Below are 461373 nucleotides of genomic sequence, written 5' to 3'. Positions count from 1 at the left end.
TTTAACACTCCTTTTTCAATTGATTTTCTTCTGGCTTGGTAACAAATATGGAAATAGTCACTTACCTTTTGATGGTTCTCTAATTGTCTACATTTTGTGGCAAATAATTCAGCGTATTCGACAACATATTCCCATAATTCTTCTTCCTCAAAGTATAAGATTCCTTCTTGGATGATTTTTTCTAATTCTTCCAATGGTATATTTTCGTTTAATCTTTTTAAAATAGAGAAGTGGTGTGTGTATTCTTCGTTATGAATTCCTCTGCAAATCTGTAATCCCTTATCAATGAGCTTGCTAGCTGCTGATTGTTCTCCTAATTTATAATGCTCCTTAGCTTGTAGGAAGATAGCCTTGAAGTGTGTAGGGATTTTCTCTATTACTTCTGAAAGGTGACGAATAGCTAACGTAGACATACTTTGATTAGAATACAGCCACCCCATAGTACTTTTTACGTATAACAAGGAATCTTCTTCCTTATTCTTCTGTAGTAATTCAATCGCACAATGCAGATATTCTTCAGCTTGTTCGTACTGCTTTAAATAGATACAGCAACCACCTAGCAAACTATTGCAAAAGGCTGTTTTTACTTCATAACCCTCGTACTTCCTAAAGATTGCTCTCGATTTATTTGCGTACTCAATAGAAGCGAGCATGTTATAGGTATGGTGATAAAAAGTAGCAATTCTATAGTAGAATTCAGCGTGTTCGATTTCATCTGGAATGTCTACTAATATCTTTTCTGCCAGTTTATAATGTTCCTCTGCCTCAGTAAAACTTGATATAAAAGTGGAATGAATGGATTTAAAAAAGTGATAATAGAAGCGTAGAAAATGGTCTGTAGGCATATCATAATCACTAATAGCATCAAAACTATTTTGTTGAATACCGAGACTATCTGTTAAGACTGTGTAACGAAATTCAAGTAATGAGTAATATAGTAACAAATTTTGATCCTGACGTTCTTGATTTGACTCAATGCTTAACTTATTAATTTTTTCATCAATTTTCTTTTTTAGATTAGTAGCTTTTACAACCTGTTGAGATAGCATAGATCGATACCAGTCGTTCAATAGAGAGGTTAATTGCTCATTGCCCTTTACTGAAACACTCACTATATATTCCCCCATCCTATAGAATTATCATAGTCCTATTAAATTGTAACTATCATAGCAAAATAGAAGGAAAAATGGAGGTATTTTACAATGTTTTTCAATAAAATTCATAAAAAAATAATCAATTTGTGTCGAATATACATAGTATTTAATACCTAAAACTTATTAAAAAGATGATTCTAAAAGCTATTTTTGCGTAGAATCATCAGTTGATGAATTTATCACCATTGGAGAAAGTAAACCAGGGGCTCAATATATAAGCAAGATCTTTAGTGGAGTAGCTACAAGAAGGGGATAGTTATAAAATTGTTAAAGCACAGTATAATTATTAAAATTTTCACCTTGTTTCCTTTTCAGATAGGATAAGTAGAAGAAGATAGGAAGTTTTTCTTTGAACTAAGCTTTTTAACAGGAAAAGATATTTTAATTAAAACAAAGCATTGTTCTTTTAGAACAAAGGAATCACTAGAACAATATGTGATTCCTTTGAGAAATGCTAGTCTAATTTCTAATGGTCCCAGTATCTTTTATTTTGACGTGTGTCTTTACATTTATTTTAGCCTCTGCTAACGCTTGCAACCAATCTCCTTTTACTTTTTTCCATTCTTTGTATTGAAAAGCTCTAGCATATAGGGATAATCCAATTGGATCAATTTTCTTCTGCTGTATTTCATTTAATATATTTTGTAAATTATCATTAATTTCTTTTTGAATAGCACTTTTTAAATTATTTATATTTTTTTTATTATCATAGTGCCCCTTAATTAAATTCGCATTGGTTTTTTCTATTAAAGCTACATTAGCATATATATTGAAATTAAATACAAATTTTCCGTTTTGAAAATTAACATCTACCTTTCTTTTCGCGTTCTGTATGAAGATAGAAGTGTTTGTTTTTTTGTTAAATTTTTTAGGGGGAAGCGAAAGGTGTAGTATCATTCGGCCGTTACTTTTTGGCTTATTTATAAGATTGAAAAATTTAACATCTTTTTTAGGGATATGAGTTAAATATTTCCCTCGGCGATTTAAAAATGCAATTCCTACTGTGTCGATTTCATTATTTGTTTTTTTGATAATTGGAACAGTTTGCGTCATGCCTTCTTCATTTTGTTCTCTCATTAATTGTTGAATTGTAGAAGAGACGGATTGGTTATTTTGAATTGAGGATTCGATTACACCATTTATATAAGATGAAAGTGATGGTTTATTAGGCTTATGAATTTTAAAAATTTCTTCTGCAGGTCCATCTACAAGTACTACTTTAGCATTAATGGTAGCGTAAGGATCACGATAAGAGGAATCAAGCTCCTGTAACCAATTTGCTTCTTGCGCTAATTTTTTCCCAATTAAAATGATTTCAGCTTTGGAAGCTGTCATAAAGCCAGTTAACTTCGTATCTATTTTACTGAATCCAGTATATACAGTAGATGCTTGTGTCCAATGTTCTATAGTGCTTTTTGGCTGTTTATGATGAAAGAGTGGTATGCTTGTTCCAACTTTTATGTCTCCATTAGGGGTTCTATCCAAGCCAATTAACAGGATTAATGAAACCTTCTCAAGAGGAATTCTCTGACTACAACCAATTAAATATACACAACAAATTACAATCCATATCCATTTTCGAATCAAAGTTGTTTCCTCCTAGTAATCCAAGTAAAAAGAATACTGTAAGCGAAAAATAATATTGGTAATAGAATAAAGAAAACGACATTTAAGAAATCCATAAGAGAATATATAAACAAATATTGATCCACATCGGGATTTAGGAAAATAAATAGGCCAACTATAAATAACATAAAAGCAAGCAGCGCCCAATTGCGGGCGTTTTTTTGAAGTGAAATGGTCACAGATTTAAAACTGAAAAATAAATATGGATATATTGTAGTGGAAAATACAATTAAATAGTAAGCGATATATATAATTTCTAATCGTTCCATGAAAGAAAAACGAACCCCTTTTAACAGATGAAATACTGGCCAGATTACGTCTTTTATCCCCTCCGGACTAAAGTATATATAAGAAAGAATAGTCACATATAGATAGAAAAACATGGTTCCAGTATTCGCAATTAGTAGTCCTTTTATGGCTTTTTGTTTTTTTTGTAAGAACGGGTATATATAATATGTAAGTTCTAAGCCAGCATAAGGAGTAATGGTTTCTTTTGTTGCCTTTAGAATAGGGTATAATCCATCTTTAAAAATAGGTAATAGGTGTAAAGGGTTGTAGTTAGTCTGTAGTGAAAAAAGAAGAAATAGTGGCATCCAAGTAGTGAAGAAGAAAACAAGCATAGAATAACTAGTAAGAGCCCTTAACCCACTTAGGGCCAAAATAATAAATGGTAATAGTAATAATATGGTGATTTGATAAGCAGGAGTGGAAGGGAATATCCACACTTTTACAATATCAGTTGCCTTTAATAAAGTATTAAAGCCAGCAAAAAATAGATAAAAGGCATATAAAAGAAAAAGAATAGTCCCTATCCATTTACCAAAGTACGTTTTTAGGATTTGTGAGAAATTTTTGTTGGGATTTTTTTGTAACATTAATACAATAAATACGCCGATTATAGAAGTAGTTATCCAACCAAGAATGATAGAAATCCAGCCATCTGTGCCAGCCGTAGTAGCAAGTGGGCTTGGCATGATTAACATACCTGATGCAAGTTGCAGTGAATGAATGAAAATAATAAATTCGAATAAAGTTATGTTTTGGAATTTAAGATTCCCCATGCGAACCACCTTCTTTTTTCTTTTTTTGTTTCGGCTGTCCTGTACTTGAGCGGGTGGTGATCATAGAAATAGGAAATCTTACAAAAGAATCTTTTAATTCTTGAAGCCGAAACGGCGCGATTGGCAATCCGTATGGTGAACCATAGGAGGTAAGTGAAACAAAATGAGCGAATAAGAGCATTAATCCACTAACGATACCTACAATCCCATAAAAGTATGCCAATAACATCATTGGGAAACGAATAAGGCGTATAGAACTTGATAAATCATAATTAGAAACAATAAATGATGCAATGGCTGTAATAGATACGATAATAACCATAACGTTACTCACAAGACCTGCTTGAACAGCCGCCTGTCCAATTACAATCCCTCCAACAATTCCTATGGTTTGTCCAATGGGTTGCGGTAAGCGAATACCAGCTTCACGTAGCATTTCTAGTGTGATTTCCATTATAAAAGCTTCTAATAAGGGAGAGAAAGGGACTTTGACTCTAGACGTTGCAATAGAAGTGTATAAATCTATAGGAATGATTTCAAAATGAAAAGAAACTATAGCAATATAAAATGCCGGTAAAAAAATAGCTATAATAAATCCTGCAAATCGTAATAAGCGAAAAAATGAAGCAATGAGCCAATGAATATTATAATCATCTGGAGTTTGAAAGAATCCAATTAAATTCATTGGAACAATCATTGCACCAGGGGATCTATCCATTAACACTGCTACTTTTCCATCGAGTATATGATTTGAAATGGCATCTGGGCGTTCGCTTAAATAAGCTTGTGGGAAAGGAGTCCAATTTTGATCTTTTGTATAATTAGATAGTTCTCCAATACTCAATACCGCATCCGTTTTAATTCTACAGATTCTAGTTTCTATTTCTTGGACTACATCTGCGGTTGCTACATCACCTAAGTAAATTAAATAAACTACTGAAGTGGCTCGTTCTCCAATCGTCAGCTTTTTGATCTTTAACTCTGTTGAAGGAAGATATCGACGAATTAAGCCTATATTTTTTGTGGCATTCTCAATAAATCCATCATGTGAGCCTTTAATAGTAACTTCTGAAATGGGTTCTTGAATTGCTCTTTCTGCCCAGCCTTTTGTATTTATTAGAAGTGACCGCTTTTCTCCTTCCATAAATAGAACACATTGACCCTCAAGTAATCCTTCTTTAATTTCATTCCATGTAAATACTATTTTGGTATGAGTTGCAATAATATTAGAATTAAATATTTGACTGTCTTCATTTACTTCTTGTAGTAATGGTGTAACAACATTGCTTTTTAAAGCGACACCATCTGTAAGGCCTTCAAAATAATATAGTAAAATATTCGTGGTTGTTTTTAATTGCAAAGGATGTTCGATTAAATCTGCACTAATATCAAAGATATTATTTAATGTATTTTTAAGTTCTTTTAAGTTACTTGTTTGGATGTTTTTAATGTTTTTATCTGTTTTAGTTTCTAAGGTCTCTTCATTTAAGGACAAAATTGACACCTCTTTAATATATAACGATTAGTTGTATTTATTATTTTTAGTTGAGGGAATTTTATTCACAAATTTAAACAAATTGGGAACGGAAATTAATAATTGAGAACAAAAAAGTAGAGGTGATTAGTGGGGAAATCTAGGTATCAAGATAGAATTGAAATTTGAATGATTAAAATAAAAAAGAACCCTTGATAGGCTCTTTTTCATAGTTGGTAAATATGTTGTCAACAACAGAGGATAATTAAGGTAGTAATTTAGATGTCTTTAAGTTAATCAGCTAAATTTTGTAGGAAGAATGGTTTTTCATACCTTAATGCTCGATTAAAAAGGACATTACATTTATTTGGGTGTTCTAGTGTATTTGAACTTTGCATGCTAACAAATTTTGTTTAGGGACAAAAATGATTTTTCTGAATTAACAGAAAAAATGCGCAAAATTCCTATTGGTTATTTTGGTAGGTATCAAATATTTCTTTGGCCTTATTTTCTTGATGTTACCGTACATTTATATGTTTCTATGGGAAAGAATTACTTTTATTTTTATTACCCTCTATTGTTTGATTAAGATGGTAACATGAAATTAAAACGTTTACAACCAGAAAATAAAGAAAAAATCTTAAAATACGACTTTTTTCGACAATTTTTCTACGTTAATATCTAATATTTTTATAGGAAAAGGTGGAGGAAAACGTACCCTTTTCCTATAAGATGTTTTGTAGGAATTAGATATAACTAAAGTAATAATAGCCTAAAATTAAAATGAAATTCCATGAATTTGAGCCCAAAGTTATGAAAACCATTGATAACGTTATAATTGAATTTTTAAACCGTAAGAGTTTTAAAAGAAAGGTCAAACTTTAGTCCACTTTGCGTTTCTTCCTTTTGTAACTAGCTTAATATGGCCAAATAATTGCAAGGAATTTAAAGCCTTACTAATTGTACTCTCTGCAATGTCTGGATATCTGTTACGAATACTTTCCTTAGTAAAGGGTTGTTTTTGTTTAAGTATAAAATCCTGAATTCTCTCAACTTTAGTATGTTTACATATAGAATCTAGAACGGTGTTATGCAGATCTTTGTAAGCCTCTAATATAATAGTTAAAAACGTTTTTAACCAAAAGCTACTATTGTGTTCCTCGCAGTACCAATTTACCGAAGATTTATAAATCGAATTGTAATATTCAGATTCATTTTTCTTAATATACTTATCCAAACATACATATTTTACAAATGTATGTCCACTCTTAATTAGCAGCAACTGCATTAACATAAATGCTAGCCTGCCATTACCTTGATTGAAAGGGACTATGCAATAAAAATTTAATATAAAACGAGCTATTAATAAAAGCGAATGTAGCCCCTTACTAGTATTTAATGAGTTGTATTGATCACATAATTGCTCCATAAACTGTGGAATGAGTTCATGTGGAAGAATGCGGTAACTATTCAAGTGCATTCCATGTTCAGGAATACCTGGAATAATAAAAGATTTTTCACGCCATTTGGCACTGTCAGAGGTAATGTAATGAATTAGTTGAAAATGTAATTCCTGTATAGTTGCTGGATTAATTGATAAAGTACAGGAGTTTTTATGTACAAAAGAAAGTGTTTGATAATAACAAAAAATAGCATCTTCCGAAATATTTTGAGGTACTATATCATCTAAAATAAGTTCTTTTAATCTTTTATTAGGAACTTTTATATCCTCATAAATAGTAGTGAAATTTTTTATGTAATGTAGTGGTATAGTTTTTTCTAAACTATTAAATATGTCAGGGTTTTGTTCCTGATAAGCAGCTAATTTTCCTTTGAATTCGCTAATTTCACTTATTAAATTGATTAACCTCCTTTTTAATTCAATATTTTTATACTTATCATCAAAAAAATCTCTCATTTTTGTTCCTCCTGTAACCCCTTAACACGTTGTTGCATATATCATTCCATTCTAAAGGTGTTTCAAGACATCATTATCAAATAACGACATTTTTGTTCTGATTTTGATCTTGTTTTAGAATCTATATTTTTATTTGATAATAAAAATATAAAAGGTATAAAAAAGAATCGTTAGGATTCAATTTTAATAGGCATAATCCTAACATCAAATGTACAAATGTACAATAAAAAAATAAAAAATATAAAACTATCGACTCTTTTAAAAGATTATTAAGTAGTTGTGGCTATAGATATGTTTTAGTTTTAGAGTAAATATTAAAGTGGTAATAAATTTTTCATGGTTGAAAAAATAGATAAACTATTAATTTGTGAAAGTTATGTGCCTAATCTCTTCATTTGCTATTATGAGAATTCTAAAATTAAATCTAAACGAGCTTAATTTTCTATATTTAGCATAAAGATTAGGGGAGTAAGTTGAAGAAATGTATCATTAAATATAGAAATATGTAACGTTTCATACTTGTATTGTAAAATATTTTGACATAAGTTAATTTAAATACTAGGTACAGGAACATTTAATAAAAATTTAGTAATGTACCCTTTAAACGTTTCACCCTAAAAACGTTAGTATTTATTAATAAACCTCAAGCATACTGAAGTTTTTCCTTTGTTTCTGTACCTTATTAGGTAAAAATAATACAATAAATTGGTAGAATGTTATAGGGGGAAATTGGATTTTTAATTCTCTTTTTCTTATCTTACATAATCAATCTCTTGATGAGTTGTTTAAAATAAGGATTAACAGGGTAGGAGATGACTATTAAAAAGGACTATAAAGTTAAGTTGGATAAACGATCAGGGAAACGAAAGGTTACTTTCGTCGTGTAACTGAGAAGCTCCCACTTTATGTTTTGCTAAGTGATGGGTAGTTCATTCTGCCTGGTAATTTTAATATATGAGTTTGAACATCCTGAAGGTAATCAATATATAAATTACATTAGTTATGTGGTTATAGGAGTAAATGTCTAAGATTAAAGGGTTTGTGTGCATTCACCATGTGAATATAAGTAGATTATTTATTGTGTTTTTTAAGGTTTAGAAAATATGTGTGAATTTAGCTTTAGAAATGACTTATTTGCAAGTTATATAATAGAAATGTAAAGTCTGAAAGAAACTGATATTATCAGTTTCTTCCAGACTTTTTTACTTTAAAAGTAAATTTTTTCTACATAAGGTTAAATATATAATTCTTTAAATTAATATTTGAATTTTTTGTGAAATTAATTGAGGTTTTTATCCCTCTATTAATACATAATGTTACAAAATAGACTTATTGTATTTATTTTATTTTTATATGAGATTAAAAATAATAATAAACGTACCAATGTATGAGAGATATTAGTATATTTAATAGCAATTTGTTCGTTTATCTCTATATTGCTATTATATTAGCGATAACAATAATATATTGGGGGGACAAGAATGAATTTAAAATTAACATCTAAATTTGAAGGATTAAGAAAAAGTAAAAAAGGAATTGGTGCCTGTATTTTAGCTGCAGGAGTGACGGCTATTACAATGATACCTCAAAGTGCGTATGCACATGGATTTGTTGAAAAGCCAAGCAGTCGTGCTGCCTTATGTAGTCAGAATTATGGAGCATTGAATTTAAATTGTGGAAATATAATGTACGAACCTCAAAGCCTAGAAGCACCTAAAGGATTCCCAGATGGTGGACCGATTGATGGAAAAATCGCTTCGGCAGGAGGACTGTTTGGAGGGATTCTTGACCAACAAACATCAAATCGCTGGTTCAAAAATACGATTAAGGGTGGAGCAAATACATTTACATGGAAATATACAGCTGCACATCTTACAAGTAAATGGCATTACTACATTACAAAAAAGGGATGGGATCCTAATAAACCATTAACACGTGCTGAATTAGAACCAATTGGAACAGTGAAACATGATGGTTCTGCCGCATCAAATAATTTAACACATACAATTAATGTACCAACTGATCGAAATGGTTATCATGTTATTTTAGCTGTATGGGATGTAGCAGATACATCGAATGCGTTTTATAATGTAATTGATGTAAATCTAGTAAATAATGAAACTCCCGATACAGTAGCTCCAAGTCAACCAACTGGATTAAATGCGTCTAAAGTTACTGCAAATAGTGTTGCACTAACATGGAAGGCTTCTACGGATAATATAGGTGTAAAGGAATATCAAGTGTTACGCAATGGGGAAGTAATTGATACGGTACCAGGTACAACATTTATTGATAAAAAACTAAAAGCAAACACGGAATATACCTATACAATAAAGGCGTTAGACTCTGCTGGAAACATATCAAAAGAAAGTGAAGAACTAAAGGTTAAGACAACAAGTGAAATCCCAGATATAGAAGCTCCGACTCAACCGAAAGGCTTACATAGTATGAGTACAACAGCAACAACTGTTGACTTGATGTGGAGTCCGTCTGAAGATAATGTAGGCGTAGACCATTATATTGTATATAGAGAAAGCGCTGGAGTTATGAATAAAATTGGGACAACGGATAACACATCCTTTATGGATAAAGAATTGAAGGCTAATACATCGTATAAATATGTAGTGACGGCGGTTGATTTAGCTGGAAATGAATCTAGTAGAAGTGATATTTTGAATGTAACAACAAAGTCAGAGGATTCCACATATGAAAAATGGGATGCAAGAAAAGCATATATAAAAGGTGATAGAGTGGTACATGAGGGAAAAGTGTATGAAGCAGTTCAAGATTATCAAGGCAATGGTGACACAAATTGGATTTTTGCCCTATCGCTTTGGAAGCCAGTTTTGAATAAATGATAAGTGGAAAATGTAGTTAACATTTTTGGGTTTTTCTTTGAAAGTAAAGGGGCGTTCCAAATATAAATTCCTGAATGGTTTAAATAATATGTTAATAAATTTAATCACCATCCTAATGTTTACAAAATGAAATCAGAAAAGAATCCCAATGGTATTCCATCAAAAAGGAACTCTAATGGGATTCTTTTATTTTCTAATTTGTAATAGCGTATATTTTCAAAGTGAATTTGCTAGTGGCACCAATTGGACTTGCGATATAATATTTAGTATTTGAGTAAGCCTCAGTCCTAGATTCATGTGAAATATTTTTCCAACGAATAGAATCGGTACCTAAGGAAACATCAATCATTACATGGAAAGAGATAGTAGAAGGATGATCTTTCTCTGAAGGCTCAATAACCCATTTTAATTCTTTAGTTCCTACAGGTAAATTATCAATTTTAAAGTTTTGACTAGAACGATTTTGTTGTCCAGATAAAGGACTAGATTCGGATGGGATTTGCGAAATTAATATCTCTTTTTCATTCGAATGTACACCATTTAATTTAATGATACTATCAATTAAACCTGGCCCAGGAAAATCAGCTGCGATAATACCAGAATGTCTAACTCTACCTTGTTGTAAGAGTTCGGTCCCAAGTGTATTCATCCCACCATAATATACTTGCCCATTTCTATCGCGGGGGAAATCACTCCACGCATTAGTGTAATTCGTTTGAATCAACTTAGGGCTACTATCAGTATTTCTATTCTCTTTTCCGCTTGCAACAAACCAAGGATATACATTATTTAAAAATGCGGCTGCGCCACCCGTACCACTAAAATGGTTAAGATTTATTTTTCCATTATTAAAGTTAGTATTTGCACTTTGTAGATGAGTTTTTATCGCATTCCATTTTTTATATATTTCGTCTGGTCCGCTTCCAATTTCAAATTTATCTTGTATATTCAAACTATCGTAATCAATACCGTATAATTGAGAGGATGCAAAGTTTTGTAAGACTACAATTTTACCTCGGATATCTCCTAAAGTAGGGTTGTTTCTGTCTATAGCTGGTACGGAATTAGGATCCCAAAAATATGAAGCATTAACGTTTTTATATTTTAAAAATATTTCCTCAAATGATGGAGATCCACTTTCAGGTGTAGTTTCTTCTTTTAAGCGCATTAAAATTGTTTCAGTCGGATAATCTTTTAAAAATTGAATTGCATCTTTTAATACATCTTCAAACACTGCTTTTTGATTTACAATGCCATGGTACATTGCAAAAGAATCTTTTACACGTTTAACGCGCATATCTACATATCGAATTCCAGAATTTAATTGTTGGGGTAAACTCATAGTTTGATTTCTTGTCAAATTTTCATCAAGAAAACTTGCACCATGTAAAGCCATTGTGCCATGAGTTCCCGGAATAGATATTTCACTTAATTTTGTTGAATCTGCTACTTCTGACATCCACGATGGGTTTTGATAACCTAGATTGGGTTCATAGGAATAACCTGGATGACTATCAGCTAAAATAGTTGATGGTGTACCTAAACTTGCTAGTGTAAAACAAGTGAGAATGCTAATTTTAAAGGAATTTTTTATTTTGTTCATTTTATCTCTCCTGACCTTTACATAATAGCTATAATAAGATGGTTTTTGACTATATTTATTGTTTTCTATTCCTAATGTAATGAATTTTTGTAATTGAAAAAGGGGTAATGAGCTAACTTGAGATATTATAAATTTACTGTAATGAATTGTATCTAATAGCCAAAACGATTCTTAAAGAATAGTAGCATAAAAAGGTGAAAAATAAGCTTTTTGCTGTATTGTATACAAACAAAACAGAAGCCTTAAAAAGACTTCTATTTTGTGACATATTATGAATGATAAGGTGTTTAACAAATTAAGATAATGTGAGTGAGCGGTAAAAATCTATTTATAGCTGTTTCAGGCATTTCTTATAACAAGGCTATTCAGGAAAAGTGGTCCCTACAATGCTAATAAAAATTAAAACATACTATTCATTAAAACTTAGACTAACTACAGTTGCAATAGATTGGGCTGCATGTTCCCAGCTTCCATCTATAACTTTACCAATCTGCTGCCCAAGTGTATTTAAATCATTTGGATTAACTGGAATTCCATTATACGCAGCAAGAATTGATAAAAGTGGAGCAGCAAATGGTGTCCAACCACCTCTATCAATATTAAATACAGGCTTATCTACTACTTTTCCATCTTGCACAGTAAACTCATAATAAAATTGATCATCTGGACGGAAACTTAAATGATGAGAAATTTGTCCCTTAACATATTTTTTTCCTCCACCTAGATTTACTACTTCTATTTCTTTTACATTAAATTCATGCTCAAATACTTTTATTTTTTTGACTTCCGGACCATTTAAGGCAGCATTAACAGCTGTTTCTAAATTATTTTGTGCTAATGGTTGAATAGTCATTTGTGCCTCTTTTTGTTGGATAGGAGCCTCTTTTTCTGCAGCAAACACTGATGTAGTAGGTAGTGCGCCTGTAGCTAATGTAGCTGCAAGTGCTGTTGTCATCATGATTTTTCTTTTCATCTTCATAGTTTTTCTCCCTCTCTTAAAGTTTTGATATATAATCTTTTAAAGACTGACATTGTGCAATATTTTATTTCATAATGCACAAAAAATGGTTTAAGAATTATGTCAGAGAATTAAAATTAATTATATATGTATTTAAGATGATATCTATCTACACATATTTTTTCAATTTTTAGACAAATTTTATAGTAATGACTTCTTAAGGGTCAATTTTGTACCTTGTTTTATCTATAGAAATCTTATAAATAAACTAATTTTATAGTGAATGTAATATATTTGATATCAAATGTCTTACATAATGCTATAAAATTTCACAATTTTTTATTTTAAAGAATGGAGCAATAGGGATTCTCATTGCAAGGGATACGGGAATAGCTTAATCAATTAGAGTTTGAAAGAATTCTTTTCTTAGGATTCCCTCACCTCTAAATGAAGTGAAAGAGGGGGTAGTTCAAAATAATGAGAAAGAATCAAAGTTATGATGTATTGAAAGAAAAGAGAAAAGAGAAAAGAGAAAAGAGAAAGGAGCGTAATAATTTTCCGAACCGGGGTTAAATGTCAAAGGTTCGAAATAATCTTCTAAACTTTGAAATAACAGGTGAAAATAATAAGCACTCACGTAGAAGTGCTTATTCAAATTCGATTTCTGTTTTACCATCTGATGTGAAGTATCTTATGGTTGTTTTGTCGGATTCTTGCAAGCCACTCTGTGCAACGGCGTCTTTTAACTTTGTTCTCGTTCTGTAGCCGAAATTTTTCCGTAAGCCTTCGTCAGCATTTGACAATGCTGTTTTGTCAACGAAAACATATAAGACATACAAGTTATTTTCTTTATTTAATTCAACCGCTGTTACAGTACCACCGAAATATTCTATAATCTCCTTAGTTCTACGTTCAATACTTTTCGTCATTCGTGTCTGCTCATCTTTTGGTTGTTCTGTTTTCACCATCTAAATACTATTAATTTTAATATATAAATATTAGCATAAAATGAAATTTGTTGCTGAATATGGAGTGATATGTAATGCTCGCCGTGGGTATAAATTATGTGGCGTCACCTATTGTAACAGTTAAAATGTTAGTACTTATCTTTCTTAATAACATTATATATTTGACTGCGTGAAAAGCATTTTAATGGATTGTTTTAGCTTAATATAAAAAGAGGACGCATTATTATTTACGTCCTCTTTTTATATATTAGATAAATTACAGCAGAAACTTTTGTTTTAATTATGTTGATTCACGAATAATTAAGTTTGTAGGATATTCAATAATTTTACGTTTAATAGATTCATCTGTATTTATATATAGTAGTATCTCGTTAACAGTACGTTTACTCAGTTCAACAATTGGAATATCAATAGTACTAATTGTTGGGGTTGTAACTGTACAAATTAATTGATTATCATAACCACAAACAGCTAAGTCAGTTGGAATAGAATACCCTTTAATAGTAGCTCCTTTAATGACTCCAGCAGCAACTTGATCATTTCCAGTAAATAATGCAGTAGGTTTATCTTTTAATTTATCTAGCTTCTCAAAAATTTTAAATCCATCATTAATAGTAATTGCATCTCCAAATAGCCAATTTTTATTGAATGGTAATTGTTTTTCTTTTAAGGCATGCAGATAACCTTGTTGGCGTTTTAATTGTGCTTGACTATTAAGAGAGTCAAAACAAAAGCCAATTTTTTTATGACCTTTGCTTATTAAATGTTTAACAGCTTTGTATCCAGCTTCAAATTCATCGTAACAAATTATCGGAATAGGTGCATTTTCCTCATACTCATTACAAAGTATTATGGGCCCATATGCTAAATAATGTTCTATATTTTCCCAACTATTTTCTAGGGATGCGAGAATTACACCATCTACAGCTTTATTCTTTAGTAATGAAAGTAATTCAAGCTCTATTTTTTTCTCATAAAAAGTCTGATAAATTAGCAATTTGTAATTGTGTTTTAATAATTCTTTAGAAATTTCTCTAGCTAATTTTCCGAAAAAGGGATGATCTATATTTGGAATTGATAGAGCAATGGTTTGTGTCTTATTTATCCTAAGATTCCTAGCAATAGCACTAGGAGTATAGTTGAATTCTTGCATTACTTTTATTATTTTCTCACGTTTTTCTGAATTTACATAAGGATGATTATTTAGAACTCTTGAAACCGTAGCATTTGATACATTACATAATTTAGCTATTTCATTAATTGTTACCATAGAGAAACCCTCCGTAAAAAATATGTTGACATGTAATCGATAACATAAAATATAGTCTACTCATGATTTTCAAAATAATTTCTTAGAGGTGATTTAACGTGAAAACTCTTACTACAATTTCTGGACATAGTAAAGACAATTTAGCTTTATTAAAGTGCCTACAGGGGGAAACAAAAGAAAAAGAATTTGAAATTAGTAATATATTACCGAATCACAAGATGAAAGAGAAATTATTTCGGGAAAACAAATTGAAAATAGATATTGATATAGAAAAAGATATTTTCAATTATAGCAGAAAAAATATACAGAAAATAGAATTTATGCCAGTTAATCGGTTGATTTCTCAAGATGAGGTTGAAAAAATTATTGGAGTTTTAAAAGATGTTTTACCAACAGGTCAATTTACAAGTGGACCATTTTCAAAAAAGCTAGAAGAAGTAATCGGAAGTTATTTAAATAAAAAGTTTGTAATTGCAACAAGCAGTGGTACAGATGCCCTTATGGTGTCATTGTTATCTATTGGTATTCAGCCGGGAGATGAAGTAATTATGCCAGCTAATAGTTTTGCTGCTACTGAAAATGCTGTGTTAGCGGTCGGAGCAAAACCGATATTTGTAGATATCGATCAGAAGAGTTATTGTATTGATCCATCTAAAATCGAAGAAGCTATCACCAAAAAAACTAAATGCATTTTACCTGTACATTTGTATGGTAAGCAGTGTGAAATGAAAAAAATTCGTGAAATCGCGGATATATATCAATTAAGAGTTATTGAAGATGCATGTCAAGCTATTGGTTCTTCAAATCTTGGAGAATATGGAGATATTATTGTCCTTAGTTTTAATCCATATAAGAATTTTGGTGTATGTGGTAAGGCTGGGGCAATAGTTACTAATAATGAAACTCTTGCAATACGTTGCAATCAATATAGTTATCATGGATTTGAAATTGATACAAAAAATAAAAAAGTATTAGACTTTGGATTCAATTCTAAAATTGATAATTTGCAAGCAGCTATTGGTTTGGAAAGAATTAAGTATTTATCATACAACAATTTAAAAAGAGCGTATTTAGCTCAACGATATATTCGTGAGTTAAAGGATTTAGAGGATAGAGAATTAATAAAGCTACCTATTATGACAGAAGATAATGTCTGGCACCTTTTCCCGATTAGAGTTGAAAATGGAAGAAGAGACGAGTTGAAAAATAAATTGTACCAATTGTATAACATTGAAACAGATATTTATTATCCGGTATTATCTCATAAACAAAATACTAACTGGATAAAGGAAAATTATCTGCAAAAAAATATGTTTAATACAGAGCAAGTTCATAAAGAAATATTACATCTACCTTTACATCCAAATATGATGTTAGAAGAGCAAAATTTCGTTCTGGAGGGATTATTCAATGTCAATAAGTAATGAAGTTTTACAGTCTTTAAATTTCAAAAGATTACCACAAGTTAAAAAGCCTAAGTATGTAGTGTTCTGTGATTTTGATGAAACTTATTATCCTCATAACATGGATGATTCTAAAAGAAGCAATATGAAATTGTTAGAAAAGTATTTGTATGAACAAGGAAGTAAAGGGGATTTAGTAATTGGTTGGGTAACGGGAAGTAGTTTAGAATCAATTGTTGAAAAAATGAAAAAGGGTGGTATACAGTATTTTCCTCATTTTGTGGCGAGTGGATTAGGTACAGAAATAACGTACTTTGATAGTAATGGGACTACTATAGATGATCAAATTTGGGAAGAGAGAATTATAGAGGGTGGTTTTGATTCTTTGAAGATTGAAAGAATTATTAAATTGCTAGAAATGAAATATGAAATTTTTTTAAGACCTCAGACACAATTAGGAAGTTCTAAGTACAAATTTAATTTTTATTATGAAGAGCAAAATGAATTTATTGATACAAAGAATTTAGAAAAGATAGAAGAAATCGGAGAGATATTCCAAGTTGGAGTTAATATTAACAAATGTAACCCATTAGCTGGTGACCCAGAAAATTGCTATGATGTAGATTTTATTCCACTTGGAACAGGTAAAGATGAGATAGTGAAGTTTATTTTAGACAAGTACGAACTAGATAAAATAAATGCCATTGCTTTTGGAGATAGTGGGAATGATTTAAGGATGCTACAAGCTGTAAGGCATGGCTATTTAGTAGAAAATGCAACAGAAGAGGCTAAAAAAATACACTCAATGTTAGCTCAAGGTGAATACTCGATTGGAATTTTAAATACTCTAAAGCACATTATTAATTAAAAGGAGATGTTCATTTAATGAATATTGGGATTATTGGTGCAGGAAGTATTGCAAGAGCTCATTCTAGAGCATTATCAACTGTTGATAGTTGTAAATTAGTTGGAGTGTATGATGTTAATAATGATAATGCCCAAAAGTTGGTAGGGGATTTTGGCGGGAAGGTTTTTAATAGCTATGAAGAGTTACTTGAAGTAGTTGATGGGGTAATAATATCTTCCCCGAATTTTTGTCATAGATCTCAAGCAGTTCAAGCGTTATTAAAAAACAAACATGTGTTATGTGAAAAGCCTATGGCAATTTCTTGTGAAGAGGCAAAATACATGATGACAATAGCAAAAAATACTAATTTAGTCGCTTCAATGGGGTTTAACTATCGCTACCTATCTTACGTTAAGGCTTTGAAACAACTCATTCAAAATGAAGAATTAGGGGAAATAGTAGTGGTAAGGTTGCATTTTAAAAAAAATAGCGCTTTTAGGAGAACTTCCTTTACTTGGCGAGATGATTCTCAAAGTAATAGAACTAGTGGGGCCTTGGGAGATTTAGGAATTCATCTAATAGATTTATTATGGTTTTTATTTGAGAGTGATTTTAGAGAGGATACTGTTCGAACTAAAATTAAAACAAATGTTAAGGAAAAAGAAAGTAAACCAGTTTTTGTTGATGACTATGCTGAGGTTTATGGCCAATTGAATAATAAGGTTTTTGTTAATATTACAACATCTAAAAGTTCATTTCTTGACGATTGTGGTTTTAGTATAGAGGTAATAGGAACGAAGAAAGAATATAAGTACTCTTCTAAAGAGCCAAATAAATATATACTCTTTGACGGATTGGAAAAACATGAAATCCCTTTACCGTTACCTTTACTAGTCGATCCAGAAAATGAGATTTTTGAATGGTCTGATTCTTTTAGGAGTGAAATTATAGAATGGGCTAAGGCTGCGGAAGGTGGGCCGAATATGTCTGTAGCAACATTTGAAGATGGATTTCGTTCACAAGTTATATTGGATATGTTTTTTGATAAAAGCAGTAGTAATAAAGAACGATCTGTAGCAACTATTTAGTTTTATGGTAAAAACAGGGGTTTAGAACTTTTACTTAAATCCCTGTTTTTATTTTGGATTGGAGTTGAGAAAAGATGCGGTTAATATTTTATTATGGTTGCTTGTTTTATTTTATTGTAGGGATCATACATGTTTGTATCGGTAGTTTAATTCCTTCATTAATACAATATTACGGAAGAACTCCTGATCAATTAGGTGTTTTAATATTTTTTCAATTTACGGGTTTTTTATTTGGTGTTCTAAGTTCACCTATACTAGTAAGAAAGTATCATTATTTTAAAACAATAACATTAGGTGTTTTAGTAATGTCCATCGTTCTAGGAGGTTTTATATATATAAAAGAATGGGCATATTTAGCTGTTATTTGTTTTGTATTAGGCTATGGAGCAGGTTTGTTAGAAACTACGGTGGGTTCCTTTATTATTTCAGTAGAAAGGAATAGTGCTGCTAAATTTAGCATTCTCGAAGTATGGTTTGGGGTTGGGGCGCTAGGGTTTCCGTTACTAGTTAATTATATTATAAAATTTTATGAATGGTATTTTATTCTTTATGGGATATTACTATTCTTTATTTTTACACTATTTGTTTGGTACATGTTTGGACGTACAAAATTTCTAAATTTTTCTCCTCAAAATAATGAAAAGGGAGGAGCATCCCTTTCCTCATTCACTCTGAAATTTAAAAGTGAAAAGATTACAGTTATATTATTTATTTCACTTTTTGCATTCTTATACGCAGGCATAGAAACTAATCTTGCAAATTTTTTATCTACAATCATGATTCTTACCAATAATGAATTAATCAGTTCAGTAAGTATATCTTGTTTTTGGCTAGCAATAGTTATAGGAAGAATACTTGTAGGTAAGCTAGCCCATAAATTTAATTATTGGAAATACATTACATCTAGTTGCTTTACATTAGTGATTCTTTTATCTCTATTTCCCTTTGTTCGAGGTACAGGTATGTATTTGTTTATCATCTTCATTATTGGTTTAGTCATAGCGGGTGTTTTTCCAATAACATTAATCTTAGCTTCCCGTATTATGGAAAATAATATCGATCAAGTGACTAGTCTATTTATCGCATCGGCCAGTTTAGGGGGGGCACTAGTATCTTTCTTAATTAGCTGGAGTCTATCATTAAATACTATAACTGTTACTTTTGGGATATTTTCACTTTTTGCATTGAGTCTAGGCTGTATTATTTTAAAAATGAGGAAAATTGCAACTTACGGTAACGAAAGTGCCAAAAAGGTAGAAAGTATGAAAAATTTATAGAAAAAATTTTTATAATATGAAAAAGTTAATTTTATTGGGAATACCTAAAAAAGTTGATAAAGTTAAAAATTCTGTATTTGGGCTTTGTTTTATATATTGTGCTGTGTAATATATAAAACAGAGATACTTCAAAAATAAAAATGATATGCAACAGTGACCAGTTCTCAGGTAATAAAAAGTTATTTTAATTAGCTTTTCAGATTAATCTAAGAGGGGTTTGTTATCGAATGGAGATAAAGATTAGTAAAAAGGATAAGATTGATATCTCTAAAAAATTAAAGTCTTTTTTGGCTGAACAATATTCACTGGAATTGGGTGAATACATAAGCTATGAGTTACTTGAATTCATAATAAAGGAATTAAATCCACATTTTAATCAAGTTACTAGGGATAGGTTGGAAACGTTGTTAAAGAATATAGAGAAAGATATATACAGTCAATAGACTTTAAATGGAAATTGAAAAACTAAGGTATCATTTTAGATAGCTTAATACCTAGTAAGAATAGAATAATTAAAGCGTCACAAGACACCCATCCAATTTTATTAATGATAAAGGATGGGTGTTTTCATTATATAGGATATTAGGGAAGACCTGTCGATGAAAGTCTATACTAAAGACTGTCTTGCATTTTTGTATGCTAAATCATTTTGTATAACTAAGAACTAATTATATATAGACTAATTCCTCAGACGAACAGTTAAAAAGACGGAATAGAAGAAAAATTAGAAAAAATAACTACATAATGGTAGAATATGGTTGATTAACAGGTAGCTGATTAATCAATAAATCTAGTATTAAAGGGGGAATTAATTTGGGGAATAGGAACAAAAGAATGAAAAATTATTTTCAAAGGTTAATAGCTGTAAGTGTTTGTTTTTTGTTATTTTTTCTGGGGAGCAATTATTCAAAAGCCGAAACTGTTGCACCTATAACATTAAATCCTAAAGAGGTAGAAGCATTCACCAATAAAGTAATTCCAGAGAAAATGAAAAAAGAAAATGCAGCTGGTGTAGCTCTTGTCGTTGTAAAGGATAATCAAATTCTATTTCAAAAGGGATTCGGATTTTCCGATAAAGAAAAGAATACTCCCATCGATCCTAAAAAAACAGTTTTTCGATTAGCATCAATATCAAAAGTTTTTACTGCTAGTGCTGTCATGCAGTTAGTTGAACAAGGAAAAATTGATTTAAATAAAGATATAGTAAATTATATGGGGGGATTAAAATACCAAAATAACATGAGTGAAGCAGTTACAATGGAGCATTTACTTACCCATACAACAGGGTTTGATTACGTAGATCCTAGACCCGAGGACATCCATTATCAAGATAATGATTATACAATGCTTAAAGATTATGTAGAAGATAATATGCCCACAGTAGTGAGAAAGCCAGGAGATACATATACATATGATAATTTTGCTTCTATGCTTCAAGGGTATATTGTTCAAAATCTGACAAACACACCTTTTTACAAATATATGGCCAAAAATGTTTTTTACCCTTTAGAAATGCATAATAGTAGTTTTGTTATGACAAATTTTATTAAAGAAAAGTTAGCAACAGGATATGATGCTAAAGGCAATGCCATCCCATTTTATCAGACAAGGCCAACAGACATGCCACAAGGCAGTATGTTTTCTACAGGAAGTGATGTAGCCAATTTTATGATTGCTCAATTGAATGATGGTAAATTTAAAAATAACCAAATACTACAAAAAGAAACTGTAGAAGATATGCAAAAAACAAAATTTGCGTTACATCCCAAATACCCTAATATGACATATGGGTTTGAATTCTTTTCACCGCAAAGTCATAACGGGCAATATGTGTTTGGGAAAGGTGGAAATATACCAGGTTTTTCATCTTTAATGTGGTTAATTCCAGAGCATAAAATTGGAGTTTTTGTTGTTACAAATAAAGATAGTTCAGCACTTCCTGTTGAAGTGTTTGATGATTTTATGAATCATTATTTCCCAGATAAAACAAAGCCTGAATATTTAAACCCTAATGAAGAAGAATTAAAGAAATTTGAAGGGGTTTACCGTGATTTGAGATTAAAAAACCTAATGTCACATGTAAACATAAGTGAAGGAAAATTATATGTAAGTGATAAAGCATATGGTAAACAGGAGCTAAAACAAATAGACCCTTTACTATTTGAGGACGAAAAAGGGAATTATATGGCGTTTAAACTTCACAAAGATGGTACCGTGAAAGAAATGATACATTGGAACTCTGGTAGTTCAGCGGTGAAGCTAAGTGAGCCTGAGAGATTTAAAGACGTAGATGAAAATCATCCATATGCTAAGTTTATAAATCCTTTACATCAATACGAGGTATTACAAGCAAATAAGGAGGGGAATTTCACTCCAGAATCTTCTCTTACACGAGCAGAATTTGCATATTGGTTATCTCAAATTGCTTACTTTACGCCACCTTCAAAAAAAGAACCAGTGTTTTCTGATGTGAAAAATCATCCATATGCACCACATATTCAAAAGTTATATGAAATTGGTATTTTATATGAAAAAGAAGGGAAACAATTCCATCCAGACCGTGCAATTACTAGACAAGAAGCAGCATGGGTTACCTGGCAGTATTTAAAAATGTTAGGAGCGCCATCTGCAGATGCAACATTAAAGGGAGAAACTGATGATTGGGCAATAGAGTCCGTAAAAAACATTGTAGGTCATCGTTTAGTAGGGCCTGAGGTTATATATAATGAAGATGGATCAGCAGATTATCTATCGAAACAAAGTATGAAACGACAAGAGGCAGCTGCATTGTTATTTTACGTTTTGTTATCTAGTTAATTTGTTTTGAGGTAAATTTCACAAAAAGAAAAAATCTAAAGAGATTGAAATAATACACAGAAAAAGAATAGTCTTCGACCAATGATTTATCGTAACAAACAGGGGTGGATGAGTTATAACCATACTCCAAATCTTAAGTAGAGCTGTTATTAGAAGAGTGTCTTAAGTGTTTTGTCATGTAAGGAGCTCCTTTCAGGGGAGCTTTTTTATTTTATTATTAATAATTTCATGTACCGTAATTATTAATAATAAAATAAAAATCTACAACAAGGAGATTCAATTCAAGTTAGATAAAACTAGGTCACAGTAATACATTGGTTACCAACAAATAGGATGCATAAAAAATTGTGATTATCTTTTTTATCATTTTAGCCAAGAAGACTCCTTCCTCAAGGAACGCGAAGTGAGTAGGTGGGAGATGAATTGGCTTCGAACAAGGGATGGCAGGAAGCCATCCTAATTGTTCGACATACATAAAGTGTTACTTCACTATCTATCGAATGTATGTTTGGTGTATAATGGTCATATACCGAAATGGAGGTGAATCAAATGATAATTAATAAATCCTTTAGGTTTCGTATCTATCCAAATCAAGCACAAACAATTCTAATTAATAAAACAATAGGTTGTTCTCGCTTTGTATTCAATCATTTCCTATCCCTATGGGATCACGCATATAAAGAAACTGGAAAAGGTTTAACATATGGTACATGCTCTGCCAAACTTCCTGCCATGAAGAAAGAGTTTGTTTGGCTCAAAGAAGTGGATAGTATTGCTATACAGTCGTCTGTTCGCAACCTTGCGGATGCGTATACACGCTTTTTCAAAAAACAAAATAGCGCTCCGCGCTTTAAATCTAAGAAAAATAACGTACAATCTTATACCACAAAACAAACAAATGAAAACATTGCCGTTGTAGGAAACAGGGTAAAGTTGCCGAAACTAGGTCTTGTTCGATTTGCCAAAAGTCGTGAAATAACGGGACGTATTGTAAATGCGACTGTTAGACGAAACCCTTCTGGCAGATATTTTGTGTCACTATTAGTTGAAACAGAAGTACAAGAATTTCCGAAAACACATTCTTACATTGGAATAGATGTAGGACTAAAAGATTTCGCTATTTTATCAGATGGAACACTCTATAAAAATCCGAAGTTTTTCCGATTATTAGAAGATAAGTTGGCGAAAGCACAGCGTGTTCTTTCTAGAAGAATGAAAGGATCTTCTCGCTGGAATAAACAGCGAGTAAAGGTAGCTAGAATTCATGAATACATATCAAATGCTAGAAAAGATTACTTAGACAAAATCTCAACCGAAATCATCAAAAGCCACGATGTTATCGGTATAGAGGATTTGCAAGTATCGAATATGTTAAAGAATCATAAATTAGCAAAAGCAATTAGTGAGGTATCCTGGTCACAGTTTCGAACCATGTTGGAATATAAAGCAAAATGGTATGGCAAACAAGTCATTGTTTTATCGAAAACATTTGCTTCCAGCCAATTATGTTCTTGTTGTGGATATCAAAACAAAGATGTTAAAAATCTAAACCTACGTAAATGGGACTGTCCTTCTTGTCGTACACACCATGATAGGGATATTAACGCAAGTATCAATATAAAGAATGAAGCAATAAGACTTCTAACCGCAGGGACTGCGGGGTTAGCCTAATCAATTAGAGTTCGATAGAACTCTTTACTTAGGAATCCCTCACTTCTAAACGAAGTGAAAGTGGGGGTAGTTCAATTAGACGGCCTCTAATCCTTCAATAAGGTGATTAGGATACTGTCAGATAATATACATATAGCAATGATTCTTAAATAATAGGATATTACATATACCCACTTATATTAAATTCTCATAGAAATTTTTCAAAACTATTCTTACTGAAAGTTGAGTGGTTATTGAATTGATTTCTATTGCTCCCGTTTTATATCAAAGTACTAGCCTTTAATTAACAATTATATCCATTGTAAAAAAATAAGATAGGATTTAATATTTACCAGTATTTAAATGCCGAAAATTATTTAAGGCATTTCAACCAAAATTTAAGAGGAGCATACAATGAACAAACTAAAAAGGATATTGAAACGTAAAACGACTTGGATAATTCTTATCCTATTCGTATTTGTTTATGTAAATAACAGTTCTTTTTTTGCTAAGAGGGACGATGGAACTCCTCTTCTTCTTGCTCACCGAGGACTTTCGCAAACATTTAGCATGGAAGAGATTGAGAGTGATACATGTACAGCAGAACGTATAAATAAACCTGAACATTCTTATTTAGAAAATACAATTCCGTCTATGGAAGCGGCATTTAAAGCTGGAGCTGATTTAGTAGAGTTTGATGTTCAACCAACTAAAGATAATAATTTTGTTATTTTTCATGATTGGACGCTTGATTGCCGTACTAATGGTAAAGGTGTTACAAGAGATTTTACAACAAAAGAATTACAAGCACTTGATATTGGTTACGGTTATACAGCTGATGGGGGTAAAACATTCCCATTTCGTGGCAAAGGGATTAATCTTATGCCAACACTTGATGAAGTACTTACCCATTTTCCAGATCGTTCTTTTCTTATTCATATTAAAAGCAATGATGAAAATGAAGGAATCCAATTGGCTACTCACCTTAAGAAATTACCAGCGAAACGCCTTGATCAACTAACTGTATATGGTGGCGATAAACCAATTGCTGTGATAAAAGAGCGCATCCCTAGTTTAAGAACAATGTCAAAAGCGACCATGAAAAAAGATCTTATTACTTATATGGCATTAGGATGGACTGGCTACATACCTTCAAGCCTGAAGCATGGAGAATTACATATACCAGACAAAGTAGCTCCTTGGCTTTGGGGATGGCCAAATCGTTTTCTTAATCGAATGGATAAAGCAGATACTCGAGTTATCATTGTAGGAGGAAATGGGTTTGGGTTTTCAAGTGGATTTGACTCATCTGAAGATATAAAACGCCTTCCTGAAGATTATACAGGTGGAATTTGGACAAATCGCATTGATAAAATAGCACCTGTATTTAAGAAATAAGGGATAATATAACAGTCGAAGTTTTTCATCTGTTTAACCATTTATATTTTAATAGAAGACTTATTAATAATTTTAAAGGTTTATATACCGATAAACACCCCTGATTTCCTATGAATAATGGAAATCAGGGGGTGTTTTTTGGATGAATGGAACTTATTTTATTAGCTGACATTACGGCAAAGCTTTCTGTTAATTCTGGAACGATTAGAATTTGGAAAATAAGCTATGAAGTGAATGGTGTAGACGCCCTAGAAGAAGCACTTTCTTGGAAAAAGGAGATAAAGATAGCTTTGAGAGTAGAGAGAAACTGGCATAAAAGTAAGGTTGGATAAAGAATAGTATTGAAAAATATAAAAGATGGAAGTAGCATAGGGGATTTACGCATAAAGTAAAATTGATGGTGAAATTAACAAAAAATTCATTTAAGTCAGATAAAATGATGGTATTTTTAACTTATAATAATGTTACTACAATGAAAATAAGGTTATGAATTAGTTATTTTAAAAATCAAATTTAGATGGGAAGAGGATAATGAAGACCAGAGATAGTTATAAAATTATTGTAATTGGTGCTGGGACTGCAGGAATATCTTCTACTGCACATTTGTTACGAAATATACCCTTATTGAAAGAAAATATAGCAATTATTGATCCATCAAAAAAACATTATTTTCAGCCACTATGGAGTTTAGTGGGGGGAGGAATTGTTTCAAAGGAAAGTACGATGCGTGATCAAGAAGTGCTTATTCCAAAAGGGGCAACTTGGATTCCTAAAAGGGTTGTTAAGTTGTTTCCGGAAGAAAATAAGCTACTTTTAGATGATGGACTGCTGCTTGAGTATGAAATTCTTATTGTAGCAGCCGGTATACAAATAAATTGGGATGGTATTAAAGGCTTGAAGGAGTCTATTGGAACTAATGGGGTTTGTAGCAATTACTCTTATAAATATGTTGATTCTACTTGGAGAGAAATTGAAAAATTTAAAGGAGGAAATGCGGTGTTTACCCACCCCAATACTCCTATTAAATGCGGTGGTGCTCCCCAAAAGATTATGTATTTAGCAGAAGAGTATTTTTCTAATAGCGGTGTAAGAAACAAAAGTGAAGTAATGTTTTATACCGCGAACGCTAACATATTTCAGGTTCCACGATATGCTAATACATTAGAACAAGTACTAGAAAGAAAGCAAATAATAACAAATTATAATAAAAACTTAGTAGAAATTATTGCTGAGAAGAAAGAGGCAATTTTTGAAGATACGCAAACACTGAAAAGAGAGACCGTACCGTATAGTATGATCCATGTTGTTCCACCTATGGGGCCACCTAATTTTATTAAAGAGAGTGAAATAAGTGATTCTCAGGGCTGGGTAGATATAAACCCTTATACTTTGCAACATGTACAGTATAAGAATATTTTCGGACTTGGAGATTGTACCAATTTACCAACCTCTAAAACTGGAGCGGCAATTCGAAAACAAATACCTGTCTTAAAACAAAATATTATGGACGTACTTAACAGAAGAGACTTGCATGCTAAATATGATGGATATACATCGTGCCCCATTGTTACAGGTTATAAAAGTCTTATACTCGCTGAATTTAACTATGAACATGAGCCTCAAGAAACGTTTCCGTTTAATCAAGCGAAAGAACGATATAGTATGTTTTTACTTAAAAGATATATGTTGCCCTATATGTATTGGAACTTTATGTTGAAAGGGATCCTATAAAGGAAGAGAGAAAGCAGCTAGAAAAATGGAAAAGCATTTTAAATTAACTATTTGGAGGGAATAGCTATGCTTTTAAAATATTTTTATGATGAAAAATTAGCTCATGCTTCTTATTTAGTTGGTTGTCAGAAGGAGGGCGTGGCAATTGTAATTGATCCAGGTCGTTATATAGAACAATATACAGACTTTGCTAAGAAAGAGGGGATGGAAGTAATTGCTGCGGCTGAGACTCACATTCATGCAGATTTTCTTTCTGGGTCTAGAGAACTTTCTACTCTTTATCATGCCAATTTATATGTATCTGATGAAGGTGATTGTGATTGGAAATATCAATATCTTAACGAAGGGCGATACAAATTGGTTAGAGAGGGAACAGAGTTTAAAATAGGTCATATAAAATTTAATGTAATTCACACCCCAGGGCATACGCCTGAAAGTATTTCTTTTTTAGTAACTGATACAAGTCAAAATAACTATACGAATGATAATCCAATAGGAATATTCACAGGTGATTTTATATTTGTAGGAGATATAGGAAGACCGGATTTATTAGAAACTGCTGTAGGTATGAAAGATACTGCAAAAATAGGAGCGAAACAATTATTTGATTCTATACAAAAAATAAAGATACTTCCTGATTATTTGCAAATATGGCCATCACATGGTGCAGGAAGTGCATGTGGAAAAGCATTAGGAGCAATTCCAACTTCTACTTTAGGTTATGAAAAGATGTTCAATTGGGCATTTCAGTGTAATGAAGAAAGTGATTTTGTATCGACTTTATTGACGGGGCAGCCAGAGCCTCCAAGGTATTTTTCTTTAATGAAGAATTTAAATAAGTATGGTCCTCCAATTCGTAAGAAAAGAGAAGTTACTACTATTAATACAGTAGAAAAACTTCAAGAAGCTATGAGAAACGTTCAGCAAATAGTTGATATAAGGGATGTAGAGAGTTTTGCTTCTGGTCACATCGAGAAATCAATTAACATACCGTATAACAATTCCTTCACAACCTGGTGTGGATGGTTACTAGATTATAAAACAGAAACTTTAATCATTCTAGATGAGGAAAAGGTTAGAGTGGAGGAGGTTATTAGAGACTTTGAATCTATTGGGTTAGATAATAGTATTGCTTTTGCACCCTTACAAGTTATACAAAGACTTGATAGATTTGAAAGTTATAAAGAAAAAACATCAATTGAATTATATCCGCATATAAAAGATGGAAGTGTTAAGGTAATCGACGTGCGTAGTAAAAAAGAGTGGGAGGAAGGACATCTTTATGATGCAATACATATCCCTTTAGGAAATCTATTTAAGCAGCTAGATTGTATACCAAAAGATTACCCAATCATTTTACAATGTCGAACCGGATTGCGCTCTGCTATAGCAGCTAGTATTTTACAAAGAGCTGGTATAAAGGAAGTGGTGAATCTAAAGGGAGGATTTCTTGCATGGAAAAAAGAAGAGCTTCCTTATACAACTTGTAGTCTCAATGTGTAGGGAAATGATCCTTACTAATTTAAAATGGATCATGATACATTTTACAATCAAGGAGAAGAAATAGAAGTGAAATGAAATTCAAGCCACATTTTACAGTTGAAATAGAAGAATTTTAAAGAGCTGAAATATAAAAAACACCTTATAGCTATAAGGTGTTTTTTATACCTCTTAAAATAATTTAAGATATGTTTACTTGTGTTCATTAGGTAGTTAGAGTTAGAGGTTAATAGACTATCTTTAACGAAAAATGTTGAGTAGTCCCCTTTTATTGTAAATTAATATATATAAATAAAAAATTTATTCTTGCATCTGCAATCCTTTTCTTATTTAATACAACCTTGAATTTTATTTTTTCTCTCGTTGCTTTCTTTTCTTCATCTTGTAGTATGCCCCTAGTGATGATATTCATACTAAGGCATGGACAGATGAATCAAAATAAAAATCATATAGATTCATAGGTTAGAAGCGTATAGGAACAAACAATATGATCTGTTCCTATTTTTTATTAATAAATAATGGGATGTCATATAACTGCAGAAACATAAGATAGAATATTCTCATTAATATTTCTGCAGTTTTAAACTATATACATATAAAGGTAGTAGGATTATATTGGCAATGAAAGAGAAAATAATAGATAGATGGAAGGGGATGTTATTATGTTTAAAAAAGCAGCACTTGGTATTTCATTGTTAGCAATAACTGCTTTTGTCGGATTAGGAATGGCAACAGAAGCTTCTGCTGGACCTGCAGCACCACTTACTTCACTAAATGTCGTACAAGTAGAATCTGAGCAGGGCGGAGTAGAAACTATTAATCCAAACAGTTTTAGCACAACACGTGACCATGGGGGAAAATACTTATATATTACTACGAAGGAAATGGGATATGGTCAAAATCCATTTGCGAAAATGAATGGTTTTAATGTGAAAAGTATTGGATCCACTATAATTGGCGGAAAACCAATTGTTGGTTGGTATTTTAAGTGGGATGCTTCTGGGCATCAGCAAGGAACATTTGAATACCAAAAAACATCTATTAACGCTCCATTTAATACAATGCGAACTTCAATCTATATCAAATAAATATTGTGCACAGCTATAGGGTTATGACACGCAGCATGAAATTTATAAAATTGAATTCATTATAATAAAGTAAGAGTCTTCCTTAATGGAAAGACTCTTACTTTATTATAATGATTATGTGAAGGGGTGAAGACAGAAATTCTAAAGCGATATTTAACATAAAAAAATAAACTGAATTTCCTTGAATACCTATGAAAAGAATAAATTTTCGTTCTGGGAGAACTTCAAAATGTTAGCTTGATAGCGATGTGAATGGAACCCTCACTGATTAAAGTTTCACTTTATTCCACGCCACTTTCCAAAATAGAGAAAGATCCATTTTCACAATTAATTTCTGCCATCGCACCGTATGGTAAAATAAACTTCGGTTCAGTATGGCCAAAATTTAAATTATAAAGAATCGGCAAATCTTCTAAATTATGTTCCTTCATTACTTGCAGTATTTCGTGTTTATATTCTTCATAGTATTGTTCATCTTTCGGTTTACCGAAGATGACACCTTTTGCCTTTTGCAGAATGCCTTGCGCTGCATAATTTCGTAACCAATACTTTATATAACTTGGTTCTGGATGATCTTCAGAAGTTTCAAAGAAGAGAATACTATCCTCCCAATGTTTTTTCTCAGGCCAAAGCTCCGTTCCTTTTGTAAATTCCAGTACTTCTATACACCCACCAATTAAACGCCCTTGTACAGTAGTAGAGCCTTGAAGTACCTCATATCCATTGTTTTGCTGCATCGTACGTCTTGTATCTTTATTTGCCTCTATCCATTCTAAACGCTCACTCGTCCATTCATGAGCTGGTTGAATTTCGCCAATCATTTCATTGGAAAAGAGAGTTCGCTTTACCATTTCAATTGTATATGAATCCATCTCTACATTTTCGGCAAAATCAGTTAAAATGGCTGGACCGTAAAAAGAGGAGATTCCTGCTTTATGACAAAACAAGTGTGAAACGGTAACGTCAGAGTATCCCATAAAAATTTTCGGATTTTCACGTATTACATTAAAATCTATATAAGGAAGTAAGCGGATGCTATCTTCACCGCCAATATTCGCAATAATTGCTTTCACGCGCGTATCTTGAAATGCAGTCATTAAATCTTCCGCACGAGCCTGTGGATTGTTATAAATGAATTCGCTACCTTTTAAACTATTCGGCATGGGAACAACCGTAAGACCGAAAACTTCTTCTAATCTCTTTACTCCTTGTTCATATCGCCATCTTATTTCAGGATCACCTGCGCCTCCCCACGAAGGACTTACTGTTGCCACGATATCACCTGGCTGTAATCTCTTTGGGTTTTTTAACATGTTAACTCCACTCCTACATAATGTAATGGACTACGACTGTACAAACTGTAGCTTTGAAAAAATATGATGCATCACATTATTTTCTTCATCATCAATCTGTTTACCTGCTGGTATTCAAGAATTTAGTCTTAGTGTTGAATTAATTGCATTTGAAAATTACAGTATGCAACATTGTGTGAGAAAGAGGGTTGCTATTTTCTGCAATCTGTAACTGTAATGATTATAAGTTGGTCGTATTCAATCCAAAAAATAAAATCATCATGAATGGAAAGGGTACAGTTTTTCCTGAACAAGAAAGCTATCGCCTTTAGGCACTTGGGATGAAAGTGAGATTGGATACAGAGCGTCACTAAAAATCGCAACGTTCGTGGTACTTTAAGTGTATGAAGTATAGGGAGTTTCTTCGGTTTTTTTGTTGGGATTTTTAGGGGAGTATTCTTTAATTATTAGATAGCGAGGTAAAATAAAAAATACACCTAATTACTAGGTGTATTTTTTAGACTTGAAAACCATATAACATCGAATGGTTTCCTTGTAAATATATGAAAATGGTAAACTAAATAGATTTCAATTTGGGTAACTTAAATACCTGTACCATGTTCAGAATTAGCAGGAGCACCGCCAGTATTGCCATAGGCTTCAACTTTTGGAGCAGGGAAATGTGTATGCCCTTCTTGTTTAGGAGCCCCACCAGTGTCACCGATGTTTAATGCAGGAGCCCAAGTATCTGTATGTGAATCTATTTTTGAGCTTAAATCAGCATGTGTCTCTTGTTTAGGAGCAGGGAAATGTTCGTGCCCTTCAAGTTTCGGAGTCGGCGTATCACCAACATTTAAAGCAGGAGCGCCAGTATTACCATGCGCTTCTAACGTAGGAGCAAAGAAGTCAGCGTGACTCTCTTGTTTAGGAGCCATTCCTTCTCCATGAGTATTTGTATAAGAAGGAGCCCAAGTATCCCCTATATTGTATGATGAAATAGGAGGTCTGCCATGATCATAAGCAGGAGCGCCACCGTCGCCTTTATTATAAGAAGGAGCCCAAATGTCGCCATGTGAATCTAATTTCGAGCTTAAATCAGCATGTGTCTCTAGTTTCGGAGCAGCGAAATCAGCATGGCTTTCTAATTTCGGAGAAAAAGTTTCACCGTGCTCAGCTTTTACAACGCCGCCATCCCCAATATTTACACCAAAAAGACCAAAGCTAAACACTGATAACCCTACAACAGCTGTACTAATTTTTCTTTTCAATCTATCTCTCTCCTTTTATTGTTTTATTTCATTTTGTCTAAACGTGGTAGATAAAATGAAACGAATCGTAAAAAAATTCCAAATATATTGCGATATACGAATAATTCTGTGTAATATTTTGTAAAACCTCCTTGAAATTTGAATTTTACGAAAATAAAATTCGACACGGTTCATTTTTCAACTAGTTGAATAAATTTTGATTGAGTTTTTATAAAGCTATTCGTTAACCTTAGGACCGAAAGTAGTTCTTAATTTCTTTATACCGTGGTCATAAGGTTATTTTAGCTTTGAATTAAATTAAAGCCCTCTTGCTGTATATTTAAAAAGTTACAGTATGCAACATTGCATAAGAAAGATGGTTGCTATTTTGTTCGACCTGTAACTATAATGATTACAGGTTGGTCGTATCCAATCAAAAAAATAAAATCATCATGAATGGAGATGTTTCATAATGGGTATGAAAAAATTAATTTTAGCAGGTGCTTTAGGAATCGCAGCATTATCAGGAACGAATTTACCAGGATTAGAAGTAACAAAAGCGAGTGCAGCTTCTATTGAATCGAATTTCTCGACGTTAGAAGGACGAGTAGTAGAAGTAGATAATGGTGTAATTGTTGTGAAATCTAAGCAATACGAAGAACCTGTTAGTGTATACATGGATACTTTCTCAAATGTGAAAGTAGGAGATGAGGTTAAAGCTACTGGATCTATGATGCGTAATTTTACAGAATATATGGTTGCAACTGCAATTGAAAATACAACAAACAAGTTAGGTATGCACATGAAAGAAGATGGCTCACCTGATTATGTAATTGGGGAAGTAGCAAAAGTAGGAACGATGGAAGATGCGGAAGACGGTGCTACTAAATATGTCGTAGTGGAGTATCCATCACTAAACAGTAAGAAAGTCATTATTGATGTTTTCTTAACGAAGGGACAAGTATTTAATGCGGGTGAGAAAGTAAAAATTGATATGAAGTATGTAGGGTGGGGCGGAAGTTCTATTAACTGGAACACAACGGACAATATTGAAAAGGTTTATGAGGTAAAGAGCAACGTTGAAAATAATGATGATGTTTGGATTTGGTCTTAATTAGAATTCTGTAATTAACAAATGTATCCCTTAGTACCCAGCAAATGATCATGTGTATGACAATTTGCTGGGTACTTTTTGTTTGTTTTTACATCATTGTATCTATAATAATTTTTAAAATGCGGGTATACAGTTGAATCGAATAAACCCATATAGACAAGTGTTTTATCCTATTGCTTATGCATTGATTTTATTCAAAATTGAGACCCTATTGGTCGTAAATAATAGATAATTTTGTTTTACTGTTCTGATTAAAATCCGGTCTGTTGTAGCGTATGCTGTTCCAATTCGGATTACGTTTTCTTCTTCTACACCAGCATAGGTTTCATCTTCTGTAACTTCAATAATTTCACTTAATGGAATTTGAATCTTAGCTAGTTGCCATGAAATAATTAATTCTCCATCTGTTTTTTTGATATCGATACCTAGCATGTTACCAAAACCTTTCTGTATTAAAATATCGCTATTAATTTTATTATACAGATTTAAAGGTTTTATTTCTATTGTGAAATTTGATTTTTCAATTTTTTCACAAGGTATCGTACTACGAACAAAAAAAGGGTATCCACTAGCCACTTGCAATCTTGCTGAAATGAAGACGATCTTTTTTATTTTGTGAATTTTTGAGAATAAGAGATTTTTGATTAGAATATGATGTTTAAATCGGAGCGAATTTAAAAAATACAATAATGAAAGAGGTGTTTATAAATGGAGCAAGATGAGGTTTATTTACGAGCTAAAAAAAGGGTGGAGAATTTAAAAGCATTTTATATTCATTTAACGGTTTATATACTAGTGAACTTAATGCTTTTTATTATAAATATAAGCTCTGATTCCAGTAAATTATGGTTTTTATATCCACTTGCAGGTTGGGGAATCGGTATCGTTATACATGGTTTGACAACTTTTCCAGTTGGGATATTCGGAAAAGAGTGGGAAGAACGAAAAATTAAAGAATATATGGAGAAAGATAAGTAAATTTGTTTCTGGAAATTATGAATATAAAATCTCATATGAATCTCCATGATCACACGCTTGATGCGAAGTCTATTTTATAGCTTCGCCTATTTGCTTTGTATTCGAAGTTAGTGCGAGTGAGTATTCATATTCATTTTAAGCATCAACTGCATGTGAAATCAAAACTTTACTTGTAGTACATAATAAATACAGTTGTTTTACTTTTTTAATTACATGTGGATATAGGATAAAGTTGATTTATTACCCTATATTAAAATAAAAATAAACCACTGTTCGATTTGAATATTCCACGATATAATGGTGAGAGTTTATGACAGAATAAATATTTACATAAGAAGTGAGGTACTGTATGAAAAAAAGAACGACAGACATTATTTTTATTATTATCGGTGCATTTCTTTTTGCGTTAGGTGTTAATTTGTTTGTTATCCCGAACGAGTTTGGTGAGGGCGGGGTAACAGGTATCACGATTATTACGTACTATTTATTTGAATGGTCACCGGGCTTAGTTAACTTAATTTTAAATGCGATTTTGTTAATAGCCGGTTATAAGTTTTTAAATAAGATTACAACAATTTATACGATTATCGCTGTAGTTACGAACTCGCTATTCCTTCATTTGACAGAAGGTTGGACGATTGCTTCGGATGAAATGCTCGTAAATGCCATTTTCGGTGGAATATTTATTGGGTGCGGGATTGGTCTTATTATTCGCGTTGGCGGAACAACAGCAGGTACTACCATCTTAGCAAGGATGACGCATAAATATTTAGGATGGAGCATTAGCTATGGTTTACTGTTCTTCGATTTAATTGTTGCGTTTTCATCTTATTTCATCATTGGTGCAGAAAAACTGATGATAACAATTATTATGCTATATGTAGCAACGAAAGTGATGGAATTTGTAATTGAAGGTTTAAATCCGAAGAAGGCTATTACGATTATTTCTGATAACCCAAATGAAATCGCCGGTAAGGTGACTACCTTAATGGGCAGAGGGGTTACGGTGTATTCAGGTCATGGCTATTACACGAAAACGCCGAAGGAAATTCTTTATGTTGTTATTAATAAGCAAGAAGTAGTGAAGCTAAAGAGGATTGTTCAAACTACGGACCCAGCTGCGTTCATCGCTATACACGATGTCCGTGACGTATTTGGAGAAGGATTCGTTGATATTTCTAAAGCTTAGAACTTATTTTTCATTAAAATAATCTTAATACTAAAACGTAAGAATCTATTTTGAATAATCTTTTTTCAAAATAGATTCTTTTTATTTATCTTAAAATGTGGGTTTGTTTTTCTTTTTCTTGCAAAAAATCCAATTGTTTCTTAAGGTAAGGATGTAGAAGGATGAACAAGAGAGGGTTTAATGAAGATGATACATATTTTATTAGCTGATGATGATAAGCATATTAGAGAGTTGTTACATTACCATTTACAAAAAGAGGGGTTCAAAGTTTTTGAAGCAGAAGATGGAAAAGTAGCGCAAGGCGTTTTAGAAAAAGAAAATATTCATCTTGCGATAGTAGACATTATGATGCCGTTTGTTGACGGCTATACGTTATGTGAAGAAATCCGGAAGTATCATGATATACCGGTTATTTTATTAACTGCGAAAGATCAGTTAGTTGATAAAGAAAAAGGATTCATTTCTGGTACGGACGATTATATTGTAAAACCATTTGAGCCAGCTGAAGTTATTTTCCGTATGAAAGCATTATTACGTCGTTATCAAATGCTGAGTGCTGATATTATTACGTTGCACGGTACAACAATTGACCGAAAAGGCTTTGAAGTGAAGTGTAACGGACAAACGATTTTGCTGCCACTGAAGGAATTTGAATTGTTATCGCAACTGGCTAGTTATCCTGGAAGAACATTTTCAAGAGAAGAATTAATTGAATTAGTATGGGGAATGGATTTTGAAGGAGATGAACGAACGGTTGATGTTCATGTGAAGAGGCTACGAGATCGTTTCTCAAAACGAACGGCTGATTTTCAAATTACGACAGTACGCGGACTTGGTTATAAGTTGGAGTTGAAATAAAATGAAATCATTATACTCTAGATTTGTTTTTATGACGGTTGGAATCATGCTACTTAGCAGTATTATCGGTTTTTTATTAACAAATGTGTACTATCAAGTGAAGTTAAAACCGTACAATAGTGAAAAGATTTTAATGTATGCTGAAGAAGTAAAATCGTTATATGAAAAGCAAAGTGAAGAAAATCAAGAGGCATACTTACAGTCTATTGCGAAGCTAGGATATGAAATTTATATTGTCGATGATCAAAAGAACGGAAAGCGTATCGGTAATGCGTTTCGTAAGACGACAATAAGTGATGATACCGTTCATAAAGTATTGCAAGGAGAGACGTTTAATGGTGTTTCTACGTATCCAACCCGTCTCTTTATTACAGGTTTTTTCGATAATGAATTAATTAATAGTGTCGGTGTTCCGGTACAACACGGTGATAAACAGTACGCTTTATTCATTCGCCCTGACATTCAGCAACAATTCGGCGAGATGAGAATTTTCTTAGCGGTATTACTTGGGTTTATCGTACTATTAAGCATTATCTTTATCGCAATCGCAGCAGGTTATATCGTTCGTCCTATTCGTAAATTTACGAGGGCTACGCAAAAAATTGCGAGTGGTGAATATGAAATTGAATTAGACGTAAAGCGAAAAGATGAAATAGGGACGTTATCTACAAGCTTCCAAAAGATGACGAAAAGTATAAAAGAACTAGATGAAATGAGACAAGAATTCGTTTCGAATGTTTCACATGAATTTCAATCGCCACTTTCTTCTATACAAGGTTTTTCGAAAACATTGCAAACAGAAAAGATGAGCGTGGAAGAAAGAAACCATTACTTACAAATTATTGAGGGTGAAAGTAAGCGAATGTCTAGTTTATGTAAACAGTTACTTACGCTAGCGTCATTAGATAAAGAAGAGAAAGTGTTGCAAATAAAAGAATTCAATTTGCAGAAGCAAATTAAAGACGTCATTTTTATGCTTGAATGGAAATGGCGTGAAAAAGATATCGCAGTTGAATTTGATGTGCCGGACATTACAATACAAGGGGATGAAAACTTACTTCATCAAGTATGGAGTAATATCTTTACGAATAGCATTAAGTTTTCAAGCGACGGCGGGACCATTGAGTTTTTTGTCGAAGAGTTAGAGTCTAGTATCATGATTTCTATATTAGACAACGGAATCGGTATGGATAAAGAAGAAATGGACCGTATATTTGATCGTTTTTATAAAGTGGATACTGCAAGAGCGAGAAACGTAGAAGGTAGTGGCTTAGGATTATCAATCGTGCAGAAAATTGTTGAACTACATAACGGAAATGTTTCAGTGTATAGTACGAAAGGGGAAGGGACTACTGTTCAAGTGGAGCTTCCGAAATAGATGGAAGAGGCTGTTTGGAAACAGCCTCTTCTTTTTGTTGTTTTTTGTCGATAAGTCGATATAATCGAAAAATCGCTGATATAATTTGAGTTGCGCCGATATATTAGGAAAATCGCCGATATAATCCGAGTTGCGCTGATATATTTGAAAAATCGCTGATATAAATTTCACGTATCCACCACTTCACCTATAAAGCTGTACCTTTCCCGCGCTCTACTTTAAACTGTACCCCAAAAGTATCCGCTGTAATTTCATCAGCTTTTGGCAATGCTCGTAATTTCGGATGAAACAGCCATACGAGAGAAATAAATAAAATCCCGATGCTAGCGAGCGCGAAAATAAGTTGGCTACTAAACACATTTGCGGCGTATCCACCAATTAAAGAGCCGAACGGCATAGCAATTGTGCCCATACTTCGCATGACTGAATTGATGCGTCCGATATATTGATTTGGAACTACAAATTGACTAATTGTCGCAAATAATATGTTCGTGGCACCAATTGGAATCCAAGCTAGGCCGAATAAGAAAATAGAGAGCCATTGAAACGGTACAATTGTAGAGAGAAACCAAAAGATAGCGCCAGTCGCAAAGCCAATAATAGAAACACGGCCAACATTACGTTTGCCAACCCATGAACTGAATAATGCACCGATGAGACTACCTGCTGATATAGCAGCTAGAAAGAAGCCATATGATTTTACGCCTCCTAAAGAATCCGAGAAAGAAGGGAGTATCGCCATCGTCATACCGATTGAAAAATTAGCGACTACTGAACCGATTAAGAATACGCCCATTAATGAACGAAAGACGATTGAAAAACCTTCTTTTAAATCAGAGAAATATTGTTTAGTTGAAAGTGATGTATTTGTTTCTGCTTGCTTTGGCATTTTTAGTGAAAAGAACAAAAGGGCAGTAATCGCGAATGTAAAAGAGTCGATTACGTATAAAGTGATTGCGCCAAGTAGTGCTACTAATATGCCAGAAAGAGTCGTGCAAATTAAATCAATGCCTTGATACGCAAATGAAAAGAGTGAATTTCCTTTTAATAATTGTGTTTTATTCAGTAGAAGTGGTAAAGCTTTTGATTGTGCGGGATAGGTGAATTGTTCGATAAAGGATACGATGGGCATGATGATGAGTAGTAGTTGAACTGTTAATAAATCGAAGTAGTGTGTAATAGGAATGATTAATATAAGAATGCATTGCAAAACTTGTGTGATGACGAGGGTGTTTTTTATTGGCCATCTATCGACGAATGGACCGGTAAGAAATTGTAATGCAGAAGGTAATAATGTAAGAAAACCAGCCAATCCAGAATAAAAAGGATTACCACTCAGCTTATATACGAGCCACATCGCTGCTACATAATACAAACTATCTCCTATGTTTGTAAAAATTCTCCCTAAAAACAATAAGAGGAAATTCCGGTTTTTTAATACGTCCATTTAATCTACTCCTTTATAAAAAAATTATTCGGTAAAATAAATTTGACCGTTAGTGTAAAAAAAATCGTATTACGATTTTTCTTCTTTTTTCACAAAGCGCTGCATTGCTCGTTCGTCGATTTGTAGGGCAGTAGTAGAAATGTAATAAGATTTACTATTTGGATCTTTATCCGCATCTTTTGCGATATCATTTAATTCACTCATCAATTCATGAAACTTTTTCACCCACACTTGAAATTGTTCTGGCGTGGCATCAAACTCCCAACAAGATGAAACGTAATTCCACTCAGCTGGGTCTTCACTTACTTTTCGTAATGTAAAAGCTTCTTCTGGTGCAGCGAGAATATGGCTTTTCGTTCTTTCCGTCATTTGTAAAAAGATTTGGCGACCTGATTCGCTTAATATTTCTAAATGAGGTAATAGTTCTGCAGCAGGGGTGAAGCCTCTCGCAACAGATTGATAAAACTTTTGAATGATGCCATTCTTTTCTTCTGTATAAACAATCTCTATAAAACCATTCTTTTCTAATTCTTTTAAATGATAATGAATTTTCGCCCTTGGAATGCCGAATTTCTCAGATAGTAATTGCCCTGTATAAGGACGTTCGCATAGACGCATCATCATTTCGACACGTAGTGGATCGCTTATTGCTTTTAGTTGGCTATAAGTAGTGAGGGTTAACATGGGCTTCAACATGATCAACTCCTTAAATGAAATTACTCGGTCAAGATTATTTGACTGAATTGTATCAAGGATATTAATTATTTTCAATACTTTCTGAAAATTAAAACTTACTCTCTGTAATCTTCTGTTCATATTCCGTTCATATTTCTTTTTTATGATAAGTGCATAGAAAGAAAGAGGAAGGAGCGAGCGAAATGTTTTTAGCTCTGCGTGAATTAAAACAATCAAAATTAAGATACGGATTAATCGGACTGATTATGGTGTTATTATCATTTTTAGTTCTTGTTATTTCAGGATTAGCAAATGGACTATCCTATGATAATGCTTCATCGATTCAAAATATGGAGGCAAATAAGTTCGTTTTAGCAGATGATGCGGAAAATAAATTACTTCGTTCACAAATTAAGAAAGACGATGTAGATAACGTAGTAAATCAAGTAGGTGAGAAAGAGGCAGTTCCGTTTCGTGTGAAAGTTTCAACATACGAAAAGAAAGATAGTTCGAAAAAAGTGGATATAGCTATTTTCTCAAGTGAACGTGATTCATTTTTAGAGCCAAACATTGTAAAAGGTGAGAAATTAGGTACAGCAAATAATGAAATGGTTGCTGATGAATCAATTAAAGAAAAAGGAATTGATATTGGAGATACAATTATTGATCCTGTTTCAAAGAAAGAATTTAAAATTGTTGGATTTACGAAAGATCAAATGTTTAGCCATACACCAGTCGTTTATGTAAATGAAGACGTATGGGGATCTATTTCACAACCAAACCAAAAAGATTATAGTGCAATTGCACTTAACACAGATAAAGAGATTAAAAGTGCACACGTAATTGACAAAAAAGAAGTACTGCAAAGTATTCCAGGATTTAAAGAAGAGCAAGGGACATTAACGATGATCATTGCATTCTTACTAGTTATCGCTGCGTTACTAATCGGCGTATTCTTCTACGTCATTACATTGCAAAAAACACAGCAATTAGGCGTATTAAAAGCAATTGGTACGAAGAACTCTTATTTAGCAAATAGCTTAGTCGTACAGGCGTTATTCTTATCAGTCGTTGCGATGGTAATCAGTATTGTTTTTGTACAAGGATTAGAACAAATTTTACCAGCAGGTATGCCATTCTTATTAACAACACCGATGATTGCACAATATGCAGCAATCTTTATCGTCATTAGTATTTTAGGAACACTTATTTCGTTATACCAAGTATTAAAAGTTGATGCATTAGAAGCAATTGGAGGCGGGATGTAATGACTTCATTATTAAAATTAGACAAAGTAAGTAAAGTGTACGGAGAAGGGAATACAGAAGTAACAGCCCTTCATCCGATGTCGCTTGATGTGAAAGCTGGAGAGTTTATCGGAATTGTCGGTCCTTCTGGATCAGGGAAAAGTACGTTATTATCAATCGCGGGTGCTTTATTATCACCGTCAAAAGGGGATATTTACATTCGTGAGCAAAATATTACGAAGCTATCAGAAAAAGAAATGACAGACATTCGTTTGAAAAAAATCGGCTTCATTTTCCAGTTCGCAAATCTTGTTCCATATTTAAATGTAAAAGAACAATTGCTTTACATTGCTAAGTTAAAAAAAGAAAACAAGAAAGAATCAGAAAAGCGTGCGGATCATTTATTAGCAGCATTTGGATTAGGGGAAAGAAAAAATCATTATCCAAATCAACTATCTGGTGGAGAAAAACAAAGGGTAGCAATTGCTCGTGCGTTTATGAACAACCCGGATTTAATATTAGCGGATGAACCAACTGCAAGCTTAGACTCAAAACGCGCACGTGAAGTTGTTGAAATGATGAAACGTGAAGTGAAAGAAAGTCAAAAAGCAGCAATTATGATTACACATGATGAAAGAATGCTTGATGTATGTGATCGTATATTGACGCTTCGAGATGGAAAGTTAATATAAAGAAAAAAGACAATCGCACAAGCATGCGGTTGTCTTTTGTATAAGTGCTTTATTTTGAGAATAATGTTTTAATTTTATTACGCGCCAGTAATAGAACGCCACCTAATACAGATAACATACCTAAAGCCATATTGTTTGATTGCTCACTACCAGCGTTAGGAAGTTCTTTAGCATTGTTATTTATGTTTGTAGTACCAGTCTTTGTTTCTGTTTGTTTTGATTGAGATACTTCATTAATTTTGTTATCTACATTTTGCTTCGTAGTATGTACCTCAGCTAATTTGTCTTCAATTTTTTTCTCAGTATGTTTAAAGTCGTTAATTTTAATATCTAAGTCTTGTTTTTTCTTTGTTAAATCCTCTGAAACAGTTTGTTTCGATTGTTTTATCTCGTTAATTTTATTTAGTAATTCTTCTCTAGCTTTTTGTAATTCAGCAAGTTTGTTTTTTACATCTTGTTTAGCTAGTTCTAAGTTAGCGGAAAGACTATCTAAATTGCCTTTAATTTTCTTAAGTTCCTCTAACGTGTTACCAGTATTCGGCTTATTTTCTTTTAGTTCAGCAAGTTTGTCTTCAGCAGTTTGTTTCGCTTTCTTTAACTCAGCTAATTTTTCATCTACTTGTTTTTTAACTTCCTTAAGTTCAGTAACCTTTTGATCGATGTTTTCTTTATGTTGCTTCATTTCATTCACTTTTTCATCGACAGTTTGTTTATGTTCTTTAATCTCATTCACTTTGTTATCGATATTTTGCTTATGTTCTTTCACTTCAGCAACTTTATCTTCTACTTGCTTTTTATGCTCTTTAATTTCAGCGATTTTATCTTCGGCGATTTGTTTGTCTTGCTGAAGTTTTGCATCTAACTCTTCTTTACGCTGTTTTATTTCGTTAATTTTTTCATCAGCAACTTGTTTACGCTCGTGTAGTTCATTCACCTTCGTATCAACATTTTCCTTAACTTTGTTAAGTTCATTTAATGTTTGATCCACGTTTTCTTTGTGCTGCTGTAATTTCGCATCTAACTCTTGTTTGTGTTGCTTAATTTCAGCTAATCGATCTCCCGCACTTTGCTGAGGAGTAGCATCAGTTACTTCCGCATGAGCAGAATTTGCGCCAGCAATCATTGCTAAAGCTAGTGTAGACGCAGCGATTGTTTGTTTTGTTTTCATATTTTTGTACCTCTTTTCTTTCATATGCATGAGCTGTCTTGTGTAAAAATGAGCATATAGAAGTAGATTATTTTATCATTATATACCATGTAGGATGTTTAGAGGAAGTATTTACATAATAATCTATGATTATGTAATTATAAAATTCTCTTATTTTGGAGTAGGGGACAAAACTTTAGTTAGATGAACAATTTCTTTTATAGTAGATTTTACATCTTTACTATTACGAATAACAAACAAATAATCTGCCTCATTTTCTATAGGATCTACCACATCTTCGTGAATTGATTCAGACTGTTGTCGATCGAGTACTTCTTTGAAATTAGAATAATCACCTCTAAAAATATTCGTACTTCGCGTGCTTCGAGCAACTCTTTCGTAAAGTACATCATCTGGAATGTCAAAATGAACGAGTATGCGTACATATTCATTTTTTGGAAATAATCCGTTTAGTAAATATAATCTTCCGTTTTTACTGCGATTGGAGTTACTAATAATAAAGTTTAAACTCGTATATTCTTTCGCATAATCAACAATGAATTTCGAAAGACCGTGCTTAAATATATTGGTGCCTTCGACCGGCTGTAATTTTTCATAATGCTTGTTAATAAATTCAGCTTGGTTATCTTGATCTATAACGAAAGAGTGGGGTAACTTATTTTCTAGTTCTTTAGCGAATGTAGTTTTTCCGCTGTGTGTTTTTCCTACAGTAATGATCACTAATCGTTTCATATTGGCCTCCATATGTATTGTTATAATTTGGGTATTCGGTGTGAATCGACAATTTTCCTGCTGGAGAATATGCAAAGTGGATGAGTAGCAATAGGCTGAAAGTTTTACAAAAAAATATTCTGTTTAGAAAGGAGGCAGTAATGCTATCGTTACTGAAATATATTATGAAAACGTTCTTGATGAAAAGGAGATTTAATAATAAAAAGGTAAAAACATATATCTTTTATTTTTAAATATAGTCTTTCATAATCAATGTTGAACCAATTGGAAAATTCATGTGAAAGTGTTATGGTTTACTTGGGAGATCTACATAATTTATGTTCAGTACAAAAGGGGGAGTAAAGTGGGAGCTAAAATTTTTAACGGCAGGCATATAGCTAATAGTAAGGATCAAGAATTTGTTGTTTTTATTATTGGTATGCGTATTAATAACCTATTGAAATTTTGGAAGTGGATACCAGTTTTTAATGCTATGGGACCGATGATTAAAGAATTGTATCAAAATCCACAATGGGGTTTCTTACATACAGAATTCTTCTTTAGTTGGAGAAAGGTGGTCTTAATTCAATACTGGAAGGGATTCGATGAATTAGTAAACTATGCTCACGGAAAAAATCATTCAAATGCTTGGAAATCATACAATAATAAGATTAAAGATAATGGGAGTGTCGGTGTTTTTCACGAAACGTATCAAATCGGAAAAGGTGCTTCTGAAGCAATCTATGTTAATATGCCAAAAACAGGTTTATCTAGAGCAACCGAACATATAGCAGTATCTCAAGATACTAATACTGCTCAACAAAGAATGGATAAATGATTCGGAAAATTGTGTGTATAACACCGATTTTCCTGCTAGAGAATATACAAATTGTCGGAGAGTTAGCAGGCTGAAAACTTGACAAAAAAACTTATTTATGCTATAATTTACCAATGTAAAAATAAAGTGTATAATAGGGTTCTCCTGGCCAGGGGAACCCTATTTTTGTTGTGAAAATGAAGGAGTGTATGTGCGTGAAAAAAGGTGAAGCAAGTGTAACATCGCTAGTATCAGCTTTCGGAAGAGCATATCATAGTGAATTTGATAGTCCTAAAATTTTTGATGATTATGTAGCTAAAGATTTCATTTCAAAAAAAGAACGTAATGAAATTGAAATGAACATGGTTCAAGGAATACATTTTTTCAATACAGACATTGCACAGCAGTTTCAAGATAATCCACAAGAAATATTAAAATGGATTACACAAGTTCAATTAGCACCAACACCTTTGGCACGCGCGGCATATTGTGAAAGAATATTACTACATGAAATTACATTAGGCGTAAAACAATACGTTATACTCGGTGCAGGTTTAGACACATTTAGTTTTAGACACCGTGAGTTAGAAAATAAAATAGAAATATTTGAAGTGGATCATCCTTCTACGCAAAGGTTTAAGAAGGAGAGAATAAAAGAAGCAGAACTTGAAATTCCAAACAACCTTCATTTTGTTTCGATGGATTTTACGAAAGGATTTTCCTATGAACAGTTACGGAATGAAGGGTTTGAAAATAAAAAGACTTTCTTTAGCCTATTAGGTGTTACGTACTATTTAACGAAAGAGGAGCTTTCTAGTTTAATAGTACGTTTATTTGCGATGGTTCCAGAGGGAAGTTCTATCATTTTCGATTATCCGGATGAAAACTTATTTACCGAAAAAGGACTGTCCAATCGAGTTGAAAATATGGTGAAAATGGCTACAGTAGGCGGAGAACCGATGAAATCGTGTTTTTCGTATATCGAAATGGAAGCACTGTTAGAGAAGGCGGGCTTACTCATTTATGAGCACTTAACACCAGAGGATATTCATACATTATATTTTGAAGGACGAAACGATTATTTAAAAGCTTTCGAGACGGTGCATTACGTGCATGCGGTGAAGAAGTAGAGGATTAGTAGGCATGGAGAGAAATCTCTGTGTCTTTTTTTGTGGGAGAACAAGGGGGAAATATTAACTAGGAAGGGAAATTCGATAATGTAAAGAATATGAAGTATGAATGTAATAAATTAAGTAGCAATGATAAAGGAGAGCGTAATGTACACAATTGGACAAGTTGCTAAATTTTTAGATGTATCTAGAGATACTTTAAAGTTTTATGAGGAAAAAGATTTGGTCAAGCCGAAGCAAAATATTGAGAATGGGTATAGAAAATATAATCATTTTGATATATATGATATAACAACGGTCAATTTCTATAGGGAAATGGATATCGAAATAAAAAAAATTCAGGAATTAAGAAAAGGTAAGAGTATAGAGGAAATAAAATCACTGTTGGAAGAGAAAGAACAAGAAGTTTTAGAGGAGATAGAATATAAAAATCTTCTTTTAAAAAAGGTTCAAATTGTAAAAGAAGATTGTGAAAAAATAAAGCAATTCTTAGGGAAATACGTAGTAAAAGAAATGAAGCCTTTAGAAGTAAACGGAGAAATAGAGCATTTTACTGCATATGATGAATATGAATCTTTGAAAAAGAACACGGATAGCTTAAAAAAGGCAGTTACTTTAAATTCTTTACAAAGAGTTATACATTTCAATGAAGAAGGTATTATAGAAGAAAAATTTATTATTGTAAGAAAAGTAGAGGGCTCTGATAAAAGAGTGGAAGGAAAAATTCTATCGCATCCAAAATGTATTTATACAGTTATTGAAGATGGAAGGTGGGCAACTGGAGGGGAAAGTATTGATCATAATGTGGAATCCAGTTTAAGAAAAGCGGCGATAGAACAAGGATATGAGCTTTTGGGGCTAGTGTATATAAATATATTACTTACCACGTATGAAGATGAACTTGAGCGTATATTTTTAGAAGTTTATGCACCTGTAAAATAATGCAAACATGTATTGACCTGTGAGTAACCCCCAGGTTTAAGCTGAAAGTATTTGTAAATATAAATACTATTATGTTTACGAAATACTTAGTTTGAAATGGGGATTGTGCATGAATAGAGAAAAGAAACTAACAAAACCAGTAGTGAGTTTTATCGTACTAACCAATATCATTTTTCTGCCACTTTTTTTGCTTGTAGGAGCTATAAGTATGCTAGGATTCCCAGCATGGGTTTTTGATGTAATGTTTTGTATTGAATTCAGTGTTCTCGAATAAAGAACAGTCCACCCTAAATATGTAGATATTTGATTTTTATTACAAATTTGTAAGGTTAAGTAATGAAAATCGATAGAACTAGATATGTGAATAGGATACTCTGATTGTCAGATAGAATATTCTGAAAAAGAGGTAGAGCAAATGAAGAATAGACAAAAAGCATCGATAATATGCAAAAGTATTTTATGTTTCATCATTTGTATATTTATTACGAATGAAGCATGGTTTACAAATGTGGTGAGGGCAGAATCCGGCACGCTGACTGATAGGAGTATAGAGGATTTCAAAAAAAATTTGGATGAACAGGTACCAAAATGGCAGGAGAATTATGAGGTACCAGGGGTTGCAATAGGGATTGTACATGAGGGGCGTATTGCTTATACACTTAACTACGGTTATGTAGACAAAAAGACAAAAAAAGCGGTGAGTGATGATACTTTATTTCAAGCTGGTTCTATATCTAAAAGCCTTACAGCGTGGGGAATCTTGCATCTTGTAGATGAAGGACGTTTATCACTAGATGATCCCGTTGAAAAATATCTGACCAAATGGAAATTATCTAATTCAGAGTTTCATAATAATGAAGTCACAATAAGAAGATTGTTAAGCCATACAGCAGGGCTGTCTGCACATAAAGGATACCTCGGGGTTGCACCAGGGAAACATCTTGACTCTATTGAGGAATCTCTGTCTGGAAAAGGATGGATTAATGAACCAGTGGAGGTGACCAATAAACCAGGTTCAGAAACAATTTACTCTGGTGGCGGATATACAATTTTACAACTTGTAATGGAAGAGGTTACCGGAATACCGTTTGATCGTTATATGGAAGAACAAATTATGAAACCTTTAGGAATGAAATCTAGTTCATTCTTACAACGTCCTGAAAACTATAACCTTTCGAAAGCTTATGGATATTTTGGAGAGGAGCTCCCTAGTTACCAATTTACCGAACAGGCTGCTGCAGGTCTTAAGACAAATGTTACGGATATGATGACATTGATACTTGCAAGCATGGATGCAAATATTAAAGGGAATGGTGTCATCAAAAGTGAACGTGTTACGGAAATGCAAAAGTCAGTATTAGGGGAGAATGGTTTAGGTATATTTGAAAAAAAACTATCTAATCAATGGAAATTACTTTATCATTCTGGTGACAATCGAGGCTGGCATTCTTTTTACGGTTTCATTCCTAATACAAAGGATGGATTGGTAATCCTTACAAATGGTGAAGGCGGTATAGACTTACGACAGGATATTTACCACGCATGGATTGAATATGAAACGGGAAAATTACCTGAAAGTTACTTCTCTCTATCTGAGCAGAGAAAAAGTAATTTCATTACATCAATTGTTATTGGAGCCATACTCAGTGTATATTTGCTGCTATTTGCAATTAGATTGTACAAAGGTAGAAGAACCCTCATTTTTAAGCAAGAGAAGAGATCCTACATCGGATTAGTAGTTAGGACATTTTTACTTATTAGTACCGCTATCCTCGTTTTTTGTGCTGCCTATTTGTGGAGAGTTTTCAGCTTGAATTCCGGTAATACAATAAATTTTATTTTAATAATGGTATGGATTATAACGTTACTAATTAGTGGATTTTTCCCGAAAATTAGAAGTAATAAAAAACAACGTATGAAACGAAAAGGTTTAACATCAAAATTTACATGTATGTAATGTTAAAGGCTAGAAAGCTAGATTGGCGTGAATCGCTAATTGTGGTTTGCAAAAAACGACAAAATCTCTTAAAAAACAATTAACTTTTAACGTCATCTATCTTTACAATCCCTCCCTATAATGTGAAGTGGACAAGCACCTAAGAGAAAGCAGAACATGTCAGTTTGTACAATTATTTATTAGGGGGAGAATTTGTATGAAAAAGACAGTTGCTTCGTTAGCAGTTATGACAGCATTATTGCCGACGTTTTCAGCACATGCGGAAGGGAAAGAGCAAGTTCGAAAATCAGCTACAACTTTTAATGTTATTAGTGACATTCAAGGGGATTTAGGGGATTTTGATCACGTATTAAAAGATATGAACAAAGTGACACCACTTTCTAGAGCACTTATTATGAATGGGGATATAACGCCAACGGGACAGCAGTCACAATATGATGATGTAAAGCGTGTGCTAAACAAAAATAAGCATCCAGAGAATGTATGGTCAACTGTTGGGAATCATGAGTTTTATGCTGGTAAATGGACAGCTGATGGGAAGCTATCTCAAAGTACATGGCCAAATGGTGTAACGGAAGAGACGCTATTTGGTCGCTACTTACAATTTAGCGGGCAAGAAAAGGTATATCATAAAAAAGAATTAGACGGTTATCCGCTTTTATTTTTAGGAACTGAAAAATATATGAAATACCACGATTCAAAAATGTGGGATGAAGTATTTATGAGTGATGAGCAACTAGGTTGGTTAAAACAAAATTTAGAAGAATATAGTCAAAAAGATAAAAATAAGCCAATCTTCATTTTCTCTCATCACGTTTTACCTGATACAGTATCTGGATCGAGACAATCACCGTACTTACAAGATTATTTAAACGTCGATAAGTTGTACGATATATTAAAAGACTATCCGCAAGTTGTTTTCTTCACGAGTCACACGCATTGGGATTTAAACTTACCAGACTGGGCTGGTAAAAAGAAAATTGCAGGCGGAGATAAAAAAGGATTTACTGTTGTAAATACGGGTGGGATTGAAACGGGCTGGATGTCGGCTGGACCAAATGGCGGAGAGAAGACTGCTCCTGATGGTTATTCATTTAAACAAGGGCTACAAGTGAAAGCATACGGTAGCGATGTAATGGTGACAGCTTATGATTACAAGCGTGATAAGGAAATCAAAAAATTATTAATTAGTGATTCGAAAGTCGCACAAATGGCACCAAATGTAACGGCAGATGATAGTAAAAATGTAATCGTCGGTGCAACGGAGTATATGGAGTACTCTGTAGAAGGAACGAGTGAGTGGAATACGTATAATCCAGGAAATCCTCCAAAATTTGATGGAAACAAAATTGTATACGTACGCCATAAAGGCGAAATGAATTTAGAACCAGGATTAACACAGCTTCTTCGATTTTCGGAAAATAAGTGATTGGAGAGGACCCACTTTTTAATGAGTGGGTCTTTTTATGATGTCGTTTTTGGTCGGTAAGTCGATATATTGAAAAAATCGTTGATATATTTCAAGTTATGAACGATATATTTGAAAAATCGTCGATATAAATTTCATGTACCGTATTGAAGCTAAAATCTTTAATACAATTCCATTCACCAAAACCGAATTCTAATATATTTTTCCACCAGAAAGATGACTTCATCATTTTTACATGTAATAATAGTATCGTTACATACATTGTGAAAGAAGTACAAAAGGAGCGTTATTCATGAATTTAGCTAAATTCCCGAGAAAAAAATATACAGAGTCATATACACCAATTGAAAAATTAAACAATTTTTCTGAGGCACTTGGTGGGCCGACTATTTATTTTAAACGAGATGATTTACTTGGTTTAACAGCTGGTGGTAATAAGACGAGAAAGTTAGAGTTTCTAGTTGCGGATGCACAGGCAAAAGGTGCGGATACGTTAATTACAGCTGGTGGCATTCAGTCCAATCATTGCCGCCTAACACTTGCAGCTGCGGTAAAAGAAAAAATGAAGTGTATTCTTGTATTAGAAGAAGGACTTGAGCCAGAAGAGAAGCGAGACTTTAACGGAAATTATTTCTTATACCATTTACTAGGTGCTGAAAATGTAATTGTTGTACCAAACGAAGCAGATCTTATGGAAGAGATGCATAAAGTCGCGAATGAAGTTAGTGAAAAAGGTAATACACCATATGTAATACCAGTTGGTGGATCAAATCCTACTGGTGCAATGGGATACGTTGCTTGTGCGCAAGAAATTATGGCACAATCATTCGATCAAGGAATTGATTTCAGTTCAGTTGTTTGCGTAAGTGGCAGCGCTGGTATGCACGCTGGTTTAATTACTGGTTTTGCAGGAACACAAAGTAACATTCCTGTAATCGGAATCAACGTAAGTAGAGGAAAAGCAGAACAAGAAGAGAAAGTAGCAAAACTTGTAGAGGAAACGTCAGCTCACGTTGGTATTCCGAACTTTATCCCGCGTGAAGCTGTTACATGCTTTGATGAATATGTAGGACCAGGTTACGCGTTACCAACGCCGGAAATGGTGGAAGCAGTTCAATTACTCGCGAAAACAGAAGGTATTTTACTGGATCCAGTGTATACAGGTAAAGCGGTAGCGGGACTAATCGACTTAATTAAAAAAGGTACATTTAATAAAGAAGACAACATTTTATTCGTACATTCAGGTGGTTCACCAGCTTTATATGCGAATACATCTTTATTTGCGTAAGTGTGAAAAAGCATTGGGTATCCAATGCTTTTTTGTTATATAATGGAATTATTAGAAGGTGAGAGGAGAGCGTATATGAGTTCAAACTTACAATGGATTATATACACGGTACTCGGCATTTCTATTGTACTCATTTCATTTGTGGCTTATGGGATTTATTTATATTTTACTTAAGTGAAATGGTAACCAAACCAAAGGAAAAATAAAATGACCGCTGTGTTAAATAGAGTAAAGCATAAACCGATAATGGCTAACATTTTTTTCTCAGATTGGCTACAAAAAGAGATGACTGCTAATATGATTGCTATAACAGCGGAAGTTAATATGAAGTAGGCGAAAGGCACAACATATTCTACTCCAGCCCGGTCTAAAATAGGTGTGAAGAGAAAGAGATTCATAGTAACGAATATACTTACAATGAGAAACGTATAACTTTTCCAAGTGTATGTTTTTATTTGCATGGAACGAGACACTCCTTTCTCTTTATTATTTATATTTTTAAGTTTAAATTAATTACCTTTATTTTACAATTTTAATTATTTTGTATTGAAAAGAGGGTATTAATATGAAATTTAGAAATTTGTCTCTAGTTATTATTAGCATCTGTATACTCATAATAATCGGTTGTTCAAATAAACTAGGAAATGAAGATCAAACAATCAAAGTGCAAAAACATACGGATGATAAATATGAAGATTTGAAGGTAGTTACAGATAATAAGCAAGTTCAGCAAGTAAAGAAAATATTAAAGGATACTACTTTTGAAAATAAAAAAGTGGAAATGCCTCGTCCACCGGATTATCAATTTGTTTTTCAATTTAAAAATCCGAAAATAGAGGCGAAAGCAGTGTTGTATCAAATTTGGGTAAGCCCTAATAAGGATAAAGTGGAAATCATCTCAGGAGATAATCGGTACGCTCAATTAGAAGAAAAAAATGCAGCCACTTTGTTTCGGATTGTTACAGGGGAGAAGTTAACTGAATAAACATATATGGTTATAGGAATTCAGTTCGTATTTTTCATTTTGAGAGATAATTAGTTTTCAACAATAATAGCTATATATTTATATTGGAATAAATATTGAGAATCGGATAAAATGGAAATTGACTTGATGGGCATGAAGTTTTACGTTTATATGCGGATTAATGTGTCCATTAATCCGCCAATGAATAATAAACCGAGGAAATATATTGTTTTTAGAAAGATTCGATGTTATGTTTAATTTTCTTAATATAATATTTCGTTTATATAGGAGTGGCTATTTGAAAAAATTAATATTATTGGTTGTATTGACTACATGCTGTCTTACTATTGCAGGATGTTCTAATAATAGGATTACACCAAAGAAAGAGTCTAAAAGTTCAACACCAGTAAAGATTAAGCGTATCAATAAAGCGTGGTATAAACATATATGAAAGTTTTTAAGAACTTTGAAATTGTTGATGATAAAAGTCATAAGGTGAATTTAATTAGGCCAATAGTAGAGTTTGTGAAACTTGGTGAAAAGCGGGAAGCATAGTTCGCATTTAATTAATAAAATATGCGGCATTAAAATATTCACAAAAAAGAGTCTACATGTAGGCCATTTTTTGTGGATATTTTTCATAAATAAGAGATATTCTATGTTGACTGACTCTAACTTGGACCTTCTAAAAATTACTTTACTAGGTTAAAATGTTTATAGCGTTTCATCCTTCAAGATGTGAGGGTCCTCATAATAACTCGATTGATGAGGTCCTTTTTCACGTTATCTACCATCTTTATATATCTTTCTATTAAAAAATCTAACTTTAATAGATTAAATGAGATGAAATCTGGAAAAAACAATGAAATTTCAGGGAAAATAAGGTACACTATTCAATGGTTTTGGTTTAAAATCAATTGACGTTTATGTATACGGGGGAAAGATTGATGAATAACAATATAGTAAATGAATCTGTTGAAGAAGTTGAGAAAAAACGGGTAAGAACAAAAAAACGTTTTACAAATTGGAAGCTAATCGCAGCGGGTGGCGGTGTAATTGCACTTCTTATTGGGGGAATGAGTTATTATCAGGCAACTCATTTTAATTCAAACGTTACGATTAACGATACAAAAGTCGGTGGTTTGAGCGCTGATCAGGCAATACAGAAATTAAAAACATCTGGACTAGCAAACAAAGTCTATATTGATCAACAACAAATTTTAGATGAACAAGATACAAAAACGGAACTGACGGAAAAAGATATCCCACAAGTTAAGAAATTATTAAAAAGCCAGTGGACATTTTTCCCTTCCGCAAAGGAAAAAGATTATTCATTGTTACCGAAAGGGGTAGATCAGTATCGTAGTGAAACGATGAAAAAACTTGTAGAAGAAAAGCTCGTTTCTATGAATGAAAAATTAAAAGCGCCTCAAGATGCTATGGCGAAGCTCGAACAAGGAAAAGTTGTTATTTCGAAGAGCGTTGATGGGAAACAATATGACGTTACGAATCTACTAAAAGATTACGACAAGCAGAAGCATAAAAGTGAAATTCATCTGAAGTCTGCATACATACAGCCTATTAAAGAAGACGATCCAATTATTAAAAAAGAAGAGAAAGCATTACAAAATCTTCTTACGCAGTCTGTTGATTATAAAGTACAAGGTGAAGTGTATTCATTAAAAGCAAAAGATTTAATTCAAAATGCGTCTATGTCAAAGGATATGAAAGTGACAATCGATGCGAGCGATATTCAGAAGAAGGTTGCTGAAATTAATAAGGCTAAATCTACATTACATAAAGACTTCGCTTTTAAAACACATTCTGGTTCAGTTATATCAGTAAAAGGACAAGGATACGGTTGGTCACTAGATGTGGAAAAAGAAACAAAACAAGTGCAACAAGCTTTTGAGCAAGGTGAAAAATCGCTTTCTGCTTCTAATATTCACGGGAATGGTTGGAAGAAGGAAGGGATTGGCTATGAAACAACAGCAAATAATGGCATCGGGGACACGTATGCCGAAGTTTCCATTGCGGATCAACAAATTTGGATTTATAAAGATGGAAAATTAGTTGTCACAACAAATGTAGTAACGGGTAAACATAGCACGGGTGAAGATACATCTCCAGGTGTGTGGTACGTTCTATATAAACGAACACCATACACGCTTAGAGGAAGTGCAGTAGGGAAAGCTGATTATGCAGTAAAAGTAGATTACTGGGTTCCATTCACAAATAGCGGCCAAGGATTCCATGATGCTGGCTGGCGAAAAGACTGGGGAAATAATGCATACTTAACAGGAGGATCAGGCGGGTGTGTAAACCTTCTGCCTAACGTTGCAAAAACTGTATATGATAGTTTGAACACGTATGATCCAGTTATTGTGTACTAGAAAATAGCTGCAGTATTAAGAAAAAACACCTCTTGAATTCACATACGAAGTATGTAAATTCAATGGAGGTGTTTTTTAGTTTGACAACAAAAGTTCATTGCTTATAAGAAACAGATATTCAAATAGTCAATAAAATTGACATTGAATATCATTTTCATTTATTATGGAAACGTCGCATTTAATTTAGACATGACTTTTTTATTCATATAATAGATTGCTAATAAGTGTCCCATTTAAGAATTAAAACGTAGGAAAGGGAATATAAAAATGAACTGGAAAAAAGGCGGATTATGGATTATTATTTTTTTCATTGTAAAAGGTACGATTTCTACACTTTTACTTGTCACAGGTGCTAAGTATTTTAATTTATCATACATGCAACTTTTCGCACTAGTACTGATCTTATTACTGATTTCTCTCATCAGCCGAAAATTACTGCATAGACATAAACAAAATAAAAAGCAAAAAGAGCTAAATATATAATACAGCCCCAGAGACCTTTGGATTTCTGGGGCTGTATTTCGATATTTTTCCATATGAATATGAACTTAACAGAACAAAATGCAACGGTTACTTTTATATAAAGATGGAAGAATCTTTACTTTGGAGCTACAAACATTCATACATTATGCTCGTTTTTCAATTGGTAGTTTAAAAGTAAATGTACTGCCTTCTCCTAATTTGCTTTCAACCGTAATTTCTCCTCCGTGTAGTTCTACAATCCATTTTACCATCGACAATCCTAAACCTGTGTTTCCAGTGCTTGAAGATGTTCGTGCTGTGTCAACTCGATAGAAGCGGTCCCATATTTTCGTAATATGTTGCTCGCTGATGCCTATGCCATTATCGGAGACTTTACCTATTATGTTGGTTTCATCACGGAACAGTTGCATATGCACAGTGCCGTTCGCTTTGCTATAAGCAATCGCATTCGTTAGTAAATTCATTAATAAACGCATCATCAATGTTTGATCTGCTTTTATAAACAGGTTTTCCTCTATATGAGTTGTTATATTAATCGATGTTTCTTGATCCATTAATGAAAGCTCTTCTACAACGATTTCCGTTAATTCACTCATATTGATGCATTCAAATTGAAAAGTATTATGGTTTCCTTGATCAGCTCTTGCTAACAATAAGAGTTGGGATAATAGCGCGGACATTTTACGTGATTGCTTTAAAATAACTTCTAACGACTCTTCCATTTCTTTCGGATTATTCCTCTGCGATAAAGCGTATTCGCATTGTGAAATAATAACAGATGTTGGTGTTCTTAATTCATGAGAAGCGTCAGATGTAAATTGTTTCTCACTTTCGAACGATGTCTCTAATCGCTCAAACATTTTGTCAAAGGTTTGTGCTAAATGATACATTTCGTCTTTCGGTGAACCTTGTAAATGAATTCTCTTCGAAAGATCTTTACCATCGCTAATTTTACTGGCTGAATCACTCATTTGTTGCACAGGTCGAAACGCTCTTTGTGTAATAAAATATCCTCCCACTGCCGCAATGAGAATAAGTAATGGGAAAGAGATGAGTGTTATGACAATAAGCGTATTCATCGTTGATGATAATTGGTTCATAGTCATTATTCCACGAATCCAGACTTGCTCATCGCCACCTGTATTATGGAGAAAATCATATACAATCCATTCTTTATTACCGTCTTTAATGGTTTGTATTTCATCGGATTTAAGCGAGATTTTTTTATTAAAGCTTGTTGGACTATTTCCTGCCAGCAGTTCACCTTGTTTATTATAAATGATGATATTTACTCCATCTTCTAAGGGTTCAAAATCATCGTCCATCTTTAATTGTCCATGCTTATATTCAATATCTTCCATGCTTTCTTTTACTGTGCTCTTCAATTGATCTTTCATATTAAAAAGCAAAACTTTATCTGAAGAAGTTAAAATAAAAGCTAACACGAGTGCCATAATAATTACAATTAGCCCTGTATACCACAGGGTTACTCTCATTTTGATTGATAGTCTTTTCATGATTCTACTCGCAATACGTAACCAGTTCCTCGTACTGTATGAATTAACTTCGTTTCAAACTGGCTATCAATTTTTTTACGAAGATAGCGGACGTAAACATCAATAATATTCGAGCCACCTTCATAGTCGTAATTCCACACATGTTGCTCTATTTTATCTCGTGTCAGCACAACTTCTTTATTACGAATCATATATTCTAAAATCGCAAATTCTTTACTGGAAAGAGTAATAACCTGGTCTCCTCTAGTTACTTTATGCATATTGCAATCTACCACTAGGTCAGCTATTTCGAACACATTAGATGTGTTTCCTGTATTTCTTCGCATTAAAACTCGAATTCTTGCTAACAGTTCGTCAAAAGCAAATGGTTTTACTAAATAATCGTCCGCACCTAAGTCGAGTCCTGTTACGCGATCGTCAATTGTATCTTTAGCTGTGAGAAGCAAGACAGGAGTTGTATTATTGTCCGCGCGTAATCTTTGTAATACTTGTAAACCATCTATTCCGGGAATCATTATGTCAAGCACAATCAAATCGTAGGTAGCCATGTTTATATAATCCAAGGCATCTTCTCCATTTCCACATGCGTCGACACTATAATGTTCTGCATTCAATCGTTTTACCAATATATTTTTTAGGTCTTGTTCATCTTCGACAATAAGAACTCGCATTAACATTCTCCTTTTTTCCTTATTTATCCCGCTTTAATGGGCAGTAAGACCCCCACCTCAAAATGCAGTGAAAGCAAAGAAGTTAGGAGGGGGGTCGGGCTGCCCATAAAAGTCCGATTGGTGAGGGCTGATTAAAGTTTCACTTTATATGTATCACTATAATTCCAAAACATTAAAGAAAGATTAGAAACGATTTAATTATATCATTTTATCCAGCATTAACGGGCAGTAAGACTCCTCCTTCAAAATTCGGCGAATGCGAGGGAGTTAGGGGAAGTCGGGCTACCCGTAAAAGTCTTCATTTTATTTTTTGTACATTAATCTTCCTTTAATGTTTGTTGAGTAATATAAAGGCAAGGATAAGGTGCACATGTAAAGGGAGGAAAAACAGAATGAAAAAGTGGATGTTGATTGGAGCAATGTCTTGTGTATTCTTAACAGCTTGTTCTACTCAAGCTGATAAGAATACGGAAGTACAACAACTGAAGGTGGAGAATGATACATTGCAAAAAGAAAGTTCTCAACTACAACAAGAACCAATCAAAACACAAGCTGCTGCGAATGATAGGAAGCAAATACAAGATTTCAAAAACGAAGTCACATCTATCGTTGAAAAGGCAAATAACACGAAACCAGTTGGATCAAAAGAAGAAAACTTAAATACGTACTTAGCAGCAAAAAAAGAAATTGATCAATTAGATGACAAGATAGATCTGTCTGATAATCAGCTAGAAGCAGATTATCACGCTGGAACGATAACGATTGAACAATATAAAGCGCAAGAAAAAGAATACGATATACTGGAAGATCAATTAGAGCAAGCAGAAAATGGACTCGAAGCAAGATTTGGAATAGATGATTAATCATGAAGGAGTGGATGAAAATGTTAAAACATAAAAAGAAAATAATAATAAGTGTAATTGCTATTTTAATAAGTGGTATTGCGATTGTTGGTGGATATTATGGTATGGGTTACAATTATGCTAAAAAGAATGAAAACTACACAGAGAAACAAGTTCGTGAAATTTCTTTAGCGCATACAAATGGAGAAATTATGAATGTGAAAAAAGAATTCGAATTAGAAGATGACAACTTAACACAATCTACATTTGAATATGAAGTGGAAATTAAGACACCTGATAATCTGTTAAATAGTTTAAAAGTTAGTGCTAGAACAGGTACAATAGAAATCGATAAAGAAGATTAAAAAATATCGACAAATAAAATATTACGTATTTGATTTTTGTTATCGATAGCGAAGAAAAAGACGGTTCCCTAATTTTACAAGGGAATCGTTTTTTTTTGGTTCTATGGATCTATGCATTTTTTATACTTTTCTATCCTCTTGTCAGTTATTGGATTAACCGAAAAACTGTTTAAAATCTATACCCTTAGTGTGATTTTTTCGAAATACTGGCGGCATCCCATCCCATCAAGCTAATATTTTCATATCCCCTAAATTAAAATTTTCTTTCTCTACAGATAGCTATTTTGAGAAGCCGCTCATTTTTTCGTTTTGGGGCATTTCTTTTTCTTAAGTTGATGGGGATGTATGGTGACCCCTATGAGACGATAGTGAATTAACAATTTCGGGGTTCAGTTTAACTGTATTCAAAATAAGATTTTTTTACAGTAAAATCAATGTTAGTGGAACTTTTTTTAATCAAACTTTTTTCAAAATTAACATAAATACTTGCAATATTCTAATTAGTACTATATAGTTCTAGTTATGACAAAGGTAAAATTAATGAATCAAAAACGTGTGATTGAAGTAGCTGCAACATTATTTTTAGAAAAAGGGTTTGCTTATACAAGTATGGATGAATTAGTACGTGTAAGCAAAGTTTCAAAGTCTAATGTGTATTATCACTTTTCTAATAAGGAAGTATTATTAGAAGGGGTCGTTGATTATTGGATTGAAATGTATCAATCTGCAATTGATGACGTGCTTTCTCAGAACCAATTTTTAGTTGAAGATCGTATCCAACTGTTTTTAAAGCAATTATCACAAGGAGTTCAGTCGAGAGAGTATAAGGGGGGCTGTCCATTTATTACTCTTTATATTCAAAGTCCTACACAGGCCACGCAAATAAAAGAAAAAATAGGTCTTTTTTTTACAGGATTACAAGAGAAAGTTTCTCTATTACTTAAACAAGGGGTAGAGAATGGAGAATTCAGAAATACGATTAATATTGATGAGGTTGCATCACTTTTTATTACAAATCTTGAAGGAGCGTTATTTATTTCAGAAACATTGAAAGATGCAACTGTAATCACGAAAACAGCAGATCATTTTTTAAAATTGCTTCGATAAAAGAAGCATTTTTTTTACATCAAATTAGTACTGTATAGTACTAAAAAGGAGATCTTATATGAGAACAGTATTTTTAACTGGTGGAACAGGCTTTATTGGAAAGCAATTAGTGAAACAATTAGCCAAAGAGGATGTTAAAATTCTTCTTTTAGTGAGGTCGAAAAGTAAAGCAATACGCCTTTTTCAAGAAAGAGGCATCTTAAAAAAGTCAGTTATGCACTTTATTGAAGGTGATTTGACGAAAATAGATTTAGGTCTAAGTGCTGAAGATAAGGAGAGAGTATTGAAAACGGATGTGATTATTCACGCAGGAGGTCCCATGGATATTCAAGCGACAAGTAAAGAGGCATCTTCCGTATTTGTAAATGGCGCAAAACATATTAGTGAATTAGCTAAAAGTATTCATCAATTGAAGGGCTTGCAACAATTTATTCATGTTGTAGGTTATATGAGTCCCTTTGATGATAAAAATAGTAAGATTGCAATTGATGTGTTTCAAGAAGGAAACAATTATTTGAAAATAAAAAATCCATATGAGAGAACAAAATTTTTAGCAGATCTTTATATCCGTCAGCAGGCATCAGCAGTAGGTTATCCGCTTTCTGTAATTAATCCGCCAACTGTAGTCGGTAGTAGTAAAACAGGGAGTACAGAGCAGATAGCAGGATTAGGTTTGCTTGTGATGAGTATGCGAAGAGGGCTCATGCCAGTGATTCCTGGAGGTAAGGGATATAGGTTACCACTTATTTCAAACGATGAGCTTGCGAAGTTTATTGTGCAGGTTTTCAGATTGGAGCAACCGACTATTCAAACATATACACTTGTTGAAGACAAACAGCACGATCAGAACATTGCTGAATTATTAAGTGTTATGTCGGAAAGTATGAATATGAGGGCACCAAAAATCTCTGTTCCAATGCCATTTATGAAAGCAATTATGAATAGTGGAGGAAGTAAAATAACAAAAATCCCTACTGATGGACTGAATTTTATTACAAAACAAAAATTTTCAAATGTTTCAGCGGAAAAAATTATGGGAGGAGATTGGTTTAAAAAGACGAGTGTAATGAAATTTTTCCCTGCCGTAGTAGCTGATCTGGATTATCGAATGATGTATCAAAATGGCCGGCATAATCATGTATTTAAACGAACATTATGCGATAACACTACCCTTTACCAATTACAAGGAAAGGGTAAACCGTTTATTTTATTACATGGTTTATTGAGTGATGGAGAGGATTTATTTCCTTTAGCACAAGAGCTTCATGAAAAAACTGGTCAACCTGTATGGATTTTGGATCTTCCAGGTTTGGGACGTTCTCCTTTTAAACGAGAGAAAAATCTTCTAGATATCTATTTGAATGTAGTGAAAAAGTTATTGGAGAAAGCTACGAATGGTGCACATCTAATTGGCCATTCATTCGGTGCGTTTATTCTTCTAGAAGCATTGGTACAAGAGTACATAGATAAGAAGTATGCAATCACTTTACTTCAGCCACCTGTTGCTAAAAAAAATGTTAAATCGCTAAATGTTCCTCAATTTATGAACAAATGGGCATTAAAATTGGCAACTACTAATTTGATAGAGCGTTATTTATTAAGTAATGGTTTGTTTGAAAGTACGGAGAGCATTCCTGAACATTATATTGAAAAAATAAGAAACAGTTTTACTTCTCCTAGAATATTAAATACTACGGTTCAGCTTAACAGTTTACTACTGAAAAACGATCAAGGTGATTTCAATGAAGTAACAAAGTATAATCTTCACATTATTTGGGGGGAGTATGACAGAGGCTATTCTGCTCCATCGCATCTTGGTAAGGTTGATTTTGTTCCATATGGCCATCATTTTCCTCTTAGCCATCCGAGTGAAACGGCAACATTAGTAATAAAAAATAGTAATACTAGCAGATGAGAGTGTGGGATAAATAAAAAGTGTGTAGCAAGATTGTTGTGTCTTTGAAATAAAATTGTACTGTATGGGGTCCCGCCCTATGCCCATAAAGTTAAAAGCTCATACCACCCCCAGAACGTTTTGTATAGCACCGAGGTTCATCCTGTTTTACCGATTCAGATGAAAAGCTAAGCTATACTTATGCGATGAACAAACATATATGTAGCATGGCTAATAAACGAAGAGAACTTGCACTAATAAAAGCTCTTATACGGTTGTCTCTGAAAAAATGAAAATACGTAAATGGTGGGGGGAATTGTTTTTTATAAGGTTTTTAGTAATGAATAGTGAAATAAATAGTAAGTATTCAACAGTTAAAATAAAACAAGTCATCTTTTCATTTTAAGAAAAAAGATGTCTCGTTTTATGATAAAATTCACTTAGTGTATATTTTCGTTAAAATGTGGGTGGGACCCCTTTTAGCAAAACCGGAGTGGAAATGATGAGTATAAACAGTTTTGTGGGATTGATAAAGGACGAATTATTAAAAGAGGTAAACATTAGAAGTGAGGATGAATTCGAGCCTGTAGTAGTTAAAGATATTCCTAGACTTTGGAAGTGTCTAGGGATAGGTAATTATGCTGCAGTATTTATGCACAAAGAGTACAAAGATTGGGTAGTGAAAGTTTACGCACGAGAAGGAGAAGGAATTGAAAAAGAGTCGGAAGTATACCGAAGAATTGGAGACCATCCTTCTTATTCGAAGCTTATATATAAAGGAGAAAATTTCATAGTATTGAAACGTTTAAAAGAAATTACTTTATACGATGCTATTCATAAGGGGATAAAAATTCCTAAGCAGGTAATCTTTGATATCAATGAAGCATTAGAGTATGCAAGGGAACGAGGGTTAACTCCTTGTGACGTTCACGGGAAAAATGTGATGATGGAAAACGGAAGAGGATATGTAGTCGATGTATCTGATTTCTTAAAAACAAAAGAAGATAGTAAGTGGAGAGACCTAGAAAAGGCATATTTTATATTTTATTTGCCTTTCATTTATAAATTTCCATTCCCTATTAAAATACCGTATTTTATGTTAAACATTGTTAGACATTCGTATAGAAAATATAAGAAGTTTAAAAAGAAATTCAAATTGTAAAAGGACCACATACTTATTTTTAGGTGATATAAGTGAACGACTAGTAAACGAAAGGACCGTACATATTAGATATGTCTAATATGTACGGTCCTATTTTTATGAATGCATGAAGTAATCAGTAAGCTGTACCTTTCCTTTTTCACGCAATTACTTATTTTTTTCTTGAAGCCCTTTATTCTTTTTTCTCTATCTTTTCAGTTCTTCTTTTAAGAGAAGTAATGATGGCGTTTTGATTGTTCTCGTTTTGTTTAAACCTAGAATCCGCAAATACTTTTTCTTGTTGATTTTGCAAGAATTGATGCGTTCTTTGAGCTCTGTATGGTTATACAGTGGGTTTTACTCACTCAGGTTTCCTTCTGTCACACTCTTGAAGTTAATTATATTTTTCTACGTACGAAATAAAAAGATAAGGACCCCATAATAACAGGTGCAACGAAATCAAAGAAATGGGATAAATTAAAGGGAAAAAGAAAAAGAAATGGTATAAGTGTATAGATAACTGCTTGTCCTATAAATACAGGAATCCCAAATTGAAATTCTCTACATCGTTTGATTTTCCTGTATAACACTTCCCCAATTAGACAAGCTACAAGAGCCGGTATACTACCATAAGTGACGATCGTTTTAATGAATCCTAATACAACGTTCGGGTGAATAAAGCTAGGATGAGAAATATATGAAATCATGAACCATCCAAAAATAAAAGCAAACAGACTTGCAGCATAACTAATTCCAAATTTTATCAACGTAATCATCCTCACAGTTTTCTAATAGTAAATCCATTGTATGACATAACGCATCATTAACAGTAGTTAATGATACATATAATTTTCGTTTTTGTGGAATTTGCTTTTTCTTAACATGATAACGAGGGGGGAGCCATAAATTGTGGGAAATCTCCATACTTCTATTAATTCGTTAGTTGAAGAAGAATTTGTTCCACAACTCTTAAGGTATTATAATATGAAAAAATTAAATTCACATTCTGCAATTCATTCAAATTGGCCAATCATCGCATCTTTTGAATGCCCTTAAAGTGCTAAACTTAAGCAAAATAATTAACCATCCTATGCAAGAAAGTTTAGATAACTATAAGCATATGTTTTATTGAAGGGATGTGATTGACTATGGAACGTCCGAATTGGGGAATTGGAGGATTAGTATTCGTTGGCTGCATGTTTCTTGGCGGAGGAGTGGGATCTATATTAGGTGATACCCATGCTGGATGGCTAGTAGGAATGGGCGCTGGATTTATTGGGATGGCTTTAACGAGACTGATCAGAAAGTAATATAACAGGATTCTGCTCCCAGTAAATAAGGAAATATGTATGTAATTCATGGCATAATTGTTTTATAAATTATAGTTAGAACCTTCTCTTTTCTAAATTTATCCATACATAGATATGATTCTCAAGTCGGAAGATGGCACCTTAGGGTGTTTTTTTATGCTCTCTGAAAATGCCTTACCATATAATAGACTTCGTTAGATTCCGATAATCTTTTTGTAATAGAATGGATTCATTACCGTTTCAGACCTAAATATTCATTCATAACCTAATAGAAAAAAGGGGGGATGATTCAAGGTATGGCGTGTAATGATGAATTAATTTGTCAACAGTTTGCAAAGATTATCGGTGGCCAAGAAGGATTCGCCGGTGGAAAATGCGTGGCAACAATAAATCGGGATGAAATACAAGCAACTATTTTAGGAAAACGTTTTAGAGTAACAAGTTCCTTCTCATTCGAATCACGAGATAATAAAACTGGACGAGCATTATGTCTAGGCCGGATAGCGCTATTGCAAAAAGAAGTCAACGGATTTGTTGCTACAATTATTAAACAAGGAATAATCGTTTCGTCTATACACAATGAGTGGTTATGTGATGATCCAAATTTAATTTACGTTAATATCGAAGACGTTGATGATCCGCTAAATTTCGCAAGGAAAGTTAGAAGAGCGTTATGCAATTAACCAATTTATTTAGTTAAATGAGTATGTTGGTTAGAATATTTCAGATTGTTGAATGGTTTTATAAAGTGAAAGAAGACGTTCCATATTTGGAATGTCTTTTCTTGATGTTTTTATAATTTGAAAAACGAGGAAACGAACTTGAAGGGAGTATGTTTGAGAAGATTAAAAGGAAATGGTTTTTAATTCTTGGCTATGGATCTATCCTCCCGTTCTAATTAACTAAAAGAAGAACTTTCCCATACCCATTAGACTACTAAGCATTCCGATTCCATTCATGGTGCCTTTTCCTAATGTAAGTAAGTTTCCAAACATTCCCGGCTGAACGTTATTCCCCCATCCCATAGGACTTACCTGTCCTCCCCATCCTGGAGGGTTTCCAAAAATACCCCAGTTATTATTGGTATTAAAATTAAAAGCTTTGGCTGGTGGCGATAGTAAAGCGGCAAGATGACCTTGTGCGAACATGCCTGTATGATTGAATGGTTGAGCCCAGGGGAAGTGAGGTTTTTGAAAGTTAAAACCCGTATGGCCTTGTAATGGAGCCCAATTAGCGGGAGGTCCTTGGGGCATCAACCCTGCATAATGGATTGGCTGACCTAGAGAGAAGGGAGGGGGCTGGGGATTGAAACCCGTATAATTAGCTGGTGAATCCCAACCAAATGGATAAACTCGATAACTCCAATTCTCAGGAACCTTCAAATCATTCATTCCCTCAGCTTTAGCTATTTGGGGCTGTAAATATAATGATGACATTGCAATTTGGTTATTATATTGCTCACCGTTGCCCTCTGAATTCAAATACCAACATTGGTGCATAAGCTTATTCCCCTCACTTTAAAAATGTAATGTTAGACTTAGCCTATGTAATATTTCTTTTTATGAATGGTTACATAACTAGATTTACAAGCCTGTATTTAAAAGGTGTATGGACTTGTTGATTTATCTTACTATTTGTGGGCAATAAGACAACTCCACCTCAACATTCAACCTAATTTAATTTCTGTTAACAAACGTGTTTATAGAGGGTTAATCAATAAAAAAGATTGTAACATGTTATGTTGAGCAAATAGAATTGCTAAAAAGAGAATATCCATCCGAAGAGTTTGGCAAAATACTGCAAGGGCAATGTATTCTTGTGCAGATATGCAAACGGCTTAAACGAATTAATGGAATATATAATGAAGGGGTAAATGAATATATGAGTGAAACATTACATAAAAGAAAGCCACCATATTTAATGCTTGTAATCCTTTTTATTGGGGCATTTGTTTCATTTCTAAATAACTCGCTTTTAAATGTGGCTTTGCCATCCATAATGAAGGATTTAGACATTAGTGATTATTCAACGATCCAGTGGCTTTCTACAGGGTATATGCTTGTAAGTGGTATATTAATTCCAGCCTCAGCATTTTTAATAACCCGCTTCTCCAATAGGAGCTTATTTATTACATCTATGTTGATTTTTATTCTTGGTACAGGCTTAGCGGCTTTAGCACCTAACTTTAGTTTATTATTGACTGGCCGAATGGTTCAAGCAGCAGGTTCTTCAGTCATGGGGCCTTTGTTAATGAATATTATGCTAGTAAGCTTTCCGAGGGAAAAAAGGGGAACAGCAATGGGGATTTTTGGGTTAGTTATGATTACAGCCCCAGCAATTGGACCGACACTATCGGGTTATATTGTAGAGTATTATGACTGGCGTTTGCTTTTTGAAATGATATTACCATTAGCAATCATTAGCTTACTGTTAGGGATTTGGAAATCGGAAAATGTCATGAAGCAAAATAAAAATGCAAAACTTGATTATCTCTCATTATTATTATCTTCTGTCGGTTTTGGCGGTCTGTTGTATGGATTCAGTTCTGCAAGTTCCGATGGTTGGACGAATAAAGTTGTTTTAACAACCTTAATCATAGGCGCTATTGCTCTAATTGCTTTCATTATCCGTCAATTAAAAATGAATGAACCGTTATTGGATTTACGTGTTTACAAGTACCCAATGTTTGCACTTGCGTCTGTAATTGCAATTGTCAACGCAGTGGCTATGTTTTCGGGTATGATTTTAACCCCAGCTTATGTACAAAACGTCCGCGGTATTTCGCCGCTGAGCTCTGGGCTGATGATGCTTCCAGGTGCGGTAATAATGGGGATTATGTCACCAATTACAGGTAAACTATTTGATAAATATGGCCCTCGTATTCTTGGTATAGTAGGACTTTCCATTACAGCCGTTTCAACTTATATGCTGGCAAACCTGCAACTCGACTCTAGTCACACGCATATTATTCTTATTTACACACTGCGGATGTTTGGGATGGCGATGGTGATGATGCCGCTTATGACAAATGGCCTTAATCAATTGCCAACGCGCTTAAATCCGCATGGTACAGCTGTTAATAATACAGCTCAACAAGTATCTGGGTCAATTGGTACTGCTATTCTTGTTACGATCATGAATTCTGTAACAAAAACAAAAGCTGAAAGTCTAATGGCTGATGTAGATCCAACAACCTTCACAGAAGCTACGAAGGCAATGTTAACTCAGAAGGCTTTATTATCCGGAATTCAATATTCGTTCTATGTAGCGCTTGGCATGAATGTTGTTGCACTACTATTGGTTTTTTTCGTTAAACGTGTAGATACAAGTGCGGAAGCTGTCGAGAGGTTAAATCGGTAGAGAAAAATAAAACTTTAGATCATGATTCTTATAAGTTTTTACTGTTTAGTTAGACTATGAAGAAATGCGAATTTCTGCTGCTAAGGCGCTGGTCTTTAAAGCTGGAAAAGAACCACTGAAATAATTATATATAGTAAAAAGGATCTGATATTCATATCAGATCCTTTTTCATTAGCAACACAGTATACTTATTTATCGTATTTGTTTGAATTGATATGAGAAGCTACTGGTTTTCCAAATACTACAATCTTTAGCTCTCAATTTCTGATAAACATTATCATAATACACTTCATTTTCATTTAGTATTTTTTCTGCAAGTTATAAATGTAATAGCAACAAACAACTTAGATTATGAACCTTATAAGCAATATCATAATCGTGAATAGTTAGGGAAAAGATAAAATAAGGTAATCAATTACATAGCTTTATCCCAGGCGATTCATTGCTATCTTCTTTTTATTGAATGGAATATTTTATTTTATATTTTTTTGAAAGGGTGTTTTTAATGGATAAAAAAGTATCTGCCATTCCTCAACCGAAAACATATGGATTGCTGGGGAATCTTCCATTAATCGATAAAGATAAACCGACCCTATCCTTTATCAAGATAGCGGAAGAGTATGGTCCCATTTTTCAAATTCAAACTTTAAGTGATACCATCATTGTCGTTTCTGGACATGAACTGGTAGCAGAAGTCTGTGACGAAACACGATTTGATAAAAGTATAGAGGGTGCTTTAGCGAAAGTTCGTGCCTTTGCTGGAGACGGATTATTTACAAGTGAGACTCATGAGCCTAACTGGAAAAAAGCTCATAATATTTTGATGCCTACATTCAGCCAACGGGCAATGAAAGATTATCATGCTATGATGGTCGATCTTGCCGTACAACTCGTTCAAAAATGGGCACGGCTTAATCCGAATGAAAGCGTAGATGTACCGGAGGATATGACTCGCCTTACATTGGATACAATTGGTCTATGTGGTTTTAATTATCGATTTAATAGCTTTTATCGTGAGACCCCTCATCCTTTTATTACTAGCATGAGCCGTGCTCTAGATGAGGCGATGCACCAATTACAGCGGCTGGATATAGAAGACAAACTCATGTGGAGAACGAAACGTCAATTTCAGCATGATATTCAATCTATGTTTTCTTTAGTAGATAATATTATTGCCGAACGTAAAAGTAGTGGAAATCAGGAAGAAAATGATTTACTTTCCCGTATGTTAAATGTGCAGGATCCGGAAACTGGTGAAAAATTAGATGATGAAAATATTCGTTTCCAAATTATCACTTTTTTAATAGCTGGGCATGAAACAACAAGTGGATTATTATCTTTTGCAATTTATTTTTTATTAAAGAATCCATTTAAATTGAAAAAAGCCTATGAAGAAGTAGATCGGGTTTTAACAGATCCCACTCCAACATACCAACAAGTTATGAAACTAAAGTATATCCGGATGATTTTAAATGAATCGCTACGTCTATGGCCTACTGCTCCAGCATTCAGTCTCTATGCAAAAGAAGATACAGTGATTGGTGGGAAATATCCGATTAAGAAAGGAGAAGATCGTATTTCTGTTCTTATTCCACAGCTACATAGGGATAAAGACGCGTGGGGAGACAATGTGGAAGAATTCCAACCTGAACGATTTGAAGAGCTGGATAAGGTTCCTCATCATGCTTATAAGCCATTTGGAAATGGTCAACGAGCATGTATCGGTATGCAGTTTGCACTTCATGAAGCTACACTCGTAATGGGAATGCTTCTTCAACATTTTGAATTCATTGATTATCAAGACTATCAGCTGGACGTAAAACAAACATTAACGCTAAAGCCTGGTGATTTTAAAATTAGGATTCTACCCCGAAATCAAACTATTAGCCATACTACTGTTCTTGCGCCTAAAGAGGAGAAACTGAAAAACCATGAAATTAAGCAGCAAGTTCAGAAGACCCCTTCTATTATTGGGGCCGATAATCTTTCACTTCTTGTTCTGTATGGATCGGATACAGGGGTAGCAGAAGGTATTGCAAGAGAACTAGCAGATACAGCTAGTTTAGAAGGTGTTCAAACGGAAGTGGTAGCTCTTAACGATCGAATTGGAAGTCTGCCAAAAGAAGGAGCGATTCTTATTGTAACTTCTTCTTATAATGGAAAGCCGCCAAGTAATGCAGGGCAGTTTGTGCAATGGTTGGAGGAATTAAAACCGGATGAGCTAAAAGGTGTTCAATACGCAGTGTTTGGTTGTGGAGATCACAATTGGGCTAGTACTTATCAGAGAATTCCAAGATACATTGATGAGCAAATGGCTCAAAAAGGAGCAACAAGATTTTCTAAACGCGGGGAAGCGGATGCAAGTGGTGATTTCGAGGAACAGCTCGAGCAATGGAAACAAAGTATGTGGTCTGATGCGATGAAGGCATTTGGATTGGAACTTAACAAAAACATGGAGAAAGAACGCAGTACATTAAGTTTACAATTTGTTAGTCGTCTTGGAGGATCTCCTCTTGCCCGAACATATGAAGCAGTTTATGCATCTATACTAGAAAATCGTGAACTTCAATCATCTAGCAGTGAAAGAAGCACGCGACATATTGAGATATCTTTGCCAGAAGGCGCTACGTATAAAGAAGGTGACCACCTTGGGGTGCTGCCAATTAATAGTGAGAAAAATGTCAACCGAATTTTAAAACGCTTTGGATTAAACGGGAAGGATCAAGTCATATTGAGCGCAAGTGGGCGTAGTGTAAATCACATACCTTTAGACAGTCCTGTTAGTTTATTTGACCTTCTTAGTTATAGTGTAGAAGTGCAAGAAGCAGCCACTCGAGCACAAATACGAGAAATGGTGACATTCACAGCATGCCCTCCTCATAAAAAGGAATTGGAATCATTATTGGAAGAAGGAGTTTATCATGAGCAAATATTAAAGAAACGTATATCAATGTTGGATCTTCTTGAAAAGTATGAGGCTTGTGAAATTCGATTTGAACGCTTTTTAGAACTTCTTCCTGCGCTCAAACCGCGTTACTATTCTATTTCAAGCTATCCACTCGTTGCACAGGATCGTCTGAGCATTACGGTTGGTGTTGTTAATGCACCTGCATGGAGTGGGGTAGGGACATATGAAGGAGTCGCTTCTAATTATTTAGCTCAGCGACAGAATAAAGATGAGATTATTTGTTTCATTCGAACGCCACAATCAAACTTTCAATTACCTGCAAATCCAGAAACACCAATTATCATGGTTGGACCAGGTACTGGAATTGCACCATTCCGTGGATTCTTGCAAGCGCGTCGTGTTCAAAAGCAAAAAGGTATGAATTTAGGACAAGCACATCTATATTTTGGTTGTCGTCATCCTGAAAAAGATTATCTCTATCGTACAGAACTAGAAAATGATGAAAGAGATGGATTAATCTCTTTACACACAGCTTTTTCTCGCTTAGAAGGACATCCTAAAACATATGTACAGCATTTAATAAAAGAAGATAGAATCAATTTAATTTCGTTATTAGATAATGGAGCACATCTTTATATATGTGGTGATGGAAGTAAAATGGCTCCTGATGTAGAAGATACCCTTTGTCAAGCATATCAAGAAATTCATGAAGTCAGTGAACAAGAAGCAAGGGATTGGTTGGAACGTGTGCAAGATGAAGGACGATATGGAAAAGATGTTTGGGCTGGAATCTAAATTCTTCTTAATTAGATAAGTAATATTTCATTCACGAACTTCTTTCGACTAAGTATAATTGTAAACAAAATAAACTGCCTTATAAAAACCCTGTATTTTTTATTGAATATGGGGTTTTCTTATTTTTAAATAAAAGGGGCGTATATGTTGATTCAAAATCCAATAATCTTTATGCATTATATACACAACATGTTAGATTTGAAATACTTAATAAAAAGGGGAAACATCAGGGAGAAGTAGACTTTAATTTAAACTCAACAAAATGCGTAATTGTTGTTACTCATTCACAAGAAGTTGCAAAAAAATCAGATCCAGCATTTTATTTAAGTAAAATGAAGTTAGTAGTAAACGAAATTAAGAATAGTTAAGAAAAAGCTATTTTTGTCCTTAATTAACATAATTTTCGAAATGTATGAATGCTAATATTTGTTATATGATATATTTATCAAATTATTATTCATGTAGTTTCTATGATGAATCTGTAAGATAGTTTAAGGGTTGAATGTGGATTTGAAATAAAGAAACGATTTTTTGAGAGGAGAAAAGTAAATGTTTATAAGAACAGAAAGATTATTAATACGAAATTTTGAGTTCAAAGATTGGCAAGATGTCCATGAGTATACATCAGATAGCAATGTTATGAAATACATACCTGAAGGGGTTTTTACTGAAGAAGATACAAGAAACTTTGTAAATAGAAATATGGGTGAAAATGCAGAGAACTTTCCTGTGATACTGGTAGATGAAAATATTCTGATTGGTCATATTGTTTTTCATAAATATTTTGGTGACCATACTTATGAGATTGGGTGGGTATTCAATCCTAAATATTTCAATAAAGGATATGCTTCTGAAGCAGCACAAGCTACATTAAAATATGGGTTTAAGGAAATGAAATTACATAGAATTATAGCTACATGTCAGCCCCAAAATACCCCGTCATATCGATTGATGGAGAAAATTGGAATGAGAAGAGAAGGATATTTCAGGAAGTGTATACCCCGTGGAAATGAATGGTGGGATGAATATTATTACGCTATTTTAGAAGGAGAGTAGTGTCTCAGAACGCATTGTTTAAATCAAAATCATAATTAAAATCATGCTATCCTTTTTTGAGAATTGCTTGGCCCATAAAATAATTAAAATGTGGGCGGTGCTCTATGCCCATCAAGCTAACATTATATAAGTTTAATTTCATGTGAGATTTTTGAAAATTAAAATAAAGGTTAATTTTCTTAATACAGTATAGTATCTCCAGCAGTTTATTCAGCAAACGGGCAGGATTGTGAAAGTATTGAGTTCGGGATATCTTCCTAAAAAACATTACTATAATAAAAGGATGACAAAATTTTTATGGTTAGTATGATAATTTGGAAACAGAAGTCAGCTTAATCTATGAAAAACTTATCAGAGGAGTGATGTAAGTGAAACAAAATGTTTACGATAATCCGAATTTCTTCAAAAACTACACAGCGTTGCGTGAAAGTGGAATAAACGCTAATGACTTCATAGAACAGCCAGCAATCAAATCATTAATTCTGTGTTTGAAAGGAAAATCGGTATTAGACTTGGGTTGCGGTGATGGTCATTTTTCAAAGTATTGTATAGAAAATGGTGCAAAAAACGTAGTAGGTGTAGACATATCCAAAAATATGATTGAACGTGCTAAAAAGTTAAATCAGGATGATAACATAGAATTTATGTGTCTTCCTATGGAGGATATGGGACTAACCAATCAAAAGTTTGATCTGATTATAAGTTCCCTCTCTATACATTACATTGAAGATTACTCGGCAATGATTCAAAAGATTAATGAACTATTAAAAAGCAGTGGTGAATTTATCTTTTCAACCGAACACCCAATAGCAACAGCTCGCAAAGGGAGCAACCATTGGATAAAAACTGAGGATGGTAATAAATCACACTGGGCATTAGATAATTATCAAGAAGAAGGAATCAGAGTACACAACTGGTTTGTTGACGATAGTGTGGTTATCTACCATAGAACAGTTGCCACATTAATAAATACTTTAATTGAACACGGGTTTTCGCTGGATAAAATAATCGAACCACAATCAACTTTGGCAGGGATAGAGAAAATGCCAGATTTAATAAACGAATCGCGAAGTCCATCTTTTATTATAATCAAGTCAAAAAAACAAAATAATATTTAAAAATATCTACCGCAATCTGGGAGCTTTTATTGAATTATGAAAACAGCCGTTAAACTGTATGCATTCGAATTGAAAATATTGAACATAGGAGTGAGTGAAAATGGCATATGTATTACAAGTTGATTTTCCGTTTGAAGGTCCTTTTGGTGAAGAAATGGAAAAAGCATTTTGGGATTTAGCAAAAAGTATTAATGAAGAAGAAGGATTCCATTGGAAAATATGGACGGAGAATGCAGAAACGAAAGAAGCTGGAGGCATCTATGTATTTGAAGAAAAACAAGATGCTGAAAAATACGCGGAAATGCACAAAAATAGACTTCAAACATTTGGTGTTAAAGATATTAGAGTAAGAATTTTTGCCATCAATGAAAAGTTAACGAAACTGAATCGTGGTTATAGTAAATAATGAGGGACTCAGAATTCAAAAAAGAAGGGGATAATCCCTTCTTTTTTGAATTGATGCTACAGAAAGAATAGCGTTTTTTTATTGTAGGGGCATCTCTTTTTGATAGTTTGATAGCAATGTAATAATACCCCGTTATTATTTTTCAGACTTTCCTTGTTCTAGAATGTATGCTTCTTCTTGTTCCGGTGTCGCTAATTCGTATGCTTGACCAGTGCCGTTATTGTCCAATTTCCATAATAAATTATGCTCCTCAACGGATTGAGAGAAATCACCTTCATACCAACGAACCAAAATCTTGAGGTACTGTTCTTTATGTTGTAAGGTTCCACTATTACTTTCATCAATTACTCGACGTACTGTTTCGATGTTTTCTGCATTCTTAAGAATGTCATTGAAGTGTACGAATAGATGTTAGTGCGGCAAAATAAATTGTGTTATGATATGAGGAAATATAAAGCTATGTAACGGAGGGAATAACATGCCGCATGTTGTGTTTCGTGGAATTACTACTGAACAATTAAAGAGCATAAGCAAGCCATTAGTAGAAGAGCTCGCAGAAATCTGTGAGTGTGGTACGGATAATTTCACCTTGGAATTACCAAGTTCTACGTTTGTATTCAATGGAGAAGAAATAGAAGCGTTTCCTCTTATTGAAGTGAAATGGTTCGAGCGTGGACAGGAAATTCGTGATCGATTTGCCAAGGCCATTACTACATATGTAATGGATTTTGGACTTCCAGAAGTAGAGGTTGTATTTACGGTTTTCACAGAATCAGCGTATTATATTAACGGAAAGCATTGTGCAAGTTAGAGCTATTGGAAAGATTTTTATAACATTAAGAAAAGAAATAGGAGAGAATATCCTATTTCTTTTTATTTCTATAAAAAAATATAATTGCTAAATCTAAAGTAATGATAATAATTAGAAGAAATACTTCTATAAGTGCATCAGTTTTCCCATGTTGCAAAGACTTTATAAAGAAATCCCATTCTGTTTCATAGGGAGGCTCTGCTCAATTTCGTTGCATTCCTAGCACGATTCCATTTATGAAAAAGATAATACTTAATAGAATTTTTCCAACAAATACGGCAACTACTTTTAAATTCCAGTGTCTTATCTTAATTACATACAGGATTGAAAAGAGTATAAGGATCCAAAAAATAATAATATAGATTGTATTGTTCATTCTTTACTCCTCATAAAATACTTGTTTTAAACCCGCAAAATAAAGGTTTATTTCTCCGTCTCAAAAAACTCAATCCACTCTCCATCAGGACCAGCGAAGAATATGTAACGTGTTCCATCTGGTAATGTTTCAATTTCTTCTCCTAGTAAAAAGGTTACTTTATGTTTCTTTAGTCTTTTAATTTCATCTTCTAATGAATCCACTTTAAAGCAAATGTGATGTACTTTTCCTTCTGCCGGAAGAGAAGAGTTGTAGCCTTCAATGAGTTCGAGTATCGTTTCCTTCGATTCTTCCACACCTAAAAAAGCGAGTTTTAAGTTTGGATTCGGGTGCCCCATCCGTTTAATGAGCTGTAATCCAACTACTTCTTCATAAAATGAGATAGATGCTTCTAAGTTTGCGACCATAAGTCCGATGTGTTCAATTCTTCTAATTGGCATAAAGATCCCTTCTTTCTGAAAATTATATACAATATGTTATTGAAAATTAAGAAAATAAGCAAGATAAAAACCTTACAAATTTTAGCTTGTTATATGGTATAGTGAGAAAGTATGTTTGGGGAGAAGGAAGGAGATTATACGATGAATACACCTACTCAAACTCCTTCATTATCGGAAACGATGAAAGAGTGGCATTATGCATTAGCGTATGAAATTAAACATTGGAAAACGATAGGTGGTAGTAAAATTTCTATCATGAACGGTCGTTTTTTATATACAGATTATGAAAGTACAGTATATGTATTTCAGCTTATTTCAGAAGTAAGCTTACCGGAAGGTTCACCAATTCGAATTGAGTTTGATGGTGAGGAAGCGACAGGGGAAGTATTATCTGTACATGGATTAGAAATAGAACTGAAATTAAATGATTATATACAAGGTGAAATACGAGAAGCTGTTTTATATAGTGAACCGTGGCAATTGTTAGAGCAACTGCAAGAGCGATTGAAAGAAGCACGTAAAGATAAGTTAAAACGTAATCGTATAAAGCGTCTTGTTGACGGGACGAGCAGTCCGAAACATATTGAGAAGATGAAAAATCCGAAAAATGAATTGGCGTATCGTTCATTTTACAATCCGACAACGTACGTGTGGGGACCGCCTGGAACAGGGAAGTCTTACAATTTATCACGTATTATTTCGGCGCATTATCAAAAAGGAAAATCGGTACTTGTATTAGCTCATAGTAATGCGGCAGTGGACGTATTAATGAGTGAAGTAACGAAGCAAATTGAAAATAAAAAGAAATGGACGCCTGGCGAAATTGTTCGTTACGGTTATAGCCAGCATGATCATATACGAAATCATGAAACGTTACTTGCGTCGAAGTTAGTTGAAACGACGAACGGATCTTGGGGAGAAGAAAGACTCTATTTAGAGGAAACACGCCAAGATCTTCGTGAAAAGATTTTATCATATAAAGCGACTTCTGCTGATAAGAAGCGTATACAAGAGATTGAAAGTGATCTTCGAAAGCAAAAAGCGAAAATTAAGGAAGTAGAAAAAGAATACATTGAAAATGCGAAAGTAATCGGAGCAACTTTATCGAAATGTGCGATTGATTCACTGATTTATGAGCGTACATTTGATTTAGTTGTCGTAGATGAAGTGAGTATGGCATATGTTCCGCAAATTGCGTTAGCTGCTTCACTTGGAAAACGCATTGTCGTATGTGGTGACTTTTTACAGTTACCTCCGATTGCGATGGCGAATCATGAACTCGTTCGAAAATGGCTTGGGGAAGATATGTTTTATCATGCTGGGATTGTTGAGTCTGTCAATAAATCAGAAGCACATCCGAACCTTTTTATGTTGCAGGAACAAAGACGTATGCATGTAGATATATCGAAGTTTACAAACTCATTTATTTATAAAAATAGAGTATATGATCATCCGTCTGTTTCAGAACGTAAAGAACTTGCGAGACTACAACCGTTCGCAAATGAGGCGAGTGTTTTATTTGATACGAGCTTAATGGGAGCCTTTTCTTTAAAAGATGCTGCATCTGGTTCTCGTTTTAACATTATGTCTGGTTTAGTAGCGATGCAAATGATGTTAATTGGACTGTTAGACGGTGTTCAATCGATTGGTATTGTTACACCTTACAGAGCGCAATCCCGCTTTTTATCAACGTGCATGAGAGAAATGTTGCAGAAAACGAAGTATCGTCACATACCTGTCTTAGCGGCAACAGTTCATAAGTTTCAAGGGTCTGAAAGAGATATGATGATTTTTGATACAGTGGATAGTTATCCGCAAGAACGTCCTGGTGTGTTATTCTTTGACCATAAAAATCATCGCCTTGTCAACGTAGCAGTGACAAGGGCGAGAGGGAAGTTCATTCAATTATCAGATTGCCATTATATGCGTAAAAACCTTTCGAGAAAACAAGCGTTATCACAATTAACAGCTCATATAGAACGTCACGGAGATGTGTATGATCGCACAACATCAAGACAATTGTGGGAGCGGAAAATTTCAAAACGTTTACGCTGGTTTATGGAAATGAATCTTGAAGAGCCGAAGGGGGTATTGAAAGATATTTTAGCCGCCAAACGAAAGATTATTATTTCACTTCCAAGTACAAAACAAGTGGATAAGCGAGTATGGCAAGCGTTAATGCGTACAAATGCGCAAATAACAGTGTATAGTGATGGACCAGTTCCATTAAAAAATGTAAAGTTACAAAGACAAAACAAAGCATTCCCATTTATCGTAATTGATGATGACATCTTCTGGGCAGGCGCACCGCTCACATCTCAAATGACGTTTGAAGGTAGTACGGAATTTCCGTACGTATGTGCAAGACTGCAAGCACCAGAAACAATTGGTGTATTAAAAGGATTTTTAGATATTCGGTAAATTCGGATAGGAATTCCTTGACTTTTAATCGGAATGAACTTAGAATGAATGTAATTTAATATAATTTTATGAAAATTCTTATCACGAGAGGTTGAGGGACTGGCCCTATGACACCTCGGCAGCGGATTCGTTATGAATACTGTGCCAATTCCAGCAAGGTAACTTGAAAGATAAGAAAGAAGCTCATTTTGACTGTATATGCAAAAGCCTCTTTCTATCTTTTAGAAAGAGGCTTTTTTACGTGAAAATATAAGGGGGAAGAAAAATGGGAGCGACTGGAGTAACGTCACAAAGAAAAACAATTGAAGAGAGCATTGAAAGAAATAAGGAAAAGTACATAGAAACAAGTCACGATATTCATGCGAATCCAGAGATTGGTAACCAAGAGTTTTATGCATCGAGAACGTTAAGTTTATTGCTAGGGAGCGCAGGGTTTCAGTTGCAGCACAATATAGCCGGACATGAAACAGGTTTTATCGCACGAAAAAGTTCAGGAAAACAAGGACCAGTTATCGCATTTTTAGCTGAGTATGATGCTTTACCAGGACTCGGTCATGCGTGTGGTCACAATTTAATTGGCACAATTAGCGTTGCGGCAGCAATCGCATTATCAGAAACGCTTGAAGAAATTGGTGGGGAAGTTGTCGTGTTTGGTACTCCGGCTGAAGAAGGAGGGCCGAACGGTAGTGCGAAAGCGAGTTATGTAAAAGCTGGTTTATTTAAAGATATTGATGCGGCACTTATGATTCATCCGAGCGGAAAAACAGCGACAACGAGTCCGTCACTAGCAGTCGATCCACTTGATTTTCACTTTTACGGAAAAACAGCTCATGCAGCAGCTTCACCAGAAGAAGGAATTAACGCATTAGACGCGATTATTCAGCTGTATAACAGTATTAATGCACTTCGCCAACAACTTCCGTCCGATGTGAAAATTCATGGCGTTATTACTGAGGGCGGAAAAGCGCCTAATATTATCCCAGACTACGCCGCAGCAAGGTTCTTTATCCGCGCAGCAACGAGAAAAAGATGTGCGGAAGTAACAGAGAAAGTAAGAAATATCGCAGAGGGAGCAGCATTAGCAACAGGTACGAAAGTGAAAATTCATCAATTCCAAAATGAAATCGATGAACTACTCGTAACAAAAACATTTAATGACGTCGTAGCCGAAGAACTAGAATTACAAGGTGAAGACGTAAACCGTAAAGAAAGATTTGGCATCGGCTCAACAGACGCAGGAAACGTCAGTCAGGTCGTACCGACAATTCACCCGTACATTAAAATCGGACCAGATGACTTAATTGCACATACGAATGAATTTAGAGAAGCAGCTCGTTCAGAACTTGGAGATAAAGCATTAATTACATCCGCAAAAGCACTAGCAAATACAGCGTATCGATTAATTACGGAAGAAGGGTTGTTAGAGAAGGTGAAGGAGGAGTTTAGAGAGGCGCAGAGGAATCAAGGGTAAGGCGCTTTTTCGAATATAAATCTAATTCATATGCAGAAATAATAGAAAAGAACATTGAATAATCAATGTTCTTTTCTATTTATGAATCATTTATTTCTTTAGTGATATCTTGAATCTGGTCTAGTCTAGTTTAATAGTAACGGTGATCTGTGAGTTCGAATTGCATTAAAGGATAATAACTAGAGAATGTGTTGTAATTAATATTTATATTTCTATATTAATTTGTAAAATAAATTCAATTTATGTTATTATATTTCCCTTGGACTGACAGTTTATAGAATGTACAGTGAATATTTGACAAGTTAAAATAGGGGATGTATTACGTTGAAATGGTTATTTTGGGACAGAAATTTAAAAACTAGATTGATTGGCGAAACTATGTTCAATACATTGTTTTGGATGTATTTTCCGTTTATGGCAATATACTATAGCGATGCTTTTGGTAAAGCAATTGGCGGAATTTTAATGGCAATTATACCTCTTGTAGGCATAATAGGTAATTTGTTAGGTGGATATTTAGCTGATCGATTAGGGCGTCGACCTGTCATGCTATTAGGCACAATCATACAAGTAGCAATGTTTGCGGTTTTTGCTTTATCTCATTCACATTGGATTAATTATTTAGCCTATATTGGTATTGGAATTAGCGGGGCAATATACAGTCCAGCAAGTTCTGCAATGATAGCTGATATAGTGCCAGAAAAGGATAGAAGGGTAGTCTTTGCCACTTTTGTTACAGCAAATAATATTGGTGCTGTATTTGGACCGGTGTTAGGTTCATTTTTCTTCTTTCATTATCGAAGTGAATTGTTATGGACTTGTACAATTGTTACATTTATTTATTTTATAGCAATCTATTTCATAATTAGAGAAACGCTGCCCGAAGCTTCTAAAAATGATGGAGATAACAATCCAATATCAAAAATCTTTAAAGAACAATGGAATAATTATATGAAAATTTTTAGTGATAAAATTTTCTCACTTTATATAGTTACTGGAATATTCATTATGATAGCTTTCATGCAGCTCGATCTTTATCTTGCATTATATGTAAAGGAATTTGTACCAACTCAATCTCTTTTCTCGTGGAATATTGATTTATTCTCTTTGAGTAATACTGAAATTTTCGGATGGATGATGGGGTTAAATGGGATTTGTTTGTTTTATGTTCTTTACCTGTTGCAAAATACTTTAGAATTGGAGCGACCGAAATGTTTTAATTGTCTCTAATGTTTTATTTGGAACCGGTATGTTTTTAATAGGTCTAACGACGAATATATGGTTACTGTTTGGCTTTATGGCAATATTAACTATTGGGGAATTGATTCGTTCGCCAGTTGTGCATAGTTTTGTCAGTAAATATGCACCTGAAAATTCTAGAGGACAGTATATGGCAGCATCTAATTTACAGTTTACCATTGGGCGTTTTATTGCACCAATAATGATTGTATTTTCTACATGGCTATCTCCAATTGTTGTGTTCGGAATTATATTACTTTGTACCCTTGTTAGTGCAGTTTTCTATGTGAAAGTATTTCGTATGATTTCAAATACAACTATGCATAATGAATGATCAATTATTAAAGAAGCTTGTAAATCAATAACAAGCTAATAAAATACCATTTAAAAACGCTATTTTTTTCCGTTGAATCATAGGAGAGAATAGCGTTTTTGTATGTGTAATTTTGTAGAAGTGATAAAGTTTAGGAGGGAACAGTTTCAGGAAGCTAACGTATACTTTGCTGCTAAAGTACACCGTACATGTTTTTTAGTAAATAAAATTTGGGTGATGAGCGTATAGCGAGTAGCGGTTATTCCTGTGTGGTTTTTGTATTTAGATGGAAGAGAGCCTAAGGATGGATTGGGAATGAAATTTCAATGACTGGCAGTTTTAAACGATTCTATTATAAAATAAGTATCTTTTTTATAACTTAACAAAGTATTTCATTTAACTAGATTAAAATAGGTTTTTTACATTTAGAAAGTTCAGTATTATTAGTTTCTTACATACTTTTCCTATTTGTAATGGTATAGTAAAATATAGTAAAAAGAGAGGGGATTAGTATGGCGATAATTGGAATTGATTTAGGGACAACTAATAGTTTAGTAGCGACATGGTCGGAAGATGGTGCAAAGCTTATTCCTAATGTTTTAGGTGAATTTCTCACACCATCGGTAGTTAGTATAGATGAAACGGGTGAAATTTTAGTCGGGCGTATTGCGAAAGAACGACTTATTACGCATCCACAACTAACAGCAGCAACTTTTAAACGTTTTATAGGAACAGAGAAAAAATATGAGTTAGGTACATATACTTTTTCATCTGAAGAACTATCATCTTTTATTATTAAATCTTTGAAACAAGACGCAGAAGCGTATTTAAATGAAGAGGTTACCGGTACTGTAATTAGTGTCCCTGCCTATTTCAATGATACGCAGAGAAAATCAACGAAACGTGCAGTGGAAATAGCAGGATTAACAGTAGAACGCCTCATTAGTGAACCGACAGCTGCGGCAATTGCATATGGCTTATACCAAGAACAATCAGAAACAAAATTTCTCGTATTTGATTTAGGTGGAGGAACTTTTGATGTTTCCATTTTGGAATTGTTTGAAGGGATAATGGATGTAAAATCTATTGCGGGTGATAATTATCTTGGTGGTGAAGATTTCACAAAAAGTTTAATGACATTTTTCCTAGAATCCCATCAACTGAATCCAGATTCACTTGATTCAAAAACATTATCATTAATTTATACACAAGCAGAACGCTGTAAGCTTGCTTTGTGTAATGAGTCAACTGCAACTATGAATGTTGTGATTCATAATCAAACATATGAAACAAGTATAAATAGGGGGGAATTCGAAAAGATTGTAACGCCGCTACTGTTACGTCTTCGTTATCCAATTGAACGTGCTCTTCGCGATGCTTCGTTAAACCCAAATGATTTAGACGCTGTCATTTTAATTGGTGGAGCTACTCGAATGCCTCTTGTGAAATCTGTTATTTCTAAAATGTTTGGGCGTATGCCTTATGCAAATATAAACCCAGATGAAACTGTTGCTTTAGGTGCTGCAATTCAAGTTGCCTTAAAAGAACGAAATAAGGCGTTGGAAGAAGTGATTTTAACCGATGTTTGTCCATATTCTTTAGGAACAAGTGTTGTTCAAGAATTTGGAGATGGTAAGTCAGAGTCTGGGTATTTCTTCCCTATTATAGAAAGAAATACACCAATTCCTGTAAGTAAGGTGGAGCGACTATATACAGTAAAGGATAGACAACAATTTATAACTATTGATGTCTATCAAGGAGAAAACCGTAGGGTAGTAAACAATTTGAAACTAGGTGAGCTTAAAATCAAAATTCCTCCTGCTCCTGCTGGAAATGAGTCGGTTGATATTCGTTATACATACGATATTAATGGCATTCTTGAAGTCGAGGTAATAAGTACATCAACTGGGGAAAAGAAAAGAACAATCATACAGCAAAACGCTGGAAATCTTACAGATGAAGAAATAGAAAAGAGACTTTTAGAGTTAAGAGATATTAAAATTCATCCGAGAGATAGAGAAGAAAATCGACTACTTCTTGCAAAGTGCGAAAGACTTTATGAAGAGTTGCTTGGTGATGAACGTAAAAAGATTTCTATATTACTACAACAATTTGAGAGAGTGCTCACAACGCAAAATGATAAAAAGATTAAAGAAGCTTCCAGTAAGTTAAAAGAACATATTGAAAGTATGGAAAGGTGGGCAAATCGCTAATGAGTATTTGGGATACATTGGAGATTGAACCTACTGACAATATTTCAGTGATTAAAAAAGCTTATGCAAAACTCCTAAAAATACATCATCCAGAAGATGATCCAGAAGGATATCAAAGAGTAAGAGAAGCGTTTGACCAGGCAGTGAAAAGTGCAAAAAATATGAAAGATAAGCAGTCGATTCAAATAGATGAAATAAATGCACCTGATAGGGAATTTGTATTTTCCCCATGGACTGACAGTGATGCGGAAATTGCTACTACTACAGTTACTGAGCATCCAGTCTATACATTCATGGAAAGTGTTGAAACGCTTTATGATGATTTCTTTGCACGGATTGAGCAGGGAAATTGGGAAGAAATATTACGTTCAGATGTGATATGGGATGTTCAATATGCAGCAGCACTACAAGATCAGTTAATTGAATTTTTCTTATATCATTATCACTTCCCACATTCGATTTGGGAATTAATCGATCAAGTATTTCGATTCAGTGAACAAAAAGATGATTTAGTAAATGAATATGGAGAAGATACAATCCGATTTTTATTAGAAAGAATTAGCGGCGAAAAAGAAATGCGTTATGATATTTTTGAAAAAAATGATAATTTAGATTTTGAGTTGTATTTCTATATACGGGAAGAAATCCAAAGGAAGCTGTTAGCGAATGAATTAGTGGATGTAAAAGAAGAACTGGATCGTGCGTTGGCAATGTATCAAAGGGACCCTGAATTATTACGTATGCAAGGTATTTATTACTTACGTATAGGCAATAAAGAGAAGGCATTACAGGCATTTAGCAATATTCAATCAATTGATAAAGATGATCCAGATGCATTATTATATCGTGTCCGTATTCAGTATAATTCTGGGAAATTTCACGATGCTATCAAAGATTGTGAACATCTTCTTTCTGTCCATCCGGAGCATATGGATGCGATGCTCATGATGACAAAATGTTTAGAAAAAGCGGGAGAAATAGAGAAAGCTGAAAAAATAGTGCAGGATGCTTTACAAATAGATATGAACCATGTTGAGTTTCTTTCATACTTCAATTCATTTTTGGCACAAAGCGGAAAGAAACCAAATAAACCAGGGTTTACAATGGCCTATGTATTTGGTTGGATATTGATGTATAGTGGCATGTTTTTAAGACGTACTTGGGTGTATATTTTCTTTTTTATTCTTGCTATTATTACGCGACTACCTTTCAAATATATCCTTCTTCTTCCGGTTGTTTGGGAAGCGTGGAAGTTTTATAGACTGAAAATCAAAATATAAGGAGGAGCTTAGGTGTTCGTTTCAAGAAAGAAAAAACAGGTAAAACAATATTTACGAAGCATGTCTACTATATGTATGGGTACTTATTTTCTTATTCATTATTTTACAAAATATGAATTTACATTTATAAGAGACCGTATACTTGGGAAAAAGTTTTTGAAGGAGCAATTACGAAGATTTGATTGTAACGAACCAGCACAATTGAAAGAAATGATTGAGTGGTTATTAAAAGAAGGGTCACGCCAAGAATTTCAAACGATGTACAATCAATTAACTCCTCTTTCAGAAGCAAAGCGGAAGTTATTACTTTCAGGACAAGCAAGCGATGAAAAAATGTACGTTGTGAATTACTCATTACACATGTTACCGGATGCTGGAATTGCTGCATTTGATTATGCATGGTGTATTTGTTTAAGTCGAATTGGTAAAAGATTAGGTTATTTATCTAAAAAAGAAGCGGAACATTATATGATACAAGCGGCAAAACTTGCTCAAAACTCCTATTCAGATTGGAATGAGTATTTTCTTGCTTTTCATATCGGTAGTCATTTTAATAAATTGGATATAGAGTTCAAGAACAAAAATAAATACAATCTTATGTACACATTGGATATGTTTAGAGTTAAAGATTCTTATGTGCATACAATTGCATGGAAAAATGACCTCCTTACAGATATGAAGAAAGGATAATGTTTGAGAGGAAAACCTTACAATTGGACTGTATGATATTAAGATTGATCATAAATACTACTTCACCAGATGAAGAAGTATTAATATGGTCGTTTGAAAATTTAAATGTAGTGCCATAACAGTGTCTTATGTTAAATCAATTGAGAAATGAGAAGGTGTTTCAAAGAGTCTTCGGTTAGAGTTGATACTTCTCATTTCGTATAAAAATAGTACGTTATCCTATTTGTGAGAATCATAGTAAGGATAACGTACTATTTTTTCTGTTATGTAATCACATTAAAATATAATGATTTACTAAGGAGCTAAAGGTGTATTCTTTATAAGATGTGAAGGAAGAGAAGGTTAAGTTAATCAAAAAAATTGATTAATAAGTTGCATATAAAACTCATCTGCGTATATACTATAAACATCAAAAAAAATTGATGAAGGGAGAGTGAACTAAAATGGCACAAGATTTTCAGCTCTATGAGAAAAAATTCAAAGCATTAGCGGATCAGAAGCGTTTAGAGATTATGTATGAACTTTGCCAACGAGGCCAGACTTGTGTATGTGATTTAACAGAGGTTTTTGAAATGACGCAATCTAAGTTGTCCTATCATTTAAAGATTTTATTAGATGCAGGTTTAATTGTAAAAGAAACAAAAGGTACGTGGAGTTATTATGATTTAAATGATGCGGAAGTAAATAATTTATTATCAGAAGAATTATGTTGTATCTTTAGAAAAACAGGTAAAGGTAGCTGCTGTTAAAATTTTAATTTATTAATCAAAAAAACTTGATTAATAACATATAAAGAGGAGGAATAAGCTATGAGATATGTTCACGTTGGTATAAATGTTACGAATTTAGTGAAGTCTATTGAATTTTACGAAAAGGTATTTGGTGTGTCACCAGTTAAGGTAAAAGTGGATTATGCAAAATTTTTATTAGAGACGCCAGGACTTAATTTCACGCTGAACGTACGAGATGAAGTGAACGGAAATCAGGTAAATCATTTCGGTTTCCAAGTGGATACAGCTGAAGAGATTACAGTACATAAAGAAAGATTAGAAAAAGAAGGTTTCTTTGCGCGTGATGAGATGGATACGACTTGTTGCTATGCAGTTCAAGATAAGTTTTGGGTAACGGATCCTGATGGGAACGAGTGGGAATTCTTTTATACAAAAGCACAAAGTGCTGTTCATAAAATAGAAGAGGTATCATGTTGCACGACTTCTAACGTAGTAGAAAAAAATTCTTGTTGTTAATAGGAGATGGAAAATAAAATGAAACGTTTATCTTTTCTAGATCGATATTTAACACTATGGATTTTTCTAGCTATGGCTGTTGGGATTGGTTTAGGGTTTGTGTTTCCTAGTGTAGTAGACGGACTGAATACATTACAAGTTGGAACAACGTCTATCCCGCTTGCTGTTGGTTTAATTGTCATGATGTATCCACCATTAGCAAAGGTTCGTTACGAGGAAATGGGCCGTGTATTTAAAGATGTAAAAGTATTGGTTTTATCTTTAGTACAAAACTGGATTATTGGACCTGTACTTATGTTTGTTTTAGCAATTATTTTTCTTCCAGATAAGCCAGAATACATGGTCGGACTCATTATGATTGGTTTAGCACGTTGTATTGCAATGGTAATCGTTTGGAACGATCTTGCAGATGGGGATAAAGAGTATGCTGCAGGTTTAGTGGCTTTTAACTCAGTATTTCAAATGTTATTCTTCTCCGTTTATGCATACGTGTTTGTAACAGTCATTCCAGAATGGTTAGGAATTGAAGGGGCTATTGTCGATATTACAATGGTAGAAGTAGCGAAATCCGTATTTATCTATTTGGGGATTCCTTTTATAGCAGGTATGTTAACACGTTTTGTACTTGTTAAGTTAAAAGGAAGACAATGGTATGAAAAAGTATTTATACCGAAGATTAGTCCACTTACATTGCTGGCACTACTATTTACAATCATCATTATGTTCTCCTTAAAAGGGGAAATGATTGTTAGCGTACCATTAGATGTAGTAAGAATAGCAATTCCATTACTCATTTATTTTATTGTCATGTTTTTTGTTTCTTTCTTTATGGGAAGAAAAATTGGTGCAAACTATCCGGTGACTACAACGTTAGCATTTACAGCAGGTAGTAATAACTTTGAGTTAGCAATTGCTGTAGCAGTTGGTGTGTTTGGTATTCATTCAGGCGCAGCATTTGCAGCTGTTATCGGACCGTTAGTTGAAGTACCTGTAATGATTGCACTTGTAAACGTCGCTTTTTGGTTTAAGCGTAAATATTTTAATGATCAACCAGTATAATTTAAAAACAAAGGTGGAAAACAACATGGAAAACAAAAAGACAATTTATTTCTTATGCACAGGAAATTCATGCCGAAGCCAAATGGCAGAAGCATGGGGCAAACAATATGTAGGAGATAAGTGGAATGTATATTCTGCAGGAATCGAAGCACATGGAGTAAATCCAAATGCGATTAAAGCGATGAAAGAAGTAAAAATAGACATAACGAATCAAACTTCGGATATAATTGATGTAAATATTTTAAATAACGCTGACTTAGTTGTTACCCTTTGTAGTCATGCAGATTCTGTTTGTCCTTCGACACCTCCGCACGTAAATCGTGTTCACTGGGGATTTGATGACCCAGCAGGAAAAGAATGGTCTGAATTTCAACGTGTTCGCGATGAAATTGGAGAACGTATAAAGCAATTTTCTGAAACAGGGGAGTAAAGTAAAGAGTCAATCTTCTATTTTATAGGGATTGGCTCTTTTTTATTATCTGCTTCTTTGGTTTAAAACAACTATTAAAACGAATAGAGAATATTCTGTCATGGTGGTAAAGTTAGAATAGAGCAGTTTCAGGGGGGATAACATATGATTTCTGAATTAAACAAGGATGATTTTTATAAATGTAACAGTTTACTAAATAAAAAAGGACAATTAGAAGTAAAAGCTGTAATTGCAGGAGTGAATCCTGGTCGTATATTTGTAGATAACATGACTTCTCCTAGTTCGGGACTCATTTGGTTAGGGAATAATGATGGCTTCTTCTTTATTGGAGATGCTGAAAATGAAAAATTTAATAATGAAATGAATAGCTTTATTGATAATGTAATAATACTTGAGGCTAGAAAGGTTGGACTAACTTGCTTTGAAGCAATCGGTAATCATTCAAAGTGGAATAAAACAATCGAAAAAATATTTCACCATCGTAATTTAAAGAGTTGGAATCAAAGAGTGTATACGCTAAAGGAAGAAGATTATGTGGGGAATCATGAACCTAAAATTGAACAAGGGTATACAGTGATAAAAATGAGTAAAGCTCTCTATGAAAATCAAGGGAATGTATTGAAGAATGTTGAATTTTTACAATCAAAAATTTTAGAGTTTTGGTCCTCTCCTGATGAGTTTTTTAACGAGGGAATAGGCTATTGTATAGTTTTTAACAACATGATTGTAAGTGTATGTTTTTCAGGGTTCGTTTTTGAAAATATACATTGTATAGATATTGAAACGATAGAAGGTCACCAAGGGAGAAAATTAGCTCAAACAATAGCTCATAGTTTTGTAAAAGAATGTTTGGCGAATCATATCATTCCATATTGGGACTGCATGGAAATAAATAAGCCTTCTGTGGCCGTTGTAGAAAATGTAGGTTTTACAAATGTGTTTAATTATGTAGGTTATTATTTTTCTTTTGAGTAAATGAAGTGTATGCTACAAATCTATCATCGAGGGTTTTTACATGTAAGGAGAATAGTATGAAACAAATAATAAAAAACATATTAATAAACTACTTTAAAGAAATTCATACATTAGTAGTGGAAGAAGAATTACATAAGAACAGTTGGCATACAGATTTGCATTATAAAATCATCGCAGATGGAGACCGGTATTCCGCACGGTTTATAAATAGCGATCGAACAATCAATCCTGCCTTTGGGATGTTATCAAATGAACAATTGAAAGAGCAAGTACGGTTTACGTATTATTTACGAGAGCATGGAATTCCGTTTATGCAGATTAGGGAGAATATGGCGGGGGATTCCTTTACATTACTCACTTGGAATGGCGAACAGTACCGGTTTGTATTGTCTACTTGGATTGAAGGGGAGCATGTTACTCACTGTACAGAAACAATGGCAGAGATTTTTGGAAAAGAAGCAAGAAAGATACATGATATTTCTAGTCCATTTCAAAGCTCGACTTTTCAAAAGAAATCTCATTTAGATGGATATGGTGAGTTTATAAGAATATTAGAAAATAAAGGTGGTACATGCAAGGAATTGCAGAGGTATATGGAGTTAGCTAAGTATCATATAGAAAGCGCACATACGAATGATCTAGAGTATATAGTACAAACGGATTTAAATCCTTTAAATGTCATATGGAACTCCAATCAATGTGTAAAAGGAATTGTAGATTTTGAATCGATTGGATATGTAGATCGTATAGAAGGACTAGCTTTTTTAATAAAGTGGTATTCCAGGACAGATGGAATAGAGTCACATGTAGTATGTTCTAAAATTGCTAGGGCATTTTTAGAAGGGTATGGAGCTAATAATATTTTAACTTCAAATAATTATAAAAGACTTTCTTCGTTGCTATGGTTATCCGGCAGTTTAAATTGGAATTTCGTTAAAAAGACGATAGGTCTATTAGGTGATGAGATTGCATTAGTAGAACATTTGAGAGTTTATAAAGGAAGGGGAGAAAGACTGTCGTCATTGTTAATTGGTAGATAACATTTATTCTTCTAATTTTGGATGCGAAAAAGAAAGCATATGAGGTGTTCAAAAAATGAAAATACAAATTGTATTGTTTGACGGTTTTGGAGAGCTTGTCTCCTTTGCACCTTTTGAAGTACTGAAAAGAGCAAAAGAAGAAGGGGCTCCGTTTACAGTTGAACTCGTATCAAGTGAACGAAAACAAGAAGTTACTACCTCGTTTGGAGTTACAGTTACACTACATGATTTTTTACGAATGGATAATCGCCCAGATTTGTTAATTGTACCTGGTGGTGGCTGGAATCATAAAGCTAAGCAAGGGGTGCGAAAGGAAGCTGAGATTGGTACTTTGACTAAAATGATTAGAGATTTGCACAACGAAGGAACGATTGTTGCGGGAGTTTGTACAGGAGGTATGTTACTAGCTGCATCCGGTATATTGAATGATAAAAAGGCGACCATGCATCATTTGGCGCAGAGTGAAATGAGTGAATATGGAGCAGAGATTCTTCCTTACAGAATTGTGGATCAAGGGAATGTGATTACCGCAAGAGGAGTTACTTCAGGAGTTGACTTAGGACTTTGGATTACGGAAAGGTTCGCAAGCTCCCAAATTGCAGCTGCAGTTGAATATAGAATGGAATACGAGCAGCGAGGTGTTGTTTGGAAGTAATTTAATTATATTTTTTGCTGTAGAGCGTATTAAATAGTATAAGAGAGAAAGAGTCAACTCATACGAGTAGGTTCTTACTCTTTTATACTATATTGCTTATTTTTCACAGTAATATCTTTTTTTTTAAAATCATAAAATAGATAATATATTTTGTTCCACATTGATAATTATTTTCATTATATATTTATAAATTAGTAAAATTTAGTTTACAAATTTGCATCTAGATTATATAATTTGACTCATATAAAAAAGTTTCCTTAAGGAAACTTTAGTGTGAATTTACATTCGCGTTATATTTTTTTGTTTAAAAGTTGCCTTAGCGCAAAATAATTATATATATGAAAAAAAGAAAGGGGAATGCATAAAAAATGGATGAGGCTATAATCGTCAAAGATTTGTTTGTATCTTATCAAGGGAATCAAGTAGTTCAAAATGTTTCCTTCGATATTGAAAAAGGGAAGCTCGTTGGAATTATTGGTCCAAACGGTGCGGGGAAATCTACTTTAATGAAAGCTGTTTTAGATTTAATCCCAAATGATAAGGGATACGTTCAAGTTCTTGGAGAGGATATTCGAAGTGCTAGAAAGCATGTTGCATATGTACCGCAAAGGAGTGATATAGATTGGGATTTCCCAATTACAGTTATAGATGTGGTGCTAATTGGAACATATCCATCTTTAGGGATGATGAAAAGACCGAAGAAAGAGCATCGAGATTGGGCTTTTGAATGTCTAAAAAAAGTCGGTATGGAGGAATTTAAGAATCGTCAAATTGGTGAGCTTTCAGGTGGACAACAACAACGTGTCTTTTTAGCGAGAGCATTAGCACAAAAGGCAGAGATATTTTTCTTAGATGAACCGTTTGTTGGAATTGATGTAACAAGCGAAGAGACAATTATTAAAATTCTTAGAGAATTACGTAAAGAAGGAAAAACAATTGTTGTTGTACATCATGACCTAAGTAAAGCAGAGTCCTATTTTGATAAATTACTATTATTGAATAAGAGCTTAATTCATTACGGAGAAGTAAGGCAAGTATTAGAACCAACTGTGATGTCAAAAGCGTATGTAAATCATGGCATATTGTTTAATAATGCAGCGGAGGTACATTCATCATGAAGATTGTAGAATTTATAGATGCATTAATGCAGTACGGCTTTCTGCAGAAAGCGTTATTAACTTCCGTTATGGTAGGAGTTATTTGCGGCGTAATTGGCTGTTTTATTATTTTACGAGGTATGGCTTTAATGGGAGATGCCATTTCACATGCTGTTCTTCCAGGCGTAGCCCTTTCTTATATGATTGGTATGAATTATTTTATAGGGGCGGTTTTAACAGGTGTTATTACTGCAGTTGGAATCGGATTTGTAAGTCAAAATAGTCGAATTAAACATGATATGGCGATAGGGATTATGTTTACATCTGTTTTCGCTATAGGGATTATTTTAATTACCTTTATGAAGAGTAGTTCGGATTTGTATCATATTTTATTCGGGAATGTTCTATCAGTTCGTTCTTCCGATATGTGGATGACACTGATTATTGGAGTTGTCATTATTGGTCTTGTGATTTTGTTTTATAAAGAACTACTCGTATCCACTTTTGATCCAACGATGGCGCAAAGTTATGGATTGCCGAACAAATGGATTCATTACGGTTTAATGATTTTACTTACAATGGTTACAGTTGCTTCACTTCAAACTGTGGGAATTATTCTAGTTGTCGCTATGCTTATTACACCAGCGGCTACAGCGTATTTATTAACAAACCGTTTATGGGTCATGATTTACTTAGCGGCAGGCATTGGTGCACTTTCATCTGTAGTAGGGCTATATTTTAGTTTTTCATATAATCTTGCTTCAGGTGCAACAATCGTTCTCGTTGCAACATTCTTGTTCGCATTGGCATTCTTTTTCTCACCGTCACAAGGTTTGTTTTGGAGAGCTATTAAAATTAGAAAAAATAGAGCAGAGTTGTCATAATTGATTGGAGGATAATGATGAAATTAAAAAATATTTTATTATCGGTAATTTGTATTTTCGTATTTGCATTAACAGCGTGTTCGAGTAACACAAATGGAAAAGAAGAGGGTAGTGGAAAATTAAAAGTTGTAACAACATACTCCATTATATACGATATGGTGAAGCAAATTGGTGGAGATAAAGTTGAGATTCATAGTCTTGTTCCAATTGGAGCTAACCCGCATGAATATGATCCGCTACCGAAAGATGTTATGAAAATGACAGATGCAGATATGGTGTTTTACAATGGGTTAAACTTAGAAGAGGGCGGAGCATGGTTTAAAAAACTATTAAAAACGGCAAATAAGTCAGAGAAAGATGCACCTGTTTATAAAGTAAGTGAAGGTGTAGAAGCTATTTATTTAGAAACAAAAGGATTAGAAAAAGAGCCAGACCCACATGCATGGATGAATATTAAAAATGGTATTGTATATGCTGAAAATGTGAAGAAAGCATTAATTAAAGAAGATCCTAAAAATAAAGAGTTCTATACTAAAAATGCCGACAAGTATGTAGCGGAACTTCAAAAGCTACATGATGAAACTGTGAACAGAATTCATCAAATCCCAGAGGAAAAACGTTTCTTAATTTCTAGTGAAGGTGCATTTAAATATTTTGGAAAAGCATACGGAATTAAGACGGGATACATATGGGAAATCAATTCAGAAAATCAAGGTACGCCAGATCAAATTAGAGATGTTGTAAGTTTAATTCAAACAAACAAAGTTCCGGCTTTATTTGTTGAAACAAGTGTAGATCGACGTAGCATGGAAACTGTTTCAAAAGAAACAAACGTACCGATTGCAGGTACAATTTTTACAGACTCACTAGGTAAAACAGGTGAGGATGGAGATACTTACTTGAAAATGATGAAATGGAATACAGATACCATTATTAATGGGTTACAAAAGTAAAATCTAGCTAGTGTAACTATTGAGATTTTATACGATAAGATAGAGCCAATTCATGTGAATTGGCTCTTCTTTCATGTATCATGTTTTATTAATAAGTTGGTTGAAGTAACAGCTTCTAAAGAAGGTGAAACAATATTATAAGAATCATCCACCGCTAGCCTATGAATCTGGAAAAGTTCAACATAATGGACATAAAAAGTGCTTATAAATATAAAAGAAGATGTCATAAAATGAATAAAGACTGCTAATTTTCGTGCAATTTGATTATATAGAAATAGGGGAGATGACATGAAAGATAATACGCCTAAGAAAATTTTATTTATTCAATCAGGCATTCCTTTTTATTATCCAATGATCGAAGAAGCAATTTTGAATAGTTTACAAAAAGTAAATAGTAATACAATTATGGTAAACTCAGAAAGAGCGATAGAAACCGCATTAAAAATGAAACCGGATTTTATTTTGGTACTCGGTGGTTTAAACGAGGGGATTATTAGTGTCATGCCAGTACTAAAGAGTGCTGGTTTTACTACTGGACTTTGGCTGACAGATGATCCGTATTATACGGATGTAACACAACATCTTGTGCCGTATTATGATTACATATTTACGCAAGATTTAAATTGTATCAAGTTTTATAGAGCGATAGGATGTAACAATGTATTTCATCTCCCGTTAGCAGCGAATCAAGAGGTATTTAAACCTTCTCTTAAAGAAGATACATATAAGTATGATCTTAGTTTTATAGGCACAGCGTTTGAAAATAGAATTAACTTTGTTGATTCTATTTCAGAGTATTTAGCAGAAAAAAATACAAAAATTGTGGGATTCGGTTGGGAGAAGTTAAAGAATTATGAGAGGCTAAAGGATAAAATACAACTATTGCCACTTGCGAAGTATGAAGATGCATTACAATTTTACGTATCAACTACAATCAATATAAATTTACACCGTTCACCAAATGATAAGGAATTGAATTGTAATGCTGCAAATATTCAAGCCTATTCAGTAAATAATAGGACGTTTGAAATTAATGCTGTAGGTTCTTTTCAACTAACTGATATACGACCAGATGTAGCAAAGCATTACATACCAGGCGTTGAAATAGAAACGTTTAATAGTGAAGCGGAGTTTATACAAAAAGCAGAGTATTATTTGGAACATGTACAAGAAAGAAAACAAATAGCAAAAAATGGACTGGATAGAACTTTGAGAAATCACACATATGATAAACGTATAGTACAACTATTAAACTATATTCATTTCATAGGCGTGAAGATGTAGTCTATAAATGATAAGCGTTTCGTGCTTTCAACGAGAGTTAACTCTCGTATTCTATAAAAATTATTTACGAAAAAGGGATTTGAATAAATTTGCAGGAACTGTTTATTCTGAAAAAACAATTTTGCATGCAAATTAATTTATATCTAAAAACTAGAGGAGATTAAAAATGAATCACTTTTTTGTGGCATTTGGCGAATATGAAGCAAGTGTTTGTGAATGGGGAGATAAAAGTAATCCTCAAATCATTTGTTTTCATGGTCTAGGAAGTACAAAATTAAGTTTTATAGAAATAGCGGAACTTTTAAAAGATAAATTTCATATTGTATCGTTTGATCTACCTGGACATGGGAAAACACCAAGTTTCGGGAAGGATGAAGATTACGGTGCATCTCATTTAACAAAATGGGTAGTAGCATTACTTGAGCAGCTAGGAAAAGAAACATTTCATATAGTAGCACATTCATGGGGAGCAAGCGTTGCGCTTCATTATGCAGCAGAATGTACAGAAAAAGTGAATAAAATGGTTTTGTTAGATGGTGGTTATCATCATGGTAAAATGAATGCGGATTATTTTGCGAATCTATATAAAGGTGTGAAAGAAGGAGAGTGTCCACCACGATCATTAGAAGAAGAAATTACTCATTACGAAAAAGATTTTGATGAATACATTTTTGACAGTAAAGAAGCATTCATCCAATCAGAAAAAATGGTTTACAGCAGATGGTCACCATTAATAGAACGTGCGGTTTATGACTTAATGCGAGAAGAAGATTATAAAGTGAAATGGCATGCTACTGGCGATACCGCTAGAGGTGTAATTAAATTTCAATATACGGTGTATAGAACGTTGGAATCTCATAAAATTAAAAGCGATATTTTACTATTGTATTGTGATATTCCACATAATTATTTGAAAATAAGAGAATTACAAATTGCGGAATTTAGGAAGCATATTAAGACTACGACTAAGCTTTACACAGATACAGGGCACCTAATGCATTGGGATAGACCAGAAGAGATTGCTGAGGATGTTTTACATTGGTTCATATAAAGAAGGTCCGTTGTTCGCATTTGAGTAACGGATTTTCTTTTGAAAAACTTAATTCAAGAGTGAAAGAAGGACAAGCAAGAGCATTACAGTTCTATCACCAATTCTTTTTTTGCTATAATAGATGCGTGGCAGAAAATAGATAGAAAGATACTGCTAGTCATTTATACTTAAAATGTAGGGAGATTGAACAGAGTTATGGGGACAGAAAAAGAAATTAGTTCCGCTAAATTAATATGGAAGATGACGCGCCCGCATACATTAACGGCGACGTTTTCTCCTGTAATTTTAGGAACAGTGGCATCACTTTATGTTGCCGAAATTGATTGGCTTTTATTTGTTGCGATGATGGTTGCATGTTTAGCATTGCAAATAGCGACGAACTTATTTAATGAGTACTATGATTTCAAACGTGGATTAGATACCGCTGATTCTGTTGGCATCGGTGGTGGAATTGTCCGTCACGGATTGAAACCAAAAAATGTGTTAACAGTTGCGCTTTTATTGTATGTAGTAGCAGCAATTATTGGAGTTTATATTTGTATGAATAGTAGCTGGTGGTTAGTCGTTATCGGTTTAATTGGGATGGCGGTTGGCTATTTATATACAGGTGGTCCATTACCAATTGCGTACACTCCGTTTGGAGAATTAGTTTCTGGATTGTTAATGGGGACATGTTTTGTACTCATCGCTTTCTTTATTCAAACGAATACGATAACGATTGAAAGTGTATTGATTTCCATTCCAATTGGAATTTTAGTCGGTGCAATCAACATGTCGAATAACATCCGAGATATCGAAGAAGATATTAAAGGTGGAAGAAAGACACTAGTCATCCTCCTTGGGAGAGAGAAAGCAATAGTAACACTAGGGGTAGCCTTTTTCATTGCTTATTTATGGATTGCCGTAATTGTATTGATGGGTTATATAAGCCCTTGGGCATTAGTTATGTTCCTAGGTTTGAGAAAGCCAATCTCTGCTATTCAAAGTTTCCAAAAAGGAGCAAAGGATCCCGGGTATATGCGCATCGCTATGAAATCAACAGCGATGACAAATACGATTTTCGGCTTCTTATTATCAGCAGGATTATTAATAAGTTATTTGTTTTAAATAACTTAACCCCAATTTCTCAATTTTAATGTAGAGAGATTGGGGTTTTTATTTTGAGTTTGTTTAACGTTAAGAACATTTTCATTCGAATTGAAAGTACCAATAAATTGCAACTTCATCACTTGTCATATCCAAACCTTTATAAATAAGAAAATCAAATCCACCTATTACAAATCCACATTTTTCATAGAACTTACATGCTGCGACATTATTACTTTGCGTTTCAAGCATGATACCGGGCATGTTGCCTTCTTTTGCCCATTGCTTTGCTTGATCAACTAATCTTTTACCAACCCCGAGTGTACGATGTTTTTTATCCACCGTTATATCTTCTATGTAAGCATAGTGATTCCAATTCTTTTTCAATACTATTAATCCGATGATTTGGTTATGTAACAGTGCTATGTAAATTACTTGATTGGGCTTATTTATATATTCATTGTACGCCAGTTCTTCATTATCATTTTGTAAATAACTTTTTTCATAACTCGGAACGTTTTCTATTGTATATTCTATGCGTCTATTTACTTTTGAAAGAGAAAGAATTAACCGAGCATTCACTATAAAACTATCATCAATCTCCGGATGATTGTCTAAATCATTTTTTTCTAGCTCTCTAATTAAAAGGCTCATCGTGATACCTCCAAATCATATTATTTCTTCTGGTTCTTTATGTGATTCAAATTCATTCCAATTACAAAATTATAATGGAATTTCAATAGTAAGGCTATCTTTGCATGTTATCTTTATACCAGCATGCTAGTATCTTGATATGAAAATGCTGTTTAGAAAGAGTAGTATTCTTTAACTGATTTCGACATTATCTGCATTTTATCTTTATCCATCTCTATTAATCTATTTATTGTAAACACCGGTTGAAACGAATGATTCAGTTGAATAAAGGCTCAGCCTTATAAATAATGAAAATTAATAGGGAAAGGATCGAAAAATAATGAAAGAATCGCAAAGTAAGAAAAAAACAAGTGTAGTAACGAAGGCAATCATATCTCTAGGAGTTGTTTTAGCGACGACCTTTTTCACATTCTTCTTAATTGGAAATTGGAGCTCTACTCCAGCGAAGGGAGTAGCTAATGAAAGTAGTAAACAAGTTAATACGCAACGAGAAGAAAAGAAAAAAGAAACACCACCAGCAAAACAGAAAAGACCTGATGGAAAACCGGTAGGAAAGGTTGTGTATCTAACATTTGATGATGGTCCTAGCGAATTAACTGGGAAATTTTTAGATGTACTAAAAGAACAAAATGTTGCCTCGACATTTTTTATGCAAGGTAGTAATTTACAAAATACAGGTTTTCAGGAAAACGTAAAACGAGCAGTAAAAGAAGGTCATTATATTGGTGCACATAGTATGACACATAATAGTGATAAGCTATACAAAAAGGGACAATTTGTACCGGAGATGAAAGAAACGTTAGCTCTTATCCAGAATATTACGGGTACAACTCCTAAACTAGTCCGTCCACCATATGGATCTGCACCAGGATTAAAGGGTGAGGAAATTCGTAATCAAATTGTAGAAGCAGCAATAAAAGTTTGGGATTGGACAATAGACTCAAATGATTGGAAATTAAAAGATAATCCAACTCAGATTATCGAAAATGTAAAGAAACAAACAACAGAAGAAGTAGAAGTTGTTTTAATGCATGAAAAGGCGCAAACATTACAAGCTCTTCCTGAAATTATTAAATTTTATAAAGAGCAAGGGTATGAATTTGGGGTATATAATGATGAGGATCATTTTCGTTTAAACTTCCAGAAAGATCAAAGGTTATAGTATAAACGCAGTTATCTTAAAAAGGTGTTTTTATATCTGGTGATAAAAAAACTTGAATTTCTTGGGTCAATAGTTGTAATTCGTCAGACACAGAAACAGACATAAAAAACGCCATCCTTTCCTATGATTCTACAGAAAGAATAGCGTATTTTTTCTACTTAGGGCTATTAAAATCGCTTAATTTGGTAGGCATGTTGTGAAATGCCCACAAGAACAGGCTTCATTAAAACTCTATATACCTCTTTCGAATCGGTGAACTCTTTGCATCAGAACCAAATTTGCTATTCATACACAAATACTATCATTGGATCATCACAAAAAACACAATAGTGAAGATATAGCATATTATATGGTGATAAATAAATTTTATGAAGGGTAATTGTATATATTCCTATAATAAAGTATATCTGTAGGAGGTAGTTACATGTTTGATAAAAACAAAATACTTCAAGCTAATGCATTTAATTCAAATTTAATTGGCCCTACACTTCCACCAATTCCATCATTTACTCTACCATCAGGCCCAACGGGAGGGACAGGCCCAACAGGAGCAACAGGCCCAACAGGAGTAACAGGCCCAACGGGAGGGACAGGCCCAACAGGAGCAACAGGCCCAACAGGAGTAACAGGAGTAACAGGTCCAACAGGAGCAACAGGCCCAACAGGCCCAACAGGTTCAACAGGTCCAACAGGAATAACAGGAGCAACTGAAGGTTGCCTTTGTGATTGCTGTGTTTTACCTATGCAAAATGTTTTACAACAACTTATTGGGGAAACAGTGCTTCTTGGCACTATTGCAGATGCACCAAACGCTCCACCATTTTTCTTTTTATTTACTATTACTTCCGTAAATGATTTTTTAGTTACAGTTACAGATGGTTTCACATCCTTTGTAGTTAATATTTCTGATGTAACAGGGGTAGGTTTTTTACCGCCGGGACCATCTATAACATTACTTCCACCTGTAGACTTAGGGTGTGAATGTGATTGTCGCGAACGACCAATTAGGGAATTCCTAGATACGCTTATTGGTTCTACAGTGAATCTTTTAGCAAGTACTGGTTCTACTGCAGTAGATTTTAACGTGGAACAAACAGGTCTTGGTATAGTTCTAGGTACGTTACCTATAAATCCAACTACAATCGTTAGGTTTGCTATTTCAACCTGCAAAATTACAGCTGTAAACATTCTCTAAAATTTAGAGATGCATAATAAAAAATAGTATCAAATACCCATCAACCCAATGTTTTGGGGTATTTGCTTTTCATAGTTCGATGGTGATGGGGTACTGCCACATTGCCATCAAGCTAAGCTTAAATAAGAATTAATTCAACTGGTTTTTTTCGTTTTTCTAGATACGTGTGTCCCGGAAATAAGGCTATACCGCTTATCGAAAATTTTCCAAAGCCTCTAGATTAGGGGATAGGGGGTGGAAGCAAAGCGTACTTTCCTCAGATTTATTTAGTTTAATAACGAAGTCGCTGGATACGTAAAGGTAAATATGAATGACGCTCAGTCTGAAGAAATGGGTGATGAAGAACAAACAGACATTGTAATGACTAAAACAATTATATAACTTTAAAGTGCCCTCGGATTGTTAGATATAGTCTAATCATCCGGGGGTGCTTTTTTGTTCAAATTCTCTTAGCATTTTTCTACATAGCGAAATAGGACTTACATGCTCTAACCTCATTGTCCTCTGTACATGAAATAAATTTGGTTTGTAATATAATCTGAACTAAAATGAAGTCCATTTCTTATCCACCACATGATGATTCCTACCAATGAGGCGGTTTTAATCTCAATAGAGACATAATCTGGGGGTAACTCTGTTTCACTATTATTCCTTCTCGTTTCTACTAATCGCTTTATTAATAGAAATAATTGTTCTTCAAAATGATTCATATTAAATAAAATGGATAAATAATTTCGATGAGTATATAAATAATCGAGCAATTGTGTTAGCTGTTGTTTTTCTGATAAATCGCTTACGTGTATTAAAGCAGTAATTTTATTAGAAAGTTCGTTTAAAATTTCATCAGTGAGCTGCATGAGTAAATCCTGAATGTCTTGATAGTGTAAGTAAAATGTTGTCCGATTTAATCCAGCTTTGTTTGCGATTTTTTGGACTGTTAAATTTGAAATGGTGGATTCCTCTTGTAAAAGGGAATAGACGGCATTTTTAAACATTTCTCTTGAACGAAGTGTACGAGGATCCTCTTTTTTAGATGTAGACATTTTGAAACTCCTTTATAGATTATTCTTTGACTTTCTCGACATAGCGTATTTTCAATGTCGATTAATGAACATTTTCAACAAAATTGTTCATGGTCAGGAATATGTATCTTTGTTACTATAAATTTTATCGACACTGTGTCGATAATGCAACTATAGAAAAAGGGAGTTTACAAATGGAGAAGGGAATAACAGAAAGAAATAAGAAAGTTTTATTAATTGTACTAATTGCTGGATGTTTTTTATCGACATTAAACCAGACGTTACTTAATGTGGCAATGAGTAACTTAATGGAAGTATTTGATGTTACAGCTGCAACTGTACAATGGTTAGCAACAGGATTTATGCTCGTAAACGGTGTGTTAGTGCCAATTACGGCATTTTTAATGAAACGTTTTACAACGAGGCAATTATTTACTAGCTCAATGATTTTTTTATTGATCGGAACATTACTATGTGCCGGTGCCATCAATTTTGGCATGTTATTAACAGGAAGAATGATTCAAGCAATTGGGGCAGGAATTATTATGCCGCTCATGATGACAGTTATTTTATATTTATATCCTAGTGAAAAGCGCGGGAGTGTTATGGGAACTATCGGCTTTGCCATGATTTTTGCGCCAGCCATTGCTCCAACGTTATCTGGTTTTATCATTGAATATGTATCATGGAGATGGTTATTTATTGGATTAGCTCCATTTGTATTCATCGTCATTATTCTTGCGCTGAAATATTTAATGAACGTTGCAGATACGACAAAAGCAAGATTGGATATTGTAAGTGTCATTTTATCAACGATTGGTTTTGGGTGTATTTTATTTGGATTCAGTAGTGCAGGAAGTAAGGGATGGGATCACCCGATTGTTATTACGACAATTATTACCGGGGTACTTGTTACAACGCTATTTTGCTTACGTCAAATAAAGTCTAACGATCCATTATTAAATTTATCCGTATTTAAGTATAAAATTTTTACTCTTACATCAGTGATCAATGTACTTATCACGATGATTATGTATGCTGATTTAATTCTTTTACCGATTTACTTACAAAACGGAAGAGGCTTTACCGCATTTGAATCAGGTTTACTTCTATTACCTGGAGCGGTCATTAATGCATTCTTATCACCAATTACAGGTAAAATGTATGATAAATACGGAGCAAAACCACTCTTTATTACAGGGTTAGTATTTATCATTATTTCGATGTGGGGTGTAATTGATTTAACTGAATCCACAACGTATATGTATGTAATGGTGCGTACTATTATTTTACGGATTGGGTTAAGTTTCATTTCAATGCCTTTAAATACAGCAGGACTAAATGCTTTACCTAGAGAATTAGGTTCACATGGTTCAGCCGTAAATAATACGGTTCGTCAATTAGCCGGTGCTATTGGAACAGCTGTTGTTATTACTGTATATACGACTCAAGCAAGTTCATATGCTTCGGAGTTATCTTTACAAAATGGAAACATTACAGCTATTCAACTAGCGAAATTATCTTCTATTTTCGGCTCAAGTGATGCGTATCTATTCATGTTATTCTTATCTTTCGTAGCATTAATCTTTGCATGTTCCATGCCTAAAAAAGTGGCAACTCAAGAACTTGAAAGTAAGGCAAGTAATTAGAATCGTTTATAGAGTTGTTTAGAAAGTATATGATGGAAGAAAAGCAAGTGATCTAATAATTAAGGTCATTTGCTTTTCTTTTTGTTTATGAACTTAACTTTATCCCGGTTTAATGGGCAGTAAGACCCCTACCTCAAAATTCAGCGAAAGCAAAGAAGTTAGGTAGGGGTCGGGCTGCCCATTAAAGTCCGATTGGTGAGGGCTGATTAAAGTTTCACTTTATAAGAGTTCTTTTTTATAATTGCTATAATTTCTACTTAGGAATTGAAAATAAAATTAATCCAGATTATTATATTGTTATTGTAAATTTATTTTATTGAAGGAGGATACATAGATGAAAAACTCAAAAGGTTCTATTGAATCAGAGATAAGCAAAGCAATTACTCACTGGGAAAAGGACTATCTAGGACGCGGGTCTATATCCGTTAAGACAGATATATTACGGGATATGATTATCGTAAATTTACAAGGTATTTTAACACCAGCTGAATATACTGTTTGTGAAACCAAAGACGGTATGCTAACGATAAAGAAAAATCGTTCAGAGTTAGTTGAATCTGGAATTGAAGATCTAAAAGAGATTATACTAGAATTAACTGGAGAGAAAGTGAAAAGCTTTCATACAGATATAAGCTCCCGTACAGGCGAACGAGTAATGATTTTTAAATTGCTTCATAATCTTGAGGAAAAATTTTAAAAATATCTTAAGGTTAGTGGAAGGATTAAGAAACCTACAAGTTTTGCACTTTATTAACAGGCTGATAATTAAAAACTTGAAGTTATTTAGGTATAATAAATCTACAAAACTGATAAATAAATTGACAAACTGCTTAATATGGTTTATCTTATAATTGTTTTAAAAAATTGATAGATGCTCATTTTAACAGTTTGCTATAATTAAGGCTTTAGCATTTTTTTAATATGTAATATTGACTAAATGAAAAAGTTTCTTAATTAAAAGATAGCGTATAACATAAATTGATATATTGATTGCATAATCTAGGAGATCAGAAATATACAATTCTTTTTAACAGGAGTAATACATACATTATCCTCTATAAAATGGGAGCTCTTCAAAAAACTTTATTCAAGTTAGTTGAAGTGAAACCGACAATCTCCATAATTCAATGATGATATAAAATCATTGAATTATGGAAGTTGTCGGTTTTTTTTATGGAAAAAAACGATGTACTAAAAAGAGTGAAAGAAAATTGAAATTAAAAAACTATCTTACTTAAAAGGAATTTTTATAGGTTATTTTCGTTTGGAAGGGAGTATTGTACATGTTAATTTCGCTGAGTTCATCAACACTGATAACATTATTTTTTATGGCGCTTAGCGCTTCTTGGTTAAGTGGATTATTGTTTTTACATGCAAGGATACCTTTACGTTTTGTTCATATCCATATTGGTATCGCTGCATTGCCTTCATTGGTTTCTTTACTCGCACTTGTTAATCACAATGGAGATAGCGTTGTAGGGCCTTGGCATTTAGATACTTTAGCTTGGTTCATGGCTTTCTTTGTTCTTACAATTGGTTTAATCATTCAACGTTTTTCTATACGCTACTTACTGGGAGATCGCTCATATCGAAAGTACTTTGCACTTTTTACATTTACTACAGGTGTATCTGCGGTTGCATGGTTAAGTAATGATCTTCGTTTCATGATTATTTGTTGGGGAGCAACTCTTATAGGATTGGTTTTACTTATAGGGCTAAATAAAGGGTGGAAAGTAGTTAGCGAAGCAACAAAAATTTCTAGTTATTTATTTATAATAAGCTGGATCGCTTTGCTAGTAGCTATCATTTGGCTTTTTCAAATTACTGGACAGTGGCAATTAACATCAGTTTTAACGAATGAAAATGTAGCTCAATTTGGAACGTTGGAGAAAACAGGAATTAACTTATTGATTATAGTAGCTGTGATGATTCCAGCAGCACAATGGCCTTTTCAAAGATGGTTAATTGAGTCAGCTGTTGCTCCAACTCCTGTTTCGGCTATTATGCATGCGGGTTTAGTAAATGCTGGCGGTATCATGTTAACTAGATTTTCACCTCTTTTTCATGATGATATTGCACAAATCATTTTACTAATTTTCTCAAGTATTTCTATCTTAATCGGAACAGGAATTAGCCTAGTTCAAGTTGATTATAAACGTCAGCTAGTGGGATCAACTATTGCACAAATGGGGTTTATGCTTATTCAATGCGCATTAGGAGCCTATTTAGCGGCTGTTATTCATTTGATTTTACATGGTTTGTTTAAAGCTACACTGTTTTTACAAGCTGGTTCTTCCGTGCAAAGTTTTGGGGCAGTGAAGCAGTCTAATGAAAAGATATCTAATTTATGGATTATGGTCGGACGTGTTTTCGGATTATTTATAGCGATTGCTTTTTGGTTTACGACTTCTGGAGAAGGGTATGAATTAGTTAGTGCGTTCATCTTAGGGTGGTCATTATACTTTTCATGGAAACAGCTTGTTGTTTTGGGAGAGGGAAGAATGGGGCGAATTGTTGGCGTATTTATTTTAGCTGGATTTTCTCTCATTTACTTTACCGTTCATAATTCTCTTTATAAATGGTTGCATACTGACATGTATCAAAATGTTCAACCGTCGGCTTCAGCCGTTATTTTTGTTATATGTCTCTTATTATTTGGTAGTGCTATTAGTACTCTCGTTACTCGTAATCAATCCTCTACTATATTTGCTGTAATGTATCTTTGGTTCGTTCGAGTAGGTGAGGCGAGACAAAAGTCAGTAGAAAGTCATCCAAGCTATCTGAAACATTATGTATCAAAGGGAGGTAATCAGTGATGAGCATACAGTCAATCGTAACGAAAGAAACTTTAAAAAAGAAAGATACAAAAATTGAAATACAAGAAAAGAATATGAATGATTTAGTTGAATCTGCTAGCCGAGTGATTGCACCACTTTGGCCTATCTCTACATTTGCAGCTCATCACCCTTGGATGGGACTTGAAAAACAATCATTTGAACAAGTTGCAGATTGGTTAAAAGAAATTCGTAATGTGGATATATATCCGAGTGCTTCTATGGTTCATTCGGCAAAGGCGAAAGGTGAGATTGAGGAATCATTTTTACAAATTGGCTTGTCTCGGTGGCTTGATTCACAATCGTTTCATATCCCGCGAAAGAAAGCGGAGCAGTTTTGCCAAGCAGCTTTAAAATTAGAGGGATTACCTTCTAGTCTATTATCATCACCACAATTAAATAAACTGGCAGAAGAAATGAGTTATATAAATACAGGAAGTATGAAAGACTCTTCTATGCAACCTGTAAGTACACTTATAGAGAATCAAAAGGGTGACAACCTATCTGATATTCTTAATTATCACATCATTAAATGGTGTAAATTATATTTGGATAACTCCGGGTCAAGTTGGACGATGCCAAATCGAGAGAAAGGTTTGTATCGTGCATGGCATCACCTTATTACATTTGATCCAGCGCTCAGTAAAAATGAGCGTAGCGTTTTAAAAGATTGGCCAGAGGATGCCGAGGTAGCTTTAACAAGAGCGTTATCTGAACTAGGTATTTCTGAATCTAACATGCAAGCCTACCTTGAGGGGCACTTGCTTGCTTTGCCTGGATGGGCAGGAATGGTACTATGGCGTTCCCGACAGTCAACTCAGGAGCAGAAACTCATTATAGAATATTTAGCAGTTCGAATTTCTATGGAGCTGGCCATTGCAAAACCTTATTTACCTATAAAAAATCAAAAGGCTGAGAAGAAAGTTGCGATTGTCCCACTTATAGCTTCTTGGATCTACTGGGGGAATATTTCAACCCTGGAATGGTCACAAATGTCTGCAGCTGAACAAAGCGAATTATTAGCATTTGCTTATCGTTTTGATGAAAATATTCGCAGGAAACTTTGGCTAGAAGCTTGGGAACAGACGCATGCAGAGCAATTAAGGGAAAAGATTGTTTCTAAGCAACGTGTAACTAATGATAAAAAACGTGTATTAGCTCAATTAGCATTCTGTATTGATGTACGTTCAGAACCGTTTCGCCGCCATCTAGAAACATTAGGTCCGTTCGAAACGTTTGGAATAGCTGGTTTCTTTGGGTTACCAATTGCGACTAGTGAACTAGGTAGTAATGACAGCCATCCATCTTTGCCAGTTATATTAAAACCGAAACATCAAATAAAAGAGCTCACGGATGAAAATGAATTTAAATCTTATCAACAACGTAAGAAGATAGACAGCTCAGTAAGCTATACGTTTAAAACGATGAAACAAAATGTACTGACAAGTATGTTACTACCTGAGGTAAGTGGCCCTTTACTTGGTCTACAAATGGTGACAAGGAGTTTTGTGCCAAGAAGAGTAGGTAGTTTCCTTCGTAACCTTCGTAAAACGATGTTACAAAAACCTGATACAACATTCTCACTTACTCATGTTCATGATACAAAATGTGAGATACCTATCGGTTTTACGAAAGAAGAAAAAGTGAACTATGTGCGTCAAGCTTTAAAAATGGTGGGATTAACAGAAAAATTCGCGCCTTTAGTTGTAATGTGCGGGCATAGTAGTCAAAGTACGAACAACCCTTATGCTGCAGCGCTTGAGTGTGGTGCTTGTGGCGGAGCAGCAGGAGGATTCAATGCAAGAGTTTTCGCTACTTTATGTAACCTTCCAGAAGTAAGAGAGGCGTTGTCTGCTGAAGGCATTAAAATTCCTGAGGATACCATTTTTGCAGCAGCTGAACATAAAACAACAGTGGATGAATTGGAATGGATTTACGTCCCAGAACTTTCAGAAACTGCGCAAGAAGCATTTGATAGTATTGAATCAATTATGCCGAATGTCAGCCAACATGCAAATAGAGAGCGTTTAATGCAATTACCTAATTTTCAAACGAAAATAAAAAATCCGAGTAAAGAGGCACAACGATTTGCAGAAGATTGGAGTGAAATACGTCCGGAATGGGGATTGGCCCGTAATGCATCTTTCATTATCGGGCAGCGTGAATTAACTCAGGATTGTGACTTAGAAGGAAGAGCTTTCCTTCATAATTATGATTGGAAACAGGATGACAGTGGCGATATATTAGCTAGCATCATAGCGGGACCAGGAACAGTAGCTCAGTGGATAAACCTGCAATATTACGCTTCAACTGTAGCACCTCATTATTATGGTAGTGGAAATAAAACAACCCAAACTGTAACGGCGGGTCTCGGTGTTATGCAAGGAAACGCAAGTGACCTGTTGCCAGGCTTACCTTGGCAATCCGTTATGCAGTCAGATAGTGAGACGTATCATTCACCACTTCGTTTACTAATTGTAATTCAAGCACCTATTGAATATATAGAGCGTTTGCTAAATGCCAATCTCACATTTCGAGAAAAAGTTCAAAATGGGTGGGTTAGACTGGCAAGTGTTGATCCAGAAGGACAATGGAAAAATTGGTCATAACCATGTAATGAATAATGTACTATCGTTACTAGTTTAAAAGTTCTATAAATACAATCATGAAGAAGGAGTGCTCCATATGAATTCAAAGAATAAAAAAGTATTATTATTAACAGACATTGAACATGGAATAGAGCCTATTATCCAGCAAGTAACTAATATTCAACAAGAAAACATGTTGACTATACACAGCTATGATTCTGTAATTGTACATCCTTATGGAGATATAATGAGATCTGTTATTATTGCTATTTATGAAGAAAAAGTTGAAGAAATTTTTGTTGTCGGAATCGAGGATAAAGAAACTTCTTCCGTTAATCTACAAACTCAAAATGATTTCATAAAAGATAATATAGAATTAGACTATCTTTTTAAAAATTGCATGCCTGAATTTTCAAGTGGTAGCCTGAATGCATGGCTAAGTGGACAAGAAAATGTTAGTGAAAATATTGAGAAAAGTATAGATATGATTCGTCATCATCCGTTAGTACCTTCTGATATTAAAGCTCATGGTTTCATGATTGATAAAACTGGTGGAAAAGAAACGGTTGTTAAAATTGCTACTAATAAAGTAGCGAAAAAAATGCATTCTTATGTGTAAGTTATTGATAGATAAGCAATTTTTGTTTGGACTTGTGTCCTTTACAAAGAGCAAAAGAAATCTTCTATAAATGGGGATCTTTTGCTCTTTTTGATTGAATTTTTAATGTGTTTTATAGGAGATATCTAATATGTACATAATAAAAATATATAACCTTTTGCATGAAATTTTAAGGACGGATTAGCAGGCGGAAAATAAAAAATTATGTTGAGATTTATTTCAAGATTATTATTAAAAAGAATGGAGCTTCTTTAATTATGAGAATAAAACAGTTAAAACCTAAAATGATATGGAGAAAAAGAATGCTACTAACTATTTGTATTGTTTTCGGATTGATTATTGCCGGAGTTATTTTTTGGAATGTTTCACCTATTCCAAAATCGTTTCTCATAAAAAAAGCATTTGAAGGTGGAATGTTTGTTCAATCTAATAATTATAAAAACGCTCTAAAAGAGACACGAATTGTTAAAGATATCAATTATGATTCTAAATTTCCTGATGGTACATTAGACATTATTTATCCCAAAAATCTTACAGGAAAAACACCTGTTCTTTTTTGGGTACACGGGGGTGGATTTGTAGGTGGAGATAAATCAGACATTACTGGTTATGCAGTAGAATTAGCTGCTCGTGGTTATACAGTGATAAATATAAATTACGCTCTTGCTCCTAAAAGAAAGTATCCTACACCAGTACTACAACTTGGTGAGGCTTATGAATATATAAAAGCAAATGCAAAGAAATATAATGTAAAACTAGATGACCTGTATTTTGCAGGAGATTCTGCGGGAGCGCAAATATCTGGGCAATTTGTTACTATTCAAACATCTCCAGATTATGCGAAATTAACCGGAATTGACGCTATTGTTGCTCCTTCTACAATTAAAGGTATACTGCTATTTTGCGGCCCGTATAATATGCCTGCATTAGCTAAAATGGAAACATCCAAAGAAGTACAAGACTTTATGCGTACTACTGGCTGGGCTTACTTTGGTAAAAAGAAGTTTGAAACATTACCTGAAATGGAAATCGCCTCTATTTATAAACACGTTACAAAAGATTACCCACCAACGTTCATCACAGATGGAAATACTGCATCATTTGAAGAGCAAGGTAAAGCATTAGCTTCTACTTTACAAAATAAAGGAGTGCCTGTAGATACACTTTTCTTTGATAAAAATATCTCTGGTGAGTTAGCACATGAATTTCAATTTAAAATGAACACTCCACCAGGTCAAGAAGCTTTTAATCGAGTTCTTAAATTTCTAAATGAAAATAAATAATTATATATACTATTAACTTTTTATAAGTTTAGTTTAATACCAAATATGGATGAACAAAATATTGCACTAATAATCTAATGGTAGCAAAAATAAATTTGATAAGAAGTATATAGTAAGAATGATTTGGAGATACAGATGGGGATATAACTATTTTATTTAGGACGGTGCACTTAAAATGGATTTACAGAAAGGGAAATTATATTGGAACACAACTTTTTCTAATACACCTTCTTATCCTCGGTTGGAAGAAGATATAAAATGTGACGTACTAATAATAGGAGCAGGGAGTTCAGGTGCTCAATCAGCATACTATTTGAGTGAATCAGATTTAAATATTGTTATCGTTGATAAAAGAAAGGTAGGACACGGGAGTAACCTTACAAATACAGCACTTATTCAATATTTAGGAGATAAGATGTTTTTTGAGCTTGTAAATACATTTGGAGAAGAGTATGCAGTTAAGCATATGAAATTATGTGAGCAAGCTATTAATGATATTGAATATGCTGATCAAAACTTGCCTTATTGCTCTGATTTTAAACGACGTGACAGTTTATATTATGCAAGTTATGAAGAGGATATAAAGAAATTAGAAAAAGAACTGTATTATTTACATAAGCATGATTTTAAAGCGACTTGGCTATCAGAGAAACAAATTGGACAGAGATATCCATTTAAAAAACGTGCAGCTATTTATACGTATAATGATGGTGAAATAAATCCTTATAAATTTACACATAGTTTATTAGAACAAGCTTCTAATAAAGGAGTTCAAATTTATGAAGATACAGAGATTGTTGGCAAAAAGTTAGAGAAAGAATGTGCTATCTTTTATACAAAGGGGGGCAATTCTATTACTGCCAATAAAGTAATTGTGGCTGCAGGATATGAAGGGTTGGAATTTAAAAAGGAAAAGAACGCTACACTGATTAGCTCATATGCAGTTATTACTAATCCTGTAGAAGATTTATCTTCTTGGTATAAACGTACTCTCATTTGGGAAACTGCGAGACCATATATTTATATGAGAACTACTGCAGATAACAGGATTATTATAGGTGGGTTAGATGAAGATACAAACATTGCTCAAGAAAGAGATTCAAAATTAATCCATAAAAAAGAGAAATTAGTAAATGAATTTAATAAGCTCTTTCCCAATATAACCGTTAAACCTGAATTTTATTTAAGTGCTTTTTATGGTGGTACTCATGATGGTTTACCTATAATTGGAATGTATGAAGATTTTCCAAATTGTCACTTTATCTATGCATATGGAGATAATGGATTAGTATATAGTATGGTACTTTCTAAAATTGTTCGAGATGTAATTATTAGCGGTTCAAGTCCGGATTTGAATCTATATTTACAAACTAGACCAAAACTTAATGAGTAAGCTACATGTATATGCAAAATCATAGTATTTAGGGTACCATATAAAAATCGTTATTTTAAATGGATTAGTTTAATGTGACTATTTGTTAAATCCATTCATCTTACTAAGTTCTGTTATTTGTATAATCTATTCTTTTTTTAGGTAGGGTAGAGTTACTTGGATATGATGATATTCCCATTCTTCCTCAATGGTAGGATAAAGATTAAATAAGTATTTTTCTTCATCATTTGTTACACTTGCTTTAGGATTGCCAATAAGTTTAAAATAAATGTCACACCATCCACTATAGTTTGTTAGCATGAATAAAAAATTAGGACATGTAAATTCGATAAGGTATATTTCTTCTAATTGAATATCTGATAGTAATTCCCTTGCCGTCTCAAAAGTAGGCTTCTTTTGGTAACCATTGCATGAATGCCATGCCCAAATAGGGAAATCTATAATGAAGTCAATACCTTTCTGTCTCATGCATCTTACAATGTATTTATATGCTGTGAAATCTTCTTTACTAACAAAAATAGAATCGGCTATAAGCTTACCTTCATTCAAAAGTGTATTTATAGCATTTTGGTTTTGAAAAGTCCATAGGATTGTTGAATCTATAGATGTATTTAATTTTGACTGTTTATCAAACTGTTTTCTCATATTTCTCTTCATTTTCTTTTTTATTTTATAAGAGTTTAAGATAAGTACAAAGTACATTGTATTTTTACTTTTATTAAGAGTTGGAAAAATCCATTAAAGATAGAAAAATTTGTTTGCAATTATAAACAGTGATTCTTATAATCATTAAAAAAAACAGAAGTACTTGTTTTCATAAAGAAAGAATTGTGCTTTAAGAATGAGAAAGGATAGCCATGCAAAATAAAATTATAGTTATGTTTCAAAAAGATTTTCGCTTATATGATAACCCAGCTCTATTTGAAGCTGCTCAGTCCGATGAGGTTGTTCCGGTATATATACATGACGAAACTTTTTCAATAGGAAGTGCGTCAAAGTGGTGGTTACACCATGCTATAATAGATGTCCAAAAACAACTTGAGGCATTGGGCTCTACTTTAATAATTCGCAAAGGAAATACACAGGAAGAAATACTTTCTCTCATAGAACAGTTAGGTATAACGGCTGTATATTGGAATATTTGTTATGATCCGGACAGATTACAATCTAATCAAAAAATGAAAATGATGTTAGAAGATAAAGGTATTACCTGTAAGGAATTTAATTCGCATTTATTATTAGAACCGTGGATTATTAAAAAGAAAGATAACACTGAATATAAGGTGTTTACGCCTTTTTACAATGCATTTCAAAAGCAGGTAATACCTAAACCTATTAGTAAAGTGCAGCGTATAAAAGGAGGAAACTCTTTACCAGCAAGCTTATCTGTTTCAGAATTACACTTGCTGCCGACTATACGGTGGACATCTCATATGGAATCAATATGGGAGCCTACAGAAGAAGGAGCATACAAAACATGTAAGAAATTTTTCTCTAGCAAATTAGCCTCTTATAGTGAAGGAAGAGACTTTCCAAATGAAAATGCTCATTCGATGTTGGCACCGTATCTTTCATTTGGTCAAATATCAGTAAAGTTTATGTATCATTACTTAGTAAATAAGAGTACCGAAAGACAATGTAGTCTTTTTGAAAAACAAGTGAATAGTTTTATACGTCAATTCATTTGGCGAGAGTTTTCTTATTATTTGCTATATCATTATCCATTTACAGTATATAAACCTCTTAATAAGAGCTTTGAACATTTTCCGTGGAATAATGAAGAGGAGTTATTAACAGTATGGCAGAAGGGTGAAACTGGCTATCCGTTTATTGATGCTGGAATGCGGGAACTATGGCAAACAGGTTTTATGCATAATCGGGCAAGAATGGCTGTCGCTTCTTTTCTTGTAAAGCATTTGTTAATTCCGTGGCAAGAAGGAGCAAAATGGTTTATGGATACACTGTTAGATGCTGATATTGCAAATAATACAATGGGATGGCAATGGGTTGCTGGAAGCGGGGCAGATGCATCACCGTATTTTCGTATTTTTAATCCAATCACACAAGGAGAAAAGTTTGATAAAGAGGGGGAGTATATAAGAAAATGGGTACCAGAATTAAGAGATATGCCTAATAAATATATACATAAACCGTGGGAAGCACCTGAGCATATGTTACAAAAGGCCAATATAACGCTCGGTCATACATACCCTTTTCCAGTTGTTGATCATAAGGCAGCACGTGAGAGAGCACTTTGTGCATATAAAAGTATGAAAGAGTTCGCATAAAATAGGTTAAACAATATGTATTTAAAATTAAAATATTAGAATGTTACCTATTAAAGGGACAGAATAATCATATAGAGTTTCTAAAACCTTCTATTGAAAAAGGAGAATGTTTATGAAAAAATCTAGTATTCTAGTATTTTTACTAACATATGGTTTGTTTTATGTTTCTAGTATTTTATTTCCTATTGATCGTACTTGGTATGATGCGTTAGAAAAGCCGTCTTGGACACCTTCTGGTATGACAATTGGAATAGTTTGGGCTGTATTATATGGACTTATTGCATTATCGGTTGCAATGATTTACAACAAATATGGATGTAAGCCAAAAACATTTTGGATTGTATTTCTTTTAAATTATATGTGCAATCAAGCGTTCAGCTACTTTCAATTTAGTCAAAAAAATTTATTTTTAGCAACAGTAGATTGTTTATTAGTCGCTATTACTACGTTACTTCTCATAGCGGTTTCTTCCAAATTATCTAAAGTATCGGCATGGTTGCTAATTCCATATTTTGTATGGTCTACATTTGCTACATATTTATCTTGGACAATTTATAGTATAAATTAAAGACGTAAATAAAAACTTGAGCACAATAAAAATGCTCGAGTTTTTATGTGTATGAATGATAATCTAAAATATAGAATATATACATCTTAGGGAGGTCATCTTTGTGAAGAAATGGATAAAAATTACGCTGTACTCTTTACTAGGTATTTTACTTATAGGAAGTATTACGTTTTTGACTTGGTCTCAGTTTACTTATAAACCGACGACAGAGGCTTTGTCGTTAGTAGATGATAAAAAAGATGAGGATCATATCGTTTTTGGACAGAAAGATGCTAAAGTAGGGATTATTTTTTACCAAGGAGCTAAAGTAGAAGCTGAGGCTTATAGTTACTTAGGGGAAGCTCTTGCAAAAGATGGGCACTTTGTAGTAATGCCTAAGTTGCCATTAAATTTAGCGATACTTGGAATTAATGCGGTAGACAGTGTAATGGAACAGTATCCTAAAGTTCAAAAATGGTATGTTGCAGGGCATTCAATGGGGGGAGCTATGATTTCTAAGTATGCCTTCCAACATGAAGACAAGGTAGACGGAATCATTTTCTTAGGCTCTTATCCTGCAGATGACTTCTCTACGAAATCGATTCCGATGTTATCAATTTATGGGGAAGTAGATGCTTTAGCAACAGTAGAAAAAATAGAGAACAATAAAAAGTTCATGTCAAAGAATACAACTATGCACATGATAAAAGGTGGAAATCATGCTCATTTTGGCATGTATGGTGAGCAAAAAGGTGATAATGCGAGCTTAATTACGCCTAAAGCACAACGAGATGAAACTGTGAAAGTAATTCAAGAATGGTTGTTAAAACAAGGATAATGAATGTAATAAAGCGATCGAAAAAGACTCTTACTATATAAGAGTCTTTTTTTCGTAATTGCTCTAGATTTTTAGTGGGTAAATTCGCATGAAATACCTTCAATTGGATATAAATATTAAAAAAATAAACGGGGTTTAATATGAAAAAAATTATAGCAATTTTGTTCACTTACAGTTTTCTTTTATTGGGTGTACATGGGACGGTAGAAGCAGAGGAGTCTTCCAAAGAAATTTCTTATATAGAAAACAATGCAAATAAAGTTTTTGAAAATCCAAAAGTTTTTTATAGTAAGGTTAAAAATCATACGTATAGTTCTTTCTATGTTCCTTTTAAAGATGCTGAGAATCATATACAGAAAACAGTTCTATTTAAAGATTTACAATCGACTATGGAATCAGAAATAGGACCGTTTGTAAGTAAATTGGCTGGCAAAGAACCATCAATAGACGTTAATCCAAATAGACAAATTTATTTAATAGCATCCTGGACAGAAACGGAAAAAGACTTCAGAGTGAAATATCTTATCGCTGATGCTGAAACAAAGACGACTCTTTGGACTGGAGAAGATAAAGGAATGAAAAAATAAGCTGATTAATTCAGCTTATTTTTTATTTACCATCTCCAATTGTCCTCTTATTTTCTCCGGAATATTTTTTTCAGTAATAATATCGTAAGAATAGACATATCTTCCTTTCACATGAATTTTTAAGTAAGTTTTTCGTACAAAATCATTAGGGGTATTCGTTCCTACTGTATACTCTTCCTGATTTCCAGATTCATCAATACCCTTTAATGAGTACATTGCTCTTCCTTCATTATGATAATCGGGAACACCATATCCCTCCGCAACAGCATATACATTTTTTTCTTCAGCAAGAGGATTAAACCTGTCCAAATCTCCGCGCAATAGGAAAGGTAGTAAGTATATAAGGAGGCCTATTCCTAATATGCAAAGTAAAAGTTTCTTCATGATTGTTTCTCCTTTTGTCTATTTACATTTTTCAGTATAGAAAAAAGTTCTTATGAATATAGAGGGAAATTCTTTAAGTTTTTCTTAATAAAGTTTAACTGTGCGAAAAAAGACCAAAATCAAAATATTGCTGAGGCAATTGTAATGGGAGGGCCAGCTCGTGCGATCCAAGATGTTATTTTAGATCAATTTGAGTACCTTTTGTCTATTGGAGCAAGGAACCTAGATGAATATAAATTCTACAAAGCGCAATTTGAACTGTTAAATTATCCTAATTTCTCTGGTCAGAATCCACCAAAAGATTTTCACTTAGGATCAGCAGTCTTTTGGTATTCTATTCGGAAAATTAAAGCAGCAGAAATGTTAATAGAACAAAAGAAACCGCTTTAATATTTAAAAACATTAATAACCTATTGTATGAAGTTTTTTGAAAATTTAGGTTTAACATCTTTAAAATAGGTGTATTACATATTACATAACAACTAAATAAGAAAATAAAAAATCTAAAGGAGGAAAAATACAATGCATAAGAATGAAAGAAAACCGGTGGTTCATGAATATGAAAATGAACAGGAAGTAGTTATGAAAGTAAAAGAGCTAGAATTGCAAGGGGTTCGCCACGATGACATTTATGTTTTAGCGCATGAAAAACATATAACAAAAAGGATTGCGGATGATACAAACACAAATACGATTGGAGTAAAAGAACAAGGATTGGGCACAAGTATTATCAACTTTTTCTCCAAAAAAGGGGACGAGCTCCGAAATCAAATGGAGGAAATGGGGTTGTCGAAGGAGGAAGCTAACTTATATGAAGAAAAACTAGATCAAGGGAGAATTTTACTCCTAGTAACAGATGAAACACTAACGGCGAGTGATAGGCAGCCGCAAAACTATCATTCTCTCTAATAGATTGCAACATCTGATAAATAGGTAAGGTAATTATTTTAGGTTGTAGCATTGAAGAAAATAAAAATAGAAAAGGATGAGAAAAATGAAACATACAATATTTAAATATGCTGTGATTGGAATTACGACCGGAGTCATAGTCTCCCTATTAAAAAAAGAAAATCGGAAAGCTATACAAACAAAAGGAAAAAGCGTAAAAGAAAAACTACAAGAAGGAAACATAAAGGAAACATTAGAGAAGGTAACTGAGACAAGTAAACAATTTTCTGTAACTGCAGCTAATGTTGCAAAACAAACATTACCACAACTGCTTACAGCCACACCAGTTGTCATTTCTACCATTAAAGACTTAACAGAAAACGAAAATAATAAAAAGAAAACAGGTGAAAAGGATTACGAAATAAATGAAAATAGTAAGAACTTAGACGGGGAAAAAACGAAAAATGAAAAGAAATATGTGAAAGAAGGGAAAGAAGAGAGTGCCTAGATTTAACTCTAAAAATAGAAAGTGAGGAAAAAAGTATGAAATCTCTGTATGCAATTGATGTAGGAATTGGCTTTACCAAAAGGGCATATCGACAGGATGTAGATTCTGAGATGACGATCAAGAGTGAAGCTTCCACACTAGCCCCTGTACCTAATCATGCTGAAAGTGAAGATTTAACAAAGGTAAGTTTTATAGACTTAGACTTTGCATACTACATGGGAAATGAAGCACATCAATCTGACGCTTCATTTCTTCCTCCATTTGACGATGAAATAGAAAATTATTATGAAAGCGAAGAGTTTAAACAACAAATATTTGGTTGCATTGCAAAGGATTATAAAGAAAATGTCGTGTTACCTTTAGTTGTTACAGGGCTTCCCGTTACTTGTTTTGGTAGTCAGCATGAGCAATTACAACGTGCACTAAAAAAAGAAACTTCCGTGCAAATTGATGGGAAATTTATTAATATTACGGTGGAAAATGCTTTGATTCTTCAGCAACCGGTCGCTTTACATGCTTATTTCTTAAAAGAGGGAATCATTCAGGAACAAGATCGTATCTTAATTATTGATGGTGGATTTCGTACATTAGAAATGACAGATATGAAACAGAATGTCATTTTAAATCATTATGAGACGGAACTAGGATGTAGCAAGCCTTTGAAAAATATTAAGAATATCCTGCAAAATCATGCGGGGGAAGGTGATCACTTGCATATTAACGACATGCCAAACATATTAGAAAAAGGATATGGAGGTCGAGAAGAAAATTATCAGACAAGTCAGGTTGATACTTTGATTCAAAAAGAATTGGATACACACTTCCAAGACGTTATGCGTGTATTACAAGAACAATTTAAGTTAGACCAGTATGACACTATTATTTGGACAGGAGGAATAGTAGATATCCACAAAAAACGAATTGAAAAAATGCAAGGTGAAATTTCTTCTTTCCGTATGGTAGACGCTTCGAAAGAGGCTGCACTTCATGGATACTATATGATTGGAAGTCAAGTATTTGACGACATCACCAATCGATCTGCATATGAATCCAAATTATAATGACGACCGAAAAGGAGTTCGTTGAATAGACGTGCCAAATTATGTAGCTTCTTTTCCACATATAAATAAAAAGTACTTGTATAGAGGAAATGTTTAAAATTGAGAATAAAAATAACTAATATATAGGGGGTCTTCCTTCTAACAGAAGAAGACCTCCTATACCATTTATTATCTAAAAACCTTTCCTCCAAGACATGAATACCTACATACAAATTTCATATTACGGATATTATTCGATCAAACATAAAACTATTCAGAAAGGAAGAATAATATGGAATGCATACAAATGCCGAAATGGAATTGGTATCATGTGAAAACTAGTGAACTTGAAAAACTTTCTTCTATAATCCCTCGTGATGTAACAACTTATTTCTCTCAATTTGTAAAGAAAATAAGTTCTCCTTGTGAAAATGGATTATATGTTTATACGTTATCACCAAGTCAAACTTGTGTATATGGTTCGTTTTTATATGATCAAGATAAAAAGGACGCCAAAATTCAAAAATTTCTTCATTATTTCGTAGCTCATGGAATACTGATAACGGTCCAGGAAAAAGAGGAAGAGGATTTCCAAAAATTAATAGATAATTCCTCTTTTAGTGTGAAAAATTGTAATAGTTCCGCTGAAGGATTATGTGCTATCTTATCAATTTTTATATCTCATTACTTGCGAAAGGTTGATTATTTCGAAAACAATTTTAGAAATGTATTATGGGATTTTTATCATCATAATAACATAGCAGTTTTAGAAAGAGTTTATCATATTCGTCATGAATTATTTATGAACACACATGTGTTTCGCTTAATACAAGAAGTGTTACAAGGCCTGAAAGAAGCTTGGTTAGAAAACTTAACAAACACCCTTTGTTATAAACAAACACACGTAAAATTAGAGCGTGGATTACAACTTGTTAAAGAGTACCAAGAAGAATTAGACACGATGATTCATTTACAAGAAGTGGTTTCTTCACATCGTGGGAATGAGATTATGAAAGCTCTTACTGTATTAACTGCTGTAAGTACGCCTTTGACGGCCTTAGGAGCATTGTGGGGGATGAATTTTAAATACATGCCTGAACTAGAATGGAAATATAGCTATTTAATCGCTCTCTTATTTATTATTTTCACAACAGGGGGTATGTATTTATATATGCGAGTCAAAGGATGGACAGGTGATTTATTACGAGTAAAGAAAAAGAAATCTTTTTTTAAATCTAATTGATCCTGTTTATAAAAAATATGATAGATATGAATCATAGATATATGGTTAGTAATATTTATTAATAGGGGGAGTGCCACATGCCCATCAAGCTAACAAAACAAAATAATTCGTTTGGGGATGTTGAAATGCTTATCAATTTAGCAAACAAAATGTATCAAAGAGGGGGCATGTCGCTTATCGACAAGTGTCCGACTCCTGTGAAGGTGGTTATTTTCGAATTCCCACAAAAAAGTAGGCTATTCTATGCAAATGACGTCTCGCATATCATTTTAAGAAAAGGTATTTAGAAAACGAAAAATCAACTCATCCGGCTGACACGCTATCTCCACTGTACAAGGATTCTCCCACCACAGTAAGATAAAATTATCGAAGAGAATTATGAGCCTTACTTGACGAAACCAATGATAGGAAATTCATGTTGAGATATACATATTCATTATTGAAATTAGTAATAATAGAATGTATTATTGAAAAGCACTATTTATAATTCAAGTAATCAAGGCTATGTATCCGAAATAATTCGAACATTCGGAAATTATAATATTATCTAAAAATGAGGTGAGGTTAATAGAAACAGTACATATTAAATGGTATGGATTGTATAGTTTAAATGATTTTTATAATAGAGAAGAAGCTTTTAAGAAGGGAATATTTGCAATCTCTAGAGTATATGCTAATAATGAAACATTGATCTATATAGGAAAAACCAAAAGAAGCTTTATACAAAAGATAAGGGAACTTAATAAGGATTGGACTTTTGATGAAAGTGAATTAAAGATTACATTAGGAATAATAGAGTTTCCTAGTGGTGAAAGTTACTCTGAAAAAAAGGTAAAAGAGATAAAATCCCTTCTGATTTTACGACATATCCCAGTAGAAAACAACACATCTTTATTGTACCATAGAGGGCAGTTTAATTTGAAAATTATAAATAAGGGAAGAAGGGGCTTAATTGTTAAAAAGATTTCTACAGGAGATCTAATGTGGACGTAATTGGAATCATCTTTGAATAAAATTGAAGGTTTCTTACGAATAGGAGTTTATCAATTTTTAATGTATTAAAATATTTTTGAATAACATATGTCAGATACTTGAAACAACACAAATTTTATTATGATATGAAATCTTGTATGGGAATTGTGATTTATTTCCATCGTTTAATAAAAATATTAAGAATTATAAGAATGATGCATAAAGATTAGAAGAGAAAATAAATTCGGGGGTTTAAAAAATGGTACAAGTAAGCAGGTTTCAAGAAAAACAACAAAATCGTCGTAAAAAGGTGGTTTTTAATATTGCATTTACTTTGGTATTAGTGACAGTTGGTATAGTGACATACCAGTTGTTTTCCCCTTCTGATACATCAAAGAAAGCAATTGCTCAAGAAAAGAAAGCAACAAAGATAGAAGAGAAGAAACGTAAAGAGAAAGAAGCAGCGCAGTTAGAAGAGAAGAAACGTAAAGAGAAAGAAGCAGCCCAGTTAGAGGAGAAGGAACGTGAGGAGAAAGAAGCAGCACAGTTAGAAGAGAAGGAACGTGAGGAGAAAGAAGCAGTACTGCTAGAAGAGAAGAAACGTGAGGAGAAAGAAGCAGCACTGTTAGAAGAGAAACAAAAAGCAGAAAAATCGGTAAAAATGAACGGAAATGAAAATAAAGAGGGAGAAAAAACGGCATCTCAAGAAAAGGGTTCTCAAACTAATCCTTCTTGGAAGCCAATTGGTACAGTGCAAGGAGCAAAACCTGAAATGAAATTTAAAGAAGGAACAGTAGATTGGAGTGAGATGAAACAAGCAATTTCTTATGCTGTTGATGTTCCAGAGAGCCAATTGATTTTCGATTTTATTGGGAATAATGGTGATCATAAAGCCTACGGTAATGTACGAGATAAGCAAAGTAATAAAAAATATAAGGTTGATATTGATTGGGTAGAGAATCAGGGGTGGAAACCAGCATCTGTTCAAGTGTTGAAATAAATAATAGAAATGTAATTATGTGTTTAAAAGTTTACTTTTGTAAAAACTTACAAAAGAGTCCGTATCAATCAGGACTCTTTTTGTTATGTTGACAGCATTAATTACTTGGACTCATTTGTTAGATCCTGATGCGGACCAACTTTGATAACCAATAAAGTCTCATCTCGTGTGAGCGTTCATCTATTAACCAAAGAACAACAAAAAAACGAGTACAGGATTAAGTTGTACAAGAAAATAGAAAGAAAGGAAATATTCTCCTCGTAGTAAACGACTTAGTATTATCGATCTTTATATGACCAACACTCCTGCACCTAGAGAAAACAATGAAAAGCTCAAGGAAAGAAAACAACAAAGATAGAAGGGAAACACAAAGCAGAAAAATCGGTAGTTACATGTGAATGATTTGAAAAATCTTCATTATAAATTTAGGCTAACTTCACATAGAGCACATATTAATATTTTATTATTTATATGTAATGAAAGAATAAATAAAGTGAATTGTATTTCGTTCTGTTTTTAAAAATTTAAAATTCCTTTATTTTTATATAAAGGTTTTACATCGGAGTTTTAAATATTTTGGAAATAGATCAAAATAAAAGGAGTTCATATAAAAGGGGAATGTCCTATGACAACATATACAAGTGAAATGAGAAAAAGTTTAGTTTCAGAAGAAGATGTAGATATTTTGAAAATTATGGCGCATCCAATCCGCTTACAAATTGTAAATGAATTAAGTACGAGAAAAACGTGTAATGTAACACAATTAACAGAATTGCTGAATATTCCACAATCGACAGTTTCACAACATTTATCAAAAATGAAGGGTAAAGTGTTACGAGCTGAGCGAAAAGGTTTAGAAATTTATTATCATATTCATAATTTAAAAGCGAGTAAGATTGTAAGTGTTTTAGGATATATAAACTAATGAAGTATTTTCATATGAAATAGCCGCTGCTGGTGAGAAGGGCTATTTTGTATTGCTTTATGTATTTACATTTGAAATTGTATAGTTTTTATGATTTACAATGGTTTGATCAAATTCAAAAGTACCACCGCTTACTATAATCATATCCCATAATAATAGTTCCTCCTTTAGATAAGTGGGGATTAGAGCTTATTCCATAGACTTTAACGGGTTCACTTTACCTTGGGTTTTTAAGGATGAATTGAGCAGGTCTCTGTGAAAATAGAAAAAACACCTTAATGCGCCTTCTTCTAAAATTTTTTGTGTCATTAGCCCTTTTTACTACATAGCTTATTATAAATTGTTTTAGGGAGGGGTATAAGTAATGGCATATACTTTAAATGATATTTGTATCGATGTGTGTCTTATTGTTACGTTTACTCCTAGTGTTGGGGTAGAATCAATTGTAAGTGGTGGAGAAGAGTGTGGATCTAGTCCTAGTATAGTGATTAATTCTGATGGCTCAATTACTATTACATTACCATTAGTAGCTTGTTTATCCCTCGTATTAAATGACGATTTAAGTGTTGGAGCATCATTAACAAGCTTGTCTTTTAAAACTTCTTAAGTGAGGTACTAATTTTATCCGGCGTTAACGGACAGTAAAACTCCCACCTCAAAATTCAGTTGGAGCAAAGAAGTTAGGTGGGAGTCGGGCTGTCCGTAAACGTCCGATTGGTAAGGGCTGATAATCAGTGGGGGATGAACAAAACCCCCACTGATTAAAGTTTCACTTTATATGAAAGATTAGAGCGCTCCTTTTTGTAGGAGGGCTCTAATCTTTTTTTAAAACTATATCATATACATAGGCAGACGCATCATCTGGAATTTGCCCAGATTCAATTTAGAATATGACAAAAGAGAACTTGCGTTAGACAACAAGCTCTCTTTAAAAGAAATAACGTAATTGAGATACTTATATAGTAACAATTGTTTTCTTCTAATTCCATATGTCTTATGTTGAGAAATAAATTATAAGTGACTTGATAAAGAACAAACGAATTATTGACATAATATTTTGACGATAATATAATGAATCTCGAATTCAAGATAACTTGTAAAGGATTGGGAATTATGAGTGTGATTAAAGATGAAAGCTTATCTTTAAATTTACTCGTTATATTATCAAGGGCAGTACAGTCAATACTAAACGTATTGAAAAGGTTATAAAAAATTATGGACTTAATTCAACTGAATTTGCAGTGCTTGAGCTACTATACAGTTAAGGTGATCAGCCTATACAAAAACTTGAAGACAAAATATTATTTGCAAGTAGTAGTATCACGTATGCGTTAAATATTTGAGAAGGTATCGAATTGATGGATACTATTTTTCCTCAGCATAAAGAGGGATTGGGTAAATATTTGGTAGTTTGGACTATATTGAGAAAAAAAGATAATTGAACAGTTGAAAAAGTTAGGATATTGCGCGCAGGAATTGTGAGTTTTTAGAGGTTATTTCTGTTTAGTAATACCCTAATTAAATATAAATTAAATAAATTAGGAGGAAAAATTAATAAATGGTAGTAATTTTATTGTAATGCAAAATGAATAAATCTTGTAATTACAATTGATATAGTAAGAAAGATAGTTGTTATGTTAACGATATACATATCGTCCTTTTCATTATAAATCTTTCATAAAGCGGAGAGTGGGTATCAAGAATGGAATTACGTCATTTAGAGTATTTTATTCAAGTTTGTAATAATAATAGTTTTACTAAAGCTGCGGAAGTTCTAGGTATTTCACAGCCGACTTTAAGCCAACAAATCCGTGTGTTAGAAGGTGAACTTGATACACCCTTGTTTCATCGAGTTGGAAGAGGTATCAAAATGACAGAAGCGGGTAAGCTGCTATTTGATAAAGGAAAATTTATCATGCAACAATTTGATGACGTTTATAATGAAATTTTTGAATTAAAGGGTGTAAAAAGAGGGGTAATCACTATAGGAGGTTTATTAGAGGATCTCACTTATTTAACACCTTATATTATGAAGTTTCAACAACATTATCCTAACATCGTAGTAAAAATTATAGAATCCGAAGTTGCTGTAAATCAAATCGTTGATAAAAATATTGATATAGGCATCACGCGTAGTGCTCAAATTCCAGACACATTAACAAGCACCCTTTTGTATAGCGAAGAGCTTGTCCTTGTCATTCCAAAAAATCATCCTTTGAATGAAACATCATTTGTTTCTTTTCGAGAATTAGTAGGGCTCAGTAGAATAATGGTTTCATGTAGTTGTCGTGAATCTATTAAAATATATTGTGAGAGTTTAGGGTTATCTTTATCTGAAGCAAATATAGAAACAAAATCTTCTATTTCACTATTGAGCCTTGTATACAATGGACATGGGGTTGCCATAATACCTCTTTCACTGGTTAACTTTGTTAATAATGATACTTTGAGCATAGTTCGTATTATTGACCCAACACCAAGTCAAGATATTAATCTTATTCACTTTGATGATAAATTTTTAAGTTTTGCAGCACGTATCTTTATGCAGAAGTTAAATAATCCTGAAAAAGTATTAGTATAATAAAAATAATAATGATTATAGTGTGAGAATTAAACATGATACATAATTCTTGGGAGAAGACCTAAATTACAGTCAAAGGGTAAGTAGATTTATATGTGTGGTGTAGTCGCTTCAAAATGGAATACCATGGACTTTTACTTAAGGGAAAAGGGCAGACTTTGCAAGGGGAGAAGGCTGTTAAAAATAAGTCAAGTTAATTAATTAACTCTGCGGTTTTATCACATAGTAATAGATTCCATTAGGGAGATACTGCTATTTCTTTTTACATATCCTTATTGCACAAAGAAAACCACCGGCATTATACCGGTGGTTTTGACTTAGAAAGCAAAGCAAGTACAACCAATACCCCATTTGGTTCCATCTTTTCCTATTACGGTATGAGTGTGTTGATGGAGAGGGTTACTGCAACTATGTAACTTGTTATCATGGGAGTTGTGAGAAAGTATAGTGTGGGCTAGGTTAGCGCCACCATAACCATAAACTCCCGTCGGTGACCAATCAGGTGATGCTGGCGGCAATTCAGGTGATAAATTTTTAAATTCATCATTTCCATAAACAACCTGTCCACCCATAATGGTGAGTAATGATTCAAGGTCTTTAATTTCTTCTTCTGGCACAGTAAAGTAGTCAGCAGACAATACAGCAAGATCAGCAAACTGACCTACTGCAAGGGTTCCTTTTTTACCTTCATCACCAGAGAACCACGCACTTCCTTTTGAATATAATTCCAGGGCTACTTTTCTATCAAGTTTATTTTTTTCATCGTATATCGAAAGTCCACCAATGGTTTTTCCGGCAACCATCCAGTAAAGAGCGACCCAAGGGTTATAGCTGGAGACTCTAGTTGCATCACTACCAGCGCCAACAGGTATACCTAGGTCTAACATACGATAAATTGGAGGAGTACGCTTTGCAGCTTCCTTCCCGTATAAATCAACAAAGTATTCACCTTGAAAAGCCATGCGGTCTTGGATGGCAATACCGCCATTTAAAGCCTTAACACGTTCCATACTACGATCTGAGATTGTTTCTGCATGGTCAAACCACCATCGTAGACCATTAAAAGGAATTTCTTTGTTGACTTCCTCAAATACATTTAAGAAACGTGTGATTGACTCGTCATAAGTTGCATGTAAACGGAATGGCCAACGGTTTTCTACCAATAGTGAAATTACTTTCTTTAAGTCAGCTTCCATCATCGTAGCTAGTTCAGGCCGTGGCATTTGAAATTTTTCAAAATCGGCTGCCGAGAATACTAACATTTCTCCGGCACCATTCATTTTATACTTATCAGTTCCTTGACCTGGAGAAACAATTTTTGCCCATGAAGCAAAATCTTCATATTCATGATTAGGATTTTGCGTAAATAGATTATAAGCAATACGCAAAGTTAATTGTTCCTTCTCGGCTAAATGTTCAACAACTTTGTAGTCATCAGGATAATTTTGGAATCCGCCACCAGCGTCAATAGCACTTGTAATACCTAATCTATTTAATTCGCGCATAAAATGGCGAGTTGAATTAATCTGGTCGTCAAAATTAAGTATTGGAGCTTTCCCCAAACTTGAATAGAGAATAGAAGCGTTAGGATTCGCAATTAAAAGGCCCGTTGGATTACCTCGTTTATCCCGCTCAATTAAACAGCCTGGAGGGTCTGGGGTATCTTTTGTGTATCCCAGTGCACGCAGCCCAGCACGATTTACAAGTGCTCTATCGTAAAGATGTAGCACAAAGACAGGGGTATCTTCAGAAACAGCATTAATCTCTTCCAAAGTTGGCAATCGTCTCTCTTTAAATTGAAATTCAGACCAACCTCCAACTACTCTTACCCATTGAGGAGCGGGGGTACGCCTTGCTTGTTCTTTGAGCATTTCGAGAGCAATGACAAGTGAAGGAACACCTTCCCATCGTAATTCCATATTATAATGAAGACCGCCACGAATAACGTGTATATGAGAGTCATTCAGGCCTGGGATAGCTCTCTTTCTTTTAAGGTCTATTTTTTTTGTTTTTTCTGTGGCACTATTAAGAATCTCATCTCCACCTACTGCAGTTATTAAACCCTCAGTTATGGCGATAGCAGATACCTCAGGTTGAGAGGGATCAAGGGTAGTAATTTTTCCGTTATATAAGATCATATCCGGTACATTCATATTCACACCTCGTCTACTTCCTATTATTTTGTAACCATGGATGAAATAATTTACCGAAAATCGGCATAACTACCCATGATAGCAAGGACACTATACATATAGAAACGAAAAAAGCGGACATAATAGGATTCATATGTTTTATAATAGGTCCTATCAATTTAGGAACTAACATGCTAAGAGGCCATACACCCAGAAGGGTAACGATAGACATTTTCCATTTTGGTGGTGGAACTGGCGTTTTCGGAGTAACAAACCAATAGGCCAAACTGCTTTCAGTTTTGTAACTCGGATTAGTAACTTGAAATTGTTCTGCCGTTTTTAACAAATCTCGGCGAACATCTGATTCTTGCCAAGCACGTAGATGCTCATACGTATCAAAGCGAAAAATAACAGTATACTCTCTGGATGCATTATTAGGGACTATTAGATTTACACCTAAATGCCCTGGGAATTTAGTAGCTGCAGCTTCGATTTCATGTCTCCATGTTTCAAACTGTTTTTCTTTACCTTGTTGAATTTTCCATGTAACAATCGTTGTTACTGGATTAGCAGCATCCATTGTGTTCTCTGTATGAGTCTCTTCGACAGCTACTCCTTCTAGTTTCATATTTTCCTGCTTGGAAGCGCGCCGTGCACCATGGTATATGCGTATTCTACGCCTTGACCATAAGCACCAGTGTGTTCTTTTACAATCTCCATTACAGCATCATAAGTGTCTTTGTGTGCCCAATCACGTTGGTATTCAAGTAAAACTTGAATTGCTGTGACTGGAATTGCACCAGCTTGTTCTACACGACGCATAGCAGCGTTATGTGCTGTCAAGCTAGTACCACCTGAAGCATCATCAACTGCATACACCTCATAGCCAGCTTTAATTGCTTCAAGCACAGGGAATGCAAGGCAAACTTCAGTCCAAAGTGCTGCAAATATTAATTTCTTTCTACCTGTTGCTTTAACTGCTTCAACAAATTTTGGATCTTCCCAAGAATTCATTGAACTGCGTTCTATAATTTCATGGTTTGGGAATATGTCAAGAATTTGCGGCCAAAAATAACCAGAAAAGCTGCGTGTCTCAACTGTAGTAAGAATAGTAGGTACGTTAAAAGTTTTTGCTGATTTAGCAAGTAGCATAACGTTATTAATCAATGTTTGTCTATCAATACTTGCAACTCCAAAAGTCATTTGGGGCTGAAAATCAATCAAAATTAAGGCACTGTTCTCCGGATTTAACAATTCTAAATTACTCATAATAAAACGCTCCTTTTTTTATTATTTTCAAAAAGTTAATTTAAGCTGTAATCATAAAAATAAAAGCTTTACTAAGCTTTTTAATTTAAGATTTAGTGCTGATTTAATCAGCACTAAATTTATACTATCTACTTTAAAAAAAGTGATTTAAAACTATTTCTTTGGCATACATTTATGCATTTTGTTTACTAAGATCGCGCTGAGCTCCCATATAGCTTCCAATTATATTTTGATAACCTGGAAGATTACTAGCAAGTAAATTGCCAAAACCTTCAACATCGTTGCGCCAATCGCGTTGTAATTCGCAAGCTACGCTAAACCAGTTCATAAGTTGTACACCATTATGTGCCATACGCGTATTGGCAGCATCTGCAACTTGTTTGCTGAAAGTTCCTGAAGCATCAGTAACAGCAAATACTTCATATCCAGCTTTTATAGCGGAAAGTGCCGGGAAGGCAACACAAACGTCCGTAACTACGCCCGCGATGATAAGTTGTTTTTTTCCAGTTTCTTCGATTGCTTTTACAAAATCATCATTATCCCATGCGTTAATTTGTCCAGGTCGAGCTATTTTTTGTGCGTGAGGAAAGAGATCAACCAATTCTTGCATTAAAGGTCCATTAGGTCCGTTTTCAAAGCTTGTTGTTAAAATAACTGGTAAATCAAAAAACTTAGCAGTGTGAGCAAGAGCTAAAACATTGTTCTTAAATTCATCAACACCATAGTCACGTACTAGTCCAGACATAAGACCAGTTTGATGATCCACTAAAAGCACGACAGCATCATCTTTGTTAATACGAGAATAGAGATCAGTCATTATGTATTCCTCCTAAAAATTAAGTAATCGAAGAAAGTTTAAATAGTCGAATACTATCATAAGTTTCTTCGTTTATAACTAAGCCGACCCATAATATTGGTTATAGCAGCATTCACAGAACATGAAGCGCTATACAAATTTATAGTATTTGAAAACCAATCGGTTAATCAATTCTAAATTATCTATAATTTGTATAGGTCGTAACTATAGTTATTTTCACTATAAAATGGATTGATTTTATCTATACATTCTATAGATAGAACGATATTGATAGTCACCTATTTTTGTTATTAGAATTGAATAGGAGGAATGTTCAGCCATTACTTCGTGATGAAAAGGTATGAGATAGAGAATTGTTCCATAAAGAGAAAATGAGTTCATCGGAACGATAGAGTTTCATGCTTAGCGTTCACAATACAAATGCGTATAAATAGGTTATGAGATTCATTCGAATTATTGAAGAAAAGGATACATATTAAAGGAGGTAGGAGAATGGCAAAAATTACTGTAGGAACCGAAAATCAAGCACCAATTGAGATATATTATGAGGATCATGGCACAGGAAAACCAGTTGTACTCATTCATGGTTGGCCGTTAAGTGGTCGATCTTGGGAATACCAAGTTCCAGCTCTTGTTGAGGCTGGATACAGAGTTATAACATATGATCGTCGAGGTTTTGGAAAATCATCTCAGCCTTGGGAAGGGTATGAATATGATACCTTTACTTCTGATTTACATCAATTATTAGAACAGTTAGAGCTTCAAAATGTCACACTTGTTGGTTTTTCTATGGGCGGAGGCGAGGTAGCTCGATATATTGGAAAATATGGATCCAATAGAGTAGAGAAGGCTGTATTTGCAGGAGCTGTACCACCATTCCTTTATAAGTCTGCAGATCATCCTGAGGGTGTATTAGATGATGTAGCAATTCAAGGATTTGAAAATGGAGTAAAAAGTGATCGCCTAGCATTCCTTGATGAGTTTACGAAAGGATTTTTTGCTGCTGGAGATCGAACTGACTTAGTTAGTGAACCATTTCGACTTTACAATAGGGATATCGCGGCGGGTGCATCGCCTAAAGGAACACTAGATTGTATCGCTGCTTTCAGCAAAACAGACTTTAGAGGCGATTTAGCCAAGGTTAATATACCTACCCTTGTTATTCATGGTGATTCAGATGCAACTGTACCATTTGAATATAGTGGGAAGTTAACACATGAAGCAATTCCTAATTCTAAAGTAACGTTAATAAAGGGTGGTCCACATGGGCTAAATGCAACGCATGCCAAAGAATTTAATGAAGCACTCCTGGCATTTTTAAAAGACTGATTACAACTATATAATTGTTAATTGATCAGTATAAACAAGTTAAAATAAAGCTTTATAAAAGATGCTCTTGGATAAATCCAGGAGCATCTTTTTAAATAGTGATATTGAGATGTTAGGATGATAAATCTCCATTAGTTTTGAATTGAATATTCTTCTTAATAGCTAAAATGTAAGGATTAGCTTTTTTAGGTCTCTTAGGTGTATTTTTATATTAATATAAATAAAATCATTTGAGTAACCCCCAAAACAAAGATTTTTTGTCAGAAAAAAATAAAACATTATTAATTTTTATAATTAGTAGAATTTTTATAGAAATAATCCTCTTAATATATTAAAATAACATTGTATTATGTCAGATTTTAATTAGGGGAGAGAAATTTTATGTTAAAAAAAATCATTCCAGTTGCTTTAGCAATAAGTACAGTTACTTTTACTAGTGTATTTGCTGCGCCTTCAGCCCAAGCAAGTACAGGACCAAACCGCTACATAGATGTGCAAATGCTCGGTATTAACGATTTTCATGGGCAACTAGACACTGTAAAAAAAATTAACAATAAAGATGCAGGGGGAATTGAGTACTTAGGAGCTTATTTACGTGATCGTGAAAAACAAAATCCAAATACATTAAAGGTTCATGCTGGCGATGTTGTTGGAGCAAGTACTCCTGTTTCAGCATTATTACAAGACGAACCTACGATTGAATTTCTAAATGATTTGAAATTCGATGTTGGAACTATAGGAAATCATGAATTTGATGAAGGGGTTGCGGAAATGAACCGCCTTATTTATGGTGGATACCATGAGAAAACAGGGAATTTTAAAGGAGCAAAATTCCCATACGTTGCCGCAAATTTTTATAATAAATCCACTGGCCGTTTATTTTTACCGCCATTCACTATAAAAAAGGTACAAGGAGTTCCTGTTGGGTTTATCGGAGTCGTAACAACGGATGTTCCTAACCTTGTTATGCCTACTATGCTAAAGAATGTAGAAATTACAGATGAAGTTGAAGCTATTAACAAATCTGTAAAGCAATTAAAAAAACTAGGCGTTAAATCTATCGTTGTTCTTGCGCATAACGGAGGTACAACAGATGGGACCGGCGTAACAAATGGTGATATCGTCCGATTAGCAAATGAGACTGATCCAGAAGTCGATGTTATTTTTGGTGGGCATAGCCACACTTATGTAAATGGAACTGTTAATAATAAACTTGTCGTACAAGCAAATTCTTATGGTATGGCTTTTGCTGATGTTGATGTAAAGATTGATCGTAAGACACAAGATATTGTTGAGAAAAAAGCAGAAATTGTTACAACTTACCATGAAGGCATGGAGCCTGATAAAAAAATAAAGAAGAAGATGGAGAAATATCAAGCAAAAATCGCACCTCTTGTTAATGAAGTTGTAGGTAAGTCTATTGCTCCACTAGATCGCAAACTAAATACGGGTGGTGAATCTACTCTTGGAAATTTAGTTGCTGATGCCCAGCGTACAACAATGCAATCCGAAATTGCACTTATGAATCCTGGTGGTATTCGTAATGACTTAGATGCTGGTGATATTACATGGGGCGAGATATATGGTATTCAACCATTCGGAAATCAATTAATAAAAGTAAATTTAACAGGCCAGGACATTCGTGATATTTTAAATCAACAATGGCAAAAAGACATAACAAGAATGCTTCAAATTTCAGGAATCCAATACACTTGGGATGCGAACAAGCCTAATGGAGAAAAAGTAACAAGTATTCGCTTAACAAATGGAGAAGAAATTATTCCTTCTAAAACTTACAGTGTCGTTGCTAACGCATTTTTAGCTTCAGGTGGAGATGGATTTGTATCCTTTAAAAACGGGAAAGATGCTGAAACAGGCCCAACTGATTTTGAAGCATTAGTAGATTATATAAAAGAATCAAAAGAACCAATTCAATCTGTTATTGATGGAAGAATTCAAAAAATAAATTAGATTTTTATTAGTCTCAAAAACAAATAGATTACCTGTACGCTAACTTTTTCGTGTGCAGGTAATCTATTTTTTATGGGCTTGAAATAAAGTCTTACTGTGGCCAATGGGTATACCGTCTAGATGCAGAGTGCTGAAAACAATGGAGTAGACAAAAAATAATCCCTAAATTAACTCTATGATGAAGAGACTACAAATAATTAAAATTTGGAACTTCATATTAGCCCAATATTAACTACACTACAATGGATTGAAGTTCATGTAGTTTTATATTCGTATGAGGGAATTAAGGATTTCTTAAGAACCTATTAAGAAATAAGTGAGTTTTAGGAATTAGAATAAATGTATCTTAATGATAATAAGAGAGGTAATGGTTTAAACGGTAGTTCTTATAGTATGTCAAAAATTAATAAATTAGTATTTCAGGAGGTTTTTATGAAAAAGAAAATAATTATTGCACTTAGTGCTTCTGCTATAATACTGACTAATTTTGTAGGAAGTACTTATGCAGAATCGAAAACAGAAGTTTCTGTTACAGCTCCCTACAATACAAATCAAATAGCAGGATGGTTAGAAGCACATGCAAAGCCTTTAAAAACAACGAATCCAACTGCATCTCTTAATGATTTAAAACCACTTAAGAATATGGTAGGTTCAGCTTCAATCGTAGGTTTAGGGGAAGCTACGCATGGGGCTCATGAAGTTTTTACGGTGAAACACCGTATTGTTAATTATTTAGTATCTGAAAAGGGCTTTACCAACTTAGTTTTAGAAGAGGGATGGGACAGCGCTTTGGAACTTGATCGATATGTTCTTACTGGTAAGGGAAACCCAATCCAACATCTATCACCTACATTTAAGACGAAAGAAATGTTGGATTTACTTGATTGGATTCGGCAATATAATGCTAATCCAAAACATAAATCTAAAGTGCGTGTCATCGGGATGGATATTCAATCAGTAAATGAGAATGTTTATAATAATATAATAGAATATATAAAGAGGAACAATTCAGATCTTGTGCCTAGAATAGAAGCGAAGATAAAAGGTCTTATTCCTGTAACAAAGGATATGAATACTTTTGAGATTCTTTCAAAAGAAGAAAAAGAAAAGTATATTTCAGATGCTAAACAAATTAGTGCTTTATTAGAACAAAATAAAAGTTATTTAAATGGAAAATCCAAAGAGTTCGCATGGATAAAACAAAATGCCCGTATTATTGAACAGTTCACTACAATGTTAGCGTCACCTCCTGATAAACCATCGGATATTTTTTTGAAACATGATATCGCAATGTATGAGAATGCGAAGTGGACTGAAGAACATTTAGGAAAAACCATTGTATGGGGACATAATGGGCACGTTTCGAAAACAAATATGATTCCTTTTATATACCCTAAAGTAGCTGGGCAGCATTTAGCAGAATACTATGGGAAACGGTATGTATCTATTGGAACATCAGTTTATGAAGGACAATATAATGTTTATAATAGTGACGGTGAATTTGGCCCTTATGGAACATTAAAATCAGATGATCCAAACAGTTATAACTACACCTTCGGACAAGTTAAAAAAGATCAATTTTTTATTGATTTACGTAAGGCGAACGGAGTGACAAAAACTTGGTTAAACGAACAACATCCAATTTTCGCGGGGATAACTACCGAAGGGCCTACTATACCTAAAACTGTTGATATATCATTAGGGAAATCATTTGATATACTTGTTCAAATTCAAAAAGTGAGTCCATCTCAAGTGCATAAATAAAAGTAGAATCGTATGTCTTAATGACAACGTGATAAGTGTTTCATATAGCGCTATGAAATTTTGTTATATAGCAAGAAAAATAATCATATTAGAAAAAATCAGCAATGTAACTTGTTAAGAGTAAAAAGAATATTCAATATTTAAAGCGCAAAAAAACACCGAAGCGACATCGGTGTTTTTTTGCGCTTTCGGGCACAGATGCTACTTCAATCCTATTATAGAAGCGATTTCGAATGTAAGGAATTCGTAAGGGATAGGTAAGGAAAAAGAGATTTTCGTTGTGTAGGATAAAAATATAAGGAGGCGTGAAGGGGGGATAAGTACGGCCTACATATAAAACAATCAGTAACAAGAGTGTTTTGTGAAAATAATGAGTACAGTGATTGCAAATGCATTGTTGCCTTTTCACCATTGGAAGAATTGATAGCTGTGTGGTTCGTATATGACACTGCTATCAACTATCTATACAATTTTAATAGAAGAGAGGAATGCTTTATGAAAACACACAGTAAAATTACATGTGCAAGTCTAGCACTATTAATAGCTGGAAGTTCCCTGTTATACATAACACCAGTCTCAATTGTAAAAGCAGAATCTGCGCAAAATGTATCTAGTTCGTTACAAACAAGTACGCAAAGCGATCGTACTTCCGTTAAGAAAGCAATGCGAGATGAACTGCAACTTGGATACCCGGGAATACTCGCTCAAATTTCTAAGGGTGGTAAAACATGGAATTACACCGCTGGGATAGCGGATTTAAAAACTAAGAAACCAATGAAAGCAGATTTTCGCTTTCGTATTGGCAGTGTGACGAAAACGTTCATTGCAACAGTTCTACTTCAATTATCTGGAGAGAACCGTTTGAATCTAGATGACTCCATTGAAAAATGGTTGCCTGGTGTCATTCAAGGAAACGGATATGATGGTAACCAGATTACAATCCGGCAAATATTGAATCATACAAGTGGTATTGCTGACTATATAAATTCAAAGGACTTTGATATTACGGATATAAAAAAATCGTATACGGCTGAAGAATTTGTAAAGATGGGGATTTCTCTTCCTCCAGACTTTGCTCCAGGGAAGGGTTGGTCTTATTCAAACACAGGATACGTAATACTGGGGATCCTAATTGAAAAAGTAACAGGAAACAGCTATGCGGAAGAGGTTGAAAATCGGATTATTGAACCGCTTGATTTGTCAAATACATTCTTACCTGGTAATTCAAGCGTGATTCCAGGCACCAAGCATGCCCGTGGCTATTTGCAACTAGACGGAGCAAGTGAGCTAAAAGACGTTACGTATATTAACCCAGGTAGCTCGGATGGAGATATGATTTCCACTGCTGACGACTTAAACAAATTCTTCTCTTACTTACTCAGTGGCAAATTACTGAAGGAACAGCAACTAAAACAAATGCTTACTACAGTTCCTACAAATAGAGAGGGAACTGGATATGGTCTTGGAATCCTTGAAATTAAGCTTCCGAACGGTGTCTCGGTATGGGGACACAGGGGTGCCGTTCCAGGGTTTTCCACTTTTGCTGGTGGAACACTTGGAGGCAAACGTACAATTGCTATCAATTCGAACAGTTTAAACATTAATAATCCGGAATTTTTTAAAAACATTTTACTTGCTGAATTTAGCAAGTAGGCAAAAAGGAAAAACGGAAAAACGGATAAATTTTGTCATTTGTAATTTCAATCGGAATGGATTACCGCTTGAAATGAGTATAAAGAGGGATTAAGTATCTAGAAACAATCAAACCAATCATGAGAGATGGTTAAGTAAAAGGATTGGTTTATACATTGGCCGATTAAAAGAGCAACATATATAATGAGTGATTATTATGTATATAGTATTTTTATTGTATCTCTTTAAACATACCTATATTAAAACCCAAATTTCTCAATTTAAGGCTGAGATATTTGGGTTTTTCTAAAGGAATCAATTTTTCAAAAAATTTTTAGAAATTTAAAGATAAAGTATTGTATACATGTAAGTATGATTAAAAATGAAAAGTTGTAAATGCTAAATTTAATTAAATACGCCTTACTCTCTTTACCATTGGCTTGAGTGAATAGTTTATAGGAAATTACACTAGCTAAAGATGCGATAATTGTTCCAAGTCCTCCAATATTTACTCCGAGTAATAAAGCTTTCCAATCAGAAGTAAAGTTTGATAGAAGAATTGAAGTAGGAAAATTGCTAATCAATTGACTCAAAAATATGGAACTAAAGAAGACTGAAGTATCTCCTTTTAAATTAGCGCGAGCAAATGTCTCCAGCGCATCGGAATGGGAAATGTTTCCGATAAAAATAAAAAAACAGACAAAGGTTATTAGAAGAAAGTAATCGATCTTAAATAGTAAGTTTCTATCTAACGTAAATGCTGCCATCAATGTAACTATTAGCGCAATGTAATAATTAATGACACCAAAAATAGATGCAATGATAGTGATAAGTATCAAAATCCAGATGGTAGCTTTTTTTCGATTCTTCACGGTAATAACAGGTAGTTCTATTTTTAAATCTGTTTTTTGAAGTTTTTGAGTAAATATAAATAACAAACTGATTCCAAGTACAGCTAAAAGCAGGATTGAACCTAAAAATGGGATGAGCTTAATTCCATAGTAAGAATATAAGTATAAATTTTGTGGGTTTCCCATAGGCATCAAGCTACTGCCGATGTTTGCCGCAATTGTTTGCAGGATGATTGTATCCATCATGTTCATTTGTGTTTTTTTACTAATGACAAGTGTTATTGGCACAAAAGTGAGGAGAGCGACATCATTTGTTACAAACATGGAGCAAATAAAGCATAACAAAATTAGAATAATAGATATTGACCTGCTGTTATTGCATTTATTTAAAATCGCAACGGCAAGTTTGTCTAATATCTTTAGCTGTTCCAAGGCCTTAATGGCCACCATTAGATTAAATAAGCTAATTAACACTTCAAAGTTAATATATTCGATCTTTGGCGAATGTATTAAGCAGCTTACAATTGCTAGTATCAGTGAAATGGTAAGTACTAAATCCTTTTTTAAAAATTCGAATTTCATAAGGAGTCTTTTTTTATTTTGAACGAATACGATTTCTTTCACAATACACCACCTGTAATCTATGTTAGTAAATATACATTTTTTGGATAACTCAATATTGCTAGAAAAGAGGATGTTATAAGGTCCTAAATAAGAGATTTGTAATGTTTCATCCATTCAACAAAATCCTTTTTTGCTTAGTGTCTTTCATGCTGTAAATATGTGCAATATAGACGAATCCAGCTAGGGGGATTAATTGAGAAAACAAATGTTTTTTGTATGATACCATAAATAAATTAAATGTTTTATTTTTGGAATATTCTTATAATATCCTATCGATTCTTGATTTCAAATACTTGATATGAAGTTCTAAAAGAGAAAAAGTATGCATGTTTTTATGAAGAAAAAAGAGGCTTGTCAAAGGTTAGGTAGAACAGCATCCGCGACATTTGGATACTGTATAAAATTTACAAAATCTCAGTGTTTTTTAGATGAAAAAACCTTAAAATATTTTTTGTTTTTATAAAAACCTGTACTTTTTCGTAACATTCTGTACTTTTAATTATAAATTAAAGACAAGGTTCTCTTAGTTGAAGATTGAAAGCGCTTCATAGTTTTTCTGTGAATTTTTTACCTAGCCTATTTTTGAGATTAGTAGTGAGAAAGGAGATATTTCCATGTTCTTGAGAAATTTAACCAAAAACCAATTAATCACTATTGATTATTATGATTTAAATGTAGATCACCGGTAAACGAAACAAACATAATAGTACAACAACATTAGTGGATAAGAATATTAGTTTTACAGAAGGGGATAGAGCATCCGTTTGTATAAACGTTAAGTTCTTCAAAATTCCAGTTTTACGGTTACATGTTGTGATGTTTGCTTAAACAGGCCAATCCTATTAATATAGAAAATTTTTATCCTTGTTGTATTTGAATATGAATGAGGTATTTATGCCAGGAAATATAGGTGATTTTATATAGATTATGAAATATAAATTTTGGTATGGAGTGATAATATGGAAAAGTTTTTTGTAGATTTAGTCGGATCAACGAATGATTTTTTATGGTCTAAATTGTTAATTATTATGCTTGTTATTTGCGGAATTTATTTTACATTTAAATTAAATTTTGTACAGTTTCGAATGTTAAAAGAGATGGTCCGTGTATTAATGGAGGGGAAAAGTGGTTCTAAAGATCAAATCTCTCCTTTTCAAGCGTTTTGTATTGGTATGGCAGCTCGCGTTGGAACAGGGAATATTACAGGAATTGCGATTGCGATTGCATTAGGAGGTCCTGGAGCTGTATTTTGGATGTGGATTATTTCTATTATTAGCTCGGCCTCTAGTTTTGTTGAAAGCACATTAGCACAGATATATAAAGTAAAAGATAAAACTGGCTTCCGCGGTGGGCCATCCTATTATATGGAAAAAGGCTTGAATAAACGTTGGATGGGAGTATTATTCTCTATTTTAATCACAATTACTTTTGGTCTTGTATTCAATTCAGTACAATCAAATACAGTTACAATTGCTTTTCAAAACTCATTTGGTACAGATCGTCTAACAGTCGGGATAATCATGGCCATTGCTTTCGCTGCGATTATCTTTGGTGGTGTACAACGTATTGCAAAAATGGCTGAATACAAAGTGGTATTTTTAGCGGTATTATACATTGGAGTTGCATTATTTGTTGTAATTACCAACATATCAAAAATGCCGGAAGTTCTTTCTCTTATTGTTCAAAACGCATTTGGTTTTAAACAAATAGCAGGAGGTTCAATTGGTGCAGCACTTATGAATGGAGTTAAACGTGGTTTATTTTCAAATGAAGCTGGTATGGGAAGTGCACCAAACGTTGCCGCAACAGCAACAACAAGTCATCCAGTGAAACAAGGACTGATTCAAGCATTTGGTGTATTAACGGATACACTGATTATTTGTACTAGCACTGCCTTTATTATTTTGCTTTCTGATGCATATAAACAACCGGGGTTAAATGGTATTGCACTTACACAAGCAGCATTAAGTGAACACATCGGTTCTTGGGCATCGGGTTGTCTTGCTATCTTTGTTTTTTTATTTGGATTTGGTGCGTTAATTGGCAACTATTATTATGGTGAAACAAACATTCGCTTCTTACATACAAGTAAAGTGTGGTTAATGATATACAGAATAAGTGTGTTGGCTATGATTGTATTTGGTTCTGTTGCAAAGGTTCAAATTGTATGGGATTTAGCGGACTTATTTATGGGCTTTATGGTTATTATTAATTTAATTGCTATTACCTTACTTTCAAAAGTAGCATTTGCGGCGTTACAAGATTATATAAACCAGAAAAAAGCTGGTAAAGATCCTATTTTTTATAAAGAAAATATTAAAGGGCTTGAAAATATTGAATGTTGGGATAGTTATGAGAAAACTTCAAAAAAGAAAAGTGTGTAATAAGAAAGATATTCAGACTGCAATATGTCTGAATATCTTTCTTGGTTCTAATGCAAATATTATTGATGATATTAAAGAAAAAATTATTCTATATAAAGTTAATAGTACGGGGGAATATTGTTAAATGATAAAGGATTCTAGCGTTCAAGTTGAGGGTCAAGAAAAAGTTTGCTTAGATCAATGGGTAGCTCATTATCGAACGTATGCAGCTAAGGGACGAAGCGCCAGTTATATTCCCGCTCTGGGGGAAATAAATGTATCGCAGTTAGGTATTTGTATAGTAAAGCCAGATGGAACAATGATAAAGTCAGGAGATTGGGAGGTACCTTTCACATTACAAAGTATATCAAAAGTAATTGGTTTTATAGCCGCTTGTTTAAGTCGTGGTATTTCTTATGTATTAGAACGAGTTGACGTAGAGCCAACTGGAGATGCCTTCAATTCAATTATTCGTTTAGAGATACATAAACCAGGAAAACCTTTTAATCCTATGATTAATGCTGGAGCGATTACGATAGCTTCACTTTTGCCAGGGACATCGGTGCAAGAAAAATTAGAATCTCTATATGTATTAATTGAAAAAATGATAGAGAAGCGTCCTGCTATTAATGAAATAGTATTTCAATCAGAATGGGAAACGGCTCATCGTAATAGAGCTTTAGCATACTATTTAAAGGAGAATGGTTTTCTAGAATCAGATGTGGAGGAGACACTAGAGATTTACCTAAAACAATGTTCGATTGAAATAAATACAGAAGATATTGCCTTAATAGGGCTTATACTGGCACATGATGGATATCATCCTATTCGCAAAGAACAAGTGCTCCCTAAAGAAGTAGCTAGGTTAACAAAAGCTTTAATGCTTACTTGTGGAATGTACAACGCTTCTGGAAAATTTGCTGCTTTCATTGGATTACCAGCTAAAAGTGGGGTATCCGGCGGAATTATGACACTTGTTCCCTCAAAATCTAGGAAGGATTTACCGTTCCAAGATGGATGTGGTATTGGTATTTACGGACCAGCCATTGATGAGTATGGGAATAGTTTACCAGGAATTATGTTGTTAGAACATATTGCAAAAGAATGGGATTTAAGTATATTTTAAAAAGGAGCACAGATATTTTGGTGTTAGAGCGAGTCCAAAAGTGTTCAGACCTTATGTTGTGTCTGAACATTTTTGAGTTATAAAGTATCTTTCTAAAGTAGAAGAGTGTAATGAATACTCACAATCTATAATGCTTTCGTTTATATCTTATTTATCAGTTTTTGAAAAAAATAGAGTAAGTATTGTATTAATGCAAATAGGTTTGTATACTGACTGTTAGGCGAAAGTGAGAAGTGATTATTTTGAATCTTAGTAATTTAGTAAAAAAAGACATCTATATTCTCGTTTTAATGATACTTACAGTACCCTTAGTAGGTGAAATAAAGTCATTTCCTTTAAATGAAACATTTAGAATGAGCTTTGGTGCACCAACATTTTTCTTTTTTTTGTTATTGTTTCGACGAATCCCAGCATTTTTACCGGGTTTTTTAACAGCAATAGTCGTGGTGGTATTTCGTATCTCAATGGATGTCATTATAAAGGGAAATATGGATTGGCTAGCCGCTTTTCATACTCACTATCCTAGTTTTTTCTTTTATTTTACGTATTCGTATCTCTTTCATTTAGCAAAAATCAAACGTTTTAATCATCAACCACTAATGATTGGTTTGATTGGTTGCATGATTGAAATACTGTCAGACTGTGTAGAACTAATGATTCAATATTTCGTATTAAAAACATCAATCACATCCGAGGCAATAAATGAGATCATTGTTATCGCATGTTCCCATAGTTTTATAGTTCTAAGCTTTTTCAATATGATGAAATTGTATGAAGCGCAATCAAGGGAAAGACACATAAAGAAACAAAATGAACACATGCTCATGCTCATCTCTAATTTATATGAAGATGCTGTTCATTTAAAAAAAACATTACAAGATGCTGAGAATATAACAAAAAAATCCTATGATTTATATAAAACTTTAGACTCTTTTGAGCACAAACAGATGGATTTTCAGTTTGGGGATTTAAGACAACAGGCATTACAAATTGCTGGTGAGGTCCATGACGTTAAAAAGGATAACCAACGTATTTTTGCGGGACTTTCAAAATTAATTTCTGATGAAAGTTTTACAGATTATATGTCTGTACATGAACTAGTAAATATCATTATACGGGCAAATGCGAAATATGCACGGTTGCTAGAGAAAGACATCCAATTTGTGTATAAAATTGATGGTGTGCATCCTCACTATCATATTTACACAATCTTATCTATTATAAATAATATCGTTACAAACGCTGTAGAAGCTATCCAAGGTATGGGAACCATCACAATTGACATTAATAAAGACCACCATTTTGTTGAATTTCAAATAGGCGATAATGGTCCCGGTATTTCTTCAAAATATAAAGATTCAATTTTTGAGCCTGGGTTTACTTCTAAATATGATGATTTAGGCAATCCGTCGACAGGTATCGGATTATCGTATGTTAAAGAAATGGTCGAACAACTTGAAGGTGATGTTACGCTTGAGGACAGAACCGAAGGAAAAGGATCAATTTTTATAATTAGATTAGGGATTGATCATATAATTTCGAAAGGGTGATTCTATGTATTTTTATATAGTAGATGATGAAAAAGCGGTTCGCTCAATGTTGGCTCAAATTATCGAGGATGAAGATCTTGGGGAGGTTATAGGAGAAGCTGAGGATGGTTTATCTTTAGAGCAACAAATGCCAATCCTTAAGAATATAGACATTTTATTTATCGATTTGTTAATGCCGATTCAAGATGGAATAAAAACAATTCGTCAAATAAAACCTTCGTTTAAAGGGAAAATCATCATGGTCTCTCAAGTAGAATCAAAAGAATTAATTGCTGAAGCTTATTCGCTTGGCGTTGAATACTATATTATTAAGCCAATTAACCGGATTGAAGTATTAACAGTTGTTCGGAAAGTCATTGAACGAATTCGTTTGGAAAAATCGATAAAAAATATTCAAGAATCGCTTAATATGGTACTAAAATTGGATAGTAATTCAAGTGCGCAAGAAAAATACCGTAATGAAAAACATTTAAATACTTTTAATCATTTTCAAAATTCCATTCATTTTCTTTTGTCTGAATTAGGAATAGCCAGTGAAAGTGGAAGTAAAGATTTAATGGATATGCTAGATTATTTATATAAATATGAACAAGATAATACGTTGGAACAAGGTTTTCCCTCACTAAAAGAGATTTTTATGAATTTGGCTCAAAAAAAACTTGGGGATTCAGTTGAAGATGCTGAATTAAAAAGGTTCATAGAAGCTTCCAAACAACGGATTCGGAGAGCAATTTATCAATCATTAAACCATTTAGCATCTCTTGGACTTACTGATTTTTTAAACCCGAAGTTCGAAAATTATGCTTCTAGATTTTTTGATTTTACTACCGTAAGGAGAAAGATGACAGAATTGAATAATGAACCAACATTACCTGCTCGTATTGATACGAAAAAATTTATTCAAGTTCTTTATTTTGAAGCAAAACGAATACACTTGGAATTAAGATGATAAACTCTTGCTCATTAGTATTTTCAATTAATAGATTGATAATTGTTTTAATGTTATTTGTTTTATATAGTTTTTCTAAGAGAGTATTTTCTTTTATTTCATATTGGTTTTAAAATCAGAAAATTCCGTATCGATTCGGTAGAAGTATATTAACTTAGCACAAAAAAATATGTATTTTTTATTTTTTAAACATTAATATTCATTTAAAAAAACGAGTATTTCCACAATAAAATATAAATACATAATAAGTTGAATTTAAAAAAAGATGCTATCTTCTAGCATCTTTTTTTCTTTAAGAGGAAATATCATTGATCCTTATATTATTTGAAATTCAAATGCGGGCATATAAATAAGGGAAAAGGAGATAATATTTAACAAATTATAATTGGAAATGGTATTTTAGGTCAGAAATGTTTTTATACCAATTAGGTTATTTGTACTAAATAAGCATAATGTCTCGCTTTTCTGCTCTTTAATCTTATAGTTATTTTTTATTAAGTACATATCGTTTTTTAGAAATCTCAATCCTAGCAGAGTATATAAATTGGGTGATAAAAATGTGGAACATAATTACTTCTTATCTTCCAGATTGGAAAGTCTTTGTACAAGCTTTTATCTTGTTTTTAATTCCGTATACTATCTCAAGATTTTTTCATTGGGTTCGTATGTCAGAGAAAGAGTGGGAAGAATGAGTTGGTGGAAGTCAAGAGACAAACAAGTGAAAAAAAATAATATTCAAAGTAAAACGAAACAAGAGCATAAACCATCTCAAAATGCAAACGTTCATTTCACAAATGATTTTGCCTCTAACTTAGAACTTATAAAGCAACAAATCGGACATAATTCTGATGTTCGCTTTCGGAAGTTTAATATTGGACGCACAGATATTCAAGCTGAGATCGTTTTTGTTGATGGTCTATCAGATAAAGAGATAATTGACAAACATATTATGAAATTACTAATGGATGATTTTTCTGATGAATATAAAAATGAATCTTCTTATGTGGAGGGGACTGTTTCAAAAGAATATATTAAAAATAAAGTTCTTACAATTAGTGAAGTAGCAGAAGTCCATTACATAAAAGATTTAATACCCAAAGTATTGATAGGTTCAACAGCTCTTTTAATTGATGGTTTAGCAGATGTGTTTATTCTTGGTACAACAAAAGCAAATAAACGAAATATTGAAGAACCAGTATCGGAGGCATTAGTCAGAGGGCCACGTGTCGGTTTTACTGAAGTATTAAGTGATAATACCTCACTTTTGCGACGACACTGTGCGGATGAGAACTTATCATTAGTAAAGCTACCAGTAGGAGAACGTGCAAAGAAAGAGTTAGTTGTCGCATTTATTAAAGATCTTGCTAGTACAGAATTGGTGGATGAAATAAAAAACAGAATTCAGAAAATTGACATAGACAGTGTACTCGAATCTGGTTATATAGAGCAACTTATTGAAGATAATTATCTCAGTCCTTTTCCGCAGATTCAAAATACAGAACGACCTGATCGTGTTATTAGTGCTTTAATGGAAGGTCGAGTAGCTATTTTGTTAGATGGAACACCATTTGTTTTAATTGCTCCAGTTACATTTAGTATGCTGCTGCAATCACCAGAAGATTATTATGAAAGGTGGCTTCCTGGTACGCTTCTCCGCTTATTACGCTTCATGACAGCTTTTGTTTCATTATTTGCCCCAGCACTATATATTTCTTTTATTTCATTTCATCCAGGATTAATTCCCACTAAGCTCGCTATTTCTATTATCGGATCGCGAGAAGGAGTTCCTTTTCCCGCTTTAATAGAAGCGTTAATTATGGAAGTAGCTATCGAAGTTTTGCGAGAAGCAGGTTTACGTCTGCCTAAACCGATTGGGCCTGCAATGGGAATTGTGGGTGGTTTAATAATTGGTCAGGCTGCCGTAGAAGCAGGAATTGTTAGTCCAATAATGGTTATCGTTGTTGCGGTAACAGCTATTTCTTCTTTTACTATTCCGCAATATAGTGTGGGAATTACGTTACGCATTCTTCGTTTTATAGCTATGTTTTGTGCTGCGATATTTGGCTTGTATGGAGTTATTCTCTTCTTTCTTTTACTTTGCAGTCATTTAGTGAAACTGAAAAGTTTTGGCGTTCCTTATACCAGCCCTGCTGTTCCATATCGATTTAGTGACTGGAAAGATTTTATGGTTCGCATGCCATTAAAAATAATGAGACGTCGACCAAAAATAATGCATACCAAAAAAAATATCCGCAAAAGGTAGCTGATGACGAAAGGAAGTGGCCTTCAGTGATTACTAAACTTAAAGACCGAATAACAACTTCGCAAGCAGTTGTTATTATTGTAAATTACATACTTGGGACAGGAATCCTCACTTTGCCCAGAGCATCTGTGGAAAAAGTGAAAACACCAGATGTATGGCTAAGTGTGATATTAGGTGGAATACTGGCAATGGTTTCAGGAGTAATTATGGTCAAATTAAGTCAGCAGTTTCCAGAAAAAACATTTTACCAATACAGTCAAGATATTGTAGGGAAATGGATAGGCAGGTTGCTTAGTTTTCTTATTATAGGGTATTTTCTTACAACTTCAGCATTTCAAATTCGTTCAATGGCAGAAGTAATAAGCTTTTTTTTGCTCGAAGGAACCCCCACATGGGCTATTGTTATGCCTTTTATGTGGATAGGTCTCTATTTGATTATGAGTGGTATTAATTCAATTGCACGGATGTTTGAAATAATATTTCCTATTACTTTTTTTATTTTTTTACTCATTTCCTTTATGAGTATCGGAATATTTGAGATAGATAATCTCCGTCCCGTATTGGGTTTGGGGATTAAACCAGTGTTAGATGGGATAAAAACAACGTCTCTCGCATATACAGGTCCTGAAATTATGTTAATTCTTTTGGTATTTATGGAACAACGAAATAAAGCAGTAAAAGCTATTTTAGTTGGAATTTCTATTCCGTTAATCTTTTATGTAATAACTGTTGTAATGGTCATTGGTGCATTATCAATTGATGGGGTTGTAACAAGAACATGGCCGACAATTGACCTTATGCGCAGTTTTGAAATTTCTGGATTGATATTTGAACGCTTTGAATCTTTACTGCTTGTAATATGGATTATGCAAATATTTGCTACCTATACGATTAGTTATTATGCAGCTGCATTAGGATTAGCGCAACTTTTTAAAAAGAGTATTCATCCGCTTATTTTCGCTTTGATTCCAATCATTTACATCATTGCTATGACTTCGAAAAATATAAATGACTTGCTTAAATTGGGGGATATGCTCGGTAATGCTGCTTTATTTTTATTTGGTTTACTGCCACTGCTTCTTCTTATTATTACGCGATTAAAAGGAGGAGTAGTGTGAAAAATAAATTTAATTATATGCGGTTCTATTTGGCTTTGTTATGGACGCTTTTGCTTCTATTTTTAACAGGATGTTGGAGTAGTAAAGAAGTAGAAGAGTTGAGTTTAACTGCAGGTATAGCACTAGATAAAGGGAAGGATTCAACAATTGAGAAAGAGGATGAGGAAGGAGGTTATCCTAAAAGAAATCTTATAACAGCTACTTATCAAATTGTTAGTTCACAAGCACAAAGTAAAGGAAATGGACAACAAAAACGTTATATAAATGTTTCTGAGACCGGTGATTCCATTCATCAAATTGTTCGTGAGTTTTCATTGAAAAGAGAGAGCACAATGTTCAGCCCACATTTAAAAAACATTGTTATTAGTGATAGTCTTGTACGTACATACAGTTTAGAACAATTACTTGAACAGTATCTCCGTGACAATGAAGTTCGGCTTAGCTGTATGCTCTTAATTAGCAAGGGTCTAGCGAAGGAGGTACTGGAATCAAACAAAAAAGGAGAAATCCCAGCATTTCGTTTGTCTGGAATTGCAGATAATAGAAATAGAACAACAAGGATTTTACCTCCTGTATCGCTCGCTAAATTGGAAGGAAAGATGCGGTCAGGGTCCAGTTTTCTTTTGCAAAATGTAATCTCGATAAAAGGAGAAACAAAATTTGCAGGAGCTGCTGTAATTAAAGGAAAGACAAAAAAGTTGATGGGCTTTTTAAATGAACAGGAATTGGAAGGAGTAGTATGGATAAACGGAAAAAGGAATGGTGGTGTGGTAAAAACTTTTGATAAAGAATCAAAGAAACTTATTATATACGAGATAAAGTCAATAAAAAGCAAAATCATACCACATGTTAACGGAAATAATATTTCCTTTGATGTAAACATTGAATCAGAAGGGCGTTTGTCTGAAAATTGGATGCAATCAGGAAAAGATTTTGAAAATGAATTTTTAAAAAGGGAAGAAAAAGCTATTGAAAAAGAAGTAAAGCACTTAGTACATCATGTTACAAAAAAAATACAAAAAGAATATCAAGTCGATATTGCGGGTTTTGGCAACCAATTAAGAATTAAACACCCGAGAACATGGGAGAAAGTCAAAAAAGATTGGGATCAAACATTTAGTAAAGTACCGATTAAATATCATATAAATGTAACTATACAAGATTATGGAGCGTCAAGTTTAAAACGGTGAGATACATTAATTGAAATTATATTTACATCAAAACAAAAAGTTATAAAAGTTTTAATTTGAAAATTTTTGTAACTTTTTGTTTTTTTATGTCCTTCTTATTATAGATTAAAGAAATGATTTTATCCCGCTATTTGCCGGGCAGTAAGACCCACACCTCAAAATTCAGCGAAAGCAAAGAAGTTATTAGAGGTATATGTAAGCTCTATATAGGAAGGAGAATTTTGAAATTCTATTGATAAACCAAGTAATTGTAATAGCCCTTATTTAGAATAATAATTTCAAAATCAATAAAATTTAGAGTAGAAGGAGTAAGAGCAAATTATTATGAATAAACAAATAGGATTCATCGGATGTGGAAACATGGGTATTGCTATGATAGGTGGGATGATTAAAAAAAATATAGTTTCTCCAGATCAAATAATTTGTTCAGATTTAAATGTCATTAATTTAAAAAATGCCAGTAATGAATATGGCATAACTATAACTACTAACAACAATGAAGTCGCTAACAGCGCTGACATTTTAATTTTATCAATCAAACCAGATTTATACTCATCGGTAATTAACCAAATAAAAGATCAAATAAAAAATGATGTAATCGTTGTAACTATTGCTGCAGGGAAAAGTATTAAGAGCACTGAGAATGAATTTGGTAGAAAGTTAAAAGTTGTTAGAGTAATGCCTAATACACCGGCACTTGTTGGAGAAGGAATGTCTGCTTTATGTTTTAATGAAATGGTTACAGAAAAAGATATAAAAGAGGTACTGAACATATTTAATATTTTCGGCCAGACGGAGGTCATAAATGAAAAACTAATGGATGTTGTTACATCTATTAGTGGTTCTTCTCCAGCATATGTGTATATGTTTATAGAAGCCATGGCAGATGCTGCTGTACTTGGCGGTATGCCGAGAAAACAAGCTTATAAATTTGCGGCTCAGGCTGTATTAGGTTCTGCAAAAATGGTATTGGAAACAGGAATACATCCAGGTGAATTGAAGGATATGGTTTGTTCTCCAGGTGGAACGACGATAGAGGCTGTAGTAACGCTAGAAGAAAAAGGTTTAAGAACAGCTATCATTTCAGCTATGAAACGTTGTACGCAAAAATCTATGGAAATGTCTAGTTTAACTAGTAAGTGAGAAGCGAATTTATATAATATTTTAAATCTATTTAATGTAAAAGAAATATTATGAGGCTAGTTAATAACTAAGTAAATTTATATACAACACTAACGAGAAGAATAAACCTTATTTTAAAGGGGATACAGAAAATATGAGTAATTTACTAAAAAAGAAATCCGTTACACAATTGTTAGAGCATAATCAAAGCAAGACTTTAACGAAAACATTAGGAGCATTTGATTTAATTATGTTAGGGGTAGGCTCGATAGTTGGAACGGGCGTTCTTGTGTTAACTGGATTAGTAGCAGCAAGAAATGCTGGCCCAGCAGTTGTTTTTTCATTTATACTTGCAGCAATTATATGTGGATTTATAGCATTATGTTACGCGGAAATTGCTTCTACACTCCCGGCGTCTGGTAGTGTATATACATACTCATATGCAACAATTGGTGAGTTTGTTGCTCATCTAGTAGGTTGGTCATTGCTATTAATATATATCGTGGCAACAGCGGCTGTCGCTGCTGGATGGACAGGCTATTTCCACAATTTAATAAAGGGATTTGGATTAGAGATACCTAAAGCTCTAGTAACGATTCCTTCGCATGGTGGTATTGTGAATCTACCAGCAGTAATCATTACATTGATATTAGCATGGATGTTATCCCGTGGTACGAGGGAAAGTAAACGAATCAATAATACAATGGTATTGATTAAAATTGGAATGATTTTGTTGTTTATTACGGTTGGTATATTCTATGTAAAACCAATGAACTGGATACCAATTGCACCATACGGTTTAAGTGGAGTTTTTACGGGTGGAGCAGCTATTTTATTCGCTTTTACGGGTTTTGATATATTAGCAACTTCAGCAGAAGAAGTAAAAGATCCGAAACGTAATCTTCCGATCGGTATTATTGCATCATTAATCATATGTACAATTATTTATGTTATGGTATGCCTTGTTATGACAGGAATGGTTTCCTATAAAGAATTAAATGTTCCTGAGGCGATGGCTTATGTAATGGAAGTTGTAGGACAAGGAAAAGTCGCTGGTGCAATTGCTGCAGGTGCTGTAATTGGCCTTATGGCTGTTATTTTTTCCAATATGTATGCGGCAACACGAGTATTCTTTGCAATGAGTCGTGATGGATTGTTACCGAAATCATTTGCGAAAGTTAATAAGAAAACTGGAGCACCCACTTTTATAACTGGATTGGCAGGAATAGGGAGCTCTATAATAGCTGGGTTTATTGATTTGAAAGAATTAGTTAATTTAGTTAATATCGGTAGTTTGGTGACGTTTGCGTTAGTTTGTCTATCAGTTATTATTCTACGTAAATCACACCCAAATTTAAAACGTGGATTTATGGTACCTTTTGTACCTGTATTACCATGCGTTGCAATTGTATGCTGTTTGTTTTTAATGCTAAATTTACCGTTAAGGACATGGGTGTACTTTAGTATTTGGATTACTATTGGGGTAGTAATATATTTCCTTTATTCGATAAAACACAGTAATTTAAATGAGGAAACGATCTCGAAATTACATGATAAAATTGCGAGATAATAACGATAGAAAATTTTATTAATAATCATATTGATAGTTGAGGAACATAGAAACAGTTTTTTGACATTTAGCAAGAGATAAAATAAGAGATGCTAGGGCAGCTAAGTACTTTTTTAGAAACCTTGCTTGTTTTTTACGATTTAAAACTGCTAAGGAGAGAGAAGTATGAGTGAATTCCATTTTATGAGTATAGAAGAATTAGATAATAAATTGAAAAAATCTGACAGTGGTATTTATTTCATTAAAGATTATAATGACAATATTATTTATGTAGGCAAGGCTTTTAGTATAAAAAGTAGAGTATTAGCTCATTTTAATAGTTATTCCAATATTGAGGAATATGTCCATTTATTTAATAAAGTAGCGTATCTCATTGAAGATAGTTTGTTAAAACGCTCATTGTTACAAGTTACTTATATGATTAAATATAAACCAGTATTAAACAAAGAAGTCCAAAAAGAATTCCCAGAGTTATATACTAAATACATTAAGCAAACAAATAAAAAATCCATGTTGTTAGAAATGGATGAAGCTAAAGAAAAAAGAGATGAGTTAAAGAATAGATTAGTAAAATTAGTAGGCGGAAAAACTATGTTTTATGACATAATTTCTCTGTTAAACAATGGATATAACTATCATGTTCTCGCAAAAGTATTGAGCATAGAACTTCAAACTTTAATTATAATGAAAGAACACCGAAACAAATTCCCGATACCACATAATTATAAGAGGACAATCAAGCATCAAGATATAATGTATGCTTTATCTGGAAAAAGAATTTAAGTACTTCAAGGTTAAACACTTAACTTTAAAGTAGTAAATTCGTTGCTTTTGTAGATGTTATTGTCATATTGAAATGCAATGTACATTTATGTTTCAAATTTAATTGGTGGCATAAGGGGAGGGAAAGGGTTCTCATAAAAATACTAGAAGAAATTAGGTTACTCATGCATAAATAGCATAATTAGGCACATGTTATTTATAAATATATTGGAAGTGCAATTATAAATATTCAAAGATACGAAAGTAATACAAATGAAATTTTTACTTCTGCTACTACAAGTACTATTGAGCAAATGAAGTATGAAATTGCTCTTTGAACTAGGAGTCACACTGGGACCTGATACATCATCTGTAAATGGTTCGATCGGTGGAGAGATTACAAAACGCTTATTTCGAATGCCTGAAAAACAGTTAACAGGTTAATACAGATTACACTAAGAAAATAATCCGTATATATATGGATTATTTTTCCTTTAATTTACAAAAAATAAATTTTGAAATTTAAAAAACCTCTCAGATTCCTTTGTAACAACCTTTTGTAGTTGTGTTAATGGAATAGGTATTAAAAGATAATTAATTCAATATGGATGATGTATGGGCCGTTAAAAGAGTTTTGGTATTGTTTGTAATTTTAATTCCATGATACTTAAGCCGCTATAATAAAAAAATTATGTCTAAATCGATATAAAGGAATAATTATCAAGTGATATTTCTTTTTATAGAATAAGTAAAAACTGATATTGTAGTAATTACTGTTTTGAGGTCAATTTACTGTGCACCTTAATTATTAAAGTTTTTTTGTTGATTAACAACTATTGTATTTGGAAATGAATAATAAGTTTATCCCGCTATTTGTGGGAAGTAAGACCCCCACCTCAAAATTCAGCGGAAGCAAAGAAGTTAGGTGGGGGATCAACTGTCCGTAAAAGCCCGATTGGTGAGGGCTAATAATCAGTGGGGGATGAACAAACCCCCCACTGATTAAAGTTTCACTTTATGTGATGCGGTAATAAAACTATCTAGTTTGCTCTTCTTAGTATTTGTAAAGTATATATATTTTTTCCTCTTTTGTGGAAAGTAAAACTAATGTTGCGACTAGTTATAAAAATTTTGGGTATTCCATTCGTTTTTTATTCTTATTTTTTGATGAGGAAAAGACCTTTTTCTCAATTAAATGTTTAATTGAGTACTTGAATTTCCTCCACCTTGTATTTTTCAAAGCATAGTGTTTCAAAAATAGCCTTATCACTTTCAGCTGTTTCCAATTTCATGACTTCGTTATTATCTTTTTCTAAAATTTGGAACGAAGTGGTTTTTCAGTTTCATATTTAAATTAGCAGTATTTATTTTTTGAATTCAATTTGTATAAGTGATTGAATTGGAACTTTGACTGTTGTTTCTTGCGGTGATATAGTATTTCCTGTAACTTTCGCTGCATTTTGAAGCTTTTTCCAGCTTGGTCCTCGCATTGACTACCACTGTATTTTGTAGTACTTCACTGTTTTCTCAAGTTCAATAATTATATCTTGTAGAATTAAGAAAAGAACTTAGTGTATTTCCTTTACTTATCTACTCTGATATTTAGATGCTAACTACAATTAAATAATATATGATTTTTATAAAAAAGATATAGTAATATTTTGTTGTGAATTGTACTAATTTGATATTTTATAGTATTATTTGTCGTGAATTATATATAACAGAATATATTTTATGGATCTATAAAGGAGAATGCAATGAATACTTCCATCGATATACAACACTTGTGTGATCTTGCACATAAAGCATTTAATGCCCCTGTGCATATTTTATCTGCAGACAGAAAAATTTTATATCATTCTACATTTGATAATGTTTGTAGTCCTTTTTATTCTTCAAAAGAAGAACATCTTACTGATATTTATCAAGAAAATGATCCCTGTAACTTGCCACTTTTCCGAAGTAACAACTATCTTGAAAATTTTGTTCTAATTCATATAGAAAATCATGATGATATTAAAGGGACTATTATAATCGGTCCTACTATACATCCAAAAGATTCAGATGATATGATCATAAAATTTCAGAAAGAATTTAAATCAAATGATAACATTCAAGAAAGACTTGCCTATTATCAGTGTTTATCTGAGATTAAAAAAACTACATTAATTGATATGGGAATTTTATTACATTACATGATTTTCAATGAAAAGTTAGATGTAGATATTGTCTTGGAAAAAAATAAAGTACTAGAGGAAGTTCCTAATAAAATTGTGAAACCTGACTTATATATTTTAAAACGCCGACAAAACAAACCTAAAACTCACAATATGGCATTAGTAAATGATTTCTTTTCGACTATCAAAGAAGGAAATAAAAAAAAGTTAATACAGTATATGTATGCGGTTTCGCAAGAAGATGTTGAACTTATGTTAATAGAGGATCCGCTCAGGAATCAAAAAAACCTTGGAATTATTGCGATTACCTTAGCCACTCGATATGCAATAGAAGGAAACCTGCCACCAGATATTGCTTTTGCTCATAGTATTTTATATATACAAACCTTAGAACAATTAGATAATGTAGAATCTGTAAAGCGATTGTCAGGGGACGCTTTACGTACCTTTGCAGATCGTGTGAAAGAATACAATGCAAAAAAGTATTCTTACGCGGTTACTACATGTATAAAACATATTAATAAAAATGTTTACGATGGAATATCTCTGAATGAACTTGCTAATCATTTAGAAATTACGCCTACTTATCTGTCTAAACTATTTAAAAAAGAAATGGGAATTACTTTAAGCGAATATATTCAAAGGGAACGAGTGGAAGAAGCAAAAAAATTATTAACACTCACTACTTATTCGTTATCAGATATCTGTGCTTGGCTAAACTTTAATGACCAAAGTTATTTTATAAGAGTTTTCAAAAAAAATACTAGCATGACTCCTAGGCAGTACCGTGAAAAATATACAATAATATAAGCTTGTTATCTGCTATCTACAATGTAAAGACTTAAACATGGGTATAAGTATCCCGAAAAATGAAAATACACTAACCATTATTTTGCTAAAGAAAACAAAAAGACAGAAGGCTGCAAAGTGTTTCAAGGAAGCTTTGCAGCTTTTTTGTAATTTAGAACCTATGTTTATAACGATGATAAGTTTATAGACTAATATCTTCAAGTTTAATATTTGTTAATATTGATATTAGAATGTTTTTGTAAAAAATCAACAATATAACATAGATTACTAAATATATCTATGTTATATGCAATTATACATAACTAAATAAAGGAAAAAAAGTATAAAAAGACCTATTATATTATTCTATAAGTATTTTTTCTAAAATAAAATTTCTTGGTTGAGCTAAAATAGTTATTTTTAACCGTATACACATTAATTTGTAATCATTCCAATTACAGAAATGAAATTTACGAATAACTATATTTATATAATTTTTTTCGGGACATATTTTTATTTAACAGTGAATTATCGAGCTTAATCGACAAATTTTTTCTATTTACGCATTAAAAATTTAATGTTTTAATGAACAACATAACTGGTATGACCAGACAGAAAGGAGAAGGTTACGCTAATAGGAATTATAGTGAAGTTGTAAGTAACATTATGTTGGAAATATTTTTCTGAATAGTCTTTTTGTTTACGAGAGGTCAAGAATCAAATTGGTAATAAACGTGTTCTAAGTTTCTGCATAACAAAAGTGAAGTTATTCCGCAATAAAAGTATAAGCAATGTACAGTATAATTTCACCTTTTGTTGTCTAGTAAGGAGTTTGCTGACAAAACTAAGAGGGATATTATCAAATTGAAATTAAACAATGTTATGACAAGATTAACTGTAAGCATTGGTTTATTGATCCTCACGATTCTGTAAGTTAAACCGCAACTTCGAAATGAGAGATAAATAAAATCCTTATATCCTATTAGAAGTAAAAAACAACGATATTAACGTATCTGAAAGATTTCTCCTTCTTATCCAGTTTACAAAGAGAGCGGTCGTACAAGTTATATGAATTAAGTTATAAAAACAATGGTAAAGGAGTGTACGGAATGAAAACTAAAATAATGACAGGATTTTTAATAACATCCATTGTAACTGGAGCAACTATTCCTATCAATACTCTCGCAACACCAATCGTTCAAGCAGAAACTCAACAAGAAAACATGGATATTTCTTCGTCATTACGAAAATTAGGTGCGCATTCTAAATTAGTCCAAACGTATATTGATCAATCTTTAATGAGTCCTAATGTACAGCTAGAGGAAGTCCCAGCTTTAAATACCAATCAATTCCTAATCAAACAAGATATGAAGGAATGGTCATCGGAACTCTATCCACAGTTAATTCTATTAAATTCAAAAAGTAAAGGATTTGTAACAAAATTTAATAGTTATTACCCGACATTAAAATCGTTTGTAGACAATAAAGAAGATAGAGAAGGGTTTTCGGATAGACTTGAAGTACTTCAAGAAATGGCTATGACGAATCAAGAAAATGCGCAACGACAAATCAATGAATTAACAGATCTTAAATTACAGCTTGATAAAAAATTAAAAGATTTTGATACTGATGTGGCAACTGCGCAAGGCATACTAAGTACAGATGGAACAGGAAAAATAGATCAGTTAAAAAATGAAATATTAAATACCAAAAAAGCAATTCAAAATGATTTACAACAAATTGCATTAATACCAGGAGCTTTAAATGAGCAGGGATTTGCTATATTCAAAGAAGTTTATAGTCTTTCAAAAGAAATTATTGAACCGGCAGCTCAAGCAGGGGTGGCAGCGTATAACAAAGGAAAAGAAATCAACAACTCTATTCTAGAAGCGGAGAAAAAAGCGGCGCAAGAAGCGACAGAACAAGGTAAAACTGCTCTAGAGATTGAATCAGCAAAAAAAGCGGCTCGTGAAGCAATTGAGAAAAGCAAACAAGGTGAAATAGCAGCCGCAGCCGCAGCAAAAACACAAGAGTATGACCTGATGAAAGCCATTGATACCGAAAAGATTAAGAAAACATTTGGCGTTTTTGCTGAAGTAAATAAATTAACAGCAGAACAGCGAGCATATTTAGATGATTTAGAGAAACAAAATCAAAAAATATATGATTTAACAACGAAATTATCAATAGCTGATTTACAAAAATCAATGCTTCTTCTTACACAAAATGATTTGCATACGTTTGCAAATCAAGTAGATGTAGAACTTGATCTACTAAAGCGCTATAAAGAAGATTTAAATCTAATAAAAAATAGCATTACAAAATTATCTACTAATGTTGATACAACTAACGAGCAGTCTCAAAAAGATACATTAAGACAATTAAAAAATGTAATAAGTTACCTTGAAGAACAAGTATATAAATTTTAATATTGCGTTTTTTGGGAATTCATAAAGATTATAAGCATTTAGCGAAAGAAGGAGAATAGTCATGAAAAAATTTCCATTCAAAGTACTAACTTTAGCTACATTAGCAACTGTTATAACTGCTACTACCGGTAACACTATTCATGCATTTGCACAAGAAACGACCGCTCAAGAACAAAAAGTAGGCAATTATGCATTAGGCCCCGAAGGACTGAAGAAAGCATTAGCTGAAACAGGGTCTCATATTCTAGTAATGGATTTATACGCAAAAACAATGATTAAGCAACCAAATGTAAATTTATCTAATATCGATTTAGGCTCAGAGGGGGGAGAGTTGCTCAAAAATATTCACCTTAATCAAGAGCTGTCACGAATCAATGCGAATTACTGGTTAGATACAGCGAAGCCACAGATTCAAAAAACTGCTCGTAATATTGTAAATTACGATGAACAATTTCAAAATTATTACGACACATTAGTAGAAACTGTACAAAAGAAAGATAAGGCAGGTCTAAAAGAGGGTATAAATGATTTAATTACTACAATCAATACAAATTCAAAAGAAGTTACAGATGTGATTAAGATGCTACAAGACTTCAAAGGGAAACTATATCAAAATTCTACAGATTTTAAAAATAATGTTGGTGGTCCAGATGGGAAAGGTGGATTAACTGCAATATTAGCAGGTCAACAGGCAACGATTCCACAACTTCAAGCTGAAATTGAGCAACTTCGTTCTACTCAGAAAAAACATTTTGATGATGTATTAGCATGGTCAATTGGTGGTGGATTGGGAGCAGCTATTTTAGTTATTGCAGCTATTGGAGGAGCGGTAGTTATTGTTGTAACTGGCGGTACAGCAACACCGGCTGTTGTTGGTGGACTCTCGGCTCTTGGCGCAGCTGGTATCGGTCTAGGAACTGCGGCTGGTGTCACAGCATCTAAGCATATGGATTCCTATAATGAAATTTCTAACAAAATCGGAGAATTAAGTATGAAAGCAGATCGTGCTAATCAAGCAGTTCTTTCGCTTACTAACGCGAAAGAAACATTGGCATATTTATACCAGACTGTAGATCAAGCGATATTGTCTCTAACAAATATTCAAAAGCAATGGAATACAATGGGCGCAAATTATACAGATTTATTGGATAATATCGATTCTATGCAAGACCACAAATTCTCTTTAATACCAGATGATTTAAAAGCCGCTAAAGAAAGTTGGAATGATATTCATAAAGATGCAGAATTCATTTCAAAAGATATTGCTTTTAAACAGGAGTAGAACTGAAATTTAAAACCTAAATTGGAGGAAAATGAAATGATAAAAAAAATCCCTTACAAATTACTCGCTGTATCGACGCTATTAACTATTACAACTGCTAATGTAGTTTCACCAGTAACAACTTTTGCAATTGAAATTGAACAAACGAATAATGGAGATACGGCTCTTTCTGCAAATGAAGCGAGAATGAAAGAGACCTTGCAAAAGGCTGGATTATTTGCAAAATCTATGAATGCCTATTCTTATATGTTAATTAAGAATCCTGATGTGAATTTTGAGGGAATTACCATTAATGGATATGTAGATTTACCTGGTAGAATCGTACAAGATCAAAAGAATGCAAGGGCACATGCCGTTACTTGGGATACGAAAGTAAAAAAACAGCTTTTAGATACATTGAATGGTATTGTTGAGTACGATACAACATTTGATAATTATTATGAAACAATGATAGAGGCGATTAATACAGGGGATGGAGAAACTTTAAAAGAAGGGATTACAGATTTACGAGGTGAAATTCAACAAAATCAAAAGTATGCACAACAACTAATAGAAGAATTAACTAAATTAAGAGACTCTATTGGACACGATGTTAGAGCATTTGGAAGTAATAAAGAGCTCTTGCAGTCAATTTTAAAAAATCAAGGTGCAGATGTTGATGCCGATCAAAAGCGTCTAGAAGAAGTATTAGGATCAGTAAACTATTATAAACAATTAGAATCTGATGGGTTTAATGTAATGAAGGGTGCTATTTTGGGTCTACCAATAATTGGCGGTATCATAGTGGGAGTAGCAAGGGATAATTTAGGTAAGTTAGAGCCTTTATTAGCAGAATTACGTCAGACCGTGGATTATAAAGTAACCTTAAATCGTGTAGTTGGAGTTGCTTACAGTAATATTAATGAAATGCACAAGGCGCTTGATGATGCTATTAACGCTCTTACTTATATGTCCACGCAGTGGCATGATTTAGATTCTCAATATTCGGGCGTTCTAGGGCATATTGAGAATGCAGCTCAAAAAGCCGATCAAAATAAATTTAAATTCTTAAAACCTAATTTAAATGCAGCGAAAGACAGTTGGAAAACATTAAGAACAGATGCTGTTACATTAAAAGAAGGAATAAAGGAATTAAAAGTGGAAACTGTTACTCCACAAAAATAGGGAAATATTAATTCTGTTGTAAAGTGAACTAAAACATAGAAAGTCTATGATTACACTGTTAAACAGAAAAGTAATAATTAATAAATCCTTATATAACAGAAAGGCGGAGTCTCATTAAAGACTTCGCCTTTCAATTATATATAAGTATGATTCGAATAAAAAATAACCTTGTAGTTTAATTGCTTTTTTAAAATTTGCAACAGAATCGGTTAATTTGAAGCAGATTATATACATTTTCTTTAATACTTAATGATTTGAAGGCTGCTAAAGAAAGTTCAAACGATACTGATAAAAGATGTAGAACTCATTTTGAAAGACATCGCTTTTTAATAAGATTAGAACTTGAAACCATACCTTATATAGGAGGAATACGAAATGATGAAAAAAATTCCTAATAAACTACTCGCTGTATCAGCATTTTTAACTATAACAACTACTTATGCAGTCATACCACTAGAAACTTTTGCAATTGAAATTCAACAAACGAACACTGAAAATATGTCTCTTTCAGCAAATGAAGAACAGATGAAAAAAGCTTTGCAAGATGCTGGTTTATTTGCAAAAGCTATGAATGAATATTCTTATTTGCTAATTCATAATCCTGATGTGAGTTTTGAAGGAATAACTATTAATGGAAATGCAGATTTACCTAGTAAAATTGTACAAGATCAAAAGAATGCAAGAGCACATGCTGTTACATGGAATACACAAGTAAAAAAACAGCTTTTTGATACATTGACAGGCATTATAGAATACGATACAAAATTTGAAAATTATTATGAAACATTAGTAGAGGCGATCAATACTGGAAATGGAGATACTTTAAAAAAAGGGATTATAGATTTACAGGGAGGAATTCAACAAAATCAAAAGTCTGCAAAAGCATTAATAGAAGAATTAATTCAATTAAAAAATGCTATTGGAGAAGATGTTAGAACATTTGGAAGTCATAAAGAGACATTGCAATCGATTTTAAAAAACCAAGGTGCTGATGTGGAGGCTGACCAAAAGCGTCTAGAGGACCTTTTGGGACAAGTAAAATATCAGAAAGACATAGAATCTAAGGGCTTAGACATGGTGAAAATCCCCTTTATTCCAACCTTGATTGCTGGTGGCATAATGATAGGTGATGCAAGAGGTAAGTTAGGTTGGCTAGAACCTGAATTAGAAAAATTGCGTCAGACTGTAGATTATAAAATAACATTGAATCGTGTAGTTGGAGTTGCATTTCATAATATTAGTGATATGCATAGTATGCTTGATAGTGCTATCACTGCTCTTACTTATATGTCTACGCAATGGGAGGATTTAGATTCTCAATATTCGGGTGTACTGGGACATATTGATAAAGCTGATCAAAAAGCTGATCAAAATAAATATAAATTCTTAACCCCTAGCTTGAATGCAGCGAAAAACAGTTGGAAAACATTAAAAACAGATGTTGTCACTTTGCAAGAAGGGATAAAAATTGCAGAGAAAAAAGAACAGGATTTTTTGAATCAGCTTCGTCCATCAAACGTTTTCTACTTTTATAAAAAAATTCATAACGCATACACTTTTGAAATAAAGACTGGAACAAATGCGCCAAATGCGTCTTATAAAGTTATGAATTTAACTAAAAACACTGTTCATAATATGTGGAGTGGAGGGGCTAATACTAACATGTGGGCTGATTGGCTTTCATTCAATCCAAATGATGAATTTGCGGTAGTAGCAGTAGTGGATGGTAAAGAATATGTTGTGTATAAAGACAAAGTACAAAATATAATGAACTGAATCTGAAAGTAACGAAGTAATTGGAGCCGGATAATAAACTAGACAACAAGTTAATTGAAAAATCTCCTTATATCCTAGAATATTTTGCTCAAGAAAAAGAATTTGTTCAGCGAAAAAGTAAATATTGAACCAAGCAGTTAGTTGTCTTATGTATATGGTTTTATCGAAAGGTTTCAAGTACATTACTCATACAATTATGTAGTTATCCTGAAGCATCTACAGGTGTTCTTATCGACCTTGAAGAACTACTTAGCTTCCTAAGTGGAGTGATTTTATGCAAAATTAAGTGAACGTTTTTGTACATAGATTAGTTGACATTTATATAGGTTTTTTCCATTTTCAAAGATAGTTTTGTTTTTTATGTTATTTTTCAAAAATTACTGCTGAAATTTCTATATTCATGACTCAGCATATAATCATTGTTTGATGAAATGACATACCACGTCCCTTAGAGTTTCAGACATATTACGATAACTTAAAGAAAAAAGATAATAGTAGTCAACGGTTACTATTATCTTTTTTGAACTATTTTTCATTAAAATATCTCATCTGCTGTGCCCCTTATTTACTTTTCTAAATTTTATCCTAGTTTAAAATTTATGCATTTGAACTGTTTATACAATTTGTAGGATTTTTAGCTTTTTTGTCGAATACACTTAATGCAAGGAGGGACATTACATGATTATTAAAGATTATTTCATCAACCTTTCTATTTTTTCTTTATTAGTTAGCGCAGCAATATTTATTCAAGTGTTTACAATTAATTCTAGTCGATATTTCGAAAAACTCTATGGAGGGATTATTGCAGTTACGTTAATGTTCTTTTCTGTTCCATACATGGGATTTTCCTACGATCTTCGAGTTGTTCCTCTTATTCTATCTTTTATTTACTTTGGTCGTATTGCTGGTTGGATTACGTTAATTAGCATAATTTTAATGCGTATCTTTTACATTGGAGGGTATTGGGAACCTCCTATGATTGCTTATTTAGGTATGGGGATTCTATTTTCTACTTTTAAAACTTATTTAAAAAAACTACATCCTTTTAAAGGTGCATCTTTATATTTTTCTGTTTTTATTGGAATAAAGTGGGTAGTTGGGGTGTTATTTAATACTACATTACTTTACACAGGAGGCTTATTATATATAGTGTTAGGACTTTTAATTGGGCTATTTCTTATGGAAGCCTATCAGAGATTGTATTATTTAACACAGGACTTATCTAAAATGAATCGAGAATTAAAAAAATCGAAGCAAGAACTTACAGATACCGTGCATGAGCTTCAAGGAGGAATTTTTAAATTTAAAAAAGTGGGTAAGCACTTTATACACACTTTATGTGATGGGCAGTTTTATTATCAAAACGGATTTTATTCTGAACAGGTGGTAGGAAAAAGCTTACGTACTATTGATGCTTCTATTATTCCTCCACATTTAGTTCCACAATTGATGAAGTACTATCTTCAGGCATGGGAAGGAAACGAAATTATATTTGAATTACCTTGGCCAAATGATAAAACTATTATTCTTATTGCACTTAGGCCGATTAAACGAAATGGACAAGTTATTGAAGTTGTTGGTTCTACAGTTGATATAACCGAAAGGAAAAAGGTAGAATCAGAATTAAGCGCTACCAAAGAATTATTAGAATCATTTATAAAGCACAATCTAGATGCTATTACCATTTCTGATCGAGAAGGGCATATTTTACAAGCTAATAAAGCTTATGAAAAGATATTTGGGTGGTCATCACAAGAAATCATAGGTAAGAGATTACCTTGTGTACCAGATTTTTTAATGGAAGAATCGCTTGAAAATATTCAGAAAATTCTAACGGGTGAATCGGTAGTTACTAGATTAGAAACTGTTAGACAACGGAGCGATGGGAGTCTTCTTGATATCAGTCTGACAGTTTCTCCTATACTAGATGTAAGAGGAAATGTGATAGCTTTATCAGCAATATGTAGAGACATCTCTGAAAGAAAACAAGCAGAAAGAGAACGGCATCGATTACACCAGCAATTAAGAGATAGTGAAATGAAGTACCGTGCACTAATCGAACAAGCAACTGATGCGGTATATGTAGTAGAGCTGAATGAAGATAATGTTCCAAGTCGATTTATTGAGGTAAACCCTGTTGGGTGTAGAAGATTTGGATATAGTAGAGAAGAGTTGCTCTCATTATCATTTTCAAATATAGTACCACAAGATTCTCAAATGATCGTAAAGCTATTAGAAAAAATTAAAAAGGGACAAACTTCCTTCACTTTGCAAGATGAATATGTTTTTCCAACAGGAAAAGTAATAACAACTGAGTTTAGTGTTCGTGTTTTTAACTTAAATGGTAAAAAGGTTTTTCTAAGTATTTCTCGTGATATCACTGAACGGCTAAAAACAGAAGAATTATTACGAAAATCTGAAAAACTTGCTGTTGTAGGACAATTAGCGACTGCAATGGCTCATGAGATTAATAATCCATTAACTGCAATGAAAGGGTTCATGCAATTACTAAAATCAACGGAAAATGAGAATAATCAGGGGTATATTAATATAGTATCATCAGAGATTGAGCGTATAGAGAGTATTACAAATGAATTTATGACGGTAGCCAAACCACAGGTGGCAAAAATACAACTTAATGATATTAGTGTGCTAATGGATCAAGTTTTAATGCTACTACAACCTCAAGCAATGATGAACAATATAAAAATTAGAATCGATCTTAACCCTGGTATTCCATTAATTTCATGTGAAGGAAATCAGTTAAAGCAAGTATTTGTTAATATATTAAAAAATGCAATTGAATCTATGCCGATGGGAGGGGAAATTCTCATTCAATTAAATATACTTGATAATAATCAATTAAGCATTCGTTTTATCGATCAAGGGTGTGGGATTCCAAAAGAACGTATACCATACCTCGGAGAACCTTTTTATAGTATTAAAGAAGAGGGGATTGGCTTAGGATTAATGATTTGTTATAAAATTATTGAAACACATCAGGGAAAGATATTTATTGAAAGCGAAGTGAATAAGGGGACTACAGTTGAAGTCACTCTCCCTATTTGTACACCTCAAAATTAATATATTCTTTTACTGAAATTTTTTAAGAAACCATACAGAATGTAATGCTAATGTTACTTAATGAAATAATAAAGAGAAGAACACTGGTAAATGTACCCTATAGAATAGACACTTGAAAAAGCTTGTTATAAAAACATCCTTTCTTTCGAACTAAAAGAAAGGATGTTTTTAATATTGTAATTATGCTCGAAAACATTTCTGGTTTTTATTTTTAATACATTTTTTAACTAATTTTGGTTAAGTATTTTCAAAGGCGTTATTATTAATTCAGTAAGTATACTTACATATCACCATCCCTAATTTTAAAAATAGCAATTTCCTGAAAACTATATATAGTTTCTTTCTGAAAGGAAGGGTATTATCAATTGAAACCGCATGAAAGAGTATCTGTTTACTCTATAGAATCTTTACAGGATTTAATGAAATTACTAAAAAAATCTAAAGATTTTATAACGTTGGAAATTGCTTCTAATAATTCCTCTATAGTCATTTCATATTTTAGAACATTAATCGATGTAAATATATTTCATGAAGAGATTTTGACTTATATAAAAGAGAAGAGTTTCGATTCGTTACAAGATATTCAGTCTGTCTTACCCTTTGAGAATTCAAAAATAACAAATCAAATGGAAGATATTCAGGATAGTATTTTAAATGGCCATATACTGATTCAGTTCGATACAGATACATTAAATTGTTTGTTAGTAAATGTGTCAAAGAAAGAAAAAAGGGATATTACAAAAGCCGAAATTGAATACAATATTGTGGGTCCACAAATCGCATTTGTCGAAGATTTAGATGTAAATTTAAATCTAGTACGTAGAAAGCTTCCAACACCTTATTTACAAATTAATTGTCTAAGTATTTCTAAGTTTAAAGAGTGCAGTGGCTTCGTTTTTTATTGAATCAACTTTTACATGTTGGTGCAATATTTTCTATTCTCTTGGAATTTAGTTCTCGTTTGCTTCTCACAAAAGCAATAAAATCTATGATCTCTTCTGTTGACAGTGCTTCTCCATCTATTAAAAGTGTTGGATCTGGATCTTTTAGGAGTCTTGTAATATCAATGACATCTTTGTTTTGATGTGAATGTTCAATTCTGCCTAATATATAATCTACAGACGTATCAAATAAATCGGCTATTTTAGATAAAGATTGTAATGAAGGTAATCTATAACCATTTTCATAACCAGCATAGGTGCTTTTCGCAATCCCAAGTCGATCTGCTGTCTCTTGTAGGGACCATTTTTGATTTTTTCTTAATTTAGATAAACGTTCCAACATTCGTCTCATACCCCATCTAATTTTATTAAATTAATTATAACATAGAAAAAGAATCAAGAATAGAAAAAAAGTACGCGTATCGAATACAAAATCTTGATTAATTTAAATTAAGTTCTATAATGATAAATATAAATACGCATTACGCGAACGATATATCGTTGTTTATTTTATGGAGGGGTTGTGTATGAAGAAAATTTTATTACTTGCAACTGGTGGGACAATTGCATCTGTGGAGGGGAGTGAAGGGCTTGTTCCAGGATTATCTGCTGAGGAATTATTGAATTATTTTTCGAGGTCATCTCGAAACTTAGAAATAGATTGTAAAATCTTAATGAATATTGATAGTACCAATATGCAACCTGAGCACTGGAAAGAAATAGCTAATGCTGTTTTTAATCATTATGATGACTATGACGGGTTTGTGATTACACATGGAACGGATACGTTAGCTTATACATCTTCCGCCTTATCTTATATGCTTCAAGGTTTAAGAAAACCAGTTGTTTTAACAGGTTCACAAGTACCTATCAGTTTTAAAAAGACAGACGCAAAGAAAAATGTAGCTGATGCTCTTAGATTTGCCTGTGAGGATGTTGGCGGTGTGTTTATTGTTTTTGATAGTAGGGTGATTATTGGGACGAGAGCAGTTAAAATGCGAACAAAAAGTTATGATGCATTTGAAAGTGTGAATTATCCATATGTTGCTGAAGTAAATGAAGATGAAGTGAAATATCATTGGAAGCCAACGTCTTCCCATAATGAACTTTCAATAGATACTAATTTATGTACAGATGTTTTTCTTATGAAATTGTATCCAGGTACAAAGCCAGAGATGTTTGATTGTTTAAAAGATTTGTATAAAGGGGTTATTATTGAAAGTTTTGGTAACGGCGGATTACCTTTTGAAGGAAGGAACTTGCTTTCGAAAATTCAAGAATTGACTGAAATGGGGATTGCTGTAGTGATTACTACTCAATGCCTGGAAGAAGGAGAAGACATACTTCTCTATGAAGTAGGACGAAAAGTGGCGCAACATCAAGTAATATTATCTGGAGATATGAATACGGAAGCCATCTTAGCAAAATTGATGTGGACGCTTGGAAAAACTAATAAATTAGAAGAGATTAAAAAAATTATTGAAGAGCCTTTAGCCTATGATTTAACAATAAAATCTGATAAGGATTGGTAATGACTCCATATGATTTATTTAGGTTTTACATTTAATATAGGGGAGAAATTAAAATGTCAATGATAAACAAGAACATGCGAGTGGAGAAGGATTTTTTGGGAGAAAAGGAATTACCTATTAAGGCATATTACGGAATTCAAACTTTACGCGCTGTTGAAAATTTCCCGATTACAGGGTACAAAATTCATGAAAGTTTAATTAGAGCGTTCGCAATTGTAAAAAAAGCAGCAGCGCTTGCGAATACAGATGTAGGAAGATTGGAATTGAACAAGGGCGGCGCGATCGCAGAAGCTGCTCAAGAAATTCTTGATAGAAAATGGCATGATCATTTTATCGTAGATCCAATCCAAGGCGGAGCAGGTACTTCAATGAACATGAATGCAAATGAAGTCATTGCCAACCGTGCTCTTGAATTATTAGGAATGGAAAAGGGAGACTATCATTATATTAGTCCAAATAGCCATGTAAACATGGCGCAATCAACAAACGATGCATTCCCAACGGCGATTCATATCGCTACATTAAACGCATTAGAAGGTTTATTACAAACGATGGGTTATATGCACGATGTATTTGAATTAAAAGCAGAGCAGTTTGACCATGTTATTAAAATGGGTCGTACACATTTACAAGACGCTGTGCCAATTCGTCTTGGACAAGAATTTAAAGCGTACTCTCGCGTACTTGAACGTGATATGAAACGAATTCAGCAATCACGTCAACATCTATATGAAGTAAATATGGGAGCAACTGCAGTTGGTACAGGCTTAAATGCAGACCCAGAGTATATTGAAGCAGTTGTAAAACATTTAGCTGCAATTAGTGAACTACCACTTGTTGGCGCAGAAGACTTAGTAGATGCAACGCAAAATACGGATGCATATACAGAAGTATCAGCAGCACTTAAAGTATGTATGATGAATATGTCTAAAATCGCGAATGACCTTCGCTTAATGGCATCAGGTCCACGCGTTGGTTTAGCGGAAATTATGCTACCAGCTCGTCAACCAGGTTCATCAATTATGCCAGGGAAAGTAAATCCTGTTATGCCAGAAGTAATTAATCAAATTGCGTTCCAAGTCATTGGTAACGACCATACAATTTGCCTTGCTTCAGAAGCAGGACAATTAGAATTAAACGTTATGGAACCAGTACTTGTTTTCAACTTACTTCAATCAATTAGCATTATGAATAACGGTTTCCGTGCCTTTACAGATAATTGCTTAAAAGGAATTGAAGCGAATGAAGATCGCTTAAAAGAGTATGTTGAGAAGAGTGTAGGAATTATTACAGCCGTGAACCCTCATATCGGTTATGAAGCAGCAGCTCGCGTTGCGAAAGAAGCAATCGCGACTGGGCAATCCGTTCGAGAACTTTGTGTGAAAAATGGTGTATTGTCACAAGAAGACTTAGAGTTAATTCTAGATCCATTCGAAATGACACACCCAGGGATTGCAGGAGCAACTCTTTTAAAGAAAAATTAAAAGAAGAGGGAGGCAAGCCCCTCCTCTTTTTTACAATATAGGGATGTTATATGTGAATAGAGGTAGGGAGGTTATAAGTAAGTATACAGTAGCGTCTAATGGTTCATAGAAACAAAATTAAGAGGAACAGAAATATGATCAACATCACTTTTAAATAAAGAGGATTTATTAAAACATCCTATCATATTAACAACAAGCTTACATGAATCTTTATAAAGAACTATGACCAACCATTAATAAATAGTTGGCCATAATGACCTTAAAGATCCATATCTTTTAATCCGGGACTATGCTCATTTGGTATTTCAGGAAGCTCTGGTACAGGAAAACCTTTTGGCGGGTCAGTTACTGTTAATGTTCCTTTGTTTCTACTTGGTGATTCACCTTGGAATATTTCTCCCATTCTTGTTGGATCTAAGCTGAAATTAAATTGTGCATTATGGAATCCCATGTCCACATATTTTCTACACTCTGGATATTTATTAATATCATAGTTCGGCACAGGGAAGAGTTTCCCCCATTCAACCCCTAATGTCTCTAAAGCTTTTGCAAAAGCATTTTGATGTGCATTATCACGTACAATTAAAAATGCAAGAGTTTCTCTAAATGTTTGATTAGAACTCATTTCATAAATTCTAGTCTTTTGAAGTACGCCTGTAGACTCAAGTACGACATTATCTAGTAAATCGCTAATTAAGTTTCCATGACTATATACCCAAGATCCATTCCATGGGTTGCCAGCTGCATCAACAGGCAATGAACTTTGAGCACCTACAATAAAGTGATGGGGGTTTGCATGTTTAACCGCTTCATCAAGCGGTGCTTTATCAATACCAGCATTTCCTGGCGTAGGTTCACCAGATCCAGTTAATAGTTGATTAATTGTATGTTGTACAAGTTCTACGTGGCTTATTTCCTCTAAAAAAACACCTCGAAGTAAATCACGATATTGCTTCTCTTTACCTCTAAAATTTGAACTTTGGAAGAAATATTGCATCATTGTACGCATTTCACCATAATGCCCGCCTAATATTTCTTGTAAAACTTTTGCAGCAGCTGGGTCTGGTTTATCCGGCTTAATCATATTAATTATTTCTTCTTTATAATAAAACATGAAGTACACCTCTTTTTAAGTTAGTTAACATTGTTATCGTGTCCGCTAATTGGTTACTTAATACTTAAATTCATTTTTTTACCAACAAATCGTTACCTTAAAATGCTTGAAATAACTATTTTTGATGTGAGATGAAAGTGGGGGGATAGCTACCTTCAATTTAATGAAAAAGATAAGATTACGGAGTGTGATCTTATCTTTGTATAAAGAATAGTGAATTGTACCTTCAAGGTTTCAAAATGACTTTTATACAATCATCTTCTCGATTATTAAAAATTTGATAACCGTAGCTCGCTTCTTCAAGAGGGATTTTGTGTGTAATAATCTCTTTTGGATCAAATTCTTTATTTGTTATTTTTTCAAATAGTTCTGGCATAAAATGAATAACAGGTGCTTGTCCCATTTTAAGATTAATATTTCTAACCCAAAATGCTCCGAGTGGAAATGCATTATAATTGCCACCATAAACGCCAGTCATTTGAACCGTTCCATATTTTCTTACTGCTTTCGTAGCAATTTGAATAGGACCGAGAGTTCCGCCTTGTAATTTTAACTTTTGTTCTAAAAATTCTAGTGGTGATTTTTTTCCATCCATGCCCACGCAATCAATGACTACATCGGCACCGCCATGTGTGATTTCCTTTAAATGTTCTCCCATATCAGGAAATTTTGTAAACTCAAATACCTCAACATTGTTAATCTGTTTTGCATAATTCATCCGATAATCTAAGTAATCGACTGCGATTACGCGTTTAGCACCTTGCATCCAGGCGAATTTTTGTGTCATTAATCCAACAGGTCCACAACCTAGGACGATAACAGTATCACCTGGTTTAACACCTGCGTTTATTACACTCCAATAGGCTGTTGGTAAAACATCTGATAAAAATAGTAGGGATTCATCTTCAAGTTCGCATGATTCCGGTATAACAAATGGAGTGAAATTTCCAAAAGGAACTTTTAAATATTCTGCTTGTCCGCCTGGATGATTACCAAATTTCTCTGTATAACCAAAGTATCCACCAGAATCGTAATGAGGGTTTGAGTTATCACATTGACTTTCCATTTCATGTTGGCAATAGAAACAATGTCCACAAGAAACGTTGAAGGGGATGACAACACGATCTCCTTTTTTTACTTTCGTAACATCTGGTCCGACTTCTTCAACGATTCCCATTGGTTCATGGCCGATAATATACCCTTGCGGTAAAGGCATGTTACCTTGATATAAATGTAAATCAGAACCGCAAATAGCGGTTGAAGTAATTTTTACAATAATATCGTCTTTTTTCTCTAACTTCGCATCATCCACTTGTTTAACTTGTACTTGATTTGGTCCTTGATAGGTTACAGCTTTCATCACATATCTCCTTAGAAATCATTTTTCATAATTTATATGTATCTCTTGGCAAAGAAATCTTTAGTAAAGAGGAATTTATACATATTGTTGTTATGAAAGTACGTTATAGTAGCTCTTCTTTCTTATATCTTTTGCCCTATTTTAAGAAGAAACTCAATATTTATACATAATCTAACTCCCATAAAAAGGATAATTATTATTTCATAATTTGTAGCATATTAAAAACATTGGAGGTGAAACGATATGGCAAACAATAATAGTGGAAGTCGTAATGAATTGTTAGTTCGAGGCGCTGAACAGGCTCTTGATCAAATGAAATATGAAATTGCACAAGAGTTTGGTGTACAACTTGGTGCAGATACAACAGCTCGTTCAAACGGATCTGTTGGTGGTGAAATTACAAAGCGTTTAGTAGCAATGGCTGAACAACAACTTGGTGGTAGAGCTAACCGCTAAGTAAATCGGCATACAATATAGCAGATAAGTAAATCAATTTCTTTTGTATATGTATAAAAATAAAAACCCTTATAGTAAATGGATTCTCACTCAAAGATTATTGATAATCTTCTTTCATAATCTTTGAGTATTTTATTTGTAAACTACTTTCCTAAACAATAAACACGCAGTGTTGGAAAGGTGTTTTCCATGCATAGTAGAAAATCTTTTGCAGGAAAAAGCATAATTAAAAATTTGATTTCAATATTGAAATCAATATTTATTATGATATTTTCGAAAGGGAGGAATTTAAAAATGGGTATTTTAAGTGGAAATCCTCAAAATGAACCGTTACATTACGGAGAAGTATTTGATATTTGGAGTTATCTTCTAGCAGCACAAGGTGGAATCGCAAGCCATCAAGTGTTTATGAATCACACAGGTGACGAAGATTTGAAGAAGTTTTTAGAAAGCTTAATTGAAAATGATATGAACTCGGAAATAGAAGAGTTAAAAACTCTGTTAAAGGTTAATGGCGTAGCATTACCGCCTGCTCCTCCAGAACGACCAGTTGCATCTATCGAAGACATTCCTCCAGGAGCGCGTATTAATGATGCTGAAATAGCAGCAGCTGTTTCTACAGGATTAGCAGCTGGGCTTGTGACATGTAGTCAAGTGATGGGAAAATGTCTTCGAGAAGATGTAGGGATGCTATTCGGACAATTTCATATGAAAAAAGCGCAAGCAGGTGTAACTTTGCTGCGTTTAAGTAAGAAAAAAGGGTGGGTAGTTCCACCTCCGTTACATGTAAGAAATTCTGACCAAGCTTAATAAACAAAAATAAAAAAGTGGCATTGGCCACTTTTTTATTTTTTAGATGTATCCTTAAATTTGGATGTATTGATTGTGGAAGAATCTATATATTCATCTGACATCTCCATAGCATACTTATCATGATGAATATGGTTGTGATTTCTTAATGCATCGTCATTACGCAGTACTAATCTCTTCATATAAATGTGGAAGAAAACCTCTATTCCGCCAATAATTAATGTGGCTATAAATGAAGAAAGTCCGATATTACGAGTAGCATTTAAATTAGTAAATAAGGGTGTTAAAAGCCAAATTCCGAAGAAGATTAATCCGAAATCTGCCATTGTAGCAATCGTATTTCCGTATTTAGGCAAAATGAAGAGGTCGCCGATTAAATAGGAAGCTCCTGTTAGGAAAAGAGAAATGAGTAATACTCTAGGAATGGAAATGCCTTGAAAGATACCGAGTACGGTAAGTAATACTGCAGTTATCGCTGTGTATTTAATTAATAAAGCAACAATATGTTTCATCATTTTCCTCCATTGTTAAAACGTATATGAAATAAAAGATTTCATTAAAAACGGGTTATGCTATATAGCGTAACCCATTTTAATGAACCTTTAATGATAAGAAGTACAACCTGGGTAAGAAGCAGGCTTATACTACAGATAGTATTTTCGGAATATCGAGTTTTATTCACAAGGCGCAGTTCCATTCTTATAATACAGATGTTGCCTAAGTACAGTGTTTCTTTATTAAAATTAATAATTTTTTCCGGTTTCATGCTTAATGCATCTTTTTATCTACATATTTTCCATAATCGGGTACAGCGATTTTATCAAATTCTTGAACGAGTGTTTTGAGGCTTGTTGATAGCAATTCACCTGACATTGGTATCCCATGTCCAGTAATAGCGACCAGAGGCTTTACTTCTTCTAATTTAATGACTGATTCTTTAGCGGCTTTCCAGTCTGTTGTTAAATAACGAGGGGGGCCGCTTATTTCCTGCTCCTGAGTAAATACTTTATATAGATATTCCTGTTTCACTGTAACAAAAGCATCCCCAGCAATTAAAGTTCGGTCTTTTTCTCGGAATAATGAAATATGCCCAGGAGTATGCCCTGGTGTATGAATCCATCTAAACTCTGGCATATGGGGAACAGTTCCATCGGTAGGTAGTGCTTTTACGCTATTTCCTAAATCAATCGGTTCATTAGGGAATAGGGGAGACATTTTCGCTACCATACCACCTTCAACTGATGGATCTGGTTCAGGATAGCTTTGTTGTCCAGTCAAAAATGGTATCTCCATTGCATGGGCATAGACTGGAACATCCCAATACTTAATGAGTTCAATTATTCCTCCAACATGATCAAAATGCCCATGAGTTAGAATAATTGCTTTTGGGCGGCTATTTGTACCAAATCGATTCTTGGTAACAGAGATAATTTCATTTGCACATTTAGGCATTCCAGCATCAACTAAAACAAAATCATCGGTATGCGGATTCCCAACAAAACATATGTTGACGATTTGAATCGTGTAACAAAATAAATCAGACAATACTTTGATGCCATGACCACTTTCAATTGAAGTTGCTGGAATAAACTTGTAATCACTTCCATAATTCATTTCATTATCCATTTTGTATCCCCCTAAATATATTTTAATACGACATTATAGTTCCCTAATTTTGAAAATCCATTTTTGGGGATTTGAGAAAAGAATTAGTAGGGTATTACAAAAAACTATAATTTAGTCCTAGAATTAAGAGGAAGACATATCAATTTATATAAAATGCAAACAGAAAATATTGATGTTAAAGTCGTAGTTAATACTATTTTTTGAGGAGGGGTTACGAGTTAATAAAAGATTCATCAGGATATGATAATGTGGGTTCATATAAAAATTACATAACAGTAGCTGATATAAATTCATTAAATAAGACGATTACTTGTACCGATGCTTTTCATAATCAAAGAATGTTTAAGTTTGTTGATGTAATTGAGATTAGTTAAAATGTGTTTCTAGGTAACAGGCTCATCTTTAAGCTTATTACCTAGAACGATTTGTTCACCTACCAATCGTTCTGATGGAATAAATCTGGAATGTTCGGCATTTGTGCTTTCTGAGAGGAAGGTTAATAATCTTATCTTTAACGAATGTACCGAAAGAAATTTTTCCTTAAGCGTGTGAAAGGCGATAGCCTACTTTTCATTATTTAAGTTTTATTATTTTGAGTTTAGATGTATATCTTTGAAGAGGATATACCAAGTTCTTTTATTTAGATAATTACTCGAAACTTGAATGGGAAAAACATGATCAAGCCCCCATTCTAATTCGTTTATTTCATTTTCAATTCCTGTTGGATAGAGTAAAAGGATCTTAAAATTATTTTTAACAATATTTGATAAAACTGTTTGTAATTCTAGCACTTCAGTCAAGTTTCCGCCCCATCTAACGAATAAAATGGATTGTGAATTATGAATTCTTTTGTAAAGATTATCAATTCTTCGATCTAATTTTTGTTTAAAATCATGGTATGTGATGAACCAATCTTCATTTGGAATAACAGGGAAATCATGATAAGATGTCACGTTATATTTTGTGTCTTTTATAATATGAGAAAAAACAGGTTGTATCACGCCATCATTAAACACAACATTTTGATCCGGCATTGCGTGCATGTTTTTTAATTCCATAAAGTCTATAAAATTATTTTTCAATAATTCGTTGATAGAAGAAAGATTCGGTGATACAAACCAATCTAGAGGACCTGAATATTTCCGCAACTTATATTTTTTTAGATGAATAGCAGTATAACAATTTTCCCCTAAACTAATAACATCATCATAAATTCCTTGAAGCGTTTTTATTTCCAATACAATCATCCTTTTTTAGAAAAATTAGTAGGTATATATAAATTCTAAAAAGCGCTATTATGACACAGAACATGCTTTTGAAAAAGAGGAGAACTGATTCATTATAAATAATATATGTATGTATAAAAACTCCTGTGAAAAGGCTCACAGGAGGATAAAATAAAGCATATTTCGGGTTATATACCATTTGTTGAGGTAAGAATTGTATGTAATAATGAATGGCGTTTCTATATATAAAGTGGAATACAGAAATACATTGAAGTTAGTTGTGAACAAATTATAATTTAAAATTGAGCGGAAATAAAATGCCCCAGTTGCAGAATGAAGCAACTGGGGCATTTTTTAATCTCTTCCTAACTTAATTATATCATGTAAATCAAGTTCGAAATAGACTGTTTATTCGTATTTACTCCTGCTACAATCAAGAACACATGCATAATAAGGAGAGATGTTACATGAGTTCTTTCGTTCTCGATTTTCAAGAAATAGAAAACACGCAGCTTTCACTCGTTGGTGGAAAAGGTTTGAATTTAGGGGAGTTATCTAACATTCAAGGGATACAAGTGCCAGAAGGATTTTGTGTTACAACGGTAGGGTATGAAAAGGCTATCGAGCAAAATGAAGAGCTTCATACTTTGTTGCAGCAGCTAACGAAGTTGAAAAAGGAAGAGCGAGCTCAAATTGGTAAAATTAGTAAGAAGATTAGGGAAGTCATTATGATAGTAGAAATCCCTACTGATTTAGTGGAAGCAGTAGCTCATTATCTCTCACGTTTTGGAAATGAACATGCGTATGCTGTGCGTTCTAGTGCTACGGCTGAAGATTTACCATATGCCTCGTTTGCTGGTCAACAAGATACGTATTTAAATATTATTGGAAAAGAAGCGATTTTGCAGCATGTAAGAAAGTGCTGGGCGTCTTTATTTACAGAACGAGCAGTTACGTACCGCATGCAAAATGGTTTTGAACATAATCAAGTTTCTATATGTGTTGTTGTTCAAAAAATGGTTTTCCCTGAGGCTTCGGGCATTTTATTTACGGCCGATCCGGTTACTTCTAACCGAAAGGTGCTATCAATTGATGCCAGTTTTGGACTTGGTGAGGCTTTAGTATCAGGACTGGTTTCTGCCGATAATTATAAAGTAAAAGAAGGCGAAATTACGGAAATGATGGTAGCAACTAAAAAATTAGCTATTTATGCTGTAAAAGAGGGCGGAACAGAGACGAAAAAGATTGATCCAGCTCAGCAAAAGCTTCAAACATTGTCTGAACAACAAATTTTAGAACTAGCAAGTATCGGACGACAGATTGAGTCTTATTTTGGCTGTCCGCAAGATATTGAATGGTGTCTAGCCCATGATACATTTTATATTGTCCAAAGTCGCCCAATCACGACATTATATCCAATCCCTGAAGAAAATGATGGGGGAAATCATGTGTATATATCGGTTGGCCATCAACAAATGATGACCGATGCGATGAAACCACTAGGGTTATCTTTTTTCCTGTTAACGACTAGTGCTCCTATGCGTAAAGCGGGAGGAAGACTATTTGTTGATGCTACGCAACAATTAGCTTCACCTGCTAGCAGAAATTACTTAATAAACACTTTAGGAAAATCGGATCCGCTCGTAAGAGATGCATTAACGACTATAATCGAGCGAGATGATTTTATTACATTGTTACCAGATGATGAAAAAGGAAAGAGTGCTGGTAAAAGTGTGCCACCTGCAAATTCGCAACCAGAAATCGAAAATGATCCGTCAATCGTTACGAATTTAATAAAGGCTAGTGAAGCATCGATCGAAGAGTTAAAACGAAACATGCAAACGAAATCAGGGATGGATGTACTCCATTTTATTTTGGAAGATATTCAGCAATTAAAGAAAGTATTATTTAACCCGCAAAGTATAGCGGTCATTATGGCGGGTATGAATGCTTCAACATGGATGAATGAAAAGATGGAGCAATGGCTAGGTGAAAAGAATGCAGCAGACACGCTTTCTCAATCGGTACAAAATAATATTACGTCTGAAATGGGTTTAGCATTAATGGATGTTGCTGATGTGATTCGGCCATATCCAGAAGTTATAACGTATTTACAACATGTAGAAGATGATAGCTTTTTAAATGAACTAGTTCAGTTTAAAGGCGGGGAGAAAGCTCAAGAGGCAATCAGTGCTTTTCTAAATAAATACGGAATGAGATGCAGCGGAGAAATAGATATTACGAAAACGCGCTGGAGTGAAAAGTCAACTACAATTATCCCGATGATTTTAAATAATATAAGAGATTTTGAATATGGTGCGAGTAAGCGGAAATTTGAAGAAGGACTGCAAGAAGCTTTGAAAAAAGAAGAAGAGTTAATAGATCGATTGCAGCATTTGCCGGAGGGTAAACAAAAAGTAGAAGAAACGAAGAGAATGATTCGAAACCTCCGTAATTGTATCGGCTATCGTGAATATCCAAAATACGGCATGATTAATCGTTATTTCATATATAAGCAGGCGTTATTGAAAGAAGCTGAGCAACTTGTGCAAAGCGGTATCATTCGTGAAGTCGATGATATATACTATTTAACTTTTGAAGAACTTCACGAAGTTGTTCGCACGAATAAACTAGATTACGAGTTTATCCAAAAACAAAAAAATAATTACAAATTATATGAAAAACTGACACCTCCTCGTATTATGACGTCTAATGGAGAAATCATTACAGGTAAATATAAACGAGAAAACCTCCCGGCTGATGCGATTGTAGGCCTGCCTGTTTCTTCAGGAGTGATTGAGGGAAGAGCTCGCGTTATTTTAAACATGGAAGAAGTGAATTTAGAAGAGGGAGATATATTAGTTACTGCTTTTACTGATCCCGGCTGGACACCGTTATTTGTGTCCATAAAAGGGTTAGTCACTGAAGTTGGCGGACTTATGACGCACGGGGCAGTTATTGCACGTGAATATGGATTACCAGCAGTTGTCGGTGTGGAGAATGCTACGAAATTAATAAAAGATGGGCAACGAATTCGGGTACATGGAACAGAAGGGTATATTGAAGTGTTGTAATGAAACAAAAGATCATCCGCTATTATAGTGGGATGATCTTTTGTCATATATAGCTGGCTCATTTCTTTAAACCGGCCGCATAAAAAGGTCCATGAACTGCGATTGTTGATAAAATGCGAGCAATTTCCTCAGGTGTTTCTTTTTGTCCGTTATTTAACCATTGCTGAATAACACCAATATGGGCAGATGCCATATAAGAAGCTAAGTATTGGCTTGGAACAAGTAAGTTTTCCTTATTAATGAGAGCACCATTCGTATCTTCAAATAGTGTTTTCCACATAAAGTCTTTCAGTTTTGTTTGGAAAGATAAATCTCCTTTTGGGCTCAGTACAGCTTTCATAAAATCACTATTTTCATTTAGAAATTCAAGAATAGAAGTGATAAGTATAAATGGCATTGTAGGGGAAGGATTTGATCCAAGGTCAGCAATAACTTCTGGAAATTTCCGTTTTGCAATGCTAGAAAACTCATACATAATTTCTTCTTGGCATTTCGTCATTAAATCAAATTTATCTTGATAGTGCGCATAGAAAGTACCGCGATTAATGTTTGCTTTCGTTGTAATATCTTTTACTGTAATGGCGTCAAAGCCTTTTTCTTCAATTAATTCCACCAATGCATTTCGTATCGCAGTTTTCGTACGAACAACACGTAAATCTAAATTACTATCACGCAAAGTATGTCCTCCTTCATTTTAGCCAACACATTTCAAGGATGTGTCTTATAACCGACACATTCACGATTTTTGATTATTGTATAAGGTTCAACTCGAACATATAATTCAAAATATAAATAAACAACACGTTGTTGGTTATTATAAATCAAATTAGAGGAGGAGAACAGAAAATGTTTAAAAATAAACTTTTATTGGTATCACCAATTATTGCACTACTTGTAGTTTTTATTTTTTCATTAACGTTATTTCCAACGGTTCAACCACAGCCGAAAAACTTGCCAATCGCAATCGTAAATGAGGATCAAGGAGTAGAAATCCCGAATCAACCGAAGATGAATATGGGGCAAACGATTGTTGATAATATGAAAAAGACATCAAAATCAGAGGAAGAACCTTCAGTAAAGTGGGTAGAAGTAAAAAATAAAGAATCTGTGCAAAAAGGATTAAATAATCAAGAGTATTACGCAGCATTAGTCATTCCGAAAGATTTTAGTACAAAGCAGGCATCATTACGAACACCACAGCCATCTTCGCCAGAGGTAGAAATATTCATAAATCAAGGAATGAATACAGCGGCTTCAACTATGGCAGGACAAATGTTAAATGCTGTAGTTGATAATATGAATAACACTGTTCGCACGCAATTATTAGAAGGATATAAAGCAAAAGGAGCTACATTAACAGCAGACCAAGTTTCAAAGGTAGTCACACCGATTGCAAAGAAAGTGACAAACGTAAATGAAACCGGCAAAAATAGTGCGAACGGTAACTCGCCAATGTCTTTATTCCAGCCGTTATGGATTGCAAGTCTAGCGAGCGCAGCAATTATCTTTATTGCGATAAGTAAAATGCCAGTAAGTACAAGAAAAGAAAACTTTGTATTAAAACTAAAACAAATCATAACAGGAGCTATTGCGACACTTGTCATTGGATTTGGCCTTACATGGATCGCGGATGGTATGGTAGGGTTAAATATTACGAACTTCACAGATACGGCACTGTTTTTATCTATTACGTCCTTTAGTTTCTTCTTAATGATATCGGCGGTACTTTCATTAGTTGGATTAAAGGGAATTGGTGTATTTGCTCTCTTACTATTCTTTGGTGCACCGTTATTATCATTAGCGCCTGAAATGTTGTCGCCATTTTACCAAGACTGGGTGTATGCATGGTTACCTATGCGATTTATGATTGAAGGGCTTAGAGAAATCTTCTTCTTCGGAAAAGACTTAAGCTGGAGTACACCTGTAACAGTGCTCGTTTGGATTGGCGTAGTAAGTATGATGATTATTTTAGCGACTGCATTCAAACGTAGTGTAGGAAAGGAACATAAAACGGAAGTAAATGCATAAAAGATAAAAACGTTTCACTAGGAGTGAAGCGTTTTTATCTTTTTATTAACTTATAGGTTAAAGGGAATAGAAGGGTTCGGATTTGTGTTTTCCTGTTATATACATGCTCCTGCTATTTCAAATTGCATAAAATGTTATGTGAAATAATGGAGGGGATACGATGTATAATTCGAATTATTATGATTGGTATAGGCAAAATGATAAGTTGATTCGTGATATTGAGAAAGCAATTAATGGAGAATTTAGTGCAATAAGTTGCTATGCGAAATTAGCTAATATGGCTCCAAATGCGGCGGAACGAAATCAAATTCTTGAAATTCGTAACGATGAAATAAAGCATTTTCATCATTTTGTACAAATCTATACAAATTTAACAGGTCAGCAGCCAAAGCCACAAATTACAGAAGAATGCCCGAATACGTACTTACAAGGATTAGAATTCGCTATACAAGATGAACAGAAGACGGTAGATTATTATTTGGAAATTTCCGATGAAACATCGGATGCACATCTGAAAGAGTTGTTGCGCAGAATAGCTGCCGATGAACAAAATCATGCGGTGTGGTTTTTATATTATTTTGTGAAGACGAAGTGAATGTTGAAGGAATTAAAACCGTTTCACTAGTAGTGAGCGGTTTTTTTGATGAAATACAGGTTAGATATCTTTGAAGGCGTAGTGGTTAATTTTGGTATATAATGTATAAAACGAAAATGAATAAAGAGAGAAGTAAGTTTTGAAAGGGGAACGGCAATATGGAGAGAAATACAGTTAAAGAATATACAATTCGAACTGCTACTGAAGAGGAAAGCGATAGCATCATCACTTTATTAAAAGAAGTAGCAGAGTGGCTACAACATAAAGAAGTGGATCAATGGCAGTATCTGCTAGGCGGAGAGGCTACGGCTGAAATATTAGAAGGTATAAAAGAGAAATATACGTATGTTGTTGTGAAAGAAAATGAAATTGTCGGTACGGTTACAGTATCTCCTAAACAAAATGAATGGGATGAGCGTATTTTTGGTAAGGAGGAAGTTTCAGATTCTTTATATATTCATAGATTTGCGGTGAAACGGAAGTATAAGGGGAATGGGATTGGAGAATGGATTTTACAGTGGGTAGAAGAGAATGTACAAAATGACAAAGAGTTTTTGAAACTAGATTGTGTTGGGCATAATCGTACGTTGAATGATTTTTATAAGAAAAATGGTTTTGAATATGTTGGGAGTACAGATGGACTTAGTAAGTTTCAAAAGAGAAGGGGTTAAGTGAATGAATCAAATTCATACAGAGTTAGTTAAAAAATTGATAGGGGAACAGTTTCCTAAATGGGCACATTTAGAGGTGAAGCCTGTAAAGTTTAGTGGACATGATAATAGAACGTTTCATCTAGGGGATGAGATGAGTGTTAGATTACCAAGTGATGAGGCATATGCACCGCAAGTAGAGAAAGAAAATAAGTGGCTACCTATATTAAGTAAGGAGCTTTCTTTACCGATTTCTACACCACTTGCGAAAGGAAATCCATCAGAATCGTATCCGTGGCCATGGTCTATTAATAAATGGATAGAGGGAGAAACCGTTACGAAACAAAATGTTCGTGATTTACATGAATTTGCGGCGGACTTAGGATCATTTTTAGTAGAATTGCAATCCATTGATGCGAGTAACGGCCCAATAGCTGGAGCACATAATTTTTACCGAGGCGGGCTTATATCTGTATATGATGAAGAGGCGAGAGATGCTATCGAAAATAATAAGGACGTTTTTGATGAAACCGTATTAAAGCATCTTTGGGATGTAGCCCTTCAGTCAACGTGGGAGCGTAAATCAGTTTGGGTTCATGGAGATGTTGCACCAGGAAATCTACTTGTTAAGGACGGAAAGCTTTGTGCCGTAATTGATTTTGGTATTTTAGGAGTAGGCGATCCGGCTTGTGATGCAGCGATGGCATGGACATTTTTTGATAAGAATAGCAGAAACGTATTTAAAGAAGTATTGCGCATAGATGAAGAAACGTGGAATAGAGCAAGAGGATGGGCACTTTGGAAAGCGTTAATTACATATGATGCGAATAAGACTAGTAATAAAATAGTGGCAGAGGAATCGTATCGTGTTATTCAAGTAATTGTGGATGATTATGAGAGATAATAGAAAAGCCTATTTTTTAAATAGGCTTTTTTTATATGATTAAATATAGAAATGGAAAGAAGGAATCTAACGTAATTATACAGAATATTTAGATAATAGGAGGTGTCGAATTTTGAGTGAAATTGAATTAAAAAGGAATGTAATTAAGACAGGCAGTGAGAAGGGGACCGTTCTTCGGTTTATACTCGCTAGTCTAGTTGGGGTGTTTATGTTTTTCGTACCAGTTACGATAAACGGTGCTTCTTCCATTATGATTGATCATATCGTATCATGGATTCGGACTTCGGTTCCGGGCGTAGTACCTTATTACGCATTACTCGTTATGATAATGGGGGCGATTTATCCGTTTTATACGAAAAAGTGGAATGCATCTATCGTAGACATTTGTTTTTCAATTTTAAAAGTAGTTGGTGTTATCTTCGGTGTATTATATTGTTTGAAAGTAGGGCCAGCTTGGTTCTTTGCACCAGATGTAGGACCGTTTTTGTATGAGAAACTAGTAATATCAGTAAGTTTACTCGTTCCAATTGGCTCGGCTTTTTTAGCATTATTAGTCGGGTACGGATTACTTGAATTTATCGGTACGTTTTGTCGTCCGATTATGAGACCATTATGGAAAACACCAGGACGATCAGCAATTGATGCGGTTGCATCCTTTGTGGGGAGTTATTCGTTAGCTTTATTAATTACGAACCGCGTGTATAAAGAAGGAAAGTATACGACAAAAGAAGCAGCGATTATCGCTACAGGTTTTTCTACGGTATCCGCAACATTTATGATCATCATTGCAAAAACATTAGACATTATGCATTTATGGAATGTTTATTTTTGGACTACTCTCGTTGTAACATTCATCGTAACTGCTATCACCGTAAGAATCCCGCCACTTAGTAGAAAACCAGATACATATGTAACAGAAGAAGGGTTCCCAGAGCCCGTTTATAAAGAGAAAATGTTAGAACGCGCATGGGAAGACGCGCTAGAAGTATCGAAATCTGCGCCGAGTATTGTGAAAAATATTGCAGTGAACTTAAAAGACGGATTTATTATGACGATGGGAATTTTGCCATCCATTATGTCAGTAGGATTAATTGGTATCGTCTTAGCGAAATTTACGCCAATATTTGATTGGATCAGTTATATTTTTTATCCTTTTACATGGCTATTACAATTACCAGAAGCAGAACTAGCTGCTAAAGCGGCATCCGTTGGTATCGCAGAAATGTTTTTACCTTCTCTATTAGTTGTAAGTGCACCACTTGTGACAAAGTTTGTCATTGCGGTTGTTTCGGTATCATCTATATTGTTTTTCTCAGCTTCCATTCCTTGTATTTTATCAACGGACATTCCGTTAAAAGTATCGGAACTTATAATTCTCTACGTACAAAGAACGATATTAACGTTACTTATTATTACGCCGGTTGCTTATTTGTTGCTTTAAAGTTTTAATAAGATAAATCTATAACAAAAGAAGCCTTCTGTAAAAGAAAGGCTTCTTTTGTTTAAAAGCGAGGTATTCCCATATCACTATCAAGCTAAGAAAATCAAATATCCAAAAACATGAAAATGTACTATTTTCTGTTTTTAGGATGCTTTTATTTATTTTTTGAATATGACGTCATGCTTCTTAAGAAAATTCCTAGTCCTGCAAAAAAGAATCCTAAGCATAATAAGCTGCCAGGTGTTCCCCAAGTAATTTGATCTAGCATTTTTATCCCCTCCCGATTTATCATTATATAGCATTTATTGGAAATTATCAATTTTTTCCTTTTCAAATACATTCTATTATTATTATAAAACGTTTTTGTTTTATATGATATAGTAACAATAAAGGGGGCTTTCAAATGGAAATCATTCACGAAAGAGCACAGTTACGGTTAATAGATAGTGATGATGTCGAAACTTTGTTTTCGATTGTAGAAGGAAATCGTGATATTTGGGCGTATTTAATCTCTAAAATGGATAGTGTTCAAGATATGCAGCAATACGTGCAAAAAGCGATAAAGAGTTACGGAAGGGGTAATGAAATACCTTTCGTTGTAGTGGATCAACAGACGAATACAATTGTAGGAAGTACACGTTTATATAATATTTCAGTAGAAGATAAAACAGTCGAATTAGGACAAACGTGGTATCATCCAAGTGTGCAACGTACGAGTATCAATACAGAGTGTAAGTATATGCTTCTCCAGTATGCTTTTGAAAAACTGCATATGCTGAGAGTGCAAATTAAGACAGATGCAAGAAATGAAAAAGCACAACGAGCAATTGAGCGATTAGGAGCAGTTAAAGAGGGGATGCTTAGAAATGAAAGAAAATTGCCAAGTGGTCATGTGAGAGATGCAGTTGTGTATAGTATAATCGTAAGCGAATGGCCAATAGTGAAAGCTCGTTTGTTGGAAAAATTAGAATTGTATAAAGAAAATTTATAATTCGTGTTTTGAAAGGTATATTGTTCGAGATGTATGAAAAATATACCTTTTTTCTTACAAAATGCTACTTTATTTTAATTACTTTTGTTTCATCGTTCCCTTCTGAGAAAAAATTCGTTACAATGTAGTTGTATGGTAATAAACTTATGAATTTAAAACATGTAATGAAAACCGCAAATAAAAAATGAATTGATAATCCTCAATTTTAAATGAAAACCCTTTTATACATAAATAACAAGTAAAGTTCCTTCTTTTAAATAAACTCAAACAAAACGATTTGATATAAATGTTTTTTATAGAAGTATGGATGATGTACGGAGGCAATTACAAATGAAAGAAAATAAGAAAAGTAAGAAAAGACGAATCTTTCAAGTATTTTTACTAATGATTTGTTCTGCTATTTTATATGTAAGTTATGCAGCTTACGATATTTGGAGCTATCGTTTTAAAACAGATGATAGTGTGAAAACGGATGCTGGTATCGTACTAGGAGCGGCTTCTTGGAACGGAAAACCATCCCCTGTATTTAAAGAAAGAATTAATCATGCGATTTCTTTATATAAGAACGGAAATATTAAAAAGATTATTTTTACAGGTGGTACAAAGTTCGAAGCAGAACTTGAGGAAGCGCGTACTGCTAGAGTATATGCAATGAAACAAGGTGTAAAAGAGGAAGATATTTTAATAGAAACTAAATCCCTTTTCACTGAAGAGAATTTAAAGAATGCGAAGGAAGTTGGAATAGAGAACGGAATACGCACATACACGATTGTAAGTGATCCACTTCATATGAAACGCGCAATGAGAATCGCAAAACATATTAATATTGAAGCGTATGCTTCACCAACGCCGACATCAGCATATAAAACGTTAGACACAGAAATACCATTCTTCTTTAAAGAATTATTCTCGTACATTGGATATGTAACCTCATTGCCATTAAAGGCATTGAAGGGAGATTAATAAGAAAAGAACCTATTTTAAATGGGAACTTTTCTTATTAGTCAAAAACATTGTATTTTTATCGGAATAGTGAAACAATAGAGAGGTAGCTTCATATAATCATAATGAAAAAGTGAGCGGTTCATGAATCGAACATAAAGGAGATTATAGTATGGCACTCTCATTTGTTGAAACAGAAGAACAATCTTTCATTATTGAACAAATAAATAAATTGATTCCGAAATTCATGGAAAGGGAGCATCAACTAAGTGAATTAGGATCATTTCCGTATGAAAATATAAGTGATTTGAAAGATATCGGATATACGAAATTAACGTTACCAAAGGAATTTGGAGGTAGTTCGATTTCTTTATATGACTTCGTTTTATTTCAAGAGAAAATTGCGGAAGGCTGCGGAGCTACTGCATTATCGATTGGCTGGCATCTTGGTATTGTGAAAGAGCTAGCGGAAAATCACTCTTGGAATGATGAGATGTTCAAATGGTTTTGTGAAGAAGTGCGTAATGGCGCGCTCTTTAACAGGGCAGCAACAGAACCAAAAACAGGGAGTCCGACGCGTGGTGGAAAACCAGAAACAATAGCGGTTCAACAAGGCGAGAAGTGGGTTATAAACGGAAGAAAAACTTTTACAACGATGGCACCAATACTTGATTATTTTATTATTTCAGCGAGTATTGAAGGCCGAGAAGAAGTTGGTGAGTTTGTCATTCCAAGAAATACGCTCGGTGTATCCATTGAAGAAACGTGGGATAGCGTTGCGATGCGGGGGACTGCTAGTCACGACCTTGTCTTACAAAATGTGGAGATAGAAAACCGCTTTTTTACAGATATAAAGGGCGGAAAAGTGAAACAAAAGGGTATTGGCTGGTTGCTACATATACCAGCATGTTATTTAGGAATTGCACAATCAGCAAGAAATTATGCAGTTCAATTTGCGGGATCATACAAGCCAAATAGTTTAAATCATTCTATTAGTTTATTGCCGAATGTTAGAAGATTAGTTGGAGAATTAGAACTTGAGCTTATGCAAGCTCGCGTCTTTTTATATCAAATTGCGAAAAAGTACGATGAGGCAGAAGATAAATTATCACTGCAAGCAGAATTAGCTGCAGTGAAATATGCCGTAACGAATGCAGCGATATCAATTGTAGATAAAGCAATGCGCATCGTAGGGGCAAAAAGTTTATCAGAAAGAAATCCTCTTCATCGTTACTATTTAAACGTCAGAGCAGGATTACACAATCCGCCGATGGATGATGTAACACTGTCTATGTTAGCAGATGCGGCGTTTTGGTCGTAGTAATTTTAAACTTGCATTTTATTGTTTGTGAGTAATATAGTTGTTTTGAAAGCACGTGTTTGAGTAGTAATCAAACACGTGCTTTTTATGTGTTTAATATACTAGTTTAAAATGAAGCGTTGTAAACATTTGTCATATCTAATCCCAAATTAAAGGTCTTTCCAAGTTTACCATTCGTAAATATTGTAAAAATTGACCTGCATGGACCGCATCATGATAGGCAATTCGAAGTAGCATGTCGCCTAAATATCTTTCATAGCCAACATCGCTTCGATCAATAAGGGTTGAATCTAGCTCGGCTATGCTTATGGATTGTACATATTCTATGAAGTCAGTAAAGTATACTTGTGCCAATTCAATTTCTTTTTTTACACAAGTAATTGGCTCGTCATCATAGGGGAAATGTATATCATGTATTGAGCCGTTGTTTTGTAAAATCATATGATAGTAAAAAGTTGAGCTCCATACATGACGAATCATTTCACCAAAGGACATAGCTTCATGATCAGGCTTCCAATTAAGAAAATTATCGGGAAGAGAATTCCATAATTTTTCTGAGCGCCTTCTCGTTTCTTTCAAATTTAATATACTAAGATCAATTGCATTCATAATACATTCTCCTTTACTATTAAACTTAAAATAATTGTATCAGTTTAATAGTTAGGGTATCATCGAAATATGAATGTATATCCGAATATCTCATATATAGCTAAACTAATTGCTGAACCTACAAGAGCAATTATCTTAGATTGTTTAATGAATAATCAGGCACTACCTGCTAGCGAATTGGCTTATATGGCAAAGGTGTCACATCCAACGATTAGTTCTCATCTTTCTAAATTAGTAGAGGGGAATCTACTTACAGTTGAACAACATGGTAGACATCGTTACTATCGACTTGCTAATCAAGAGGTAGCAGAAGTTCTTGAAAAGTTAGGAACAATCGCACCAACAGTCCAAGTTCGTTCTTTAAAACAATCGGATCAACTAAAACAAGTTCGTTATGCTCGAACTTGCTATGATCATCTTGCAGGCAGACTCGGTGTAGAGATAACCGAAAAATTATTAGATAAGGAATTTATCATTTTAGAGAAAGGAGAATACATTGTAACGGAAAAAGGTAAGAACTGGTTTTTGAATTTTGGAATAAATATTGAAACGGCAGATATAAAGAGAAGAATATTTGCAAAACCTTGTCTTGATTGGAGTGAACGACGCTACCATATTTCTGGTTGGTTAGGATCTGCAATTGCAAAACTATTTTTGGAACAGGAATGGATTACAAAAACGGATAAGAGTCGTGCTGTCCATCTTACACAAAAAGGTATGAAGTTATTGAAAGAGCAATTAGGCATTGACATGGAGAATAAAAAAGTCCATCAAAATGCAATGCCTCCTGCCGAGTAAACAGTATGAAATAACCTGAGTTCTATATTTATATAGACTCAGGTTATTTCATTTCTTTTAAAGTCTTTGATGATATTTGCGCAAGGTAACTTTAACCTCATTGGCTTTACGGAAAGATCTTAAATGAAAACAAAGTAGTTTGAGGAAATTCTATTAAATTAGTAATCATATTCATTGAAATTTATGCGTAAGAATATAGTAGATGAAGGGAGATATAAAATGAATAAAGTAAAACTGAAAGTATTAAATGTAAGGTATATATTGATATGTTTTTTATTCACGATTATATGTATCCTCACTTCATTCATCATTTCTAGTAATTCTAGCGTATTTAAATCATATTATATGAATCAATTATTAGGAACGAATTCTACTAAAGGTCTTATGTATATGATAGGAAGTGAAAATCGTTATTTTGCAGAAGAATTTCATAAAGAAAAAGGACGAGCGTCTTTAGAATCTTTTTTACTATCACTTTCTACAAATATTAATGTAAATGATCTCCGGAGTTTATTAACGAGGGAACTTCCTAATATGAATCAATTTTATTCGGAAATATTAATTGCTGGGGAAGGCACAGACTATACAAACATTCCCGAAGAATCCAGCATTCCTTTAGATAAAATTAAAGATAAAGGTACTGCTGTTGAACACCCAAAGGGTGGGAAAGAAAACAATTCTACTGATGAAAATTCGAATACACAAAATAACGGTGAAAATAAAGTTTTTATTTATCATACACATAGTTGGGAAGCGTTTATTCCTCTTATTCCAGGTGCTACTGTACCCGATGATGCTTCCAGTACAAATAATGAAGTGAATATTACGTTTGTTGGAAACTATTTAAAACAAAAGTTAGAAGAAAAAGGAATAGGTGTTTCGCATGATACGACAAATATGAGGGATTTTCTACGGAATAAAAATTTAAATTGGGCTCAATCTTACAAAGGATCCCGTCAAATATTACAAGATAAATTAACGCAAGATAAAAATATTATGTTCCCAATGGACCTTCATAGAGATGATGCACGAAAAAATACTACAACAAAAAATATTAACGGAAAAAATTATGCTCGGCTCTATTTCATTTTAGGACGGGAAAATCCTAACTATGAAAAAAATAAAAAAATAGTAACGGCAATAAATTCATATTTAGATGAAAAATATTACGGTTTAAGCCGAGGGATTTTTATTAAAGATCGTAAAAGCGGGAACGGAGTATATAATCAAGACCTATCTCACAATGCATTACTTATTGAAATGGGAGGGGTCGATAATACACCAGAAGAATTATACGCTTCCGTTGACGCACTAGTAGAAGCGTTTAGCCACTATTATAATGGAGTAACTAAGAAAAATAACTAAAATAAAAAGGAGTGACACTTAGTCAGAAGTGCTAGGAGTTACTCCTTTTTGTAGAATATAAAATTACCGATAAACGTCATTTATTGAAAAAAATCTTTCTTTTCATTCTTCTTTTTACAGTTTTATAGGAGAAAGCTAGGTTTCTTATTTTTACTAATGTTATAATAAGAAAAAAGCACGAAAAGAGGTCATCTCATGCTAGAGGTTATTGCAACATGTTTAGAAGATGTGAAACGAATTGAACGAGCTGGCGGGAAGCGAATTGAATTAATTTCATCTTATACAGAAGGCGGTTTAACACCGAGTTATGCATTTATTAAAAAAGCGGTAGAAGCAGTACATATACCGATTCACGTTATGATTCGTCCGCATGCGAAGTCTTTTACATATACGGAAGAAGAAATTGAAATGATGAAGGAAGATATTATCGTTGCACAGAAGTTAGGTGCAGCTGGTGTTGTATTAGGTGTACTAAACGGACGAAATGAAGTGGATGAAGAAAAATTAGCCGATCTACTATCTGTTGTAGAAGGAATAAATGTAACGTACCACCGTGCGATAGATGACATAGAAAATCCAGTAGAAGCGATGAAAACTTTAAAGAAGTTTCATAAAGTGACTCACGTTTTAACTTCAGGTGGACAAGGAAATATAGTAGAGAATATTCTGGTACTTACAGAAATGCAAAAGGTAAGCGATGGTCAAATTCAACTTGTAGTTGGAGCTGGCGTGACGAAAGAAAATATAAAGCAATTGCTAGATGAAACTGGAATTACGCAAGCGCATGTCGGTACGGCGGTAAGAGAAGGAAAATCATGTTTTTCTGAAATTGATCCTAATTTAGTACAACAATTAGTTCAAATCATACAATAAACAGTTAAGAAAGAGGAGAAACGATGAAGGAAAATACGAAGAAAGAATTATTCTCATGGGCTAAAACGATAGGATTTACTCTTGTATTAATTGCTATTATTCGCGGTGTTTTATTTACACCTTCACTAGTGCAAGGGGAATCGATGATGCCTACTTTAGAAAATAACGAGCGAGTTCTTGTGAATAAGATTGGCTATAGTATAAGTGGATTAGAACGCTTTGATATTATCGTCTTCCACGGTAAAGAAGGGTACGATTTAGTAAAACGAGTAATTGGTGTACCAGGCGATACAGTGGAGTATAAAAACGATGTGTTATATGTAAACGGAAAAGCGATGAAAGAACCATATTTAAAAGAGTTTAAAGAAAAAGCAGCAGGCCGTGTATTAACTCCAGACTTTACGTTAGAACAAATCACAGGAAAAACGAAAGTGCCAGAAGGCCAAGTGTTTGTTTTAGGCGATAATCGTGAAGTTTCAAAAGATGGTCGTATGTTCGGGTTTATTTCCGAAGATGAGATTGTCGGAAAAGGACAAGCTGTTTTCTGGCCGTTGAAACAAGTAAGAGCGTTATAAAGCAAGTATGGGAGAAATATTCTTCTAGCGGATTTAAATCACATTTTTTGTAAAACTGAATGTTCATTTAAGAAAGACAGAGGTCGTTTTGATTATTATTTTTCAAAATGGCCTCTGTTTATTTGAAGATAGTATTGCAAGGAGGGAATTTAAATGAGAACGAAAGAAGTAGAAGCTATCTTAAACAGGAAAGGAGCCAGGAAAGTAAACGAAATTCCTAAAGAGGTCTTACAATTACTACAGCAAGGGAAAGTAGAAAGTGTTAATCTAACAGAATGGCTGGCTATAAATCATATTGAACTACTTAAAAATGTCTTACCTTCAATAGGACTCAAGAATAGTTTGGAATGTATAGTAGCTGAATTAGAAAAACAGAACGTTGAAACAGGAATGAAAGTCATACGAATAACAGGAACTTTATTGGATGAAATTATACTCAAAGAGAATGAAGGAAACAAGGAAGACATACTGTTACAATTATCTGATCATATTTCAGATAGTGTACGATGTTGGGCAGCGTTTATGAATAAAAAATCTAATAACACATTAAAAGATACATTAACGTACATTCGACCTTTTGCGGCGGATCATCATTTTGGTGTTCGAGAAATAGCTTGGCTGTCTATTAGAGAAGATCTATCACAAAATATAGAAGAAAGTGTGGAATTGTTAGTAGAATGGGCAAAAAGTGAGGATGAGAATATTCGCAGGTTCTCTGTAGAATCTATTCGTCCTCGAGGTGTATGGAGTAAACATATTGAAATATTAAAACAAGAGCCTGAAAAAGCACTTCCCATTCTTAATTTACTTAAATCAGATCCATCAAAATATGTACAAGATTCGGTTGGAAACTGGTTAAATGATGCAAGTAAAACTAAACCGGATTGGGTAATAAACTTGTGTGAAGAATGGACAAAGGATACTGACATAAAATCAACTAGTAGAATTATTAAAAAAGCTAAAAGAACGATTTTGAAAAATAAGTAATATGTAACTAATAGACTTGTTAAGTTGTAAGAAAGAACAATCAATCATGTTAAAAAAAGAATATTTTGAATAAATAGGGGAAGAGCATGTATTGATCAATACATGCTCTTTATATTTTCTTTTATATTAGTGTTATGAATGAAAGGTGATCAAATTTCATTTCAAATCTAAACTTCCATACTTTTTTATTGTAACTTTTATTCTAATAGTTTTGTGGCAACATGTACTTTGGAAAGTGAACCGTCTCTATTTCTAAAAAAAATTTTATATTCACCGTCCGGAAGCCAATCAGTCCAGTGAATATTGAATTCACTTATTGCTTGTTCCCCAGGTTTTAAAGTTCCGTCAATCATCCAAGTACCTTTAGCGTTATACAAAGAAAGTATAACGCTAAAGGAGAATCACCAGTATTTTGCACAAGAACGCTTAAGTTATCTCCATTAAAATAGTTGAAATTATAAGTGGTTGATTCGAAAAATGCAACGTCTTCGTTTGTTATGGCACGTTGTTCAATTTGGGAGTTTAGCTTCGTATCTTCATTTGTCGCAAATGTCACATTATAACCTATACAAAAAGATAACATAATAGCAGGAATCATTAGTAGCTTTTTCAAAAGAAACATTCCTTATATGTTGTTATATATATCATGATAATTGAAGTATATTAGAAATGTAATAGTTTAATGTAAAAATTTACGAATGTAATGGGGTATTTACGTTTTTTTAATTACTGACAAATATATTGATTCATACGCTTGAAAAAAATATTGATAGAATTGAAAGAATATTTTATAATTTTAAATTATATAGTTGTTTCGAAAAACGGAATTTAAGTTCCGGAATTCGGAATAAGAGGGAGATAGAATGAGTATAAATAAAACGGCAGTTAAGACAATGGATATTTTAGAGTTGTTTTATGAGCATGAAGAGCTAAGTTTAACAGAGATGGTTCAGCTTACGAGTATGCCGAAAACATCTGTTTATCGTTTAATTGGCTCGTTAGAAGAAATGGAATTTTTACAAAAAAACGAGAAGGGGAAATATCGTCTAGGAGTCGTTTTTTTAAGGTTCGGTCAACTTGTTTCACAAAGATTATCAGTAAGAAATATTGCGATTCCATATATGAAAGAGCTTAGAGATAGTTTAGGACAGGCAGTTAATTTAATTATTCAAGATGGTAACGACGCGATTTATGTGGAAAAGATGGAAGGTGCTCAGCCTGTACGCGTGTATACGGCGGTTGGAAGAAGAGCACCACTTTATGCGGGTGCATGCCCGAGAATTTTACTATCATATTTCTCTGAGGAAGAGCAACGGAAATACGTAGAGGAAACGGATTTAAAACAGTTTGCAGATGGAACAATCGTAGATAAGGAACAGTTGATAGAAGTGTTACAAATGGCGAAAAAGGAAGGACACACAATTAGCTACTCTGAGTTAGAAAATCATACAGCGGCTATAGCGGCGCCCATTTTCGCAAGCGATGGGACAGTTGTAGCGGGTATTAGTATTTCGGGATTAGCAATTGAGTATAACGAAAGTAATATTGCATATTTTATTGCGAAAGTGAAAGAGACAGCACATCGCATTTCGAAAGAACTCGGCTTTTTAGCATAGAAAGAGGGAGTGGGATGAAATTTTCTGCGTTAGGGGATCAAGCAATTATTGTTACATTTGGTGAAGAAATGCGGATGGAGACATACGAAAAAGTGCAGCGATTATTTCAAGCGTTGAGGCAGCATCCGTTTACAGGAATGGTTGAATGTGTGCCGTCGTTCACTTCATTAGCGGTCTATTACAATGTATACGAAGTGTGGAAGCGAAATGGGAGAAGTGAAGGACCATATCAATACGTTAGCCGATATATAAAAGAGTTGTGTGATTCGTATAAAGAAGAAGTGAATAAAGAAGTGAAACATATTACTATACCTGTTTGCTACGGTGGAGAATATGGGCCTGATTTAGAAGAGGTCGCGCATGAAAGAGGATTACAGGTAGAAGATGTCATTCGCATACATAGTGAAACAACATATTTTGTGTATATGTTAGGCTTTACACCAGGGTTCCCGTATTTGGGGGGATTATCAAAAGAGCTAGAAACACCTAGAAAAGAAACGCCACGGCTACAAATCCCTCCTGGTTCGGTAGGGATTGGTGGAAATCAAACAGGTATATATCCGCTTGAAACACCAGGAGGATGGAATATTATTGGCCGAACTCCTATTTCATTATTTAATCCAGAAGAAGAAACACCAACATATATTCAAAGCGGTATGTATTTACGGTTTATCCCAATAACGAAGGAAGAGTATGTATCACTTGAGGAGGCTAAAGAATGGATGTAGAAGTTTTGCATGCGGGAATGCTTACAACAGTCCAAGATTTAGGACGATCTCACTATCAACAATACGGTGTACCAGTTGGCGGGGCGATGGATCAAAGTGCACTTCGGATGATCAATATGTTAGTCGGTAATGAAGAGAATGAAGCGGGACTCGAAATGACGATTATGGGACCTAAATTGTTAATAAAGAAAACGACTTTACTTGCGATTGGCGGAGCGGATATGGAGCCGTTACTGAATGGGGAGCGTATTCCATTATGGCGTCCCATTTTAGCGGAAGAAGGTAGCATGCTATGTTTTGGAAAAGTGAAAAGTGGTTGCAGGGCGTATGTAACTTTTGCAGGGGGAATACAGATTGATCGCATAATGGGAAGCAAAAGCACTTACATACGTGCAGCGATTGGTGGTATAGAAGGGAGAATGCTGAAAAAAGGAGATTATTTTCAAATTGGTACGCACAAGGAAATGGCGAGTCGTTTCATTCAAGACTTACAAAAGGATGAACGAGTCAAAACGAAATGGGCAATTAACTGCAGTGTACTGCCAAAGTATAAGAAATATCCTAAACTTCGTGTCATAACGGATTTTGAATATGATCAATTTACAGAAGAAAGTAAACAGGCATTTTTTACGAAAGAGTATAAAGTATCTAATTACGCTGACCGAATGGGTTATAGAGTTGAGGGAGAAGTTTTAAATAGAGTGGAAGAAAAAGAGATTTTATCGAGTCCCGTTACATTTGGGACCATTCAAGTGCCAAATGGTGGACAGCCAATTATATTAATGGCAGATAGGCAAACGACAGGTGGCTATCCGAGAATGGGCAATATTATTTCAGTAGATTTACCACTTCTTGCTCAATTAAAACCAGGGGACTACGTTTCTTTTGAGAACATTACGTTGGAAGAAGCAGAACAATTGTACATAGAACAGGAAGTAAATATGAATCTATTAAAGAAATTCATCGCTTTACGAAGCTGAGAATTGGAGTGAAACATCGTGACGACAATCGATTTAAACTGTGATTTAGGAGAAAGTTTTGGAGCTTATAAAATGGGGAATGATGATGAAATTCTTCCGTTCGTTTCCTCTATAAATGTTGCTTGTGGTTTTCATGCGGGGGATCCGACTGTAATGAGGAAAACGGTTGAAAAGGCCCTGCAGCATAACATAGCAATTGGCGCGCATCCTGGTTTTCCAGATTTAATTGGATTTGGAAGAAGAAATATGAATGTGTCAGCAAGCGAAGTATACGACTATGTATTGTATCAAATTGGCGCATTAGACGCATTTGTGAAAGCAGCTGGCGGCGAGATGCAGCATGTGAAACCGCATGGTGCTTTATATAATATGGCGGCGACTAATCCGGAAATTGCAGATGCAATTGCAAAGGCAATTTATGATAGTAATCCAAATCTATTACTTTACGGATTAGCAAACAGCGAGGCGTTTATACAGGCCGCGGAAAAATATAATATAACTCTCGTACAAGAAGCTTTTGCAGATCGGACGTATAAGCAAGATGGAACATTAACAAGTCGTACGGAAGAAAATGCACTTATAAAAAATGAAGAAGAAGCGATAAAGCAAGTGCTTCAAATGGTGAAAGAAGGGTATGTAAACGCTGTGAGCGGAGAGAAAGTAGCAGTTCACGCACAAACAATTTGTTTACATGGTGATGGAGAGAAAGCGGTGCAATTTGCGGGAAAAATATACAGAACATTCGAACTTAATAATATTTCTATTTGTGCACCGAAATAAAAAATATGGGGAGTGCTGGGATGATTAAATTAATCGGGATACTACTTGTTGCAGTTGGTTTTTTATTTAGATTAAATACACTATTAGTAGTTATGGTTGCAGGTATTGTTACAGGCATGGTTTCAGGATTAAGCTTTTATGATGTCATTAGCATGTTCGGTAAATTTTTTATAGAAAATAGATATATGTCTATGCCAATTATATTAACTTTACCGGTAATCGGAATTTTAGAGCGTTACGGTTTGAAAGAAAGAGCAGAAGCACTTATAACGAAATCAAAAGGAGCAACAACTGGAAGAGTATTAATGTCATATTTCACAATAAGAGAATCATCAGCAGCACTTGGACTGAACATTGGTGGTCATGCGCAAACAGTAAGACCGCTCGTTGCACCGATGGCAGAAGGGGCTGCGCAAGGTAAATACGGTAAGCTACCTGAAAAGTTAAGAGAAAAGATTAAAGCAAACGCAGCAGCAGCGGAAAATACAGCTTGGTTTTTCGGAGAGGATATATTTATCGCGACTGGTGCCATTTTATTAATGAAAGGATTCTTCGATTCAGTAGGTATGCATGTCGGTGTATGGGATATGGCACTTTGGGGTATTCCAACAGCAATATCGGCACTTATCGTAAGCTGGATCAGATTTAGAAGATTTGATAGATATATAGCGAAAACGATGGAAGCAAAAGAAAAAGAAGAGAAGGAGGCAATATAAAATGAACATTATCACAATGGATACAATTTATTACGTATTAGGTATAATCGTTGCTTTTATCGCTGTTCGTATTGCATTTGATCGCCAACATCCAAATCGATTTGGTTCTAGCTTATTTTGGGCGTTATTTGCAGTTACATTTTTATTCGGAAATGTAATCCCTTCGTTTTACGTTGGCTGTATCGTGCTCGCTATGGTCGTATTAGCTTCATTAAACAAAGTAACAAAATCAGAGGAGAAAGAAGTACCAGTACAAGAACGTGTGAAACATGCTGAGAAATTAAAAAATAAAATTTTTATGCCTGCACTATTAATTCCTATTTTTACAATTATCGGTACGTTAACGTTAGGGAAAATCAAATGGGGGAATGTTTCCCTTGTTGATCCAGATAAAGTAACGTTAGTTGCATTAGCACTTGGAGCATTACTTGCATTTGTTGCGGCGATGCGTATTACGAAATCGAAAATAACAACGCCTGTACAAGAAGGAAGTAGACTATTACAGGCTGTCGGCTGGGCTGTCATTTTACCACAAATGTTAGCAGCACTTGGCGGTATTTTCGCGAAATCTGGCGTTGGCCAAGTCGTTTCTGATTTAGTCGGCCAAGTATTACCGACAGAGTATCCGTTCGTTGCTGTTTTGGCGTATTGTTTAGGAATGATGCTCTTTACAGTCGTAATGGGAAATGCATTCGCAGCGTTTGCCGTAATTACTGGCGGAATTGGTTTACCTTTAATTGTGCAGATGCACGGAGGAAACCCGGCAATTATGGCAGCGCTCGGTATGTTTGCTGGATATTGCGGAACATTACTTACTCCAATGGCAGCAAACTTTAATATCGTTCCGGCGATGCTATTAGAGCTAAAAGATAAAAATGCAGTTATTAAAGCGCAAGTACCAATTGCTCTTTCAATCTTTATCATAAATATGTTTATTATGTACGGCCTTGTATATCGTTTCTAATTAGGAGGGAAAACTATGAAAACAGTATTACTAACAGGATTTGATCCGTTCGGCGGAGAAAGTATCAATCCAGCTTGGGAAGTCGCAAAAAGTTTGCACGAAAAAACAGTCGGAGAATACAAGATTATTAGTAAACAAGTACCAACTGTATTTCATAAATCAATACAAGTTTTAAAAGAATATATAGAAGAACTAAACCCTGAAATGATTATATGTATCGGACAAGCTGGGGGCAGACCAGATATTACGATAGAGCGTGTCGCAATTAATATTGATGATGCAAGAATTGCTGACAATGAAGGGAATCAGCCTATAGATGTACCAGTTGTAGAAGAAGGATCAGCTGCCTACTGGTCTACACTTCCGATGAAAGCAATTGTAAAAAGACTACAAGCAGAGGGCATACCAGCTTCCGTTTCGCAAACAGCAGGTACATTCGTTTGTAATCACTTATTCTACGGTCTCATGCATGAACTAGTGAAACGTGATAAGGAAATAAAAGGCGGATTTATTCATATTCCGTTTTTACCAGAGCAAGCTAGCAATTATCCAGGACAACCGAGTATGTCACTTTCTACTATTTGTAAAGGGATAGAACTGGCAGTAGAAGTAACGACGACAGTTGAGGTGGATATTGTGGAAGTTGGAGGCACGACGCATTAAATAGAAGAATAACTTGGGATACAATTAGAATCCATAGATGATTTTATAAAGTTTTGGAGAAATAGGGAAATGGGTGATACCCTATTCTTCGGAGTAATATTATGTGTCAAGCGTATAGAAGGTTAAATCTAATGTTAATATTTTGTTATTCGATAAGGATGTAATAGAAATACAAAAGCAACTTCAAGATGATAAAGTAGCTAAATAGCAGGTTTAAAAAATGTTCACAAAATAATATAATAACTAGTAATAAAGGAAAAGAAATCTTAAAATTGGATTTCTTTTTAATTTGATGAAACTATTTACATTGTATAATATTCCATGGTAAAGTTTTCAAGGGAAAAATAAGTATTAGTAACATCATGGAGGGTACATTATGAAAAAACAAATTTCAGTTTTATTAGGCAGCATCATGCTGACAGGAAGCATTCTTACAGGTTGCGGAAATGAAAAAACATCCACAGAGAATAAAGAAAAAGCAACTTCTGCAGAGCAAAAAGATGTTTCTAACAAGTCCGAAAAAGAGGAAAAAGGTACTGTAAACCTATCTAAAGTAGGGCAGAAAGCTAAAGCAGATGGTAATGAAGCTGAATTAATGAAAATTAAAGAAGTTAACCAAACTGTAGATATCGCACCTATTAAATATACTGTAAAAGATATGAAGATTATTAAGCTTAATAAAGTTAATAAGTCTATGACAGAATTTTTACTTCAATATACAGGTGGGAATAAATTACCTGATGATCTAAATTACATACAAATTCAATATAGTGTAGAAAACACTAGTGATCAAAATGTAGATTTCTATGGTCTTCAAAAAGTTGTTCTGAACAATGGCGAACAGCTGGATGCAATTGGAAATGATTTTATTTGGGAAAGCGAAGATAGTGATAGTAAATTTTATGGTAAAGTAAAAAAAGAGGGAAGTGTAGGTCTTATTATTAAAGGGAAGCCTGAGGAGATTACATCAGCTAAGTTAATCTTTAGTAATACGGTTAATCCTGATGGGTATGAGACTATTACGGAAGAACAACAAGCAGAATTCCAATTTTAAAAGAGAGGCATACGCTTCTCTTTTATATTTTACAGATAATATTAACTTACTAATTAACTAGTTAGAATAAGAAAGGTGTTTACACTGTTAATTAGCAAATAGGGGTAAGTATCATATATTTCTACTGAATTTAAATTATGAAGTGAAAAAGTTAATACATGTTTGCATGCGTTATTGTTATACTATAAATCAAATCATACAACACCTCCTGTAAACAACTGGTATAATAAGTATAGCAATATACATAGAGGTGATTTTTGTGCAATTTGAAGAAGTACGTTCAATTTTAGAAAAAGAGAAGAAAATTACAGTGTTAACAGGCGCAGGTGCAAGCACGGAAAGTGGTATTCCAGACTTTCGTTCAGCAAATGGATTGTATGCTGATGCGAATGTGGAGATGTATTTATCAAGAGGATATTATAATAGAAGTCCGAAAGAATTTTGGAAGCATTATAAAGAAATCTTCCAAATTAATACGTTTCATCAATATAAACCAAATCGCGGCCATCGCTTTTTAGCTGAATTAGAAGAACAAGGGAAAGATATTACGATTTTAACGCAAAATATTGACGGTTTACATCAATTAGGCGGTAGTAAGCATGTCATTGATTTACATGGAACACTTCAAACAGCACATTGTCCGAAGTGTAAAGCGGGATATGATTTGCAGTATATGATTGATCATGAAGTGCCTCGCTGTCAGAAGTGTAATTTCATTTTAAATCCAGACGTTGTTTTATACGGGGATACATTGCCGCAATATCAAAATGCGATAACACGTTTATATGAAACAGATGTGCTTATTGTTATGGGAACTTCATTAAAAGTACAACCTGTCGCTTCATTCCCGCAAATCGCAAAGAGGGAGATAGGGGCAACGACCATTTTAGTAAATGAAGAGTTAACAGGCCAAGAATATAACTTTGATTTTGTTTTTCAAAATAAGATTGGTGAGTTTGTTGAAGGGATATCTTCAATGAAATAAGTTATCGGAAAAACTGAGGTATTCACCTCAGTTTTTTATTTGAGTAATCACAGTTTAAAGCATTTCGATAATGTAGTAACCACATCTCTATAACCAATAAAAAAGGTTTTAGTTGGCAAAATAACCGAATAGGAAGAAATGTTTTCTTTAGCGAATATACAGTCGTCATAAAGTAAACTAATATGTAGCTGTTGTAAAGGTTCTATTTCGTTTTGCTTTACGTATAAAACTAAGTCATTATAAAGTTGCTCAGTATATTCACTTACAGAACGTTCTAATGAAAGCTGACCTACTATGCTAGTCCACCATACTTTAAAACTACATACTAATTCTTTAAAAGAGTCCTCATTACATAATTGAGTGTCAAAAAGCTTCTTATAAAAGATATGGATTTCCTCATGAAAAATGTGTAAATCATATTTGTCGTCAGTAATTTGCTTGCGAAGTGTATGCCATAATTCTTTGAAATTCGCTTCAAAGTTAGTAGAGAAATTTAATTGTCTTGCTATGTAAGGAAACCTCAAATTTTCTTTATTCTCTTTTTGGTTGAGATAAATATTTTGAATATAAATCATAAAGTTTAAACAATATGACGTATTAGTATGTATTGTAAACGAATCTATCATTTCATTTTCTCCTTAGTAGTGTCTTTTATTGTTAGTATACAAAGAAATGTAAATGAATGGTATGAAAAAATTGTATACACTATTTCTTTTAGAATAACATTCATGTTATTCCTTAATAAGGGAATGGTAATAAATAGGATATAAAATTAAAAAACTGAAAATTAAATCTTTTATTTCTTTTGTAATTAATATAAAATTCTATATATATCATATAAATAAATTTGATACATAATGGTTCTATGTAGAGATGTTAATAGAATGAAGCGAGGGAGCGAAATGAGACAGAAAAAGGAGCAGAAGAAACAATCGAAAAAGAAAAAGACCCATATTCCTTTTCGGTTAAATGTACTATTTTTTATCGTCTTTCTTTTATTTTCAGCTATTATAATTCAATTAGGTAAAGTACAAATCATTGATGGAGAAACGTATAGAAATGAAGTGAACAAAAAGGAAGATGTAACGGTAAGCACGCCTGTTCCTAGAGGGAAAATGTTTGATCGGCAGGGTCAAGTGATTGTAAATAACAAACCGCTACGAACCGTTACATATACGAAAATGAAAGGAGTAGATTCGAAAGAAGTTTTACAAGTAGCAAGACAGTTAGCGCAGCTAATAGAAATGTCACCAGAAGATATAGATAAGTTAACAGAAACAGATAAAAAGGATTTTTGGATGCAGTTAAATGAAAAGCGTGCTGCAGCAAAAGTGACAAAAGAAGATGAGAATACATTTAGGAAGCAAGAGATGGAAGGGAAAGAATTAGATAAAAAAGTAGAAGAGTTACGTAGGGAAAGAATTACGCAAGAAGAATTAAGCGAACTTTCAAAAGAGGATTTAGAAGTATTAGCAATTAAAAGTAGGATGAATGCGGGATATAAAATGACGCCGCAAATCGTTAAAAAAGATGTAAGTCAAAATGAATACGCAGTCGTAAGTGAAAGATTGGCAAGTTTACCAGGAGTAGATACGACAGTAGACTGGGAACGTGAATACCCAAATGATAAAATACTTCGCTCGATCCTTGGTAGCGTTTCTACTGAAAATGAGGGCTTGCCAAGAGAGCAATTAGATTATTATTTAGTACGTGATTATAACCGAAATGATCGTATTGGTAAGAGTTACATTGAAAAACAGTATGAGGATGCATTACATGGAACGAAAGAACAGTCGAAAAATATTACGGATAAAGCAGGAAATATTATTCGAACTGAAAAAGTGACAGAAGGAAAAAGTGGTAACAACTTAATGTTAACAGTGGATATGGAGTTACAGAAAAAAGTAGAGGAAAGTCTTGAAAAGAATTTACGAGCATTTCATTCTGCGGAGCCGATGATGGATCGCGCGTTCGTTGTAATGATGAACCCGAAAAACGGACAAATTTTATCAATGGCTGGAAAGAAAATTGTAAATAAAGATGGCGGGATGCAAATAGAAGACTTTGCTTTAGGAACGATGACAAGTTCTTATGAGTTAGGATCAACTGTGAAAGGGGCTACGTTATTAGCCGGATATCAAACTGAAACAATTAAGCCGTATACGCATTTCTTCGATGCACCAATGTATTTTAAAGGAAGTACAAAGCCAAAGAAATCGTGGAAAGACTTTGGAGATATTGATGATTTAAGAGCTTTACAAGTTTCATCAAACGTCTATATGTTTAATACAGCGTTAAAAATGGCAGGTATAAATTATGTGCCAAACAATCCGCTAGATATTAAAAAAGAGACATTTAATAAAATGCGCTACTACTTTAGACAGTTTGGCTTAGGTGTACCGACTGGAATTGACTTGCCGAATGAATCGATTGGTCAAATGGGTAGAACAGATACCATACCTGGTTTTTTACTTGATTACGTGATTGGACAGTATGATACATATACGCCACTTCAACTTGCTCAATATATGTCAACAATTGCAAACGGTGGTTACCGAATGAAACCACAAATTGTACAAGAAGTGAGAGAGCAACCACATAGACCAGAGGATGTTGGAAAAGTTGTTCGGTCTATTGAACCAGTTATTTTAAATCGAGTGGATATGGACACTTCATACATAAATCATGTAAAAGAAGGGTTTAGAAGAGTTTTTCAAGAAACTGACGGGACGGGTACTGCAACGTTTAAGGGATTACCGTATAAACCAGCTGGAAAAACAGGAACAGCTGAAACCGTATATGGCGGAGAAAGTGATATTGGAAGAGATGAAAACAATAACCGAAAAAAATGTTATAATTTAACTCTTGCCGGTTATGCACCATATGATGCTGATCCGGAAGTTGCTTTTTCAGTTGTTGTACCTTGGGTGAATGATGACAAATCAGGAATTAATTCTGCGATTGGTAAAGAGATTTTGGATGCGTATTTTGAGTTAAAAGCGAAAAGAGCAGGTGGAAATCCAGTCCCAGTAGAACAACCGAACAAGGCCCAGTAAAAATAGTATCACTGCATAGAAACACATTGTGCAGTGATATATTTTTTGAGTGAAAAAGTGTTTAAATAAGGTGGGAATGGATATGAAAGAGGAGATTAAAAGAGGCTGGGGGAAATACATACTCTTTGTTTTTGTTTTGGTAGTAGCCTATCATTCTTTTACTTTATGTAAAGTGGAAGGGAAATCGATGCAACCGACTTTATATGAAGAAGACTACGTATTTGTAAATAAAGCAACAGTACATTTTTCTAATTTAGAGCACGGAGAAATTGTCATTATAAAGGAAGAGGATGAGTCGAAATATTATGTGAAACGAGTAATAGGGCTTCCTGGTGACGTAATTAACATAACGAATGGATCAGTGTATGTGAATGATAAAAAGCAAGAAGAACCGTATACAAATAAAGATTTATTCAATAATACGCAAGTGTTTTATAACTTTCAAAAGACAAAAATCCCGCCAAATAAGTTATTTGTAATGGGAGATAATCGTGAGCTTAGTAGAGATAGTCGAAACGGCTTAGGATATATTGAAGAAGATAATATAATAGGCAAAGTAGAATTTGTCTATTATCCATTTTCAAAAATGAAGATCATAGAATAAGTGGGGTTATACAAAATCCCACTTATTAAAGTTTCACTTTACCCGGCTATTTGCCGGGCAGTAAGCCCCCCACCTCAAAGTTCAGCTGTGCAAAGGAGTTAGGTGGGAGATCAACTGCCCGTAAAAGCCCGATTGGTTCAACTAATAATAAGCGGGGGATGAACAAAACCCCCACTTATTAAAGTTTCACTTTATCTTCTTTAAAAAACCTTTTGGATTAAATGAAATGAAAAACTTATGTTTGGATTCATCGATTATGAAATTGTTATTTTTAGCTAAAAACTCTTCAACAGCTTCCATCGGGCCAGGGCCCCAATCGGGAGAAACAGGATTTCCATTAATAGATGTATCCTCTACAATAATATAACTACCAGTAGTAACGATAGATTTATAAAGTAAAAGTTCTTTTGCGACATGTTCTTTACTATGATCTGAATCTAAAATAACTAAAATCACATCATCAGGTTTGCGCATACTTAAAATGGTTTGGACGGCCTGTACAGAAACAGAAGAAGCTGTTACATACGTAATTCGGTCATGGTTTGGACGATTTGGTTGAGGGAATATATCGATAGTAAGAACGTGACCTTTACCAATTTGTTCTAATATAGAAGCTAAATACAATGCACTACCACCATAACAAGTACCACATTCAATAATTAAATCGGGTTTTAATTCGTAAACAATTTCTTGATACAAAAAAAGATCTGTGGGAAGTTTGAGAATGGGGACACCAAGCCAATGTGTATCATATAACCAAACTCGACTATCGTAATATTGTTTTAAAAATTCGCTACTTATGTTATCGATTTTGAACACTCCTTTCTGAAACGAAAGTTGTACAATATAATATGTGAAATATCATTATAAGGAGAATGTTTTTTAATAAAAATGAGCAAAAAACCTCATTAAAAACCAATTGTTTGTATAATAAAAAACTTAATTCAGCAAGTTTTAATCAAAATGCAGTTTAAATATGTAGATGAGGGGAAAAGGAACGTATGTATAAGTACACAATTTGCTTCATTAGAAGAGGGAGTGAAATACTCTTATTGAATAGAAATAAAAAACCAAACATGGGAATGTGGAATGGTGTCGGAGGAAAAATAGAAAAGGATGAAACACCATACGATGGAATCATTAGAGAAACACTAGAGGAAACGGGAATAGAGCTTCCAAGTGTAACGTATAAGGGGAATGTTATTTTTAAAGATAAAGACGAGTCTTGGCATAGTGAGGGAATGTATGTATTCCTAGCTGATTTACCAGACGGAGTGAATAAAGACACCCCATTAAGTACGGCGGAAGGTTTATTACAATGGAAAGAAATTGATTGGATATTGAATCATGATAATAGAGGTGTAGTTAGCAATTTACAAAAATACTTACCGATCATATTAAAAGAAGAAACTAAGCTGGAGCATATATTCACATATGATAACCGGAATATTATTAAATATACAACTGCATGTTTGACGGAAGATGATGCGAACAAGCGGTATGAAAAACAACTTGTTTCTCAATAGAAAAAGTATGAAAATAATCACTCTTATACTCTAGTAGATCATATTTTTATAGGGCAATCAGCGTTTTTATGTTGATTGCTTTCATTATACATGCGAGGTGATAAATATATTTTATTAGGATACATTGCCATATGTACGATGTTCCTTTTTGTAGCTTGTTCGAAAAGTGATAAAAAACTGCAAGACATTCAAAAAGCAGATTATCTTGTTTCCTATTTAAACGTAATGAAAGATGGTGGTTACATATATGTGTATGAGTAGTACTATCTATGCTACAATTTACTATAAGTGAGGAAGGAAGGTGTCTTATGAAAATATCTGTTTATGTTGCAAGTGCATTTAGCAAGGATCATAAAGGCGGAAATAAAGCAGGAGTGGTATTTATGGAGAATACATTGACCACTACTCAAAAAATGGCAATAGCCAAAGAACTGGGCTATGCGGAAACCGCATTTATATCAGAATCTGAAATTGCCGATTATAAATTTGAGTATTTCACACCAAAAGAAGAAGTTGATTTATGTGGTCATGCGACAATTGGCTCTTTCGCGATACTGGTGCATTTAAATAAACTTTTCAGGAATCGCTATACGATTGAAACGAACAGTGGTGTTCTTACTATTACCATAAAAGATGACATAATATCCATGGAACAAAATGAACCAATATTCTATGATGTTATATCTCCAAATGAGTTTATCGACTGCTTTGACATTAAAGCTATAGACAATACATACCCAATTCAAATTGTCTCCACGGGCTTAAAAGATATTTTAATTCCTATAAAAAGCGAAGCACAATTACATACAATGCAACCTAATTTTGAAAAAATTAAAGAAATCAGCAAGTATTATAATGTTGTCGGGATGCATCTATATACTATTAATGATAATCGAATAATATGCAGAAACTTTGCACCACTATATGACATCAATGAAGAAGCAGCGACTGGAACTTCAAACGGTGCATTAGCTTGCTATCTTTATGAACAGCACAACTTACAAAAAGAAGTCTATGTATTTGAACAAGGTTATTCTTTACAATCGCCTTCCGAAATATTAGTTAAATTAGCAACCGATAGCAACAATAAAGTAGAAAAAGTTTATGTTGGCGGCAAAGGCTATTACTGTGAAACGAAGTATTTAAATATAACAAATATTTACTAAATGTAAAAAAGAGATGGTAGATCCATCTCTTTTTCATTTTTATATGCTCCATGATTAACTGCGAATTGCTTTAATCAGAAAACGATGTTGCTTCACATCAAAATATCCTTTTTGCAAGATGATCTCATGTATACGATATAATTCCTCATAATACCTTTCAACAGTAAAATTAGGAACTTGCCACGGAATCGCTTTTAAATAATAGACGATCGCACCAATGTCGTAAAAGCGTTGAAAAGGGAACTCTTCTTTTTCTTCTAAAATAGTAAATCCATTTTCCCTTAACTTACAACATGCCGCTTCAAGCGACCAACTTGCAAATTCGTTATTTAGAGGTGAGTTAAACTGCTCACTAAGTTCCGCACAATCGAGGCCACCAACTTGTTGTGTAAGGAAAATCCCATTTGGAGAAAGCATTCTGTTTACCTCAGAGGCAGCATATGATTCATGTTGATTTATGATTAAATCAAACTGACCATCTTGAAATGGTAAAGCAGTATCATCCGTTACCTCTATAACTGTAACCGCTAAAGGTTTTAATTTCTTTCGAGCAATTGGCACGTTTGGAGGGTAGCCCTCAGTAGCATAAATAGTTGACGGGAACGGTTGCAACATTGATAAAAACTCTCCGCCGCCAGTACCCATATCGAGCATTGACTGTGCACACTGTATAAGCTGAAAAGCAGTGCTGCCGTACGACCAAGATAAAGGCTCGCTCTTCATTCGACCCGTTTCTGAAATGAAAGAGAAATCCCAACCGCTAAAATTTGTATTAGCACTTTCTAATAGTGATGAAAATAATAGATCACGTTTCATAATTGTATCCTCCTATTTTGTAAGTACATGATATGATGAGAAAAGAAAAAGGGAGGACCTCTTATTAAAGGTAAAGGGGAATGGTTTTACGTTTCGTGTTCAAATAGATTCATAAACATTCGCTCCTTGTGAGAATGTTTATTTATATATTCGGGATAGTTGAGTGGAATTCCTTTGAAGTTATTAGGGAAGGTAGTTGCGTAATGAAAAACTGGATAGAGTTTACGGACAAAGAGGATGAACAAATTTGGGACAAGATATATAGTGAACTTAAGTTTTCACCAAGTGTTTCTATGTTCCCATCATTTAAGGTGCCAAGTCCTTTTGTTACATATGATATTTCTCATTATTTTGGAGAGTCGATAGATTTAAATGTATATAGCGATCTGGAAGATAAGGCGTTACAAGCTTTTAAAGAAAATACGTCATCGAATGAATATATTATGGCACTGGATTGGCAACATGAGTGTTATTGGACGAATCCACATGTAGAGTTTGAAAGAAATGAATTTGATGAGTGGATGATCCCCGTATTTCCGAATGGAGATTACTACTTCTTTATTCAGAAAGACTTTAAGTGGGGCTATTTAGGCCACCCTTGGGAGGAGAGTATAAAGATATTTGGAAAAGAACTTATAGAAAGCTTTGAACGAAAAAAGCCGGAAATGTTTCAAAATATTTTAAGGCAAGAGTAATGTTTGAAAAAGAAAACCACTTATACTTCATTCTTGAAGCATAAGCGGTTTCGTTTAAAATACTTAAAAAGAAAAATCCCTTGGCAAAGTACCACTTTTTATCACTGTTCTTAACCCATGTTTTATAATCCAAGGGTTAACAGGGTGCTGTTTATCACGCAAATGCTGCAACCATTGAAAAACGAGTTCTTTATCTTCTTTCGTAATATCGTTCATATGATTGGCTACTGATTTTTGGACATATTTAGAAGAATCATTCATTAATGGTTCAAGAAGCTGTAAATTGTTCTTAAAGTCACCTTTTAGAGCTCCCATTTTTTTAGCCCAAGGAAGTCTTGGCCTTGTGCCTTCGGAAACTAATCTCCTAATGTGGCTATTTTCGTCATGAATCCACTGATGTAATATGTGTAATGTGTCTTCATGGTATGTTTCAAGAAAAGGCCGAATGGCATATTCAGCAGTATTCCTTTTTGTTATTTCATACATGGCGTTACATGAGGATTCAAAATCGTTAAGCCCATATTTTTCAACGTATTTTGCAATAGGCATATACATATATCCGTTTGTAAATGTACCTATTTCTGTTGTGTTTTCTGGTCCTAATGTTTTCAGCAAAATATGTATTGCTTCATTAAAATCTTTTTGTAATGCAGTATGTAATTCATCTGCAATTACTTCAATACGCTGTTTTAACTCTAAATTTTCAACTTTACATGTTACGGAAGATACGAAGTTTCTTTTAGAGAAAGTAGGATCGTGTTTATATATAGAATCAGCCATTTTTTCTGCTAATTCCTCGTTAAATAAAAATTTTAACGGAACATATTTACCCATGTTTTCACCTCAATGATCAGCTAAAACAATTTTTATTTTTTAATCGACAATCCATAAACCAAAGTCTCGCTCGGAGTCGTAATACTAAAACCAGTCGTCTTATAATCAAGTTTCACCGTATCGCCAGTGTAGTCTTTCGTAAATGAATCCATTTGTACGATAAAACCAGCATCTTCATATACAACGTCATCTGCATTATATGTATCCCAAATTAAATCTACATCAACGAAAATACTACAAGAGTTTGTCATTGTCCCTCTAACGCGAATGATCTTTTTGTCTTCACGTTCTAATCTATGTATAGCTGCTTTTGCTTCATCAGTAATGCGAATGTTCATCGTATCCCAACCTTTATTTATATTTCCTTTATTATTGCAAAAACAGGAGCAATAGGGAAGGGAGAAGCATCGGAATAAAAAACGAGCAAACAAATTTGTTTGCTCGTTTCACTTTATTTTAGTTCACATTTATCAAGTGGAATCACTTTCGTTTTCTTCGTGAATTTATAACCTAACCATAGTACTAAGAAGAGTGGTAAACCGATGTAAGAAACGAGTACACCGTTCCAATCGATAGATTCTCCCATAAATGCGCCGTAGTTTTGTCCTAAAATAACGATGACACAAAGTGCAAATGCGAAGATTGGACCGAATGGGAACCATTTTGCTCTATATGGTAAGTCTTTTAAATCTTTTCCTTGTGCGATATATGCTTTACGGAAACGGTAATGACTAATTGCGATTCCGACCCATGCGATAAAGCCAGACATTCCAGATGCGTTTAATAACCAAATGTATACAACACCGTCGCCGAATAAAGAAGCAATGAAAGCGATACTACCGACAATCGATGTTACGATTAATGCGTTAACAGGTACACCGCGGCTATCTAATTTGCCTAAGAATTTTGGTGCTTTTCCTTGGCGAGCTAAATCCCAAAGCATACGAGTTGATGCATACATACCAGAGTTACCAGCAGATAGTACTGCCGTTAAAATAACAGCGTTCATAACAGAAGCAGCAAAAGCAACGCCCGCTTTTTCAAAAATAAGTGTAAATGGACTTACTGTTACATCGCTTGCAGCAAGGCTTTCAGTCGTATAAGGAATTAATAAACCGATAACGAGAATCGCAAGGATATAGAATAAAAGAATACGCCAAAAGATAGAACGAATTGCTTTCGGAATATTACGTTCTGGATCAGACGTTTCACCAGCAGCTACTCCTAATAATTCAGTACCTTGGAAGGAGAAACCAGCTGCCATAAATACACCGATAATTGCCATGATGCCGCCGTTAAATGGTGCATCTGCAACAGTGAAGTTTTTGAAGCCAACAGTTTCGCCACCCATAATTCCAAAAATCATCATAAAGCCGACAATTAAAAAGATAATAATAGTAACTACTTTAATAAGTGCGAACCAATATTCAGATTCACCAAACCCTTTAACAGATAAATAGTTTAAAAGGAAAATAATAGCTAAACATAATCCGCTCCAAATAAGAGAAGGGGTATCTGGGAACCAAAATTTCATAATTAATGTTACAGCTGCGAGTTCTGCAGCAATTGTAATGGCCCAGTTATACCAATAGTTCCAGCCAAGTGCAAAGCCAAGGGATGGATCAACAAATTTTGTTGCGTATGTGCTAAAAGATCCGGTAACAGGCATGTAAGCTGCGAGTTCAGCTAAGCTTGTCATTAAAAAGTAAACCATAATTCCAATTGCGGCGTATGCAACTAATGCACCACCAGGTCCAGCTGAATGGATGACACCACCGCTGGCAAGAAATAGTCCGGTACCAATTGTACCACCGAGTGAAATCATCGTAAGGTGTCTTGATTTTAAACTACGTTTTAATTCACCTTTTCCTTTTGTAGTTTGCGTTTCAGAGGTAGTTTGATTCGTTGCGCTATTCATGTTCAACACTCCTTTTCTTGTAAGATAGGAAGGAACGGGGGAGAAAAATACAAAAAACCGCCAAAGGAATTTGGCGGAACGTTTCACAAATAACCACCCCATCATACCCTTCCGTTAAGATAGCACCCCACGTTTACACGGTAATTTTGTAAACGTGACAGTTCTGTTCCTTTCGGAGACAGCCCCAGCTCATATTTCCAGAGAAGAAATATAAACTTCGGCAACTTTTCCTTTCAAACGGAGTCGATGACATTCTCTGTGTCTTGTCCGTTTTACTCTTAAAAGTCGCAACCTCTACCTCATCGGATTGATGAGGATTTGATATATTGCTAAGATTTTTAATATATGGCAATTGTAATGACTTTCTGAATATATTGCAAGATATTTTGTTAGGAAAAGTCAAAAAATATCGGTTATTGTATAGGAAACGCTTGCAAAACTCCACCCGAACCTACTATTATGTAACAATAAGCAAAGAAAAAATTGTTATACAAATGTTTCGCAAAAAATATTGAAAAACCCTTCAAAAATTAAAAGAAAATTCAGAAAATATAATTCGACATTTATAATAAGGTCATATTTTTTGATATAATAAGAGAAACGTTGAATAAAAAAGGGGAAATTAACATGAAATTAGAAACAGAAAGGCTTTATATAGTGCCGTGTACAGAAGAGGGTATTCGCGTTGCTAACGAGCAAGGATATAATAGTGGTCCACATATTGTAGGGCATGTAGAAAATGTAAAACAAAATAAGGCTTTATTACCTTGGGGGGCGTGGTATGTCATTCGCAAAGAAGATGACATCGTTCTAGGTGATATAGGATTTAAAGGAAAACCAAATGAGGAACACACAGTAGAAATTGGTTACGGATTTATTGAGAAATATTGGAATAAAGGATATGCGACAGAAGCTGTAAGAGAATTAATAAATTGGGCTTTTCAAACAGGAGAGGTAGAAACGATTATTGCGGAGACACTTCTTGAAAATATTAGCTCGATTCGTGTATTAGAGAAATTACATATGAAAAGAGTAGGCACTACAGAAACAATGGTCAATTGGAAAATAGAAAAATAAAAAATACCGCTCGAAGTATATCGGGCGGTATTTTTATCGTTATGGTAGCATTTGTTTTTGATCATTCGGATATCCGGCTGTCGGTGTGTTAGAACGCTTGGAATGATTGCGAACAGCAATGAAAATAGAAATAATAACGACAAGCCCAACTGCCACGTAAGAAAGTGAAATAATAGTTGGATCCACTTTAAATGTAGCAAGCAGTGTACGAATGTTTGTAAAGATTATCAGGCCACCAACTAATACGCCAAGTAAATGAGAAGGAACGATGCGCACTAACCATGCAGCGATTGGTGCTGCTACGATACCACCAAGCATAAGAGAAAATACCCAAACCCAACTTACTTGTTCCCATCCAAGTGAAATGAAAAATCCGATTGTTGCAGCGAGTGAAACAGGAAACTCACTCGTATCTACAGATCCGATAACTTTCCTAGCTTCATTTCCTCTTGCCAAAAGCACAGGTGTCGTAATCGGACCCCAGCCACCACCACCAGTTGAATCAACGAATCCGGCGAATAAGCCAAGCGGAACAAGCTGTTTAGCAGACATACGTTTATTTGAAGTAACAATTTGTTTTTGAATGATGAATCGTAATAAAATATAAACCCCTAAAGTAAATAAAAATACGGAAATGTACGGTTTAATTACATCGCCAGGTAAATTGCTCAAAAAACATGCCCCAACAAATGCGCCAATTGCTCCTGGCAATGTAAGCCTGGAAACGGTATATTTATCAACGTTTCCAAATTTGAGATGAGATGCACCAGAAGCGGCGGTTGTAACGACTTCAGCTAAATGAACAGATGCGGAAGCTACAGCCGGTGCGATACCAAACATTAGTAAAAGCGAGGTAGATGTTACCCCATACGCCATTCCAAGTGCCCCATCAATCAATTGAGCGAAAAATCCAATAATAGCAAAGACAATTAATTTCTGCATAAATAATCCCCCTGTAATAATAAATGAAAAAGGCACTCTTCCCGTATGAGAAAAGTGCCTTTGGTTTTTCCAATCAGCAATAATTAAATTTGTTTCATTATAATACATATTAATCGTATAAATCAACTGGGTTTTAAAGTTTTTTGAATTGAATGAAAGAAAAATAAAATATACAATAAAAGGATGGAGAGAAAGGGGAGAATGACATGTTACGATTCGATCATCTCGTACACGCAGTACATGGTACACCAGAGGAAGCAGCAAAACAAATGCAGGCTTATGGATTTCATACTGCAATAGGCGGAGAGCATACTACTTGGGGTACTTGGAATAGTTTATGTTATTTTGATTTATCCTATATAGAATTTTTAGCAGTTCAGCATGAAGAAAAAGCGAAAGAAGCAGACAATCCATTAGTACAAGAAACAGTGGTGAAGTTACAAGACGGAGAAGGAATGCTACAAATCGCAATTCGAACAAATGCCATTGAAGAACTAGCAGTTAAGTTTAGTAAACATGGTTTACATACGATTGGGCCATTTGAAGGGAAACGTATGAGGAAAGATGGCCGCCTTTTAGAATGGAAAATGTTATTTGTAAAGCAAGAAGAGAATGGGCCGAAATTACCTTTCTTTATACAGTGGAACGAAACGGATGAAGAAAGAAGAAACGATTTACGTAACATTGGGACGATCACTGAACATAAAAACAACGTACAACAAATTGAAACGATTCATTACGCAGTAAAAAATGTTCGAGAAACAGTACGGAAATGGAAAGCAGTTATGGAGCTAAATGCAAGTCCGGTCGTGAAAAATGAAGAATGGAATGCGGAATGTCAAAGTGTAGCGTTTGGTGACATTCATGTGCAGTTTTGTGAACCGGTTGGAGAAGGTCTAGTGCAAGAATACATAAAAAATCATGGCGAATATCCATTTGCAGTGGAGTTTAAAGGTGAAAAGAAACGAGAGCATGAAGTGTTAGATAGTTTGTACATATATTGATAGAGGTGAACGTTGTGGAAGAAATGCTTAGAGAGATAGAGAGAAAACTAGAATGGCCTCGTATTGTAAAATGTACAGCTATTTCAAAAGGTTTTTCACATGAAGAGAAATATAAAATAGAGTTAGAAAACAGAGTAACATATTTTGTAAAAGTATGTGATGCTGTTCATTTTGAGCGTAAACAAGAAGAATATACGTATATGAAACAATTAGAGTTATTACATATTCCAACACCAAAGTTAATTCATTTCATAAAACTTGAGGAATTAAATAAATGTGTTCAAGTATTTGAATGGATCCAAGGTGTAAATGGTGAAGAAGGTTTAGAGAAACTATCGATAGAAGAACAGTATTATGCAGGAAGAGAAGCAGGAGAAGTATTAAAGAGGATCCACTCAATTGAAAGAGAAAGTGCAAGTAATAAATGGGAAATGATTCGATGGAATAAATACGAAAGATACGTAGAAGCGTTAGCAAACTATGAAATAGACTTTCTTGATTTGAAACCAGTATTAAGTTTTGTAGAGGAACATAAACAATTATTGAAAAATCGTCCAATCACCTTTTTACACGATGATTTCCATCCAGCAAATAGTATGATTCATAATAAGGAATTTATCGTTATCGATTTTGGTGGATATGATTTTGGCGATCCAATACACGATTTTTATAACGTAGCGATTTTTACTACAAGAATAAGCAAAACATTTGCAGTTGGACAAGTTCATGGTTATTGCGGAGGCGAACCGTCGCTTCATTTTTGGAAACTGTACTCCTTATATGCAGCAATGACCTTCCCAGCGGATATCGTATGGACTAACCGAAGCACACCCCATTTAGTAAATGATATGAAGGAAAGATTGAACGGAATTTTAGAAGATCATAATCATTTTTCATCCTATATTCCAAAATGGTATCAATCACAACATGAGGATATAATAAACTATAAGTAATGGAGGGATTCATATGGATAAAATAGCAGTAATTTCAGATATTCACGGTAATATTCCGGCATTAGATTCTGTACTGAAAGATATTAAAGTAAGAGGAATTGAACGCATTATTTGTCTTGGAGATTTAGTTGGAAAAGGTCCTCATTCAAGTGAAGTAATTGAAATCATTCGTAAAGAATGTGAAGGAGTTGTAATGGGGAACTGGGATGATTTCATTACAAAGCCGACTGAATTTGAAACGTTAAAATGGCATCAAAAACAATTATCGGAAGAACAAAATGACTATTTAAGAAGCTTACCATTTTCAATCGAATTTTTTATGAGCGGCAAACTCATTCGTATGTTCCACGCTTCACCTAGAAGTTTATATGAAAGAATTCAACCACACGCTGCAAGAGAAGAGCGTATTAGTATGTTCGAAAATAGTGAGCTCACAGAGAATATAGAAGGGGAAAGAAAACCAGATGTCGTTTGCTACGGTGACGTTCACCAAGCATTCGTTCAAAATTTCAGAGGGAAAATGTTATGTAATGCTGGTAGTGTTGGAAACCCGCTTGAAATTACACAAGCTTCCTATTTAATATTTGAAGGAACATACAATGAAAAAGAAGCCACAAGCTTTTCCATTCAACTCGTACGTGTGCCGTATGATATTGAATTAGCTATCAGACTAGCAGAAGAACTCGATATGCCAGAAATTGAAGAATATAAGCAAGAATTACGAACTGCATTGTATCGAGGGTTTAAGGGAAAGTAAGCCAAACATAATATATAAACGATTTTTCAAATATATCTATCGTAACTTAAAATATATCAACGATTCGACAAAGGATATCGACTTACCGACAAACAAGTGACATGCATTGTTACTCGTAATTATGTTATGTAAATAAATTGTAGGTGTTGTGTTTTAGAATAGTAACTTTGATGATTTGGTAGTTGTATTTATTTAATACGATTTATATAGAAAAAATCGTGAAAGGGGATGTTTTGGGTGGATAAAAAAGATAATCCGAACGATTGGCCTGTATGGGCGAATGAGTCAGTGGAGATAGTTAATGCAAATCCTGATTGGCAAGATAAAGGCCGATGTGAAGAGCAGCAACTATATGAACTGCTTGCTCCTCTCGGTATAAGTAAAGTAATACATATAGGAAGTACGTCCATACCTGGTTTACCAGCAAAACCTATCATTGATTTAATAGCTGAAATAGACTCATTTGATAGAGTACAACATATTTCAGCAAAATTGGCCATATATAATTGGCATTATGTAAGCCCAGAATTAGATGAAAGACCTTGGAGAAGGTTCTTTGTGAAAGTTAAGAATAATAGGCGTGTAGCGCACCTGCATTTGATGGTTAAAGGAACTGAGCGATGGGAGCAACAACTTTTATTTCGTAACCGCTTACGAGAAAATCCACAATTAGTTTATGAGTATTCAAACCTTAAACAAGATTTAGCTAAAAGATTTAACCAAGATAGAGAAGCATACACAAAAGCTAAAACAGAATTTATTAAACAAGTTCTAAAATAATCTAATTTTAATTGTAACTACGTTTGAATACAAAAGAAAAAACATACTTTATTTTATAAATTAAACTTACATGAAATGCATGTAAACAAAGTGAGAGGCTGCGATGTGCTAACGTATTTCCTTTTATTTATCAGGATAAATTTTATATAATTGAATCAAGTTCATAGAAAGATAGGTACTAAAACGATTTTAAAAATCGACTTGATTTTATGAAAAAAATTAAGGGGAATAAGGCGAAAATAAGTTAATAAAGCAAAAAGGGGACAAGAAATATAATGAATGAAGTACTAGAATTAAAAGAAGAACTATTACAAATTAAAAATAATAATTATGCTGTACCAGAAGACGTAGATGCATATCCATATGCGCAGTGGATGCTAGATTATATCGGATCACCTGATGCTGAATTACGTGATGATTTAATTTATAGTACGCTTCACACATGGATTACAACTGATGTATTTAGACAAAAAGAATTACGAGGGTTAATGTTACAAGCAATTAGTCCAGATTATTTATTTTATAAAATTGGTGAAAAGGGAACAGACTCTGTATTTAAACGTGCATTCTCGGTATTAATTCCGCCACTTATTTTATCTGTTCATGAAAGAGAACCACTGTTATCTGAAGAGCAACTGTACAGTGTGGCAGAACAAGTGTTGGAATATGTATATTTAGAAGAAGATGTAAGAGGTTACGTAGAAGGCAAGGGCTGGGCACATTCTACTGCACATGCAGCGGATGCACTCGATGCGTTAGCGCGTACAATACAAAATCGTGAGTTTTCATATGCGATATTAGCTGCTGTTCGCCAGAAGGTTCGATTGAGTGATTACGTGTATGTGCACTTTGAAGATGAGAGATTAGTAAAGCCGATTATGTCTTTACGTAACCAAAATCTTTTAACTGAAGAAGAGTGGAGCAATTGGTTACATAGTATAGCGACTGTTGAAGACATCCGACATCCGCAGCATGCTATTTTAGTACAAAATATTAGAACTTTCTTAAGAAGTTTTTATTTTAGAGTTTTAGAGACAGAAGGTAGTACAGCCTTTACAGATGATATATTGGAGACTTTGAAGGGTTTGCGTAGGTATTAAAAATGGTCCATTCTTAGAAACAATGAATAGATATTATTTTTGAAAATTTATTAGAAATTTATTTTTATATTGTACCCTTTCATTATAGGTTGAAAGGGGTGTCAAATGAAAAAATTATTAAAGTCAGTGAAAATAATTTTTTTAATGAGTGTTAGTATGATTTTCTTTGGAACAGGCATTGTATTTATATATCATAACTATCAATTAAAAATGGAATCGAAATTAATGAAGAATGAAGGCGAACTTGTTAATTTCGATAATAAAAAAGTGAATGTTTATAATGAGGGGAGCGGGGAGGATACGTTTGTATTTATGGCCGGATCTGGAATTGCCGCTCCTGTTTATGAATTGAAAGGCCTATATAGTAAATTTTCGAAAGAAAACAAGATTTCTGTAATTGAGAGAGCCGGTTATGGATACAGTGATGTTTTTCAAGATGATAGAGATATTGATACGATATTAGAACAAACGAGAGAAGCGCTTATACGAAGTGGAAATAAACCACCTTACATTTTAGTACCACACTCTCTATCGGGTATAGAGGCTATTTATTGGGCACAAAAATATCCAAGTGAAGTAAAAGGGATTATTGCGTTAGATATTGGTTTACCTAAACAGTACGTGACTAATAAAATAGGTATGGTTGATTCATTAAAAATAAAAGGGATGAATATTTTAACGAAAATTGGTTTTCAGAGATTAACTCCCTCTATTACTTATAATCCCGAAGTCATTCGTCAATCCTTTTTAAATGAACAGGAAAAAGATATTTATAAAGCGCTTACGTATAAGAGGGCTTTTAATGATGATATGAAGCAAGAACTTTTACAAAGCTACAATAACGGTAAAAAATCCAATTCTTTATCGATCCCAAAAGAAACACCTATGTTATTTATAGATGCGATTGCTAGGCAATATAAAGATTCGAAGTATACAAAGCAAAAAAACGAAGATTATAAGGAGTTTGCTAGCAAGTTATTAATAGCTGATGTAAAAATAATTGAAGGTACACATAGTATTTATTTATATGCTTCTGATGAAATATACAAAATTGCCATGGATTTTCTTAAGAATAAAGTAGTGAAGAACTAAACAATTGTAACTTTAGCGATGAAAGGCTTACATAATGAAAGTATATAACATATTAATTGTTGAAGACGATTTGATTATAGGAGATTTATTACAAAAAATTTTACAGCGTGAGAAGTATAATGTGTGTTGGGAGAAAGAGGGAAGGAAAGTTCTTGATATAATTCATGAAATAGATTTAGTCGTAATGGATGTTATGTTACCAGGCGAAGATGGTTATCAAATTACAAAGAAAATAAAAAATCTAGGATTAAATATTCCAATTATATTTCTATCAGCAAGGAATGATATGGATAGTAAACTAAAAGGTTTGACCATTGGAGAAGAATACATGATAAAACCTTTTGACCCTAGAGAGTTGTTGTTAAGGATTCAGAAAATGTTAGATAATCAATATGGTATGTTCACGCAAATTAACCATTTATTTATAGATGCAGAATATAAAAGAGTTTTTATTAATGATTTGCGTAATGAAGTTGCTTTTACAGCAATTGAACGTAAAATATTCTTCTATTTATATGAAAATAGAGATAGAGTTTTATCTAAAGAACACTTCTATGATTACCTATGGCAACTCGAAGATAGAAATCAAAATATCATGAACGTACATATAAAGAAAATCAGAACCAAAATTGATGATAAAACAGGTGATATTATTCAGAACATATATGGAGAAGGGTATAGATTAAATACCTATATGAAGAAATGAACTTAAAGAAAAAATATCAGTTACTATTATTCTCCGCTATTATTAGCGTACCACTGTTATTGTTATCAATTAGTATCTTAGTATCAGTTATTTATAATGTTGTCTTTAAAACTAAAAATCAGAACATTCCTTTTCACGAATCCTATGCATATCCTACGATGTTAATCATATTTTTATTATCACTATTAATATTAGCTTTTGTATTTTCAAAATCGATTAACACAGTATTAAATAAAATTAATGTATTAAATCAAACGATTCGAGATTTAGCTAGTGATAAAAAAATCCCTAATATAATAAATGTTAAAAGCGATGATGAAATGGGAGAGCTGATTAAATCAGTGAACTTGCTTATAGAAAGAACAACTTATCGAGAATTAGAACTACAACAACAGGAACAAATAAAAAAGGAACTATTAAATAAATTACGGCATGATATTAATACACCCTTAACAGCGGTCAGATTACAATTATATTATTTAGAAGGTGAGTACAAGGATCAAGCACCAGTACTTGAATCAATGTATGAGCAGATACAATATATAAGTGATTTAACTAACGAATTTAATGTTCAATCTACAGAGACCTTAGAGAATACTTATATTGTGAATGATGAAGTTAATATACATGATTTAATAGAAAATATGATTAAAAAATGGAGCTATTTGTATAGCATTCATAAAATTGAATTAGTATATAATCCACAAGATAAAGAGTTGATATGGAATAGTAATGAGTTATGGATTCAAAGGTTATTTGATAATATTTTTCAAAATGTCCTTAAACATTCAAAAGCTGAAAAACTCAAAATTAATATAGATGAAAATATTGTTTCCTTTAGGGATAATGGGATTGGGTTTGATATATATAGTAAAGGTACAGGACTTGGTTTGAAAAATATTGAAGATATATCAAAGATGTTCGACATAAAATACACTTTACAATCAAATAGTGAGGGTACTATGTTTTCGTTTGAAAATACCCAAAAGGATATTTAAATTTCTAGTGTAAGTTTTACTAGTAACATCTATCAGGTCGTTACAGAACCAAAAATTTTTAACTAAAGAAGAGTGGGTACGTTTTTCACACAGATGCTATATTGGAAATTTTGAAGAAACGGCATAGATATTAAAAAAGGCTATCGAATTAGAGCGTGTGCTGCTTCACCGGATTTCATCATAAAAGAGCATATGAATAAAGAATAAGATTTTTTAAACGATCATTTCTGTGGGTTCCCTATAAAAATGATCGTTTTTGTAATTGAATCGAAATTTTAGACTTAACTATACACGAGCTTATATGTAGTAACAAATGTGTTAAATATGTAATTCTGGATATTCTTCATATAAGCTATTCACATACTGTTTTAAATTCTTGATGAACAATAAAATATCTTGACTAGCCATTCTAGCATGTAGAAGATGAAATATATTTCCTTTCCCAATTTCAAATTCATCGGAAGTTAAAGTAATAGGGATATTTTTAAAGACATGCCAAGGGAAATACAAGTGTACAAAAGTTTCTCTAAAATAAATACCTGATTGACAAATTAATATTCCATCAGATCCTTTCCCCATATTCCCAAGGACAGATGTATCTAAAAAAGCAACGATTTGTTCTTCTTTTGGAACGATAAATCGTGCCTCAATTGCTTTTAACTTTTTGTCTGAAATATGAGTGTCTACAAATAATCCATTATCAGGTTCTAATAATTCATTGTGCGTTTCAAATAAAGAGCAAATTGATTTTATTTCATTAATTTTTATAACTGGATGTATATCGTGTTGTTTTGAATTTTGGAATGAATTCGTAAGGACTATAAGTAATTCTTTAAATAACAGTGGGGGATAATCACTCCCGTTAATATTGAAACTTTTTTGTGCATCAAAAGATAAGAAACCATCTTTATCAATTTCAATTTGCTGTACTTCATTTAATTGTTCCCATTTCAAATTTCCTTTACCTAATAACCAATTTTTCCAGTATAAACCCGAACTCGTAAAGTAAACACCATACTTGCCTGATCCAAATAAATTACATCTTAAAAAAGCAATAATTTGATCTTCCGTTGGTATAGAAAAACGTTTTTGGGCAATTGATAAGAAATCTTTAGGGATTCTAGTAACATAAAATCTAGATTGCTGAAACTCTAAACAAATATCAGTTAAACGATTAATATTTATATTCACCTGAATCATTCTCCCTTTTATATTTCGTCTCGATATAATAAATTATAAAGTTTTCAGGAAAATATTAACACTTAAATTTAGCTTAAATTAAGAAGTAAAGTCTTGTTAAGTTAATAAAAAATTACATAAAACCAACACATCCCAACCATACTAATAAAATGTGTTGGAGGTGTATGTTATGGACAATAAAGACTTTGAAAAAGTTTATAATGATTACTTACATCAAGGAGAAGAGCAAGCTCAATTTGAAGTAGACCATGAAGTTAATTCAGGAGCAGAACAAATTGTTGCTGTTCGTAAAAATGATGATGGAGATTTAATAGCGTTTAAAACAAGTAGCGGGAGAGAGTTAGATTATATGACTGCTCTTAATGAAGCTAAATTAGGGAAGTTAGCTCATGTGGACGTATTTCATAAGTATGGTAGAGATATTATACGAAGTGAACCGGATGGAATAAAAGAAAATAACTTAGATAATTTACCTTCATTTTAAAAGGGTAAACCTCAAGAAGAGAATGTTCATTCCGATATTCTCTTCTTTTTTTGCGAAGTTTTCCTTGCGAATAGACGGTTCATTTTTAAAGTGCGATCATACTTTTAAAGAGCACTCTAAATTTCTCTTTATCTTCTGCTGTAAATGGTTTCGGTCCCTTTGTACGTTTACCACTTTTTCGAACCATTGCACTTAAATACCGTGTTTGTAACAATTGTTCAATGTTATCATTCGTATACTTATAGCCTTTATGGTGTAGAACGATACAGCCTTTTGCTAATGCAAGCGAAGCAAGACCGTAATCTTGTGTTACGATTAAATCTTCTTTTTGAGCTAACTGCATAATTCGGTAATCGGCAGCATCTGCTCCGGAATCAACATAAATTGTTTCCACACCTTTAGGTTGCTGAGCATTAGAATAATGAGAAAAGCTAGTAACGAGGGTTACAGGGATTTCTGAATTCGTAGCTTCAAAAATAATTACATCTTTTACAGGACAAGCATCTGCATCAACGTAAATTTTCATTGGTATCACTCCTATAACTAGGTTCGTGTTGATAATAATGGTAGATTTTTCTTTTGTCAAACGATAGAGCTTTATGTAAAGTCATTTTTCACAAACTAAAATAGCTTCTCGCAAACGAGAAATACCTTCCTCAATTTGATCAATATTCACTTTTCCATAAGATAAACGAATATAACCATCTTTCGCACCGAAAATACTACCCGGCATAAACGCGATTTCTTGTTTTAAACTTTGCATAATAAGTTGTTTTTCGTTTATCGGTTCGTTTAATTTTCCCCATATGTATATACCACCGGTTGGGTTTGAAAAAGAGATTTTATCGTGAAGTTGCTCGTTTAGGGCGCGAACGATAACGTCTCTTTTGGCTGCTAGTTGTTTTCGTAACGGTACAATATGAGACTGAAATGGTACAGTTTCAAAAAATTGCTGCATAAGCCACTGCGGGAAAATGCTCATACCTAATTCCATTTGGTGCCTTGCGTCGGATAACCTTTCTACTACAGACTGCGGAGCGACAAGCCAGCCAACTCGTAAACCTGGTGCAATCATTTTTGATAAGGAATGTACATAAATGACTGTCCCATTTTCATCTATTGATTTTAAAGTAGGGCAAGGTTGCTTCTTTTCTAGTGTAAGTAAACTAGATGGATCATCCTCAACAATCGCAATTCGTAAGTCTGCGCAAAGTGATAACAGTTTTTTTCTACGGTTTGGATGAAGCATTGTTCCCGTAGGATTTTGGAAATTTGGATTTAAAAAGATCATTTTAATCCGATGTTTTCTATACAACTCTTGTACATCATCCGGATTAATACCATGTTCATCGACAGGTAACGGGAAAATACGAATACCTGCTGATTGGAATAACGGTAAGGAATAACAGTGTGAAGGACTTTCGAAAGCAACTGCATCACCGGGATTTAATAAACATTGAACGATAAGGTGAAGTGCTTGCTGTGCACCAGATGTAATCATAATGGATTGCTCAGTCGCTTCAACTTTTAAATATTCTTTCATATATTTTACTACCGCTTGTCTTAGCGGGAGATAGCCTTGCGGATGATCGTAACTTAATGAATGCGTTAATGGTTGTTCTCGTAAAATTGTTTGTAGTTGATCGTGAGGATAGAGGTTACAACCGAGCTCTCCATTTGCGAAATCAATGATGTTTTCATTTTGTTGTACTTCCGCCCGAATATGGCGAAGTAACGGTAAGTTTGGTAAAAACGTACCACCTTCTACGAAATTTCTCCAGTTCGGCGTTAATGTTGGAGAAACGCCCCACATATGTGTACTTACACGTGTCCCTTTACCAGTCGTACTTTCTACAATTCCCGTAGCACGCAGTTCATTATAAGCAGTCGTCACTGTACTTCGGTTTACATTTAACTGCGTAGCTAATTTCCGTTCTGAAGGGAGGAAGCTACCTGGAGGAAGTTCCCCGTATGTAATACGTTTTTCAATAAAGTCAACAACTTGTTGATAAATTGGGATTTTACTGTCGTTATCTAGCTTCCATTCCATACAAACTCCTCCGTATCTCTTATATACATTCAGTATAACAAATTGGCTGGGTAAAAAAACAGCCAATTGGACGGTGTTATATCCAGCCAATTTTACTATGCTAAATATGGAAGGGGAGATTCGGATGAAACGATGGCAAATGGAATGGCTCCTAGTATCAGTAGCATTAGTATGGGGAGCAAATTATACAATAGGAAAGTATGGCGTGGCATATATGTCATCCATTCAATTTAATAGTTTACGATTTTTAGTAGCATCACCGGTATTATTACTTATTACATTTATGATGGAACGCTCATTACGTATTGAAAGAAAAGATTGGTTACGATTAGTAGCAGTCGGTATCGTTGGTACGGCAATGTATCAAACGATGTTTATGCTATCTGTGAAATATACTTCAGCAACGAACGCCTCATTATTAATTGCGATGTCACCTATATTTACAGGGATATTAGCAGTATTACACAAACAAGAACGTTTTTCGATGAAAGTACAAATTGGTTCAATAGTAGCGTTTATTGGTGCAGCATTCGTTCTATTAACAGGGCATACAGGAGGAGCTACTTATGAGTATGCGTGGCTCGGAAATGTAATTGGATTAGTCGCAGCAATTGCGTGGGGATGGTATCCAATATTAGCGCAACCTCTTATTACAAAATACTCCGCAATGAGAGTCACATCATGGTCTACTTTAATTGGAATTGTACCGCTAGTTATATACTGCTTATTCAACGTAAATACTTTAACGTGGCCAGTAGATACGCCAAGCTGGGGATCACTTGCATATTCAATCATCTTTGCGACCATCTTCGGACTAGCAATGTGGTATGTCGGTATTAGTCAAATAGGCTCAACGAAAGTAATGGTTTATATGTATCTCGTACCATTGTTCGCAGTTATCTTTGCAGCTGTAACAATTGGAGAGCAAATTAATATGATGCAACTCGTTGGCGGGCTGATTATATTTATCGGTTTATATGTTGTAAAAAAAGGCGGAATCAAAAAGCCTGCTCTCAATTTGAAAAAAGTAAGTTAGTAGTAAAAAGGATCTCTTTCATATAGAAGGAGATCCTTTTTGTCTTTGTAATAAAAGCGCTTGTTCAACAGCCCATTTTTGATGATCGTGAAGGAGAAGCTCGACAGCAAGTAAAGGAGACATCCATCGTAAAACATGATCCTCCTCACAGTTTTCAGTTTGTTTCTGCACCAAGTTCGCAATATAAAAGAACCCATCATTTAAGTAATATGTATCTTCCTTTTCAGCATAAAAATATCGTGCGGCATTACCGATATACTGATCAATTTCAATTGCCCATCCTAATTCCTCTAGTAGTTCACGGTGCACACATTCTTCTTTAGTTTCATTACCTTCCATACCGCCACCAGGTAAAAAGTAACGGTCACCTTTTTGGATAACAGCAACATTTGAAGAAGATGAATGGAAAATAATCGCATAACAACTAGGTCTTAATACATAATGAACGGTACGTTTTTTCGAGCCAAACGTGAGTTTTGAAATCATAAAACACGACCTTTCTCTATAAAATACATAAAAGGGATATTAAGGTAAATGAAGAATGATATAAGTATAATCTTAATAGATTGGAGTGGTAACAACATGATAAATCGAAAATGTTCAAGATGTAAAGAAATAACAGGTACATTGCATGGGGGTAAAAAAATAAAGGAAGAATTTTTATGTGAAGACTGTTTGCAAAAAGGAATTGAAAGCGGGGAAATCGAATTATCACAAGTGGAGCAAGAACAAACTTCGTATCTTTCTATAAAAATATTAAAAATAATGAGTGTGATTTATTTAATAGTATCAATTATAACCGCTTTTTCTGCTGGAGCATTTATACAGGATCCAGGGCTTGGTGGAATATCTTTTTCAATAACAGGTGCAGTTGGTGTTATGATAATTGGATCGATATTCCAGTCTGTTCTAGTATTTTGCGGGATTTGGGTATTCATTCTATTAGTAGAAACCGTAATTAAAATATATGAAAAAATGAAGTGAGTGAGAGGGAGAAATATATGCAAGTAAGAAACATCCAAGGGGAAGATTATGTAAAGATTCATTCTGTTTTAAATGATTGGTGGGGCGGGAGAGACATGGCTGACATGTTGCCAAAATTGTTTTTCGTTCACTTTCAAGAAACGAGTTTTATCATTGAAGAAGATGGCGAAACGTTAGGTTTCTTATGCGGATTCTTTTCACAAACATATAAAGATGAAGCATATGTTCATTTTATTGGTGTAAATCCGAAGTATAGAAGAAGAGGAATCGCATCGACATTGTATTCTTATTTCTTTGATATCGCTCGTGCAAATAACCGTAAAGTTGTAAAAGCAATTACGTCACCAATTAACAAAAAGTCGATACTGTTTCATCAAGAAATTGGTTTTCGAATTGAAGCTGGGGATGATGAGGTAGAGGGTGTATCGGTACATACAAATTATGATGGGAACGGCGGTAGTAGAGTTTTGTTTTTGAAAAATGTGTAAAAGTAGGCTAGCTTAACGTTAGCCTTTTTGTTGTGAGGAGATAAAAGTATGGAGAGTAAACAAAGTAGAGATGAATACTTACGACGCATTTATAAAGTGCAAGATTATATAGAATCGCACATAAATGATTCACTTTTAATTGAAGAGTTAGCGGATGTAGCAGGATTTTCAAAGTTTCATTTTCATCGGATTTTTAAAGGTATAGTAGACGAGCCATTATCACGGTATGTAAACCGATTAAAGTTAGAAAGGGCAACAAATCTACTTACATATCGCACAGATATGACGATTACGGATATCGCTTACCATTTTGGTTTTACAGATTCAGCAGTTTTCTCCCGTACATTTAAAAATTATTACGGTGTAAGTCCATCTCAATATCGAAACGATAATAGCAAGAATTGCAAAGACGTAAGGAAATCTTCTCAATACAATGAATGTAAGAAGGTTCGAGGAAATGTTGAGATTGTATCAGTATACGATATACACGTCGCATACATAAGGCATATCGGTACATATGAAGAGTTAACGATTGCTTTTCCAAAAATGATAGAGAAACTATTTCATTACGCATCGAAGCAAAATTACTATGTATTCGAGGATACGAAAGTATTAACCATTTACCACGATCATCATGAATTTACTGAGGACAATCATTTAAGAACTAGTTTATGTATAACAATTCCGAATGAGTCCGCAGTTGAAACGAGCGACATTGGAATCATGGTAATACCTTCAGGCAAGTATGCGGTAGGTCATTTTGAAATATTCCAAGATGAATATAAAGGAGCATGGGAATTCTTATATGGTGAGTGGCTTCCAAATAGCGGATATAAACCGAGAGATTCGTATCCTTTTGAAATGTATAAAAATGACCCAAGGCAGCACCCGGAAAAGAAACATATAGTTGATATATATGTACCTCTCGAACCTTTTTAATCATGGATTAAAGGGGAATGAATAATGAAAACTGCTGAAAAGTTAGATCTAATTATAAAAGAAGAATACAAAAATATGAATGGGGTGTTAGTAGTACAGAGAGGCAATGTTGTTTTTGAAAATTATTATAATGGTTACTGTCCAGATAATGCGTTTCATGTAGCGTCAGTCACAAAAACGATTATTTCTGCGTTAATTGGGATATGTGTAGATAAAAAGTATATAGAAAACGTTGATCAAAAAGTAATAGAATTTTTCCCGGAATATAACGTTCATTCATCTGAAATAACAGTGCGACATCTTCTTACGATGACGGCTCCACATCCTTTTGTAGACTGGCAGGAACCGTTAGAAGAACTATGTACACAAAAGGATTGGGTACAATATACGTTAAATAGAATCGGACAAGGCGGAGAAATTGGATTATTTAAATATTCATCTGCAGGAGCTCACGTATTATCAGCAATTATTACGAGTGTAACAGGAAAAAGTGCTCGTGAGTTTGCGAATGAATACCTATTCCAGCCTATCGGTATGAGAGAAATTCCAAACTACGATATGAAGGCATTTGGATTTGATGACTTATTTGGAAAAGATGTAAAGGGATGGGTTCACGATCCAAGTGGTATTTCGACAGGTGGCTGGGGACTAACGTTAACAGTTAAAGATATGGCTAAGTTTGGACAGCTGTATTTGAATGAAGGTATTCATAATGGAAAGCAAATACTATCAAAATCATGGATAAAAGAATCGACAGAAATGAACCAAAATCAATATTGTTACTTATGGTGGTTACGAGAAGAGGATGGAATCTTTTCATACTGTGCAATGGGTGATGGTGGGAATGTGATTTGCTGCGTACCAGAGAAGGAACTGGTGGTAGTGATTGCTTCTGAAGTCATACCGAATGCAGAGGATAGATGGAAGTTAATTAAAGAGTGCATACTTCCTTATTTAAAAGATTAATATAGTTATTTTTATAAAAACAAGAATGAAAGGTTTAGTTAAACTTTTTTTGTTCTTCATGATAGAAAAAAGTGTTGTATTAACTAAGATTAGAAAACTTCAACACCTATACGATTATTGAATAGGTGTTGAAGTACTTTATAATTTGTTTAGGTACTTTTAACTTTTCGATGTATTAGATACATCATGCCAAACACAATTACCAGCAAGATAAATTTAATTAATTCCATTAGGCTAATATCCCATTTTGTTTCTACTCCATCTGTTAAATAAAATACATTAAACATACCATGTAAAATTGCAGGTGTTATCACAGAATGGCTATACTCTCTCGTATACGTCAAAATTATAGATACTATAAATAATAACGAGAGATAGCTTAATATTCCTACAAACCATAATTCATAATTTTTATAAAAGATTGATACTGGTAAATGCCATATAGACCAAAGCGATGCAGTAATGATTGCTGTTTGTTTTAATGAATATTTTTTTCGTAAATGGTAATGAAAATTTCCACGCCATATGATTTCTTCTAAAAATGCAGACAAAGCAGCAATAGTAAGACCAATGAGTAGGAGAAATCTCAATTCATTATAATGATTAAATAAGAATTTTATATTATAAATATAAAAATAGAAATGCAGACATAGACCTAGAAGTATTGGGAATAAAATGGAGAAAATCAAAGTTCTTATTTTTGGACGTGAAATTCCAAATGTATGAACTATTTTTTGTTTATTATATAATTTCTGATATAAAATAGCAGCTAAAAGCGGAATAACCATCGTAAACCCTAAATAATTACGACCATTTTCTATGTTCAGTAAGATGATATAAATAAGTGATGTGAGAAGATAAATACATAATGTTGAATGATAAATTATGTTTCTATTCATATTGTTCACCTACCTAAGTATGTATAAGTGATTAATCAAATATGCGATATTTTAATTATATATGAAATGGAAATTACATATGTTGAACTTGTAGAAAAAGTTAGAATAACCCCGTAACTTTTCACAGCAAAAAATCGTTTAAAACAAGAAAGGATTTTTAATCACGAATGGGGGAGAACTATGAAGATTCTAATTCTAGGTGGTACAAGATTTTTAGGAAGAGCTTTTGTAGAAGAAGCTATAAAAAGAGGGCATGAAGTTACATTATTTAATCGCGGAACGAATAAAGAAATTTTTCCTGAAGTAGAGCAGTTAATCGGTGACAGAAATGATGATGTTTCAAGTTTAGAAAATCGAAAATGGGACGTTGTCGTAGATACGTGTGGATTTTCTCCGCATCATATTAGAAATGTTAGAGAAGCATTACATGATAATATAAAGCATTATATATTCATCTCAAGTCTTTCTGTATACAAAGATTGGATTCCGCATCAAATAAAAGAAGATTATTTATTACAACCGGAACCAACGGGTGATCAAATAAAGGCTGTAGAGAATGGTGAAGTTTCTCCTTATGAGTATTACGGTGCGCTGAAAGTATTGTGTGAAAAAGAAGCAGAGAAGTATTGGCCAGGGCGTGTTTTACACGTAAGAGCAGGACTTCTTTCAGGAATGTTTGATTATACAGACCGGCTTCCATACTGGATTGGGCGTGTAGCAAAGGGAGGAAAAGTGTTAGTTCCAGGAAGAAAAGACCGCCCAGTGCAGGTAGTTGATATAAAAGACGTCGCAAACTGGGGACTAAACATGGCAGAAAACAATAAAGCAGGTATATTCAATGTTACAGGTCCAAATTATGAATTGACAATGGAAGAGCTATTAAATACTTGTAAAAAGGTTACGAATAGTGATGCTGCATTCGTTTGGGTAGATGAATCATTTATGAATGAACATAAAGTACAGCCTTGGACAGAGATGCCAATATGGCTTCCAGAAACTTTTTCATTAGAAGGTGAGACGAAGCCTTGGAAAGGTGGTTTTTCTATTAATATTGAAAGTGCTGTTAAAGAAGGACTTACTTTTAGAAGGTTAGAACATACAGTTACAGATGTGTATGAGTGGATGAAGAGCGTGGGTGAATGGGAATTTAAAGCAGGTATTTCAGGAAAGAGGGAGAGTGTATTATTAGAGAAGTGGTAAAAAGAAAGCCAAATTAGTAGGGTACTGTTAGAATGATTTGATTTAAGGGATGATATCATTTATTATATATATTCTATTAATTTCTAAAGTTAGTAGTTATTATGACTATAAAAGCGCACACTTATCCATAGCGAAAGTGTACGCTTTTCCTTTTCCTTATTTATATTGCGATGTTGAAATGCAGTCTAGCCATAATATGCCATCGTATTGTTCAATCGGCTTCAAAATTTCTTCGAATTTTTGAAGACCCCAGTGTCTTGCAGTAGTAGGAGTAAACATCCAAGATGTTTCAGGACGATTGCTTTCACCTTTTAAATCAACAAATACATTAGGATTTTGAGATTTTCTTAATATATTCTCGATACTTTGTTCAGCGTGGTCTGTATCAATAGGGACTATTTTATTAAGATTACTACTATCCCAACTCTCTCCGCTATATGCATATACGCCAATTGTGTACATTTGATCTTTTATCCGTTGAGGTAAATAATCAATCATATTCGGTGCTTTAAAATTGTATTGTTGGGATTTGGTCCAATCAAGTATCATTTTTGAATTTTGTTTTCGGATATGATAGTTATGTCCCCATACAATAATTTTTTTATTTTTGTATTGAATATCACTCAACCAAGCTAAAGCTTGTCCCATCTTTTGATCTCGAATATAAAATGATAGATCTGTAAGTTTAAAGTTTGTTGGATAAATAAAGTTTTTTTCTTTTACAGCAGCATCTTGGAGTGTTTTAATTGTATCAATGCGTATACTAATAGTCTTTTCTAATAGATTTACATCATATGTATTTGATGGAGCTATCTTATTTAATTCGGATTTATGTTGTTGAACAAACGTTTTAATTTTTTCATATTTCACTATTACTTGCTGAACTTCCGCTTTATATTGTTCGTATGGGTACTTATTATCTTTAGATTCAATTTTTTCCTCAATATTAAGTAATTCTGTATGAGCCTTTTCTATATCATTAGCAATTTCAGGATTAATTTTTTCTAACCATTCTTTTGCAAACTCAGGGAAATAAGAATACCACCTGAACTGTGCATCAAACCCTGTTAATATAAGAGGTGTTCCTTTTTCTTTTTGATCTTTTAAATATTGAAATAGCTCTAAAATTTCTTCGGTATGCCAAACACCATATAAAGATTTTTTCATAGCCTGCAAAGCAGTTAATTGATCGAGGCTTTGATTTACAGCATTTGCTTCCGCGAATCCTGTTTCAAATGCAATAACATCATATCCCATTTCTTCATGTAAATACTTAATCATACGTACCTTTGATTGGTTTATTTCCTTGGCCCCATGTGTACTTTCACCAAGTAGAACAATTCGTTTATCCTTTACTTTTTCTTTTAAAAAGGATAAATCTTCATTTGTCTGTGCATTTGGTTCGTTTAATTTATGTGCATTTTCCTTTATCCACTCTTCCCATTTTGGCTGATCTTTTGGTTTCTCTTCAGCAGAAATCACAGATGTAAATGCTGTAAAAGCAAGAAGAGAAGTAATCATTCCTATTTTCCATTTAGTAAACACATATTTCCCCCCATGAAACAATATTGTTTTTACTGAGGTAGATATATCCAAATATCCACTATTCTTCCATATATATATTAATTGATAATAATAAAAGAAACAATATAAAAAATTAAGAATATTCAACTTGTTGTTGTGTGATGTAGATTATTATTTTTATTTATTACAACAAGTTAGTTAACAAAAAGTAATAGGTAAATAGTTAGAATAGTGGTTTTTATCTAAAAATATTGAAAGGTATGAGTAGATTTAGTAATCTTAATTTATTAATGATAGTGTGTAATTAGGTAAAGTGCTTGTGAAAATAGTTTTTTATTGTACTTACTTGCAATTACAATTGTTTTATCTCTTAATCCAAAACTATGTAAAGGTGGTAAAAAGATAGTGGATCTAACATTTAAAGTTGAAGAAACATGTTTTAATTATCGCGTCGGAGCAATTTGTAAACAGGATAATAAAATACTCATTTTGCAAGGTGACGGTGAAGATTTTTGGTACGTACCAGGTGGAAGAGTAAAAGTGCTAGAAAATAGTGAAGATGCGTTAAAACGAGAGCTTGCTGAAGAGTTAGCCGTTCCTATTGAGGTAAAGAAATTAATATGGTCAGTAGAAAATTTCTTTACACTTTCTAAACGAAAGTTTCATGAAATTAGTTTTTATTATGAAGTAGAGCTGCAGCAATTACCTGCAAATGGGGCAGAGCAATATATTTTGGAAGAAGAAGGTAGAACATATTTCTTTAAGTGGGTGCCTGTAGAAGAGTTAGATACATATAACTTACAGCCAGCGTTTATAAAAGAGAAAGTAAAGGATGTATTAGTTCATACAGAACATATCGTTTTACAAAAGTAAATGTATGCGGAGGGAAAAGGGTGAAGGGGACTAAAAAAGAGATTCATATAGACGGAAAAGTAATTCCGTATACACATATTGAAAAAGGTTCTAATAGGATATGTTTTATGTTCTCAGGTTCAGGATACAATTATGATAAACCGTTATTTTATTATGCGACGATGTTAATGCTTGAACATAAAATAGATGTAGTACATATTCATTATTCTTACGACGAACAAGTAATGAATAAACCAATAGAAGAAGTAACAAAAATAATGATGGATGATATTAATCCTGTAATAAAGGAAGTATTAAAAGGTGAGCAATACAACGATATTATATTTTTAGGGAAATCACTTGGAACCATTCCGATTGCAAATGATTTAATGAAGAGGGAAGAATACTTACAATCAAACATGATATTATTTACACCATTACTAACTTTTGATCCCAGTTTTGATTCGATCCTGCATAGTGATCACGAAGGGCTTTTAGTAATTGGAGATAAAGATCACCAATACAATGCAGATCAAATCGATCAGTTACATAAGACGAATTTACAGATTGAAGTTGTCAAAAATGCAAATCATTCTGTAAATGTTGGAGAATTTGAAACAGAGGATTCAATTGAAGCGATAGCGAAAATAATAGAAAAGCTTAAAGAAGTTGTTAGGACAAACTAACCTATCAATACATGCAAAAGAGGTGCAATTTGCACCTCTTTTTGTATTTAATAAGCCTTAAGCACATGAAGCAAATAATCCTTACGATTCAGCGGATTATAATCAACACGTTTTCGAGTAGGGAAGGGAGCCTTCAGTTCTTTGTAACCAGATGGCTTCGTTGTAAAAATGCCTTCTCCTTCAGTGAATGAATGAAGCATTCGCTTAAAGTTCTCCGTTTTCGCAACAGGTAACGATCCTGTTAAATGGTAGGAGTCATTATTGAATAAAGACTCGCTAAAAGTTGCTGGAATAACAGCTAATTTATACATCGCAGTACTAATTGCATGCTCCGGTACATTCAATTCAAAATCGTTTACTGGTTCATATACACATGTTTCAGCTTGCTTTAAAGCATTCATTAAAACGAGTGGTGTTAAGTTTCTAAAGTCACTCGCTGTTGTAACAGGACTAGCATAACCTGTATGGGTTAACGTGACGATCATGTCCGTAACTTCCCATCCGTACAAACCTTGTTTTAACGTTTGAAATACAGTATCTTCAATTGCTTTATGAAATGCTAATGGAAGTGATCCAAGTTCAACACCTAACTTATATGTTATGCCAGAATTAAGTTCACCACGTTCGGTTTTAAAGCCAATTGTTGCGTAAAATGGATTCGCTTTTTCGCCCATTACTTCAACGCTATTCCCTATGCCAATTGGTTTCTCAATACATACGACACGCGTATTTGAGAAAGTCACCTGCAAATTATATTTCTCCAAAAGTGTTGTTTCAATTACTTCTTTTTGTATTTCACCGAAAAGGCGAATATATAGTTCATTATAAATATCATCTTTCCACACTTTAATGAGTGGATCTTCTTCGCATAGTTCCATAAGTGCAGCGTATAAATCATGAATTCGTTCTTTTGGTAATGCTTCAATAGCAGCTTCCATTTGTGGTTCGGCAAAGTGAATATCTTTTATATAATCAGTCCGTTCACCGATAATATCACCAATTTTAATATCACTAAGTCCCCACACTTTGCAAAATTCTCCGCTAGGAACGATAGAAGCTTGAACAGCATTTCCGTTATCAAATAGGCATATTTTCTTAATCTTTTCTTTATGTGCTTGAGCTTCATCATGCTGTATATGAACATATTTTCTAACGTGTAAACGACCAGAAAAAATTCTTACATATGCAATCTTTTCCCCAGAAGGTTCACGTTCAATTTTAAACACAACACCGGATAATGTTTCATTTTCAGCAGGCTTATTAGCTGGAAATAAGGCTGGAATATTTTCGAACAGCTCAGTTACACCCATACCTGTCATGGCTGATCCGAAAAAGATCGGGTACACATTTGCTTGCGCTATTTGTTTAATGAGTTCTTCTCTTAATAATGTGTCCGGTACGATTTCGTCATTTACATATGATTCAAGTAATGATTCATTATATGGTACTAACAGTTCCATACAGTCGTCATATGATTTGTATTCAATGATTCGGGCTCCTTCCGTTCCTTCGTTTAGGACAGAATAGAAGGGAAATGCTTCATTTGAAAGAACCTCTTTTATTTGTTTCATAACTTTTTCAGTATTTGCGCCACTACGATCAATTTTATTAACGAATAAAATAGTCGGTATGTTTAGTTTCTGTAATGTTCGCATTAAAATTTTTGTTTGCGCTTGCACACCTTCAACGGCAGAAATAACTAAAATTGCACCGTCTAGAACACGGAATGATCGCTCCACTTCAGCTATAAAATCAGCGTGTCCAGGTGTATCAATGACATTTACTTTTAAGTCATTAATATAGAAAGAGACGACAGATGCTTTAATCGTAATTCCGCGTTGTCTTTCTAATTCCATTGAGTCAGTTTGCGTATTACCACTATCTACTCGGCCAATTTCTTTAATCACATTCGTTTCATAAAGAATACGCTCAGTCAAACTCGTCTTGCCAGCGTCTACGTGCGCGACAATCCCTATATTTATTGTTGTCATATGTGAATATCCTCATTTCATTTTCCATTTTTAATTCCTCATTTCTATTTGTGTATTGCCGCATTCCAATCACTCTCCAGTCATCTAAATTAGTACTATTATAGTGCAATTAACATTTTTTGTAACGTGACAAAGCGCCTTAATTTGGAAAAATATAAATAAAAACAAAATGCTTGCATTCTAAATCGATATAGATTATATTAATTGACATATCAACTATTGATACATCAAACGTTTTTGTTTTGCGTGTAAAGGAGGGATAGTTTGACAAGTTCATGCTCAAAAGAAGCGATTATTTTATATAAATTACACTTTTTAAATAAAGAAGTAAGTTCGAAATTTGAAGGGTGTACGGGTATGAGTCAATCTAGACTAGAGCTTATACTTCAGTTATATGAAGTAGGTGAAATTAGTCAAAAAGCACTTCAACAAGAAGTGAATATTGATAACGCTGCGATAACAAGGCATTTAAAGCAGCTTGAGGCAAATGAAATGATAGTAAGACGTAAAAATCCTGAAGATAACAGAATTACATTAGTTTCTCTTACTGAAGAGGGACGAAATAAAATTCAAGCATTTCAAGAGGAAAAAGAACGTTTTGCAGCATCTGCATTTAAAGGATTAAGTGAGGAAGAACGCGATAATCTTTTAAATATGTTAAATCACATTCAAGAAAATATAAAAGAATTATAAAAAAGGGAGAATACAACTATGACTAACTCAGTAAAAACAAATGATTTTAACGAAATTTTAACAGGACGCCGTTCAATTCGTAAGTACGACACATCAGTGAAAATTAGCAAAGAAGAAATGACAGAAATTCTTACAGAAGCAACACTTGCACCATCATCTGTAAACATGCAACCATGGAGATTTTTAGTAATTGAAAGTGAAGAAGCGAAAGCAACACTTGCGCCACTAGCGAAATTCAATCAATCTCAAGTAGAAACATCTTCAGCAATGATTGCTGTATTTGGTGATTTAAACAACTTTGATAACGCGGAAGAAATTTACGGTACAGCTGTAGAGCGCGGTTTAATGCCGGCAGAAGTAAAAGAAGATCAAATGAAAAAACTTTCAGCTTACTTCTCAATGGTTACACCAGAAGTCATGAAAGATACAGTACTAATTGACGGTGGTCTTGTAGCAATGCAATTTATGCTAGCAGCTCGTGCTCACGGTTATGACACTTGTCCAATTGGCGGATTTGAAAAAGACCAAATTGCAGAAGCTTTCGGATTAGATAAAGAACGTCACGTACCAGTTATGTTAATTTCAATCGGAAAAGCTGCTGACAGTGGATACCAATCAGTTCGTCTTCCAATTGAAAAAGTTGCTGAGTGGAAGTAATTTTATAAATACAGAAATAAGTGGGATATGAAAGGGGAAACACCATGATTATTATTCACGCAATATTTCAAGTAGATCCAGCAAAACAACAATCATTTTTAGAAGAAATTCGTCCGCTCATTCATAGTTCAAGAGAAGAAAGTGGAAATATTTCGTATGACCTTTATAAAGATACAGAAAAAGAAAATGTATATACAATGGTAGAAGTATGGAAAGATGCAGAGGCAGTTGCGAGTCATAATACGAGTGAACACTTCACATCTTTCGTTAGTAAGGTAAAACAGTTTTTAACTGCTCCTTTAGATATAAAAGCTTATAATGGAGAGTTAGTAAAATAATATAATGAAAAAGGTGACTTTAGCTTATAGTGCTAGGGTCATCTATTTTATTTTGATAGGAATATATTTACTTTTAACTTGATGTGTTATAATTCGAAAAAATAATTCTTAACTTTCAGAATTAAAGAAAGTGACAGATAATGGTGAAAAAACAACGACGGGTAAAAAATTTAAAGGTTTCGAAAAGAAAAGTTCATGGGGAGACATATTCTCTGTTCTTTCAAATGCATGGATTAGTGTCGTTTTTTATGTAATTATTGCATTAGTTATTCTATATGCTTTTTATAAATTAATGAGGAAAAAGGTAACAAAATCAGAAATACAAAAGGATAAACAATCGATAACAAAAGAAAATATGGATAGAACCGAAAAGAACAAGAAAGTGAAGCATCAGTTTGAACAGCCGTTACCTAAAGATACGATAAGAAAAACGTTAGTGGAATGGGAAAGAACTTTACCATTTCACGAACAGAGAAGGTCTTATGAAACGATGCAACAATGGTTAACGAGAATTTGTAGAACGAGAGATATTATTCCGATATATGAGTCTGTCCGATATGGAGAAAAGACATATACAGAGTTAGATATAGAGAAGACTGTACGATGGATAGAGCGAGACGGGAAAGGGTGACGTTAATATAAGTAAATAAAATTAACTGTAAATTAATTTTATTTACTTATATTTAATTATATGATAATGTATACTTACTTTTTTATATCTCTACCAATGGAAAAAAGTAGCCTTAGTAGAGTATTGCTCGTTGAATTTTTTTGAGGTTATCTTCACTTCATCAATATAGAATGAAAAAGAGATAAATCAATTACGAGTAGCATGTAAATAAAAAAATATAATTTATTTTTAAATTTTTGTAAGGGTGTGAAAATAGAATGAAACCAGTATTGAAAAACATACTTCTTTCCTTTATTTTTTCTGTAGTAGGGATGTGTTGGTTTCTATTTATGTTAGTTAGAGGAGGCGGAGACTGGTTATTGTCTTGGGTAGGTGTATTAATGGCATTTATATCTTTATACACGATAATAGATTTATATTGTAAGTATACATATGATAAAAAATTAAGTAAATTGTTTATTAAAGCAACGGTTACTACTTTTAGTTTTGCAGTATTGGGAATCACATTTGGTATTGTACACGAGCTATTACAGCCATGGAGTCTCAGTTTAATGGTTTGGTATTGGTTGTTAGTGTTACTTTTATTTGTAACGACCATAATATTATTAGTTTTTCTAGTATTTGTTAATCGTAAAAATCATAATATTACTGGGATATATAGAATACTTATACTGCTCAATCTATTTCTTACGTTAGGACCAGTACTGTGGCCATTACTTCTTACTATTATAGGAAATGGTATGAACGCTAGCGCAGGATGGTAAAAGTTAATAGAGTGCTTAAAAGAACGTGTTTATAAATGAAAACACGTTCTTTTTTTATTTCCATACATAATTTTTTCTCATCTGGTCGCCAAATTTTGAAAGTAAGTATTTCGTAAGGAATGGATAAGAAAAAAGAGAGTTTTATCATTTAGGATGAAAGTATAACTTGAATCAATACGATATGAATAGAGGAGAGAAGATTATGAAAAAATGTAATTCAATTAAGTTAGCAAGTTTGACAGTTTTATTAGCGGGTACTACTATATTCGCACCTGGTTTTACTTTGAAGGCAGATTCAGCTCAAAATATATCTAGTCCATCACAAGTGCATGATCAAAAGAATCGAAATAGTTTGAAACGAGTAATGGAGGAAACAGTACAGCTTGGCGCTACAGGGATACTAGCAAAGGCGTATAATAACGGAAAAACTAGTAGTTACACTGCTGGCGTTGCAGATTTAAGTACAAAGAAACCGATGAAATCGGACTATCGCTTTCGGATTGGTAGTGTGACGAAGACTTTTACTGCCACGACTGTTCTTCAATTAGTAGGTGAAAATCGTTTGCAACTTGACGATTCAATTGAAAAGTGGCTGCCAGGCCTCATTCAAGGAAATGGGTATGATGGCAATCAAATTACGATACGTCAACTTTTGAATCATACGAGTGGTATAGCTGAATACTTAAAATCAAAAGACGCTGACATAATGAATTCAAAGAAAACGTATGTAGCAGAAGAAATAGTAAAGATAGGACTCGCTCTACCTCCAGATTTTTCGCCAGGTAAAGGTTGGTTGTATTCAAACACAGGATACGTAATACTAGGAATGCTAATTGAAAAAATAACTGGTAATAGTTATGCAGAAGAAATTGAAAAGCGCATTATTGAGCCTTTGAACCTATCAAATACGTTTTTACCAGGTAATTCGCCCGTCATCCCAGGAAAGAATCATGCTCGGGGATATGTGAAAATTGACGGGGAAAGTGAGTTGAAAGACATGACTGATTATAATCCGAGTTTAGCTAATGCAGCTGGAGATATGATTTCTAATGCGGACGATTTAAATAAGTTCTTTTCATCTTTACTCGGTGGTAAGTTACTAAAGCAACGCGAGCTAAAAGAAATGCTTACTACAGTTCCTGTAGAAGGAAAAGAGGTTGGGGATGGATATGGCCTTGGTATCTATGAGACTAAACTTCCTAACGGTGTATCAGTTTGGGGACACGGAGGAGGAATTCCTGGATTTACAACTTTTGCTGGTGGAGTAATTGGAGGCAAACATACATTGGCTATCAGTGTTAACTCTATAGGTGGGATCGATATTGTTCCACAGTTTAATAAAATGATGCAAATTGAATTTAAGAAATAAATGAAAAGAATGTGAATGGAATCCTGCTTTAAAGGACAGTATTAGCATTCATAGTATGACATCAAGTGTAATTCAATCGTATAGTTTAGTATAAAAAAAGGATGTCGGTTACACGACATCCTTTTTTATTGAGAATCAAAGAAGTATGTTTTGAATTTTGGAAATTGTTATTTTTTCAATCATTCCATATAATGAAGGGTATAGGGGCTATACAGGGGAGTTATGGATGGAGAATACTTTAGTTAGTTAATTGTTTTTATTTTAATAAATAAAAGTAAATTGATGTGGAGTGAAATTCATTGGGAGAAAATCAGTTTAGATGGAGTAACAAGCAATTAAGAGAACATGTTGAAGTAATAGATGGCAAAAGAAGTCCGCACACTTTAATTAAGAATGCAACTTATTTAAATTCCTATATGCGCGAGTGGATGACAGCGCACATTTGGATATATAATGATCGAATTGTATACGTAGGGGAGCAGCTGCCAGGGCAATTAACGGAGTGTGAAGTTGTTGATTGCGAAGGAAAGTATGTCGTACCCGGTTACATAGAACCGCATGCACATCCATATCAATTATATAATCCAGAAACGTTAACAAATTATGCGATGCAATTTGGAACGACGACTTTTATTAATGATAATTTAACTTTATTTTTCACATTACAACGTGAAGAAGCATTTCGTTTATTAGATGAATTTGAAAAGATTCCAGCGAGTATGTATTGGTGGTGTCGTTTTGATGGACAAACTGAATTGCAAAACGGGGAATCTTTATTTAATCGTGAAGAAATTATAGAGTGGCTTAAGCATGACGCAGTTCTTCAAGGCGGCGAGTTAACAGCGTGGCCGAAGTTATTACATGGTGATGATGAAATGTTACATTGGGTGCAGGAAACGAAACGATTACATAAAAAAGTAGAAGGGCATTTTCCAGGAGCATCAGAAACGACATTAGCGAAGTTAAAATTGTTAGGTACAGATTGTGATCATGAAGCGATGACAGGGCAGGAAGCTTTTGCTCGTCTTATGCAAGGTTACACGGTTTCCTTAAGAAATTCTTCAATCCGCCCAGATTTAGAAGTGTTACTGAAAGAATTGTTGGGATTAGGAGTAAAGCAGTTTGATAGATTTATTCTTACTACAGACGGCTCACATCCTTCATTTTATGAAAATGGAATGACAAACGTAATGATATCTACCGCGATAAAACAAGGAGTGCCAATAATAGATGCTTATCATATGGCAAGCTATAATATCGCTCGTTATTATAATATGGAAGATCTACATGGTTCAATTGCGACAGGTAGAATTGCTAATATTAATATTTTGGAAAGTAAAGAAAATCCGGTTCCAATAAGTGTAATTGCAAAGGGGAAATGGGTGAAGCGTGACGGAGTAAATAAAAATGAATCAGTACAAATAGACTGGAGTAAATTCAAAGTAACTCCATTATTATTAGACTGGTCCATAGAAAAAGAGGATATGATTTTTTCTCATAAAATGGGTATACAATTATTAAATAACGTTATAACAAAACCCTACACGACTGATGTTGATTTAAACCGTGATAAACTTTCTCTAGATCATGATGAGTGTTTTCTTATGATGATTGCTCGTGACGGTATGTGGAGAGTGAATACAGTTGTCAAAGGTTTTGTGAAAGAACTTGGTGGACTTGCTAGCTCATATTCTGGTACCGGTGACATCATTCTTATTGGGAAGAATAAAGAAGATATGCTTACAGCTTTTCATAGAGTAAAAGAGCTTGGCGGGGGAATGGTAATAGCTGAAAAGAATGAAGTATTACACGAAATCGCATTACCATTGCTCGGGATTATGTCTAATTTAAAAATGAGTGATTTAATACAGGAAGAGAAACGGATGGTGAAACTACTCCAAGAGCGTGGTTACGCGTATGACGATCCGGCATTTACCATTTTATTCTTTTCTGCGACGCACTTACCTTTTATACGTGTAACGCCTATAGGACTATATGACGTGAAAAGTAGTAAAGTACTAGATTCACCAGTGAATTTGATAAAGCAATATTAAAATGAAAGGTCCTATAAAAGTCTAATTTATAGGGCTTTTCACATAGTTAGCATAAGAATATTATAAGCCTCAAATAATATAGTATCTAAATCATTTGAGGTGATACGTAAATATGAAAAAAATATTGTATATTTTAAGTGTATTTATATTATGTGTATCTATTCAACAAGTTGTACATTCTCAAACGGATGCACCAGAGCTATCTTCTGATTGTCTTGAAAAAAGGAAAATTCGAGATGACAAGCATGTGAAGAATATAATAAGTGATATTAAATCCACATTTAATTTAAAAATTGATGAACATAGTTTTTGGGAAGTAAGTAAAAGAGACCTGGATGCGGCCCATTTGATGTATGGTGGAAGAGAAAATGATTCTTATTATAATTCGCTAACTAAAATTTATGATAGTGGTGGATTTAGCGAGCAGCCTAGCTTATTTGTGAGGGCTCAAGAAGCATTTTTACTTTATAAAGAAAAAGATAATATCAATGTAATGAAACGCCTAAAACTAGATGTTGAAAAAGGGGAATGGCTCGTTATAAAAACGAAAAAGAAGAAAGGGAAAAAAGTAAAATTCAAGCCGTTGCAATGTGAAAAAGATTATATGAAAAAGAGAAATGAGTACCATAATCTAAAATGAAATAACGGAATTTTAAGTGTGGAAAAATTCGTTAATAATTGTAAATGAAGTGGTAGAAATTTCTAGTAATTTCGCCATAAAAAACGTCATTTTTTATTTTAAAAATGACGTTTTTTATATACTTAAAGCTTTTGCATCGTACTTTCAATCCTCTTCACCAAATCAGCTGACACTTTATGAAAATACCCTAAAACGATCTTTCTAATATCATCGGATATAACTTTCAAATCACCAGCTAAATTTTCAGCAAGGTGTTCTTTTTCTATCGGTTTTAACTTCGCATAAAATTCACCAGGCTGCGTAAAGTCATCCTGTTTCGATATAGACGTTCTTTCAAGTTTACCTTCAACGTATCTTCCATCGCCGCTCGCTATTTGATTAGCAGGTGTCCAATTTTGTTGTTGGTTAATCGTTAATTTGCGGAATGCAGGTCCAATTCTTCTTCTTTGAGAATCGCTATAAATGTTAGCGCGTCCTTGCAGCATTTTATCATCTGATAGTTCTGCACCGTCTAGCAAATTAGAAGGGGAGAAGGCGACTTTTTCTACTTCTTCCATATAATTTTCAGGATTTTTATTTAATACCATTTTGCCTACTGGTATAAGAGGATACGACTTTTCATCCCATACTTTTGTATCATCTAGCGGGTCATAAGAAAGATGTGCTTCATCTTTCGGGTCCATGAGCTGGACATATAATCCGTATTCAACTGGTTTACCATTTGCGATTGCATCATATAAATCTTTCCCGCTATAATCAGGGTTTTCGGCAGCCAGTTTATTCGCTTCCTCATTAGTAATGTATTGTACACCTTCAAATGGGTACCAATGATACTTTACATACTTTCGGTTACCTTGTGCATTGTTCCAAACATATGTATTTACACTATGGCCTGGGATATGGCGAAGACTTTTGGCCGTACCATTATCAGAGTATAAACGAACAACGAAATGAATGGATTCAGGTGCTCTAGCGACAAAGTTCCAAAATCTATTAGGGTCTATTAAGTTATTTTTAGGTGAAGGTGACAACGCGTGAATCGTTTCCGGGAAGCGCATTGGATCACGAACGGAAAAGACAGGGATGTGATTACATAAAAGATCGAAAATACCTTCCTTTGTATAAAACTTTGTAGAAAAACCACGTACATTTCTAGAAGTATCAGGTGTTCCTTTCGTACTAACAGCTAATGAAAATCGCACCATAACAGGAACTTTTTCATTAGAATGTTGTAAAAAACTTAGTTTCGTATGTTCAGACATTGGATAGATCGTTTGAAAATAACCGAACGCACCAAATCCTTTTACATGAACAGGTCTTTCTAAAATTTTTTCATGAATAAATTGTTGTAACGTCTCGTGAAGTACACTATCTTGCTCTAGAACAGGTCCACGTGAACCAACTGTTTGAGAATGAAGTGTAGCTTGTTCATTACGTTCTTCATTTGCATTAAAGTCTTTCCCTAGTAAAGATTTCCTCTGTTTATCATAGTTTTCATTCATCGATATTGCCTCCAAATCTTTTTTGTCCATTGTTACTAAATATGATTTCATAGCCTTGATTATGTATGACCGGCAAAGTAGTAACAGACCGCTAGATGAAAAAAACGTGCATGTAGTGGACCTGTTGAATTAGAAGAAATTATGGAAAAATGGATATCGAGAAGAAAATTACTATTAAAATTACAATCTTAAAAATGAATTTATACATGATTTTATAGAGAATAAACAGGAAAAAAACTAGGAGGAATTTAAAATGTCGGATTGGTTTCAATTAGATAAAGAATATATGATGCCTACGTATTGTCGTACGAAGGTTGCAATAGAAAGAGGAGAAGGATCAAAGCTTTATGATGTGGATGGTAAAGAGTATGTAGATTTATTTTCTGGTGTCGGAGTGAACGTATTAGGATACAATCACCCGAAAATCGTGCAAACCACAATGGAGCAAGTTACGAAATCGTTGCATCTGCCGTTTCATTTTTTAAACCCAGTTGCGATTGAATATGCAAAGAAATTAGTGGAGTGCTCTTTAAAAAACGGAAAAGTATTTTTTACAAACTCTGGTACGGAAGCGACAGAAACAACATTAAAATTAATTGATAAATATAGAGCAAATACAAATGAGGAACGTGAAGGAATTGTAGTGCTGAAAAATAGTTTCCACGGACGTACGTTAGGAGCACTTCATTTCACGAGACAAGAAAGTGTATATCAAAATTTCCCTAAAACATCGATTCCAGTATATGAAGTAGAGCGTGAAAATATAGAGCAATTAGAAGAAACAATTATTCATGAAAATCCAATTGCGATTATGCTAGAGCCTGTATTAGGTAGCGGAGGGATATACCCTTTATCAAGTGAATATTTACATGGTGTTCAAAACTTATGTGAGAAATATAATGTACTACTTATCGTTGATGAAGTACAAAGCGGTATGGGGAGAACTGGTAAACTATTTGCTTATCAAAATTTCAATATTATACCGGATATTATTCAAATAGGTAAAGGAGCGGGAGGCGGGATACCGCTTGGCGGAATTATTGTTGGTGAAAAGTTATGTGATGTATTTGCACCAGGAGATCACGGCACAACATTTGCTCATTCATCAATGGGAACGGCTTTAGGGTTAACGGTATTAAACACATTGATTGGCGATGGTTTAATGCAAGAAGCGTATGAAACGTCACTATATTTAAATGATAAATTGCAAGAAATTCAGAAAGAAAATTCTTATTATATTGGAGAAGTACGTCATGCTGGCATGATGTTTGGAATTAGTTTGAATGATACAAATGAAAATGTGAAGAAATTACAGGTAGAGCTAATGAAGAAAGGGATGTTAGTTGATGTGACACAAGGGAACATCATACGTTTACTTCCGCCATATATAATTACAAAAGAAGAAATTGATGCATTTATTAATCAATTTATTTCTTGTATGGATATAGTTGCTGCTGTAGTAAGTGCTTAAAAATTTAAAGCTATATTTTATAAAAAGTGCACCCTAATTGTTAGTGATATTTTTATAATGGGGGTGCGCTTTTTATTTTAGAATTTTATAAAAATACAACCGTTGTTAAATGATAATGGAAAATAGAAGAGGTTTTAATAGATTTGATACAATATTGAATGATATTAGAGTGGTGAAAAAAAGAAAAAGTAAGTAAATAAAGATAGTAGGTAAAACGACTGGTACTAACAACTAAGGATAGAACATTTTAAAAATGATAGCATACGAATATAAATATGATAAGAATGAGGTGATATATTGGAAAATAATGATATTCAATTTACTTCTTTACAAATGCGAAGTGATAGATTTGGTTGGGCTGGTATTCAATATACAAATAAAAAGCAAGCCATTTTATATACTCGGAACGGAGGAGTAGAATGGGATGTTGTTAATCCTCTAAATTCAATTGTATTATTTGCATATCCAATAAACGAACAAAGTTCTTGGGCATATGGTTTAACAAAAACGAATAACGATTTATTGCCTGCTATATTTTATACAGTTAATAGAGGGGAAAGATGGAGTGAGTTTACATTACCAATTGAAGAAGATTGGGAGAAATCGACTGATGTTCAAGTACAATTGCATGCCACGAATATGGATCGTATATGGATTGTATTATCTAGAAAGCTTGCATCAAATAAATTTGAACATAATTTATACTATTTGAAAACGAAAGGGAAAGTATGGAAAGTAATTAAAAATATAAGTATTAGCGATAGTATTTCAGGGATAACATTTATAAACGAGTTAGTTGGATTTATTTCATTACAAAAACAATATGAAACATCGGTGGTATTTAAAACAATTGACGGTGGGGAAAGGTGGCAGCCTATAAAAGATATGCCAAGTCTTAAAGGTATTAATAATGGGACTGCTATGGCTTATAAAGCAATCTATAAAAATAACTTGTTAGTAATACCAACCAAAATGAATGATAACATATTTTTAATGAATTATTCATTTGATAAGGGGAATTCGTGGCAAATTTCAAATAAAACAATAAATACTACGAAAGTGGCTGTTTCTTTTTTTAGTTTCTATTATGGCTGGGTTATAAATAGTGAAAATGGAAGTGTATATCAAATAATAAAAAAAGGATCAAAATGGATAAAAGTATCAAGTAATCCATTGTTGAAAAATATATTTTGTTTGCATTTTTTTAATCGGCGTAAAGGTTGGGCGTGTAATAAAAAAGAAATATTTACTACAAAAGATCGCGGTATAACGTGGAAAAAGGTAGAATATAAAATTAAAAATATTGATAAATTTGTTTAAAAGAGTCCTAAAGAAATTAGGACTTTTTTTTTGCTTTTTTACGGTGAGAGTTGCAACAAACAATGATAAGAGGAAGGAGGTAAGTACAGAACTTATATTTTCAAAAATAGACGGTTGTTTTTACACAGTATAATTCACTTTTGAATATGTTAATAAAGTAGCAAATTCATAGGAAATGGTAATACTTAATATTTTATCCCACTTTAATGGGCAGTAAGACCCCCACCTCAAAATTCAGCAAAAGCAAAGAACTTAAGTAGAGGTCGGGCTACCCATAAAAGTCCGATTGGTGAGGGCTGATTAAAGTTTCAATTAATGTCACATGATGTGTAAAGGGGGCGTGTAATGAAATCGTTAACGGTTATTATGTTGTACAGTGAAAGAGCGCAAATGTTAGAAGAGTCAATTCAATCTATAAGGAAGTTAAATCCTCTTGAAATTATAATTTTGCTTCCTGATGATAGTGGTAATTTGTATGAAATAGCAAAGAAACATAAATGTCATATTGTTTTGATGAATAAATATAGTACCCATTATGATGGGTATGAAGCTTCTGTAAAAGAAGCAAAAGGAGAAGTATTGTTATTTGTAAATAGTAATTTTTCATTATCTTCAAATGAAATGAAGAATTTTATTGAGTCAGTCATTACAAATCAGGCTGATGTAGTGTTAAACAAAATAGATAAATTTATTGAAGTTGGTAAATGTCCAAATATGGATATTGTTTGGAGAAAAATGTTAAATGAAATTTTATGTCGACCAGATTTAAAAAGCAATTCAATACTTTCATTACCATATGCACTTACGAAAGAAGTAGTAGTAAATATCGGTTTTGATTATATAAAAGATATCGTTCTAGCTCATATGAACATAGTGAATCAAGGCTGGCGGATTAACGATCAATATGCAATAAAAACGTTATCTGAAGATGAAACGTTAGAAGAAGAAGGGGATTTATTTAAAAAAGAATTATTAGAAAATGAAAAAGAGAAAGTGGAAAAATATTTAATCGGTATTTCTAAATGGATAGAGAAAAAGGGAAAAAGAGTAGGGTTTACTGATGCAGGAAAAAGAAGAGATATTATTCAAAAGTTAGGTGAAGGCAAACGATATCCTTCCTATCATCGAGGATGGGGTATGCATTCATCAATTTATAACGGGAAGCAACTTTCTGTCATTATACCAGTGCAAAATGAAGAAGAAACTATAGAACAAGTAATACTTGAGGCAAGAAAAATAGAACCGCTAGAAATAATTGTCGTTGTAAATGGTTCGACAGATAGTACTGCCAATATCGCTAAAAGACTTGGTGCTACTATTATTGAATATAAAGAACGACTTGGTCATAATGTTGGACGTGCTATTGGAGCGCTTGAAGCTACAGGAGATATTCTCTTATTTATTGATGGTGATTTTAGTGTTTCAGGAAGTGATTTACATCACTTTACAAAAGCAGTTTCAGCTGGCGTAGACATAGCATTAAATGATTTGAATCCGATGTTACATCCTCCGTTTTATGTTGTAGATGTCGTAAAGTATATGCTTAATTTAGCATATAATCGTCCGGAATTAAGTAATGGCTCATTAGTTGCAATTCCGCATGCTATGAGTAGATCATGCTTAGATGCAATAGGATGGGAAAGTTTACTATGCCCTAGTCTTGCGCAAGTAAAAGCTATATTACAAGGGTATAGAGTAGAATGTGTACATTATGTTGATGTTGTAAAACCAAACAGAATTCGTTTAATGGAGAACGTAAGTCATAATGGACATCCACCAGCGGTATTAAGAATAATTGGTGATCACGTTGAAGCTCTCTCTTACTTAATAGAACATCTCGAAATGGATGGGAAGGGTGATTAAACTGATAGATCAGTACAAAAAAATTAACATTTCATATGAAGAATTATGGCAAATAGATTTTCAAACTACGGAACCATTTATACTCAAGGTTGATTGGGATAAAGTAACGTATGAATTTTTAATTCGTATTAAGCCCGGTGCTTCTAACACTATTGTTTTCGGATCCGGAGCAGGTGGATTTCAAGAACAGCCAATTGGTCCGCCTATTTTTCATCGACATTCATGGATGGATGAATTTGAAGATACTGTTATATATTTTAATGATCCTACTTTATATCTTGGAAAATTATCTTTAGGTTGGGGGCAAGGGGAGTTAGATAGATTTTATTTACAGGATATAGCTAATATTTTAGAAATAGTATTTACAAAGTTAAAAGTTGATTCAAAAAATGTGTTGTTTTATGGGAGTTCCGGGGGAGGGTTTATGTCTTTAATTTTAGCTGGATTCGTTAAGGGTTCCACAGCTTTAATAAATAATCCTCAAACAAATTTATTAAAATGGATACCTGTACCAATAAATCTAGTTTTCGATTTATCTTATCCAGGTTTATCAAGAGAAGAAGTTGAGGAGAAATTCGGGGAAAGAATTAATGCTGTGAAATTTTTTAATCATATTAAATATGTACCGAATATTTATTTTTTGCAAAATTTCACGTGTGAATTTGATGTGCAAAATCATTTACTGCCATTTATTTCTGAATTAGAACAATTGGGTGAGGATATTGAAGTAAATCAAATTGTAATAGACCTATATTTCGATAAAAAAGCAGGACATGCAGCAGTAGGGAAAAGTGAAACAATTGAATATATAAAAAAAGTAACCCCTAATGAAACTGTGAAAGAAGAACAGAAAGAAGTTGGGCTGTCAGTTGTTATAGTTTTAGGAGAAGAAAAATCGAAATTAAATCAAATTTTAAATAAAGTACAGCATATAAAACCACTAGAAATTATAATTGTAGCTGATGATAGAATGAGTACAATACAAGCTATACCTACATTTGTTGAAAGTAACGTTATTGTTATAGAAGAGAAAAACAAACGGAAAGCATCTGTTCATGGAGCGAAAATCGCCAATGGAGATGTAGTTTTATTTTTAGATGGAGAAGATGTTATCTTTTCGGTAGAACTAGAACGATTTTTAGAACCGCTACTAAAAAAGGAACAGGATGTAATTTTGAATAACATAGACTCCGTATGTTTTGAAAAGATGAGAGCAGAATGGCCAAGTATTGCTATGGTGTATAGAAAAATAATAAATGATGTATTGGGACGTATGGATTTAAAATATGATTCGATGTTATCTATGCCATATGCTATTACAAAAAAAGCAATTGAAGACATTGGATATGACACCTTGCAAAATCCGATTCTTTCTCTAGTAACTCTTAATGAGAAAGGGTGGCGACTACGCTCCTCGTCAGCTATAACTAAAACCTCTTTAAATGACATACCCGCAAACAAAACCTCTTTCTATAAAAATGAATTAACGAAATTAGAAGTATGTGAGATTAAAGAGAATGTAAAAGCTTTGGAACGTTGGTTACACCGAAAAGATGACAGAGGTAACTATACAGATGGAGGAAGAAAAAGAGAAATTATAGAGCAACTAAAAAAACAAAAGAATTATTCACGTTTCTATAAAGGATGGGGCATGGATTCATCAATTTATAATGGAAAACAGTTATCAATTATTATACCAGCACAAAATGAAGAATCAACGATTAAAGAAGTTATTCTTGAGGCAAGAAAAGTTGAACCGAAAGAAATAATTGTTGTCATTAATGGGTCAACAGATCAGACGGAAGTAATCGCTAAGAAATTAGGGGCAACAGTAATTGTTTATCAAGAAAGATTAGGGCATGATGTAGGAAGGGCAATTGGTGCACAAGAAGCCACAGGGGATATACTTCTCTTTATTGATGCTGATTTTGCTATTCCAGCAAAAGACCTTCATCCGTTAACGCAGGCTGTTGCAGATGGTGTTGATATGGTTTTAAATGATTTAAATTTAAATCTTAGATTTCCTCTATATATTGTAAGTTTATATAAATATATGTTGAATATTGCTTGTAATCGTAAAGATTTAGGTGTGGGATCCACAATTGCTGTTCCCCACGCTATTAGTAGAAAATGTTTAGAGGGAATCGGCTGGGACACTCTTCACACAGCATGTGTTGCGCAAGTAAAGGCAATATTAGAAGGATATAAAGTCGAATGTGTCCATTTTGTAGATGTAATGAAACCAAATCGTATTCGTCCAAACGAGCACTTTGCAACAGTAGGACATCCACCAGCTGTATTGAGAATTACTGGAGATCATATAGAAGGGCTATCTTATTTATTGAAGAATAGAAATTTCAAAGATTTTTTATAACAGGATATGCTGCTAATTTTATGAGTAAATTAAAGAAATTTACTGAGAGAAAGTGAAAAGGTTAATGAAAAGTAAAAACTTCTTCAAATAAAGGAAGGAGTTTTTACTTTTTTATTTTCAGTAAAGAGTAAATAAAGCTGTAACGGTATTTTATCCCGCTTAAATGGGCAGTAAGACCCCCACCTCAAAATGCAGCGAAAGCAAAGAATTTAGGTGGGGGTCGGGCTGCCCATAAAAGTCCGATTGGTGAGGGCTAATAATCAGTGGGGGATGAAGAAAACTCCACTGATTAAAGTTTCACTTTATTTCTGTATAAATTATTATTAAATACAAGAAAAGTTATTTGAGTATTCATGCAGAAACTAAAGTCAATCAAAATGAAAACGCAGAAATATTCGTAAGGTGAAATTGAGCTAATAATTTCGCTTTTTAAATATATACAAATGTTTAGTGGAAGTTACTAATTTCTATGTTAGAGGAAGCGATGATAGAAATGTAATAAATTTAAATAAATGAAAGGTTCATTTGTAGTGTAAAGGTATATATTATATAGCCTAAACTTCATTTTATGAAAAGTTAAATAGGGTGTAAATTTATACAAAAAGAGCATTTAATTGGACAAATAATTAATTATGTGAAATAATAATAACAGAAAAGGAGACGTTGCTTTTCCTTAAGTGCTTCGAATTAATTTTATTCAATAAGAGAAGGTGTGCTTAAAGAAGTTAAATTAAAAAAGGAGCTGTTTTATTATATGCAACAAAATAATGATTTAAATTTTGAACCTCAAGACGTTAATATTGTCAATCCTAAACAAGCCAGGAAAGCAGTAGTTGCTACTGGTATTGGGAACGCAATGGAGTGGTTTGACTTCGGATTATACGCGTATTTAGCGGTAATTTTAAGTCAATTATTCTTCTCAGGTGTTGATAATAGTGGATTGCAACTTGTACTTACATTCGGTACATTTGCAGCAGCCTTTCTCGTTCGACCAATCGGAGGTGTATTCTTTGGTAGAATAGGAGATAAGTACGGCCGAAAAATCGTGTTAAGTACTACTATTATTTTAATGGCACTTTCTACATTATTCATCGCATTACTACCAACCTATGAACAAATTGGTGTATGGGCACCAATACTACTTTTAGTTGCCCGAATGATTCAAGGCTTCTCTACAGGCGGCGAATATTCAGGTGCAATGGTTTATATCGCAGAATCTTCTCCAGATAAAAAGCGTGGTATACTCGGTAGTGGTCTTGAAATTGGAACACTCTCAGGTTACATTGCTGCATCGGTAATTGTTACCATTTTGACGTTATTGTTAACAGATGAGCAAATGCTCAGCTGGGGCTGGCGTATTCCTTTCTTAATAGCTGCACCAATTGGTTTGGTCGGTTTATACTTACGCCGTCATTTAGATGAATCTCCTATCTTTGAAGAGATGGAAAAAGCACAAGAGGAATCTGAAGAAAACGAACAATTTTCATTTATGGATATATTAAAATATCACAAAAAAGACTTCTTATTAAGCACAGTAATTGTCGCCTTCTTTAATATTACAAACTATATGATTCTTTCGTATATTCCTTCTTATCTAACTCAAGTACTTAAAGTCGAAGAAACAACTGGCTTATTAATTATTTCTATTACGATGGCACTTATGATTCCACTAGCACTATATTTCGGTAAATTAAGTGATAAAATTGGTAATAAACGCGTCGTGCAAATCGGCTTACTCGGTTTAACTGTATTTGCAATTCCGGCATTTTTACTAATAGGTAACGGACATATTGCAGCTATATTTGCAGGGATTTTCGTATTAGGATTCTTCCTAAGTGTATACGAAGGAACATTACCTTCGTTATTACCATCACTCTTTTTCACCGATGTACGTTATCGAGCACTTTCGATCTCATTTAATATTTCTGTATCTATATTCGGTGGAACAACGCCGCTTGTATGTTCATACTTAGTTCATGCAACAGGTAACCCGCTGGCACCAGCATTTTATTTAGCGGGTGTAAGTGTTATTGGATTAGTCGTATTTAGTGTTTTATTTGTTACAACCTCAGGACGTGCACTAAAAGGTTCATATCCTACAGTAGAAACGAAAAAAGAAGCACATCAAATTGCGAAAGAAGACCCTGAAGAAACACTTTGGTGGCATGAAGAGTCATTAGAAATTGAAGCAGGGAAAAACGCTTCAATTTAAAAAGTAACGTAGAAGTATAAAAAGACTCCTATGAAAATAGGAGTCTTTTTGTTATTTCTTTCTTTTCTTCAAACTTTTCTGATACACATAAAGCTTATGAACCTCTTCCTTAAATTCCTGAAGTAGCATCATATTCTCACCATTTGAATAACGCACTGTATTATAAGCGTCTATAACAATATGACTCTCAATATTTACATCTTCTTCACTATTTATTCTTTCTAACCATGCTTCAATAGTTTCTCCTCGATTTCTATTTAAAGGAGGAATTAATTTACTCTCCAGTTTAAAAATCTCTTTTCGTATTTCGTTATGTGGCGGTTTGTTTCGCTTCAAACGTTTTTGGCTCATTCCTTCTTTATCAGTAATGATAGTAGATTCGAAGACAGGCATATTCGGTAAACTGAATTGTTTTCGCCTTTTTATTATTTTCCAAACGATGTAAATAGCAATGGTTGTACATACTATAATTGTAATACTATTTATAAGAGTTGGATCAAAATCCCGCTGTCCAAACTCATCCTTAATTTGAGGATCCTTTAAATTCCCTTTATTCAACCAAAAATCATCAGTTTCTTTTGATTCAGCTGCCGAAAATAACGGATTAATGGCGTATCCAAATCCTAAAGCAACTACTTGTACGACATAAGAAAAAAGAAGGCGAATGTATGGGGAAATAGGAATAAGGAAAGCACTAATTATTCCAATCGTAATAAGAGAAGCGAAACGTAATAACTGTTGATTACGATTTGCCCCAGTTAACCAAAACGTAATCATAATGTGTAAAACTAAAAGTAACAGTTTCCACAAAGGTGGAAAGGGCGCATAAAATATAGCTGAAATACCAAACCAAACTATGCCGCCTAACGATTTTTGAACTGGATATCCCGGCCCGACAACATGTACGATAAAGAAGAAAAGAGGTAACATTATTGTGCCAAATAGAGAGAAAGGGAGAAAGATAGAACAACCGATTATTTGAGTAAGTAACAGTATGACAAAACCTGTTGTTTTTTTCTTCATTAGTTTATGGATTAGAAGTACCCCTACATATCCTGTTGCTAAAAATATAGCAACAGCAACAAGTTCTTCCCTTTCCGTTAATAACGAAAGGAGGAGCAGCAGAATAAAGTCATTAACGTGATAGAGCCAAGTTTTCAAGCTTTTCCACCATCCCTTCGTTAGTAATGAGAAACGTAGGTTGAGAGAGAAGAGGGAGTTCATTTCTCTGTAAACCAATGTATATCATTGTAGATGATCGTTCTCTTTTTCTATTTGTATAATGAAGAAACCCTTGTTTCGGAATTAATGTGCTATCGTCTGAAATACGTGCCAATTCCTCTAAAGCTTTTGCGTAATGTGTTTGCCCTTCGTTTAATGGTAAATGCAGAGGACCACCTTCTGCTAATACACTAATAAATAATTCAAACGGTATTTGATGCTTCGTTGCGTATTGACAAATGTATGTAGCAAATGAAATAAGGTCTTCTATATTATCTTTCCAACCAAATCCGCGATCAGCAGCTAATGAAAGACAAATTGTCCAACTATAATTTTTAACAGGTTCATATTGCTTCGCCTGTAATTCCTGCATTTTAGCAGATGCTTTCCAATGAATAGAACGGAAAGATTCCCGCTCATATCGTTTAACACCGATAATAGATGTTTCATCATTGTAAAAAGAAAAATTCGTTCGATAAGATCCTGTTAAAAGTTGCTGTAGTTCTTGCAAACCTGCTACGTCTTTAGGCGAAGGGTACACAATAATTTCAGTCCGTAATTTATCAAAAATGGGTAAATGTACAGTTAAAAGATGAAAAGGATCTTTTAAGACACATTCAAACTGTTCAATTTGATATACACCACGCTTCGTTGCGGTTAATGTTAAATCCCATTTTTGCGCCGAATGAGCAGGTTGTGAAAACGGGAAAGAAAATAACGTTTTCGATATTTGTTCAATACCTTGATCTTTTTGTGGCAGTAGGGACGGATTTAAATGAAAATAACAAACACCGTTAACGATTGGTATATTTGCTCCATTTTTTAAATGAATAAAAAACTGTCCAGATTCATCAGGGAAAAGCCGAGTCGTTTGTTTCTCATTTATAACTTCAAATTTCTTCTCTATGTAAGCGACATATTTATAAATAAAAATCGCAAATAAATAATAGAAGAAAAAGAGAAACATAATAATTCGTTGCGGCATAAAAAATGTAAATAGTATAGCGCCTGGGACAGTTAGTTGAATAATATGGAGTTGGAAAAATAACGGTACAGTTACAACGCGCTGTCCATTCATGCTTGCTCAATCTCCACTGGTACGTCAATCTCTTTTAAAATCCTTTGTATAATTTCATTTTTTGTCGTACGCAATGCGCCTTCCATTGATAAGACAATGCGGTGATTCCAAACAGAAGGAACTAAAAATTGTATATCTTCAGGTGTGCAATATTCTCTTCCTCGTAAAAAAGCTAACGCCTGTACGGCGCGCACTAAAGCAAGTGTGGCACGTGGACTTACACCGTTAGCGATGTAATCATGATTTCTTGTAGCATGAGCAAGTTTAATAATGTAATGTTCTAACGGTTCTGATACGAAAATTTCTTTTACTCGTTTCTGTGCTTCTAAAATCTCTTCAAAAGAAATAACAGGTTTGACGCTTTCTAGTGGTACATCACTCCGAAAACGTCGCATCATTTGTAGCTCATCCTCTGGAGACGGATAGCCAATTGAAATGGTCATTAAAAAACGATCAAGCTGTGCATCTGGTAGAGGAAACGTTCCTTGTGATTCAATTGGATTTTGCGTCGCAATAACAAAGAACGGTTTCGGAAGAGGAGTAGATTGCTTTTCAAGCGTTACTTGTCGTTCTTCCATTGATTCTAATAAACTAGACTGTGTTCTCGGCATTGCGCGGTTAATTTCATCAGCAAGCAAAATATTGGTCATGACTGGTCCAAGTCTTAACTCGAATTCACTCGTTTTCGGATTGAAATATTCGATACCTGTTACATCACTTGGAAGTACATCCGGTGTAAATTGAACGCGAGAAAATTTACCACCAATACTTTTAGAAAGTGTTTTCGCAAGTAACGTTTTCCCCGTACCAGGCACATCTTCAAGTAGTACATGTCCATCAGCAAGCAAGGAAACAAGGAGTAAATCTATAACATCTTCTTTACCAACAAAAACAGATCCTATATTTTCTTTTAATTTATTTATCATATGTATCATTCCTTTCAAAAAATAAACGGATATTTCTATATTTTAACAAATTATTCAGAAAAATTATATAATTTTTCAGTTCAAAGAAATAAATATCCGATTATTAAATTATACTTGCATATTTTGAAATGTAATTATACAATATCGATATACGATGTATCGTAAGTCGATACATCATAAAGCGATGTATCGGAGGTGGTTATAATGAGTGCGAAAGCTAAAAAATATATTCCGTTAACAGAGGCAACGTATTACATACTCTTATCACTAGTGAAACCAATGCACGGATACGGAATTATGCAAATGGTAGAAGAGATGACAAATGGAGAAGTAAAACTCGGTCCAGGTACTTTATACGGGAATACGACGAAGTTACTAAAAGAGAAGTTAATAGTTGAAGTTGCCTCTACAGATAGAAAGAAGTGTTATGAGTTAACACCACTTGGTAGAGAAGTATTAGAGCTAGAGTATAACAGGTTGCAGAGATCTGTGAGGAATGGAAATAGTATATTAGGGGAGTGAATGGAAGATGGAGACAAAAAGGGTATTTAAGTTTTTTACGGCATGGAATTTAGAAAAAGAAGAAGCTTTTTTACGAAAGATGCATCAACAAGGTTGGGCATTACAAAAATATAATGTAATGTATACGTTTAAGAAAACTGAGCCAAAAGATGTAATATACAAAGCTGATTTTAGATTGGTTTATAGAGATTCGAAAGAACAACGACAAGAGTATTTCGAAATATACGAAATGTCAGGTTGGAAACGCGTAACAAGTTTCACAAGCTGGAATTATTTTTGTAAAGAAGTAGAAGAAGTAAATGAATTGCCTGATATTTACTCAGAAAAGGAGACGAGAATACAAAAACTAAACCAGTTATTAGTATTCTTTGTTATTATGTTAGCAACTATATTACCATCAATGTACAATCTATTTATAAGCCCGATGGAATCAAGAGTGCCAATGTGGGCGAAAGCTATGACGGGTCTTACAGGTTGTATGTGGATATACTTCTTTATAAGACTCACTTGGAAAATTAAGAAATTAAAAAGTGAAATATTATAATAAAAAGTAGAGTTAAAAAGAAGTTGATGTTGTAGGGGGGAAACTGGGATCAACTTCTTTTGTTTCTATATAATTGTATTTTTGTTCACTCTTTTTTATATAATAAAAATCTGTATGAAGGTTCAAAGTTAACAGTTAAAAGTTACAATACTTCAAAAATAATAAATGAATAAAATACGATTTATTTTGAAAATCAAAAAATAAAAGATGACTAAAAAGGTGTGGGGTGTAATTTATAATAAGGAAGAAAAACGTTTTTTATTAACATATGAAACAAAAAACCCCCTATAGAAAATTGGTAGGGGGTAATAAAAATGTTTAAGAAAAAGACTGATTTTGCGCAGGTTTAATAAATTGTTCCGGGTTTTCAACGAGTCCGCATACAGCGCATTGGACTCTGTATGTTGGTCCTTGATAGGCCATATGAAAAGCATTCATATTTTCATTTGTGTATTCTTCTTCTACTTGACCAGTTTGTGGATTTAACTTGACTGGTTTTACTTGTTGCTCAAGAATATTAAAGCGAGTACGGTTCGTTTTACAGCTTGGACATAGCATTGGTTCCATATGTATACACCTCCATTTGTAGCATTTCTTAAATTCTTTAATTTTATGCAACCGAAAAAACTTTCTCAATATAAATAGGTGTTTAATGTATTTAAAATTCAGAAAAAATAAAATATAATAAAGATACGAACTGGTTATGTCCAAACCAAATCTCCTGTTTTATGCCAATAAGCTGGTGGGCCGAGAAATCGGCCTCATTTTTTTGTGCTCGTTCCTATAGGAAACAAGGTTTTTATAAGACTTTTGTCGAAATTTTAGGGATAGATATAAAGGGGGATGTAAAATGAATTTAAAAATGAAGTATATCATTTTATACGTAGAAAAGTTTGAGGAATGTCTAAGATTCTATAAAGATGTATTACAGTTACCTATAAAAGCAGAGCACGGTACATATATTGAATTTAATACGGGTACTACCATATTAGCGATGAATACGCGGCAAGACGTAAAAGAATTAACGGGACTACCACTTACAGAAGGTGAGTTACAATCTTCCCATTTTGAATTGGGATTCGTTGTCGAAAATGTACAAGAAACGATTGAGCAACTTAGAGAGCAAGGTATTAAGATTTTAGTTGAACCAATTGTGAAACCGTGGGGACAAACAATTGCATACATTGCCGATCCAGATGGGAATTATATTGAAATTTGTAGTTCATTAGAATAGAAGGAGAAAACGAGATGGGGTTTCCGAAACTAGAAACAGAACGTTTAGTATTAAGAGAACTAACACTGTTAGATGCAGAAACGATGTTCCGTTATTTTTCAAAAGAATCTGTTATACGTTATTTCGGAATGGATTCTTTCGAAAATATTGAGCAAGCGAAAACGACTATTCAAACGTTTAAAAATCGTTATGAAGAGGGAAGTGTATTTCGCTGGGGAATAGAGAAAAAAGGGACGGGCCAATTAATCGGGACGTGCGGATTTCATTTAATAAACAAACATCATAAGCGAGCTGAAATCGGTTATGAATTAGACGATACATATTGGGGACAAGGGTACGCAACAGAAGCATTACAGGCAATTTTAACTTACGGATTTGAAACATTGCAACTGATAAGAATTGCTGCTGTTGTATACGTAGAGAATAAAGCTTCTCAAAAATTATTAAGTAAAGCAGGTTTTCAAGAAGAAGGATTACTTCGAAAACATATGATTCAAAATGGAGTTGCTCATGATACGATTTTATATTCTTTATTAAAAGAAGAGTGGAAGAAGTAATGCGTACAAATGAGCTTATAAATATAATGAAGAAACATAAAGAAAACAGGTTCATTCTAGGTATAGATGGTTTAAGTCGATCAGGAAAAACAACGTTTGTAACAAACTTAAAGGAAAATATGAAACAAGAAAGTATTCCGTTTCATATTTTTCATATTGACGATCACATAGTAGAGCGTAATAAACGATATGATACAGGATTTGAAGAATGGCATGAGTATTATTATTTACAATGGGATATTGAGTGGCTTCGGCAGAAGTTTTTTCAAAAGTTACAAACTGAAACAAAACTGAATTTACCGTTCTATAATGTTGTGACAGATGCATGCGAAATGAAAAAAGTACAGATTCCCATAGTAGGTGTAATTGTAATTGAAGGCGTTTTTCTACAACGAAAAGAATGGAGAGATTTCTTTCATTATATGGTGTATTTAGATTGTCCAAGAGAGACACGGTTTCTGCGGGAAAGCGAAGAGACTCAAAAGAAACTTTCGAAGTTTCAAAATAGGTATTGGAAAGCAGAGGATTATTACTTAGAAACGGAATTACCGAAGGAGCAAGCGGATTTAATCATACAATGATTGGAAATTAGAAGGTGAACAGAATGAATATTTTATGGGATTTTGATGGTACGTTATTTGATACGTATCCAGTTTATACAAAGATTTTTTCTCAAGTTTTAGGGAAGGAAATAAGTGAAGAAGAAATCTATGCAAAGTTAAAGATTTCATTTTCACATGCAATTAATTATTATGAAATAACTAAAAAACAATTGAGTGAAATTGATGTATTAGAGAGTCGCATTATGATAGAAGATATAAAACCATTTGAAAAAGTGGAAGAGGTTTTAAAGTTTGGCGATAAAAATGTAATTATGACTCATAAAGATAGAGCTGGGGTATTATCTATATTAAATCATTACGGATGGGACAAATACTTCGTAGACATGGTTACAATTGACGATGGTTTCCCCCGAAAACCGAACGCTTTATCTTATGATTATTTGCATAAAAAGCACAGTATTGATCTAGCTATTGGAGACAGGGAGTTAGATTTAATACCTGCAAAAGAATTAGGTATTTCAACATGTATGTTTCAAGGGAATTGTGATGTAGCGGATTATTCTTTATCACATTACTCGGAATTTTTTAAGATAGTGATAGATAGAGAGGTTATTTTATAAAAAAATTAAATAAAACCTCTACTTTCAAGAGAAAAGTAGAGGTTGTTTTCTATGTTTAATAAAAACGAAATAAAATATATACTTTCAAGAATTTAGAAGGAGCTTGGTATAATGATTTGAATTATATATTTATAGATAAATTTATAAATAAAAAGATTTCTATAAAGCGAGTGATCACATGAGTATTTTCATTTTAGAAGACGATATTATACAAGCACAGCAAATGAAGCGGCTAGTTGAAGAGATTTGTGAGAACTATATGTTGCCTTTTGATTTCATAGAGGTAACTAGTAAAAGTGAAAACATCATTACTAACATTCCTAAGGCAAAGTATGTCCCAATCTATTTTTTAGATATAGAGATTAAAAGGGAAGAGCGTAAAGGGTTACAAGTGGCGCAAGAAATACGAAAGTATGATACGCAAGGGATTATTGTGTTTGTAACGACGCATTCTGAATTTGCGCCTATTTCTTATCAATATATGGTATCAGCTTTAACTTTTATTGATAAGGGGTTGCCATACGAGGAGAGGCGTAATGTTTTTGAACAATGTTTACTTCAGTATGAAGCGCGTAATAAGCATATTATTCCGTCTGATGACTTTGTCGTTGAAAATAGTAATGCGACTGTGCGGGTTCCGTTTCATGAAGTTGAATATGTTATGACCGATGAACCGCACCGTTTAGCATTAGTGACGTTAGATCGAATTGTTTATTTTTACGGGACTTTAAAAGAAATTGAATTAATAGATGAACGTTTATTTCGATGTCATCAATCATATATCGTGAATACGAAGCAAATGTCTTCTTATGATGCGAAGCAGAAAATGATAGTTTTAAAAAGTGGGAAACGTATTCCAGTATCACGTCGTTTAGTGAGTAAAGTACGTAACATATTAAAGGGTGAGATGTAATGTATATTTATGATTTATTTGCAATACTGCTTACTAGTATGAGCCATACGTTTTTGTACATTCAATTAATCCGGTATAATAGATTGTCATATAGAATGTTAATAACTTTAAGTTCGGTATTTATTATTTTACTTGCTATTGTCGTAACAGTAACGAGATATCCAGAATTGAATAGTACGATTGTGTTATTTTTAATAAGTTTAGGACTAATGCAAAATGAACTAAAACTTAAGCATAATGTATATTTTGCACTAGTGAGCATGGTGATTATAACGTTAGTAAAAATGTTGCTTTTGGATTTAGGAATGAAGATCTTTATGTTAACGCCATTCAATTTATATTTATGGACAGGAAGCGTGATTCATCTTACCGTATCGACACTTACTTTTATCGGTATTTTTGTAGCCCGTAAAAGAATCCAAAAAATTGCTCAATATATAGTAGGTAGTCCGCTATACTATGTAACTTATATATTATTAATTGCCGGATTTATTATTGAACTAATCTTAACTCAACCATCTTCTGCGCTATTAGCACAATTAAATCAACAATACAGTGAAGTAAGTTATATTTCAGCGATTATAATATTTTTATTATTACTAATCATTGTACTAATAAGCTCACACTTATCAAAAGAAAAGTTAAGAGAAGAGCATGAAAAACGTTTAGATAAAGAGTTATTAGATTATGTAGAGAAATTAGAGGATATGCACGATGAGCTTGCTAGTTTCCGTCATGATTATATGAATGTATTACTATCGTTAGAAGAGGGCATACGTACAAAAAATGTGAAAGAAATTGAGCAAGTGTATTATGACGTGATAGCTCCTACATTAAAAACAATAAATGATCATGAACTTGATATTGCGAAATTATCTCGCATACATATTCCTGAAGTGAAAAGTGTATTAAGGGCGAAAGTTGGCACTGCCCAGCAGCAACAAATAAAAGTAATGCTCGATATACCTGAAAACATTGAAAGTGTTTCGATGACGATTATTTCATTTATTCGCATCATTTCAGTTTTAGTAGACAATGCAATTGAAGAAGCGGTACATAGTGAGGAAAAGATATTGCAAATCGCATTCTTTAAAATGGATTCACGACAATATTTTATCGTGCGTAATAGTTCAAAGAGTGAAGAGATTGATTTACAAAAAATTTATGAGAAAAATCATACAAGTAAAAAAGGAGCTAGAGGGTATGGGCTATTTTCATTAAAACGGATTATAAATAAAACAAATAATGCGACGTTAGAAACAACTTATGTAAGTCCTTATTTCACGCAAACATTCATATTAAAAGAGATGAAATGACCATCTATGATGAAAAGGAAACCGAATAAGAAATAACTACATACTTTCTACACTCGTTTTTATACACTTCAAGTAAGAGGTGAAGCGAGATGAATGGTCTTATTTTTACAACAATGATTAGCTTTGGTTTACCACTTGTAGCACTTTTATATGCTGTGTGGAAGAAACGCTATATTCCATATATGTTAGGTGTATTGGCTTTTGTTGTATCACAAATATTGATTCGCATACCAATACTGAATTATGTAAATGGAACTAGCACAGATTTTCAAATGTTTTCTGTTATGCAGCCTGTCCTATATGTACTTTTGCTTAGTTTATCAGCTGGTATTTTTGAAGAGATAGCTCGTTTTATTGCAATGCGTTATTTTATGAAGCAACGAGATTGGCAGTCTGGTTTTTTATTTGGAGCAGGGCATGGTGGTGTTGAAGCAGTGTTGATAGTTGGCATTCCGGTAATATCTCTATTATTGTCACAAACAGTCATTCAAAATGGTGATAGTTATTATTTCGGCGGTATTGAGCGTATTTTTGCGATGGTTTTGCATGTTGGGCTTTCCTTCATTATATTGCAAGCTGTTGTCCAAAAGAAATTTTGTTATATTATATATGCAATTCTCATCCATGGGACTGCAAATGCATTAGCGGGCATTATATCGCTATATGTACCAGGGAAAAGCGGGATCATTATGTCAGAAGTTTCAATAGCAATTTGTGCTTTACTCGTTTTTAGTTATAGTTTCATTTTAAAAAGAAAGGGTGTATGAAAATGAGAAGAATGTTACTAATTATTGTAAGTGCTATCGCGGCGTTCGCACTCGCAGCATGTACCGGTAATAAAGTAGATGAAAGTACGTCAAAAAAGTTTATTCCGAAGGCGGAAGAGGTTGTATCATTATTAAATGAAGCGAAGTATAAAGAAGTGCATGAAAAATTTGATAGTAAAATGAAAGCTGGATTACCAGAAGAAAAAATGAAAGATCTTACACCTGTAATTGAGAAAGCCGGAACGTTTGAAAAAATTGAGAAGAAATCGATTGAAGAAAAAGATGATTTATATACTGTTATACTTGTAGCGAAGTATAGTAAGGAACAACGTACATTTATTATAACTTATAATGATAAAGAAGAAATAGCAGGTTTATATATTAAATAAAAAACAGATACAGTGGAAGGTACCGCTGTATCTGTTTTATTTTTTAACCAAATTATGGATATTTATGCTACTATGAACACATAGCAATAGAGAAAGGAGGATGAGCATGAAAACTGAAATAGTTCCTAAAAAGAAGTACAGCATAATAAGTTACATATCTTTACTCATCGGCGTTTTATGTTTTTTGTTCGTTTTTATTACTCCGACAAGGATTGCGAATGCAGGTAATATAGTGGGAGATTATATTACAGTTGCACTCACAGTTGCAGGTATTATACTTTCTGTCATTACGATGACGAAAAAAAACGAGAAGAAGGGAATTGCTATTCTTTCATTAATATTGTCCTTATCATTCTTTATATTTTGGATCATTGCGATTATCTTATTGTTTACTGGTCAAATTAGTTTTGCACCGTAATGTGCAATAAAAAGAGTCCTTCTCGTATGAAGGACTCTTTTTATTCGGTATCTTCAGGTTGATATTCTAAAATATCACCTGGTTGGCATTCTAACGCTTTACAAATAGCATCTAAAGTTGTAATTCTAATTGCTTTTGCTTTTCCATTTTTTAAAATAGAAAGGTTAGCCATTGTAATTCCAACCTTCTCTGACAGTTCAGTTACACTCATTTTTCGTTTCGCTAACATTACATCAATATTAATTATTATTGCCATGTTATTCACCTCAGACCGTTAAATCATTTTCTGATTTTATATCTATCGCATCTTTTAAAAGTCTTTGGAGAACGGCAGCAAAGACTGCGATAACCATTGAAGCAAAGATAAGAATCATGCCAATTATAATAATACCTGGTGCATCATCTCTCTCTGCTACAAGATAGAAGAGTGGCATACCTAATACATACAATACACTAATTGTAACAGCACATTGTTTTATCTTCTTTAAAGCTCTAACAGATAATTTCGAGAAGGCGTTACCCTTGTCAATGTAGCTTACAAGTTTAAAGGCTTGATATAGAGCAAAGTAAAAAGGTATCACCGTTGCATATAGATTAATTAAAATAAGATATTTTATATATGCAATATCCGGGTACAATTCCGCTGCATAATTCCCGATATTAGGAATTAAAAATATACACAAAGCAAAAACAGGAATCCCCATAAGGATAATAGCTGTCTTTAAAAAGAGTGTTGATCCTTGTTTCATATAAAGCACCTCATTTTTAAATTATCTTTTTAATTTAACATGAAATTTATCGTTTAACAATAAATTCTTATTTATTTTAATCGAATTTTTATTGATAAATAAATTTTAGAGAAGAGAATGACAAGACGTTTTTATAAAAAAGGTGTGGTCTCTAGTTTTTGAACATAAAAAGGTATGATATGTAATGTCCGTTGTTTTACTAATAAAAGAAAGTGAAGGTAACAATTGTTAGCTTCATAAAAATTGGGGACTAATAAAACATATATAAATGAATGTAAAATATACGGAGGAATTACAATGTCGAATTTGGGTTTACTGATGAAAAAGTTACTGTTAGTAGGAACAATCACACTAAGTATGCTATGTACGGAAAGCATGACGAATGATCATACGGTGGAAGCAAAAGTGAAAAAAGTAGAACGGCAACCGAAAAATGTAATTATAATGGTTATGGACGGAACGAGTTCTTCAGCAACTACGTTGACTCGCTTGTATAAAGGTAAACCACTGGCATTAGATGAAATGGTAACAGGAGGAGTTCGTACATATTCAGCGGAATCAGCTATAACAGACTCAGCCCCAGCAGCTACAGCACTTGCGACGGGGAATAAATCGAATTCAGGATATGTAGGTGTATTACCTTCTATTGTAAGTTCGCCTGGTGTAAAACCAATCAAAGAAGAGGACAAGTTACGGCCAGTTGCCAATGTTTTAGAAGGTGCAAAACGTACTGGTCGCGCAACTGGAATTGTTGCTACAGCTGAAATTCAGCATGCTACTCCGGCCGGATTCTCTGCGCATCATGTAAACCGCAAGCGTTTTGACGTAATTGCAGAGCAACAAGTGTTTCAACATATAGATGTCGTATTAGGCGGAGGAAAACAGGCACTGCTACCTTTAAAAAGAAAAGATGGTGAAGATTTAGTAAAGGTGATTCAAAACAAAGGATACGACTTTGTTGAAACGAAAAATGCATTATTGAACTCAAAATCTAATAAGATTTGGGGCTCTTTTTCACATCGTGCTTTAGCGTTTGATATGGATCGTGAGGCAACAAATCCGGAGCAACCGACACTTTCTCAAATGACGGAAAAAGCAATTCAAACATTATCAAAAGATAAAGATGGTTTCTTTTTATTTGTGGAAGGAAGTAAACCAGATTGGGCAGCTCATGTGAATGATCCAATTGGGATGATTAGCGATGTATTAGCATTTGATGGAGCGGTAGCAAAAGCATTACAATTTGCAAAAAATGATGGGAATACACTTCTCATTGCTTTAACTGACCATGGTAATAGTGGTATTTCTATTGGGAATATGAATACGACAAAAGGTTACAATACTACGCCAATTTCTACATATATTGATCCATTAAAAAAAGCGAAAATGACACTTGAAGGGACTACAAATAAACTGAAGTCGGATTTATCAAATGTAGAAGATATAGCTAAATTATACGGTTTAGACAACTTAACTTATGATGAAAAAGAAAGAGTAAAAGAAGCTAAAAAGAAATCGGATGTAGGTCCAATATTTACTACATTATTGGCCAATCGTGCAAACATAGGCTTTACAACAGGTGGCCATACAGGTGAGGATGTATTTTTATATTCTTTCGGTCCTAAAAAGCCATACGGTTTGATTCAAAACACAGACATTGCGAAGACGATGGCGAAAGCAATGGGTTTTAACTTAGAAGAAGTAACAAGCCATTTATTTGTAGAGAGTGAATCAGCTTTTAAACAAAACGGTGCAACAGTCACTATAGATAATACTACTGTAGCAAACCCAGTGCTCATAGTAAAACGTAATAATGTAAAGGCTCAATTATTTGTAAATAAAAATATAATTCGTATTAAGAATAAAGATTATGAATTAAGCAGTATTATTGTAGAAAGCAATGGTAAATTCTATGTGCCAGAAGAAGCAATCCGGATATTTATAAAGCATTCTCGTTAAAAAAAGCCAATTCCTTAGATAGTACTTAGGGATTGGCTTTTTTGTGGATGAGATTCCTATTGGAGAAAAGAGGAAATAGAATCAAAACTTTTAGAATAGATTTCCTCTAAATTTACCTATTTTATCTTTTTCACACTACAAAAAATATTTCTCAACATTTTACCTTTTAAAAAGATTGAATATTCGTATTATAACGAATATTATGTTGCTATCGGCAAAAAACGATAATTTGCAGACACTGGGGAGGAAATACATTGAAAAAGAAATTAAAGCCTTTTACGGTATTAACAACTGCGGCAGTGCTAAGTAGTACGTTTGCTTTTGGAAGTCATGCAGCGGCTGATACGCCACCATCTCTACCAATTGATGAGCATTTAATACCTGAGGAGCGTTTGGCAGAAGCGCTGAAGCAACGGGGAGTAATTGATCAATCTGCATCACAAGCTGAGACATCAAAGGCTGTCGAAAATTATGTTGAGAAAAAGAAAGGGGAAAACCCTGGAAAAGAAATTATGACAGGAGATAATCTTACACAAGAAGCTTCAGATTTTATGAAAAAAGTAAAAGATGCAAAAATGAAGGAGAATGAACAGGCGCAGCAGCCAGAAGTAGGAACAGTTGCTGGACAAGATGTAGGGTTGCATTCTAGAAAATTAAATGGGAAAGTACCTACTATACCAGCGAAGCAAGCTGAGTACAATGGAGCTGTCCGAAAAGATAAAGTACTTGTTTTACTCGTAGAATTTAGCGATTTTAAGCATAATAATATTGATCAAGAACCGGGTTACATGTATTCAAAGGACTTTAATCGTGAACATTATCAAAAAATGTTATTTGGTGATGAGCCATTTACGTTATTTGATGGTTCGAAAATTAATACATTTAAACAGTATTATGAAGAACAATCTGGCGGAAGCTACACAGTTGATGGAACTGTGACGGAATGGCTTACTGTTCCAGGAAAAGCGTCAGATTATGGTGCGGATGCGGGAACGGGTCATGATAACAAGGGTCCTTTAGGTCCACGCGATTTTGTGAAAGAAGCCTTAAAAGCGGCGGTAGCAAAAGGTATCAATTTAGCAGACTATGACCAATTTGATCAATACGATCAAGATGGTGATGGAAATAAAAACGAGCCAGATGGAATTATTGACCACTTAATGGTAGTACATGCTGGCGTAGGGCAAGAAGCTGGCGGCGGTAAATTAAAAGATGATGCGATTTGGTCTCATCGTTCGAAACTAGGATCGAAGCCTTATGCGATTGATGGTACAAAATCTAATGTATCAAACTGGGGCGGAAAGATGGCTGCATATGATTATACAATCGAGCCTGAAGACGGAGCAGTTGGTGTGTTTGCACATGAGTATGGTCATGATTTAGGCTTACCAGATGAATATGATACAAAGTATTCTGGACAAGGTGAACCTGTTGAATCATGGTCTCTTATGAGTGGCGGTAGCTGGGCTGGAAAAATTGCAGGAACAGAGCCAACAAGTTTCTCACCGCAAAATAAAGAGTTTTTCCAAAAGAATATGAAGGGGAACTGGGCTAATATCCTAGAAGTAGATTATGATAAACTTCGTACAGGAATTGGTGCTGCAACATATTTAGATCAAAGTGTCACAAAATCAAAACGTCCAGGAATCGTTCGTGTTAACTTGCCAGACAAAGATATTAAAAATATTGAATCAGCATTTGGTAAGAAGTTTTATTACAGTACGAAAGGAAATGACATTCATACAACACTTGAAACACCAGTATTTGACTTAACGAATGCAACGGATGCTAAGTTTGATTATAAGGCATTTTATGAACTGGAAGCGAAGTATGATTTCCTTGATGTAAATGCAATTGCAGAAGATGGAACGAAGACGCGAATTGATAGAATGGGCGAAAAAGATGTAAAAGCCGGAATAGATACAACGGATGGTAAGTGGGTTGATAAATCATATGATTTAAGCCAATTTAAAGGAAAGAAAGTAAAATTGCAATTTGAGTATGTAACAGATATTGCAGTAGCATATAAAGGATTTGCGTTAGACAATGCAGCATTAACTGTAGATGGAAAAGTTGTTTTCTCTGATGATGCAGAAGGCCAGCCAGCAATGACGCTAAAAGGATTTACTGTGTCAAATGGTTTTGAACAGAAAAAACATAACTACTATATCGAGTGGCGAAATTACGCGGGTTCTGACACAGCGTTACAACATGCACGTGGTCCAGTATTTAACACAGGAATGGTTGTATGGTATGCGGATCAAAGCTTTACAGATAACTGGGTAGGTGTTCATCCAGGTGAAGGATTCCTTGGAGTAGTAGATTCTCATCCAGAGGCAATCGTAGGGACATTAAACGGACAACCAACTGTGAAGAGCAGTACGCGTTATCAAATTGCCGATGCGGCATTTTCATTTGATCAAACGCCAGCATGGAAAGTAAATTCACCGACTCGCGGTATTTTTGACTATAAAGGCTTACCAGGCGTTGCAAAATTTGATGACTCTAAGCAGTACATCAATAACGTAATTCCGGATGCTGGACGTAAGTTGCCGAAACTAGGATTGAAGTTTGAAGTAGTAGGTCAAGCGGAAGACAAATCTGCAGGTGCAGTTTGGATCCATCGCTAAAATAAAATGAAGAGGAGTTGTCATAAGTCGGTGAAACCTGACTTGTGACAGCTCTTTTCTTTTTTATACATTTATTGGAATAATAGATGTCTCTTTTATAAATGAAATGCTCCATCAGTCCAATTATAGAAGCTTTTTTGCCGTAAGTAATTTGTAAGTAATGAGTAAGAAAAAAGAGATTTTTATAATATATAATATTTATTACATCTACTTTTAACACCTGATACTAATAGTATGCTATAATGTGAATTAGCAACAAAAAGGAAAGGAATTAGAAAAATGACATTAGAAAATACTAAAAATTTAAAAAAACAAGTTGCTCCATATGAAAAATCAACGATTAAAAAAAGTGTGTGGCAACTTATTAACACAGTCGTGCCATTTATTATTTTATGGTACCTTGCTTATAAAAGTTTGTCTGTTTCTTATTTGTTAGCATTAGTTCCATCTCTGTTAGCTGCTGGTTTTATGACACGAATTTTCATAATTTTTCATGATTGTACCCATTATTCATTCTTTAAAAGTCGACCTGCCAATAGAATAGTAGGGACATGTATGGGTGTGTTAACGTTATTCCCATTTGATCAATGGGGACATGAGCATGCTATTCATCACGCCACAAGTGGTAATTTGGATAAGCGAGGTACAGGAGATATTTGGACGCTTACAGTGGATGAATATGTAGCTGCGCCATTTAGACTTCGTTTAGCATATCGTTTATATCGCAATCCATTCGTTATGTTTGGATTAGGGCCGATTTATGTTTTCTTGCTTAAAAATAGATTTAACCGAAAAGGTGCTAGACGGAAAGAACGTATGAATACGTATTTGACGAATATTATAATCGTTGCTGTAGTAGCAATACTTTGCTGGGCAATAGGGTGGCAATCGTTTCTGTTAGTTCATGGTACGATATTCTTAATAGCAGGTTCAGTAGGGATTTGGCTGTTTTACGTACAACATACATTCGAGGATTCTTATTTTGAAGAGGATAAAGATTGGGAATACGTGAAAGCGGCAGTGGAAGGAAGTTCATTTTATAAACTTCCAAAAATCTTGCAATTCTTAACTGGTAATATTGGATTTCATCATGTTCACCATTTAAGTCCAAGAGTACCTAACTATAAACTAGAAGAGGCACACAATAATACGCTTCCGTTAAAAAATGTACCAACGATTACACTTGCTACAAGCTTGCGTTCACTTCGTTTCCGTCTTTGGGATGAGAAAAGTAACAATTTTGTTAGCTTTAAAGAAGTCAAAAATATAATTAAAAACAATGTTTCTGTCCGGGTGAAATCGGAACTATAATTTCATCGGCTATAAAACTCCCCTTAATCATTAACGATGTAAGGGGAGTTTTTGTTATACATAACGGATATCGAGGACGTGGAAAACTACGTAGGTATAAACATAAAGAGACGGTAATTATATTATGTAAATAAGAATAATCATCATAATTTTTTATTACTGTGAAGGATATCGTGCATATATAATGGAAAGCAGAAGGTGGATGAGAGTAATGATAAGAACAGAAACAACGTAATAAAGTAATTCTTTCAAAAGGAAGGAGAAATGAAAGATGATGAAATTACAAGGAAAATACAATGAAGCGAAAGTATTTACGAATAACGTTGATGAGACTGCGACTGGGCAAATTATTGATCTTTGTAACCAAGAATTCGTAAAGGATAGTCAAATTCGTATTATGCCAGATACACATGCAGGAGCAGGTTGTACGATTGGGACAACAATGACAATACAAGATAAAATTGTTCCTAATCTTGTAGGGGTAGACATTGGGTGTGGGATGGAAGTTGTTGTGATTGATAAGAAAAAAGAAGAAATTAATTTCGATTGTTTAGACGAAACAATCCGTAAATTCGTTCCAAGTGGTTTTCGTATACGAGATAAAGAACATCGATTCTCAAAAAAGATTGATTTTGATGGTGTGAGAGCTCCATTTACATTACAACGCGCTCAAAAAAGTATAGGTACTCTTGGGGGAGGAAATCATTTTGTCGAATTAAATGAAGATGAAAAAGGAAATGTATATATTGTCATTCATAGTGGTTCACGTAATTTAGGTAAGCAAATTGCAGAGTATTACCAAAACTTCGCATATGAACAACACATTGATGTTACATCAATGAAGGATGAGATTATTAAGAGATTAACTGAAGAGGGTAGAGCAAAAGAAATACAAGAAACTTTACGAGGAATTCAGGAGCCTAAGATTCGTAAAGAACTAGCTTATTTAGAAGGGCAAGGATTCAAAGATTATATGAATGACATGAATATTGCCCAAAAGTATGCTGCGTTAAATCGTAAAGCAATGATTGATGAAATTGTTACGAAAATGGACTGGAAAATTACGGATCAATTTACTACAATACATAACTATATTGACATAGAAAATATGATTCTACGAAAAGGTGCTATTTCAGCTCAGAAAGATGAACGAGTCATTATTCCAATTAACATGAGAGATGGTTCAATTATTGCATTTGGTAAAGGTAATCCAGACTGGAACTTTTCTGGTCCGCACGGGGCAGGACGTATCATGAGTCGTAAGAAGGCTAAAGAATCATTGAGTCTAGAGGAATTTCAAAATACGATGACAGAGGTGTGGACTACATCAGTGGTAGAGAGCACAATTGATGAGGCACCAATGGTATATAAGCCAATGGGGGAAATTATCGAAAATACGAAAGAAACAATAGATATAAAGCACATTATTAAGCCATTATATAATTTTAAAGCGAATTAAAAGGGTTAAATAAGCAGCTAGTAAAAACTATTTTTCGCATCGTATGTTCGCAAACAATCTAATCAAGGGAAGTAGTTTCATTTTATGGCGATGGGATACGAAAAAAAGTCGATTTCCTGTGGAGTTAAGAAATCGACTTTTTATTTTGTGAAACGAAAGCAATCATTAGCTAAATAGCAAATGATTCTAACCGTCTATTTTTCCCAAAGCTCAATTAGGCGACCTTCAGGATCTTTAATCCAAATGAACTTTCCGAATTCACTAATTTCTTCTTTCTTTTCAAGCGGTACGCCAATATGTTCAAGATGCTGAATAGTCTCATTCATATTATGTACTTGGAAATTTAACATTACTTGCTGTTCTGTTGGAAAATAATGATCATCTTCGGTAAAGAAAGAAAAAATAGTTTCATTTCCTAATTGCGGTTTAATCACAGTCCCATTCCAATTGTCTATTTCAATTTTCAAAACTTCGCTGTACCATTTCTTTAGAACATCAATATTTTTAGTTCTCCAAAATATTCCCCCAAAACCTTTTATCATCGTTGAGAACTCCCGTCTATTTTAAAGTTTTTTTGCATTATATACTCAATATATCAAAACAGTAATAGTAAGGAAAATCATTAATCTATAAACAGCAAGGAATCAAAATTACTAGAATTGTAGCATTGACTGTTAAAACGATACAGACATCATTCTTTGCATAACTTGAAATCAAAGAAAAAGAGTATAGAAATACTGACTTGTCTTCCAAAAGTAAAGGGAAATGAAGGAACGAAAGAAAAAGTGAAAAGAATAAAAGACCGCACCTGAAGTGAAAGTCATGTGCGGTCTTTTATATATAAGTATAGTATTACATAGTATCGCTAATTTTAGTTTCACTTTGAATGTTAGTAGCAATTCTTTTCTTAACTTTAAAGTGATAGTACGTGTAGCAAAAAATGATAAATGGCACAGTGCAATAGATTCCAAGTCGTTGTTCAGGGATAAAGATAAGACTGATTAATATAATGCCATACAATCCAAACCCAAGAATTGGTACAAGTGGATAAAGTGGAGTTTTAAATTTTAAGTCTTCTAATCTTCCGCCGTCTGCTAAATAATGTTTACGGAAAAAGAATTGAGAGACACAAATTGACATCCAAACAATGATTGTAATAACTCCAGAAATAGAAATTAACCATAAGTAAACTGTTTCAGCAGCTACAACGCTTGTTAAAAGAGAAAAAGCAGAAATAGCAATTGTCATAATTAAAGCGTTTAAAGGGATTCCGCGTGATGACAATTTCTTTAAAAAGGCTGGAGCCATTTCATTTTTTGATAGTGACCAGAGCATGCGAGTTGCGGCGTATAGTCCAGAGTTTGCGACAGAAAGAACAGCAGTAAGAATAACAAAGTTCATAATATCCGCTGCATATGGAATACCGATATTATCAAATACAGCAACGAACGGACTTTTTGTTAATCCAGCCTCTTCCCAAGGAATTAAAGCAACGAGAACAAAGATTGCTATGACGAAGAAAAACATCGTTCGCCATATAATGTTTCTAATAGAACGTGGTAAAGTTTTTGCTGGATCTTCACTTTCACCTGCTGCGATACCGACAAGTTCAGTACCTTGGAATGAATAATTAACTGTAACCATTGTTAAAAGGATTGCTGCAAGTCCATTTGGGAATAGGCCACCATGATTCACGAAATTGGAAAATAGCGGAGCTGGTTCATCGCCTTTTAAATCAATAAAACCGAACATAGCGGCGCCGCCAAGGATAATAAAAGCTATAATGGCAGATACTTTTATACTTGAAAACCAAAATTCTGTTTCTGCATAACTACGTGCAGATAATGCGTTAATTGTGAAGATTGTAATGCCAAATACTAGACACCATACCCAGACGGGAATATCAGGAAACCAGCGCTGCATTGTAATGCCGGCAGTTGTAAATTCAAGACCGGTCGTATTAGCCCAGCTTAACCAATATAACCATCCGATTGTAAAGCCAGTTGCAGGATTGATGAACTTAGTTGCATATTCCTGGAACGAACCTGAAACAGGCATAGCTACAGCAAGTTCACCAAGACAAAGCATAACGAAATACATTAATAATCCACCAGCCATAAAGGCAAGTACGGATCCACCAGGTCCAGCTTGACTTATAATAAAGCCAGATCCGTTAAATAACCCCGTTCCAATCACACCACCGAGTGCAATCATGAATAAGTGTCTACTTTTCATCGTACGTTTTAATTCATTGTTTGTATTGTTAACTTGCGACATTGTTTTCCTCACTTTCGTAGTTGATAGAATAAAGTTTGATGTTTTTCCGTATTGTGGAATGTATTCCGTGATGTGAAATCTTGTTATAATTTTCAGATAATTAAAAAGAAAAGTCAATATTTTTTTGTTCACGCTTACAAATTGTTAACAGTGACATGTTTTTGTTTTTTAGAAAATTAAATAAACTGATTGATTTCATTTTGAATATTTGTTAAATTGATAGGTAATTGAGTGTACTAACATATTACAAGTCAAGTTGAGGTGAGTTATGGTACAGTCCATAGATCGAGCGATAAGTATTATAAAATTATTAAATTCTAATAATGAAAAAGAGTATTGGGCTATTTCTGATATTGCGGACAGAACACATCTCCCAGTTAGTACAGTACATAGATTACTTAACTCTCTAATCGAGCATGGGTTAGTTACGCAAATTTCAGAAACGAAACAATACAAAATTGGGCCCATGTGGATGGAAATAGGATTACGTCAATTGGAGAAAGTAGACTACAGATCTGTGGCAAGAGAAGTGATGAAGCGATTAGCCTATGAAGTGGAAGAAAGTGTATATTTGAACATTCCAAATGGAACACATTCTATTATCATTGAAAGAATTGATAGCCCTTTAAAAATTCGAGTGATCGATAACTTAGGGGAGCAAATTCCACTTTCAATTGGTGCTGCAAATAAAACAATGCTTGCCAATATGAAAACGAATGAAATGGAACATATTGTAGAATATTTGCTTTCTTCTTTACCAGAACAAAAGCACATTCTTTTGGAGCAAATAAATCAAATAAAAAATGAAGGATATGCGGTAAGTTATGGTGAAAAAACTGAAGGGACAGCTTCAGTAGCTGCACCGATTATCGGATTTAATCATAAAGTAGTAGGAGCATTAAGTGTTGGGTTAATTAGTCATCGTATTAATGATGATCGACTATCTTTTCTTATTAGTAAGGTAAAACAAGCAGCTCATGAAATATCAATAAAAATCGGCAGTACATCAGAACTATAATTTTGATAACTGTCGTCATTTTTTATTCATATACTGGAATTCGTTTTCATAATGCGGAAAAATAGGGGGATTTATATGTCAAAGTGGCAATCAAAAGAACAATTGATTCAATTATTAAGCAGTCTTGTTGAAATTCCTAGTATTACAGGTACAGAAGCAGAAGTAATATTGCCAGACTTTGTTGTGGAACAATTATCTGATTTACAGTATTTCAAAGAAAACCCGCATCATTTACAAAAAAATCCGACTGGGGACGGACGATATTTTGTTACAGCTCTTGTAAAGAAAAGTGAGAGTACAAAAAACACCGTAATTCTAGTTAGTCACTTTGATGTTGTAGATGTACAAGATTACGGAGTGTGGAAAGAAGATGCATTCAATCCTAAAAAGTTAACGTCTATGTTTTATTCTCATAAAGATGAACTACCAGACCTTGTACGTGAAGATATAGAACAAGGAGATTGGCTATTTGGAAGAGGAACAATGGACATGAAATGCGGCCTCACGTTACAAATGGCAATGATTGAGCAAGCCTGTGAAGGAAGATTTGATGGAAATGTACTTTTATTAGCTGTTCCAGATGAAGAAGTAAACTCGGTGGGGATGAGGGCTGCTGTTCCAAGATTACTAGAGTTAGCAAGAGAACACGATTTAAATTATAAAACAGTCCTAAATTCAGAGCCTATGTTTGCAAGACATCCTGGTGACCAAAATAAGTATATTTACACTGGTTCTATTGGTAAAGTGTTACCTGGATTTCTTTGTTACGGAAAAGAAACACATGTAGGTGAACCATTTGCAGGCTTAAATGGGAGTTATATGGCTTCATTAATAACAGCAGAATTAGAGTTGAATACAGACCTTTGTGATATTGTAGAAGGGGAAGCGAGTCCTCCGCCAACTAACTTACTTCAACGGGACTTAAAGGAGGATTATTCTGTACAAATCCCGCATCGTGCAGTTACATTATTTAATTTGTTTTTACTAGAAAAATCAATGACAGATGTCGTGTCATTGTTACGTCAAAAAGTAACGAAAGTAGCAGAAGAAATAGAAGAGAAATATGAAAAGCAAGCATATCGTTTTTCTAAATATAATCCGTTTATACCCCCTAATATGAAAGTAAATGTATTAACGTATGAAGAGCTTATCGCTTATGCAATTGAACAACATGGGCAAGAGAAAATAGATGATATTCAATCTAGTATAATAAAAAATAGAGAAGAGAAAGATGATCGTGCGGTAACGATTGATTTAGTAGATAAACTAGCTATTTTATGTAAAGAAAAGGCGCCGATGATTGTACTTTTCTTTGCTCCACCATATTATCCAGCTGTTAGTTCACGCAACAATCCGTTAATTAAAGAAGTAGTTGCAGAAATGGAAAAGTATGCGCACTACAATCATAACACTACATTTGAAAACCAAAATTATTTTGGAGGAATTTCAGATTTGAGCTATGTGGGCTTACAGAATCCACTACATTCAATGAGTTCACTTGTAGACAATATGCCATTATGGGATAAAGGTTACTCGATTCCACTTCAGGAACTAGAAGAGTTTGACGTTCCAGTATTAAATATGGGGCCGGTAGGAAAAGATGCCCATCAATGGACAGAACGTTTAGATGTAAATTACGCATTTGAAACGCTATTAGACATGTTACCGAAATGCATTGAAAAATTATTAGTTTCTAATAAAATTCCACAATCATAGTAGGGGATAAGGAAGGGATAAAATAAAAATTTCAAAAGAAGATAGAAATAAAATTATCTCAGTATAACCAAATAAACGGACAAACTCAAGTATATATGAGTTTGTCCGTTTATCATTTAGTGAAAGCGAGAGAGTATGTAATCCACTATTTTTCAACTAAATTCATAGCAAACGTAATCTCTATTATCGTTTTATTTTTTTGTTGGACCAGACAGTTCAATAGACTTTTGTGTACAGCGCTGCATAGCTGAAATGATGGCTGTACGTAAGCCTTTTTCCTCTAATGTTGCTACAGCTTCTATCGTTGTTCCACCAGGAGAACAAACCATATCTTTCAATTCACCTGGATGTATTCCTGTTTCTAGTACCATTTTTGCAGAGCCTAACACAGCTTGAGCAGCGAATTTATATGCTTGATTTCTAGGCATACCATCTAGTACAGCAGCATCTGCCATCGCCTCTATAATCATATATACGTATGCTGGCGAAGAACCACTTACTGATGTAACAACATCCATTAATTTTTCACTTACGATCTCTGCTTGACCAAAGCTATTAAAAATGTTTAGCACATCTTCTAAATCTTTTTCTGTCACCATTTCATTAGGGCATAATGCAGACATTCCTTCTCCAACAAGAGCAGGGGTATTAGGCATTACTCGTACAACTTTTAATTTTTTATCAAAAGCTTCTTCAGTACTTTTAATGCTTTTGCCGGCAGCGATTGTTACGACGATAACATCGTTTTTGATGACTTCTTTTATTTCGTTAATGATTGATGCGTATAGGTCTGGTTTAATTGATAAAATTAAAATATCAGCATTTTTAGCTACCTCAGTATTGTCAGTAGTTGTAGTTAGTCCATATTTTTCGTTAGCATGTTTTAAATTCGTAGTGTTTAAATCCGAACAAATCACATGATTTGCAGACACTATCTTTTTGTTTAGCATCCCGCCAATGATAGCCATTCCCATATTTCCGCATCCGATGAATCCAATTTGTTTATCCATAATAATTTAATTTTGCTCCTTTTATAATAAATTATAGTATTTCGAAATTGCTATCTTAAAATAACAATAACATCTCCATGCAATATAAAGAAACATTCTAAGAGAATATATTCTTTTTTGCAACACAAAAAAATTATATTAGACATTATGCAAATAAATACAATGTAAATTAAGGTTTCCTGTTTAAGAATCTGAGTTAAGTTTAAATCGATTTGTATTTTCATTCAGTAGGGTAATATTTTCATACAAGTTCCATGCCGCGCTATTTATTTTTAAAAATACCTCTTGACACCAAATCAAACTATATCGCATAATATAAAAAAATTAAACCGAAAATCGTTGAAGGGAAATAGTACATATGTCTTCTTGCGAAAGAGAGTGGAATTCATCGGCTGAAAGATTCCTCGTATAGAATATATCGAACCTATCCCTGAGTCTTAAATGAAAGTTTAGGCGTTCGCCTGCGTTATAGGCGCCAAGTGGATATCTATGTATATCAATTAAGGTGGTACCGCGGAACAATGACCGTTTCGTCCTTTTTATTTTATTAAGGGCGAAGCGGTCATTTTTATTTTGCTCTTTAATAGGCTAGGTGAAGCATTGGTGAGGATAGTAGTCGCTGCAAGCCGAATGATTAAAAGTGTAATTTATAAAAAACTTTGATTTTAGACTTGGGGGATACAAAAGTGAAAAAACAACGAATTGTTGTAAAGATTGGGAGTAGTTCCTTGGCAGATAGTCACGGGGGCATTTCTAAAGAACAACTTTCAGATCACGTTGCCGCATTGGTTCGACTGAAAGAGGAAGGGCATGAAGTTTTGTTAATTACATCTGGGGCCGTCGCTGCAGGTTATTCAGCTTTAGGGTATCCTAGTAGACCTGTGACAATTAAAGGAAAACAGGCTGCTGCGGCTGTCGGACAAAGTTTGTTAATGCAGGCGTATACGGAGGAGTTTCGTAAATATGGCATCGTTACTGCGCAACTATTGCTGACGAGAAGTGATTTTTCTAGAAAAGAACAATATAGTAACGCTTACGCTACTTTAGGAGAATTATTAAACCGTTCTGCACTTCCAATCATTAATGAAAATGATTCCATCTCTTTAGAGGAGCTAACATTCGGTGATAACGATATGCTATCAGCTTTAGTAAGCGGACTTGTTTCGGCAAATATGCTTATGATTTTTACGGATGTGAACGGTTTATATGACAAAAATCCTCAGAAAAATGCGGATGCGAAAAAATATTATTTCCTTCCTGAAGTTACGGAAGAAATTGCTTCTCTTGCAGGAGATGCTGGTTCCAAACTTGGGACTGGCGGTATGAAATCAAAAATTGATGCTGCGAAGACGGCACTTTCTCTTGGTGTGAGTGTATTTATCGGAACAGGGCGTGGACAAGAGAAATTTGTAGATGTTTTGAAGGGCAAAGGTGATGGAACATATGTTGGAAATGCTCCTCAAAAAGAAATGAGGATGAACAAGCAATGGATTGCCTTGCATTCGCTCGTTAGCGGACAAATTGAAGTAGATGCTGGAGCAGCTTCAGCTATCATTCAGCATGGCAAAAGTCTTCTTCCTGCAGGCGTTACAAATGTGTCAGGATTTTTCAAAGTTGGCGATGTCGTAGAAGTAGTGACAAAGCAAGGGCGCATAATTGGAAAAGGGCAATGCACCTATAGCGTAGAGGAATTAAGAGAGATAAAAGGTATGCAAAGTCGAGAAATTCAAGCAAGAGGCGATAGGCATAATTATGAAGTCATTCACAGAGATTATTGGGTTTCACTTTAAGAATAGTGATGTTAAAAAGGAGGAAATAAAAATGAATGAAGTGTTGGCAAAGGGGAAAAGGGCGAAAGAAGTTGCTATGGATCTTGTGCTTAAATCTACAAGTCAAAAAAACGAAGCACTTGCTGCAATTGCTGAAAGGCTAATAGTAGAAACAGCTTATATTTTAGAGGAAAACAAACGAGATATCGAAGAAGGTAAGGCAAAAGGATTTACTGATTCACTCCTTGATCGTCTAATGTTGAATGAACAGCGTATTATTGATATGGCAGAGGGAATTAAGCAATTAATTGAATTACGTGATCCTGTTGGAGAATGTGTAAGCAAATGGGAGCGACCAAATGGACTATTTATTCAGGAGATGCGTGTACCACTTGGTGTTGTTGGTATGATTTATGAGGCAAGGCCAAATGTAACAGTAGATGCTGCTACAATTTGTTTAAAGACAGGAAACGCAGTTATATTACGTGGTAGTTCTTCTGCTATCCATTCTAACAAAGCTATTGTTGCTGTTATTCACCGAGCGCTCAAAGAAACAAGCTTGCCTCCAGAAAGTGTACAGCTCATAGAAGACACAACACGGGATAGCGCAAAGCAGTTATTTACAATGAATGATTACCTAGACGTTCTTATTCCAAGAGGCGGTAAACAATTAATTGATACTGTAGTGAGAGAAGCGTCTGTTCCAGTACTTGAAACGGGTGCGGGAAATTGTCATATTTTCATTGATGAAACAGCGAATAAACAAATGGCAATTGATATTAGTATAAATGCAAAAACGCAGCGGCCATCTGTATGTAATGCCATTGAAACGATTATACTTCATGAGAAGTGGGCACAGCAATTTGGTAGCGAGTTGTTTTCAACTTTGAAGAAAAAAGGTGTGGAGCTACGCGGTAATCAGAGAGCATTGGCAATTGATTCTTCAATTGTACTTGCTTCAGAAGAAGATTGGGAAACAGAATTTTTATCACTCACGCTAGCAGTCAAAGTAGTTTCTTCAATAGAAGAAGCGATTTATCACATAAATACGTATGGTTCTATGCATTCTGAAGCGATTATTTCAGAAAACGAGGAAAACGTCAGCAAATTCTTCACAGCTGTAGATGCGGCTGCACTATATCATAATGCATCAACTCGATTTACTGATGGATCTGAATTCGGATTTGGCGCTGAAATTGGCATCAGTACACAAAAGTTACACGTAAGGGGACCAATGGGACTACCTGCATTAACTTCTACTAAATACGTGATTCGTGGAAATGGACAAATTCGAAAATAATAGACACTCAATTCGTTTTAAAAACACATTATATATATGAGTAAGGATAGTAAGGAACGATCTTCCTACTGTCCTTTTTTTATGCATAATTTTAGAGTAGTAATAAAAAGTAGTTTAAGGATCTTACCTAAAAAATGAATGCTTAGCTTAGTAAAAGGTCGTGGATGAAGAAAACAAAAAATTTTAAAAAAGACAATGCCATTTTACATGGTAAATTTTCAAAATTGAAGACGTAGTAAAGGGGGATCGGCACATGTCCATCAAGCTAAAATTTTGAAGTACCCCCAAAATGAAAATTTCCTTTTCTACAGTTAGTTATTTTGAGAAATGAGCTCATTTTTTGTACGATACATTTTTTAACTAATTTTGGTTAAGTTATTTTCAAAGAAGTTATTGCTAATTCAGTGGATATATTTATATATCACAATGCCTAATTTTCAAAACGGAAATTTTTTAAAAACTATATGTAACTTCTTTCTGAAAGGAAGGGTATTATCAATTGAAACCATATGAAAAAATACCTGTTCACTCTATAAAATCTTTGCAGGAATTAATGCAATTGCTAAAAAAATCTAAAGATTTTATAACATTGGAGATCGCTTCAAACAATGCCTCTTTAGTCATTTCATATTTTAGGACATTAATCGATATAAATATATTTCATGAAGAGGTTTTAACTTATATAAAAGAGAAGAGCTTCGATTCGTTACAAGATATTCAGTCTATCTTACCCTTTGAGAATTCAAAAATAACAAATCAAATGGAAGATATTCAGGATAGTATTTTAAATGGCTATATACTGATTCAGTTCGATACAGATAAATTAAATTGTTTGTTAGTAAATGTGTCAAAGAAAGAAAAAAGGGATATTACAAAAGCTGAAATTGAATACAATATTGTGGGTCCACAAATCGCATTTGTCGAAGATTTAGATGTAAATTTAAATTTAGTACGTAGAAAGCTTCCAACACCTTATTTACAAATGAAGGAATTGAAAGTAGGCTCTCTCTCTAACACAACTGTTGCAATTGTATTTATTGAGGGAATTGTAAATGATCAAAATCTACAAGAAATTATAAAACGGGTAAGTCAAATAAAAACAGACCATGTTTTGGATAGTACTTATTTGATTCAATTAATTGCAGACAACCCGAATTCTATATTCCCTCAATTTTTGAATACAGAGCGTCCGGACCGTGTGGCAGCTGTATTAGCAGAAGGGAAAATTGCACTTTTTGTAGATGGCTCGCCTTATGCTATCACTCTTCCAACAACATTAATTGACTTTTTTTCTACGACAGAAGATTACACTATGCCTTGGATTATTTCCTCCTTTTTTCGACTGTTAAGGCTTTTTGCTTTTATTTTTTCTGTCTTAACAACTCCATTATATGTTGCAGTCTTAACATATCATTACGAGCTAATTCCGAGAGAACTTCTTGAAACTTTAATCATATCAAGAAGTAAAGTACCTTTTCCTCCAGTCATTGAAGCACTTTTTTTAGAAATAACGATCGAATTACTGAGAGAAGCAGGGGCACGTTTACCAACTAAAGTGGGTCTAACTGTCGGTATCGTAGGTGGTATTGTAATTGGACAGGCATCGGTAGAGGCAAGTCTTACAAGTAATGTACTTATTATCATTGTTGCACTTTCAGCCCTTAGCTCATTTACAGCACCAATATATCGAATTGGTAATACAATTCGAGTGATTCGTTTTCCTTTTATAATATCTGCACACTTGTTGGGCTTATTAGGAATTGTTTTAACAAGTTCTTTACTTTTAGCACGCCTATTACGTACAGAATCATTAAGACGTCCTTATTTGTTCCCTTTTTATCCTACACGCCCTACAGATTGGAAAGACAGTGTTATACGTATGCCAATCTCAGCGATGTTTCGACGTCCTATTTTTTCAAGGTCTAAACAGCGTTTTCGCTTTAATCCAGAAGAGGTAGAGAAAAATAAAATCAAATCACGAAATGATTTTGATGATTGAATTTAACAGGGAGGAGCCATTATGAAACAGATCCCAATTGAGTACCAAGTCTCTCCATATATGGTGTTTTTTTTAATTATTACTATACAGATGGGGGTTGGTATGCTTGGTTTTGAAAGGATTAGTGCAAAATTAGTTGGAAATGATGCGTGGATTAGTACGCTACTTTTTGGAATATCTGTTAATCTTATGATTTGGATCATATATCAGATTTTAAATCAGGGTAATGGAGACATCATTGCAATCAATCAAGACGTACTTGGAAAATGGATTGGTGGATTGTTCAACTTCATTTTTTTATCCTATATTGTATTGTTAGGTGCAACAACACTACATACTTATATCGAAGTAGTACATGTTTGGATGTTTCCTTCCATTTCATCTTGGGTTATAGCTGGGGCTTTTTTAGGCTTATGTTATTATATTGTGACTGGAGGATTTCGTGTAGTTGCCGGAATCGGCTTCTTTGGAATCGTTATCCCAAGCATTCTAATCTTTACATTTTTTTATCCTTTGCAGTATGCAGATTTTCGAAATTTATTTCCAATTGCGCAGCATTCATTCCTAGAAATTATGAAAGGAATGAAAGGAAATATGTTTAGTTTTTTTGGATTTGAAATGTTATTGTTGTACTACCCATTTATTAAAAAGGCAAGAACGTCTCAAAAATATGCGCACTATGCAAATTTAGTAACGACTATCGTCTACACATACCTTATGATTTTAACTCTTGCGTTTTTTAGTGAAAAACAACTAGCGAGCGCGATATGGGCATATTTAAGCATGATTAAAATTATACAATTTCCCTTTATAGAGCGGTTTGAATACATTATTGTTTCTGTTTGGGCTTTTTTTATATTACCCAATGTTTCCTTTACATTATGGGGAGTAAGTCGTGGTATAAAAGAGGCACTGGGAATAAAGCAAAAATATGTTTTGCCAGTTATCATCGTATTCATCTTTGTTTTATCATTTTTCTTGAATAACCGTAATAAAATTAACTTATTAAATACTTGGACAGGTCAAATTGGCTTTGTATATATATATGTATACCTACCTGTACTGTGGCTAATTCAAACCGCCAAAATAAAGTTAAGGAGATAAACATGAAGCGATGGATACTTTTCCTTATAGTAAGTGTCTTCTTAATAGGTTGTGCTAAAACGAAAATTGTGGATGACATTGACTTAGTTCAAGTTGCGGCATATGATACTGAAGCAGAAGGTAAGTTAAAAGGAACCTTTGCGATTTCAGCTTATAAAGGAGGCGGGGAAGGTGAAACGAAAATCTATTCAGCATCAGGCCAGACTGGTAGAGAAGTTCTTGCAAGAGCATCCGAAAAATCTTCTGGACCTCTAGAGTTGGGGCAATTGCGTGTTATTATTTTTAATGAAAAAATAATTGAAAAGGGAATGCAGGAAATTTTAGAGACTTTGAACCGAAATCCTAGTGTAGGAAATGCAATTTATTTAGCAATTACAAATGTAAAAGGGGAATCACTATTAAAGGGGAACTATTCTAAAGAAAAAGAAATTGCTTCCTATTTATCCTCTTTACTGGAGCAAAATATGGACAATGGAACGCAACCAAAAACAAATTTTTTTATGTTTTTAAATCAACTTAATGATGATGCGAGAGATTCATATTTACCGATGATAACTAAAAAAGGTAACGTGTTGGAGTTAAATGGAATAGCACTCTTTAAAAGATGTAAAATGGTTGATAAAGTGAAACCTAAAGATTTATTTGTATTTAAATTGTTAACAGATAATTTTAAACAAGGCACATACCAATTCAAACTACCTGGTTCTTCAAATACTTATGCCACGATAGAGAATATAAAGGCTAGAACAAAATATAAGATGAAGGGTAATAGCAAACGTCCATTCGTAAACGCTCATATTCAAGTTAAAGCTGAAATTCAAGAATTTACAAAAACAAAAAATCTAGATAATCCTAGAGAAATAAAAAAATTAGAAAAAATTATGGAAAAAGAAATAGAAAAAAAAGCAACTACATTAATAAAGAGATTTATTAAAAAAGGCACAGATCCTATAGGACTTAGAAAACTTGGTAGAACTCACGTAAGAAAATGGAACAGTCAAGAATGGGAAGAATCCTATAAACATTTACGTTATCGTGTAACAGCTGATGTAAGGGTAACCCAATCTGGTGTTACAGAATAAGTAAATCAAATAAGACATGGAAAGTTTAAATAAATATGGACTCACAGGAGATTAGGGAGAAGAGAAACTATTAACAAGGCATCTCATAAACATTAAGATGCTTTGTTATAGTTTTTTTATATGTATATGGCTGTATCTGTGGTAAGAATCATAAGTTTCTTGGAACGGCAAGTTTATGGTTCTATTTGTATATAGTACAATTGTGCTTCCGGGATTTGAAGAATATTTTTAATGTCGCCTTTAAATAAAATCGTGGCTTTTAAGGATAGTATCAGTTTGCCATCAATTTAAGAAATTCATTGTTTCTCAAAATGAAAAAAGAAAGCTACTAACAGAAGAAAATGAACTAGATTATGGAAATATGTTAGTGTATATTCGCTGTTCAAATGTTCCTGAAAGGCAATCAGAAGAACTATTATTGGAGATTTTAGACCACCTTCATGAATCTCAAAAAGAAGGGGAAAATGCTTATGATGTACTTGGGGAGGATCTTCCAGCGTATTGTGACGAGTTAATTTTCGCTTTACCACAACAACCAATGTTTGGAAAATTTTCAACAATTGTCTTTTTGGTTATATAACTTGTCTCTTTTGTTTAATGAGGAATCATGTATATTCCATACATATTCAATTAACATAAGGCGTCGTTAGCGATAGAGAGGAAAAAGAAGGAACCCTACTTTCACAAGAGAATCTCCTTTTCCGTTCTATGGAGCTATGCATTTTTTTACATTCTTATTATGTCTCGTTTTTAGGTTGCTCGTTTGTTACTGAATTAGTCGAAAAACTGTATAAAATGTTGCATGCTCTAAGCTTGATTTTTTTCAAAATACTGGCGGAACCCTGTAGAGTAGTATTCAATTTTTTTGATGAATATAGAGCGACCTAAATAAAAGGAGCCTCTATCAAAAGTTACTTAGTAATTTTTGATAGAGGCTTTTAATTATATTACTTAATTTTAGTTATATATCTTTAACAAATAGTAAGTATCTTTTATTTTAAAGAGTATTTACCATACAAATAGGCCAACGAGCATAGCGCTTAATAAGGAAACAGCCATTCCGCTAACAAGAAGCTTCCAAACATTTTTACCGATTATGGCTGATTTTTCTCCGCCAAATAATGAATTGTACGTTCCGTAAATCATACCTACCGTACTAAAGTTAGCAAAAGAAGCTAAAAATGTTGTTGCAACCGCAATCGTATGTGGTTGTAACGACTTTAGATTCGATTTTAAATCCATCATTGCAACAAATTCATTTGTAGTTATTTTAATCCCCATTAATTCAGCTACATACATAGCATCGCTGCCCGATAAACCGAGTAAAAAAGCAAAGGGACTAAATATAATAGAGAAGATTTTTTGAATTGTTAAACCTGTTACAAAAAAGCTTAAAATCCCGTTTAAACAGGCAGTTAATGCTACGTAACCAATTACCATAGCTAAAATAACGATAACCATATTCATCCCGACTAACATACTGTTTGAAATAGTTGAAAAGAAATCTTTTTTCTCATGTTTTGAAGGTGTATATACGACATCATCTTCTTTCGTAACTTCCACAGGATTTAATACATTGGCTAAAATTAATGCATTAATACAGTTTAAAGGGATTGCGCTGAAAATATATGTAGCTGGTACCATCGATAAATAAGCGCCAAGAATGGATCCGCTGACACTACTCATACTCATAATTCCAAAAGTTAATAAACGATTTTCTTTTAAAACTGATAGTTGATCGCGAACAACAGCAAGTGCTTCGGTGTTTCCTAAAAACATCATTTGAATCGAAAAGAAACTTTCTAACTTTGGTAAACGAGAAATCTTTGAAATAACTGCACCTACTTTATCAATAATCCAAGTTAAGATTCCAAAATAAGAAAGAATATCAAAGAACGTGATAACGAAAATGATTGGAAGTAATGCGCTAAAGAAGAAATCAACGGTTTGGTTTTCCATAGCAGAAGGAAATGCAAACCGAATCCCTTCATTCGCACATGCTAGTAGCCAACTGAAAAATGATGCAATTTTATTAATGATAATACTGCCGAGCTTCGTGCCTAACATAAACCACGTAATAAAGAGTTCCAATATGATGAGAATAACGATTGGTCTCCATTTTATTTGTTTTTTATTAGGCGAACATAGGAAAACGATTAATATGACAACGAAAATTCCTAACATATTTAATATAAAATACATGTCAACAACTCCTTGAAAGTTATTATTTGTATATAAAAAAGCTCCTATTCTTCTTAATTTAGAATGAATGTATTTCAACTCATATTTTATGAATTCTAAAAATGTAGAAGGATAAATTCGATAAAAATAGAATTCAATTTATAGCAAACAAGGAGGGAATAAATATGGAGGTCTATCACATAACGAGTAGAAAGAGGGAAACTTATAACGTTCAAGTAAAATATTCGATACTTTTCGAATGTGCACTTGGCATTGCAGCAATTACCCATAAAAGGTTACTTGATACTCTTGAAAAGAGTCAAAATGAATGGGAAGAAATTAAGGAAGCATTAACAGAAGAAATGAGAGAGCACTTACAGTTTGTAGAAGAAAATAATACGTGGAAAGCGTTGCTTCAGTTATTGTATAAGGAAGAGTTTCAGGACTTATCACAGTTTCGTGCTAAAATCGATTCGCTTTCAGAAGAAGATTTGAAATATATATGTTTACCGTTTTTAGGCGAGAAGCATGAAAAGACAAGACGTTTAGCAGCAAGTGGAGACGTAACTGCAATATATGAACTAATGGAACTGACACATGATCATCAGTTTTTCTCCGCGTATATTCGTTTTATATGTGATGTTCATGTACAAGTGCTAAAATCACATCTAATTGCTGTTATGACAGGGTGGTATGAGTGTGTTATTCAGAAAGAGGAAGAGCAAATACTACTTATATTAAAACGAGATTATGAAGCAAAAAATGAAATGAATAAAAAGATGAAATCAGAAGAGTTTGTCGAGTGGGCGACCGGCGGCGTGAACTATATGCCAGAACCAAGTGTTCATAACGTACTTCTTATCCCGCAAATGACATACAGACCGTGGAATATTGAGGCGGATATTGAAGATACGAAAGTATTTCATTATCCAGTTGCAAACGAAAGTATCCATCCTGAAGATCTATATGAACCGAATTATTTTTTAGTTCAAAAACATAAGGCACTTGGGGATGAAGCGAGATTACGCATTGTAAAAATGTTGTTCGAAAAAGAACGGACTTTGCAGGAAATTACAGAAAGACTGCAACTCGGTAAGTCGACTGTACACCATCATTTGAAATTGTTGCGTGCAGCGAAATTAGTTGGTATACATGACGGGAAATATGTATTAAGAAAGAAAGCGGTACAGTTGCTAGCGAAAGAATTGGATGCGTTTTTAAATAGATAATATCCAACTAGAATGCACATAAAGGGAGGAATTTAATAGAAAAGTTGGTGGGCTATATGAAGAGTGTATTGAAAAATCGTTCATTCTTTTTTATGTGGATTGGTAGCGCGATTTCAGAATTGGGCGGGAGCCTCGGAACGTTATGTAATTCGATTCTTGTTTACGAATTAACAGGATCAAAAACTGCGTTAAGTAGTATGTGGTTACTATATTTTATCCCGTCACTCATTTTGCAACTTATAAGCGGTCCATTTATTGATAAATGGAGCCGGAAGTGGATTATGATTTTTTCGCAATGGGTGCGCGCGTCTGTATTTTTATTACCTTTGGCGATGCTAGTTACAGGTAATATAGAAGTTTGGCACATTTATGTTGTTCAAATTGTAGTGGGACTTATTACACCGCTTTATACACCTGCAAGTCAATCAATTACACCGAGTATTGTAAGCAAAGAACAACTTCAAGACGCAAATGCATATATTGATGGAATGACTCGTCTTATGATGTTTCTTGCGCCTGTATTAGGCGGGGGAGTCATTCATTTAATTGGAACAGAACTTACATTATCTTTCGTATGTATGTGTCTATTTGTTAGTGGCACTTTCTTACTTTATATAAAAGAAAAGAGAACTACAACAGATATAAGAAAAACGTGGCTAGAACAATTTATTCATGGTTTTACATACTTTTTCACAAAACCAGTTATCGTTTGGCTCGGTCTATTTCTTACTTTAGTGCAATTTGGAGTTGGGGTAACGATGGTTATAAATCTTCCTTATATAAAAGACGAGTTGTCCGCAGGCTATGCGGAGTTTGGTTATTTTATGGCCGGTTTCCCGCTTGGTTATGTAGTTGGATCTATACTAGTTGGCAAAGTAACATATAAAAGCCGGCGTATGCTTATGCTTGGAGGATTGTTTTTAGGAGGACTCACTTACATTTCTCTAGGATTCAATCATAGTATAGTAATTGCGGTGTTCATTGAAGTAGTTGCCGGTATTTGCATTGCCTTTTTTAATGTTCATAACACAACAATATGCCAACAAACAGTACCAAACAATATGATAGGGCAAGTATTTTCAGTGCGATTATTTTTCATACGATCCGCTATGCCGTTAGGGGTGTTATTAGGAGGCATACTGAGTGAAATGTGGGGAGTGAGAGCACTATACTTGATCATCGGTGCGATTATATGTGTTACTTCTTTAATAGGAATATTACTTCCGTATTTCAAATTTTTAGATCAAGTGATAGAAGAGAAATCAGCCTAAATCAAAAATTAAAACTTTATAATTGAAAATAATTATCATAATCAACTATAATAGAAGAATACTAGTAATCGTATTATAAAGAGGGAGTGGGATATATGTTTATTGAAACGAAAACATTTACAGTAAAAGAAGGTACATCAAATATAGTTGTAGAACGTTTCACTGGAGAAGGTATTATTGAAAAATTTGAAGGTTTCATTGATTTAAGTGTTCTTGTGAAAAAAGTAAGACGCGGCGATGAAGAAGTTGTCGTTATGATTCGCTGGGAATCTGAAGAAGCATGGAAAAATTGGGAAACAAGTGAAGAACATTTAGCAGGACATAGAGCGAGTCGTGGCAAACCAAAACCAGATCATATCATTAACGTTGATCACGCAGTTTATTATGTGAAATCATCGAAAGCTGCTTATCAACAGTCGTAATATATAGTTAAAGTTAGAGGATATTTGTTTATTAATAAACAAATATCCTCTTTTTTTGATTTATAGTAAAATGTGGATGTGATATATGTTTTATTGTTTCGTTATAAATGGAGGTAAATGAAGTGAAAAAAATGTTACTAATGGCAGCTTTAGCAACTACATTATTATCAGCGTGTGGTAATAATAGTGTGAAAGAAGAAGTATCTAACAATGAGGAAGTGAAACGTGAAAATAGTGCAAAAATAGTAGAGCGGAAGGAGTATGTCATTATTGATAAGAAGTATAATGACATATTCCTAAAAGATGCTAACTCAAATAAAGAAGATAGTGTGAAAATAAGTTTAAATGATTTAAATCCAACAAAATGGGAGGCACCTGTAAGAAACGGTATCCCAGATATAGGTGATCATATTTCTTTAGAAAAAGAAGAGGGTAAATATACACCTACATTAGTAAAAGATCTTGTTGGTGAAATAAAGTATGATGGTACAATTAAATATAAAATTTTAGAAGCAACTAATAAATCAGTAAAGTGGTTACCGCTAAATAAAGAGAACGATGGAGGGTATGTTCCGCCAGAGATGGTAAAAGTAGTGAATGCTTCTAAAATAAAAGCAGGAGATATTGTTACGATTCAAGATAAAACAAAAAGCAGTAAAGACGCAATTGTATATGAACTGACAATCGTTGAATAAGTATAGAAGATTATAAGAGAAGTACAATATATTTAGGTAAGGAATAACTCCATAAAACAATGTTTGGAGGTTACAAATGTTAGAAATACAAACATCTATTAAACATGAACAACATAAAAAATTAGTGCCAATAATATTGGCTGAATTCTTATCTTTAGATAAGGTAAATGGATGTATGCTTATTGGATCTGTCGCAAGAGGGGATGCATATCCTGATTCGGATTTAGACTTATATATTCTTTTAGAGGACGGACAAAAGAAGAAATTTCATTCTGAAATGAGAGAAGAAACTTTAGTTGAATATAAGTATGCAGATGTTAATCAAATACTAGTAAACTTTCAAAACAATCCGATGGAACTATACTCATTTTTAGAAGGGGAAATTTTATTTGATAAAAGCGGCGAGTTGAAAAGATTAAAGGAAATAGCTACCTATGAATTTGAAAACTATCGTGTTTCTAGTGATAAAGTGAAAGGAATATCTCATTGGTTGCATAGTTCGCTCATTAAAATTCAGTCTGCTTTAAAAGCAAATGATGAGTTAAAGGCTTCGTACATCGTTCATACGTCAACGTGGACATTGTTAGAAGGGATATGGGTTATTAATAATAAGCCAGTACCTCCAGCTGGATCTGTTTTAAGGTATATTCAAACGTTACCGAATAAACCAATTCATTTAGATGAGTTACTTAATAAACTATTTTTAGGAGATACAACAGAGCGAATCCCTTCAGCAATTTTCCTAATTGAGTGGGTTCTACACAATCTGGAAAATAAGTAATGAGGCTATTTTATATAGATAAATTAATGTTTCACGTCGAACGGTTTATATAATTACAGTCATAAAAAAACGTTCTAGGCTATGGAGAAAAGTATTAGACTTATAAAGCATAGTCTTAGATGGAACGCTTAAATATCTTACCTTGCATATTTAAGTGTTATGAAAATGAGTCTACATACCTTCTGCTTTAAAGGAGATGAGTGAATGAAGTTAAATCATTTGAATCTATGTGTTGATGATTTATCAGAAGCGAGACATTTCTTTGAAACATTTTTTGATTTTCAATTTTTGGAGCAAAAGGGAAAGGCACTAGTAGTAATGAGTGATGAGAGTGGATTTATACTTGTGCTAAGTGATCCAAAAGCATTTAAGGGGAATATGGAAGTTATGTATCCAGAAGCTTTTCATATTGGTTTTTTAGTGGATACTTCAAGTGAAGTTGATCAAGCATATAATCGATTAGTAGCTGGTGGCATTGAAATAGAAAAGGCACCGTATGCAATGAGAGGTAGTAGTTATGGTTTTTATTTTTCAATGTTTAATGGACTATTAATTGAAGTGTCCTGCCTTGACTATAAAGGTGGTAAGAGAGTTCAATAGCGTTCACAAGAGTAATTGTTTGAAGATGTAAATATAGCCCCTTATCCAGTTTGGAAAGGGGCTTGATTATTTTAAGGGACATAAAAGTAAAAATAAACGGATTTTAGTCAGCCAAATGACTTGTGAGACAACTTTTTTATTAATCTATCTGAATCTCAAATTCAAGCACAGCTTGATCTTTCCTAAACGGCATATTGAGTTCTTTAAATCGTAAGCTTATTCCAGACGAATTCTCAGGAAGGGCAGGAGATATAACGAAATGATGACTAAAATGTCCATCAGTGCCGCCACCACCTTCTGGCCAGCAGTCATATGTATCATCTATTGATAATTGGAAGAAACTATGAGGCTTATTTTCATTAAAAACTTCATCAGTGGAATCCCAATCGCTATATAAATACACTACACTAGCATTTGCATACTGCCGAATAAAAGTTACCGTATACATGATACCATTATGTTCATGCGTTTTAAAAACAGGTATATGTTTTTTGAATGTAGTTGGTTCGACGCGAGGTTTAAATTCACCTTCGTCCATCATAGAAGAGAATAGTGAATTTAAATAATCTGGATAAAATCCGTATTGCTTTGCCCATTTATAAATAGCTTCATCATGTGGAAAACCTGGATCACCACCTGAAAGTTCTTTCCGTTCTTTTAATAGTGCACAAATTTTTTCATCGATCGTATATAATCTTTCATCATAATAATCAGTAGGGCGTTCAAAACTTATTCGTTGCATAATCATTCCTCCTTTTCTTTATTTTAACAAAAAAGAAAGGACGATACATTTTTATAAATATTAATTGTAAATGTAAGATCATTCATAACTCAAATATTGTAGATAAAAATGCAGTCTGATAACAAGGTCTATTTTGCAGAGGAATTGATTATGCATAAAATAATAATAATGTATGAATCAAGTAGTTTTCCCATATGGTAAAGTACGAAACTATTATAAGTAAGTGATATGAATAGGAGGTTACCACTATGACAACTGAATTTAAAGATATGGCGTTCCAGTTAAAAACGGAACGACTCGATCTGAATATGTGGGAGGAATCTGATGCAGTCTGGCTGAGACAATTAATTGGTGAACGTGGTGTGGACATGCCAACCATTGAATCTGTTCGTAGCTCTCTTATCGAAATGCGCAAGAAAGCAACTGAAAATGGTATTTCTCTTCTTACTATACGTAGGCGAGAAGAAGGGGATTTTATCGGATACTGTGGCTTAATCATCGGTCGTTCCACGCTTGAAGAGCCAGAGATTGCTTATGAGTTGTTCCAACATGCTCATCGCAAAGGTTATGCGACAGAGGCAGCATCAGCGGTGCTTGAGGCAGCGATTGCTACAGGTCGCCAAAGACTTTGGTCTACTGTAGGCGCTTGGAATACGGCGTCTTTTCGGGTATTAGAAAAGATAGGGTTTAAGCGACATCACAGTACGTGGGGGGAGCGCGGTGAGATTGTTTGGAATGTGCGCGATCTGTAGAAGTCTGATCAAATTCGGAACGATAAAAAATATACAAGAAAGCCCATATGTTAGATTACTAAGTAATCTAACATATGGGCTTTTCTTTATGGTAAATATTGATTTTGTTTATATTTTAGCTTAGTTTTTTACATCTTCAAATAATTGAAGTGCCTCTTTCACATTCATTCCATTCTTCACAATACCATGAATCGCTTGAATCATCGCAGCAGGATGTTCAGATTGCCATATGTTTCGGCCCATATCTACGCCAATTGCGCCTTCTTGCAGTGCATTGTACGTAATGTTTAATGCGTCTTCAATCGAATCTAATTTTGGTCCACCAGCAATTACAACTGGGGCAGGGCAAGTACTTGTAATTTTTTCGAATCCTTCGCAGTAATACGTTTTAATAATGTCAGCCCCCATTTCAACGCATACGCGGGAAGCGAGTGCTAGAAAGCGTGCTTCACGTTTTTGTAATTCTTTCGCAACAGCGGTAATACCGAGTACTGGCAAACCGTAATCATGAGCTTCTGAAACTACATTTGCGAGATTTGAAACTGTTTGTGTTTCATAATCGGATCCGACGAATACAGAAACACCGACGCCAATTGCGTTTTGTTTTACTGCTTCTTTTACTGGTGTAACAATTGTTTCATTCGCTAAATCTTTACCGACGACAGTAGCTCCGCCTGAAACACGCATAACCATCGGTGTGCTGCAGTTTTCAGGAATACAGGAGCTAAGTACACCGCGCGTTAAAAAGAGAGAATCTGTATAAGGAAGTAAGTTTTTAACTGTCTCAAGTGGCTGTTCTAGCCCGTGAATGGGTCCTAAAAAGTAGCCGTGATCTATCGCTAACATAACCGCTCTGCCATCAGGTAAAATTGTATTTAATCGATTTTTAAATCCCCAAGTCATTTGAAATCACTCCTTCGTTAATGTTGGATTTTCCGTTTGTACCGTATCTTTATTTGGTAAATGTGGTGACTTAATAAAAACTGCTTTAAAAGGTTTGTCAGAATGGTTAATAAGATAGTGAGATTCATGAGGGCGAACTTGCAACACATCGCCTTGTTTAATTGGAACTCTTTCGTTATTCACATAGAAATCTATTTCACCTTCTAAAGCATAAAAGACTTCCTCACAAGTTGTATGATAGTGGTTTTGAAACTCCTGCCCAGGCTGAATGACAACAAGGCCAAGATCAATATTCGGACCTTGTATTAAATATTTCGGCCCGTTATCACCGAAGCGATAGGAGAAATCATTTTCATTCGCTTTTAACATACATTTCACTCCTTTATGTAATGTGTTACAGTGCACCAGGCGCAATCCACATATGTGAGGTGAGCCCTTTATCCGCTAAAGAGAGTTGACTGTCATACACAGTTTTCCATGTTTCATAGAATTCTTGATATAGTTCATGATTTTCAGTAATTGGTTCGAATGTATGCTCCCACTGTACAAACTGTTCAGCAGTTTCTTCCATAGATGAATATATGCCAGCGCCAACTCCAGCAGCAATCGCAGTTCCTAAAGCAGCTGCTTCTTTCACAACTGGTACTTTTACAGGGATACCGAGTACGTCTGATAAAATTTGTGGCCATAGTTTTCCTTTAGCAGCACCGCCAGCAAAAATAACTTCAGAAGGAAATGTACCTGTGAGATTTTCTATTAATTTTAAGTTACCAAGTGTAACGAAGGCAGCATTTTCTTCAATAGCACGGAACAGTTCTTTCTTACCGCATTTGTCAGCATCTAAACTTAAATTTAGAAAAGAAGGTGCGGCATGACGCCAAGAAATGTAGTTCATAACGTTTGAAAAGGTAGGGATAATGCCATGTGAACCGACAGGTACGTCTTTTGCTTGTTCTTCTAATAATGCATAAGTATCTACACCGAGTTTGTCAGCAATCTTCTTTTCCTCATGGCAAAAAGCGTCTCGAAACCAGCGCATAACAAGGCCTGGGAAAAAGGCAATCGTTTCATATTGCCATAGGTTAGGTACGACGTGACAATTTACTCGAATGGAAGCATTTGGATCCGTTATTGGCTCAGTAACATTCACTTCTTGTTGCCAAAAACTACCGCCGCATATTAATGTTTGATTAGGTCTAACTACTCCTGTTCCAAGTGATGCCATTTGTGCATCTCCGCCCCCGGCAACGACAGGAATTCCTTCACGTAATCCAGTTAATGCCGCACACTCTTTTGTAACATTGCCAATTACTGTACCAGCTTCATTTACTGTTGGTGAAAATGGTAAAGTTAGACCGCATTCTTTGGCGACATCGTTGTCCCACACTCTATTTTGTAAGTCAAAAATACCGGACGTACATCCATTTGAGGCATCGATTTGCAGCACGCCGCTTAGTTTATATAAAATCCAATCGTTTAACATCGTAAAAGAATAAATGTTGCTATAGACGTCTGGTTCATGTTTTTTAATCCAAAGTAGGCGGGGTAAAGCACCTAATGAAAAAGTTTGACCAGAACTTGTATATAAATCTTCTTCAAGATGTGACCGAATTTCTTTTAGTTCACTAACTTCAGCTGATGCGCGACCATCAACATTTGCACATGCCCAAATCTCTTGCCCACCTTTATCATATAAAACAAAACCTTCTCGCATACTAGTAGCGCTAATAGCTAGAATAGAAGAGGGAGAGACATTACTTCTTTGTAAAACTTCTTTCGTGCACTGTTGTACTAGCTTCCAGTTCTCTATTACATCAAAATTCATAGAACCTGGGTAACGAGGATCCGTGTTATGAACCCATTCTTTTTGACTAACCGCAATTTGATTACCTAATAAATCAAAAAGAACAGCTCGAATGCTTCCTGTACCAGCATCAAAAGCTAATAAATGAGACATTAACAATCACCATCCTTTCGTAATAAGGAGAGGGCCGTTTCCTCATCGGTAATTAATGTATGAATAAATCTCCCCTTTAAAGCACCAAAAATTGCATCTATCTTTTCTGTACCTCCAGCAACACCAACGACATGCTTCATTTTGCGTAGAATAGAGAGCGGCGTACCAATTAGTCGATTATGATGCGGGAGGTTTAATAAATCACCATCCGTATTATAAAACTGCCCTAAAATATCGCCTGCTCCGTTTTGACTTCGAATATATGTCATCTCACGAAGTGTTAATTTTTCTTCTTTTACAATCGTAGCGTCTTGAGATAGTCCGCCAATACCGACAACAGCTGTATGAGCAAGTGAAGCGACATGAAGCATATCTTTTACACTCGGTTCTGATAGAATACTTTGTGCCATTTCGGTTGTAGATGCTAGAAATGGGGTAGGGATAATGTGAAAATCGCCTTGCATGTAGTGAAAATAATTTTGTTTTCTCGGGAGATAGTGATTTACTCCTCCAGTTAGCGTTACGATTGAAAGATTAATAGAACTTTCAAAATGAATGTTTTCTAGCATTTTGCTAATCGTTTCGCCCCATCCAATGCCGAGTAAATCACCTTGCTGGAGCTGAGTTTCTAAATATTGTGCAGCAGCTTTTCCGAGAGAAGTGTGATAATTGTCTATTGGAGTAGGGATTATGAAAGCATCTTTTAAGTGGAATTTTTTCATTAGGTCACGCTCAATACTTAAACAGTGTAAACCAGTCCCTTTTACGTGAAATGTAACGATACCGTCACTGCGCGCCTTCTCTAATAACCGAACAACTTTATTTCTTGAAATGTGAAGAAGTGAAGCGATCTCCTGTTGTGTTAATTGGTCTTTATAATAGTACCAAGCTACTTTCGTTAATAAATTCTCTTCAAAGTTTAGCTGTGTCATACTCTTCATCCCTTTCAACAATTGACCACTGCTTAAACATATGTGCCACATATTTTGTTTATTCCAATTGAAACGATTAATAATAAGTGGAAAAAAGTGTTCTAGATATGAAAAAAGGAATATACAATGCTACAAAACAAGTAGAACAAATAATCATTTTCTCAAAAAATGTTCTGGATGAAGGCAGGTGACATCATGTGGAGAACGTACCTTTATTACATGTGAAAAAAATTAGTAAAGCGTTTTTAAATCAACTTGTGCTAAAAGAAGTGAACTTACAAGTAGAGCGTGGTGATATATACGCTTTAGTTGGAGGAAATGGTGCTGGAAAATCAACATTAATGAAAATATTAACGGGGTTATATTCGTATGATAGTGGAGAAATGTATGTAAAAGGAATGAGGAAACAGTTTGTAAATCCGAAAGAAGCACATCGAGAAGGGATTTACTTAATACCACAAGAACCGCTCATTTTTCCGCATATGACCATTGAAGAAAATATATGTATCGGACTAAAAGGGAAGAAAAAGGAATTAAAAGTAAAGATTCAGCAATTGATGGACAGTTTAGGATGGGATATTGACCTTAAAGAATTAGGAGGATCACTATCCATTGCGCAGCAACAATTAGTAGAAATCGTTAGAGGGTTAATACGGGAAGCCGAGATTCTTATTTTAGATGAGCCAACATCGACATTAACAACTCACGAAATAAAGAGTCTTTTTGTGCTGATGAAAAGTTTACAAGAAAAAGGAATTGGCATGATATATATTACGCATCGCTTTCCAGAAATCTTTAAAGTTGCCAACAAAGTAGCGATATTACGTGATGGAATGATTGTAAGCCAAGGGGATGTACGTAACTATACATATGACATGCTAATGGAGGGGTTATTACCGAAAGGGTATAAACAAGAAGAGAAAAGAGAAGTAGTGCAAGAGACAAAAGTAACGAAAAAAATATTAGAAGTAAATAATATAACGAGTCACGCATTCGAAAATATATCATTTACTGTACATGCTGGGGAGATTGTAGGCATTGCTGGCATTGTTGGATCAGGTAGAACGGAATTAGCAGAAGCCATATTTGGATTGAAGTCTATAAAATCAGGTTCTATTTTATTAGAAGGAAAATCAATTGATTCATGCTCTTTGCATAAAAGACTTAGCGAGGGATTAGTTTATGTGCCAGAGGATAGAGCAAGAAATGGAATTTTCTCAATTGCATCAGTTAAAGAAAATATGACTGCAGCAAATTTACATCAGAATAGTCGCTTTTTCATTAATCAAGAAAAAGAAAGCGCTTTAGTAAATTCGTTTATAGAACAGTTCCAAATTGTTGTACAGAATATGAATAAAGAACTGGCATCTTTATCAGGAGGTAATCAGCAGAAGGTCGTGCTTGCAAAGTATCTCGCATGTAATCCTAAATTTATTATTCTTGATGAACCGACTCGCGGAATTGATGCAAAAGCAAGGATTGAAGTATATGAGACGATAGAAAAGATGAAAAGGGAAGGACTCGCAATATTATTAATCTCTTCCGATGTTGAAGAAATTGTTCAATTAGTAAACCGTGTATATGTAATGCGAAATGGACAATTTGTTTCTCATTTAGAGAAACAAAATATGACTGTAGATGAAGTTACACGTCTTGCATACGGAGGTGTAACGGAATGAAACGTATGTATAAAATGCACGAAACATCTATCATCCTATTATTACTCATTTACATTGCCATTGTCGGAGTGATAAATCCAAGTTTCGTTCAGTTTAACTCGCTATCTTTAGTGATGAAATCAAGCGTTATACTAGTTTTGCTAGCAATTGGCCAATCGTTCGTCTTATTTACGAAAAATATAGACGTTTCAGTTGGTTCAATTATGGGGTTAAGCGCAGCAGTTTGCGGGATGTTGTTATCGGATGGATATCATGCATTTTTGTCCATATTTGCTGCTATTTTACTTGGCTCTATTCTCGGTTTTATAAACGGTATTGGCGTTGCAAAGTTTCGGATACCAGCCATTATTATGACATTAGGTATGTTAGGGGTCATTAGAGGTGCGATGTTAATTTTCACAGGTGGAAAGTGGATTGAAGATATACCAAATGATTTTAAGCAACTGTCATCTATCGTCATACTTGGTTTGCCAATAATTGTATGGGTTGTTCTTTTTATTTTACTACTACTATATTTCTATTTAAGGAAAGTGCCTTTCGGAAGGTACTTTTATGCAGTAGGTGATAATGAAGATGGCGCAAGACTCATTGGTATACCTGTTAATAAAGTGAAAATATATGCATTTATGATTTCAGGCATAAGCGCCGCGCTCGCTGGTTGCATATTTGTCATGAATATCGGGTTCGTTCCAAATCAAACAGGGACCGGGATAGAACTACAGGTTATCGCAGCTGCTGTATTAGGAGGAGTTCATTTAAAAGGAGGAACGGGTTCTATAGTTGGAGCTGCATTAGGAGCGATATTTTTAGAAGTGATAAGCAGTTCACTCGTCTTTTTAAAAATACCAGCATTTTGGAATAATGCTATTTCAGGTTTCTTATTATTACTAATCGTCATATTAGATAGTGTTATGAAAAAGTGGAAGACAGAAAGGAGGATGAATCTATGAAGTATTTATACAAATGGGAAGCTGTTCTAATCGTATTACTTCTTTTAGAATTCATTCTCTTTAGTTTTATAAATAGTGATTTCTTAAATGTTAGTAATCTCCTTTTTAGTACAAATGATTTTCTCTTTATCGCAATCGCGGCGATACCAATGACTTTCGTTATTGTAACAGGAGGAATTGATGTATCGGTCGGCTCCATAATGGGACTCACTTCGATCTTGATCGGTGTACTTTGGATGAATGGAATACCTATTTTGCTAGCAGTCATAATAACTCTTATTATCAGTTGTTTAGCAGGAGCTTTAAACGGAATCATTATAAAAATGACAGATGTGGAGCCACTTGTCGTTACACTTGGAACGATGTTTTTATACGGCGGAATTGCACTCGTCATTTCAGGAGGGGCAGGTGCTTCTGGATATGAAGGGATAAGTGGTTTACCTGACGCATTTGTACAGCTGGCAAACGGTAATTTTATAGGAATACCGAATTTATTATGGCTACTGATTATATTAACGATTTTATGCACTATATTGTTTCACCACACCATATATGGGCGCCACTTAAAATTAACAGGTGCGAACGAAAATACAGCAAAATACACCGGGATTAAAACGAAAAAAGTAGTCATCATCGCTTACATACTTTCCGGGTTAGGAGGTGGATTAGGAGGCGCTTTCTTAACTGCATATTTCGGCTCCGCGCGTGCTGATATGGGAAGTGAAACGATTTTACCAATCATTACAGCAGTCGTATTAGGCGGGACACTTATTACAGGGGGAAAAGGAAGTATTATCGGTACTGTACTGGCGAGTATTTTTATAGGGCTCATGCAGTATGGCTTGCAAATGACGGGTTTAACAAATGAACAATCTAACGTAGTTATTGGTATTATTCTTATTCTTTCAGTTATTATGAGACATTTCAAATTACATCAATTCAAACCGGGGAAAAGAAAGAACTTGCATAAGGGGGAAATGTCATGAAGAGAAAACTGGGGATTGTATTAATAGTGTGCATTTGTTTAATTGGTTTAATCGCTTGCTCTAGTCAAACGGCAGATAAGAAGAAGGCAGATGATGTGAAATTTGCCTTTATCCCGAAACTAACTGGAGTTGGCTTCTTTACATCGGGCGGTGAAGGAGCAAAAGAGATGGGAGATAAGTTAGGCGTACAAGTGAAATATGATGGACCGTCTGAAGCAAGCGTATCTGGGCAAGTGAAATATATAAACAACTTTATTAATCAAAACTATGATGCACTTATGGTCTCTTCTACATCAGTAGATGGTCTATCGCAATCGTTGCAACGTGCTAAGAAAAAAGGTATGACGGTGTTAACATGGGACTCTGATGTCAATCCGAAAGACCGTTCATTTTATATAAGCCAAGGAACACCAGACCAACTTGCTAATTTATTAATTGAAATGACTTCCAAACAAATTGGAGATAAAGGAAAAGTAGCATTCTTTTATTCTAGTCCAACAGTAACGGATCAAAATCAATGGGTAACGAAAGCGAAAGAAATTATTAAAAAGAAATATCCGAACTGGGAAATTGTAACGACGCAGTACGGTGAAAATAATGCGCAAAAGTCTTTATCAGTAGGGGAGAACATATTAAAAACGTACCCAGATATTAATGCAGTCATTTGCCCGGATGCAACGGCACTACCAGCAATGGCACAAGCAGCTGAAAACTTAAAAATGGATAAAAAAGTTGTTGTAACTGGTTTTTCCACACCAAACGTTATGCGTGATTACGTAAAACGAGGAACAGTGCAACAATTTGGATTATGGGATGTAAAACAACAAGGTGCACTTGCAACGTATGTAGCAAATGAAATAGTAGTAAAAGGGAAGAAGTTAAAAGTAGGGGATAGCTTCGAAGTAAAAGGAATCGGAAAAGTGAAAGTAGAGCCAAACTCTATCCAAGGTTACGATTATGAGGCAGAAGGAAACGGAATTATCATATTGCCAGAGCGAGTTGTATTTACGAAAGAGAATATTGATAAATATAATTTTTAGTAACGAAAAAACGTCCGAATATATCGGACGTTTTTTAATTTCTTCATTAGTTATGAACTGTTTCTTTTTCATTTAATCCAAGCGTACGCCCAGTCGAAGTGTGAAGGTCTTGGAACAATCTTGGATTTTCAGTTAGTGAAATGCCGTAAGAAGGGATCATTTCTTTTATTTTTCCTTCCCATTCTACCATGCGGCTTGGGAAACATTTTTCTAATACTTCAAGCATGACGTGAACAGCAGTAGAAGCACCCGGTGATGCACCTAGTAATGCAGCAATTGATCCATCAGCTGCACTAACAACTTCAGTACCGAATTGAAGTGTACCTTTACCTCCAGCATCAGTATCTTTAATTACTTGCACACGTTGCCCAGCAACTACAATATCCCAATCTTCACTTTTCGCGCTCGGAATGAATTCGCGTAATTCTTCCATACGTTTTTCATGTGATAACATAACTTGCTGAATTAAGTATTTTGTTAATCCCATTTCTTTTACACCAGCAGCTAACATCGTTAAGACGTTATTCGGTTTTACAGAACCGATTAAGTCAAGGTTTGAGCCAGTTTTTAAGAACTTAGGAGAGAACCCTGCGAACGGTCCAAATAGTAAAGCTTTTTTATTGTCTATATATCTCGTATCAAGGTGAGGTACAGACATTGGCGGAGCGCCAACTTTAGCTTTACCGTATACTTTCGCATGATGTTGCTCTACAACTTTTTGGTTTTTACATACCATAAATAGTCCACTTACTGGGAATCCACCGATATGTTTTGATTCAGGGATACCAGTTTTTTGTAGTAGAGGTAGACTACCGCCACCGCCACCGATAAAGACGAATTTTGCAGTGTGATGCTCAATTTTACCACTATTCATATCGTGTACTTTTACTTCCCACAAACCATTCTTCGTGCGTTTAATATTTTCGACACTATGTTTGTAGTTTAGCTCGACATTTTTCGTTTGTAAGTAATCAAACAACATACGTGTTAATGCACCGAAGTTAACATCTGTTCCAGAGTCAATCTTCGTTGCAGCCATCGGTTCGTTTGGTGTACGTCCTTCCATAATGAGTGGAAGCCATTTTTTTAATGTTTCAGGAGCATCGGAAAATTCCATACCTTGAAACAGTGGATTTTTTGAAAGCGCTTCAAAACGGTTTTTTAGAAACTCAACATTTTTTTCACCTTGTACTAAACTCATATGAGGTAGAGGCATAATAAAATCTTGTGGATTGCGAATCAATTTGCTTTTTACAAGATATGCCCAAAATTGTCTTGAAAGCTGGAATTGCTCATTCACTTTTACAGCCTTACCAATATCTATAGATCCGTCAGATTTTTCGGAAGTATAGTTCAGTTCGCATAGCGCAGAATGCCCTGTACCTGCATTATTCCATTCATTAGAGCTTTCTTCCCCGGCACTTGCGAGTTTTTCAAAAACTTTAATTTCCCATTCAGGTGCTAATTCTTTTAGTAATGAGCCCAACGTTGCACTCATAATTCCTGCACCAATTAAGATAACGTCTGTTTTTTGCTGCATGTTGCTCATGATAATCTCTCCATCCCCTATATTGGCAAAAAAGAGTAGGTGTTTTCTATGTCTAAGCCGTAAAAGAGAAACACCGCCTAGGCCCCACCTAGGTATTTACCTTTTTTGTCTCAATTGTATAACCATCTCATACTCTATTATAATAATTAATAGACTAAAATATCTAGTGTTATCTGATAATTTTAAACTATTTAACGTTTTATTCGCCAAAAATCTTATTTAACAAGCTCTTTTAAGGTGATAAATAGAAAAAAATTACAGTTTGAAATTATCCCGAAAAAGCTTACGTATACGAAAGTGGGTAGAATGGATATCTTTTTATGGGAATTTTACTCTTTTAATAGTAAGATTATTCTGTAATATCAACAAGGAGGGATACCAATGCGTACACAAGAACAAATCGCAAACTTATTTCGAAATTTTTCAATAAAGGAATGTAAAGGGTCAAGTGACTTATATGAATACTTATCAATACAAATTGCTGAAGATGAGGAAGTACTTATACTATCTTCCTACGCTCAAGCAGGTCAACCAGTCCCAAACTTACTATTAGGAGCCGTACATTATTTATTACTAACAGGGAAAGAACATCATGTAAAAACGTATTATAGTAGCTTAGTTGAAAGTGTTAATACGGATTTAGACCAAGCTTTTGATCATTTTAAGGATTTCTGTAAAACGTACCGAGAAGAAATCATTACTTTATTACAAACGAAACTCGTTCAAACGAATGAAGTAAGGCGATGTGCGTACTTATACCCAAGTTTTTGTTACATATTTAATAAAGTGAAAAAGCCGTTAGCGTTAATTGAAATTGGGACAAGTTTTGGATTACAACTATTCTGGGACCAATATAGCTATTCATATGGAACAGATGAAACATACGGAAATATAAATTCGAACGTACATGTAACTTCTGAAATAAGAGGGGAGAATGTGCCTCATTTTCTAAAAGAAAGTCCATCTGTCGTAGAAAGAATCGGACTAGACTTACATGTAAATGATTTACATAGTGATGAAGATTATTTATGGCTACGTGCACTCATTTGGCCAGAGCATAAAGAAAGACTTGAAATGTTTGACCAAGCCGCATCGTTAGTAAAAAATGAATCTGTCCAATTAATAGAAGGAGACGGTGTGGAGCTATTACCATCTATTATTGAACAAATTAGTGAAGATGCTGTAATCTGTATTTTCCACACACACGTCGCAAATCAAATACCTGAACAAGTAAAACATAAGCTAGAAAAACAAATACAAGAAATCGGTACAAAACGTGATGTATTCCATCTGTATAACAACATGTGGGACCGGGACCTTCATATTGATTATTATATTAACGGAAACGAATATCGTGAAACGGTTGGAGAAACAGAAGGGCATGGGAGATGGTTTAGTTGGAATCTTGAAAATCGAACTTTATGCTAAAGAAAATCTATCCATTATGGGTTTCGTCACCAATATTCGTAATAAAAACAGTTGACAGAAGGTAATCCGTCAACTGTTTTTACTTTTTATTAAATTTGTTTTATGTATCCAATGTAAGTGTTAAACATGTCCCTGCTGCATGTTGCAAATAGCCGATGAGATAATTAGAAGCCACTGGTTAATGAGCTATATTACTAGTTTAAGAATTTATAACTTCAAACGGAAAAACCAAGGGAAAGTAAATATTTAAAATGAATATATAATACATGCGAGAACGAGCACAATTGGATAGGGGGCTTTCAAATGCATATGAACGAACGAATGAATTTGCAGGTAACTAGTCAGGCTCTTCAGGTAATGAATAACGGAATTGCTGTTATAAGTCATGGTGGAATCATCACATATAGCAATAAACTATTCTGTAGTATGTTACATAAAAAAGAAAATGAAATAATAGGTGAGCATATATCAGCAATTATTCCTGATCGTAAAAAGTTAGTAATGAATCAAAATGATAGTTTGTACAGGTATGAATGTAGGAGTGGCAACCAAGTTTTAATTGTGAATGAATCAAGTGTATATCAGAATGAGACAGAATACGGATCAATTGTCATTCTGGAAAGCAAAGGGAAGAGTATACAGTCTTTGGAAAGCATAATAAGTCGATATGAAAGTGCCCTAAATTTATTGTCTGAGTGCATTCTAGGGGTAAATGAACAAGGAATTGTCAATTTTTTAAGTGGTTCTTATGCACAATTTTTAGGGATTGATGATCCGAAAGAAGCAATTGGAAAGCATTGTACGGAGGTTGTTGAGAATACGAGGATGCATATTATCGTAAAGACGGGACAGATGGAAATTGGACATATCCAGCGTATAAGTAATCGGAATATAATTGCAACGCGCATACCTATCATTAAGGAAGGCAAGATTATTGGAGCGATTGGTAAAATTATGTTTCATGATATACAGCAGTTTAAAGCTTTGGGAGATCAAATTAGTGAAATGGAATCAAAGTTATCTTACTATCAAACTGAATTACAGCGGCTCCAAGAAGGGCGACTTTCCTTTCAAAGCATTATAGGAGAGAGTGCAAAAATGAAAGAAGTCAAAATGATGGCTTTAAAGGTTTCTAAAAGCCGGTCTACCGTTTTGATAAGAGGAGAAAGTGGTACAGGAAAAGAGCTCTTTGCACATGCGGTACATCGTGCAAGTCCACGTGCTAGTGGCACATTTATTCGTTTGAATTGTGCTGCGATTCCAAGGGAGCTTTTGGAGGCTGAATTGTTTGGATACGAAGAAGGGGCTTTTACAGGAGCGAAAAAAGGCGGTAAGCCTGGAAAGATTGAATTAGCCGATAAGGGAACATTGTTTTTAGACGAAATTGGTGATATGTCTTTGGATATGCAGGTGAAGTTGCTTCGTGTATTGCAAGAGAAAGAGATTGAAAGAATTGGAGGTACGAAAATTCAAAAGGTTGATGTCCGTTTCATTGCGGCGACACATCGAAATCTCCGTGAAATGGTACAAAGAGGTGAGTTTAGGGAGGATTTATATTATAGGTTGAATGTGTTTGAAATTGATATTCCTCCGTTGCGAGAGAGAAAAGAAGATATGATACATATAACGGAATTTTTAATTAAGAAATTGAATGGTGAGCTGGGTAGTAACGTTCTTTCATTGGATAAGAGAGTAAGAGATATATTCATGGAGCATGATTGGCCAGGGAATATTAGAGAGCTAGAGAATGTGTTAGAACGAGCGATGAATGTTATAGAAGAAATGATTATTCAAGTGCATCATCTTCCTGCCTATTTACGGAAAAAAGATTTGGAAGAAGAGTTGTATCGTGAAATAATTACGATGGATCAAGAGCAGGATGAGGGGAGTTATTCACTTCAGGTGGAAGTGGAATCCGCTGAAAAACGTGCGATTACGAGAGCTTTGGAAAAAACAGCTGGAAATATAAAAGAGGCAGCCGATCTTTTAGGAATTCATCGGGCCAGCTTATATCGAAAAATAGAAAAATATGAAATGTCATGAAGGAAAGTAAAGGGCAAATGGGCCCTTTTTTTGTTTGTAGTAATAAACATTGTCTCTTTTTTGCGACATTTTCTTATAGTTGCGACATGGTTGCTAATATTTGTAGCGCAAATGCGACATGTGAAATTAGACATGTAAGGGGGAGTACGAAGGAATAAGGGAATAGGGAATGAGTCGATTTTTGGCATGTTTCTTGCTATATAAATAAAAAGGATTTTAGCAGGAAGGGGATGGAATTCAATGCTGGAAAATCAAAGTTTACCGCATTTTATTATGCAAAGTATCGAAAAAACACCAAGTAAAGTGTATTTACAATTTGAAGAACAAAAGATTACATATGAAGAGCTTTATAATCGAATTGCAAGAGCCATAGCGGGATTTTGTGAGCTTGGTATTCAAAAAGGAGACAAGGTTTGTATTATGCTTCATAACACTCCTGAATATTTGGATGTATGGTTTGCTTTATCTTTTATGGGAGCAATTGCGGTGCCTCTGAATGTGCATTTAAAAGGAGAAGGTTTGCAGTATATTGTATCTCACTCTGATTGTAAGTTAATTATCGTTGATAAGGAATTTGTTCCTCAAATTGCCTCTTGTTTGTCATGTATACATAGGGACATTCAAATTGTTTCTTACGGAAGAAATGAAAGCGTGGTCATTGCAGGTGATGGTAAAAATAAATCAGTAATTGAATTGAAAGATGTACTAAATACAAATAATCATCACTTTCCAACTACATTTGTTTCCTCCACTTCTATTAACAGTATCCTTTATACCTCAGGAACAACTGGCTTACCTAAAGGGGTCATGTTAAGTCATTCTGCATATGTAAATTCTGCGCAGTCATTTGCCAATTATATGGTTGGTGCAAGTTTAACAGATGTCTTATTTACAGCGCTTCCGTTATTTCATATAAACGCTCAGGCCCATACAGTACTTGGATCTATTTCTTCCAATGCGACGATTGCTCTTGGTAAGCGTTTTAGTGCTTCTAGATTTTGGGGTGAAATTCGAAGTCATGGTGCAACCATTTTTAATTCTTTAGGATCTATGATTCCTATTCTCTGCAAGCAGCCAGTAAAGGAAGACGATAATGACAATTTAGTAAGGGTGACGGCTTGCGCCGCTACGCCTAAGGAGTTTTGGAAGCCATTTGAGGAACGGTTTGGCGTCCGGATTGTGGAAGGTTACGGATTAACTGAAACGACGGGTTTTTGTGTAACGAATCCATTGCATGCCAATAAGCCACCTTCTATAGGAAAACCATATTCTTACGTAGAGACGAAAATTGTCAATGAAGATGGAAATGAAGCACGGACTGGTGAAATTGGAGAGATTTTTATTCGTTCCTTACAGGGGCAAGCGTTCATGGAAGGCTATTATAAAATGCTTGATAAAACAGAAGAGGCGATGATGGAGGGATGGTTCCATACAGGAGATCGAGGTTATCTAGATGAAGAAGGTTACTTATATTTTTGCGATCGAATCAAACAATGTATCAGGAGGCGTGGTGAAAATATCTCCTCTTGGGAAATCGAAAAAGTTGTAAATAATCATCCAAAAGTAATGGAATCGGCGGCCATCGGTGTCCCATCAGAAGTGGGAGAAGAGGATGTTAAATTATATGTGATTATAAGGAAAGGAGAGACGATGTCCTATGAAGAGATTATAGATTGGTGTCAAGAACGCATGGCTTACTTCATGGTACCTCGTTATGTTCAGTTCAGTGAAACTTTTCCAAAAACCGCAACGGAACGGATTCAAAAGTTCAAGCTGAAGGAGGAAGGAATCAGTGGCGCTTGGGATCGCGAACAGGTCGGTTATGTAATTAAAAGAACAATTTGATGTGCTAATTTCACCTTATTTCATATTGGAAAGAAGGGATTAGATTGGAAAATAAGCGGGTTGTTTCATGGTCCAAAGAAGATGGAATCGCAACGATTATCATTGATAATCCTCCTGTGAATGTACTGAGCGTTGCTGTGATAGAGCAACTGACGGTAGTGGTCGGTGAAATAGAACAGGATGATGAAGTAATTGCTGTACTTCTAACTGGAGCTGGAGAAAAGGCCTTCGTTGCAGGAGGAGACATTAAGTCGTTTCCGGAATGGATTGGGAAAGGGAGTGGATATGCAGAGGAAAAATCATTGTGGCTTCAGAATCCGTTAAATAAAATAGAAAGATTGCCGAAGCCTGTAATTGCTGCTATTAACGGATTAGCGCTTGGGGGCGGGTGTGAATTAGCTTTATCATGTGATTTACGGATTATAGAAGAACACGCCCAAATCGGGCTTCCAGAAGTGAAGTTAGGTTTGTTTCCAGGTGCAGGAGGAACACAACGTTTACCACGGTTAATTGGAACTGCAAGTGCGAAAGAAATGATGTTTACTGGTGAACCACTCACTGCCGAAGTAGCTTGGCGAGTTGGGTTGGTGAATCATGTTGTTCCGCGTGGCGAATCGCTGAATAAGGCGAAGGAACTAGCTGTGAAAATGGCTCGGTTTTCTCTTCCTGCTTTATCCTTGATGAAGCAATCTATCAATAAGGGATTATCTGCTTCTCTTGAGGAGGGATTAAAAATAGAAGCTGAGAATTTCGGACATGTGTTTCAAACAAGTGATGTAAGAGAGGGAGTGGAGGCCTTTATAGAAAAGAGGGCACCAATTTTTCATCATAAATAAAAAGCTATAACTATAATATGCAAAAAAGTAATTCCTGCCTTTGGCAGGAATTACTAAAATATATACAAACAGAAAAGGATACAAAGTTAAAAAATCCATATAATTGAGGGGGATTGGGGTTATGGATTTATTGATTGTATTGTTATCGCTTGGCTTACTTATTTTTGTGGCTTACCGAGGATTTTCAGTCATTTTATTCGCTCCGTTATGTGCGTTGCTCGCTGTATTTTTAACAGAACCGGCGAATGTTTTACCATTCTTTTCTAATGTTTTTATGGCGAAGATGGTCGGATTTATAAAATTATATTTCCCTGTATTTTTGCTTGGAGCGATATTCGGTAAAGTGGTAGAAATCACTGGAATAGCAGAAAAAATCGCGAAAATTATTATCCGTTTTATAGGCGTGAAAAGAGCAATTCTTTCCATCGTATTAATGGGAGCCATTCTTACATATAGTGGTGTCAGTTTATTTGTCGCAGTATTTGCGATTTATCCATTTGCGGCGCAATTATTTCGTGAAGCGGATATTCCGAAACGTCTCATTCCTGCAACAATTGCATTCAGTGCATTTACGTTTTCGATGGATTCACTTCCTGGATCGCCTCAAATCCAAAATGTTATTCCAACTACGTTCTTTAAAACAGATATTTATGCCGCTCCTACATTAGGGATTATAGGAGCACTGTTTATTTTTATATGTGGTATGTTGTATTTGGAAAGATGCAGGAAGAAGGCTGCTGCTAAGGGAGAAGGGTATTTCGGAAAAGGCGGTGCTACTTCTGAGATGGCTGCTACAACTAGCGCGCAATTGGTACAAAACCCGATTGCTTCCAGCGATGTAATTCCAGTTAGTTACTGGATAGCATTTCTTCCGCTTGTACTGGTTGGAGTGATGAATAAAGTCTTTACAGAATTCATTCCTGTTTGGTATACAAAGGGATTTGATTTTGCATCCATAGGTTTGAAGGAGTACGGAACAATAGATATGGGACAAGTCGTGGGGATTTGGTCAGTGGAAATGGCACTTCTTATTGGAATATTGTCAGCTATATTATTAAACTTCCAAGCGGTAAAAGAGCATTTTCAATCTATTACAAGTGTGGGTGTAAGTGGTTCAATCTTAGCATCTATGAACACTGCAGCTGAATATGGATTTGGTGCCGTAATAGCAGCTTTACCTGGATTTGTCATGATTCAAAACTATTTAACGGGGACTTTCTCAAATCCTTTAATTAGTGGAGCGGTCATGACAAATATATTGTGCGGACTGACAGGATCAGGATCAGGTGGAATGAGTATTACACTAGGTTTAATGGCAGAAAAATATATTGAAGCGGCAGCGAGCTTTGATATTCCGTTAGATGTGCTACATCGTGTAATTGCAATGGCGGCAGGAGGTATGGATACTTTACCTCATAACGGAGCGGTTATAACTTTACTTGCAGTTACCGGATTAACGCACCGAGAAGCTTATAAAGAGATTTTTGGTATTACGATAATTAAGACATTAGCTGTATTCTTCGTAGTTGGAGTGTATATGATGTTTTCTATTGTATAGTAGGAAGATTGATTGTCTGCTATAAATAACGTAGACTTCAATTTGAAATTATGAATAATGGTAAATAGAAAAAGCCACCATTTCATGAGATGATGGCTAAGAGGGAGAGGAGATACTACTAGTAGTATCTCCTCTTATTTAGTTAAATATATGTACATAATATCTCCCCAGGCAACCCATCGATCTCACAAACTTTCTCGCATGTAAAACCTATATGTATTAAAATTTTGCGAGAGAGGATATTACTTGGATTGATAATTGCTTTTAGTACGTTTATATCGGCCTACTTCTCTATATTGATGAATTCCTTTGCAATACGCTACCATATCTTTTTCCCCAGTGCTCTGGCAAAATCATATAACCAATTTCAGCTTTTTTTACATTATCCTCGTTTACCGTAACATGTCCAAGAGCAATATACTCATTTGTAATAGAATCATATATTTTATAAGAACCAAATAATTAATGGTTTTCATTGCGCTTTAACAGCCTTGTAAGGTCATTTTGTGCTGCATCGAATGGAATAGTGAGTTCGGTAATTTGCGCTATTACTCCTTTATTTGCTACGAGTTGGAAATATAAATCAAAATCAATTTCTTCAAATTTCGCTTTTGTATAATATTCCTCCAAACTAATTTTCAATTGTTCTTCAGAAAAGATAAATGACACATAAATTATAATTTCAATTATAAAGTCATTGATAAATTGAATTATTAATTTTTGATTGATGCGGTACATACAATAAGTAATTAAGTACGTGTACGATGGAGCGATTACAGAAAAGGGTGAATGGTGCTTATGAGTTCATTTGAGCAAATGATGTACGTTGGTGTCATTATGTCTATTGTATTATCCGTGATGATTTTAGGATCATTATATTATAATCCTCGTCTTTCGTTAACTGAATATCCAAAAGATATTCAAAAGGTAGTTTTTCCAAAATCGATCCATGAAAAAAAGCAAACGATTTACTTTAATATCGTATATAATGCTATTCTTTTCGGTACTCCGTTCGTTTCTACATATATACTACATAAACATGAAAAATTATTATATATTGATGCCTATTTACATACTTTTGGTATTTTAATGATTTTTAATGTAGTAGATTTGTTTATACTGGATTGGCTCATCTTTTGCTGGATTACCCCAAGATTTGTTGTTATTCCTAGTACAGAAGGCATGAAGGGATACAAAGACTATAAGTTTCATTTAAGAGGGGCTATAGTCGGCACAAAATTTTTAGCAATCGTAAGTTTGTTTGTGGCAGGAATCGTGATAACTATGTAGCATAAAAAATATTGTTTCATTTTGTTTTGATCGAAGAATTCTAGGTGACTTTAAACATGTTTTTAGTTTTTATAATATAGTCTCATAAATATTAATATATGTTATATAGAATGAAAATTCATTTTATAAAAAGAGGTGTGTTATGAAAGAAACGAATGACTCTTTAGGAAACGATTTAAAGAAAGATATAAAGTTTTCTATTATAATCCCTGCGCACAATGAAGAAAAGTACATTGGAAAATGTTTAGATTCCATTTCAAAGGCAGCGGAAGCATATAAAGATCAAACTGAAGTCATAGTGGTTTTAAATCGTTGTACAGATAAAACAGAGGAAATAACAAAGGTGTATAACTGTATTACATTAAAAAATGAAGATAAAAACTTGTCTAAAATCCGAAATGCAGGAGCCACGATAGCTACTGGGGAAATAATCATTACTATAGATGCTGATACCGAAATGACAGAGTCTTTTTTGTCTAACGTAGACAAATATTTAGTTTCAGGTAAATATATTGGCGGCGGGGTAACTGGTAAGTTTGAAAGAATATCTTTAGGAATATTTGTTTCCGCCTTGTTAATAATAATTCCATTATTTTTTAAGTACGGGGCTATATCTGTCGGGATTTTTTGGTGCTATAGAAAAGACTTTATGGCGATTAATGGATTCAATGAAAATATGCTTATGGCAGAAGATGCAGATTTTGCAAAACGGTTAAAAGAATGGGGAAAACAACAAAATAAGAAGTTCGGTACAATAAAAAATGGAATGATAACTTCGTGCAGAAGATTTGATACATATGGAGATTGGACTTTAGTTAAAAATCCAAAAATAATCTTAGCGTATTTAAAAGGAAATGATAAAAAATATGCAGATAAAACATATTATGATAATCAAGAAAGATAACTGTAGAAATTCTTAAACAAATAGCCTTTCGCTCACCTCATTTTATATATGATGAGGTGATTCTTTATGTATAAAACGCAAATGTATAAATTTGATATTCTTGAAGAAAAAGGATGTTTTGAACAACAATATATTAAGTAATATTAATATATTGTTACAAAAGTTTTGATATTCTGTGAAAATACCTAATTTTATGGAAGCATTTGATATAATAGAAGTCAAAAAAACGTAATGGAGGCTACTATGAAAAAAATACTTGGCGCAGCTACAGCAACAGTTTTTGGGATGGGGACATTTACCACAGTTGCTACTGCAGAAACTATCGTAACAGCAGATGTACTCAACGTACGTGAAAAACCGACTACGGAATCAAAAATTGTCAAAAAAGTAAAAGAAGGAGAAAAGTTAAAGGTTATACATACGGAAGAAGGATGGTCCAAAATTGATTTAAATGGTAAAGAAGTCTTTGTAAGTGCGGAGTTTACAAAAGATGTGTATTATGTAACAGCGAATTTGTTAAATGTCCGTTCTGATGCAAGTACAGAATCAGAAATACTTGGCAGATTAAAAACAGATGATGTAATTGAATCAACGCATCAAGTAAAAGATGGTTGGTTACAATTTGAGTATAAAGGAAAAACAGCTTATGTAAATGTTTCTTTCCTATCAAGTACAGCACCAGTTGAAAAAAAAGCGAAAGAGAAAACGAAGCAAGAAGCGAAAGTACAAAAAACGGTTAAAGCTAAGGATGAAGTTAAAGCACAAAAGATAGCAAAGCCTAAGGAAGAAGCGAAAGTACAAGAAGTAACAAAGCCTAAGGAAGAAGCGAAAGTACAAGAAGTAACAAAACCTAAGGAAGAAGCGAAAGTACAAGAAGTAGTAAAGCCTAAGGAAGAAGCGAAAGTACAAGAAGTAGTAAAGCCTAAGGAAGAAACGAAAGTACAAGAAGTAGTAAAGCCTAAGGAAGAAACGAAAGTGCAAGAAGTAGTAAAGCCAAAAGAAGAAGTGAAAGTACAAGAAGTAGTAAAGCCAAAAGAAGAAGTGAAAGTACAAGAAGTAGTAAAGCCTAAGGAAGAAGTGAAAGTACAAGAAGTAGTTAAGCCTAAAGAAGACGTGAAAGCCCAAGAAGAAGTAAAAGCTAAAGAAGAAGAGAAAGCAAGAGAAATAGCCAAAGCTAAGGAAGAGGCCAAAGCAAGAGAGATAGCAAAGGCTAAAGAAGAAGAGAAAGCAAGAGAGATAGCCAAAGCTAAGGAAGAAGAGAAAGCAAGAGAAATAGCCAAAGCTAAGGAAGAAGCAAAAGCAAGAGAAATAGCGAAGGCTAAGGAAGAAGAGAAAGCAAGAGAAATAGCGAAGGCTAAGGAAGAAGAGAAAGCAAGAGAAATAGCAAAGGCTAAGGAAGAAGCAAAAGTAAAAGAAGAGTCTAAGAATAACATACAGTCTGCTAAACGTGAATTAACGGTAGTAGCGACAGCATATACAGCGGATCCAAGTGAGAATGGTACATATGGTGGACGCGTTTTAACTGCGATGGGGCATGATTTAACGGCTAATCCGAATATGAGAATTATCGCAGTAGATCCAAAAGTAATCCCATTAGGATCTAAAGTATGGGTAGAAGGTTATGGAGAAGCTATCGCTGGTGATACTGGAAGTGCTATTAAAGGAAATCGTATTGATGTTTTAATGGGTTCAAAAAGTAAGGCTATGAATTGGGGAAGACAAACTGTTAAAGTTAAAATTCTTTAATAAATATAGTTATCTAGATAGAAGTCAGTTCTCTTTATTGAGGCTGGCTTTTATTTTTGAATTAATATGATTGAGTCATGGAAAGAAAAAGTAAATATATTATTTATCAAATCATTTACTATGCACTTTCACTCGTAATAGTGTAATTAAATTTAAAGGATAGGTGTATTCTAGTGTTAATTTTTTATAATGAAGTGGATCAGATTTATATAAAACGAGGATAGAATATGACAACAGAATTATATGGTGCACATTGCAATGAACGGAAAGGGTATAGAGTAATTGAAGGAAGAGGGATATAAGATATAAGCTACCAGTTCCCCTCCCAAAAACAAATCTAAGGCTTATAAATATGAAAAATGAAGATATACCTTCTGATAAAGATAGTTACTGGGAAGCTTTCGACTTGTTCGGTTCTGAATATGTATGTAGATTATTAGGGGCACCATTATATGATGATCTTCCAGAGAATTTGGCGTGTCCAACTTGTTCTAAAGAGATGAAGTATGTTGCTACAATTACACAAGATATCGAGGAACGCGGGCTGATTTCAGTAGTTGATTTCCAGTTTGGGGAAATGATTATATACTATTATTTATGTAAAGATTGTTCAATTATAAAAACTGAAATACAAAGTACATAACAAGACTAACATATTATGTTAGTCTTGTTTTTTGATCGCAACATTATTAAGAATCGCATCAAATATATCTTTTTGCGTGAAGTTATCTGTAAAAATAGTTTCTCTAGTAACTTCAATCGTATCGTGCGGATTATACCATTTTTCTAGGGAATCCTCACCAAATTCATGTCGTTTGTCCCTTGTGTTATGTCGTCGAATCGTTTCTTTTAACGATAAATCAAAGTAATATGTATAGGCATTTCCTTCAAAAAAATGTATTAATTCTTTCAGCATATCACCGTATCTACGACTGTTTAAAATGCCTTCTAAAATAACAAATTCACATTTTCCTTTTCCATACTTTGTAATTTCAAATAGTAAATCATGTGATAAATTCCCCATCGTATCGTGTACTCTAAGCATATCTCTACGTACAACATCCTGTGATACTAAAAGTGTACCTTGTCCGAAATGTTCTTGTAGTTGCTTTGCGATTGTTGTTTTACCACTTGCGGAGTTTCCTCTAAGAATGATTAAAGTTGATTTAAGTATAGGATTAGACACAATGAATTCTCCCCAGTACGAATGATTATATAGAAAATTTTAACAAATAAATTGTGAAAAGTGTATAATTAAATAGGATGGAAATAAAAAGGTGGGAGCTAGATGGAACATGAATTAAATAAAGCGCAGCCGATTTGGAAACGGACATGGTTTCGCTATCTAGGGGCATTTATAATTGTTCAATTACTATTTATTACTTGTGAGATTACAGGATGGGCACCAAATTTTAAGCCAAGTGGAGAGTTTTTAAGTAGAATTTTACAGTCTGAATTTTTCACGGAATGGTTCACTCCATATGAAATTCCTCATTTTAATGTGTTTACTGCATTTTTTGCGATTACATTGTTACCATACGCATTAGTAGGTGCAATGAAAGATTTCACAACAAGGAAAAATATAAATAATTAAAAAGAGGTATTATATGTTATTTCAAAAAGATCAAGTATCGGTTCGGTACGTAAAAGAAGAGGATGCACAGATCATTTCAAAATGGTTAACAGACCCAGAAGTCTTGCAGTATTATGAAGGACGAGATAATCCGCAATCTGTAGAAATGGTACTGAATCATTTCATACATAATCCCAATAGTCATGAAAAAAGATGTGTAATAGAGTTTAATGATATGCGGATTGGTTATATTCAAATGTACCCAATTGATTCTGAGTGGAAAGCATTATATGGCTATAAAGAATCTCAAAATGTATGGGGAATGGATCAATTTATCGGTGAGCCGACTTATTGGGAAAAAGGAATTGGAACGAAACTCGTTCAGGCAGCAATTATATATATTATGGAGAAAACGGGGGCAGAAGCAATCGCAATGGACCCGAAAGTCAATAATGAACGCGCAATAAAATGTTATGAAAAATGCGGATTTAAAAAGGTCAAGATGTTAAAGGAACATGAACTACATGAGGGGAAATTAGAGGATTGTTGGATGATGGAGTATAAATTTATAGGGGGATAGGTGATAGGTAATAGAAATGAAGGCGCTACTTGTTTTAGATATGCAAAAGGGAATACTAGAGTGTAAAGATTTTTCGGTTGAAAAAGCGTTAATCGTAAATGTTTTAAAGCGATTTAAAGCTGAGAATGCACCTATTATTTTCTTAAAACACCGAGATGATAATCCAGAAAGTACGTTGTATTTTGAAGCAGCCAGCAGTGAATTAGTAGAAGAATATGCCGAGTTTGCGGACTATGTAGTTGAGAAGACAACACCTAGTGCTTTTAAAGGAACAAGTGTTGAAGAAGTATTAACAAAACATAAAGTTAATCATGTCGTAATCGTTGGATTTAATACGGAATTTTGCTGTTTATTACAAGTATCGCTGCTTTTGAAAAAGGCTATAAAGTTACGCTCATTGAAGATGCGACAGGAACTGCTAACAATGAAGAAGTATATGAAATGCCTGGGCTTGATATAAAAGATTTTATTGGATCAATTTTGAATTGGTCTAATGTAATTGAAGTTTTGTATTATGATGAATATTTAGAGACATATACAAACAAAGGGAGTTGCGCGAAATGAAAAAAGCTTTGCTAGTAATTGATGTGCAAGCAGGTATGTATACAGCAGGATTACCAGTACATAACGGGGAAAAGTTTTTAGAAATATTGCAAGAACTTATTGGGGAATGTCGGTCTAATGATATTCCAGTTATTTATATACAACATAACGGACCAAAAGATCATCCGTTAGAAAAAGGTACAGAGGGCTGGAAAGTGCATGAGGCGATTGCTCCGCAAGAAGAGGACAGTATTGTTGAAAAGACGACGCCAGATTCATTCCATAAGACGAACTTAAACGAAGTATTACAAGAAAAAGAAATTGAACACGTTATCATTTCAGGAATGCAAACGGAGTACTGTGTAGATACGACAACACGAAGAGCATTTAGCGAAGGGTATAAAGTAACGTTAGTAAGTGATGCACATAGTACGTTTCATACAGACGTGTTACGTGCGGAAGACATTGTAAAGCATCATAACGTAGTGTTTGGAGCATTTGCTGATGTTGTTCAGTTAAAAGATTTGAAAGTGGCTGCCTCTAAATAAGAGGTAGTTTTTTATTAGAAAAAATGTTTTCAAATATTGTCGGTAAATCGATATCTCTTGTCGAAACGTCGATATATTGAAATAATCGTTGATATATTTCAAGTTACGATAGATATATTTGAAAAATCGTCGATATAATTTCACGTACCAAAATGATAGCCTAAAAAAGGAGCCCGCATAATTAAAAAAGGGCTCCAGCATCAAAATATTACTTCTTCTTATCTTTATCCAATATATTCTGCTCTTCAGCAAATTCCGTACCATATGCAAAGCGGCGATTAATATGAATGTTATCATTGTGGTGCCTTGTGTGTGAGTTAGAGAAGCGATGAACGATTACTTCAGATAATGTAAAGACAATAGCGGAAAGGAAACTGCCCCATGCAATTTGCATGTAATTGTCTAATAAAATATTACCGAAAATCCATACACTTAAATACGTTAGTAAGAAATCCGACATAATGGCACCAGTATTGCCTATTCGGTTTAATATGATTTTATCGACGAACATATAGGATACGATTGTAACAAAGAGACTAAATGAAATAATTTGGACGAACGTTGCAGGGAAAAATAAAGCAAGTCCAATACTAAATGCGATAATGCACGATATAAACTTGATAAGTACTACAGTAAAACCATTCAATATTTACACCTCCGATTTATACATAGTTTTACAATAAATTTAGGAGTTCATACATTGTAACGAATATATTTACATAAAACTTTTTCACGCTCGTTTTTTGTCTAAATATTAAAAAAACAAAGAAAAAATGTTATAGTAAAATGAGAGTATATGACATTTTTAGGTAAGGGGGAATCCTTCGTGTGGATTACTTCAGAAGTAGAAATTCCAGATGAGTTAATTGATCATTTGGAACAAGGAAAGTTAGTACTATTTGTTGGAGCGGGAGTTTCTATGAAAGGGAAATCTAACTTACCGAATTTTGATGATCTAGTTGATGAAATTGCAAAAACGTTATATGTCGAAAAACGTGAAATAACAGAACCTCATGATTATTATCTTGGTAAAATTGCGAAAACAAAAGATGTACATCAAGTTGCAAGAGATTTAGTTCATACTGAAAAATCTAAGCCGAATCCGCTCCATTATGCGATTCCGAGGTTGTTTCCTTTAGATACTGAAGTCCGCATTGTAACGACAAATTTTGATCGACATTTTACAACTGCGATGAGTGAAATGAATAGAGAATTAAACGTATATTATGCACCTGCGTTACCTACAGGTAGAGCGTTTAAAGGACTTGCTTACATACATGGGAATATAGAACAAGAGAAAGAAGCGTTAATTTTAACAGATGGTGATTTTGGAAGGGCTTACTTGACGGAAGGGTGGGCAAGAAGATTTTTAGTTGATTTATTCTCGAATTACACTGTTTTATTCGTTGGATATAGCCATAATGACCCAGTAATGAAGTATTTAGCGACTGGTTTACCACCAAGTACAAGGCGTTATGCTTTTGTTGCGCAAGGGGAAAATACGTACCACTGGGAGCATTTAGGAATACGGCCGATTGTATATCCGAATAAAGGTAATAATCATCAATCTCTCGTTAAAGCAGTGAAGCGATGGGCAGAATTAATGGGAGATAATTATATTACAAAACGAATGCGCATTCGTGACATAGTAACAGTTCCGCCGTCAGTAGAGCAGGAACAATTATCATACATAAAACAATCAATAAAAAAAATTGAAACAGTCCGCTACTTTGTCGAATTTGCTCATGATTATGAATGGGTGGAATGGCTTGAAGCAGAAGGGAAATTACAAAACTTGTTTTTAGTTACATCAAACTATAATGAGGTAGATGAACTACTTGCAGAATGGTTAGTAGAACAATTTCTATTTAGTCATCAAAAAGAATTATTTCAATTAATTTTTAAAAATCATTCTAAACTATCTCCGTTATTATGGAGAACAATTTGTAGTTACTTAAACGAGACGAAAATTGAGATGGACCCATTGTTGTTTGCGAGATGGACACTTCTTTTACTAGAAACAGCTGAAAAAGATAGTAAATCAATTGAAAAAATTTCTTATTTACTGCAAAAATGTTCTTTTCCTGAGCATAAAGAGATTGCTTTATTGTTACTAACGTTTATTTTGGACGGAAAACTTAAATTGAAGCGGGAGAGGAATTGGGGAAATGATACGCAAGAATCAATAGAACTTGAGGAATCGAGTCGATTACCAGTTTCTACATTTTCGTATGTGGAGCAAATTTGGAATGAGAAGATGAAACCGCATATTGCCTATTACGCCGTACCGATTATGACGATGGGTATAGAAAAGATGCGAATGTTATCACTAAGGCAAACGGCATTGAAAAAAAGAGATAAGGAAAATGTAGAAAAAGAGTTTCAGCAAAATGATCTTGCGTTTTTAATTCAAATTGTAAAAGAGTGTTTAGCTTATTTATGTGAAAACAATGAGAAAAAGGCAAATTATTATATTACAGAAATGATAGAAGCAAACAGCATACTTCAGAACCGAATTGCAATTGATGCGATGAATAAAAATATATTCGTTAGCGCCGATGACAAAATGAAATGGTTGTTTCAGGAAGGACTTCTTTTAAATGTCACCTATAAACACGAAGTTTTTCAGCTTATAAAAAATCATTTCGCATCTTCTTTAGAAAAAACAAAAGAAGAAGTCATTCAAATAGTACTGAAGGACCTTGCAGAGGAGAGGGCGTTTGATGTTTGTTTCGTGTTAGATTTATTATTCACTTGTGATTCCAATAGTCCCTCTACAGCAAAAGGTTATGAGGTAATGAAGCAAAAGCATCCTCACTTCCATTCTGATCGATACAGCGTACAAAAGAAAGAAACCACGGAACAAAGTATTACTTGTAACGTAACTGCTGATGGATTATTACAGCTGAAAGACGATGAAATTATGAAGCAAGTTCGTCAATTTTCTCAAGACGGTGTTTTTGAGCAACGTCATTTTTTAGAGATGTTATCGAAAGCATGTAAATTGAATACAGAATGGAGTATTTCATTTGCTTATCAATTAGTGAGCATGCACGAAATAAGTAATGAAGTGTGGTTTGTTTGTATTAGAGAGTGGCGAAATAACCGAGGACTGACAAATGAACAAATCAAAAAAGTTATTCCGCTATTGCAGAAATTTGTTAGAAATACTGCTTTTCATTGGTTAATTAGCAGCTTTCTATATGAAATTAGTAACCGATTAGAAGAATTAGACGAAAACAGCATACGTAACGTGAAACGGTTTGCTTTTTCGGTATTCCCTCATGTAATGAAAAGTGATACAGATTTTAAACTGGGAAAACAAGATTTTTACAATGAATCGATCCAGCATCCTGTTGGGAAAATGACAGCAGTGTTATTAAAACTGTTATCATATGATCATTTATACGATCGAAATGTGTATGAATATTTATTTTTATTTGAAGAACAAGTAAGAGTTAGCTCAGAGCGGACAAATTACATGTTAGCTCGTTTAGTAGCAGATATTACATTTCTTTATCATATTGAGAAACAATGGTGCCGAAAATATTTGTTACCGTACTTAGATTTAAAGAAGGAAAATGAAATTACGAAATATGCATGGGCAGGCTTATGTTATACGCAAATCAATTTACCTTTATTTACAGAAATGAAGCTATTTATTAAATACGCGGTAGAACATTTGGAAGTATTACATCCGCATACGAGGGAAGCTTTCTTGAAATGGCTTAGTTTTGTATTTATTAAATGTGTACTGTATTGGGAGCAAAAAACAGAGTGGTTATACCCGTTGCTTATACAAGAAAACGAAGAAAATAAAATTAAATTTATGCAGTTTTTATGCTATTATGTCAAAACGTTAAGTGTAAAAGAACAACAAAAATTTTGGGCAGCTTGGCTTAGTATATTTTTACGAGAGCGACCGAAAATGGGTGAAATCACAGCTAGAGAGTATGTAATGCTTTTACGTATTATTTTATTTATGGATGAGATAGTTGAGAGAGGTTTATCGATAATATGTAAAACATTTTCGGACGTTGGTGGCAAAGGGAATCAAACGGAGTTAAAACAGTTATTTAATGAAATGCTTGAAAAGACAGAAAGTATAAAAATGTATAAAGAATTGTATGCAAATGTATTTTTCGCTTTACTACAAACGCTTCAGGAAGCCGATTTACTTGAAACGGAAATCATTCAAATAAAGGAAGTATTAATCCGGTATGGAGTAGAAAAATATGTACTAAATACAATAGATAATGAGATAATTCGCATCGGAATTGTTATGGAGAATTTACAAGAAGAAATGTAGGACGAAAGTGGATTTTTAAAAAATATATAAAAAGTTGTTGACAGTGTTTTGAAAAGCGTTCTATAATACGAATCATACTTATTCAATTTCAAAAACATTTGAATAAACAAAGTGCAATGAAGAGATCACAGTAGTGGTTAGTCTTACTGTAACAGAGAGCTGGTGGTTGGTGTGAACCAGTACAGGGATAATCATGAATTACAGTCTTGGAGCATCTTTTTCGTAGTAAAGATAGTTTCGTCTTTATGAAGAAAAAGCGGTCAATTGATCGTTAACAGTGAAGAGAGGTAGACAGAAAGTTAGTCTACAACTAGGGTGGTACCGCGATAAATATCGTCCCTACTGATTTATTCAGTAGGGACTTTTTGTATTTTAGTGGTCCAACTTGAAAATTTAATATTCATGCGTTGAAAGGAAAAGCAGTAGTTGTTGTTTCCCTGTAACAGAGAGCTGGTGGTTGGTGCGAACCAGTACAAAAACAAGAGCGAATTACAGTCCTAGAGCATCTTTTTCGTAGTGAAGATAGTATTGTCTTTATGAAGGGAAAGACGGTCAGATGATCGTTAACAATGAAGAGAGGTAGACGAAAGAAGTCTACAACTAGGGTGGTACCGCGATAAATATCGTCCCTACTGATTGGATCAGTAGGGATTTTTTGTACAAAAAAGTGGGTTTTTATCTAGTAGATAGTGTCCTTATCATAAGTATTCGTTTAAAATAAGAAGAGGTATCGATTCCACTTAAAATTTGTATAATTTATCAGTTCAGAAAATAGAGAATCTTTCATTCTCTTACTATACTTTTAAAACATTAGAGGAGGATTTCCAAATGGCAAATCATGAATTAGATCAATTACGTAAACAGGTAGATGAAATTAACTTACAACTATTACACTTATTAAATAAACGCGGTGAAATCGTTCAAAAAATTGGGGAACAAAAGCAAGTACAAGGTACGAAACGCTTTGATCCAGTACGTGAGCGTGAAGTACTTGATATGATCGCAGAGCATAACGAAGGACCATTCGAAACGTCAACGGTTCAACATATTTTCAAAACAATCTTCAAAGCTAGCTTAGAGTTGCAAGAAGATGATAACCGTAAAGCGTTATTAGTATCTCGTAAAAAGAAACAAGAAAACACAATCGTTGATGTAAAAGGTGAATTGATTGGTAACGGAACACAAACATTCATCATGGGACCTTGTGCGGTAGAAAGCTTAGAGCAAGTTCGCCAAGTAGGGCAAGCGATGAAAGACCAAGGCTTAAAATTAATGCGCGGTGGTGCTTTCAAACCGAGAACATCTCCATACGATTTCCAAGGTTTAGGAGTAGAAGGATTACAAATTTTACGCCAAGTAGCAGATGAGTTCGACTTAGCGATTATTAGTGAAATTTTAAATCCGAATGATGTTGAAATGGCATTAGACTACGTTGATGTAATTCAAGTTGGCGCACGTAACATGCAAAACTTCGATTTATTACGAGCTGTAGGTAAAGTTAACAAGCCAGTATTATTAAAACGTGGATTAGCAGCAACAATTGATGAGTTCATTAACGCAGCTGAATACATCATTGCACAAGGTAACGACCAAATTATTCTATGTGAGCGCGGTATCCGCACATACGAAAGAGCAACACGTAACACATTAGACATTTCAGCAGTACCGATTTTAAAGAAAGAAACACATTTACCAGTTATCGTTGATGTAACGCATTCAACTGGACGTAGAGATTTATTATTACCAACAGCGAAAGCAGCACTTGCAATTGGCGCAGATGCAGTAATGGCTGAAGTACATCCAGACCCAGCAGTTGCATTATCAGATTCTGCACAACAAATGGATATCCCAGAATTCCATAGATTCATGGATGAGTTAAAAGGTTTCAAAAATAAATTATCTTAATTCTATATCGTATATGCGCTGAAGAGGAAACAGTAGTGCTTATCTCCCTGTTAAAGAGAGCTGATGGTCGGTGTGAATCAGTACAAAGGTAAGCATGAATTACAGCCTTGGAGCATCTTTTCCGCCAACTGTTGGAGGGAAGGACGGTCTAATGATCGTTAAAGAAGAAGAGAGGTAGACGATAGTTGTCTACAACTAGGGTGGTACCGCGATAAACATCGTCCCTACTGAGCGCTCAGTAGGGACTTTTTTGTACAAAAAAATAGTAAAGGGGTAAGAGAAATGAGATACATTACAGCTGGAGAATCACATGGGCCGCAGTTAACAGTTATTTTAGAAGGTGTACCAGCAGGTTTAACATTAACAGCGGAACATATTGATAAAGAATTATTAAGAAGACAAAAAGGGCACGGACGCGGAAGACGTATGCAAATTGAAACTGATACAGTTGAAATTGTAAGCGGTGTTCGTCATGGGATGACACTTGGCTCGCCGATAACGTTAATCGTAAAAAATGATGATTTCAAACATTGGACGAAAGTAATGGGTGCAGAACCAATTTCGGAAAAAGAAAGTAAAGAAATGAAACGTACAATTACAAAACCACGTCCAGGACATGCAGATTTAAATGGAGCAATTAAATACGGACATCGTGATATAAGAAACGTACTAGAGCGTTCATCCGCAAGAGAAACGACAGTTCGTGTAGCCGCTGGTGCAGTTGCGAAACAAATTTTAAAAGAATTAGGCGTAGAAATTGCGGGGCATGTACTTGAAATTGGTGGAGTAAAAGCAGAACATGTTTCAAACTTATCAATGGAAGAAATTCAAACGATTACTGAAAATTCACCAGTTCGATGTTTAGATAAAGAAGTAGAACAAGAGATGATGGATGCGATTGATAACGCAAAAAGTAGTGGAGATTCAATCGGGGGTATTGTTGAAGTTATAGCAGAAGGAATGCCGATTGGCGTTGGTAGTTACGTTCATTACGACCGTAAATTAGATGCCAAACTTGCTGGTGCGATTATGAGTATTAATGCATTTAAAGGTGCTGAAATTGGCATTGGTTTTGAAGCAGCAAGGCAGCCAGGAAGTAAAGTGCATGATGAAATTTTATGGGATGAAGAACAAGGATACACGAGAAAAACGAATAATGCAGGTGGTTTAGAAGGTGGTATGACAACAGGTATGCCAATTGTCGTTAGAGGTGTTATGAAACCAATACCTACATTATACAAACCGTTAGCAAGTGTTGATATTGATACGAAAGAAGCTTTCCAGGCGAGTATTGAAAGATCTGATAGTTGTGCAGTACCAGCAGCAGGTGTAGTAGCTGAATCTGTTGTAGCATGGGAACTTGCACATGCACTAGTCGAACAATTCGGAAAAGATCGTATGGAGTTAATTCAGCAAAACATTACGCAACATAATAAATACGCAAAAGAATTTTAATAAAAGGTGGTTTTAACATGCAAGTAAAAGATCAACTCTCATCATTACAACCATATAAACCAGGTAAATCACCTGAACAAATGAAGGAAGTGTACGGAGATCATTCATTTGTGAAATTAGCATCGAATGAAAATCCATTTGGTTGTTCACCACGTGTTGTAGATGAGTTGCAAACATCGTGGTTGGAGCATGCTTTATATCCTGATGGAGGTGCGACAACACTCCGTCAAACAATTGCAAATAAGTTACATGTACAAATGGAGCAAGTACTTTGCGGTAGTGGGTTAGATGAAGTCATTCAAATAATAAGTCGTGCAGTACTTAAAGCAGGAGATAACATCGTGACGGCTGGTGCGACATTCCCGCAGTACCGTCATCATGCAATTATTGAAGGCTGTGAAGTGAAAGAAATTCCTTTAAATAAAGGAGTATACGATTTAGACGAAATTTCGTCAGCGGTAAATAATAATACGAAAATCGTATGGATTTGTAATCCAAATAACCCGACAGGCACATATGTGAATAATCAAAAATTGTCTCAATTTATTGAAGGGATTAGTGAAAATACGTTAATTGTCATTGATGAAGCGTACTATGAATACGTAACAGCAAAAGATTTCCCAGAGACATTATCGCTTTTAGAAAAACATAAAAACATTCTTGTACTTAGAACATTTTCTAAAGCGTACGGATTAGCTTCTTTCCGCGTTGGATATGCGATTGGACAGGAAGAGCTAATTGAGAAATTAAATGTCGTACGTTTGCCATTTAACGTATCTTCATTAGCGCAAAAAGCAGCGACGATTGCTTTTGGTGACGGTGAGTTTATTGAGGAAATAGTTCGTGTCAATACAGAGGGATTACATCAATATGAAAGTTTTTGTAAGGAAAATGAAATTCCATTTTATCCATCACAAACAAACTTCATCTTCTTGCCAGTTGAGAATGCAGGAGAGATTTATGAAGCTTGTGCACATGCAGGATTTATTATTCGTCCGTTCCCGAATGGTGTCCGTATTACAGTCGGAACAAGGGAGCAAAATGAAGGAGTGATTTCAGTGTTAAAGCAACACTTTGAAAATAAAAAAAGAAAGTCTCGAGATGAGGCACATGCGTAAAAAGGTAGTTTTAATTGGAACTGGCTTAATAGGAGGCTCACTTGCATTAGCAATTAAGAAAGAGCACGATGTAACGATAATAGGTTATGATATTTTTCAAGAACAAGTAGAGCGCGCAAAAGAATTACATGTAGTAGATGAAGTAGCGGTAGATTTACAGCATGCATGTGAAGAAGCACATTTAATTGTTTTTGCTTCTCCAGTTGAAGAAACGAAGAAGTTATTACACAAATTAGCGTCATTTCGTTTACGAGAAGATGTAATTGTAACTGATGTTGGTAGTACAAAAGGAACGATTATGAATGAAGCGGAAATTTTATTTTCAAAGGAAGTTTCTTTCATTGGTGGACATCCGATGGCGGGTTCTCATAAAACAGGCGTTGAAAGTGCAAAAGCACATTTATTTGAAAATGCATTTTACATTTTAACGCCAATGAATCATGTGCCAAATGAACATGTGGAAGAACTTAAGCGTTGGTTAAATGGAACAGGATCTCATTTTCTCGTTTTAAATACGGAAGAACATGATTATGTAACAGGGATCGTTAGTCATTTTCCGCATCTTATCGCCGCTGGATTAGTAAAGCAAGTGGAAAAACATGCAGGAGATAATCCACTCATTCATCAACTTGCTGCCGGAGGATTTAAAGACATTACACGTATCGCATCTAGTAGCCCAAAAATGTGGAGTGATATTGTTAAGCAAAATCGTGAGCATTTAATGGTATTATTAAAAGAGTGGATCTCTGAAATGGAAGATTTATATGATACAGTTTCTAATGGAGATGCAGGCGAGATTCAAAACTATTTTGCAGACGCGAAAGAATATCGTGATTCTTTACCAGTACGAAAAAGAGGGGCAATTCCTGCCTATTACGACTTATACGTCGATGTTTTAGATAAAGTAGGGGCATTGGCTCACATTACGAGTATTTTGGCGCGTGAAGAAATTAGTATTACGAACTTGCAAATATTAGAAGCGCGTGAAGGATTGCTTGGGGTATTACGTATTAGCTTCCAAAGAGAAGAAGATCGTATGAAAGCAAAGCAAGCGCTTGGAGAAGAAAAATACCAAACTTATGAAACAATTTAAATGAGAAGGTGAAAACGTGAAGGAAAGAACGATACAACCTGTTAATAACGGATTAAATGGCAACATTACAATTCCAGGAGATAAATCCATTTCACACCGCGCTGTCATGTTCGGCGCGATTGCAGAAGGAAAAACAACAATTAAAGGTTTCTTGCCCGGTGCAGATTGTTTAAGTACGATTTCTTGTTTTAAAGAAATGGGAGTAGACATCGTGCAAAACGGTGATGAAGTCACTGTAGTTGGTAAAGGATTAGAAGGTTTACAAGAACCGAAGGCTGTATTAGATGTTGGTAATTCTGGTACAACAATACGTTTAATGTCAGGGATTTTGGCAAATACACCATTTTTCTCTTGCGTACAAGGTGATGCATCTATCGCAAAAAGACCGATGAAACGTGTTACAAATCCATTGAAACAAATGGGCGCAAACATTGATGGGCGCGAAGAAGGAACGTTCACACCGCTAACAATACGTGGCGGAGATTTAAAAGCAATTGAATACACTTCGCCTGTAGCAAGCGCACAAGTAAAGTCAGCTATTTTACTTGCAGGACTTCGAGCAGAAGGTGTAACAGCTGTTACAGAACCACATATTTCGCGTGACCATACGGAAAGAATGCTTGAAGCCTTTGGCGTTACAGTAACGCGCGAAGGAAAAACAGTAAAACTTGCAGGTGGACAAAAGCTAACAGCAACTGACGTTCAAGTGCCAGGTGACGTATCATCAGCTGCATTTTTCCTAGTAGCGGGCGCAATCATTCCAAATAGTAAACTAGTATTACAAAATGTAGGGATGAATCCAACTCGTACAGGTATTATTGATGTTTTAGAGAAGATGGGTGCTACGTTCACTGTAGAACCAATTAACGAAGGTGCATCAGAACCTGCTGCAAACATTACGATTGAAACATCTTCATTAAAAGGAATTGAAATTGGCGGAGATATTATCCCAAGATTAATCGATGAAATTCCTGTTATTGCATTAGCGGCAACACAAGCAGAAGGAATTACAGTAATTAAAGATGCACACGAATTAAAAGTAAAAGAAACAAACCGTATTGATACAGTCGTTGCAGAATTAACAAAACTAGGAGCTCGCATAGAGGCAACTGACGACGGGATGATTATTTACGGGAAATCAGCTCTAAGAGGCAATACAGTAAATAGTTATGGTGATCACCGCATTGGAATGATGCTTGCGATTGCCGGCTGTCTAGCAGAAGGAAAAACAACAATTGAAGACGCAGAAGCAGTAGGTGTATCATACCCTACATTCTTCGAAGAACTTCAAAAGTTAGCTAAATAAAGTAATGAGAAGCAGATACAGGATGTATCTGCTTTTTTATATTGAATTTGTGTCGTTAAGTCATTATAATTTCATTCACCGCACTGTAATATTTTAAATTATGGTACAATTCAAATAAAGGAGGGAGGAGAAACATATGAACGTTATACGATTAAAAGAAGATAATTTTAGAGAAGCACTACGCTTATCAGAATACGCTTTTCAATATAAAGTTGAAGAAGAACGACTGCTGCAACAACTTACAAAGATGAAAGAAAGTCATGAAATATACGGTATTATGGAAGGAGAAGATGTAGCGGCAAAACTGCATCTCATTCCGTTTCATATTTACATAGGCAAAGAAAAATTTAAAATGGGTGGCGTTGCAGGGGTAGCGACGTATCCAGAATACAGAAGAAGCGGTTATGTGAAAGAATTGCTTCAATATTCTCTTCAAACGATGAAAAAAGACGGATATACAGTATCAATGTTACATCCATTTGCTGTTACATTTTACCGTAAATACGGCTGGGAACTTTGTGCGAATCTTCTCGTATGTCATTTGACAAAGAGTGATTTAGTTATGAAAAAACAAGTGAATGGTACTGTGAAACGTTTCAATAAAGAAAATCACCCAGAAGAGGTCGAGAAACTTTATGAAACATTTGCAGAACGTTTTTCTGGTATGCTTGTTCGCAATGAAAAATGGTGGTTACAAGCTGTTTATGAGGATTTAACATTAGCAATTTATTACGATGAAAATAAAACTGCAGCCGGCTATATGTTATATAAAATAGAAAACTATAAAATGACAGTAGATGAATTTGTTCCACTGCATAATGAAGCACGAAATGGTCTATGGAATTTTATTTGCCAACATGATTCTATGATTAAAGAGCTTGAAATGACAGTAAGTGACAACGAACAGTTGTTATATACATTGCAAGAACCACGTGTGAAAACAGAAATAAAACCATATTTTATGGGAAGAATTGTAGATGTAGAGCAGTTCTTAAAACAGTATGAGTTAAACTGGAACAATGTACAACAAGAAGTCATTTTACACATTACAGATTCATTTGCACCGTGGAATAATGTATCGGTGAGACTTGTAAATTATGAAATAACAATTATAGAAGAACCAATGGATAAAGGGATCAAGCTAGATATAAATGCACTATCGACAATATTGCTTGGATACAAACGCCCATTAGAACTAAATGAATTAGAATTAATTAGTGGAAGCGAAGAGGAAATACGGGCATTTGAGAATGTAGTACCAGTGCACAAGCCGTTTATTTATGATTTCTTTTAATTTGCATATAAGATGGAGTTGTTTCGAACAAAATTTTGAGATAGCTCCATCTCATCTTATTAATTTTTGGCGGTAAGTCGATATATCCTGAAAATCGCTGATATAATTTTATTCACAAACAAGGGAATAAAATCGCAACTATACATTGTCATGTACTTGACTTTTATTCCCTGTAATTTATAATTGAAAACGGAATGAATTTTCATTCCTGAAAATAGAGGTGGAAAAAATGGCTAAAAACAAACAAGAGGATATTTTTGATGCTGCGATGCAACTTTTTGCAGAGCGTGGTTACGATGGTACGACAATTCCAATGATCGCTGAAAAGGCAAAGGTCGGTGCGGGTACTATTTATCGCTATTTTGAAAATAAAGAGGCACTTGTTAACTCATTATTTTCAAAAAGTATGTTACAGCTTTCTGAAATGATAAAAACGGATTTTCCTGTTGAAGCAAATATTCGTGAACAGTTTAGTCATACGTATAACCGTTTATTTGAATTTGCGAGAAACAATGTGGATGCTTTTTTATTTACAAATTCTCACTGCGATAGTTATTTTCTTGATGAGCAGAGTAAGAAAATATTTGACGATTTTATAGGCTTCTTTATGAATATTATTGAAGATGGAATCGCAAAAGGTTTTCTTCGTCCATTGCCTCCAGTTGCTTTAATTATTATTGTATATCAACCGTTAGAAAAATTAACGAAAGTAATTGCAACAGGGCAATTAGAATACTCGAAAGAGTTAGTAAAAGAATTGGAAGAAAGCTCTTGGAACGCTATTAGAATCATTTGATTCTATAGCTTTATAAGGACAGGAATGAATATTCATTCCGGAAAGACTAGTTTAATAGAGTTTATAAAATAATGTAATAGAATGATAGGAATGAATATTCATTCCGTAACTAACGTAAAATTTTAATCGTGGGAGATGATGCAAATGAGCAAGCTGAAAAATTGGAGAAGTTTATCTTTTCTATTATGGATAGTTATTACCATTACAATGATCGTAACGATGCCTAATATGGATAAATTAGTGAAAGAAAAAGGGCACATTACGATTCCTAATACAGAACAAAGTAGTATTGCTGACAAAATGATAAAAGAAATGAATAAAGACGGGACAGAAAAGTATGAAATTATAGCGGTTTTTAATAGTGGAAGTAAAACAGCTTTAACAACTGAGCAAAAAGAGGAAATAACACAAACAATCAACGTCCTGCAAAATGAAAAAGAGCAATTAGGAATAAAGGAAGTTGTTTCACATTTAGATAATAAAGACTTGGAGAAACAATTAGTTTCTAAAGATAATACGACTATTTTAACGCAAATATCGATAGATAAAAAGCATGGTGAAATATCGAAAGTTACAAATAACCTTCATAATAAAGTGAAAACGAAAGGGGTAACAACGTACTTAACAGGAAGTGATTTAATAGCGGGAGATTTTCTTACATCTTCTCAAGAGGGAGTGAAAAAGACTGAAGTTATTTCAATCATTTTCATTCTTGTAATATTAATCATTGTATTCCGTTCACCTATTGTTCCCATTGTTTCTCTTCTTACTGTTGGGGTATCATATTTAGTTTCAATGGGGGTTATTGCTCATTTAGTAGATCAATTTAATTTTCCATTTTCTAACTTTACACAAGTGTTTGTAGTTGTTGTCCTGTTTGGGGTTGGAACAGACTATAACATTTTATTATTTACGAGATTTAAAGAGGAATTAAGTAAACAAGAAAACGCATTTTTGGCTACGAAAGAAACATATAAATCGGCAGGGAAAACCGTTTTATATAGCGGGATAGCAGTACTAATTGGTTTTGCATCTCTTGCTTTAGCGAGTTTTAAATTATATCAATCTACTTCAGCGGTAGCAATTGGTGTCGCAGTTTTATTACTAGTATTAACTACGTTAAATCCGTTTTTCATGGTGCTTTTAGGAAAAGGGATGTTTTATCCCGTTAAAACATTTAAAGGTCATGAAGACAGTCGTCTATGGGGATTCTTTGCGAAAAACTCAGTAGTAAGACCATTTGTAGCTTTAATTATTGTATTCGTGATATCGATTCCTTTCATATTAAAGTATTCTAATGCACTTAATTACAACGATTTATTTGAAGTAGACAATAAATATGAGTCGAAAATGGGGATTAACGTAATAGAAGAACATTTTCCACCTGGTTTTTCTTCACCAAGTACGTTAGTCATTCAATCGAATAACAAGTTAGATGAGGCGAGTTCGCTTCAAACTTTAGATGAACTAACTGATAAGATTTTGAAAGTGAAAGGTGTTTCAGAAGTATATTCACCGACACGTCCAACTGGTGAAAGGATAAAAGAACTATATATAAATAAACAAGCTGGAGAAGTAAATACAGGTTTAGGAGATGCCAATGGTGGTATTAAGGAAATTAATGATGGATTAACTACTGCGAAAGATAAAATGGGTAGTAAAGACTCAAATAGTCTTGCAAATGTTCAAAAGCTAATAGATGGAACAAACGAAGCAAAAAGTGGTGTAACAGCATTAGGAACAGCTTTACATCAACTATCAAATGGCATAAATGACGGAGCACAAGGTGCGCAGCAAATTGAGAGTGGGTTAACTTCATTAAATGAAAATATAAATGTTTTATCCAATGCAACTTCACAACTTCATGCTGGCTATACACAGTTAGAAAAAGGTTTAAGTTCTTACGATCAATACTTCGGAAGTATTTCTCAAGCGATTGACGGTGCGAAGAAAGGTTATGAACAAATTGAAATGTTAATGACCAATTTCATTCAAACGAAACCAGAATTAGCAAATGATCCTAACATTCTGCAGACGATAGGAATTGCTAAAGAGGCTCAAAAGCAATTAGGTGGGCTGTCAAATGAATTAAATCAATTAGCAACGCAGCACAATGCGGCGATGGGATCATTTAAAGAAGCGAATCAATCGTTATTGAAAGTGGATAATGGCTTAAAAGAGATGAACAATGGAGTTACTAAGTTACAAAAAGGAGTAGCTGATCTTAAAAATGGATTAAATGAAGGTGCTTCAGGTTCAAAACAAATTGCAAACAAGTCATCTGAGTTACAAACCGGATTAACGAAAATAAACGATGGGCAAGGTCAGCTATTAACCGGACTGAAAGACTTGCAAGAACAGATGGGTCAATTACAATCCGGACTAACTAAAAGTACAGAAGGCCTTGAAAAGGTAAGTAATGGACTAGGGGATGCTCAGAAATATTTAGGAGAACTGAATGAATCAAAAAGCTCTGAGAAATTCTATATTCCAAAAGAAGTTTTGGAGGGCGAAGATTTCCAAAAAGCTTTGAATACGTACATGTCACATGATAGAAAGACTGCTAAAATGACAATCATTTTAGATGTAAATCCGTATTCAAAAGAAGCGATGCCAATTATTCAAGAAATCAATAACACAATAGATGGTACTTTGAAGGGGGCGGAATTAAATCATGCGAAAACAGCAATCGGAGGAACGACAGCTAGAAACGTTGATTTAAAAGAAGTAACTGGGCAAGATTTCTTACGTACAGCTACAATTATGTTAATTGGAATCGCGATTGTATTAATTGTGATTACACGTTCATTATTAAACACCATCTTTATTATTGGATCTTTACTATTAGCTTACTTTGCATCATTAGGGATAAGTGAACAAATTAGTACGCATATTTTACATGTAGATTCATTAAGCTGGAATGTTCCATTCTTTAGTTTCATAATGATTGTCGCTTTAGGAGTGGATTATAGTATTTTTGTAATGATGAGATACAATGAGTTAGAAGGGGACCCAGTGACGAAAATTGTAACTGCTTCTCGTCATATCGGAGGAGTCGTATTATCAGCGGCACTTATTTTAGGTGGTACATTTGCTGCATTAATCCCTTCAGGTGTATTAACGCTTATACAAGTAGCATCCGTAGTTGGTGTTGCACTTTTACTATTAGCTATTATTGTGATGCCAATATTGTTACCTGCTTTAATAGGGTTAACGAGTAAAATGAAGAATTATGCAAAGAAATTAAGTGAAAGGAAATAAAAGAATCCCCTTTTAAAAGTAACTGTTTCAGTTATGGGAGAGAACATATAAAATAACACACAAATTAGGGATGTAAATCATATATGATTTAGCATCCCTTTTTTAATTGGCATTACATTGTTTAAGTACTTTTATATAGTTAAATTGCAAAGAAAGAGAAAAAGAAAACAGTAAAAACACCAGCGTAACGATTGGGAATTACTTACAAAGTATTTGGTTTAAAAGATATAATTTACTTTAGATAGTTCACTCAAATAATGGTGGACTATCTTTTTTAAAAGGTAAATGGAAAATTTATGTTAAAATAATGATAGAGATTGTGAAAAAATGTTCTTAAACTAACGGTCAGGATACTTTAAGAAGGATTTTTCAAAGGAAATGGTGAATATCATATTTTGAAGGAGTGATTGCAGTGGAGTAAGTAATTTTTTAAATCTTGGTTAAATACTTTGAAGGAAGGGATTTATAAATATGAATACAAAACTAATAATAGTAGAAGGTTTACCTGGATTTGGAAAGTCGACCACTGCAAAGCTAATAAATGAAATTCTAAGCCAAAATAAAATTAAAGTTGAACTATTTTTAGAGGGGAATTTGAACCACCCAGCCGACTATGATGGTGTATCTTGTTTTAATAAATTTGAATTCGATAGATTATTATCTAGGAGTGGAGATTTTAAAGAAGTGCTTCTTAAAAGAGTTATAAAAAAAGGAAGCAATTATTTATTACCATACAGAAAGATAAAAAATGAGTTTGGTGACCAGTTTTCGGACGAATTATGTAACGATATTTCAAGAAACGATATATATGAATTACCATTCGATAAAAATGTTGAATTAATTGCTGACAAATGGAATGACTTTGCTGAAATTGCTCTAGAAGATAATAAGGTTTATATTTTTGAATGTTGTTTCATACAAAATCCATTAACAATTGGGATGATTAAATACGGTGAACAAAAAGAAAAAATAATAAATTATGTAATGAAAGTTGCAAAAATCATAGAGAATTTAAATCCAATGTTATTCTATGTAGAACAAGATGATCTTGAATTTTCATTTAGGAAGGCATTAAAAGAAAGAAATCCAGAATGGTCCACAGGAATTGTCCACTATTACACGAACCAAGGCTATGGGAAAGAACATAATCATTCAGGGGTAGAAGGAGCGATAAAAGTTCTTGAAGCTAGAAGGAATTTAGAGTTAGAAATATTCGATATGTTAAAAATGAAAAAAGAAAAAATCAATAATACAAAATATGAAATTGACTCATATAGGTCAATGTTAAAAGATAAGTTAACAATACAAATGGTGAAATAGCTTTTTACACTACCTGGTGCTTGAGTTGGAGAAGGAAATATTTTCTGAGCGTTTTAGTTTGCTCTTTATAATACGAAACGTGGTGTGAAATGCATACAAATTATTGTGTTATTTCAATTGATAAACATAATGCTCCAATTATTAATATTTTCTTCAAAATAAATCCTCCTTAAAGTGTGTATGTAACTTTAATATAATTAAAAACAAAGATTTTATTCGAGTTTGGAAAGAAAGGAATAGCAATCAACCGTTGCTATTCATCCAGCTTCTACTATATAATAGCTATAGTCTACAATAATTGAGTCGTAATATGCGATTTTTTAAGACAATCGGTGAGAAAACGCTGAAATAAGCGGTATTAGTAGGAGGACACAAATGATTACAGTAAGTAACGTTAGTTTGCGTTTCGCGGATCGCAAATTGTTTGAAGATGTTAACATAAAATTCACGCCAGGTAACTGCTACGGTTTAATCGGAGCAAACGGTGCTGGTAAATCAACATTTCTAAAGATTTTATCTGGAGAAATTGAACCATCAACAGGTGACATACATATTACGCCAGGTGAGCGTCTAGCAGTATTAAAACAGAACCACTTCGAATACGAAGAGTTCCCTGTATTAGAAACAGTAATTATGGGTCACACGCAACTTTATAAAGTAATGCAAGAGAAAAATGCCATTTACATGAAAGAAGACTTTAGTGATGAAGATGGTATGCGTGCTGCTGAACTTGAAGGTGAGTTCGCTGAGCTTAACGGTTGGGAAGCTGAGTCAGAAGCTGCAATCTTACTAAAAGGACTTGGTATTGGTGAAGATCTTCATGATAAGAAATTGTCAGAATTAACTGGGGCAGAAAAAGTAAAAGTATTACTTGCTCAAGCATTATTCGGTAAACCTGATATTCTATTACTAGATGAGCCTACCAACCACTTGGACTTAAAAGCGATCCAATGGTTAGAAAACTTCTTAATGAACTTTGAAAATACAGTTATCGTTGTATCCCATGACCGTCACTTCTTAAATAAAGTATGTACGCACATGGCTGATCTTGATTTCGGTAAAATTCAACTTTATGTTGGTAACTATGACTTCTGGTATGAGTCAAGCCAATTAGCTTTAAAATTAACACAAGATGCTAATAAGAAAAAAGAAGAGAAAGTAAAAGAGTTACAAAACTTCATTGCGCGCTTTAGCTCAAACGCATCTAAAGCGAAACAAGCAACTTCTCGTAAAAAATTATTAGATAAAATTACATTAGATGATATTAGACCATCATCTCGTCGTTACCCATTCGTTGGCTTTACACCTGAGCGTGAAGTAGGAAATGACTTATTAACTGTTGAAGGCCTTTCTAAAACAATTGATGGCGAAAAAGTGTTAGATAATGTGTACTTCACTTTAAATAAAGGTGATAAAGTTGCATTTATCGGTCGTAACGATATTGCAATGACAACATTATTTAAAATTCTTATGGGTGAAATGGAGCCAGATAGCGGTTCATTCAAATGGGGCGTTACAACTTCTCAATCGTACTTCCCAAGAGATAACTCTAAGTACTTTGAGAACAGTGACCTCAACTTAGTTGAATGGTTACGCCAATTCTCTCCACAAGATGAGTCAGAAAGCTTCTTACGTGGTTTCTTAGGCCGTATGTTATTCTCAGGTGAAGAAGTTAAGAAGAACGTTTCTGTATTATCTGGAGGCGAAAAAGTTCGTTGTATGTTATCTAAAATGATGTTAAGTGGTGCGAACGTAATCACACTTGACGATCCAACGAACCATTTAGACCTTGAGTCTATTACAGCATTAAACAACGGTTTAATCGCATTCAAAGGTACAATGTTATTCACATCTCATGACCATCAGTTCGTACAAACAATTGCAAACCGCATTATCGAAGTAACGCCAAACGGTGTAATCGATAAAGAGGCTACTTACGATGAGTTCTTAGAAAATGAAGAACTTCAAAAACAAGTAGATGCAATGTACAAAGGTCAATAATAAATGATAAAAAACCTCGCTCTCGTTATGAGAGCGAGGTTTTTTATAATCCATTATTTTTATGGATTGTGAATAATTATTCAAGAATAACTTTATTGGAGGGAAGAGATTTGGATGTTGCACATAGAAGAATTGCTAAAGCATAAATAACTGAATGAAGAAATAATATATATCGAAAAATTAAATGCTATCTATTGTGAATTTCATTATATTACATGAATGTTCCAGAACTGGAGACATATTTATTTGCGAAGTAGTGAATAAAGGTATATAGTATGTGATGTCATTATTAGTGGATGAATCTTGGGAGAAAACAGGAAATGTTACAAATTTATTTTATTAAATAGAAACCAAGGTCAAAATATTTGAAAAGAAATAGTTGAATAAATAAAAGCTTCAAATTATAATTACTAATATTCTTCATATAGTAAAATAAATAAAATCTATTTGGAGATGAAAAATTGAATAGAAAGACAGACTTATATGAAAATAAGCCTTGGATGATTAAAAGAGGTGGAGAGATGAAAAAGTTCTTATTAAAGAGCAAAAGTGTGCTAAGCAATCACTTTGGATTTTTCGTGTTTGCCATTGTTTTATTCTGGTTAAAAACATATGCAGCGTATGTGACAGAATTTAACTTAGGGATATCTAACACAATCCAAAAGTTTTTACTGTTTTTCAATCCGTTAAGCTCAGCAGTTCTATTTTTGGGGCTTGCATTGTTCGCAAAGGGGAAACGTGCTTACATTTGGTTAATTGTTATTAATTTGTTAATGTCTATACTTTTATACGCAAACGTAGTATATTATCGCTTTTTCAGCGACTTTATTACGTTCCCGACATTAACACAAACGAATAACTTTGGAGATTTAGGTGGTAGTATTTTTGCATTGCTACACGCATATGATCCTCTATATTTCTTAGATACAATCATTTTAATTGTTTTAGTCGCAACAAAATTTGCAAGTCCAAAACCAATTCGTGTTGCGAAGCATAAATTATCATTAGTATTTGTAGCAGGTATTTTATTATTCAGCATTAACTTAGGTCTTGCAGAATCTGATCGACCTGAATTATTAACAAGAACATTTGACCGTAATTATATTGTGAAATATTTAGGGGCATACAACTATACGATATATGATGGTATTCAAAGTGCGAAAGCATCAACAGAACGAGCGTTAGCTGATGGAGATAATATGACAGAAGTTAGAAATTATCTTGCGTCAACATATGCAAGTCCAAATCCTGAGTACTTTGGTAAAGGAAAAGGAATGAACGTAATTTATATTCATTTAGAGTCATTCCAAAACTTTTTAATTGATTACAAATTAAATGGACAAGAAGTTACACCGTTCTTAAACTCATTTACAAAAGATGCGAATACGTTATATTTTGATAACTTCTTCCATCAAACAGGACAAGGTAAAACATCTGATGCTGAGTTCATGCTAGAAAACTCAATGTATGGATTACCGCAAGGATCTGTTTTTACGAATAAAGCTCATAACACGTATCAATCAGCACCAGCTATTTTAGGGCAACAAGGATACACATCAGCAGTGTTCCACGGAAACTACAAAACATTTTGGAACCGTGACGATATTTATAAATCATTTGGTTTTAATAAATTCTTTGATGCGTCATACTACGATATGAACGAAAAAGATGTAGTAAACTATGGATTAAAAGATAAACCATTCTTTAACGAATCTATTCCGTTATTACAAACATTGAAACAACCGTTCTATACGAAGTTCATTACGTTATCGAACCATTTCCCTTATCCGATTGATAAAGAGGAAGCGACGATTGAACCAGCTAAAACAGGTGACTCTTCAGTAGATACGTATTTCCAAACAGCACGTTATTTAGATGAGTCTGTAAAAGGATTTTTGGATTACTTGAAACAATCTGGTTTATACGATAACTCAATTATCGTTATGTACGGTGACCATTACGGTATTTCAGATAATCATGGCGCAGCAATGTCTCAAATAATGGGTAAAGAAATGAACTCATTCGAAAATGCACAGCTGCAACGAGTACCATTAATCATTCGTGTCCCAGGAATGAAGGGCGGCGTACAACATCAATACGGCGGAGAAATTGATGTTCTTCCGACGCTATTACACTTACTAGGTACAGATACGAAAAATTACGTCCAGTTCGGATCAGATTTATTATCACCAGAGCATAAACAAATTGTTCCATTCCGTAACGGAAACTTCGTAAGTCCAACAGTTACTGCATTGAATGGCAAATACTATGATACAGCTACTGGTAAATCTGTAGAATTAACAGACGAAATAAAACAAAATGAACAAATGGTTCAAAAATCATTAAAATACTCTGACCAAGTCGTAAACGGTGACTTAATACGATTCTATACACCGGAAGGATTTACACCGGTCGATCGTTCGAAGTACAACTATAACAATCGTGATAAAAATAAAACGAAGGTAAAGACGACTGCAGACGGAGAAACGAAATAAATAGTAAAAAGCGCTACTCATATGAGTAGCGCTTTTATTTATACAAATAACGTATTCATTATACAGAGTTATCCTTAGTTTTTTGTTTCATCTTTCCAAAGAATACTACACCAGCAATGATAATAATGATAAATGCCCATTTAATGAAAGGGTTACTTTCGAAAAATCCAGCGAACCATTTCTCATCTACAATCATTTTCGCAGCAGTATAAGCTAAAACAGCTGCTCCAATCGTAATGATGACAGGGAACCGGTCCACCCATTTTAAAATTAATGTACTGCCCCAAACTACTACCGGAATAGATACTAATAGTCCGATGATGACTAAAGAAAAATTGCCATGCGCAGCTCCTGCAACAGCAAGTACATTATCAATACCCATTAATGCATCAGCAATAATAATGGTTTTTATAGCAGACCAAAATCCTTCTTCTGCCTTAATATCATGATCTTTGCCTTCAGCAATTAATTTGTAAGCAATCCATATAAGGAGTACACCACCAATTAGAAGTAGTCCTGGTATTTTTAACAACCAAACGACAACTAAGGTAGCTAGAGCTCTAATGGCGATTGCCCCGATAGTTCCCCATATAATAACTTTCTTTTGCTGATCTTTCGGTAATCGCCTTGCTGCTAATCCAATTACAATGGCATTATCACCGGCTAATACTAAATCAATTACAATGATGGCAAGTAGGGCAGACAAATATTCGGCTGAAAGAAAATCCATATACACATCACTCCTTAAGAGTAATATGTGCTAAAGTGTTGATAATATAAAAAAATAGGATTGAATTTGTATATTCAATCCTAAATTTTTTACTGTATTTTGATATATATTTTAATTTCGTACTAGTCGTTTTTAGAATAACATGTCATGTTTTTTAGTTAAATTAATGTGGTTTTTATATCCCATTGATATAAAGGAAGGAGGGGGAATCGAATATAAGAGAAGTACTGCCCAATACGAAAAAAAGACTCAATAACCTACTAGAGGAAATAGAGTCTTTCACATTACATACGATTATCGTGCCAGAAGTTTAATGGGAAGTGTTCGTTCTCATTATAACTTTCTAATTCATATCCTTTTTCTTTCAGTCCTTTAATAATTCCAGGCACTGCTTTAACGGATTGTGGATGAATATCGTGCATTAGAATAACTTCTGTTGGCTTGTCAGCTCCATTTACAACGTTTTGTACAATTTTAGCTGATGCAGCATCAACAGGCATTTTGTTGTATGTCCAGTCTAAAGAATCAATTGTCCAATCCCAAACTTTTAATCCATTTTCGACAACTTTGTTGCGAAGTGCTTCGTTTAACCCTGGCATTGAGCCGTAAGATGGGCGAGTTAATACTGGTGATTTACCTAGAACGCCAGCGATTAAGCCTTGATCTTCTTTCATTTCATCTACGTAATGACCTTCAGTGTAAAGCTTCTTGTAGTTATGAGTCATACTGTGCATCCCAACATAGTGGCCTTCAGCATCTTCACGTTTTACAAGTTCCGGGAATGCTTTTACATTTGAACCGATTAGGAAGAATGTTGCTTTTGCATTTTCTTTCTTTAACATATCTAAAAGCTCAGCTGTGTATTTTCCAGGACCATCATCAAATGTTAAGTAAGCGACTTTTCTAACTTGCCCGTTATATTGTTTTGGAGCTTCTTTCGGTGCAAGAGATGATTGAATTTCACTTACAAGTTGAACAGATTTTGTTTCATCCTCTGTACTTGCTAGAGCAGTATGTGTTGATCCTAAAGTTGCTTCGTATGTAAATAATACCCCCGCGCAAATCAACATAGCCCTTTTTACTAAAGTTGTCATTCGAATTCCATTGTGCATAATTTTCCTTCTCTCTATAAAAGTTCTACTCTACTATATTAGCAATTATAGGGCGGTAATTGCAAAAAAACTTTTTTACAAACGTAAAAAAGTTTGGTCAAAAGTATGCAAGATTTTGTATCAATTGTAGTCTTGGAAAAATAGGGTGATTTTAAACTTTATTATGAAAATTTTCAAGCATTAAATTTAATTCTTTTAATAATGAAGTATGTGCTTTTTTAGACGAACGGGTATCAAAACGAAAAGGGATTCATCATACTTTCGTATCACTTCATTTTCATTCCAATTATTGATTCGAATATTTTTGTTTTCTATTAAAATATTGGTATAAGAACAATTAAATTTAATAAGGGAGTGGGAATATGGTTAATTATATTTGCACTACATGTGGAGTACAGTATCCTGAAAATGAAGAAGCGCCTTCTAGTTGTAAAATTTGTAATGAGGAAAGGCAATATGTGAATCCAATTGGGCAGTCATGGACAACATTAGAAACTATGCAAAATAACAATTTATACAAAAATGAAATAATAAAAGAAGAAAGTGGTTTGTATAGCATTACTACAAAACCTAAATTTGCAATTGGACAAACAGCATTTTTAATACAAAGTAAAACTCTAAATGTTATGTGGGATTGCATTAGTTATTTAGATGATAAGACGATTCAGAGTATATATGATTTAGGTGGTATTCAAGCAATAGCACTTTCTCATCCACATTATTACTCTACACAAGTAAAATGGGCGGAAACATTCAATGTACCTATCTATATTCATGAAGATGATAAAGAGTGGGTGGTTCGCCCGAGTAAACAAATTAAATTTTGGTCTGGGGAACATTTGATATTATCGAAAGAACTTACATTGCATCGCTTAGGAGGACATTTTAAGGGTGGGACTGTTATGCATTGGAAAGAAGGTAACGAAGGGAAAGGAATTTTGTTATCAGGTGATATTATACAAGTAGTTTCTGATCAAAAATGGGTAAGTTTTATGTATAGTTATCCAAATCTCATTCCATTACCAGCGAATAAAGTTAGAGATATGGCAGAGAAAGTAAAAGATATCCAATTTAGTCGACTATATAATGCATTTCATGGTGTGGTGGAAAATGCAAATAAGGCTGTACAAAGATCTGCTGATCGGTATATAAAGGCTCTGCAAGGAGAACTTTTTCATACGTAATAAAATATAAGAAATAACTATTTATTTCATCTCAATATTTATATAACTACTTTTATATGAATTTAATACTAAAGTCTTACTATTTATAAACTAATAGGTCTTTCAACTTAGGTAGTTCTCATACTAATGAGGGATATGAAAGGAAATATATGTAACTTATAATGATTACTATAAAGCTTTGGAAAATGAAAAGGAGGAGATTTGCATGAAGAATTGGGTTCAATTTAGAATTGCAAGACCAACAGATCAATTTGAAGAAGTTATAAGTTTTTATGAGACGGGGTTAGGGTTAAAGCGTATAGGAGAATTTCACAATCATGAAGGATATGATGGGGTTATGTTTGGATTACCGGATGCCGAGTATCATTTGGAGTTTACAACGCACGTTAATGGAAGTCCATGTCCGGCACCGACAAAAGATAATTTACTAGTTTTTTATATGCCTAATAAAGATGAAATTGAAAAAATAGTGAATCGATTAAGTAATATGGGCTATCATGAGGTAGAACCAGAAAATCCGTATTGGATAGAGAAAGGGATCACAATAGAGGATCCAGATGGTTGGAGAATTGTGCTTATGAATGCATTTGAATAAAGAAGCTCTTTTTGTATGTAATGTAATGTAATGTAACAAAATGATTGAGTCATAAATCCCTACAGCATTTGTAGGGATTTTTATATAAAAAGATTTAGTTAAGAGAGTTATGAAATTGTAGAAAGTATTTTAGCTAAAAATAAATATGATTTATGTAGGAGGAATAGAAGTATGACATTAAAGCATTTTCATGAGTTTGCTAAAAATGTTGGGAACACACCTCTCATTAAATTAGAATGCGAAGAAACGAAGGATTTTTCTATTTATGCTAAATGTGAATGGCACAACCCTACAGAATCGATTAAGGATAGAGCTGCACTTGGAATGATTAAAAAATATTTACAAGAAGCGGACAAAAAACAACCTATCTTAGAGTATAGTGGTGGAAGTTTAGCGAGATCAATTAGTTATATTTGTTATTATTTAGAGGTTGAATGCACGTTAGTTTTAAGTTCTGGAACTGGTAAATCATTACTAAATGAACTTGAGTGTTATGGAGCTAACGTGATTTTAGTTGATAAATGTATGGGTTTCTACGCAGTAATTGAAAAGGCAATTGAGATTAGCAAACAAAAACCAGAGTTATACTTTTTATTCCAACATTATAATAACGCAAATCTATTAAGTCATATAGAAGGTACAGGCAGAGAAATTATTACACAAATGAATGGAAAACCAATACACGCATGGGTAGCATCTGCTGGTACTGGTGGAACTCTAATGGGAGTCTATAAAGAAGTAAAGAATTATACCAAAAATGTTGAGCTACATTTAGTAATGCCTGCTGAATTGCCTTATGGTTCCGAACAACCACCGAATGATTTAAAGAAATATGCTGGATCAGGTGGGTTTGGCTTAGGAAGGAAACAACATTTCATAGAACAGGAAGACAATTTGATAGAAAAACAATGGACTTATTCATATGAAGAAACCTTGTATGAAATGGCACGTTTTTATAATGAAACTGGTATGAAAATAGGAACGTCTGCGGCAGCGAATTTATTAGCTGCTAAACAAATTGGAAAAGAAAAAGGTGCGAATTTTAATGTAGTTACAGTTTTTCCGGACGCAGGGTCTATAGAAGAGTGGTCAGATGTAAAGAGCTTACAAAAAATAAAGAAAGAATCAAACAAATAAAAGTTCTTTCAAATTCTATTTCTTATACTTTGGGAAATTGATGAAATGAAAACCTGTATATGTAAAATGTACAGGTTTTTCGTGGTTGTTTTAGTTATATATAGCAACTATAAAATTTCACATACCGTATTTTAAAAATACATATAGGAAAACCAAAAAGTAATGTAGAATATATCGTACATACATATATGAAATCAACATAAAAGAAAAAGAGGTGTGCATATGTTACTGGAAGAAGTAATGCAACAACTAGAGGAATATGGAACAGAACAAAATCGTAAAACGTATAAAAACCACGGAGCGAAAGAGCCACTCTTCGGAGTTAGTTTTGCCAATTTAAAATTGTTAAAAAAGAAGATAAAAAAAGATCATGATTTAGCAATTTTATTATGGGAAACAAAAAATATGGATGCAATGACTTTAGCGACGATGATTTTAGATCCGAAAAAAGTTACGACAGAACAGCTAAATAAATGGGTACAGGAAGTTGATTATTATTGTTTAATGGACGTTTTGATGACCGCTATTTGTACATCGCCAATCGCGATAGAAAGAATGGAAGAATGGACAAAGTCTGATGATGAATGGATCGGAAGAGCAGGCTGGTCTTTATTAGCAAATATAGCGATTAAAAATAAAACGTTACAGGATGATTTCTTCTCTCCTTATCTAGATGAGATTAAAGAAAATATACATAATGAAAAAAATAGAAAAAGAGAAGCAATGAATAGTGCTTTAATTGCGATAGGAATTCGTAATGAAGACTTAGAGCGAAAAGCGATTGAAATTGCACGTGAAATTGGAAAAGTACAGGTTGATCACGGGGCAACGTCATGCAAAACACCAGACGCAGAACCGTATATAAAAAAAGCGAGAGAAAGAGCTGAAAAAAAGAAAGTGAAATAAGAAAAGGGGAACGGTTATGAAACCAATGGAAGCAGCACAAAGCATCATTACATCACAATTTCCGAATTGTGATGTAGCTTTACTAGGAGGAAGCGTTGCACGAGGAGAGGCGACAAAAACTTCTGACCTGGATATTGTAATAATAGATCGTAGTTTGTCATCTTGTTATAGAGAATCTTTCTATAGTAATGAATGGCCCGTTGAAGTGTTTGTACATAATTTTGAAACGATAAAATCCTTTTTAAAAATGGATTGTGATCGCGGAAGACCTTCGTTGCCACAATTAGTTTCAGAGGGAATTGTATTAAAAGGGGAAAATGAAATTATAGAGGAATTAAAAAAAGAAGCAAATGATTTACTAAATAAAGGACCAGCAAAATGGACTGAAGAAATGATGAAGCAGAAGCGGTATTTTATTACAGATACTTTGGATGATTTTATTGGTGCATCAAAAAGAGAAGAAGAGTTATTTATCGCGAATTTATTAGCTGATTTATTACATGAATATGTATTAAGAGTAAATGGGAAATGGCTTGGAAGTTCAAAATGGTTTATAAGGGTACTTAGAAAATATGATGAACAATATGCAGATCAATTTGTAGCGGCTTTCGATTGTTTTTATACAACGGGAGAGAAAATGAAATTAATTACTTTTGTAGAAAAAACGCTAGAACAGTATGGAGGAAGAATGTTCGAAGGGTTTTCTATAGGAAAATAAAAAGGGGATAGCAAAGTGAATGTACCATTCGTTCAATTAAGAGAACTGACACTAGATGATGTAGAAGATCGATATCAATGGTCATTAGATACAAAAGTAACGAAACATTTAGTTATACCAGATCAATATCCACCGTTCACTCGTGAAGATACGAAAAAATGGATTGAAGCATGTATAAATCGAAAAAATGGTTATGAACAAAGAGCAATCACTACAGAGAACGGCATACATATTGGATGGGTAGATCTTAAAAACTTTGATAAAACAAATAAAAATGCAGAACTGGGAATCGCGATTGGCAATAAAGAGTATTGGGGCAAAGGATATGGAATAGCAGCTCTATATGGTATGTTACAGCTAGCATTCTTTGAATTTAAATTAGAAAAAGTTTGGCTACGTGTAGATGAAGATAATTTTCAAGCTAGAAAGAGTTATGAAAAGGCTGGTTTTATTTGTGAAGGATTAATGAGAAATGATCGATTACGTCAAGGAAAGTTTATTCATCGTTATCGTTATAGTATGTTAAGAGAAGAATACGAATCTATAAATAGTAGTTTATAAAAATATTATGTTAACTTAAGGGGCTGTAATAATATGATTCGATTACTTACGAAAGAGGATGCGAAACAATATTGGGAGTTACGTTTACAAGCATTACAAGTAAATCCAGAGGCATTTGTAACAACTTATGAAGAAGCGATTCGTCAAGAAAATCCGATTAAGCGAGTGGAAAATAATTTAACAGCTGCTACTAGCTGTACATTCGGTGCTTTTAATGAAAAGAATCAATTAGTTGGAGTGGTTACTTTACTAACAGAAGAGAAAGAGGCGTATAAACATAAAGGTCATATCGTTGCAATGTATGTAGATGCAAGTAATCGAAGAAGTGGTCTTGCACGTGAGTTAATACGTAAAGCAATTGAAAGAGCAAGAGAAATGAACTTGGAACAATTGACATTAGGTGTTGTGTCCACAAATGAGCCAGCAAAAAAGTTATATGAATCAATGGGCTTTCAAACGTATGGAATTGAAAAAAGAGCTTTAAAAATGAACGGTGTATATAGTGATGATGAATATATGGTGTTGTTCTTTTAAGAAAGGGAGTTTAGTATGAAAGATCTCCGTTTAGAAAAAAATATGAACCCGCAAGTAGCGATTTTGTATGCGATGGTTACGGATACATTTAAACGATTGCAAAAGTTAGTAGAAGGTATTGATGAGAAAGAATTGTCTTTTAAAGGGTCAGAAAATAATGAAAATAGTATTGGGCAACTACTTCAACATTTAGCAGTTGTCGATTTACATTGGGTGTACCGCTTAAAAGGAGAAGCAATTCCACAGGCAGTTGATACTATATATGGACCTATGTTAAATGAAGCAGGAAAACTGCCAAGTTTAAGAAAACAGACGTTGCAACAATTAATGCAAGATTATGAAGCTGTGCAACATATGTTTTATGCGGAATGTATGAAACTAACAGAAAATGATTTAACACGAGAAGTTTTTTACGAAAAGGGAGAAAATGCAACTATAAGATGGGGGATATGGCATATAGCTGACCATAATCGGTACCATCAAGCTCATATTAGTCGGTTGAGAAAACTATATAGAGCTAGTTTATGTCCAAATTAAAGATTGCGAATTTTAATTATATTCATTTTGTTGTATAGTATTTAAGAAGAAACTAAACAAGGGGTTTTATAATGAAAGCTATTGCAGTAGGAATATTGGCATCATTTTTCTTTGCCTTTACCTTCGTTTTAAACCGTGCGATGGACTTAGAAGGTGGAAGCTGGATTTGGAGTGCTTCATTACGGTACTACTTTATGGTTCCGATGTTGTTACTTATTGTCATGTATAGAGGTAACTTAAAACAACTCTTTCAATATATGAAAAATAATCCGAAAGAATGGCTAGTGTGGAGTATCGTAGGATTTGGTCTCTTCTATGCACCACTTAGTTTTGCAGGAGCTTTTGGACCTGGTTGGCTCGTTGCATCTACATGGCAAATTACGATCGTTGCAGGGATTTTGTTAACACCATTTTTTGCAGTAGATCCATTACATAAAAAACTTCCAATGAAGGAATTAGTTATGTCGGGTATTATTTTATGTGGTGTTGTACTCATGCAAGTAGAACATGCTTCTTCATTAGGAATTCGTGAAACCGTTTTATGTGTAGTTCCTGTACTTATTGCAGCGTTTGCGTATCCTCTTGGAAACCGGAAAATGATGCAAGTTTGTAAAGGGGAATTAGATGTATTCCAGCGAGTTCTCGGTATGACATTAGCAAGTTTACCATTTTGGTTTTTACTATCTGGTTATGAAGTATCAACAGGCGGACTACCGTCAAGTAGCCAAGTTTTCCAATGTTTTATTGTAGCAGTTAGTTCTGGTTTAATCGCTACAGTATTATTCTTCTTTGCGACAGATCTTGTAAAAGATGATCCGCAAAAACTAGCAACAGTAGAAGCAACACAATCCGGTGAGGTTTTATTTGCGCTAGTAGGAGAACTTATCTTGTTATCTGCACCAATTCCGTCATCTTTATCTTGGATTGGTATGAGCCTCGTTATTATTGGAATGATACTACATAGTTATGTAGCGGTCGTTGTGAAGAAAGAAGAAAAAATAACGGCGTAATGAGATTAGCTCTTTATATAAAGAGCTAATCTTTTTTCATAGAAAGGAATGATGATATGAATTTGCAACGCGTTGAACAAATTGAGAAAGATTCCATTTTAAATGTACTACAGTATGCAGTCGGACCAAGTGAAACTAGCTTAAAGAAAGCAGTTTTATTTTATGAAAGGAATAAAGCGACTTTGCATAGATATGAAGAAAAGGCTTGCATAGGTATTGAAATAATCGGAGCAAAGAAAGCGAGAATTTGCCATATAGCAGTTGTTCCACAATATCGTCATAATGGAATTGCGTGGCAAATGATAAAGGAAGTATTAAGAATGCATCAATTGATGTATCTAGAGGCAGAGACAGACGATGAAGCGGTAGAATTTTATAAAAAAATTGGTTTTCAGGTTAAAAGTTTAGGAGAAAAATATCCGGGGGTTGAAAGGTTTTGTTGTTATTTGGGAATGCAGTATAAAAATATATAAATATACATATTGTGTTTCGTTTGAAAAAAGTGATATTTACATTATATAATAAAGGTATCTGGAAAAATATAGATAAAAGAAATTAGGTGTATAACACATGAGAATGGATAAAAGTAAATTTATAAAAATTGCTACTTCGATAGGGGTATCATCTTTTTTATTAACTGGATGTGGCGATTATGAAGAAGATACTGCTCAACAAGAAAGTACTGCTGTTAAAACAGATGGTGGAAAACAAGGAAATGAACAAGAAAGTTTAAATTGTGATGATAAAGCTCCTACTAATAAAAATGTAGAAAATGATGAGTTATGTAAGGAAATAAATCCGTCTTTTTCATCGTATCATGAAAATTCACATTTACCGATACTTCCATTCGTGGCAGGATATTTATTAGCAAGCAGAACTTCAAATATGAATTATACAGTAAAACCGAATATAATGAAGAAACCGTATGCAAATAACATTATTCCATATCGTGAAAAAGACCAAAGTAGAACTGGAGGCAGCGGTGGTGGAGGGTATTACGGCGGAACTAACAGTAACAATAATAAATCTTCCAATAAAGTGGATTTAAATAAACAACAGCCAAATCCATCAAATAAAGTGACCCCAGATACAAATACACCAAAATCATCTACGACTCAAACGCCGAAAGTGAATTCTGGTTCCAGTGGAATTGGGAATGCAAAAGCACCGGCCGGATCATAATACGAAAGGATAATAGGAACATGTATACAGAACAAGAGCAGAAAGAGTATATGAAAGTATGGTTTTCACTTGCGGAAGAGGCTAGTAGGAATGGATTTACGTGGCCGAGCCTTTTAGAGAAGGAAGAATGGAATCAATATATGGCAACAGGTATGTATCGTATGCCAGTAAATACTTATACTGCTATTTCAAAAGCAACAGAAGAGATTATGTATGTGTTATATAGAACGTATCAATATATTGTCAATACGACAGAAGATTTTCAAACACTAGGATTTCCAGCTGAAACGTGGGAAATTGCGAGAATGAAACACGCTGGTTTGTTTTCATATTTTACAAGGTTTGACTTTATCGTAAATGGTGAAGATATAAAGTTAATAGAAGTAAATTGTGATACACCAACAGGTTATTTAGAGCCGTCAGTCGCAAATGAAGTGTTATGTCGTTATCACGATGTGAATCACCCAAATCATATAGAAGAGCATATTGTGCAGGCGTGGGAACAAATTAAACATGACTATAATATAAGTCCTATAGAGACAATATATTTTACTAGTTATGATTGGCACGATGAAGATCATCAAACAGTTCAATTTTTAAGAAGCTATTGCTTAGATCAATCAACGGACTATATAGGCATACAAGATATCGTTGTTGCAGATGATGGTATATATACGCAAAATGGTGAACGAATTCATTATTTATATAGACTATATCCAATTGAATATTTAGTTTCAGATACCGATAAAAACGGGAAAAGAATTGGACTTCAATTTTTAGATCATATAGCGCAAGGAAGAGTGAAAATTATTAATCCACCTGCAGCTTTTCTTATGCAAAATAAAAGTGTACTCGCATTAATTTGGCAACTTTACGAAGAAGAAATCTTCTTTGAGGAAGAAGAGAGAAGAAGCATTCAGAAATTCTTCCTTCCAACATATTTTTCAAATAAACCGTTTATAGAAAGAAATGAATCATATGTTTCTAAACCTTTATACGGCCGTGAAGGCGGAGGGGTATCTATATACGAAAATGATGAGCTTTTAGCAGAAGATAAAACAGCATATTACTTTGAACAACGGAAAATATATCAGCAATACATAGAAATGCCTGACTATACAATTGATACATGGGATGGTCCATATACTGGTAAATTATTAATTGGTTCACACTGTATTAGCGGGAGAGCCGCAGGGTTATTTTTACGAGTAGGTGAAAAAATAACGGGAAACTTATCGATGTTTACAGGGGTTACAATTGAAGGGTAAATGAAACAAAGATCTCATCAAAAATGATGAGATCTTTGTTTAAATGTAGTTTTTTTATTGTTATGATGTAACGCTTTCATTTTTCTTCATTTCAAAGATTTTGTTTCCATTTTCATCTACAAGTTGAATAAAGTCTCTAAGTTTTGTTACACCAATATACATGACTGGGTTTTCATCTTTTCCTTTACTTTTCTCGATATGAAAGACGATAACAGTTGTGTTTTTTTCATCCTTCACTTCTTTTACTGTAATTTTAGCATTTTTGTACTTTGTTCCAAATGATAAATATATCATTCTTTTACCTTCGCTAATACTACCGGTTGAGTAATGTATCATCGTTGGGTCTTCTTGAGCTTTTTCATATAAATTTGATGGGCCAAATTTAATTTCATTATATCTGGCTTTTTCTAATACCCAATAATCTTCATATTCATTTTGAAAAGAAACACGTGCGCTTAAGGAGACGAGTCCAAATAGTAGAAAAGAGAATAAAGCTTTTTTCATTTGTTCACCTACTATCGTTATTTCAAATTAATACACCATAATTAAACCAATATCTTTGTAAGTATATTACCATTTTTTATGTTCATAAAAACGATTAAGTTAAAAATTAAGAAAAATATGATAATATATGTATGTAGTAGTTTAAAACAAAATGGGGGAACAATCGTGAAAATGAATGACATAGTGGCAAGTACGCCATTGCCAAATACAATTAAAACAATTACAAATGATTTAAGAAAATTAGGGTTAGAAAAAGGAATGACAGTTATTGTACATTCTTCGCTAAGCTCTATAGGCTGGGTATCAGGCGGAGCAGTTGCGGTAGTAGAGGCATTAATGAAAGTCATTACAGAAGAGGGAACCATTATTATGCCAACGCAATCTTCGGATTTATCTGATCCGAAACATTGGTCAAGACCACCTGTACCTGAAGAGTGGTGGCAAATTATTCGGGATAACGTTCCCGCATTTGAGCCACATATAACCCCAACAAGAGCAATGGGGAAGGTAGTGGAATGTTTTCGTACATATCCGAATGTAGTACGTAGCAATCACCCATTAGGAAGTTTTGCGGCATGGGGAAAATATGCAGAAGAAATAACGATGAATCAATCACTATCAATGAGTTTAGGAGAAGAGTCTCCATTAAGAAAAATATACGATTTAGACGGATACATATTATTAATTGGCGTTGGATATGACTCTAATACGTCAGTACATTTATCTGAAGTACGTTCTGGTGCATGTGAGTTAATAAAAGTAGGGGCGCCTATTATAGAAAATGGTGAAAGAGTATGGAAAGAGTTTATTGATATGGATTACGATTCTGATAAGTTTGTAGAAATTGGTGTAGCGTTTGAACAAAAGGGAACTGTAACAAATGGGAAAATAGGAAACGCAAAGTGTCGTCTTATGAAACAGCGTGATATAGTTGACTTTGGAACAGAATGGTTTCGTAAGAAAAATAAGTAAGGGATGGTTACAATGAAGGGGAAAAAGGTATTAATTACAAGTGGTGGTTGTTTAGAAAAATGGGATCAAGTGCGTGGTCATACGAATATGGCAAAAGGAACAATTGGAAGAATAATCGCCGAAGAGCTTATAAGTAAAGGGGCACATGTTATATATTTACACGGTTATTTCGCTGAGAAACCAAACGATATAAATAATCAATTGGAATTACACCCATTTGAAGGAATTGTTGATTTGCAAGATAAAATGAAGAGTATAATTACGCATGAAAAAGTCGATGCAGTCATTATGGCAGCGGCGGGATCAGATTGGGTCGTAGACAAAATTTGTGATCAAGATGGTAATGCACTTAATATGAATGGAAAAATTTCAAGTGATATAGCGCCTATTATTCATTTTCAAAAGGCTCCAAAAGTATTAAAACAAATAAAAGAGTGGGATCCAGAAACGGTACTTGTTGGCTTTAAGCTAGAAAGTGATGTAAATGAAGAAGAACTGTTCGAAAGAGCGAAAAATAGAATGCAAGAAGCGAAGGCGAGTATAATGATTGCAAATTCACCACATTCTTTATATTCGCGCGGAGCAGTGCACTACGTAATTGGACAAGACGGTAAAGGAAAGTCGTGTAATGGGAAAGATGAAACTGCGAAAGAAATTGTTAAAAGGTTAGAAGTACTATGTAATCACATTACTGTTTTATAATTTTTAGTATTTGGATAAGAATGAATCCGCATAATATATATAGGTAAGCGAAACTTTAATTTATGGGAATTTAACTTTTACACGAATGTTAACCATTTAAGATGGATACATAGCATAATTGGTGAGGAGTGGATTCTATGGAACATTTATTAAAGCAAGCTATTAAGCTAAGAAATGAAAAGAAATATGCGCAGTCCAGAGAGATACTTATTGGGCTAACAAACTTTACGAGAGATGCAGAAGTGCTATTTCAATGCGCCTGGATACATGATGTAATGGGACTTGAAACAGAGGCAGTGCCATATTATGAGCAGGCAATTGTAAATGGGCTTGATGGTGAGTCACTTTGCGATGCATATATCGGTCTTGGCAGTACATATCGTTGTATAGGTGAATATGACAAAGCGATAACGGTTTTAGAAACAGGTTTGCAGCAGTTTCCGGATAATGACGTGATGAAAGTGTTTCTCTCATTAGCAAAATATAACGTAAACGATCATGAATCTGCAATGAAATTATTACTTGAAACAGTCGTAAAAGTAGAGGAAGTAAAAGAGTTTGAGCGTGCTATTTTATTTTATAAAGACCATTTAGATGAGGTTTTTAAATAAGAGGGTGAACGTATGGATGTCGCATTATCAGGAAGGCGAAAAGGTATTTGGTTTGGACTAATATCTTTCATTTTGTTATCAAACTATGTATTGTATGCCCTTCCAATTGTACCAGCTGCTCCGAAAGAAGTAGTGCTTGGTTCTTTGTTAGATTGTATGTTTGTAATACCGGTCATTACGTATTTCTTTATTATTCGAAAAAGATACTCGTTAACGTATATATTGCCTGTTGTAATAGCTGGTTATATATTTGCAAGTGTTATTATTCCAAGTGAATATTTACAAGATTTTTCATACGTTTCTTATATTATAGTTGCAGGAGAAATTGCATTCGTATGCGTAGAATTATTCCTTCTATATAAAATTGTTAAAATGCTACCTAACATAATACAAAAATATAAAGAATATAAAAGAAAGTATTCTTCATTTTCTTATGCAATTGATGCAGCGTTTGATGCGACTATGAAAAGAAATAAATTAGTAGATATCATTGTAACAGAGTGTAAGTTAATATACTATGCGTTTTTATCGTGGCGTGTAAAAGTGCCAGAAGGTGAATGCGTATATTCATATCATAAAAAGACTGGTGCAATAGGTGTATATATCATGATCATCCATGCAACCTTAATAGAAAGTATCGGTTTTCATTATTTACTTCATCAATGGAACCCAATAGTAGCATGGATTTTACTTATTTTAAATGTGTATGCAATGCTTTATTTTTTAGCTGAAATACAAGCAATGCGAAAAAATCCAATTATTGTTGCGGAAGAAAAGATAATCATTCAAATCGGATTAGGAAAGAAAATTATTATACCATTTACACAAATTGATAAAATTGAGTTTTATAAAGGCGAACTTTTAAAGAAAGAGAAGGAAGTTCTTGACGCAACCGTTATGGAATTTATAAAGGAACCAACAGCATTTGAAATTACACTAAAAGAACCAGTGGAAGCGCAATTGTTATATGGATTTACTAAAACAGTAAGTCGTGTTCACTTAAATGTTGATGAGGAACGGAAGTTTTATGATGCGGTTTTGGAGAAGTTGAAGCGTGAATAATTCTACTAATTTTCATCGTGCGTTTGGTGTGTATGGCATTTGTATCGAAGACAATAATTTATTAGTAATTGATAAAATGAAAGGTCCATATAGAAATCGGTATGATTTACCTGGTGGTAGTTTAGAAGAAGGAGAATCATTACTAGCTGGACTTCATAGAGAGATGAAAGAAGAGACTGGGCTAAAAGTGAAGGTAGTAAAACAAATAGGTACAGTTGATTTTCAATTTCCATCTAAATTCAAGGAGTACACACATGTTCATCATATCGCAGCTTTTTACTTTGTTGAAAGGTGCGAAGGTGAATTCAAAGTACCGGACCAAATTGAAGGTCAAGATTCAATAGGAGCTAGATGGTTTCCGATAGAAAGTATTACTGAAGATAATTCATCTCCTCTTGTATGTAGTGCTGTAGAGTGGATAAAAGAATCTAAGTTTCGTTTAGAAGTAAAGGCATATAAATCATGGGTTATAAAATAATGATACAACTGGAGTTCCTTCTAACTTAGAGGGGGCTTTTTTGCGGGCAAGAAAATGTCATTATGCTAATATTATTTTTTTAAAACAAGAAACGAATTCACTGAACGGCTTCTTAGTGGAAAAAGGGTTATAATGAAAGAATTACAACTAAAGGAGATTTTTAAAAATGAGTTGCTTACGTACTTCAGGAATTGAAATTATTGAAAGGAAAATTCGCTATGATGCTACAACTGTAAATCATGCTTGTTTATTAATAGAAGCGCAGCCAGATAAAATTGTTTTGTATCATGAAGTACAGTACTCTTTTACAATGGAAGCGAATGATACGAAGTTAACGATCCCGAAAGGAAGTTATACAGTTGCATATTACTGGGGAAATCGTCCATATAATTTATACATTTGGAGAAATCAGGATGGGAGTTATTTAGGTTCTTATTTTAATATTGTAAAGAATACTTGTATAACGGATGAAGTGGTATCCTTTGAAGATTTAATCCTTGATATTATGGTACTTCCAAGTGGAGAATTTTTTATTTTGGATGAGGATGAATTACCTGAGCCGTTAGAACACTTTGAAGATGGATATGTAGAAAAAGCTCTGCATACAGTGTTACATACAATTCAAACGTCACTTCCAAAAATCATTATAGAAACTGCTACAATTTATAAAAAATAGATATCGTTCATTAAAACCTAGTTGAATTATCGGAAATATTTGTATAATATGTAGTTAATTCTATAATAGCTGATTGGAGAAACCAAAGGCATTTCATTACAAAATGAAATGCCTTTGGTTTTTTTATTATATAAATACTGAATCTGTTCACTTAGATGAATCATTTCAAGGAGGAGAAATAGTGACTGTTTCAATCGATGGAGTATCAAAATATTTTTCGAAACAAACTGGTACGGTTCAAGTGCTAGAAGATATTAATTTCCAATTAGAGAGAGGCGATTTTGTCACTGTAATCGGACCGAGTGGCTGTGGGAAAAGTACGCTTTTGAAAATTGTTGCGGGATTAGATAACGAATTTGAAGGTGAAGTTATTATTGATGGAGAGAAAATCGTAAAACCGAGTAAGAAACAAGGTTTTATTTTTCAAGAACATCGCTTGTTTCCGTGGTTAACAGTTGAAGAAAATATCGCTGCAGATTTGTCGTTAAAAGATAAGTATGTAAAAGATAAGGTAAAGGAATGGGTTGAAATCGTTAGATTAGACGGTTTTGAAAAATCTTATCCGAAAGAAATTTCAGGAGGTATGTCGCAACGTGTTGCGATTGCGAGAGCTTTATTAAGAAATCCGAATGTATTACTACTTGATGAACCATTCGGGGCACTTGATGCTTTTACTAGAAGTCATTTGCAAGAAGTGCTTTTAAATATTTGGGAACAGAAGAAAACGACAATGATATTTGTTACTCATGATATAGACGAAGCGATATATCTTTCAAACCGAATTATTATCATGAGTGCAAAGCCTGGAAAAATACATAAAGTGATTGAAAATAATTTACCTTATCCCCGTAGTAAAACTTCAGTATTATTCCAAGAAATTCGTACGAAAGTATTACAACAGTTTGAACACGGGGGACTGATTCAAACGAGTATATAGGAAAAGGGTGGATTATATATGTATAAAAAAGGTAAAGTTCTTTCTTTTGCATTAGCTATATCTATATTTTTATTAGGGTGTGAAAAAAACACAGCGAGTAGCAAGAAAGAAGATGTAACAATTCAAATTGGTATACAGCAAGGGTTAAGCCCGCTATTACTAGCACAGAAAAAAGGATGGTTTGAAGAGGAGTTAAAAAAAGAAGGAGTTAAAGTGAAATGGACAGAGTTTCAAAGCGGACCTCCCTATTTTGAAGCAATCGCATCAAATAGATTAGACTTTGGTGAAGTTGGAAACTCCCCAGTTATTTCAGCGCAAGCAGCTGGTATTGAATTTACCGAAATTGCTAATACAAGTTATGCGAGGAAAGGAACAGGAATTCTTGTACAAAAAGATAGTAAGATTACGAGTGTAAAAGATTTAAAAGGTAAAAAAATCGCAGTAGCAAAAGGAAGTAGCGCATTTAATTTATTGTATCGAGCATTAGAAAAAGAAGGTATCAATGCAAAAGATGTAAATGTCATTCAATTGCAACCAGATGAAGCGCAGCCCGCATTTGAATCAGGATCAGTAGATGCCTGGGCCATTTGGGATCCATTCATTTCACTACATACGTTAAATAAAGGAGCTAAGGTTATTGCAGATGGTGAAACATTAAATGTTTCTTCTCCGGAATTTTTAATTGCGAGAACAAAGTTTGCGAAAGAACATCCAGAATTAGTTGAGAAGTTTCTTAAAGTTTATGAAAAAGCACGTGTATGGCAAGAGTCAAACTTAGATGAAGCAATAAAAATATATACTTCTGCGAAGAAAATAGATGCCGACATTGTAAAAGAAGTGTTTAATCATGACAAACCAATTTTAGTTCCAGTAACGAAAGAAATAATAGAGGAACAGCAAAAGACAGCGGACTTTCAATATAAACTCGGTTCTATAAAGAAAGAAATTAAGACGGAAAAAGTTGTAGATAATTCTTTCGTAGAAAAAGCATTGAAAGCGAAGTGAAAAGAGGTTTTGTAAAGTGGAAAATACGAAAGTTGTTATTAAACCAGCGAGTATAACGATTGAGAAAAATAGCGTCAAGAAGGTGCGAAAGTTAAATGTAAAAGTTTTAGTAAGGGCGATTACTATACCAGTTATTATATTAATAATTTGGCAGTTGGCTGGCGTATTCGGTCTTGTTTCTAAAACAGTTTTACCAACACCAGTAGATATTTTTCTAGCTTTCCAAGAGCTTATTAAAACAGGAGAGTTATTCAGCCATTTAAGTATTAGTGTATTCAGGGCTGCGGCTGGTTTCTTCATCGGCGGGAGTTTAGGAATTATTTTAGGAACGATTGTTGGATTTTCAACGAGAAGTGAGCAATATTTAGATCCGTCTGTACAAATGTTAAGAACTGTACCTCATTTAGCTGTGGCACCGCTTTTCGTATTATGGTTCGGTTTTGGAGAAACATCAAAAGTATTATTAATTGCGGACGGTGCGTTTTTTCCTTTATACGTAAACGCGTTTTTAGGAATACGAGGTGTAGATTCAAAATTATTTGATGTTGCGAGAGTGTTAGAGTTTGGAAAAAGAAAATTAATTTCGAAACTAATTTTACCAGCTGCATTGCCTAACCTTTTACTAGGAGCAAGGTTATCCTTAGGTGTTGCATGGGTGAGTTTAGTAGTAGCAGAACTTATGGGATCTACAGAAGGTATTGGCTATATGATTATGGATGCAAGGCAATTTTCAAATACAGACATTGTATTTGTCGGTATTATTATCTTTGCATTCGTTGGAAAGTTTTCTGATTCACTCGTACGTTTACTTGAAGTGAAGTTTTTAAGATGGAGAGATAATTTTAAAGGCGAGACAGGGAATTAACATATAAATTATTAGGGGTAATTTATATAGAGTGTTTTAGTAGATTTTTCAAAACAATTAAGGGGTGTGTGTAATAGTATGGAATTGTTATGGTTTATTCCAGCTTATGGATATGGTCGATATTTAGGAACGACAAAAAGAGGAAGAGCAGCTGAATATGGTTATTATAAACAAGTTGCACAGGCAGCTGATTATTTAGGGTATACGGGTGTGTTACTTCCAACTGGTCAAGGTTGTGAAGATCCTTGGGTATTAGCATCGGCACTTGCCGCTGAAACAGAGAAATTAAAATTTTTAGTAGCAGTTAGACCAGGACTAATGTCACCGACAGTTGCAGCAAGGATGGCATCGACATTTGATAGGATTTCAGATGGGAGGTTACTTATTAATGTAGTAGCAGGAGGAGATCCTGTTGAGTTGCAAGGAGATGGATTGTATCTTGAACATGATGAAAGATATGAAGCAGCGGATGAATTTTTAAAAGTTTGGAAAGCTACGCTGCAAGGTGAAAGTATTTCTCTAGAAGGAAAACATATTAAAGTTACAGATAGTAAAGTTGTGTTCCCACCAGTACAAACACCGTATCCACCAATTTATTTTGGCGGATCGTCTGCTGCAGGTAAAGAAGTAGCAGCTGAACATAGTGATGTATATTTAACGTGGGGCGAACCACCAGAGCAAGTGAAAGAGAAAATAGAAGAAGTAAAAAAACTTGCGAAAGAGAAAGGGCGTAACGTACGATTTGGTATAAGATTACACGTAATTGTAAGAGAAACAGAAGAAGAAGCATGGGAAGAGGCTGAGAAGTTAATTCAATATGTTGATAATGAAACAATTGAGCTTGCTCAAAAAACATTTGCAAGATATGATTCAGTCGGTCAAAAAAGGATGACATATTTAAGTAAAGGTACACGAGAGTCGTTAGAAATAAGTCCTAACTTATGGGCTGGCATTGGACTTGTAAGAGGTGGTGCAGGTACTGCCCTTGTAGGTGATCCGCATACAGTAGCAAATAGAATAAAAGAATATGAAGCGTTAGGAATTGATACGTTTGTATTATCAGGATACCCTCATTTAGAAGAGGCATATGAAGTGGCAGAACTGTTATTTCCTTTATTGAAAGACGAGAAGAAACAAGAAAATAAAATTGTTGGTGAAATGATTGCTGATGCATATGCATTAAAAAAATAGTGAGGATTAAAGTTTCACCTATGTTTTGTTTTATTTTGTTTACTGCCAGTTAATACGAGATAAAAAAACCCGCAAGTATTTCACTTGCGGGTTTTCATCGTAAACTATTAGAAAATATGGTAAAATTAAATAGTAACTTAAGGTACGGTTGGTTGTTCAATTATCACTTCTCCAAGTAGGAGGGGGGTGATAATACGTGAGTGAAATAGCGTTACTACTGCAGGGTGGACTGTTTCTCGTTGCATTGTTAACGTTCGTCGTCGTTTTAATAGACAAGCTCAAAAAATAACAACCCACCTATGCCAATAGAACGTGGGTTGTTTTGTTTGTAAGAAACAAATAGGATAAATGAACAATCCAATCTGCTAAGTTACGTGGACTAGTGTGTAGCCGCACACTAGTCTTTTTTATTTATATACAATTAATAATTAGTTTATGTGATTGTATTGTTCTTTTCATACTTATTATAACACAGTGTCTTTTTATCAAGAAAGGAGACCGTATGTTCTGATTTTGATTAAATAGAAGGGTTTTTTTCTTTAAATAGCCCATCCATATACTGTTTTAAAGTTTGGACATAAAATTCCTGCTTACTTACATTATTTACACCGACAATTGGTGATGGAAGTTCATATCTCTTTTCTGATAAATGAACGACAACATCAAAGATATCAAATAGACGAATGAAACAGAACAGCCCATCTTTATCACTTAATAAAATAAAGTAATGGTTTTCACTATTTGTATTTAATGTATTCCATAAAGAACTTTTGCTTAAATCGCGCACGATGCTCTTTTCTTTTAATTCCATGAAATCGGCGTTTGATAGAATGTTAGAGATATCAATCGCATCTGGATCTTCAAAATAGCCATCAACAGATTGTACAGCGAAAGTATACGCCATTTTTAATACACTCATTTTGTATTTACGGTTATCTAAAAGTAATTCACGTTGAATAGAGCTAGCTACCTTCGTTACACGTTCTTCTTTCCAAATTTCGTTATGTAGTGAAATATCGTGCTTTTTACATAGTTTCATAATTAATGCATTCGAATAAAGTATTTCATCACTTACTTCAACAACATCAGTCTCAGCTGCCGCAAGTTCCTCACCATGCTCATTCGTATACAGGGGAGAGTCAATTTGTTTTTTCATTTGCTCAATCTTATATTGACTTAATTTATGCCGAATTAAGGGACGATCAATATTTGTTGTCATTTGTTCATGACAAGTATCACAAATTGAGTTTGTGAAATAATATCCACATAATATTTCTGGGATGACATATTGTTCACTAAGTTCTTTCGTATCTTTTCTGCAAATGATGCATTGTGTCATTTTTATCACCTTTACCTGCAAATTTGTATGTAATCTCATTGTAGTGTATTTATTGGCATTTTGGAATATTGTACAGGAAAATATTATGTGAAATTGTTACTTATTTTGGTACAATGAAGTGAAGTGCTAGTTTAAAGGAGGACGTTTTTTTGAAATCGAAAGTGCACTTTTGGACATTAGAAGTGCTAATGGTTGTAGCGATCATATTTATTTGCACAAAAATATCGTTTTTATTTCAACCGATTGGTATCTTCATATCAACTTTGTTTTTCCCAATCTTAATCGCGTTATTTTTATACTTCATATTTAACCCATTGTTAGTCTTTTTGGAGAATAAAAAAGTACCAAGAAATTTAGCGATTTTACTGTTATATCTTTTTATCATAACATTAACTGCGGTTGGAGTTGGGGTAGTTGTTCCAACAATCTCACAACAGCTAATGGATTTGGTAAAAAATATGCCAGGTTATATTAAAGAGGGAAAACTATACATACAAGATTTATCCCATCATAGATTGTTTGAATGGCTATCTACACAAAACTATGTTTCCATTGAAACAATTGAAAAAAATGCGATTGAATACTTAAAGGATATACCAAACACGATTACGTCGAGTGCAACGGCTTTATTTGGTATTATCACGAACGTTGCATTAGTGATCTTCACAGTACCGTTCATTTTATTTTATATGTTTAAAGATGGACATGCATTCCCAGGGAAAGCAGTTAGTTTATTACCTGAGTCTTACCGTGAAGAAGGACTTCGTATCATTAAGGAAACGAATGAAACATTATCTGCATATATTCAAGGGCAAGCGCTCGTTTGTATATTTGTAGGTGCGTTTACTTTTATCGGTTATTTAATTATCGATTTACCGTACGCTTTCGTTTTAGGAATTATAGCAGCATTTACAAATATCATTCCTAACTTAGGTCCATTTATCGGTGCAGCACCAGCAGTTATTGTAGGTCTGTTCGTATCTCCGATGCAAGCGTTGTACGTAATTATTATCGTAACAATTGTACAACAGTTTGAAAGTAACATCATTTCACCGCGTATTATGAGTTCAAAATTAAATATCCACCCGTTAACAATTATTATTTTAATTTTAGGGGTAGGTAACTTTGCGGGAATAATCGGAATGATTTTGGCAGTGCCAGTTTATGCAGTAACGAAAACAGTTGTATCAAACTTAGTGAGACTGTTTAAGACGAAACGAAGTAATCGAAAATAGTATATGTTGAGAAAGATACACCATTTTTCAAGTGGTGTATCTTTTTTTGTTAATCAATATTAAAAGGTGTATTAATAAGATTTTATTATATATTTATTACATATCAAATATAACGAGAAACTTGTGTGATGTAGTATCGATAAAACTATGTGGAATCCCTCTGAACTATCCAAATCATTTCCCTAGAGCGTGCAATCAACATCATAATCGACTCCTTTCAAGTTTTATATTTTTAAAGAATTATAGGTGAGAGTAGTATTTGCTTCTACGATCTCGAATTTCGTCTATAACTTGTTTATATTGTTGTTCTTGTTTTAATTCAGCATCAGTATAGTTTTTTTTCTGGATTGTAATTGTTAAAAAGAAAAGGTGAAACTTCATGATATATTCCTCCTTTCGAAAGGAATTATAGATGGCTACAGTAATGACTTTGACGTTCTTTTACATCTTCCATAGCTTTATTAATTTGATGATCATGTAATATCTCACTGTCGGAGAACTTAGTTTTTTGTATCGTAATTGTTAAAAAGAATACTTTAAATTTCATAAGTGTATTGCCCCTTTAAAAGTTATTTAGAACAGACGGCTGTAATAAGAAGCTTGACGCTCTTTCACTTCGTCCATAATAGATTGAATGTGTTGCTCACGTAAAATTTGGTTTTGAGAAAGCTTACGTTTTTGAATGGTGATAGTTAAAAAGAATGCTTTAAATTTCATTAGGGAATTGCTCCTTCAAAAGTTATTTAGAAAAGACGGTTGCAATAAGAAGCTTGGCGCTCTTTCACTTCGTCCATAATAGATTGAATGTGTTGCTCATGTGAAATTTCTTTCTGTGAAAGCTTACGTTTTTGAATGGTGATAGTTAAAAAGAATGCTTTAAATTTCATGAAGGTATTTCTCCTTAAAAATATATTTTTAATACATATGCGTATAATATGAACTTTTAATGTCAGTCATTTTATCAGTCAGTTGTTTTATTTGTTGCTTACGAATGATTTCAGCCTCAGTTAAAGTGTTCTTCTGAAGTACAGTCGTAAAAAAGAAAATATGAAAAGTCATAAATGAATTCCTCCTTTCGAAAAGGAATTACATGTGATCACAATAAAGTGCTTGGCGCTCCTTAACATCATTCATAGCTTTTTCAATTTGCTCATTATGAAACATTTCAGCTTTAGAAATTTTATTTCTTTGAATCGTAATACTTAAAAACAATACGCTAATAGTCATCGAATGTTGCTCCTTTCTTAAAAAAATGATGTAAGAGGCTAAAAAATCGCACAAAAAAGCCACAGGAAGATATAGTTCTCCTATGGCAGGGCGTGAAAAAGCCACAGGAAAGTATACGACCTCCTGTGGCGAATTTATGAATTAATCGAAATAATGTACGATTTTCAATTCTCCATTAGGTTGGTCGAATTCATATTTAATTGTCCGAAAAACAAAGGTGCAGTTAACGCTAAAGTTAAAGCATGTAATTGTAATTTCATCATTTCCTTCGACCTCCTTTTAGAATATTTTTCTTACGTTAGTAATTATATACAATTAATGGATAATTGTAAACAGGAAAATTGAAAATTTTTAATTTTGATTAAAATGCGTATATTTTAAAGGGTTTTGAGAAGATGTATTGTAATTAACGAAATATCAATAAAAGTGGGGGATGCTAAATGAAATATATGCATCGTAATGTAGTTGTTATGCTAACAATTTTTTTATTTATTACTGCGTGTTCTAGCGGAGAAAGAATAAAAGAAATATCTGATGTTGAACCTGATGACTTTAAGAAATATGCTGGGACATACGTTGGTAATAACTCAGATGTAGTTGCAATTGTTAATCATTTACCCGGTGGTGAAACATTTCAAAGTATTAGTTTGGAGAATGAAAGTATAAAGGTAAACTATGGTGTAAAAGTAAATGGAACTTTGACAGAAGATATGCTTGAGACGTATTGGTTTGATGGTAAGGATACGATGGAAAAGAATTTTCTTTTTAACGTTATTTATCTAGCGATTTTAGTACCAAATGCGAAAAGTTACGAGTTTCAAGTAGAAAATAAAAATTTCAAGATAAAAAGAGAAGAAATACTATCAATACTGTATGAAAAATTTGATGATTTTCCAAAAGAAAATGATATATGGGATAAAAAGAAAGTAGTAAAGTTCCTTAACGATAATAATGAAAAAATTACAATGCTTATACATGATAAAGAGTTTCGGAAAGCTTTATTTACTAAATATCCAGTGCAGCAGTTGAAATAAAATGAAAAGAATTTGAGAACAAGAGTTGATACTTCAATATTTTAGAAAGAGAGCCATTCTTAAACGAATGACTCTCTTTTTTTGTAAAAGAAATTTATGGAAATAAATGTTTTTATGTGATATGGTTAGTTACATAAGTAATGAACCTATGAACCTAAGGTGGTGAAATTGTGAAACCTACTCTGGAGCAAAATAAATTAATATACTTGCAAATTGCAGAAACGATTGAATCTGATATTTTAAAAGATATATTACTTGAAGAAGAACAAGTACCATCAACAAATCAATTTGCGAAGATGTTACAAATAAATCCAGCTACTGCAGCTAAAGGGGTAAATGTATTAGTGGATGAAGGGATTCTATATAAAAAGAGGGGGATCGGGATGTTTGTTGCAAAGGGAGCGAAAGAAGTCGTACTTAAAAAAAGACAAAATACTTTTATGACAGAATATTTACCTAAAGTATGGGAAGAAGCAAAAGTATTAGAAATATCCAAAGATGAATTGATGGATATGATTCAAAAAATTACGAAGGAGGGGAAAGAGGGATGATTGTACTTGAAACGAAAGGTGTAACGAAAAAATATAAAAAGAAAGTAGCAGTAAATGAAGTAACGACTTCATTGGAAGAGCATAAAATATATGGCTTGCTCGGTAGAAACGGTGCAGGAAAAACGACACTATTAAATTTGCTTGCTGGTCAAATTACTTCAAGTAGTGGTAGCGTATCAATATTTGGTGAAAATGTTTTTGAAAATAGTAAAGCGATGCAAAATATTTGTTTTGTGAGAGTGAAAGAAGAAGCGCATTTCAGTTATAAAGTAAAAGAAATTTTTAAGATGTGCAGTATGTTTTATAAAAACTGGGATGGAAAGTATGCAGAAGAACTTGCCGATAAATTTCAACTTAATATGACAGCAAAATACCATAAACTATCACACGGCATGCAAACTGTTGTAGGAATTATTCAAGGACTAGCGAGTAGGGCGCCAATTACCATTTTTGATGAACCAACTACTGGTTTAGACGCAGCACATCGTGAGTTGTTTTATAGTTTACTACTAGAAGATTACGGTGAGTATCCACGAACAATTATATTATCAACACATTTAGTAGAAGAAGTAACCCATGTGATTGAAGAAGTAATCATTATAAAAGAAGGAAAACTAGTTGTTCAATCATCAGTGGAAGATTTATTACAACAAGCTCATATTATTTCAGGAAAAAAAGATAAAGTAGATAAGTTTGCAATCAATAAAAAAGTAATAAATCGAGAAGTCTATGGAAATAAAGGCATTACTGTTATATGGGAAGAACTTTCTAATGAAGATTATTCCTCTCTTAAAAAAGAAGGTTTAGCAATTGATAGAATTACATTACAAAAACTATTTATTCACATAACTGGTGGTGAAGTGAAATGACGATGTTAATGAAGCAATTGAAGTTACATATAAATTTTCATTATAAAGCAATTTTAATATTTTGGATTGTAGCTTTATTAATAAAAGGGGCTTTAAATGCTGCTCATTTAAAGGGAACAAACATTGGTTATTTACCTGAAATTATAAATAACCCTTCAATAGCAATTATGTTATTTATAGTAGGGAGTGTTTTCATCATACAAGATGAGCTATTTCGTTTAGCTATTTCATTCGGTGTTACGAGAATACAATATTTTATTGGAGCAATTTGTTACATTGTACTTCAATCTGCATTATTTTCATTGCTTCAAGTTATGCTTCTACAAGATTTAAAATATAACGTAGTAAATGTTAATTTTGGGGAGCAATCGATACAACAGTTTATTTTGCAATTTTTATTTTATATTACAACAGCATGTTTCTTTCAAGTGGTAGTAGTTTTAAAGCAACGATTTAAGTGGATTGGTCTTATGATTGGTGGAACGCTTTTCTTATCAACAAATAGTGTGCTTTATGGAGAGGCGGGAGTAACCAGTTTATTATTTACGAGTGATGTATCCTCAGTAGATATTCCATATTTTACTGTTATTTCAATTGGATTAACTGTGCTTTATATCATAACTAGTAGTATATTTATTCGAAAAGTATCATTCGAAAAAACGATTTAAAATAGTTTTAGATTACTATAGAGAGAAGGATAGCAAATGGGAGACACATCTTCACTCATTACTGTATTTTTAGGCATTGCACTACTAATATTTTGGCGTCGTTATCGATCTATGTATAAACCTATAAAGGGAACGGGGGTACGTATTTTGTGGCCATTATTATTTTTAACACCGGGTGTTTTATGGTTTTTTGGTCCCGTACATCCAGCTATATTACAAGTAGTTATAGCAGTATCGATTGGAATTCTTCTCGCCGCACCACTTATAGTTTTAACAAATTATGAAAGAAGAGATGATGGGAATATTTATACGAAAAAAAGTGTAGCTTTTTTAATTACTTTCATTCTACTGGTTATTTTAAGGTATGGTTCAAGGCAATATATTGTAGATTTAGATAAACAAATGATTGGTTTATTATTTTATGTTGTTGCAGTATCGTATATCATTCCGTGGAGAATTGCTTGTTATATAAAATTTAGGAAAGTTTGGCGGGAAAATAATAATCATGTTATATAAGAAAAAACTTTTCTTTTGAGAAGTTTTTTCTTTTTATATGTAATTGAAATCATTTGTTGAAGTGCAAGCTACCATACAATATGATGAATATAAAAAGAGAAAGTAGGGGGTATAAAAATGCGTACAATTTTACTTTTTCTAAACGAAATGTCTATTAATGAAATAGAGGACATTAGGAAAAAACATGATCCTTTATTCGGTTTAATCCCACCGCATATTACAGTTATATTCCCATTTGAAAGCTCGATTTCAAATGATGAGCTGAAGTTACATATTTTAAAATTATCAAAAGGGATACAAGAGATAGAAATTAAATTTGCGAATCAAATTACAGATGAAGGGGAATATTTGTTTTTACGAGTTGAAAAGGGGAAAAAACAAATAGAAGCACTACATGATATGCTTTATACAGGACCTTTAATAAAATTTTTAAAAGAAGATATTCCATACATACCGCATGTAACAGTCGGGAGAAAAGAAAGTGCCGAGTTAGCTGCTGAAGTAGCTAAGGAAATTCATAGTTTCCCTGAAAAGTTACAATGTGTAGTTGATAGAATTAGTGTAGAGAGAATTGGAGAGAAAGGAGAATCGATAATTGAGTTTGAAGTACCGTTGCAAAAAAGCTGACAAAAGTCAGCTTTTTTTATCCGTAACATGAAGTAAAGCACCAATCGCACCGCTATTACCACCATCTTGTAAAAAGATTGGTGTTTTATTTTGATATTTTGTGTAGTTACTAATAATATTTTGAAGGTGTACGTTATTACATAGAGTCGAACCAATGTAAATAATATGGTCAATGTTTTTTGTTTCGGCGAATTGAAGGCTTAATGCAGTAACGACTTCACCGACGAGTCCTTGTACAGTAGCAAGTATATCTGAGCTTTTATATTTTGATTCTGAAATAGCGGCTTTACCAAAATTGCTAGCAGTTAAGCTATTATCGATAGGTGAGGGAATGCCACCGTAAATATCTCCAACCGTAATATCTAGTTCTTTTCTAGATCCTACTTTTGTTAAAGGAATCACATCTTCAAAATGATTTATATTTGTTAATAATTTTGAAAGCCCCATAATAGTACCTCCGCCAACACCAGTTCCACCAGCGCGAACATATTTGTCATTATAAACGTAATGAATGGAAGTACCTGTACCGATATTTGTTAAAATAAAGTTGTTTACATTATATTTCTCTACTTTTAATATGTATCGTACACCTACAAGAGTAGCTTCAAATTCGTTTAGTTCTACAATTTTATATGAGTGTGAAAGTAGTTGCTGTAATTGTTTTGCTTTACCACCTGTAATATATATTTGTTTTATACGAGTGTTTTTCTTAAGCCAATCTATTATTTTATTTTGTTCATTGGAATAAAATTTTTCAAAAGCTAATTGCTTTCGTTCGTTCAAATAAGCAATTTTCGTTAATGTTCCTCCAGCATCAATACCGATAGTACTTTCCATTTTCCTGCCCCTAACCAAGTAATTTATTTACTCTGTTCATGTTCGTGAAACGATTTTGTAGGAGATAGATTCCTGTAGAATTACATCATCTCTATTCTGTTTTATATATTAATAGCTTTTCTATCGTTACAATCGGTTGATCGTTTACAGTTGCAGTACCTGTACCGAGAATAAAACCTCGGCGATTACGAGTTAGCTCATAATGTAAATCAAGTTTATCACCGGGATATGCTTTTCCGTGGAATTCAACCCCATCTAATGAAGAGAGAAAGCCTAAACCTTCAGATTTACTTGTATGTACAAATGCATTAAGCTGAGCAAGTGCTTCTACAATTAACATATGAGGCATATGTTTTTGATTATCATTTATAAACCACTCGTTATTTGAAATGAGTTTATATCCCGTAACGGACTCACCATGTTTTACATTTGTTACTTTATCAATCATTAAAAATGGAAAACGATGGGGGAGTGTGTCTTTAATATGCATATGAAAGTACCTCCAATGAATAATACCCCTGCTACAGTTAAGCAGGGGAGTCACCATTAATTTTTAACTAATTCATGTACTTTTTCAAGAGAAAAAATACCACTATTTCTAATGTTCTCAACAACTTGTTGTAACACTTCTTTATCTTGAACGAGTGCAATACGTACAAAGCCTTCTCCATGAGGTCCAAATGCATGACCTGGTGTAACAACGACATTCGCACGATCCATTAACGCATAAGCGAAATCTATAGAAGTCCAGCCTTTCGGAATTTCGGCCCAGACGAACATACTACCAGCTGGCTTATCGACATTCCAGCCAAATGTGCGGAATCCATCAACTAAAGTGTCTCTACGTTCTTGATAAATACCGCGATTTTTCTCACAGAACGAAGCGCCATTTCTTAGTGCAGCTGATGCTGCTTTTTGAATTGGTAAAAACACTCCGTAATCTGTATTAGATTTAAATTGTGTAAGCGCTCCAACAATTTCTTCATTACCAATCATATAACCAATACGGCTACCTGCTAAACTATAACTTTTTGACAAAGAGTTTATTTCTACGCCAACTTCTTTAGCACCAGGTACAGAGAGGAAGCTAATTGGTTTATTGCCATCAAAATAAAATTCAGCATAAGCAAAATCATGGACAACGATAATATTATGCTTTTTCGCGAATGCGATTACCTCTTTAAAGAAACCTTCATGAGCCATTGCTGGAACTGGATTTCCTGGGAAGTTTAAAATCATCATCTTCGCTTGATTAGCAATATCTTCGGGGATAGCTGCTAAGTTAGGTAAGAATTCATTTTCTTTCTTTAAAGGCATGTAATATGATGTTGCACCAGCCATTTGAATTCCAGTTTCATAAGCTGTATATCCTGGATCAGGAACTAATATAATATCTCCTGGATTTGCATAAACCATAGGTAAATGAACGAGTCCATCTTGTGAACCCATTAATAATAAAACTTCTTTATCGGCATTTAATTTAACGTTATGAGTGTTGTTGTAATATTCAGTTACTGCTTCATGAAATTCTTGAATACCGCTTAATGTGTATCCGTAGCTTTCTTTTTCATTTGCTGTATGTACCATTTCTTCTCTTACGAAGTCAGCAGGTGGCATATCAGGATTCCCGATACTTAAATCAATCATTTTGTGACCTGCTGCGATTTTTTCTTTTTTATAAGCCCCTAATTCACTAAATATAGAAGATTGGAATGCTTTCATTCTAGTTGCTAACGTGTAAGTCATCAAAACCCCTCCTAAAAACAGTGCTTTCTATCTACGTTTTTAATTATTCTGAAAACACATGGTTACATTTTATCATTTTTTTATGAAAATTAAAACGATTGACAAATTTAGAGGGAGGAAAATAAGGCGGAACACATAAAACGCAGAAAATATTTTCTGCGTTTTAAATGAAGTGTAATCATATCTTTTTATATGTACATAATTTTTCTACTGCATAAAAGTATACATTTAATTTGCCATCGACAACTTGTAAAGTTTGATCCGATGTAAACGAGTTACCATAATCAATGTGATATACATTAGAATTTTTGACAAATGAACCTTTGTATAAATCTTCTTTTTTCTTCGTTGTTTGCATTTCTACTAAGTTTTGAACAATTTTTTCTTTCTTTTCTTCTTTTACAACTGTTTCAAATTTATAAGATGCCGGACAAAGACCATTTTGGTTGTCAATGACTTCCCAAGAACCGTATATATCATTATTGCTGCATCCACTAAGTAGAACGATGAATATTGGAAGAATTAATAGAACCTTTTTCATTTTGTACTCCTTTCTTTTCATTTTTAATCAACGAGCGAATACGATAGGGATATTGTAATAAATAAAGTTTAAATTTTTATAAAGAATTATTTAATTTCATATAAAAATTTGGGTGAGGTTTTTAAAATAAAAAGGCATGAATCTAATGTAATTCAGATTCATGCCTAGTGTGCTATCTTATATTTTGTTTTTTGAGGATAAATGAAGCGGAAAGAAGAATGACAATACCGTTTAAAATATAAACGTTTATAATAGTGGAGGTTAGGTTAATTGCTCCAAAATCAGCTTTTTCGAATATAGAAGTGAGTGTCGTAGTTGTCAAAAAAATAATAGGCGTTAGCAGTAAAAATATGAATGCTGCTACAACTCTCCTTTTAATGCTATGTTGAGATAGGGAAATTGCTAAAAAGTTTATGATGCTAAACATAACGAATACAACGAAAAGGATTATAATTAACTGGATGCCATCAGACATTTTGCACCTCCTATATACTTTATTTATATATTATATTCGAAAGCAAAATGGGGTACACCTTTAAATCATTTCAGTAAACGTAATAAATAAGATTTTATATAACAAAGAAGCATGGATTCATAATCCATGCTTCTTTGTTATGTTATAAATTCGCAGATTGCGAAGGTTGTTTTTCATACTGTTTCTGTTTTGATAGTGATATGAAAATAATTAGTAATGAAATAACTCCGAAGATTAGAACCATGTACTGTAAACCAATTGTATCTAAGAAGAAACCAGTACCGAGTAATACGATTTGGAACATAACTCTCTCAAACATATTACGGAAAGAGAAGAGACGGCCGTGATAGCTTTTTTCCACTTTCGTTTGGAAAATTGTTGACATAATAGGGAAGAAGCATCCGACACTAAAACCAAACAAACCAAATGATGTAAGGGACATCCATTTTATATCGCTAAAGAACAATGATAGGTGTGCAAAAGCGGTACAAACTGCGAAGAAATATAATAATTTTTCAGGTTTGAAATGGTCAGATAAACGTTTAATAACGAAGGCCCCTAACATAAATGCGACACCTTCAATGGTATATATAAATCCTTTAATCGTTGGATCATGTTGCATTTCACTTATGTTAATTACCATTAAATTAAATCCAGCTATAAATAATAGAGGGATAATACTTAATATAAGTGCTGTAAAAGCAATAGGAATTCCTTTTAATATACGAAAGACTTCCATAAAGCTATTATCTTTTGCAGCTTGTTTACTTGGTGTTGTTGATTTCTTATCTTCGAATTGTAGGAAGAAAGTTGAGAGGAATAATAAAGCGTACGCTACCATTGAGAAGGCATACATATACTGTAAACTCATTACAACTAAAAGAATTCCACCTAGTGAAGTACCTGCAATACGAGCGATTGTACCTACATTCATATGTACACCGTTCATCTGTAATAACTCATGCTCACGTACGATAAGTGGAATTACAGATTGTAATGCAGGGAAGTAAAATGCAGCTGAAATTTGAAGAGCAACCATAAATGCAATCATAAAGGCGATGCTTTCAAATTGGATAGCGAAAAACATAAAAATAACACTAATAACGCGACCGAATCCAGCGTAAAGAAGAACTTTTTTCTTTTCATACTGATCAATGACGCGTCCAGCCATGGGACCGACTAGAACACCTGCTAATAATCCGATAAATAATATTACAGATTTCATGAAATCAGAAGGGACATATTTTTGCATAAATTCAAGGTTACCAAGAATACCAAGCCATAACCCGAGACCAGCAATAAACTCCCCAATTAAAACAATCCAAACATTTTTATTGCGCCACATAATATAAAACCTCTCCGTCTTTTAAAATGAAAAACTCGTATATAAAACCTCCTTATTTTATGTATTATTAGTAACGAACTTTTTTAGAGTCAGAGTCTATATTACGTGTTTCATGAGTGGATTTCAATCTTTTTGATTTGTAAAAAATTTGATGTGTTAATTGATAAAACAAGTAAGTCAAAATGTAAAAAACTTAAGATTAAATGTTCATTGAATGTAAGGGTAAATAAAATAAAAACATCAAGAAATTATCACAAGTAGATAATTTTTTGATGTTTTTTATGTTTTAAGCAGAATATTCTTCTTTACGTACTTCAAAAAATTCATTACGACTTAAGTAGTTATAGACTTTCTCGGAAACTTCTTCTTCTTCAGACATAAAGAAACGATGATCAAAAGCATAAAAAGATTGACCTTTAATTAATTTTACGTAGTATATTTTACACGCCCCCTTTAGCATAATTGAATTTACATACTATTATGATGACCTATATGCTTGTTACTCATACTTCGAGTTTCAAAGGATAGAAGCTAAACAAATTGAAAAAGCTTACAAAACTGTAATGTTGTTGTCACGTTTTCCGATAGTTCGAAATAAGTAAATCCTTCTATAATACAAATAAGTTACATAAAATAAGGGGGTAAAAAGATGGATGAAGTAATTGGAGAAGTTGTAGCGGGTATTTGTGAGTTTGTGGTGGAAGTAACGGCAGATGCTATTGGTAGCCTATCTTCAGGAAATGAAGAAAAGGAAAAAGAAACTATATAGAAAGCTAAAAAACTGTAAGACATATTCTTACAGTTTTTTTGTTTTTTCAAAGCAACATATAATCTGTCGAAAAGAGGAATTGAAAATATGAAATAGAATGTATTAGTTATCAGAATCGTGTAAATAACAATAGAAAGAAGATGATAATGTGAGTAAAGAAGAGCTTGTGAAACAGCGGTTTGGTAATAATGCGGAAAAGTATGTGAAAAGTAAAATTCATGCTAAAGGACCGGATTTACAATATGTAGTTCAACAAGTTGAGTCTCGTCATAATAATCGTCTTCTAGATATTGCTACAGGCGGTGGGCATGTTGCAAATGTATTAGCGCCATTGTTTCAAGAAGTAGTTGCTTTAGACTTAACAGAAAAAATGTTAGAGAATGCGAAAAATTTCATTATAAGCAATGGACATGAAAATGTATCTTTTGTTGCTGGAAACGCTGAAAGTTTACCGTTTGCTGATCGTTCATTTGACACGATAACATGCCGAATTGCAGCACATCATTTTACGAATCCAGCTCAGTTTATTTATGAAGTAAATCGTACGTTAGAAGATAATGGATTGCTTATTTTAATAGATAATGTTTCACCGGAAAATAATGAATACGATACATTTTATAATTTTATAGAAAAAAAGCGGGACCCGAGTCATGAACGTGCGTTAAAAAAAACAGAATGGATTGCCTTGTTAGAAAAGAATGGTTTGCAAATGCAGTCGTGTCTTACTTTTGACAAAAAATTTGAATTTGTCTGGTGGTGCGATATGATGAATGTACCGTTGCAGAAACGTATGAAGTTAACAGAATGTATGATGAAAACACCAGTTGAAATGCAAGAATTCTTTCATATTCAAATTGAAAATAATAAAATAAATTCGTTTTATATTGAAATGGCACTGTTTGTCTGTAAAAAAAGCGCGACATTAAAAAGATAAATTTCTTGCAGTCTTTTCAAAGTACGTTATACTTAGTACAGAGAAAATGAGAATTGAGGAAAAGTAATAATGATTCGCGTACGTATTGAAGGAACTGAAGAAGAAATGCTTGAATTTATGGAGAAAATGCCGGACATTCCTGGATTTGAAAAAACTCATATGAGAGAACCGAGAAAAGGAAATAATCCGAAATACGATTCAAGTAAAAATGTATTAGCATATTTATCTTATAAAAAGATTGAAGTCGCCAATAAATAGGCGGCTTTTTTAGTTTGCACTGTTTCACAGCCTTGTCTTTTTTACATAATATTAATAGTAGATCATGCTGAAGAGGGGTGAGGATAGTTAATAAGAAAATCATCTTTTTTGGAGATTTTGGTATTGACGATGCGGTAGCTTTAATTTATGCAAATAAAACATGTAAATTAGATATTATAGGTATTGTTGCTGAGTATGGAAATGTATCGCGAGAAATCGTAACGGAAAATGTGTATTTTTTAGAAAGATACTATGCTACAGAAGTAAAAATCATTGAGGGTGCAGCAAGGCCGATGACTGCTGAAGAACCTTTGTTTTTCCCTGAAATTCATGGGGAACATGGCCTAGGTCCAATTATTCCACCTGATATGAGGATTTGTAAACGGGAAAATTTTTGTGAATTAATTAAATTAATTGAACCTTGTCCAGAAGATATTATTATTGTAGCGACAGGCCGATTAACAACATTGGCGACGTTATTTTTATTATATCCAAATGTAATGGATAAGGTATGTTCGTATTATATTATGGGCGGTGCTTTTTTATTTCCTGGTAACGTTACTCCTGTATCAGAAGCAAATTTTTATGGAGATCCAATTGCCGCAAATATTGTAATGAAGTATGCAAAGAATGCGACTATTTATCCGCTAAATGTAACGCAAGAAGCACTAATTACTCCTGAAATGGTGGATATTATTAATAAAGAAGGAACAGGCCAGGCGAAACTTATTAAACCGATGATCGATTTTTATTTTGAGAATTTTTATAAAAAAGAATACCCGGGTATTGCTGGAAGTCCGATTCATGATTTACTTCCGTTCATTTCTTTTATTAATGATAATATTTTTGAATATAAAAAGTCAGCAGTTTGGATTAGTACGACAAATGACGTAACTAGAGGACAAAGTGTGGCAGACTTTAGAAAAATAGCCGAGCCAACAACATTTGATAATAGACCAATTCAAAAAATTGCAATGGGTTTTAACTATCCTGCATTTAAAGAAGAGTTTATGCGGACAATATTAAAGCCTGACTGTCCTTAATATGTGTATTACGAATAACATCAACCTCGAGTAGAAAAACTGGCTGTTCATTATTTTGAAATAATCTAATAGTTGATTTGTATGAATAACTACTGAAAAATGTAACATAACTAAGGATAAGCAATTGTTTCTTATTATATTTTGATTGGTGAAATATAAAGGAGGTTATCATATGATTTGGTCTTTAATTGTCGGTGGTATATTAGGATGGCTTGCGAGCTTAATTACTGGAAAGGACGTACCTGGTGGTGTAATTGGTAATATTATTGCTGGTATTATCGGTTCTTGGGTTGGTTCAAAATTACTTGGTAGTTTTGGTCCAGTCATTGGCGGATATGCAATTATTCCAGCTTTAATCGGTGCGATCATTTTAATTTTCATCGTAAGCTTCTTATTACGAGCAATGAGAAAATGAATGTAAGGACTGTTTACATTTGTAAGCAGTCCTTTTTATATGTTATGCTAGTATTATACAAACAGGAGGTGTCAGCATTGAAAACATTTACAGTAAATTTCCATCAAGAAGATAATGCTAAAGCGACAACAGTACATAAATTAAGTGAAGAGGACTTCAACAAAGCAACAGAAAAAGGCACTCGTCATCTATTTGATTTAGATACAAACGTTGGCTTCTTCGTATTCTTTGATGCAGAAGATGCAGAAGGAAACGATCAATACTTAATGTTACAATATGAAGGTGATCATGAAGAGCCAACTGCGTGCTACGGATTTGATTTAAAACTTTACTATCAATTTTTAGCACTATACTTGAATGATCTTGAGTTCCAAGGTGAAACAGACGAAGAAGAGGAAGAGTATGGTCCAATTCATCATTTAGCTCATTTACTTTATCATATTGTTGAAGATGGTAAGTCAATCGAAGTGTAAAAATACATATATAAAGCTGTCCTTTTTGGACAGCTTTTTTATTTTCTAAAGCCGAATATATAAAACTTTTGCTATAATCTTATATATATATAAATAAATAAATAAGATGAATAGGAAGTGAAGTATTTGTTTACGATTGAGAACTATAAAAATTCTTTAATAAAAGAATTAGATGCAAAATCCTCTGATTTGATTGAAAGGTTAAAAGCAACGACAGAGCTGAATTATTATAAAGAAATAGATTTGTTAGATTTTATTGCTTTTGTTCAGTCATTTGAACTGTCTATCGTTATGTTTTCAATGGATGGAGATGCGAATGAAGTCTTTTATGAAGGAACTGAAGAAGGAATTTTTTCTGGTAGCTATAATGTAATGGATGATAGTACATATTTTACGTTTAGTAGTGAAGAATCTGATGAATTTTGGGATTTTTACGAAAAAAATGATGTGAAGTTATCTGAAATTGAAACGAAAGTTATAGTAGAATGGTTTGCGACTTGCTGGAATAAAGCTGGTGGTAAGAATGTTAAATTACCATCTTACTTTGGTTTTCATGATTATGATGAATGTTACGATTTACATAGTAGTAAATGGATTTCTGATGGTGATAAATGGTTTGAGTGAACAAAAAAAGCAACAAGGAAGGCTCATCCTCCTTTGTTGCTTTTTCTACGTTTTAGGAAGGATTGCGGTGTATATGACGAGAAGGGACATATAAGGAGATGGGGAAAAATGATAAATAATACAATTCCAAGTTTTTTAAAATTATGGGGAAGTGACGATGTAGAATTAGAAGTTCTTAATCAATATTTCATTTCGCATCCCGAGGTATTTGAAGAATACTTTAAGTATCATTGTCCTAAAACGAAAGAACGTCTTTCAAGTGCCATTAAACAATATTCCGCGAAACTAGAAGATATTCATATCATTGCAGAAACATTACCGAGTATTATTCAAGAGATAACGAATGAATATCATAATAAATATAACTTTGATGTAAATATGAAGTTTCATTTATTTGTTGGAGGATTTGGCTCTAATGCATTTGTAGAAAGGGAAATCATTGGAGACATATTTTTTGCAGCAGAAAAATTATCTCCAGATGTAAATCATCTTCGTGTTATTGTCGCTCACGAAATAGGCCATATCTATCATAATGTTAAGTTACAAAATGATGGGATAGATTGGAGTAAAGCCGAGTGGGCCGACGCAACAGTTAGTTTGTATCGCGAGGGTGTTGCAACCTATTTATCAAAACAAATTATGAAAGGTTTAAATGAATCAGTGTATTACTCATATAACGATGATGGTGAACATTGGTTACAATGCTATATAGAAAATGAAGAACATATAAAGAAACGTTTTTTGGAAGATTATATAGAAGGATGGACGTTAGAAAAAGAGAAAGAGTGGTTCTGGTTATCTGGCGGACAATATTTTGGATACAACCGACTTGGTTATTTTTTAGGAACAGCTTATTTAGAATATGTTGTGCAAGCATTAGGAGAGAGTGAAGCATTTACTTTTTGGAACAAACACGATTTGAAAAGTAGTGTAATGGATTGGTTATCAAGATGAATAAGATTATGATAGGGGGCTGAAATGTATGAAAGTGTATGTAAAGGTAGTTATATTATTACTCTCTTTTACATGCCTATTTTCATTAGCAGCATGTAAAGGGACAGATGAAAAGAAGGAAACAAACCAAACATCAGAAAATAGTAAAAACGAACAGAATAATTCTTCTGAAGACAAGAAGAAGCTTGAAGCAGAATCAAATAATGAAGGATCAATAAAACCAAAGACAGATTCAAGCACGAAAGATACAGTAATAAATCAAAAATCAATTAACCATGTTAATGATTTGTTCGAACTAGCGAAAGAAGGAAAAGTACCTAACGTTCCGTTCGCAGCACATACAGGAGATATTGAAGACATAGAGAAAGCTTGGGGGAAAGCAGATAAAACGGAGCAAGCAGGTAATGGAATGTACGCTACCTTTACAAATAAAAATGTTAGCTTCGGTTTTAATAAAGGCTCACAAGTTTTTGATGTACGCTCCTATCATGCAGAGCTAAAATCAATTACATTACAAGAAATAGAGAAAGCATTAGGAAAAGCAGCTTTAGTTAAAGTAAATGGGGAGGACAAAATATATGTATATAAAGTAAACAATCAGTTTGAGTTAAAATTCATTATTCCAAAATTGACTGGTAAGGTAAATCATATTTCGGTATTTTCGCCAGAAGATAGTATTAATAAAATGGCAGGGTAAAAAAGGATGTCACAATAGTCTTGAGACTTTTGTGACATCCTTCTTTTTTACTGTTTAAAGGATTAAGAAAACAGCTTATAAAATATGAGGAGTATGCTCCGAAATGTCTTTTTTTAGTTTATTATGCTCAAGATTTTGAACAAATAGAGCTTGCATAATGCCTCCGGCTATTAAGAAACAAGCACAAATATAAAATAGCATGCTACCATTTAGTTGACTTAATAATACCGCACCAAGTACAGGACCACACGTTCGAGATATATCCCAATGTAACCCGTAAATTGAAAAATACAATCCACGCTTATCTGTAGGAGCGATTTCTGAAACGAATCGAAGTAAGTGGTTTAAAGCGATACTTTCACCAATGACTAAAAAGAGTAATGTGAAAAATAGTGACAAGATTGTTACTGAAAATCCATAGCCAATTGCAGCTATCGTAAAGCAGATGTAAGAAATAAGTATTATTTTCGTCATGGAAAATCGTTCAGACCATTTCACGAGGAAAATTTGCAGAATGATTTCCATAATAGCTTTGCATGTTGAAATAAAAGCGAGTATGAATACGAAATCTGGAAACATATCTTTAGCGAAAATGCGATAATTTGTCTCAGTTTGTGCATAAAAAAAGCTAATAGGAAGTGTAGTAATCATAAGTCCCAAAACAGCGTAATGTTTGTGTACAAATTGTTTTGGAGATGATACTTCAAATTTTGGCTTAGGTTTTGTAAGTACTGGAGCGGTTTCTGGGAGCTGGGTCCATACAACTACTGCATATACCATAAGTGTAATGCTTTGCATTATAAATAAATATTCAGGATGAGTACGATAAAAGATAGCACCTATTATTGGACCAATTACGGAACCAATTGCAGCCATGGTGTGCAAAAGAGCAAAAATCTCTGCTTGTTGTTTTTGTTTTGTTAAATCAGCAATTTGTGCACGTTGAGCGGGAATATATAAGGAACGGCCCACCCCATTTATGACGTATAACAATGCAAATATAAAAACAGATTGAGCAAATACGAAGCTGCCAATTGCAACGCCTTGCAGCAATAAGCCGAGTAACATAATTTTCTTTCGCCCATATTTATCAGTAACTCCCCCAGCAATAAGTGTAAATACGATGTCTGAAAGAGGTTGTAGACCGAAAATGAGCATGGTTATTATTATATTACCGTTTAACATTGTATTAACGTAAATAATCATTATGAGAGCTAACATGGACTCAGTTGTTCGGGTTAAAAATTCGCCGCACAATCTTATAATAATGGGTTTGTTATAACGTAGTAAGAGATTGTTCAATATTAATTCCTCCTTTCTATATTGAAATGATAAGATGAAAGGAGAAATGGAAAAAGGGTAGAAACAAATGGGGGTATTTTTCACCTTTTAGGGGGATTATGATGTTTATTTTAGATCAATATATTGAACTATGGTATGCCTATGGTAAAGGGAGACGAGAAGGAGAGCAATTAGAAGTAACAGTACAGATGATAGCAGAAGCATTATTTTGTACGGAGCGTAATAGTAAATTAATTATAAAAAAATTAGAAGAGTTACATTGGATTACTTGGTTTCCAGGGCGCGGGAGAGGGAATCGTTCTAAATTAATATTTCAAAAGCATCCGATGACATTAATTTTAGAGAGAGGAAAAGAACTAACGAAAAAAGGTGATGTGAAAAGTGGAATCTCATTTGTGGAACGCTACAGCTCACAATTTCCTGTAGTAAAGAAAGAGTATGAAGTTTGGGTAGATTCCATATTTGGTCATCAAATAGAAAGGACACCTGAAGGAAGAAAAGATGTTCTTCGTTTACAAGTACAAATGAAACTGGACATCTCTTTAGATCCGGTTTACGCTACAATGAGATCGGAATGTCATATGGTTAAACATATTTTTGATACACTCGTATATGTAAATGAGGAAACAAACTCTATTGAACCAAGGCTTGCTTTTCACTGGGAATATAATGATGCTGACAAAGTTTGGACATTTTATTTAAGAAAAGGTGTTTATCTTCATAATGGAAAACGACTTACTGCACATGATGTTATATATTCATTGAATCGATTTATGAAAGCCGAAAACAACCCACACGCATGGATGTTGCAACATGTTGAAAATGTCCGAGCAGTTGATGAATATGTTGTTGAAATTGGATTACATACAGAAAATAGGATATTTTTACATATGCTTAGCGCGGAACAATGTTCTATCGTACATGATGATGCGGGAAACTTCATTGGTACAGGGCCTTTCCTATTACGAGAGAAGAATGCAAATTTATTTGTACTAGAAGCACATAATTTATATTATCGTGAAAGACCTTTTCTTGACCGAATTGAACTAATGAATGTAGAGCAAAGTGTAAATACGTATGACGTGTTAGTAAAGGCGCAATATAAAGATAAAGAAAAACATAATAAAGAAATTTCTCGACTTGAATCGAACGTAACATATGTAACGTGTAATCTTGTAAAAGAAGGGCCAATGCAAGATGAGCTATTTCGAAAGGCGCTATATCAAATTATTCATGGCGATAAAATTGTTCAAGAACTCGGCGGAGAACGTGGAGAAGTGGCAAAGAAACTAATATTAGCAAATGAAAGCATAGTAGAAACTGAGGAAGATATAGCTTGTTTAATGAAAAGGAGTACGTATCATAATGAAGTGTTACAACTTTATACATTTACAGGAAAAGATCACATAGAAGATGCACAATGGATACAGAAAGAGTGTGCGAAGTACGGGATCCGTGTAGAAGCTAATTTTCTTGAAATAGAAGAGTTATTGGAAATGAGTACGATACAAAAGGCTGATATGATGCATGATAGTGCAACTATTAGCGAACGAATTGAAGATAGTCTTCTATATATGTTTCTTACAAAAAATAGCTTTATTCATGGGCAAAGCAGCATGGACTTTCATAAGACATTGTCCTTTTATTTTAAACAAGAACAATTAGAGAAAAGAGTTACATTGTTACGCGGTATTGAAGACACTTTGTTACGTCACATTCATATAATTCCTTTATACCGTAACAAACAACAAGTAACTTCTCATGAAAAAGTACAAAATATAATGATTAATTCACAAGGGTGGATTGATTTTTATGAAATATGGTTTACATGTTGATATATAAGGGTTTTTACGCATTTTATTAGATGCGTGAGAACCCTGTTTTTGTGTATGAAACAGGGTTGTTTTACACATTGTTACGCTACTTATGATAAAAGTCTATTTACAGCGTAACAGTGTTATGTTACATTGTTATCAGGAAGGAGTGTTATACAGTTGAGTACAGATTTAATTTCAAAAAAAGATTTATTAGAGCTAACTGGTATTTCATACGGACAGTTATATAGATGGAAAAGAAAAAATTTAATACCGGAAGATTGGTTTGTACGAAAGTCAACATTCACGGGTCAAGAGACATTTTTTCCGAAAGAAAAGATTTTAGAGCGTATTGATAAAATCCAAACGATGAAAGAGGATTTATCACTTGATGAACTAGCAAATATGTTTTCACCAAGTGTAAGAGAAATCCTTTTAACAAAGGAAGACATATTACGTAAAGGGATTGCATCAGAGCCAGTTTTACAATTCTTTATAGAACAAACGAATAAAACAACAGAGTTTCAGTTTGCAGATATTCTGTATGTGTATATGTTAGAAGAATTATTACAATCGGGAGAGATTAGTTTAGAAGAAGGAAAAATGGTCTTGCAAGTATTATGTGAAAATTATGAAGCGATTAAGTATAAAACTTGTGATTTAATTATCGTCCGAAAGTTAGGGATTTCTACTTGTTTCTTAGTTTCAAACGTAGACGATTTAATTTTTGAAAAAGGCACCAAAATTGTTTTACGCGAAGCGATTATGAAATATACCGAAGCATTAAAAACGAAACTATTGTAGTGGGGGAGAAATTATGCGTACAGAAAATTTAATTATAAATGGTTACGGTTCATCGAATGGCGGCGAGTTTCATAAAGTGCAATTAAATGGAAAAGGGACTGTGAATGGAAATGTTGAATGTGAAAAATTTGAATGTAACGGTTACGGTGCAGTTACTGGTGATTTGAAAAGTAGCAGTGCACGAATTAGCGGATCTGGTAAAGTCGATGGCACAGTTCATGCTGAAACGATGCGAATTGATGGAAAAGCAACTATTACGAAAGATGTGAAGGCAAGCAGTTTGAAAATTGCAGGAAAAGGTACGATAGGTGGGAATGTCACTGGTGAAGAATTTAAAATCAATGGTCAAGCGACGATTGATGGCAACTGTGAAGTGGATACTTTTTCTTCTGATGGACAGTTTACAATTGGTGGATTATTAAGCGCGGATGAAATAAATATAAATATTCACGGTACATGTCGAGCGAAAGAAATTGGTGGTCAAACGATTAAAGTAAAACATAGGATGGGTACTTTTAGTAGACTGTTTAAATCAGTATTTGGTTTACAATTAGAAGCTGAACTGTTAGAAGGTGATAATATCGATATTGATTATGCTCACATAAGAACGGTAAGAGGAAATAATGTTACAGTAGGACCGAACTGTGAGATTGAACTGGTTGAATATACGGGTGTTCTAACTGTTGATAAAAGTGCAAATGTAAAAGAAATAAAGCAGGTTTAATAGGAGGGAGAAAGTAATATGGAACATTCACATAGTCTTACTGTCAATGGTTCTGGTAGTTCAGCAGGCGGGGATTATAACAAAGTGAAGATACGCGGTGAAGGAACAATTTCTAATGATATGAGCTGTAATGAATTTAAAACGTACGGCACGAGTGAAGTACGCGGTAATATGAAAGTGAAAAACTATGTCGTGTATGGTGATAGTGAAGTACAAGGAAATGTAACTGCGGAATATGTAAAAGTATATGGAAACACACAAATGCATAGTGATGCACATATTGAAAAAACAAAAGTAAGAGGTATGATAGAAGTTAAGGGAAAGTTTACTGGTGATTTCGTAGATGTGAAAGGCGCTTTAAATGTGAAAGGAGATATTGAAGTAGAGGAATTATCACTAACGGGTGGTCTTGAAAGTGATGGATTACTTAATGCTGAAAATATTGAAATTTCACTTCGTTATGAAGGGAGCAAAGTGAGAGGAATCGGTGGTAAAAAGATTTCTGTTCGTAAAAAAGCGAGATTTATTCCATTTACAAGTCATGCTGGAAGCCTCCAAACGTCTATCATTGAAGGAGATGAAATTTATTTAGAGCATACTATCGCTGAAGTAGTAAGAGGAAACAACGTTACTATTGGTCCAGGGTGTGAAATTAGTGTTGTAGAATATCATACTATCTTTAACCAAAAAGGTAATGCAGTTGTAAAAGAACATAAACAAATATAAGTAGTACGAGGGAGAGCAAGATTATGGTTGAGAAGAATAATAAGCTCGGCTTTGTTGTGGCGGGCTTATTGCTAGGCATTTTAATGGCATCAATGGATAATACCATCGTCGTAACAGCGATGGGAACGATTGTTGGTGACTTAGGAGGCCTTGAAAACTTTGTATGGGTCGTTTCTGCCTATATGGTCGCAGAAATGGCAGGTATGCCGATATTCGGTAAACTATCAGATATGTATGGCAGAAAGAGATTCTTTATTTTCGGTTTAATTGTCTTTATGATTGGTTCGGCACTTTGTGGTACTGCTGAAAATATTACACAGTTAGGTATTTATCGTGCCATTCAAGGTATTGGCGGCGGGGCATTAGTGCCGATCGCGTTTACTATCGTTTTTGATATTTTCCCTCCAGAAAAGCGCGGGAAAATGGGTGGATTATTCGGAGCGGTATTTGGTTTATCCAGTATTTTTGGTCCATTACTTGGTGCGTATATTACAGATTATATTAGCTGGCACTGGGTATTTTATATTAACTTGCCACTTGGCGTTTTAGCACTTATTTTTATTACATTCTTTTATAAAGAGTCACGAGTTCATAGAAAGCAAAGAATTGACTGGTTTGGTGCAATTACTTTAGTTGGTGCAATTACTTTAGTTGGTGCAGTAGTTTGTTTAATGTTTGCTTTAGAGCTTGGTGGACAAAAGTATGATTGGGATTCTAGTTTTATTTTAAGTTTATTTGGTGGATTCGCTATTTTAATTATTGCATTTATTTTTATTGAACGAAAAGTAGAAGAGCCAATCATATCATTTGAAATGTTTAAACAGCGATTATTCGGTATGAGCACTATTATTGCATTATGTTACGGTGCTGCGTTTATGTCAGCAACTGTTTACATACCGTTATTCATTCAAGGGGTATACGGCGGGAGTGCAACAAACTCAGGACTATTACTTTTACCGATGATGTTAGGGTCAGTCGTAACTGCGCAATTAGGCGGATTTTTAACGACGAAGCTTAGCTACCGAAACATTATGATTATTTCTGCTGTTATTATGCTAATTGGACTATTCTTATTAAGCACATTAACGCCAGAAACAAGTCGTGCATTATTAACAGTGTATATGATTATTATCGGATTTGGAGTTGGATTCTCATTCTCTGTACTAAGTATGGCAGCTATTCACAACTTTGGTATGGAACAGCGAGGATCTGCGACTTCAACGAGTAACTTCATTCGTTCGTTAGGAATGACACTAGGTATTACAATCTTCGGAATGATCCAAAGAACAGGTTTCCAAGATCAATTAGAAGAGGCGTTTAAAGGTATGAGCGGGGGAATGAATACAAACGCTTTAGGAGATTCAAGAGCTATTCTATCAGAATCGGCAAGATCTCAAATTCCGCCACAAATATTAGATAAAATTATTGACGCTCTTTCTAGCTCTATTGTCCAAACATTTATGTGGGCATTGGTACCAGCTGGTTTAGCATTCATATTTATTTTCTTTATGGGAAATGAGCGCATGGTTATTAAGAAACAACAAACGAATAAAAAGAGTGAAACATCAAAAGCATAATGAAAAAGCTCCTTTCCAATTGGAAGGGAGCTTTTTCGTATGTACGGATTTAGATTAGCCTTCGATGATTTCGTATTCTTCGTCTGCTAATAATAAAATTTGTGTTTTCTTACCTTTGTTTTGTACTTCGATTACATCGTAAGCACCTAAGTCTCTTACTTTGCTTTGAGAAGCGTTAACCATAACTTCAATAGAATCAATTAAGATATCTTCTTCAATGTATGATTCAGGCAATGCCATATCTTCAGTATCTAATACACATGCGTATAGATTTTGTAAGTTTTCAGCAGTCGGGTTTTGTTCCTCAACATCAATAATGTTTTTTACTGCTTCCATATTTTCTTCTTTTGCTTGGTATACTTTAATTTTAGCCATTATTTTAATCTCCTTTATAACGTAATCGTAGAGGCTACACTTCATTATAACGTTTTTTTCATGAAAGATGAAATTGTTATATGTATTTATAGCGAAAAATATGTATGATTCCTTGGTGTTAGTGTAAATTCCTTCCGTTAAAGTTATATTGTCCAAGCTTTTCTCATACTCCGCTCATATTATATGTATTAGATAAAACATATAGGGAAGGGATGGGGTGTAAGTGGGTTGTGAGCCGAAACGAAATTATCGATGTTGCCAAAATAGCATTTGTGAATTTTTACGAAGTCTAGAGCCTTTTACAAAAGTTCAGAGTATTGTAATTGCCGGAAAAGGAATTGGTGTATCTTATTTTCTTTCATTTAATAAGAGGAATGGTATCGTATCCTTCGTACAAGAGGACAATGAGGTTATCTTTGTAGATTGCTCTAGGATTGATGCAATTCGAATAGGAAAGGTTTGTAGTTGTAAAACGAAAGTTAAATTTATTGAAGAGGATTTTTGTCTTCTTGGAAATGTGTGTCCGCAATGTTTAACGGAGGGAAGTACGCTCTTTTTCGACTTTCACAATCCAGAATTGAATGTATCACTACAAGCAAAAACGATTGATGCACCTAGTTGTACTGAATTTATAGATGAGATGGGGAATGTCGTAAAACAAATTACTATAATGGGGGAAGCGATTGTTTCTAAAGATTTTGTTCAAGTGCCTGAACTATTAAACTTTCGGTTAGTTTTATCTGATACGGCTGCGAATCCTTTAAAGTTTGGAATACTGTTCATTAATTTCCCTGATGTTACGATTATTATTCTTTTCGCATCGAGTGGATACCTCAACATTTCGAGATGTTTGAAAATCGAGAGTGGAACTGGTAATGCGGAGATAGAAGATATGAAAAAGATGATATCGAATGACGATAATACGTACACATCAGTTGTTAAAGTGACTAAAATATATAAAAACGGAGGAACAGAATCATTTGTTAATAAGAATGAGTCATAACATATATATTTAAAAGAACCCTTAAACTAATGTTGAGGGTTTTTACATAATAAAAGATTTTAGATTGCGAATTATTATGAAGTATATTATCTGTAAACCTTTTTACTGGACAGTCTTTTACCTATTATTAGATGTTATAATAATTTTATATTTATGAATAATTTATAAATATATGGAGTGTAGTAGACTTTTGCTTATATGTAGAATAAAAGGACTTATAAAAAAGTAGAAGTGCATTGATTCTAAAGAAAGCAGGAATGTAAATGATATATGAAGCGAATATACATACGAGAGAAAAATTAGTTACTATATTCGAGGATTTCAATAACGTTGTTTTACTTTCTTATTTACAAGGACATATGGGTACCGCCTGGGTAAATGATCTTGAAAATCCAACAGTAGCGCAAGTTACGGTAGGGATTTTCACATTTTACGCTGGGGATTCGAATGCAAAAGAAACAGAAGAATTAGTACGTAACATTCCTGAGAGAATGTTAGTAATCGTAAATAGTGAAGAGTGGAAAAAGCGTTTAGAAACAAGTTACGAAAGAAAAATAGATAAGTTTTTACGGTATAAATTCAAACGTAATGCGGAAGGTTTTGATCGTTCAAAATTACAATCTTTTATATCAGCGCTTCCAAAAGGATACGAGTTACGAAGAATAGATGAACATATCATAAATAACCCTACATTACATAAAGTCTCTGAAGATTTTACAAGTCAATTTCAATCAGTGGAAGATTATATAAACCGAGGTATAGGATATAGTATTTTGTATAAAGGAGAAGTTGTATGCGGTGCATCATCATATAGCATTTATGATAATGGGATTGAAATTGAAGTGGCGACTGATCACAATCATAGAAGAAGAGGATTGGCAACTATAGTTAGTGCGGCGTTAATCTTGGACTGTCTAGAAAAAGGAATATATCCAAACTGGGATGCTGCGAATACTACATCTGCTAAACTAGCTGAAAAATTAGGATATGTTTTTCATAAGGCGTATGATACTTATTTTGTGGATAATAGATGAATGGGCAGAGAGTGTAAGATGTTTACAAAGTAAAGAGTTTAAAGGGAAAGACAGATAACTAGAATGTTTTGATAGAGTTTTTAAAAACTCTATCAAAACATTAGAAAATAAAATAATTAGTTCAATAATAAGAATATTTTATAATATATTGAGTGTAAAAACTGGCTTTTTTAGTCCGTTTTTATTTTTTATAAAAAGATAAATTAGTCGTGACCTTCTATTTTGTGGATATTAAAAAGTCGGTAAATGGTTCTTATTAAATATTATCCTTTGTTAGATGGAATAAAAGACTCTTGAAAAATTAATTTTGGAACACCTATTAGCTCTAACAGAAAAAAGTCGAGACCTTCTATTTTATATAGATAGATATCAGTATAGGCTCCTTTTATTAATTTATATGTTTTTAACTATAAAGGGGAAATGAATCTCTTATTTTGCAAATGATAAAAGTGACTATGATACAAACCCACGCATTAATAGAAAAAGTACATATACAGTATAGAGAGTTGAAAAACTCTAATTTTTTTTATAAAGGAGATTATATATTATGAGTGAACAATGTCCAATTAATGTACCATGTCAGGTGGTAGGACAAACCCAAACACCATTAAGTGATGAGGCAGCAGCACCAATTCTTACACCAGGAGCACCGATTGTAAAAATTCCAGTGGTATTAGCCGAAAGAACAATTCAAATTGTTGTAGAATCAGATGTTCCATTAGCACCTGCAGCATCCGAAATTAAACGTGTGTTAAAAAACGTATTTTTAACACAGTGTAAGTTAGTTCCAGTAGCATTCACTCCAGTACCAGGTACAAATTATCGCCGAGTTACAAGAGCAAAGTTATTTGTACAAGGATATATTCGTAAAAACATTGAATATGCAGGTAGTGGATGTAATTCAGTACTATTTGATCGTATCGCAAATGTTCCATTTTCTGGTTTTGCAGATTTAACAGAAACAGATTTTCTATCACTAGCAATAGTAGCTGCTTCCTCAGATACTACATCTCACTTTATTAATCCTAATAACGGTGACTTACCACGTTTAGACAAATACTTCTTTGAAAATACTGTTTTTTATAATGAACAACCATATTGCGAATTAGTTAGCGCTCAATTTTTTGAATTAGACTTCTCTCCTTGTCCAACAGAATTAAACGAATCATTTGAGACTCTTCGTGAGAAAATTGTACTGGATCTTACTGTGAAAGTTTTACAAGTGCAACAAGTACGAGTGTAAAACTAAAAAAGCATTGTCTTTGATAAAAAGACAATGTTTTTTTTCGTTTTATAAAACATATATAATAATGAAATGGTCGCGTACAAAAATATATTTTTATGAGTTTCATTGGTGGGGGGATGGTGATGAAAAATCCATGGGTTGGTAAGAAAATATGGAACAAAGTTTACAAAGGAGAGATACTGATTGATCAAGAGCAATCTCATGAAATAAGAGAAAATAAGAAAAGTAAACAAACAGATTCAGAGAAAAAAGAGAAAGCAATACAAGTAGAGAAAGAAGGTAAAGGACCAGAACGTAAGGTGAAGGCAATACAAGCAGAAAAGGAAAATAAAGAAACAAAGTCAAAAAAAGAAGAAAAAGCAATACAAGTAGAGAAAGAAAGTAAAGTAACAAAGTCAAAAAAAGAAGAAAAAACAATACAAGCAGAGAAAGAAAGTAAAGAACCAGGGTCAAAAAAAGAAGAAAAAGCAATACAAGCAGAAAAGGAAAATAAAGAAACAAAGTCAAAAAAAGAAGAAAAAGCAATACAAGCAGAGAAAGAAAATAAAGAACCAGAGCCCCAAAAGGAAGAAAAAGCAAATGAATCTGAGAAAAAAATTGAAAAAATTTTCCTAGGAAAAGAACATAAAACGAGTGTATTAGAGGGGAAAAGTATAGATTCTGAATCAAAAATAGCGAATTCAGAACGTTCAATAGAAGTGAAAACCCCATTTTCTATTATTTCAGATGTTACTAGTTTTAAAAAATCCCCTAATATGAATGTGAAAAATCAAGAAGTATATGTATTTCGTAATGAAGAAGATGCAAGAGGGCGTGAGCTGGATTCTACGTTACTAACTACAATGGAATATTATCATGGAGAGATTGATTGTAATTTAGTTTCTTCAAACCTACATGAAAAGAGGGTACTTTTAGAACTTTCTAATCAAAAAGAAAAAGGGAATGTTGAAGAGGGTTGGGTAGGCTCATCTTCATGGATTCCTATCCACGGTATAATATTAGAGAAGGAAGTTGAAGCAGATGTAAATAATTATATAACTGCGAAATTACCAATTGAAATAGGGAGGTATAAAGGTGAAATTAGTCTAATAGAAAAGATCGTTTTTAAAGAAACAGTTATAGAAATAAAAGAAGTATCACAGGAAATTATTGTAACAAACAAAGAATTCTTATTGCCAAAAATAATAAAGAAAGGAAAAAATCCATCTATAATTGAAAAAGGAAGCTTACGTGTAGAAGGTTATATATTTCAGTGTATTGAATTTACATCAGAACAAAGTGAAAATCATGATAAGATCTACCAGTTAATGCAAAATATTATATTGGAACTAAACGTCCAATTATTACAAGAACAGGAAGTTCGTGTGCGAATTACATAAATGATTATTTCACTATCAATCAGTTGAATTTTTTTAGGAGTTTGTAATAGAAAAACACAAAAAGTGCTAGCAAGTCTGCAAACAAGCTAGCTAACATGCATTGGAAGTGAAATACTGCCAATGTAGTAATTAACAATACGTTAATTAACTAGGTGAAACGTGATAAATCTATTTTTACATGTGGGGAAATACAAGGTGTTAAATCCTAATTTAGAAACTCACAACTTAAATAGTAAAACATGTTTATCATAAGTATCCAAACACCAGTTATATTTTTTTAGAATAATTGGATGGATAACCTCTTTTGTAGCATCAACTTCAGTAAAGCCATATTTCTTATAAAAGTTTTCTAATTCCTCAAAAGGAAGACAATACACATTTTTTACTTGTAATTTTTTCGCAGTTTCTACTAAAAATGATACAAGTTCCCCAGCTAAATGTAACCCTCTAAATTGAGGGAGAATAAAAATTCCACCCATTTCTATAGTATCATCATCTATTTGGACTAATCGTCCCACACCTGCATACTCGTTGTTGTATGTAATGATTGCAACTTTATCTCTTTTTAAATCACTTCGTACAAATCCTATTGAGTCATATTGATTATTAATCCATTCTAAATCGTTAGATGTAGCCATTTGAATACTCATAGACATCCTCCTTCGGAATACTAGCACTATCTTTATTATATAAAACATAAGATGCTATATCAAAAGAACCTTGATATAGCACATTTGCTAAATTTGTTAGTTGAAGGTGTGGATTTGCTGGTATTAAAATGATTACTTCAACTAAAAGAGGGTAAGAACCTTGTGAATTTAGTGTAAAACTATTTCGTGTGTTTGGTAACGCATTATTATTTAAGCGTATAGAGTTTATAGGCTTATTTTAATTGGTGTAGCTACTATATTGTTGGAACTAGTAAGGAAATATAATAATCACCAGCCTGAGTGATAAAAATTGTATTAGGATTTAGAAAAAAAACCTCCTGAAAAAGAAAAGGGATTTAAAGATAAGAGCACTTCGAAAAGTGCCCTTCAGTAACGACTACTCATTCTAAAAAGAAAGGATGCAATATATCATATGAAGTTAAGTGTATTTAATTATGGGCCTTTTATATAAAAGTTTTATTTTGTTCCGAATAAAAAGGCGGTTGTTTCCGCAACCACCTTTCAGTAAAACAAAGCACTTTTTATGAAATAAATTATGGATGATCCCTAAAAAGGTTATAGGATATACCCACATTTTTATAACTAAAGTGACGAACTTAGGTTATAAGGAAGGAACAATTATATTGTATGAAATCTATTCTAGAGTAGTCACAAAGAAAGTTGTCTTCTTATTAGAAGGCAGCTTTTTTTATTAGAAAAAGAAGTAGAAGATTAAGTTACTTGTCCAAACAAATTTTAAAAAAATACATAAAATGCTAGTAGTTAGTCGATATTTTAATATTGCTAATTTTAAGACTAAAAGGGGTGATTTTATGTGTGAATGTGAAGTTTGTAGAAGAAAGAAAAATCGGGATCCATTAAACCGGGAGTTTGAGCCGAAAAAACGAGTTCCTGAGCCAAAAAAAGAGGATTGCGAACCAAAGAAAGAGGATTGTGAACCAAAAAAAGAGGATTGCGAACCAAAGAAAGAGGATTGTGAACCAAAGAAAGAGGATTGTGAACCAAAGAAAGAGGATTGCGAACCAAAGAAAGAGGATTGTGAGCCAAAAAAAGAGGATTGCGAACCAAAGAAAGAATATTGCGAATCATTAAATTATTATTCGTTTAGTAAAAATGCAAATTTTTTTGAGGAAGCCATACAAACAGATGAAATCGATCAAATTTCTGAGGAATATATTGAAATAGTTGATTCAGCAGATGTACAAGTTACTACTACAGATACAAAAGCTGCGTTATCTATCCAAGCAGCATTACAAGCAGCTATTGTGGTTGTAGTAAGTATTTCTATAGCAGATAGTGAAAAGGCAGATAAAATAACACAAGAATTATTTCAAAAATCATCTATTAAACAAATTAATAGACAAAAAACATTTATTAAAAATTCCAGAAACGTAACCGTAACAACTACGGATACAGATATTGCAGTGAATATTCAAATTCTCCTTCAAATTTTATTAGCTTTATTAGTTAAACTAAACATTTTATAAAGTATCTATTCCATTGATATTTAGCTATAAGGTTTCACACTAAGTAAATGTTTTTTGTTGTAATATGTGGTACAAGCTTGGATTTCTTATTATGACTGAATTAATATTCAAGATAAATGAAAAAGCAAGTGTGGAAAACTACAAATAAAGATGAAATACATTATTTAATAGTAAATGAAACTTATATTTATGTGAAGTGAAGGAAAGAAAGCTGACTTCTTATTAGAAGCCAGCTTTTTGAAGTTATTAGTAAAAAAAGTAGAAAATAGAAGATTAAGTTACTTGTCCAAGCAATTTTTATTAAATTACATATAATGCTCTTAGTTATTTGAAATTTTTATAGAAAATTGATTGGAGTGAATATTATAAATGGATGATTTAAACAAATTTTCTTCCTTTAAGTTTGATAAGGATCAAAAGAATATAATCATAGACCTTTTACTCTCAGATATTTTTAATAGGCATGGGATAAATGAAGAAAAACTAAAAAATTTATCGCCAGAAAAAAAGCAGCAAATTAAAAGTATTGTTTCTGAAATACAATCACAAGTTAATAATTATTTAGATTGAAAGGGGGTGAACGTATGGAAAAAACATGTCATTCAGATGAAAATAAAAAGTGGAGTGCATTAGATTCCTCAAATCCTCATCCGTCTTTTAAAAATGCTAGCGTTTCAGAAGCAGCTGCGCAAGAAAGTAAAACTTATCAAATTTCTGAAGAATCTATTATAATTGTTGATTCAGCAGATGTAGAAGTTACTACTACAGATACAAAAGCTGCGTTATCTATTCAAGCAGCATTACAAGCAGCTATCGTGGTTATAATAAGTATTTCTATAGCAGATAGTGAAAAAGCTGACCGTGTAGCACAAGAATTGTTTCAAAAATCATCTGTTAAACAAGTTAATAAACAAGAAACTGTTATTAGAAATTCTAGAAATGTTACAGTTACGACTACGGATACAGACATAGCAGTAAATGTTCAAATTCTTCTCCAAATTTTATTAGCTTTACTAGTAAAATTAAATATTCTATAAAATATTTAACCTGTTTTTTTATATATGCTGCTTCTTAGTGATAAATATTCACTGTTTTAATTCTAGTACAGGCTATAAATATTAATCATAACTGGACTAATATTTAACATCGCCTAAATAATAATGTAAACAAACAATGTGATGGAAAATAAAGTTTGGTTATTTTTTTAAAAATTTAAAAGCCGTTTCCTTTATTGGATTTGGCTTTTAAATTTTAAATAGCATAAATTTGAAAAGACCATATTGAATTAAAAAATAAAAGATATAAATGCAAAATAATCATAAAATCATTTGTGTTATAGAAAGAATAATAAATAGTTAAAATAGAATGATTTTTAGTAAAGGTTCAAGTTTTGAAGAATAGTGCATACAATATAAAGTGTTTTCCTTTCTTCATTTAAGTTTTACGTATATAATTTAAAAGTACTATTTTTATTTTATTATTTTATATTTATAACAGAATAGAGGTTTAAAAATGGGTGTTAAAATCATTACGGATAGTGCGGCGGATTTACCAGTAGAATTGCTGCAAGCATATAATATTGATTTAATTCCACTCCGTGTTTATGATGAAGCAGAAACAGAGTATCTAGATGGAGTTACATTAGAGTCAGTTACATTATTGCAAAACATGAGAGAAGGCGCTGTTTATAGAACGTCATTGCCTTCACTTGAAACTTTCCAAGAAAAATTTATTTCTTATGCAAAAGAAGGTAATCCTTGTATATATTTAGCTTTTTCATCTGAACTGTCTGGTACATATCAATCGTCAGTTGTTATTAAAGAAGAAGTGAAAGAGACATATGCTGATTTAGATTTAGAAATTATTGATACGAAATGTGCTTCGCTTGGTCAAGGGCTTGTCGTACTAGAAGCTGCTAAAATGGCGAAAGACGGTGCATCAAAAGAAGATATTTTAAAACGTGTTGATTTTCTAATGAACCACATGGAGCACATCTTCACTGTAGCTGACTTACAGTACCTTGTGAAAGGCGGACGTTTAAGTAAAGTAGCTGGTTTTATCGGTGGTTTACTAAACATTAAGCCGATCTTAAACGTGGAAGAAGGAAAACTTGTACCACTTGAAAAGGTACGAGGGAAAAAGAAAGTATTAAGCCGTATTGTTGATATTATGGAAGAGCGCGGAAAAGGCCTTAAAGGTCAAACAATCGCCATGACTCACGGTGATGACTTAGAAACAGCTGAAGCGTTAAAAGCATTAATTACAGAAAGATTTGGGTGTGAAGTATTTATCGTAAATACAATTGGAGCAGCAATCGGTGCGCATACAGGACCTGGTGTGTTAACATTGTTCTTCTTAAATGAGGTAGAGTAAAGGATTGATCTTTTGATCAATCCTTTTTTCTTATTAATCAGTAATAATTGGTCGATACGGTATTTGTGAAGATAAAATCATCGAAGTTTTAACTGTTCCAAATGGTATAACGATATCAATTAATTCCTCTAATTCTTTCATAGAGTGAACCGCTACTTTCACCTGTTACTCGATGACATTCGAGTATTCTATATTCTTCGTTGATTTTCTCCTCAAATTTTTCACAAGGAATCTTTAGATTTTCAATTCTTAAAAATGCTTGAATTGATTTTTACAACTTCATCTAATGATATACGTGCGGTATATTTTTCAATTATTCAAGTAACTATATTGTTTATCTGTTTATGTTTATGTACGTTTCAGTGCAGAAGAAAAGTGTATAAATAAAACTGTGTCTATAGAAATCTAAATATTAAAAGATATTAAAATTTTCTCGTTTCATATATAATTATGTAGGGAGAAATATCTGTAACTATTTGTAAAAATAGGAGGCGGCTATAAAAATGCATGAAATTGCTAGGTGGGATTTAGATCAATTGTATCAGGTTGAGGATATTCTAACTCCAATATTGGAATTGAAAGAACAATATTATGAGAGAACAGATGTGGGGGTCCTTTCAAAACTTATACAAGCTATTGAAAAAGCAGAATACTATTTGTATTGCCGATCGGCTGAAGAAAGTGTTTCATCTGAAAATACTATATTGACTGTGAAGGTAAAGGAACTAAAAAGCGAAGTACAGCAGGTAATAATACAAAGTGAAGTGGAAATTACCGATAATACTAGATTAATAAAAGATGAACTAAGTGCATGAGAAAATATGTACATACAATTAAGAAATAAGATAGAAATAGAGTACAATAATAAGCAATTATTATTTGGCCAAGCAAATAATATTGCGATGAATAGTAATAATGAAAAGGAAAGATTAGAAGTATTCGAGTTATTAACAAGTGGTTTACATAAGGACAAAGAAATCTTCGCTACTGTCTTAAATCAAATAGGGAGATTACGCAATACAGAGAGTAATGAATTAGAAGATAGAGAGATTTTAACGCAATCCCTACATTCGAATGGTATTTCTGAAACTGTATTATTACAAATGTGGAATGTCACAGAAGAAAATCTTGATACATTAGTAAGTGCTTTAAACGTGTATAAGAAGGAAGAAGCTTCGATTACATGGCATGAATTTATGACTGTAAAGGAAAATAATGAGGTTCATATCCCTTTTTCAGTAGCAGTTCAAAACATATACGATGCGTTTGAAAATATAGATAAAGAATTAGCAGAATTTGCACGTAATGCAATAGAGAGAGGATGGATAGATGCGGAGCCGAGAGATAATAAAGCACCAGGCGGGTTTTGCGCTCCTTTCTTCAGTGAGAAAGAATCGCGAATTTCAATGCGTTATGATGGAAGTAGTGATAGTGTAAGAGTACTTGCGCACGAACTAGGACATGCTTGGCATTTTTATAATATGAGCTTTGAACAATCAACTTCTTTTTTAGATGATTATTTGCCAATGAGTACAGCAGAATCAGCGTCTATATTCTTTGAAACCGTGCTTATAAACTATCTAATTCAAACAACAGATAGTATAGATATAAAAAAGTCATTGCTTAGTTGGAAAATAAGAAACAGTTTTAATTATGTAATGGCAATACGAGCATCATTTGAATTTGAGAAGAACTTTTATGAAAAGTGTAAAGAAGGTCCTTTAAGTGCTGATGAAATCGAGAAATTATCTATAGTAGCGCAAGAAAAAGCATACAGGAATGCATTATCACAATATCAGCCGCTTGTTTGGATGAAATATGTTCAGTTTTATATTGCAGATGTTCCTTTTTATAATTATCCATACACATTTGGGTATTTAGTTAGTTTTAGTTTATTAGAAATAGCTCAAGAAAGTAAAAGTACTTTTCATTCGAAATATAAAGAATTCTTACGAGAAACAGGAAAAGCTTCAGTGGAAGAGCTTATGAAAAAACATTTTGAAATAGATATAACAAGTTATGCATTTTGGGATAAAGCTTATAAACAAATTTCTAAAGATATTGATGAATATTTGAGGCTTATTTAGAGTGAAGAAGGAGACAACATCCATGAACAGAATCGGCATTATCGGAGCAATGCAAATTGAAATAGACTTACTTTTAGAAAAACTAGCTATACAAGAGGAACAGACGATTGCGGGAATGCCATTTTACGTTGGAGAATTTATGGGAACAGAAGTAATTATTACACGTTCTGGTGTAGGGAAAGTAAATGCAGCCGCATGTACGCAAACATTAATTCATAAATTTGATGTAGATGCTATCATCAATACGGGTGTTGCTGGAGGGTTACACCGAGATGTAAAAGTTGGTGATATCATTATTTCAACGAATGTTACCCATCATGATGTAAGTAAAACACAAATGAAAAACTTATTCCCGTTCCAAGAAGAATTTGTCGCAAGTAAGGAATTAGTTGAGTTAGCACGTACAGCATGCAACAGTAGTGATTTACACATGGAGGTTCATGAAGGAAGAATTGTAAGTGGTGAATGTTTTGTTGAAGATTCAAAATTAAAAGCGAAATTAATAGACGAATATGCACCGCATTGTACAGAGATGGAAGGTGCAGCAATAGGACATGTTGCTTACATAAATGACGTACCATTTCTCGTTATAAGATGTATTTCTGATAGTGCAGACGATGAAGCTCAAACTTCATATGATGACTTCGCGAAAACTGCCGCAAATTATTGTTCAGAAATTATCGTTGAGATGCTGAAAAATATACTGAGTAAAACATATAGAGCAAAAGGAGAAAGTGACATGTTACAAGCATTAATTTTTGATATGGACGGAACATTATTTCAAACTGATAAAATTTTAGAATTATCGTTAGACGATACATTTGACCACTTAAGATCACTACAATTATGGGATACAGTAACACCTATTGATAAATACCGTGAAATTATGGGTGTACCTTTACCGAAAGTTTGGGAAGCTTTATTACCGGATCATTCTCTTGAAATAAGAGAACAAACAGATGCATATTTTTTAGAAAGACTAATTGAAAACATTAAAAGTGGAAAAGGTGCTTTATACCCGAACGTAAAAGAAGTGTTTGCATATATAAAAGAAAATAATTGTTCAATTTATATTGCTAGTAATGGTTTAACTGAATATTTACGAGCAATCGTATCTTATTATGATTTAGACCAATGGGTTACTGAAACATTTAGTATTGAACAAATAAAATCACTTAATAAAAGCGACTTAGTAAAAAGTATTTTGAACAAATATGATATAAAAGAAGCAGCGGTAGTTGGCGACCGTTTATCTGATATAAATGCAGCTAAAGATAATGGTTTGATTGCGATTGGATGTAATTTTGATTTTGCACAAGAAGATGAACTTGCTCAGGCGGATATAGTAATAGATGATTTACTGGAGCTTAAGGGTATTTTATCTAAAGTGCAAAATACGCATGCTACGAATTGAATAAAGTAACAACCATAAAAATGCTCAGAATAAATAGTTCTTGAGCATTTTTATGTATTTTCACACATAGGAGGAATAGATTTGATAGATATACGTATTCAACAAATTAAAGATTTAATGATATATGAACACGATCATCTTGTTCAAGAAAGCAAAGAAGAAGGATTTAATTTCCTAATAAAACTAATAAGTGAATATGAAAATAAAATAAACACATTTAATAAAACTGGAGAATGTTTATATGGTATTTTTCAAGGGAAAAGTTAATTGGAATAGTAGGGCTAAATGAGGATCCGTATACAGAAAATAATAAGATTGGCCGATTAAGGAGATTTTATATTGCAAAGGACTATCGTCGTATAGGGCTAGGGAAGTTGTTATTAAACCAACTATTATCTCATGCAGAAAAGTATTTTAAAGTGTTTGTATTGCATACGGATACGAAACAAGGTGATGCGTTTTATAATGCAAATGGATTTGTGAAAGGAGAATTTTATAAAGGATCTAGTCACTTTAAAGTATTATATTAGTAAAAAAAGAGACCTCTGCTTCGAAAAATAAGCTTATGAAGTCTCTTTTTTCTAGTCAATTATGTTTAACATTCATTTCTTTCAATAGTCCCTTCGGATCACCTTTCACATAATAAAAGTGCGGGTTATTTTCATCATCGTAAAGCATAATATAAGGCTTTTGATTAAGCGGGAGAAGTATAAGTACTTCATCAATTGTTGTATGTAACCATTGATTCGTAATAGAAACTGGTTTAGATAAAGGGATTTTTATCATGTGACCATCTTTTGGAACGACGTTTAAGTTTTTGAACGGGCCAGTAATGGATTTAGCATATTGAACAGCTTCTTTTTGAATAGCTGGATCTAAAGATTGTTTTTGAACGACCATTTCTTTTTGACAATCAAACACTTCAATTTGTTGATTACTATTTGCAAGAACATTTGTCGATAATAAAAAACAAAGTAGAGTAATGACCCCGATTTTTTTCAGCATAGTACAACACCTCGTCTTTACTATACCCTTAAAAGGTTCAAATATTTTTCTGTCACATTGATGTAACAAAGAAGTTGTATAATACAATTGGTTTTTGTTTAAAAGTAATGGAGGATCATGTATGAGAGTATTAATCGCAGATGATGAACAAGATATGTTAAGGATTTTAAAGGCTTATTTTGAGAAAGAAGGCTTCGAGGTTTTATTAGCGAAAGATGGAGAGGAAGCACTTCAAATATTTTATGAAGAGAAAATTGATTTAGCTATTTTAGATTGGATGATGCCAAAACATAGTGGTATTACTGTTTGTCAGGAAATAAAAAAGAGCTCAAGCGTTAAAGTATTAATGCTTACGGCGAAAAGTGAGAGCGAAGATGAATTAGCAGCGCTTCAAAGTGGGGCAGATGAATATGTAAAAAAACCGTTTCATCCAGGCGTATTAATAACTAGAGCGAAAAAGCTAATACAGCATGATGATGTCATTCAAGTTCAAGATTTGAAAATAGATTTCGCTAAAAATAAAGTTTATAAAAATGACAAAGAGTTAGATATTACAAAAACAGAGCTAGAATTAATAAAGTGTTTTTTAAATCATAAAGGTATGATTTTAACTCGTAAAAAATTGTTAGATATCGTATGGGGATTTGACTATTTTGGAGAAGAGCGAACTGTTGATACACATGTAAGAAGATTACGTAAAAAAGTAGGAGAAAATATTATAAAGACGCACCGCGGGCTAGGATATAGTTTGGAGGAGCAGAGTGAATAAACTTGGAAAAAAGCTATTTCTCAGCATTTCTTTAACTGTTATTCTTATTTTTACAATCTCTTTATTATTAATTAACTATCTTTTACCGAAATATAATATATACAAAACGCGAGAAAGCTTAGAGGGCATAACAGCACAAATACAATCCATACCGAGCTCTCAACTGGATGAAGCAATTTCTAGTATTGAAAATGAGGCGAATGTTACGATTGCGTATACATCGATAAACGGTTCAGAAGATCATATTAATGATGAGTTACGTATGCAACTTACAAAGAAAAGAGTTGCCCTTAATAAACTCTGGATTACTAAAGAAGAAATAATGAAAGTAAAGAACTTCGGGCAATCGAATAAAATATATGATCAAGAGAAGATGAAATCTAGCTTTTTTGTAAAATACATTGCGAAAGACGATAAGTTGATTTTGGTAGGAGTTTCGATTGCACATTCAAATGAAGTGATAAAAACGTTAAATTCATTTTATTTGTACATATTAGGTATTACGATTTTTCTTATTATCGTACTTGTATGGATACTTTCAAAAACAATTACGAGACCATTGAAAGAATTAAGTGATGTTGCAGAAGATATTTCAAATTTGAAATTTGAACGAACAAAAGTGAAAACAAATGATGAAATTGGAGACTTAGCTAATAGTATTAATATCATGAGTGATAAATTACATGAAGCGCATCAAAATTTAACAGATCGAAATGAACATTTAAAACGATTTATGGGTGATGTGACGCATGAATTAAAAACACCAATCGCATTAGTGAAAGCATATTCTATGGGAATCAAAGATGGTTTGGATGATGGTACATACATAGATACTATTATTAAACAAACTGATCACATTTCGAACTTAATTGAAGAACTATTACGATTTTCTAAACTAGAGAGAGATGTTTTACAAAAAGAAAAATTCTCTATTAAATCACTAGTTCAAAGTATATTACATAAGCATAAGATTGAGTTAGAGTCGAAAGAAATTGATTTGCATGTCAACTATAATATTGGTGATGCAGTTGTGTATGCAGATGTGAATAAAATGAGAATGGTGTTTCAAAATTTAATATCCAATGCGATAAAATATACGGCAAATCAACATATAAAAATTACTTTAGAAGAACGAAATGAAAGTGTATATTTTCAAATTCAAAATGGTATGAATGTAGAATGTATGAAAGATATCGATAAAATTTGGGAACCTTTTTACGTCTTAGAATCTTCTCGCAGTAAAGATCATTCAGGCACAGGACTAGGTTTAGCAATCGTGAAAAGCATCTTAGAAAGACATGGTTTTGACTATGGAGTTTCTACTATAGAGGGAGAGATACGATTTTATATAAATATGAAGAACGATTAATTCAATACTAGTAGAAGCATCGTCTATTAATAGGCGATGTTTTTTATTGATGATAGGTAAGTAGTAATTCAAAATATATAACCTTGAAAGCCCGTTGGAAGGGTGTTCTACAAATTTCTCAAGTTGTTGTATAAAATATAAACTGAATTTTCAGTAATTTTATTGTATAGTAAAAGGAGAAATAAATGGGGAGGAAAGAGTATGGGGAAAAAGAAAATAGCAATTACATTATCAACAATCTTATCTTTATCAGTCACTTCAGGAGTTTCTAGTATAACTGCGCATGCAGACAGTAAAGAAACAAAATACATAAATGAGAATGACGTGAAGTTAAATGGGAAAGTTTCAGAAGGGTTACAAGCTAATATGAAGATCGAATTAGAAAATGGGATGACAAAACCGATTTACTCGCTTGATGAAGCAATTATCGAAAATCTATTTGTAGAAACGGAAGTTGATAGTGATCGAGATGGTAAAAAAGACAGAGTGTCAGTAAAAGTTATGCGCCCAAAAACAGATCCTAATGTAAAAGTACCCGTTATATATGAAATGAGCCCATATCGAGCAGGTTTAAAAGATGTTCCTGTATATAATGTAGATGAAGAATTGTATGCGTATGAAGGCAAACCGTATGGAGCTGTTAATCTTGGTTCATACGGAAATTACTATGTACCAAGAGGCTATGCAGTTATTTTAGGTGAAAGTATTGGAACTGGAAAATCAGATGGATGTCCGACTACTGGAGACGAACAAGAAATATTAGGAACGAAATCTGTCATTGATTGGGTGAATGGACGTACGAAAGCATATACAGAAAATGGTGAGGAGGTTAAGGCTGATTGGTCTACAGGAAATGTAGGTATGACAGGTGTTTCTTATAATGGTACGTTACCGAATGCAGTTGCGACGACTGGTGTTGAAGGATTAAAAACAATTATTCCAATCGCGGCTATTAGTAGTTGGTATGATTATTATCGTGCAAATGGTGCAGTCATTGCGCCAGGTGGATATCAAGGAGAAGATACAGATAATATGGCAGAAGCAGTATTAACAAGAGAAAATCCTGAAGTTTGCGGACAAGTAATAAAAGAGTTAACAGCAGGACAGGACCGGAAAACTGGTAATTATAATGATTTTTGGGATAAACGTAATTATGTAAAAGATGCTAAAGACGTTAAAGCAAGCGTATTTGTTGTTCATGGTTTAAATGATTGGAATGTTAAGACGAAGCAGTTCGCGCAATGGTGGGATGCACTTGAAGAAAATAATGTTCCTCGTAAAATGTGGTTACATCAAGGTGGACACGGTGGGACATCAACAAATGACTGGCAAAGAACACAAAATAAATGGCTCGATTATTGGTTGTATGGAATTGAAAATGGAATTATGAATGAACCAATGGTTGATGTACAACGTGAAAATAAAACGTGGGAAAAATTAAAAAACTGGCCGGATCCAACAGCTGTGCCGTCAAAAGTTCGTATGTATTTAAGTAACAAAGCCGTTAATTTACCATTAAGTAGAGGTTCTGTAAATAAAGTTTTCTCATTCTTAGATGATGCAAAAATGAAATCAAACCAATTAGTAGCAAACCCAGAACTCGAAGTAGCCAATCGATTAGTGTATACAATGCCTGTACTGCAAAAAGATACGCGTATAAGCGGTACACCAAAGATTTCAATTACAGGGAATATTGATCGATCTGTATCGAACTTAACTGCTTTACTTGTTGATTATGGAGGAGCGAAGCCGGAGATTGTAACGAGAGGCTGGATGGATCCACAAAACTTAAAGAGTATAGAAAACTCAACAGCGATTCAACCAGGTAAAGATTATACATTTACATGGGACATGCAGCCAGATGATTACGTATTTAAAGCGGGGCATCAAATTGGAGTCGTTTTAATCGCTAGTGACTATGATTATACAATTAGACCGAAAGCGGGCACGAAGCTTACAGTGAAATTAAGTGAAGTGACATTGCCAATTGTGAAATAAATAGTTATGGATAAAGAGCTTACTGCAAAGTAAGCTCTTTATATTTTGAAAAGGGGAGTTTATTATGATTTTCTACTGGAAGAGACAAAAATGCTTATAATAAATAAAAAATTGCATTCATAATTAATAGACCACTAAAGGTAAGGTCAGCAAAGCCTCCCGCGAATCCATCTCCTACTTTTTCACCAATAATGTGCAAAGTGGTGAAGAAAACAATGGGAGAAGAAAGTATGAAAATGCCACTGGCAATTTTCCATATTCGTTTATACTTCTTTGCTATACAGAAAATTAGTGCATTTAATGCAATAAGAAGTAAAAGAAATATAATTAATGAATTCATCATATCCTCCTTTTTGTGGAAGTCTGAATTTTCATTTTGATGAGAATATAATATAATATGATTATATTATATGGAAAGCGAGTGATTTATTATGACAGTCAGCTCTTTCGAATTTTTATTAAAAATAAAGGTACAGGAAGATTAATTGAAAGAAAATCTTCCGTACGTAAAAAACGGAGGAGAAAATAAATGTTTAGTTTTTATAGTACACTTTGCACGGAACTTTATGATTTCACTAAGCCTGTTGGTTATTCTTTAAATGGTGATATTGAGTATTACGAAGAACGTTTAAAAAATTGCAACGGAAGAATTCTCGAAGCAGCGGTAGGATCAGGGCGCGTCATCATCCCGCTTCTTGAAGCTGGTTTTACAGTAGATGGAATAGATTATTCACCTGAAATGCTACAATCGTGCCGCGTGCGATGTAAAGAGAGAAGCTTACATCCTAATTTATTTGAAGGAAGCTTACAACAATTTTCACTACCACATAAATATGAGGCAATTATCATTCCTACTGGATCTTTTTGTTTAATTGAAAATCGTACAGATGCTATAAACGCATTGAAATGTTTTTATGAACATCTTAATCCAGGCGGGCGATTAATTGTAGATATTATGCTTCCGCATGACTGGAAAACTGGGGAAATTCATACATCGACTTTTTCTTTGCCGAGTGGAGACGGAATTACATTAGAAAATAAATCAATTGAAATAGATTGGCTGAACCAAGTTACTCTATCATATTTAAAATATGAAAAATGGAGTAAAGGGCAGTTAGTACAAACGGAATTGCAACGCTTTGCGGTGCGCTGGTATGGAATAGAAGAGTTTAAACTTATGTTAGAAAGTATAGGTTTCTCTAACATTACGTGCTCCGCTGACTATGTTTATGAAAAAGAACCGTCAAATGCAAATCAAATGTTTACTTTTGAAGCGGTGCGAAACGAAAAATAAAGAATTATTTATGAAAATAAGGCAATCGATACAGTATCGATTGCCTTATTTCAATTGTATATCACTTACATGGTATTACGTTCTAGTTGTCCAAGCATCCTTCTACTAACTACATATACTACTTATATTAAAGGGAGTTACTATTTTAAATAGACCCGTTATTTTTTGTAAATGATATTTTAGAGAAGTAGGGGGGATAAATTTTGGAAAACGAAGCACAAGATAGAGTTGAAAATCAAGTGTATTCCAATCGTGTAGTAAGATCAGAATTTGATGCAAATTGGGAAACATGTATATCAAAAAGTGGTTATGTAATTTATGTAGCAACAAGTAACAATGCCGAAGTAATAGTACTTCTTGCAGATGGTTCAAGTAAATTATTAATTTTTGAAAAAGGCGGTAAAGTAGTAGTAGGCGGTGGTGGAACAAGTCATTATAGTAAGCCGCATATTGCAAGAAATATTTAAGGTAGAACATATTAATTGAGAAGAAACCAATAAGTAACTTAAAAAAGCATTTCCTGTTTCGGGAAATGCTTTTTCTATGTTATAGTATAATAGTGTTTTGAAACGATGTTATTTTAATATACCTCGAGTTTTGTTGTGTATTATTTTTATATTAAATTAGTTGCGTAATTATTTTTTTATATAAGGAGTAATAATTAGAGAAATGAAAAATATCGACTTTATACTAGAAAGTGATGAGGCATTAAAACCGTCTGAACGATTAGTACTATTATTATTAGAGAAGCATAGAATGTTATATACGAACGATCTATTAGCATTATCTAATTTATCATATAAAACATTAACGGATTCATTAACGTCGCTCGTTTTAAAATCATATGTGTTAAAAGAAACAGGTAAGGGAAGAAGACAGAATTGTTATAGATTGGTATGATAAGAGTGCTGATTTTAGAAGGTTTACATTCATGTTTTTCAAATGTAAGGATAAGTTAGAAATTAGCTTTCAAATGAAAAACATACCGCAATTCGCATTTAAATATTCGCATTTCATTTTTATTAATGGAAATGAAATCATTATCGGAAATAGAAAAATAAAATAAACTGCATAAAAAAGAAATAAAAAAACAATCCATTTTAAAAATGGATTGTTTTTTTATTGGGATAATATTATTTGATATGTTGAAATTAAATCATAGTTCTCACTATTTTAAAACAAAAATAGATAATATTATTATGTAAACTAACGTGTTGACAGGTAAATATAATAATCAATAGAACATATAGAAGAGTATGCTTAAATATTTGAAAGATGGGAGATTATTATGGGGATTTTACAATCAATAGTACAAGCTGTTATAAGTGATAATAAGGCAGAAGTGGTGGAGTTTATAAAGACGAATCCAAGTGATGTTAACGAATTTAGTGACGATGGCTGGACTCTACTTCACTTATCGGCTTATTTTGGACAAAAAGAGATAGCAAGTTTTCTTTTAGAAAGTGGAGCAGATATACATAGTAGAGCAAAAAACGAAAATGAAAATACACCTTTACAAGCTGCCATCGCGAATAAGCAAAGTGAACTTGTTGCTTTCTTAATTGAAAAAGGGGCGGATATAAATGTTATACAAAGTGGTGGTTGGACAGGGTTACATGAAGCAGCATTATTAGGAAGTGAAGAAATAGTTATGCTACTTCTTGAAAATGGAGCTAATAAAGCGATTAAGAAAAATGATGGAAAAACAGCGTATGATATAGCGTTAGAAAAAGGGTATGATCACCTTTTTCATCATATAAAACAGGAAGTGAACGTATGATAAATAAATGGAGCGTAGGCATATTTTTATTTAATGATGTAGAAGTGTTAGATTTTGCAGGACCATTTGAAGTTTTTTCTGTAACCGAAGTGGATAAAGAAAAACCATTTACTGTTTATACAGTAAGCCAAAATGGAGAAATGATTACAGCAAGAAACGGATTAAAGGTGAAGCCGGATTATAGTATTGAGGATTTACCACCAGTTGATATTCTAATCATTCCAGGTGGTAAAGGTGCTCGGGAAAACGAAGTGAAAAATGATATTATAATAAATTGGGTTTGTCAGCAAATGAAAGAAGTAAAACTAATGACTTCAGTTTGTACGGGTGCATTATTACTTGCGAAAGCCGGTTTACTGGAAGGCTTAAAAGCAACAACGCATTGGGCTAGTATTCAAACTTTCAAAAAAGATTTTCCGAATGTAGAAGTAATGGAGAATGTGAAATTTGTAGATGAAGGTCACATTATTACATCTGCAGGTATTTCAGCTGGTATTAACATGTCATTTCATATTGTGAAAAATTTGTTAGGTGTGGAGATTGCTGAGGATACGGCAAAAAGCATGGAATATGATATTGATTTGTAAAATAAAAAGCCCAACTTGGGCTTTTTATATTTAGCAAAGTTTCGTAACAGGTAATCTATGCTTAAAACTTTAGTTCAGAAACAGTAATTTCAGTTTTAGCGAATATACGACAATTTATCTTTTTCTCCTTGTAAGCATGTTATTACAAGGAGAAATTTCGTATGTAAAAAAACTCTTCTACAATAGTAGAAAAAGAATAACAGAAACTACTATTTTATGGCAGCATACATAAAAAAATGCAATGTAAATATGGAAATGTCGTCGAATGCTATCTTTAATTGGTTAATTTGTGAGATATTTTTGTGAAGGAGCTTATTTTATAAGAATAGAATTAAAGTTAGTAAGAGATTATGCCGATGGTAGTGAAAATATATGTGTTAGGGGGATTTCATAATGAGGAAACTCAAGCGAATAAATGTTCCTAATATACAAGAACAACTATCACAGACTAATGAGAATCGAGCAATTAATAAGAAAAAACTAAGGCGATTTGTATTCATGTTTATATTTATTGCGGCAGCTACTTTGTACGTGCAATTTATTTTAACGAAACAACAAGAAATAATCGTAGAAAAAAAAGATACAATAACAAATCAAGAAAAACAATTGGTTTCTTTAAAGAAAAATGAGGCGTCTTTAAAGACTAACATAGAAAATTTAACAGACGATGAGGAAGAAATTTTGAAGTTTGCGAGAAAAGAATATCAATTTTCTAAGTCAAATGAAACTATATTTGTGTTGCCGAAGTAGTGTAATTTGAGCAGTTAGCGATAGCTAACTGTTTTTTCATGTACGAATGGCATGGTACAAGAAAGAATTACATACTGTAAAAATGAAGAGTGTGAGCTGTTTTTATAGTTATGGAATATATACTGAAATAAATGTTGTTAAAATTCTGTCAATTGTATTATAATACAAGGTAAGCGGATACATTATTTAATCAACGTTGAGTTAATCACTCATACGACTATTAAGAAAACCGTTATCCCGTATTAGAAAGGAAGATAGCTGTGTATGATTCAAATACAATTTATGTCGTAGGGGATGCGAAAGCACCTCAAAATAATCCCATTACTGAAAAGTTTAAAAGCTATTTTGTAGCATTTGTGCTTGTTAAGGAAACTGGGGAAATTGTAGATGCAGATTGCTCAGCGACAATTGCATTAACATCTCAATTCGTTAAATATTTGTTTCTACATAAAAATATTAATGATCCAACGTTAGTAATGGAAATAAAAGATCGTTATTTCGGTTCGTCTCAAAAGGCACTACTTGTAGCGTTAAAAGATGCGCAGAAAAAATATAATCAAATCGCTGCTTTGTCTACACATTCCTAGACAAAATCCAGCCGTAAGAATCTTCTTATGGCTGGATTTTTTTATTTCATATTAATCTCTTGCATTGAAAGTAAGTGAAAGAGGAAATGAATTGTATGTAAAAACATAATTTTTTTTTTTTTAGATTAAAGCTCCACTTTGTTAGACAACGAAAGGATGAACAATATGAAAATTACAGATGTAAAAGTAAATCGTAGACGTGTTAATCTTCATACACCGTTTAAAACTGCTCTTCGTACCGTAACCGAAATTGAAAGTATAGATGTATTTATTCATACAAATGAAGGGATTGTTGGCAAAGGTGCTGCAGCCGCAACGCCAGTTATTACGGGTGATTTCGCAAGCGGGATTGAAGAAGCCATTTTAGGGCCGATGCGTTCCTGTTTAATTGGTCAAGATATTATTCAATTTCAGCAGTTACTACAGCACATTCAAATGAGTTGTATTGGAAATCCAAGTGCGAAAGCGGCAGTAGATATCGCTTTATATGATGTGTATTGTCAATATCAAAACGTTCCACTTTACGCATTATTAGGTGGGAAGAAAGAAATTCATACAGATATTACCGTCAGTGTAGATGAACCTTTCATTATGGCGAAAGAGGCAAAGCAACATGTAGAAAAAGGATTTCAAACTTTAAAAATTAAAGTGGGGAAATCTGCTCCTTTAGATTTAGAACGTATTGAGGCGATTCGGAATAGCGTACCTAAAAATACAACGTTACGATTAGATGCAAATCAAGGATGGAATCCAAAAGAGGCAGTTTCTATCATTAAAGAGATGGAAAATCGCAATTTAAATATTGAATTTATTGAACAACCTGTTCATGCGAAAGATTGGGATGGATTAAAGTACGTCAAAGATCATGTACAAACGCCTATTATGGCAGATGAAAGCATATTTTCAGCGGGTGATGCATTGAAAATCGTTCAAGGAGGATATGCAGACTTAATTAATATTAAATTAATGAAATGTGGTGGCATACGTGAAGCGTGGCGTATTGCCGATATCGCCGAAACAGCTGGGGTAAAATGCATGGTCGGAAGTATGATGGAATCCTCACTTTCCGTTAGCGCTGTAGCCCATTTAGCAGCTGCCCACCCTAATATTCATTACTTCGATCTCGATGCGCCGCTTTGGTTAATGGAAGAACCAGAAGGCATGACTTATTCTGGGTCAAAGGTAAACCTTCAATCGACAGTGAATAGTAAATCTTAGGAAAAAAGACTAGTAAACTATCTTTTAAGGGGGATATGTATGAAAAAAGTAGGAACTGCATTTTTAACAACTTTATTTATATTTTCATCGTTTACATCAGCAAATGCTGAAGAGAAGAAAGATAGTAAGGCGTTTATCGATGTATCTGCCGCAACACTTTGGACCGCACCTGATTCATTACGACCAATTGATGCACCGAGCGCTACAAATCCAGTTGATTTGTGGAAGTGGACGAAATCAATGACGCTTGATGAGAAACTTTGGTTAACAAATGCAAATAAATTAGAAACGCAAGCGCTATTAGGTCAAGAAGTAACAGTTGTGGATAAAAAAGGGGACTGGGTGAAAGTGTTAGTCCATGGTCAGCCGACACCTCGAAATGAAGAGGGTTACCCAGGATGGATGCCTGAAAAACAGTTAACATATAATCAAGAATTTGCAGATAAAACAGATGAACCTTTCGTATTAGTAACAAAACCGACAGCCATTTTATATATAAATCCTTCTGAAAAACATAAATCGCTTGAAGTGAGCTATAATACGCGATTGCCGTTACTTAATGAAGATACGATTTCATATCGCGTCTTGTTACCAAATGGACAGAAAGCTTGGCTACGAAAAAATGATGGCACGGTTTACCGTTCTCAAAATGATATTCCAACTCCGACGGCCGATGATTTAATAAATACAGGAAAAATGTTTTTAGGATTACCGTATATATGGGCTGGTACAAGTGGATTCGGATTTGATTGCTCTGGATTTACACATACAATTTATAAATCACACGGTATTACAATTCCGCGAGATTCAGGTCCGCAATCGAGAAATGGAGTTGCAGTTGATAAAGAGAATTTACAAAAAGGAGATTTAATCTTCTTTGCACATGATCAAGGAAAAGGTAGTGTTCATCATGTGGGGATGTATATTGGTGACGGAAATATGATTCACTCGCCGAGAGCTGAAAGATCAGTAGAGATTATACCGCTCAATACACCAGGATATATAGAAGAATACGCTGGTGCTCGTCGTTACTTACCTTAAAAAGTAGAGGGGGTTTTTAAATGAAAAAAGTTGTTCGTTACTCATTAGTTAGTACTTTATTAGCTTCTTCATTTTTAGTTGGTTGCGCAAAAGAAAAAACAACGACAAAGCCGAAAGATGAGAAAAAAGTATTACAGTTACTAGAAACAGGTGAAATCCCGTCTTTACATTCAGGGAAAGTAACAGATGCAGTATCGTTTAACGTTTTAAATAACGTAATGGAAGGATTATTCCGTTTATCGAAAAATGATGAACTGATTGAAGCTGGAGCACAAAAATATGAAGTGAGTCAAGATGGGAAAACATATACATTCCACTTGCGTGATGCGAAATGGTCTAACGGAGACCCAGTAACAGCACAAGATTACGTATACGCTTGGAAGCAGCTTATTAATCCAGATACAGCTTCTCAATATGCATACATTGCATACGATGTGAGAAATGCGGAGAAAATAAATAAGAAACAACTAGGGTTAGAGGAATTAGGAGTGAAAGCGAAGGATGATAAAACGTTCATTGTAGAGTTAGAGCATCCTGTACCGTATTTTACAAAACTACTTATTTTACCGTCCTTCTATCCAATTAACGAAAAATATGCAAAAGAACAAGGTGATAAATACGGATTAGAAGCAAATAAAGCGGTATATAACGGGCCATTTACATTATCGGATTGGAAGCATGAAGCGAGTTTTACAATGAAGAAAAACGATAAGTATTGGGATAAAAAAGAAGTGAAGCTAGATGAAATAAACTATCAAATTGTAAAAGAAATTTCAACTGCGGTAAATTTATATGAAACAGATAAAGTTGATAGAGCTGTCATTTCAACAGAATTCGTAGATAAATATAAAAATAATAAAGAGCTTAAACAATATACAGATCCGGTTATGTACTTCTTCCGATTCAATGAAAATGTACCGATTCTTAAAAATAAAAATGCACGTCTTGCGCTAAGTACAGTGTTTGATAAGAAAGGACTTGCGACTTCATTTTTAAATGATGGTTCAGTTCCTGCTAACTATTATGTACCAAAAGGATTTTTAAAAGGTCCAGATAAAAAAGATTTTAGAAGTACAGCAGGTGAGTTTAATAAAACTGATGTAAAACAGGCGAAAGAATATTGGGAAAAAGCGAAGCAAGAAACAGGTACAAATGAAGTGACGCTTGAGTTATTAAACTATGACTTAGAAAACTTCAAAAAAGTAGGAGAATACATTAAAGAAGAGCTAGAGAAAAACTTACCAGGCTTAAAGGTAAATGTAAAATTACAACCGCATACGCAAAAACTAGCGTTAGAGAAGAAGAAAGAATATGAAATGTCACTATCACGCTGGTTACCGGATTATCCAGATCCAATGACTTACTTAGAAGTATTCCTTTCTGGAAGCAGTGTGAACAATACAGAATATGCAAACCCTGAATATGATGCGTTAATTAAGAAGATTAAAACAGAATTAGGTAATGATGAAAAAGCACGTTGGAAAGCAATGCAAGATGCTGAGAAAATGTTACTTGATGACGCAGTAATTGCACCAGTATTCCAGCGAGGATTATCGTACTTACAAAAGCCATATGTGAAAGATTTATATGTACATCAATTCGGTCCAGCGACAAGTTTAAAATGGGCAGATGTACAAAAATAAAAGTATGGAGAAACAGACTTCACATGTGTGATAGTCTGTTTTTCTTATTTAAAGTTAGATATATAGTTTGTGGTATGATTTACTAGGCTATAAATAGTGTTTGGAAGGGAATGATGTTGATTATAGTGGACGTATCTTATTTTGAATTTAATTCATCATCTGATGGATTATAGACATTTTATATGTTTTTTCACTGTTTAAAAATAAAATTATTACTAAAATTCCAGTGTGAAATTTATGTAGAATCTTGTATAATTAACGTGTTTCTATGGAAACATTTTCTTGTGCTATTTCTATGGGACTTAATAGGACAAGGAAAGAAATACATACATGTATATAATAGATAAATAGAATGGAACATGTATAGAGAAAAAGGAGAAAAAAATGACGTGTCAAAAACAAGGGTTACAATTTAATAGCGAGAGAAAGAGGAAGAGACGATGAAAATGAAGCATGCTTTTGGTCCGATAATTTTAGCGTGTGTGCTTGTTTTCATTATCATACTCATCCCATCGAAAAGTTTAGTGTCACTAATTAGTGATAAGAAGATAGAAGATGCAGCAACCTCCTTACAAAAAGAAAAATTACAAAGTGTATTCTTGCAGCGGAAAATGTTAGAGAATTCGCAGTATTTACCAATGTATGGTTCATCTGAATTTTTACGAATGGATGCATATCATCCGTCTAATTACTTTAAAGTAAATCCAGCAGGTTTTACGCCATATTTAATGGGGATTGGCGGTACGCAAAGTTTAGCTCATATATTAAATATGACGTCTACTATGGATGGATTAGAAGGTAAAAAGGTAGTCTTTGTTTTATCACCACAATGGTTTACAAGGACTGGGGTATCACAGGGGGATTTTACGAACAATTTCTCTAAGCAACAAGCATATCATTTTATTTTTAATGATAAAATAAATGCTGAAATGAAGAAGCAAATTGCGAAACGACTATTAGATTATAAAGTTGTTCAAGAAGATGATATATTAAAAAATTCATTAGAAGGTATTGTATATAATGATACGAAACATAACGTAAAAGCAGGTTTAGTTAAACCACTTGCTTATATGCATCGAAATATTTTAGATCATAGAGATTTATTTAACTCCTTATTTAAGATTGAACCGATGAAAGAAAAAACAAATATGGGATTACGTTCAATTTCTTGGGTAGACGCACGTAAACATGCGGAAGAAGAAGGGAAAGCGGAATCTACTACAAACACATTTGGAATTGAAAATCCGTATTACTATAAACATAATTTAAAGAAAAAATTAAAAGGTTTAAAAAACTTTAGAGCAAATGAATCGTATGAAGAATCACCTGAATATGATGACTTACAAATTGTTTTAAATATTTTTAAAGAGAAAAATGTTAAGCCGCTCTTTATTTCTGTACCTGTAAACGGACCATGGTATGATTACGCTGGTTTCCCTAAAGAGCGCCGTGAAGTGTATTATAAAAAAGTTCGGGAACAAGTTGAAAAAGCAGGATACCCAGTAGTTGATTTCTCTGGCCATGAATATGATAAGTATTTCTTAAAAGATACAATTCATTTAGGCTGGAAAGGCTGGATTTATTTTGATGAAGCAGTGCAAAACTTTTATACTGCAAAATAAGTGTGGAGAAAAAGGAACGGCTATAAGCTGTTCCTTTTTTAGTATAGAGGATTTTGATGTGGACAATTCGGAAAGGCATGTATATCTTGGATTTGTCTAAAATCATAATGCTTCATTGCGAACTGAGCTTGGTAAAGGTATTCATACACATATAATTGACCATCATGTGCTGAACATAATACACCAGAAGTTCCCTGTCCATTTATGAAGGAAATACCGATAGGGCGTCCGATTAAGTATTGTATTTTTTGTTGCCAATGCATAGGGAAATCACTCCTTTTAGAGTTAATATACGAAATGGACGAGTGAATTGTTGCTTATCCACATAATTATGGAGGCTTTTTATACAATTTCTAGAAAACATTAATATGAATGAATTACAAATGCGAGAAAGGAATGCATAATGAAAAAAGAAAATATTTTAGAAGAAAAATTAAATATAATAGAATGGTGTCAAACATTGAAGGAAGTACATGATGATATATGGTTTCAATCATTTAAAAATGGTTCGTGGGGAATTGCAGATGTGATTTCACATTTTATTATTTGGGATGATTTTGTAATGAAGTATCGAATTCCTTATTTTGTTAGTACTCAATCAGTGCCTCATTCTCCAATAGATGTAGAGGAAATAAATAAGAGTGCAATGATTTATGCGAGATCAGGTATTTCAAGAGAAGAACTTATTAACGAATTTAGCTATACTCGTAAGCAATTAGTAGATGAAATTGAGCGAATTCCTGCCGATAATTTTAATGATGACTTTCAAATTGGTACTAAAAAGGTAAGGCTAAATCATTATTTTTCATCACTCATTCAGCATGACTTGAGGCATAAAGAAGAAATAATCCAATTTTTAATTCATAATCAAGTCTATAATAAAAACCGCTAACATTCGTAATGAATTTTTAGCGGTTTTTATTATTTTAAGCGAGATTTTTACGTTTTTTTGTCCATTTTTTAAGAGTGAAGTATAGAAAGATAAGTATGACACCGCCAATTGCGAAAGATTTCACATATGGTCCCGCAATATCGTTTATATTCTCCCAATTTTGACCTAATTTTTCACCTAAATAAATGAAAATGATAGACCAAGGAATGATTGCAAGTGCTGTTAATGTAGTGAAGCGTAGTAATGGCATTTTTGTAATGCCAGCAGGAATTGAAATCGCATGACGTACTACTGGAATAAAGCGTGCTGTAAAAATCACACCAGTCCCGTACCGATTAAACCAATCTTCAGCTGCATCTATATGTTTTTTATGAATGAAAATATATTTTCCGTATCGTTCTAATATAGGTCGTCCACCGTATCGTCCGAGCCAATAAATAAAAATTTGAGCAATAACACCGCCAATTGTACCAAATACAACTGCACCTACAAATGAGATACTCCCATTGAATACTAGGAATCCTGCATAAGCAAGGACAATTTCACTTGGAATAATCTCAATCATAAGTCCAAGCATAATGCCCCAATAACCTAATCCTTCAAAAAACGTTAATACTGAATGAATAAAACTACTTACCATTGTTGCACCTTCTAGTTTATGTATTTTTGAATAGGTAAATCTAATACTTAATAACATAAAAGATTCACCATGTGTAGATTATACCTTATTTGTATAGGGGATTGCTATTTCAATTCTTTTATGTCTCCGATAAGTATTATAGTAAATGATAATGTGTTGGAAATTCCCTATAATGATATGGGCATTTAATTTACACAGTAAGAAGGATAATATAAGCATAATAAGAATCAAATTTATGGACCATTTTCTATTTAGGATAGAGATATAATTCGGTTGATAAAAAAGTATTTCAAAGGGTGGCTTATAGGTTCAAGAATTTAAAAATAATTCAAGGAGAATAAAAATATAAATATCTCTTATCAACTAGACAGGTACTTCACTTTCAAATAACGAATTATAATGTTAATAAAATTTTATAGAAAATTAACGTGATGAAGGTGAAAATATGAAAAAAGCATTATTAGACAAGGCCTCATATCTACATAAAGCAGAATTAGAACAATTACATAAAGCTATATTAGTTTCCGAGAAAGCTCATGAAGGCCAATTTCGCATTTCGGGTGAGCCCTATATTACTCATCCATTTGCAGTTACAGAGATTTTGTTAGAGTGTAAGGCAGATAGTATAACTTTAGTTGCAGCATTACTACATGATGTAGTGGAGGATACAGATTATACAATTGAGTATATACGTGATATATTCGGTAAAAAAGTTGCAGATATTGTAGAAGGGTTAACTAAAATTGATAAAAAACAAATCCGTAATAAAGAAGAGTATGAAGCAACAAATTTAAAGAAATTATTGTTAGCTATGCAAGGAGATATAAGAGTAGCTATTATAAAAGTGATAGATCGTCTACATAACATGAGAACTTTACAGGTGAAAGCTGTAAAGAAACAAGTTCCTTATGCAAATGAAACACTCAAAATTTTCGCTCCGATATGTAAAAGACTAGGGCTATCACATATCCAACACGAGTTAGAAGATTTAGGTTTTTATTATCTTAACCATTCTAAATATAAGGGAATGAAAATTCTTTTACAAAATTATGTTAAGTTATTAGAGGGTTTATCTCAAAATATCATGCAAGATATAAATAATTTTTTAAATTCATCTTTAATATTTGAAGTTAACTATGAAGTAAGCCCTATTTATACAGCTTATTCTCGTCTCCAAGATATTCAAGACATTACAGCAGTGTCCAAAATAGTTATCACGGCCTCAAATAATTTAGACTGTTATAAAATATTGGGAGTTATACATCAACTATACCAACCAATTCCGTATCAATTTGAAGATAATATAGCAGTTGAAAGTGATGTATTAAACAGATACTTAAAGACTAAAGTGGTGATCAATAACCATGAAATAGTGATAAGTATTGAAACAAAAATAAATCAGGAGATACGAGATAAAGGAGTGTTTCATGTACTTACAAAAAGTATAACTGATAAGGAGATGCAAAATATAATTCATAAATTGATGGATCATTTCATTAAGACAAATGATCTAGTAACTCAAGATGCGATTGAATTTTATGATTTAGTATCATATGAACTATTCCAAGATAACATTGTAGCATTTACTCCTAAGTTAGATTCCGTGAACTTACCGCAAGGTTCTACTGTAATCGATTTTGCTTTCGCATTAAACCCTGAGAGTGCTAAGTATATGTCAGGCGCTAAAGTTAATGGTATAAATAAACCGATAACAACGAATGTTTCACATCTAGATATTGTTGAACTTGTGGTAACTGAAAACATAAGTAAAGTAAGACAGGATTGGCTAAACTTTGCTAATAGCTCAAAAGCTCAAATTGAAATTTATAAAGAGTTACAATGATGAAGTAATGAAATTTATCGAGAAAACCTGTTCGAACTTTAATAGAATGAAATGATGATTTTTGAATTAATGATAGGAGATTATGATTTTTCATAATTAATACCTAGAGAAACAAGTATCGACCTGATCCATATGTAGAACAGGTCGATGCTTGTTTTCGTTATAAAAAAATAGAAGCATTTCTGCTTCTATTTTTTACGGCTTCACATCTAAGTTCTGTAAAAATAAAGTCGCTGTTACGTAACGTTTCGCTAACATTTGTACATATGCGGTATGTACAGAAAGTGTGGCGATAATAATGGCGTTACGAATTGCTTCGCGTTGTTCGTTGTTAACTTGATCGAACTTGCTTGCGATTTTATCAGCTTTTTCTTTTACGATGTTTTCAATTGTATGAACTGTATCTGTTGCATTTAATTGTAAGCAATTCCCTTGATTAAGTTCTTCAAATAGAGAAGAGTATGCTCCGTATAAATGAACAGGATTGATTAAGTCATCACTTCGATCGGCTGGGTCATTTACGATTAAGCGTAATAGCTTACGAATGGATTCAAAATCAAGTGCTGTTTTTAAATCTTCGACAATGAATAGTAAGGCTGCTTGTTCAATTGAATATTTTTTCCCTTTTTGAGGAGAGCCAATCATTTCTTTTATATCTCGTTTCACCCAGTTTTGCATGGCAGTTACTGAGAAACTTGTATTTTCAATCTGATTGCCAAGCGCAACTATTTCATTTAATGAAAAACCGACGTCTGTATCATCAATTTTAATCAGTTTTTCAAAAATAGGTGAAAGTGCGGTAGTAATAAAAGCAGTTACGCTTTGTCCGCTTTCAATATCTTTTTTATGTGTCTTTGCCCAAGCTTCTTGTAAAATACCGAGAGGCTTTTTCGTATTCCATCCTCTTAATGATAGAAGAAGGGTAGCCATTTCGTTTCGTGTGAGATGAAATGTTTCCATCTTTTCACCTCCAAAAATAATAAAAAGTTCTTATGAACCTATAATATGTTTTGTTTCATTTAAAGTCAATTCTGTTTTGCTTAATTTTTCCTTTGTCACCAAACTGTCGGAAGTAAATAATACTTGCATATTTCGACAAAAGTTCATATAATAAGTTCATAAGAACCTTTAAAATGTTTTTAAAAACAAATCTATCTTCTGAATTTAGTAGAAAGGTAGATTTCACATATATCTATATAAAAGGAGAATGGATATAATATGTTGAAAAAACTTGTAGCAGTCATGACAGCATTCATGGTTATCTTTGGAGCTAGTAGCTTTATGTTTGTAGACCACGCAGCAGCGAAGGGTTACAAATCTGGTAAAAAATCATATACACCAACTTCTGGTCAAAAGTCAAAAGTTGATTTGAACAAAAAAGATAATAACGTGAACTCACAAAAAACGACAACAGATTCAAAAACAAAAGCAACAAACACAGCACCAAAAAGTAATAAAGGAAGCTTTATGAAAGGTTTATTACTAGGTGGTCTTGGTGGTTTACTAATGGGTAGCTTATTTGCAAATATGGGAGCTCTTGGTTCTGTATTAGCATTTATGGTAAATATGTTAGTAATGGCTGGTATCGTAATGTTAGCAGTTCGTGCATTTAAATACTTCAAAGATCAACGTAAGAAAAAGGAAGATGAAGTAGCATGGAAACAATAAAAATTTCTGAACAAGAATTAATAAACGCGCTTTGTGTATATATCGCTGAAAAAAGACAAGTTGGTCCAGAAGAAGTTTTAGTTGAACTAATGTATGATGATGACTATGGTTTCTCTGCTGAAGTAGAGGTAAATGGTCGCCAGCAAATTTTAATTCAAGCGAACTTAATCGAAGCATTGCGCTTATTACTTGGCAGAGAATATAATGTCAATTCATTTGCAGCAAGATTACAACTTGAATTAGACGATGAAGAAGGCATTTACGCATTAGCGAAATTTAATAACTCAGATGAGTAGAAAAAAGAGCTGTTGAGAGAAATCTCAGCAGCTCTTTTTAGTATGTGCATATGCAAGGGAATAATCACGCCAAATTTCATTCATTTTCCGTCTACCGACATCAATCATCGGGTTAAATTGTATGGCAGCTTGATGACGTACAGTATGTACTTGTTGGATCGCTTGTTGTAAGTGTTGTTCAACGGTAAGAGATTTTTTATTTGCTTGTTTTACGATTGAATATCCAGCAACAGTTCCTTGTGCCATTGCGATTTTCCCGCTTTCAATGCCAGTTATATTGCCGGCTACAAATAAACCGGGAAGAGGGGTTTCCATTGTTTCGGAATGCAGTGGAACATGCCCGCCTAATTCTGGAATGTAACGGAAAGGACAGCCAGCTACAGCAGCAAGCTCAGCAAGAGGGTATAAGCCACCAGCAATACAAACGAAGTCTGCCTCATATATTTGTTCCGATCCAGCTATGACGTTTCCTTCCGTATCAATATTGGCAACGCGTACACCTTCAACTTGATCTGTTCCGATAATTTCTAGAGCTGCTTTTCGAAGGTGAAGAAGTGTGCCGTTTATTTTCATTCCTTTATTTGGATAGAAGTTTAATCCAGCTTGTTTCACCCAATTATATTTCATCAATCGACTACCTATACGTAATAAAGCTGATGGGGCAAGGTGGGCAGCATGTAAGAGTGAGTTTAATACTTCTTCTGGTTCACCAGCCTTTTGACTTAATTCACTTTTTTCAGGAAGTACAATATGTTCCACTTTAATTCCTGCTAATTGTAATTCATTTAAAATAGCGAATGACAAAATGTTAGCACCAATAATGATTCCTTTTTTCCCAACTTGAACGCGATGTACATTTGTCATTACTTGGGCTGCCCCGATTGACATAACTCCTGGAATTGTCCAACCAGGAAGGGGAATAGAGTACTCAGCAGCTCCGGTAGCAAGTAAAACGAAAGGTGCTTCTAACGTACCGATATTCGTATGTACGAACCAAGAACTTTCATCTTTATCTAAATTATAGACAGAAATACCACAGCGAATATCAACTGAAAGAGTTTGTGCTTCTTCGTGAAGGCGTTTTGACTCTTCTATACCATTCCACCATTCTCCAGTAGGTTCTTGATGTAATTGACCGAGCAACCTTCCGCCAGGCTTCATAAATTCATCAATAACAAGTACATTTAGTCCAAATCGAGCGCAAGAGATGGAGGCTGATAAACCCGCTGGTCCAGCACCGATAATAATGACATCGTTCATCGTTTTTTCACCATCTCTCTCACGATATTTGGATGCTGTTTTCCGCTGTCAACAATCATATCTTTTTCTACAACAGTTAAGCATGCTCGTACATTTGCTTGATTGTTTACTGTGACGCGGCACTCAGAACAATGTCCAATATTACAGTAAATACCTCGCGGCGTCCCGCTATCTTCATGCACTCTTAAAGTTCTTATTCCGTTTGCAAGTAAAGCGGCCGCAATCGTTTCATATTCATAGGCTTCATATTGTTGCCCGTTAAATTGGAAAGTGATGCGCTTACTATTATTTAAACTCCCTAAAACAGGATGATGGGTAATTCTATTCATTGATTTTCACCTACCGCTCCAAAGGTAACTGCGCGAACAGGTGGTTGATATTTTAATGGGATTTCATTAATAGTTACGTCAGGATTTGCACTTTCAATCATTCGATCTATCATCATTCTACATGTACGGCCACCGCAAAATCCCATGCCAGCACGTGTTCTTAGTTTTAATTCTCTTGCCGAGCATTTATATTCGGCAATTGTCGATTGAAGTTGACCGTAAGTTACTTCTTCACATCGACAAACAATTAAGTGATCTTTATTCGTCATATGTATTCCTCCTCTAGTTCGGTTTGCACAAATTATTATGCAAAAACTATGCCAATATAGAGGAGGGAAACGGTTACTGTAATCCAAGCTTTTTTAAACGGTTATATAAAGTAGCTCTCGTAACACCGAGTTGTTTCGCGCACTCTAATTTATTCCCATTTAATATGCGTAAAGCCCTCTCAATGACTTTCTTCTCATGTTCATCCATCTCTTCTTGCAAAGAGAGAATCGTTTTATTGTTGCTGAGTAATAGGGAATGAGCCGTAGTATTTTCTACCGTTTCAGTTGTATGAAATGGTAAATATTCTTGTTTTATAATACCGTCAGTCGCAAATACGACAAGTCTTTCAACAACGTTACGAAGTTCGCGAATATTACCTGGCCAATTGTAATGGAGTAGCTCATGCATAATACTGGAAGGTAAGTCACGAATTGGTCTGTTGTAGTTGATTGAAAAATCGTTTAAGAAAGAATAGGTTAATTCAATAATATCCTCGCGTCTTTCTCGCAGCGGGGGAATATGCAAGCTAACTACATTTAGGCGATAGTATAAATCTTCTCGGAACGTGCCTTTTCTCATTTCCTCTTGTAAATCACGATTTGTAGCAGCGATAATGCGGAAATTAATATGAATTTCTTTTTCTCCACCAACACGGTAATATTTTCGTTCTTGTAGTACACGCAAAAGCTTTACTTGCATATCGAGCGGCATTTCTCCTATTTCATCAAGGAATAATGTACCGCCTTGCGCGAGCTCTATTTTACCTTTTTTACCTTTACTATTTGCACCGGAAAACGCCCCACGTTCATACCCGAATAATTCACTTTCAAATAAAGCTTCTGGAATGGCACCGCAGTTAATTGAAATGAAAGGTGCCTTAGCTGCTTCGCTTGCTTCATGGATTGCTTTCGCAAATACTTCTTTTCCAACACCACTTTCTCCGAGTATTAAAACAGTTGATTTTACCGAGCAAACCTTTCTAGCTAATTGTATCGTTCTTTGTATGACAGGGCTCTTTCCATTCATTGCAAGGAATGGATCTGATTCATCTTTATATTTTGCGACTTCTTGTTCTAATCGGTGCATTTCATGTGACATATTGAATAATTTTTCGTTTAAAGCAACTTGATTTGTAACATCAGTTTCTGAAACGACAGCTCCGATAATTTTATCGTTACAATACACTGGGTTTGAATTTATTAATACGAACAAATCTGGGCGAGGCTGATGGAATTGAGCGATTATGCTTTTTCCACCATGTAATGATTGTAAAATTTCCAAATCTTTATAGTCAAAAAAACGAGTGATAGGTTGTCCAATAATTTCATTATGATTGACTGAAAAAATTTTTTCAGCCCCATCTGTCCAAGTTCGAACACATTCTTTATCATCGATGACTGTAACGGAAGAATCAGTCGTTTGTATTACGGTGTTATAGAAAGATTGTAGTTCATTGTAAGATTTAACTAGAAACGGAATGATTTGTTGAGCCGTTATACAGCATATAGGCTCTTTATTTTCGTTTATTACGATAACGATCATTTCATGAGAAAACGCATCAATTAAAGCGGTAAAAGAATCATCTTTGTAAATAACTGCGCAGTTGTATTTGTCTGTAGTAGAAGGGCGGAAAAAATACTTTTCATTAACTCGCTCAATATATTGCATGCTGTTTGTATGATCAATGGATAAAGTTTTTAGAAATTCTTTTATTGTGGGAAATGAGAATGCCATATTGTCCTCCTGTTATGTATAAAAATTTTGACAGTGATAAAAAAATAATACACCTATTTACGATAAATTTAAAATATTTTTACAAATAAAAATATTTTTTATAAAAAGTATATATGTAGAGTTGGCACGTCAATTGCATAAAAGAAAGTGAGGGATTAAAAAGAAGGGAGGGGTGCTACGTGAGGCACTGTGACGTTTTAATAATAGGCGGTGGTATTATAGGGTGTTCTATCGCTTATTACACATCAAAATATGGAAGAGACGTAACAATCATTGAAAAAGGAGAATTTGTCAGTGGGACGTCTTCACGGTGTGACGGAAATATTTTGGCTATTGATAAAGACCCAGGGTTTGATAGTCAAATGTCATTAGTAAGTCAAAAATTAGTAACTGATTTAAGTGAAGAGTTAGAGCACTCATTTGAATATAGGGCGCCAGGAAGTATTCTCGTATGTGAGTCGGATGAAGAGATGGAAGCAGCGCAGCAATGGGTAAATCGTCAAAAAGAAGCTGGATTACCATTTCGAATGCTTGATAGACAAGATATAAGAGAAGAATCACCATTTTTCGCGGACGATTTATTAGGCGGGTTAGAATGCGCAACTGATTCGACTGTAAATCCATATCTTCTCGCTTTTTCACTTCTTGCAGAATCGAAGAAATTTGGTACGAAAGCATTTAATCATACAGAAGTAAAAGAAATGAAAAGAGATATAGATGGTTCCTTTATTGTAGAAACGACAAATGGGACGTTTACTGCGAAGCAAGTAGTAAACGCAGCTGGTGTGTGGTCTCCAAAGATCGGACAAATGTTGGATGTAAATATACCAATTGAACCGAGAAAGGGACATATTATTGTAGCTTCAAGGCAACAACACGTTGGTTGTCGTAAAGTAATGGAATTTGGTTATTTAATTTCTAAATTTGGCGGAAAACGAAAAGTGGATGCTTTAACTGATAAATATGGGGTAGCTCTTGTATTTGAGCCGACAGAAAGCCAAAATTTTTTAATTGGTAGTAGTAGAGAGTTTGTAGGATTTCATACGAGGATAAATAACGAGGTTATTAAATGTATTGCGAACAGAGCAATTCGTTTTTATCCGAAAATGGCGGATATGATGGTGATTCGTTCATATGCTGGGTTACGCCCGTGGACAGAAGATCATTTGCCAATCATTTCACGTGTGGAACATATCCCGAACTACTTTATAGCAGCAGGGCATGAAGGGGACGGCATTAGTCTTGCCGCAGTTACTGGGAAAGTGATTGAAGAGTTATTAAATGAAAAAGAAACAATCATTCCTATTGAACCACTTCGTTTGAGTCGTTTTACAGAAAGGGTGTTAAACGGATGAGGTCACAAAGAGTCTTTACGACAATTGATACACATACGGGCGGGAATCCAACGAGAACATTGATTAGCGGACTGCCAAAGTTAATTGGAGAGACGATGGCAGAGAAGATGTTACATATGAAAAAGGAGTATGACTGGATTCGCAAATTGTTAATGAATGAACCGCGTGGTCATGATGTAATGTCAGGAGCATTATTAACAGATCCATGTCATCCTGAAGCAGATATTGGTGTTATTTACATAGAAACCGGTGGATATTTACCAATGTGTGGTCACGATACAATTGGTGTATGTACAGCTTTAATTGAATCAGGTTTAATACCGGTAGTTGAACCGATTACTTCGTTAAAGTTAGATACGCCAGCCGGCTTAGTTGAAGTGGATATCTTTGTTCGAGATGGAAAAGCGAAAGAAGTTTCTTTCTGTAACATACCAGCTTTTTTACTGAAATATATTACCGTACAAGTCGAAGGAATTGGAACTGTTAAAGCAGATATTGCGTATGGAGGAAATTTCTATGCCATTATTGATGCGAAGTCAGTAGGTTTAGAGTTAGTACCGGAACATGCATCTACAATTATCGATAAGGCAATTCATATTAGAAATATCATAAATGAGAAATTTGAAATCATTCATCCGCAGCATTCTTTTATTAGAGGATTAACTCATGTTGAATTTTATACAGATCCTACTCATGAAAGCGCTCATGTAAAAAATACAGTTGTCGTTCCGCCAGGAGGAATTGATCGTTCTCCATGTGGTACAGGAACATCAGCAAAGTTAGCTGTATTATACGCAAATCAAAAAATCGAGATGAATGAAGAGTTTATTCACGAAAGTATTGTTGGCTCTCTATTTAAAGGAAGCGTCATCAATACGACAAATGTTGAAAATATTGAAGCTGTCGTAACGAAAATTACAGGTTCAGCCTGGCTTATGGGTATGCATAGATTTTTTTACAATGAAAAGGATCCGCTGAAAGAAGGCTTTTTGCTAATTCCGCCGATGGAACATGAAACGGAGGATGTAAAATGAACATTCAAAAAATGTATACAGCAGTAGACGTACACGTAAATGGCGAGGCATTTCGTGTAATAAAAGATGTACCATGTAAGTGCTACTACAATTTAGAACAATTAAACGAACAATTTTCAGGTGAATTAGCAGATGAAATGCAGCTTTTATTAAATGAACCGCGTGGTTTTATCGGTTTAAATGGATGTATCGTCGTTCCTTCTATTCATTCGGAAGTCGATGCAGCAGTATTATTTTTTAATCATGAAGGATCAATTCCTCTCCACTACGGAGGTATTGTCGCAGTCATAACGATGTTACTAGAAAGCGGTTATTTAAAAAAGAGAGAGACGAATCAATACAAAATCGAAACGTTATCTGGCATATTCTCAGTCTATGCGTATGTAGAGAATGATGAAGTAGTATCTGTTTCGTTTGAAAGCAAATTATGTTATATGATTGAGAAAAATTTACAAGTTGGTAATTTAAGTTATTCTCTCATACAGGCAGATAAAGTATATGCAGTTGTAGAAAAAGGTGCGTATTCGCCAGAAATCCGTATTGAAAACATTTCTGAATTGAAAAAATGGGGAGAAGCTACACTACAAGCTATACAAAAACAATCACTTATAAAAAGACTTATTTTAGTAGATTCTTCGCAGAAAGAAAAAAACCATATAAAGTCGATTACATTTCATGAAGATAACTTCATCGTACGTTCGCCAGGATTTGTCTCTACTATTGTGTCTTTTGTTCATACATTATTTAAAAATGATTATATAGCGGATAAACCTTTTATAAATGAAAGTATATTTAATAGCTTTATAACTGTTGAAAAAGTGAAGAAGGAAGAAACGGGTTACATTTTCCGTTTTGAAAGTAGAGGGTTTATTACAGGGATGCAGACGTTTCTATTAGACCCTACAGATCCGTTTCCGACAGGATTTTTATTAAAATAAAATGGTAAAGGGAGAGATAAATATGAAAAAAATTAAAGGGGCATTTCCAGTATTAATCACACCGATGGATGAGTTACAAGAAATTAATTGGAACGGTGTAAAACAAAACGTAAACTATTTTATTGAGCAAAAAGTAGCTGGCATTATTATTAATGGAAGTACAGGGGAGTTTGTTAGTTTATCAAAAGAAGAACGATTTAAAATGGTAGAAACAGTATTAAAAGAAGTTGATGGACGTATTCCAGTTATTGTTGGAACTGCAGCAGAAACGACGAAAGAGACGATTGAATATACGAAACACGCAGAAGCGCACGGAGCGGATTGTGCATTAATTATTAACTCGTACTATTGTAAACCGAAAGAAGAGGAAATTTATTTTCATTTTAAAGAAATCTCAAACGCTGTAAATATACCAATTATGTTATACAATAATCCTTTTACATCTGGTGTTGATATGAGTACAGAGCTTATGCTACGTCTTGGAAAAGAATGTGAAAATGTTACACATATTAAAGAATCTAGCGGGGATATTCGAAGAGCTAGAGATTTAGTAAGACAAGGCGAAGGTGCTTTTCAAGTATTCTGTGGATCTGAAGATTTAGTTATGGAATCTTATTTAGTTGGTGCGACAGGATGGGTTTCAGTAGCAGGAAATATCGTACCGGGTCTTGTTACGAAAATGTATGAGCATTTCCAAAATGGTGAATTAGAAAAAGCTTGGGAAATTAACGATGCGATTTTACCACTTTGCGAGTTTCTTGAAGGATCAGGAAAATACGTACAAATCGTTAAACGCTCAATGGAATTACACGGGCAAGCCGGGGGACCTTCTCGTTATCCGAGACTTGGATTAACTGAAGAAGAAGATCAAAAACTTCAAACGATTATCTCAAAAATTGCAGCTCATGCAACTGTTTAATTAAGGAGGAGAGTCTATATGTTAACGACAAACATTGAACTGAGACCAAAAGTGAAAGCGTTTTTAAATGAAGAAATTAAAATGTTTATTAATGGTGAATTTGTTCCTTCTATTAGCGGAAAGACGTTTGAGACATACAATCCAGCAACAGAAGATGTTCTAGCTGTCGTATGCGAAGCACAAGACGAGGATATTGATGCAGCAGTAAAAGCGGCAAGATCTGCATTTGAATCAGGACCATGGGCAGAAATGAGTACTGCTGAAAGAGCACACCTTATTTATAAATTAGCAGACTTAATTGAAGAGCATGGAGAAGAATTAGCGCAGTTAGAAGCATTGGATAACGGGAAACCATATCAAGTAGCACTAGATGATGATATTGCTGCGACTGTAGAAAATTATCGCTATTATGCGGGATGGGCTACAAAAATTATCGGGCAAACAATTCCGATTTCAAAAGATTATTTAAATTACACACGCCATGAACCTGTTGGCGTTGTAGGTCAAATTATTCCTTGGAATTTTCCGCTTGTTATGTCTTCTTGGAAAATGGGAGCTGCACTCGCAACAGGTTGTACAATTGTATTAAAACCAGCAGAACAAACGCCTTTATCGTTATTATATACAGCAAAACTTTTTAAAGAAGCAGGTTTTCCAGATGGTGTAGTAAACTTTGTTCCAGGTTTTGGCCCTGTAGCAGGAGCTGCTATCGTTAACCATCATGATATAGATAAAGTAGCATTCACAGGTTCAACAGTTACAGGGAAATATATTATGCGTCAATCTGCAGAAACGATTAAACATGTAACGTTAGAACTTGGCGGTAAATCACCAAATATCATTTTAGAAGACGCTGATTTAGAAGAAGCGATTAACGGTGCATTCCAAGGCATTATGTATAATCACGGTCAAAATTGTAGTGCCGGATCTCGCGTGTTCGTTCACCGAAAACATTACGAAACAGTCGTAAATGAACTAGTAAAAATGGCGAATAACGTGAAACTTGGAGCCGGTATGGAGAAGGAAACGGAAATGGGGCCACTCGTATCTAAAAAGCAACAAGAGCGTGTGCTACATTACATTGAACAAGGGAAAGCTGAAGGCGCTACTGTTGCTGCTGGTGGTGAACGTGCATTTGAAAAAGGTTATTTTGTACAGCCAACCGTATTCACAAATGTTACTGATGACATGACAATTGTGAAAGAAGAAATTTTTGGGCCGGTTGTCGTTGTACTTCCATTTGATTCGACGGAAGAAGTAATTGAAAGAGCAAATCGTTCGTCATATGGACTTGCAGCGGGTGTATGGACACAAAATATTAAAACAGGACATCAAGTTGCCAATAAATTAAAGGCAGGAACAGTATGGATCAATGATTATAACTTAGAAAATGCAGCTGCACCATTTGGTGGGTTTAAACAATCTGGTATCGGTCGTGAGTTAGGTTCATATGCGCTTGATAACTATACAGAAGTGAAAAGTGTTTGGGTGAATATAAAGTAATAGAGAATCTAATTATTAATAAATAGAGTGATGAAATAATAAGAGATGCGGACAACTGGAAGATTTTATAATAGTTGTCCGTTTTCTTATATATAAAATAGCTTTCAAAAGAATGATAAGGGGGATTTGGATGGAGCAATTAGTAGAGTGGTTAGTAGGGCAAGTATGGAGTATTGGGTTAGTTGTTTTTGCGTTAGGGGCAGGCGTGTATTTCACAATCGTAACTCGTTTTCTACAAATTCGCTATTTTAAAGAGATGATTAAACTATTATTTGAAGGGAAGAGCTCGGAGACGGGAATATCATCCTTTCAAGCATTTTGTTTAGCCTTATCAGGTAGAGTTGGAATAGGTAATATCGCAGGGGTAGCAACAGCTATCGCTTTTGGCGGACCTGGAGCTGTATTTTGGATGTGGGTAATGGCCCTTTTAGGAGCAGCTAGTGCATTTGTTGAATCAACATTATCTCAAGTGTATAAAAGTAAAGTGGGAAATGAATATCGCGGTGGTACACCATATTTCATTGAAAAAGGCTTGAAAATGAAATGGTTTGCAGTTATTGTAGCAGTCGTTGTAACACTTTCATATGGCGTTTTATTACCAGGTATTCAATCTAGTAGCATCGCAGTTGGCTTTGAAAATTCTAATGGTATTAGCAAATATATAACGGGTATATTGTTAGTCGTATTATTAGCAGCTATCATTTTTGGCGGCGTAAAGAGAATAGCTGGCGTTTCGCAAATGCTTGTTCCATTTATGGCAATTGGTTATGTAATTGTTACATGTATCGTATTAATTGCAAATGTAACAGAAATTCCAAGTATGTTCGCTTTAATTTTCTCTAGTGCTTTTGGTGTAAATGAAATGTTTGGCGGAATCGTCGGTGCAGCAATCGCATGGGGAGTAAAACGTGCTGTCTTTTCAAATGTAGCTGGCGTTGGAGAAGCGACGTATAGCTCCGCTGCTGCTGAAGTATCCCATCCTGCAAAACAAGGCTTAGTTCAAGCGTTTTCTGTATATATCGATACAATTGTTGTATGTACAGCGACAGCTCTTATGATTTTAATAACAGGTATGTATAATGTTATACCTGAAGGAAAAAGCGCTATTGTAAAGAATATAGGGAATGTTGATGCAGGTCCAATCTATACACAACAAGCAGTTGAAACTGTTATGACAGGGTTTGGTCCGTTATTCATTTCAATCGCAATCTTCTTCTTCGCATTTACAACTTTACTCGCATACTACTATATCGCTGAAACGACACTTACTTATTTAGATCGTGAACTTAAACATAGCTGGTTAAAACCAGTTTTAAAAATTGGATTTTTAATTATGGTTTACATCGGTAGCGTTGAATCAGCTTCGCTTTTATGGAATCTTGGAGATTTAGGAATCGGTAGTATGGCATGGTTAAATTTAATCGCAATTCTACTACTAAGTAAAATTGCATTAAAAGTGTTAAAAGATTATGAAGCACAGAAAAAAGAAGGGAAAGATCCAGTATTTGATCCTAAAAATGTAGGGATTGAAGGTTTAACATTTTGGGAAGAAAGAAGTAAAGAGGTTCAAAGAAAAAACTCTAAAGAACAAGCGGTAGTGGATGATAGTCTGAAACTGTAGTTATAATAAACTGAATATTCATTCTTTTTAAGTGGAGTATATTGCCTTCTTTTCATCACATACTACAATAGGTACATATAATTGGAATGGAGGTAATAATAAGATGGAACACGAACAACATAGTTCAGTAAATGACGTTTTACATCATTATAAAGAAGGGATCGGTAGTTTTACAAACCAAATTCCTGAAATTGCTGAAACATATAATGCATTTACGCAAGCTTGTTTTCAAGAGGGTGCTTTAACAAAAAGGGAGAAACAACTTATCGCATTAGGAATTAGTCTAGCAACGCAAGATGAATATTGTACCGTTTATCATACAAAAGGTTGTCTTGATCAAGGATGCTCAGATAAAGAAATTCTGGAAGCATGTGGTGTATCAGCAGCATTTGCTGGCGGAGCTGCCATGAGTCAAGCAGTAACTTTAGTGCAAGAGTGTTTAACAGAACTGAAAAATCAAAAGCATTGAATATAAAAAACGTTTTAAACTTTATGTTTAAAACGTTTTTTTATGTGAAATTGAATTTAAGTATAAAAATTACCTGGTATGTAATGTATTAAAGTAAGAATTTTAAATTTAGTGGGAATGAGAAATAACAACTATTTATTTAGTTTTAAGTTTTCCGAAAAAGTTTCAATTGTTTCATATAATCAATAGCTTTTGTTTTGTTCTTTTGTTTACATGCATATTCGAGTTCATTCTTATCTCTATAATAACTATTCATCATGTCTTCTGTAACAATTCCATCGGAGATAGCTTTTTTAATTGCGCAATGTGGTTCATTTGTGTGGGAGCAGTTAGAAAATTTGTATCTCTGTCATATCGCCTCGATATCTTCATATCCAAGATCAAAGTTAACCTCTTGATTTATTAAGTCAAATCCTATTTTGCTAATGATTAATCCCTCCACTTTTTAATGAGTTCTTTAGAAGTAAGCATACAGATTTTATCGTTTTTTTAGTTGTATGTAATTTAACATTCCATATTTTTATAAATCGATTTAGTCGTAGTCACTATTTTCATTTAATATTTCAATTAATCGGCTTTTCATATAATCAGGAACAAGGGCCCACTCCGCTGCTATATCTAAATGTTCATTTTTGCACGGGAATGAATGTGTCACGCAAATAATCGCGTTTCCTATATACCCTAAATCATTCATATACATATAACCATCATAGGAATGAATAACAGATTTAGTAAAACCTTTATACCTTCCTATATCATGCAGGAGGGCAGCATTATATGCTATGTCAGCATTTAGGTCATACCCATTATTAATAAGTTCCACAACTATCTTTTCAGTTGCAAGGGCAACATTACATGAATGTTCTAACCATGGACCTGGGTTTTGTTCATATGCCCACTCGAGAAGTTCTCTTGCATATGTCCTATCTAATATATACTTCATATAAGTATCCTTTCTCTAAAAAATTGTACCTTAAATAATTTCATCTAAGTAACCTGTTATTCCTTTTTTAAAACTTGGTACAATGGAACAAAAGGGGGATTAGTAATGCAAAATGTAGTAATTGAAGAGATTAAGCAAATAAAAGATAATGTGGAGGAGCTTTCTAACCTTTTGAAAACAGTTGTAGATGATGGGGCTTCAATTGGTTTTTCACCTCCACTGGAGCAAAAAGAATCAGCGAAGTATTGGGAAACTGTTTTAGCACCAGAAATAATCTTGTATGTTGCTAAAATAAATAATGAAGTGGCAGGGAGTATTCAACTACATTTAGTTACAAAGCCTAATGGGATTCATAGAGCTGAAATTTGTAAGTTGATGACTCATCCAAACTTTAGACGTAATGGCATTGGACGTTTACTTATGCAAAAAGCAGAGGAACGAGCGAAGCAAGAAAACAGGACTCTTTTAGTGCTAGATACTAGAGAAGGAGATCCTTCGAATAAATTGTATAAATCATTAGATTATCAAGAAGTTGGAAAAATACCAGAATACGCAATTTCTCCAAATGGTAATTTAGATGCGACAGTTATTTATTATAAAGTTTTATAGCTATTATGCTCAAATTCAAATAACACCGTCAATATTTTTCTAGCTGTGCTATTTGAATTTGTTTAATGTACGAATAGAATTTGAGAAAGTTTTTAGAGGGTTCTTTTCACTATGCTCCTCGACTTATAATGAATGTAGAGAAGATGACTAGGCAACTATAGTTATTTTCGCTTTATTATGGGAAAGGGGATGACGGGATGAAAACGAAAGGTTTACAGAAGGTGAAGAAAGTTATATTAAGTGGTGGCATATTACTTACGGGATTGTTAACTTTCGGTTTTTCAGAAAAAGCTTCCGCTCATGGATATGTTGAATCACCAGCGAGCCGCTCTTATTTATGTAAGCAAGGGGTAAATGTAAATTGCGGTCCGATTCAATATGAACCGCAAAGTGTAGAAGGAATAGGTGGCTTCCCTCTATTAGGACCTTCTGATGGACAAATCGCAGGAGCTGGACATTTCCCTGCTTTAGATGTACAGACTGTAGATAGGTGGAAGAAAGTTACGTTAAACGGTGGGACGAATACATTTAAGTGGAAATTAACGGCTCCTCATAGTACGAAAGAGTGGAAATATTATATTACGAAGAAAGATTGGAATCCAAATAAGCCTTTAACGAGGTCTGATTTAGATTTAGTGCCTTTTTATGTAAAAAATGATGGAGGAGCTAGACCTGGAACTTCCGTAACACATGAAGCAAATGTACCTACTGATAGAAATGGGTATCACCTTATTTTAGCTGTGTGGGAAATTGCAGACACTGGGAATGCATTTTATCAAGTTATAGATGTTAACCTTGTAAATAACGGTTTAGCATCAAATTTTCCGCTAAATCATGTAGTGCAAGCTCCTAGCCTATTTTAAATAAAATATACATTTTGATCATCTAATTCATTTTAGATGATCTTTTTTTACGAAAAACGATGAAAAATATAGAAGAAAGTGCAATTATTTATAAAAAATTATACTTTAAATATTGTCATATTTGCTTCTTTAAGATATCCTTTTCATGAAGAGGTGGAAAACATGGAAAAAGTACTAGTTTTCGGGCATAAAAACCCAGATACAGATGCAATTTGTTCTGCAATTGCTTATGCAGAATTGAAAAAAGAATTAGGAATGAATGCTGAGCCTGTACGTTTAGGCGAAATCAGCGGTGAAACTCAATTTGCGTTAGCCTATTTTAAAGTAGAAGGACCGCGTTTTGTTGAGACAGTAGCAAGCGAAGTGGACAACGTTATTTTAGTTGATCATAACGAGCGTCAACAAAGTGCTAACGATATCGAATCTGTTCGTGTGTTAGAAGTTATTGACCATCACCGTATTGCTAACTTTGAAACAAGCGATCCTATTTACTACCGTTGTGAGCCAGTTGGTTGTACAGCTACAATCTTAAACAAAATGTACAAAGAAAACGGCGTTGCAATTCGTAAAGAAGTTGCAGGTTTAATGTTATCTGCAATCATTTCAGATTCTTTACTATTCAAGTCTCCAACTTGCACAGAGCAAGACGTAGCGGCAGCTCGTGAATTAGCAGAAATCGCTGGTGTAGATGCTGATAGCTACGGCTTAGAAATGTTAAAAGCTGGTGCTGACTTAAGCGGAAAAACAATGGAGCAATTAATCTCTCTTGACGCTAAAGAATTCCAAATGGGTAATGCGAAAGTTGAAATCGCACAAGTAAACGCTGTTGATACAAACGACGTTCTTGTACACCAAGCGGAACTTGAAAAAGTTATCTCTGCAGTAGTAGAAGAAAAAGGTTTAGACCTATTCTTATTCGTTGTAACTGATATCTTAACTAACGATTCTGTCGGTCTTGCGATCGGTAAAGCAGCAAACGTTGTTGAGAAAGCATACAACGTATCTCTAGAAAACAACACTTCTACTTTAAAAGGTGTTGTATCTCGTAAAAAACAAATCGTACCAGTATTAACAGAAGCATTCCAAGCTTAATATAATTGGGTATGGTTTAACAAAAAAGGACAAGTAGTCAGATTGGCTACTTGTCCTTTTTTATCTCCAAAAAAACAGAAAATTAAAAACGGGAGGATTGTGTATGCTTAATGATTTAGAAAGTAAATTACAGTCACTTTTAGTGCGCAATATTACATCTGTTTCAGAATTAGAGTGTTGGCTTTTGGAGGAATTGCGTGTAAACGCTGAAATAGAAGAGGAGATAACAAGTAGTCTAATCGCCATGTATAGAGATACAAATGACAGAAATATACGTGATTTACATATGTATAATCAAAATGCAATTCAACCACTTTTAAAAAGATACAATGCAAAATTTGACCAGAAATTTAGAGATTGTCCATTTTCAAATTTATTAGATGAGCAGAAATATGGATTTATGAAAAAGGCAAGAGTAGTAAAAAGTAAAATGTTTAATGAAAAGAACATTGCTCTTTCCATTAAAGAGCAAGAACTTATTACGAAATATAGAGAAATAATGTCTAACATATCTATTAATTGGGAAGGTGAGCAAAAGACGTATGCATATGTAAAAGCGAAGCTAGATAACCCCAATAGAGCTATTCGCGAAAAAGCTTGGTACGCTTTATGTGAAGCAAGAAGTGCAGTGAAAATAGAAATAGATTGTATTATGAATGAACTCGTACAATTGCGGAATGAGATAGCTTTACATGCAGGATGTAATAATTATAGTGAATATGCTTTTAAACAAAAAAATAGAGACTATAGTATTGAAGAGTGTTATAAACTTCATGAATCTATAGAAAAGTATGTTGTACCAATTTGGAAACAGTTAGGAAGTCTTTCTAAAAAGAATCTTGGTGTAAAAACGTATCGCCCTTGGGATCTTACACCTTGTAATTTACCAAAAGCCCCATTTCAAAATACCGTTGATTTATTGGATGGGGTGGAAGAAATGTTTCGGAAGACTGATTTATATTTTTATGAGAAATTTATTCATATAAGGAAAGCAGGATTCATTGACGTAGAAGAACGTGAAAATAAAGCGCCAGGAGCCGCTTGTTTTACCTTACCTCATAGTAAAGAGGTTTTTGTGTATTCTAATTTTAGCCCATCATTTTATGCAATTAATGCACTCATACATGAAGTAGGGCATGCCTTTCATTTTTATAAACAATTTAACAATGATAGTAGTATGCAAGAAAAATATCTTCGCGAAGAAGTGGCTGAGCTTTATTCCCTCGGTCTTGAGTTGCTAGTAATGGATAAGCTTAATATTTTTTATAAGCAAGAGGATGAATATAAAGAAGTACAGTGCGTACAATTATATCGTGCTTTCTCTCTGTTAATGTCGTCAATTGCAGGAGATGTATTTCAGCACTGGCTCTATACAAATCCAAATCATACATCGGAAGAACGTGATAAGAAATATGCTGAAATATGCAAAAGGTATCAATATTCATCAGTCAATATTACAGGATTAGAGAATGAAATCGGTGCAAGCTGGTTAGAGTCATTTCACTATGTTCAGTTTCCTTTTTATCAAATTGAATACTCCATTGCACAAATAGGAGCAATGCAATTGTTTCAAATTTATCGAGAAGACCCAGAAAAAGCGATTGCTTTCTTTAAAGAAGGTGCGAGTGCAGATTGGAATTTATCCATACAAGAAATATATGAAAAAACAGGTATCACGTTTGACTTTTCGGAAGAAAGGATAGAAAGTACTGCAATTGTAATTTTTGATCTAATTCATGAATTAAAATAAGGATAGCATTTGCTATCCTTATAACTGTTTGTTCATAGATTTTTTCTTGTTTATATAAAATGTAATAATAGCCGCAACGATGAAAATAGGTATGGCATACGCTTGCCCGACAAACAATTTCCAACCAATATGATTATAGCCTTTAGATGCTGGAGCAATCATAGCGATTATGCAAACAATAATATAGATTACTAGTGCAGGGGTTATATTTTTCATTTGTTCAACTCCTTTTCAGAAAATCATCACATGTATATTTGTATAATATATTATAGTTTGAGGAAATATATATCTGACATTTATGTAAAAAAAGGGTTGTTTTTAATTGGAATAGAATAGGTGTATGTAGAATGATATAGGGGTGTTACACATAATGAACAATATATTAAATCGAATAAAAAAAGATGTAAATATAGAATTATTGAATACGCTATGGCCGGGTTTTAATAGGGCTGCATTTGCCTTATATGATGATAAGCATGTGTATGTATTTCATCATCCATTATTTTTGAATGCTGATAATGAGTGTACCGTTTTAAAGTGGGATGAACAATTTAAGGCTGATACATTTATCCTATTTAAAGATTATCCGACTGCTATCGTTAACATGAATAGATATAAAGATTATGAAAGTTTATTTGCGGTTTTGGTGCATGAACTTTTTCATTGCTATCAATATTTGAATAAAGAAAGTAGATTTCCAAATGAATCTCTAGGGTTTCAATATCCTATAATAGAAGAAAATATAGAATTGCGAAATAAAGAACGAATTTGTTTATATAATGCTGTGCACTGTAAGTCACAAGCTGAGAAAAATAATTATATTAAGCAATTTATCGAATTAAGAGAGCAAAGAGCCCATTTTATAAAAGAAGAGTTTATAACTTATGAGTGTATGGTTGAAAGTATAGAGGGGCCTGCTTGGTATGTTGAAATGAATGTCCACATTGCGGTATGTATAAATGATGAAAGTGAAACATTACGAAAATATAGCGGACTTATTTTAGATTCATATGATGCTAATTATAACATTAGGAAGAGCTGCTATAGCTCAGGAATGCTTTTATGTTTATTATTAGATGAAATCCATCCTGAATGGAAAACGAACTTCTTTAATAGTGATAAATCGTTATATGCTTTTTTGAAACAAAATATTAATGTTGTTTTAAGTTTAAATAATGAATTTGCAATAAGCAAAGAAACGAAGCAAATCCTTCATTTTGTTCAAAACGAAAGAGACAAGGAATTTAAACAATTTTATAAGGAAAAAGGATATCATTTGTATATTGTAGGGAATATACAATTAAATTCGTTTAATCCGATGAATGTAAAATTAAACAAAAATAAAGCGTTACATAAAACTTTTTTAAGTGTACGTATACATAATAAAACATATATGATAAATCAACCTGTTTTAGCATCGTTTGAGGAAGATTTTAAAAATATGACACAAGTTCATATTATAATGAATGAAAAGCCGATAGAAACCAATAATGGTTGGAACGTAGTGGGTATTGGTGATATAGAAGCTGAGTATGAAGAAGAAAAGAATTCTATATTTTTATATTTAAAAAGTTAGAAGTGAGGTAAGAAATAAAGATGAAAAGGTTATGCATAATTCCATGCGGAAAAAAGAAAATTTGGGATAAGTATCCGGAATACGGACCGATGGAGGCAAAAGATGTATATATTAGCCCGTTCGGAAAAGCATGTCAGGCATATGCAACTATGTTTTTCGAGGATTGGGTTATATTATCGGCGAAGCATGGATTTTTAAGGCCAAATGATATTGTGCTAGAAAACTATGATCTTGCGTTTGATTCAAAGAGTGATGAGATTATTAGTATGGAACAATTAAAACAACAGATGATTGAAAAGGACTTGCTTCCGTTTGATGAAATCGTTTTACTTGCAGGAAAGAAGCACAAGAAAGTAGTGACACAATTATATCCAGAAGAAATCATTACGTATCCGTTAGCTGGGTGTAAAGGGATTGGGTATATGTTGCAGAGGTTAAAAGGGGCTGTAAGGGAAGGGAGGGAGCTATAGCCGAATTTTTGTTTGAGCCTTTCAGTTTTTATATATTGTGTGAGAGAAAAAAGCCCAAATATTGGGCTTTTTTCTTTGTAGTAGTCCCTTTAAATAGATATGGAAGGACTATCAGAAAAGTATAATATTTAAACTGTATTTATAAAAACTAGAATATAGACTAGCAAACAAGCATTTTTATACTTTTAAACATAGAATATGATGAATTCTATTTAGGAGGAGGTATGTTTATGGGGAATCATTGTAATTGCAGGCGTTCATTTTGGGACGATTTAATGTTCGGAAAATGTGGATGTAAATGCAGGAATTGTCACGAATGTCGTTGCAAAGAGAAACCGAAATGCGATTGTGACGAGTGTTGCTGCAAGGAGAAACCGAAGTGCGATTGTGAAAAATGTCATTGTAAAGAGAAACCGAAATGTCATTGTAAACATGAATGGTATTAATAATAAAAAAGAGTACGTTACGTACTCTTTTTTATTATATTAAATTTCATCTTGAACAGATTTTTTTACAATTTCCCACGTATCTTGTTTTTTAATCTGTATAGCTACATTAGTTCCGGTAGACTCCGTATAAAAGATATATCCATTTTTCTCATCCACATATGTCAATGGTGCACCTATGCAATCTCGCGAACAAGAAGTATTAATTAGCTCGATTAATGATAGTTCGCTCGAATCGGTTTTACTTGCATCTATTATAGTATCAAGGTCTGTTTTACGATAACCTTGTAAGTTCACATGAAAATTCTGTTCGATTTCACCTGTAATACTAGTATTCATTACTTCAACAGAATACTTCTTTTCTTGAAGAAACCCATTCTCATAAAGTAATTTTGTATATCCAAGCCATGCGATTAAAACTAGCATGATAAACATACTACATATTTTTAGTGTTCGAAGTCGTTTACTAACAATCGTTTCTGAGTATTTCATTCATTTTAATCCTCCATTGTTTTTAATTTAAAGTATGCCTAAATACATATTTTTAGAAGAAGGATAGAACTTAACGAGCTCTAGATTCAAAAAAGAAAGCATCTAACTTTAGATGCTTTCTTTTTTGCGTATTTTTTACTATCTGTTCGTTACTTGTTTCATAAGTGGTCTAATTTCTTTAACGGGTGGTTTTTTATCATAGGCATCAACGTAAGAGAAATAGTAATTTAAATTTCTGAGAAGACCTTTTCCTATTTTAGCGCTCAAGAACGGAAATACTTGTCCAGTATAATCATCGAGAGATTTACAATAATATTTTTCATCTAGATAAATACTGTATTTACATGTTAGTTCTACTAGTGAGTTTCCTTCATCATCAATTACTTCCTTAGAATCAATAATGTCTATTAATGCGAATTTTTCATTTAGATAAACTTTCTTCTTTTTCTCGTGTTTATTTGTGAGTATAAATACGAGACCAATGGCGTTAATCAAAAAATTTCCTCCTATAAAAAACGGATATTAATAAAATATATCGATATACGTTAAATGTAAAGAGGCGAGATGAAATTTCATTTATAGAAAGTTTAATAAGCCGATTTGTTTTTTCAAATCGGCTTATTATTATTGAAACACTTGCGGGAATTGTTTTACGATTGCGTTTGTTATCATGTCGGACATTTCTAAAGCTGCTTTTTCAATTTTATCGTATAGTTTTACGCTTGCTTCAAAATCTTTATTTAGGAAGGCAAGTGCTTCTGCTTTTGTTAATGCTAAATGTTCATAAAACATTTTTCTAAATTCTTCTTTTTCTATATAGGGGTTGATGTTGGTAATAAATTCCACAATTTCATCACCGTTAGCGTACCATTTTTTCTCTATAGCAGCAGCTGCATTTTGATCACCAGCTTTTGCAGCTTTAACAAGATCCGCAGCAATGACTAAGTGGTCTTTAATTAGTTCACTAAATTTTTTTACAGCATCCTCACCATAGAATGGTTCTAGAGATAGTCCCATATGTGTGGCGTTTTGAAGAAGACGCCCAACTGTCACGTTAACGTCTGGTAAATTAAAGACAATACTTATAATAGCTAATCTCGTCCATGCGACATGTTGTTCCCATAAAGAACGCATATAACCTTTTAAAAAGTTCTCGTTTTTACTAATTCGGTAATTACGTACAGATGTATCAAAGTGTACATGAGAGTTATGATAGGGGGAGTAATACGATTGCCAATAAGTATACATAAACAGTAACACTCCTTTGAACATGTATAACTCAAAGTATGATGGGAATTTATATTTAGTTCCGTGTCCTAGATTAATTTCAGAAATTCATATGGAAAAGATAAATAATTCAATTGTTTTATATATAAATAAAATGAATATAAAGTAAAAGAGGCTCTGCAAGGGAAGTTGCAGAGCCTCAAAAGGGTATTGCCGAGATGTCGGACTCGACTACGTAATATTATCATAAAATTCACTTAAAAAAACCTGGTAAATGTGTCCAAATGAAAGTGGCTCTTTAATAAAGTCAAAGAGATCTGCTTCCCGCGGCAGATCCCATTAACTAGATAATGTTGATGAGCAAAAACTCATCTGGAGTACTTTAATAGTAACAAGTGAAATTTGTTTTGTGTATTGAGAAAAAAAGAATTGGATAATGAAATGTTAAGAATTTATATTTTATCTTTTGTGATTTTCACCATTTGTTGTGAATGGAGTATGGTAATAAAATTGAGAAAAGATTAACAATCTCATCTAAAAGTGTACTGAAATATATAATAATCAAAAAAGACCTGCTTATATAAGCAGATTTTTTCTCATGATGATAATTGTATTTTAGTAAGTCTATAAGGTTTATATTGAGAAAATTTTTGTGAGTGATATATTATGGTACACGAATTAACGTTTAAAAAGTCGAGAAAGAAAATGAAAAAGTTTTCTAGAAGAAAATAATGGCTGGTATTTATAATATGATTCATATTTCCACGCATCATGATTTGAGAATTGGAGTTGATTCGGTACTGTTTTCTGCTTGATGGAACTAATATTCTGCTGTTTCATGTAGTAACCTCCTAAATTCATATGTATAAGATTAGTATTATTCAAGGAAGGTTAATAAAATGTGTATTTATCCTGAAATTTGTTTTAGTGGCTATCAACCTTTAAAACGTAAAGAAGCATAAAATAATGAAAAAGCAAGCTGTTCGTCATGTATTGATTACTTTCAAGTCACATAAGTAATGATATAATAGGGATAGATGAAAGATAAAGAAAAGCAGGTGACTCTTTTTTGTTTACAAAAGCACAAGAACTTTTAGCGTCTTATTTCGGTTATTCGTCATTCCGAAGAGGACAAGATGAAACAATTAAAAATGTATTAGATGGGAAAGATACGGTTTGTATTATGCCTACGGGTGGTGGTAAATCAATTTGTTATCAAATTCCCGCATTAGTATTCGAAGGAACGACGTTAGTCATATCGCCATTAATATCACTTATGAAAGACCAAGTAGATACATTAGTACAAAACGGTATTTCAGCTACTTATATTAATAGTTCTATTTCTACTGCAGAAGCGAATCAACGAATTCAATTAGCGAAACAAGGCCATTATAAGTTACTTTATGTAGCGCCTGAGCGACTTGATTCAATGGAGTTTGTTGACCAACTTATCGATATGAAAATCCCAATGATTGCAATTGATGAGGCACACTGTATTTCGCAGTGGGGACATGATTTCCGTCCAAGTTATTTACATATACATCGCATATTAGATTATCTTCCAGAAAAGCCACTCGTATTAGCATTAACTGCTACGGCAACACCACAAGTTCGTGAAGATATTTGCAACACACTTGGAATTAATCAAGAAAATACGATTATGACAACGTTTGAGCGCGAGAACTTATCATTTTCTGTTATTAAAGGACAAGATCGTCATGCATATTTAGCGGATTATATTCGTCAAAATCAAAAAGAATCTGGGATTATATATGCGGCTACTAGAAAAGTAGTAGATCAATTGTATGAGGATTTAATGAAAGCGGGAGTTTCTGTTTCAAAATATCATGCTGGTATGAGTGATAACGATCGAAATGAGCAGCAAGAACTCTTTTTACGTGATGAAGTGAGTGTAATGGTAGCCACATCTGCATTCGGGATGGGGATTGATAAATCGAATATTCGTTACGTTATCCACTATCAATTGCCAAAAAACATGGAAAGTTATTATCAAGAAGCAGGACGTGCAGGGCGTGACGGATTAGATAGTGCATGTATATTGCTATATTCTTCTCAAGATGTGCAAGTACAGCGCTTTTTAATTGATCAATCGACAGGAGAATCTCGTTTTTCAAATGAACTTGAAAAACTGCAAAATATGACTGACTACTGTCATACAGAACAATGTTTACAATCATTTATTTTGCAATACTTTGGAGAAGAGCCGAAAGAAGATTGTGGCCGCTGCGGTAATTGTACGGACGACCGCGAAAGTATCGATGTGACGAGAGAATCACAAATGGTTCTATCTTGTATGATTAGGACGAACCAACGATTTGGAAAACAAATGATTGCCCAAGTTTTAACTGGTTCGAAAAATAAGAAAGTGATTGAATTTAATTTTCATACTTTACCAACATACGGTTTACTATCAAATCGTAGCGTAAAAGAAGTCAGTGAATTTATTGAGTTTTTAATTTCAGATGAGTTAATCGCAGTTGAACATGGTACGTATCCGACATTAAAAGTAACGGAAAAAGGAAAAGAAGTGTTACTTGGTAAAGTGAATGTTTTACGTAAAGAACGAGTAGAGACGAGACAAATTGTTCAAGATCATCCTTTATTTGAAGTACTTCGCGAAGTACGTAAAGAAATTGCACAAGGAGAGGGTGTGCCTCCATTCGTTATTTTCTCTGACCAAACGTTGAAAGATATGTGTGCAAAAATGCCGCAAAGTGACTCTGAACTTTTAACTGTAAAAGGGATTGGCGAACATAAACTTGTGAAGTATGGTTCTCACTTCTTACAAGCAGTTCAGCACTTTATTGAGGAAAACCCAAACTATGCTGAAACAGTTAAGACAGAAGTGGTGACAGAGCGGAAAAAGGCAGGGAAAGCTTCCGCAAATTCTCATTTAGAAACGTATGAAATGTATAAACAAGGCATTGATTTAAATGAAATTGCGAAAGAACGTGGCTTATCAAGACAGACGATTGAAAATCATTTAATTCGCTCTTTTGAAGATGGAATGGAAGTAGACTGGAATAGTTTTGTTCCTACAGAATATGAATCACTGATTGAAACTGCCGTGCAAAATGCAGAGGGTGGCCTGAAATCAATTAAGGAACAACTTCCAAATGAAGTGAGTTACTTTATGATTCGTGCTTATTTACAAATTAGAAAATAGAGACATATAAAGTGAAACTTTAATCAGTGGGGGGGGCTTCATCCCCCACTGATTATTAGTTGAACCAATCGGACTTTAATGGGCAGCCCGACCCCCACCTCACTTCTTTGCTTTCGCTGCATTTTGAGGTGAGGGTCTTACTGCCTGTTAAAGCGGGATAAAGGGGATAGGGATATATGTATCACGTTTTTGTGTATGGCACGTTAAGAAAAGAGCAAACGAATGCTCATTTTATGCAAGGTGTAATATGCATCGCAGACAAAGCATGGACATATGGGAAATTATTTGATACAAACGAAGGGTATCCGGCGATGATTTGTTCAAATAAGGATAAAGTATATGGAGAAGTTTATGTAGTGAATGATGATGTACTGCAAAAATTAGATGAACTGGAAGAATACACAGGTAATGCAGAGAGTGATTTATATGATCGAATCACCGAAACAATTTATTTAGGTGATAGAGAAATACGTGCATTTGTGTATGTCGCTCAAGATAAAGAGATACTAAAGAAAGTTATCATTTCTGGTGATTGGGTGAAGTATCAACAAGGACAATAAGGGAAGCCGTAGAAGCAGATAGTGGGAACATCCGTTATCTGTTTTTTTATTTTAGCACTTTAAAATTTCTTATTATTTAGATAAAATGAAAATATAGGAAAATCAAAAGGAGGATTTTTCATGGGTATCAGAAATTTAGTTTCTCACCTGTAGTAGAAAAAAATATACAGGAGGAGAATATTAATGAACGAATCAAATGTAAAAGAATTTTATAAAAAACAATTTGAACTACTAAGCTATGATGTAAATAATGAAAATTGGTTACAGGAAGTTGCTAAAGAAGTACAAGAACAAGTTGGGTATACATTTCAGTCGATGTTAGAACTAGGAGCAGGAAATGGTGCATTTGCAAGGGCGATGTCCAAGTTACGTGTAAAGATGACTACTGTTGAACTTGTACCAGAGTTAGTTATGTTTGCAAAAGAGCATTCTACTAATGATATTGCTATTCATTGCGCTGACTTTTATAAAATTAATTTTGAAGAAAAGTTCGATGTCGTTACTTATTTGGACGGATTTGGTGTAGGAACGGATGCAGAACAATTATTTTTATTAAAACGCATCCATAGTTGGTTGAAAGATGATGGGTGTGCACTTATTGATATTTATCAACCTTTATATTGGGAAAAAGCAAATGGACAAGAAATGCCGATATATTCTGCAATGCGAAAATATGAATATGATAGTGAAAATGCTAGAATGCTGGACCATTGGTGGGAAGCGGATTCTTCAAATGATATTGTGACACAGTCTTTACGTTGCTATACTATAGATGAGATGAATCATTTATGTGCAGAGGCTCACTTCAGTATAGTTGGGATTTTCCCAGGAGGGGCGTATGACTTTGAAGAGAAAAAATATAAAGAGCAAGCGTCATTAAATGAATGTTTATCATATCGTATAAAAGTAAAAAAGAGTAAGGATTAATTCCTTACTCTTTTTACTATTATACTGTGAATAATTGACTGTCTTTCGTATTTAATTGTCGTTCTTTTTTAATTCTCAGGGATCTTAGTACGATTCCAATTCCGAGAAATATAATAGTAGCAACAACTCCACTAATAGGGTTTAACCAAAAATCACTGCTGTTAGTAAGTGTAATAATACCTGCTATTGTTACTAAAACGGTAGGAACAGCATCTTCAATTGCATGCATGATTACACATGGCCACACTGATTTTGTAAGTCTATATATTTCGACATACATAATAGACCAACAAACCATAAGTATACAGCCTGATAAAAGCATATTTAATCTTGAAATCGATTCGAAATACTCATTTGGTAAAAAGACTATATAATAAGCAGCATGCCAAAGGGCCCAAATTAAACCAGAAACTAAATAAATTAGCCAATCGTTTAACTTTAATTCAATAAGCTTTGGGGTTAAATAACCGCGCCAAGAGAACTCTTCGAAAATGTTTTTAATAAAATTACTTATTGTAGACATGAGTATGAGTGAGCATAATGAGGACATATCAAAGTTAGATATGTTAACGACTCCGAAAAATAGAGCTAGGCTTATAGTTATTAGTGTAACGAATGGATAAATAAGTATTGCTACGAAATACCATTTAAAGCTTCCTTTTAAATTTGGTTTAATACCAAAATCATGCCAATCTCGGCTAAGGACTCTAAGCAATATGCTGATAAAGAAAGGAAGTATAAGCCATAAGCCCATGCCTAAAGAATTTCCTTCAGGCTGATCTGTTAGAAGAGAATCAAGAAATACACCGATCCAACCACTTGCTAGCCCAATTAATACAAAAATAATTAAATGAAACTTTACATGCTTTCTATTGGTTGTAGTCATTTCGAATACCCCTTTTTTATTTTGATATTTACCTATTGACACTTCTCATTATTTTACAAGTGAATGAAGGAAATCGATAGAAAGGTAGATGAGAGTTTAGTAAGTTAGTGTATAAATCGTTATTATTAATAGAAAGATAGCATTTATACGCATTATTTTATTATATGTAAAGTGATTTAATTTAGATGTTTTATATTCTTATAATGTAAAAATAACGATGAGATTTCAAAATTGGAAAGATGAAAATTGAGTTTTTTCGGAAAATTTAAATTGGAACTATTGACTTTATAAATGGATTTTTAATACAATTGTATTTCGACTGAAAAATTAGAACGGACAGGAGGGAATCATCAAATGAACAACATTTTTGAAGAAGAGTTACAAAGGATGAAAGATACATTACGTACGATGGATGATCAATTAGAACAGCTCGAAAACATTCCGGTTTATTATGGAGATGATTTTAAAGAACAAATTCTAGAAAGTATGAGAGAATCTAATAGGCAAAATTTACGTATCGGTGTACAAGAACCATACTTTGGAAGATTAGATTTTCAAGAGGACGGTAAGGAAGATGTTATGCCGATCTACATCGGCAAAGTAGGTGTTTCACATAAAGACACAATGAAACCAATTGTAATTGATTGGCGGGCACCTGTCGCAAGTATGTTTTATTCATTTACCGGTGGAGAAGAATTAGCATTTTATCAATCGCCAGACGGATTAGTTGAAGGTGATGTGTATTTAAAGCGAAACATCTCTATTCGAAAAAGAGAACTAGAACGTGTTGTTGATACATATGTAAAAGGAAATGAAGATGTCTCGCATGCCGATGATTTTCTTCTATATCGATTAGGTGAGAATAAAGATAATAAACTTAAGGATATTGTTTCGACGATACAATCGGAGCAAAATGATATTATACGTGCGGAAAGAAACTTACCACTACTTATTCAAGGGGTTGCAGGGAGCGGAAAAACAACAATCGCTTTACATCGCCTTGCTTTTTTAATTTATGAATATCGTGAGCAGCTAGAAGCTGAGAGAATGATTGTATTCGCTCCAAATAGTCTGTTTTTAGACTATATTTCGAGTGTACTTCCTGAATTAGGGGTAGGGAATATTAGTCAAACAACATTTCCAGATTGGGCATTACGCACGTTAGATGATTCGGTGAAACTAAAGCAGACAGAAGAAAAGTTGAAAGAAGCATTTTCTATTAATCGTGATGAAGAAAAAATTATGCTCGGAAAATTGAAAGGTACTTTGGAATTTAAGTCCTTAGTTGAAGAGAGAATGGTTCAATTTGAAAAAGAGTTAGTACCAACAAGTGATTTTGAGGCATGGGACAAAGCTATTATTCCAGTAGAAGACATAAAAAAATGGATGCAAGTGGAATATAAACACTATCCATTAAAGAAAAGAAGAGAAAGATTAGTCGGCCGAATGAAGCGCTGGATTGAAATTGAACTAAAAAAGTATGGAGAAACAAACGAGAAGAAATTACTAAAAAAAGAAGCGACAAAGAGATTGAACACTTATATGAAGTTTTGGCCGAAGATGAGCTCACTTTCAATTTATAGTTCAATATTGAAAAGTAAAGAAATACTCGAAGTATTGCCTGAAGAACTTGTGAAAGAAACCGAAAAAAGTTGTCGTAAAAAAGAAGTGTATGTAGAAGATTTACCAGCTTTAATATACATACATCACCGCATAACAGGTATTGAAATTGGACAGAAATTCCATCACGTCGTTATTGATGAAGCGCAAGATTTCTCGCCATTCCAAGTTTATGTATTAAAAGAAATTACACTAGGTAACTCTTTCACTATATTAGGTGATTTATCTCAAGCGATTTATGATTATCAAGGGATTGAAGATTGGGGTGCTTTTAAGGAAGTATTCCAAGAAACAGGTTATTATGAACTGACGAGAAGTTATCGCTCTACAAAAGAAATTATTGAATTTGCGAACGAAATAATTAAAAATGCAGAGATTCCAGTAGGGCTTGCGACACCAGTTTTTCGTAGTGGTGAAGAGGTTAAAGTAATCCAAGCAGAAAATCAATTTAATGAGATTATAAAGACGTTAAAGCATCTACAAAATGATGATGTGAAAACAATTGCGGTAATAGGAAGAACAGACGATGAATGCTGCGATATATATGAGAAATTAACAAATGCAGGACTGGCTGTAAACGTCATAGAAGCAGATCAAAGTAAATATGAAGGTGGTATTTCAGTAGTACCTGTATACTTGGCGAAAGGGCTAGAATTTGATGCGGTTCTACTAATTGACGTTGATGAAGAACATTACAAAAATACAAAACACGATGCGAAGTTATTATACGTTGGATGTACAAGGTCGCTTCATGATTTATGGATTTTCCATAGCGGAGAAGCATCGCCTTTAATTAAAAGATTAAAATAAATAGTAAAAACAAGAGGCTTTTCTAAAAACAATAGGAAGAACCTCTTGTTTTTCTATATAAAGACATGGAGAGAAAATAACTATGATTACAAAGGTAATAACAAAAAGAAATTGGGAAATGGCAAAGATAAATGGAGAAATTAATGAAGCCTCATTAAAAGAAGAGGGATTTATTCATTGTTCGTTTTTTGAACAAGCTTTAAAAGTCGCTGAAAAACATTTTAGTCATGAAGAAGATGTTTTATTACTTACAATTGATCCAATTCTGTTAAAAGCAGACATAAAATATGAACTTGCTTCTAACGGTCAAGAATATCCGCATGTATATGGAGTAATTCATATTGAATCAGTTGTCAGTGTTACCCCATTTATTAAAGAAAATGGAGAGTTTATATTACAAGAGGTACAAAATTAATCTTATTATAAGCATTTAAATAGCTAGAAAAGCACAAATTATATAGTTTGTGCTTTTTTATTATCTATTTTTTGGTAATTAATTATTGTTTTTATCACATTAATACTGTACGATACATAGTATAAAACATATACTGTATGACATATAGTAATGGAAATGAGGTGAGTGAATGGATGCTTTATTAAATTCGTTAATTACTGAACTAAGAAGAGGTACATTAACATTAGCGGTTTTAAGTCAGTTAAGAACACCGCAGTATGGGTATTCACTTGTCCAATTATTAGAACAATCAGGGATTACAATTGATCAAAGTACGTTATATCCACTACTTCGCCGATTAGAAAAGCAGGAGCTAGTGACGAGTAGTTGGGATAAAACGGAGAGTAGACCTCGTAAGTATTACGTTTTAAGTGAATATGGATTAGAGATATTTCTGCAGCTGAAGAAAGAATGGATAAAGGATTCGAAAGAGCTATATAACCTATTAAAGGAGGAGGACAAAAATGAATTTGATTGATATTTATGTAGAAGAAGTAGCGAAGAGATTACCTGAAAAAAATCGTGACGATATTATTCTTGAACTACGGTCAACAATCGAGGATATGTTACCTGATAATTATAATGAAGATGATGAAAAAAGAGTTCTTGAAAAATTGGGGAGTCCAGTTTCATTGGCAAATGGGTACTTAGATAGGCCGATGCATTTAATTGGACCACGTTATTTTGATGTATATACGACGTTATTAAAAATGATTATACCGATTGCAGCTGTTATCGCACTCATTACAATGGTTGCAGAAAATTTTGTAGGATATGATGGTGAGCAAGCGATATTAAATGTTATTTTAAATGTGATAGGTAAAGGAATTGGTGAAATTATCGAAGTAGGCCTCCATGTATTTTTCTGGTTAACACTTGTATTTGCAATTTTAGAAAGAACAGATAAAGACAAAGGTACTCAACCGTTGACGACAAGTTTAAAAAAATGGACGCCTGATGATTTGAAAAATACTTCGTATGTTCCAAAGAAAAAGTCGATTTCAAAGTTCGAAGTATTTGGCGGGTTAATGTGGACGGCAATATGGGCAACACTTTATTTTTATGCGAACCATCTTGTAGGTGTATATCATGGTACAGAAAGCGGATTGAAGTTTGTCGCGCCAACTTTTAATCAAGATGAGTTACTTCAGTATTGGCCAATCGTTGTAATTATGATTGTGTTTGAAATAGGTGTATCTCTTTATAAGTTAGTACAAGGACAATGGACGAAAAAGCTGGCAATTGGGAATGCTATTCTTCAAATAGTTGGAACAATAGTATTCATTGTAATTGTAGTAAATCCGCATTTATTTAATGAAGGATTTATTACGTATGTGGCAAATGTGTTTACTACTTCTCCAGAAGAAGTTAAAAAGTGGTTAATTGGTGGAGGTATTATCATTTACATTTTGTCTGCTGCGTTAAATATATTTGATGGTTTCCGAAAAGCTCGTATTCGTAAATAGGAGTGAAATTAGAGGAAAGGAAGAAAGTGATGATAAGGGAAGCAAGGAAACAAGATATAACATACATTTTAGATATTTATAATGATGCTATATTGTATACAACGGCCGTATATACGTATAAACCTGTAACCCTTGAAAATAGAATAGACTGGTATGAACAAAAAAAGGCTGAAGGGTATCCAATTTTAGTATATGAACTAGATAATAAAATAGTAGGATTTGCGACGTTTGGTCCGTTTAGGGCTTGGCCTGCTTATAAATATTCAATTGAGCATTCTGTATACGTTCATAAGGAATATAGAAGGAATGGGATAGGAACTTCATTAATGAAAGCATTGATTACTATGGCAAAAGAAAGGGAATATATGACTTTAATTGCTGGAATTGATGCACATAATGAGAAAAGTATTGCCTTACATGAAAACTATGGGTTTGTTCATGCAGGGACAATCAAAAAGGCTGGTTATAAGTTTAATAGGTGGTTAGATTTAGCTTTTTATCAATTAGAGCTTAATGGTCCTAAAAGGCCTACTGAAGAATAGATTATTGAGTTTTGCTTAATATTTAATTTAGAAAGATAGCATGGGGAAATTTCGTGCTATCTTTTTTAGTGTATACATAAATATCATGTAATAAAAAAGGTTTTTTATATTCGAAATCGAAATTTAAGAATGTAATAAAACAATATAAAAGGAGGTGCAAATATGCAGAATGTCATTGAAAAAATAAAAGAAATACAATCTGGTCAAGTTGGATTAGTTGTGTACTCAACAAAATATGAAAATATAATTGCCTCCTATAATAATGACCTTTATGTCCCTTTAGCATCAGCAGCAAAAGTGGCAATTGGATTTGCAGTAGCAATCATGATAAAAGAGAAACAAATTAGTTGGGATGATATACTTCACCAAATTAAATTTGATTCGAAAGAAGATAGCGTACAATTATATCCGCATTTCCAAGGGAGAGATACATTATCACTTAGTAAAGCAGTTGAAGTGATGATAGCGTGTCATGACAGTCTTATTGCAAAGTCGATTGTAATGCACTGCGGAGGATGGAACGATATTAGAAAATATGTTTCAACGTATTTTTCCAAGATACATGTTCAAGAAAACCCTAGAGATGAACAAAATGTTGGAGAGTTAAATCAAGTACATTCATTATTAATACATATTTTTCGAGGTTATAAAAGTGAGCCCGAATTATGGGAACCAATAATAAATGGAATGGTAAGGCAGCAAGGAGAATATGAAGGGATACCGTATTATCATATAGCTCATATGACAGGTGGTCTGCCCACAGCAATAATAAATATTGGTATAATGGGAATGTTCGATGAATACCCGATTCTATATGTTATTGGAGGAAAAGATTTGCCTAATCGATTTGATAATAGCGAAGTCGATGAAACCGTTGTATCAACTTTGAAATGCATATACAAAAAATATAATGATGGCATGCTAGGTGTGAGTGATTGAAACGTAACTTAAAAACTTCAACAATCAGCATATCGAAAGAGAGTCGAAAAAAGGTAGCGTATTAAGTTGAAAGGAATAAATATATGAAACAAATAGAGAATGGTACTCGCGCTGAAGGAGAATACATAAAAAATAAAGTAGTTCAATATAACATGTCAATCTTAACAGATGAAGTCAAACAGCCGATGGAACAAGTAAGTTTTGTAGTGAAAGATGAGGATGGGAAAATATTTGGCGGGGTAACAGGAACGATGTATTTTTATCATCTTCATATTGATTTTTTATGGGTTGATGATTCAGTTCGTCATGATGGTTATGGTAGTCAGCTGTTACATAAAATTGAAAGTATTGCGAAGGAAAAAGGCTGTAGATTAATATTATTAGATTCGTTTAGTTTTCAGGCACCAGAATTTTATAAAAAGCATGGCTATCGAGAATATGGTGTTGTTGAAGATCATCCTAAAGGACATAGTCAACACTTTTTAGAGAAAAGATTATAGGAATCGTATTCCTGTTCTACAAAAAAGCATCACCAACAAGGTGATGCTTTTTTGTTTATGCTAACTAATTAAATTGATGCAATAGTGGGAACCAAAAGTGCAATTCGTATAACAATGATTTTCGTTTTTAATGGAAATGAGTTACTGTCTTTGTAGAAAACAATTGTCGTATTCACTTTATAAACTAACAATAACTGTTGATTTTTTAGGTGGAAAAGAGCAAGAAGACTAGCTCTGAATATAATAATGATAAAGGAGGTGTTATGCAATGGGTTATATTGTAGATATTTCGAAATGGAACGGTAACATTAATTGGGATGTAGCAGCTCCACAATTAGATTTCGTAATCGCTAGAGTACAGGATGGTTCAAATTATGTAGACCCTTTATATAAAGACTACGCTCAAGCAATGAAAACTAGAAATATTCCTTTTGGTAACTATGCATTTTGCCGCTTTATTTCAATTGCTGATGCGAAGAAGGAAGCGCAAGATTTTTGGAATCGTGGTGATAAGAGGGCTACAGTTTGGGTTGCTGATGTAGAAGTGAAAACAATGGATGATATGAAAGCTGGTACACAAGCATTTATCGATGAATTACGCCGACTAGGTGCTAAAAAAGTTGGATTATATGTAGGCCATCATATGTATGGACCTTTCGGTATGGCAAACGTAAAAAGTGATTTTGTATGGATTCCTAGATATGGCGGTAATAGACCAGCATATCCTTGTGATATTTGGCAATACACTGAGACAGGTAATGTACCAGGGATTGGTAAATGTGATTTAAACCAATTAATTGGAAATAAGCCACTTTCTTGGTTTACTGAATCGGTACCAATACAAGAAAATATACAAGCGCAAGTTTCTAAACAAAATATCATTCAAAGTGGAGCCTTTTCACCTTATGAAACTCCGGATGTTATGGGAGCATTAACTTCTTTAAAAATGACTGCTACCTTCATTTTACAATCAGATGGCTTAACGTATTTTATTTCCGAACCAACTAGTGATGCACAATTAAACGCTATGAAAGCTTGGCTTGATCGGAAAGGTTGGTGGTATGAAGTTAAATAATAAACAATAACTAGCTTATGTGTGCAAAAAAGAGCCCTCCAACAGGAGGGCTCTTTTTTTATTCAAATAGCTTATTCATTAAATCTTGAATTTCGTGTCTTCTTTTATCTGTTTCGTTCTTATCAATAGTATACGTATCATCCTCAATTATAAGAACATCACCTTCTTTTGCATTAGAGGGGAGTTTGGATTTAGGTACATCAATTGTTACGTCATTTATTTCAATAACTGCTAGTTCGCCTTCAAAACGGTCAATAATACCTCTTTTCATAATTATCTCTCCGTTCTTATAGAAATGTTCGAACCATCACTATTAATAATTACAGTTCCATTTAAATCAGTTCTATATACATTAATAGACATTGCGTTTAACTTTGATAAAGTTTCCTGTGTAGGATGACCATAGCGGTTACCTGCACCAGCACTGATCACAGCGATACTTGGTTTCACTGCATCTAAAAATGGCTGAGAAGAAGACGTCTTACTTCCATGGTGACCAGGTTTTAATACATCAGATTTTAGGCTAGAACCATATGTTGCAACCATATCTTTCTCACTTTTAGATTCAGCATCACCAGTAAATAAGAAAGATTTGCTTCCATGTGTTACTTTTAATACAGCACTCCACTCATTTAGATCGTTACCGTATTCTTTCACAGGAGCTAAAAATTGTGAGTTTAAACCGTTGATTGGTAAAGTTACTCCAGATTTTGCTTCTTTAATTATTAATCCTTTGTTAGCTACTGCAGCTAGGAAGTCTTTAAATGTTTGAGTTGTATGACTTACTTTAGGTGCATATATGTTTTTTACATTCATAGCATAAAGTACTTCATCTAATCCACCTACATGATCAGCATCAGGGTGAGTAGCGATCATATAATCAATAGATAGGTATCCTAATCCTTTTAGATAATTTGCTACTACTTTACCTTTTCCGTTGTTACCAGCGTCAATAAGGATAGTTTCTCCACTTGGGGATTTAATAAAAGTAGCATCACCTTGTCCGACATCAATATAATGAACCTCTAAGTTTCCTTTAGGCTTAGGAAGAGCTGGACGGAAATTTGGTTCTAAAACACGAGCCAAGAATGCAGCGAATTGCTCACGAGTTACTTTTACATCTGGACCAAATGTACCATCAGGAAATCCAGCAGTGATATTATTTTGAGCTAAAATTTTGACATAATTGTAACCCCAGTGATTTGATGGAACATCAGGGAAATTCACGTCGGCACCAGTAGGTTTCAAATTAAAAGTTTTAACAAGAACTACTGCCATTTCTGCACGTGATAATGAACGATCAGGGAAGTAGTTTGTTTCACGTTGTACAATGTTGTTGTGTGCTAACTTATGTACAGAATCGTAATAATAGATACCTTTAGTTACATCAGAAAAAATATGATTATAACTAGATGGCTTTTCTAATTTTAATGATAAATCTAGCATTAAGGCCATTTGCCCACGCGTCACATTATCACTTGGCTTAAAATATCCTTCTGGCGTACCATTAATAATGCCTTTATCCGATAAATAATTAATTTCTTTAATTGCCCAATGATTAGATTGGACATCTGGAAAAGCTTTAGCATTTGTAAAATTAGGGATAAATAACGATAAAAATATGACAAATGCTGTTAGTAATAAACTAAACTTTTTCAAAAAATCGCCTCACTTTGTGTATTTTTTACCTAATTAACTTTACCAGTTCTAGAAATAAATTCAAGTTTTAATAGTTAAATAGTATATGAGAAATATTTTTGGTATTATATTCACTGATTTTCTTTAATTCTGTATATTTAATTTGAGGGATGTTAAAGGGAGAGAGTAACGATTGCAAATGTAATATTGATATTATAAATTAATCTTATGAAGGATTTAATAACAGGTTGGATTCTATAGTTTTATATTGAAGGAAGAAAAATAGGACAAAATAAAAATAATGAGCAATTTGATGGGAGAAAGAAAATGTACATGTATAAATTGCAACATGAACAACCAATCTGCGTAGAACAAATAAAAAAGCTTTATGACTCTGTCGGTTGGTGGTCAGAAAGAAAAGAAATCGATATTCAAAAAATGTTAAAGAATAGTATAGCGATTGGGGTATGGGAAGAAAATGAATTAATCGGATTTGCTAGAGTTGTTTCTGACGGTGTTTTTCGAGCGTACATAGAAGATGTTGTTGTACATGAAAGTGTAAGAAATAAAGGCATTGGAGAGAAAATGCTAACTATATTACTTCAAGAAATATCTCATGTTCATATAGTTAGTCTATTTTGCGGAGAGCAATTAATAAAGTTTTACGGCGAACAGCAATTTCAAGCAACAAAGCAAATTGTAATGCATCGTAATCAAATCGTGAAAGAATAAGAGGTGCCAATTAAAATGAATGCAACTAGCACATATTGTTTATCAAAAAGAAAAGCGACTGAAGATTCTCCTGATGGTTGGAATGCAACATGTATGAGAATTAATAATAAAATATTTGCGATAGTAAACCATGAAGAAGGAGAAAAAGCTGCCATTACATTAAAATGTGATCCAGAACTTGCACTTAGATTAAGAGAAGAGTATTCAGAGACAATCATTCCAGGGTATCATATGAATAAAAAACATTGGAATACAGTGTATATACATAAGGATGTAGAGCAGGAGCAAATTAATAAGATGATTGATTGGTCATATGATTTAGTTCTACAATCATTTTCAAAGAAAAAGCAACAAGAGTTATTGGATTAGTATGTATAAGGGGTGGGTGTATTGAAAGACATGGTCAAAGTTACATACGATAAATTAGCGAGTACATACAAAGAAAATTTAGATGTGGCAAATCCATATAACAGCTATTACGAAAGACCAGCGATGATGGAGATGATTCCAAAGAATTTAGAAGGAAAGAATATATTAGATGCTGGATGTGCAGCTGGGTGGTATACATCTCGATTTGTAGAAAGAGGAGCAAACGTTACTGCAATTGACGTAAGTTCTGAAATGGTGAAATATGCAAAGGAAAGTACGGGCAATAAAGCAACGTTTCTTTGTCATGATTTGCAAGAAGTATTACCATTTGAAGATAATACTTTTGATGTTATTGTAAGTTCGTTAACGCTTCATTACTTAGAAAATTGGAATAGAGTATTTCAGGAGTTTCATCGCGTATTGAAGCCAGGTGGTGAAATTATATACTCCATACATCATCCTTTTATGGATTTCACAAAGTTTACTAGTAAAAATTATTTCGAAAAACAATTATTGGTAGATACTTGGGTTAAACCAAATATTACAATAGAAGTTAGCTTTTTTAGAAGGTCACTGCAAGACGTAATTAATGAAACAACAAATTGCTTTGTGATAGAAAAAATGGTGGAACCGAGGCCGGTTGAAAAGATGAGGGAAGTAAACGAAAAATCATATCATTATCTAAATACAAATCCACATTTTCTTATTATGAAAGCTATTAAAAAATAGGTAGTAAAATAATTATATTTTACTACCTATTTACAATTTCAAATTACATATTAGGAGATCTTTGGATGAAAATGAAACGAAATAGATTATTATATGCGCTATTTACTATAGTTATAATTATTTTAGGTCTTTGTTCTAGAAAATTTGCATTTGCTTTACCTCATTTACTAAATGAGTACTTAGGCGATGCTTTATGGGCACTCATGATTTTTGCAGGGTTCGGATTTTTATTTCCTAAAATAGAAACGAAGAAATTGGCTTTTATTAGCTTGCTATTTTGCTACGGGATTGAAGTGAGCCAATTGTATCATGATGAATGGATAGATAGCATTCGTACAACGACTTTAGGTGGACTCGTATTAGGTTACGGATTTTTGTGGAGTGATTTAGTTGCTTATACAATTGGTGTTGGAGTAGGATTTCTATTTGAGTTTGTTTTACGGAAGGAATAAGCGATTTGGTATGTTATGCTTTCAATTCAAATTATCTTTATTACTTATTTTATTCAGTTAAAAGATTTATTAAAGTTAAATGAAGAGATGTTCTTCTGGATTTTTGCAAATAAAGATGCTATTGAAGAATCAATAGCAAGGGGTGTATGAATATGAAAAAAATAATATTAATAGGTTCTGGTGGTTCAGGAAAATCTACATTAGCAAGGCAATTAGGAAATAAATTAAATATTAAAGTACATCATCTTGATGCGTTATTTTGGAAACCAAATTGGGAGGGTGTGCCGAAAGAGGAGCAAAGAACGGTTCAAAATGAATTAGTCAAAGAAGAAGAGTGGATTATTGATGGGAATTATGGCGGGACAATGGACATAAGAATGAACGCAGCGGATACAATTATCTTTATTGATATTCATAGAACAATATGTGTTTATCGTGCTTTTAAAAGGATTATACAATATCGGAATAAAACAAGACCGGATATGGGTGCTGGATGTAAAGAAAGGTTTGATTTGCAATTTTTTAAATGGATATGGGAATATCCTATAACGAAACGGCCTTCAATTTTAAAGAGGCTTAATCAATTGAGTCAGGATAAAGATGTTATTATTTTAAAATCTTCAAAGGAAGTAAGACTATTTTTAGAGAAGTACAATCACGTAAATTGTTAGATTATAACAGAAGTATAATGGAGGGATCGGATTGAATAGGTTCATTGGCTCTGTTGATTCTAATATGGTAAAAATTCCAGCAGGAAAAGTAGAATTAAGAGATGATCGAATAAAAAAACAATGGCAAGTTCAAATAAAACCATTTCTTCTTGCGAAATATGTTGTAACAGCGGAATTATATGATGCAATTACGAATCGTTCCCTTAATGGTGATGAAAATAGAAATAAACCAGTTGTAAATATCTCATGGAATGATGCCATTATATTTTGTAATTTACTTTCAAAAAAAGCGGGATTAAAAGAATATTATTCTATTAGTGACGGTGGTCAAATTGTTAGTTGTCATTTAGATTCAAATGGCTATCGATTACCTTCAGAAGCAGAGTGGCAATATGCATGTAAAGCAGGAACTACTGGATACATATATGGAGAACTGCAAGATATTGCTTGGTATAATGAAAATTCAGATGGACATATTCATGAGATCGGAAAAAAAGAACCGAATGCATGGGACTTGTATGATATGTTAGGAAACGTTTGGGAATGGTGCTATGATTTGTATGATGAAAAGGTATATGGATC

431 protein-coding genes, 26 pseudogenes, 2 riboswitches and 4 other annotated features (2 of these 463 running past the window's edge) are annotated in these 461373 nt (G+C 33.8%); of the genes and pseudogenes, 338 read left to right on the top strand and 119 right to left on the bottom strand.

Features of this window, described 5'->3' with window-relative positions; genetic code table 11:
- From AC3WTI_RS07065 to AC3WTI_RS07045, 5 genes are all read right to left on the bottom strand, one after another.
- On the bottom strand, nt 1–1112 hold the 5' portion of the coding sequence (locus AC3WTI_RS07065; protein ID WP_097840791.1) for a response regulator aspartate phosphatase. 4 nt of this gene lie to the left of the window's left edge; only the first 1112 of its 1116 coding nucleotides appear in the window; the start codon lies at nt 1110–1112; its stop codon lies off the left edge, out of view.
- 501 nt (nt 1113–1613) lie between these two features.
- Nucleotides 1614–2741, bottom strand: a complete 1128-nt coding sequence (locus AC3WTI_RS07060; protein ID WP_097840790.1) for a Ger(x)C family spore germination protein — start codon at nt 2739–2741, stop codon at nt 1614–1616.
- Nucleotides 2738–3841: a GerAB/ArcD/ProY family transporter gene (locus AC3WTI_RS07055; protein WP_097840789.1), complete on the bottom strand. Its 1104-nt coding sequence runs from the start codon at nt 3839–3841 to the stop codon at nt 2738–2740. Before AC3WTI_RS07055 ends, AC3WTI_RS07060 begins: the two co-directional genes overlap by 4 nt.
- Nucleotides 3828–5336 (bottom strand): spore germination protein, encoded by a 1509-nt coding sequence (locus AC3WTI_RS07050; RefSeq protein WP_097840788.1) that lies wholly within the window; start codon nt 5334–5336, stop codon nt 3828–3830. Before AC3WTI_RS07050 ends, AC3WTI_RS07055 begins: the two co-directional genes overlap by 14 nt.
- Nucleotides 5337–6189: 853 nt before the next feature.
- Entirely contained in the window at nt 6190–7233 is a 1044-nt protein-coding gene (locus tag AC3WTI_RS07045; protein ID WP_087956670.1) for a Fic family protein, read from the bottom strand.
- Nucleotides 7234–8714: 1481 nt separating this feature from the next.
- Between AC3WTI_RS07045 and AC3WTI_RS07040 the strand changes: the two genes are divergently transcribed.
- Nucleotides 8715–10091, top strand: a complete 1377-nt coding sequence (locus AC3WTI_RS07040) for a lytic polysaccharide monooxygenase (RefSeq protein ID WP_097840787.1) — start codon at nt 8715–8717, stop codon at nt 10089–10091.
- A gap of 193 nt (nt 10092–10284) precedes the next feature.
- On the opposite strand, the gene AC3WTI_RS07035 is transcribed toward AC3WTI_RS07040, so the two are convergent.
- The 4 genes from AC3WTI_RS07035 to AC3WTI_RS07020 all read right to left on the bottom strand — a co-directional run bounded on the left by AC3WTI_RS07035 (nt 10285) and on the right by AC3WTI_RS07020 (nt 14890).
- The gene (locus AC3WTI_RS07035) at nt 10285–11694 is read right to left on the bottom strand and encodes a phosphatidylinositol-specific phospholipase C (protein WP_492304348.1); all 1410 of its coding nucleotides are present in this window, start codon (nt 11692–11694) and stop codon (nt 10285–10287) included.
- Between the two features lie 409 nt (nt 11695–12103).
- Nucleotides 12104–12673: a hypothetical protein gene (locus AC3WTI_RS07030; protein ID WP_063222323.1), complete on the bottom strand. Its 570-nt coding sequence runs from the start codon at nt 12671–12673 to the stop codon at nt 12104–12106.
- Nucleotides 12674–13299: 626 nt separating this feature from the next.
- Complete coding sequence (locus AC3WTI_RS07025) at nt 13300–13620, bottom strand: hypothetical protein (RefSeq protein WP_256930975.1); 321 nt, start codon at nt 13618–13620, stop codon at nt 13300–13302.
- A gap of 280 nt (nt 13621–13900) precedes the next feature.
- A complete protein-coding gene (locus AC3WTI_RS07020; protein ID WP_000256373.1) occupies nt 13901–14890 on the bottom strand; it encodes a LacI family DNA-binding transcriptional regulator in 990 nt (329 codons plus the stop codon).
- Between the two features lie 98 nt (nt 14891–14988).
- On the opposite strand from AC3WTI_RS07020, the gene AC3WTI_RS07015 reads away from it, so the two are divergent.
- The 12 genes from AC3WTI_RS07015 (at nt 14989) to AC3WTI_RS06960 (ending at nt 29689) form a co-directional block, all read left to right on the top strand.
- Nucleotides 14989–16314, top strand: a complete 1326-nt coding sequence (locus tag AC3WTI_RS07015) for a DegT/DnrJ/EryC1/StrS aminotransferase family protein (RefSeq protein WP_097840785.1) — start codon at nt 14989–14991, stop codon at nt 16312–16314.
- Complete coding sequence (locus AC3WTI_RS07010) at nt 16301–17161, top strand: HAD-IIB family hydrolase (protein WP_097840784.1); 861 nt, start codon at nt 16301–16303, stop codon at nt 17159–17161. The genes AC3WTI_RS07015 and AC3WTI_RS07010 overlap by 14 nt, the downstream gene beginning before the upstream one ends.
- Before the next feature lie 17 nt (nt 17162–17178).
- Entirely contained in the window at nt 17179–18228 is a 1050-nt protein-coding gene (locus tag AC3WTI_RS07005) for a Gfo/Idh/MocA family protein (protein WP_087956675.1), read from the top strand.
- A gap of 74 nt (nt 18229–18302) precedes the next feature.
- Nucleotides 18303–19505: an MFS transporter gene (locus AC3WTI_RS07000; protein ID WP_097840783.1), complete on the top strand. Its 1203-nt coding sequence runs from the start codon at nt 18303–18305 to the stop codon at nt 19503–19505.
- A gap of 227 nt (nt 19506–19732) precedes the next feature.
- The gene (locus tag AC3WTI_RS06995) at nt 19733–19948 is read left to right on the top strand and encodes a DUF2164 family protein (RefSeq protein WP_000403246.1); all 216 of its coding nucleotides are present in this window, start codon (nt 19733–19735) and stop codon (nt 19946–19948) included.
- A gap of 391 nt (nt 19949–20339) precedes the next feature.
- Nucleotides 20340–22322, top strand: coding sequence for a serine hydrolase domain-containing protein (locus AC3WTI_RS06990; RefSeq protein ID WP_097840793.1), 1983 nt, complete (start codon nt 20340–20342; stop codon nt 22320–22322).
- A gap of 549 nt (nt 22323–22871) precedes the next feature.
- Nucleotides 22872–23993, top strand: a complete 1122-nt coding sequence (tnpB, locus tag AC3WTI_RS06985; RefSeq protein ID WP_097840782.1) for an IS200/IS605 family element RNA-guided endonuclease TnpB — start codon at nt 22872–22874, stop codon at nt 23991–23993.
- A gap of 393 nt (nt 23994–24386) precedes the next feature.
- A complete protein-coding gene (locus AC3WTI_RS06980; protein WP_097840781.1) occupies nt 24387–25370 on the top strand; it encodes a glycerophosphodiester phosphodiesterase family protein in 984 nt (327 codons plus the stop codon).
- Nucleotides 25371–25516: 146 nt separating this feature from the next.
- Complete coding sequence (locus tag AC3WTI_RS06975; protein WP_097840780.1) at nt 25517–25702, top strand: helix-turn-helix domain-containing protein; 186 nt, start codon at nt 25517–25519, stop codon at nt 25700–25702.
- A 199-nt stretch (nt 25703–25901) separates the two neighbouring features.
- A complete protein-coding gene (locus tag AC3WTI_RS06970; protein WP_097840779.1) occupies nt 25902–27101 on the top strand; it encodes an FAD/NAD(P)-binding oxidoreductase in 1200 nt (399 codons plus the stop codon).
- 66 nt (nt 27102–27167) lie between these two features.
- On the top strand, nt 27168–28604 hold the full coding sequence (locus AC3WTI_RS06965) for an MBL fold metallo-hydrolase (RefSeq protein WP_087956681.1): 1437 nt from the start codon (nt 27168–27170) through the stop codon (nt 28602–28604).
- A 659-nt stretch (nt 28605–29263) separates the two neighbouring features.
- Entirely contained in the window at nt 29264–29689 is a 426-nt protein-coding gene (locus AC3WTI_RS06960; protein ID WP_087956682.1) for a DUF4879 domain-containing protein, read from the top strand.
- Nucleotides 29690–29970: 281 nt separating this feature from the next.
- Here the strand turns inward: AC3WTI_RS06960 and AC3WTI_RS06955 are convergent, their stop codons facing one another.
- On the bottom strand, nt 29971–31002 hold the full coding sequence (locus AC3WTI_RS06955) for a S66 family peptidase (RefSeq protein ID WP_097840778.1): 1032 nt from the start codon (nt 31000–31002) through the stop codon (nt 29971–29973).
- A 581-nt stretch (nt 31003–31583) separates the two neighbouring features.
- A complete protein-coding gene (locus AC3WTI_RS06950) occupies nt 31584–32249 on the bottom strand; it encodes a hypothetical protein (protein WP_097840777.1) in 666 nt (221 codons plus the stop codon).
- Between the two features lie 451 nt (nt 32250–32700).
- Between AC3WTI_RS06950 and AC3WTI_RS06945 the strand changes: the two genes are divergently transcribed.
- Nucleotides 32701–33342 carry an ATP F0F1 synthase subunit alpha gene (locus AC3WTI_RS06945; protein WP_087956685.1) on the top strand — a complete coding sequence of 214 codons (642 nt, stop codon included), beginning with the start codon at nt 32701–32703 and terminating at the stop codon, nt 33340–33342.
- A 177-nt stretch (nt 33343–33519) separates the two neighbouring features.
- On the opposite strand, the gene AC3WTI_RS06940 is transcribed toward AC3WTI_RS06945, so the two are convergent.
- Nucleotides 33520–33774, bottom strand: a complete 255-nt coding sequence (locus AC3WTI_RS06940; RefSeq protein ID WP_000900575.1) for a SunI/YnzG family protein — start codon at nt 33772–33774, stop codon at nt 33520–33522.
- Between the two features lie 276 nt (nt 33775–34050).
- Here AC3WTI_RS06940 and AC3WTI_RS06935 point away from each other — a divergent pair, with 276 nt between their 5' ends.
- The 4 genes from AC3WTI_RS06935 to AC3WTI_RS06920 all read left to right on the top strand — a co-directional run bounded on the left by AC3WTI_RS06935 (nt 34051) and on the right by AC3WTI_RS06920 (nt 37745).
- Complete coding sequence (locus AC3WTI_RS06935; protein WP_000434263.1) at nt 34051–34320, top strand: 2TM domain-containing protein; 270 nt, start codon at nt 34051–34053, stop codon at nt 34318–34320.
- 349 nt (nt 34321–34669) lie between these two features.
- Entirely contained in the window at nt 34670–35509 is an 840-nt protein-coding gene (locus tag AC3WTI_RS06930) for a YitT family protein (protein WP_000747488.1), read from the top strand.
- Between the two features lie 180 nt (nt 35510–35689).
- Nucleotides 35690–36367 (top strand): response regulator transcription factor, encoded by a 678-nt coding sequence (locus tag AC3WTI_RS06925; protein ID WP_087956686.1) that lies wholly within the window; start codon nt 35690–35692, stop codon nt 36365–36367.
- 1 nt (nt 36368) lies between these two features.
- Entirely contained in the window at nt 36369–37745 is a 1377-nt protein-coding gene (locus AC3WTI_RS06920; protein WP_097840776.1) for a sensor histidine kinase, read from the top strand.
- 187 nt (nt 37746–37932) lie between these two features.
- On the opposite strand, the gene AC3WTI_RS06915 is transcribed toward AC3WTI_RS06920, so the two are convergent.
- Together AC3WTI_RS06915 and AC3WTI_RS06910 are read right to left on the bottom strand one after the other, a co-directional pair.
- Nucleotides 37933–39192 carry an MFS transporter gene (locus tag AC3WTI_RS06915; protein WP_087956688.1) on the bottom strand — a complete coding sequence of 420 codons (1260 nt, stop codon included), beginning with the start codon at nt 39190–39192 and terminating at the stop codon, nt 37933–37935.
- A gap of 69 nt (nt 39193–39261) precedes the next feature.
- A complete protein-coding gene (locus tag AC3WTI_RS06910; protein WP_141552762.1) occupies nt 39262–39888 on the bottom strand; it encodes an ArsR/SmtB family transcription factor in 627 nt (208 codons plus the stop codon).
- A gap of 182 nt (nt 39889–40070) precedes the next feature.
- Here AC3WTI_RS06910 and AC3WTI_RS06905 point away from each other — a divergent pair, with 182 nt between their 5' ends.
- Nucleotides 40071–41135: an ABC transporter permease gene (locus AC3WTI_RS06905; RefSeq protein ID WP_087956689.1), complete on the top strand. Its 1065-nt coding sequence runs from the start codon at nt 40071–40073 to the stop codon at nt 41133–41135.
- Complete coding sequence (locus AC3WTI_RS06900; protein WP_097840775.1) at nt 41135–41806, top strand: ABC transporter ATP-binding protein; 672 nt, start codon at nt 41135–41137, stop codon at nt 41804–41806. Before AC3WTI_RS06905 ends, AC3WTI_RS06900 begins: the two co-directional genes overlap by 1 nt.
- A 49-nt stretch (nt 41807–41855) precedes the next feature.
- Here the strand turns inward: AC3WTI_RS06900 and AC3WTI_RS06895 are convergent, their stop codons facing one another.
- Complete coding sequence (locus tag AC3WTI_RS06895; RefSeq protein WP_087956691.1) at nt 41856–42974, bottom strand: LPXTG cell wall anchor domain-containing protein; 1119 nt, start codon at nt 42972–42974, stop codon at nt 41856–41858.
- A gap of 150 nt (nt 42975–43124) precedes the next feature.
- Nucleotides 43125–43706, bottom strand: coding sequence for an ATP-binding protein (locus AC3WTI_RS06890; protein ID WP_097840774.1), 582 nt, complete (start codon nt 43704–43706; stop codon nt 43125–43127).
- Between the two features lie 343 nt (nt 43707–44049).
- Between AC3WTI_RS06890 and AC3WTI_RS06885 the strand changes: the two genes are divergently transcribed.
- The 7 genes and pseudogenes from AC3WTI_RS06885 (at nt 44050) to cuyA (ending at nt 51248) form a co-directional block, all read left to right on the top strand.
- Nucleotides 44050–44523 carry a DUF4188 domain-containing protein gene (locus AC3WTI_RS06885; RefSeq protein WP_087956693.1) on the top strand — a complete coding sequence of 158 codons (474 nt, stop codon included), beginning with the start codon at nt 44050–44052 and terminating at the stop codon, nt 44521–44523.
- Nucleotides 44524–44717: 194 nt separating this feature from the next.
- Nucleotides 44718–45632 (top strand): class I SAM-dependent methyltransferase, encoded by a 915-nt coding sequence (locus AC3WTI_RS06880; RefSeq protein ID WP_142305821.1) that lies wholly within the window; start codon nt 44718–44720, stop codon nt 45630–45632.
- Nucleotides 45633–45779: 147 nt separating this feature from the next.
- Nucleotides 45780–46574: a MerR family transcriptional regulator gene (locus AC3WTI_RS06875; protein WP_097840772.1), complete on the top strand. Its 795-nt coding sequence runs from the start codon at nt 45780–45782 to the stop codon at nt 46572–46574.
- Between the two features lie 109 nt (nt 46575–46683).
- Nucleotides 46684–46827: pseudogene (locus tag AC3WTI_RS06870) on the top strand (CPBP family intramembrane glutamate endopeptidase); the annotation flags it as partial.
- Between the two features lie 162 nt (nt 46828–46989).
- Nucleotides 46990–48531, top strand: coding sequence for a serine hydrolase domain-containing protein (locus AC3WTI_RS06865; RefSeq protein ID WP_097840771.1), 1542 nt, complete (start codon nt 46990–46992; stop codon nt 48529–48531).
- A gap of 196 nt (nt 48532–48727) precedes the next feature.
- On the top strand, nt 48728–49960 hold the full coding sequence (locus tag AC3WTI_RS06860; RefSeq protein WP_097840770.1) for a DUF4073 domain-containing protein: 1233 nt from the start codon (nt 48728–48730) through the stop codon (nt 49958–49960).
- A gap of 292 nt (nt 49961–50252) precedes the next feature.
- Entirely contained in the window at nt 50253–51248 is a 996-nt protein-coding gene (gene cuyA / locus AC3WTI_RS06855) for a D-cysteate sulfo-lyase (RefSeq protein WP_097840769.1), read from the top strand.
- A 170-nt stretch (nt 51249–51418) separates the two neighbouring features.
- On the opposite strand, the gene AC3WTI_RS06850 is transcribed toward cuyA, so the two are convergent.
- Nucleotides 51419–51709, bottom strand: a complete 291-nt coding sequence (locus tag AC3WTI_RS06850) for a hypothetical protein (protein WP_097840767.1) — start codon at nt 51707–51709, stop codon at nt 51419–51421.
- A gap of 104 nt (nt 51710–51813) precedes the next feature.
- Between AC3WTI_RS06850 and AC3WTI_RS06845 the strand changes: the two genes are divergently transcribed.
- The 3 genes from AC3WTI_RS06845 (at nt 51814) to AC3WTI_RS06835 (ending at nt 55088) form a co-directional block, all read left to right on the top strand.
- Nucleotides 51814–52233 (top strand): YhfM domain-containing protein, encoded by a 420-nt coding sequence (locus AC3WTI_RS06845; protein WP_142286548.1) that lies wholly within the window; start codon nt 51814–51816, stop codon nt 52231–52233.
- Nucleotides 52234–53159: 926 nt separating this feature from the next.
- Nucleotides 53160–54605, top strand: a complete 1446-nt coding sequence (locus AC3WTI_RS06840) for a L,D-transpeptidase family protein (RefSeq protein WP_492304347.1) — start codon at nt 53160–53162, stop codon at nt 54603–54605.
- Nucleotides 54606–54872: 267 nt separating this feature from the next.
- Complete coding sequence (locus AC3WTI_RS06835) at nt 54873–55088, top strand: hypothetical protein (RefSeq protein WP_048525353.1); 216 nt, start codon at nt 54873–54875, stop codon at nt 55086–55088.
- A 143-nt stretch (nt 55089–55231) separates the two neighbouring features.
- On the opposite strand, the gene AC3WTI_RS06830 is transcribed toward AC3WTI_RS06835, so the two are convergent.
- Both AC3WTI_RS06830 and AC3WTI_RS06825 read right to left on the bottom strand, forming a co-directional pair.
- Nucleotides 55232–56605 (bottom strand): sensor histidine kinase, encoded by a 1374-nt coding sequence (locus tag AC3WTI_RS06830; RefSeq protein WP_097840765.1) that lies wholly within the window; start codon nt 56603–56605, stop codon nt 55232–55234.
- Nucleotides 56602–57276, bottom strand: coding sequence for a response regulator transcription factor (locus AC3WTI_RS06825; RefSeq protein WP_087956703.1), 675 nt, complete (start codon nt 57274–57276; stop codon nt 56602–56604). The genes AC3WTI_RS06830 and AC3WTI_RS06825 overlap by 4 nt, the downstream gene beginning before the upstream one ends.
- 392 nt (nt 57277–57668) lie before the next feature.
- Here AC3WTI_RS06825 and AC3WTI_RS06820 point away from each other — a divergent pair, with 392 nt between their 5' ends.
- The 5 genes from AC3WTI_RS06820 (at nt 57669) to AC3WTI_RS06800 (ending at nt 62646) form a co-directional block, all read left to right on the top strand.
- Nucleotides 57669–58139 carry a hypothetical protein gene (locus tag AC3WTI_RS06820; protein ID WP_097840764.1) on the top strand — a complete coding sequence of 157 codons (471 nt, stop codon included), beginning with the start codon at nt 57669–57671 and terminating at the stop codon, nt 58137–58139.
- A 20-nt stretch (nt 58140–58159) separates the two neighbouring features.
- Nucleotides 58160–58483: a PepSY domain-containing protein gene (locus tag AC3WTI_RS06815; protein ID WP_097840763.1), complete on the top strand. Its 324-nt coding sequence runs from the start codon at nt 58160–58162 to the stop codon at nt 58481–58483.
- A gap of 540 nt (nt 58484–59023) precedes the next feature.
- Nucleotides 59024–59590, top strand: a complete 567-nt coding sequence (locus AC3WTI_RS06810; RefSeq protein WP_142286549.1) for a TetR/AcrR family transcriptional regulator — start codon at nt 59024–59026, stop codon at nt 59588–59590.
- Between the two features lie 58 nt (nt 59591–59648).
- Nucleotides 59649–61505 carry an alpha/beta fold hydrolase gene (locus tag AC3WTI_RS06805; RefSeq protein WP_097840762.1) on the top strand — a complete coding sequence of 619 codons (1857 nt, stop codon included), beginning with the start codon at nt 59649–59651 and terminating at the stop codon, nt 61503–61505.
- Nucleotides 61506–61986: 481 nt separating this feature from the next.
- Complete coding sequence (locus tag AC3WTI_RS06800; protein ID WP_087956708.1) at nt 61987–62646, top strand: protein kinase family protein; 660 nt, start codon at nt 61987–61989, stop codon at nt 62644–62646.
- 377 nt (nt 62647–63023) lie between these two features.
- Here AC3WTI_RS06800 and AC3WTI_RS06795 read toward each other — a convergent pair whose 3' ends face one another.
- Entirely contained in the window at nt 63024–63401 is a 378-nt protein-coding gene (locus AC3WTI_RS06795; RefSeq protein ID WP_087956709.1) for a hypothetical protein, read from the bottom strand.
- Nucleotides 63402–63773: 372 nt separating this feature from the next.
- Here AC3WTI_RS06795 and AC3WTI_RS06790 point away from each other — a divergent pair, with 372 nt between their 5' ends.
- Both AC3WTI_RS06790 and AC3WTI_RS06785 read left to right on the top strand, forming a co-directional pair.
- Complete coding sequence (locus AC3WTI_RS06790) at nt 63774–63935, top strand: hypothetical protein (protein WP_175562458.1); 162 nt, start codon at nt 63774–63776, stop codon at nt 63933–63935.
- A 296-nt stretch (nt 63936–64231) separates the two neighbouring features.
- Nucleotides 64232–64618: a DUF1259 domain-containing protein gene (locus AC3WTI_RS06785; RefSeq protein ID WP_142286555.1), complete on the top strand. Its 387-nt coding sequence runs from the start codon at nt 64232–64234 to the stop codon at nt 64616–64618.
- Nucleotides 64619–64837: 219 nt separating this feature from the next.
- Here AC3WTI_RS06785 and AC3WTI_RS06780 read toward each other — a convergent pair whose 3' ends face one another.
- Nucleotides 64838–65434 (bottom strand): hypothetical protein, encoded by a 597-nt coding sequence (locus tag AC3WTI_RS06780; protein ID WP_087956711.1) that lies wholly within the window; start codon nt 65432–65434, stop codon nt 64838–64840.
- Between the two features lie 382 nt (nt 65435–65816).
- Between AC3WTI_RS06780 and AC3WTI_RS06775 the strand changes: the two genes are divergently transcribed.
- The 6 genes and pseudogenes from AC3WTI_RS06775 to AC3WTI_RS06750 all read left to right on the top strand — a co-directional run bounded on the left by AC3WTI_RS06775 (nt 65817) and on the right by AC3WTI_RS06750 (nt 73578).
- Entirely contained in the window at nt 65817–67295 is a 1479-nt protein-coding gene (locus AC3WTI_RS06775) for a DHA2 family efflux MFS transporter permease subunit (protein WP_087956712.1), read from the top strand.
- 505 nt (nt 67296–67800) lie between these two features.
- Nucleotides 67801–70998, top strand: coding sequence for a bifunctional P-450/NADPH--P450 reductase (cypD, locus tag AC3WTI_RS06770; protein WP_253621593.1), 3198 nt, complete (start codon nt 67801–67803; stop codon nt 70996–70998).
- Between the two features lie 260 nt (nt 70999–71258).
- Nucleotides 71259–71366 (top strand): annotated as a pseudogene (locus AC3WTI_RS06765) (ABC transporter ATP-binding protein); the annotation flags it as partial.
- A gap of 181 nt (nt 71367–71547) precedes the next feature.
- Nucleotides 71548–72054: a GNAT family N-acetyltransferase gene (locus AC3WTI_RS06760; protein ID WP_087956714.1), complete on the top strand. Its 507-nt coding sequence runs from the start codon at nt 71548–71550 to the stop codon at nt 72052–72054.
- Nucleotides 72055–72422: 368 nt separating this feature from the next.
- Entirely contained in the window at nt 72423–73172 is a 750-nt protein-coding gene (locus tag AC3WTI_RS06755) for a class I SAM-dependent methyltransferase (protein WP_048543649.1), read from the top strand.
- A 100-nt stretch (nt 73173–73272) separates the two neighbouring features.
- Complete coding sequence (locus tag AC3WTI_RS06750; RefSeq protein ID WP_087956715.1) at nt 73273–73578, top strand: monooxygenase; 306 nt, start codon at nt 73273–73275, stop codon at nt 73576–73578.
- 135 nt (nt 73579–73713) lie between these two features.
- Here the strand turns inward: AC3WTI_RS06750 and AC3WTI_RS06745 are convergent.
- A pseudogene (locus AC3WTI_RS06745) lies at nt 73714–73950 on the bottom strand (DUF6241 domain-containing protein); the annotation flags it as partial.
- A gap of 106 nt (nt 73951–74056) precedes the next feature.
- Here AC3WTI_RS06745 and AC3WTI_RS06740 point away from each other — a divergent pair.
- Nucleotides 74057–74389, top strand: coding sequence for a DUF1904 family protein (locus tag AC3WTI_RS06740; RefSeq protein WP_001120973.1), 333 nt, complete (start codon nt 74057–74059; stop codon nt 74387–74389).
- A 52-nt stretch (nt 74390–74441) separates the two neighbouring features.
- On the opposite strand, the pseudogene AC3WTI_RS06735 reads toward AC3WTI_RS06740, so the two are convergent.
- Nucleotides 74442–74765: pseudogene (locus tag AC3WTI_RS06735) on the bottom strand (hypothetical protein).
- A gap of 47 nt (nt 74766–74812) precedes the next feature.
- A complete protein-coding gene (locus AC3WTI_RS06730; protein WP_087956717.1) occupies nt 74813–75205 on the bottom strand; it encodes a VOC family protein in 393 nt (130 codons plus the stop codon).
- Between the two features lie 111 nt (nt 75206–75316).
- On the opposite strand from AC3WTI_RS06730, the gene AC3WTI_RS06725 reads away from it, so the two are divergent.
- From AC3WTI_RS06725 to menA, 19 genes and pseudogenes are all read left to right on the top strand, one after another.
- Entirely contained in the window at nt 75317–77626 is a 2310-nt protein-coding gene (locus tag AC3WTI_RS06725) for an AAA domain-containing protein (RefSeq protein ID WP_142286550.1), read from the top strand.
- Between the two features lie 75 nt (nt 77627–77701).
- Nucleotides 77702–77803, top strand: a riboswitch (SAM riboswitch).
- Nucleotides 77804–77891: 88 nt separating this feature from the next.
- The gene (locus tag AC3WTI_RS06720; protein WP_097840760.1) at nt 77892–79097 is read left to right on the top strand and encodes a M20 family metallopeptidase; all 1206 of its coding nucleotides are present in this window, start codon (nt 77892–77894) and stop codon (nt 79095–79097) included.
- A 324-nt stretch (nt 79098–79421) separates the two neighbouring features.
- Nucleotides 79422–80670, top strand: a pseudogene (locus AC3WTI_RS06715) (MDR family MFS transporter).
- A 491-nt stretch (nt 80671–81161) separates the two neighbouring features.
- Nucleotides 81162–82862: a molecular chaperone HscC gene (gene hscC, locus AC3WTI_RS06710; RefSeq protein ID WP_087956722.1), complete on the top strand. Its 1701-nt coding sequence runs from the start codon at nt 81162–81164 to the stop codon at nt 82860–82862.
- On the top strand, nt 82862–84142 hold the full coding sequence (locus tag AC3WTI_RS06705; RefSeq protein ID WP_087956723.1) for a J domain-containing protein: 1281 nt from the start codon (nt 82862–82864) through the stop codon (nt 84140–84142). The genes hscC and AC3WTI_RS06705 overlap by 1 nt, the downstream gene beginning before the upstream one ends.
- Before the next feature lie 12 nt (nt 84143–84154).
- The gene (locus AC3WTI_RS06700) at nt 84155–84832 is read left to right on the top strand and encodes a DUF1266 domain-containing protein (protein ID WP_087956724.1); all 678 of its coding nucleotides are present in this window, start codon (nt 84155–84157) and stop codon (nt 84830–84832) included.
- Nucleotides 84833–85275: 443 nt separating this feature from the next.
- Nucleotides 85276–85581: an arsenical resistance operon transcriptional regulator ArsR gene (arsR, locus tag AC3WTI_RS06695; RefSeq protein ID WP_000046018.1), complete on the top strand. Its 306-nt coding sequence runs from the start codon at nt 85276–85278 to the stop codon at nt 85579–85581.
- Between the two features lie 60 nt (nt 85582–85641).
- Entirely contained in the window at nt 85642–86079 is a 438-nt protein-coding gene (locus AC3WTI_RS06690) for an ArsI/CadI family heavy metal resistance metalloenzyme (protein ID WP_097840759.1), read from the top strand.
- An 18-nt stretch (nt 86080–86097) separates the two neighbouring features.
- Nucleotides 86098–87138 carry an ACR3 family arsenite efflux transporter gene (gene arsB, locus AC3WTI_RS06685; protein WP_087956726.1) on the top strand — a complete coding sequence of 347 codons (1041 nt, stop codon included), beginning with the start codon at nt 86098–86100 and terminating at the stop codon, nt 87136–87138.
- A gap of 25 nt (nt 87139–87163) precedes the next feature.
- Nucleotides 87164–87568, top strand: coding sequence for an arsenate reductase (thioredoxin) (arsC, locus tag AC3WTI_RS06680; RefSeq protein ID WP_087956727.1), 405 nt, complete (start codon nt 87164–87166; stop codon nt 87566–87568).
- Nucleotides 87569–87712: 144 nt separating this feature from the next.
- Nucleotides 87713–88543, top strand: coding sequence for a GNAT family N-acetyltransferase (locus tag AC3WTI_RS06675; RefSeq protein WP_097840758.1), 831 nt, complete (start codon nt 87713–87715; stop codon nt 88541–88543).
- Between the two features lie 56 nt (nt 88544–88599).
- Nucleotides 88600–89583: a phosphotransferase enzyme family protein gene (locus AC3WTI_RS06670; protein ID WP_097840757.1), complete on the top strand. Its 984-nt coding sequence runs from the start codon at nt 88600–88602 to the stop codon at nt 89581–89583.
- Between the two features lie 55 nt (nt 89584–89638).
- Complete coding sequence (locus AC3WTI_RS06665) at nt 89639–90238, top strand: DJ-1/PfpI family protein (protein ID WP_097840756.1); 600 nt, start codon at nt 89639–89641, stop codon at nt 90236–90238.
- Nucleotides 90239–90606: 368 nt separating this feature from the next.
- Nucleotides 90607–91356, top strand: coding sequence for a metal ABC transporter ATP-binding protein (locus AC3WTI_RS06660; RefSeq protein WP_063217969.1), 750 nt, complete (start codon nt 90607–90609; stop codon nt 91354–91356).
- Nucleotides 91353–92219, top strand: coding sequence for a metal ABC transporter permease (locus tag AC3WTI_RS06655; protein WP_048525430.1), 867 nt, complete (start codon nt 91353–91355; stop codon nt 92217–92219). Before AC3WTI_RS06660 ends, AC3WTI_RS06655 begins: the two co-directional genes overlap by 4 nt.
- Before the next feature lie 17 nt (nt 92220–92236).
- Nucleotides 92237–93172 carry a manganese ABC transporter substrate-binding protein/adhesin MntA gene (gene mntA / locus AC3WTI_RS06650; RefSeq protein WP_097840755.1) on the top strand — a complete coding sequence of 312 codons (936 nt, stop codon included), beginning with the start codon at nt 92237–92239 and terminating at the stop codon, nt 93170–93172.
- A gap of 288 nt (nt 93173–93460) precedes the next feature.
- The gene (locus tag AC3WTI_RS06645) at nt 93461–94456 is read left to right on the top strand and encodes a CgeB family protein (RefSeq protein ID WP_087956732.1); all 996 of its coding nucleotides are present in this window, start codon (nt 93461–93463) and stop codon (nt 94454–94456) included.
- Between the two features lie 166 nt (nt 94457–94622).
- Complete coding sequence (locus AC3WTI_RS06640) at nt 94623–95507, top strand: alpha/beta hydrolase (RefSeq protein ID WP_097840754.1); 885 nt, start codon at nt 94623–94625, stop codon at nt 95505–95507.
- 195 nt (nt 95508–95702) lie between these two features.
- Nucleotides 95703–96614, top strand: a complete 912-nt coding sequence (gene menA, locus AC3WTI_RS06635; RefSeq protein WP_087956734.1) for a 1,4-dihydroxy-2-naphthoate polyprenyltransferase — start codon at nt 95703–95705, stop codon at nt 96612–96614.
- 81 nt (nt 96615–96695) lie between these two features.
- Here the strand turns inward: menA and satA are convergent, their stop codons facing one another.
- The gene (gene satA / locus AC3WTI_RS06630) at nt 96696–97247 is read right to left on the bottom strand and encodes a streptothricin N-acetyltransferase SatA (protein WP_087956735.1); all 552 of its coding nucleotides are present in this window, start codon (nt 97245–97247) and stop codon (nt 96696–96698) included.
- 319 nt (nt 97248–97566) lie between these two features.
- Here satA and AC3WTI_RS06625 point away from each other — a divergent pair, with 319 nt between their 5' ends.
- Both AC3WTI_RS06625 and AC3WTI_RS06620 read left to right on the top strand, forming a co-directional pair.
- Nucleotides 97567–98409 carry a polysaccharide deacetylase family protein gene (locus AC3WTI_RS06625; protein WP_087956736.1) on the top strand — a complete coding sequence of 281 codons (843 nt, stop codon included), beginning with the start codon at nt 97567–97569 and terminating at the stop codon, nt 98407–98409.
- Between the two features lie 424 nt (nt 98410–98833).
- Complete coding sequence (locus tag AC3WTI_RS06620) at nt 98834–99604, top strand: exosporium leader peptide-containing protein (RefSeq protein ID WP_301290665.1); 771 nt, start codon at nt 98834–98836, stop codon at nt 99602–99604.
- Nucleotides 99605–100098: 494 nt separating this feature from the next.
- On the opposite strand, the gene AC3WTI_RS06615 is transcribed toward AC3WTI_RS06620, so the two are convergent.
- A complete protein-coding gene (locus AC3WTI_RS06615; protein WP_144488176.1) occupies nt 100099–100647 on the bottom strand; it encodes a TetR/AcrR family transcriptional regulator in 549 nt (182 codons plus the stop codon).
- Nucleotides 100648–100820: 173 nt separating this feature from the next.
- Between AC3WTI_RS06615 and AC3WTI_RS06610 the strand changes: the two genes are divergently transcribed.
- The 7 genes and pseudogenes from AC3WTI_RS06610 to AC3WTI_RS06580 all read left to right on the top strand — a co-directional run bounded on the left by AC3WTI_RS06610 (nt 100821) and on the right by AC3WTI_RS06580 (nt 110992).
- Nucleotides 100821–102275 (top strand): DHA2 family efflux MFS transporter permease subunit, encoded by a 1455-nt coding sequence (locus AC3WTI_RS06610; protein ID WP_097840751.1) that lies wholly within the window; start codon nt 100821–100823, stop codon nt 102273–102275.
- 334 nt (nt 102276–102609) lie between these two features.
- Nucleotides 102610–102982, top strand: a pseudogene (locus AC3WTI_RS06605) (Na-translocating system protein MpsC family protein); the annotation flags it as partial.
- Between the two features lie 576 nt (nt 102983–103558).
- Complete coding sequence (locus AC3WTI_RS06600) at nt 103559–105091, top strand: NADH dehydrogenase subunit 5 (protein WP_097840750.1); 1533 nt, start codon at nt 103559–103561, stop codon at nt 105089–105091.
- Nucleotides 105091–107718, top strand: coding sequence for a DUF2309 domain-containing protein (locus AC3WTI_RS06595; protein WP_097840749.1), 2628 nt, complete (start codon nt 105091–105093; stop codon nt 107716–107718). The genes AC3WTI_RS06600 and AC3WTI_RS06595 overlap by 1 nt, the downstream gene beginning before the upstream one ends.
- A gap of 76 nt (nt 107719–107794) precedes the next feature.
- Nucleotides 107795–108316, top strand: a complete 522-nt coding sequence (locus AC3WTI_RS06590) for a carbonic anhydrase (protein WP_087956742.1) — start codon at nt 107795–107797, stop codon at nt 108314–108316.
- 257 nt (nt 108317–108573) lie between these two features.
- On the top strand, nt 108574–109599 hold the full coding sequence (locus AC3WTI_RS06585; protein WP_087956743.1) for an alpha/beta hydrolase: 1026 nt from the start codon (nt 108574–108576) through the stop codon (nt 109597–109599).
- 175 nt (nt 109600–109774) lie between these two features.
- Nucleotides 109775–110992, top strand: coding sequence for an NAD(P)/FAD-dependent oxidoreductase (locus tag AC3WTI_RS06580; RefSeq protein WP_087956744.1), 1218 nt, complete (start codon nt 109775–109777; stop codon nt 110990–110992).
- 126 nt (nt 110993–111118) lie between these two features.
- Here AC3WTI_RS06580 and AC3WTI_RS06575 read toward each other — a convergent pair whose 3' ends face one another.
- A complete protein-coding gene (locus AC3WTI_RS06575) occupies nt 111119–111637 on the bottom strand; it encodes a DUF3841 domain-containing protein (protein WP_087956745.1) in 519 nt (172 codons plus the stop codon).
- A gap of 212 nt (nt 111638–111849) precedes the next feature.
- Here AC3WTI_RS06575 and AC3WTI_RS06570 point away from each other — a divergent pair, with 212 nt between their 5' ends.
- The 4 genes from AC3WTI_RS06570 (at nt 111850) to AC3WTI_RS06555 (ending at nt 115252) form a co-directional block, all read left to right on the top strand.
- Nucleotides 111850–113280, top strand: a complete 1431-nt coding sequence (locus tag AC3WTI_RS06570) for a cryptochrome/photolyase family protein (protein WP_097840748.1) — start codon at nt 111850–111852, stop codon at nt 113278–113280.
- Between the two features lie 112 nt (nt 113281–113392).
- Nucleotides 113393–113848, top strand: a complete 456-nt coding sequence (locus AC3WTI_RS06565; protein ID WP_142286551.1) for a TspO/MBR family protein — start codon at nt 113393–113395, stop codon at nt 113846–113848.
- A 103-nt stretch (nt 113849–113951) separates the two neighbouring features.
- Complete coding sequence (locus tag AC3WTI_RS06560; protein ID WP_087956748.1) at nt 113952–114665, top strand: alpha/beta hydrolase; 714 nt, start codon at nt 113952–113954, stop codon at nt 114663–114665.
- Between the two features lie 140 nt (nt 114666–114805).
- Nucleotides 114806–115252, top strand: a complete 447-nt coding sequence (locus AC3WTI_RS06555) for a hypothetical protein (protein WP_087956749.1) — start codon at nt 114806–114808, stop codon at nt 115250–115252.
- A gap of 15 nt (nt 115253–115267) precedes the next feature.
- On the opposite strand, the gene AC3WTI_RS06550 is transcribed toward AC3WTI_RS06555, so the two are convergent.
- Nucleotides 115268–115636, bottom strand: coding sequence for a YxeA family protein (locus AC3WTI_RS06550; RefSeq protein WP_097840746.1), 369 nt, complete (start codon nt 115634–115636; stop codon nt 115268–115270).
- A 105-nt stretch (nt 115637–115741) separates the two neighbouring features.
- Between AC3WTI_RS06550 and AC3WTI_RS06545 the strand changes: the two are divergent.
- The 9 genes and pseudogenes from AC3WTI_RS06545 to AC3WTI_RS06505 all read left to right on the top strand — a co-directional run.
- Nucleotides 115742–116023: pseudogene (locus AC3WTI_RS06545) on the top strand (alpha/beta hydrolase); the annotation flags it as partial.
- 135 nt (nt 116024–116158) lie between these two features.
- Complete coding sequence (locus AC3WTI_RS06540) at nt 116159–116545, top strand: YflT domain-containing protein (RefSeq protein ID WP_097840745.1); 387 nt, start codon at nt 116159–116161, stop codon at nt 116543–116545.
- 85 nt (nt 116546–116630) lie between these two features.
- On the top strand, nt 116631–117032 hold the full coding sequence (locus AC3WTI_RS06535; RefSeq protein ID WP_000683216.1) for a hypothetical protein: 402 nt from the start codon (nt 116631–116633) through the stop codon (nt 117030–117032).
- A 35-nt stretch (nt 117033–117067) separates the two neighbouring features.
- The gene (locus AC3WTI_RS06530) at nt 117068–118093 is read left to right on the top strand and encodes a ParM/StbA family protein (protein WP_097840744.1); all 1026 of its coding nucleotides are present in this window, start codon (nt 117068–117070) and stop codon (nt 118091–118093) included.
- 271 nt (nt 118094–118364) lie between these two features.
- Nucleotides 118365–119315 carry a magnesium transporter CorA family protein gene (locus tag AC3WTI_RS06525; protein WP_097840743.1) on the top strand — a complete coding sequence of 317 codons (951 nt, stop codon included), beginning with the start codon at nt 118365–118367 and terminating at the stop codon, nt 119313–119315.
- Nucleotides 119316–119392: 77 nt separating this feature from the next.
- Nucleotides 119393–119602 (top strand): hypothetical protein, encoded by a 210-nt coding sequence (locus AC3WTI_RS06520; RefSeq protein WP_492304357.1) that lies wholly within the window; start codon nt 119393–119395, stop codon nt 119600–119602.
- A gap of 271 nt (nt 119603–119873) precedes the next feature.
- A complete protein-coding gene (locus tag AC3WTI_RS06515; RefSeq protein WP_048525481.1) occupies nt 119874–120308 on the top strand; it encodes a hypothetical protein in 435 nt (144 codons plus the stop codon).
- A gap of 238 nt (nt 120309–120546) precedes the next feature.
- Nucleotides 120547–121287 carry a YrrS family protein gene (locus tag AC3WTI_RS06510; RefSeq protein WP_087956756.1) on the top strand — a complete coding sequence of 247 codons (741 nt, stop codon included), beginning with the start codon at nt 120547–120549 and terminating at the stop codon, nt 121285–121287.
- A gap of 625 nt (nt 121288–121912) precedes the next feature.
- Nucleotides 121913–122212, top strand: a complete 300-nt coding sequence (locus tag AC3WTI_RS06505) for an ArsR/SmtB family transcription factor (RefSeq protein ID WP_000214796.1) — start codon at nt 121913–121915, stop codon at nt 122210–122212.
- 57 nt (nt 122213–122269) lie between these two features.
- Here AC3WTI_RS06505 and AC3WTI_RS06500 read toward each other — a convergent pair.
- Nucleotides 122270–122350 (bottom strand): annotated as a pseudogene (locus AC3WTI_RS06500) (DUF2187 family protein); the annotation flags it as partial.
- A gap of 226 nt (nt 122351–122576) precedes the next feature.
- Here AC3WTI_RS06500 and AC3WTI_RS06495 point away from each other — a divergent pair.
- The 3 genes and pseudogenes from AC3WTI_RS06495 (at nt 122577) to AC3WTI_RS06485 (ending at nt 124793) form a co-directional block, all read left to right on the top strand.
- Nucleotides 122577–122819, top strand: coding sequence for a hypothetical protein (locus tag AC3WTI_RS06495; RefSeq protein ID WP_087956757.1), 243 nt, complete (start codon nt 122577–122579; stop codon nt 122817–122819).
- Between the two features lie 506 nt (nt 122820–123325).
- Nucleotides 123326–123694, top strand: a pseudogene (locus AC3WTI_RS06490) (MarR family transcriptional regulator).
- A gap of 220 nt (nt 123695–123914) precedes the next feature.
- Nucleotides 123915–124793 (top strand): LysR family transcriptional regulator, encoded by an 879-nt coding sequence (locus AC3WTI_RS06485; RefSeq protein WP_063224972.1) that lies wholly within the window; start codon nt 123915–123917, stop codon nt 124791–124793.
- 317 nt (nt 124794–125110) lie between these two features.
- Here AC3WTI_RS06485 and AC3WTI_RS06480 read toward each other — a convergent pair whose 3' ends face one another.
- The 4 genes from AC3WTI_RS06480 to ycaC all read right to left on the bottom strand — a co-directional run bounded on the left by AC3WTI_RS06480 (nt 125111) and on the right by ycaC (nt 129011).
- On the bottom strand, nt 125111–126946 hold the full coding sequence (locus AC3WTI_RS06480) for an amidohydrolase (protein WP_142286552.1): 1836 nt from the start codon (nt 126944–126946) through the stop codon (nt 125111–125113).
- Nucleotides 126947–126959: 13 nt separating this feature from the next.
- Nucleotides 126960–127553: an antibiotic biosynthesis monooxygenase gene (locus tag AC3WTI_RS06475; RefSeq protein ID WP_087956759.1), complete on the bottom strand. Its 594-nt coding sequence runs from the start codon at nt 127551–127553 to the stop codon at nt 126960–126962.
- Nucleotides 127550–128194 (bottom strand): hydrolase, encoded by a 645-nt coding sequence (locus tag AC3WTI_RS06470; RefSeq protein ID WP_000067162.1) that lies wholly within the window; start codon nt 128192–128194, stop codon nt 127550–127552. Before AC3WTI_RS06470 ends, AC3WTI_RS06475 begins: the two co-directional genes overlap by 4 nt.
- Nucleotides 128195–128366: 172 nt before the next feature.
- On the bottom strand, nt 128367–129011 hold the full coding sequence (ycaC, locus tag AC3WTI_RS06465) for an isochorismate family cysteine hydrolase YcaC (RefSeq protein ID WP_000131220.1): 645 nt from the start codon (nt 129009–129011) through the stop codon (nt 128367–128369).
- 492 nt (nt 129012–129503) lie between these two features.
- On the opposite strand from ycaC, the gene AC3WTI_RS06460 reads away from it, so the two are divergent.
- The 4 genes from AC3WTI_RS06460 (at nt 129504) to AC3WTI_RS06445 (ending at nt 135728) form a co-directional block, all read left to right on the top strand.
- Entirely contained in the window at nt 129504–130340 is an 837-nt protein-coding gene (locus tag AC3WTI_RS06460; protein ID WP_087956760.1) for an alpha/beta fold hydrolase, read from the top strand.
- Between the two features lie 381 nt (nt 130341–130721).
- Nucleotides 130722–132311: a bifunctional metallophosphatase/5'-nucleotidase gene (locus tag AC3WTI_RS06455; protein ID WP_097840741.1), complete on the top strand. Its 1590-nt coding sequence runs from the start codon at nt 130722–130724 to the stop codon at nt 132309–132311.
- Nucleotides 132312–132743: 432 nt separating this feature from the next.
- Complete coding sequence (locus AC3WTI_RS06450; protein WP_097840740.1) at nt 132744–134075, top strand: erythromycin esterase family protein; 1332 nt, start codon at nt 132744–132746, stop codon at nt 134073–134075.
- Nucleotides 134076–134570: 495 nt separating this feature from the next.
- A complete protein-coding gene (locus AC3WTI_RS06445) occupies nt 134571–135728 on the top strand; it encodes a serine hydrolase domain-containing protein (protein ID WP_097840739.1) in 1158 nt (385 codons plus the stop codon).
- Between the two features lie 302 nt (nt 135729–136030).
- Here the strand turns inward: AC3WTI_RS06445 and AC3WTI_RS06440 are convergent, their stop codons facing one another.
- Complete coding sequence (locus AC3WTI_RS06440) at nt 136031–137182, bottom strand: anion transporter (RefSeq protein WP_097840738.1); 1152 nt, start codon at nt 137180–137182, stop codon at nt 136031–136033.
- A 959-nt stretch (nt 137183–138141) separates the two neighbouring features.
- Here AC3WTI_RS06440 and AC3WTI_RS06435 point away from each other — a divergent pair.
- The 11 genes and pseudogenes from AC3WTI_RS06435 to AC3WTI_RS06385 all read left to right on the top strand — a co-directional run bounded on the left by AC3WTI_RS06435 (nt 138142) and on the right by AC3WTI_RS06385 (nt 151639).
- Nucleotides 138142–139566: an alanine/glycine:cation symporter family protein gene (locus AC3WTI_RS06435; RefSeq protein WP_087956765.1), complete on the top strand. Its 1425-nt coding sequence runs from the start codon at nt 138142–138144 to the stop codon at nt 139564–139566.
- 124 nt (nt 139567–139690) lie between these two features.
- Nucleotides 139691–140671: a glutaminase GlsA gene (glsA, locus tag AC3WTI_RS06430; RefSeq protein WP_097840737.1), complete on the top strand. Its 981-nt coding sequence runs from the start codon at nt 139691–139693 to the stop codon at nt 140669–140671.
- A 233-nt stretch (nt 140672–140904) separates the two neighbouring features.
- Entirely contained in the window at nt 140905–142221 is a 1317-nt protein-coding gene (locus AC3WTI_RS06425) for a sensor histidine kinase (protein WP_087956767.1), read from the top strand.
- Nucleotides 142222–142225: 4 nt separating this feature from the next.
- Nucleotides 142226–143170, top strand: coding sequence for a response regulator (locus AC3WTI_RS06420; protein WP_000274081.1), 945 nt, complete (start codon nt 142226–142228; stop codon nt 143168–143170).
- Nucleotides 143171–143858: 688 nt separating this feature from the next.
- Nucleotides 143859–145433 carry a spore germination protein gene (locus AC3WTI_RS06415; protein WP_142286553.1) on the top strand — a complete coding sequence of 525 codons (1575 nt, stop codon included), beginning with the start codon at nt 143859–143861 and terminating at the stop codon, nt 145431–145433.
- Nucleotides 145434–145459: 26 nt separating this feature from the next.
- Nucleotides 145460–146551: a spore germination protein gene (locus AC3WTI_RS06410; RefSeq protein WP_087956768.1), complete on the top strand. Its 1092-nt coding sequence runs from the start codon at nt 145460–145462 to the stop codon at nt 146549–146551.
- A complete protein-coding gene (locus AC3WTI_RS06405; RefSeq protein ID WP_087956769.1) occupies nt 146548–147741 on the top strand; it encodes a Ger(x)C family spore germination protein in 1194 nt (397 codons plus the stop codon). Before AC3WTI_RS06410 ends, AC3WTI_RS06405 begins: the two co-directional genes overlap by 4 nt.
- Nucleotides 147742–148065: 324 nt before the next feature.
- Nucleotides 148066–148884 carry a pyrroline-5-carboxylate reductase gene (proC, locus tag AC3WTI_RS06400; protein ID WP_001041290.1) on the top strand — a complete coding sequence of 273 codons (819 nt, stop codon included), beginning with the start codon at nt 148066–148068 and terminating at the stop codon, nt 148882–148884.
- Between the two features lie 133 nt (nt 148885–149017).
- Nucleotides 149018–150433: an amino acid permease gene (locus AC3WTI_RS06395; protein WP_000067454.1), complete on the top strand. Its 1416-nt coding sequence runs from the start codon at nt 149018–149020 to the stop codon at nt 150431–150433.
- Nucleotides 150434–150598: 165 nt separating this feature from the next.
- A complete protein-coding gene (locus AC3WTI_RS06390; protein WP_306298313.1) occupies nt 150599–151216 on the top strand; it encodes a GIY-YIG nuclease family protein in 618 nt (205 codons plus the stop codon).
- Between the two features lie 221 nt (nt 151217–151437).
- Nucleotides 151438–151639: pseudogene (locus tag AC3WTI_RS06385) on the top strand (alpha/beta-type small acid-soluble spore protein).
- Nucleotides 151640–152394: 755 nt separating this feature from the next.
- Here the strand turns inward: AC3WTI_RS06385 and AC3WTI_RS06380 are convergent.
- Complete coding sequence (locus AC3WTI_RS06380; protein ID WP_087956770.1) at nt 152395–152514, bottom strand: peptidase; 120 nt, start codon at nt 152512–152514, stop codon at nt 152395–152397.
- A 45-nt stretch (nt 152515–152559) separates the two neighbouring features.
- The gene (locus tag AC3WTI_RS06375; RefSeq protein ID WP_255448305.1) at nt 152560–152685 is read right to left on the bottom strand and encodes a hypothetical protein; all 126 of its coding nucleotides are present in this window, start codon (nt 152683–152685) and stop codon (nt 152560–152562) included.
- 267 nt (nt 152686–152952) lie between these two features.
- Here AC3WTI_RS06375 and AC3WTI_RS06370 point away from each other — a divergent pair, with 267 nt between their 5' ends.
- From AC3WTI_RS06370 to AC3WTI_RS06335, 8 genes and pseudogenes are all read left to right on the top strand, one after another.
- A complete protein-coding gene (locus AC3WTI_RS06370; protein ID WP_087956771.1) occupies nt 152953–154182 on the top strand; it encodes a helix-turn-helix domain-containing protein in 1230 nt (409 codons plus the stop codon).
- Between the two features lie 1088 nt (nt 154183–155270).
- A complete protein-coding gene (gene hblC / locus AC3WTI_RS06365) occupies nt 155271–156590 on the top strand; it encodes a hemolytic enterotoxin HBL lytic component L2 (protein ID WP_087956772.1) in 1320 nt (439 codons plus the stop codon).
- A gap of 61 nt (nt 156591–156651) precedes the next feature.
- Complete coding sequence (gene hblD, locus AC3WTI_RS06360) at nt 156652–157872, top strand: hemolytic enterotoxin HBL lytic component L1 (protein WP_000714435.1); 1221 nt, start codon at nt 156652–156654, stop codon at nt 157870–157872.
- Nucleotides 157873–157908: 36 nt separating this feature from the next.
- Entirely contained in the window at nt 157909–159036 is a 1128-nt protein-coding gene (hblA, locus tag AC3WTI_RS06355; protein ID WP_097841895.1) for a hemolysin BL binding component B, read from the top strand.
- A gap of 375 nt (nt 159037–159411) precedes the next feature.
- Nucleotides 159412–160812 carry a hemolysin BL regulatory component HblB gene (gene hblB, locus AC3WTI_RS06350; protein ID WP_097841896.1) on the top strand — a complete coding sequence of 467 codons (1401 nt, stop codon included), beginning with the start codon at nt 159412–159414 and terminating at the stop codon, nt 160810–160812.
- A 20-nt stretch (nt 160813–160832) separates the two neighbouring features.
- Nucleotides 160833–161060: pseudogene (locus AC3WTI_RS06345) on the top strand (hypothetical protein); the annotation flags it as partial.
- A 430-nt stretch (nt 161061–161490) separates the two neighbouring features.
- On the top strand, nt 161491–163896 hold the full coding sequence (locus AC3WTI_RS06340; protein ID WP_097841897.1) for a PAS domain S-box protein: 2406 nt from the start codon (nt 161491–161493) through the stop codon (nt 163894–163896).
- A gap of 365 nt (nt 163897–164261) precedes the next feature.
- Nucleotides 164262–164798: pseudogene (locus AC3WTI_RS06335) on the top strand (spore germination protein); the annotation flags it as partial.
- 4 nt (nt 164799–164802) lie between these two features.
- On the opposite strand, the gene ansR reads toward AC3WTI_RS06335, so the two are convergent.
- Nucleotides 164803–165180: an HTH-type transcriptional regulator AnsR gene (gene ansR, locus AC3WTI_RS06330; protein WP_087956776.1), complete on the bottom strand. Its 378-nt coding sequence runs from the start codon at nt 165178–165180 to the stop codon at nt 164803–164805.
- A gap of 184 nt (nt 165181–165364) precedes the next feature.
- On the opposite strand from ansR, the gene ansA reads away from it, so the two are divergent.
- Nucleotides 165365–166369 carry an asparaginase gene (gene ansA / locus AC3WTI_RS06325; protein WP_000722314.1) on the top strand — a complete coding sequence of 335 codons (1005 nt, stop codon included), beginning with the start codon at nt 165365–165367 and terminating at the stop codon, nt 166367–166369.
- A 53-nt stretch (nt 166370–166422) separates the two neighbouring features.
- Nucleotides 166423–167853, top strand: a complete 1431-nt coding sequence (aspA, locus tag AC3WTI_RS06320) for an aspartate ammonia-lyase (protein WP_087956778.1) — start codon at nt 166423–166425, stop codon at nt 167851–167853.
- Between the two features lie 259 nt (nt 167854–168112).
- Here aspA and AC3WTI_RS06315 read toward each other — a convergent pair whose 3' ends face one another.
- Both AC3WTI_RS06315 and AC3WTI_RS06310 read right to left on the bottom strand, forming a co-directional pair.
- A complete protein-coding gene (locus tag AC3WTI_RS06315; RefSeq protein ID WP_000500337.1) occupies nt 168113–168967 on the bottom strand; it encodes a manganese catalase family protein in 855 nt (284 codons plus the stop codon).
- Between the two features lie 226 nt (nt 168968–169193).
- Nucleotides 169194–170327: a zinc-dependent alcohol dehydrogenase gene (locus AC3WTI_RS06310; RefSeq protein WP_087955690.1), complete on the bottom strand. Its 1134-nt coding sequence runs from the start codon at nt 170325–170327 to the stop codon at nt 169194–169196.
- A 243-nt stretch (nt 170328–170570) separates the two neighbouring features.
- Here AC3WTI_RS06310 and sasP point away from each other — a divergent pair, with 243 nt between their 5' ends.
- Both sasP and AC3WTI_RS06300 read left to right on the top strand, forming a co-directional pair.
- Nucleotides 170571–170783 (top strand): small acid-soluble spore protein, SasP family, encoded by a 213-nt coding sequence (gene sasP / locus AC3WTI_RS06305; RefSeq protein WP_000002841.1) that lies wholly within the window; start codon nt 170571–170573, stop codon nt 170781–170783.
- 294 nt (nt 170784–171077) lie between these two features.
- On the top strand, nt 171078–171593 hold the full coding sequence (locus AC3WTI_RS06300; protein ID WP_000512140.1) for a DUF3231 family protein: 516 nt from the start codon (nt 171078–171080) through the stop codon (nt 171591–171593).
- A 35-nt stretch (nt 171594–171628) separates the two neighbouring features.
- Here AC3WTI_RS06300 and AC3WTI_RS06295 read toward each other — a convergent pair whose 3' ends face one another.
- Both AC3WTI_RS06295 and AC3WTI_RS06290 read right to left on the bottom strand, forming a co-directional pair.
- A complete protein-coding gene (locus tag AC3WTI_RS06295; RefSeq protein WP_142306516.1) occupies nt 171629–172105 on the bottom strand; it encodes a YndM family protein in 477 nt (158 codons plus the stop codon).
- A 256-nt stretch (nt 172106–172361) separates the two neighbouring features.
- A complete protein-coding gene (locus AC3WTI_RS06290) occupies nt 172362–173219 on the bottom strand; it encodes an MBL fold metallo-hydrolase (RefSeq protein ID WP_097841229.1) in 858 nt (285 codons plus the stop codon).
- Nucleotides 173220–173476: 257 nt separating this feature from the next.
- Between AC3WTI_RS06290 and AC3WTI_RS06285 the strand changes: the two are divergent.
- Nucleotides 173477–173593, top strand: a pseudogene (locus tag AC3WTI_RS06285) (YolD-like family protein); the annotation flags it as partial.
- Nucleotides 173594–173806: 213 nt separating this feature from the next.
- Here AC3WTI_RS06285 and AC3WTI_RS06280 read toward each other — a convergent pair.
- A complete protein-coding gene (locus tag AC3WTI_RS06280) occupies nt 173807–174466 on the bottom strand; it encodes a DUF1796 family putative cysteine peptidase (protein WP_097841230.1) in 660 nt (219 codons plus the stop codon).
- A 446-nt stretch (nt 174467–174912) separates the two neighbouring features.
- On the opposite strand from AC3WTI_RS06280, the gene ppsA reads away from it, so the two are divergent.
- Nucleotides 174913–177519, top strand: coding sequence for a phosphoenolpyruvate synthase (ppsA, locus tag AC3WTI_RS06275; RefSeq protein ID WP_097841231.1), 2607 nt, complete (start codon nt 174913–174915; stop codon nt 177517–177519).
- Between the two features lie 58 nt (nt 177520–177577).
- Here the strand turns inward: ppsA and AC3WTI_RS06270 are convergent, their stop codons facing one another.
- A complete protein-coding gene (locus tag AC3WTI_RS06270) occupies nt 177578–178195 on the bottom strand; it encodes a TetR/AcrR family transcriptional regulator (RefSeq protein ID WP_001205697.1) in 618 nt (205 codons plus the stop codon).
- Between the two features lie 170 nt (nt 178196–178365).
- On the opposite strand from AC3WTI_RS06270, the gene AC3WTI_RS06265 reads away from it, so the two are divergent.
- The 8 genes from AC3WTI_RS06265 (at nt 178366) to AC3WTI_RS06230 (ending at nt 186391) form a co-directional block, all read left to right on the top strand.
- Nucleotides 178366–179547, top strand: a complete 1182-nt coding sequence (locus AC3WTI_RS06265; RefSeq protein WP_087955699.1) for a YhgE/Pip domain-containing protein — start codon at nt 178366–178368, stop codon at nt 179545–179547.
- 160 nt (nt 179548–179707) lie between these two features.
- The gene (locus AC3WTI_RS06260; RefSeq protein WP_087955701.1) at nt 179708–180142 is read left to right on the top strand and encodes a ferritin-like domain-containing protein; all 435 of its coding nucleotides are present in this window, start codon (nt 179708–179710) and stop codon (nt 180140–180142) included.
- 158 nt (nt 180143–180300) lie between these two features.
- On the top strand, nt 180301–180813 hold the full coding sequence (locus AC3WTI_RS06255; protein WP_087955702.1) for a GNAT family N-acetyltransferase: 513 nt from the start codon (nt 180301–180303) through the stop codon (nt 180811–180813).
- A 4-nt stretch (nt 180814–180817) separates the two neighbouring features.
- Nucleotides 180818–181696: an aminoglycoside phosphotransferase family protein gene (locus tag AC3WTI_RS06250; RefSeq protein WP_097841232.1), complete on the top strand. Its 879-nt coding sequence runs from the start codon at nt 180818–180820 to the stop codon at nt 181694–181696.
- A gap of 112 nt (nt 181697–181808) precedes the next feature.
- Nucleotides 181809–183137, top strand: a complete 1329-nt coding sequence (locus AC3WTI_RS06245; protein WP_097841233.1) for a YjiH family protein — start codon at nt 181809–181811, stop codon at nt 183135–183137.
- 403 nt (nt 183138–183540) lie between these two features.
- Complete coding sequence (locus AC3WTI_RS06240) at nt 183541–184128, top strand: GNAT family N-acetyltransferase (protein ID WP_087955711.1); 588 nt, start codon at nt 183541–183543, stop codon at nt 184126–184128.
- A gap of 330 nt (nt 184129–184458) precedes the next feature.
- Entirely contained in the window at nt 184459–185091 is a 633-nt protein-coding gene (locus AC3WTI_RS06235) for a YdcF family protein (RefSeq protein ID WP_000662223.1), read from the top strand.
- Between the two features lie 151 nt (nt 185092–185242).
- Nucleotides 185243–186391, top strand: a complete 1149-nt coding sequence (locus AC3WTI_RS06230; protein ID WP_492304346.1) for an acyl-CoA dehydrogenase family protein — start codon at nt 185243–185245, stop codon at nt 186389–186391.
- A gap of 138 nt (nt 186392–186529) precedes the next feature.
- On the opposite strand, the gene AC3WTI_RS06225 is transcribed toward AC3WTI_RS06230, so the two are convergent.
- Nucleotides 186530–187000 carry a DinB family protein gene (locus AC3WTI_RS06225; RefSeq protein ID WP_087955715.1) on the bottom strand — a complete coding sequence of 157 codons (471 nt, stop codon included), beginning with the start codon at nt 186998–187000 and terminating at the stop codon, nt 186530–186532.
- 69 nt (nt 187001–187069) lie between these two features.
- On the opposite strand from AC3WTI_RS06225, the gene AC3WTI_RS06220 reads away from it, so the two are divergent.
- From AC3WTI_RS06220 to AC3WTI_RS06200, 5 genes are all read left to right on the top strand, one after another.
- Entirely contained in the window at nt 187070–187798 is a 729-nt protein-coding gene (locus AC3WTI_RS06220) for an ArsR/SmtB family transcription factor (protein WP_087955717.1), read from the top strand.
- Between the two features lie 219 nt (nt 187799–188017).
- Nucleotides 188018–189163 carry a stage II sporulation protein P gene (locus AC3WTI_RS06215; protein ID WP_097841234.1) on the top strand — a complete coding sequence of 382 codons (1146 nt, stop codon included), beginning with the start codon at nt 188018–188020 and terminating at the stop codon, nt 189161–189163.
- A 195-nt stretch (nt 189164–189358) separates the two neighbouring features.
- Nucleotides 189359–190036: a copper homeostasis protein CutC gene (locus AC3WTI_RS06210; RefSeq protein ID WP_087955721.1), complete on the top strand. Its 678-nt coding sequence runs from the start codon at nt 189359–189361 to the stop codon at nt 190034–190036.
- A gap of 23 nt (nt 190037–190059) precedes the next feature.
- Nucleotides 190060–190611 carry a signal peptidase I gene (gene lepB, locus AC3WTI_RS06205; RefSeq protein ID WP_087955723.1) on the top strand — a complete coding sequence of 184 codons (552 nt, stop codon included), beginning with the start codon at nt 190060–190062 and terminating at the stop codon, nt 190609–190611.
- Nucleotides 190612–190764: 153 nt separating this feature from the next.
- The gene (locus AC3WTI_RS06200; RefSeq protein ID WP_097841235.1) at nt 190765–191598 is read left to right on the top strand and encodes a DNA alkylation repair protein; all 834 of its coding nucleotides are present in this window, start codon (nt 190765–190767) and stop codon (nt 191596–191598) included.
- Nucleotides 191599–191795: 197 nt separating this feature from the next.
- On the opposite strand, the pseudogene AC3WTI_RS06195 reads toward AC3WTI_RS06200, so the two are convergent.
- Nucleotides 191796–192211, bottom strand: a pseudogene (locus AC3WTI_RS06195) (hypothetical protein).
- A gap of 250 nt (nt 192212–192461) precedes the next feature.
- Here AC3WTI_RS06195 and AC3WTI_RS06190 point away from each other — a divergent pair.
- From AC3WTI_RS06190 to AC3WTI_RS06150, 9 genes are all read left to right on the top strand, one after another.
- Nucleotides 192462–193214: an IclR family transcriptional regulator gene (locus AC3WTI_RS06190; protein WP_097841236.1), complete on the top strand. Its 753-nt coding sequence runs from the start codon at nt 192462–192464 to the stop codon at nt 193212–193214.
- A 14-nt stretch (nt 193215–193228) separates the two neighbouring features.
- Entirely contained in the window at nt 193229–193942 is a 714-nt protein-coding gene (pxpB, locus tag AC3WTI_RS06185) for a 5-oxoprolinase subunit PxpB (protein WP_087955729.1), read from the top strand.
- On the top strand, nt 193933–194922 hold the full coding sequence (locus AC3WTI_RS06180; RefSeq protein ID WP_087955731.1) for a 5-oxoprolinase subunit C family protein: 990 nt from the start codon (nt 193933–193935) through the stop codon (nt 194920–194922). The genes pxpB and AC3WTI_RS06180 overlap by 10 nt, the downstream gene beginning before the upstream one ends.
- 18 nt (nt 194923–194940) lie before the next feature.
- Nucleotides 194941–195702: a 5-oxoprolinase subunit PxpA gene (gene pxpA / locus AC3WTI_RS06175; RefSeq protein WP_087955733.1), complete on the top strand. Its 762-nt coding sequence runs from the start codon at nt 194941–194943 to the stop codon at nt 195700–195702.
- A 20-nt stretch (nt 195703–195722) separates the two neighbouring features.
- Nucleotides 195723–196418 carry a DUF969 domain-containing protein gene (locus AC3WTI_RS06170; RefSeq protein ID WP_087955735.1) on the top strand — a complete coding sequence of 232 codons (696 nt, stop codon included), beginning with the start codon at nt 195723–195725 and terminating at the stop codon, nt 196416–196418.
- 1 nt (nt 196419) lies between these two features.
- Nucleotides 196420–197382: a DUF979 domain-containing protein gene (locus AC3WTI_RS06165; RefSeq protein ID WP_087955737.1), complete on the top strand. Its 963-nt coding sequence runs from the start codon at nt 196420–196422 to the stop codon at nt 197380–197382.
- Nucleotides 197383–197397: 15 nt separating this feature from the next.
- Nucleotides 197398–198045: a pyroglutamyl-peptidase I gene (gene pcp / locus AC3WTI_RS06160; RefSeq protein WP_087955739.1), complete on the top strand. Its 648-nt coding sequence runs from the start codon at nt 197398–197400 to the stop codon at nt 198043–198045.
- A 376-nt stretch (nt 198046–198421) separates the two neighbouring features.
- The gene (locus tag AC3WTI_RS06155; protein WP_000744245.1) at nt 198422–199099 is read left to right on the top strand and encodes a hypothetical protein; all 678 of its coding nucleotides are present in this window, start codon (nt 198422–198424) and stop codon (nt 199097–199099) included.
- Nucleotides 199100–199349: 250 nt separating this feature from the next.
- A complete protein-coding gene (locus tag AC3WTI_RS06150; protein ID WP_087955741.1) occupies nt 199350–200084 on the top strand; it encodes an NAD-dependent protein deacylase in 735 nt (244 codons plus the stop codon).
- Between the two features lie 47 nt (nt 200085–200131).
- Here the strand turns inward: AC3WTI_RS06150 and AC3WTI_RS06145 are convergent, their stop codons facing one another.
- On the bottom strand, nt 200132–200710 hold the full coding sequence (locus AC3WTI_RS06145) for a hypothetical protein (RefSeq protein ID WP_097841237.1): 579 nt from the start codon (nt 200708–200710) through the stop codon (nt 200132–200134).
- A 276-nt stretch (nt 200711–200986) separates the two neighbouring features.
- Between AC3WTI_RS06145 and AC3WTI_RS06140 the strand changes: the two genes are divergently transcribed.
- Together AC3WTI_RS06140 and lepB (AC3WTI_RS06135) are read left to right on the top strand one after the other, a co-directional pair.
- Nucleotides 200987–203140: a peptidoglycan D,D-transpeptidase FtsI family protein gene (locus AC3WTI_RS06140; RefSeq protein ID WP_087956255.1), complete on the top strand. Its 2154-nt coding sequence runs from the start codon at nt 200987–200989 to the stop codon at nt 203138–203140.
- An 82-nt stretch (nt 203141–203222) separates the two neighbouring features.
- Nucleotides 203223–203744, top strand: a complete 522-nt coding sequence (lepB, locus tag AC3WTI_RS06135; RefSeq protein ID WP_087955745.1) for a signal peptidase I — start codon at nt 203223–203225, stop codon at nt 203742–203744.
- Between the two features lie 186 nt (nt 203745–203930).
- Here the strand turns inward: lepB (AC3WTI_RS06135) and AC3WTI_RS06130 are convergent, their stop codons facing one another.
- Nucleotides 203931–204563 carry a cephalosporin hydroxylase family protein gene (locus AC3WTI_RS06130; protein WP_087955747.1) on the bottom strand — a complete coding sequence of 211 codons (633 nt, stop codon included), beginning with the start codon at nt 204561–204563 and terminating at the stop codon, nt 203931–203933.
- A gap of 182 nt (nt 204564–204745) precedes the next feature.
- Here AC3WTI_RS06130 and AC3WTI_RS06125 point away from each other — a divergent pair, with 182 nt between their 5' ends.
- Nucleotides 204746–205270, top strand: a complete 525-nt coding sequence (locus tag AC3WTI_RS06125) for an NUDIX hydrolase (protein WP_097841238.1) — start codon at nt 204746–204748, stop codon at nt 205268–205270.
- Nucleotides 205271–205578: 308 nt separating this feature from the next.
- Nucleotides 205579–206436 (top strand): PhzF family phenazine biosynthesis protein, encoded by an 858-nt coding sequence (locus AC3WTI_RS06120; protein ID WP_087955753.1) that lies wholly within the window; start codon nt 205579–205581, stop codon nt 206434–206436.
- Between the two features lie 54 nt (nt 206437–206490).
- Here AC3WTI_RS06120 and AC3WTI_RS06115 read toward each other — a convergent pair whose 3' ends face one another.
- Complete coding sequence (locus AC3WTI_RS06115) at nt 206491–207252, bottom strand: class I SAM-dependent methyltransferase (protein ID WP_097841239.1); 762 nt, start codon at nt 207250–207252, stop codon at nt 206491–206493.
- A gap of 203 nt (nt 207253–207455) precedes the next feature.
- Between AC3WTI_RS06115 and AC3WTI_RS06110 the strand changes: the two genes are divergently transcribed.
- Nucleotides 207456–207947, top strand: a complete 492-nt coding sequence (locus tag AC3WTI_RS06110) for a DUF2716 domain-containing protein (RefSeq protein WP_087955757.1) — start codon at nt 207456–207458, stop codon at nt 207945–207947.
- A gap of 63 nt (nt 207948–208010) precedes the next feature.
- Here AC3WTI_RS06110 and AC3WTI_RS06105 read toward each other — a convergent pair whose 3' ends face one another.
- The 3 genes from AC3WTI_RS06105 to AC3WTI_RS06095 form a co-directional block, all read right to left on the bottom strand.
- A complete protein-coding gene (locus tag AC3WTI_RS06105; protein WP_097841240.1) occupies nt 208011–208781 on the bottom strand; it encodes a DNA alkylation repair protein in 771 nt (256 codons plus the stop codon).
- Nucleotides 208782–208813: 32 nt separating this feature from the next.
- Nucleotides 208814–209119, bottom strand: coding sequence for an iron-sulfur cluster biosynthesis family protein (locus AC3WTI_RS06100; RefSeq protein ID WP_142286485.1), 306 nt, complete (start codon nt 209117–209119; stop codon nt 208814–208816).
- Nucleotides 209120–209232: 113 nt separating this feature from the next.
- Nucleotides 209233–210699 (bottom strand): amino acid permease, encoded by a 1467-nt coding sequence (locus AC3WTI_RS06095; protein ID WP_087955762.1) that lies wholly within the window; start codon nt 210697–210699, stop codon nt 209233–209235.
- A 112-nt stretch (nt 210700–210811) separates the two neighbouring features.
- Nucleotides 210812–211004: riboswitch (Lysine riboswitch) on the bottom strand.
- A gap of 322 nt (nt 211005–211326) precedes the next feature.
- Here AC3WTI_RS06095 and AC3WTI_RS06090 point away from each other — a divergent pair.
- On the top strand, nt 211327–211776 hold the full coding sequence (locus AC3WTI_RS06090) for a GNAT family N-acetyltransferase (protein ID WP_087955764.1): 450 nt from the start codon (nt 211327–211329) through the stop codon (nt 211774–211776).
- 39 nt (nt 211777–211815) lie between these two features.
- Here the strand turns inward: AC3WTI_RS06090 and AC3WTI_RS06085 are convergent, their stop codons facing one another.
- Nucleotides 211816–212826 carry a sulfite exporter TauE/SafE family protein gene (locus AC3WTI_RS06085; protein WP_142286484.1) on the bottom strand — a complete coding sequence of 337 codons (1011 nt, stop codon included), beginning with the start codon at nt 212824–212826 and terminating at the stop codon, nt 211816–211818.
- 98 nt (nt 212827–212924) lie between these two features.
- Here AC3WTI_RS06085 and AC3WTI_RS06080 point away from each other — a divergent pair, with 98 nt between their 5' ends.
- The 8 genes from AC3WTI_RS06080 to AC3WTI_RS06045 all read left to right on the top strand — a co-directional run bounded on the left by AC3WTI_RS06080 (nt 212925) and on the right by AC3WTI_RS06045 (nt 220108).
- Complete coding sequence (locus AC3WTI_RS06080) at nt 212925–213722, top strand: VOC family protein (protein WP_087955767.1); 798 nt, start codon at nt 212925–212927, stop codon at nt 213720–213722.
- Between the two features lie 14 nt (nt 213723–213736).
- The gene (locus AC3WTI_RS06075) at nt 213737–214675 is read left to right on the top strand and encodes an aminoglycoside phosphotransferase family protein (protein ID WP_087955769.1); all 939 of its coding nucleotides are present in this window, start codon (nt 213737–213739) and stop codon (nt 214673–214675) included.
- A 13-nt stretch (nt 214676–214688) separates the two neighbouring features.
- Nucleotides 214689–215432 carry a metallophosphoesterase family protein gene (locus tag AC3WTI_RS06070; protein ID WP_492304345.1) on the top strand — a complete coding sequence of 248 codons (744 nt, stop codon included), beginning with the start codon at nt 214689–214691 and terminating at the stop codon, nt 215430–215432.
- Nucleotides 215433–215669: 237 nt separating this feature from the next.
- On the top strand, nt 215670–216212 hold the full coding sequence (locus tag AC3WTI_RS06065) for a GrpB family protein (RefSeq protein WP_087955773.1): 543 nt from the start codon (nt 215670–215672) through the stop codon (nt 216210–216212).
- A gap of 275 nt (nt 216213–216487) precedes the next feature.
- Nucleotides 216488–217312 carry a DUF2785 domain-containing protein gene (locus AC3WTI_RS06060; RefSeq protein WP_071725867.1) on the top strand — a complete coding sequence of 275 codons (825 nt, stop codon included), beginning with the start codon at nt 216488–216490 and terminating at the stop codon, nt 217310–217312.
- A gap of 105 nt (nt 217313–217417) precedes the next feature.
- Entirely contained in the window at nt 217418–218404 is a 987-nt protein-coding gene (locus tag AC3WTI_RS06055) for an alpha/beta fold hydrolase (RefSeq protein ID WP_087955774.1), read from the top strand.
- 34 nt (nt 218405–218438) lie between these two features.
- The gene (locus tag AC3WTI_RS06050) at nt 218439–219110 is read left to right on the top strand and encodes a response regulator transcription factor (RefSeq protein ID WP_087955777.1); all 672 of its coding nucleotides are present in this window, start codon (nt 218439–218441) and stop codon (nt 219108–219110) included.
- Nucleotides 219107–220108 (top strand): sensor histidine kinase, encoded by a 1002-nt coding sequence (locus AC3WTI_RS06045; RefSeq protein WP_097841242.1) that lies wholly within the window; start codon nt 219107–219109, stop codon nt 220106–220108. Before AC3WTI_RS06050 ends, AC3WTI_RS06045 begins: the two co-directional genes overlap by 4 nt.
- 318 nt (nt 220109–220426) lie before the next feature.
- On the opposite strand, the gene AC3WTI_RS06040 is transcribed toward AC3WTI_RS06045, so the two are convergent.
- Nucleotides 220427–221299: a hypothetical protein gene (locus tag AC3WTI_RS06040; RefSeq protein WP_097841243.1), complete on the bottom strand. Its 873-nt coding sequence runs from the start codon at nt 221297–221299 to the stop codon at nt 220427–220429.
- A gap of 178 nt (nt 221300–221477) precedes the next feature.
- Between AC3WTI_RS06040 and AC3WTI_RS06035 the strand changes: the two genes are divergently transcribed.
- Complete coding sequence (locus tag AC3WTI_RS06035; protein ID WP_087955782.1) at nt 221478–221792, top strand: DUF3892 domain-containing protein; 315 nt, start codon at nt 221478–221480, stop codon at nt 221790–221792.
- Between the two features lie 85 nt (nt 221793–221877).
- Here AC3WTI_RS06035 and AC3WTI_RS06030 read toward each other — a convergent pair whose 3' ends face one another.
- Nucleotides 221878–222318: a YaiI/YqxD family protein gene (locus tag AC3WTI_RS06030; RefSeq protein ID WP_087955784.1), complete on the bottom strand. Its 441-nt coding sequence runs from the start codon at nt 222316–222318 to the stop codon at nt 221878–221880.
- Nucleotides 222319–222399: 81 nt separating this feature from the next.
- Nucleotides 222400–223842: a MocR-like pyridoxine biosynthesis transcription factor PdxR gene (pdxR, locus tag AC3WTI_RS06025; RefSeq protein ID WP_097841244.1), complete on the bottom strand. Its 1443-nt coding sequence runs from the start codon at nt 223840–223842 to the stop codon at nt 222400–222402.
- A 124-nt stretch (nt 223843–223966) separates the two neighbouring features.
- On the opposite strand from pdxR, the gene AC3WTI_RS06020 reads away from it, so the two are divergent.
- Entirely contained in the window at nt 223967–224878 is a 912-nt protein-coding gene (locus AC3WTI_RS06020; protein WP_097841245.1) for a DMT family transporter, read from the top strand.
- Between the two features lie 18 nt (nt 224879–224896).
- On the opposite strand, the gene AC3WTI_RS06015 is transcribed toward AC3WTI_RS06020, so the two are convergent.
- On the bottom strand, nt 224897–225364 hold the full coding sequence (locus tag AC3WTI_RS06015) for an NUDIX hydrolase (protein ID WP_097841246.1): 468 nt from the start codon (nt 225362–225364) through the stop codon (nt 224897–224899).
- 96 nt (nt 225365–225460) lie between these two features.
- Here AC3WTI_RS06015 and AC3WTI_RS06010 point away from each other — a divergent pair, with 96 nt between their 5' ends.
- The 4 genes from AC3WTI_RS06010 to AC3WTI_RS05995 are packed head-to-tail and all read left to right on the top strand — an operon-like array spanning nt 225461 to nt 228255.
- Complete coding sequence (locus AC3WTI_RS06010; RefSeq protein ID WP_097841278.1) at nt 225461–225862, top strand: DUF3980 domain-containing protein; 402 nt, start codon at nt 225461–225463, stop codon at nt 225860–225862.
- 17 nt (nt 225863–225879) lie between these two features.
- Nucleotides 225880–226350: a GNAT family N-acetyltransferase gene (locus tag AC3WTI_RS06005; protein WP_097841247.1), complete on the top strand. Its 471-nt coding sequence runs from the start codon at nt 225880–225882 to the stop codon at nt 226348–226350.
- 48 nt (nt 226351–226398) lie between these two features.
- The gene (locus AC3WTI_RS06000; protein WP_097841248.1) at nt 226399–227289 is read left to right on the top strand and encodes an AraC family transcriptional regulator; all 891 of its coding nucleotides are present in this window, start codon (nt 226399–226401) and stop codon (nt 227287–227289) included.
- Nucleotides 227290–227313: 24 nt separating this feature from the next.
- Entirely contained in the window at nt 227314–228255 is a 942-nt protein-coding gene (locus tag AC3WTI_RS05995; RefSeq protein WP_097841249.1) for a serine hydrolase domain-containing protein, read from the top strand.
- Between the two features lie 149 nt (nt 228256–228404).
- Here AC3WTI_RS05995 and AC3WTI_RS05990 read toward each other — a convergent pair whose 3' ends face one another.
- Nucleotides 228405–229043, bottom strand: a complete 639-nt coding sequence (locus AC3WTI_RS05990; RefSeq protein ID WP_301290738.1) for a CPBP family intramembrane glutamic endopeptidase — start codon at nt 229041–229043, stop codon at nt 228405–228407.
- A gap of 291 nt (nt 229044–229334) precedes the next feature.
- On the opposite strand from AC3WTI_RS05990, the gene AC3WTI_RS05985 reads away from it, so the two are divergent.
- On the top strand, nt 229335–230354 hold the full coding sequence (locus AC3WTI_RS05985) for an SDR family oxidoreductase (RefSeq protein ID WP_098903195.1): 1020 nt from the start codon (nt 229335–229337) through the stop codon (nt 230352–230354).
- Nucleotides 230355–230510: 156 nt separating this feature from the next.
- Here the strand turns inward: AC3WTI_RS05985 and AC3WTI_RS05980 are convergent, their stop codons facing one another.
- The gene (locus AC3WTI_RS05980) at nt 230511–231899 is read right to left on the bottom strand and encodes an erythromycin esterase family protein (RefSeq protein WP_087955802.1); all 1389 of its coding nucleotides are present in this window, start codon (nt 231897–231899) and stop codon (nt 230511–230513) included.
- 384 nt (nt 231900–232283) lie between these two features.
- Here AC3WTI_RS05980 and AC3WTI_RS05975 point away from each other — a divergent pair, with 384 nt between their 5' ends.
- The gene (locus AC3WTI_RS05975) at nt 232284–232751 is read left to right on the top strand and encodes an NUDIX hydrolase (RefSeq protein WP_087955803.1); all 468 of its coding nucleotides are present in this window, start codon (nt 232284–232286) and stop codon (nt 232749–232751) included.
- 20 nt (nt 232752–232771) lie between these two features.
- Entirely contained in the window at nt 232772–233416 is a 645-nt protein-coding gene (locus AC3WTI_RS05970; RefSeq protein WP_097841251.1) for an alpha/beta family hydrolase, read from the top strand.
- 47 nt (nt 233417–233463) lie between these two features.
- On the opposite strand, the gene AC3WTI_RS05965 is transcribed toward AC3WTI_RS05970, so the two are convergent.
- The gene (locus tag AC3WTI_RS05965) at nt 233464–235407 is read right to left on the bottom strand and encodes an elongation factor G (RefSeq protein WP_097841252.1); all 1944 of its coding nucleotides are present in this window, start codon (nt 235405–235407) and stop codon (nt 233464–233466) included.
- A gap of 264 nt (nt 235408–235671) precedes the next feature.
- On the opposite strand from AC3WTI_RS05965, the gene AC3WTI_RS05960 reads away from it, so the two are divergent.
- From AC3WTI_RS05960 to AC3WTI_RS05925, 8 genes and pseudogenes are all read left to right on the top strand, one after another.
- On the top strand, nt 235672–236100 hold the full coding sequence (locus AC3WTI_RS05960) for a MarR family winged helix-turn-helix transcriptional regulator (protein ID WP_000204177.1): 429 nt from the start codon (nt 235672–235674) through the stop codon (nt 236098–236100).
- An 18-nt stretch (nt 236101–236118) separates the two neighbouring features.
- Nucleotides 236119–236757 carry a nitroreductase family protein gene (locus AC3WTI_RS05955; RefSeq protein ID WP_097841253.1) on the top strand — a complete coding sequence of 213 codons (639 nt, stop codon included), beginning with the start codon at nt 236119–236121 and terminating at the stop codon, nt 236755–236757.
- A 44-nt stretch (nt 236758–236801) separates the two neighbouring features.
- Nucleotides 236802–237095, top strand: a complete 294-nt coding sequence (locus AC3WTI_RS05950) for a putative quinol monooxygenase (RefSeq protein ID WP_097841254.1) — start codon at nt 236802–236804, stop codon at nt 237093–237095.
- A gap of 184 nt (nt 237096–237279) precedes the next feature.
- Nucleotides 237280–237726 (top strand): annotated as a pseudogene (locus AC3WTI_RS05945) (signal peptidase II); the annotation flags it as partial.
- 257 nt (nt 237727–237983) lie between these two features.
- On the top strand, nt 237984–238490 hold the full coding sequence (locus AC3WTI_RS05940) for a DUF3902 family protein (RefSeq protein ID WP_097841255.1): 507 nt from the start codon (nt 237984–237986) through the stop codon (nt 238488–238490).
- 202 nt (nt 238491–238692) lie between these two features.
- The gene (locus AC3WTI_RS05935) at nt 238693–239859 is read left to right on the top strand and encodes a serine hydrolase domain-containing protein (protein ID WP_087955855.1); all 1167 of its coding nucleotides are present in this window, start codon (nt 238693–238695) and stop codon (nt 239857–239859) included.
- A gap of 299 nt (nt 239860–240158) precedes the next feature.
- Nucleotides 240159–241913 carry an adenine deaminase gene (locus AC3WTI_RS05930; protein WP_087955857.1) on the top strand — a complete coding sequence of 585 codons (1755 nt, stop codon included), beginning with the start codon at nt 240159–240161 and terminating at the stop codon, nt 241911–241913.
- Between the two features lie 112 nt (nt 241914–242025).
- On the top strand, nt 242026–242553 hold the full coding sequence (locus AC3WTI_RS05925) for a hypothetical protein (protein WP_097841256.1): 528 nt from the start codon (nt 242026–242028) through the stop codon (nt 242551–242553).
- A gap of 122 nt (nt 242554–242675) precedes the next feature.
- Here the strand turns inward: AC3WTI_RS05925 and AC3WTI_RS05920 are convergent, their stop codons facing one another.
- A complete protein-coding gene (locus AC3WTI_RS05920; RefSeq protein ID WP_142306520.1) occupies nt 242676–244085 on the bottom strand; it encodes a catalase in 1410 nt (469 codons plus the stop codon).
- 223 nt (nt 244086–244308) lie between these two features.
- On the opposite strand from AC3WTI_RS05920, the gene AC3WTI_RS05915 reads away from it, so the two are divergent.
- The 5 genes from AC3WTI_RS05915 to AC3WTI_RS05895 all read left to right on the top strand — a co-directional run bounded on the left by AC3WTI_RS05915 (nt 244309) and on the right by AC3WTI_RS05895 (nt 253295).
- The gene (locus AC3WTI_RS05915; protein WP_097841258.1) at nt 244309–245526 is read left to right on the top strand and encodes an aspartate aminotransferase family protein; all 1218 of its coding nucleotides are present in this window, start codon (nt 244309–244311) and stop codon (nt 245524–245526) included.
- A 297-nt stretch (nt 245527–245823) separates the two neighbouring features.
- Nucleotides 245824–246846, top strand: a complete 1023-nt coding sequence (locus tag AC3WTI_RS05910; RefSeq protein ID WP_492304344.1) for a sialidase family protein — start codon at nt 245824–245826, stop codon at nt 246844–246846.
- Nucleotides 246847–247191: 345 nt separating this feature from the next.
- Complete coding sequence (locus tag AC3WTI_RS05905) at nt 247192–248709, top strand: glycosyltransferase (RefSeq protein WP_087955867.1); 1518 nt, start codon at nt 247192–247194, stop codon at nt 248707–248709.
- Complete coding sequence (locus AC3WTI_RS05900) at nt 248693–251083, top strand: glycosyltransferase family 2 protein (protein WP_253621587.1); 2391 nt, start codon at nt 248693–248695, stop codon at nt 251081–251083. Before AC3WTI_RS05905 ends, AC3WTI_RS05900 begins: the two co-directional genes overlap by 17 nt.
- A 754-nt stretch (nt 251084–251837) precedes the next feature.
- Entirely contained in the window at nt 251838–253295 is a 1458-nt protein-coding gene (locus AC3WTI_RS05895; RefSeq protein WP_087955869.1) for an MFS transporter, read from the top strand.
- Between the two features lie 51 nt (nt 253296–253346).
- Here the strand turns inward: AC3WTI_RS05895 and AC3WTI_RS05890 are convergent, their stop codons facing one another.
- The 3 genes from AC3WTI_RS05890 to AC3WTI_RS05880 are packed head-to-tail and all read right to left on the bottom strand — an operon-like array spanning nt 253347 to nt 256520.
- A complete protein-coding gene (locus tag AC3WTI_RS05890) occupies nt 253347–254456 on the bottom strand; it encodes a DUF4018 domain-containing protein (RefSeq protein ID WP_097841260.1) in 1110 nt (369 codons plus the stop codon).
- Complete coding sequence (locus AC3WTI_RS05885) at nt 254431–255594, bottom strand: DUF58 domain-containing protein (protein WP_097841261.1); 1164 nt, start codon at nt 255592–255594, stop codon at nt 254431–254433. Before AC3WTI_RS05885 ends, AC3WTI_RS05890 begins: the two co-directional genes overlap by 26 nt.
- A complete protein-coding gene (locus AC3WTI_RS05880) occupies nt 255591–256520 on the bottom strand; it encodes an AAA family ATPase (protein WP_087955875.1) in 930 nt (309 codons plus the stop codon). The genes AC3WTI_RS05885 and AC3WTI_RS05880 overlap by 4 nt, the downstream gene beginning before the upstream one ends.
- A 204-nt stretch (nt 256521–256724) precedes the next feature.
- Between AC3WTI_RS05880 and AC3WTI_RS05875 the strand changes: the two genes are divergently transcribed.
- Together AC3WTI_RS05875 and AC3WTI_RS05870 are read left to right on the top strand one after the other, a co-directional pair.
- Nucleotides 256725–257042, top strand: coding sequence for a PadR family transcriptional regulator (locus tag AC3WTI_RS05875; protein WP_097841262.1), 318 nt, complete (start codon nt 256725–256727; stop codon nt 257040–257042).
- 7 nt (nt 257043–257049) lie between these two features.
- On the top strand, nt 257050–257586 hold the full coding sequence (locus AC3WTI_RS05870; RefSeq protein ID WP_087955877.1) for a DUF2812 domain-containing protein: 537 nt from the start codon (nt 257050–257052) through the stop codon (nt 257584–257586).
- Nucleotides 257587–257904: 318 nt separating this feature from the next.
- Here AC3WTI_RS05870 and AC3WTI_RS05865 read toward each other — a convergent pair whose 3' ends face one another.
- On the bottom strand, nt 257905–258153 hold the full coding sequence (locus AC3WTI_RS05865; RefSeq protein ID WP_000433607.1) for a hypothetical protein: 249 nt from the start codon (nt 258151–258153) through the stop codon (nt 257905–257907).
- Nucleotides 258154–258436: 283 nt separating this feature from the next.
- On the opposite strand from AC3WTI_RS05865, the gene AC3WTI_RS05860 reads away from it, so the two are divergent.
- The 9 genes from AC3WTI_RS05860 (at nt 258437) to AC3WTI_RS05820 (ending at nt 264363) form a co-directional block, all read left to right on the top strand.
- Nucleotides 258437–258820, top strand: a complete 384-nt coding sequence (locus tag AC3WTI_RS05860; protein WP_087955879.1) for a glyoxalase/bleomycin resistance/dioxygenase family protein — start codon at nt 258437–258439, stop codon at nt 258818–258820.
- 14 nt (nt 258821–258834) lie between these two features.
- Nucleotides 258835–259377 carry a GNAT family N-acetyltransferase gene (locus AC3WTI_RS05855; RefSeq protein ID WP_087955881.1) on the top strand — a complete coding sequence of 181 codons (543 nt, stop codon included), beginning with the start codon at nt 258835–258837 and terminating at the stop codon, nt 259375–259377.
- Entirely contained in the window at nt 259377–259958 is a 582-nt protein-coding gene (locus AC3WTI_RS05850; RefSeq protein WP_097841263.1) for a kinase, read from the top strand. The genes AC3WTI_RS05855 and AC3WTI_RS05850 overlap by 1 nt, the downstream gene beginning before the upstream one ends.
- 23 nt (nt 259959–259981) lie before the next feature.
- The gene (locus AC3WTI_RS05845) at nt 259982–260560 is read left to right on the top strand and encodes an HAD-IA family hydrolase (protein ID WP_097841264.1); all 579 of its coding nucleotides are present in this window, start codon (nt 259982–259984) and stop codon (nt 260558–260560) included.
- Nucleotides 260561–260738: 178 nt separating this feature from the next.
- Nucleotides 260739–261473 (top strand): LytR/AlgR family response regulator transcription factor, encoded by a 735-nt coding sequence (locus AC3WTI_RS05840; RefSeq protein ID WP_087955886.1) that lies wholly within the window; start codon nt 260739–260741, stop codon nt 261471–261473.
- Nucleotides 261473–262789, top strand: a complete 1317-nt coding sequence (locus tag AC3WTI_RS05835; RefSeq protein WP_087955888.1) for a GHKL domain-containing protein — start codon at nt 261473–261475, stop codon at nt 262787–262789. Before AC3WTI_RS05840 ends, AC3WTI_RS05835 begins: the two co-directional genes overlap by 1 nt.
- 89 nt (nt 262790–262878) lie before the next feature.
- Nucleotides 262879–263556 carry a YhfC family glutamic-type intramembrane protease gene (locus AC3WTI_RS05830; protein WP_087955889.1) on the top strand — a complete coding sequence of 226 codons (678 nt, stop codon included), beginning with the start codon at nt 262879–262881 and terminating at the stop codon, nt 263554–263556.
- A 2-nt stretch (nt 263557–263558) separates the two neighbouring features.
- On the top strand, nt 263559–263945 hold the full coding sequence (locus tag AC3WTI_RS05825; protein ID WP_087955892.1) for a DUF3887 domain-containing protein: 387 nt from the start codon (nt 263559–263561) through the stop codon (nt 263943–263945).
- A 106-nt stretch (nt 263946–264051) separates the two neighbouring features.
- Entirely contained in the window at nt 264052–264363 is a 312-nt protein-coding gene (locus AC3WTI_RS05820) for a hypothetical protein (RefSeq protein ID WP_087955894.1), read from the top strand.
- Nucleotides 264364–264403: 40 nt separating this feature from the next.
- On the opposite strand, the gene AC3WTI_RS05815 is transcribed toward AC3WTI_RS05820, so the two are convergent.
- A complete protein-coding gene (locus tag AC3WTI_RS05815; RefSeq protein ID WP_000974615.1) occupies nt 264404–264619 on the bottom strand; it encodes a helix-turn-helix domain-containing protein in 216 nt (71 codons plus the stop codon).
- A 10-nt stretch (nt 264620–264629) separates the two neighbouring features.
- Nucleotides 264630–265112, bottom strand: coding sequence for a DUF2975 domain-containing protein (locus AC3WTI_RS05810; RefSeq protein ID WP_087955896.1), 483 nt, complete (start codon nt 265110–265112; stop codon nt 264630–264632).
- 297 nt (nt 265113–265409) lie between these two features.
- Between AC3WTI_RS05810 and AC3WTI_RS05805 the strand changes: the two genes are divergently transcribed.
- The 4 genes from AC3WTI_RS05805 (at nt 265410) to AC3WTI_RS05790 (ending at nt 272471) form a co-directional block, all read left to right on the top strand.
- Complete coding sequence (locus AC3WTI_RS05805; protein ID WP_097841266.1) at nt 265410–267071, top strand: alkaline phosphatase; 1662 nt, start codon at nt 265410–265412, stop codon at nt 267069–267071.
- A gap of 254 nt (nt 267072–267325) precedes the next feature.
- A complete protein-coding gene (locus AC3WTI_RS05800) occupies nt 267326–269701 on the top strand; it encodes an immune inhibitor A domain-containing protein (protein WP_097841267.1) in 2376 nt (791 codons plus the stop codon).
- Nucleotides 269702–269980: 279 nt separating this feature from the next.
- Nucleotides 269981–271012, top strand: a complete 1032-nt coding sequence (gene desA, locus AC3WTI_RS05795; RefSeq protein WP_142286482.1) for a Delta(5) desaturase DesA — start codon at nt 269981–269983, stop codon at nt 271010–271012.
- Nucleotides 271013–271283: 271 nt separating this feature from the next.
- A complete protein-coding gene (locus AC3WTI_RS05790) occupies nt 271284–272471 on the top strand; it encodes an RtcB family protein (RefSeq protein WP_097841268.1) in 1188 nt (395 codons plus the stop codon).
- A gap of 194 nt (nt 272472–272665) precedes the next feature.
- On the opposite strand, the gene AC3WTI_RS05785 is transcribed toward AC3WTI_RS05790, so the two are convergent.
- Nucleotides 272666–273013 carry a VOC family protein gene (locus AC3WTI_RS05785; protein ID WP_097841269.1) on the bottom strand — a complete coding sequence of 116 codons (348 nt, stop codon included), beginning with the start codon at nt 273011–273013 and terminating at the stop codon, nt 272666–272668.
- 310 nt (nt 273014–273323) lie between these two features.
- Entirely contained in the window at nt 273324–274748 is a 1425-nt protein-coding gene (locus AC3WTI_RS05780; RefSeq protein WP_097841270.1) for an amino acid permease, read from the bottom strand.
- 268 nt (nt 274749–275016) lie between these two features.
- Here AC3WTI_RS05780 and AC3WTI_RS05775 point away from each other — a divergent pair, with 268 nt between their 5' ends.
- Together AC3WTI_RS05775 and AC3WTI_RS05770 are read left to right on the top strand one after the other, a co-directional pair.
- Complete coding sequence (locus AC3WTI_RS05775; protein WP_087955908.1) at nt 275017–275766, top strand: IclR family transcriptional regulator; 750 nt, start codon at nt 275017–275019, stop codon at nt 275764–275766.
- Between the two features lie 51 nt (nt 275767–275817).
- Entirely contained in the window at nt 275818–277482 is a 1665-nt protein-coding gene (locus tag AC3WTI_RS05770; protein ID WP_142305870.1) for a M20/M25/M40 family metallo-hydrolase, read from the top strand.
- 191 nt (nt 277483–277673) lie between these two features.
- On the opposite strand, the gene proC (AC3WTI_RS05765) is transcribed toward AC3WTI_RS05770, so the two are convergent.
- The gene (gene proC, locus AC3WTI_RS05765) at nt 277674–278492 is read right to left on the bottom strand and encodes a pyrroline-5-carboxylate reductase (RefSeq protein WP_087955910.1); all 819 of its coding nucleotides are present in this window, start codon (nt 278490–278492) and stop codon (nt 277674–277676) included.
- 330 nt (nt 278493–278822) lie between these two features.
- Nucleotides 278823–279033: a binding site (T-box leader), on the top strand.
- A gap of 145 nt (nt 279034–279178) precedes the next feature.
- Here proC (AC3WTI_RS05765) and proB point away from each other — a divergent pair.
- The 6 genes and pseudogenes from proB to AC3WTI_RS05735 form a co-directional block, all read left to right on the top strand.
- The gene (proB, locus tag AC3WTI_RS05760) at nt 279179–280282 is read left to right on the top strand and encodes a glutamate 5-kinase (protein ID WP_087955911.1); all 1104 of its coding nucleotides are present in this window, start codon (nt 279179–279181) and stop codon (nt 280280–280282) included.
- Between the two features lie 31 nt (nt 280283–280313).
- Nucleotides 280314–281561, top strand: coding sequence for a glutamate-5-semialdehyde dehydrogenase (locus tag AC3WTI_RS05755; RefSeq protein ID WP_087955912.1), 1248 nt, complete (start codon nt 280314–280316; stop codon nt 281559–281561).
- A gap of 499 nt (nt 281562–282060) precedes the next feature.
- Nucleotides 282061–283560 (top strand): spore germination protein, encoded by a 1500-nt coding sequence (locus AC3WTI_RS05750; RefSeq protein ID WP_087955913.1) that lies wholly within the window; start codon nt 282061–282063, stop codon nt 283558–283560.
- A gap of 21 nt (nt 283561–283581) precedes the next feature.
- A complete protein-coding gene (locus tag AC3WTI_RS05745; RefSeq protein ID WP_087955914.1) occupies nt 283582–284664 on the top strand; it encodes a GerAB/ArcD/ProY family transporter in 1083 nt (360 codons plus the stop codon).
- A gap of 2 nt (nt 284665–284666) precedes the next feature.
- Nucleotides 284667–285746, top strand: a complete 1080-nt coding sequence (locus AC3WTI_RS05740; RefSeq protein ID WP_087955915.1) for a Ger(x)C family spore germination protein — start codon at nt 284667–284669, stop codon at nt 285744–285746.
- Nucleotides 285747–286044: 298 nt separating this feature from the next.
- Nucleotides 286045–286320, top strand: a pseudogene (locus tag AC3WTI_RS05735) (hypothetical protein); the annotation flags it as partial.
- A gap of 434 nt (nt 286321–286754) precedes the next feature.
- Here the strand turns inward: AC3WTI_RS05735 and AC3WTI_RS05730 are convergent.
- Nucleotides 286755–287948, bottom strand: coding sequence for a NupC/NupG family nucleoside CNT transporter (locus AC3WTI_RS05730; RefSeq protein WP_087955916.1), 1194 nt, complete (start codon nt 287946–287948; stop codon nt 286755–286757).
- Nucleotides 287949–288112: 164 nt separating this feature from the next.
- Between AC3WTI_RS05730 and AC3WTI_RS05725 the strand changes: the two genes are divergently transcribed.
- The 6 genes from AC3WTI_RS05725 (at nt 288113) to AC3WTI_RS05700 (ending at nt 292925) form a co-directional block, all read left to right on the top strand.
- Nucleotides 288113–289156, top strand: a complete 1044-nt coding sequence (locus AC3WTI_RS05725) for an ArsR/SmtB family transcription factor (RefSeq protein WP_087955917.1) — start codon at nt 288113–288115, stop codon at nt 289154–289156.
- Between the two features lie 56 nt (nt 289157–289212).
- A complete protein-coding gene (locus AC3WTI_RS05720) occupies nt 289213–290427 on the top strand; it encodes an MFS transporter (protein ID WP_087955918.1) in 1215 nt (404 codons plus the stop codon).
- Between the two features lie 95 nt (nt 290428–290522).
- Nucleotides 290523–290849, top strand: a complete 327-nt coding sequence (hmoA, locus tag AC3WTI_RS05715; protein WP_000469503.1) for a heme-degrading monooxygenase HmoA — start codon at nt 290523–290525, stop codon at nt 290847–290849.
- A 107-nt stretch (nt 290850–290956) separates the two neighbouring features.
- On the top strand, nt 290957–291544 hold the full coding sequence (locus tag AC3WTI_RS05710) for a hypothetical protein (protein WP_097841271.1): 588 nt from the start codon (nt 290957–290959) through the stop codon (nt 291542–291544).
- A gap of 76 nt (nt 291545–291620) precedes the next feature.
- A complete protein-coding gene (locus AC3WTI_RS05705) occupies nt 291621–292325 on the top strand; it encodes a nucleotidyltransferase domain-containing protein (protein WP_087955922.1) in 705 nt (234 codons plus the stop codon).
- Nucleotides 292326–292529: 204 nt separating this feature from the next.
- On the top strand, nt 292530–292925 hold the full coding sequence (locus AC3WTI_RS05700; protein ID WP_087955924.1) for a VOC family protein: 396 nt from the start codon (nt 292530–292532) through the stop codon (nt 292923–292925).
- A gap of 139 nt (nt 292926–293064) precedes the next feature.
- On the opposite strand, the gene AC3WTI_RS05695 is transcribed toward AC3WTI_RS05700, so the two are convergent.
- Nucleotides 293065–293667, bottom strand: a complete 603-nt coding sequence (locus AC3WTI_RS05695) for a hypothetical protein (protein ID WP_142305871.1) — start codon at nt 293665–293667, stop codon at nt 293065–293067.
- 248 nt (nt 293668–293915) lie between these two features.
- On the opposite strand from AC3WTI_RS05695, the gene AC3WTI_RS05690 reads away from it, so the two are divergent.
- Complete coding sequence (locus AC3WTI_RS05690; RefSeq protein WP_087955928.1) at nt 293916–294419, top strand: GNAT family N-acetyltransferase; 504 nt, start codon at nt 293916–293918, stop codon at nt 294417–294419.
- Between the two features lie 120 nt (nt 294420–294539).
- Here AC3WTI_RS05690 and lsrF read toward each other — a convergent pair whose 3' ends face one another.
- The 4 genes from lsrF to AC3WTI_RS05670 are packed head-to-tail and all read right to left on the bottom strand — an operon-like array spanning nt 294540 to nt 298211.
- Nucleotides 294540–295322 carry a 3-hydroxy-5-phosphonooxypentane-2,4-dione thiolase gene (gene lsrF, locus AC3WTI_RS05685; protein ID WP_087955929.1) on the bottom strand — a complete coding sequence of 261 codons (783 nt, stop codon included), beginning with the start codon at nt 295320–295322 and terminating at the stop codon, nt 294540–294542.
- A gap of 6 nt (nt 295323–295328) precedes the next feature.
- On the bottom strand, nt 295329–295691 hold the full coding sequence (locus AC3WTI_RS05680; protein WP_000909986.1) for a cupin domain-containing protein: 363 nt from the start codon (nt 295689–295691) through the stop codon (nt 295329–295331).
- A gap of 25 nt (nt 295692–295716) precedes the next feature.
- Nucleotides 295717–297279 (bottom strand): autoinducer-2 kinase, encoded by a 1563-nt coding sequence (gene lsrK / locus AC3WTI_RS05675; RefSeq protein WP_142305872.1) that lies wholly within the window; start codon nt 297277–297279, stop codon nt 295717–295719.
- Nucleotides 297279–298211 (bottom strand): sugar-binding transcriptional regulator, encoded by a 933-nt coding sequence (locus tag AC3WTI_RS05670; protein ID WP_097841274.1) that lies wholly within the window; start codon nt 298209–298211, stop codon nt 297279–297281. Before AC3WTI_RS05670 ends, lsrK begins: the two co-directional genes overlap by 1 nt.
- A gap of 197 nt (nt 298212–298408) precedes the next feature.
- On the opposite strand from AC3WTI_RS05670, the gene AC3WTI_RS05665 reads away from it, so the two are divergent.
- From AC3WTI_RS05665 to lsrB, 4 genes are read left to right on the top strand one after another with little or no spacing between them, the layout of a single operon-like run.
- The gene (locus AC3WTI_RS05665) at nt 298409–299890 is read left to right on the top strand and encodes a sugar ABC transporter ATP-binding protein (RefSeq protein ID WP_142286478.1); all 1482 of its coding nucleotides are present in this window, start codon (nt 298409–298411) and stop codon (nt 299888–299890) included.
- Nucleotides 299887–300840, top strand: a complete 954-nt coding sequence (locus AC3WTI_RS05660; protein ID WP_087955935.1) for an ABC transporter permease subunit — start codon at nt 299887–299889, stop codon at nt 300838–300840. The genes AC3WTI_RS05665 and AC3WTI_RS05660 overlap by 4 nt, the downstream gene beginning before the upstream one ends.
- Nucleotides 300837–301826, top strand: coding sequence for an ABC transporter permease (locus AC3WTI_RS05655; protein WP_142286477.1), 990 nt, complete (start codon nt 300837–300839; stop codon nt 301824–301826). Before AC3WTI_RS05660 ends, AC3WTI_RS05655 begins: the two co-directional genes overlap by 4 nt.
- On the top strand, nt 301823–302866 hold the full coding sequence (gene lsrB / locus AC3WTI_RS05650) for an autoinducer 2 ABC transporter substrate-binding protein LsrB (protein WP_086390613.1): 1044 nt from the start codon (nt 301823–301825) through the stop codon (nt 302864–302866). Before AC3WTI_RS05655 ends, lsrB begins: the two co-directional genes overlap by 4 nt.
- 46 nt (nt 302867–302912) lie before the next feature.
- Here lsrB and AC3WTI_RS05645 read toward each other — a convergent pair whose 3' ends face one another.
- Nucleotides 302913–304415 carry a malate:quinone oxidoreductase gene (locus AC3WTI_RS05645; RefSeq protein ID WP_097841275.1) on the bottom strand — a complete coding sequence of 501 codons (1503 nt, stop codon included), beginning with the start codon at nt 304413–304415 and terminating at the stop codon, nt 302913–302915.
- 381 nt (nt 304416–304796) lie between these two features.
- Here AC3WTI_RS05645 and AC3WTI_RS05640 point away from each other — a divergent pair, with 381 nt between their 5' ends.
- From AC3WTI_RS05640 to AC3WTI_RS05620, 5 genes are all read left to right on the top strand, one after another.
- Nucleotides 304797–305843 carry a DUF2332 domain-containing protein gene (locus AC3WTI_RS05640; RefSeq protein WP_097841276.1) on the top strand — a complete coding sequence of 349 codons (1047 nt, stop codon included), beginning with the start codon at nt 304797–304799 and terminating at the stop codon, nt 305841–305843.
- 303 nt (nt 305844–306146) lie between these two features.
- A complete protein-coding gene (locus AC3WTI_RS05635; RefSeq protein WP_097841277.1) occupies nt 306147–307886 on the top strand; it encodes a sigma 54-interacting transcriptional regulator in 1740 nt (579 codons plus the stop codon).
- Nucleotides 307887–308126: 240 nt separating this feature from the next.
- A complete protein-coding gene (locus tag AC3WTI_RS05630) occupies nt 308127–309731 on the top strand; it encodes an ATP-dependent acyl-CoA ligase (RefSeq protein ID WP_087955943.1) in 1605 nt (534 codons plus the stop codon).
- Nucleotides 309732–309775: 44 nt separating this feature from the next.
- A complete protein-coding gene (locus tag AC3WTI_RS05625) occupies nt 309776–310567 on the top strand; it encodes an enoyl-CoA hydratase (RefSeq protein WP_087955945.1) in 792 nt (263 codons plus the stop codon).
- A 121-nt stretch (nt 310568–310688) separates the two neighbouring features.
- Entirely contained in the window at nt 310689–312125 is a 1437-nt protein-coding gene (locus AC3WTI_RS05620) for a GntP family permease (protein ID WP_087955947.1), read from the top strand.
- Between the two features lie 142 nt (nt 312126–312267).
- Here the strand turns inward: AC3WTI_RS05620 and AC3WTI_RS05615 are convergent.
- Nucleotides 312268–312755, bottom strand: a pseudogene (locus AC3WTI_RS05615) (GNAT family N-acetyltransferase).
- 168 nt (nt 312756–312923) lie between these two features.
- Between AC3WTI_RS05615 and AC3WTI_RS05610 the strand changes: the two are divergent.
- From AC3WTI_RS05610 to AC3WTI_RS05595, 4 genes and pseudogenes are all read left to right on the top strand, one after another.
- Nucleotides 312924–313415, top strand: a complete 492-nt coding sequence (locus AC3WTI_RS05610; RefSeq protein WP_142286476.1) for a nitroreductase — start codon at nt 312924–312926, stop codon at nt 313413–313415.
- A 142-nt stretch (nt 313416–313557) separates the two neighbouring features.
- Nucleotides 313558–314319, top strand: coding sequence for a glycosyltransferase (locus AC3WTI_RS05605; RefSeq protein ID WP_087955951.1), 762 nt, complete (start codon nt 313558–313560; stop codon nt 314317–314319).
- A gap of 243 nt (nt 314320–314562) precedes the next feature.
- Complete coding sequence (gene entB / locus AC3WTI_RS05600; RefSeq protein WP_144488312.1) at nt 314563–316065, top strand: cell wall-binding protein EntB; 1503 nt, start codon at nt 314563–314565, stop codon at nt 316063–316065.
- Between the two features lie 307 nt (nt 316066–316372).
- Nucleotides 316373–316708, top strand: a pseudogene (locus AC3WTI_RS05595) (hypothetical protein); the annotation flags it as partial.
- An 18-nt stretch (nt 316709–316726) separates the two neighbouring features.
- Here AC3WTI_RS05595 and AC3WTI_RS05590 read toward each other — a convergent pair.
- Entirely contained in the window at nt 316727–317251 is a 525-nt protein-coding gene (locus AC3WTI_RS05590) for a kinase (RefSeq protein WP_087955956.1), read from the bottom strand.
- Nucleotides 317252–317353: 102 nt separating this feature from the next.
- On the opposite strand from AC3WTI_RS05590, the gene AC3WTI_RS05585 reads away from it, so the two are divergent.
- From AC3WTI_RS05585 to AC3WTI_RS05570, 4 genes and pseudogenes are all read left to right on the top strand, one after another.
- A complete protein-coding gene (locus AC3WTI_RS05585; RefSeq protein ID WP_087955958.1) occupies nt 317354–317659 on the top strand; it encodes a YfzA family protein in 306 nt (101 codons plus the stop codon).
- A gap of 13 nt (nt 317660–317672) precedes the next feature.
- Nucleotides 317673–318218 carry a GNAT family N-acetyltransferase gene (locus AC3WTI_RS05580; RefSeq protein ID WP_087955960.1) on the top strand — a complete coding sequence of 182 codons (546 nt, stop codon included), beginning with the start codon at nt 317673–317675 and terminating at the stop codon, nt 318216–318218.
- A gap of 16 nt (nt 318219–318234) precedes the next feature.
- Nucleotides 318235–318782 (top strand): annotated as a pseudogene (locus AC3WTI_RS05575) (isochorismatase family protein).
- A complete protein-coding gene (locus AC3WTI_RS05570; protein ID WP_087955962.1) occupies nt 318779–319309 on the top strand; it encodes a cysteine hydrolase family protein in 531 nt (176 codons plus the stop codon). The pseudogene AC3WTI_RS05575 and the gene AC3WTI_RS05570 overlap by 4 nt, the downstream one beginning before the upstream one ends.
- Nucleotides 319310–319517: 208 nt before the next feature.
- Here AC3WTI_RS05570 and AC3WTI_RS05565 read toward each other — a convergent pair whose 3' ends face one another.
- Nucleotides 319518–319955: a YndM family protein gene (locus AC3WTI_RS05565; protein WP_048526062.1), complete on the bottom strand. Its 438-nt coding sequence runs from the start codon at nt 319953–319955 to the stop codon at nt 319518–319520.
- A gap of 150 nt (nt 319956–320105) precedes the next feature.
- Between AC3WTI_RS05565 and AC3WTI_RS05560 the strand changes: the two genes are divergently transcribed.
- The 12 genes from AC3WTI_RS05560 to ltaS all read left to right on the top strand — a co-directional run bounded on the left by AC3WTI_RS05560 (nt 320106) and on the right by ltaS (nt 341662).
- Nucleotides 320106–323618, top strand: coding sequence for a DUF4020 domain-containing protein (locus tag AC3WTI_RS05560; protein ID WP_087955963.1), 3513 nt, complete (start codon nt 320106–320108; stop codon nt 323616–323618).
- 107 nt (nt 323619–323725) lie between these two features.
- Nucleotides 323726–323962 (top strand) — a binding site (T-box leader).
- A 54-nt stretch (nt 323963–324016) separates the two neighbouring features.
- Nucleotides 324017–324252: a binding site (T-box leader), on the top strand.
- A 194-nt stretch (nt 324253–324446) separates the two neighbouring features.
- Nucleotides 324447–325523: a bifunctional 3-deoxy-7-phosphoheptulonate synthase/chorismate mutase gene (locus AC3WTI_RS05555; protein WP_001273575.1), complete on the top strand. Its 1077-nt coding sequence runs from the start codon at nt 324447–324449 to the stop codon at nt 325521–325523.
- 9 nt (nt 325524–325532) lie between these two features.
- Nucleotides 325533–325752, top strand: a binding site (T-box leader).
- A gap of 53 nt (nt 325753–325805) precedes the next feature.
- Nucleotides 325806–326978, top strand: coding sequence for a chorismate synthase (aroC, locus tag AC3WTI_RS05550; RefSeq protein ID WP_253621584.1), 1173 nt, complete (start codon nt 325806–325808; stop codon nt 326976–326978).
- A 17-nt stretch (nt 326979–326995) separates the two neighbouring features.
- On the top strand, nt 326996–328096 hold the full coding sequence (hisC, locus tag AC3WTI_RS05545; protein ID WP_087955965.1) for a histidinol-phosphate transaminase: 1101 nt from the start codon (nt 326996–326998) through the stop codon (nt 328094–328096).
- The gene (gene tyrA, locus AC3WTI_RS05540; protein WP_087955967.1) at nt 328089–329189 is read left to right on the top strand and encodes a prephenate dehydrogenase; all 1101 of its coding nucleotides are present in this window, start codon (nt 328089–328091) and stop codon (nt 329187–329189) included. Before hisC ends, tyrA begins: the two co-directional genes overlap by 8 nt.
- A 16-nt stretch (nt 329190–329205) precedes the next feature.
- A complete protein-coding gene (aroA, locus tag AC3WTI_RS05535) occupies nt 329206–330495 on the top strand; it encodes a 3-phosphoshikimate 1-carboxyvinyltransferase (RefSeq protein ID WP_087955968.1) in 1290 nt (429 codons plus the stop codon).
- A 136-nt stretch (nt 330496–330631) separates the two neighbouring features.
- Entirely contained in the window at nt 330632–331789 is a 1158-nt protein-coding gene (locus AC3WTI_RS05530; protein WP_087955970.1) for a GNAT family N-acetyltransferase, read from the top strand.
- Between the two features lie 229 nt (nt 331790–332018).
- Nucleotides 332019–332585 (top strand): TetR/AcrR family transcriptional regulator, encoded by a 567-nt coding sequence (locus tag AC3WTI_RS05525; protein WP_087955971.1) that lies wholly within the window; start codon nt 332019–332021, stop codon nt 332583–332585.
- Between the two features lie 144 nt (nt 332586–332729).
- Nucleotides 332730–335846, top strand: coding sequence for an MMPL family transporter (locus AC3WTI_RS05520; protein ID WP_142286475.1), 3117 nt, complete (start codon nt 332730–332732; stop codon nt 335844–335846).
- A gap of 471 nt (nt 335847–336317) precedes the next feature.
- Nucleotides 336318–337166: a P-loop NTPase family protein gene (locus tag AC3WTI_RS05515; protein WP_097841148.1), complete on the top strand. Its 849-nt coding sequence runs from the start codon at nt 336318–336320 to the stop codon at nt 337164–337166.
- A gap of 375 nt (nt 337167–337541) precedes the next feature.
- A complete protein-coding gene (locus tag AC3WTI_RS05510; protein ID WP_000633862.1) occupies nt 337542–339167 on the top strand; it encodes an ABC-F family ATP-binding cassette domain-containing protein in 1626 nt (541 codons plus the stop codon).
- Between the two features lie 521 nt (nt 339168–339688).
- Nucleotides 339689–341662, top strand: a complete 1974-nt coding sequence (ltaS, locus tag AC3WTI_RS05505; protein WP_097841164.1) for a lipoteichoic acid synthase — start codon at nt 339689–339691, stop codon at nt 341660–341662.
- A 58-nt stretch (nt 341663–341720) separates the two neighbouring features.
- On the opposite strand, the gene AC3WTI_RS05500 is transcribed toward ltaS, so the two are convergent.
- Nucleotides 341721–342392 (bottom strand): TerC family protein, encoded by a 672-nt coding sequence (locus AC3WTI_RS05500; protein ID WP_048526046.1) that lies wholly within the window; start codon nt 342390–342392, stop codon nt 341721–341723.
- 284 nt (nt 342393–342676) lie between these two features.
- Nucleotides 342677–343504, bottom strand: a complete 828-nt coding sequence (locus AC3WTI_RS05495; RefSeq protein WP_000551441.1) for a peptidoglycan-N-acetylglucosamine deacetylase — start codon at nt 343502–343504, stop codon at nt 342677–342679.
- Nucleotides 343505–343866: 362 nt separating this feature from the next.
- On the opposite strand from AC3WTI_RS05495, the gene AC3WTI_RS05490 reads away from it, so the two are divergent.
- The 12 genes from AC3WTI_RS05490 (at nt 343867) to AC3WTI_RS05435 (ending at nt 353136) form a co-directional block, all read left to right on the top strand.
- Complete coding sequence (locus AC3WTI_RS05490; RefSeq protein WP_087955979.1) at nt 343867–344688, top strand: MBL fold metallo-hydrolase; 822 nt, start codon at nt 343867–343869, stop codon at nt 344686–344688.
- Nucleotides 344689–344893: 205 nt separating this feature from the next.
- The gene (locus AC3WTI_RS05485) at nt 344894–345283 is read left to right on the top strand and encodes a VOC family protein (protein WP_087955981.1); all 390 of its coding nucleotides are present in this window, start codon (nt 344894–344896) and stop codon (nt 345281–345283) included.
- Between the two features lie 171 nt (nt 345284–345454).
- Entirely contained in the window at nt 345455–346420 is a 966-nt protein-coding gene (locus AC3WTI_RS05480) for a PLP-dependent cysteine synthase family protein (RefSeq protein ID WP_087955982.1), read from the top strand.
- Nucleotides 346421–346642: 222 nt separating this feature from the next.
- Nucleotides 346643–347326: a DNA alkylation repair protein gene (locus tag AC3WTI_RS05475; protein WP_087955984.1), complete on the top strand. Its 684-nt coding sequence runs from the start codon at nt 346643–346645 to the stop codon at nt 347324–347326.
- 16 nt (nt 347327–347342) lie between these two features.
- On the top strand, nt 347343–348044 hold the full coding sequence (locus tag AC3WTI_RS05470) for a nucleotidyltransferase domain-containing protein (RefSeq protein WP_097841147.1): 702 nt from the start codon (nt 347343–347345) through the stop codon (nt 348042–348044).
- A gap of 15 nt (nt 348045–348059) precedes the next feature.
- Nucleotides 348060–348605, top strand: coding sequence for a GNAT family N-acetyltransferase (locus AC3WTI_RS05465; RefSeq protein WP_087955988.1), 546 nt, complete (start codon nt 348060–348062; stop codon nt 348603–348605).
- A gap of 33 nt (nt 348606–348638) precedes the next feature.
- Nucleotides 348639–349139, top strand: a complete 501-nt coding sequence (locus AC3WTI_RS05460; protein ID WP_087955990.1) for a GNAT family N-acetyltransferase — start codon at nt 348639–348641, stop codon at nt 349137–349139.
- Between the two features lie 15 nt (nt 349140–349154).
- Nucleotides 349155–349676 carry a DinB family protein gene (locus AC3WTI_RS05455; protein WP_087955992.1) on the top strand — a complete coding sequence of 174 codons (522 nt, stop codon included), beginning with the start codon at nt 349155–349157 and terminating at the stop codon, nt 349674–349676.
- Nucleotides 349677–349747: 71 nt separating this feature from the next.
- The gene (locus AC3WTI_RS05450) at nt 349748–350686 is read left to right on the top strand and encodes a DMT family transporter (protein WP_000643664.1); all 939 of its coding nucleotides are present in this window, start codon (nt 349748–349750) and stop codon (nt 350684–350686) included.
- Between the two features lie 56 nt (nt 350687–350742).
- Nucleotides 350743–351159 carry a GNAT family N-acetyltransferase gene (locus AC3WTI_RS05445; RefSeq protein ID WP_097841146.1) on the top strand — a complete coding sequence of 139 codons (417 nt, stop codon included), beginning with the start codon at nt 350743–350745 and terminating at the stop codon, nt 351157–351159.
- A gap of 97 nt (nt 351160–351256) precedes the next feature.
- Complete coding sequence (locus tag AC3WTI_RS05440; protein ID WP_087955996.1) at nt 351257–351868, top strand: hypothetical protein; 612 nt, start codon at nt 351257–351259, stop codon at nt 351866–351868.
- A 20-nt stretch (nt 351869–351888) separates the two neighbouring features.
- Nucleotides 351889–353136 carry a glutathionylspermidine synthase family protein gene (locus AC3WTI_RS05435; RefSeq protein WP_097841145.1) on the top strand — a complete coding sequence of 416 codons (1248 nt, stop codon included), beginning with the start codon at nt 351889–351891 and terminating at the stop codon, nt 353134–353136.
- Nucleotides 353137–353196: 60 nt separating this feature from the next.
- Here AC3WTI_RS05435 and AC3WTI_RS05430 read toward each other — a convergent pair whose 3' ends face one another.
- Nucleotides 353197–353640, bottom strand: coding sequence for a hypothetical protein (locus AC3WTI_RS05430; protein WP_097841144.1), 444 nt, complete (start codon nt 353638–353640; stop codon nt 353197–353199).
- Nucleotides 353641–353811: 171 nt separating this feature from the next.
- Here AC3WTI_RS05430 and aacC point away from each other — a divergent pair, with 171 nt between their 5' ends.
- The 11 genes from aacC (at nt 353812) to AC3WTI_RS05375 (ending at nt 362428) form a co-directional block, all read left to right on the top strand.
- A complete protein-coding gene (gene aacC / locus AC3WTI_RS05425; protein ID WP_142286488.1) occupies nt 353812–354612 on the top strand; it encodes a BA2930 family N-acetyltransferase in 801 nt (266 codons plus the stop codon).
- Between the two features lie 12 nt (nt 354613–354624).
- Nucleotides 354625–355314, top strand: a complete 690-nt coding sequence (locus tag AC3WTI_RS05420; protein ID WP_087956004.1) for a phosphopantothenoylcysteine decarboxylase domain-containing protein — start codon at nt 354625–354627, stop codon at nt 355312–355314.
- Between the two features lie 137 nt (nt 355315–355451).
- Nucleotides 355452–355925, top strand: a complete 474-nt coding sequence (locus AC3WTI_RS05415; protein ID WP_142305859.1) for a tetratricopeptide repeat protein — start codon at nt 355452–355454, stop codon at nt 355923–355925.
- A 12-nt stretch (nt 355926–355937) separates the two neighbouring features.
- Nucleotides 355938–356987 carry a hypothetical protein gene (locus AC3WTI_RS05410; RefSeq protein ID WP_087956007.1) on the top strand — a complete coding sequence of 350 codons (1050 nt, stop codon included), beginning with the start codon at nt 355938–355940 and terminating at the stop codon, nt 356985–356987.
- Nucleotides 356980–357465 (top strand): NUDIX hydrolase, encoded by a 486-nt coding sequence (locus tag AC3WTI_RS05405; RefSeq protein ID WP_097841142.1) that lies wholly within the window; start codon nt 356980–356982, stop codon nt 357463–357465. Before AC3WTI_RS05410 ends, AC3WTI_RS05405 begins: the two co-directional genes overlap by 8 nt.
- Nucleotides 357466–357631: 166 nt before the next feature.
- Nucleotides 357632–358141 carry a ribonuclease FAU-1 family protein gene (locus AC3WTI_RS05400; RefSeq protein WP_087956010.1) on the top strand — a complete coding sequence of 170 codons (510 nt, stop codon included), beginning with the start codon at nt 357632–357634 and terminating at the stop codon, nt 358139–358141.
- A gap of 181 nt (nt 358142–358322) precedes the next feature.
- Complete coding sequence (locus AC3WTI_RS05395; RefSeq protein ID WP_087956012.1) at nt 358323–359078, top strand: ABC transporter ATP-binding protein; 756 nt, start codon at nt 358323–358325, stop codon at nt 359076–359078.
- Nucleotides 359079–359096: 18 nt separating this feature from the next.
- Complete coding sequence (locus AC3WTI_RS05390; protein WP_087956013.1) at nt 359097–360083, top strand: aliphatic sulfonate ABC transporter substrate-binding protein; 987 nt, start codon at nt 359097–359099, stop codon at nt 360081–360083.
- 16 nt (nt 360084–360099) lie between these two features.
- The gene (locus tag AC3WTI_RS05385; protein WP_087956015.1) at nt 360100–360948 is read left to right on the top strand and encodes an ABC transporter permease; all 849 of its coding nucleotides are present in this window, start codon (nt 360100–360102) and stop codon (nt 360946–360948) included.
- Nucleotides 360949–361026: 78 nt separating this feature from the next.
- Nucleotides 361027–362139 carry an FMNH2-dependent alkanesulfonate monooxygenase gene (gene ssuD, locus AC3WTI_RS05380; RefSeq protein ID WP_492304343.1) on the top strand — a complete coding sequence of 371 codons (1113 nt, stop codon included), beginning with the start codon at nt 361027–361029 and terminating at the stop codon, nt 362137–362139.
- A 196-nt stretch (nt 362140–362335) separates the two neighbouring features.
- Entirely contained in the window at nt 362336–362428 is a 93-nt protein-coding gene (locus tag AC3WTI_RS05375; RefSeq protein WP_001289320.1) for a putative holin-like toxin, read from the top strand.
- A 228-nt stretch (nt 362429–362656) separates the two neighbouring features.
- On the opposite strand, the gene AC3WTI_RS05370 is transcribed toward AC3WTI_RS05375, so the two are convergent.
- On the bottom strand, nt 362657–363478 hold the full coding sequence (locus AC3WTI_RS05370; RefSeq protein ID WP_097841141.1) for an HNH endonuclease: 822 nt from the start codon (nt 363476–363478) through the stop codon (nt 362657–362659).
- A 149-nt stretch (nt 363479–363627) separates the two neighbouring features.
- Between AC3WTI_RS05370 and AC3WTI_RS05365 the strand changes: the two genes are divergently transcribed.
- Nucleotides 363628–364713, top strand: a complete 1086-nt coding sequence (locus AC3WTI_RS05365) for an AI-2E family transporter (protein ID WP_000837880.1) — start codon at nt 363628–363630, stop codon at nt 364711–364713.
- Between the two features lie 240 nt (nt 364714–364953).
- Here the strand turns inward: AC3WTI_RS05365 and AC3WTI_RS05360 are convergent, their stop codons facing one another.
- Genes AC3WTI_RS05360 through AC3WTI_RS05335 form a run of 6 tightly spaced genes read right to left on the bottom strand, consistent with a single transcriptional unit; the run spans nt 364954 to nt 365940 of the window.
- A complete protein-coding gene (locus AC3WTI_RS05360) occupies nt 364954–365094 on the bottom strand; it encodes a YrzI family small protein (protein WP_048525997.1) in 141 nt (46 codons plus the stop codon).
- 25 nt (nt 365095–365119) lie between these two features.
- Nucleotides 365120–365260: a YrzI family small protein gene (locus AC3WTI_RS05355; RefSeq protein ID WP_000669812.1), complete on the bottom strand. Its 141-nt coding sequence runs from the start codon at nt 365258–365260 to the stop codon at nt 365120–365122.
- A gap of 26 nt (nt 365261–365286) precedes the next feature.
- Nucleotides 365287–365430 carry a YrzI family small protein gene (locus AC3WTI_RS05350; protein WP_087956020.1) on the bottom strand — a complete coding sequence of 48 codons (144 nt, stop codon included), beginning with the start codon at nt 365428–365430 and terminating at the stop codon, nt 365287–365289.
- Nucleotides 365431–365456: 26 nt separating this feature from the next.
- Nucleotides 365457–365600: a YrzI family small protein gene (locus tag AC3WTI_RS05345; protein ID WP_087956023.1), complete on the bottom strand. Its 144-nt coding sequence runs from the start codon at nt 365598–365600 to the stop codon at nt 365457–365459.
- 28 nt (nt 365601–365628) lie between these two features.
- Nucleotides 365629–365772, bottom strand: coding sequence for a YrzI family small protein (locus tag AC3WTI_RS05340; protein ID WP_000142733.1), 144 nt, complete (start codon nt 365770–365772; stop codon nt 365629–365631).
- Between the two features lie 27 nt (nt 365773–365799).
- The gene (locus tag AC3WTI_RS05335) at nt 365800–365940 is read right to left on the bottom strand and encodes a YrzI family small protein (RefSeq protein WP_087956024.1); all 141 of its coding nucleotides are present in this window, start codon (nt 365938–365940) and stop codon (nt 365800–365802) included.
- Nucleotides 365941–366380: 440 nt separating this feature from the next.
- Here AC3WTI_RS05335 and AC3WTI_RS05330 point away from each other — a divergent pair, with 440 nt between their 5' ends.
- The 6 genes from AC3WTI_RS05330 (at nt 366381) to AC3WTI_RS05305 (ending at nt 370205) form a co-directional block, all read left to right on the top strand.
- Nucleotides 366381–366974, top strand: coding sequence for a DUF4825 domain-containing protein (locus AC3WTI_RS05330; protein WP_087956029.1), 594 nt, complete (start codon nt 366381–366383; stop codon nt 366972–366974).
- A gap of 170 nt (nt 366975–367144) precedes the next feature.
- Complete coding sequence (locus AC3WTI_RS05325; protein ID WP_000805194.1) at nt 367145–367525, top strand: GntR family transcriptional regulator; 381 nt, start codon at nt 367145–367147, stop codon at nt 367523–367525.
- Nucleotides 367522–368394 (top strand): ABC transporter ATP-binding protein, encoded by an 873-nt coding sequence (locus AC3WTI_RS05320; protein ID WP_087956031.1) that lies wholly within the window; start codon nt 367522–367524, stop codon nt 368392–368394. Before AC3WTI_RS05325 ends, AC3WTI_RS05320 begins: the two co-directional genes overlap by 4 nt.
- Entirely contained in the window at nt 368391–369062 is a 672-nt protein-coding gene (locus AC3WTI_RS05315; RefSeq protein ID WP_087956032.1) for a DUF4052 family protein, read from the top strand. The genes AC3WTI_RS05320 and AC3WTI_RS05315 overlap by 4 nt, the downstream gene beginning before the upstream one ends.
- A 36-nt stretch (nt 369063–369098) precedes the next feature.
- Nucleotides 369099–369578: a CcdC family protein gene (locus tag AC3WTI_RS05310; RefSeq protein WP_087956033.1), complete on the top strand. Its 480-nt coding sequence runs from the start codon at nt 369099–369101 to the stop codon at nt 369576–369578.
- Nucleotides 369579–369695: 117 nt separating this feature from the next.
- A complete protein-coding gene (locus AC3WTI_RS05305; RefSeq protein WP_087956034.1) occupies nt 369696–370205 on the top strand; it encodes a 2'-5' RNA ligase family protein in 510 nt (169 codons plus the stop codon).
- 6 nt (nt 370206–370211) lie between these two features.
- Here the strand turns inward: AC3WTI_RS05305 and coaW are convergent, their stop codons facing one another.
- From coaW to AC3WTI_RS05270, 7 genes are all read right to left on the bottom strand, one after another.
- Nucleotides 370212–371042 carry a type II pantothenate kinase gene (gene coaW / locus AC3WTI_RS05300; protein ID WP_087956035.1) on the bottom strand — a complete coding sequence of 277 codons (831 nt, stop codon included), beginning with the start codon at nt 371040–371042 and terminating at the stop codon, nt 370212–370214.
- A 91-nt stretch (nt 371043–371133) separates the two neighbouring features.
- Nucleotides 371134–371532, bottom strand: coding sequence for a 3-hydroxyacyl-ACP dehydratase FabZ family protein (locus tag AC3WTI_RS05295; RefSeq protein WP_087956036.1), 399 nt, complete (start codon nt 371530–371532; stop codon nt 371134–371136).
- A gap of 56 nt (nt 371533–371588) precedes the next feature.
- A complete protein-coding gene (locus AC3WTI_RS05290) occupies nt 371589–372788 on the bottom strand; it encodes an LL-diaminopimelate aminotransferase (RefSeq protein ID WP_142286473.1) in 1200 nt (399 codons plus the stop codon).
- Nucleotides 372789–372966: 178 nt separating this feature from the next.
- A complete protein-coding gene (locus AC3WTI_RS05285; RefSeq protein WP_087956038.1) occupies nt 372967–373329 on the bottom strand; it encodes a hypothetical protein in 363 nt (120 codons plus the stop codon).
- 172 nt (nt 373330–373501) lie between these two features.
- Nucleotides 373502–373804, bottom strand: a complete 303-nt coding sequence (locus AC3WTI_RS05280) for a hypothetical protein (protein ID WP_087956039.1) — start codon at nt 373802–373804, stop codon at nt 373502–373504.
- A 142-nt stretch (nt 373805–373946) separates the two neighbouring features.
- Entirely contained in the window at nt 373947–375149 is a 1203-nt protein-coding gene (locus tag AC3WTI_RS05275) for an MFS transporter (RefSeq protein ID WP_087956040.1), read from the bottom strand.
- Between the two features lie 286 nt (nt 375150–375435).
- Nucleotides 375436–375588 carry a YqbF domain-containing protein gene (locus AC3WTI_RS05270; RefSeq protein WP_087956261.1) on the bottom strand — a complete coding sequence of 51 codons (153 nt, stop codon included), beginning with the start codon at nt 375586–375588 and terminating at the stop codon, nt 375436–375438.
- Between the two features lie 478 nt (nt 375589–376066).
- On the opposite strand from AC3WTI_RS05270, the gene AC3WTI_RS05265 reads away from it, so the two are divergent.
- From AC3WTI_RS05265 to AC3WTI_RS05230, 8 genes are all read left to right on the top strand, one after another.
- Nucleotides 376067–376852 carry a class I SAM-dependent methyltransferase gene (locus AC3WTI_RS05265; protein WP_087956041.1) on the top strand — a complete coding sequence of 262 codons (786 nt, stop codon included), beginning with the start codon at nt 376067–376069 and terminating at the stop codon, nt 376850–376852.
- A 69-nt stretch (nt 376853–376921) separates the two neighbouring features.
- Nucleotides 376922–377110: a DUF3970 family protein gene (locus AC3WTI_RS05260; protein ID WP_000621879.1), complete on the top strand. Its 189-nt coding sequence runs from the start codon at nt 376922–376924 to the stop codon at nt 377108–377110.
- Nucleotides 377111–377187: 77 nt separating this feature from the next.
- Nucleotides 377188–378153, top strand: coding sequence for a nucleoside hydrolase (locus tag AC3WTI_RS05255; RefSeq protein WP_087956042.1), 966 nt, complete (start codon nt 377188–377190; stop codon nt 378151–378153).
- Nucleotides 378154–378325: 172 nt separating this feature from the next.
- The gene (locus AC3WTI_RS05250) at nt 378326–378568 is read left to right on the top strand and encodes a GlsB/YeaQ/YmgE family stress response membrane protein (protein ID WP_000638306.1); all 243 of its coding nucleotides are present in this window, start codon (nt 378326–378328) and stop codon (nt 378566–378568) included.
- A gap of 77 nt (nt 378569–378645) precedes the next feature.
- A complete protein-coding gene (locus AC3WTI_RS05245) occupies nt 378646–379041 on the top strand; it encodes a hypothetical protein (protein WP_000847587.1) in 396 nt (131 codons plus the stop codon).
- 126 nt (nt 379042–379167) lie between these two features.
- Entirely contained in the window at nt 379168–379665 is a 498-nt protein-coding gene (locus tag AC3WTI_RS05240) for a hypothetical protein (RefSeq protein ID WP_087956043.1), read from the top strand.
- Nucleotides 379666–379773: 108 nt separating this feature from the next.
- Complete coding sequence (locus AC3WTI_RS05235) at nt 379774–380619, top strand: aminopeptidase (RefSeq protein WP_087956044.1); 846 nt, start codon at nt 379774–379776, stop codon at nt 380617–380619.
- Nucleotides 380620–380647: 28 nt separating this feature from the next.
- Nucleotides 380648–381316 (top strand): YjgB family protein, encoded by a 669-nt coding sequence (locus AC3WTI_RS05230; RefSeq protein WP_087956045.1) that lies wholly within the window; start codon nt 380648–380650, stop codon nt 381314–381316.
- Between the two features lie 75 nt (nt 381317–381391).
- Here AC3WTI_RS05230 and AC3WTI_RS05225 read toward each other — a convergent pair whose 3' ends face one another.
- On the bottom strand, nt 381392–382618 hold the full coding sequence (locus tag AC3WTI_RS05225; RefSeq protein WP_097841140.1) for an MDR family MFS transporter: 1227 nt from the start codon (nt 382616–382618) through the stop codon (nt 381392–381394).
- 101 nt (nt 382619–382719) lie between these two features.
- Between AC3WTI_RS05225 and AC3WTI_RS05220 the strand changes: the two genes are divergently transcribed.
- The 5 genes from AC3WTI_RS05220 (at nt 382720) to AC3WTI_RS05200 (ending at nt 388263) form a co-directional block, all read left to right on the top strand.
- On the top strand, nt 382720–384453 hold the full coding sequence (locus AC3WTI_RS05220) for an ABC transporter substrate-binding protein (RefSeq protein ID WP_087956047.1): 1734 nt from the start codon (nt 382720–382722) through the stop codon (nt 384451–384453).
- Between the two features lie 159 nt (nt 384454–384612).
- On the top strand, nt 384613–385236 hold the full coding sequence (locus AC3WTI_RS05215; protein ID WP_087956048.1) for a YhbD family protein: 624 nt from the start codon (nt 384613–384615) through the stop codon (nt 385234–385236).
- A 13-nt stretch (nt 385237–385249) separates the two neighbouring features.
- Nucleotides 385250–385960, top strand: coding sequence for a bactofilin family protein (locus AC3WTI_RS05210; protein WP_087956049.1), 711 nt, complete (start codon nt 385250–385252; stop codon nt 385958–385960).
- Nucleotides 385961–385978: 18 nt separating this feature from the next.
- Nucleotides 385979–386686, top strand: coding sequence for a cytoplasmic protein (locus AC3WTI_RS05205; protein ID WP_087956050.1), 708 nt, complete (start codon nt 385979–385981; stop codon nt 386684–386686).
- A gap of 23 nt (nt 386687–386709) precedes the next feature.
- A complete protein-coding gene (locus AC3WTI_RS05200; protein ID WP_253621581.1) occupies nt 386710–388263 on the top strand; it encodes an MDR family MFS transporter in 1554 nt (517 codons plus the stop codon).
- Between the two features lie 54 nt (nt 388264–388317).
- On the opposite strand, the gene AC3WTI_RS05195 is transcribed toward AC3WTI_RS05200, so the two are convergent.
- Nucleotides 388318–388638 carry a hypothetical protein gene (locus tag AC3WTI_RS05195; RefSeq protein WP_001062733.1) on the bottom strand — a complete coding sequence of 107 codons (321 nt, stop codon included), beginning with the start codon at nt 388636–388638 and terminating at the stop codon, nt 388318–388320.
- A gap of 223 nt (nt 388639–388861) precedes the next feature.
- On the opposite strand from AC3WTI_RS05195, the gene AC3WTI_RS05190 reads away from it, so the two are divergent.
- The 4 genes from AC3WTI_RS05190 (at nt 388862) to AC3WTI_RS05175 (ending at nt 393300) form a co-directional block, all read left to right on the top strand.
- The gene (locus tag AC3WTI_RS05190; RefSeq protein ID WP_097841138.1) at nt 388862–389641 is read left to right on the top strand and encodes a BC_2878 family exosporium-associated protein; all 780 of its coding nucleotides are present in this window, start codon (nt 388862–388864) and stop codon (nt 389639–389641) included.
- 263 nt (nt 389642–389904) lie between these two features.
- Complete coding sequence (locus AC3WTI_RS05185) at nt 389905–390675, top strand: GNAT family N-acetyltransferase (protein WP_097841137.1); 771 nt, start codon at nt 389905–389907, stop codon at nt 390673–390675.
- A 547-nt stretch (nt 390676–391222) separates the two neighbouring features.
- The gene (locus AC3WTI_RS05180) at nt 391223–391918 is read left to right on the top strand and encodes a CsxC family protein (RefSeq protein WP_001975871.1); all 696 of its coding nucleotides are present in this window, start codon (nt 391223–391225) and stop codon (nt 391916–391918) included.
- Nucleotides 391919–392043: 125 nt separating this feature from the next.
- Nucleotides 392044–393300, top strand: a complete 1257-nt coding sequence (locus AC3WTI_RS05175) for a BC_2427 family protein (protein ID WP_492304342.1) — start codon at nt 392044–392046, stop codon at nt 393298–393300.
- A 218-nt stretch (nt 393301–393518) separates the two neighbouring features.
- Here the strand turns inward: AC3WTI_RS05175 and AC3WTI_RS05170 are convergent, their stop codons facing one another.
- Nucleotides 393519–393950, bottom strand: coding sequence for a GNAT family N-acetyltransferase (locus AC3WTI_RS05170; protein ID WP_060631217.1), 432 nt, complete (start codon nt 393948–393950; stop codon nt 393519–393521).
- An 833-nt stretch (nt 393951–394783) separates the two neighbouring features.
- Between AC3WTI_RS05170 and AC3WTI_RS05165 the strand changes: the two genes are divergently transcribed.
- From AC3WTI_RS05165 to AC3WTI_RS05150, 4 genes are all read left to right on the top strand, one after another.
- Nucleotides 394784–395458 (top strand): spore coat protein, encoded by a 675-nt coding sequence (locus AC3WTI_RS05165; protein ID WP_097841135.1) that lies wholly within the window; start codon nt 394784–394786, stop codon nt 395456–395458.
- 369 nt (nt 395459–395827) lie between these two features.
- Entirely contained in the window at nt 395828–396028 is a 201-nt protein-coding gene (locus AC3WTI_RS05160) for a spore coat protein W (RefSeq protein WP_000342253.1), read from the top strand.
- A gap of 14 nt (nt 396029–396042) precedes the next feature.
- Nucleotides 396043–396495, top strand: a complete 453-nt coding sequence (locus tag AC3WTI_RS05155; protein WP_087956057.1) for a spore coat protein — start codon at nt 396043–396045, stop codon at nt 396493–396495.
- A 475-nt stretch (nt 396496–396970) separates the two neighbouring features.
- Nucleotides 396971–397831, top strand: coding sequence for a DegV family protein (locus AC3WTI_RS05150; RefSeq protein WP_087956058.1), 861 nt, complete (start codon nt 396971–396973; stop codon nt 397829–397831).
- A 33-nt stretch (nt 397832–397864) separates the two neighbouring features.
- Here the strand turns inward: AC3WTI_RS05150 and AC3WTI_RS05145 are convergent.
- Nucleotides 397865–398148, bottom strand: a pseudogene (locus AC3WTI_RS05145) (Lrp/AsnC ligand binding domain-containing protein); the annotation flags it as partial.
- Nucleotides 398149–398334: 186 nt separating this feature from the next.
- On the opposite strand from AC3WTI_RS05145, the pseudogene AC3WTI_RS05140 reads away from it, so the two are divergent.
- The 3 genes and pseudogenes from AC3WTI_RS05140 to AC3WTI_RS05130 all read left to right on the top strand — a co-directional run bounded on the left by AC3WTI_RS05140 (nt 398335) and on the right by AC3WTI_RS05130 (nt 401862).
- Nucleotides 398335–399918: pseudogene (locus AC3WTI_RS05140) on the top strand (M3 family metallopeptidase).
- Between the two features lie 22 nt (nt 399919–399940).
- The gene (locus AC3WTI_RS05135) at nt 399941–401332 is read left to right on the top strand and encodes a 5'-methylthioadenosine/adenosylhomocysteine nucleosidase (RefSeq protein WP_087956060.1); all 1392 of its coding nucleotides are present in this window, start codon (nt 399941–399943) and stop codon (nt 401330–401332) included.
- Nucleotides 401333–401413: 81 nt separating this feature from the next.
- Nucleotides 401414–401862: pseudogene (locus AC3WTI_RS05130) on the top strand (GNAT family N-acetyltransferase).
- Between the two features lie 55 nt (nt 401863–401917).
- On the opposite strand, the gene AC3WTI_RS05125 reads toward AC3WTI_RS05130, so the two are convergent.
- Entirely contained in the window at nt 401918–402337 is a 420-nt protein-coding gene (locus AC3WTI_RS05125) for a hypothetical protein (protein WP_087956061.1), read from the bottom strand.
- Nucleotides 402338–402458: 121 nt separating this feature from the next.
- On the opposite strand from AC3WTI_RS05125, the gene AC3WTI_RS05120 reads away from it, so the two are divergent.
- The 3 genes from AC3WTI_RS05120 to AC3WTI_RS05110 all read left to right on the top strand — a co-directional run bounded on the left by AC3WTI_RS05120 (nt 402459) and on the right by AC3WTI_RS05110 (nt 406473).
- Nucleotides 402459–403106, top strand: a complete 648-nt coding sequence (locus tag AC3WTI_RS05120) for a response regulator transcription factor (RefSeq protein ID WP_087956062.1) — start codon at nt 402459–402461, stop codon at nt 403104–403106.
- A complete protein-coding gene (locus AC3WTI_RS05115) occupies nt 403099–404475 on the top strand; it encodes a sensor histidine kinase (RefSeq protein ID WP_087956063.1) in 1377 nt (458 codons plus the stop codon). Before AC3WTI_RS05120 ends, AC3WTI_RS05115 begins: the two co-directional genes overlap by 8 nt.
- Nucleotides 404476–404676: 201 nt before the next feature.
- Complete coding sequence (locus AC3WTI_RS05110) at nt 404677–406473, top strand: Xaa-Pro dipeptidyl-peptidase (protein WP_253621579.1); 1797 nt, start codon at nt 404677–404679, stop codon at nt 406471–406473.
- Between the two features lie 62 nt (nt 406474–406535).
- On the opposite strand, the pseudogene AC3WTI_RS05105 reads toward AC3WTI_RS05110, so the two are convergent.
- Nucleotides 406536–406813: pseudogene (locus tag AC3WTI_RS05105) on the bottom strand (hypothetical protein).
- Nucleotides 406814–407002: 189 nt separating this feature from the next.
- On the opposite strand from AC3WTI_RS05105, the gene AC3WTI_RS05100 reads away from it, so the two are divergent.
- From AC3WTI_RS05100 to dltD, 11 genes are all read left to right on the top strand, one after another.
- Complete coding sequence (locus AC3WTI_RS05100; RefSeq protein WP_087956065.1) at nt 407003–407767, top strand: class I SAM-dependent methyltransferase; 765 nt, start codon at nt 407003–407005, stop codon at nt 407765–407767.
- 203 nt (nt 407768–407970) lie between these two features.
- Nucleotides 407971–408234, top strand: a complete 264-nt coding sequence (locus tag AC3WTI_RS05095) for a hypothetical protein (RefSeq protein WP_000426643.1) — start codon at nt 407971–407973, stop codon at nt 408232–408234.
- A 202-nt stretch (nt 408235–408436) separates the two neighbouring features.
- Nucleotides 408437–408667 (top strand): hypothetical protein, encoded by a 231-nt coding sequence (locus tag AC3WTI_RS05090; protein WP_000789033.1) that lies wholly within the window; start codon nt 408437–408439, stop codon nt 408665–408667.
- A gap of 388 nt (nt 408668–409055) precedes the next feature.
- On the top strand, nt 409056–409547 hold the full coding sequence (locus AC3WTI_RS05085; protein ID WP_087956067.1) for an ankyrin repeat domain-containing protein: 492 nt from the start codon (nt 409056–409058) through the stop codon (nt 409545–409547).
- Nucleotides 409544–410134, top strand: coding sequence for a DJ-1/PfpI family protein (locus AC3WTI_RS05080; RefSeq protein WP_087956068.1), 591 nt, complete (start codon nt 409544–409546; stop codon nt 410132–410134). Before AC3WTI_RS05085 ends, AC3WTI_RS05080 begins: the two co-directional genes overlap by 4 nt.
- Before the next feature lie 393 nt (nt 410135–410527).
- Nucleotides 410528–410884 carry an FtsB family cell division protein gene (locus tag AC3WTI_RS05075; protein WP_087956069.1) on the top strand — a complete coding sequence of 119 codons (357 nt, stop codon included), beginning with the start codon at nt 410528–410530 and terminating at the stop codon, nt 410882–410884.
- 260 nt (nt 410885–411144) lie between these two features.
- The gene (locus AC3WTI_RS05070) at nt 411145–411471 is read left to right on the top strand and encodes a DUF3870 domain-containing protein (protein ID WP_087956070.1); all 327 of its coding nucleotides are present in this window, start codon (nt 411145–411147) and stop codon (nt 411469–411471) included.
- A 156-nt stretch (nt 411472–411627) separates the two neighbouring features.
- Nucleotides 411628–412689, top strand: a complete 1062-nt coding sequence (locus AC3WTI_RS05065; protein WP_142305858.1) for a dipeptide epimerase — start codon at nt 411628–411630, stop codon at nt 412687–412689.
- 39 nt (nt 412690–412728) lie between these two features.
- The gene (locus AC3WTI_RS05060) at nt 412729–413730 is read left to right on the top strand and encodes a C40 family peptidase (protein ID WP_097841132.1); all 1002 of its coding nucleotides are present in this window, start codon (nt 412729–412731) and stop codon (nt 413728–413730) included.
- A 20-nt stretch (nt 413731–413750) separates the two neighbouring features.
- A complete protein-coding gene (locus AC3WTI_RS05055; RefSeq protein WP_097841131.1) occupies nt 413751–415373 on the top strand; it encodes a peptide ABC transporter substrate-binding protein in 1623 nt (540 codons plus the stop codon).
- A gap of 440 nt (nt 415374–415813) precedes the next feature.
- Nucleotides 415814–416995: a D-alanyl-lipoteichoic acid biosynthesis protein DltD gene (dltD, locus tag AC3WTI_RS05050; RefSeq protein ID WP_087956074.1), complete on the top strand. Its 1182-nt coding sequence runs from the start codon at nt 415814–415816 to the stop codon at nt 416993–416995.
- A gap of 38 nt (nt 416996–417033) precedes the next feature.
- Here the strand turns inward: dltD and AC3WTI_RS05045 are convergent, their stop codons facing one another.
- Nucleotides 417034–417258 (bottom strand): hypothetical protein, encoded by a 225-nt coding sequence (locus AC3WTI_RS05045; protein WP_000558703.1) that lies wholly within the window; start codon nt 417256–417258, stop codon nt 417034–417036.
- Between the two features lie 140 nt (nt 417259–417398).
- Here AC3WTI_RS05045 and AC3WTI_RS05040 point away from each other — a divergent pair, with 140 nt between their 5' ends.
- On the top strand, nt 417399–417887 hold the full coding sequence (locus AC3WTI_RS05040) for a DinB family protein (RefSeq protein ID WP_087956075.1): 489 nt from the start codon (nt 417399–417401) through the stop codon (nt 417885–417887).
- A gap of 34 nt (nt 417888–417921) precedes the next feature.
- Here AC3WTI_RS05040 and uptA read toward each other — a convergent pair whose 3' ends face one another.
- The gene (gene uptA, locus AC3WTI_RS05035) at nt 417922–418527 is read right to left on the bottom strand and encodes an undecaprenyl phosphate transporter UptA (RefSeq protein WP_087956263.1); all 606 of its coding nucleotides are present in this window, start codon (nt 418525–418527) and stop codon (nt 417922–417924) included.
- 445 nt (nt 418528–418972) lie between these two features.
- On the opposite strand from uptA, the gene AC3WTI_RS05030 reads away from it, so the two are divergent.
- Complete coding sequence (locus AC3WTI_RS05030; RefSeq protein WP_097841130.1) at nt 418973–420370, top strand: HD domain-containing protein; 1398 nt, start codon at nt 418973–418975, stop codon at nt 420368–420370.
- A 195-nt stretch (nt 420371–420565) separates the two neighbouring features.
- Here AC3WTI_RS05030 and AC3WTI_RS05025 read toward each other — a convergent pair whose 3' ends face one another.
- Nucleotides 420566–421330: a DUF1836 domain-containing protein gene (locus AC3WTI_RS05025; protein WP_087956077.1), complete on the bottom strand. Its 765-nt coding sequence runs from the start codon at nt 421328–421330 to the stop codon at nt 420566–420568.
- Between the two features lie 258 nt (nt 421331–421588).
- On the opposite strand from AC3WTI_RS05025, the gene AC3WTI_RS05020 reads away from it, so the two are divergent.
- Together AC3WTI_RS05020 and AC3WTI_RS05015 are read left to right on the top strand one after the other, a co-directional pair.
- A complete protein-coding gene (locus AC3WTI_RS05020) occupies nt 421589–422038 on the top strand; it encodes a hypothetical protein (RefSeq protein WP_048525932.1) in 450 nt (149 codons plus the stop codon).
- Nucleotides 422026–422334 carry a YxcD family protein gene (locus AC3WTI_RS05015; RefSeq protein ID WP_087956078.1) on the top strand — a complete coding sequence of 103 codons (309 nt, stop codon included), beginning with the start codon at nt 422026–422028 and terminating at the stop codon, nt 422332–422334. The genes AC3WTI_RS05020 and AC3WTI_RS05015 overlap by 13 nt, the downstream gene beginning before the upstream one ends.
- A 24-nt stretch (nt 422335–422358) precedes the next feature.
- Here AC3WTI_RS05015 and AC3WTI_RS05010 read toward each other — a convergent pair whose 3' ends face one another.
- The 4 genes from AC3WTI_RS05010 to AC3WTI_RS04995 form a co-directional block, all read right to left on the bottom strand.
- The gene (locus tag AC3WTI_RS05010; protein WP_087956079.1) at nt 422359–423594 is read right to left on the bottom strand and encodes an NAD(P)/FAD-dependent oxidoreductase; all 1236 of its coding nucleotides are present in this window, start codon (nt 423592–423594) and stop codon (nt 422359–422361) included.
- The gene (locus AC3WTI_RS05005) at nt 423591–423923 is read right to left on the bottom strand and encodes a (2Fe-2S)-binding protein (protein ID WP_087956080.1); all 333 of its coding nucleotides are present in this window, start codon (nt 423921–423923) and stop codon (nt 423591–423593) included. Before AC3WTI_RS05005 ends, AC3WTI_RS05010 begins: the two co-directional genes overlap by 4 nt.
- On the bottom strand, nt 423920–424192 hold the full coding sequence (locus AC3WTI_RS05000; RefSeq protein ID WP_087956081.1) for a (2Fe-2S)-binding protein: 273 nt from the start codon (nt 424190–424192) through the stop codon (nt 423920–423922). Before AC3WTI_RS05000 ends, AC3WTI_RS05005 begins: the two co-directional genes overlap by 4 nt.
- A gap of 73 nt (nt 424193–424265) precedes the next feature.
- The gene (locus tag AC3WTI_RS04995; protein WP_097841129.1) at nt 424266–425927 is read right to left on the bottom strand and encodes a sigma-54 interaction domain-containing protein; all 1662 of its coding nucleotides are present in this window, start codon (nt 425925–425927) and stop codon (nt 424266–424268) included.
- 179 nt (nt 425928–426106) lie between these two features.
- On the opposite strand from AC3WTI_RS04995, the gene AC3WTI_RS04990 reads away from it, so the two are divergent.
- The 7 genes from AC3WTI_RS04990 (at nt 426107) to AC3WTI_RS04960 (ending at nt 433766) form a co-directional block, all read left to right on the top strand.
- Nucleotides 426107–427282 carry an NAD(P)/FAD-dependent oxidoreductase gene (locus tag AC3WTI_RS04990; RefSeq protein WP_087956083.1) on the top strand — a complete coding sequence of 392 codons (1176 nt, stop codon included), beginning with the start codon at nt 426107–426109 and terminating at the stop codon, nt 427280–427282.
- Entirely contained in the window at nt 427279–428316 is a 1038-nt protein-coding gene (locus AC3WTI_RS04985) for a proline racemase family protein (RefSeq protein WP_087956084.1), read from the top strand. The genes AC3WTI_RS04990 and AC3WTI_RS04985 overlap by 4 nt, the downstream gene beginning before the upstream one ends.
- Nucleotides 428313–429254, top strand: a complete 942-nt coding sequence (locus tag AC3WTI_RS04980) for a proline racemase family protein (RefSeq protein ID WP_097841128.1) — start codon at nt 428313–428315, stop codon at nt 429252–429254. The genes AC3WTI_RS04985 and AC3WTI_RS04980 overlap by 4 nt, the downstream gene beginning before the upstream one ends.
- Before the next feature lies 1 nt (nt 429255).
- The gene (dapA, locus tag AC3WTI_RS04975) at nt 429256–430173 is read left to right on the top strand and encodes a 4-hydroxy-tetrahydrodipicolinate synthase (RefSeq protein ID WP_142306518.1); all 918 of its coding nucleotides are present in this window, start codon (nt 429256–429258) and stop codon (nt 430171–430173) included.
- Nucleotides 430174–430191: 18 nt separating this feature from the next.
- Nucleotides 430192–431676 carry an aldehyde dehydrogenase family protein gene (locus tag AC3WTI_RS04970; protein ID WP_097841126.1) on the top strand — a complete coding sequence of 495 codons (1485 nt, stop codon included), beginning with the start codon at nt 430192–430194 and terminating at the stop codon, nt 431674–431676.
- Nucleotides 431677–431806: 130 nt separating this feature from the next.
- Nucleotides 431807–433297 carry an alanine/glycine:cation symporter family protein gene (locus tag AC3WTI_RS04965; protein WP_087956088.1) on the top strand — a complete coding sequence of 497 codons (1491 nt, stop codon included), beginning with the start codon at nt 431807–431809 and terminating at the stop codon, nt 433295–433297.
- Nucleotides 433298–433328: 31 nt separating this feature from the next.
- A complete protein-coding gene (locus AC3WTI_RS04960; protein WP_179192013.1) occupies nt 433329–433766 on the top strand; it encodes a carboxymuconolactone decarboxylase in 438 nt (145 codons plus the stop codon).
- 145 nt (nt 433767–433911) lie between these two features.
- Here AC3WTI_RS04960 and AC3WTI_RS04955 read toward each other — a convergent pair.
- Both AC3WTI_RS04955 and AC3WTI_RS04950 read right to left on the bottom strand, forming a co-directional pair.
- Nucleotides 433912–434208: pseudogene (locus AC3WTI_RS04955) on the bottom strand (hypothetical protein).
- A gap of 93 nt (nt 434209–434301) precedes the next feature.
- Nucleotides 434302–434709, bottom strand: a pseudogene (locus AC3WTI_RS04950) (HD domain-containing protein); the annotation flags it as partial.
- A 105-nt stretch (nt 434710–434814) separates the two neighbouring features.
- Here AC3WTI_RS04950 and AC3WTI_RS04945 point away from each other — a divergent pair.
- From AC3WTI_RS04945 to AC3WTI_RS04930, 4 genes are all read left to right on the top strand, one after another.
- On the top strand, nt 434815–435318 hold the full coding sequence (locus AC3WTI_RS04945; RefSeq protein ID WP_097841124.1) for a GNAT family N-acetyltransferase: 504 nt from the start codon (nt 434815–434817) through the stop codon (nt 435316–435318).
- Nucleotides 435319–435515: 197 nt separating this feature from the next.
- The gene (locus AC3WTI_RS04940; protein WP_087956091.1) at nt 435516–436181 is read left to right on the top strand and encodes a lytic polysaccharide monooxygenase; all 666 of its coding nucleotides are present in this window, start codon (nt 435516–435518) and stop codon (nt 436179–436181) included.
- Nucleotides 436182–436343: 162 nt separating this feature from the next.
- Entirely contained in the window at nt 436344–437273 is a 930-nt protein-coding gene (gene ppaC, locus AC3WTI_RS04935; protein WP_097841123.1) for a manganese-dependent inorganic pyrophosphatase, read from the top strand.
- A gap of 103 nt (nt 437274–437376) precedes the next feature.
- Nucleotides 437377–439023 (top strand): M3 family oligoendopeptidase, encoded by a 1647-nt coding sequence (locus AC3WTI_RS04930; protein ID WP_098903217.1) that lies wholly within the window; start codon nt 437377–437379, stop codon nt 439021–439023.
- Nucleotides 439024–439041: 18 nt separating this feature from the next.
- On the opposite strand, the gene AC3WTI_RS04925 is transcribed toward AC3WTI_RS04930, so the two are convergent.
- Nucleotides 439042–439239 (bottom strand): DUF4017 family protein, encoded by a 198-nt coding sequence (locus AC3WTI_RS04925; protein ID WP_087956093.1) that lies wholly within the window; start codon nt 439237–439239, stop codon nt 439042–439044.
- Nucleotides 439240–439393: 154 nt separating this feature from the next.
- Here AC3WTI_RS04925 and AC3WTI_RS04920 point away from each other — a divergent pair, with 154 nt between their 5' ends.
- The 3 genes from AC3WTI_RS04920 (at nt 439394) to AC3WTI_RS04910 (ending at nt 441558) form a co-directional block, all read left to right on the top strand.
- A complete protein-coding gene (locus AC3WTI_RS04920) occupies nt 439394–440599 on the top strand; it encodes a peptide ABC transporter permease (RefSeq protein WP_097841121.1) in 1206 nt (401 codons plus the stop codon).
- A gap of 20 nt (nt 440600–440619) precedes the next feature.
- Complete coding sequence (locus AC3WTI_RS04915) at nt 440620–441069, top strand: DUF6884 domain-containing protein (protein ID WP_087956095.1); 450 nt, start codon at nt 440620–440622, stop codon at nt 441067–441069.
- Between the two features lie 288 nt (nt 441070–441357).
- The gene (locus tag AC3WTI_RS04910) at nt 441358–441558 is read left to right on the top strand and encodes a hypothetical protein (protein ID WP_142286470.1); all 201 of its coding nucleotides are present in this window, start codon (nt 441358–441360) and stop codon (nt 441556–441558) included.
- On the opposite strand, the gene AC3WTI_RS04905 is transcribed toward AC3WTI_RS04910, so the two are convergent.
- The 4 genes from AC3WTI_RS04905 to AC3WTI_RS04890 form a co-directional block, all read right to left on the bottom strand.
- Nucleotides 441555–442007 carry a hypothetical protein gene (locus AC3WTI_RS04905; protein ID WP_097841120.1) on the bottom strand — a complete coding sequence of 151 codons (453 nt, stop codon included), beginning with the start codon at nt 442005–442007 and terminating at the stop codon, nt 441555–441557. The genes AC3WTI_RS04910 and AC3WTI_RS04905 overlap by 4 nt on opposite strands.
- 138 nt (nt 442008–442145) lie before the next feature.
- Complete coding sequence (locus tag AC3WTI_RS04900) at nt 442146–442502, bottom strand: hypothetical protein (RefSeq protein ID WP_000606238.1); 357 nt, start codon at nt 442500–442502, stop codon at nt 442146–442148.
- Nucleotides 442503–442631: 129 nt separating this feature from the next.
- Nucleotides 442632–443255 (bottom strand): acetylglutamate kinase, encoded by a 624-nt coding sequence (locus AC3WTI_RS04895; RefSeq protein WP_492304341.1) that lies wholly within the window; start codon nt 443253–443255, stop codon nt 442632–442634.
- A gap of 657 nt (nt 443256–443912) precedes the next feature.
- Nucleotides 443913–444074, bottom strand: coding sequence for a hypothetical protein (locus AC3WTI_RS04890; protein ID WP_179861167.1), 162 nt, complete (start codon nt 444072–444074; stop codon nt 443913–443915).
- Nucleotides 444075–444303: 229 nt separating this feature from the next.
- Here AC3WTI_RS04890 and recQ point away from each other — a divergent pair, with 229 nt between their 5' ends.
- The 3 genes from recQ to AC3WTI_RS04875 all read left to right on the top strand — a co-directional run bounded on the left by recQ (nt 444304) and on the right by AC3WTI_RS04875 (nt 447908).
- Nucleotides 444304–446421 (top strand): DNA helicase RecQ, encoded by a 2118-nt coding sequence (recQ, locus tag AC3WTI_RS04885; protein ID WP_253621577.1) that lies wholly within the window; start codon nt 444304–444306, stop codon nt 446419–446421.
- Nucleotides 446422–446597: 176 nt separating this feature from the next.
- Entirely contained in the window at nt 446598–446981 is a 384-nt protein-coding gene (locus tag AC3WTI_RS04880; RefSeq protein ID WP_087956099.1) for a gamma-glutamylcyclotransferase family protein, read from the top strand.
- A gap of 183 nt (nt 446982–447164) precedes the next feature.
- Nucleotides 447165–447908, top strand: coding sequence for a class I SAM-dependent methyltransferase (locus AC3WTI_RS04875; RefSeq protein WP_087956100.1), 744 nt, complete (start codon nt 447165–447167; stop codon nt 447906–447908).
- A 19-nt stretch (nt 447909–447927) separates the two neighbouring features.
- Here AC3WTI_RS04875 and AC3WTI_RS04870 read toward each other — a convergent pair whose 3' ends face one another.
- Complete coding sequence (locus AC3WTI_RS04870) at nt 447928–448794, bottom strand: CPBP family glutamic-type intramembrane protease (RefSeq protein ID WP_097841118.1); 867 nt, start codon at nt 448792–448794, stop codon at nt 447928–447930.
- Between the two features lie 354 nt (nt 448795–449148).
- Here AC3WTI_RS04870 and AC3WTI_RS04865 point away from each other — a divergent pair, with 354 nt between their 5' ends.
- The 8 genes from AC3WTI_RS04865 (at nt 449149) to AC3WTI_RS04830 (ending at nt 456200) form a co-directional block, all read left to right on the top strand.
- A complete protein-coding gene (locus tag AC3WTI_RS04865; RefSeq protein WP_097841117.1) occupies nt 449149–451224 on the top strand; it encodes a HelD family protein in 2076 nt (691 codons plus the stop codon).
- An 82-nt stretch (nt 451225–451306) separates the two neighbouring features.
- Complete coding sequence (locus AC3WTI_RS04860) at nt 451307–451639, top strand: DUF952 domain-containing protein (protein ID WP_087956103.1); 333 nt, start codon at nt 451307–451309, stop codon at nt 451637–451639.
- Between the two features lie 169 nt (nt 451640–451808).
- Nucleotides 451809–452156: a PadR family transcriptional regulator gene (locus AC3WTI_RS04855; protein WP_061679735.1), complete on the top strand. Its 348-nt coding sequence runs from the start codon at nt 451809–451811 to the stop codon at nt 452154–452156.
- Nucleotides 452143–453144: an HAAS signaling domain-containing protein gene (locus AC3WTI_RS04850; RefSeq protein ID WP_097841116.1), complete on the top strand. Its 1002-nt coding sequence runs from the start codon at nt 452143–452145 to the stop codon at nt 453142–453144. Before AC3WTI_RS04855 ends, AC3WTI_RS04850 begins: the two co-directional genes overlap by 14 nt.
- A 29-nt stretch (nt 453145–453173) precedes the next feature.
- Nucleotides 453174–453686, top strand: a complete 513-nt coding sequence (locus tag AC3WTI_RS04845) for a GNAT family N-acetyltransferase (protein WP_087956105.1) — start codon at nt 453174–453176, stop codon at nt 453684–453686.
- Nucleotides 453687–453848: 162 nt separating this feature from the next.
- Nucleotides 453849–454625 (top strand): serine hydrolase, encoded by a 777-nt coding sequence (locus AC3WTI_RS04840; protein ID WP_087956106.1) that lies wholly within the window; start codon nt 453849–453851, stop codon nt 454623–454625.
- 83 nt (nt 454626–454708) lie between these two features.
- Nucleotides 454709–455125: a GNAT family N-acetyltransferase gene (locus AC3WTI_RS04835; protein WP_097841115.1), complete on the top strand. Its 417-nt coding sequence runs from the start codon at nt 454709–454711 to the stop codon at nt 455123–455125.
- A gap of 268 nt (nt 455126–455393) precedes the next feature.
- A complete protein-coding gene (locus AC3WTI_RS04830; protein ID WP_097841114.1) occupies nt 455394–456200 on the top strand; it encodes a GH25 family lysozyme in 807 nt (268 codons plus the stop codon).
- A 58-nt stretch (nt 456201–456258) separates the two neighbouring features.
- On the opposite strand, the gene AC3WTI_RS04825 is transcribed toward AC3WTI_RS04830, so the two are convergent.
- Complete coding sequence (locus tag AC3WTI_RS04825; protein ID WP_087956109.1) at nt 456259–456471, bottom strand: DUF3006 domain-containing protein; 213 nt, start codon at nt 456469–456471, stop codon at nt 456259–456261.
- 2 nt (nt 456472–456473) lie between these two features.
- Nucleotides 456474–457859: an S-layer homology domain-containing protein gene (locus AC3WTI_RS04820; RefSeq protein ID WP_097841113.1), complete on the bottom strand. Its 1386-nt coding sequence runs from the start codon at nt 457857–457859 to the stop codon at nt 456474–456476.
- 306 nt (nt 457860–458165) lie between these two features.
- Between AC3WTI_RS04820 and AC3WTI_RS04815 the strand changes: the two genes are divergently transcribed.
- From AC3WTI_RS04815 to AC3WTI_RS04785, 7 genes and pseudogenes are all read left to right on the top strand, one after another.
- Nucleotides 458166–458570: a GNAT family N-acetyltransferase gene (locus tag AC3WTI_RS04815; RefSeq protein ID WP_087956111.1), complete on the top strand. Its 405-nt coding sequence runs from the start codon at nt 458166–458168 to the stop codon at nt 458568–458570.
- A gap of 15 nt (nt 458571–458585) precedes the next feature.
- On the top strand, nt 458586–458939 hold the full coding sequence (locus AC3WTI_RS04810; RefSeq protein WP_087956112.1) for an MmcQ/YjbR family DNA-binding protein: 354 nt from the start codon (nt 458586–458588) through the stop codon (nt 458937–458939).
- A gap of 21 nt (nt 458940–458960) precedes the next feature.
- The gene (locus tag AC3WTI_RS04805) at nt 458961–459668 is read left to right on the top strand and encodes a class I SAM-dependent methyltransferase (RefSeq protein ID WP_097841112.1); all 708 of its coding nucleotides are present in this window, start codon (nt 458961–458963) and stop codon (nt 459666–459668) included.
- A 65-nt stretch (nt 459669–459733) separates the two neighbouring features.
- A complete protein-coding gene (locus tag AC3WTI_RS04800; RefSeq protein WP_087956114.1) occupies nt 459734–460120 on the top strand; it encodes a ribosomal maturation YjgA family protein in 387 nt (128 codons plus the stop codon).
- Nucleotides 460121–460270, top strand: a pseudogene (locus AC3WTI_RS04795) (aminoglycoside phosphotransferase); the annotation flags it as partial. It abuts the gene before it with no gap.
- Between the two features lie 2 nt (nt 460271–460272).
- Complete coding sequence (locus AC3WTI_RS04790) at nt 460273–460791, top strand: DNA topology modulation protein (protein WP_087956115.1); 519 nt, start codon at nt 460273–460275, stop codon at nt 460789–460791.
- Between the two features lie 31 nt (nt 460792–460822).
- Nucleotides 460823–461373 carry the 5' portion of a formylglycine-generating enzyme family protein gene (locus tag AC3WTI_RS04785; RefSeq protein WP_142286468.1) on the top strand. It continues 127 nt past the right edge of the window, so only the first 551 of its 678 coding nucleotides appear in the window; it begins with the start codon at nt 460823–460825; its stop codon lies beyond the right edge, outside the window.

The organism is Bacillus sp. EB106-02-03-XG38 (assembly GCF_058792175.1).
This window is presented reverse-complemented; position numbering and strand designations above follow the sequence as displayed.

Bases quoted from the DNA above. Each gene is read 5' to 3' on its own strand.
- AC3WTI_RS06165 (WP_087955737.1), top strand. From the start codon at position 196,420: ATGAACATTATCACAATGGATACAATTTATTACGTATTAGGTATAATC.
- AC3WTI_RS06095 (WP_087955762.1), bottom strand. From the start codon at position 210,699: ATGAATAGCGCAACGAATCAAACTACCTCTGAAACGCAAACTACAAAA.
- AC3WTI_RS06475 (WP_087956759.1), bottom strand. From the start codon at position 127,553: ATGAAACTAGAAGGAGTAGCTGTCGAAGAGACTCATACAGAGAACACA.
- AC3WTI_RS06200 (WP_097841235.1), top strand. From the start codon at position 190,765: ATGAGAACGAAAGAAGTAGAAGCTATCTTAAACAGGAAAGGAGCCAGG.
- AC3WTI_RS05195 (WP_001062733.1), bottom strand. From the start codon at position 388,638: ATGGCTAAAATTAAAGTATACCAAGCAAAAGAAGAAAATATGGAAGCA.
- AC3WTI_RS05220 (WP_087956047.1), top strand. From the start codon at position 382,720: ATGTTTATTTTAGATCAATATATTGAACTATGGTATGCCTATGGTAAA.
- AC3WTI_RS05275 (WP_087956040.1), bottom strand. From the start codon at position 375,149: ATGTGGCGCAATAAAAATGTTTGGATTGTTTTAATTGGGGAGTTTATT.
- AC3WTI_RS06800 (WP_087956708.1), top strand. From the start codon at position 61,987: ATGAGTATAAACAGTTTTGTGGGATTGATAAAGGACGAATTATTAAAA.
- aspA (WP_087956778.1), top strand. From the start codon at position 166,423: ATGTCAATGATAAACAAGAACATGCGAGTGGAGAAGGATTTTTTGGGA.
- AC3WTI_RS06740 (WP_001120973.1), top strand. From the start codon at position 74,057: ATGCCGCATGTTGTGTTTCGTGGAATTACTACTGAACAATTAAAGAGC.
- AC3WTI_RS05330 (WP_087956029.1), top strand. From the start codon at position 366,381: ATGAAATATATGCATCGTAATGTAGTTGTTATGCTAACAATTTTTTTA.
- AC3WTI_RS06290 (WP_097841229.1), bottom strand. From the start codon at position 173,219: ATGGATAATGAAATGAATTATGGAAGTGATTACAAGTTTATTCCAGCA.
- AC3WTI_RS05280 (WP_087956039.1), bottom strand. From the start codon at position 373,804: ATGTCTGATGGCATCCAGTTAATTATAATCCTTTTCGTTGTATTCGTT.
- AC3WTI_RS07005 (WP_087956675.1), top strand. From the start codon at position 17,179: ATGAATATTGGGATTATTGGTGCAGGAAGTATTGCAAGAGCTCATTCT.
- AC3WTI_RS05020 (WP_048525932.1), top strand. From the start codon at position 421,589: ATGTTGAAAAAACTTGTAGCAGTCATGACAGCATTCATGGTTATCTTT.
- AC3WTI_RS06555 (WP_087956749.1), top strand. From the start codon at position 114,806: ATGAAAAAAATTATAGCAATTTTGTTCACTTACAGTTTTCTTTTATTG.
- AC3WTI_RS05180 (WP_001975871.1), top strand. From the start codon at position 391,223: ATGAGTGAACAATGTCCAATTAATGTACCATGTCAGGTGGTAGGACAA.
- hblA (WP_097841895.1), top strand. From the start codon at position 157,909: ATGATAAAAAAAATCCCTTACAAATTACTCGCTGTATCGACGCTATTA.
- cypD (WP_253621593.1), top strand. From the start codon at position 67,801: ATGGATAAAAAAGTATCTGCCATTCCTCAACCGAAAACATATGGATTG.
- AC3WTI_RS05815 (WP_000974615.1), bottom strand. From the start codon at position 264,619: ATGGCAATAATAATTAATATTGATGTAATGTTAGCGAAACGAAAAATG.
- pxpB (WP_087955729.1), top strand. From the start codon at position 193,229: ATGAAATTTTCTGCGTTAGGGGATCAAGCAATTATTGTTACATTTGGT.
- AC3WTI_RS04985 (WP_087956084.1), top strand. From the start codon at position 427,279: ATGAGGTCACAAAGAGTCTTTACGACAATTGATACACATACGGGCGGG.
- AC3WTI_RS05285 (WP_087956038.1), bottom strand. From the start codon at position 373,329: ATGAAAAAGGTTCTATTAATTCTTCCAATATTCATCGTTCTACTTAGT.
- AC3WTI_RS05305 (WP_087956034.1), top strand. From the start codon at position 369,696: ATGCGTACAATTTTACTTTTTCTAAACGAAATGTCTATTAATGAAATA.
- AC3WTI_RS06845 (WP_142286548.1), top strand. From the start codon at position 51,814: ATGAAATTTAGAAATTTGTCTCTAGTTATTATTAGCATCTGTATACTC.
- AC3WTI_RS06340 (WP_097841897.1), top strand. From the start codon at position 161,491: ATGATTATTAAAGATTATTTCATCAACCTTTCTATTTTTTCTTTATTA.
- AC3WTI_RS06010 (WP_097841278.1), top strand. From the start codon at position 225,461: ATGATAAATCGAAAATGTTCAAGATGTAAAGAAATAACAGGTACATTG.
- AC3WTI_RS06090 (WP_087955764.1), top strand. From the start codon at position 211,327: ATGAAATTAGAAACAGAAAGGCTTTATATAGTGCCGTGTACAGAAGAG.
- coaW (WP_087956035.1), bottom strand. From the start codon at position 371,042: ATGGAAAGTACTATCGGTATTGATGCTGGAGGAACATTAACGAAAATT.
- hscC (WP_087956722.1), top strand. From the start codon at position 81,162: ATGGCGATAATTGGAATTGATTTAGGGACAACTAATAGTTTAGTAGCG.
- lepB (WP_087955745.1), top strand. From the start codon at position 203,223: ATGAAAGAGGAGATTAAAAGAGGCTGGGGGAAATACATACTCTTTGTT.
- AC3WTI_RS06775 (WP_087956712.1), top strand. From the start codon at position 65,817: ATGAGTGAAACATTACATAAAAGAAAGCCACCATATTTAATGCTTGTA.
- AC3WTI_RS06020 (WP_097841245.1), top strand. From the start codon at position 223,967: ATGAAACGATGGCAAATGGAATGGCTCCTAGTATCAGTAGCATTAGTA.
- AC3WTI_RS06070 (WP_492304345.1), top strand. From the start codon at position 214,689: ATGGATAAAATAGCAGTAATTTCAGATATTCACGGTAATATTCCGGCA.
- AC3WTI_RS05730 (WP_087955916.1), bottom strand. From the start codon at position 287,948: ATGTATTTTATATTAAATATGTTAGGAATTTTCGTTGTCATATTAATC.
- AC3WTI_RS06310 (WP_087955690.1), bottom strand. From the start codon at position 170,327: ATGAAAGCTGTAACCTATCAAGGACCAAATCAAGTACAAGTTAAACAA.
- aacC (WP_142286488.1), top strand. From the start codon at position 353,812: ATGAATGACATAGTGGCAAGTACGCCATTGCCAAATACAATTAAAACA.
- AC3WTI_RS06155 (WP_000744245.1), top strand. From the start codon at position 198,422: ATGAAAAAACAAATTTCAGTTTTATTAGGCAGCATCATGCTGACAGGA.
- AC3WTI_RS05410 (WP_087956007.1), top strand. From the start codon at position 355,938: ATGGATGTCGCATTATCAGGAAGGCGAAAAGGTATTTGGTTTGGACTA.
- AC3WTI_RS04895 (WP_492304341.1), bottom strand. From the start codon at position 443,255: ATGTATACTTATTGGCAATCGTATTACTCCCCCTATCATAACTCTCAT.
- AC3WTI_RS04855 (WP_061679735.1), top strand. From the start codon at position 451,809: ATGGATGCTTTATTAAATTCGTTAATTACTGAACTAAGAAGAGGTACA.
- AC3WTI_RS05295 (WP_087956036.1), bottom strand. From the start codon at position 371,532: ATGCATATTAAAGACACACTCCCCCATCGTTTTCCATTTTTAATGATT.
- pcp (WP_087955739.1), top strand. From the start codon at position 197,398: ATGAAAACAGTATTACTAACAGGATTTGATCCGTTCGGCGGAGAAAGT.
- AC3WTI_RS06105 (WP_097841240.1), bottom strand. From the start codon at position 208,781: ATGGGTAAATATGTTCCGTTAAAATTTTTATTTAACGAGGAATTAGCA.
- AC3WTI_RS05370 (WP_097841141.1), bottom strand. From the start codon at position 363,478: ATGACACAATGCATCATTTGCAGAAAAGATACGAAAGAACTTAGTGAA.
- AC3WTI_RS04865 (WP_097841117.1), top strand. From the start codon at position 449,149: ATGAACAACATTTTTGAAGAAGAGTTACAAAGGATGAAAGATACATTA.
- AC3WTI_RS06795 (WP_087956709.1), bottom strand. From the start codon at position 63,401: ATGATTACGTTGATAAAATTTGGAATTAGTTATGCTGCAAGTCTGTTT.
- AC3WTI_RS05905 (WP_087955867.1), top strand. From the start codon at position 247,192: ATGAAATCGTTAACGGTTATTATGTTGTACAGTGAAAGAGCGCAAATG.
- AC3WTI_RS05770 (WP_142305870.1), top strand. From the start codon at position 275,818: ATGCGGAAAAATAGGGGGATTTATATGTCAAAGTGGCAATCAAAAGAA.
- AC3WTI_RS05315 (WP_087956032.1), top strand. From the start codon at position 368,391: ATGACGATGTTAATGAAGCAATTGAAGTTACATATAAATTTTCATTAT.
- AC3WTI_RS05580 (WP_087955960.1), top strand. From the start codon at position 317,673: ATGTTATTTCAAAAAGATCAAGTATCGGTTCGGTACGTAAAAGAAGAG.
- AC3WTI_RS05045 (WP_000558703.1), bottom strand. From the start codon at position 417,258: ATGCATTGGCAACAAAAAATACAATACTTAATCGGACGCCCTATCGGT.
- AC3WTI_RS05445 (WP_097841146.1), top strand. From the start codon at position 350,743: ATGAATTTGCAACGCGTTGAACAAATTGAGAAAGATTCCATTTTAAAT.
- AC3WTI_RS07030 (WP_063222323.1), bottom strand. From the start codon at position 12,673: ATGAAGATGAAAAGAAAAATCATGATGACAACAGCACTTGCAGCTACA.
- AC3WTI_RS06480 (WP_142286552.1), bottom strand. From the start codon at position 126,946: ATGAATGTACCGGATATGATCTTATATAACGGAAAAATTACTACCCTT.
- AC3WTI_RS05835 (WP_087955888.1), top strand. From the start codon at position 261,473: ATGTATATTTATGATTTATTTGCAATACTGCTTACTAGTATGAGCCAT.
- AC3WTI_RS06640 (WP_097840754.1), top strand. From the start codon at position 94,623: ATGAATCACTTTTTTGTGGCATTTGGCGAATATGAAGCAAGTGTTTGT.
- AC3WTI_RS06375 (WP_255448305.1), bottom strand. From the start codon at position 152,685: ATGCGAGGACCAAGCTGGAAAAAGCTTCAAAATGCAGCGAAAGTTACA.
- AC3WTI_RS06830 (WP_097840765.1), bottom strand. From the start codon at position 56,605: ATGAAAAGACTATCAATCAAAATGAGAGTAACCCTGTGGTATACAGGG.
- AC3WTI_RS06215 (WP_097841234.1), top strand. From the start codon at position 188,018: ATGAATAAAGTAAAACTGAAAGTATTAAATGTAAGGTATATATTGATA.
- AC3WTI_RS06890 (WP_097840774.1), bottom strand. From the start codon at position 43,706: ATGAAACGATTAGTGATCATTACTGTAGGAAAAACACACAGCGGAAAA.
- hblC (WP_087956772.1), top strand. From the start codon at position 155,271: ATGAAAACTAAAATAATGACAGGATTTTTAATAACATCCATTGTAACT.
- AC3WTI_RS06970 (WP_097840779.1), top strand. From the start codon at position 25,902: ATGAAGACCAGAGATAGTTATAAAATTATTGTAATTGGTGCTGGGACT.
- AC3WTI_RS05210 (WP_087956049.1), top strand. From the start codon at position 385,250: ATGCGTACAGAAAATTTAATTATAAATGGTTACGGTTCATCGAATGGC.
- AC3WTI_RS06760 (WP_087956714.1), top strand. From the start codon at position 71,548: ATGTTTATAAGAACAGAAAGATTATTAATACGAAATTTTGAGTTCAAA.
- AC3WTI_RS06675 (WP_097840758.1), top strand. From the start codon at position 87,713: ATGATTTCTGAATTAAACAAGGATGATTTTTATAAATGTAACAGTTTA.
- AC3WTI_RS05820 (WP_087955894.1), top strand. From the start codon at position 264,052: ATGAAAACTGAAATAGTTCCTAAAAAGAAGTACAGCATAATAAGTTAC.
- AC3WTI_RS06925 (WP_087956686.1), top strand. From the start codon at position 35,690: ATGAAGATGATACATATTTTATTAGCTGATGATGATAAGCATATTAGA.
- AC3WTI_RS06665 (WP_097840756.1), top strand. From the start codon at position 89,639: ATGAAAATACAAATTGTATTGTTTGACGGTTTTGGAGAGCTTGTCTCC.
- AC3WTI_RS05700 (WP_087955924.1), top strand. From the start codon at position 292,530: ATGAAGTTAAATCATTTGAATCTATGTGTTGATGATTTATCAGAAGCG.
- sasP (WP_000002841.1), top strand. From the start codon at position 170,571: ATGGCAAACAATAATAGTGGAAGTCGTAATGAATTGTTAGTTCGAGGC.
- AC3WTI_RS05995 (WP_097841249.1), top strand. From the start codon at position 227,314: ATGAAAACTGCTGAAAAGTTAGATCTAATTATAAAAGAAGAATACAAA.
- AC3WTI_RS05895 (WP_087955869.1), top strand. From the start codon at position 251,838: ATGCAACAAAATAATGATTTAAATTTTGAACCTCAAGACGTTAATATT.
- AC3WTI_RS05350 (WP_087956020.1), bottom strand. From the start codon at position 365,430: ATGAAATTTAAAGCATTCTTTTTAACTATCACCATTCAAAAACGTAAG.
- AC3WTI_RS06820 (WP_097840764.1), top strand. From the start codon at position 57,669: ATGAAAAAGTGGATGTTGATTGGAGCAATGTCTTGTGTATTCTTAACA.
- AC3WTI_RS06110 (WP_087955757.1), top strand. From the start codon at position 207,456: ATGAAAAACTGGATAGAGTTTACGGACAAAGAGGATGAACAAATTTGG.
- AC3WTI_RS06015 (WP_097841246.1), bottom strand. From the start codon at position 225,364: ATGATTTCAAAACTCACGTTTGGCTCGAAAAAACGTACCGTTCATTAT.
- AC3WTI_RS06235 (WP_000662223.1), top strand. From the start codon at position 184,459: ATGAAAGAAAATAAGAAAAGTAAGAAAAGACGAATCTTTCAAGTATTT.
- AC3WTI_RS07045 (WP_087956670.1), bottom strand. From the start codon at position 7,233: ATGAGAGATTTTTTTGATGATAAGTATAAAAATATTGAATTAAAAAGG.
- AC3WTI_RS05520 (WP_142286475.1), top strand. From the start codon at position 332,730: ATGAGCAAGCTGAAAAATTGGAGAAGTTTATCTTTTCTATTATGGATA.
- AC3WTI_RS06445 (WP_097840739.1), top strand. From the start codon at position 134,571: ATGAAAACACACAGTAAAATTACATGTGCAAGTCTAGCACTATTAATA.
- AC3WTI_RS06230 (WP_492304346.1), top strand. From the start codon at position 185,243: ATGGCACTCTCATTTGTTGAAACAGAAGAACAATCTTTCATTATTGAA.
- AC3WTI_RS05870 (WP_087955877.1), top strand. From the start codon at position 257,050: ATGGAGACAAAAAGGGTATTTAAGTTTTTTACGGCATGGAATTTAGAA.
- AC3WTI_RS07000 (WP_097840783.1), top strand. From the start codon at position 18,303: ATGCGGTTAATATTTTATTATGGTTGCTTGTTTTATTTTATTGTAGGG.
- AC3WTI_RS06620 (WP_301290665.1), top strand. From the start codon at position 98,834: ATGTTTGATAAAAACAAAATACTTCAAGCTAATGCATTTAATTCAAAT.
- AC3WTI_RS04860 (WP_087956103.1), top strand. From the start codon at position 451,307: ATGATTACAAAGGTAATAACAAAAAGAAATTGGGAAATGGCAAAGATA.
- AC3WTI_RS05855 (WP_087955881.1), top strand. From the start codon at position 258,835: ATGGGGTTTCCGAAACTAGAAACAGAACGTTTAGTATTAAGAGAACTA.
- AC3WTI_RS05790 (WP_097841268.1), top strand. From the start codon at position 271,284: ATGATGAAATTACAAGGAAAATACAATGAAGCGAAAGTATTTACGAAT.
- AC3WTI_RS05530 (WP_087955970.1), top strand. From the start codon at position 330,632: ATGAACGTTATACGATTAAAAGAAGATAATTTTAGAGAAGCACTACGC.
- AC3WTI_RS05560 (WP_087955963.1), top strand. From the start codon at position 320,106: ATGACATTTTTAGGTAAGGGGGAATCCTTCGTGTGGATTACTTCAGAA.
- AC3WTI_RS05915 (WP_097841258.1), top strand. From the start codon at position 244,309: ATGTCGGATTGGTTTCAATTAGATAAAGAATATATGATGCCTACGTAT.
- AC3WTI_RS06255 (WP_087955702.1), top strand. From the start codon at position 180,301: ATGGAGAGAAATACAGTTAAAGAATATACAATTCGAACTGCTACTGAA.
- AC3WTI_RS05655 (WP_142286477.1), top strand. From the start codon at position 300,837: ATGAAGTATTTATACAAATGGGAAGCTGTTCTAATCGTATTACTTCTT.
- AC3WTI_RS06395 (WP_000067454.1), top strand. From the start codon at position 149,018: ATGAGTAATTTACTAAAAAAGAAATCCGTTACACAATTGTTAGAGCAT.
- AC3WTI_RS06660 (WP_063217969.1), top strand. From the start codon at position 90,607: ATGGATGAGGCTATAATCGTCAAAGATTTGTTTGTATCTTATCAAGGG.
- AC3WTI_RS04790 (WP_087956115.1), top strand. From the start codon at position 460,273: ATGAAAAAAATAATATTAATAGGTTCTGGTGGTTCAGGAAAATCTACA.
- AC3WTI_RS05175 (WP_492304342.1), top strand. From the start codon at position 392,044: ATGAAAAATCCATGGGTTGGTAAGAAAATATGGAACAAAGTTTACAAA.
- AC3WTI_RS05585 (WP_087955958.1), top strand. From the start codon at position 317,354: ATGGAACATGAATTAAATAAAGCGCAGCCGATTTGGAAACGGACATGG.
- AC3WTI_RS05695 (WP_142305871.1), bottom strand. From the start codon at position 293,667: ATGCAACGAATAAGTTTTGAACGCCCTACTGATTATTATGATGAAAGA.
- AC3WTI_RS04965 (WP_087956088.1), top strand. From the start codon at position 431,807: ATGGAGCAATTAGTAGAGTGGTTAGTAGGGCAAGTATGGAGTATTGGG.
- AC3WTI_RS06995 (WP_000403246.1), top strand. From the start codon at position 19,733: ATGGAGATAAAGATTAGTAAAAAGGATAAGATTGATATCTCTAAAAAA.
- tyrA (WP_087955967.1), top strand. From the start codon at position 328,089: ATGCGTAAAAAGGTAGTTTTAATTGGAACTGGCTTAATAGGAGGCTCA.
- AC3WTI_RS06810 (WP_142286549.1), top strand. From the start codon at position 59,024: ATGAATCAAAAACGTGTGATTGAAGTAGCTGCAACATTATTTTTAGAA.
- AC3WTI_RS05065 (WP_142305858.1), top strand. From the start codon at position 411,628: ATGAACAATATGAAAATTACAGATGTAAAAGTAAATCGTAGACGTGTT.
- AC3WTI_RS05150 (WP_087956058.1), top strand. From the start codon at position 396,971: ATGGGTGTTAAAATCATTACGGATAGTGCGGCGGATTTACCAGTAGAA.
- mntA (WP_097840755.1), top strand. From the start codon at position 92,237: ATGAAATTAAAAAATATTTTATTATCGGTAATTTGTATTTTCGTATTT.
- AC3WTI_RS04920 (WP_097841121.1), top strand. From the start codon at position 439,394: ATGAACAATATATTAAATCGAATAAAAAAAGATGTAAATATAGAATTA.
- AC3WTI_RS05875 (WP_097841262.1), top strand. From the start codon at position 256,725: ATGAGTGCGAAAGCTAAAAAATATATTCCGTTAACAGAGGCAACGTAT.
- AC3WTI_RS06865 (WP_097840771.1), top strand. From the start codon at position 46,990: ATGAAGAATAGACAAAAAGCATCGATAATATGCAAAAGTATTTTATGT.
- AC3WTI_RS06915 (WP_087956688.1), bottom strand. From the start codon at position 39,192: ATGGACGTATTAAAAAACCGGAATTTCCTCTTATTGTTTTTAGGGAGA.
- AC3WTI_RS06455 (WP_097840741.1), top strand. From the start codon at position 130,722: ATGTTAAAAAAAATCATTCCAGTTGCTTTAGCAATAAGTACAGTTACT.
- AC3WTI_RS05710 (WP_097841271.1), top strand. From the start codon at position 290,957: ATGGAGGTAAATGAAGTGAAAAAAATGTTACTAATGGCAGCTTTAGCA.
- AC3WTI_RS05510 (WP_000633862.1), top strand. From the start codon at position 337,542: ATGATTACAGTAAGTAACGTTAGTTTGCGTTTCGCGGATCGCAAATTG.
- AC3WTI_RS06705 (WP_087956723.1), top strand. From the start codon at position 82,862: ATGAGTATTTGGGATACATTGGAGATTGAACCTACTGACAATATTTCA.
- AC3WTI_RS05850 (WP_097841263.1), top strand. From the start codon at position 259,377: ATGCGTACAAATGAGCTTATAAATATAATGAAGAAACATAAAGAAAAC.
- AC3WTI_RS06785 (WP_142286555.1), top strand. From the start codon at position 64,232: ATGGCGTGTAATGATGAATTAATTTGTCAACAGTTTGCAAAGATTATC.
- AC3WTI_RS06955 (WP_097840778.1), bottom strand. From the start codon at position 31,002: ATGTTAAAAAACCCAAAGAGATTACAGCCAGGTGATATCGTGGCAACA.
- AC3WTI_RS06990 (WP_097840793.1), top strand. From the start codon at position 20,340: ATGAAAAATTATTTTCAAAGGTTAATAGCTGTAAGTGTTTGTTTTTTG.
- AC3WTI_RS06225 (WP_087955715.1), bottom strand. From the start codon at position 187,000: ATGAATGCAATTGATCTTAGTATATTAAATTTGAAAGAAACGAGAAGG.
- AC3WTI_RS04875 (WP_087956100.1), top strand. From the start codon at position 447,165: ATGAACGAATCAAATGTAAAAGAATTTTATAAAAAACAATTTGAACTA.
- desA (WP_142286482.1), top strand. From the start codon at position 269,981: ATGACATTAGAAAATACTAAAAATTTAAAAAAACAAGTTGCTCCATAT.
- AC3WTI_RS05000 (WP_087956081.1), bottom strand. From the start codon at position 424,192: ATGACGAATAAAGATCACTTAATTGTTTGTCGATGTGAAGAAGTAACT.
- pdxR (WP_097841244.1), bottom strand. From the start codon at position 223,842: ATGGAATGGAAGCTAGATAACGACAGTAAAATCCCAATTTATCAACAA.
- ansA (WP_000722314.1), top strand. From the start codon at position 165,365: ATGAAGAAAATTTTATTACTTGCAACTGGTGGGACAATTGCATCTGTG.
- AC3WTI_RS06625 (WP_087956736.1), top strand. From the start codon at position 97,567: ATGAAAGAATCGCAAAGTAAGAAAAAAACAAGTGTAGTAACGAAGGCA.
- AC3WTI_RS06860 (WP_097840770.1), top strand. From the start codon at position 48,728: ATGAAAAAGACAGTTGCTTCGTTAGCAGTTATGACAGCATTATTGCCG.
- AC3WTI_RS05780 (WP_097841270.1), bottom strand. From the start codon at position 274,748: ATGTCGCAAGTTAACAATACAAACAATGAATTAAAACGTACGATGAAA.
- AC3WTI_RS06805 (WP_097840762.1), top strand. From the start codon at position 59,649: ATGAGAACAGTATTTTTAACTGGTGGAACAGGCTTTATTGGAAAGCAA.
- AC3WTI_RS05475 (WP_087955984.1), top strand. From the start codon at position 346,643: ATGTTACTGGAAGAAGTAATGCAACAACTAGAGGAATATGGAACAGAA.
- AC3WTI_RS06415 (WP_142286553.1), top strand. From the start codon at position 143,859: ATGAGTTGGTGGAAGTCAAGAGACAAACAAGTGAAAAAAAATAATATT.
- AC3WTI_RS06450 (WP_097840740.1), top strand. From the start codon at position 132,744: ATGAAAAAGAAAATAATTATTGCACTTAGTGCTTCTGCTATAATACTG.
- AC3WTI_RS05805 (WP_097841266.1), top strand. From the start codon at position 265,410: ATGTCGAATTTGGGTTTACTGATGAAAAAGTTACTGTTAGTAGGAACA.
- AC3WTI_RS05165 (WP_097841135.1), top strand. From the start codon at position 394,784: ATGTGTGAATGTGAAGTTTGTAGAAGAAAGAAAAATCGGGATCCATTA.
- hblB (WP_097841896.1), top strand. From the start codon at position 159,412: ATGATGAAAAAAATTCCTAATAAACTACTCGCTGTATCAGCATTTTTA.
- AC3WTI_RS05170 (WP_060631217.1), bottom strand. From the start codon at position 393,950: ATGAGTATTCAAATGGCTACATCTAACGATTTAGAATGGATTAATAAT.
- AC3WTI_RS06005 (WP_097841247.1), top strand. From the start codon at position 225,880: ATGCAAGTAAGAAACATCCAAGGGGAAGATTATGTAAAGATTCATTCT.
- AC3WTI_RS05250 (WP_000638306.1), top strand. From the start codon at position 378,326: ATGATTTGGTCTTTAATTGTCGGTGGTATATTAGGATGGCTTGCGAGC.
- AC3WTI_RS05470 (WP_097841147.1), top strand. From the start codon at position 347,343: ATGAAACCAATGGAAGCAGCACAAAGCATCATTACATCACAATTTCCG.
- AC3WTI_RS07040 (WP_097840787.1), top strand. From the start codon at position 8,715: ATGAATTTAAAATTAACATCTAAATTTGAAGGATTAAGAAAAAGTAAA.
- AC3WTI_RS06035 (WP_087955782.1), top strand. From the start codon at position 221,478: ATGGACAATAAAGACTTTGAAAAAGTTTATAATGATTACTTACATCAA.
- AC3WTI_RS06060 (WP_071725867.1), top strand. From the start codon at position 216,488: ATGAATGAAGTACTAGAATTAAAAGAAGAACTATTACAAATTAAAAAT.
- AC3WTI_RS05825 (WP_087955892.1), top strand. From the start codon at position 263,559: ATGAGAAGAATGTTACTAATTATTGTAAGTGCTATCGCGGCGTTCGCA.
- AC3WTI_RS05230 (WP_087956045.1), top strand. From the start codon at position 380,648: ATGAAAGTGTATGTAAAGGTAGTTATATTATTACTCTCTTTTACATGC.
- AC3WTI_RS05340 (WP_000142733.1), bottom strand. From the start codon at position 365,772: ATGACTTTTCATATTTTCTTTTTTACGACTGTACTTCAGAAGAACACT.
- AC3WTI_RS04980 (WP_097841128.1), top strand. From the start codon at position 428,313: ATGAACATTCAAAAAATGTATACAGCAGTAGACGTACACGTAAATGGC.
- AC3WTI_RS06220 (WP_087955717.1), top strand. From the start codon at position 187,070: ATGAATGTATATCCGAATATCTCATATATAGCTAAACTAATTGCTGAA.
- AC3WTI_RS06370 (WP_087956771.1), top strand. From the start codon at position 152,953: ATGAATACTTCCATCGATATACAACACTTGTGTGATCTTGCACATAAA.
- ssuD (WP_492304343.1), top strand. From the start codon at position 361,027: ATGGAATTGTTATGGTTTATTCCAGCTTATGGATATGGTCGATATTTA.
- AC3WTI_RS06435 (WP_087956765.1), top strand. From the start codon at position 138,142: ATGGAAAAGTTTTTTGTAGATTTAGTCGGATCAACGAATGATTTTTTA.
- AC3WTI_RS06585 (WP_087956743.1), top strand. From the start codon at position 108,574: ATGAGAATAAAACAGTTAAAACCTAAAATGATATGGAGAAAAAGAATG.
- AC3WTI_RS06930 (WP_000747488.1), top strand. From the start codon at position 34,670: ATGAAAAAAAGAACGACAGACATTATTTTTATTATTATCGGTGCATTT.
- AC3WTI_RS06055 (WP_087955774.1), top strand. From the start codon at position 217,418: ATGAAAAAATTATTAAAGTCAGTGAAAATAATTTTTTTAATGAGTGTT.
- AC3WTI_RS04835 (WP_097841115.1), top strand. From the start codon at position 454,709: ATGAAACAAATAGAGAATGGTACTCGCGCTGAAGGAGAATACATAAAA.
- AC3WTI_RS06000 (WP_097841248.1), top strand. From the start codon at position 226,399: ATGGAGAGTAAACAAAGTAGAGATGAATACTTACGACGCATTTATAAA.
- AC3WTI_RS05185 (WP_097841137.1), top strand. From the start codon at position 389,905: ATGATATATGAAGCGAATATACATACGAGAGAAAAATTAGTTACTATA.
- AC3WTI_RS05400 (WP_087956010.1), top strand. From the start codon at position 357,632: ATGAGTTGCTTACGTACTTCAGGAATTGAAATTATTGAAAGGAAAATT.
- AC3WTI_RS05920 (WP_142306520.1), bottom strand. From the start codon at position 244,085: ATGGACAAAAAAGATTTGGAGGCAATATCGATGAATGAAAACTATGAT.
- AC3WTI_RS04940 (WP_087956091.1), top strand. From the start codon at position 435,516: ATGAAAACGAAAGGTTTACAGAAGGTGAAGAAAGTTATATTAAGTGGT.
- AC3WTI_RS06980 (WP_097840781.1), top strand. From the start codon at position 24,387: ATGAACAAACTAAAAAGGATATTGAAACGTAAAACGACTTGGATAATT.
- AC3WTI_RS06390 (WP_306298313.1), top strand. From the start codon at position 150,599: ATGAGTGAATTCCATTTTATGAGTATAGAAGAATTAGATAATAAATTG.
- AC3WTI_RS05755 (WP_087955912.1), top strand. From the start codon at position 280,314: ATGAATGAAGTGTTGGCAAAGGGGAAAAGGGCGAAAGAAGTTGCTATG.
- AC3WTI_RS05495 (WP_000551441.1), bottom strand. From the start codon at position 343,504: ATGCACAATGGAATTCGAATGACAACTTTAGTAAAAAGGGCTATGTTG.
- entB (WP_144488312.1), top strand. From the start codon at position 314,563: ATGAAAAAAATACTTGGCGCAGCTACAGCAACAGTTTTTGGGATGGGG.
- AC3WTI_RS05610 (WP_142286476.1), top strand. From the start codon at position 312,924: ATGAGTTCATTTGAGCAAATGATGTACGTTGGTGTCATTATGTCTATT.
- lsrK (WP_142305872.1), bottom strand. From the start codon at position 297,279: ATGTCTCATTTATTAGCTTTTGATGCTGGTACAGGAAGCATTCGAGCT.
- AC3WTI_RS05090 (WP_000789033.1), top strand. From the start codon at position 408,437: ATGAAAAATATCGACTTTATACTAGAAAGTGATGAGGCATTAAAACCG.
- AC3WTI_RS05435 (WP_097841145.1), top strand. From the start codon at position 351,889: ATGTATACAGAACAAGAGCAGAAAGAGTATATGAAAGTATGGTTTTCA.
- AC3WTI_RS06250 (WP_097841232.1), top strand. From the start codon at position 180,818: ATGAATCAAATTCATACAGAGTTAGTTAAAAAATTGATAGGGGAACAG.
- AC3WTI_RS06750 (WP_087956715.1), top strand. From the start codon at position 73,273: ATGGCATATGTATTACAAGTTGATTTTCCGTTTGAAGGTCCTTTTGGT.
- AC3WTI_RS06610 (WP_097840751.1), top strand. From the start codon at position 100,821: ATGGAGAAGGGAATAACAGAAAGAAATAAGAAAGTTTTATTAATTGTA.
- AC3WTI_RS05135 (WP_087956060.1), top strand. From the start codon at position 399,941: ATGAACAGAATCGGCATTATCGGAGCAATGCAAATTGAAATAGACTTA.
- AC3WTI_RS06590 (WP_087956742.1), top strand. From the start codon at position 107,795: ATGAATTCAAAGAATAAAAAAGTATTATTATTAACAGACATTGAACAT.
- AC3WTI_RS06910 (WP_141552762.1), bottom strand. From the start codon at position 39,888: ATGTTGAAGCCCATGTTAACCCTCACTACTTATAGCCAACTAAAAGCA.
- AC3WTI_RS05525 (WP_087955971.1), top strand. From the start codon at position 332,019: ATGGCTAAAAACAAACAAGAGGATATTTTTGATGCTGCGATGCAACTT.
- AC3WTI_RS04995 (WP_097841129.1), bottom strand. From the start codon at position 425,927: ATGGCATTCTCATTTCCCACAATAAAAGAATTTCTAAAAACTTTATCC.
- AC3WTI_RS06315 (WP_000500337.1), bottom strand. From the start codon at position 168,967: ATGTTTTATTATAAAGAAGAAATAATTAATATGATTAAGCCGGATAAA.
- AC3WTI_RS06260 (WP_087955701.1), top strand. From the start codon at position 179,708: ATGTATAATTCGAATTATTATGATTGGTATAGGCAAAATGATAAGTTG.
- AC3WTI_RS07035 (WP_492304348.1), bottom strand. From the start codon at position 11,694: ATGAACAAAATAAAAAATTCCTTTAAAATTAGCATTCTCACTTGTTTT.
- AC3WTI_RS05845 (WP_097841264.1), top strand. From the start codon at position 259,982: ATGAATATTTTATGGGATTTTGATGGTACGTTATTTGATACGTATCCA.
- AC3WTI_RS04825 (WP_087956109.1), bottom strand. From the start codon at position 456,471: ATGAAAAGAGGTATTATTGACCGTTTTGAAGGCGAACTAGCAGTTATT.
- AC3WTI_RS05335 (WP_087956024.1), bottom strand. From the start codon at position 365,940: ATGACTATTAGCGTATTGTTTTTAAGTATTACGATTCAAAGAAATAAA.
- AC3WTI_RS06900 (WP_097840775.1), top strand. From the start codon at position 41,135: ATGACTTCATTATTAAAATTAGACAAAGTAAGTAAAGTGTACGGAGAA.
- AC3WTI_RS06570 (WP_097840748.1), top strand. From the start codon at position 111,850: ATGCAAAATAAAATTATAGTTATGTTTCAAAAAGATTTTCGCTTATAT.
- AC3WTI_RS05635 (WP_097841277.1), top strand. From the start codon at position 306,147: ATGCATATGAACGAACGAATGAATTTGCAGGTAACTAGTCAGGCTCTT.
- AC3WTI_RS05415 (WP_142305859.1), top strand. From the start codon at position 355,452: ATGGAACATTTATTAAAGCAAGCTATTAAGCTAAGAAATGAAAAGAAA.
- dapA (WP_142306518.1), top strand. From the start codon at position 429,256: ATGGTAAAGGGAGAGATAAATATGAAAAAAATTAAAGGGGCATTTCCA.
- AC3WTI_RS05355 (WP_000669812.1), bottom strand. From the start codon at position 365,260: ATGAAATTTAAAGTATTCTTTTTAACAATTACGATACAAAAAACTAAG.
- AC3WTI_RS06530 (WP_097840744.1), top strand. From the start codon at position 117,068: ATGAAATCTCTGTATGCAATTGATGTAGGAATTGGCTTTACCAAAAGG.
- AC3WTI_RS06460 (WP_087956760.1), top strand. From the start codon at position 129,504: ATGGCAAAAATTACTGTAGGAACCGAAAATCAAGCACCAATTGAGATA.
- AC3WTI_RS06550 (WP_097840746.1), bottom strand. From the start codon at position 115,636: ATGAAGAAACTTTTACTTTGCATATTAGGAATAGGCCTCCTTATATAC.
- AC3WTI_RS06850 (WP_097840767.1), bottom strand. From the start codon at position 51,709: ATGCAAATAAAAACATACACTTGGAAAAGTTATACGTTTCTCATTGTA.
- arsR (WP_000046018.1), top strand. From the start codon at position 85,276: ATGGCACAAGATTTTCAGCTCTATGAGAAAAAATTCAAAGCATTAGCG.
- cuyA (WP_097840769.1), top strand. From the start codon at position 50,253: ATGAATTTAGCTAAATTCCCGAGAAAAAAATATACAGAGTCATATACA.
- AC3WTI_RS05880 (WP_087955875.1), bottom strand. From the start codon at position 256,520: ATGATAAATAAATTAAAAGAAAATATAGGATCTGTTTTTGTTGGTAAA.
- AC3WTI_RS06690 (WP_097840759.1), top strand. From the start codon at position 85,642: ATGAGATATGTTCACGTTGGTATAAATGTTACGAATTTAGTGAAGTCT.
- AC3WTI_RS04845 (WP_087956105.1), top strand. From the start codon at position 453,174: ATGATAAGGGAAGCAAGGAAACAAGATATAACATACATTTTAGATATT.
- AC3WTI_RS06085 (WP_142286484.1), bottom strand. From the start codon at position 212,826: ATGTATTATAATGAAACAAATTTAATTATTGCTGATTGGAAAAACCAA.
- AC3WTI_RS05480 (WP_087955982.1), top strand. From the start codon at position 345,455: ATGACATTAAAGCATTTTCATGAGTTTGCTAAAAATGTTGGGAACACA.
- AC3WTI_RS04915 (WP_087956095.1), top strand. From the start codon at position 440,620: ATGAAAAGGTTATGCATAATTCCATGCGGAAAAAAGAAAATTTGGGAT.
- AC3WTI_RS05040 (WP_087956075.1), top strand. From the start codon at position 417,399: ATGAAAAAAGAAAATATTTTAGAAGAAAAATTAAATATAATAGAATGG.
- proC (WP_001041290.1), top strand. From the start codon at position 148,066: ATGAATAAACAAATAGGATTCATCGGATGTGGAAACATGGGTATTGCT.
- AC3WTI_RS05940 (WP_097841255.1), top strand. From the start codon at position 237,984: ATGAAACCAGTATTGAAAAACATACTTCTTTCCTTTATTTTTTCTGTA.
- AC3WTI_RS06565 (WP_142286551.1), top strand. From the start codon at position 113,393: ATGAAAAAATCTAGTATTCTAGTATTTTTACTAACATATGGTTTGTTT.
- AC3WTI_RS05320 (WP_087956031.1), top strand. From the start codon at position 367,522: ATGATTGTACTTGAAACGAAAGGTGTAACGAAAAAATATAAAAAGAAA.
- AC3WTI_RS05360 (WP_048525997.1), bottom strand. From the start codon at position 365,094: ATGAAGTTTCACCTTTTCTTTTTAACAATTACAATCCAGAAAAAAAAC.
- AC3WTI_RS04830 (WP_097841114.1), top strand. From the start codon at position 455,394: ATGGGTTATATTGTAGATATTTCGAAATGGAACGGTAACATTAATTGG.
- AC3WTI_RS05030 (WP_097841130.1), top strand. From the start codon at position 418,973: ATGAAAAAAGCATTATTAGACAAGGCCTCATATCTACATAAAGCAGAA.
- satA (WP_087956735.1), bottom strand. From the start codon at position 97,247: ATGAGCCTTTTAATTAGAGAGCTAGAAAAAAATGATTTAGACAATCAT.
- aroC (WP_253621584.1), top strand. From the start codon at position 325,806: ATGAGATACATTACAGCTGGAGAATCACATGGGCCGCAGTTAACAGTT.
- AC3WTI_RS05725 (WP_087955917.1), top strand. From the start codon at position 288,113: ATGGAGGTCTATCACATAACGAGTAGAAAGAGGGAAACTTATAACGTT.
- AC3WTI_RS06145 (WP_097841237.1), bottom strand. From the start codon at position 200,710: ATGATAGATTCGTTTACAATACATACTAATACGTCATATTGTTTAAAC.
- AC3WTI_RS05645 (WP_097841275.1), bottom strand. From the start codon at position 304,415: ATGAGCAACATGCAGCAAAAAACAGACGTTATCTTAATTGGTGCAGGA.
- AC3WTI_RS05810 (WP_087955896.1), bottom strand. From the start codon at position 265,112: ATGAAACAAGGATCAACACTCTTTTTAAAGACAGCTATTATCCTTATG.
- AC3WTI_RS05005 (WP_087956080.1), bottom strand. From the start codon at position 423,923: ATGAATAGAATTACCCATCATCCTGTTTTAGGGAGTTTAAATAATAGT.
- AC3WTI_RS06960 (WP_087956682.1), top strand. From the start codon at position 29,264: ATGTTTAAAAAAGCAGCACTTGGTATTTCATTGTTAGCAATAACTGCT.
- AC3WTI_RS05155 (WP_087956057.1), top strand. From the start codon at position 396,043: ATGGAAAAAACATGTCATTCAGATGAAAATAAAAAGTGGAGTGCATTA.
- AC3WTI_RS06495 (WP_087956757.1), top strand. From the start codon at position 122,577: ATGGCATATACTTTAAATGATATTTGTATCGATGTGTGTCTTATTGTT.
- AC3WTI_RS05660 (WP_087955935.1), top strand. From the start codon at position 299,887: ATGAAACGTATGTATAAAATGCACGAAACATCTATCATCCTATTATTA.
- ppsA (WP_097841231.1), top strand. From the start codon at position 174,913: ATGAGTTCTTTCGTTCTCGATTTTCAAGAAATAGAAAACACGCAGCTT.
- lepB (WP_087955723.1), top strand. From the start codon at position 190,060: ATGAAGGAAAATACGAAGAAAGAATTATTCTCATGGGCTAAAACGATA.
- AC3WTI_RS05950 (WP_097841254.1), top strand. From the start codon at position 236,802: ATGATTATTATTCACGCAATATTTCAAGTAGATCCAGCAAAACAACAA.
- AC3WTI_RS06240 (WP_087955711.1), top strand. From the start codon at position 183,541: ATGGAAATCATTCACGAAAGAGCACAGTTACGGTTAATAGATAGTGAT.
- AC3WTI_RS06265 (WP_087955699.1), top strand. From the start codon at position 178,366: ATGTTTAAAAATAAACTTTTATTGGTATCACCAATTATTGCACTACTT.
- AC3WTI_RS06115 (WP_097841239.1), bottom strand. From the start codon at position 207,252: ATGAAACGTGATCTATTATTTTCATCACTATTAGAAAGTGCTAATACA.
- AC3WTI_RS05120 (WP_087956062.1), top strand. From the start codon at position 402,459: ATGAGAGTATTAATCGCAGATGATGAACAAGATATGTTAAGGATTTTA.
- AC3WTI_RS05485 (WP_087955981.1), top strand. From the start codon at position 344,894: ATGAAGAATTGGGTTCAATTTAGAATTGCAAGACCAACAGATCAATTT.
- menA (WP_087956734.1), top strand. From the start codon at position 95,703: ATGGGGACAGAAAAAGAAATTAGTTCCGCTAAATTAATATGGAAGATG.
- AC3WTI_RS06875 (WP_097840772.1), top strand. From the start codon at position 45,780: ATGTACACAATTGGACAAGTTGCTAAATTTTTAGATGTATCTAGAGAT.
- AC3WTI_RS05345 (WP_087956023.1), bottom strand. From the start codon at position 365,600: ATGAAATTTAAAGCATTCTTTTTAACTATCACCATTCAAAAACGTAAG.
- AC3WTI_RS04930 (WP_098903217.1), top strand. From the start codon at position 437,377: ATGCTTAATGATTTAGAAAGTAAATTACAGTCACTTTTAGTGCGCAAT.
- tnpB (WP_097840782.1), top strand. From the start codon at position 22,872: ATGATAATTAATAAATCCTTTAGGTTTCGTATCTATCCAAATCAAGCA.
- AC3WTI_RS06210 (WP_087955721.1), top strand. From the start codon at position 189,359: ATGCTAGAGGTTATTGCAACATGTTTAGAAGATGTGAAACGAATTGAA.
- AC3WTI_RS06730 (WP_087956717.1), bottom strand. From the start codon at position 75,205: ATGCCAATTAGAAGAATTGAACACATCGGACTTATGGTCGCAAACTTA.
- AC3WTI_RS07010 (WP_097840784.1), top strand. From the start codon at position 16,301: ATGTCAATAAGTAATGAAGTTTTACAGTCTTTAAATTTCAAAAGATTA.
- AC3WTI_RS06030 (WP_087955784.1), bottom strand. From the start codon at position 222,318: ATGAAAATTTACGTTGATGCAGATGCTTGTCCTGTAAAAGATGTAATT.
- AC3WTI_RS05720 (WP_087955918.1), top strand. From the start codon at position 289,213: ATGAAGAGTGTATTGAAAAATCGTTCATTCTTTTTTATGTGGATTGGT.
- AC3WTI_RS05015 (WP_087956078.1), top strand. From the start codon at position 422,026: ATGGAAACAATAAAAATTTCTGAACAAGAATTAATAAACGCGCTTTGT.
- AC3WTI_RS06645 (WP_087956732.1), top strand. From the start codon at position 93,461: ATGAAAGATAATACGCCTAAGAAAATTTTATTTATTCAATCAGGCATT.
- hisC (WP_087955965.1), top strand. From the start codon at position 326,996: ATGCAAGTAAAAGATCAACTCTCATCATTACAACCATATAAACCAGGT.
- AC3WTI_RS05420 (WP_087956004.1), top strand. From the start codon at position 354,625: ATGAAGGGGAAAAAGGTATTAATTACAAGTGGTGGTTGTTTAGAAAAA.
- AC3WTI_RS05775 (WP_087955908.1), top strand. From the start codon at position 275,017: ATGGTACAGTCCATAGATCGAGCGATAAGTATTATAAAATTATTAAAT.
- AC3WTI_RS06100 (WP_142286485.1), bottom strand. From the start codon at position 209,119: ATGAACATTCGCATTACTGATGAAGCAAAAGCAGCTATACATAGATTA.
- AC3WTI_RS05260 (WP_000621879.1), top strand. From the start codon at position 376,922: ATGATTCGCGTACGTATTGAAGGAACTGAAGAAGAAATGCTTGAATTT.
- AC3WTI_RS05085 (WP_087956067.1), top strand. From the start codon at position 409,056: ATGGGGATTTTACAATCAATAGTACAAGCTGTTATAAGTGATAATAAG.
- AC3WTI_RS06510 (WP_087956756.1), top strand. From the start codon at position 120,547: ATGGTACAAGTAAGCAGGTTTCAAGAAAAACAACAAAATCGTCGTAAA.
- AC3WTI_RS04810 (WP_087956112.1), top strand. From the start codon at position 458,586: ATGAATGCAACTAGCACATATTGTTTATCAAAAAGAAAAGCGACTGAA.
- AC3WTI_RS06905 (WP_087956689.1), top strand. From the start codon at position 40,071: ATGTTTTTAGCTCTGCGTGAATTAAAACAATCAAAATTAAGATACGGA.
- AC3WTI_RS06190 (WP_097841236.1), top strand. From the start codon at position 192,462: ATGAGTATAAATAAAACGGCAGTTAAGACAATGGATATTTTAGAGTTG.
- AC3WTI_RS06520 (WP_492304357.1), top strand. From the start codon at position 119,393: ATGCCCATCAAGCTAACAAAACAAAATAATTCGTTTGGGGATGTTGAA.
- AC3WTI_RS05865 (WP_000433607.1), bottom strand. From the start codon at position 258,153: ATGGAACCAATGCTATGTCCAAGCTGTAAAACGAACCGTACTCGCTTT.
- AC3WTI_RS05100 (WP_087956065.1), top strand. From the start codon at position 407,003: ATGTTTAGTTTTTATAGTACACTTTGCACGGAACTTTATGATTTCACT.
- AC3WTI_RS05075 (WP_087956069.1), top strand. From the start codon at position 410,528: ATGAGGAAACTCAAGCGAATAAATGTTCCTAATATACAAGAACAACTA.
- AC3WTI_RS06125 (WP_097841238.1), top strand. From the start codon at position 204,746: ATGTATAAGTACACAATTTGCTTCATTAGAAGAGGGAGTGAAATACTC.
- AC3WTI_RS06485 (WP_063224972.1), top strand. From the start codon at position 123,915: ATGGAATTACGTCATTTAGAGTATTTTATTCAAGTTTGTAATAATAAT.
- AC3WTI_RS06140 (WP_087956255.1), top strand. From the start codon at position 200,987: ATGAGACAGAAAAAGGAGCAGAAGAAACAATCGAAAAAGAAAAAGACC.
- AC3WTI_RS05200 (WP_253621581.1), top strand. From the start codon at position 386,710: ATGGTTGAGAAGAATAATAAGCTCGGCTTTGTTGTGGCGGGCTTATTG.
- AC3WTI_RS05010 (WP_087956079.1), bottom strand. From the start codon at position 423,594: ATGAACGATGTCATTATTATCGGTGCTGGACCAGCGGGTTTATCAGCC.
- AC3WTI_RS07020 (WP_000256373.1), bottom strand. From the start codon at position 14,890: ATGGTAACAATTAATGAAATAGCTAAATTATGTAATGTATCAAATGCT.
- AC3WTI_RS05025 (WP_087956077.1), bottom strand. From the start codon at position 421,330: ATGGAAACATTTCATCTCACACGAAACGAAATGGCTACCCTTCTTCTA.
- AC3WTI_RS05745 (WP_087955914.1), top strand. From the start codon at position 283,582: ATGAAACAGATCCCAATTGAGTACCAAGTCTCTCCATATATGGTGTTT.
- AC3WTI_RS05620 (WP_087955947.1), top strand. From the start codon at position 310,689: ATGGATTTATTGATTGTATTGTTATCGCTTGGCTTACTTATTTTTGTG.
- AC3WTI_RS05925 (WP_097841256.1), top strand. From the start codon at position 242,026: ATGAAAAAAATATTGTATATTTTAAGTGTATTTATATTATGTGTATCT.
- AC3WTI_RS06595 (WP_097840749.1), top strand. From the start codon at position 105,091: ATGAGCATACAGTCAATCGTAACGAAAGAAACTTTAAAAAAGAAAGAT.
- AC3WTI_RS04970 (WP_097841126.1), top strand. From the start codon at position 430,192: ATGTTAACGACAAACATTGAACTGAGACCAAAAGTGAAAGCGTTTTTA.
- AC3WTI_RS05310 (WP_087956033.1), top strand. From the start codon at position 369,099: ATGGGAGACACATCTTCACTCATTACTGTATTTTTAGGCATTGCACTA.
- proC (WP_087955910.1), bottom strand. From the start codon at position 278,492: ATGGATAAACAAATTGGATTCATCGGATGCGGAAATATGGGAATGGCT.
- AC3WTI_RS04850 (WP_097841116.1), top strand. From the start codon at position 452,143: ATGAATTTGATTGATATTTATGTAGAAGAAGTAGCGAAGAGATTACCT.
- AC3WTI_RS05860 (WP_087955879.1), top strand. From the start codon at position 258,437: ATGAATTTAAAAATGAAGTATATCATTTTATACGTAGAAAAGTTTGAG.
- AC3WTI_RS06825 (WP_087956703.1), bottom strand. From the start codon at position 57,276: ATGCGAGTTCTTATTGTCGAAGATGAACAAGACCTAAAAAATATATTG.
- hmoA (WP_000469503.1), top strand. From the start codon at position 290,523: ATGTTTATTGAAACGAAAACATTTACAGTAAAAGAAGGTACATCAAAT.
- AC3WTI_RS06975 (WP_097840780.1), top strand. From the start codon at position 25,517: ATGGAACTTATTTTATTAGCTGACATTACGGCAAAGCTTTCTGTTAAT.
- AC3WTI_RS04905 (WP_097841120.1), bottom strand. From the start codon at position 442,007: ATGAAATACTCAGAAACGATTGTTAGTAAACGACTTCGAACACTAAAA.
- uptA (WP_087956263.1), bottom strand. From the start codon at position 418,527: ATGGTAAGTAGTTTTATTCATTCAGTATTAACGTTTTTTGAAGGATTA.
- AC3WTI_RS04945 (WP_097841124.1), top strand. From the start codon at position 434,815: ATGCAAAATGTAGTAATTGAAGAGATTAAGCAAATAAAAGATAATGTG.
- AC3WTI_RS04800 (WP_087956114.1), top strand. From the start codon at position 459,734: ATGAAAATGAAACGAAATAGATTATTATATGCGCTATTTACTATAGTT.
- AC3WTI_RS05235 (WP_087956044.1), top strand. From the start codon at position 379,774: ATGATAAATAATACAATTCCAAGTTTTTTAAAATTATGGGGAAGTGAC.
- AC3WTI_RS05205 (WP_087956050.1), top strand. From the start codon at position 385,979: ATGGAACATTCACATAGTCTTACTGTCAATGGTTCTGGTAGTTCAGCA.
- AC3WTI_RS06615 (WP_144488176.1), bottom strand. From the start codon at position 100,647: ATGTCTACATCTAAAAAAGAGGATCCTCGTACACTTCGTTCAAGAGAA.
- AC3WTI_RS06600 (WP_097840750.1), top strand. From the start codon at position 103,559: ATGTTAATTTCGCTGAGTTCATCAACACTGATAACATTATTTTTTATG.
- AC3WTI_RS05990 (WP_301290738.1), bottom strand. From the start codon at position 229,043: ATGGTTATTCCGCTTTTAGCTGCTATTTTATATCAGAAATTATATAAT.
- AC3WTI_RS06940 (WP_000900575.1), bottom strand. From the start codon at position 33,774: ATGCTAGGTATCGATATCAAAAAAACAGATGGAGAATTAATTATTTCA.
- AC3WTI_RS06470 (WP_000067162.1), bottom strand. From the start codon at position 128,194: ATGAGTAATTTAGAATTGTTAAATCCGGAGAACAGTGCCTTAATTTTG.
- ansR (WP_087956776.1), bottom strand. From the start codon at position 165,180: ATGTTGGAACGTTTATCTAAATTAAGAAAAAATCAAAAATGGTCCCTA.
- AC3WTI_RS05840 (WP_087955886.1), top strand. From the start codon at position 260,739: ATGAGTATTTTCATTTTAGAAGACGATATTATACAAGCACAGCAAATG.
- AC3WTI_RS05055 (WP_097841131.1), top strand. From the start codon at position 413,751: ATGAAAAAAGTTGTTCGTTACTCATTAGTTAGTACTTTATTAGCTTCT.
- AC3WTI_RS06670 (WP_097840757.1), top strand. From the start codon at position 88,600: ATGAAACAAATAATAAAAAACATATTAATAAACTACTTTAAAGAAATT.
- AC3WTI_RS06300 (WP_000512140.1), top strand. From the start codon at position 171,078: ATGGGTATTTTAAGTGGAAATCCTCAAAATGAACCGTTACATTACGGA.
- AC3WTI_RS06945 (WP_087956685.1), top strand. From the start codon at position 32,701: ATGGGTATGAAAAAATTAATTTTAGCAGGTGCTTTAGGAATCGCAGCA.
- AC3WTI_RS05740 (WP_087955915.1), top strand. From the start codon at position 284,667: ATGAAGCGATGGATACTTTTCCTTATAGTAAGTGTCTTCTTAATAGGT.
- AC3WTI_RS06935 (WP_000434263.1), top strand. From the start codon at position 34,051: ATGGAGCAAGATGAGGTTTATTTACGAGCTAAAAAAAGGGTGGAGAAT.
- AC3WTI_RS06780 (WP_087956711.1), bottom strand. From the start codon at position 65,434: ATGCACCAATGTTGGTATTTGAATTCAGAGGGCAACGGTGAGCAATAT.
- AC3WTI_RS05690 (WP_087955928.1), top strand. From the start codon at position 293,916: ATGACAACTGAATTTAAAGATATGGCGTTCCAGTTAAAAACGGAACGA.
- AC3WTI_RS06655 (WP_048525430.1), top strand. From the start codon at position 91,353: ATGAAGATTGTAGAATTTATAGATGCATTAATGCAGTACGGCTTTCTG.
- AC3WTI_RS05900 (WP_253621587.1), top strand. From the start codon at position 248,693: ATGGGAAGGGTGATTAAACTGATAGATCAGTACAAAAAAATTAACATT.
- AC3WTI_RS05455 (WP_087955992.1), top strand. From the start codon at position 349,155: ATGAAAGATCTCCGTTTAGAAAAAAATATGAACCCGCAAGTAGCGATT.
- AC3WTI_RS05460 (WP_087955990.1), top strand. From the start codon at position 348,639: ATGATTCGATTACTTACGAAAGAGGATGCGAAACAATATTGGGAGTTA.
- AC3WTI_RS06725 (WP_142286550.1), top strand. From the start codon at position 75,317: ATGTTTGGGGAGAAGGAAGGAGATTATACGATGAATACACCTACTCAA.
- AC3WTI_RS05885 (WP_097841261.1), bottom strand. From the start codon at position 255,594: ATGAATGGACAGCGCGTTGTAACTGTACCGTTATTTTTCCAACTCCAT.
- AC3WTI_RS06920 (WP_097840776.1), top strand. From the start codon at position 36,369: ATGAAATCATTATACTCTAGATTTGTTTTTATGACGGTTGGAATCATG.
- AC3WTI_RS06840 (WP_492304347.1), top strand. From the start codon at position 53,160: ATGAATAACAATATAGTAAATGAATCTGTTGAAGAAGTTGAGAAAAAA.
- ltaS (WP_097841164.1), top strand. From the start codon at position 339,689: ATGAAAAAGTTCTTATTAAAGAGCAAAAGTGTGCTAAGCAATCACTTT.
- AC3WTI_RS04870 (WP_097841118.1), bottom strand. From the start codon at position 448,794: ATGACTACAACCAATAGAAAGCATGTAAAGTTTCATTTAATTATTTTT.
- AC3WTI_RS05110 (WP_253621579.1), top strand. From the start codon at position 404,677: ATGGGGAAAAAGAAAATAGCAATTACATTATCAACAATCTTATCTTTA.
- AC3WTI_RS05390 (WP_087956013.1), top strand. From the start codon at position 359,097: ATGTATAAAAAAGGTAAAGTTCTTTCTTTTGCATTAGCTATATCTATA.
- AC3WTI_RS05705 (WP_087955922.1), top strand. From the start codon at position 291,621: ATGTTAGAAATACAAACATCTATTAAACATGAACAACATAAAAAATTA.
- arsB (WP_087956726.1), top strand. From the start codon at position 86,098: ATGAAACGTTTATCTTTTCTAGATCGATATTTAACACTATGGATTTTT.
- AC3WTI_RS05830 (WP_087955889.1), top strand. From the start codon at position 262,879: ATGAATGGTCTTATTTTTACAACAATGATTAGCTTTGGTTTACCACTT.
- AC3WTI_RS05430 (WP_097841144.1), bottom strand. From the start codon at position 353,640: ATGAAAAAAGCTTTATTCTCTTTTCTACTATTTGGACTCGTCTCCTTA.
- AC3WTI_RS05500 (WP_048526046.1), bottom strand. From the start codon at position 342,392: ATGGATTTTCTTTCAGCCGAATATTTGTCTGCCCTACTTGCCATCATT.
- AC3WTI_RS05440 (WP_087955996.1), top strand. From the start codon at position 351,257: ATGAGAATGGATAAAAGTAAATTTATAAAAATTGCTACTTCGATAGGG.
- dltD (WP_087956074.1), top strand. From the start codon at position 415,814: ATGAAAATGAAGCATGCTTTTGGTCCGATAATTTTAGCGTGTGTGCTT.
- AC3WTI_RS06720 (WP_097840760.1), top strand. From the start codon at position 77,892: ATGGGAGCGACTGGAGTAACGTCACAAAGAAAAACAATTGAAGAGAGC.
- AC3WTI_RS06965 (WP_087956681.1), top strand. From the start codon at position 27,168: ATGCTTTTAAAATATTTTTATGATGAAAAATTAGCTCATGCTTCTTAT.
- AC3WTI_RS06575 (WP_087956745.1), bottom strand. From the start codon at position 111,637: ATGAGAAAACAGTTTGATAAACAGTCAAAATTAAATACATCTATAGAT.
- AC3WTI_RS06540 (WP_097840745.1), top strand. From the start codon at position 116,159: ATGCATAAGAATGAAAGAAAACCGGTGGTTCATGAATATGAAAATGAA.
- AC3WTI_RS07055 (WP_097840789.1), bottom strand. From the start codon at position 3,841: ATGGGGAATCTTAAATTCCAAAACATAACTTTATTCGAATTTATTATT.
- hblD (WP_000714435.1), top strand. From the start codon at position 156,652: ATGAAAAAATTTCCATTCAAAGTACTAACTTTAGCTACATTAGCAACT.
- AC3WTI_RS06895 (WP_087956691.1), bottom strand. From the start codon at position 42,974: ATGAAAACAAAACAAACAATCGCTGCGTCTACACTAGCTTTAGCAATG.
- AC3WTI_RS06580 (WP_087956744.1), top strand. From the start codon at position 109,775: ATGGATTTACAGAAAGGGAAATTATATTGGAACACAACTTTTTCTAAT.
- AC3WTI_RS05670 (WP_097841274.1), bottom strand. From the start codon at position 298,211: ATGACACAGCTAAACTTTGAAGAGAATTTATTAACGAAAGTAGCTTGG.
- AC3WTI_RS06535 (WP_000683216.1), top strand. From the start codon at position 116,631: ATGAAACATACAATATTTAAATATGCTGTGATTGGAATTACGACCGGA.
- AC3WTI_RS06280 (WP_097841230.1), bottom strand. From the start codon at position 174,466: ATGATTGTATTGGAAATAAAAACGCTTCAAGGAATTTATGATGATGTT.
- AC3WTI_RS06815 (WP_097840763.1), top strand. From the start codon at position 58,160: ATGTTAAAACATAAAAAGAAAATAATAATAAGTGTAATTGCTATTTTA.
- lsrB (WP_086390613.1), top strand. From the start codon at position 301,823: ATGAAGAGAAAACTGGGGATTGTATTAATAGTGTGCATTTGTTTAATT.
- AC3WTI_RS06420 (WP_000274081.1), top strand. From the start codon at position 142,226: ATGTATTTTTATATAGTAGATGATGAAAAAGCGGTTCGCTCAATGTTG.
- AC3WTI_RS05490 (WP_087955979.1), top strand. From the start codon at position 343,867: ATGGTTAATTATATTTGCACTACATGTGGAGTACAGTATCCTGAAAAT.
- AC3WTI_RS04925 (WP_087956093.1), bottom strand. From the start codon at position 439,239: ATGAAAAATATAACCCCTGCACTAGTAATCTATATTATTGTTTGCATA.
- AC3WTI_RS06080 (WP_087955767.1), top strand. From the start codon at position 212,925: ATGTTACGATTCGATCATCTCGTACACGCAGTACATGGTACACCAGAG.
- arsC (WP_087956727.1), top strand. From the start codon at position 87,164: ATGGAAAACAAAAAGACAATTTATTTCTTATGCACAGGAAATTCATGC.
- glsA (WP_097840737.1), top strand. From the start codon at position 139,691: ATGATAAAGGATTCTAGCGTTCAAGTTGAGGGTCAAGAAAAAGTTTGC.
- AC3WTI_RS05080 (WP_087956068.1), top strand. From the start codon at position 409,544: ATGATAAATAAATGGAGCGTAGGCATATTTTTATTTAATGATGTAGAA.
- AC3WTI_RS04890 (WP_179861167.1), bottom strand. From the start codon at position 444,074: ATGAAACAGCAGAATATTAGTTCCATCAAGCAGAAAACAGTACCGAAT.
- AC3WTI_RS05060 (WP_097841132.1), top strand. From the start codon at position 412,729: ATGAAAAAAGTAGGAACTGCATTTTTAACAACTTTATTTATATTTTCA.
- AC3WTI_RS04840 (WP_087956106.1), top strand. From the start codon at position 453,849: ATGCAGAATGTCATTGAAAAAATAAAAGAAATACAATCTGGTCAAGTT.
- AC3WTI_RS04815 (WP_087956111.1), top strand. From the start codon at position 458,166: ATGTACATGTATAAATTGCAACATGAACAACCAATCTGCGTAGAACAA.
- AC3WTI_RS05985 (WP_098903195.1), top strand. From the start codon at position 229,335: ATGAAGATTCTAATTCTAGGTGGTACAAGATTTTTAGGAAGAGCTTTT.
- AC3WTI_RS06045 (WP_097841242.1), top strand. From the start codon at position 219,107: ATGAACTTAAAGAAAAAATATCAGTTACTATTATTCTCCGCTATTATT.
- AC3WTI_RS05680 (WP_000909986.1), bottom strand. From the start codon at position 295,691: ATGTTAAAAGCGAATGAAAATGATTTCTCCTATCGCTTCGGTGATAAC.
- ppaC (WP_097841123.1), top strand. From the start codon at position 436,344: ATGGAAAAAGTACTAGTTTTCGGGCATAAAAACCCAGATACAGATGCA.
- AC3WTI_RS06295 (WP_142306516.1), bottom strand. From the start codon at position 172,105: ATGAAACATATTGTTGCTTTATTAATTAAATACACAGCGATAACTGCA.
- AC3WTI_RS05160 (WP_000342253.1), top strand. From the start codon at position 395,828: ATGGATGATTTAAACAAATTTTCTTCCTTTAAGTTTGATAAGGATCAA.
- AC3WTI_RS05965 (WP_097841252.1), bottom strand. From the start codon at position 235,407: ATGACAACAATAAATATAGGGATTGTCGCGCACGTAGACGCTGGCAAG.
- AC3WTI_RS06505 (WP_000214796.1), top strand. From the start codon at position 121,913: ATGACAACATATACAAGTGAAATGAGAAAAAGTTTAGTTTCAGAAGAA.
- AC3WTI_RS05290 (WP_142286473.1), bottom strand. From the start codon at position 372,788: ATGACTTACACGTTAGCAACTAGAATGAAAGCATTCCAATCTTCTATA.
- AC3WTI_RS06525 (WP_097840743.1), top strand. From the start codon at position 118,365: ATGGAATGCATACAAATGCCGAAATGGAATTGGTATCATGTGAAAACT.
- ycaC (WP_000131220.1), bottom strand. From the start codon at position 129,011: ATGACTGATCTCTATTCTCGTATTAACAAAGATGATGCTGTCGTGCTT.
- lsrF (WP_087955929.1), bottom strand. From the start codon at position 295,322: ATGACTTGGGGATTTAAAAATCGATTAAATACAATTTTACCTGATGGC.
- AC3WTI_RS05450 (WP_000643664.1), top strand. From the start codon at position 349,748: ATGAAAGCTATTGCAGTAGGAATATTGGCATCATTTTTCTTTGCCTTT.
- AC3WTI_RS05785 (WP_097841269.1), bottom strand. From the start codon at position 273,013: ATGATAAAAGGTTTTGGGGGAATATTTTGGAGAACTAAAAATATTGAT.
- AC3WTI_RS05515 (WP_097841148.1), top strand. From the start codon at position 336,318: ATGAATACAAAACTAATAATAGTAGAAGGTTTACCTGGATTTGGAAAG.
- AC3WTI_RS05555 (WP_001273575.1), top strand. From the start codon at position 324,447: ATGGCAAATCATGAATTAGATCAATTACGTAAACAGGTAGATGAAATT.
- AC3WTI_RS05640 (WP_097841276.1), top strand. From the start codon at position 304,797: ATGCGTACACAAGAACAAATCGCAAACTTATTTCGAAATTTTTCAATA.
- AC3WTI_RS05955 (WP_097841253.1), top strand. From the start codon at position 236,119: ATGACTAACTCAGTAAAAACAAATGATTTTAACGAAATTTTAACAGGA.
- AC3WTI_RS05570 (WP_087955962.1), top strand. From the start codon at position 318,779: ATGAAAAAAGCTTTGCTAGTAATTGATGTGCAAGCAGGTATGTATACA.
- AC3WTI_RS06835 (WP_048525353.1), top strand. From the start codon at position 54,873: ATGAACTGGAAAAAAGGCGGATTATGGATTATTATTTTTTTCATTGTA.
- AC3WTI_RS05630 (WP_087955943.1), top strand. From the start codon at position 308,127: ATGCTGGAAAATCAAAGTTTACCGCATTTTATTATGCAAAGTATCGAA.
- AC3WTI_RS06180 (WP_087955731.1), top strand. From the start codon at position 193,933: ATGGATGTAGAAGTTTTGCATGCGGGAATGCTTACAACAGTCCAAGAT.
- AC3WTI_RS06170 (WP_087955735.1), top strand. From the start codon at position 195,723: ATGATTAAATTAATCGGGATACTACTTGTTGCAGTTGGTTTTTTATTT.
- AC3WTI_RS05605 (WP_087955951.1), top strand. From the start codon at position 313,558: ATGAAAGAAACGAATGACTCTTTAGGAAACGATTTAAAGAAAGATATA.
- AC3WTI_RS07025 (WP_256930975.1), bottom strand. From the start codon at position 13,620: ATGGTGAAAACAGAACAACCAAAAGATGAGCAGACACGAATGACGAAA.
- AC3WTI_RS05125 (WP_087956061.1), bottom strand. From the start codon at position 402,337: ATGCTGAAAAAAATCGGGGTCATTACTCTACTTTGTTTTTTATTATCG.
- AC3WTI_RS05935 (WP_087955855.1), top strand. From the start codon at position 238,693: ATGAAAAAATGTAATTCAATTAAGTTAGCAAGTTTGACAGTTTTATTA.
- AC3WTI_RS04880 (WP_087956099.1), top strand. From the start codon at position 446,598: ATGTATCACGTTTTTGTGTATGGCACGTTAAGAAAAGAGCAAACGAAT.
- AC3WTI_RS06790 (WP_175562458.1), top strand. From the start codon at position 63,774: ATGGAACGTCCGAATTGGGGAATTGGAGGATTAGTATTCGTTGGCTGC.
- AC3WTI_RS06120 (WP_087955753.1), top strand. From the start codon at position 205,579: ATGAAAATATCTGTTTATGTTGCAAGTGCATTTAGCAAGGATCATAAA.
- AC3WTI_RS06050 (WP_087955777.1), top strand. From the start codon at position 218,439: ATGAAAGTATATAACATATTAATTGTTGAAGACGATTTGATTATAGGA.